Annotated in this window: 432 protein-coding genes, 12 tRNA genes, 11 pseudogenes and 2 riboswitches (2 of these 457 only partly in view); of the genes and pseudogenes, 245 read left to right on the forward strand and 210 right to left on the reverse strand. The window is 59.6% G+C overall.

The window, feature by feature from the left end:
• The 15 genes from AM571_RS08385 to AM571_RS08455 form a co-directional block, all read left to right on the forward strand.
• Positions 1 to 413, forward strand: partial view of a MurR/RpiR family transcriptional regulator gene (locus tag AM571_RS08385; RefSeq protein WP_074061004.1) — the final stretch only. It extends 460 nt beyond the left edge of the window; 413 of the gene's 873 nt are visible here — the last part of the coding sequence; its start codon lies beyond the left edge, outside the window; it ends in the stop codon at positions 411 to 413.
• Positions 410 to 1291: a ribokinase gene (locus tag AM571_RS08390; RefSeq protein WP_074061005.1), complete on the forward strand. Its 882-nt coding sequence runs from the start codon at positions 410 to 412 to the stop codon at positions 1289 to 1291. Before AM571_RS08385 ends, AM571_RS08390 begins: the two co-directional genes overlap by 4 nt.
• A gap of 335 nt (positions 1292 to 1626) precedes the next feature.
• A complete protein-coding gene (locus AM571_RS08395; protein ID WP_074061006.1) occupies positions 1627 to 2676 on the forward strand; it encodes a LacI family DNA-binding transcriptional regulator in 1050 nt (349 codons plus the stop codon).
• The gene (locus AM571_RS08400) at positions 2673 to 3683 is read left to right on the forward strand and encodes a Gfo/Idh/MocA family protein (RefSeq protein WP_074061007.1); all 1011 of its coding nucleotides are present in this window, start codon (positions 2673 to 2675) and stop codon (positions 3681 to 3683) included. The genes AM571_RS08395 and AM571_RS08400 overlap by 4 nt, the downstream gene beginning before the upstream one ends.
• Entirely contained in the window at positions 3680 to 5293 is a 1614-nt protein-coding gene (locus AM571_RS08405) for an acyl CoA:acetate/3-ketoacid CoA transferase (RefSeq protein ID WP_074061008.1), read from the forward strand. The genes AM571_RS08400 and AM571_RS08405 overlap by 4 nt, the downstream gene beginning before the upstream one ends.
• Positions 5286 to 6065: an enoyl-CoA hydratase/isomerase family protein gene (locus AM571_RS08410; RefSeq protein ID WP_074061009.1), complete on the forward strand. Its 780-nt coding sequence runs from the start codon at positions 5286 to 5288 to the stop codon at positions 6063 to 6065. Before AM571_RS08405 ends, AM571_RS08410 begins: the two co-directional genes overlap by 8 nt.
• On the forward strand, positions 6059 to 7585 hold the full coding sequence (locus AM571_RS08415) for an aldehyde dehydrogenase family protein (protein WP_196776313.1): 1527 nt from the start codon (positions 6059 to 6061) through the stop codon (positions 7583 to 7585). Before AM571_RS08410 ends, AM571_RS08415 begins: the two co-directional genes overlap by 7 nt.
• Before the next feature lie 87 nt (positions 7586 to 7672).
• Positions 7673 to 8935 carry an ABC transporter substrate-binding protein gene (locus AM571_RS08420; RefSeq protein WP_074061011.1) on the forward strand — a complete coding sequence of 421 codons (1263 nt, stop codon included), beginning with the start codon at positions 7673 to 7675 and terminating at the stop codon, positions 8933 to 8935.
• 76 nt (positions 8936 to 9011) lie between these two features.
• Complete coding sequence (locus AM571_RS08425) at positions 9012 to 9959, forward strand: carbohydrate ABC transporter permease (protein ID WP_074063131.1); 948 nt, start codon at positions 9012 to 9014, stop codon at positions 9957 to 9959.
• Entirely contained in the window at positions 9956 to 10900 is a 945-nt protein-coding gene (locus tag AM571_RS08430) for a carbohydrate ABC transporter permease (RefSeq protein ID WP_074061012.1), read from the forward strand. Before AM571_RS08425 ends, AM571_RS08430 begins: the two co-directional genes overlap by 4 nt.
• 4 nt (positions 10901 to 10904) lie before the next feature.
• Entirely contained in the window at positions 10905 to 12020 is a 1116-nt protein-coding gene (locus AM571_RS08435) for an ABC transporter ATP-binding protein (protein WP_074061013.1), read from the forward strand.
• Between the two features lie 13 nt (positions 12021 to 12033).
• On the forward strand, positions 12034 to 13539 hold the full coding sequence (locus AM571_RS08440; protein WP_074061014.1) for a GMC oxidoreductase: 1506 nt from the start codon (positions 12034 to 12036) through the stop codon (positions 13537 to 13539).
• A 42-nt stretch (positions 13540 to 13581) separates the two neighbouring features.
• On the forward strand, positions 13582 to 15237 hold the full coding sequence (locus AM571_RS08445) for a GMC family oxidoreductase (RefSeq protein WP_074061015.1): 1656 nt from the start codon (positions 13582 to 13584) through the stop codon (positions 15235 to 15237).
• A gap of 52 nt (positions 15238 to 15289) precedes the next feature.
• On the forward strand, positions 15290 to 16459 hold the full coding sequence (locus tag AM571_RS08450) for a Gfo/Idh/MocA family protein (RefSeq protein WP_074061016.1): 1170 nt from the start codon (positions 15290 to 15292) through the stop codon (positions 16457 to 16459).
• A gap of 25 nt (positions 16460 to 16484) precedes the next feature.
• The gene (locus AM571_RS08455; protein ID WP_074061017.1) at positions 16485 to 18566 is read left to right on the forward strand and encodes an FAD-binding protein; all 2082 of its coding nucleotides are present in this window, start codon (positions 16485 to 16487) and stop codon (positions 18564 to 18566) included.
• 333 nt (positions 18567 to 18899) lie between these two features.
• Here the strand turns inward: AM571_RS08455 and AM571_RS08460 are convergent, their stop codons facing one another.
• Positions 18900 to 22250, reverse strand: a complete 3351-nt coding sequence (locus tag AM571_RS08460) for an adenylate/guanylate cyclase domain-containing protein (RefSeq protein ID WP_074061018.1) — start codon at positions 22248 to 22250, stop codon at positions 18900 to 18902.
• A gap of 272 nt (positions 22251 to 22522) precedes the next feature.
• Here AM571_RS08460 and AM571_RS08465 point away from each other — a divergent pair, with 272 nt between their 5' ends.
• A complete protein-coding gene (locus AM571_RS08465) occupies positions 22523 to 23332 on the forward strand; it encodes an alpha/beta hydrolase (RefSeq protein WP_074061019.1) in 810 nt (269 codons plus the stop codon).
• 553 nt (positions 23333 to 23885) lie between these two features.
• Here the strand turns inward: AM571_RS08465 and AM571_RS08475 are convergent.
• Positions 23886 to 24251, reverse strand: coding sequence for a WHG domain-containing protein (locus tag AM571_RS08475; RefSeq protein ID WP_074061020.1), 366 nt, complete (start codon positions 24249 to 24251; stop codon positions 23886 to 23888).
• A 515-nt stretch (positions 24252 to 24766) separates the two neighbouring features.
• On the opposite strand from AM571_RS08475, the gene AM571_RS08480 reads away from it, so the two are divergent.
• From AM571_RS08480 to AM571_RS08490, 3 genes are all read left to right on the forward strand, one after another.
• Positions 24767 to 25825 carry an aldo/keto reductase gene (locus tag AM571_RS08480; RefSeq protein WP_155774424.1) on the forward strand — a complete coding sequence of 353 codons (1059 nt, stop codon included), beginning with the start codon at positions 24767 to 24769 and terminating at the stop codon, positions 25823 to 25825.
• A complete protein-coding gene (locus AM571_RS08485; protein WP_081377045.1) occupies positions 25792 to 26574 on the forward strand; it encodes a formylglycine-generating enzyme family protein in 783 nt (260 codons plus the stop codon). Before AM571_RS08480 ends, AM571_RS08485 begins: the two co-directional genes overlap by 34 nt.
• Positions 26575 to 26671: 97 nt before the next feature.
• Entirely contained in the window at positions 26672 to 27523 is an 852-nt protein-coding gene (locus tag AM571_RS08490) for a helix-turn-helix transcriptional regulator (protein WP_074061022.1), read from the forward strand.
• 161 nt (positions 27524 to 27684) lie between these two features.
• Here the strand turns inward: AM571_RS08490 and AM571_RS08495 are convergent, their stop codons facing one another.
• Positions 27685 to 28992: a beta-propeller fold lactonase family protein gene (locus AM571_RS08495; protein ID WP_074061023.1), complete on the reverse strand. Its 1308-nt coding sequence runs from the start codon at positions 28990 to 28992 to the stop codon at positions 27685 to 27687.
• A gap of 126 nt (positions 28993 to 29118) precedes the next feature.
• Between AM571_RS08495 and AM571_RS08500 the strand changes: the two genes are divergently transcribed.
• Positions 29119 to 30057, forward strand: a complete 939-nt coding sequence (locus AM571_RS08500; protein WP_074061024.1) for a LysR family transcriptional regulator — start codon at positions 29119 to 29121, stop codon at positions 30055 to 30057.
• On the opposite strand, the gene AM571_RS08505 is transcribed toward AM571_RS08500, so the two are convergent.
• Positions 30054 to 30980, reverse strand: a complete 927-nt coding sequence (locus AM571_RS08505; protein WP_074061025.1) for a LysR family transcriptional regulator — start codon at positions 30978 to 30980, stop codon at positions 30054 to 30056. The genes AM571_RS08500 and AM571_RS08505 overlap by 4 nt on opposite strands.
• A gap of 149 nt (positions 30981 to 31129) precedes the next feature.
• Here AM571_RS08505 and AM571_RS08510 point away from each other — a divergent pair, with 149 nt between their 5' ends.
• The 3 genes from AM571_RS08510 to AM571_RS08520 are packed head-to-tail and all read left to right on the forward strand — an operon-like array spanning position 31130 to position 33544.
• Complete coding sequence (locus AM571_RS08510; protein ID WP_074061026.1) at positions 31130 to 32266, forward strand: SMP-30/gluconolactonase/LRE family protein; 1137 nt, start codon at positions 31130 to 31132, stop codon at positions 32264 to 32266.
• Between the two features lie 14 nt (positions 32267 to 32280).
• Positions 32281 to 32922: a DedA family protein gene (locus AM571_RS08515; protein WP_081377046.1), complete on the forward strand. Its 642-nt coding sequence runs from the start codon at positions 32281 to 32283 to the stop codon at positions 32920 to 32922.
• Positions 32912 to 33544 (forward strand): class I SAM-dependent methyltransferase, encoded by a 633-nt coding sequence (locus AM571_RS08520; protein WP_074061027.1) that lies wholly within the window; start codon positions 32912 to 32914, stop codon positions 33542 to 33544. Before AM571_RS08515 ends, AM571_RS08520 begins: the two co-directional genes overlap by 11 nt.
• 556 nt (positions 33545 to 34100) lie before the next feature.
• Here AM571_RS08520 and AM571_RS08530 read toward each other — a convergent pair.
• The 5 genes from AM571_RS08530 to AM571_RS08555 form a co-directional block, all read right to left on the reverse strand.
• Positions 34101 to 37898, reverse strand: coding sequence for a vitamin B12-dependent ribonucleotide reductase (locus AM571_RS08530; RefSeq protein ID WP_081377047.1), 3798 nt, complete (start codon positions 37896 to 37898; stop codon positions 34101 to 34103).
• A gap of 582 nt (positions 37899 to 38480) precedes the next feature.
• Positions 38481 to 39071: a hypothetical protein gene (locus AM571_RS08540; RefSeq protein WP_074061030.1), complete on the reverse strand. Its 591-nt coding sequence runs from the start codon at positions 39069 to 39071 to the stop codon at positions 38481 to 38483.
• Between the two features lie 169 nt (positions 39072 to 39240).
• Positions 39241 to 39735 carry a xanthine phosphoribosyltransferase gene (gpt, locus tag AM571_RS08545; protein WP_074061031.1) on the reverse strand — a complete coding sequence of 165 codons (495 nt, stop codon included), beginning with the start codon at positions 39733 to 39735 and terminating at the stop codon, positions 39241 to 39243.
• Between the two features lie 167 nt (positions 39736 to 39902).
• The gene (locus AM571_RS08550; RefSeq protein WP_074061032.1) at positions 39903 to 40745 is read right to left on the reverse strand and encodes a universal stress protein; all 843 of its coding nucleotides are present in this window, start codon (positions 40743 to 40745) and stop codon (positions 39903 to 39905) included.
• A 97-nt stretch (positions 40746 to 40842) separates the two neighbouring features.
• A complete protein-coding gene (locus AM571_RS08555; RefSeq protein ID WP_074061033.1) occupies positions 40843 to 41619 on the reverse strand; it encodes a competence/damage-inducible protein A in 777 nt (258 codons plus the stop codon).
• Positions 41620 to 42697: 1078 nt separating this feature from the next.
• On the opposite strand from AM571_RS08555, the gene AM571_RS08565 reads away from it, so the two are divergent.
• Positions 42698 to 42961 (forward strand): hypothetical protein, encoded by a 264-nt coding sequence (locus tag AM571_RS08565; RefSeq protein ID WP_074061035.1) that lies wholly within the window; start codon positions 42698 to 42700, stop codon positions 42959 to 42961.
• A gap of 44 nt (positions 42962 to 43005) precedes the next feature.
• Here the strand turns inward: AM571_RS08565 and AM571_RS08570 are convergent.
• Both AM571_RS08570 and AM571_RS08575 read right to left on the reverse strand, forming a co-directional pair.
• Positions 43006 to 43091, reverse strand: a tRNA-Leu gene (locus tag AM571_RS08570).
• 30 nt (positions 43092 to 43121) lie between these two features.
• A complete protein-coding gene (locus AM571_RS08575) occupies positions 43122 to 43529 on the reverse strand; it encodes a VanZ family protein (RefSeq protein WP_074061036.1) in 408 nt (135 codons plus the stop codon).
• Between the two features lie 162 nt (positions 43530 to 43691).
• Between AM571_RS08575 and ilvA the strand changes: the two genes are divergently transcribed.
• The 3 genes from ilvA to AM571_RS08590 all read left to right on the forward strand — a co-directional run bounded on the left by ilvA (position 43692) and on the right by AM571_RS08590 (position 46723).
• Positions 43692 to 44948, forward strand: coding sequence for a threonine ammonia-lyase (gene ilvA, locus AM571_RS08580; RefSeq protein WP_074061037.1), 1257 nt, complete (start codon positions 43692 to 43694; stop codon positions 44946 to 44948).
• 37 nt (positions 44949 to 44985) lie between these two features.
• Positions 44986 to 45312, forward strand: coding sequence for an HlyU family transcriptional regulator (locus tag AM571_RS08585; protein WP_022718328.1), 327 nt, complete (start codon positions 44986 to 44988; stop codon positions 45310 to 45312).
• A 139-nt stretch (positions 45313 to 45451) separates the two neighbouring features.
• Positions 45452 to 46723 carry a sensor domain-containing diguanylate cyclase gene (locus tag AM571_RS08590; protein WP_074061038.1) on the forward strand — a complete coding sequence of 424 codons (1272 nt, stop codon included), beginning with the start codon at positions 45452 to 45454 and terminating at the stop codon, positions 46721 to 46723.
• 180 nt (positions 46724 to 46903) lie between these two features.
• Here the strand turns inward: AM571_RS08590 and AM571_RS08595 are convergent, their stop codons facing one another.
• Both AM571_RS08595 and AM571_RS08600 read right to left on the reverse strand, forming a co-directional pair.
• Positions 46904 to 47389, reverse strand: coding sequence for a VOC family protein (locus AM571_RS08595; protein WP_074061039.1), 486 nt, complete (start codon positions 47387 to 47389; stop codon positions 46904 to 46906).
• A 404-nt stretch (positions 47390 to 47793) separates the two neighbouring features.
• Positions 47794 to 48063 (reverse strand): hypothetical protein, encoded by a 270-nt coding sequence (locus AM571_RS08600; RefSeq protein ID WP_074061040.1) that lies wholly within the window; start codon positions 48061 to 48063, stop codon positions 47794 to 47796.
• A 398-nt stretch (positions 48064 to 48461) separates the two neighbouring features.
• On the opposite strand from AM571_RS08600, the gene AM571_RS08605 reads away from it, so the two are divergent.
• Entirely contained in the window at positions 48462 to 49265 is an 804-nt protein-coding gene (locus AM571_RS08605; RefSeq protein WP_074061041.1) for an alpha/beta hydrolase family protein, read from the forward strand.
• Between the two features lie 78 nt (positions 49266 to 49343).
• Here AM571_RS08605 and AM571_RS08610 read toward each other — a convergent pair whose 3' ends face one another.
• Complete coding sequence (locus AM571_RS08610) at positions 49344 to 49868, reverse strand: dihydrofolate reductase family protein (RefSeq protein WP_074061042.1); 525 nt, start codon at positions 49866 to 49868, stop codon at positions 49344 to 49346.
• Between the two features lie 46 nt (positions 49869 to 49914).
• On the opposite strand from AM571_RS08610, the gene AM571_RS08615 reads away from it, so the two are divergent.
• Positions 49915 to 50478: a TetR/AcrR family transcriptional regulator gene (locus AM571_RS08615; RefSeq protein ID WP_074063134.1), complete on the forward strand. Its 564-nt coding sequence runs from the start codon at positions 49915 to 49917 to the stop codon at positions 50476 to 50478.
• A gap of 46 nt (positions 50479 to 50524) precedes the next feature.
• Here the strand turns inward: AM571_RS08615 and AM571_RS08620 are convergent, their stop codons facing one another.
• On the reverse strand, positions 50525 to 50926 hold the full coding sequence (locus AM571_RS08620; RefSeq protein WP_074061043.1) for a winged helix-turn-helix transcriptional regulator: 402 nt from the start codon (positions 50924 to 50926) through the stop codon (positions 50525 to 50527).
• A 94-nt stretch (positions 50927 to 51020) separates the two neighbouring features.
• Here AM571_RS08620 and AM571_RS08625 point away from each other — a divergent pair, with 94 nt between their 5' ends.
• Positions 51021 to 51767 (forward strand): NADPH-dependent F420 reductase, encoded by a 747-nt coding sequence (locus AM571_RS08625; RefSeq protein ID WP_074061044.1) that lies wholly within the window; start codon positions 51021 to 51023, stop codon positions 51765 to 51767.
• Positions 51768 to 52168: 401 nt separating this feature from the next.
• Here the strand turns inward: AM571_RS08625 and AM571_RS08630 are convergent, their stop codons facing one another.
• Complete coding sequence (locus AM571_RS08630; protein ID WP_074061045.1) at positions 52169 to 52783, reverse strand: FMN-dependent NADH-azoreductase; 615 nt, start codon at positions 52781 to 52783, stop codon at positions 52169 to 52171.
• A gap of 138 nt (positions 52784 to 52921) precedes the next feature.
• Here AM571_RS08630 and AM571_RS08635 point away from each other — a divergent pair, with 138 nt between their 5' ends.
• The gene (locus AM571_RS08635; protein ID WP_074061046.1) at positions 52922 to 53890 is read left to right on the forward strand and encodes a LysR family transcriptional regulator; all 969 of its coding nucleotides are present in this window, start codon (positions 52922 to 52924) and stop codon (positions 53888 to 53890) included.
• A 36-nt stretch (positions 53891 to 53926) separates the two neighbouring features.
• On the opposite strand, the gene AM571_RS08640 is transcribed toward AM571_RS08635, so the two are convergent.
• From AM571_RS08640 to AM571_RS08655, 4 genes are all read right to left on the reverse strand, one after another.
• Positions 53927 to 55915, reverse strand: a complete 1989-nt coding sequence (locus tag AM571_RS08640; RefSeq protein WP_074061047.1) for a bifunctional 2',3'-cyclic-nucleotide 2'-phosphodiesterase/3'-nucleotidase — start codon at positions 55913 to 55915, stop codon at positions 53927 to 53929.
• A 97-nt stretch (positions 55916 to 56012) separates the two neighbouring features.
• Entirely contained in the window at positions 56013 to 56345 is a 333-nt protein-coding gene (locus AM571_RS08645; protein ID WP_074061048.1) for a PilZ domain-containing protein, read from the reverse strand.
• Between the two features lie 89 nt (positions 56346 to 56434).
• A complete protein-coding gene (locus tag AM571_RS08650) occupies positions 56435 to 57316 on the reverse strand; it encodes a DMT family transporter (protein ID WP_074061049.1) in 882 nt (293 codons plus the stop codon).
• 71 nt (positions 57317 to 57387) lie between these two features.
• The gene (locus tag AM571_RS08655) at positions 57388 to 57849 is read right to left on the reverse strand and encodes an Lrp/AsnC family transcriptional regulator (protein ID WP_022718321.1); all 462 of its coding nucleotides are present in this window, start codon (positions 57847 to 57849) and stop codon (positions 57388 to 57390) included.
• A gap of 158 nt (positions 57850 to 58007) precedes the next feature.
• Between AM571_RS08655 and ald the strand changes: the two genes are divergently transcribed.
• A complete protein-coding gene (ald, locus tag AM571_RS08660) occupies positions 58008 to 59126 on the forward strand; it encodes an alanine dehydrogenase (protein ID WP_074061050.1) in 1119 nt (372 codons plus the stop codon).
• A gap of 55 nt (positions 59127 to 59181) precedes the next feature.
• Here ald and AM571_RS08665 read toward each other — a convergent pair whose 3' ends face one another.
• From AM571_RS08665 to AM571_RS08685, 5 genes are all read right to left on the reverse strand, one after another.
• The gene (locus tag AM571_RS08665) at positions 59182 to 59652 is read right to left on the reverse strand and encodes a DUF1203 domain-containing protein (RefSeq protein ID WP_074063135.1); all 471 of its coding nucleotides are present in this window, start codon (positions 59650 to 59652) and stop codon (positions 59182 to 59184) included.
• 69 nt (positions 59653 to 59721) lie between these two features.
• Positions 59722 to 60282 carry a GNAT family N-acetyltransferase gene (locus AM571_RS08670; protein WP_074061051.1) on the reverse strand — a complete coding sequence of 187 codons (561 nt, stop codon included), beginning with the start codon at positions 60280 to 60282 and terminating at the stop codon, positions 59722 to 59724.
• A gap of 8 nt (positions 60283 to 60290) precedes the next feature.
• A complete protein-coding gene (sseA, locus tag AM571_RS08675) occupies positions 60291 to 61160 on the reverse strand; it encodes a 3-mercaptopyruvate sulfurtransferase (RefSeq protein WP_074061052.1) in 870 nt (289 codons plus the stop codon).
• A 21-nt stretch (positions 61161 to 61181) separates the two neighbouring features.
• On the reverse strand, positions 61182 to 61919 hold the full coding sequence (locus tag AM571_RS08680) for an alanyl-tRNA editing protein (protein ID WP_074061053.1): 738 nt from the start codon (positions 61917 to 61919) through the stop codon (positions 61182 to 61184).
• 6 nt (positions 61920 to 61925) lie between these two features.
• Entirely contained in the window at positions 61926 to 62966 is a 1041-nt protein-coding gene (locus tag AM571_RS08685; RefSeq protein WP_074061054.1) for a cysteine synthase A, read from the reverse strand.
• A 312-nt stretch (positions 62967 to 63278) separates the two neighbouring features.
• Here AM571_RS08685 and AM571_RS08690 point away from each other — a divergent pair, with 312 nt between their 5' ends.
• Positions 63279 to 64115 (forward strand): SDR family NAD(P)-dependent oxidoreductase, encoded by an 837-nt coding sequence (locus AM571_RS08690; protein WP_074061055.1) that lies wholly within the window; start codon positions 63279 to 63281, stop codon positions 64113 to 64115.
• Positions 64116 to 64213: 98 nt separating this feature from the next.
• On the opposite strand, the gene AM571_RS08695 is transcribed toward AM571_RS08690, so the two are convergent.
• A tRNA-Asn gene (locus AM571_RS08695) sits at positions 64214 to 64288 on the reverse strand.
• A gap of 117 nt (positions 64289 to 64405) precedes the next feature.
• On the opposite strand from AM571_RS08695, the gene AM571_RS37310 reads away from it, so the two are divergent.
• Both AM571_RS37310 and AM571_RS08705 read left to right on the forward strand, forming a co-directional pair.
• Positions 64406 to 64702: a hypothetical protein gene (locus tag AM571_RS37310; RefSeq protein ID WP_074061056.1), complete on the forward strand. Its 297-nt coding sequence runs from the start codon at positions 64406 to 64408 to the stop codon at positions 64700 to 64702.
• Positions 64703 to 64939: 237 nt separating this feature from the next.
• Positions 64940 to 65464 carry a hypothetical protein gene (locus AM571_RS08705; RefSeq protein ID WP_074061057.1) on the forward strand — a complete coding sequence of 175 codons (525 nt, stop codon included), beginning with the start codon at positions 64940 to 64942 and terminating at the stop codon, positions 65462 to 65464.
• Between the two features lie 210 nt (positions 65465 to 65674).
• Here the strand turns inward: AM571_RS08705 and AM571_RS36145 are convergent, their stop codons facing one another.
• Positions 65675 to 65812, reverse strand: a complete 138-nt coding sequence (locus AM571_RS36145; protein WP_155774427.1) for a hypothetical protein — start codon at positions 65810 to 65812, stop codon at positions 65675 to 65677.
• A 221-nt stretch (positions 65813 to 66033) separates the two neighbouring features.
• Entirely contained in the window at positions 66034 to 66303 is a 270-nt protein-coding gene (locus AM571_RS08710; protein ID WP_074061058.1) for a DUF982 domain-containing protein, read from the reverse strand.
• Between the two features lie 960 nt (positions 66304 to 67263).
• Between AM571_RS08710 and AM571_RS08720 the strand changes: the two genes are divergently transcribed.
• From AM571_RS08720 to AM571_RS36915, 3 genes are all read left to right on the forward strand, one after another.
• Positions 67264 to 67536, forward strand: a complete 273-nt coding sequence (locus AM571_RS08720) for a hypothetical protein (RefSeq protein WP_074061060.1) — start codon at positions 67264 to 67266, stop codon at positions 67534 to 67536.
• Between the two features lie 182 nt (positions 67537 to 67718).
• Positions 67719 to 67792, forward strand: a tRNA-Cys gene (locus AM571_RS08725).
• Between the two features lie 167 nt (positions 67793 to 67959).
• Positions 67960 to 68187 carry a hypothetical protein gene (locus AM571_RS36915; protein WP_196776314.1) on the forward strand — a complete coding sequence of 76 codons (228 nt, stop codon included), beginning with the start codon at positions 67960 to 67962 and terminating at the stop codon, positions 68185 to 68187.
• 60 nt (positions 68188 to 68247) lie between these two features.
• Here the strand turns inward: AM571_RS36915 and AM571_RS08735 are convergent, their stop codons facing one another.
• A complete protein-coding gene (locus tag AM571_RS08735) occupies positions 68248 to 68844 on the reverse strand; it encodes a hypothetical protein (protein WP_074061062.1) in 597 nt (198 codons plus the stop codon).
• Positions 68841 to 69221, reverse strand: a complete 381-nt coding sequence (locus AM571_RS08740) for a hypothetical protein (RefSeq protein WP_074061063.1) — start codon at positions 69219 to 69221, stop codon at positions 68841 to 68843. The genes AM571_RS08735 and AM571_RS08740 overlap by 4 nt, the downstream gene beginning before the upstream one ends.
• 123 nt (positions 69222 to 69344) lie before the next feature.
• Here AM571_RS08740 and AM571_RS08745 point away from each other — a divergent pair, with 123 nt between their 5' ends.
• The 3 genes from AM571_RS08745 (at position 69345) to AM571_RS08755 (ending at position 70320) form a co-directional block, all read left to right on the forward strand.
• Positions 69345 to 69590 (forward strand): helix-turn-helix domain-containing protein, encoded by a 246-nt coding sequence (locus tag AM571_RS08745; RefSeq protein WP_074061064.1) that lies wholly within the window; start codon positions 69345 to 69347, stop codon positions 69588 to 69590.
• Between the two features lie 92 nt (positions 69591 to 69682).
• On the forward strand, positions 69683 to 70108 hold the full coding sequence (locus AM571_RS08750; RefSeq protein WP_237358536.1) for a hypothetical protein: 426 nt from the start codon (positions 69683 to 69685) through the stop codon (positions 70106 to 70108).
• Positions 70109 to 70113: 5 nt separating this feature from the next.
• Positions 70114 to 70320, forward strand: a complete 207-nt coding sequence (locus AM571_RS08755; RefSeq protein ID WP_074061066.1) for a hypothetical protein — start codon at positions 70114 to 70116, stop codon at positions 70318 to 70320.
• A gap of 232 nt (positions 70321 to 70552) precedes the next feature.
• Here AM571_RS08755 and AM571_RS08760 read toward each other — a convergent pair whose 3' ends face one another.
• The 10 genes from AM571_RS08760 to AM571_RS08800 all read right to left on the reverse strand — a co-directional run bounded on the left by AM571_RS08760 (position 70553) and on the right by AM571_RS08800 (position 78521).
• Positions 70553 to 71182: a DUF3102 domain-containing protein gene (locus tag AM571_RS08760; RefSeq protein WP_074061067.1), complete on the reverse strand. Its 630-nt coding sequence runs from the start codon at positions 71180 to 71182 to the stop codon at positions 70553 to 70555.
• Between the two features lies 1 nt (position 71183).
• The gene (locus tag AM571_RS08765; RefSeq protein ID WP_074061068.1) at positions 71184 to 73802 is read right to left on the reverse strand and encodes a phage tail length tape measure family protein; all 2619 of its coding nucleotides are present in this window, start codon (positions 73800 to 73802) and stop codon (positions 71184 to 71186) included.
• A gap of 7 nt (positions 73803 to 73809) precedes the next feature.
• Positions 73810 to 74199, reverse strand: coding sequence for a hypothetical protein (locus tag AM571_RS08770; protein ID WP_074061069.1), 390 nt, complete (start codon positions 74197 to 74199; stop codon positions 73810 to 73812).
• Between the two features lie 2 nt (positions 74200 to 74201).
• Positions 74202 to 74570 (reverse strand): hypothetical protein, encoded by a 369-nt coding sequence (locus tag AM571_RS36920; RefSeq protein WP_074061070.1) that lies wholly within the window; start codon positions 74568 to 74570, stop codon positions 74202 to 74204.
• A gap of 4 nt (positions 74571 to 74574) precedes the next feature.
• Complete coding sequence (locus AM571_RS08780) at positions 74575 to 74847, reverse strand: hypothetical protein (RefSeq protein ID WP_074061071.1); 273 nt, start codon at positions 74845 to 74847, stop codon at positions 74575 to 74577.
• Between the two features lie 16 nt (positions 74848 to 74863).
• Positions 74864 to 75757, reverse strand: coding sequence for a hypothetical protein (locus tag AM571_RS08785; RefSeq protein ID WP_074061072.1), 894 nt, complete (start codon positions 75755 to 75757; stop codon positions 74864 to 74866).
• Positions 75750 to 75923 carry a hypothetical protein gene (locus AM571_RS36155; RefSeq protein ID WP_155774429.1) on the reverse strand — a complete coding sequence of 58 codons (174 nt, stop codon included), beginning with the start codon at positions 75921 to 75923 and terminating at the stop codon, positions 75750 to 75752. Before AM571_RS36155 ends, AM571_RS08785 begins: the two co-directional genes overlap by 8 nt.
• Positions 75924 to 75952: 29 nt before the next feature.
• Positions 75953 to 77383, reverse strand: a complete 1431-nt coding sequence (locus tag AM571_RS08790; protein ID WP_074061073.1) for a terminase large subunit domain-containing protein — start codon at positions 77381 to 77383, stop codon at positions 75953 to 75955.
• Positions 77380 to 77736: a hypothetical protein gene (locus tag AM571_RS08795; RefSeq protein ID WP_074061074.1), complete on the reverse strand. Its 357-nt coding sequence runs from the start codon at positions 77734 to 77736 to the stop codon at positions 77380 to 77382. The genes AM571_RS08790 and AM571_RS08795 overlap by 4 nt, the downstream gene beginning before the upstream one ends.
• Before the next feature lie 125 nt (positions 77737 to 77861).
• Positions 77862 to 78521, reverse strand: coding sequence for a recombinase family protein (locus AM571_RS08800; RefSeq protein WP_074061075.1), 660 nt, complete (start codon positions 78519 to 78521; stop codon positions 77862 to 77864).
• 192 nt (positions 78522 to 78713) lie between these two features.
• Here AM571_RS08800 and AM571_RS08805 point away from each other — a divergent pair, with 192 nt between their 5' ends.
• Both AM571_RS08805 and AM571_RS08810 read left to right on the forward strand, forming a co-directional pair.
• A complete protein-coding gene (locus AM571_RS08805; RefSeq protein WP_074061076.1) occupies positions 78714 to 79217 on the forward strand; it encodes a hypothetical protein in 504 nt (167 codons plus the stop codon).
• A 15-nt stretch (positions 79218 to 79232) separates the two neighbouring features.
• Positions 79233 to 79436 (forward strand): hypothetical protein, encoded by a 204-nt coding sequence (locus tag AM571_RS08810; RefSeq protein ID WP_074061077.1) that lies wholly within the window; start codon positions 79233 to 79235, stop codon positions 79434 to 79436.
• A 131-nt stretch (positions 79437 to 79567) separates the two neighbouring features.
• Here the strand turns inward: AM571_RS08810 and AM571_RS38330 are convergent, their stop codons facing one another.
• The 6 genes from AM571_RS38330 to AM571_RS08840 form a co-directional block, all read right to left on the reverse strand.
• Positions 79568 to 79975, reverse strand: a complete 408-nt coding sequence (locus AM571_RS38330; RefSeq protein WP_074061078.1) for a type II toxin-antitoxin system PemK/MazF family toxin — start codon at positions 79973 to 79975, stop codon at positions 79568 to 79570.
• A gap of 47 nt (positions 79976 to 80022) precedes the next feature.
• Positions 80023 to 80214, reverse strand: coding sequence for a hypothetical protein (locus AM571_RS08820; protein WP_074061079.1), 192 nt, complete (start codon positions 80212 to 80214; stop codon positions 80023 to 80025).
• Positions 80211 to 80528 carry a DUF6074 family protein gene (locus AM571_RS08825; protein WP_074061080.1) on the reverse strand — a complete coding sequence of 106 codons (318 nt, stop codon included), beginning with the start codon at positions 80526 to 80528 and terminating at the stop codon, positions 80211 to 80213. Before AM571_RS08825 ends, AM571_RS08820 begins: the two co-directional genes overlap by 4 nt.
• A gap of 133 nt (positions 80529 to 80661) precedes the next feature.
• The gene (locus AM571_RS08830) at positions 80662 to 81168 is read right to left on the reverse strand and encodes a hypothetical protein (RefSeq protein WP_074061081.1); all 507 of its coding nucleotides are present in this window, start codon (positions 81166 to 81168) and stop codon (positions 80662 to 80664) included.
• On the reverse strand, positions 81169 to 81357 hold the full coding sequence (locus AM571_RS08835; RefSeq protein ID WP_074061082.1) for a hypothetical protein: 189 nt from the start codon (positions 81355 to 81357) through the stop codon (positions 81169 to 81171).
• Positions 81354 to 81554 carry a helix-turn-helix domain-containing protein gene (locus AM571_RS08840; protein ID WP_237358537.1) on the reverse strand — a complete coding sequence of 67 codons (201 nt, stop codon included), beginning with the start codon at positions 81552 to 81554 and terminating at the stop codon, positions 81354 to 81356. Before AM571_RS08840 ends, AM571_RS08835 begins: the two co-directional genes overlap by 4 nt.
• 111 nt (positions 81555 to 81665) lie before the next feature.
• Between AM571_RS08840 and AM571_RS08845 the strand changes: the two genes are divergently transcribed.
• Together AM571_RS08845 and AM571_RS08850 are read left to right on the forward strand one after the other, a co-directional pair.
• A complete protein-coding gene (locus tag AM571_RS08845) occupies positions 81666 to 82196 on the forward strand; it encodes an Arc family DNA-binding protein (RefSeq protein ID WP_074061083.1) in 531 nt (176 codons plus the stop codon).
• A 2-nt stretch (positions 82197 to 82198) separates the two neighbouring features.
• Positions 82199 to 83392 carry a tyrosine-type recombinase/integrase gene (locus AM571_RS08850; protein WP_074061084.1) on the forward strand — a complete coding sequence of 398 codons (1194 nt, stop codon included), beginning with the start codon at positions 82199 to 82201 and terminating at the stop codon, positions 83390 to 83392.
• Positions 83393 to 83588: 196 nt separating this feature from the next.
• Here the strand turns inward: AM571_RS08850 and AM571_RS38140 are convergent, their stop codons facing one another.
• Positions 83589 to 83819 (reverse strand): DUF6719 family protein, encoded by a 231-nt coding sequence (locus AM571_RS38140; RefSeq protein ID WP_074061085.1) that lies wholly within the window; start codon positions 83817 to 83819, stop codon positions 83589 to 83591.
• Positions 83820 to 84065: 246 nt separating this feature from the next.
• On the opposite strand from AM571_RS38140, the gene AM571_RS08860 reads away from it, so the two are divergent.
• From AM571_RS08860 to exoR, 7 genes are all read left to right on the forward strand, one after another.
• Positions 84066 to 84971: a hypothetical protein gene (locus tag AM571_RS08860; RefSeq protein ID WP_081377050.1), complete on the forward strand. Its 906-nt coding sequence runs from the start codon at positions 84066 to 84068 to the stop codon at positions 84969 to 84971.
• A 345-nt stretch (positions 84972 to 85316) separates the two neighbouring features.
• A complete protein-coding gene (locus AM571_RS08865; RefSeq protein WP_196776315.1) occupies positions 85317 to 85982 on the forward strand; it encodes a protein-L-isoaspartate O-methyltransferase family protein in 666 nt (221 codons plus the stop codon).
• A 232-nt stretch (positions 85983 to 86214) separates the two neighbouring features.
• On the forward strand, positions 86215 to 87030 hold the full coding sequence (locus AM571_RS08870; RefSeq protein WP_074061086.1) for a PopZ family protein: 816 nt from the start codon (positions 86215 to 86217) through the stop codon (positions 87028 to 87030).
• 117 nt (positions 87031 to 87147) lie between these two features.
• The gene (locus AM571_RS08875) at positions 87148 to 89988 is read left to right on the forward strand and encodes a valine--tRNA ligase (protein WP_074061087.1); all 2841 of its coding nucleotides are present in this window, start codon (positions 87148 to 87150) and stop codon (positions 89986 to 89988) included.
• Between the two features lie 397 nt (positions 89989 to 90385).
• The gene (locus tag AM571_RS08880; protein WP_074061088.1) at positions 90386 to 91642 is read left to right on the forward strand and encodes an OmpP1/FadL family transporter; all 1257 of its coding nucleotides are present in this window, start codon (positions 90386 to 90388) and stop codon (positions 91640 to 91642) included.
• Between the two features lie 744 nt (positions 91643 to 92386).
• On the forward strand, positions 92387 to 92848 hold the full coding sequence (locus tag AM571_RS36925) for a hypothetical protein (protein WP_074061089.1): 462 nt from the start codon (positions 92387 to 92389) through the stop codon (positions 92846 to 92848).
• Entirely contained in the window at positions 92842 to 93642 is an 801-nt protein-coding gene (exoR, locus tag AM571_RS08890; protein ID WP_074061090.1) for an exopolysaccharide production regulator ExoR, read from the forward strand. The genes AM571_RS36925 and exoR overlap by 7 nt, the downstream gene beginning before the upstream one ends.
• Positions 93643 to 93652: 10 nt before the next feature.
• Here the strand turns inward: exoR and xth are convergent, their stop codons facing one another.
• Together xth and erpA are read right to left on the reverse strand one after the other, a co-directional pair.
• Positions 93653 to 94444 (reverse strand): exodeoxyribonuclease III, encoded by a 792-nt coding sequence (xth, locus tag AM571_RS08895; protein ID WP_074061091.1) that lies wholly within the window; start codon positions 94442 to 94444, stop codon positions 93653 to 93655.
• Positions 94445 to 94563: 119 nt separating this feature from the next.
• Positions 94564 to 94896 carry an iron-sulfur cluster insertion protein ErpA gene (erpA, locus tag AM571_RS08900; RefSeq protein WP_074061092.1) on the reverse strand — a complete coding sequence of 111 codons (333 nt, stop codon included), beginning with the start codon at positions 94894 to 94896 and terminating at the stop codon, positions 94564 to 94566.
• Between the two features lie 222 nt (positions 94897 to 95118).
• Between erpA and AM571_RS08905 the strand changes: the two genes are divergently transcribed.
• From AM571_RS08905 to AM571_RS08965, 13 genes are all read left to right on the forward strand, one after another.
• Positions 95119 to 96336, forward strand: a complete 1218-nt coding sequence (locus AM571_RS08905) for a deoxyguanosinetriphosphate triphosphohydrolase (RefSeq protein ID WP_074061093.1) — start codon at positions 95119 to 95121, stop codon at positions 96334 to 96336.
• Positions 96337 to 96389: 53 nt separating this feature from the next.
• Positions 96390 to 98147: an arginine--tRNA ligase gene (gene argS / locus AM571_RS08910; RefSeq protein ID WP_074061094.1), complete on the forward strand. Its 1758-nt coding sequence runs from the start codon at positions 96390 to 96392 to the stop codon at positions 98145 to 98147.
• Positions 98148 to 98208: 61 nt separating this feature from the next.
• On the forward strand, positions 98209 to 101352 hold the full coding sequence (locus AM571_RS08915) for an SPOR domain-containing protein (protein WP_074061095.1): 3144 nt from the start codon (positions 98209 to 98211) through the stop codon (positions 101350 to 101352).
• A gap of 121 nt (positions 101353 to 101473) precedes the next feature.
• Positions 101474 to 102487, forward strand: a complete 1014-nt coding sequence (gene nagZ, locus AM571_RS08920) for a beta-N-acetylhexosaminidase (protein ID WP_081377051.1) — start codon at positions 101474 to 101476, stop codon at positions 102485 to 102487.
• A 20-nt stretch (positions 102488 to 102507) separates the two neighbouring features.
• Positions 102508 to 103368, forward strand: coding sequence for a segregation and condensation protein A (locus AM571_RS08925; protein ID WP_074061097.1), 861 nt, complete (start codon positions 102508 to 102510; stop codon positions 103366 to 103368).
• Complete coding sequence (scpB, locus tag AM571_RS08930) at positions 103368 to 104081, forward strand: SMC-Scp complex subunit ScpB (RefSeq protein WP_074061098.1); 714 nt, start codon at positions 103368 to 103370, stop codon at positions 104079 to 104081. Before AM571_RS08925 ends, scpB begins: the two co-directional genes overlap by 1 nt.
• 187 nt (positions 104082 to 104268) lie before the next feature.
• Positions 104269 to 104460 carry a twin-arginine translocase TatA/TatE family subunit gene (locus AM571_RS08935; protein WP_022715359.1) on the forward strand — a complete coding sequence of 64 codons (192 nt, stop codon included), beginning with the start codon at positions 104269 to 104271 and terminating at the stop codon, positions 104458 to 104460.
• A 50-nt stretch (positions 104461 to 104510) separates the two neighbouring features.
• On the forward strand, positions 104511 to 105161 hold the full coding sequence (gene tatB / locus AM571_RS08940; RefSeq protein WP_074061099.1) for a Sec-independent protein translocase protein TatB: 651 nt from the start codon (positions 104511 to 104513) through the stop codon (positions 105159 to 105161).
• Positions 105158 to 105985: a twin-arginine translocase subunit TatC gene (gene tatC, locus AM571_RS08945; protein WP_074061100.1), complete on the forward strand. Its 828-nt coding sequence runs from the start codon at positions 105158 to 105160 to the stop codon at positions 105983 to 105985. The genes tatB and tatC overlap by 4 nt, the downstream gene beginning before the upstream one ends.
• Before the next feature lie 101 nt (positions 105986 to 106086).
• Entirely contained in the window at positions 106087 to 107370 is a 1284-nt protein-coding gene (serS, locus tag AM571_RS08950; RefSeq protein ID WP_074061101.1) for a serine--tRNA ligase, read from the forward strand.
• A gap of 4 nt (positions 107371 to 107374) precedes the next feature.
• Positions 107375 to 108142, forward strand: coding sequence for a 5'/3'-nucleotidase SurE (gene surE / locus AM571_RS08955; protein WP_074061102.1), 768 nt, complete (start codon positions 107375 to 107377; stop codon positions 108140 to 108142).
• A 6-nt stretch (positions 108143 to 108148) separates the two neighbouring features.
• Positions 108149 to 108802, forward strand: coding sequence for a protein-L-isoaspartate(D-aspartate) O-methyltransferase (locus AM571_RS08960; protein WP_074061103.1), 654 nt, complete (start codon positions 108149 to 108151; stop codon positions 108800 to 108802).
• Between the two features lie 172 nt (positions 108803 to 108974).
• A complete protein-coding gene (locus AM571_RS08965; protein ID WP_074061104.1) occupies positions 108975 to 110567 on the forward strand; it encodes a M23 family metallopeptidase in 1593 nt (530 codons plus the stop codon).
• 76 nt (positions 110568 to 110643) lie between these two features.
• On the opposite strand, the gene AM571_RS08970 is transcribed toward AM571_RS08965, so the two are convergent.
• Positions 110644 to 111516, reverse strand: a complete 873-nt coding sequence (locus AM571_RS08970) for an ATP-binding protein (protein ID WP_074061105.1) — start codon at positions 111514 to 111516, stop codon at positions 110644 to 110646.
• Between the two features lie 211 nt (positions 111517 to 111727).
• Here AM571_RS08970 and yajC point away from each other — a divergent pair, with 211 nt between their 5' ends.
• The 5 genes from yajC (at position 111728) to AM571_RS08995 (ending at position 116437) form a co-directional block, all read left to right on the forward strand.
• Complete coding sequence (gene yajC, locus AM571_RS08975) at positions 111728 to 112075, forward strand: preprotein translocase subunit YajC (protein WP_022715367.1); 348 nt, start codon at positions 111728 to 111730, stop codon at positions 112073 to 112075.
• A gap of 44 nt (positions 112076 to 112119) precedes the next feature.
• Positions 112120 to 114660 (forward strand): protein translocase subunit SecDF, encoded by a 2541-nt coding sequence (secDF, locus tag AM571_RS08980; protein WP_074061106.1) that lies wholly within the window; start codon positions 112120 to 112122, stop codon positions 114658 to 114660.
• A complete protein-coding gene (locus AM571_RS08985; RefSeq protein WP_074061107.1) occupies positions 114653 to 115039 on the forward strand; it encodes an Mth938-like domain-containing protein in 387 nt (128 codons plus the stop codon). The genes secDF and AM571_RS08985 overlap by 8 nt, the downstream gene beginning before the upstream one ends.
• Before the next feature lie 17 nt (positions 115040 to 115056).
• Positions 115057 to 115893, forward strand: a complete 837-nt coding sequence (locus tag AM571_RS08990) for a phytoene/squalene synthase family protein (RefSeq protein WP_420493371.1) — start codon at positions 115057 to 115059, stop codon at positions 115891 to 115893.
• Positions 115894 to 115966: 73 nt separating this feature from the next.
• A complete protein-coding gene (locus tag AM571_RS08995) occupies positions 115967 to 116437 on the forward strand; it encodes a hypothetical protein (protein WP_074061109.1) in 471 nt (156 codons plus the stop codon).
• Between the two features lie 3 nt (positions 116438 to 116440).
• On the opposite strand, the gene trmFO is transcribed toward AM571_RS08995, so the two are convergent.
• The 7 genes from trmFO to AM571_RS09030 all read right to left on the reverse strand — a co-directional run bounded on the left by trmFO (position 116441) and on the right by AM571_RS09030 (position 127169).
• A complete protein-coding gene (gene trmFO / locus AM571_RS09000; protein ID WP_074061110.1) occupies positions 116441 to 117874 on the reverse strand; it encodes a methylenetetrahydrofolate--tRNA-(uracil(54)-C(5))-methyltransferase (FADH(2)-oxidizing) TrmFO in 1434 nt (477 codons plus the stop codon).
• A gap of 161 nt (positions 117875 to 118035) precedes the next feature.
• Positions 118036 to 119697: a GNAT family N-acetyltransferase gene (locus AM571_RS09005; RefSeq protein ID WP_081377052.1), complete on the reverse strand. Its 1662-nt coding sequence runs from the start codon at positions 119695 to 119697 to the stop codon at positions 118036 to 118038.
• A 129-nt stretch (positions 119698 to 119826) separates the two neighbouring features.
• Positions 119827 to 120318 carry a hypothetical protein gene (locus AM571_RS09010; protein ID WP_074061111.1) on the reverse strand — a complete coding sequence of 164 codons (492 nt, stop codon included), beginning with the start codon at positions 120316 to 120318 and terminating at the stop codon, positions 119827 to 119829.
• 84 nt (positions 120319 to 120402) lie between these two features.
• A complete protein-coding gene (locus tag AM571_RS09015) occupies positions 120403 to 121749 on the reverse strand; it encodes an HlyD family type I secretion periplasmic adaptor subunit (protein ID WP_074061112.1) in 1347 nt (448 codons plus the stop codon).
• Positions 121739 to 123997 carry a type I secretion system permease/ATPase gene (locus tag AM571_RS09020; protein ID WP_074061113.1) on the reverse strand — a complete coding sequence of 753 codons (2259 nt, stop codon included), beginning with the start codon at positions 123995 to 123997 and terminating at the stop codon, positions 121739 to 121741. Before AM571_RS09020 ends, AM571_RS09015 begins: the two co-directional genes overlap by 11 nt.
• Positions 123998 to 124020: 23 nt before the next feature.
• The gene (locus tag AM571_RS09025) at positions 124021 to 126042 is read right to left on the reverse strand and encodes a hypothetical protein (protein ID WP_074061114.1); all 2022 of its coding nucleotides are present in this window, start codon (positions 126040 to 126042) and stop codon (positions 124021 to 124023) included.
• A 143-nt stretch (positions 126043 to 126185) separates the two neighbouring features.
• On the reverse strand, positions 126186 to 127169 hold the full coding sequence (locus AM571_RS09030; protein ID WP_074061115.1) for a fibrinogen-binding protein: 984 nt from the start codon (positions 127167 to 127169) through the stop codon (positions 126186 to 126188).
• Positions 127170 to 128036: 867 nt separating this feature from the next.
• On the opposite strand from AM571_RS09030, the gene AM571_RS09035 reads away from it, so the two are divergent.
• Complete coding sequence (locus AM571_RS09035) at positions 128037 to 128804, forward strand: helix-turn-helix transcriptional regulator (RefSeq protein ID WP_074061116.1); 768 nt, start codon at positions 128037 to 128039, stop codon at positions 128802 to 128804.
• Positions 128805 to 128816: 12 nt separating this feature from the next.
• Here AM571_RS09035 and AM571_RS09040 read toward each other — a convergent pair whose 3' ends face one another.
• Positions 128817 to 129146: a hypothetical protein gene (locus AM571_RS09040; RefSeq protein WP_132662265.1), complete on the reverse strand. Its 330-nt coding sequence runs from the start codon at positions 129144 to 129146 to the stop codon at positions 128817 to 128819.
• A gap of 370 nt (positions 129147 to 129516) precedes the next feature.
• Between AM571_RS09040 and AM571_RS09045 the strand changes: the two genes are divergently transcribed.
• The 6 genes from AM571_RS09045 to AM571_RS09070 all read left to right on the forward strand — a co-directional run bounded on the left by AM571_RS09045 (position 129517) and on the right by AM571_RS09070 (position 136023).
• Positions 129517 to 130536 carry a UDP-glucuronic acid decarboxylase family protein gene (locus AM571_RS09045; protein ID WP_074061117.1) on the forward strand — a complete coding sequence of 340 codons (1020 nt, stop codon included), beginning with the start codon at positions 129517 to 129519 and terminating at the stop codon, positions 130534 to 130536.
• A gap of 1 nt (position 130537) precedes the next feature.
• Complete coding sequence (galE, locus tag AM571_RS09050) at positions 130538 to 131521, forward strand: UDP-glucose 4-epimerase GalE (RefSeq protein WP_074061118.1); 984 nt, start codon at positions 130538 to 130540, stop codon at positions 131519 to 131521.
• Positions 131518 to 133407, forward strand: a complete 1890-nt coding sequence (locus tag AM571_RS09055; RefSeq protein ID WP_074061119.1) for a glycosyltransferase — start codon at positions 131518 to 131520, stop codon at positions 133405 to 133407. The genes galE and AM571_RS09055 overlap by 4 nt, the downstream gene beginning before the upstream one ends.
• Before the next feature lie 45 nt (positions 133408 to 133452).
• Positions 133453 to 133959 carry a DUF995 domain-containing protein gene (locus AM571_RS09060; RefSeq protein WP_074061120.1) on the forward strand — a complete coding sequence of 169 codons (507 nt, stop codon included), beginning with the start codon at positions 133453 to 133455 and terminating at the stop codon, positions 133957 to 133959.
• A gap of 12 nt (positions 133960 to 133971) precedes the next feature.
• On the forward strand, positions 133972 to 134937 hold the full coding sequence (locus AM571_RS09065; RefSeq protein ID WP_074061121.1) for a glycoside hydrolase family 26 protein: 966 nt from the start codon (positions 133972 to 133974) through the stop codon (positions 134935 to 134937).
• Between the two features lie 120 nt (positions 134938 to 135057).
• Positions 135058 to 136023 (forward strand): squalene cyclase, encoded by a 966-nt coding sequence (locus tag AM571_RS09070; protein ID WP_074061122.1) that lies wholly within the window; start codon positions 135058 to 135060, stop codon positions 136021 to 136023.
• Positions 136024 to 136166: 143 nt separating this feature from the next.
• Here the strand turns inward: AM571_RS09070 and AM571_RS09075 are convergent, their stop codons facing one another.
• A complete protein-coding gene (locus AM571_RS09075) occupies positions 136167 to 136310 on the reverse strand; it encodes a DUF1127 domain-containing protein (protein ID WP_074061123.1) in 144 nt (47 codons plus the stop codon).
• Positions 136311 to 136609: 299 nt separating this feature from the next.
• On the reverse strand, positions 136610 to 136756 hold the full coding sequence (locus AM571_RS09080; RefSeq protein ID WP_074061124.1) for a DUF1127 domain-containing protein: 147 nt from the start codon (positions 136754 to 136756) through the stop codon (positions 136610 to 136612).
• Positions 136757 to 137594: 838 nt separating this feature from the next.
• Between AM571_RS09080 and AM571_RS09085 the strand changes: the two genes are divergently transcribed.
• The 4 genes from AM571_RS09085 to tig all read left to right on the forward strand — a co-directional run bounded on the left by AM571_RS09085 (position 137595) and on the right by tig (position 141192).
• Entirely contained in the window at positions 137595 to 138698 is a 1104-nt protein-coding gene (locus AM571_RS09085) for a DUF2157 domain-containing protein (protein ID WP_074061125.1), read from the forward strand.
• Positions 138695 to 139285: a GDYXXLXY domain-containing protein gene (locus AM571_RS09090; protein ID WP_074061126.1), complete on the forward strand. Its 591-nt coding sequence runs from the start codon at positions 138695 to 138697 to the stop codon at positions 139283 to 139285. Before AM571_RS09085 ends, AM571_RS09090 begins: the two co-directional genes overlap by 4 nt.
• A 154-nt stretch (positions 139286 to 139439) precedes the next feature.
• Positions 139440 to 139524: transfer RNA gene (locus AM571_RS09095), tRNA-Leu, on the forward strand.
• 186 nt (positions 139525 to 139710) lie between these two features.
• The gene (gene tig, locus AM571_RS09100; protein ID WP_074061127.1) at positions 139711 to 141192 is read left to right on the forward strand and encodes a trigger factor; all 1482 of its coding nucleotides are present in this window, start codon (positions 139711 to 139713) and stop codon (positions 141190 to 141192) included.
• Between the two features lie 111 nt (positions 141193 to 141303).
• Here the strand turns inward: tig and sthA are convergent, their stop codons facing one another.
• The 4 genes from sthA to map all read right to left on the reverse strand — a co-directional run bounded on the left by sthA (position 141304) and on the right by map (position 146604).
• Complete coding sequence (gene sthA / locus AM571_RS09105) at positions 141304 to 142710, reverse strand: Si-specific NAD(P)(+) transhydrogenase (RefSeq protein WP_074061128.1); 1407 nt, start codon at positions 142708 to 142710, stop codon at positions 141304 to 141306.
• Positions 142711 to 142812: 102 nt separating this feature from the next.
• On the reverse strand, positions 142813 to 143388 hold the full coding sequence (locus AM571_RS09110) for a dual specificity protein phosphatase family protein (RefSeq protein ID WP_074061129.1): 576 nt from the start codon (positions 143386 to 143388) through the stop codon (positions 142813 to 142815).
• A gap of 252 nt (positions 143389 to 143640) precedes the next feature.
• Complete coding sequence (locus AM571_RS09115) at positions 143641 to 145095, reverse strand: PAS domain S-box protein (protein WP_081377053.1); 1455 nt, start codon at positions 145093 to 145095, stop codon at positions 143641 to 143643.
• Positions 145096 to 145767: 672 nt separating this feature from the next.
• A complete protein-coding gene (gene map / locus AM571_RS09120; protein ID WP_074061130.1) occupies positions 145768 to 146604 on the reverse strand; it encodes a type I methionyl aminopeptidase in 837 nt (278 codons plus the stop codon).
• Between the two features lie 305 nt (positions 146605 to 146909).
• Between map and AM571_RS09125 the strand changes: the two genes are divergently transcribed.
• A complete protein-coding gene (locus tag AM571_RS09125) occupies positions 146910 to 147812 on the forward strand; it encodes an adenylate/guanylate cyclase domain-containing protein (RefSeq protein WP_074061131.1) in 903 nt (300 codons plus the stop codon).
• A gap of 96 nt (positions 147813 to 147908) precedes the next feature.
• Positions 147909 to 148805, forward strand: a complete 897-nt coding sequence (locus AM571_RS09130; protein WP_074061132.1) for a phosphotransferase family protein — start codon at positions 147909 to 147911, stop codon at positions 148803 to 148805.
• A 174-nt stretch (positions 148806 to 148979) separates the two neighbouring features.
• On the opposite strand, the gene AM571_RS09135 is transcribed toward AM571_RS09130, so the two are convergent.
• Both AM571_RS09135 and phaC read right to left on the reverse strand, forming a co-directional pair.
• Complete coding sequence (locus AM571_RS09135; protein WP_074061133.1) at positions 148980 to 150221, reverse strand: DUF2778 domain-containing protein; 1242 nt, start codon at positions 150219 to 150221, stop codon at positions 148980 to 148982.
• Positions 150222 to 150479: 258 nt separating this feature from the next.
• Positions 150480 to 152315 carry a class I poly(R)-hydroxyalkanoic acid synthase gene (gene phaC, locus AM571_RS09140; protein ID WP_074061134.1) on the reverse strand — a complete coding sequence of 612 codons (1836 nt, stop codon included), beginning with the start codon at positions 152313 to 152315 and terminating at the stop codon, positions 150480 to 150482.
• A gap of 154 nt (positions 152316 to 152469) precedes the next feature.
• On the opposite strand from phaC, the gene AM571_RS09145 reads away from it, so the two are divergent.
• The 4 genes from AM571_RS09145 to recJ all read left to right on the forward strand — a co-directional run bounded on the left by AM571_RS09145 (position 152470) and on the right by recJ (position 157689).
• Entirely contained in the window at positions 152470 to 152886 is a 417-nt protein-coding gene (locus AM571_RS09145) for a hypothetical protein (RefSeq protein WP_074061135.1), read from the forward strand.
• 222 nt (positions 152887 to 153108) lie between these two features.
• The gene (locus tag AM571_RS09150) at positions 153109 to 154326 is read left to right on the forward strand and encodes an LL-diaminopimelate aminotransferase (RefSeq protein WP_074061136.1); all 1218 of its coding nucleotides are present in this window, start codon (positions 153109 to 153111) and stop codon (positions 154324 to 154326) included.
• Positions 154327 to 154393: 67 nt separating this feature from the next.
• A complete protein-coding gene (locus tag AM571_RS09155; protein WP_074061137.1) occupies positions 154394 to 155716 on the forward strand; it encodes a homoserine dehydrogenase in 1323 nt (440 codons plus the stop codon).
• A 170-nt stretch (positions 155717 to 155886) separates the two neighbouring features.
• Positions 155887 to 157689, forward strand: a complete 1803-nt coding sequence (gene recJ / locus AM571_RS09160; protein ID WP_420493372.1) for a single-stranded-DNA-specific exonuclease RecJ — start codon at positions 155887 to 155889, stop codon at positions 157687 to 157689.
• Between the two features lie 13 nt (positions 157690 to 157702).
• Here recJ and rfbA read toward each other — a convergent pair whose 3' ends face one another.
• Genes rfbA through AM571_RS09185 form a run of 5 tightly spaced genes read right to left on the reverse strand, consistent with a single transcriptional unit; the run spans position 157703 to position 163109 of the window.
• The gene (gene rfbA / locus AM571_RS09165; RefSeq protein ID WP_074061138.1) at positions 157703 to 158572 is read right to left on the reverse strand and encodes a glucose-1-phosphate thymidylyltransferase RfbA; all 870 of its coding nucleotides are present in this window, start codon (positions 158570 to 158572) and stop codon (positions 157703 to 157705) included.
• 10 nt (positions 158573 to 158582) lie between these two features.
• Entirely contained in the window at positions 158583 to 159470 is an 888-nt protein-coding gene (rfbD, locus tag AM571_RS09170) for a dTDP-4-dehydrorhamnose reductase (RefSeq protein WP_074061139.1), read from the reverse strand.
• A gap of 5 nt (positions 159471 to 159475) precedes the next feature.
• Entirely contained in the window at positions 159476 to 160528 is a 1053-nt protein-coding gene (gene rfbB / locus AM571_RS09175; RefSeq protein ID WP_074063142.1) for a dTDP-glucose 4,6-dehydratase, read from the reverse strand.
• 5 nt (positions 160529 to 160533) lie between these two features.
• Positions 160534 to 161112 carry a dTDP-4-dehydrorhamnose 3,5-epimerase gene (gene rfbC, locus AM571_RS09180; protein ID WP_074061140.1) on the reverse strand — a complete coding sequence of 193 codons (579 nt, stop codon included), beginning with the start codon at positions 161110 to 161112 and terminating at the stop codon, positions 160534 to 160536.
• A 20-nt stretch (positions 161113 to 161132) separates the two neighbouring features.
• Entirely contained in the window at positions 161133 to 163109 is a 1977-nt protein-coding gene (locus AM571_RS09185) for a hypothetical protein (RefSeq protein ID WP_074061141.1), read from the reverse strand.
• Positions 163110 to 163307: 198 nt separating this feature from the next.
• Between AM571_RS09185 and AM571_RS09190 the strand changes: the two genes are divergently transcribed.
• Positions 163308 to 164417, forward strand: coding sequence for a DegT/DnrJ/EryC1/StrS family aminotransferase (locus AM571_RS09190; RefSeq protein ID WP_074063143.1), 1110 nt, complete (start codon positions 163308 to 163310; stop codon positions 164415 to 164417).
• Between the two features lie 229 nt (positions 164418 to 164646).
• On the opposite strand, the gene AM571_RS09195 is transcribed toward AM571_RS09190, so the two are convergent.
• Both AM571_RS09195 and AM571_RS09200 read right to left on the reverse strand, forming a co-directional pair.
• Positions 164647 to 165861 (reverse strand): Gfo/Idh/MocA family protein, encoded by a 1215-nt coding sequence (locus AM571_RS09195; RefSeq protein ID WP_074061142.1) that lies wholly within the window; start codon positions 165859 to 165861, stop codon positions 164647 to 164649.
• Positions 165858 to 167039 (reverse strand): ATP-grasp domain-containing protein, encoded by a 1182-nt coding sequence (locus tag AM571_RS09200; protein ID WP_237358538.1) that lies wholly within the window; start codon positions 167037 to 167039, stop codon positions 165858 to 165860. The genes AM571_RS09195 and AM571_RS09200 overlap by 4 nt, the downstream gene beginning before the upstream one ends.
• Positions 167040 to 167374: 335 nt before the next feature.
• Between AM571_RS09200 and AM571_RS09205 the strand changes: the two genes are divergently transcribed.
• A complete protein-coding gene (locus AM571_RS09205; protein ID WP_074061144.1) occupies positions 167375 to 168208 on the forward strand; it encodes an FkbM family methyltransferase in 834 nt (277 codons plus the stop codon).
• 45 nt (positions 168209 to 168253) lie between these two features.
• On the opposite strand, the gene AM571_RS09210 is transcribed toward AM571_RS09205, so the two are convergent.
• The 5 genes from AM571_RS09210 to AM571_RS09235 form a co-directional block, all read right to left on the reverse strand.
• Positions 168254 to 169240, reverse strand: a complete 987-nt coding sequence (locus AM571_RS09210) for a fatty acid desaturase family protein (protein ID WP_074061145.1) — start codon at positions 169238 to 169240, stop codon at positions 168254 to 168256.
• Positions 169241 to 169242: 2 nt separating this feature from the next.
• Positions 169243 to 170004, reverse strand: coding sequence for a class I SAM-dependent methyltransferase (locus tag AM571_RS09215; RefSeq protein WP_074061146.1), 762 nt, complete (start codon positions 170002 to 170004; stop codon positions 169243 to 169245).
• A gap of 43 nt (positions 170005 to 170047) precedes the next feature.
• On the reverse strand, positions 170048 to 170911 hold the full coding sequence (locus AM571_RS09220; RefSeq protein ID WP_237358551.1) for a glycosyltransferase family 2 protein: 864 nt from the start codon (positions 170909 to 170911) through the stop codon (positions 170048 to 170050).
• A gap of 768 nt (positions 170912 to 171679) precedes the next feature.
• Positions 171680 to 171754 (reverse strand) — tRNA-Glu (locus AM571_RS09230).
• Positions 171755 to 172094: 340 nt separating this feature from the next.
• Positions 172095 to 172169 (reverse strand) — tRNA-Glu (locus AM571_RS09235).
• A gap of 412 nt (positions 172170 to 172581) precedes the next feature.
• On the opposite strand from AM571_RS09235, the gene AM571_RS09240 reads away from it, so the two are divergent.
• Positions 172582 to 172848: a site-specific integrase gene (locus AM571_RS09240; RefSeq protein ID WP_074061149.1), complete on the forward strand. Its 267-nt coding sequence runs from the start codon at positions 172582 to 172584 to the stop codon at positions 172846 to 172848.
• A gap of 63 nt (positions 172849 to 172911) precedes the next feature.
• Here the strand turns inward: AM571_RS09240 and AM571_RS09245 are convergent.
• The 3 genes from AM571_RS09245 to AM571_RS09255 all read right to left on the reverse strand — a co-directional run bounded on the left by AM571_RS09245 (position 172912) and on the right by AM571_RS09255 (position 174853).
• Positions 172912 to 172986 (reverse strand) — tRNA-Glu (locus tag AM571_RS09245).
• A 198-nt stretch (positions 172987 to 173184) separates the two neighbouring features.
• Positions 173185 to 174237, reverse strand: a complete 1053-nt coding sequence (locus AM571_RS09250; RefSeq protein WP_420493383.1) for a YcbK family protein — start codon at positions 174235 to 174237, stop codon at positions 173185 to 173187.
• Between the two features lie 175 nt (positions 174238 to 174412).
• Positions 174413 to 174853: a VOC family protein gene (locus AM571_RS09255; RefSeq protein WP_074061150.1), complete on the reverse strand. Its 441-nt coding sequence runs from the start codon at positions 174851 to 174853 to the stop codon at positions 174413 to 174415.
• Between the two features lie 194 nt (positions 174854 to 175047).
• Between AM571_RS09255 and AM571_RS09260 the strand changes: the two genes are divergently transcribed.
• Together AM571_RS09260 and AM571_RS09265 are read left to right on the forward strand one after the other, a co-directional pair.
• Positions 175048 to 175626 carry a cold-shock protein gene (locus AM571_RS09260; RefSeq protein WP_022715433.1) on the forward strand — a complete coding sequence of 193 codons (579 nt, stop codon included), beginning with the start codon at positions 175048 to 175050 and terminating at the stop codon, positions 175624 to 175626.
• Between the two features lie 11 nt (positions 175627 to 175637).
• The gene (locus tag AM571_RS09265; RefSeq protein WP_420493373.1) at positions 175638 to 176111 is read left to right on the forward strand and encodes a DUF192 domain-containing protein; all 474 of its coding nucleotides are present in this window, start codon (positions 175638 to 175640) and stop codon (positions 176109 to 176111) included.
• A 36-nt stretch (positions 176112 to 176147) separates the two neighbouring features.
• Here the strand turns inward: AM571_RS09265 and AM571_RS36160 are convergent, their stop codons facing one another.
• Complete coding sequence (locus AM571_RS36160) at positions 176148 to 176345, reverse strand: hypothetical protein (RefSeq protein ID WP_132552593.1); 198 nt, start codon at positions 176343 to 176345, stop codon at positions 176148 to 176150.
• Between the two features lie 54 nt (positions 176346 to 176399).
• A tRNA-Pro gene (locus AM571_RS09270) sits at positions 176400 to 176476 on the reverse strand.
• Positions 176477 to 176761: 285 nt separating this feature from the next.
• Here AM571_RS09270 and AM571_RS09275 point away from each other — a divergent pair.
• The 3 genes and pseudogenes from AM571_RS09275 to AM571_RS38145 all read left to right on the forward strand — a co-directional run.
• A complete protein-coding gene (locus tag AM571_RS09275) occupies positions 176762 to 177067 on the forward strand; it encodes an ETC complex I subunit (protein WP_074061152.1) in 306 nt (101 codons plus the stop codon).
• Between the two features lie 48 nt (positions 177068 to 177115).
• Positions 177116 to 177192: transfer RNA gene (locus tag AM571_RS09280), tRNA-Arg, on the forward strand.
• Positions 177193 to 177485: 293 nt separating this feature from the next.
• Positions 177486 to 177647: pseudogene (locus AM571_RS38145) on the forward strand (aminoglycoside phosphotransferase family protein); the annotation flags it as partial.
• A gap of 359 nt (positions 177648 to 178006) precedes the next feature.
• Here the strand turns inward: AM571_RS38145 and AM571_RS09290 are convergent.
• Complete coding sequence (locus AM571_RS09290) at positions 178007 to 178270, reverse strand: DUF982 domain-containing protein (protein WP_074061153.1); 264 nt, start codon at positions 178268 to 178270, stop codon at positions 178007 to 178009.
• 207 nt (positions 178271 to 178477) lie between these two features.
• Between AM571_RS09290 and AM571_RS38150 the strand changes: the two genes are divergently transcribed.
• A complete protein-coding gene (locus AM571_RS38150) occupies positions 178478 to 178792 on the forward strand; it encodes a hypothetical protein (protein ID WP_335727727.1) in 315 nt (104 codons plus the stop codon).
• An 827-nt stretch (positions 178793 to 179619) separates the two neighbouring features.
• On the opposite strand, the gene AM571_RS09295 is transcribed toward AM571_RS38150, so the two are convergent.
• Entirely contained in the window at positions 179620 to 179805 is a 186-nt protein-coding gene (locus AM571_RS09295) for a hypothetical protein (protein WP_074061154.1), read from the reverse strand.
• A gap of 575 nt (positions 179806 to 180380) precedes the next feature.
• Between AM571_RS09295 and AM571_RS09300 the strand changes: the two genes are divergently transcribed.
• From AM571_RS09300 to AM571_RS09320, 3 genes are all read left to right on the forward strand, one after another.
• Entirely contained in the window at positions 180381 to 180623 is a 243-nt protein-coding gene (locus AM571_RS09300) for a hypothetical protein (protein WP_335727725.1), read from the forward strand.
• Positions 180624 to 181436: 813 nt separating this feature from the next.
• Positions 181437 to 181931: a thermonuclease family protein gene (locus tag AM571_RS37315; protein ID WP_237358539.1), complete on the forward strand. Its 495-nt coding sequence runs from the start codon at positions 181437 to 181439 to the stop codon at positions 181929 to 181931.
• A 307-nt stretch (positions 181932 to 182238) separates the two neighbouring features.
• Entirely contained in the window at positions 182239 to 182943 is a 705-nt protein-coding gene (locus AM571_RS09320) for an HAD family hydrolase (protein WP_237358540.1), read from the forward strand.
• 88 nt (positions 182944 to 183031) lie between these two features.
• Here the strand turns inward: AM571_RS09320 and AM571_RS09325 are convergent, their stop codons facing one another.
• The 6 genes from AM571_RS09325 to AM571_RS09350 all read right to left on the reverse strand — a co-directional run bounded on the left by AM571_RS09325 (position 183032) and on the right by AM571_RS09350 (position 188207).
• Complete coding sequence (locus tag AM571_RS09325) at positions 183032 to 183187, reverse strand: hypothetical protein (protein WP_420493374.1); 156 nt, start codon at positions 183185 to 183187, stop codon at positions 183032 to 183034.
• A 256-nt stretch (positions 183188 to 183443) separates the two neighbouring features.
• A complete protein-coding gene (locus tag AM571_RS09330; RefSeq protein ID WP_074061157.1) occupies positions 183444 to 183737 on the reverse strand; it encodes a hypothetical protein in 294 nt (97 codons plus the stop codon).
• A gap of 204 nt (positions 183738 to 183941) precedes the next feature.
• Positions 183942 to 184709: an amino acid ABC transporter ATP-binding protein gene (locus AM571_RS09335; protein WP_074061158.1), complete on the reverse strand. Its 768-nt coding sequence runs from the start codon at positions 184707 to 184709 to the stop codon at positions 183942 to 183944.
• Positions 184710 to 184725: 16 nt separating this feature from the next.
• Entirely contained in the window at positions 184726 to 185880 is a 1155-nt protein-coding gene (locus AM571_RS09340) for an amino acid ABC transporter permease (protein ID WP_074061159.1), read from the reverse strand.
• 1 nt (position 185881) lies between these two features.
• Positions 185882 to 187084, reverse strand: coding sequence for an amino acid ABC transporter permease (locus AM571_RS09345; protein ID WP_074061160.1), 1203 nt, complete (start codon positions 187082 to 187084; stop codon positions 185882 to 185884).
• Between the two features lie 97 nt (positions 187085 to 187181).
• The gene (locus AM571_RS09350; protein ID WP_074061161.1) at positions 187182 to 188207 is read right to left on the reverse strand and encodes an amino acid ABC transporter substrate-binding protein; all 1026 of its coding nucleotides are present in this window, start codon (positions 188205 to 188207) and stop codon (positions 187182 to 187184) included.
• A 366-nt stretch (positions 188208 to 188573) separates the two neighbouring features.
• Here AM571_RS09350 and AM571_RS09355 point away from each other — a divergent pair, with 366 nt between their 5' ends.
• Positions 188574 to 189764 (forward strand): cystathionine beta-lyase, encoded by a 1191-nt coding sequence (locus AM571_RS09355; protein WP_074061162.1) that lies wholly within the window; start codon positions 188574 to 188576, stop codon positions 189762 to 189764.
• On the opposite strand, the gene AM571_RS09360 is transcribed toward AM571_RS09355, so the two are convergent.
• Positions 189765 to 190913 (reverse strand): FAD-dependent monooxygenase, encoded by a 1149-nt coding sequence (locus tag AM571_RS09360; protein ID WP_074061163.1) that lies wholly within the window; start codon positions 190911 to 190913, stop codon positions 189765 to 189767.
• Positions 190914 to 190936: 23 nt separating this feature from the next.
• The gene (locus tag AM571_RS09365) at positions 190937 to 191182 is read right to left on the reverse strand and encodes a zinc-finger domain-containing protein (protein ID WP_028739675.1); all 246 of its coding nucleotides are present in this window, start codon (positions 191180 to 191182) and stop codon (positions 190937 to 190939) included.
• A 159-nt stretch (positions 191183 to 191341) separates the two neighbouring features.
• Here AM571_RS09365 and AM571_RS09370 point away from each other — a divergent pair, with 159 nt between their 5' ends.
• From AM571_RS09370 to clpA, 7 genes are all read left to right on the forward strand, one after another.
• Positions 191342 to 192127, forward strand: a complete 786-nt coding sequence (locus AM571_RS09370) for an alpha/beta fold hydrolase (protein WP_074061164.1) — start codon at positions 191342 to 191344, stop codon at positions 192125 to 192127.
• A 125-nt stretch (positions 192128 to 192252) separates the two neighbouring features.
• Positions 192253 to 193086, forward strand: coding sequence for a serine O-acetyltransferase (gene cysE / locus AM571_RS09375; RefSeq protein WP_074061165.1), 834 nt, complete (start codon positions 192253 to 192255; stop codon positions 193084 to 193086).
• Positions 193087 to 193222: 136 nt separating this feature from the next.
• On the forward strand, positions 193223 to 193426 hold the full coding sequence (locus AM571_RS09380; protein WP_022715471.1) for a DUF3126 family protein: 204 nt from the start codon (positions 193223 to 193225) through the stop codon (positions 193424 to 193426).
• Between the two features lie 162 nt (positions 193427 to 193588).
• On the forward strand, positions 193589 to 194002 hold the full coding sequence (locus AM571_RS09385; RefSeq protein ID WP_074061166.1) for a DUF3597 domain-containing protein: 414 nt from the start codon (positions 193589 to 193591) through the stop codon (positions 194000 to 194002).
• Between the two features lie 238 nt (positions 194003 to 194240).
• On the forward strand, positions 194241 to 194609 hold the full coding sequence (locus AM571_RS09390) for a phasin family protein (protein WP_074061167.1): 369 nt from the start codon (positions 194241 to 194243) through the stop codon (positions 194607 to 194609).
• Positions 194610 to 194869: 260 nt separating this feature from the next.
• Entirely contained in the window at positions 194870 to 195223 is a 354-nt protein-coding gene (gene clpS, locus AM571_RS09395; RefSeq protein ID WP_027509391.1) for an ATP-dependent Clp protease adapter ClpS, read from the forward strand.
• A 10-nt stretch (positions 195224 to 195233) separates the two neighbouring features.
• The gene (gene clpA / locus AM571_RS09400) at positions 195234 to 197720 is read left to right on the forward strand and encodes an ATP-dependent Clp protease ATP-binding subunit ClpA (RefSeq protein ID WP_074061168.1); all 2487 of its coding nucleotides are present in this window, start codon (positions 195234 to 195236) and stop codon (positions 197718 to 197720) included.
• A gap of 436 nt (positions 197721 to 198156) precedes the next feature.
• Here the strand turns inward: clpA and AM571_RS09405 are convergent, their stop codons facing one another.
• From AM571_RS09405 to AM571_RS09420, 4 genes are all read right to left on the reverse strand, one after another.
• A complete protein-coding gene (locus tag AM571_RS09405) occupies positions 198157 to 198588 on the reverse strand; it encodes an HIT family protein (protein WP_074061169.1) in 432 nt (143 codons plus the stop codon).
• Positions 198589 to 198641: 53 nt separating this feature from the next.
• On the reverse strand, positions 198642 to 199832 hold the full coding sequence (locus AM571_RS09410) for a GNAT family N-acetyltransferase (RefSeq protein WP_074061170.1): 1191 nt from the start codon (positions 199830 to 199832) through the stop codon (positions 198642 to 198644).
• A 78-nt stretch (positions 199833 to 199910) separates the two neighbouring features.
• Positions 199911 to 200630: a glycerophosphodiester phosphodiesterase gene (locus tag AM571_RS09415; protein ID WP_074061171.1), complete on the reverse strand. Its 720-nt coding sequence runs from the start codon at positions 200628 to 200630 to the stop codon at positions 199911 to 199913.
• Positions 200627 to 201097, reverse strand: coding sequence for a RidA family protein (locus AM571_RS09420; RefSeq protein WP_074061172.1), 471 nt, complete (start codon positions 201095 to 201097; stop codon positions 200627 to 200629). Before AM571_RS09420 ends, AM571_RS09415 begins: the two co-directional genes overlap by 4 nt.
• A gap of 137 nt (positions 201098 to 201234) precedes the next feature.
• Between AM571_RS09420 and AM571_RS09425 the strand changes: the two genes are divergently transcribed.
• The 16 genes from AM571_RS09425 to lpxB all read left to right on the forward strand — a co-directional run bounded on the left by AM571_RS09425 (position 201235) and on the right by lpxB (position 216914).
• Positions 201235 to 202074, forward strand: coding sequence for a cell envelope integrity EipB family protein (locus AM571_RS09425; protein WP_074061173.1), 840 nt, complete (start codon positions 201235 to 201237; stop codon positions 202072 to 202074).
• A 143-nt stretch (positions 202075 to 202217) separates the two neighbouring features.
• Positions 202218 to 202928 carry a pentapeptide repeat-containing protein gene (locus AM571_RS09430; RefSeq protein ID WP_074061174.1) on the forward strand — a complete coding sequence of 237 codons (711 nt, stop codon included), beginning with the start codon at positions 202218 to 202220 and terminating at the stop codon, positions 202926 to 202928.
• Positions 202929 to 202978: 50 nt separating this feature from the next.
• On the forward strand, positions 202979 to 203623 hold the full coding sequence (locus AM571_RS09435; protein WP_074061175.1) for a metallophosphoesterase family protein: 645 nt from the start codon (positions 202979 to 202981) through the stop codon (positions 203621 to 203623).
• 186 nt (positions 203624 to 203809) lie between these two features.
• Positions 203810 to 204574 (forward strand): 30S ribosomal protein S2, encoded by a 765-nt coding sequence (gene rpsB / locus AM571_RS09440; RefSeq protein ID WP_022715483.1) that lies wholly within the window; start codon positions 203810 to 203812, stop codon positions 204572 to 204574.
• A gap of 240 nt (positions 204575 to 204814) precedes the next feature.
• A complete protein-coding gene (gene tsf / locus AM571_RS09445; protein WP_074061176.1) occupies positions 204815 to 205741 on the forward strand; it encodes a translation elongation factor Ts in 927 nt (308 codons plus the stop codon).
• A gap of 95 nt (positions 205742 to 205836) precedes the next feature.
• Complete coding sequence (gene pyrH / locus AM571_RS09450; protein ID WP_027509403.1) at positions 205837 to 206559, forward strand: UMP kinase; 723 nt, start codon at positions 205837 to 205839, stop codon at positions 206557 to 206559.
• Between the two features lie 54 nt (positions 206560 to 206613).
• Positions 206614 to 207174 carry a ribosome recycling factor gene (gene frr / locus AM571_RS09455; RefSeq protein ID WP_074061177.1) on the forward strand — a complete coding sequence of 187 codons (561 nt, stop codon included), beginning with the start codon at positions 206614 to 206616 and terminating at the stop codon, positions 207172 to 207174.
• A 34-nt stretch (positions 207175 to 207208) separates the two neighbouring features.
• Entirely contained in the window at positions 207209 to 207952 is a 744-nt protein-coding gene (locus tag AM571_RS09460; RefSeq protein ID WP_074061178.1) for an isoprenyl transferase, read from the forward strand.
• 3 nt (positions 207953 to 207955) lie between these two features.
• Positions 207956 to 208792, forward strand: coding sequence for a phosphatidate cytidylyltransferase (locus tag AM571_RS09465; protein ID WP_074061179.1), 837 nt, complete (start codon positions 207956 to 207958; stop codon positions 208790 to 208792).
• A 29-nt stretch (positions 208793 to 208821) separates the two neighbouring features.
• Positions 208822 to 209955 carry an RIP metalloprotease RseP gene (rseP, locus tag AM571_RS09470; protein WP_074061180.1) on the forward strand — a complete coding sequence of 378 codons (1134 nt, stop codon included), beginning with the start codon at positions 208822 to 208824 and terminating at the stop codon, positions 209953 to 209955.
• Between the two features lie 194 nt (positions 209956 to 210149).
• Positions 210150 to 212492 carry an outer membrane protein assembly factor BamA gene (gene bamA / locus AM571_RS09475; protein ID WP_074063149.1) on the forward strand — a complete coding sequence of 781 codons (2343 nt, stop codon included), beginning with the start codon at positions 210150 to 210152 and terminating at the stop codon, positions 212490 to 212492.
• Positions 212493 to 212529: 37 nt separating this feature from the next.
• Positions 212530 to 213591 carry a UDP-3-O-(3-hydroxymyristoyl)glucosamine N-acyltransferase gene (lpxD, locus tag AM571_RS09480; protein ID WP_074063150.1) on the forward strand — a complete coding sequence of 354 codons (1062 nt, stop codon included), beginning with the start codon at positions 212530 to 212532 and terminating at the stop codon, positions 213589 to 213591.
• Positions 213588 to 214055 carry a 3-hydroxyacyl-ACP dehydratase FabZ gene (fabZ, locus tag AM571_RS09485; protein WP_022715492.1) on the forward strand — a complete coding sequence of 156 codons (468 nt, stop codon included), beginning with the start codon at positions 213588 to 213590 and terminating at the stop codon, positions 214053 to 214055. The genes lpxD and fabZ overlap by 4 nt, the downstream gene beginning before the upstream one ends.
• Entirely contained in the window at positions 214052 to 214870 is an 819-nt protein-coding gene (lpxA, locus tag AM571_RS09490; protein WP_074061181.1) for an acyl-ACP--UDP-N-acetylglucosamine O-acyltransferase, read from the forward strand. The genes fabZ and lpxA overlap by 4 nt, the downstream gene beginning before the upstream one ends.
• Positions 214871 to 214872: 2 nt before the next feature.
• Positions 214873 to 215754 (forward strand): LpxI family protein, encoded by an 882-nt coding sequence (locus AM571_RS09495; RefSeq protein ID WP_074061182.1) that lies wholly within the window; start codon positions 214873 to 214875, stop codon positions 215752 to 215754.
• Positions 215751 to 216914, forward strand: coding sequence for a lipid-A-disaccharide synthase (gene lpxB / locus AM571_RS09500; RefSeq protein WP_074061183.1), 1164 nt, complete (start codon positions 215751 to 215753; stop codon positions 216912 to 216914). The genes AM571_RS09495 and lpxB overlap by 4 nt, the downstream gene beginning before the upstream one ends.
• Before the next feature lie 27 nt (positions 216915 to 216941).
• Here lpxB and gltA read toward each other — a convergent pair whose 3' ends face one another.
• Entirely contained in the window at positions 216942 to 218231 is a 1290-nt protein-coding gene (gltA, locus tag AM571_RS09505) for a citrate synthase (protein WP_074061184.1), read from the reverse strand.
• Between the two features lie 1227 nt (positions 218232 to 219458).
• Positions 219459 to 220175, reverse strand: a complete 717-nt coding sequence (gene lexA / locus AM571_RS09515) for a transcriptional repressor LexA (protein WP_074061186.1) — start codon at positions 220173 to 220175, stop codon at positions 219459 to 219461.
• 206 nt (positions 220176 to 220381) lie between these two features.
• Between lexA and AM571_RS09520 the strand changes: the two genes are divergently transcribed.
• Both AM571_RS09520 and kdsA read left to right on the forward strand, forming a co-directional pair.
• Positions 220382 to 221260: a VOC family protein gene (locus AM571_RS09520; protein ID WP_074061187.1), complete on the forward strand. Its 879-nt coding sequence runs from the start codon at positions 220382 to 220384 to the stop codon at positions 221258 to 221260.
• Positions 221257 to 222102: a 3-deoxy-8-phosphooctulonate synthase gene (gene kdsA, locus AM571_RS09525; protein ID WP_074061188.1), complete on the forward strand. Its 846-nt coding sequence runs from the start codon at positions 221257 to 221259 to the stop codon at positions 222100 to 222102. The genes AM571_RS09520 and kdsA overlap by 4 nt, the downstream gene beginning before the upstream one ends.
• Before the next feature lie 22 nt (positions 222103 to 222124).
• On the opposite strand, the pseudogene AM571_RS09530 reads toward kdsA, so the two are convergent.
• Positions 222125 to 223960 (reverse strand): annotated as a pseudogene (locus tag AM571_RS09530) (methyl-accepting chemotaxis protein).
• A 415-nt stretch (positions 223961 to 224375) separates the two neighbouring features.
• Between AM571_RS09530 and eno the strand changes: the two are divergent.
• The 13 genes from eno to AM571_RS09595 all read left to right on the forward strand — a co-directional run bounded on the left by eno (position 224376) and on the right by AM571_RS09595 (position 235493).
• Positions 224376 to 225650: a phosphopyruvate hydratase gene (gene eno / locus AM571_RS09535; RefSeq protein WP_074061189.1), complete on the forward strand. Its 1275-nt coding sequence runs from the start codon at positions 224376 to 224378 to the stop codon at positions 225648 to 225650.
• 140 nt (positions 225651 to 225790) lie between these two features.
• Complete coding sequence (locus tag AM571_RS09540) at positions 225791 to 226111, forward strand: FtsB family cell division protein (RefSeq protein ID WP_074061190.1); 321 nt, start codon at positions 225791 to 225793, stop codon at positions 226109 to 226111.
• 146 nt (positions 226112 to 226257) lie between these two features.
• A complete protein-coding gene (gene pdhA, locus AM571_RS09545; protein WP_074061191.1) occupies positions 226258 to 227304 on the forward strand; it encodes a pyruvate dehydrogenase (acetyl-transferring) E1 component subunit alpha in 1047 nt (348 codons plus the stop codon).
• A 15-nt stretch (positions 227305 to 227319) separates the two neighbouring features.
• Complete coding sequence (locus AM571_RS09550; RefSeq protein WP_074061192.1) at positions 227320 to 228693, forward strand: pyruvate dehydrogenase complex E1 component subunit beta; 1374 nt, start codon at positions 227320 to 227322, stop codon at positions 228691 to 228693.
• An 18-nt stretch (positions 228694 to 228711) separates the two neighbouring features.
• Entirely contained in the window at positions 228712 to 230055 is a 1344-nt protein-coding gene (locus AM571_RS09555; RefSeq protein WP_074061193.1) for a pyruvate dehydrogenase complex dihydrolipoamide acetyltransferase, read from the forward strand.
• A 19-nt stretch (positions 230056 to 230074) separates the two neighbouring features.
• A complete protein-coding gene (locus tag AM571_RS09560; protein ID WP_074061194.1) occupies positions 230075 to 230716 on the forward strand; it encodes an SGNH/GDSL hydrolase family protein in 642 nt (213 codons plus the stop codon).
• 2 nt (positions 230717 to 230718) lie between these two features.
• Positions 230719 to 231300, forward strand: coding sequence for a GNAT family N-acetyltransferase (locus tag AM571_RS09565; RefSeq protein ID WP_074061195.1), 582 nt, complete (start codon positions 230719 to 230721; stop codon positions 231298 to 231300).
• Between the two features lie 15 nt (positions 231301 to 231315).
• Complete coding sequence (gene lpdA, locus AM571_RS09570) at positions 231316 to 232764, forward strand: dihydrolipoyl dehydrogenase (protein ID WP_074061196.1); 1449 nt, start codon at positions 231316 to 231318, stop codon at positions 232762 to 232764.
• 54 nt (positions 232765 to 232818) lie between these two features.
• Positions 232819 to 233073, forward strand: coding sequence for a GlsB/YeaQ/YmgE family stress response membrane protein (locus AM571_RS09575; RefSeq protein WP_074061197.1), 255 nt, complete (start codon positions 232819 to 232821; stop codon positions 233071 to 233073).
• 14 nt (positions 233074 to 233087) lie between these two features.
• Complete coding sequence (locus tag AM571_RS09580; RefSeq protein ID WP_074061198.1) at positions 233088 to 233336, forward strand: GlsB/YeaQ/YmgE family stress response membrane protein; 249 nt, start codon at positions 233088 to 233090, stop codon at positions 233334 to 233336.
• 95 nt (positions 233337 to 233431) lie between these two features.
• Complete coding sequence (gene lipA / locus AM571_RS09585) at positions 233432 to 234403, forward strand: lipoyl synthase (RefSeq protein WP_074061199.1); 972 nt, start codon at positions 233432 to 233434, stop codon at positions 234401 to 234403.
• A gap of 67 nt (positions 234404 to 234470) precedes the next feature.
• Positions 234471 to 235037 carry an AAA family ATPase gene (locus tag AM571_RS09590; RefSeq protein ID WP_074061200.1) on the forward strand — a complete coding sequence of 189 codons (567 nt, stop codon included), beginning with the start codon at positions 234471 to 234473 and terminating at the stop codon, positions 235035 to 235037.
• A gap of 9 nt (positions 235038 to 235046) precedes the next feature.
• A complete protein-coding gene (locus AM571_RS09595) occupies positions 235047 to 235493 on the forward strand; it encodes a type II toxin-antitoxin system RatA family toxin (RefSeq protein WP_074061201.1) in 447 nt (148 codons plus the stop codon).
• A gap of 27 nt (positions 235494 to 235520) precedes the next feature.
• Here the strand turns inward: AM571_RS09595 and AM571_RS37320 are convergent, their stop codons facing one another.
• From AM571_RS37320 to AM571_RS09610, 3 genes are all read right to left on the reverse strand, one after another.
• Positions 235521 to 235829, reverse strand: coding sequence for a hypothetical protein (locus AM571_RS37320; protein WP_074063151.1), 309 nt, complete (start codon positions 235827 to 235829; stop codon positions 235521 to 235523).
• A gap of 71 nt (positions 235830 to 235900) precedes the next feature.
• Positions 235901 to 236407 (reverse strand): CinA family protein, encoded by a 507-nt coding sequence (locus AM571_RS09605; RefSeq protein ID WP_074061202.1) that lies wholly within the window; start codon positions 236405 to 236407, stop codon positions 235901 to 235903.
• Positions 236404 to 237624 (reverse strand): bifunctional 2-C-methyl-D-erythritol 4-phosphate cytidylyltransferase/2-C-methyl-D-erythritol 2,4-cyclodiphosphate synthase, encoded by a 1221-nt coding sequence (locus AM571_RS09610; RefSeq protein WP_074061203.1) that lies wholly within the window; start codon positions 237622 to 237624, stop codon positions 236404 to 236406. Before AM571_RS09610 ends, AM571_RS09605 begins: the two co-directional genes overlap by 4 nt.
• Before the next feature lie 145 nt (positions 237625 to 237769).
• Here AM571_RS09610 and dusB point away from each other — a divergent pair, with 145 nt between their 5' ends.
• From dusB to hflX, 8 genes are all read left to right on the forward strand, one after another.
• Entirely contained in the window at positions 237770 to 238792 is a 1023-nt protein-coding gene (gene dusB, locus AM571_RS09615) for a tRNA dihydrouridine synthase DusB (RefSeq protein ID WP_196776316.1), read from the forward strand.
• Complete coding sequence (locus AM571_RS09620) at positions 238792 to 239934, forward strand: two-component system sensor histidine kinase NtrB (RefSeq protein ID WP_074061205.1); 1143 nt, start codon at positions 238792 to 238794, stop codon at positions 239932 to 239934. Before dusB ends, AM571_RS09620 begins: the two co-directional genes overlap by 1 nt.
• Positions 239931 to 241382: a nitrogen regulation protein NR(I) gene (gene ntrC, locus AM571_RS09625; RefSeq protein ID WP_074061206.1), complete on the forward strand. Its 1452-nt coding sequence runs from the start codon at positions 239931 to 239933 to the stop codon at positions 241380 to 241382. Before AM571_RS09620 ends, ntrC begins: the two co-directional genes overlap by 4 nt.
• A gap of 227 nt (positions 241383 to 241609) precedes the next feature.
• Positions 241610 to 243880: a sensor histidine kinase NtrY-like gene (locus AM571_RS09630; protein WP_074061207.1), complete on the forward strand. Its 2271-nt coding sequence runs from the start codon at positions 241610 to 241612 to the stop codon at positions 243878 to 243880.
• A complete protein-coding gene (locus AM571_RS09635) occupies positions 243870 to 245234 on the forward strand; it encodes a sigma-54-dependent transcriptional regulator (RefSeq protein WP_074061208.1) in 1365 nt (454 codons plus the stop codon). Before AM571_RS09630 ends, AM571_RS09635 begins: the two co-directional genes overlap by 11 nt.
• A 61-nt stretch (positions 245235 to 245295) precedes the next feature.
• On the forward strand, positions 245296 to 246159 hold the full coding sequence (locus AM571_RS09640) for a D-amino-acid transaminase (RefSeq protein WP_074061209.1): 864 nt from the start codon (positions 245296 to 245298) through the stop codon (positions 246157 to 246159).
• Between the two features lie 110 nt (positions 246160 to 246269).
• On the forward strand, positions 246270 to 246512 hold the full coding sequence (hfq, locus tag AM571_RS09645; protein WP_003539403.1) for an RNA chaperone Hfq: 243 nt from the start codon (positions 246270 to 246272) through the stop codon (positions 246510 to 246512).
• Between the two features lie 77 nt (positions 246513 to 246589).
• Entirely contained in the window at positions 246590 to 247915 is a 1326-nt protein-coding gene (gene hflX / locus AM571_RS09650; protein WP_074061210.1) for a GTPase HflX, read from the forward strand.
• A 327-nt stretch (positions 247916 to 248242) separates the two neighbouring features.
• On the opposite strand, the gene mazG is transcribed toward hflX, so the two are convergent.
• Both mazG and AM571_RS09660 read right to left on the reverse strand, forming a co-directional pair.
• Positions 248243 to 249082, reverse strand: coding sequence for a nucleoside triphosphate pyrophosphohydrolase (mazG, locus tag AM571_RS09655; RefSeq protein WP_074061211.1), 840 nt, complete (start codon positions 249080 to 249082; stop codon positions 248243 to 248245).
• Between the two features lie 6 nt (positions 249083 to 249088).
• Positions 249089 to 249676 (reverse strand): nucleoside deaminase, encoded by a 588-nt coding sequence (locus AM571_RS09660; protein ID WP_074063152.1) that lies wholly within the window; start codon positions 249674 to 249676, stop codon positions 249089 to 249091.
• Positions 249677 to 249925: 249 nt separating this feature from the next.
• Here AM571_RS09660 and cysG point away from each other — a divergent pair, with 249 nt between their 5' ends.
• The 5 genes from cysG to AM571_RS09685 are packed head-to-tail and all read left to right on the forward strand — an operon-like array spanning position 249926 to position 255130.
• A complete protein-coding gene (gene cysG, locus AM571_RS09665; protein WP_074061212.1) occupies positions 249926 to 251362 on the forward strand; it encodes a siroheme synthase CysG in 1437 nt (478 codons plus the stop codon).
• A gap of 2 nt (positions 251363 to 251364) precedes the next feature.
• Complete coding sequence (locus AM571_RS09670; RefSeq protein ID WP_074061213.1) at positions 251365 to 251679, forward strand: DUF2849 domain-containing protein; 315 nt, start codon at positions 251365 to 251367, stop codon at positions 251677 to 251679.
• A gap of 8 nt (positions 251680 to 251687) precedes the next feature.
• Positions 251688 to 253358 carry a nitrite/sulfite reductase gene (locus AM571_RS09675; RefSeq protein ID WP_074061214.1) on the forward strand — a complete coding sequence of 557 codons (1671 nt, stop codon included), beginning with the start codon at positions 251688 to 251690 and terminating at the stop codon, positions 253356 to 253358.
• 10 nt (positions 253359 to 253368) lie between these two features.
• Complete coding sequence (locus tag AM571_RS09680) at positions 253369 to 253881, forward strand: DUF934 domain-containing protein (RefSeq protein WP_074063153.1); 513 nt, start codon at positions 253369 to 253371, stop codon at positions 253879 to 253881.
• A gap of 37 nt (positions 253882 to 253918) precedes the next feature.
• Positions 253919 to 255130 carry a UbiH/UbiF family hydroxylase gene (locus tag AM571_RS09685; protein WP_074061215.1) on the forward strand — a complete coding sequence of 404 codons (1212 nt, stop codon included), beginning with the start codon at positions 253919 to 253921 and terminating at the stop codon, positions 255128 to 255130.
• Between the two features lie 56 nt (positions 255131 to 255186).
• Here the strand turns inward: AM571_RS09685 and AM571_RS09690 are convergent, their stop codons facing one another.
• Positions 255187 to 255936, reverse strand: coding sequence for a cytochrome c biogenesis CcdA family protein (locus AM571_RS09690; RefSeq protein ID WP_074061216.1), 750 nt, complete (start codon positions 255934 to 255936; stop codon positions 255187 to 255189).
• A gap of 192 nt (positions 255937 to 256128) precedes the next feature.
• On the opposite strand from AM571_RS09690, the gene AM571_RS09695 reads away from it, so the two are divergent.
• Both AM571_RS09695 and AM571_RS36165 read left to right on the forward strand, forming a co-directional pair.
• A tRNA-Lys gene (locus AM571_RS09695) sits at positions 256129 to 256204 on the forward strand.
• A gap of 169 nt (positions 256205 to 256373) precedes the next feature.
• A complete protein-coding gene (locus AM571_RS36165; protein WP_155774430.1) occupies positions 256374 to 256541 on the forward strand; it encodes a hypothetical protein in 168 nt (55 codons plus the stop codon).
• Positions 256542 to 256811: 270 nt separating this feature from the next.
• Here the strand turns inward: AM571_RS36165 and AM571_RS37325 are convergent, their stop codons facing one another.
• The 6 genes from AM571_RS37325 to AM571_RS09730 form a co-directional block, all read right to left on the reverse strand.
• Positions 256812 to 256997, reverse strand: a complete 186-nt coding sequence (locus tag AM571_RS37325; protein ID WP_074061217.1) for a hypothetical protein — start codon at positions 256995 to 256997, stop codon at positions 256812 to 256814.
• A 338-nt stretch (positions 256998 to 257335) separates the two neighbouring features.
• Complete coding sequence (gene istB, locus AM571_RS09705; RefSeq protein WP_074061218.1) at positions 257336 to 258256, reverse strand: IS21-like element helper ATPase IstB; 921 nt, start codon at positions 258254 to 258256, stop codon at positions 257336 to 257338.
• Complete coding sequence (gene istA, locus AM571_RS09710) at positions 258253 to 259767, reverse strand: IS21 family transposase (RefSeq protein WP_074061219.1); 1515 nt, start codon at positions 259765 to 259767, stop codon at positions 258253 to 258255. Before istA ends, istB begins: the two co-directional genes overlap by 4 nt.
• A gap of 344 nt (positions 259768 to 260111) precedes the next feature.
• A complete protein-coding gene (locus tag AM571_RS37330) occupies positions 260112 to 260720 on the reverse strand; it encodes an AlpA family phage regulatory protein (protein ID WP_074061220.1) in 609 nt (202 codons plus the stop codon).
• Between the two features lie 65 nt (positions 260721 to 260785).
• Positions 260786 to 261028, reverse strand: a complete 243-nt coding sequence (locus AM571_RS09725; RefSeq protein WP_074061221.1) for a hypothetical protein — start codon at positions 261026 to 261028, stop codon at positions 260786 to 260788.
• A gap of 418 nt (positions 261029 to 261446) precedes the next feature.
• On the reverse strand, positions 261447 to 261650 hold the full coding sequence (locus tag AM571_RS09730) for a hypothetical protein (RefSeq protein ID WP_074061222.1): 204 nt from the start codon (positions 261648 to 261650) through the stop codon (positions 261447 to 261449).
• 299 nt (positions 261651 to 261949) lie between these two features.
• On the opposite strand from AM571_RS09730, the gene AM571_RS09735 reads away from it, so the two are divergent.
• Entirely contained in the window at positions 261950 to 262303 is a 354-nt protein-coding gene (locus AM571_RS09735; protein ID WP_196776317.1) for a hypothetical protein, read from the forward strand.
• A 206-nt stretch (positions 262304 to 262509) separates the two neighbouring features.
• Here AM571_RS09735 and AM571_RS37335 read toward each other — a convergent pair whose 3' ends face one another.
• On the reverse strand, positions 262510 to 262695 hold the full coding sequence (locus AM571_RS37335; RefSeq protein WP_074061223.1) for a hypothetical protein: 186 nt from the start codon (positions 262693 to 262695) through the stop codon (positions 262510 to 262512).
• A gap of 1890 nt (positions 262696 to 264585) precedes the next feature.
• Between AM571_RS37335 and AM571_RS09755 the strand changes: the two genes are divergently transcribed.
• From AM571_RS09755 to AM571_RS09775, 5 genes are all read left to right on the forward strand, one after another.
• Complete coding sequence (locus AM571_RS09755; protein WP_022715550.1) at positions 264586 to 264795, forward strand: hypothetical protein; 210 nt, start codon at positions 264586 to 264588, stop codon at positions 264793 to 264795.
• A complete protein-coding gene (locus AM571_RS09760; protein WP_074061226.1) occupies positions 264795 to 265169 on the forward strand; it encodes a GFA family protein in 375 nt (124 codons plus the stop codon). Before AM571_RS09755 ends, AM571_RS09760 begins: the two co-directional genes overlap by 1 nt.
• 145 nt (positions 265170 to 265314) lie before the next feature.
• Positions 265315 to 266610: an efflux RND transporter periplasmic adaptor subunit gene (locus tag AM571_RS09765; RefSeq protein ID WP_074061227.1), complete on the forward strand. Its 1296-nt coding sequence runs from the start codon at positions 265315 to 265317 to the stop codon at positions 266608 to 266610.
• Positions 266611 to 266621: 11 nt separating this feature from the next.
• Complete coding sequence (locus AM571_RS09770; protein WP_074063154.1) at positions 266622 to 267338, forward strand: ABC transporter ATP-binding protein; 717 nt, start codon at positions 266622 to 266624, stop codon at positions 267336 to 267338.
• On the forward strand, positions 267328 to 268536 hold the full coding sequence (locus tag AM571_RS09775; protein ID WP_074061228.1) for an ABC transporter permease: 1209 nt from the start codon (positions 267328 to 267330) through the stop codon (positions 268534 to 268536). Before AM571_RS09770 ends, AM571_RS09775 begins: the two co-directional genes overlap by 11 nt.
• A gap of 47 nt (positions 268537 to 268583) precedes the next feature.
• Here the strand turns inward: AM571_RS09775 and AM571_RS09780 are convergent, their stop codons facing one another.
• A complete protein-coding gene (locus AM571_RS09780) occupies positions 268584 to 269477 on the reverse strand; it encodes a dihydrodipicolinate synthase family protein (protein WP_074061229.1) in 894 nt (297 codons plus the stop codon).
• A 95-nt stretch (positions 269478 to 269572) separates the two neighbouring features.
• Between AM571_RS09780 and AM571_RS09785 the strand changes: the two genes are divergently transcribed.
• Complete coding sequence (locus AM571_RS09785; RefSeq protein ID WP_074061230.1) at positions 269573 to 270187, forward strand: GntR family transcriptional regulator; 615 nt, start codon at positions 269573 to 269575, stop codon at positions 270185 to 270187.
• Positions 270188 to 270237: 50 nt separating this feature from the next.
• On the opposite strand, the gene AM571_RS09790 is transcribed toward AM571_RS09785, so the two are convergent.
• Entirely contained in the window at positions 270238 to 271050 is an 813-nt protein-coding gene (locus tag AM571_RS09790; protein ID WP_074061231.1) for a ferredoxin--NADP reductase, read from the reverse strand.
• 244 nt (positions 271051 to 271294) lie between these two features.
• Here AM571_RS09790 and pcsA point away from each other — a divergent pair, with 244 nt between their 5' ends.
• From pcsA to AM571_RS09860, 14 genes are all read left to right on the forward strand, one after another.
• Positions 271295 to 272023 carry a phosphatidylcholine synthase gene (gene pcsA / locus AM571_RS09795; protein ID WP_074061232.1) on the forward strand — a complete coding sequence of 243 codons (729 nt, stop codon included), beginning with the start codon at positions 271295 to 271297 and terminating at the stop codon, positions 272021 to 272023.
• Between the two features lie 9 nt (positions 272024 to 272032).
• A complete protein-coding gene (locus AM571_RS09800; RefSeq protein WP_074061233.1) occupies positions 272033 to 273013 on the forward strand; it encodes a quinone oxidoreductase family protein in 981 nt (326 codons plus the stop codon).
• A gap of 51 nt (positions 273014 to 273064) precedes the next feature.
• Positions 273065 to 274630, forward strand: a complete 1566-nt coding sequence (locus tag AM571_RS09805) for an ABC transporter ATP-binding protein (protein ID WP_155774482.1) — start codon at positions 273065 to 273067, stop codon at positions 274628 to 274630.
• Positions 274620 to 275717: an ABC transporter permease gene (locus AM571_RS09810; RefSeq protein WP_074061235.1), complete on the forward strand. Its 1098-nt coding sequence runs from the start codon at positions 274620 to 274622 to the stop codon at positions 275715 to 275717. Before AM571_RS09805 ends, AM571_RS09810 begins: the two co-directional genes overlap by 11 nt.
• The gene (locus AM571_RS09815; RefSeq protein WP_074061236.1) at positions 275714 to 276631 is read left to right on the forward strand and encodes an ABC transporter permease; all 918 of its coding nucleotides are present in this window, start codon (positions 275714 to 275716) and stop codon (positions 276629 to 276631) included. The genes AM571_RS09810 and AM571_RS09815 overlap by 4 nt, the downstream gene beginning before the upstream one ends.
• A 48-nt stretch (positions 276632 to 276679) precedes the next feature.
• Positions 276680 to 277753, forward strand: coding sequence for a BMP family ABC transporter substrate-binding protein (locus AM571_RS09820; protein ID WP_074061237.1), 1074 nt, complete (start codon positions 276680 to 276682; stop codon positions 277751 to 277753).
• A gap of 145 nt (positions 277754 to 277898) precedes the next feature.
• A complete protein-coding gene (gene ytfQ, locus AM571_RS09825; protein ID WP_074061238.1) occupies positions 277899 to 278861 on the forward strand; it encodes a galactofuranose ABC transporter, galactofuranose-binding protein YtfQ in 963 nt (320 codons plus the stop codon).
• A 116-nt stretch (positions 278862 to 278977) separates the two neighbouring features.
• Positions 278978 to 280501: a galactofuranose ABC transporter, ATP-binding protein YtfR gene (gene ytfR / locus AM571_RS09830; protein WP_074061239.1), complete on the forward strand. Its 1524-nt coding sequence runs from the start codon at positions 278978 to 278980 to the stop codon at positions 280499 to 280501.
• Positions 280498 to 281514, forward strand: a complete 1017-nt coding sequence (locus tag AM571_RS09835; protein WP_074061240.1) for an ABC transporter permease — start codon at positions 280498 to 280500, stop codon at positions 281512 to 281514. The genes ytfR and AM571_RS09835 overlap by 4 nt, the downstream gene beginning before the upstream one ends.
• Positions 281511 to 282479: a galactofuranose ABC transporter, permease protein YjfF gene (gene yjfF / locus AM571_RS09840; protein ID WP_074061241.1), complete on the forward strand. Its 969-nt coding sequence runs from the start codon at positions 281511 to 281513 to the stop codon at positions 282477 to 282479. Before AM571_RS09835 ends, yjfF begins: the two co-directional genes overlap by 4 nt.
• Before the next feature lie 11 nt (positions 282480 to 282490).
• Complete coding sequence (locus AM571_RS09845; protein WP_074061242.1) at positions 282491 to 283243, forward strand: FadR/GntR family transcriptional regulator; 753 nt, start codon at positions 282491 to 282493, stop codon at positions 283241 to 283243.
• A gap of 76 nt (positions 283244 to 283319) precedes the next feature.
• On the forward strand, positions 283320 to 284684 hold the full coding sequence (gene glmU / locus AM571_RS09850; protein ID WP_074061243.1) for a bifunctional UDP-N-acetylglucosamine diphosphorylase/glucosamine-1-phosphate N-acetyltransferase GlmU: 1365 nt from the start codon (positions 283320 to 283322) through the stop codon (positions 284682 to 284684).
• Positions 284685 to 284778: 94 nt separating this feature from the next.
• Entirely contained in the window at positions 284779 to 286605 is a 1827-nt protein-coding gene (glmS, locus tag AM571_RS09855; protein WP_074061244.1) for a glutamine--fructose-6-phosphate transaminase (isomerizing), read from the forward strand.
• A 116-nt stretch (positions 286606 to 286721) separates the two neighbouring features.
• Entirely contained in the window at positions 286722 to 287453 is a 732-nt protein-coding gene (locus AM571_RS09860; protein WP_074061245.1) for a DUF502 domain-containing protein, read from the forward strand.
• On the opposite strand, the gene recG is transcribed toward AM571_RS09860, so the two are convergent.
• The gene (recG, locus tag AM571_RS09865; protein WP_074061246.1) at positions 287409 to 289514 is read right to left on the reverse strand and encodes an ATP-dependent DNA helicase RecG; all 2106 of its coding nucleotides are present in this window, start codon (positions 289512 to 289514) and stop codon (positions 287409 to 287411) included. The two genes, AM571_RS09860 and recG, sit on opposite strands and share 45 nt — an antisense overlap.
• A gap of 91 nt (positions 289515 to 289605) precedes the next feature.
• Between recG and AM571_RS09870 the strand changes: the two genes are divergently transcribed.
• Positions 289606 to 289923: a succinate dehydrogenase assembly factor 2 gene (locus AM571_RS09870; protein ID WP_074063155.1), complete on the forward strand. Its 318-nt coding sequence runs from the start codon at positions 289606 to 289608 to the stop codon at positions 289921 to 289923.
• On the forward strand, positions 289920 to 293426 hold the full coding sequence (gene mfd / locus AM571_RS09875) for a transcription-repair coupling factor (RefSeq protein ID WP_074061247.1): 3507 nt from the start codon (positions 289920 to 289922) through the stop codon (positions 293424 to 293426). Before AM571_RS09870 ends, mfd begins: the two co-directional genes overlap by 4 nt.
• A 6-nt stretch (positions 293427 to 293432) precedes the next feature.
• Here the strand turns inward: mfd and AM571_RS09880 are convergent, their stop codons facing one another.
• A complete protein-coding gene (locus tag AM571_RS09880) occupies positions 293433 to 294104 on the reverse strand; it encodes a DsbA family oxidoreductase (protein ID WP_074063156.1) in 672 nt (223 codons plus the stop codon).
• Positions 294105 to 294201: 97 nt separating this feature from the next.
• Positions 294202 to 296004 (reverse strand): extracellular solute-binding protein, encoded by a 1803-nt coding sequence (locus AM571_RS09885; protein ID WP_074061248.1) that lies wholly within the window; start codon positions 296002 to 296004, stop codon positions 294202 to 294204.
• Positions 296005 to 296274: 270 nt separating this feature from the next.
• Here AM571_RS09885 and AM571_RS09890 point away from each other — a divergent pair, with 270 nt between their 5' ends.
• Positions 296275 to 296925: an invasion associated locus B family protein gene (locus AM571_RS09890; RefSeq protein ID WP_074061249.1), complete on the forward strand. Its 651-nt coding sequence runs from the start codon at positions 296275 to 296277 to the stop codon at positions 296923 to 296925.
• A gap of 115 nt (positions 296926 to 297040) precedes the next feature.
• Here AM571_RS09890 and hspQ read toward each other — a convergent pair whose 3' ends face one another.
• The 3 genes from hspQ to AM571_RS09905 form a co-directional block, all read right to left on the reverse strand.
• Positions 297041 to 297370 (reverse strand): heat shock protein HspQ, encoded by a 330-nt coding sequence (hspQ, locus tag AM571_RS09895; RefSeq protein ID WP_022715579.1) that lies wholly within the window; start codon positions 297368 to 297370, stop codon positions 297041 to 297043.
• A gap of 149 nt (positions 297371 to 297519) precedes the next feature.
• Entirely contained in the window at positions 297520 to 298929 is a 1410-nt protein-coding gene (gene glnA / locus AM571_RS09900; RefSeq protein WP_022715580.1) for a type I glutamate--ammonia ligase, read from the reverse strand.
• 60 nt (positions 298930 to 298989) lie between these two features.
• Complete coding sequence (locus AM571_RS09905; RefSeq protein ID WP_003539626.1) at positions 298990 to 299328, reverse strand: P-II family nitrogen regulator; 339 nt, start codon at positions 299326 to 299328, stop codon at positions 298990 to 298992.
• Positions 299329 to 299673: 345 nt separating this feature from the next.
• Here AM571_RS09905 and AM571_RS09910 point away from each other — a divergent pair, with 345 nt between their 5' ends.
• Positions 299674 to 301149 (forward strand): bifunctional ADP-dependent NAD(P)H-hydrate dehydratase/NAD(P)H-hydrate epimerase, encoded by a 1476-nt coding sequence (locus AM571_RS09910; RefSeq protein ID WP_074061250.1) that lies wholly within the window; start codon positions 299674 to 299676, stop codon positions 301147 to 301149.
• Between the two features lie 8 nt (positions 301150 to 301157).
• Here the strand turns inward: AM571_RS09910 and AM571_RS09915 are convergent, their stop codons facing one another.
• On the reverse strand, positions 301158 to 301964 hold the full coding sequence (locus AM571_RS09915; RefSeq protein WP_074061251.1) for a DUF72 domain-containing protein: 807 nt from the start codon (positions 301962 to 301964) through the stop codon (positions 301158 to 301160).
• Positions 301965 to 302011: 47 nt separating this feature from the next.
• Complete coding sequence (uvrA, locus tag AM571_RS09920) at positions 302012 to 304936, reverse strand: excinuclease ABC subunit UvrA (protein ID WP_074061252.1); 2925 nt, start codon at positions 304934 to 304936, stop codon at positions 302012 to 302014.
• Positions 304937 to 305186: 250 nt separating this feature from the next.
• On the opposite strand from uvrA, the gene AM571_RS09925 reads away from it, so the two are divergent.
• Together AM571_RS09925 and AM571_RS09930 are read left to right on the forward strand one after the other, a co-directional pair.
• Positions 305187 to 305702, forward strand: a complete 516-nt coding sequence (locus AM571_RS09925) for a single-stranded DNA-binding protein (protein ID WP_074061253.1) — start codon at positions 305187 to 305189, stop codon at positions 305700 to 305702.
• A gap of 313 nt (positions 305703 to 306015) precedes the next feature.
• Positions 306016 to 306633, forward strand: a complete 618-nt coding sequence (locus AM571_RS09930) for a hypothetical protein (RefSeq protein WP_074061254.1) — start codon at positions 306016 to 306018, stop codon at positions 306631 to 306633.
• 328 nt (positions 306634 to 306961) lie between these two features.
• On the opposite strand, the gene chrA is transcribed toward AM571_RS09930, so the two are convergent.
• From chrA to AM571_RS09945, 3 genes are all read right to left on the reverse strand, one after another.
• Positions 306962 to 308377, reverse strand: a complete 1416-nt coding sequence (gene chrA / locus AM571_RS09935) for a chromate efflux transporter (protein ID WP_074061255.1) — start codon at positions 308375 to 308377, stop codon at positions 306962 to 306964.
• Positions 308378 to 308381: 4 nt separating this feature from the next.
• On the reverse strand, positions 308382 to 309194 hold the full coding sequence (locus AM571_RS09940) for a chromate resistance protein ChrB domain-containing protein (protein ID WP_074061256.1): 813 nt from the start codon (positions 309192 to 309194) through the stop codon (positions 308382 to 308384).
• A gap of 142 nt (positions 309195 to 309336) precedes the next feature.
• Positions 309337 to 309969, reverse strand: coding sequence for a MarC family protein (locus tag AM571_RS09945; RefSeq protein ID WP_074061257.1), 633 nt, complete (start codon positions 309967 to 309969; stop codon positions 309337 to 309339).
• A gap of 225 nt (positions 309970 to 310194) precedes the next feature.
• Between AM571_RS09945 and gyrA the strand changes: the two genes are divergently transcribed.
• Complete coding sequence (gene gyrA / locus AM571_RS09950; RefSeq protein ID WP_074061258.1) at positions 310195 to 312981, forward strand: DNA gyrase subunit A; 2787 nt, start codon at positions 310195 to 310197, stop codon at positions 312979 to 312981.
• A gap of 175 nt (positions 312982 to 313156) precedes the next feature.
• Here the strand turns inward: gyrA and AM571_RS36930 are convergent, their stop codons facing one another.
• Together AM571_RS36930 and AM571_RS36180 are read right to left on the reverse strand one after the other, a co-directional pair.
• On the reverse strand, positions 313157 to 313294 hold the full coding sequence (locus AM571_RS36930) for a hypothetical protein (protein ID WP_165918579.1): 138 nt from the start codon (positions 313292 to 313294) through the stop codon (positions 313157 to 313159).
• 33 nt (positions 313295 to 313327) lie between these two features.
• A complete protein-coding gene (locus tag AM571_RS36180; RefSeq protein ID WP_132552545.1) occupies positions 313328 to 313513 on the reverse strand; it encodes a hypothetical protein in 186 nt (61 codons plus the stop codon).
• A 468-nt stretch (positions 313514 to 313981) separates the two neighbouring features.
• Between AM571_RS36180 and coaD the strand changes: the two genes are divergently transcribed.
• From coaD to tgt, 5 genes are all read left to right on the forward strand, one after another.
• Complete coding sequence (gene coaD, locus AM571_RS09960) at positions 313982 to 314476, forward strand: pantetheine-phosphate adenylyltransferase (protein WP_074063157.1); 495 nt, start codon at positions 313982 to 313984, stop codon at positions 314474 to 314476.
• Positions 314477 to 314503: 27 nt separating this feature from the next.
• Positions 314504 to 315070: a peptidylprolyl isomerase gene (locus tag AM571_RS09965; protein ID WP_074061259.1), complete on the forward strand. Its 567-nt coding sequence runs from the start codon at positions 314504 to 314506 to the stop codon at positions 315068 to 315070.
• Between the two features lie 24 nt (positions 315071 to 315094).
• The gene (locus AM571_RS09970; RefSeq protein WP_074061260.1) at positions 315095 to 315604 is read left to right on the forward strand and encodes a peptidylprolyl isomerase; all 510 of its coding nucleotides are present in this window, start codon (positions 315095 to 315097) and stop codon (positions 315602 to 315604) included.
• A gap of 70 nt (positions 315605 to 315674) precedes the next feature.
• Positions 315675 to 316760, forward strand: a complete 1086-nt coding sequence (queA, locus tag AM571_RS09975) for a tRNA preQ1(34) S-adenosylmethionine ribosyltransferase-isomerase QueA (protein ID WP_074061261.1) — start codon at positions 315675 to 315677, stop codon at positions 316758 to 316760.
• Entirely contained in the window at positions 316757 to 317887 is a 1131-nt protein-coding gene (gene tgt / locus AM571_RS09980; RefSeq protein ID WP_074061262.1) for a tRNA guanosine(34) transglycosylase Tgt, read from the forward strand. The genes queA and tgt overlap by 4 nt, the downstream gene beginning before the upstream one ends.
• 265 nt (positions 317888 to 318152) lie before the next feature.
• Here tgt and AM571_RS09985 read toward each other — a convergent pair whose 3' ends face one another.
• Together AM571_RS09985 and AM571_RS09990 are read right to left on the reverse strand one after the other, a co-directional pair.
• Positions 318153 to 318581, reverse strand: coding sequence for a DUF4864 domain-containing protein (locus AM571_RS09985; RefSeq protein ID WP_074061263.1), 429 nt, complete (start codon positions 318579 to 318581; stop codon positions 318153 to 318155).
• A gap of 281 nt (positions 318582 to 318862) precedes the next feature.
• Positions 318863 to 319978, reverse strand: coding sequence for an MFS transporter (locus AM571_RS09990; RefSeq protein ID WP_237358541.1), 1116 nt, complete (start codon positions 319976 to 319978; stop codon positions 318863 to 318865).
• A 448-nt stretch (positions 319979 to 320426) separates the two neighbouring features.
• Between AM571_RS09990 and AM571_RS09995 the strand changes: the two genes are divergently transcribed.
• Positions 320427 to 321935, forward strand: coding sequence for a winged helix-turn-helix domain-containing tetratricopeptide repeat protein (locus AM571_RS09995; protein ID WP_074061265.1), 1509 nt, complete (start codon positions 320427 to 320429; stop codon positions 321933 to 321935).
• Between the two features lie 63 nt (positions 321936 to 321998).
• Here AM571_RS09995 and AM571_RS10000 read toward each other — a convergent pair.
• The 4 genes and pseudogenes from AM571_RS10000 to AM571_RS10015 all read right to left on the reverse strand — a co-directional run bounded on the left by AM571_RS10000 (position 321999) and on the right by AM571_RS10015 (position 323742).
• Positions 321999 to 322390 (reverse strand): annotated as a pseudogene (locus AM571_RS10000) (GFA family protein).
• 106 nt (positions 322391 to 322496) lie between these two features.
• Positions 322497 to 322913 carry a GFA family protein gene (locus tag AM571_RS10005; RefSeq protein WP_074061266.1) on the reverse strand — a complete coding sequence of 139 codons (417 nt, stop codon included), beginning with the start codon at positions 322911 to 322913 and terminating at the stop codon, positions 322497 to 322499.
• Between the two features lie 47 nt (positions 322914 to 322960).
• Positions 322961 to 323425 (reverse strand): SRPBCC family protein, encoded by a 465-nt coding sequence (locus AM571_RS10010; RefSeq protein WP_074061267.1) that lies wholly within the window; start codon positions 323423 to 323425, stop codon positions 322961 to 322963.
• A gap of 2 nt (positions 323426 to 323427) precedes the next feature.
• Positions 323428 to 323742, reverse strand: a complete 315-nt coding sequence (locus tag AM571_RS10015) for an ArsR/SmtB family transcription factor (RefSeq protein WP_074061268.1) — start codon at positions 323740 to 323742, stop codon at positions 323428 to 323430.
• A gap of 325 nt (positions 323743 to 324067) precedes the next feature.
• Between AM571_RS10015 and AM571_RS10020 the strand changes: the two genes are divergently transcribed.
• The gene (locus AM571_RS10020) at positions 324068 to 325099 is read left to right on the forward strand and encodes an IS110 family transposase (RefSeq protein WP_074063158.1); all 1032 of its coding nucleotides are present in this window, start codon (positions 324068 to 324070) and stop codon (positions 325097 to 325099) included.
• Between the two features lie 299 nt (positions 325100 to 325398).
• Here the strand turns inward: AM571_RS10020 and AM571_RS10025 are convergent.
• Positions 325399 to 325886, reverse strand: a pseudogene (locus AM571_RS10025) (helix-turn-helix domain-containing protein); the annotation flags it as partial.
• Between the two features lie 310 nt (positions 325887 to 326196).
• Between AM571_RS10025 and AM571_RS10030 the strand changes: the two are divergent.
• A complete protein-coding gene (locus tag AM571_RS10030; RefSeq protein ID WP_074061269.1) occupies positions 326197 to 326934 on the forward strand; it encodes a hypothetical protein in 738 nt (245 codons plus the stop codon).
• A gap of 109 nt (positions 326935 to 327043) precedes the next feature.
• Here the strand turns inward: AM571_RS10030 and AM571_RS10035 are convergent.
• Together AM571_RS10035 and AM571_RS10040 are read right to left on the reverse strand one after the other, a co-directional pair.
• Positions 327044 to 327240 (reverse strand): annotated as a pseudogene (locus AM571_RS10035) (helix-turn-helix domain-containing protein); the annotation flags it as partial.
• An 82-nt stretch (positions 327241 to 327322) separates the two neighbouring features.
• A pseudogene (locus AM571_RS10040) lies at positions 327323 to 327696 on the reverse strand (Tn3 family transposase); the annotation flags it as partial.
• A 117-nt stretch (positions 327697 to 327813) separates the two neighbouring features.
• Here AM571_RS10040 and AM571_RS38335 point away from each other — a divergent pair.
• Positions 327814 to 327918, forward strand: a pseudogene (locus tag AM571_RS38335) (IS110 family transposase); the annotation flags it as partial.
• A 256-nt stretch (positions 327919 to 328174) separates the two neighbouring features.
• On the opposite strand, the gene ccoS reads toward AM571_RS38335, so the two are convergent.
• From ccoS to AM571_RS10090, 8 genes and pseudogenes are all read right to left on the reverse strand, one after another.
• Positions 328175 to 328429: a cbb3-type cytochrome oxidase assembly protein CcoS gene (ccoS, locus tag AM571_RS10050; RefSeq protein ID WP_074061272.1), complete on the reverse strand. Its 255-nt coding sequence runs from the start codon at positions 328427 to 328429 to the stop codon at positions 328175 to 328177.
• The gene (locus AM571_RS10055; RefSeq protein ID WP_074061273.1) at positions 328426 to 330684 is read right to left on the reverse strand and encodes a heavy metal translocating P-type ATPase; all 2259 of its coding nucleotides are present in this window, start codon (positions 330682 to 330684) and stop codon (positions 328426 to 328428) included. The genes ccoS and AM571_RS10055 overlap by 4 nt, the downstream gene beginning before the upstream one ends.
• Positions 330681 to 331508 (reverse strand): DUF2189 domain-containing protein, encoded by an 828-nt coding sequence (locus tag AM571_RS10060; RefSeq protein ID WP_074061274.1) that lies wholly within the window; start codon positions 331506 to 331508, stop codon positions 330681 to 330683. Before AM571_RS10060 ends, AM571_RS10055 begins: the two co-directional genes overlap by 4 nt.
• Positions 331509 to 331708: 200 nt before the next feature.
• Complete coding sequence (ccoP, locus tag AM571_RS10070; RefSeq protein ID WP_074061276.1) at positions 331709 to 332590, reverse strand: cytochrome-c oxidase, cbb3-type subunit III; 882 nt, start codon at positions 332588 to 332590, stop codon at positions 331709 to 331711.
• Positions 332581 to 332751, reverse strand: coding sequence for a cbb3-type cytochrome c oxidase subunit 3 (locus AM571_RS10075; RefSeq protein ID WP_074061277.1), 171 nt, complete (start codon positions 332749 to 332751; stop codon positions 332581 to 332583). Before AM571_RS10075 ends, ccoP begins: the two co-directional genes overlap by 10 nt.
• Before the next feature lie 17 nt (positions 332752 to 332768).
• The gene (ccoO, locus tag AM571_RS10080) at positions 332769 to 333521 is read right to left on the reverse strand and encodes a cytochrome-c oxidase, cbb3-type subunit II (RefSeq protein ID WP_074061278.1); all 753 of its coding nucleotides are present in this window, start codon (positions 333519 to 333521) and stop codon (positions 332769 to 332771) included.
• Positions 333522 to 333525: 4 nt separating this feature from the next.
• Positions 333526 to 335166: a cytochrome-c oxidase, cbb3-type subunit I gene (ccoN, locus tag AM571_RS10085; protein WP_074061279.1), complete on the reverse strand. Its 1641-nt coding sequence runs from the start codon at positions 335164 to 335166 to the stop codon at positions 333526 to 333528.
• Between the two features lie 271 nt (positions 335167 to 335437).
• Positions 335438 to 336447, reverse strand: a pseudogene (locus AM571_RS10090) (IS30 family transposase).
• Positions 336448 to 336794: 347 nt separating this feature from the next.
• Between AM571_RS10090 and AM571_RS10095 the strand changes: the two are divergent.
• Together AM571_RS10095 and AM571_RS10100 are read left to right on the forward strand one after the other, a co-directional pair.
• On the forward strand, positions 336795 to 337967 hold the full coding sequence (locus AM571_RS10095; RefSeq protein ID WP_074061280.1) for an IS110 family transposase: 1173 nt from the start codon (positions 336795 to 336797) through the stop codon (positions 337965 to 337967).
• 388 nt (positions 337968 to 338355) lie between these two features.
• Positions 338356 to 339093, forward strand: a complete 738-nt coding sequence (locus AM571_RS10100; protein ID WP_074061281.1) for a hypothetical protein — start codon at positions 338356 to 338358, stop codon at positions 339091 to 339093.
• Positions 339094 to 339099: 6 nt separating this feature from the next.
• On the opposite strand, the gene AM571_RS10105 is transcribed toward AM571_RS10100, so the two are convergent.
• The 3 genes from AM571_RS10105 to AM571_RS10115 form a co-directional block, all read right to left on the reverse strand.
• Positions 339100 to 340473 (reverse strand): ISNCY family transposase, encoded by a 1374-nt coding sequence (locus AM571_RS10105; RefSeq protein WP_074061282.1) that lies wholly within the window; start codon positions 340471 to 340473, stop codon positions 339100 to 339102.
• 292 nt (positions 340474 to 340765) lie between these two features.
• Positions 340766 to 342157, reverse strand: coding sequence for an ISNCY family transposase (locus AM571_RS10110; RefSeq protein WP_074061283.1), 1392 nt, complete (start codon positions 342155 to 342157; stop codon positions 340766 to 340768).
• 408 nt (positions 342158 to 342565) lie between these two features.
• On the reverse strand, positions 342566 to 343684 hold the full coding sequence (locus tag AM571_RS10115) for an IS110 family transposase (RefSeq protein ID WP_074061284.1): 1119 nt from the start codon (positions 343682 to 343684) through the stop codon (positions 342566 to 342568).
• Positions 343685 to 344063: 379 nt separating this feature from the next.
• Between AM571_RS10115 and AM571_RS10120 the strand changes: the two genes are divergently transcribed.
• Entirely contained in the window at positions 344064 to 344873 is an 810-nt protein-coding gene (locus tag AM571_RS10120) for a class I SAM-dependent methyltransferase (protein WP_074061285.1), read from the forward strand.
• Between the two features lie 34 nt (positions 344874 to 344907).
• On the opposite strand, the gene AM571_RS10125 is transcribed toward AM571_RS10120, so the two are convergent.
• Genes AM571_RS10125 through metG form a run of 3 tightly spaced genes read right to left on the reverse strand, consistent with a single transcriptional unit; the run spans position 344908 to position 348082 of the window.
• Entirely contained in the window at positions 344908 to 345735 is an 828-nt protein-coding gene (locus AM571_RS10125; RefSeq protein WP_074061286.1) for an MBL fold metallo-hydrolase, read from the reverse strand.
• 4 nt (positions 345736 to 345739) lie between these two features.
• A complete protein-coding gene (locus AM571_RS10130) occupies positions 345740 to 346522 on the reverse strand; it encodes a TatD family hydrolase (protein WP_074061287.1) in 783 nt (260 codons plus the stop codon).
• Between the two features lie 9 nt (positions 346523 to 346531).
• On the reverse strand, positions 346532 to 348082 hold the full coding sequence (gene metG / locus AM571_RS10135) for a methionine--tRNA ligase (RefSeq protein WP_074063159.1): 1551 nt from the start codon (positions 348080 to 348082) through the stop codon (positions 346532 to 346534).
• A gap of 238 nt (positions 348083 to 348320) precedes the next feature.
• Between metG and AM571_RS10140 the strand changes: the two genes are divergently transcribed.
• Positions 348321 to 349121 carry a sulfite exporter TauE/SafE family protein gene (locus AM571_RS10140; protein ID WP_074061288.1) on the forward strand — a complete coding sequence of 267 codons (801 nt, stop codon included), beginning with the start codon at positions 348321 to 348323 and terminating at the stop codon, positions 349119 to 349121.
• Here the strand turns inward: AM571_RS10140 and AM571_RS10145 are convergent, their stop codons facing one another.
• The 4 genes from AM571_RS10145 to AM571_RS10160 form a co-directional block, all read right to left on the reverse strand.
• Positions 349122 to 350147, reverse strand: a complete 1026-nt coding sequence (locus AM571_RS10145) for a DNA polymerase III subunit delta' (protein ID WP_074061289.1) — start codon at positions 350145 to 350147, stop codon at positions 349122 to 349124.
• On the reverse strand, positions 350140 to 350823 hold the full coding sequence (tmk, locus tag AM571_RS10150; RefSeq protein WP_074063160.1) for a dTMP kinase: 684 nt from the start codon (positions 350821 to 350823) through the stop codon (positions 350140 to 350142). The genes AM571_RS10145 and tmk overlap by 8 nt, the downstream gene beginning before the upstream one ends.
• A 136-nt stretch (positions 350824 to 350959) precedes the next feature.
• Positions 350960 to 352153, reverse strand: coding sequence for a D-alanyl-D-alanine carboxypeptidase family protein (locus tag AM571_RS10155; protein WP_074061290.1), 1194 nt, complete (start codon positions 352151 to 352153; stop codon positions 350960 to 350962).
• Between the two features lie 72 nt (positions 352154 to 352225).
• The gene (locus AM571_RS10160; RefSeq protein WP_074061291.1) at positions 352226 to 353311 is read right to left on the reverse strand and encodes a septal ring lytic transglycosylase RlpA family protein; all 1086 of its coding nucleotides are present in this window, start codon (positions 353309 to 353311) and stop codon (positions 352226 to 352228) included.
• Between the two features lie 816 nt (positions 353312 to 354127).
• Here AM571_RS10160 and AM571_RS10165 point away from each other — a divergent pair.
• Complete coding sequence (locus AM571_RS10165; RefSeq protein ID WP_074061292.1) at positions 354128 to 354373, forward strand: DUF982 domain-containing protein; 246 nt, start codon at positions 354128 to 354130, stop codon at positions 354371 to 354373.
• A gap of 337 nt (positions 354374 to 354710) precedes the next feature.
• Positions 354711 to 354800: transfer RNA gene (locus AM571_RS10170), tRNA-Ser, on the forward strand.
• 312 nt (positions 354801 to 355112) lie between these two features.
• Here the strand turns inward: AM571_RS10170 and AM571_RS10175 are convergent.
• Together AM571_RS10175 and AM571_RS10180 are read right to left on the reverse strand one after the other, a co-directional pair.
• Positions 355113 to 355451, reverse strand: coding sequence for a hypothetical protein (locus AM571_RS10175; RefSeq protein WP_074063161.1), 339 nt, complete (start codon positions 355449 to 355451; stop codon positions 355113 to 355115).
• A gap of 260 nt (positions 355452 to 355711) precedes the next feature.
• The gene (locus AM571_RS10180) at positions 355712 to 356683 is read right to left on the reverse strand and encodes an acyltransferase family protein (RefSeq protein WP_196776318.1); all 972 of its coding nucleotides are present in this window, start codon (positions 356681 to 356683) and stop codon (positions 355712 to 355714) included.
• A gap of 832 nt (positions 356684 to 357515) precedes the next feature.
• Between AM571_RS10180 and AM571_RS10185 the strand changes: the two genes are divergently transcribed.
• The 4 genes from AM571_RS10185 to AM571_RS10200 all read left to right on the forward strand — a co-directional run bounded on the left by AM571_RS10185 (position 357516) and on the right by AM571_RS10200 (position 360486).
• Positions 357516 to 357986: a cupin domain-containing protein gene (locus AM571_RS10185; RefSeq protein WP_074061294.1), complete on the forward strand. Its 471-nt coding sequence runs from the start codon at positions 357516 to 357518 to the stop codon at positions 357984 to 357986.
• A gap of 369 nt (positions 357987 to 358355) precedes the next feature.
• Entirely contained in the window at positions 358356 to 358643 is a 288-nt protein-coding gene (locus AM571_RS10190) for a DUF1236 domain-containing protein (protein WP_074061295.1), read from the forward strand.
• Positions 358644 to 359122: 479 nt separating this feature from the next.
• Positions 359123 to 359272, forward strand: coding sequence for a DUF982 domain-containing protein (locus AM571_RS37340; protein ID WP_237358552.1), 150 nt, complete (start codon positions 359123 to 359125; stop codon positions 359270 to 359272).
• Positions 359273 to 360231: 959 nt separating this feature from the next.
• On the forward strand, positions 360232 to 360486 hold the full coding sequence (locus AM571_RS10200; RefSeq protein ID WP_074061297.1) for a GlsB/YeaQ/YmgE family stress response membrane protein: 255 nt from the start codon (positions 360232 to 360234) through the stop codon (positions 360484 to 360486).
• Positions 360487 to 360656: 170 nt separating this feature from the next.
• Here AM571_RS10200 and AM571_RS10205 read toward each other — a convergent pair whose 3' ends face one another.
• Positions 360657 to 360938, reverse strand: a complete 282-nt coding sequence (locus AM571_RS10205) for a hypothetical protein (RefSeq protein ID WP_074061298.1) — start codon at positions 360936 to 360938, stop codon at positions 360657 to 360659.
• Between the two features lie 218 nt (positions 360939 to 361156).
• Between AM571_RS10205 and AM571_RS10210 the strand changes: the two genes are divergently transcribed.
• Genes AM571_RS10210 through glp form a run of 5 tightly spaced genes read left to right on the forward strand, consistent with a single transcriptional unit; the run spans position 361157 to position 366622 of the window.
• Entirely contained in the window at positions 361157 to 363049 is a 1893-nt protein-coding gene (locus AM571_RS10210) for a peptidylprolyl isomerase (protein WP_074061299.1), read from the forward strand.
• A 12-nt stretch (positions 363050 to 363061) separates the two neighbouring features.
• Positions 363062 to 364078, forward strand: coding sequence for an anthranilate phosphoribosyltransferase (gene trpD / locus AM571_RS10215; RefSeq protein ID WP_074061300.1), 1017 nt, complete (start codon positions 363062 to 363064; stop codon positions 364076 to 364078).
• Positions 364079 to 364087: 9 nt separating this feature from the next.
• Complete coding sequence (trpC, locus tag AM571_RS10220; RefSeq protein ID WP_074061301.1) at positions 364088 to 364900, forward strand: indole-3-glycerol phosphate synthase TrpC; 813 nt, start codon at positions 364088 to 364090, stop codon at positions 364898 to 364900.
• A gap of 1 nt (position 364901) precedes the next feature.
• Positions 364902 to 365402: a cyclic pyranopterin monophosphate synthase MoaC gene (gene moaC, locus AM571_RS10225; RefSeq protein ID WP_074061302.1), complete on the forward strand. Its 501-nt coding sequence runs from the start codon at positions 364902 to 364904 to the stop codon at positions 365400 to 365402.
• Positions 365399 to 366622 (forward strand): gephyrin-like molybdotransferase Glp, encoded by a 1224-nt coding sequence (glp, locus tag AM571_RS10230; RefSeq protein WP_074061303.1) that lies wholly within the window; start codon positions 365399 to 365401, stop codon positions 366620 to 366622. Before moaC ends, glp begins: the two co-directional genes overlap by 4 nt.
• A gap of 37 nt (positions 366623 to 366659) precedes the next feature.
• Here glp and AM571_RS10235 read toward each other — a convergent pair whose 3' ends face one another.
• The 6 genes from AM571_RS10235 to AM571_RS10260 all read right to left on the reverse strand — a co-directional run bounded on the left by AM571_RS10235 (position 366660) and on the right by AM571_RS10260 (position 373519).
• A complete protein-coding gene (locus AM571_RS10235) occupies positions 366660 to 367310 on the reverse strand; it encodes a class I SAM-dependent methyltransferase (protein WP_074061304.1) in 651 nt (216 codons plus the stop codon).
• 32 nt (positions 367311 to 367342) lie between these two features.
• Positions 367343 to 367774 (reverse strand): GNAT family N-acetyltransferase, encoded by a 432-nt coding sequence (locus AM571_RS10240; RefSeq protein WP_074061305.1) that lies wholly within the window; start codon positions 367772 to 367774, stop codon positions 367343 to 367345.
• A gap of 56 nt (positions 367775 to 367830) precedes the next feature.
• Positions 367831 to 369729, reverse strand: coding sequence for a DEAD/DEAH box helicase (locus AM571_RS10245; RefSeq protein WP_074061306.1), 1899 nt, complete (start codon positions 369727 to 369729; stop codon positions 367831 to 367833).
• 109 nt (positions 369730 to 369838) lie between these two features.
• On the reverse strand, positions 369839 to 371698 hold the full coding sequence (locus AM571_RS10250) for a CHASE2 domain-containing protein (protein WP_074061307.1): 1860 nt from the start codon (positions 371696 to 371698) through the stop codon (positions 369839 to 369841).
• A 6-nt stretch (positions 371699 to 371704) separates the two neighbouring features.
• Complete coding sequence (locus tag AM571_RS10255) at positions 371705 to 372223, reverse strand: FecR domain-containing protein (protein WP_074061308.1); 519 nt, start codon at positions 372221 to 372223, stop codon at positions 371705 to 371707.
• Between the two features lie 150 nt (positions 372224 to 372373).
• A complete protein-coding gene (locus AM571_RS10260; RefSeq protein ID WP_074063162.1) occupies positions 372374 to 373519 on the reverse strand; it encodes a citrate synthase in 1146 nt (381 codons plus the stop codon).
• Between the two features lie 83 nt (positions 373520 to 373602).
• Between AM571_RS10260 and AM571_RS10265 the strand changes: the two genes are divergently transcribed.
• Complete coding sequence (locus tag AM571_RS10265; protein WP_074061309.1) at positions 373603 to 374688, forward strand: citrate synthase/methylcitrate synthase; 1086 nt, start codon at positions 373603 to 373605, stop codon at positions 374686 to 374688.
• Between the two features lie 343 nt (positions 374689 to 375031).
• On the opposite strand, the gene AM571_RS10270 is transcribed toward AM571_RS10265, so the two are convergent.
• The 4 genes from AM571_RS10270 to AM571_RS10285 all read right to left on the reverse strand — a co-directional run bounded on the left by AM571_RS10270 (position 375032) and on the right by AM571_RS10285 (position 379162).
• Positions 375032 to 376660 carry a CTP synthase gene (locus AM571_RS10270; RefSeq protein WP_074061310.1) on the reverse strand — a complete coding sequence of 543 codons (1629 nt, stop codon included), beginning with the start codon at positions 376658 to 376660 and terminating at the stop codon, positions 375032 to 375034.
• A 140-nt stretch (positions 376661 to 376800) separates the two neighbouring features.
• Complete coding sequence (gene secG / locus AM571_RS10275) at positions 376801 to 377268, reverse strand: preprotein translocase subunit SecG (protein ID WP_074061311.1); 468 nt, start codon at positions 377266 to 377268, stop codon at positions 376801 to 376803.
• Between the two features lie 104 nt (positions 377269 to 377372).
• Complete coding sequence (gene tpiA, locus AM571_RS10280; protein WP_074061312.1) at positions 377373 to 378143, reverse strand: triose-phosphate isomerase; 771 nt, start codon at positions 378141 to 378143, stop codon at positions 377373 to 377375.
• 134 nt (positions 378144 to 378277) lie between these two features.
• The gene (locus AM571_RS10285) at positions 378278 to 379162 is read right to left on the reverse strand and encodes a phospholipase (RefSeq protein WP_074061313.1); all 885 of its coding nucleotides are present in this window, start codon (positions 379160 to 379162) and stop codon (positions 378278 to 378280) included.
• 214 nt (positions 379163 to 379376) lie between these two features.
• Here AM571_RS10285 and parE point away from each other — a divergent pair, with 214 nt between their 5' ends.
• Both parE and AM571_RS10295 read left to right on the forward strand, forming a co-directional pair.
• Positions 379377 to 381431 carry a DNA topoisomerase IV subunit B gene (gene parE, locus AM571_RS10290; RefSeq protein ID WP_074061314.1) on the forward strand — a complete coding sequence of 685 codons (2055 nt, stop codon included), beginning with the start codon at positions 379377 to 379379 and terminating at the stop codon, positions 381429 to 381431.
• Positions 381432 to 381583: 152 nt separating this feature from the next.
• Positions 381584 to 382713, forward strand: a pseudogene (locus tag AM571_RS10295) (esterase-like activity of phytase family protein).
• Between the two features lie 13 nt (positions 382714 to 382726).
• Here AM571_RS10295 and AM571_RS10300 read toward each other — a convergent pair.
• Complete coding sequence (locus AM571_RS10300) at positions 382727 to 383182, reverse strand: OsmC family protein (RefSeq protein ID WP_074061315.1); 456 nt, start codon at positions 383180 to 383182, stop codon at positions 382727 to 382729.
• A 234-nt stretch (positions 383183 to 383416) separates the two neighbouring features.
• Here AM571_RS10300 and AM571_RS10305 point away from each other — a divergent pair, with 234 nt between their 5' ends.
• Positions 383417 to 384610, forward strand: a complete 1194-nt coding sequence (locus tag AM571_RS10305) for an AI-2E family transporter (protein WP_074061316.1) — start codon at positions 383417 to 383419, stop codon at positions 384608 to 384610.
• On the opposite strand, the gene AM571_RS10310 is transcribed toward AM571_RS10305, so the two are convergent.
• Positions 384611 to 385069, reverse strand: coding sequence for a GNAT family N-acetyltransferase (locus tag AM571_RS10310; protein WP_074061317.1), 459 nt, complete (start codon positions 385067 to 385069; stop codon positions 384611 to 384613). It abuts the gene before it with no gap.
• A 122-nt stretch (positions 385070 to 385191) separates the two neighbouring features.
• Between AM571_RS10310 and AM571_RS10315 the strand changes: the two genes are divergently transcribed.
• A complete protein-coding gene (locus AM571_RS10315; protein WP_074061318.1) occupies positions 385192 to 385605 on the forward strand; it encodes a hypothetical protein in 414 nt (137 codons plus the stop codon).
• A 3-nt stretch (positions 385606 to 385608) separates the two neighbouring features.
• On the opposite strand, the gene AM571_RS10320 is transcribed toward AM571_RS10315, so the two are convergent.
• The 3 genes from AM571_RS10320 to AM571_RS10330 form a co-directional block, all read right to left on the reverse strand.
• Positions 385609 to 386748 (reverse strand): DUF2336 domain-containing protein, encoded by a 1140-nt coding sequence (locus tag AM571_RS10320; RefSeq protein ID WP_074063163.1) that lies wholly within the window; start codon positions 386746 to 386748, stop codon positions 385609 to 385611.
• Positions 386749 to 386840: 92 nt separating this feature from the next.
• A complete protein-coding gene (locus AM571_RS10325) occupies positions 386841 to 387473 on the reverse strand; it encodes a flavin reductase family protein (RefSeq protein ID WP_074061319.1) in 633 nt (210 codons plus the stop codon).
• On the reverse strand, positions 387473 to 388057 hold the full coding sequence (locus AM571_RS10330; protein WP_074061320.1) for a nitroreductase family protein: 585 nt from the start codon (positions 388055 to 388057) through the stop codon (positions 387473 to 387475). Before AM571_RS10330 ends, AM571_RS10325 begins: the two co-directional genes overlap by 1 nt.
• Before the next feature lie 114 nt (positions 388058 to 388171).
• Between AM571_RS10330 and AM571_RS10335 the strand changes: the two genes are divergently transcribed.
• Positions 388172 to 389266 (forward strand): hypothetical protein, encoded by a 1095-nt coding sequence (locus AM571_RS10335; protein ID WP_074061321.1) that lies wholly within the window; start codon positions 388172 to 388174, stop codon positions 389264 to 389266.
• 160 nt (positions 389267 to 389426) lie between these two features.
• Here the strand turns inward: AM571_RS10335 and thrS are convergent, their stop codons facing one another.
• From thrS to AM571_RS10355, 4 genes are all read right to left on the reverse strand, one after another.
• A complete protein-coding gene (gene thrS / locus AM571_RS10340) occupies positions 389427 to 391430 on the reverse strand; it encodes a threonine--tRNA ligase (protein ID WP_074061322.1) in 2004 nt (667 codons plus the stop codon).
• 123 nt (positions 391431 to 391553) lie between these two features.
• Positions 391554 to 392090 (reverse strand): DUF1697 domain-containing protein, encoded by a 537-nt coding sequence (locus tag AM571_RS10345; RefSeq protein WP_074061323.1) that lies wholly within the window; start codon positions 392088 to 392090, stop codon positions 391554 to 391556.
• A 9-nt stretch (positions 392091 to 392099) separates the two neighbouring features.
• Positions 392100 to 392540 carry a membrane protein insertion efficiency factor YidD gene (gene yidD, locus AM571_RS10350; protein WP_074061324.1) on the reverse strand — a complete coding sequence of 147 codons (441 nt, stop codon included), beginning with the start codon at positions 392538 to 392540 and terminating at the stop codon, positions 392100 to 392102.
• Positions 392541 to 392659: 119 nt separating this feature from the next.
• Positions 392660 to 393106, reverse strand: a complete 447-nt coding sequence (locus AM571_RS10355; protein WP_074061325.1) for an iron-sulfur cluster assembly scaffold protein — start codon at positions 393104 to 393106, stop codon at positions 392660 to 392662.
• A gap of 306 nt (positions 393107 to 393412) precedes the next feature.
• Here AM571_RS10355 and folE point away from each other — a divergent pair, with 306 nt between their 5' ends.
• From folE to AM571_RS10370, 3 genes are all read left to right on the forward strand, one after another.
• Positions 393413 to 394027, forward strand: coding sequence for a GTP cyclohydrolase I FolE (folE, locus tag AM571_RS10360; RefSeq protein WP_074061326.1), 615 nt, complete (start codon positions 393413 to 393415; stop codon positions 394025 to 394027).
• A 23-nt stretch (positions 394028 to 394050) separates the two neighbouring features.
• Complete coding sequence (gene hisI / locus AM571_RS10365; protein ID WP_074061327.1) at positions 394051 to 394503, forward strand: phosphoribosyl-AMP cyclohydrolase; 453 nt, start codon at positions 394051 to 394053, stop codon at positions 394501 to 394503.
• Between the two features lie 116 nt (positions 394504 to 394619).
• The gene (locus AM571_RS10370) at positions 394620 to 395591 is read left to right on the forward strand and encodes a patatin-like phospholipase family protein (RefSeq protein ID WP_074061328.1); all 972 of its coding nucleotides are present in this window, start codon (positions 394620 to 394622) and stop codon (positions 395589 to 395591) included.
• 16 nt (positions 395592 to 395607) lie between these two features.
• On the opposite strand, the gene AM571_RS10375 is transcribed toward AM571_RS10370, so the two are convergent.
• Together AM571_RS10375 and AM571_RS10380 are read right to left on the reverse strand one after the other, a co-directional pair.
• Complete coding sequence (locus AM571_RS10375; RefSeq protein WP_074061329.1) at positions 395608 to 396042, reverse strand: CBS domain-containing protein; 435 nt, start codon at positions 396040 to 396042, stop codon at positions 395608 to 395610.
• Positions 396043 to 396145: 103 nt separating this feature from the next.
• Complete coding sequence (locus tag AM571_RS10380) at positions 396146 to 396916, reverse strand: rhomboid family intramembrane serine protease (protein WP_074061330.1); 771 nt, start codon at positions 396914 to 396916, stop codon at positions 396146 to 396148.
• Between the two features lie 296 nt (positions 396917 to 397212).
• Between AM571_RS10380 and AM571_RS10385 the strand changes: the two genes are divergently transcribed.
• The 6 genes from AM571_RS10385 to AM571_RS10420 all read left to right on the forward strand — a co-directional run bounded on the left by AM571_RS10385 (position 397213) and on the right by AM571_RS10420 (position 402969).
• Complete coding sequence (locus AM571_RS10385) at positions 397213 to 397830, forward strand: PAS domain-containing protein (protein WP_074061331.1); 618 nt, start codon at positions 397213 to 397215, stop codon at positions 397828 to 397830.
• Positions 397831 to 397953: 123 nt separating this feature from the next.
• Positions 397954 to 398568 (forward strand): PilZ domain-containing protein, encoded by a 615-nt coding sequence (locus AM571_RS10390; RefSeq protein ID WP_022715679.1) that lies wholly within the window; start codon positions 397954 to 397956, stop codon positions 398566 to 398568.
• Between the two features lie 777 nt (positions 398569 to 399345).
• Positions 399346 to 399945 carry a transglutaminase-like cysteine peptidase gene (locus tag AM571_RS10400; protein WP_081377057.1) on the forward strand — a complete coding sequence of 200 codons (600 nt, stop codon included), beginning with the start codon at positions 399346 to 399348 and terminating at the stop codon, positions 399943 to 399945.
• 241 nt (positions 399946 to 400186) lie between these two features.
• The gene (locus tag AM571_RS10410; protein ID WP_074061334.1) at positions 400187 to 400939 is read left to right on the forward strand and encodes a hypothetical protein; all 753 of its coding nucleotides are present in this window, start codon (positions 400187 to 400189) and stop codon (positions 400937 to 400939) included.
• 117 nt (positions 400940 to 401056) lie between these two features.
• The gene (locus AM571_RS10415) at positions 401057 to 402586 is read left to right on the forward strand and encodes a D-alanyl-D-alanine carboxypeptidase (RefSeq protein ID WP_074061335.1); all 1530 of its coding nucleotides are present in this window, start codon (positions 401057 to 401059) and stop codon (positions 402584 to 402586) included.
• A 110-nt stretch (positions 402587 to 402696) separates the two neighbouring features.
• On the forward strand, positions 402697 to 402969 hold the full coding sequence (locus tag AM571_RS10420; RefSeq protein WP_074063165.1) for a hypothetical protein: 273 nt from the start codon (positions 402697 to 402699) through the stop codon (positions 402967 to 402969).
• A gap of 2 nt (positions 402970 to 402971) precedes the next feature.
• Here the strand turns inward: AM571_RS10420 and AM571_RS10425 are convergent, their stop codons facing one another.
• Positions 402972 to 403409 (reverse strand): DUF1489 family protein, encoded by a 438-nt coding sequence (locus AM571_RS10425; RefSeq protein ID WP_074061336.1) that lies wholly within the window; start codon positions 403407 to 403409, stop codon positions 402972 to 402974.
• A gap of 62 nt (positions 403410 to 403471) precedes the next feature.
• A complete protein-coding gene (locus AM571_RS10430) occupies positions 403472 to 404878 on the reverse strand; it encodes an L-serine ammonia-lyase (protein WP_074061337.1) in 1407 nt (468 codons plus the stop codon).
• Positions 404879 to 405058: 180 nt separating this feature from the next.
• On the opposite strand from AM571_RS10430, the gene AM571_RS10435 reads away from it, so the two are divergent.
• The 3 genes from AM571_RS10435 to AM571_RS10445 are packed head-to-tail and all read left to right on the forward strand — an operon-like array spanning position 405059 to position 407272.
• Entirely contained in the window at positions 405059 to 405823 is a 765-nt protein-coding gene (locus tag AM571_RS10435) for a DUF599 domain-containing protein (protein WP_074063166.1), read from the forward strand.
• Entirely contained in the window at positions 405823 to 406788 is a 966-nt protein-coding gene (locus tag AM571_RS10440) for a heparan-alpha-glucosaminide N-acetyltransferase (protein WP_074063167.1), read from the forward strand. The genes AM571_RS10435 and AM571_RS10440 overlap by 1 nt, the downstream gene beginning before the upstream one ends.
• Before the next feature lie 10 nt (positions 406789 to 406798).
• A complete protein-coding gene (locus AM571_RS10445; RefSeq protein WP_074061338.1) occupies positions 406799 to 407272 on the forward strand; it encodes a methyltransferase family protein in 474 nt (157 codons plus the stop codon).
• Positions 407273 to 407275: 3 nt separating this feature from the next.
• Here the strand turns inward: AM571_RS10445 and AM571_RS10450 are convergent, their stop codons facing one another.
• Together AM571_RS10450 and mgtE are read right to left on the reverse strand one after the other, a co-directional pair.
• The gene (locus tag AM571_RS10450) at positions 407276 to 407668 is read right to left on the reverse strand and encodes a MerR family transcriptional regulator (RefSeq protein ID WP_074061339.1); all 393 of its coding nucleotides are present in this window, start codon (positions 407666 to 407668) and stop codon (positions 407276 to 407278) included.
• Positions 407669 to 407733: 65 nt separating this feature from the next.
• Positions 407734 to 409149 carry a magnesium transporter gene (mgtE, locus tag AM571_RS10455; protein ID WP_074063168.1) on the reverse strand — a complete coding sequence of 472 codons (1416 nt, stop codon included), beginning with the start codon at positions 409147 to 409149 and terminating at the stop codon, positions 407734 to 407736.
• 237 nt (positions 409150 to 409386) lie between these two features.
• On the opposite strand from mgtE, the gene AM571_RS10460 reads away from it, so the two are divergent.
• Positions 409387 to 409881: a peptide deformylase gene (locus tag AM571_RS10460; RefSeq protein WP_074061340.1), complete on the forward strand. Its 495-nt coding sequence runs from the start codon at positions 409387 to 409389 to the stop codon at positions 409879 to 409881.
• A 75-nt stretch (positions 409882 to 409956) separates the two neighbouring features.
• A complete protein-coding gene (locus AM571_RS10465) occupies positions 409957 to 410454 on the forward strand; it encodes a BON domain-containing protein (protein ID WP_074061341.1) in 498 nt (165 codons plus the stop codon).
• A 79-nt stretch (positions 410455 to 410533) separates the two neighbouring features.
• Here the strand turns inward: AM571_RS10465 and AM571_RS10470 are convergent.
• A tRNA-Leu gene (locus AM571_RS10470) sits at positions 410534 to 410618 on the reverse strand.
• A 174-nt stretch (positions 410619 to 410792) separates the two neighbouring features.
• On the opposite strand from AM571_RS10470, the gene lipB reads away from it, so the two are divergent.
• From lipB to sugE, 9 genes are all read left to right on the forward strand, one after another.
• The gene (gene lipB, locus AM571_RS10475; RefSeq protein WP_074061342.1) at positions 410793 to 411506 is read left to right on the forward strand and encodes a lipoyl(octanoyl) transferase LipB; all 714 of its coding nucleotides are present in this window, start codon (positions 410793 to 410795) and stop codon (positions 411504 to 411506) included.
• A gap of 61 nt (positions 411507 to 411567) precedes the next feature.
• Positions 411568 to 412506, forward strand: coding sequence for a DMT family transporter (locus AM571_RS10480; protein WP_074061343.1), 939 nt, complete (start codon positions 411568 to 411570; stop codon positions 412504 to 412506).
• Positions 412507 to 412591: 85 nt separating this feature from the next.
• Positions 412592 to 413284 carry a hypothetical protein gene (locus AM571_RS10485; RefSeq protein ID WP_074061344.1) on the forward strand — a complete coding sequence of 231 codons (693 nt, stop codon included), beginning with the start codon at positions 412592 to 412594 and terminating at the stop codon, positions 413282 to 413284.
• Positions 413285 to 413387: 103 nt separating this feature from the next.
• On the forward strand, positions 413388 to 415397 hold the full coding sequence (locus tag AM571_RS10490; protein ID WP_074061345.1) for an acetyl-CoA carboxylase biotin carboxylase subunit: 2010 nt from the start codon (positions 413388 to 413390) through the stop codon (positions 415395 to 415397).
• 115 nt (positions 415398 to 415512) lie between these two features.
• Complete coding sequence (locus AM571_RS10495; protein ID WP_074061346.1) at positions 415513 to 416775, forward strand: hypothetical protein; 1263 nt, start codon at positions 415513 to 415515, stop codon at positions 416773 to 416775.
• A 130-nt stretch (positions 416776 to 416905) separates the two neighbouring features.
• Positions 416906 to 418033, forward strand: a complete 1128-nt coding sequence (locus tag AM571_RS10500) for an S-(hydroxymethyl)glutathione dehydrogenase/class III alcohol dehydrogenase (protein WP_074061347.1) — start codon at positions 416906 to 416908, stop codon at positions 418031 to 418033.
• A gap of 244 nt (positions 418034 to 418277) precedes the next feature.
• The gene (locus AM571_RS10505) at positions 418278 to 418751 is read left to right on the forward strand and encodes a YaiI/YqxD family protein (RefSeq protein WP_074063169.1); all 474 of its coding nucleotides are present in this window, start codon (positions 418278 to 418280) and stop codon (positions 418749 to 418751) included.
• Positions 418748 to 419581: an S-formylglutathione hydrolase gene (gene fghA, locus AM571_RS10510; protein WP_074061348.1), complete on the forward strand. Its 834-nt coding sequence runs from the start codon at positions 418748 to 418750 to the stop codon at positions 419579 to 419581. Before AM571_RS10505 ends, fghA begins: the two co-directional genes overlap by 4 nt.
• Before the next feature lie 159 nt (positions 419582 to 419740).
• Entirely contained in the window at positions 419741 to 420055 is a 315-nt protein-coding gene (gene sugE, locus AM571_RS10515) for a quaternary ammonium compound efflux SMR transporter SugE (protein WP_074061349.1), read from the forward strand.
• 36 nt (positions 420056 to 420091) lie between these two features.
• Here sugE and AM571_RS10520 read toward each other — a convergent pair whose 3' ends face one another.
• From AM571_RS10520 to crcB, 7 genes are all read right to left on the reverse strand, one after another.
• Positions 420092 to 420484, reverse strand: coding sequence for a DoxX family protein (locus AM571_RS10520; RefSeq protein WP_074061350.1), 393 nt, complete (start codon positions 420482 to 420484; stop codon positions 420092 to 420094).
• A 123-nt stretch (positions 420485 to 420607) separates the two neighbouring features.
• Entirely contained in the window at positions 420608 to 422140 is a 1533-nt protein-coding gene (locus AM571_RS10525; RefSeq protein WP_074061351.1) for an acyl-CoA carboxylase subunit beta, read from the reverse strand.
• Positions 422141 to 422176: 36 nt separating this feature from the next.
• Entirely contained in the window at positions 422177 to 422635 is a 459-nt protein-coding gene (locus tag AM571_RS10530; protein ID WP_074061352.1) for a hypothetical protein, read from the reverse strand.
• A gap of 68 nt (positions 422636 to 422703) precedes the next feature.
• The gene (locus tag AM571_RS10535; protein WP_074061353.1) at positions 422704 to 423489 is read right to left on the reverse strand and encodes an ATP12 family chaperone protein; all 786 of its coding nucleotides are present in this window, start codon (positions 423487 to 423489) and stop codon (positions 422704 to 422706) included.
• Between the two features lie 9 nt (positions 423490 to 423498).
• Complete coding sequence (locus AM571_RS10540; protein WP_074061354.1) at positions 423499 to 424149, reverse strand: HAD-IA family hydrolase; 651 nt, start codon at positions 424147 to 424149, stop codon at positions 423499 to 423501.
• Entirely contained in the window at positions 424146 to 425138 is a 993-nt protein-coding gene (locus AM571_RS10545) for an RluA family pseudouridine synthase (protein ID WP_074061355.1), read from the reverse strand. Before AM571_RS10545 ends, AM571_RS10540 begins: the two co-directional genes overlap by 4 nt.
• 87 nt (positions 425139 to 425225) lie before the next feature.
• Entirely contained in the window at positions 425226 to 425603 is a 378-nt protein-coding gene (gene crcB / locus AM571_RS10550; RefSeq protein WP_074061356.1) for a fluoride efflux transporter CrcB, read from the reverse strand.
• A gap of 121 nt (positions 425604 to 425724) precedes the next feature.
• On the opposite strand from crcB, the gene AM571_RS10555 reads away from it, so the two are divergent.
• Positions 425725 to 425991: a hypothetical protein gene (locus AM571_RS10555; RefSeq protein ID WP_074061357.1), complete on the forward strand. Its 267-nt coding sequence runs from the start codon at positions 425725 to 425727 to the stop codon at positions 425989 to 425991.
• Between the two features lie 52 nt (positions 425992 to 426043).
• On the opposite strand, the gene AM571_RS10560 is transcribed toward AM571_RS10555, so the two are convergent.
• Together AM571_RS10560 and AM571_RS10565 are read right to left on the reverse strand one after the other, a co-directional pair.
• Positions 426044 to 427009 (reverse strand): copper chaperone PCu(A)C, encoded by a 966-nt coding sequence (locus AM571_RS10560; protein ID WP_074061358.1) that lies wholly within the window; start codon positions 427007 to 427009, stop codon positions 426044 to 426046.
• Between the two features lie 79 nt (positions 427010 to 427088).
• Entirely contained in the window at positions 427089 to 427472 is a 384-nt protein-coding gene (locus tag AM571_RS10565) for a hypothetical protein (RefSeq protein ID WP_074063170.1), read from the reverse strand.
• A 157-nt stretch (positions 427473 to 427629) separates the two neighbouring features.
• Positions 427630 to 427718, forward strand: a riboswitch (glycine riboswitch).
• Positions 427719 to 427721: 3 nt separating this feature from the next.
• Positions 427722 to 427802: riboswitch (glycine riboswitch) on the forward strand.
• A gap of 72 nt (positions 427803 to 427874) precedes the next feature.
• On the opposite strand from AM571_RS10565, the gene gcvT reads away from it, so the two are divergent.
• From gcvT to gcvP, 3 genes are read left to right on the forward strand one after another with little or no spacing between them, the layout of a single operon-like run.
• The gene (gcvT, locus tag AM571_RS10570) at positions 427875 to 429011 is read left to right on the forward strand and encodes a glycine cleavage system aminomethyltransferase GcvT (protein ID WP_074061359.1); all 1137 of its coding nucleotides are present in this window, start codon (positions 427875 to 427877) and stop codon (positions 429009 to 429011) included.
• Positions 429012 to 429036: 25 nt separating this feature from the next.
• On the forward strand, positions 429037 to 429402 hold the full coding sequence (gene gcvH, locus AM571_RS10575) for a glycine cleavage system protein GcvH (RefSeq protein ID WP_074061360.1): 366 nt from the start codon (positions 429037 to 429039) through the stop codon (positions 429400 to 429402).
• Positions 429399 to 432263: an aminomethyl-transferring glycine dehydrogenase gene (gene gcvP, locus AM571_RS10580; protein WP_074061361.1), complete on the forward strand. Its 2865-nt coding sequence runs from the start codon at positions 429399 to 429401 to the stop codon at positions 432261 to 432263. The genes gcvH and gcvP overlap by 4 nt, the downstream gene beginning before the upstream one ends.
• 168 nt (positions 432264 to 432431) lie before the next feature.
• Here gcvP and AM571_RS10585 read toward each other — a convergent pair.
• The 12 genes and pseudogenes from AM571_RS10585 to AM571_RS10640 form a co-directional block, all read right to left on the reverse strand.
• Positions 432432 to 433231 (reverse strand): annotated as a pseudogene (locus AM571_RS10585) (class I SAM-dependent methyltransferase).
• Between the two features lie 385 nt (positions 433232 to 433616).
• Positions 433617 to 433861 (reverse strand): annotated as a pseudogene (locus AM571_RS36935) (DNA-3-methyladenine glycosylase I); the annotation flags it as partial.
• Complete coding sequence (locus tag AM571_RS10595) at positions 433858 to 434148, reverse strand: YciI family protein (RefSeq protein ID WP_074061362.1); 291 nt, start codon at positions 434146 to 434148, stop codon at positions 433858 to 433860. The gene AM571_RS10595 and the pseudogene AM571_RS36935, both read right to left, overlap by 4 nt.
• Positions 434149 to 434157: 9 nt before the next feature.
• Positions 434158 to 434745 (reverse strand): TetR/AcrR family transcriptional regulator, encoded by a 588-nt coding sequence (locus AM571_RS10600; protein ID WP_074061363.1) that lies wholly within the window; start codon positions 434743 to 434745, stop codon positions 434158 to 434160.
• Positions 434746 to 435121: 376 nt separating this feature from the next.
• The gene (locus AM571_RS10605; RefSeq protein WP_237358542.1) at positions 435122 to 435757 is read right to left on the reverse strand and encodes a LysE family translocator; all 636 of its coding nucleotides are present in this window, start codon (positions 435755 to 435757) and stop codon (positions 435122 to 435124) included.
• A 91-nt stretch (positions 435758 to 435848) separates the two neighbouring features.
• A complete protein-coding gene (gene sufA / locus AM571_RS10610) occupies positions 435849 to 436244 on the reverse strand; it encodes a Fe-S cluster assembly scaffold SufA (protein ID WP_074061364.1) in 396 nt (131 codons plus the stop codon).
• 317 nt (positions 436245 to 436561) lie between these two features.
• Positions 436562 to 436942 carry an SUF system Fe-S cluster assembly protein gene (locus tag AM571_RS10615; RefSeq protein WP_074061365.1) on the reverse strand — a complete coding sequence of 127 codons (381 nt, stop codon included), beginning with the start codon at positions 436940 to 436942 and terminating at the stop codon, positions 436562 to 436564.
• An 11-nt stretch (positions 436943 to 436953) separates the two neighbouring features.
• Complete coding sequence (locus AM571_RS10620) at positions 436954 to 438195, reverse strand: cysteine desulfurase (RefSeq protein ID WP_074061366.1); 1242 nt, start codon at positions 438193 to 438195, stop codon at positions 436954 to 436956.
• Between the two features lie 13 nt (positions 438196 to 438208).
• Entirely contained in the window at positions 438209 to 439483 is a 1275-nt protein-coding gene (sufD, locus tag AM571_RS10625) for a Fe-S cluster assembly protein SufD (protein ID WP_074061367.1), read from the reverse strand.
• Positions 439484 to 439506: 23 nt separating this feature from the next.
• Positions 439507 to 440262, reverse strand: coding sequence for a Fe-S cluster assembly ATPase SufC (gene sufC / locus AM571_RS10630; protein WP_074061368.1), 756 nt, complete (start codon positions 440260 to 440262; stop codon positions 439507 to 439509).
• A 72-nt stretch (positions 440263 to 440334) separates the two neighbouring features.
• Positions 440335 to 441804, reverse strand: a complete 1470-nt coding sequence (sufB, locus tag AM571_RS10635; RefSeq protein WP_074061369.1) for a Fe-S cluster assembly protein SufB — start codon at positions 441802 to 441804, stop codon at positions 440335 to 440337.
• 141 nt (positions 441805 to 441945) lie between these two features.
• On the reverse strand, positions 441946 to 443112 hold the full coding sequence (locus AM571_RS10640) for a cysteine desulfurase family protein (RefSeq protein WP_074061370.1): 1167 nt from the start codon (positions 443110 to 443112) through the stop codon (positions 441946 to 441948).
• 201 nt (positions 443113 to 443313) lie between these two features.
• Between AM571_RS10640 and AM571_RS10645 the strand changes: the two genes are divergently transcribed.
• Entirely contained in the window at positions 443314 to 443991 is a 678-nt protein-coding gene (locus AM571_RS10645) for an alpha/beta hydrolase (protein WP_074061371.1), read from the forward strand.
• Positions 443992 to 443994: 3 nt separating this feature from the next.
• On the opposite strand, the gene AM571_RS10650 is transcribed toward AM571_RS10645, so the two are convergent.
• Together AM571_RS10650 and AM571_RS10655 are read right to left on the reverse strand one after the other, a co-directional pair.
• Positions 443995 to 444516 (reverse strand): GNAT family N-acetyltransferase, encoded by a 522-nt coding sequence (locus tag AM571_RS10650; protein ID WP_196776319.1) that lies wholly within the window; start codon positions 444514 to 444516, stop codon positions 443995 to 443997.
• Complete coding sequence (locus tag AM571_RS10655; protein WP_074061373.1) at positions 444516 to 445634, reverse strand: anhydro-N-acetylmuramic acid kinase; 1119 nt, start codon at positions 445632 to 445634, stop codon at positions 444516 to 444518. The genes AM571_RS10650 and AM571_RS10655 overlap by 1 nt, the downstream gene beginning before the upstream one ends.
• Before the next feature lie 110 nt (positions 445635 to 445744).
• Here AM571_RS10655 and tyrS point away from each other — a divergent pair, with 110 nt between their 5' ends.
• Entirely contained in the window at positions 445745 to 447001 is a 1257-nt protein-coding gene (gene tyrS, locus AM571_RS10660; RefSeq protein WP_074061374.1) for a tyrosine--tRNA ligase, read from the forward strand.
• Positions 447002 to 447052: 51 nt separating this feature from the next.
• Here the strand turns inward: tyrS and AM571_RS10665 are convergent, their stop codons facing one another.
• On the reverse strand, positions 447053 to 450451 hold the full coding sequence (locus AM571_RS10665) for a DUF3971 domain-containing protein (RefSeq protein ID WP_074061375.1): 3399 nt from the start codon (positions 450449 to 450451) through the stop codon (positions 447053 to 447055).
• Between the two features lie 122 nt (positions 450452 to 450573).
• Here AM571_RS10665 and AM571_RS10670 point away from each other — a divergent pair, with 122 nt between their 5' ends.
• The 5 genes from AM571_RS10670 to AM571_RS10690 all read left to right on the forward strand — a co-directional run bounded on the left by AM571_RS10670 (position 450574) and on the right by AM571_RS10690 (position 455358).
• The gene (locus tag AM571_RS10670; protein WP_074061376.1) at positions 450574 to 451047 is read left to right on the forward strand and encodes a peroxiredoxin; all 474 of its coding nucleotides are present in this window, start codon (positions 450574 to 450576) and stop codon (positions 451045 to 451047) included.
• Positions 451044 to 451868 carry a ferritin-like domain-containing protein gene (locus AM571_RS10675; RefSeq protein ID WP_132554116.1) on the forward strand — a complete coding sequence of 275 codons (825 nt, stop codon included), beginning with the start codon at positions 451044 to 451046 and terminating at the stop codon, positions 451866 to 451868. Before AM571_RS10670 ends, AM571_RS10675 begins: the two co-directional genes overlap by 4 nt.
• A 101-nt stretch (positions 451869 to 451969) precedes the next feature.
• Positions 451970 to 453277 carry a M23 family metallopeptidase gene (locus AM571_RS10680; protein ID WP_074061377.1) on the forward strand — a complete coding sequence of 436 codons (1308 nt, stop codon included), beginning with the start codon at positions 451970 to 451972 and terminating at the stop codon, positions 453275 to 453277.
• A gap of 157 nt (positions 453278 to 453434) precedes the next feature.
• On the forward strand, positions 453435 to 454928 hold the full coding sequence (locus tag AM571_RS10685) for a DEAD/DEAH box helicase (RefSeq protein ID WP_074061378.1): 1494 nt from the start codon (positions 453435 to 453437) through the stop codon (positions 454926 to 454928).
• Positions 454929 to 454935: 7 nt separating this feature from the next.
• The gene (locus AM571_RS10690; protein WP_074061379.1) at positions 454936 to 455358 is read left to right on the forward strand and encodes an NUDIX domain-containing protein; all 423 of its coding nucleotides are present in this window, start codon (positions 454936 to 454938) and stop codon (positions 455356 to 455358) included.
• On the opposite strand, the gene AM571_RS10695 is transcribed toward AM571_RS10690, so the two are convergent.
• Both AM571_RS10695 and AM571_RS10700 read right to left on the reverse strand, forming a co-directional pair.
• On the reverse strand, positions 455359 to 455676 hold the full coding sequence (locus tag AM571_RS10695; protein ID WP_074061380.1) for a TfoX/Sxy family protein: 318 nt from the start codon (positions 455674 to 455676) through the stop codon (positions 455359 to 455361).
• 2 nt (positions 455677 to 455678) lie between these two features.
• Positions 455679 to 457115, reverse strand: the 3' portion of a protein-coding gene (locus AM571_RS10700) for an NTP transferase domain-containing protein (RefSeq protein ID WP_074061381.1). The gene runs 198 nt beyond the window's last position; 1437 of the gene's 1635 nt are visible here — the last part of the coding sequence; its start codon lies off the right edge, out of view; its stop codon occupies positions 455679 to 455681.

Here is a 457115-nt window from a genome sequence, read left to right on the forward strand (position 1 = left end):
CGCACAAGTTCCTGAGGATCGGCGTCCGGTCGCAGGTCTACGACGATTCCCATATGATGCTGATGTCGGCTTCCCTTCTAGGCGAAGGCGACGTCGCAATCGGCTTTTCGCATTCCGGCAACACCGTCGCAGTCATCGAAGCGATCCAGCTTGCCCGCAAGAACGGCGCGCGCACGATCGCCATTACCAACTACAACGCTTCACCGCTGGCCCAGCAGTCCGACGTGGTGCTCTGTTCGACGGCGCAGGGGTCGCCGCTGATGGGCGAAAACGCCGCGGCCCGGATTGCCCAGCTCAATATTCTGGACGCCGTATTCGTCGCGGTCGCCCAGCGCGACTATCGAGCCGCGGAAAAGAACCTTTCGAAGACGATGGCCGCGGTCACGTCCAAACGGAAAGACAAGTTTCTATGACATTGAATTCTCCCGCCGTCGTCGTGTTCGGCAGTCTCCACTACGATATCATCGTGAAGGGGCCGCACCGTCCGCGAAAGGGTGAAACGGTCGCGGGTTCGGCCTGGTACACCAAGTGCGGCGGCAAAGGCGGCAATCAGGCGGTGTCGGCGGCAAAGCACGGGGTTTCGACGGTCATGATCGGAGCGGTTGCCGACGACGAGTTTGGCCGGGCCTTGACGAAAAACCTGGACGATCACAAGGTCGATCGCCGTTTCGTGAGAGCTCTTCCCGGCGCTGCATCCGGCATGAGCGTTGCGATTTTCGACTCCGAAGGCGACTACGGGGCGGTGTTCGTCTCCGGAACCAACCTTCAAATGGGCGCCGAAGACGTCGAGGGCGCATCGGCGGTTTTTCAGGCCGGGTCGGTGCTCGTGCTTCAGAACGAGGTGCCTGACGAGGCCAACCTGGCGGCTGCGGCGGCAATGAAGAGGGCGGGTGGAACCGTGGTTCTGAACGCAGCTCCCGCCCGCGCCCCGTCGAGTGAGTTGACCGCCCTTGTTGACGTCGTTGTCGTCAATGCCGGCGAGGCAGAGGCGCTCGCTTCAGTCCCAAGCGTCGAATCTCTCGACAATGCGCTCGCGGCCGCGCGGATTCTAGCGGAACGGTATCCCGTGGCCGTCGTGACGGCCGGCGGGGACGGGGTCGCGTTCGTCGAACGCGACGGAGACGAAAAGGCAATACCGGCCGTCAAGGTCAAGCTTGTGAGCACGCATGGCGCCGGCGACGAGTTCATCGGAGTCTTCGCCGCGCAGATCGCCGGGAGGTCGTCGATCGAGGCGGCGGTTGCAAAAGCGAACGAAGCGGCGGCCATCCTGGTAAGCACGCCTCACGGTTGACACGGGACCATTTGGCGCCGGGCGTATTTTCCGGCGACCGATCGCCTTCGAAAAGACACATGCGGGATCGCGCCGAAGGCCATTGGCGAGGTAGGTCTCTACTTGTCGAGTTATGAATGCCATCGCGATAACTGTCGCCATAAATTAGATCGTTCCAAAAATTCCAAGCGGAATCCCGCGCAATCGAAGCGGCTCCATCAAAAAAATTTAACTTTCAATACAATCGCTTATCGATGAAATTCGGATGGAGGTCGTCTTTCGGCGACAATCTCTCTTGCTCAATTGGAACGTTCCAATTAAAAACACTCTCATGGCGCATGCCATAGGAGGATCTCATGACAAAAGGGCGGGTTACCGTCATCGACATCGCCAAGGCCGCCGGCGTTTCGAAGTCGACCGTTTCCCTGGTGTTGCAGGGGTCTTCGCTGGTCAACGACGCAACGCGCGCCAAGGTCAATTCGGTGATGCGAGATCTCGGCTACGTCTACAATCGCGGCGCAGCCAATCTCAGGCAGTCGGGTTCAAACTCGAAGATTATTGGCGTCGTCGTCAACGACCTCACCAACAGCTTCTTTGCCGAACTGGCCGTCGGTGTCGACATGGTCGTTCAGTCCGCCGGCTTCGTCCAATTCCTCTCCAACACGAGCGAGAACCTCGACCGTCAGCGGGAAGTCATCGCATCCATGCGCGAGCACGGCATCTCCGGTCTGATCCTGTCGCCGGCGCGCGGCACGGAAGCCTCGGACCTGAAGCCGCTCGTAGCTTCTGGCATCCCCGTCGTGGTCGCGGTCCGAAACGTGCCGGGAGCGAAGGTTTCTTCCATCGCATCAGACAACCGTCAGGGCGTCTTCGCAGCCGTGCAGCATCTGGTGTCGCTTGGCCACAGCCGGATCGCGTTCCTCGGCGGCTTCCGCGACACCGCCGTTTTCCACGAGCGCCTCGAAGGGTATCGCGCCGCCGCTCGCTCGTGCCTGCTTGGACATGACGAGGATCTGGTCGTTGATTCCGCTCCCTCGCGGGCAGGCGGCGCCGAGGCGATCGGGCGGGCCTTGTCAATCGGCAGCAAGCCTACCGCCGCCGTTTGCTTCAACGACGCCGTTGCGTTCGGCGCCTGCGACGGCCTTCGGGCCAAGGGTATCGAGCCGGGCAAAGAATTCGCGGTCGTCGGCTTTGACGACGTCATCGAGGCAAAGACCGCCGTTCCGGCTCTCACGACGATTTCCGTCGACCCGCAGGGAATGGGACGTCGGGCGGCGCAACTGCTGCTCAAACAGATCAGCGCCGGCAAGGCCGAGGCGGAGACGATCGTATCGTCCGTCCGACTGGTGGTCCGCGAAAGCTGCGGTACTGGCAACGGCTCCACCCTCGGGAGGAAGCAGGCATGACTGTAGGTTGGGGACTGATCGGGGCGAGTACGATCGCGCGAGAGTGGGTCATCGATGCGATCCGCGCGGCAGATGGCAAGATATTGTCGGTCATGAGTTCGCACTTCGAGCGCGCACGCAAGTACGCCGCGGAGAATGGCATCGAAAACTCCACGACCGACCTGAACGATCTCCTTTCCAACGCCGACATAGACGCCGTCTACATCTCCACGACCAACGAGCTACATCGCGATCAGGCGGTCGCGGCGGCGCGGGCGGGCAAGCATATATTGTGCGAAAAGCCGCTGGCGATGTCCGTCCAGGATGCGAAAGCGATGGCCGATGCAGCCGCAAGCGCCGGCGTGGTCCTCGCGACCAACCATCATCTGCGCAATTCGGCCGCGCACACGGCTATTCGCGAGGCAGTCGCTGCCGGCAAGATCGGACGCCCCCTTTCGGCACGTGTCTTCCACGCCGGCTATCTGCCGATGCACCTGCAGGGCTGGCGTCTTGACAATCCCTCCGCAGGTGGAGGTGCGATCCTCGACCTCACTGTCCACGACGTGGACGCGTTGCGTTACGTGCTCGGGCGCAATCCGACGGAAGTCGTCGCCTTCGCGCAATCGGGCGGAATGACGCGCGAAGGTCTGGAGGACGCCGTGATGGGCGTGATCCGCTTCGAGGACGGCGTCATCGCGCAGTTCCACGACGGATTTTCCACCAAGTTCGTCGAGACGGGCCTGGAAGTGCATGGCACCGAAGGCTCGCTCGTCGGACGCAACGTCATGACCCAGCGCCCGGTCGGAACCGTCGTGCTGCGCACAGCCGACGGAGACAAGAACCTGCCGGTGGATGGTTCCAACCTTTACGAGGGCGTCGTCCGGACGTTCCATGCCGCAATGAATGAGGGCTCGCCTTCGGCCACGGCCGAGGACGGGATCTGGTCGCTGGCGACCGCACTTGCCGTCAAGAGGGCGGTTGCGACGGGTGCGGCCGTGAAAGTTGAAACAGGACTCAAAAGAACATGAGCAAGCACGTCACCCCGGCGCAAGCCGCAGCTCTCATCCCGGACGGCGCCATCGTCACCGTATCGTCGTCGAGCGGCCTCGGCTGCCCCGACCTGATGTTGAAGGCGATCGGCGAACGCTTCGATAAGACCGGCCATCCGCGTGACCTGACGACGCTACATCCGATCGCCGCCGGCGACATGAGCGGCATCAAGGGCGTCGACTACATCGCGAAGAACGGGCTTCTCAAGAAGATCATCGGCGGGTCCTATCCGTCAGGCCCGTCGAGCTCCGAACCACCTCTCATCTGGCAGATGATCACGAACAACGAGATTCCGGCCTACAACATTCCGTCGGGCATCATGTTCGACATCCACCGCGAGGCGGCGGCCAAGCGTCCGGGCGTGCTCACAAAGGTGGGCCTGGAGACGTTCGTCGATCCAAGCCGGCAGGGCTGCGCCATGAACGAACTGGGGGCCGGGGAGCCGGTGGTCAAGCGCGTGTCCTTCGAAGGCGACGACTATCTGTTCTTCCCGTCGATCGTTCCGCAGGTCGCCATTATCCGGGCGACGACCGCTGACGAGCGCGGCAACCTTACCTATGAGCACGAGGGCGCCTATCTCGGTGGTCTCGACCAGGCGCTCGCGGCCCGCAACAACGGTGGCATCGTCATCGCGCAGGTGAAGCGCCTCACGAAGGAAGGCTCGATGAAGCCCCATGACGTCCGCGTCCCCGGCATGCTCGTGGACTACGTCGTCGTCGATCCCGACCAGAAGCAGACGACCCAGACCGTTTATGACCCGGCGATCTCGGGGGAGATCTTCCGCCCGCTCGACACCTTCCGGGTGCCGGAATTCAACATCCAGAAGGTCATCGCCCGCCGCGTCGCGCAGGAGCTGCAGGCCGGCAGCTGCGTCAACCTTGGCTTCGGCATCTCGGCGAACGTGCCCCGCATTCTGATGGAGGAGGGGCTTTACGGCGCAGTAACCTGGGTCATCGAGCAGGGTGCGGTCGGAGGCGTTCCGCTGCTCGACTTCGCGTTTGGCTGCGCATCGAACGCCGATGCCTACATGCCGTCGCCGTACCAGTTCACCTATTTTCAGGGGGCAGGTTTCGACGCCTCGCTCCTGTCCTTCCTCGAGATTGGCCGGGACGGCTCGGTCAACGTGTCGAAGCTGTCCTTCCGTCCGCACGTTACAGCGGGCGTGGGCGGCTTCGTCGACATTACGGCACGTGCCAGGAAGATCGTCTTCTCAGGAATGTTCAATGCCGGCGCAAAACTCGCCATCGCCGACGGCAGGCTCGTGATCGAAAAGGAAGGCAAGCTCAAGAAGCTCGTCAACGAGGTCGAGCACGTGACCTTTTCCGGCAAGCGCGCGGTCGAGCAGGGTCAGGACATCACCTATGTCACCGAGCGGTGCATCATGAAACTGACGCCGAAGGGTATGGTGCTGACCGAAATCGCGCCGGGCGTCGATCTTCAGGAACACATCCTTGGCCAGTCCGAGTTCCCGCTGATCTTATCCGACGATCTCAAGGTCATGGACGCAAATCTCTTTGCCGAAGCCAACATTGGGCTCTCGCTTCCCAAGAAGAGCGCCCGCGTTTTGGAGGGCACCTACAATGGCTAGCGGAACGGTGAAGGTCGAAATCGAAGGTCATGTCGCGACGATGACGGTATCGCGGCCGGAGAAGCTGAACGCTCTCGACCTCGACATGCTCAAGGCGCTGTCTGAGGCTGCTGACGAGGCTGAAGCCAACGCCCAGGTCCGTGTCGCGATCCTGACCGGCGAAGGCAAGGGGTTCTCCGCGGGCGGCGACATCAAGGCCTGGGGCGGCATGCGACCGGAAGAGTTTGGTCATGCATGGGTCCGCCACGGCCACCGCATCTTCGAACGGCTTGCAACGCTGCGCGTGCCGCTTGTCGCCGCTCTCAACGGTCATGCGCTTGGCGGTGGTCTTGAACTTGCAGGCGTCGCGGATATTCGCATCGCCGAACAGCAGATCAAGATCGGACTTCCCGAGACCGGCCTGGGCATGGTTCCGGGCTGGTCTGGCACCCAGCGTCTGGTCAAGCGCTTCGGCGCCCAGGTCGTGCGCCGCATGGCCCTTGGCGGCGAGATCTTCACCGCCGATGAAGCGCGCGCTCTCGGCATCGTCGATGCGGTCACCACCACGGGCAACGCCGTCGAGGCAGCCAAGGTCTACGCGGCTCGCATCGCTGCACGCGGCCCGGTGGCGCTCGAAGTCGTCAAACTCATGATCGCCTCGGCCAATGGCGAGGACAACGGAACCGCCGTCGAGGCGCTCGGCTCGATCCTCGTCGCGAAAACCGGCGATCTCAAGGAGGGTGTCGCGGCCTTCACGGAGAAGCGTCCCGTACAGTTCAAAGGAGAATGGTAATGACTGTTCTGGTTACCCCCAAGGCACTCGCCGACCACAACGCCCGCGACTTCATGATGCTGATCGACGGCAAGTGGGAGGCCGGCGGCTGCCAGCCGTTGGAACGCCTCGCACCGAGCCACGGCGTCGTCGTCAGCCGCTACCCGAGGGGAACGAAGGCTGATGCCGAACGCGCGATCGCCGCTGCGCGCAGGGCCTTCGATCATGGCCCCTGGCCGCACATGACTGCATCCGAGCGCTCGGCTGTTCTTCTCAAGGCTGCCGATCTGATCGCCGCACGCTCGGAGGAGCTCGCCTATCTCGACGCCATCGAAGCTGGAAAGCCGATCTCGCAGGTCCGCGGCGAGATCGGCGGTGCCGTCGACATCTGGCGCTACGCCGCTGCGCTCGCCCGTGACCTGCATGGCGAGAGCTACAACACGCTCGGAGACGGCACTCTTGGCATCGTCCTTCGCGAAGCGATCGGCGTCGTCTCGATCATCACGCCGTGGAATTTCCCGTTCCTGATCGTCGGCCAGAAGCTGCCGTTTGCTCTGGCCGCCGGCTGCACGACGGTGGTCAAGCCTTCCGAGCTGACCTCGGGATCGACGCTCGTGCTGGGCGAAATCCTGCAGGCAGCCGGTCTTCCGGACGGCGTGGTCAACATCGTCACCGGCACAGGCCCGGAGGTCGGCGCGATCATGACGACGCATCCGCAAGTCGACATGGTTTCCTTCACCGGTTCGACCGGTGTTGGAAAGCTGACGATGTCGAACGCGGCGCAGACGCTGAAGAAAGTCTCGCTCGAGCTAGGCGGCAAGAACCCGCAGATCGTATTTCCCGATGCCGATCTCGACGCCTTCATCGACGCCGCTGTCTTCGGCGCGTACTTCAACGCCGGCGAATGCTGCAACGCAGGCTCCCGACTGGTCCTGCACAAGAGCATCGCCTCCGACGTGGTGAAGCGCGTCGCCGAACTGGCCAAGGACGTCAAGGTGGGCGACCCGCTCGATTCAAGCACGCAGGTCGGCGCGATCATCACGCAGCAGCACCTCGAAAAGATCAACGCCTACGTGGCCGGTGCAAAGAGCAGCGGAGCGAAGGTAGTTCATGGCGGCGAAGCTGTCGATTTCGGAATGGGCCAGTTCATGGCCCCGACCATCCTCGAGGCGGTTACGCCTGATATGACTGTCGCGCGTGAGGAAGTCTTTGGTCCCGTCCTTTCCGTGCTGGCCTTCGAAACGACGGCCGAGGCAATCGAGATCGCAAACTCCATCGACTACGGTCTTTCCGCCGGCGTATGGAGCCGCGATTTCGACACCTGCCTGACGATCGGCCGCAAGGTGCGGGCAGGGACGGTGTGGATGAACACCTTCATGGATGGCGCTTCGGAGCTTCCCTTTGGAGGTTACAAGCAGTCGGGCCTCGGCCGTGAACTGGGCCGCCACGCGGTGGAAGACTACACCGAGACGAAGACGCTCAATATGCACATCGGCGCCCGCACGAGCTGGTGGATGCCGAAACGGGAAACGCTGGCCTAGGCCAGCAACGAGACTACGCCCGAGGAGGGCGGGTGATCGGTGCGGGAATGGGTCCTGCACCTTCCAAACATGCACTGGGAGGTTTTAATGCGCAGGTTTTTGACATCTACCGCTGTGATCGCGCTGGCATTTGCTGGTGGGACCGCAGTTGCGCGGGCCGACGACGCAAAGGAAGTGCAGATGCTGCACTGGTGGACGTCGGGCGGTGAAGCTGCGGCGCTCAACGTGCTCAAGGAGGACCTTTCCAAGGAAGGCTTTGCCTGGAAGGACGTGCCGGTGGCCGGCGGTGGCGGTGATGCTGCCATGACCGCGCTCAAGGCGATGGTTGCGGCAGGCAACTATCCGACCGCCTCGCAGATGCTCGGCTATACCGTTCTCGACTACGCCCAGGCCGGTGTCATGGGCGATCTTACCGAGACGGCGACGAAGGAAGGATGGGACAAGTCCGTTCCCGCAGCTCTCCAGAAGTTCTCCGTCTATGACGGCAAGTGGGTTGCTGCTCCTGTCAACGTCCACTCCGTCAACTGGCTTTGGATCAACAAGGCCGTGATGGACAAGATCGGCGGCACTGAGCCGAAGACCTTCGACGAGCTGATTGCCCTGCTCGACAAGGCCAAGGCTGCCGGCGTCATTCCGCTCGCTCTCGGCGGTCAGAACTGGCAGGAAGCGACGATGTTCGATTCGATCGTGCTTTCCACCGGCGGGCCGGAATTCTACAAGAAGGCCTTCAACGACCTCGACGAAGAATCGTTGAAATCAGACACGATGAAGACGTCCTTCGACAATCTTGCCAAGATCATCAAGTATGTCGACCCGAACTTCTCCGGCCGTGACTGGAATCTGGCGACCGCCATGGTCATCAAGGGCGATGCGCTGGTTCAGGTCATGGGCGATTGGGCCAAGGGCGAATTCGTCGCGGCGAAGAAGACGCCGGATACCGACTTCCTCTGCTACCGCTTCCCGGGCACAAACGGCAGCGTGATCTACAACTCCGACATGTTCGGCATGTTCGACGTTCCCGACGACCGCAAGGCCGCGCAGGTAGCGCTGGCGACCGCGACGCTGTCGAAGAGCTTCCAATCGGCCTTCAACGTCGTCAAAGGTTCGGTTCCGGCCCGTACCGATGTTCCCGACACGGACTTCGACGCCTGCGGCAAGAAGGGCATTGCCGACCTCAAGGCTGCCAATGAAGGCGGCACGCTGTTCGGCTCGCTGGCCCAGGGCTACGGCGCTCCTCCGGCGGTAGCCAATGCCTACAAGGATGTCGTTTCCAAGTTCGTTCATGGACAGATCACGACCTCTGACGAAGCTGTCGCCCAGCTCGTCCAAGCGATCGACGACGCACGCTAAGCACGGCTGAACGTCTTCCCCGCGGCAATCGCGGGGAAGACATCTCGGTCGAATACCCCTCGGAGGGATGAATACCATGAGCAGTGTCGCTACCAGTGAACCCATTATAACGCGCGGGAAGGCTACGACGGTGCGTGCGCAGCTCCAGAACGCGTTGCCGCAGATCGTGCTGGCGCCGAGCTTCCTGATCACGATCATTTTCGTCTACGGCTTCATCGCTTGGACGGCGTATCTGTCCTTCACCAATTCAAAGACATTTCCATCCTATGCGCTGACAGGGCCACGCGCCTATCAACGGCTCTGGCGCTGGACGTTTGAAAGCGATCCGCCCTCCAGCTGGTATACCTCGATCACCAACATGGCGATCTTCGGCTTCCTTTATGTCGGCATCTGTTTAGCACTCGGCCTGTTTCTGGCGATTCTGCTCGACCAGAAGATCCGCGGCGAGGGGCTGTTGCGGCCAATCTTCCTGTACCCGATGGCGCTTTCCTTCATCGTCACCGGTGTTGCCTGGAAATGGTTCCTCGACCCCGGCCTGGGACTTGAGCAGACGCTGCATCAATGGGGTTGGACGAGCTTCCATTTCGATTGGATCAAGAACAAGGATTTCGTCATCTATACCGTCGTGATCGCCGGCGTCTGGCAGGCTTCCGGCTTCGTGATGGCGATGTTTCTCGCGGGCCTGCGCGGCATCGATAGCGAGATCATGAAAGCCGCCCAGATCGATGGGGCAACGACCTTGCAGCTCTACAGACGCATCGTCATCCCGATGCTGCGACCGGTCTTCCTCTCGGCCTTCATCGTGCTCGCCCATATGGCGATCAAGTCTTACGACCTCGTGGTCGCACTGACCTCGGGCGGTCCCGGTGGCTCGGCCTGGCTGCCGTCCAACTTCATGTACGAATACACCTTCAAGCGCAACGAGATGGCCGTCGGTTCGGCAAGCGCGATCATCATGCTGATGACGATCTCGGCCATCATCGTGCCCTATCTCTATTCCGAACTGAGGGAGAAGGCGCGATGAGCACCGTTGCCTCTTCAGCAACCACATCGCAAGGCGGCAATGGCCGCCGGTGGATCGGCCGCACCATCATCTACGGCCTGCTGCTGATCTTCGCGATCCTCTACCTGATGCCGCTCTTCGTGATGCTGGTCACCTCGTTCAAGACCATGGACGAGATCCAGAACGGCAACATGCTGGCATTGCCTCGGTCGCCGACCTTCGAGCCCTGGTTCAAGGCCTGGGGCGAGACCTGCGTCGGCCTGACCTGCGCCGGCATCAAGGGCTATTTCTGGAACTCGATCAAGATGGTCGTTCCGGCCGTGGCGATTTCCACCATCCTGGGCGCGCTCAACGGCTATGTGCTGACCAAATGGCGCTTTCCGGGTCACACGCTCGTGTTCGGCTTGATGCTGTTTGCCTGCTTCATCCCGTTCCAGTCGGTGCTGCTGCCGATGGCGACGATCCTCGGTAGCCTCGGCCGCTTCGGTGCCACGCTTCAGAACGCCACGGGCATGAGCTTCGGCTTCGGCAATCCGACCGTCAATCTGGTCTTCGTGCATGTCGTTTACGGTCTGGGCTTCACGACGCTGTTCTTCCGCAACTACTACGAGGCCTTTCCGACTGAACTGGTCAGGGCCGCGCAGGTCGACGGCGCCAGCTTCTTCCAGATCTTCCGTCGCATCATGCTGCCGAATTCGCTGCCGATCATCGTCGTCACGGTGATCTACCAGTTCACCAATATCTGGAACGACTTCCTGTTCGCTTCCGCCTATGCCGGCACCGGTGAATCCATGCCGATGACGGTGGCGCTCAACAATGTCGTGAATACCTCGACCGGTGTGGTCGAATACAATGTCAACATGGCCGCCGCCATGATCGCCGCCGTGCCCACACTCATCGTCTATATTCTCGCCGGCCGCTATTTCGTACGCGGTCTGATGGCGGGCGCCGTGAAAGGATAATCCAATGGCCTTCCTCAACATCTCCGGCCTCAGAAAGCGCTATGGCGCCGTCGAGATCCTCAAGGGCATCGATCTCGAACTCGATAAGGGCGGCTTTCTCGTGCTGGTCGGTCCCTCCGGTTGCGGCAAGTCGACCTTGCTCAACACCATCGCCGGTCTGGAGACGATCACCGAAGGTGATATTCGCGTCGATGACCGCAGCATCGCCGACCTGCATCCCTCCAAGCGCGACATTGCCATGGTGTTCCAGAGTTATGCGCTTTATCCGAACATGACGGTGGCTGGAAACATCGCGTTCGGCATGGAAATGCGCGGGGTGCCGGCTGAGGAGCGCAAGCAGGCGATCGACAAGGTCGCCAAGGTGCTTCAGATCGGCCACTTGCTCGACCGCAAGCCAAGCCAGCTCTCAGGCGGCCAAAGGCAGCGCGTTGCAATGGGACGAGCTCTGGTACGTGATCCGAAGCTCTTCCTCTTCGACGAGCCGCTCTCCAACCTCGATGCAAAGCTGCGCGTCGACATGCGCACGGAGATCAAGCGGCTTCACCAGACGACGGGCAAGACCATCGTCTATGTCACGCACGATCAGATCGAGGCGATGACGCTGGCAACCAAGATCGCTGTCATGCGGGACGGCGAGGTCCAGCAGTTCGGGACACCAGCCGAGATCTACAACAACCCAGCCAACATGTTCGTCGCTGACTTCATGGGATCGCCGGCAATGAATCTTCTCTCCGGCATGATCACCAGGGACGCTTTCGGTCTGGCAGTCGCACTGGAACGCGCGGGCGGCGAAGCGATAAGGCTTCCAGTCTCTCCGACCATGGCCTCGCTGGCGACCTACGCGGACCGGGAAGTGGTGTTCGGAATCCGCCCCGAGGCTCTGACCGATCCGGAAGGCGCCGATCGAAACGCAAGGTCCATCTCTGAGAACGACTGCTTCATCGAGGTGGTCGAGCCGGCGGGATCCGACACATTCGCCGTGACGAAGCTTGGAGGAAAGGAAGTGGTCGCCCGTCTCAGGGCGGATGCGCGGATCAGGCCTGGAGTGATGGCGCGTCTCGCGTTCAACCTCGATAAGGCGGTGTTCTTCGATCCTCAAACCCAGGTCCGGATTGCTTAAGGCTGGTATTGAAATGAGCGGCACACCCGACATTGTCATCATCGGTTCAGGCATCGGCGGCTCTTCTGTCGCTGCCGGGCTGGCTTCGACCGGAGCGCAGATCCTGATTTTGGAAGCAGGCGACCATATCGCCGATCTTCCAGTGAACCGAGATCAACGCGCGATCTTTCAGCGGGGCCATTTCCGACCGAAGGAGACGTGGTACGAAGCCAACGGCAAGGGCTTCAATCCGGGCAACTATTACAATGTCGGTGGAAACTCGAAGTTCTATGGGGCGGTGCTGTCGCGCTACCGAAAGGAAGACTTCGAGGTGATCGAGCACCAGGAGGGCATCTCGCCCGCCTGGCCGTTCGCCTATGAAATCCTCGAGCCGTGGTACAGCCGTGCGGAGCGGCTCTACAACGTCCGGGGAACACTTGGCGAGGACCCGACGGAGCCTTACCATTCATTGGGATACGAGCATCCCCCCGTTCCCGACGAAGCACCGATCGCCGACGTCCGCGCCCGACTGAAGAAACGGGGGCTCCACCCGTCGTCGCTTCCGTTGGCCATCGATATCGACACCTGGCTGGCCAAGGCGAAGACCCCGTGGGACGCTCATCCCAACTCCAAGGACGGCAAGATGGACGCCGAAACGGCTGCGCTGTCCGTTGCGATGAAGCATGCAAACGTCACGCTACAGACGAACTCCCGCGTGGTCAGGCTGGAAACCGGCCCGAACGGACAGGTGACGAAGGTCCAGTACGTCAAAGACGGCCAGACGCTATCCGTCGCTCCGAAGATCGTCATTCTTTCGGCCGGTGCGGTCCAATCGTCCGTGCTGCTGCTCCGCTCGGCCAACGACCGTTTCAAGAAGGGGCTCGCGAACTCCTCTGACCAGGTCGGCCGGAATTTCATGAACCACAACTCTTCGGCGGTAATCGGCGTCTCGCCGACCTTCAGGAACACGTCGATCTATCAGAAGACGTTTGCCTTCAACGATTTCTACCTCTCGGACGGAAACGGCGGGCCGCCGCTTGGCAACGTCCAACTCTTGGGACGTGTCTCCGGCATGGTTCTCAAGGGATCGATGCCGCATGTCCCGGAGTGGGTGCTCAACCTCGTCACCGGTCATGCGATCGATTTCTATGCGATGAGCGAGGACATTCCCAATCCGGAAAGCCGCGTCGTGGTCGATGGAGATCGGGTGATCCTGCAGTGGCAGCGGACGAATTGGGCAGCCCATCTCGCACTCGTCGCGAAGCTGACGCAGATCCTGAAGTCCATCGGCTTTCCGATCGTTCTGGCGAGAGCGTTCGACAAGCGCACGCCTTCGCATCAGTGCGGGACGATCCGGATCGGCAAGGACCCTGCGACGGCGCCTCTCGACCCTTTCTGCCGCTCGTTCGATCACGACAACCTTTTCGTGGTGGATGCCAGCTTCCTACCGACGTCGGCCGCGGTGAACCCCGCGCTGACGGTTGCAAGTCAGGCACTTCGCGTGGCCGACCATATCGCATCCACGGACTTGCGAACATGAGCGGCTTTCAAATTCCATCGTCTGCTTCGATAGGACAGCAAAATGCGTTTCGATTACATCATCACGGGTGCCGGTCCGGCAGGCTGCGTACTTGCAAACCGGCTGAGCGAAGATCCGAGCGTCAACGTCCTTCTTCTTGAAGCGGGCGGCGGCGACTGGAATCCACTTTTCCACATGCCGGCAGGCTTTGCGAAGATGACCAAGGGGGTGGCGAGCTGGGGCTGGCACACCGTACCGCAGAAGCACATGAACGGCAGGGTGCTGCGCTACACGCAGGCGAAGGTCATCGGCGGTGGCTCCTCGATCAACGCGCAGCTCTACGCGCGAGGCAATGCGGTCGACTACGACACGTGGGCGAACGAGGACGGATGCGATGGCTGGGACTATCGTTCAATCCTGCCATACTTCAAGCGTGCGGAGGACAATGAGCGTTTCGCCGACGACTACCATTCCTACGGCGGACCGCTCGGCGTATCGATGCCCGTTTCTACCCTACCCATCTGCGACGCCTACATCCGGGCGGGGCAGGAGCTTGGCATTCCGTACAACCACGATTTCAACGGCCGGCAGCAGGCTGGCGTCGGCTTTTATCAGCTTACGCAGCGCAACCGTCGCCGATCGTCGGCGTCGCTCGCGTACCTGTCGTCGGCCAAGGACCGAAAGAACCTGAAGGTGCGCATGCATGCTCGCGTATCTCGCATCTTGCTCGAAGGCAGCCGTGCCGTCGGCGTCGAAATCGTCGGAAAGAACGGCGCCGAGATCGTCAGAGCGGAACGCGAAGTCGTCGTTTCTTCTGGCGCAATCGGATCGCCGAAGCTGCTTCTGCAGTCGGGCATCGGACCCGGCGAACACCTCCGCTCGGTCGGCATGAAGGTGCTGCACGACCTGCCGGGCGTCGGCGGAAATCTGCAGGATCACCTGGATCTGTTCGTCATCGCGGAATGCACCGGAGACCATACCTACGACGGCGTCGCCAAGCTTCACCGCACCCTTTGGGCGGGTCTTCAATACGTCCTCTTCCGCTCGGGACCCGTCGCATCCTCTCTGTTCGAGACCGGCGGCTTCTGGTACGCCGATCCTGACGCGCGCTCGCCCGACATCCAGTTCCACCTCGGTTTGGGCTCCGGGATCGAGGCAGGCGTAGAGCGCCTGAAGAATGCGGGCGTCACTCTGAACTCCGCATATCTGCACCCGAGATCGCGTGGGACGGTCCGGCTTTCGTCGTCGGACCCATCTGCCGCTCCACTGATCGATCCAAACTACTGGTCCGATCCCCATGACAGGAAGATGTCGCTGGAGGGGCTGAAGATCGCACGCGAGATCATGCAGCAGGCGGCGCTCAAGCCGTTCGTTCTGGCAGAGCGCCTGCCGGGTCCGAAGGTGATGTCGGACGAAGAGCTGTTCGAATATGGCTGCGCCAACGCGAAGACCGATCATCATCCGGTCGGCACCTGCAAGATGGGAACCGGTCCCGAGGCGGTGGTCGGTCTCGATCTAAAGGTCCACGGCCTTGAAGGGTTGCGCGTCTGCGACTCGTCCATCATGCCGCGCGTTCCATCCAGCAACACCAACGCTCCGACGATCATGGTCGGGGAGAAGGGCGCCGACATCGTCCGCGGCCTTGCGCCGCTTCCCTCCGCGATCTTCTCATACGAGCGCAACGATACCCGGCCGCGGGCGCGGGCGGACATCCGATAAGCGAAGAATGCCACCAGGCCCGGGAGGGCCGTATGCCAAAGGAGGAACGACGATGAACGAAGTGAAGGTAGCTGTTCTGGGCGGCTCGGGCTGGATGGGCAAGATTCATACCATGGCTTACCAGACTTTTCCTCATTTCCTCGGCGTCTCCGGCGGCACCGCTCGCGTCGTGGCGCTCGTCGAGGCCAATCCAGCCGCGGCCGAGGATCTCGCTCGCCGTGCTTCCGGCGCGAAGATCCTTCAGGACTGGAAGCAGGCCGTCGATGATCCGGAGATCGATCTGATCGACATATGCCTTCCAGACAGCCTTCACTATGAAGTGGCGAAGGCCGCCCTCGTCGCCGGAAAGCACGTCTATTGCGAAAAGCCTCTTGCAAACACCGCAGCGCAAGCCCGCGAACTGGCCGATATCGCGAGGGAAAAGGGCCTCATTACGCGCGTTGGGCACGCATTTCCGCGCAACCCGGTCCACGACCTAGCGAAGGAAATCATCGAGGCCGGCGAGATCGGCGAGATCAAGATGTTCAAAGGCTGCCAGCATGTCGACATGTATGGCGATCCGATGGCGCCTTTCATGTGGCGTGCCGATGGCAAACTCGCCCCGACAGGTATCGTCGGCGACACCGGCTCGCACATCTTCAGTTTCATGGATTTCCTCGTCGGTCGCGTCAGCTCGCTGATCGCAGACAACCTTATCGTCACGACGAAACGGCCGGTCGTGGAAGGACTGGCTTATGGCGAGCAGGTCCGGCTCAAGGGCGACGAGAAGTGGGAGCAGGTCACCAATCCCGACGCCACGAACCTTCTCTGCCGCTTCCAGAACGGCGCCGCCGGCATCGTCGACTTCAGCCGTGTCGCCACCGGCCGCAAATTCATGCAGACCTATGAAATCTATGGCACGAAGGGAAGCCTCGCCTACACCTACGACGAGGTGAACCGGCTACGCTTCTACACGAACAACGACCGGACCGGACGGGCCGGCTTCCGCGAGATTGACGTCGGCCCGGAAAACCCGACGTTCAGAGCGTTTCTTCCACTGCCGAACTTCGCGCTGGGATACAACGAGAGCAAGATCATCGAGGCCGCCGAAGTCGTGAAGTCGATCACGACCAACACGCCGATGTGGCCGACGTTCGAAAGCGGCCATCACATCTGCCAGATCGTCGACGCCTGCATGGAATCCTCGCGCTCGAAGCGCTGGATCGACATCCCGCTCGCCTGACAGAAGATTTCGCAAGGAAACGCCGATGACAATCGATGTCCCGCAACACATCCTCGACGCGCTGACCGACGTCGACATGCCGAGACTGTCGCCGGAGGCCACACCTTCGGAGACGGTCCGGCTTGCCGGCATAGACGTGCCCGTCTACAGGGCCGGCTGCGTCGTGGTGGGTTCCGGCGCCGCGGGACTGAGGGCCGCCGTCGAGATGAAGCGCCGCGGCGACGACGTGGTGATCATGAGCCAGAGCGCCTGGGGAGGCACGTCCGCCTGCTCAGGCTCCGACAAGCAGACCCTGCATACGGCAAACACGGCGGACCAGGGCGACAACTTCAAGGCCATGGCCCGTGCAATTCGCGCTGGCGGCGCCATGGACGAAGATACGGCCTATGTGGAGGCTGTTGGATCGGCCCGCATGATGGCCACGCTGCAGTTCCTAGGCCTGCCGCTTCCTCAGGACCCCCTTGGAGGCACGCTTCGCTATCAGACGGACCACGATGAGGTCGGTCGGGCGACGAGCTGCGGTCCACGCACCTCACGCCTGATGGTGAAGGTACTGGCGGATGAGGCCATCCGTCTTGGCGTCCCGTTCTTCAACCACACCACGGCCATGAAGATCCTGACGGAAGGCGAGGGCGATCTCCGCCATGTGGTCGGCGTCATTGCCTTCAGGGCGAGCGACCGGACCGATACCAATCAGTTCGGCGTCGCCCTCTTCGCGTGCGAGGTTCTCGTTCTTGCTTCGGGCGGACCAGGCGAGCTCTATCGTGACAGCGTCTATCCCAACGGCTGTTTCGGGTCTCTCGGACTTGCCCTTCAGGTGGGCGTCGAACTCGTGAATCTCACGGAGAGCCAGTTCGGTATCGGAACGCGCAGGGAAGGATTCCCTTGGAACTTGTCCGGAACCTATGTGCAGGCGATCCCACACATCTACTCGGTCGATGCGGAGGGAAACGAACATCACTTCCTTGCGCAATACTATCGCACGACGCAGGAAGTGGCCTCGAACGTCTTCCGCAAAGGTTACCAGTGGCCGTTCCACTCCACGCGGATGCTCGACTTCGGCTCGAGCTTGGTAGACCTCGCGATCTTCCGCGAGAGCGCGGCCGGCCGACGCGTCTACATGGATTTCAATCGCAATCCGCTTCCGGTGCCCGGCGACCTGCCGTTCGATCTCGAACGGCTCGACGACGACGTGAAGCGCTACCTCGGCAACGCGGGTGCAGGCCAGCAACTGCCGATCCAGCGCCTGCGTCACATGAACCCGCTCGCGATCGAGCTCTACCGTCGCTACAAGATCGATATCGCGGCCGAACCGCTGGAGTTCGGGGTCAACAACCAGCATATGAACGGCGGCGTCATGGTTGACACGTGGGGGCGGAGCAGTCTTGCTGGCTGCTATGCGATCGGTGAGGCGGCCGGGACGCATGGCGTCACGCGGCCCGGCGGCGCCGCACTTAACGCCGGTCAGGTGTTCGGAACGCGCGTCGCCGAGCATGTCGGTGCCAGCGGTCGGGCGAAAATCCCGTCTAAACGCGATCTTCGTGCAGTGGCGGGCGCCGGTGTTTTCGACCTGCTCGCCGTCCTAAAGGCCGACAGCCCCTTAAATGTCAAAGCCATTCGCTCGCACGTCCAGGCACGGATGAGCGACAAGGCCGGCCTTATCTGCGACAGCAAAAGTGTGTCGGAGGCGCTCGCCGCGGCCAAGCGTCTCAATGCGGAGATCCGCGAAAAGGGCATAGCTTACGATCGTCCGTCCGAGGCTGGCCGGGCGCTTCAATGGCAGCAGATGGCCCTGGCGTCGGAGGCCGTCCTTGAGGCGCTGGACTACTTCATTCGCAACGGTGGCGGCAGCCGCGGCGCACGCGCGATCTGCGATCCCGTTGGCGAGTGCGTTCCGCTATCGAGCGTGGGCCCGCTTCAAGAGTTTCGTTTCCGCAAAGAGCAGGACGCCCACCGCCAGGAGCAGATCGTCGTTCGCCTCGATGGCAAGCAGATGGCGGTCGCTACGCGTTCCAACCGCAAGTTCGACGAAACGGCCAAGTCCTTCTTCGAGCGCGACTGGCCAGCCTGGCTGACCGGTGGAATCTACGATCTCGGTCCGAAGTAAGGAAGCCGGAAATCCTCGCATCGGCAGCCAGACGGTCGCAGCCATCGGCGAAGCAATGGTGGAAATGTGGCCCCGACCGGCTCGAAAAATCAAGGCAGGGCTTCGCCTGCGATATCTTCAACACCGCCTTGCATATCCCGCAGCTCCTTGGCGAGCGGGCGACCGTCGGTTTTCTGACGAGGATCGGAACCGGCAGCTTCTCCAGGGCTTTCGCAGCCGAGCTGGTGGCCGACAGCCTCGACGTATGCTTCGTGCTTCGCGACACCCTCGTCAGGTGACGTTTCAGAGATCAGTTCTGAACGAGACGCTCGGATTGGCCATCCTAAAATGTATCTATCCAAATTGATCGAGTAGTCTTTTTGCTTCGACGAGATCACGAGTATCGAGACCTTCGGTGAACCACGCGTAGACCGGGGCGAGCAGGTCAAGGGCCTCTCGGTCGCCCCCGCGGTTGCTGTACAGCCGCGCCAGGCTAAGAGCAGCTCGCAATTCAAGCGATTTCGTACCTTCATCGCGGGCCATCGTCACGGCCCGCTTGAACCAACTTTCGGCAGTACCATCATCTGGATTTTGGCGCAGCAGGAGTTCACCCTTGGTGCGGAACAACTCGGGAAGTCGATACTTCGCGCCGGACTCGGTCATGCTCAAGCCCTGTTCCAACAGGTCCATTCCCTCGCTCGCCGCGCCACACTCGACACAAGCCTGCGCCAGGACACAGAGATTATGTTGCAAGCCAGCTGCCACACCCATCGCAGTGATCGCTGCAATTCCCTCGCGCATCTCTCCGATACCCTCCATCAAATTCCCCTCCTCAGCGAGCACCCAGCCGAGTTGGAACCTGCCCTCGGAGATCTCGCGCGCCAGGCCGAATTCCCTTGACAGCGCGATTGTGTTGCAAAGGGTGCGGCGCGCCTTGTCGGGCTCGTGCCGCAACAGATAGATATCGGTGAAGTTAGACAACGCCTGCGCTATCGTGAACGGATGGGACACTTCTTCGGCCAAGGCTACGGCGTCTCGGCATCGCTCGAGAGCTTGGTCAGGATAACCGCGAAGCCAAAGCATCTGCGCAGAGTAGTTCCTGCAGCAGACGCCTGGATCATGCCCTGTATAGATGTAAGTCAAGCGATGATCCCGATCCCGGTCGTAATTGGTGATGCCGTGATCCAGATGGTGTTCGGCCGCAGCGTTGTCTCCCATGTAAAACTTGGTGACCCATTGCCTATGGTGTGCTTCAAGGAGCAGGGCGTGATCGCCGGATGAACGTGCGAGCTCCAGGCATTGAAGGCCAAGTTCGTCAGCTGCGCGCAAATTGCCAGAAATCAAGTGATACGAGGCTTCACCGCAGAGCGCGACGAACAGTTGGTCCCTGTCACCCAGTTTTTCAGAAAGCGTGCGGGCTTTGGAAAAGGCCCGCAGGACCTCCGGCGATGCAAAGCCTCTGGTTGATATCATGGTCACGCCCAACGCTGTCTGCAGCTTAATCTCCTGTCGCAGGCGATCCTGTGAGTCCGGCAGGCAGGCAACGAGTTCGAGTCCCTTGTCCAAGTTGGCAATCGCTTCGGGATGGGCCGATCGCTCCAGGGCTTGTTGACCAGCCTTCAGCCAAAAGGCGACGGCTTGCTGAGGAAGGCCCGCGGCAGCGTAGTGGTGCGCCAGCGTCTCGGGCTCGGCCTCGGCAATCTCGGGGAACTGCACCTTCAGTTCGGAGGCGATAACGGCATGGATCTGCTGCCTTCGGCTCTTGAGGAGGCTCTGATAGGCGGTTTCCTGCACGAGCGCATGCTTGAACGTGTAGGTCGCCTCGGGTGGAACGCCACGTCGAAAAACGAGCTCGGATTCTTCAAGCTGCTGCAGGATGCCCTCGAGCCGGGCATCATCGTAACCGGTCACGGCAGACAGCAGACGATGCTGGAAGATACGGCCGATGCACGCGCCCATCTGAGCCACCTCCTTGACCGGAGGGAAACGGTCGAGGCGGGCCATCAGCGAGTCGTGCAGTGTCGACGGGATCGCAAGGGAGGGCAGCTGGCCCGAAAGGACATAGTGATCGCCCCTATCGATGAGCAGGCCTGACTCGAGAACAGTTTTAGTGAGTTCCTCGACGAACAGGGGCACGCCTTCCGTTTTGGCCAGGATCTGGTTTCTGACCTCTTTCGGCAGCGCTTTGCCGGCCACACGGTCGATTATTGCCGATCCTTGATCGCGATCGAGGCGGCTAAGGGGCAAAGCGGTGACGTACGAAAATAGAGTCCAACGCGGATGGAACTCGGGGCGGAAAGTGACGATCAGGAGGACCGGCAGGTCTTGAAGACCGTCGATCAGCATGTCGAGCCATTCGCTGCTCGTCGGATCGATCCAATGGGCATCCTCAACGCTCATTACGATGGGCTGAAGGGTTGCGAGTCCTTCGAGCAGTTGGATCAAGACCCTCAACGTGCGTGACCTCCGCGCCTGCGGCGTCAGCTTCAGGGGCGCGTAGCGGCCGGTGGTTTCGATCGACAACAATTCCGCCAGCAATGGTACCGCTTCGGCAATGTCGGAGACACCCTGTCGCAGCAGGGTTTCGAGCTTGTCGAGGTTCGTGTCAGAACTGTCGCTGCGCACCAGTCCTGCAGCGCGCGCGAGCTGCTTCGTGACGGGGTAGAGCGCGCTGTTAATGTGGTAGGGGGAACAGAAATAGCGCATCCGTGCGTGGGGCTCGCCGCTCAATAGTTCTTCCAGCGCGGCAGTCAGTCGCGACTTGCCGATGCCGGGTTCACCGGACAGCAAGACCACTTGGCCCTTTCCGGCACGAGCCTGCTGCCAGCGTTGAACAAGAAGCCCAAGCTCCTCGGTTCGCCCAACCAGCGGCGTGGCTACACTGTGAAGCGCATCAAAACGTCCCTCCGTATCGGCCTCGCCGATGATGCGCCAAGCTGGAACCGGAGTTGCGAAACCCTTGAGGTGGCGATGGCCCAGATCGATCGCGTCAAACAATCCGAGCACGAGCCGGTGCGTGCCGCCGGCGACCACGACGGTGTCGGGATCGGCCATGGCCTGCAAGCGTGCCGCCAGGTTTGGCGTTTCACCGGTGACGGCCTCTTCCTGCGCAGATCCTTCGCCAATCAGGTCGCCGACCACGACCAGACCAGTGGCAATGCCGACGCGAGCTGCAAGGCGTTCACCGAGCAGCGTCGTCAAACTCGCGGTCGCCGCCACTGCGGCCAGACTCGCGCGTACCGCCCGTTCGGCATCGTCTTCGTGCGCGCGCGGCCAGCCGAAATAAGCGAGCACGCCATCGCCCATGAGCTTGGCAACATAGCCCTCGTAGCGTGCAATCTCGGCCGATACGGCAGTCTGGTAGGCACGGATGACGTCACGCATTTCTTCCGGATCGAGCCGCTGTGACAGCTCGGTCGAGCCCACCAGGTCGATGAACATCACTGTCAGCTGCCGCCGCTCAGCCTCACGTGCAGGCAGCACAGGCCCCGGAACCGGCACGGAACTCAGGGGCGAGGCGGTATCGTCATCGAGCGCGGCAATCGCCGCGAGGATCTTGCGGCGCGGGCCGATGGGTAGATCCAGCTCTCTCAGATCTTGCTCTGTGAGGTGCCGAAGCGCATCGAAATCAACTTCGTTCGCAGTGAACACTTCTGCGTACTTGTCCAATCCGAGGCGGGCCAGCCAAGAGGCGACATCCGGCATGAGATTACCTCGCTGGTCGGAAAATCTATCATGACCCTCGCGAGCCGTACAGCAACACTCCGCAATTCAGGTTTTCGCTTTCGCAGCAAACACCCGAGGTGGCTCGGGCGAATGTCCGATCGCAAGGCCGAAGCGCCTTTGATGGTGAACCTGGAGGTGAAAAGTCCTTGTGACTATTGACGAAGCGTTAACTGGTGGCACGGGCTGCGATATGGTTTAATGCGGACCCATCAAACGGCGCACGAAATGAAGGTACGCGAGGACATGCTGCCGTGAGCGCCACAAGACTGCTACTGATCCTGCCGCTGATGGCGACGTTCATCTACCTTGCCCTTGTAGGCTTGGTGTACTTTTCTCAGCGTGCTCTCCTCTTTCCCGGCGCCAGCGCCACACCCACTCCGGAGCGTACGCGCTGGGGCGAAAACGTATATATCCAGACGCCGGACGGAGAGGCGCTTCATGGACTCTACAGCCAGGGCGAATTCGACAAACCCTGCGTGCTCCTCTTTTTCGGAAATGGTGACCTCGTCGACAATTACGGCTTTCTCGCGCGGGCGCTGGCTGCGCGAGGCGTTGGAATGCTGGCCATTTCCTACCGGGGTTATCCGGATTCGACGGGCTCGCCGAGCGAGGAGGGGCTGCTGACCGACGGCATTGCCGCGTTTGACTGGCTTTCAGTACGGTCCAAAAGCGAGATCATTGTGCTAGGCCGATCGCTTGGCACCGGCGTCGCAGTGAACACGGCCGGGCAGAGGCCGGCCCTCGGGGTGATCCTGGTGTCCCCATACCTTTCGGTTCTGTCAGTGGCGCAGACGCATTATCCGGTCTTTCCGGTTGCACTTCTTATCAAGGATCCCTTCCGTTCGGACATCAAAATCGCGAAGGTGAGACAACCGAAGCTGTTCATCCACGGTCGACGTGACGACAGCATTCCTTTATCTTCGGGCGAGGCGTTATACCGCATCGCACCCGAACCCAAGCAAATGCTGATCTATGACGGTGCGGGTCACAACGACATCTTTAACGACGGCATGGTGCGCGACATGATCCGCTTCATCGAGACGCTGAGAGACGTCCTCTAGCAAGGCTGTTGAAGAAGTCAGTCGCGTTCGCAGGCGAAGCCCGAATCGTTTCCGTTGTGGATGTAGAAGTGCCCGACGTCCGGCGGAGACGAGAGCAGCCCATCCGCGACCACAGGCCGGGTCGCTCTCGTCTTGTCCCTCCCACGAGAACTCCGCGCAGGCTGATCCGTCGCGTGCGCCGTAGCCGACATCTTCTCCCAAAATGCCTTGAGAACCTAAAGCGCGACGGGGTCGTCTACCGGTCCATTTCGGGATCGAACGTCTCGATAGATACCTCGATCATTTGCCGAAGCGACCGGCTACGGCGTTGGCCCGGCAACTCCGGCGGAACTGGACCGGCATTGAGCTAGACAGCCGCTGATGTCGCACCACCAACGAGCGGCTTGCCTGACAGCAGCATCACCGGGCGGCGCCACCCCCAACAACCCGCCGACCAGAACACCGGTCGGCGGCCGCACGTTCCAATGGTCCGAGCTCGCTGTGCTTCGCACCGGACCGCCGGTGCCGTGCACCAAGAGGGACTGGCTTGGTTGGGAACAATGAAGGGGGCGCATCAATTCGACTGAAGCATTTCGATAAGGTCGTCGATTAGCCCCTGTGGGTCAGATTGGCCCTTGCCGTCCTCGGAACGATGGCCGCTCAGGGCCATGCCTATCGAGCCGTGCATAAGGGCCATGAACATGGCAGCCGTTCGCTCATCGTCGCCCGGCTTTATTGCTCCGCTCCTACGGAGGAATGCGATGGACTCTATGAAAAGACGTAGCGTTTTATTGGCGGTCTGGGCTAGCTCCTCGTCGTAACGTTCCCAGCGCCCAAAGATCAATCCAAACCGATTCGGGTAGCTAAGCCCCCAGTGAACATGTTCGTGGGCCATCTTCCGGAAGGCGGGATCGCCGGGTGTCGCTGAAATCGTGACCATCACAGCGGTTCTTGCACGTAGTTCCTGGGCGGCAACGGCAGCCAGTAATGCTTCCTTGTCCTGAAAAAGCTTGCATCACCTGGACTGCTGGGCAGATCTGCAGCGGCGCTGCATCTCCGCCAGAATTTGGTCAGTGTTAATGTCGCTGTGTTACCACAGCCCGAGGTCTATCTCAGCAGCGCCGACAAGTTCATCGATGAGGCCGGGTCACTCTCCAGTGATGCGACGAAGGGATTTCTCGGAAACTTCCTTGATGCCTTCAGGGCATGGGTCGAGAAGCTGGCGTAAGCAGAAGTGCCGACATCGTCAGCGAGTGAAAGCGGTCCTTTCTGCAAAACAGGATGGTTCATTGCGATCAGTTCATCGAATGGGTGTCGGGCGGGACCGGTAGATGCCGAAGCGTCCAGTGCCACGCAGAAAAATGATCAGGATCGAGCAAATGGTGAGGATCGAGCGCGCGCGGCGAGTTTCTGCCGACTAACGTCCCTTGTCGTCACAACAGGGGATTTTTTGGAATGACCTCAGGACTCGCAACGAAACGCCGGACGTTTTTGACCGGCATGGCGGCGATTGCCGCAACATCGATGCTCGCACCGGCAATCTCCATACGACCGGCCATTGCTCAACAAGGGGGCGGCGCTGCGATCATGCGGCCAATCCCGAAGACGGGGGAGATGATCCCGGCGGTCGGCCTGGGCACATTCGAGACCTTTGACGTCCGCCCAGGCGAACCGCGCGACAATGTGGGCGAGGTAATCCGCTTGTTCCATGTGCACGGTGGAAGGGTCATCGATACGTCACCACTCTACGGAATGTCTGAAGTGTGCGTCGGCGATTTCATCACCGATCTTGGCATCGCCGACGACATCTTCATCACCAACAAGACCTGGACGACCGGCGACTACCTTTCCGACAACAGCCATTCGGAACGGCAGCTCCGGAAGTCGCGGGAACGGCTGTGGCGGGATCGGATCGACGTGCTGCAGGTCCACAGTCTCGAAAACCACGACCAGGTCCGTCACTGGCTGGCCCAGAAGAAGACCGAGGGTTCTGTGCGCTATATCGGCATCACCCAGTGGAGCCCGGAATACTATGACACCATGGAGCGCCTCGTGAACACAGGCACTCTGGATTTCGTCCAGATCGCCTATACGATCCTGACGCGTGCCGCCGAACAACGGCTGCTCGATGCCTGCGCCGCAAACGGTGTTGCCGTTCAGGTCAACATCCCGTTTGAAAAGGCGTGGCTCTTTACGCCCGTGGCGGGACAACCAGTTCCAGATTTCGCCAAGGAGATGGGTATCGAGACCTGGGCGCAGTACTTCCTGAAATGGATCATCTCCCATCCGGCCGTCACGAATGTGATCCCCGCGACAAGCCAGCCACAGCACCTCGTCGACAACATGGGCGCGCTCTACGGCGAGCTGCCCGACCGGGCGACCCGTGAGCGCATGGCGGATTACTATACCGGGCTGACAGGCGTCGCTGACGCGCTTAAACAGCCTCCCTATCCTGGAAAAAAATATGGCGGCGTCGTCACATGGCCTTTCCCGCAACCACCCCAACGTACCTGACACTCATCCTCATTGCGTTTCCGGCCGCCGCCACGGCCGGGAGCGACCGTGTCACTATCGAGGGGTTCGCCATCGACAGGAGCGAGGTGACTATCGCCGATTTCGCCGCCTTCGCTGACGCGACCAAGCTGAGGACGGCCGCTGAGCGCGATGGCGGCGGTCACGAATGGGGAAGCGGATGGGAACGTCGTCCAGGCTGGTCTTATCGCAGCCCGTTTGGAGAACCACCGCAAGACGTGGCCGAACCCGCCGTTCATGTGAGCTGGTATGAGGCACGTGACTATTGCGCCTCAGTCGGCGGCCGACTGCCAACCCGCGCCGAATGGCAGCGCGCCGCCTATCGTGAATATGGAAACGGGTCGCGGGCGGGTTTCGTAGTCGGGAAAACCTATTCCTACCCGACAGGAGATACGCCCGAAGGGGCAAATACGAACGCTGGCGATCCGTGGCCTCGGCATGTCTCCGCCGCAACCACCCGCCAAGGCGTGAATGGCCTTTACGACATGGGTGGCAACGTCTGGGAATGGCTCGCCGACCGCGACGGTGACACTGCGCTCACGGCTGGCGGCTCGTGGTGGTACGGCCCGGATAAAATGCGGAAAGACGCCATGCAGTGGAAGCCTGCGGACTTCTATGTCGTCTACATCGGCTTCCGCTGCGCCTATGATCTGAATCGTAGCTTCACCTTCTGCGAGCTAGAGACCCTTCAGACTCTCAACCCTCACGTACTGTTGAACGGCGAGAGTTGAAGACCGCCGATTTCTAAATGCTTACGCCCGCAAACAGCCGTATCGTTCACCATCTGACCTGCAAGATGGTTTTGCAGGCGTGTAGGTGCGGACGTCGATGCAACAGAAGACGAGGAACGAAGGCTGGCAATTGACCCAGCCGCCCCAAGATCATCTGCGAATAGAGTGGCCAGGAGGTCGCTTCGAAACCGCGCGACGGCGGCGGACAGGAGAAGTAGAAGGCAAGATAGCACCGGACTTCCATCTGATCATGGTGACGCTCAGTGGCGGCGCAGCTCATCATGCGTTTCGAACCGACGACGGATATCGCTATGAGGGCCGCGACGCGAAGGGCATGGTTTCCTTTCTGCCTGCCGGCTGCAGTCGCGAGCTTCGCCTCCGCGACGTCGCTTGGGAATGGGGCGCGATTGCCATCGATCCGGCTGTGGCAAGCCCAAAGCTTCATGACGCCAAGTCGTTTCTCGTTGGTCGCGACGACTTCATCCATGGCATGACGGCGCAGATGCGCGGCCTTTGTCGTCGTGAAGGAAGTTTGGACCAGACCTACTGCTCGACGATGACTCTTGCTCTTTCGGAGTATCTGTCGAACAAGATTGCAGAACGCAGTCCGCACGGCCCGTCGCCGAAATACACCCTGACGAGACGACAGCTTCGTGACACCTATGAGAGAATTGATGCCCGACTGGCGGAGCCGATCTCGATTTCCGACCTCTCTCTTTCGCTTGGCATCTCGGAGGGGCATTTCTTCCGCGCCTTTCGCGGAGCAACCGGCCAGACGCCTCTGGAAGTGATATCCAGTCGCCGGATGGACCGAGCGGCTCGTCTTTTGCGCGAAACGGATTTACCGATCGTCGAGGTCGCAGCGCTCTGTGGGATCGCGAGTCCAAGTCACTTTGCGCGCCTGTTCCGCTCTCACAAAGGCCATTCGCCGTCGCTGTGGCGAAAGTAAGTGGCCTGCTGAACTCTCGCTTGAGGCCGTTCACTGCCTAAACTCAACGGCGCGCCGCCCGATCTCAATGTTTGGGTCAGAGCGGCCCCAAAGGGCCGCCTGCATCTCGCGAAACCCAGGATTTTTGCGACATCCGCAACACGATGACACCGTTGCTGGTGTCACCGTCCAACGATGGTATGAACACCGGGTGGGAGTCTGAAACGGTCCTGGGTCGCAACAAGGGATGGGCGACCTTCTGTCGAAATGCGCCAGACTTCGACAGCTCCGCCGGGTGAAGTGTTCTCATTTCTGTACCGATTGACGCCGACAAAGACATGGCGTCCGCCTCGATCGAAGGCGAGACCTTGGGGCAGAACCCCTGAGATCGGCCATTCGCCATGAAGTGTCAGCCGTCCGGTTTCGCGGTCCAACTCGTAAAGACTGAGCGAAGCCTGCTCAGTCCAGTCGCGCGAGCCTTCCGGTTTTCCGGTTCCGGGCAGGTTGGACGTTACCAGGAAACGGCCGTCAGGGCTGAAGGCAACCGTCTCGGCTCCCCAGCCTCCGAGAGTGATGTGGGGCACCGTATGCCGCGCTGCATCGCCGCGCGCGCCGACATTGGCGAGCCTGACGGTCGTCAAGATCCCCTCCCGCACACCGTAAAAGCCGTCGGTGTCGACGCCCCATTGAACGTCCGACGTCACGTAATAGCGGCCATCGGGTGAAAAGCGACCGACGAAAGGAAACTTGTTGGTGTGTACGCGGTTGCCCCAGGGATGGATGTCCGAGACGGTCGCGTCTTGACCGCGCACGACTTCGTAGAAGGCGACTTGATTGCGATCAACTAGGTTGACCGCTATGTACCGACCGCTAGGATGCCACTGCACCCAGGTCGACTTCAAGGGGATGGATCCGGTAGCCGGTTCGAGGTCAAGGCCGAAGTTGGTAACTGGGCCGAAGCGGCCGTCTGTGAGCGGAACGAACGCCAGCTCGCGGTCGGGATCGACAGTTATCGCAACGATCAGATCACCGGATGGGCTGACCGCAATGGCCTGTGGTTGGGTACCAATGCGTACGCTGTCCACGACCGGTGGGCGAGCGCCATCAAGGCGTACTGAACGGATCGTGTCGCCCTGCGGCAGTTCATCGAGGCGCGTTGCGCCCTCTGGCCGTTGGCGGAAGGTCTCCGCGACGAAGGCGTAAAGGCCATCAGGCGAAAGATCGAGCGCCCCAGGCGGGCCGTAATTTGAGTTCGATATCTTTATCGGCGATACCAACGGCGCGTCGCTCGATGGCGAGGTGATGATGGACAGCGTATCCCCGTGCTCGGCATCGAGAGGACCCAGTTCACCGGTCTCGTACACGGTTGGCACCATATCGGTGTCTGAGAGGACAAGGATCCTCTCGGCTTTAGGGGGGAAAGTCTCGGCAAGTGCGAGACTGGGGATCAGTACCATCGCCAGCGCGGCGATGCGCAAATGGGTTCGCATTAAATCTACCTCCAGTCGAGAGTGACGACCATTCCTCCCATCGCCGGCTCCAGTCGTCCAATCGATATTGAACATTCGGATATTTCCCATAGTAATATAGTTCTCCCGCTCATCGGATGTCCCGCGATGAACCTTGCCGCAGTAGATCTCAACTTACTCGTCGCCTTCGACGCATTGCTCGGCGAGGGGAGCGTGAGTGCCGCGGCGGCGCGTATCGGCCTCAGCCAGCCCGCCATGAGCAAGCGGCTGGCGCATCTGCGACATCTGTTTGCCGACGATCTGTTTGTCCGCAGTGCCGACGGCATGCGACCGACGGAAAAGGCATTAGACCTTGCTGATCCGATCCGGGCGGCACTGCGTCAGATTGAGGACGCGCTGGGCGGCCTTGGGCAGTTTTCGCCGGCCCGGTCGCAACGTGTTTTCAGAATTGCGACGACGGATCATGTTGCGGCCAGTCTGGTACCCGAACTGATGGCAACGTTGCGAAGGAATGCGCCAAGAACCTCCATCATCGTGCGAAGTCTTCATCGCCAGGAAGTGGTCGATCAGCTCGAGAAGGGCTCGGTCGATCTCGCAATTACCATCTTGCCGGATGCGCCGACCAGCATAAAGCGGTTGAACCTCTTCCACGTCGACTGGGTTTCGGTCGTGTCGGCCTCTCACCCGGAAATTCGCGATGAGCTAACCCTGGATCTCTACGTGAAGTATCCGCACATTGTGGTCACCCACGTCGGCGATCTCAAGGGCTATGTCGATCGTATGCTGGATGATCGCAACCTGAAGCGGACCGTTATGATGAGCCTGCCCTACGCATTGGCCGTGCCGCCGATTGTCGCGAGCACCGACATGATCTGCACCTTGTCAGCGAATCTGATCGGTCTTGCCGACTGGCCCGGGGTGCGATCTTTCCCCGTGCCCTTTGAGTATTCGGGCTACGAAGAGACAATGCTCTGGCATCGGCGGAATGACAGCGACCCCGGTCATCTGTGGCTGAGGCGCACGGTGCTGCAGGTGAGTGAAAAGGCGGGTGCCACGACCATTGATCGAAGAGCCGGCGCGGCCTAGGTCGCCCTCGATACAAAGCTTTCCCGCTGCCGGCCCCGTGCCCGTGCGAACTCTACGAAAACCCGCAACTTCGGCAACAGCGAGTTCCGCTTTGGATAATAGAGAAAGAGGCCGGGCGACTCGATTGCGCAATCATCGACCACGCTGACTAGACGTCCCGACGACAGACGCTCTTCAATGACCGGCTCCGCCACGTAAATCAAGCCAAGTCCCTTAAGCGCCGCCGCGACCATCGCCGGTGTATCGTTAAGGATCATCGGCCCCTTTACTGCCACTTCATAGGTCCGCTTGCCGTCCCGAAAGGTCCAGTTGATGATCTTTCCGGAAGTGCCGAGGCGGAACCGGATGCAGCGATGATCGCCAAGATCGTTCGGGTGTTCGGGTTTCGGATTTTGCGCGAAGTAGGACGGTGAGCCCGCCACAATGAACCGGAAGGACGGCGAAAGCCGAACGGCAACCATGTCGGGCTGAATCCGTTCGCCCAGCCGGATTCCCGCATCGAACCCGTTCGCGGCAATGTCCGACAGACCGTCTTCGGCGAAGAGCTCAACTTCAATCCCTGGGTAGGCTTCACAGAACTCGCGTAACGGATCGAGGAGGAACGGAATGACCCCTCGCGAGGCGTTGAGGCGCAGGGTTCCTGACGGGCGGCCGCTGTAAATCCTCAGTGTCGTGAAGCAGGCTTCCAGATTTTCAAGCGCCGGCCGCGCCTGCTCTAAGAAGATCATGCCCGCTTCGGTAAGCCCGACGCTGCGGGTGGTCCTGGAGAGCAGCGCCGTGCCCAGGTTGGTTTCGAGCGCCTTGACCATCTGGCTCACGGCCGAGGGCGAGACGCCGAGGTCGGCGGCGGCGGCGCGAAAGCTCATGCGCTCGGCCACCTTGATGAAGGCCGCCACTGCGTCGGTGTCCGTTCGCTTGAGCATGACGTCACTTTCTCGGAACTCTCTTCGTCCTTGAACGCGGTGATTGTGAAGCATGCGTGATTAACCTGTGCATTTGAAGCCTTATTATCGATTGTGGCTAATCGACATAACTTTTTAAGCACAAACTGTGGAAACCGGATCGTTGGCTCATGAAATTGCAGATCGTCATTCAACGAAGTTCCAAGGCTGTAGCGGCACTCGCTGCAATCTTCGTTACCGCCTTCGCCCTGATGGTCCAGTCGTCGGATTTTCGGCCCGCGACATGGATCCCCGGTCCACACTCGCAAGGCGCGCGCAACGAGGATTTGAGCGGAGCACGCCCCGTTGCGCAGGAGATCTTGTCGGGCCCGGAAGATGTCGCCGTCGACAGTCGTGGCCGCGTCTTCACCGGCACCGTCGATGGGATTATCTGGCGCGCCGATCTCACCGCCGGGACGCCGCGCTTCGAACGGTTCGCGTCCGTCGGAGGACGCCCGCTTGGATTGGTGATCGGCGCGAATGACCTCCTCTATGTGGCCAATCACGGCATGGGGCTGCAGGCGGTTTCGCCCGATGGCGAAGTGAGCAGCCTGCTGACCGAAGTGGCCGGCACGCCGATCCTGTTTGCCAACGATCTCGCCATGGATGTCGACGGGATCATCTATCTTTCGGACTCGAGCAGCCGCTACAACGTCTCTACTATCGGCGTTCAGGGAACCTATGGGGTGCCGGACCTTCTGGAGGGTCGTCCATTCGGCAGAGTGATCCGCTTTGACACGCGAAGCAGGGTGGCCTCTGTGCTCGCAACTGGCCTCTATTTCCCCAACGGCATCGCCATAAGTCGGGACAGCCGATCGATCGTCGTAGCAGAGACCAACCGTTACCGATTGTCGCGCATTTGGCTCGACGCCCCTCGCACAGGAGAGCGTGAAACGCTGGTCGATAATTTGAAGGGCTCGGCTGACGGTCTGACTGGAATCGGCGACGGCAGAATGCTGCTTGCCGCCTATCATCGAAGCCTGGTGCTCGACGAAAGCGTCCTGCCAAGCTGGTTGATGCGGCACGTCATCGCGCGGCTGCCCAATTCCATCTTCACCCGCAATGCTCCAGACGGCTTCATCTGCGTTATCGACGATCAGACGGGTGAGGTTCTGCAAGAGTTCCACGGGGGGACCGAGGAAGCGGCTGCGCCGGCCAACGCCGTCCTGTGGAATGGCGAGCTCTTCATCGGAACGCTTTTCGCATCGGCCGTGACGAGGATCGAGCTGCCTATCGCACTGCCGTTCACCCAGACCTCAGCGAATTAACGGCGAGGAACATTGTGGACATCGACCCGATTGGCGAAGTCATGGCCTGGATCGCCGCCTGCGGGGCAGCGGGGCTGTTCGGCATAGCCCTCGCTGAGCGTTTCGTGCCCGTGCTACCTTCCTACGGGCTTCTCGTCGCTGTCGGCATCGCCGCGGCAGAGGGCGCGTGGTCACTCCCGGCCGCTCTTCTCGCCTCGATCACCGGCAGCCTTCTGGGCTGTATCATATGTTATTGGCTAGCGAAGGCCCTTGGAGAGGCGCGATCACGGGCGCTTCTCTACAGGGGCGGTCGTCTCTTCGGACTATCGGCTGGACGCATCGAGCGCTGGACGGCGAGTTTATGCGACAACCAAGCAAGGTTTGCGATCGCAGCGCAGCTCGTCCCGACTGTCAGGCTGCTTGCGCCGTGGCTCGCAGGACTCCTGCGCGTTAAGGCAGCCCGCTTCGTGACGGCTTCCGCGTGCGGCGTCGCACTCTGGAACAGCATCTTCATCGGATTGGGAGTCGCGACCTCCACCGTGCTCGACGTCGCCAATGCCTCTGTTCTGGCGCTGATCGTGTTATTGCTTCTGGTATTTTCAGAGGGTGTTTTCGTCGTGATTTGGACTCACTGGCGGCCGGCAGTTTCCGAGGGGACCCGAATTAATGACCAGTGAGGCACAAATTCCGGAGCACGATACGCTTAGCGACCTCATCAGGTTCTTCCGTGCCTGGCTATCAGATCCGCTTCGCGTCGCGGCAATCATACCCTCGGGCGTGGCCTTGGCGAATGCCATGACGAGAGAAATCTCAATCGCTACAGGGCCAGTGCTCGAGCTGGGTGCCGGCACCGGAGTGTTCACCCGCGGGCTCATCGCCCGCGGCATTCCCGAGGACCAACTCATGCTCGTCGAGTCCGGATCCGATTTCGCCGAACTTCTCCAACTCCGCTTTCCCCGAGCTCATACGCTCCGGATAGATGCGACTCGGATCCGAGATGTCGCGCTATCTGGCCAAGAAGGCGCTGGCGCGGTAGTTAGTGGATTGCCGCTCCTTTCGATGCCACCGCGAAAGGTCATCGCCATACTGGATGGAGCGTTCAGCCACCTGCGGCCGGGCGGTGCGTTCTGTCAGTTCACTTATGGTCCGCGATGCCCTGTGCCACGCACCGTGCTAGATCGCCTTGGGCTAAAAGCGGCGCGGATCGGCGGCACAATGGCAAATCTTCCGCCCGCCAGCGTCTACCGAATCCGCCGGCGGCCGCCGCCCGCTTTTTCGGTCCGTATGAAAGCGACGTAATATCTCCCTCCGCCAATGCGTACGAGCCGTCATTCGCGTCGCGGATCCAGTCGGACGAGACGGCAGGCAACGCCGAGCGGGCGCGCCGGCTGCATCCGATAGCTTCGGAGTACTATATCTATGTTTATGGCCGGGCGCTCCGTGCCGCCGGTAGGATCGATGAAGCCGACCGGGTCTTGCGGGAATGCCTGCTCCGGGTGCCGCGCGAGCCAGGCCCGTTGGTGCCGGAAAGCGCGCAATGACTTGCCTTTCCATGGGGCGAGGACTGGGGCGGTTCACTGGTTGCGGGCAGGGAACCGCTCCATCGAGTTGGCAGAGTCAGATGGCGAGGACCGGCAAGCCGGGGAACACTAACGCGTGAACTGGCGATTTGATTTCAACGTTCGCGTTTGTTTCATAATTTGTTCTGAGAAGTATTTTCCGGGCACTTTTCAGTGCCCGGCGATGGTAAATGTGGCGTTGGCCAGTTTCAGGTCCCAAAATGGCCAATACTGAGCTTATTTGGCCAGTACTAGGTTTGCTTTCTCAAAGACACACGGGACAGTCCAACAGGTACTCAAGAGCACCCACTTGTACTTCCACACGTATCGCACTTCTCGCAGGTTCCATTCCGCACCATCGTGAAGTTCTGGCACTCGGTGCACATGTTGCCCGTATAGCCCTGCATGATGGAGCGGGCGCGGCGTTCGGCTTCGACCTTCTTGGCTTCGGTCTTGGCAGAGGCTGCGTCGGCAGCGGCAGCGTCGGTGAAGAGCGTGCTGGATTCCTCAACGATCTCTTCGGCGATTTCCTCCGCTAGTTCCTTGGCGCGTTCCTCGTAATCGCGCTTGAAAGCGACGACTTCGGAGGAGGCGGCGACGGTTTCGAGCTTGCGCACGGTGTTGCCGGCAATCGCTGTGATCGTCGCGCCCGAGGAGGCGCGGGCGGGGGCGGCTGTTGCAGCCCCCTTGATCTCCGATGCCGGGCGCTCGGTCCCGGTTCCGGAAACCAGCGTTGGCTTATAGCCGCGAGTCAGGCCCTTGGAGACGACGTCCGCCTTGCCTTCCGACACGCCGCGGCCGAGGGCCGTGTTGTTGAAGTCGGACGTATCGACATGCGCCAGATCGTGGCGGCCGAGATAGGAGATGGCGAGTTCGCGGAATACGTAGTCGAGAATCGACGTCGCATTCTTGATCGCGTCGTTGCCGGTGACGATGCCAGCCGGCTCGAACTTCGTGAAGGTGAAGGCATCGACATATTCCTCGAGCGGCACGCCATATTGCAGGCCGAGCGAGACCGAGATCGCGAAGTTGTTGATGAAGGCACGAAGGGCCGAACCTTCCTTGTTCATGTCGAGAAAGATCTCGCCGAGACGGCCGTCGTCATATTCGCCGGTGCGCAGGAAGATCGTGTGACCACCGATCTTTGCCTTCTGAGTGTAGCCCTTGCGGCGGCCCGGCAGCTTTTCCTGGCTGCGCACGACCTTCTCGATCACCCGCTCGATGATCTTCTCGGTGACGGTAACGGCCTGAGCGGCTGTTGGCTGGGCCATCAGTTCCTCCAGCGCGTCCTCGTCGCCTTCGTCCTCGATCAGAGAAGCGTTCAGTGGCTGCGAGAGCTTTGAGCCGTCGCGGTAAAGCGCGTTGGCCTTGAGGCCGAGCTTCCAGGAAAGCATGTAGGCGCTTTTGCAATCGTCGACGGTTGCATCGTTCGGCATGTTGATCGTCTTGGAGATTGCACCCGAGATGAAGGGCTGGGCAGCCGCCATCATGCGGATGTGGCTTTCGACCGAGAGATAACGCTTGCCGATCTTGCCGCAGGGATTGGCGCAATCGAAGACGGCGAGGTGCTCGTTCTTGAGGAACGGAGCACCTTCCAGCGTCATGGCGCCGCAAACATGGATGTTTGCCGCCTCGATATCCTTCTTCGAGAACCCCAGGTGGTCGAGCAGGTTGAAGCTCATGTCGGCAAGCTGTTCGTCCGAAACCTTCAGCGTGCCCTTTAGGAAGTCGAGCCCAAGCGTCCACTGGTTGAAGACGAACTTGATGTCGAAGGCCGACTTCAGCGCGGCGTTGACGGCCTCGACCTTCTCGTCGGTGAAGCCCCTGGCCCTCAGCGTCGAGGGGTTGATGGCGGGCGCCTGGTTCAGATTGCCGTGACCCACAGCATAGGCTTCGATCTCGGCAATCTGGCTTTCGGAGTAGCCGAGCGTGCGCAGCGCTTCCGGTACGCCACGGTTGATGATCTTGAAGTAGCCCCCGCCGGCAAGCTTCTTGAACTTGACGAGCGCGAAGTCGGGCTCGATGCCGGTCGTGTCGCAATCCATAACGAGGCCGATCGTTCCGGTCGGCGCAATCACGGTTGCCTGGGCGTTGCGGTAGCCGTGCTTTTCGCCGAGTTCCAGTGCCTTGTCCCAGGCGCTCTTGGCGTGCGCGGCGAGATCCTGGTCCGGATTTTCGGCGTGGATGAGGGCGACCGGGTTGATCGACAGGCCTTCATAGCCCGACCTCTCGCCATAGGCGGCACGGCGATGGTTGCGGATGACGCGCAGCATGTTCTCGCGGTTCGGCGCAAACATCGGGAACGGGCCGAGTTCGGCGGCCATTTCCGCCGAGGTGGCATAGGAAATGCCGGTCATGATCGCCGTCAGGGAGCCTGCGATGGCGCGGGCTTCGTCGCTGTCATATGGAATTCCGGACGACATCAGCAGGCCGCCGATATTGGCATAGCCGAGACCGATCGTGCGGTATTCGTAGGAGAGTTCGGCAATTCGACGCGAGGGGAACTGCGCCATCATCACGGAGATTTCGAGCACGACGCTCCACAGACGCACGGCATGCTCGTAGTCGGCGATGTTGATGCGCTTTGTCGCGGCATCCTTGAACTGCATGAGGTTCAGCGAGGCAAGGTTGCAGGCCGTGTCGTCGAGGAACATGTATTCCGAGCACGGGTTGGAGGCGCGGATCGGGCCGGCGGCCGGGCTGGTGTGCCAGTCGTTCATCGTCGTGTTGAAGTGCAGGCCCGGATCGGCCGATGCCCAGGCGGCGTAGGAGATCGTCTCCCAGAGGTCGCGGGCCTTCAGCGTCTTCATGACCTTGCCGTCCTTGCGGGCCGTCAGGTTCCAATCGCCATCGGCTTCGACGGCGCGCAGGAAGTCGTCGCGAATCGAGACCGAATTGTTGGAGTTTTGGCCGGAAACGGTGAGGTAGGCTTCACTATCCCAGTCCGTGTCGTAGGTCTTGAACTCCATATCCTTGTAGCCCTGGCGGGCGAACTGGATGACGCGGCTCACATAGTTTTCCGGAACCTGGTCCTTTTTGGCGGCGCGGATTTCGCGCTTGAGGGCAGGGTTCTTGGTCGGGTCGAAGCAATCTGCATCGGCGCCGCCTTCGCAATTGAAGCAGGCCTTCATGATCGCCTTCAGGTGCTTTGCGACGATCTTCGAGCCGGTGACGAGTGCCGCAACCTTCTGCTCTTCCTTGACCTTCCAGTTGATGTATTCCTCGATGTCCGGGTGATCGATGTCGACGACGACCATCTTGGCCGCACGGCGTGTCGTGCCGCCCGACTTGATGGCGCCCGCCGCACGGTCGCCGATCTTCAGGAAGCTCATCAGGCCGGAGGAGCGGCCACCGCCGGAAAGCTTTTCGCCTTCGCCGCGAAGATATGAGAAGTTGGAGCCGGTGCCGGAGCCGTATTTGAACAGGCGGGCCTCGCGAACCCAGAGATCCATGATGCCGCCTTCGTTGACGAGGTCGTCCTCGACAGACTGGATGAAGCAGGCATGCGGCTGGGGATGCTCGTAGGCCGATTTGGACTTCGTCAGCTTACCTGTGAAGGGGTCGACATAGAAGTGGCCCTGGCCGGGACCGTCAATGCCATAGGCCCAGTGCATGCCGGTGTTGAACCACTGCGGGGAATTCGGGGCGACGCGTTGGGTGGCGAGCATGTAGGCGAGTTCGTCTCGGAAGGCAGAGGCATCTTCCTCAGACGAGAAATACCCGCCCTTCCAGCCCCAGTAGGTCCAGGTGCCGGCCAGGCGGTCGAACACCTGGCGGGCATCGATTTCGGAGCCGTACTGCTGCTCCTTCGGCAGTTCCTTGAGGGCTGCCTCATCGGCAACCGAACGCCACAGGAAAGAGGGAACGTCGTTTTCCTCGACCTTCTTCAGCTTTGCCGGAACCCCGGCCTTGCGGAAATATTTCTGGGCAAGGATATCGGCCGCGACTTGGGAGAACTGCGCGGGAACGTCGATGTTCTCAAGGCGGAAGACGATCGAACCGTCTGGGTTCTTGATCTCGCTCGTCGCCTTGCGAAAATCGATGTCCGCGTAAGCGCTCTGGCCTGCCTTTGTGAAACGGCGTTCTATCCGCATGTCCTTGCACCTCTGTTTGCGCGCCCCATCCCCGTTGACCAGGGCGCAAGTTTCCTCATCCGGCAGCGCCGGAAGATGCGCAGCCAGTTCTCGTTTCCGTACCGTCACAGGAGTGTCATCCGGAGATGTCGTTCCTGTATCTTGTGGTGATGGTGGCTGCAAACACTAAATATAGTATTAACAGCTTATTATCGCCAGCCCCGGATGTCACTTTTTTGGAGGTCAAAATCGCGCAGAAATCCCCTCACGGCTCCCATCCCATCATGGATGCAACGCCCTGATTCCACGCTCGAATTTTGAAGGGAACCGGCCTCGTTAAACCCGGTCCAGCTGCCGCCGCAACATCGCAAACCATTAAGTGAGAAATGGGCGATTCCGTCAAGGGGTGGTTTTTAACGAAGCGTTCACCACAACATATTGTGGACGGCCCTGTGAAGACCGGGGAAAAGCCTGGAGGCCCTGAATTTCAGGGCTTTGCGGGCTTCGGATACCTGAAAAGCGGGGACGAAAAGAAAAAGTTGGCCGATTCCAAATCTAAGGATGGCATTTTCAACCCGGATCGGCATCGCGATTCGGGCAGCCTCACATCGCATCAAGCGCGACGGTCACGGTGGCGATGCCGATCGCCGCTCCAGCCTCGTCGCGAATGGTGAAACTGGCCTGCGCCTCCAGAATTTGCGTGATCTCGTCGCGCTCGGCGCGATCGACGAAAGTCTCGTCCGAATCGCGCGCGAAGGTCTGGAGAAACTTGTTTTCGTCGGCCTGCCAGAAATCCATCGTCACTCTGCTCTCGCCGACATTGAGCCCATTCCTGTCGGTAATGAAGAACTCGACGATAACGCCCTGCGACGCATCCTGTTTTTCCTTCAGGTAGCGCGAAACGGGCGTGGATAAAATAGCGGACACCATTTGCAGGTCGCCGGTTTCCACTTCGGACCGATAGGTCGAATCAAGGACCTGGATATCTGTGCTGCTGACGTCATTGAATTTGGCGTTCTGCTCTCTGATCGCCGCGAGAACCATCGGTGTGCTGATCATCGGCCGGACGACAGTATCCACATATCCACGGACGACGACGACGTAAGCTGGTTCTGCAGAGGCCGGGACGGGCAACAACGAGGGGATCGCCAGCCCTGAAGCGACGACCGCCCTAACCCAACCCCGGTATGCCATTCCCCTCTTCCTTGCTCCGCGCGTTTCGCCCCCGCGCGATCCGTGAACCGGCCCCTTTGGCATGGCGCGCTCCGATGCGCGTGCAGGCCGGCTCGCATAATATATCTGCAGTCTTACTAAAATGACAATTCCGCCTGGAGTTTACTCGTGGCTGAATAGCCCGACGTTATCAGCGCGGACCTTTGGCGATAGGCTCCTGATAGGTGAACCCCATGTCCCAAGGAAAGTAGATCCAGGTGTCCTGGCTGACCTCTGTGACGAAGGTGTCGACTGTCGGCACGCCGAGCGGTTTTGCGTAGACGCAGGCAAAATGGGCCTTGGGCAGCATGGCGCGCACTTGTACAGCCGTCTTGCCGGTATCGGTGAGGTCGTCGATGACGAGGATGCCTTCCCCGCCATTTTCCTTGAGCTCGGGGGCAATGCCCTTCAGCACGACCATATCCCCCTGGTTCACATAATCATGATAAGAAGCGACACAGACCGTTTCGATCAGGCGGATGTCGAGTTCACGGCAGATGATTGCCGCAGGAACCAGGCCGCCGCGGGTGATGCAGACAATGCCCTTGAATTCCTTATTGAGGCCGGCGATGCGCCAGGCAAGCGCGCGGGCGTCGCGATGGAACTGATCCCAGGAAACGGGAAAGGCTTTATCGGGAAAGGACATCGGGCTGCTCCGCGGCATGAAATGAAAAAATCCGTCGGCGACCAAGCGCAATCCGTCAAACGCTAATCGCGCAGGGCCAACCCGTGCGAAAGGAAGTGCCGGAGCCCGTCACCGGTTGCCGCAATTAGCGGGATTTGCGGATAAAACGCAAGTCCTGCGGTGCTTCGTCAGCGCGAGAGGAGGGTGAGCGCCGTCATCGACTGCAAGAGCGACTTCGTCGTGCCGCCGAAGATCATCTGCCAGAGGCGCGAATGGGTGTATGCACCCATCACCAGGAGATCGATGCTGTTGTCGGAGAGGCGGTTTTCGATGACGTTCGAGGCGCTCTTATGGGGGCCTTCCGCGACGGCAAGCGTCGCCTTCACGCCGTGGCGGGAAAGCGTGGCAGCGATCTCCGCTCCTGCCAGGCCAGCCGTCTGCATCGCCGAGTCCACAGGATCGACGGAAAAGACCTCGACTTCGTCGGCAGCCTTCAGGATCGGCATGGCATCGAATGTTGCGCGTGCGGCTTCCTTTGAGCCGTTCCAGGCGATCATCACACGTTTGATCGCTTTCGGTTGCCGCAAGATATAGGGGATCATCAGGACCGGACGGCCGCTTTCGAAAAGAAAGCTGTCGATATCGACCTGGCTGTCAGATGGTTTGGAAGGATCCGCTTGCGCGGCGATCAACAGGTCCGCGCTGCGGGCGCTCTCGATCAGCGGCGATGAGCCGTAACCCGCCGAGGTGGCGAAGCTGCGCCATTCGAACGATGCGCCGGACGCTTCGGCTTTCAGGCGGAAGATGCGCTCCACTTCCACAGTCTCGGAATGCGCCATGTCCTGCAGCGCCTGAACAGCGACTGGATCGGGAATTTCCATCGGAGCGACCAGCGGCACGGCCGAGATGTTTTCGGCGTGGAGACCGATGACATGGGCATCGTTTTCGGCGGCAAGCGCAAAGGCAAAATCGGAAACCGCACGGCTGTTGTCGGCCGTATCGAGAATGGCGAGTATCGTCTTGTAAGGCATATCTATTCTCCTCGGCGACTGAAATGGCTTGGTAAGCAGGAAATGCGTTGTCGGTGGACCCGGTTCCTTGGTTGCTCGAGGGCTGTGTGCTGCTGCTCTAAGCTTCGGCCGACCGGTTTTCGTCAATCTCCCTGGTCCTGCGAATGTTCTCGATCATGGCGTGAACCTCGGCTCCCGCCGCATCGACAGCCGCCTGCGATCGGCCGCGCACGACGATCTCCGTCGAGAATTTCTGGCCGACATAGCGCGGATAGGAGCCGATGCTGGTGTCCGGGTGCGTCTTCTGGATGGCGGCAAGCAGCGTGCCGATGTCACCTTCGGCATAGGGACAGGCGATAGCCAGCGACAGCATCCGCTGCCCGGTGCGAAGCGACGGCAGAACATTGTCGACCATGGCCCGGAACACCTGCGGCACGCCCGCCATAACGTAGACGTTGCCGATGACGAATCCGGGCGCAGTCGACACCGGGTTGGCGATGTGCGCCGCTCCGCGCGGCATACGCGCCATTCGTTTGCGCGCTTCGGTGAAGTCCATCTCGCGCCGCTTGTACATGTCACCGAGCAGTGTCATGGCGGCTGCATCATAATCGCAGGGAACGCCGAAAGCCTTCGAGACTGCGTCCGCGGTTATATCGTCATGCGTCGGGCCGATACCGCCCGAGGTAAAGACGTAGTCATATTTGCAGCGGAGCGCGTTCAGAGCCTCGACGATCGCATCCTCGTCATCGGCGACGATCCGCACCTCCTTGAGATCGATGCCGGAAAGCTGAAGCATATCCGCCAGATGGCCAATGTTCTTGTCCTTGGTCCGGCCCGACAGAAGCTCATCGCCGATGGCGAGCATGGCGGCGGTGATGAAGGTTTCAGTGCTCATGAGAGATATCCGATGATGGGGCTTTGCTATAGGTAGCGCCGTTTTCGAGGCTTGCAAATGGCGGCACCCGGTTGCGGCAGAAGGCGAGATCGGGAACCCCGCGATGCTCCGGACCCCTGTTCCTGAGTTCGTAGCCGGCCGAGCGGAGCTCGATCTCCTGGACCTCAGTCGCTTGCTCTCCATACAAACGCGTGCGCAGCCTTCAAGCTGGCCCTTCGCCTGTTTCATGTCGGTCTGGCCTGAGGATCGAGCGGAGACGATATGACGATCCGATCAACACTTCCGAAAAACGATGAAATTGAAAGATGGCGACATATCACCCTCAGCACTCATCAGTGCATGCGCTGTGGGCTTTCCAACGCCCGCCGGGGAAATGGATGCGAGCGTTTCGGAAATTGCTACTGGCGCCCATGATGCACCCGGCTATCTCACAATCCAGTTTTTCGAGGGTGAGGCCGCGAATGCTCTGGATCTCGCGTGTATGGTCCCCCGCAGCGTTTCGAAGTCTGCGATCCTGAAGACATCGCTGCGGACAGCGTCGGCGGCATTTCCAATGTCTTGTGCCGCAACCTCGAGCGAGCGCCGCTTGATCGCGGCCGGTGACGACGACAAAATCGCTTCAAAGATGGAGGCCCAGCGGGCTCATCGCTGCGCCGTTGCCTGGCCAGACTGGCATCGTCCAATTTCTGATGATTTTAACCGAAGCAGTAGTGGCGCCAAAGCCGGTCGCTACCCGTGAAATTGCATGGCTATGATCAGCAACATGGTCCCGGCAAGCATGCTCCCCAACAAACAAGCGGCGGCTGTCTTGTAAAACTTGAGACGCCGCGCCCTTTCTCCACTCCAATCGTAAACCATCGTCTTACTCCCACAAGACAAGCTTACACGCATCGTGGCACTGTAATTCCTGCATCCGCAAAGGCGCCTTTAAGCCCTGCCGGCTTTCAGACGCCGGCATAAAATCATATTTATTGGGATTGATAAAGATGGTGGGGCGAGTCCAGCAGGCCCATATTCTCCCCGCCCGTGCTGTGCGGCCTGCAATTCGTGTTATGTGCCACTAGGGCCGGAGATTTTGATGCGCGCTGTTTTCGCTTTCCTGCTGGTCGTTCTTCCCCTTGCCGGATGCAACACGGCTCCGCCGGATCCCATCCGCGGCAGCCTCACCTATGGCAGAACCGTCCGCGTTCCCGCGCGAGCGGGCTACACCGTCAAGCACGAGTTTCCGGACAAGTTCGGATACCGTGTCTATGAAAGATACGTGGTTCAGCCAGACGGAACGCTGAAACTCATCTCCCGCCGAACGGGCTCCGACTACTGGCACTTCCCCCGCATGAGATGATGAGTGGCCTTGCGTTGGAAAAAATTCGCGTGGCGGCTGCGTGCTGGTGCGGGCGACGGGGATCGAACCCGTAAGGCCTAAGGCCGAGGGATTTTAAGTCCCTTGCGTCTACCAGTTTCGCCACGCCCGCGCGCGATCCTCAATTAACGACCGGAGCGATTCAGTCAAGAGCGCCGGCGGCGGCACCGGTTTGCGGCTTGGAAAGGGGAACCGCCTCTATCCTCTGCTTCATCTGCCCGCGCCGGTAGGCAGCACGGCCGGTAAGAATGCCAAGCATCGCGCCGGCTGCCTTGATGACCGCATCGTGCAGGCGTGCATGACGTGTCGGCGACAGGTATTGCAGGAACTCGATTGCGAGTGCACCAAAGATCAGCAGCAGCGCGACGAGCTTCCACTGCTTCGGATAGCCGAGCGCAAAAAGGAAGCCGGTGACGGCATAGGCAAGCCCGCGGTCGGCGTTGACGCTGGTCATCGTATGCGGCCTGAGGCCGATCGGCGAGATGGTGACGAAAATGATGGCGGCAAGCAGCAGCCAGGCGAGCGGTCGCGTCAAACGGGATGTAATCATGCCGTCACGTTAGCAGCATTGCACAGCAAACGCACGGGGGAGCTGCAGCAATCAGCCAAAGACGATGTAAGGCTTTCGGCGGAGCGAACGGCACGGCGGTTAAACGGACTTCTATTGCCAGCCGACCTGTGCCATAGCGAAGCTTGAGACAGGAATGGACCGATGACCGTCAAAAGACAGGATGTAGATCGCGCGGAAGAGGCGCTGCGCAGCCTCTTTCCGGCAACGCCGCTGCAGCTCAACGACCATCTTTCGGCGCGCTACGATGCTGAAATCTGGCTGAAGCGGGAGGATCTGTCGCCCGTCCGTTCCTACAAGATCCGCGGCGCCTTCAATTTCTTCCGCAAGGCGATTGCCGAAGGGAGCGGCGAGCGACTTTTCATCTGCGCATCGGCGGGCAACCATGCGCAGGGCTTTGCCTTTGTCTGCCGCCATTTCGGCGTTCAGGGCGTCGTCTTCATGCCAGTGACGACGCCGCAGCAGAAGATCGACAAGACGCGCATGTTCGGCGCCGAGTTCATCACCATTAAGCTTTACGGTGATTTCTTTGACCAGTGTTATCAGGCCGCGCGCGTCCATGCGGAGGTGGCCGGAGGCGTCATGGTGCCGCCCTTCGACCATGAGGACATCATCGAGGGGCAGGCAACGGTTGCAGCCGAAATCATGCAGCAGCTGCCGGAGGGCAGGGTGCCGGACATGCTGGTCCTGCCGGTCGGCGGCGGCGGGCTTGCTGCGGGCATTACGGGCTATCTCAAGGGCTCGCTCCCGAATTCCGCCTTTGTCTTCACCGAGCCGGCAGGCGCGCCTAGTTTGAAACGGAGCATCGAGGCCGGCGAAGTGGTGACGCTTTCCAAGGTCGACAATTTTGTCGATGGCGCGGCCGTTGCCCGAATCGGCGACCTGAATTTCGCAGCACTCAAAAGCTTTGCAGCCGGGCAGGTCATGCTGATGCCGGAGAACGCCATCTGTGTGACGATCTCGGAAATGCTTAATGTCGAGGGCGTCGTGTTGGAGCCCGCAGGGGCTTTGTCTTTGACAGCGATCGCGGCGATGGACCCGCACGCCATCCGCGGCAAGACGATCGTGGCCGTCGTCTCCGGTGGCAATTTCGACTTCGAGCGGCTGCCCGACGTCAAGGAGCGCGCGATGCGTTACGCCGGGCTGAAGAAATACTTCATCCTGCGGCTGCCGCAGCGCCCGGGCGCCCTTCGCGATTTCCTCAATCTTTTGGGGCCTGACGACGACATCGCCCGCTTCGAATACCTGAAGAAGACTGCACGCAACTTCGGCTCCGTCCTGATCGGCATCGAAACCAAGGCGCCGGAGAACTTCGCCACGCTGATTTCGAATTTCGAAAAGGCCGGCATGGGCTTCGAGGACATCACTGAAAACGACATCCTCGCCAACCTCATCATTTGACTTTGCGGGCGCGAGCTGCCCGTGTTAAAGGCGGAACATGGCTTCGATCTTTTCCAGCATTTTCTCGATGTTTTCCGGTGGCGGCAAATCCGCCGAGGCGAGCGCGGGCCCGAAGGGCGAGCCGCAGCTTTACGCCGATTGTACAATCTACGCTGAGCCGCGCAAGGAAGGCGGACAGTTCCGCCTGGCAGGCCGTATTGAAAAGACGGTCGGCGGCGAGGTCTTGGTGCGCAATTTTATCCGCGCCGACATGTTCTCGTCTTCGGACGATGCGATCGAATGCACAGTGCGCAAAGCGCACCAGATCATCGATCAGCACGGTCCCTCGCTTTTCGGCGACGGTGCTAAGGAGCGGCAAGTCTAGCCGCTCTCTTCCAGTCGTCTACGCCGGGTGGCTTTTGCGGCGGCAGCCATACAGGGAGGCCGCAGGTTACGCTGACGTCACGCGACCGTTTCTTAACCGTATCGCGCTATGAAGGGGCGGTAGGAGAGCGGAAGGCGCGATGGCATTTGTCAATCTCGGTCTCATTGTAACGGAAGCCGTCGGCTACTTCGCGCTGATGGTGAGCCTGCTGCATTTCCGCCATCGGCTGGGCCTTGGCGTCTTCATGACTGCGCTTGGCGTCATGCATTTCATGGAAACCTATCTCGCGGCCCTATTCTACGTGTCGTTGCCTTTCGGTGTTGCCTCGCCCGGATCATCGGTCTTCTTCGCCGGAAAGCTGATGATGATCCTGATGCTTTACCTGGAGGAGGATGCTTCAACGGTCCGGCAGCCGATCTATGGTCTGTTTCTGGGCAATCTTCTGACTGTCGCGATCGCGTGGGTTCTACAGCTGCATGAAACTGTCGAGGTTTCACCTGGCAATGCCGCCGATTTCAGCTTCCTGAAGGAGATGGGCTGGCTGATGGTCTGGGGTACGGCACTTCTTTATCTGGATTCGCTCGGTATCATTCTGCTTTACGAACGCCTTGGTCTTTGGATGAAGCGCAAGGTGATTCTTCGTTTCATGCTGTGCGGCTTCGCACTTCTGACCTTCGACCAGATCGGTTTTTTCGGCGCCTTGCACTATTTTCTCGACGTACCGCTTGCAGCCTTCTGGGACGGCTGGAGGGCAAAGATGTTCGCGGTCTGCATCTATACTGCGCTCTTCGCCTTCTACCGGCTCTACATTCATAGGAACGGCGTTCCGGCGGCAGCACGCTCTCTCAGCGATCTGTTCGGCGACCTGACATTCCGTGAGCGTTACAACGATCTTCTGGAGCGGACGGGCAGGGACATTCTGACGGGCGTCTACGACCGCTCGCGTATGGAGCTCGAAGCACCGGTCATGATGCGGGAAGCCCTGCGGCAAGGGCAGTTAACAACCGTCATCATCATCGATGCCGACCACTTCAAGGACGTCAACGACAACTTCGGCCATCTTCAGGGTGATGAGGTGCTGAAGTCGATCGCCGCCCGGCTGGTGATGATCCTGCGTTCTGCAGACAGAGTGTTCCGCTTTGGTGGCGAAGAATTCGTTGCAATCTGTCCGGGCACGGAGCACGAGGAGGGCTTGTTGGTGGCAGAACGGCTCCGATGGACGATCGCGACAAGCGTCAGGACACCAGATGCAAGACCCGTCACCGTCAGCATCGGCGTTGCGACCGCCGACGAAGATGGCGTGAGCTTCATGACCGTTCTGTCTACTGCAGATGACCGGCTCTACCAGGCAAAGAAGAACGGCCGGAACTGTGTCTTCGGTCGTATGGGTCTGGTCAAGGTCCTAACATGAGGCATGGATCAGGAGTGTCCGCCCGACGGTCCAAGCTGCGACGACTGGGGCCGTGAACCGTTAGCCGCCCTGCCTGATGCTTTGGGAAAGGTACGACGCATTCTTCGACCGGATGGTGCTTTCGCACGAGCTCTTCACCGTCGTCGATAGGATCGGATGGTCCTTTGATCTTCTCGGTGGTCATCGCGCGTCATCTCCTTTTCGTGCCGCATCGATCACGGCCACATCGATTTTCCTCATCGTCATCATCGCGTCGAATGCGCGCTTTGCTTGTTCGCCACCTGCTGCAAGCGCGTCCATGAGAATGCGAGGTGTGATCTGCCAGGATACGCCCCACTTGTCCTTGCACCAGCCGCATTCGCTTTCCTGACCGCCATTGCTGACAATGGCGTTCCAATAGCGATCTGTTTCTTCCTGATCCTCGGTGCTGATCTGGAACGAGAAGGCTTCGCTGTGCTTGAATGTGGGGCCGCCGTTCAATCCGATGCACGCGACACCGGCCACCGTGAACTCGACGACCAAGACGTCGCCCTCTTCTCCGTCGGGGTAATTGCCGGGCGCGCGGATGATGGCTCCGATCGTGCTGTCTGGGAAGGTGTCAGCATAGAAGCGGGCGGCTTCCTCAGCATCCTTGTTGTACCATAGACAAATAGTGTTCTTAGACATCGCGCCGTTCTCCTGATCGTTGTCCTTCAGATCGAGAGCCCGACCTGATGATACGATGACGCACCAGCCGCCCCCGATCCGACATCATGATCAAAATCGCTGCTCTTTTTTAACGCCTCTCGTCTTGCGGGCCAAATGCCGCCTTGCGCCAAGAGCATGTGTAGGCGGGCAGTCTTCAAAAGGGGCGAGCTCTCATTACTATCTCGGGGTAGCCGAGATGAAGGGCGTTGGCGGTGTTTCATGCTGTTTGGACGTGTCGCTACACGCAGTGGCAATCTGCATCATGATCATGACGGAAAGGTTCGGCTTGATCGATCGGTTCCTTCGGACGTGTCGCCTTTACGAATTTGGCGAACCGATCCACCAGAAGGGGCTTGCGAGCTGGCCCTCACTCGGCCCCTGACCTATGGGCTGAAAGAAGCAGGCTTCGACGTTGTGTGCAGGGCAATCAGGTTGACGCCGCTCTCCCCAGTCATGGGCAATAACACGGACAACACGATGCCCGAGGCATGGCTCATATCCTGCGACCGGGTTGCTACAGTCAGGTCCACGTGAAAAGCGTCGAAAGCCATTACATCCGAGCGCTGCTCGCCAGCAGCAAGGTCATGCAGCGGAAATGCATCGATATCGAAAACGGGATTCGGGGCTATGAAGATCTTATCGCGTGATTTCATCCTGTGCCGCTGTCCGCGAAACGATCGAAGGCGATATCGCCCTGAGCTACGCTCTCCTGCCTTGCTGCAGGCCAGGAAGATGCTCCTGGCTTGACTGGCCTGTCCGAAGAGCAGTCCGCGACGAGGCCGTCTGCACACCGTTTATGAGCACCTCAGGCGTCGGCGAGATTACTGGCGGACGACAGGGTGGATGAAGCCGATAATAACTGCTGGCCCCCCGAGCGTGTCTTAAAGCGAGGCCCTCCAGACCCTGATCCGATGCATGCGTGCAGCAGCTCCAAGCGCAACAGAGCCGATAGACTGCGGAGAGAAGCGTGACCCGCGTGAACGATCAGGCCAACGAAGATCAGAAAAGAGCTTGACCCGAATGCCGGGTTAGAGAGGCTGTCATTGACAGGATGTCATGGCTTCATATCCTCGGCCATCGGATTTCAGCTGGGGATGCAAAGTCGGTGTTGACGCAACACATCATCGATCGGGGCGATGGCGCTGCAGTCGAACTATTCCAGGCCAGGGATTCAGATGCACGTGCAGGAGCGATACTGTTCGTGCATGGCAATCAGGGTGGGCTCTTCTTAGGTGGGAAAGAGGCTGTCGATGACGGGTCGCTGGTTCGTTTCTCTTCGCGCCTTGGTGTGACGGCGGCCGCAATCTCGCAGCCTGGTTTTGGTGCATCTGACGGTCCCGCCGATTTTTGTGGGCCAGCTACCCAGCGAGCGATTGTGGCTGCCTTGGACTTTCTCAAGGAGCAGCCGTCGGTCGATCCCGCAAGCATTGTTCTCTATGGAAACAGTCGGGGGGCGGTTGCTTCAGCCATGGTCGCCGCTCAGGTGACCGATCTCCGCGCCGTCATCCTGACGGGGGGCGTCTACGATCTCAGAAAAGCTTACGAAAGCGGTTCGCGAGGCTTGCAACAGGCAATCCATAAGGAGGCGGGCCTTTCGAGTGCAAGCTTCTTAGATCGGTCTCCAATACACCATTCGCACAAAATCAAAGCAGAAACCCTGCTTCTACACGGCAGATACGATGACCGTGCATCGGTTGATCAAGCTGAACGATTTTCGGAAGCCCTTGCTGAAACCGGGGCGTCAGTAACCCTCCACACACTTGAGTGCGGGCACCGCCTCCCGCGACAACAGGTCACGCCAATCCTGCGAGATTTTCTGATCCGAATATTCGCCCCTGTCACCACAGCTCACTGACTGACGGCCGTTTTGGACCGATAACGCAATACGATCTTGGCCGGAAAGGTCAACAGCGGTGATCGCGATCTATCTGCATCACAGTCGGTAATGAAGCCGAACACAGCCCTTGTCGAGCGCCGTCGCACTGATCAGCGTCGGGCTTGTTCGGAAACCAGTAAGTGGAAAGAGCGGCAACCCAGCGCCTATTATCTCTGGAATGACATAGATTTCGATCTCGTCTATTGCGCCACGTTCCATGAATGCCATCAGCAATTGCCCGCCTCCTAGCATCCACACGTGACCGTCATCGAGCGCGCGTAGTTCCGAGATCAATGCATCAACATCGCTGCGAATTTCGAGTGGTCCCTTAGGATTGTGAAGTGGCTGCGAGGTGATGACAATCACCCGCTGATCTCCGTAGGCCCAGGGCGATTGCTCGTTTGCAAGGAAGTCATAAGTGCCCCGGCCCATGACCACGGTACGGATGCGTTTAAGAAAGAGGCGGTAGTCGTGCTCTCCCAGGTCCATGTCATCATATTTGTAGAGCCAGTCGAGCGAACCTTCGCCTGAGACTATGAGCCCGTCTAGGCTCGCTGCGATATATCCCATAATTTTTGACATCATTGACCTCCTTGCAAGATAAACGAACATACGTTTATATATGGACATGCCCAGATACAAGACAGTCTCTGACGAGCAGATACTTGACGGCCTGTTTGGCCTCATTCTCGAGACCGGGCCGGACGGCCTAAGTTTTGCGCTGGCCGCCAGGGCCTGCGGACTTTCCCCCGCGACCATGGTCCAGCGCTTTGGTAACCGACTGGGTCTCGTCGAGGCAGTCCTGCTACGAGCCTGGGATCGGCTACAGGCTGAAACGGAAGCGGCCGATGCTGAAGAGGCGCTGACACCTCAAGGGGCCATAAACCTGCTCATGCGCCTCATGCCGCCCGAGGATGCTGAGCGCAACGCAGCTGATGGCCTGCTGTTATTGAGGGAGGACCTGCGCAATCCTAACCTCCGCGCCAGGGGCGCTAGATGGGGCCACACACTCGCTTGCGCTTTAGGGCGTCGTCTTTCCAGCGACCAACATGCGGCTGAACGACTCGGATGGCAAATGGCGGCGCTCTGGCAGGGCGCTCATACCTGGTGGGCATTTACCCGCACCGATAAACCAGAGCAGGCTATCAGGCGCATGCTGGAAGAATGGTTGACATCCACACACAAGGCTTAGGAATGACCGCTTTGGCCAGGAGGCTGCTTCGCGCTACAAGCGGACATCAAGAAGTCGCTGACAAGGACTGTTTTGCTGAACCCGAGACGTCGAGCGTTTCCCGACGCAGGCAGGTCCAATCGATCAATTCTGCCATGGCTGGCCCAAGTGCCTTACCCAAGTCCGTGAGCGCGTATTCCACCCTCGGAGGCACCTGCGGATAGACTGTTCGCGTGATTATCCCATCCTTCTCCAGCTCCTTCAGTTGCTGGATGAGCATTTTCTGATTGACGCCCTCCACACGCCTCTCAAGCTCTGAAAATCGCAGCGGCTCCTTCGCACCGAACAACTGGCAGATAATGACAATCTTCCATTTGCCCTCCAGCACCCGGAGGGCATCGGTGGTCGCTTCTGCCCACACAAGATGCTGTTGCGGGTCGCCGCAATTCCAATGCCGGTCCTTCGCCATACTTACCTATTGGTGGGTTACCCACTTTTCCGTTCGTTCTTGTCGATACCTCAGTATCTATTAACTTGAGGAGCAGAACAACAGGAGCATCAGCATGAAAATCGGCATCATCGGCATTGGTAGCATCGGCGGCACGCTTGCCCGAAAGCTCTCATCTGCCGGGCATGAGGTCAGGGTTGCCAACTCCAAGGGCGTCGACGATGTGCGGCTTTTCGCGGACGAGGTGGGGGCCACGGCAGCGGACACGCGAGGGGCCATCTCCGGCGCGGATTTGGTCATCATGTCCATTCCTCTCCCTGCCGTTGAGAAGCTGCCAAAAGACCTTTTCAAGGATGTGGCTGAGAGTGTCCCCGTCGTTGACACCAGCAACTATTATCCGGGGATGCGTGACCCTCGAATCGCTGACCTTGATGCAGGTGAGGTTGAGAGCGTTTGGGTGTCAAAGCAGATCGGCCGCCCTGTCATCAAGGCATTCAACAATATCCTCGCCGAAACCTTGGCGAAACTCGGTAAGCCAGAAGGCGCTGCCGGTCGATTGGCCGTGGCAGTTGCCGGAGACGACGCCGCAGCCAAGCAGGTGGTCATGGGCATCGTCAACGAAGTGGGCTTTGACCCGGTTGACGCCAGGACGCTGGCGGAATCGTGGCGGCAGCAGCCCTCAACACCGGCTTACTGTTGTGACTACGACGCCGCTACCATGCGCAAGGCACTCGGCGCTGCGGTGAAGGGCGAAGCGCCCAAGAAGCGCGACCAATTGCCCGACAAGATGGGGACGCTTGGATCGAACCCGACCCATGCCCACATGGTGGCGATGAACCGCTCGCTCAACCCGCTGACCTGAGGAGCGAGCCATGACGAAATTTGTCACAAGCGCAGCGGTCTTGTTGATTTCGCAGGTCGCCATCTACGTTCCTCGGGAGCCGGACAGGCCCGGTCAGCCCCCGCCTCACACTCCCATTGAAACTAGTAAACGGGACGTCCGCAAAGGGCGGCCAAGAAGGAAATGATGATTTCACCTATCGGTCGGCTTTAAGGAGTACCGCGTGATCGCCGGGCTCGTTGCCTTCGGCCAAACTTAACTTCAAGAGCTCTCCGCTCTGCCGCAAGTCGATATTCTCAGACCTATACGAAACGAAACAATTCCCTACTCCGCAAGAGACAATCGATCGGAGCGGACAAATCTCAACGGAAACAAAAAACGGCCGGACAAAGCCGGCCGCTTCTGGGGGCGATGTTAAGTGATTAGGCGGCGAGCGCGATCTCTTCGGCGCGGGCCCTGGCGGCGTCGATCGCCTTTTCCGCAGCTTCCGGACCGAAGGCGAGGCCCTCGACATAGACGGTTTCGATGTCGGTGATGCCGAGGAAGCCCAGAACCGACTTCAGATACGGGACGGCATGGTTCATGCCGGCGGCAGGACCCTGCGAGTAGACGCCGCCGGAGGCGAGCACGACATAGACCCTCTTACCGGATGCAAGCCCCACCGGGCCGCTTTCGGTGTACTTGAAGGTGCGACCGGCGCGGGCGACGTTGTCGATCCAGGTTTTCAGCGACGAATATATATTGAAGTTGATGAGGCCCGTGCCGATGACGATGGTGTCGGCGGCGAGCAGTTCGTCGATGAGCGCGTCGGAGGTCTTCACTGCTTCGGCTTCCTGCGCCGTGCGGTCTTCGGCAGGCTTGCGGATTGCGGCGGTAAACAAGTCGTCGATATGCGGCAGAGGATTGGCGGCGAGGTCGCGGCGGACGATGCTGCTGCCCGGCTTCTGGGCCTGAAGCTTGCCGGCGAGATCGATGGCAATGGTAGTCGAAAGCGATTCAGCGCGCGGGCTGGATGTCAGGAGCAGGATGGACGACATAATTGAATTCCTCTCGAATTGGGGTGCTGCGGGCTCGCTTGGGAGATTCGAGCCGCGTTCAGAGGAAAAATAGGTCTGGCAGGCTATCGAAAAAACTGGGATAATGTCGATCAAAATTATCGATGGATTGGATGGAAAATGCTTCCCAACCCGACATTGGATCAGTTGCAGGTGTTCCTTACAGTGGCAGAGACTGGCAGCTTCTCTGCCGCCTCGCGCGTGCTAAACCGCGCGCAGTCGGTGATTAGCTACACGATCGCGAACCTCGAGGCACAACTCGAGATGCCGCTTTTTGAACGTTCCGGCGCTCGCCAGCCAAGGCTCACTGATGCGGGTAAGGTTATGCTCGAAGATGCGCGCCGCCTGCTGACCGATCTGCAGGTGATGCGCGCCCGCGTCAAGGGACTCAAGGAAGGATTGGAAGCGGAGGTCTCTGTGGCGATCAGCGTCATGGTGCCGTCTCCAGCAACGGTGGACGTGCTGCGGGAATTCCGTGAGCACTATCCGTCCGTAGCGCTCAATTTGACGGTCGGCGAGCTTGGCATGGTCATGGAGGCCGTCCTGAGCGGAAAGGCGACGATCGGCATCGGCGGAGCCGTCCTAAAGCAGGACGACTCGATGCTGATGGAAAAGATCGGCCATTCCTTCATGATGCCGGTGGCCTCGCGCAATCATCCGTTGGCGCAGATAGATCGACCGTTGACGCTTGGCGATGTTCGCGAGGAAGTACAGCTCGTCGTCACCGACGCCTCCGGACTGACGAAGGGTCGCGATTTCAACGTGCTCTCCTACAAGACCTGGCGTGTCAGCGACATCGCGACGAAGCATGCTTTGATCCGCGGGGGTCTCGGCTGGGGCGGTCTGCCTGCATCGATAATCCGTGACGACCTGATGAGCGGCGCACTCGTTCATCTCAACCTTGAGGCCTATGAGCAAGGCGAGTATCCGATCTTTGCCATGCGCCGCCTCGCCAATCCGCCAGGCCCAGCTGCGGCATGGATGATCGATGCGTTCCGCACCAGGCTTTCCCAGTGCCCCAACCACGCCGATTTCACAGCGGCGCTGAACGAAATTCGCGGACCGGAAATGCCGCTCGCAGCGGAATAGACGAGGCGTCTCCGCCTCGATCGGCTTTCAGATGGGCTAGAGAAGAAGTCTGAACTTTGCAAATCCCTCCGCGCCCTCGCCGGCATCCTCCAGCTTGACGCTCTTGACGTCGGCCAGGAATTGCTTGGCCTTCGGCCCGCTCTGGAAGACAGCGCTGGTGCCCGGCAGCGGCTTGAAGGTCCAGTTACTGTCGGCCGACGGATTGATCGTGCGCTGTTCATGAATGAAGCGGACGATGACATCGCGGTTGGTGTCCGGAGCCTGGAACACGACCTTGTCGGCTGCGATCTCCGGGAACTTGCCGCCGCCGCCCGCACGGTAGTTGTTGGTGACTACGACGAACTTCTGGTCGAGGTCGATCGGCTTGCCGTCGAACTGCAGATGCTGGATGCGATTCGAACTTTCATTGATCGTCTTGCCGTCATTGTCGTATTTGCGCGGCTGCGAGAGGTCGATCTGGTAGGTCACGCCGTCGATGACATCGAAGTTGTAGGACGGGAAATCCCCGTTGAGCAACTCCGCATCGACCGTCCCGGGCTTCACCTCGTTGAACATGCCGGCCGACATCTCCAGCCAGTTCTTGACCTGGTTGCCGGTGATGACCACTGCCTGCACGGTGTTCGGATAGAGGTAGAGGTCGGCGACATTTTTGATGGCGACATCGCCCGCCGGAACGTCGGTATAGTAATCCGCGCCGCCTCGGCCGCCTGCCTTGAAAGGAGCAGCGGCCGAAAGGACGGGCAGATCCTTGAATTCCGTATCAGCAAGCATCTGCTTGATGTACCAGGTCTGCGCCTGGCTGACGATCTGTACAGAGGGATCGTCAGCAACGAGGGCGAAGTAGGAATAAAGCGGTGCCGAAGTCTTGCCGACCGGGGTGCGGACATAGGCGAGCGTCGCCTCATGCTCGGCCTTTGCAGCTTCGATCACCTCCTTCTTGTCGCCGACATCGGCGACGACCTTCTTGCTGTCGTCGCGGTGATAGATCGGCCGAGCCTCGGCGGTGAAATCGACGATCGTCCAGCTCTTGCCGTCCTTTTCCAGAAGCAGGTCGATGAGGCCGAGATGCGACCCCCAGAAACCAGCCATGACCGTCGGCTTGCCGTGCAGCGTGCCTTTCACCGGATCGGCGTTGGCAATCCCATCCCAACTCTTGGGGCCGGGGAAGACAAGGTGCTGATGACCAGTGAAGATTGCATCGATGCCGTCCACGGCGGCAAGATGCAGCGAGGCATTCTCCATCTTCTCGGAGGGGGCAGAGCCGTCAATGCCGGAGTGAGAAAGGGCAATGACGATATCGGCACCTTCCTCCTTCATGGCCGGAACCCATGCCTTGGCGGCCTCGACGATGTCGCGGGTCTGCGCCCTGCCTTCGAGATTCTTGACGTCCCAAAGCATGATCTGCGGCGGCACAAAGCCGATGAAGCCGATCTTGACCTGGCTCTCGTTGCCTGAGCCGTCCTTGATCTGCTTTTCGACGATCACGTAGGGCTTGAAATAGAGATCGTCCTTCTTCGGGTCGGAGGCAAGCTGGCCTTTCGTCAGGTTGGCGCAGACGAACGGAAAATTCGCGCCGCCAAGCACCTTGAACATGAAATCGAGGCCGTAGTTGAACTCGTGGTTTCCAAGCGTGCCGACAGTGTAGCCGAGCCTGTTCATCGCCTTGATGACCGGATGGACGTCGCCATTCTTCATGCCATGCTGATAGGCCATGTAATCGCCCATCGGATTGCCCTGCAGCAGGTCGCCATTGTCGATCAGCAGCGAGTTTGCCGCTTCGGCGCGGATGCTATCGATAATGGTCGCGGTGCGCGCCAGACCCATCGTGTCGTTCGGCTTGTCGGCATAGTAGTCGTAGGGGAAAACGTTGACGTGGATATCGGTGGTCTCCATGAGCCGCAGATGCGCTTGGTTGGCGGCCGCGCGCGCCGTGAAGGGGTGGAGCAGAACAAGTGCCGAACTTGCGGCAATGCCGCCGAGCAATGACCGTCGGGTAATCGGGTGCAGATCAAAACGGCAAGACATGGAACACTCCTCGCAAAAACGCATGGCTCAACAGGCTTCGAGCCTAGGACGATTTGCACAGCAGTGCATCCGGAAAATGACAGTCCTGCATTGGACGTTATCGCGTTAACACCGGCTTCACATCCTTGTGGAAGAAACGAAAGTAGGATGCGACCTGAGCCCTGGCATTGGAGTTCGGGTCGAACTGGATACCGAGGCGCCCATTGTGGCTCCAACGGATTATGCCGTGCAGCGTTCCAAGATCTTCCGCCAGGATTTGTACGCGGCTACCCGATGCGGCACAAAGCGGCGTTCTAATTTCCACCGCGGCACCAGTTGTCGAAAGATTGAGAATGCGGGCGTCTACTTCGTTATTGAGATAGCGTACCTTGCCGAAAATGCGGCAATACTTGCGTTCGGCCTTGCGAGAAATGATATTCAGATTATGCATTTTGGAGCCCTCAACGGAATACTTAGAGGACCGTATCGCGAGAATATTGAAAATCCTTTGAAAGAAACGGCTAAATTACGAGATTGATTCTATCTCCGCAGAGCGCCGCTGCGCGCCACGACGTGCTCACGCCAGATGGTGAAAATGCCGGCAGCCACGACGATCACCGAACCGGCGATCGTGTTGAGGCTCAGGTCTTCCTCAAAGATGACGACGCCGATGATCGAGGCGTAGACGAGCTGCAGATAGGTAAGCGGCTGAACGGCAGCGGCATCGAGCATGTCATAGGCGCGGATCAGGAAATAGTGGCTTGAGATGCCGGTTAGGCAGAGAAGCGCCATCCACCCCCAGTCGCTTTCCGACATCGGAGTCCAGTAGAAGGGACCGATCAGTGTTATCGTTATGCCGCCCGCGACGCCGGTATAGAAGAAGCTGGTCATCGAAGCATCGTCCCGGCTTACGAGCCGGGTGGCGATGACGTAGAAGGCGAAGAGGAAGCAGCCCAACACCGCGAGCAGCAGCTTCGGATCAAAAAAGCCGGTTTGCGGCTTCAAGATCAGAAGAACGCCGGCGAGCCCGGCGCAGATTGCCGTCCAGCGGCGCCATCCGACGCGCTCACCGAGCAGCGGCATGGAAAGCAGGGCGATCAGGATCGGAGTGCCGGCAAAGATCGCCTGGGTGCGCGCAAGTCCGATGATCGCGAAACAGGTGATCGCCAGCACGACCTGTGCGGCAAGCAGCACGCCGCGGGTGACCTGAAGCAAGGGCCGGTTCGTGCGTACGGTCGCCTTCAGGCCGCCGCGCATTCTCGACGAGATCAGGATCGTGAAAACTGCAAACGCCCAATAGCGGATCATCGTCACGAAAACCGGCGGATAGGTGCTCGCCAGATGCTTCGAGATGCCGTCCTGCACGGAAAAGATGGTGATCGCCAGAAGGACGAAAATGTAGCCTTGGGTCTTGGATCTCATGACTTGCCGTAAGGCGGAGAAACCCGCATATGACTGAACCTAGGTCAGGATTCATTTAGCTTTGCAAGGCCTCAAAGCCCGACATTCGGCCTGTCGATGATCTCCCGGAGCGCGAAGCTGGAATTGATCTTGACGACGTGGGGCAGGGCGGAGAGCCAATCGCGGTGTATGCGCTCATAGTCTTCGAGGTCACGTGCGGCAACGCGCAGAATGTAGTCGTATTCGCCCGACATCAGGTAGCAGACGAGCACGTTCGGGCAGCGCTTCACCGCCGCCTCGAATTCCGCAAGGGTTTTCGCGAACTGGCCGGAGAGCGAGATGTGCACGATGGCGATCATCTTGTAGTCCAGTGCCTTGTGCGAGAGGCGCGCGTGATAGCCGCCGATGACACCGCTCTTCTCAAGAATGTCAAGGCGCCTGGAACAGGCGGAAGCCGAGAGGCCAACCTTGTTTGCAAGATCGGCATTGGTGATGCGGGCGTTCGCCTGAAGCGCCTTTAGAATCGCACGATCGATGGTATCAAGTTCGGACATTCGAAGAACCTTCGAAATAACAAGATTTTTCGCAATAATCCTCGAAAAATTGCTCTCTTGCAAATACTCTTTGCAAGGACATTTCGCGCGTACGGTGTTTGGATTCAGGTCGTCGATAACGCTCCGCCCAAGCGGACATAAATTGAGAGGAACGCTGAATGCGTGTCGGTTGCCCGAAGGAAATCAAGAACCATGAATATCGTGTCGGCCTGACACCTGCTTCGGTTCGTGAGTATGTCGCCCATGGCCATGAGGTATGGGTCGAGACAAAGGCGGGCGCCGGCATCGGTGCTGATGATGCCTCTTACATTTCCGCTGGCGCCAAGATCGCCGCCTCGGCCAAGGATATCTTCGAGAAATGCGACATGGTCGTGAAGGTCAAGGAGCCGCAGCCCTCGGAATGGGCGCAGCTTCGCGACGGCCAGCTTCTCTATACCTACCTCCACCTCGCGCCCGATCCCGAGCAGACCAAGGGCCTGCTCGCTTCCGGCGTCACCGCGATTGCCTATGAAACCGTTACCGACGAGCGCGGCGGCCTGCCGCTGCTCGCCCCGATGTCAGAAGTCGCGGGACGCCTGTCGATCCAGGCGGGGGCCACTGCGCTTCAGAAGGCCAACGGTGGCCTTGGCATCCTGCTTGGCGGGGTTCCCGGCGTGTTGCCGGCAAGAGTGGCAATCATCGGCGGCGGCGTTGTTGGCCTGCATGCGGCCAAGATGGCAGCCGGCCTGGGCGCCGATGTCAGTATCCTCGACAAGTCGCTGCCGCGCCTGCGGCAGCTCGACGACATGTTCGGCGGGCGCATTCACACGCGTTATTCCAGCATCCAGGCACTGGAGGAAGAGGTCTTCACTGCCGATCTGGTCATCGGCGCCGTGCTAATTCCTGGTGCGGCCGCACCGAAGCTCGTCACCCGCGAAATGCTCTCCGGCATGAAGAAGGGCTCAGTCATCGTCGATGTCGCGATCGACCAGGGCGGCTGCTTCGAAACCTCGCATGCGACGACGCATTCCGATCCGACCTACGAAGTCGAGGGCGTCGTGCACTACTGCGTCGCCAACATGCCGGGCGCGGTTCCCGTCACTTCCGCGCACGCGCTCAATAACGCAACACTGGTCCATGGTCTGGCGCTCGCCGACCGCGGCCTGCGCGCCATCGCCGAGGACAAACATCTGCGCAACGGTCTCAATGTCCACAGAGGCCGCATCACCAACAAGCCGGTCGCCGATGCACTGGGCTATGAAGCCTACGCCGCGGAAAGCCTATTGAACGTAGCGTAGGTCCCATCACGCTGCGTTAGATAAAGGCGCCGGTCTCGCTTCGGGCCGGCGCCTTTTACCTGTCGATCCGGCACTGGAAGCAGTTGTTGCGCGCCGAGCGCACATGCACGTAGGCGATCTCCGGGCGATTCAGCAGTTCCTTGGCATAGCCCGGAATATCGGCGATCGCGGTGACGGCACCAGTGCCGTAGACAATACGGTTGTTCTCGCCATAGCCGCGCACGATAAAGTCCCGACCCGTCTTCAGCACCGGCGGCAGCTCGTCCCGCGCTTCATAACGCTCGCACCGCTTCTTGTGCAGGAAGATCGGGCCAGTCTCTGCATAAGGCTGCAATTCCGGGAATGGGCGGTAAGCGAAAACAAGAAGCAAGTCGCCGGCATCGATATTTTTCAGGCAATGACGACAGGGATGTCCCGGTCCATCGGAAACCATCGTTTCCGGCAGATTGTCATAGGCATCGCGGCCGCCGTTCCAAAGGTGTTCTGCATCGGCAGTCGGTAGGGCGGAAAAACGGATGGCTGACATGGCAATCTCCTTCGTGATTGCCATGAAATGCGCCTTTATAGCCGGTCAAACCACCCGTTTCCTGCCGGCTCAGCTCTTCCTGGCAATCTCCAGCAGTTCCTTGTCGCTGAGAGGCCGGACGATGCCGGTGCCGGTTGAGACTGGAGAGAAGCCGAACATCTGATAGAGCTGTAGGGCGCGCGGATGGTCGAGGTTGTTGGTCGTTGTCGTAACGCGCGTTGGGTTCAGCGTCCAGATCGCGTAGAGCGCCTGCAGCAGGAACCACTTGCCGATGCCGAGGCCGAGCGCATGCTCGATCAGGCCGAAATGGCAAAGTTCGATCGTATCCTCGTCCTCGCAGAAATACTCGTAGAAGCCGGCAGGCGCGCCGTTGACATAGAGCACGCTGATATTGTTGCGCTTGTCGTGCAGGGTTTCCACCAGCGCCTCGTCGCTCATCCGCAGCCGGTCCACCCATTGCCATCGGGCGCCGACCTGACGGTAGAGATAGCGGTAGAACGGCAGCGGAATGCCCGGCGCACGCATGATCGCCGTCTGTATGTTGACCGGCACTGGAAGGCTTGCCTTCGGCGGCGCCGTCATTTCCAGCCGGGTGATATGCGCCGTGAGCGAGGAGGGGGACTTCGCCATGGTGCTTATCAGGCCTTGATCGGGTCGGGCGGGCCGGTTACGACCGGGGTATCGTCGCGGCTGCCCCACTCGCTCCACGAGCCGTCATAGAGCTTGTTGTCGGTATGGTCGATCGATTCGAGCGCCAGCGTGATGATCGCGGCAGTGATCCCCGAGCCGCAGGAGGTGACGACAGGTTTCGAAAGATCGATTCCGGCATCCTCGATGGTCTGCTTCAACTCCGGCAGCGATTTCAAACGGCCTCGATTGGCAAAAACGCCGGAGGGCAGGCTGCGGGCGCCGGGCATATGGCCGGAGCGCATGCCGGCCCGCGGCTCCGGCTCGGTGGCGGCGAAACGTCCGGCACTGCGTGCATCGGCAATCTGCATGGCGCCGCTGGAAACGATGTCGCGCATGGTTTCGAGGGAAACGATACGGTTTGCATCATAGTTCGTCTTGAAAGTTGTCGGCTCAAAGCTCGGGACATCCGTGTTGAGCGGACGGCCCTCCGCCTTCCAGCCGTCGAGTCCGCCGTCGAGAACGAAGACGTCTTTCGCCCCCATGACACGGAATAGCCACCAGACACGCGGCGAGGCGAACATGCCGATACCATCATAAACGACGATACGGTCGGTCTCGCTGATGCCGAGCCTGCCGGCTTCCTCGGCGAAATAATCCGGCGAGGGGACGGTATGCGGCAGCCCGGTGGAATGATCCGCGATCTTGTCCTGGTCGAAGCGGATCGCGCCGGGAATATGGCCACTTGCATATTCGGCGTCCGCGTCGCGATTTTGGGCCGGGAGATAGAAGGAGGCATCCACCACGCGCAGGTCCGGCTTTCCGAGCTCGCCCTGCAGCCAATCGGCCGAGACGACGAAACGGCTCTTCTCTTCGCTCATTCTGATCTCTCCCTGATGGACTTAGGCTTCGTTGCCGGGCACGCCGAAGCGGATGCGGAAGCGGCGGTTCTCCTTACCCTTCTTTTCAATCTTGGCAATGTGTACCTGACCGACTTCCTGCGTTTCGGAGACATGTGTGCCGCCGCAGGGCTGGCTGTCAATCGCCGAGTTTTCGCCGATGCAAACGAGGCTGACACGGCCAAGTCCCACCGGCGGGCGCACGTTCTTCGATTTCACGATGCTGGGGCTCGCAGCCAGCTCCTCGTCGGTAATCCATTGGACATAGACGGGATAGTTCTGGGCGACGAGTTCCATCATCTTCGCCGTCACCTCGTCCTTGTCGATCGTCTCGCTCATGTCGAAATCGACGCGGCTCTCGTCTTCGCCAACAGCGGCACCCGTGATCGGATACGAACAGACGACCGAAAGCAGGTGGCAGGCTGTGTGCATGCGCATCAGCCGGTAGCGGCGCGGCCAGTCGACATGCAGGACGAGCCTCTCGCCGATCACCGGCTGCGGCTGGCCGGCAGACGGGACGTGGATGACGATATCCTTGGTCGCCCCGTGCTTCGTCGGACCAAGTTCGATCTTCGAACCGTCGGCGCGCTCGAGGAAGCCCGTATCACCCGGCTGGCCGCCCGAGGCTGCATAAAAGCAGGTCTGATCCAGCTCGATGCCCCCGCCTTCGTGGATGGCGGTGACCACCGCCTCGCATGTCGATAGATAGAAATCGTCACGATAGAGGGCATTGACTGGCATGGGTTCTCACGCTGCTGGCTCGTAGGGTATCTTTATGTCCTGCGACGTGGTCAGCCACGTGGGGACGGGCAGGCCCTTTGAGGTCAGGAAGTCGGGGTTGAAAAGCTTTGACTGGTAGCGGTTGCCATAGTCGCAAAGGATTGTCACCACGGTGTGACCCGGTCCAAGATCTTTCGCAAGACGGACCGCACCGGCAATATTGATTCCAGTCGAACCGCCGAGGCAGAGGCCCTCGTGTTCGACGAGATCGAAGACATAGGGCAGCGCTTCGGCGTCGGAAATCTGATAGGCGAAATCCGGTGTGAAACCTTCGAGATTGGCCGTGATGCGGCCCTGGCCGATGCCTTCGGTGATCGAGGAGCCGGAGGATTTCAATTCACCGTTCTTGTAGAACTCGTAAAGTGCTGCTCCCTCAGGATCGGCGATGGCGATCTTGACGTCCTTGCGGAACGCCCTGAGGCCGGCCGCAACGCCCGCAAGCGTGCCTCCCGACCCGACGGCGCTGACGAAACCGTCGATCTTGCCGTCGGTATCTTTCCAGATTTCCGCGGCCGTGGTCTCGATATGCGCCTGACGGTTTGCGACATTGTCGAACTGGTTCGCCCAGATGGCGCCGTTCGGATCGGACTTCGCCAGCTGCTCTGCCAGGCGGCCGGAAACCTTCACATAGTTGTTGGGGTTCTTGTAGGGCACGGCAGGCACTTCGACGAGTTCGGCGCCGAGCAGCTTCAGCGCGTCCTTCTTCTCCTGGCTTTGCGTTTCCGGGATGACGATCACGGTGCGGTAGCCGAGCGCGTTGGCCACGACCGCCAGCCCGATGCCGGTATTGCCGGCGGTGCCCTCGACAATTACGCCGCCAGGCCTCAGCAGGCCCTTTTTCTCGGCATCGCGGATGATGTAGAGCGCGGCGCGGTCCTTCACCGACTGGCCGGGGTTCAGGAACTCCGCCTTGCCGAGGATGGTGCAGCCGGTCGCGTCGGATGCGCCTTTGAGCTTGATGAGCGGAGTGTTGCCGATCGCCTCGATGACGGATGGGTGGAAGGTCATGGAATCTGCCTCTGTGGAACTGGTAGTTTAGGAACGGTCTTTTCCCTTCACAAGGCTAGGTTGGCAAGAAATGCTATTCCATGGCCTTGCCTGCGACGATAAAATTAGACTTCTGCTTTCAAAAATCCCGCGTGTCTTGCAATTTGCGTCCGCGCTGCACCCGCCTAAAGCACACCAATCGCTTTGCCGGGATCATTGACGCCCCACCGGCTGAAATGAGCCACAATAGCATGATAGAGGCATGAATCCGGGAGGAGCGAGGAACTTCCGGACCTGGTTTGTGCTGAATCGGCAGTCTGGAGGAAGTCTATCATGCGTGATTTCATCGCCCGTCCCGAACACGGCATCGCCTGGATTTCCGGCGCGAATTCGGGCCTGGGGCGGGCATTGGCGCTTAAACTGGCAGGCGACGGATACAAAGTCGCCGTCACCGCCCGCAATCATGAACAACTGGCCGAACTTCAAGCCGAAGCAAGCGGCCTTTCCGGCAGTATCGTCGTTCTCGATGGCGACGTGACCGATCCCGAGGATATGGAGCATGTGCTCGCCTCGATCGAATACGAGCACGGCGCGCTCGCCCTTGCGATCTTCAACACAGGCATATACCAGCCCGTGCATGCCGAGCAATTGAACCGCGCGGATTTCGAAAAGAGCTTCGCCGTCAATCTCTGCGGAGTTGTCAATTGCCTCCTGCCTGCCATCCGGCACATGAGGGCCAAGGGGCAGGGGCAGATCGCCATTGTCTCTTCCGCCGCCGGCTATGGCGGCCTACCAACGAGCGCGGCCTATGGCGCCACCGAGGCGGCGCTGATCAATATGGCCGAAAGCCTGAAATTCGATCTCGACAAGATGGGCATTCGCATCCAGATCATCTGCCCCGGCTTTGCCGATGTTGCGGCGGCGCGCGAGAACAGCTTTCCGATGCCGCCGCTCGTGTCGCCTGAGGACGCGGCCGACCAGATCGCGGCAGGCCTCAAATCCAGTCGCTTCGAAGTCAGTTTTCCGAAGCGCTTCATCTATCTGTTGAAACTCCTCCGGCTGATGCCGTACGGCCTCTACTTCCGGCTGGTCAACGGTTCGGCCCGCTGGTGGAAGCATCCGCCGCCTTCGTCCGGACACCATCCGGCGACACCGCGTCCTGCGGAGTGATCGGAACATCGTGTCTCAGAGCAGCCTGGGACCAAAGAAGAAGAGCCGGTTCACGATGAACCGGCTCATTCAGTTGATCAGTACATACCGATGAAATCTGGCTCCCCGGGCCGGATTCGAACCGGCGACCTGTCGATTAACAGTCGAATGCTCTACCGCTGAGCTACCAGGGATCACCGCTTGGCGCGGCGTGAGTGGGCTAATACAAATGCTTGTTCGATTTGCCAAGCAGTTTTTTCAAAAAAATGACATCTGCTTGCATTTGCGGCGTTTGTTCCCATCTCCTGTGCATGACTGGCGGGAAAGACAATAGCAGAAACGCGCGACAAAAGCGCTTCGGCATCGATCATACAACGGGAAAACTCGTTCTCGGTTCCCTGCACATCCCTCTGCCGCGCTCGCGGATTGCGCGCGTGTTCACAGGCGTCCTGCTGATCTTCTGCGGTATCTTGGGATTTCTGCCTGTTCTCGGCTTCTGGATGATACCGCTCGGCTTCATCGTTCTCTCGCACGACCTGCCGTTCGCGCGCAGATGGCGCCGCCGGTTCTCCGTCTGGTGGCACAGACGGAACACGTCCGAAGGCTGATTGAGCAGCCAAGAAAGATCGTGTGAAGAACGTATAACCGCATTCATGACGTTGAGCATCCACTCAAGGGCAGTGATGCTACTTGGAGCAGTTCTCACACGGCGCGATGTCGTCCGATGGTGTAACCTTCTTTCGGAACCTGCCAAACTTGTCGATGTGATCGGCGGGGTTCAGTGGGCGTCGGTCGTTCACTCGTTGGGTATCAGTTACCGAGGACAGTTCGCTGGACAGGCCGCTATGAGTGCTACAGACATCGATTTTCCTCGCCTCGAAATTACGATGGCTAAAGGTCCGCACTATCTCGCCCTATTTGGCGCTGGCGCCATCGCTGCATATCTGGCCCTAAGAGGCCTTGAAGCCGTCGCTCCGAATGGTCCTTTGTCCAGCCCGGGTGGCCGGATGATCTCCGCCGCGGCGCTTTTCGCCATCGCCTTGGCCGCGGGCTTCAAGCTGCTTTCGCGGATTAATTTCAGCACAATCATGCTGACCGTGGATCGCGAAGGTGTTTATGTCGCGCCGCCACGAGGGACGACGACCTCTCATAGTGCCGCGATGAGCATTCCTTGGTCGTCTATCTCGAAGATCAAATACTACGAACTCGGCCGTCTAAAAGAGACAAAGATTATTGCCATTGAGTTGCGGGATGCAGGAGAGGTGCGTATCCATGCCAATCTCCTCCGCTGTCGCAGCGCGCGTGAACTCTACGAGGATATAAAGCGCTACCGCCGCCGTTCGCCCCGGTTGCCGAAAGCGATGACCTGACGAATGGTCCAGTCTACCAATCGGCGTTGTGGACTGGGTTGGATGATGACTGACTACTTCGCGCCGTGCTTTATTCACATGACGTCGCATTCTATTCTCCCGATAATCTCGGCCACCATGCCGGGATAGAGAAGATCGCGAAGGTCATCGCCACCAGAACGAGGTAGGCCAACCATGCAGCGGTGTTGCGGACAGGACGAGGTAGGCGAGTCACAAGGCTTTGCAGACGACGTGCAAGGCTTGGTCCTGCGCGGACGTCGTCTTGCGCCTTGCCTTCACCTCCTCGATGATCGCGTGGGTCAGCCATTCCAGAAGTCCCAGCCAGACATTTGCCGTGACCAGCGCCACGCCGAGGGATGCCGGAATGTGCGATCAGGTGATAAACGCAGAGCGCGCCCGATTGTTTGGCTATCGGACAGGAAATGCTCCCGCAGCGGTAATCGCAAGGCCAATGCGCTCAGAGCGTCATCAGGGCGAGCGCGTGGGTAACGCCCCACTTTATGCAGCAAATTGAAACTCGCCCCGGGTTACGGGCGGGCTGTGATGGTATTTGTCGTCGGTTGAGGCGATTAGTTTGCGAATACAGAACTCTCCTGATTTTCAGCCAGCATATCGGCCTTCTTGACGAAGCGTCGAAAATTCTCCCGCACGGCACCCACCGGAAATCTACCGGCGGCAGCTTCATGGCATGCTTTCAGCAGCGTCTCGTATGCCAGGCCTCGTCGTTCTTCCGGCCAATTCTCCAGGTAGTCGACCACCTCGTCGAGACTTGTGATTTCGTCAATAAAATACATTCGATGGACGTAGACAGCGCTGCCAAACTGAGCGATCGATGTCATTTTTCCCTCCCCCTGATATGCAGATGCGCAAAAACTTATGAAAGGCATTTGAGACGATCAATCACCCAAAGGGGCTATTAGGCGTCCAGGTACGAATCCGAACAGAACATCGATCTCTATACCGCCTGACACTTGCCTTGCCTCGGTCGCCCCGCCCGCAAACAGCGCATGGATATGCCGGTCGACCGGGTCGGCATGGCAGCGGAACTGTCGCGGCTGTTCAGGAAGACATTTCAGAAATGCGCCCGCGCTTGCCGTCATCGGCATCAGCGGCATGGCGATGACGTCACCTTTGCTGTTGCCTTCCGCCGGTCAGGCGCGATCATTCATGGGAGGTATCTGCAAATCGCGCCGCGTTTGTGAGATGGCGGGCCGCGTAGCGGTGCAACGATCATTGCACGTCACAGGAGGGCTGTGGCCACGCGGCCCACTTTCCTAACATCCAGGACAGGCAAATGTTCCTATCATAGCGCCCTGGCACGGCATCAACTGTCGCCGACGTCCTGAATCTGCGAAGATCTTCGCATTGAGCGGGAACTTACGCGGCGTTGGTGAGCCGATCTAAAAAAAAGCCCCGCTGTCGATCGGCGAGGCAAAGTAAACGTGACGAATACCGCTCATAGGGGTGCGCGGCCCTTATAAGATGGGCGAGACGATCTGCCGGTAAACTAGCCCAAAGGTATTAGTGCGGTTCCGGACAAAGGAACTGACCGAGGGCGTGTTCGGCCCAGGCACTAGGCTCCGGCTGGATGATTCCTCTGCTGTGCCTGCATGCCCGCCGGTTACAGAGGTCAAATATCGTCGAATGACGGCAGGCCGTGGGAGTCGTCATACAAGGGGCTGCGGCATCCCGATGACAATGCGGAGATTTATCAGACCGAGTGAGACAATTGGTAGGAACCTGTTCCTCTCGCCAAGGTTCGGTGGATCAGAACCGAAGCCAAAATGGAGGATCATCCAATGCTTCTGAAATTCATCACGGTCTTTGCGCTTTCGATCGGTCTTGCAACTTCGGCCATGGCTCAGGCCAGCGGCGGCTCGGGCGGGACTGGCGGTACTGGTGGAACTAGTGGTTCTGGCCAGACCGGCGACACTTCAGGTACCGCTACCCAGTCTGGCACTTCACCCTCTGGGACGAGTGCCTCCGATAAAGACAAGGACTCCCAGGGCAAGCAAGAATCTTCTGACTGCGCTCCGGGCCAAATCAAAAATGCCGCCGGCAACTGTCAGTAAAATCAGGCTACGGACTACGAAAGGACCCCGCAGTCACAATGCGGGGTTTTCTTCGGAAAGCTTCACAAACGGCTATTCAGAATGAAAAAAGATCGTATTCAGAATGAAGCCTCTTGCACTTCCGTTAGGATCATTCTAAATCCGCGCCACCACACGATATTTTCAATGTCGGTCAGAGGTGAGGCCTCGTGGCGGAGTGGTGACGCAGAGGACTGCAAATCCTTGTACCCCGGTTCAATTCCGGGCGAGGCCTCCAAACAATTTCTTGAATGATTTCAAGGCGATAGGCGAAACATAGACCGGCGGAAGTGCCGGTTTCATGTCGCGTCATGTTGCAATCCACTTCCCTTGATTTCCAACGGTTTCCTGCGACACTCGGCGAGTCCACGCGACATGGAGTGCAACATGGGGGGGGCTTGGGAAATGGCAGATGAGCATCTGAAGACCTTGGACACAGCACTAGAGAAGATGCGCAATCGACGGAGGGCTCTCGCTGAGAATTTGGCTGGGGATTACGCGCGCGACTATTCTGAGGGTTGGCGCGACCAGTTCGTGCAGATTCAAGAAGCGATAGATGCCCTGCTTCGGGCAATCGAAGATGAAAAGTCGCTCCTGCCGAAGAGGGGCAGTTCGGTACCGTTAAGCGTCTGATTCGATTGTCGGCTTGCTTCCATTGGGCGCACAAAAAAGCCCGGCCGGAAAGCGTCTCTGCTAAGTGATGTGTTTGGGTTTTTGGCGCGTGGGGTTGCCGCCGCCGTAGATGCCCTGTGACGCGAGATGACGCTTTACCTCCCGGATACGCTCCCGGATGCGCTCTCGCTCGTTCTCGGCCACGGCAGAGAGTAGTACTGTATGGGCACTGTGAAGAGGGCGGCGGGAGTCCATTTCCTTGCGCCCCTCCTCCGATTCCGCCCACGGTGTGACATCCTTTCCGGCCGGCAGGAAGCCGCTGATCAGTTCCGAACGCGTCCAATCGTCGTTCGCCTCCTGGTCGATAAAATCCGCGCAGCCAAACATGTATTCGGCCTTTGCGTGAACGCCTTCCAGGCTGGTCGGACGGTAGAAGCACAGCGCCTCGGCGGCCTCGTCCTTTTCATGGCTTAACTTTTCCCACAAAGCAACGAGGGCTTCGTCGTCGGGCCATATCTCTGGCAGATCGTCCCAACGGGCTACAGCGGCCTTGTATGCGTCGATCAGCATCTGGACGATCTGGACGTCATCCATGCCCTCTGCAGCCACTGGGAGGGCTGCAGGAAGCGATGTCGCGGCGATGCCACCCAAGAGGCGGCGACGGCTGATCTTAGTCATGTTCGATCCTCCTTTTCAAAATAGCTAAGTGCAGCGGCCATCATAGGGACGATCATGGCGGAATCACCGGAATAATCGAGTTCCCAATGCGCGATCCTAAGCGCCTCGAGGGCGCCTTCCCTGGAGATTGCCGGCCGAGTCCAGCTCGCCAGCACGGCGTGTGCTGGTTTCCAGGTTATCTCGCCATAGGCATTCGAGCCCATGTCGTCTTCCGGCGCGTTCTGATTGAAATCAGCCAGTCCGGAGCGATAGGCGGCGATGGCATCGATCAGCGGGTCGGTGACGACCGGTTGAGCAATCGTCGTAGAGGCGGCTAGACCCGAAACCGCTGCGGCGGATGACTGGCTGAGGAACAGGCGTCGGGAGATATTCTGCATCGCATTCACTCCGTTCTGTGGTTAAAACCAAAATTGCTTGGTGTTTTAACCATAAATCGAGCGTCATATTGCTGTCAACAGTAACTTGTGTATTATACCAAAATTACTGTGATTGGAGCAAAGATGCCTATTACTGGATACCAGATAAAAGCTGCCCGTTCTCTCGTCGGAATGGAGCAAGTCGCCTTGGCTGAGAAGGCCGGTGTGAGTGCGAATACCATCCGGAATATGGAGGCGTATGGTGCCGATCGCGTGAAGGGGCGCACTGAGACGCTCGACGCGGTCACTGATGCACTCAAGGCGGCCGGGGTAACCTTTATCGATGAGGGGATGAGCGACGGCGGCCCAGGCGTGAGGCTTGGGAAGTGATGCAGACGCTTGCCGCGCTCCTCACTCCGACAATTGCAGCAATCGCCATCGTCATCGCTTTCCTGCAATGGCGGACAGCTCACCAGAAGGTGATGCTCGATCTCTTCGAGCGCCGATTAAGGGTTTACGATGAGGTCCATAAGGTCGTCGTCTATTTTTGGACGAACGAAGGCAATCTCGTGGGCTTCAATGCCGGACGCAAACTCGCTGCCGCCTACGCAGATGCTCGGTTTTTGTTCGGGGATGAGGTTCCCGAAGCGATCGAGAGCCTGAAGGCAAAGGTCTACGATCTTTCGCGGCTGAAAAACCGGCTCGAAAAAACTGAAGAAGACGGCCCAGAGCGCGAAGCTATTGTGAGTGAAATCCTGGGGATCGAAGACCACTTCAACAAATGGCCGTTGGATTTCTCAGAGCTGTGTTTGCCCTACCTGAAAATGGACCAGAAGCGTATTCGAACGCCGGCGGAATGGCTGAGTGACAGAAATAAAATCCGTCTAAGCTATGCCGACAAGGAATAGATCAAATGGCCGATGTTTCAGCCGATCTCGAAGCCGCTCGTCAGCGCTATAACGACCTTTATCCGGATCGCCCGATCAAGCGGGTCGGCGATACGCTGGAGGCCGTCTTCTACCTGTATGGCATCAGGTGCGCCTGGGAGAACGGCCGGCCGCTGACTGAAAAGGAGATTGCGGCGGTCGAGCGGATCACCCCGCCCGGATGTTTCTCCTGATTGCAACTTGGATGCAGCGCTCAATCGAAAAGGCCCGCCGGGGTGTTGGCGGGCCTTCGAACAGGAGGTCATTAAAAGGCCACCGCCCTGCCTTCTGCGACAAAGGCGAAGCGGTGGCTAGAACCGACCAAAGTTCATTAACCATAAAGCGTGAAGCCTTTGTGTATGGCAACTAGCTAATATGGGCTATATCTTCGCCAATCGCAGAGAGGTCGGGCTCGCTTGTAGATCGTCATGCGCCGGCGGCCTCTCTGGCGAGCCGCATGTAGCGCTTGGCCGCGGGATAACTGATGCGGGCAGTATCGCGTAGCCATGGAAGCCATTCACCGTGCGGTACCTGAGATCGAGCTGCGATCAGCTTCTGTCCAATTTCGAGCGCCTTATCTCCCCTCGCGTAAAGGCGAGTGCGGATCTCTGGAACCTTGGCCTTGATACTGCCGGCCGTGTCCTGCGAGGCCAGGCGTTCCTGAGCAAATGCCGTGAGGCGGTAATAGATGGCGCCGGCAAGCGCATGACGCTGATGGCTGAAGCCGCGGAGCTGGTTGATCGTTGCCATGATCGGCCCGAGCGGAATCCGATCCCACCATTCCAGCCACTCCGACGTGCGCTGCTCCACCCATTCAGGACATGCCCTGATGAGGTCAGAGACGGCCCACAGGCTCGTTTGATCGATTAGCGCATTGTTGTCGCGGGTCTCGCTCAGTGTCGTCATGACGAGCCGGAAATGGCTTTCTCCATATTTCGCAAGGATCTGGCACATGGTGGCCACGGCGCGGGTCTGTCCCGGCTGCGGAAATACATTGGCCGGAACGATCTCGACGTCGAACTCTGCGCAGATGGAACGAACAATCACTTCAGACATGTCAGCTCCTCACGGTCTGCAGGATCGCGCGGCGGAATTGATCCTCCATCGCCTGACGCGAACGGGCATCGCCGATGTTGGCGTTGTGGAAATGATTGATGATCTGGATCGGCCGCTCGGCGGATTTGCCGGTGTTCTTGCCCTGAGTGCCGTCAGTCACCTTGCTGTCGTCGATGATGATCACCCGCTCGCTGTTCTTCTTGAACAGTTCGACCTTCTGGTCCTCGCCCGGCATGATCTGCCCGCCGGTCGCGAAATACGGCGTGTGCAGGTCGCGCATCCCGGTATTGGTGCCGTGGACGGCGGGGCTGATGCCGTAGGTGTCATAGCCGATGGCGCCGGTGCCGTTGTAGCTGCCGATGCCCATGAAGTTATAGACCGAGGAGAAATCGACACCGCTGTACGGCATGGCGCTGCCATTCGTGCTGCCGTAGCCGCTACCATAGCCACTGCCGCGACCAGACGATGACGAGGAGCCGCCGCCGCTGCTGTAGGAAGCCGACGCGGCCGCCACAGACTTGATCTGTTTCAGGCAGGCGATGATCTCCAGATCGTTGCTGTCGGCCGTCTCCCAATATCCGGTATGGATGCGGACTTCCTGCATGATGCTGTAGAGGTGATCCTCGATCAGTGAAAGCGTATCGCGGCCGCCCGACAGGATCGAGGCGGTGGAATTGGTGTTCGCCACCATCCCGGCGCCGCCCATGGTGACGAGCTCCGGGCCTTCCTCGCCGACGAGATAGGTTCCGCCGGATGCGACCGGGCCACCGGCTGCGCGGGCGCCGCCGTAGCCGAGCGTCGCGTTCATCATCGCGTAGTCATACGCATCGATGAGCCCGCTCGTGTTGGTGCTGTAGTTGCCGTTGCCACCATAGACGGTGTGCGCCTGGCCGTTGATCGTGTACTGCTGCGCCCGCATGTCGGCGTTACCGCCGATGACATTGACGTTGGCCGTGCCACCGCCAGCAGACGGGACATTGTACTGCTGGATGCCGATCGAGACGATCTTGTCGGGGATGTTGAGGATCGATTGCGACAGCGACTTGACGCCGGATTCCAGATCCCTGACGCGGATGTTGCCGTTGATCAGCGCATCGACGAACGAGTCGATCGACTTCTTGTCGCCGCCGATCTGCTGCAGGCTGGCGCGCACCAGTTCCAGGCTCTCATGAGCGGTCTTTGCGGTGATCTGCCCGCCGTCCAGCGCCTTGAAGACCTTCTGGATGGAGGAGGCGGCCGCCTCGATCGCGCCGGCGGCTTCCTGGCCGATGCTGTCTCCGAAGATATCGGAGACCGGCGTCTGCGCAGCCGCGGCAAGCGTCTTCTGGATATCGGAAAGTTCGGTCTTCATCGAGCGCAGCTGATTGCCGGTCTGCTCGAAGCTGGTGAGTGTCTGCCGGCGGGCATCCATGATCTGCTGGTTGACGTCGACGACGGTGGTCGATGCCTGGCTGGCCGCCGTGGCGATGCTGCCAATCGCCTGACCGAGCGAGGTTGCGCCCTGAATGGACTTCGAGAAATCCATGTTGGCAAGGTCGGCAAGCCCGGAGCGGGCGCGGTTGGCGCCGATGCGATCGACGATGTTTCCTGCCCCCTCACGCAACGGTTGGCTCGACATGATCGCCCGCTGACGCGCAGCATGTTCCTGCGCCGCCGTTGTGAGATCCGTCGCATAGGTATTCTCGAGCCTCTGTATCGTCTGCCCCGACGTGTCCAGCATCGATAGGTCAACGCCTGGAATCTTGTTAAAGGCACCGATGATCTGATTGACCGCTTCCTTCGAGGCATTCACCAGCTTGTTCAGGTGATCGATCGCGACGTTCACAGCACCAACGAAAGCGCCGCCAACGATGTTCGGAAGCTGATCCCAGACGAAAGCGACGTCAACTCCAGCCGCGCGGAACGAGTTGATGACAAGCTCGGCGACATCCACGGCGGCCGACTGCAATTTCCCGAAGGCATAGATCAGTGGATCGACGATCGTCGACACTGCTGGCCCGAAGGTGTTCTGCAGCGCGTCCCGAATGGTCTGGAACGTCGCCGTCATGACTTCGCCCCATGAGACGGAACTATGCAGGGCGCTTTCCGCCTCGGTCTTGATGTGAGATAGCCCGAGCGCGACAGGAGCGAGCACAGCGCCCCAACGTCCGAAGCGCGTTGCTGCCTCTCCTGCCATCTTTCCAGTCTCGCGGAGAGCCGCGACGACGCCGCCCTGTCCTGCGTAGATCTGGGAGATCTGGGAGCCTTGCTGCGCCATTACCATCAACGGATTCATGCCGGAGGCGAGGGAAACAGCGACGTCGTTCAACTGGAAGATCAGGTTGCGGCGCTGGAAGGCGGCGAGACTGGCCGTCCTGCTCATGTTGGTCGCCATGGCGCTATATGCGCGACCGGCATAATCTGCCGATGCGCTAAAGTCTCTCATGTCTCGGCTGGCGCCCTGTGCGGACACGCCGACGGCACGCATCGCCCTGCCGCTTTTCGCTGACAGGCTCTGAACGCTCTGCTCAGCCTTCGCGGCTGCAGCGGCTACTTCTTCAATCGTTCGTTTGACGACTCGGCCGCCGGTCTCAGCTCCCGAGGGGTCAATGACGATGTTGAGTGTCTTGTTGCTGGTCATATCGTCCTCACAGGATCATGGATTCGAGTTCAGCGAACGTCAGAGCGACCACGCCGGCCGGCGCTTGCTTGGAATGGCCAGTTTCGAGCGCGGCCGCGTACGGGACGTTGTTGGAGATGTAGATAGCCTGGTCCGGTCCGGCCGATGCGATCAATGCGGCGCCCTTGGCTATGACGCTTCCGCCGGATTTGTCCGTTTCTGCTGTGACCGAATAATCGATCCGATTGACTGCCACGTTCCAGTTGCCACGGAACCGGCCAGTGTCGACGGGGGATTTCATCACCACCCCGCGCAGCGCATGCAAGGCGAGTTTCTGAACGACCGGTTTCACCATCTCCTCGGGGATGGAGTCGACGAATTTCCGAAGATCGAGCGCAAAATTGAACGCGTCGGCCATCGTCACCCCTTTCTATCGTGTAGGACGGCGAGTGCCTGTCGAAAGTCTCGAAAAAGGACATCGAGGATAGCAAGGGCATGCTCGCCGACGTCACGCACCGCCAGATGATCCTCAGCAGGCCACGGCCGGTTGCGGAATGCCGCAAGCATCGTTTCGATCTCTGCTTTTCTGCCACGGTAAAGCTTCACCAGTTCCGCCCGTGCAAGCCGATAGCCGCCGTCGCAAGTCAACAGATCGTGCGCGGCGATGCCAAAGGCCGCGACGCTATCCTTGAAGGTCGCCGCCGCGGTGATAGCATCGAAAGCTGCGCCCCCCGCCGCTGTGACGCCACGGTGCCCGGTTCCTTCACCATGGAGCGGTAGGGGTCGCATTTCGTCAGGCCGCCTTGGCCGAAGCGTTAGATTCGATGCGCGAAACCCGCAGAATTTCGCGGGCGAAAGCGCGAGCCCTTTCAAAGGCTTCACGCTCGCCGGCGCCGCTCTGGCCCGCACGCTCGATGTTCGCCACCTTCTCGAGATAGCGGTCGAAATGACTGTCGATCCGGTTTGCGATCTCGACCGTCGGCAGAGTGGTGTTTGCGATGTCCTCCAGAGCGGCCCGCAAAAGCCCTCTGGCGAGGTCCGTAAGTTCGATGGTGCTCGTGTCCATATTCCTATCCATCCCGTTAGGCGGCCTTGCCGCCGAGTTTTTCAATCGCGTCGCGGAAGGCGCGGTCATCAGAGCGCTTGTGCTCAATCTTGACAGCCTCCAGCAGTTGTTCCTGCTCGTTGAGGTTCATGGCCTTCACGCTCGACATGATCGAATCGAAGTCGAGGAGTTTGGGCTGAGGCTTGGTCGCCCGAATCTCCGCAAGACGATCGATCTCGTCCTCGACGTCACGGAACTCCGCATTGAAATCGTGGTCGGTCATACCCAGCGCGTCTCGGACGTCGGAGCGGGCGCCATCAACCGCCTGTTCGACTGTCTTCACGCACTCGTCCAGCTCGTTCAATGCCTCGATTTCGTCACCATAGCGTTGCTCAATGAGCTTCTGCACAAGGTCATCGCGGGTCGACGGCAGCAAGCCCGTCAGTTCCACGGGCACGGATATCGCGGCTTCCACGATGAAGGGGTCACTGGAGCGCCTTACAGCGCTCGTGCGCTCATCCGGTGCCAGGGTGCGAAGCCACGCCCGTACCTCCTGGCGCCGCATTTCACTGACGATGTCTTTGGGATCATGGTCGTATGGCTTCATTGCCGCACGGCGAGATTCGACCTCTCTCCGAAACTGCCGGACCTTCTCGGCCGCTGCGGTTCGGATCGCTGGGATGGTTTCGGTTCGCACCACTCCCTTCAGCTCGTCGGCAAGGCCGGAGGGCGTGTACTTTCCCTTCCGGTTCAGATCGTCACGCTTCGCCTTCAGGCTATCCGCCGCGTCCTGAATATCGCTGTAGAGCTGCCGCAGCGTGGTGAATGGGCCGCTCTCGCCAGGATCGCGCCACTGCGGCATCCATACACCTATCCACTTGCCCTTGTCGGATCGCCCTTTGCCAGGGAATTTAGAATCAGCGTTATGCATCGCTCTTGTCTCCAAGCTTGAGGTCGCCGCGGACGCTCTTTCGCGCCTGGGCAAGGTTTTGCGATTGATGCGACATGTCGGTCGGTTTCGTGTCGGGCTGCCGGCCGAACTTGCTCATGTCGACGGTGACGCCGAGTTTTACTGTCGTGGTGTGCGAGGGCTTCATTGGTGAGATCCTTTCAAATCCTGAGGGTTTCATCGGCCGTATCCACGCCCGCCGGTCTCAAGTGCCTCCCAGAGTTCCATCGTGACCACGGTGTTGACCGGCTTCACGGACGCATTGAGAGCGCCGGCCACCGCGTTCGCCAGGTCGTCATGGCCGCCAGGGGCGTGGTCGATGCTTTCCTTGCCGCCGCGGCTGACACGGCGCTCCAGGTTTACGATCTGGTTGACGAGGCGATTATCGTCGAGAAGATCGACGGTGCCGCTGTTCAGCATCGGCAAGAGGTCACGATAGAGGTCTGACCGGATCTTCTCCGATAGCTTGTAAGAGATACCCCTCTTGCGGAACTGTTCGCGAGGCCATTCGCCGGCATAGCGGTCGCCTTCGACTTCATGGATACCGTAGCTGGCCAACGTCTTGGCAAAGTCGTCGACAACAGCTTCTGGGCTGAATGGTGGCTTGATCTCGCGCGTGCAGTCGAGAACAACGCGCCGGCCCTCGCTGTGACTGATTGCCAGCGTCATGGAGTCGTTGCTGCCGCCGCTCGGGTCGACAAAGCCGCGGTAGCGGACACCGGATATACGGGGACGCTCATAAACGCCGGTAGTGACGCAGGCCTCGACGACTTCAAGGCTGACGAAGTCCTCGATATCGGAGCGGAACTCAGCCATGTATTCGGCCGATGCCGAGGACTGGTCACGCTCGAGCGCACGGTCGACGACCGATTGCGGTATTGTTGGGTTCATCTCTCGCGTGGCGGCTCGCCAGACGAGCGGAGCGTCATCCTTGCTCCAAAACCGCTTGAAGGCATCCCACAGCGCGCCACGGCGCGCATGAGGCGAAGAGGCACACAGCAGCATCGAAGTCGGGATGGAAGCCATACCGGGCCGGATCGCGTCCAGGATCGCGTAATCGGGCTCTGCCGCGTCATCCGTCCGCCAGAAGGCGAGCTCGTCGCACAAGACGGCGGCATAGGTGTAGCCGCGCGTCGACCGAAACGAAGCCGTCCCCACCTCAATGGTCGTGCTGTTGTCGAGATCGAAGGAATCGGCCGTGTCGCGTTCCACCATGTCCTTGAGCAACGGGATGTTGTCGAGCATCGCTCGAACATAACGAAGGATCACACGCGCCTGCCGGCGATCGGTCGCTATAACCAGGACCGTGGCGCGTTCGCCCGGTGCCAGATACTGCCGATAGTCGAAGAAGCAGGCCAGGAAGACCGCGATAAGGGCCATTGTGAAGGATTTTCCACCACGGCGACCGATGACAAGCCAGGCCTCCCGTTGCGCTTCTGTAGGCGCTTCCTGGCGGCCCGTATGCTTCTGATAAAGCTCGAGCTGCTCGTCAGTCATCGGTAGGCCGAACAACGCAGCCAGGAAGGCAAACCACGCGACATAGGTGTCTCGGTTCTTGAACCAAGGCGCAAAGATCTCGGGATGTGCGCAGGCCTGAAGGATGTTCATGCAGCGGCGCTCTCAGCGAGGAGATCCTGAAGGCTACGCTTGGGCCTGCTCTTGGGCTGATCGGCTCCCAGATCGCGCATGATCCGGGTGAGCGCATTCGACCACGCGAGGTATTGCCGGCTGTCACGCTCAGACAGAGGGCCACCGTCGTCCAGCGTCTTAGCATCCATCAGGGACACATGAAGCTGAAGCCACGCGGCACGATCGATAAGGGCTTTCTGGGTGGCTGTAGGCCTTCCGCCGATGTGCGCCGTGAGATCGTCTCGCACGGTTTGCATCAGCCGTGCTTCTCGCGTGCGTCCGTCCAGCTTCGCCAGCACATTAGGGCGGGAATACGGGCCTATGTCAGGCATAAGGTTCCATCTCCGGGCCATGGGCGTCATCACGACGGCCAATCACTGCATCTTGTGGATGCCCTTACTATCTACCCTGTATCTGGGGGATATTCAAGAACGTTTGCGGAACATGCTGGAGCGGCCTACACGCGAGACCGCTCGATCACCCGGCTGACCTGCATCGCGGTCCACTTGCCACCGCGTGAGGTCGCTATCCCCATCACGTCCAGGGTGCGGGCGATGTTCGAAAGAGAAGAGCCGCCTTCCTTCATAGGGGCAATCAGCTTCATGACCTTGGCGGCCTCTGTGTCTGCTTTGGCTTGTACGGCTGCGTTGCGCTTCATGGTGGCGTCACGCATACCCCCGAGCTTCACGCCACGTTCCTTGGCCATCCTGAGGGCTGCCTTGGTGCGCTCGGATATGAAGGTACGCTCTTGCTCTGCCAAGGCCGCGTAGATGTGCAGGCTGAACTTGTCGGCGTTCGGCATGCAGGCCACCCGGAGTTTCACCTTCTTGTCGTCCATCAGCGCGGCAATGAAAGATACACGGCGGCTCAAGCGATCGAGCTTGGCGACCAGCAGCTCGGCGCCGGTCTTGCGCACCAAGGAAAGGGCCTTCTCCAACTCCGGCCGGCCATTGTCGCCACCGCTCTGCACGTCCTGAAAGCGGCCGATCACCTCGAAAGGCACGTCGCTGAACTTGTCGAGGAAGATCTCGATATCGCGATCCTGGGCCTCCAAGCCGAGGCCAGACTTCCCCTGATCCTCAGTCGAAACGCGGGTGTAGACGACATATCTCAGCATGGCTTTCCCTCCTGCCTTTGCTGGATATTCTCACATCCTTATCAAATGTCAACGAACGTTGAGGCTGTTAAAGCATTGATATTGTACAAGCGATGGAAACATAGAGTTGCAATTTCGGCCTTTTCGCCTCAACGGCATTGCAAACCATTATCGGCTTTGATTGGATCGCTCTGACCAACGAGGGAGAGGAAGATGGAAATCAATTCAAGCGCTGTGACCAAAAGCCTGGTGGACACGAAGCCTGGGGAACTAATCGTCTTCAGGATGGGAGAATTCCGTGGGTATTGCATCGTCCTAGGGCACGAACCGCCGTACACAGTCCTTGGGGCATTGGACATTGCCACCCAAGAGAACTCCCGCCCGTTTCACTTCCGACGCAACAACACTAGCCGCTGCGTTTCATACGGCTTGGATTGGTTTGTAAACCCTTCTCCGTCCGCAGAGTTTTGGGCCGGAAATCAGCAGCATCGGTTTACTGCCGGCTGTCTTCATCTAGAGGGCAATCGATGGATGGTCTGCTTTGACTCCAGCGACCGAGAATACACCGAATTGCATTTTGATCTTTTGAACCTTGATATCTGCGCCAGCCCTGCGAACGAGGCTGCCCCTGTGTTGAATTGGGCGATCTGGGAGAGCAGAGACGAATTCGAACGAGAAGCCGATCCGTTGGTCACTGTAACCGCCGCACAGGGCTAGCCAAGGAACGGACTGATGGCGCGGCACGGAATGACATGGGACGATATCAAACACCTTGAGGTCGACGACGACGGGCGGCTTTATTGGAAGGGCGAGGCCGTCATCCTCGAGAAGCGGCTACGGCTGGAAAAATACCAAATCGTCCTGGCCACGCTTGCCACTGCCGGCGCCGTGCTTTCCGGCGTTCACCCGTTCGGGTCTAGTTTCGGTTGGTGGTAGATAAGATACAAGAAACCCCGCCACGCTTGTTATCGCCTTGGCGGGGTCTGCCTCTGGTGAGGTCTTGAGGCTGAACGGCTCTCACCGCCAGCGATCAACCCGAATATGGGTATTCTTCCGTTAAGGTCAAGTTAAATTCCGAGCCCAGCACGCACGCCGATCAGAATTCTCTCGAACGTTTCCTCGTCGACACGCCTCGTAAGATACTTTCGCTTTCCGTTCGGATCTCGACCGGTCCGAAAGAGATCAAGTCGGCTGAAACACACGGTAGCGATCATGTCGCATTTCGCCCACATCACAGGCGAATCAAAAGGCGCCGGCAGGACAGGGTCTAACCTGAACTCCACCACATAGGTCAACAGGCGCTCTGGGGGCTTCGTTGACAGAGGAACCACTGCGTGCAGCCCATCGCGATGGGGAAGGCGTGGGGAAACCACTATCGCCGGCCGGCGCTTCACCATCTCCGGCTCAACAAACCCGCCAAGGCCATAATCACACAGCAGTAAAGTCCCAGGCGCAACTGAGTATCGAATCGACATCCCGAACTCTAATCAGCTTCCGAACAACTCACCAACTCAACCGACCGTTATCTACCCAGGTTTGTCGAGTTGTCCCCAAGCGCGAAGTCCTCCGGCTTTCCGCACAGGTTCTCCTCGAGCCATTCCCGATATCGATCGAGGGCAGGGCTGATGTCCTCGCCCGTAGACAGCCTGAATGCCTCCTGCGTGGGCTGGTGAAGGATTGCCCAGGCGAGGGCGGCGCGATGCTGCTCGTTCATGCTGCGCCCCTCGGGTCATGACTGCCGGCATCCGGGCGCTGATATGACAGTCGGATTACCTCTTGCTCGACCTTGGCCCAGAAGGCGTCGATTTGGCGCTCGCGCTCCTCTGGTGAAAGCCCCAGTCGGTCGAGATGCGCGACTAGCCCGTCTGTGACCTGCTTCAGGTAATATTCCGCATGGCGATCCGTGGCCTTGTCGTGCAGCTTTCGGGCAACGTCGCGGATCTTACCGACCCGGTTGATCAGCGGGAAGGCTATGATCTTGATAGGCGGCTGCCAGGCGAAGAGGGGAAGGTCTTTGCTGTCGATCATTGACCCCTCCCACCGTAGATATAAGAGATAGTAGTAGAAAGGGAACCAACACAATTGCAGGAAAGGGAACCGACACGAACCACTTTCGAGCCGGAAAGGGAACCGATACGATGCAGGAAAGGGAACTGGGATGCTATGGACACGCTGCAGCCCTCCTCTCGGCTTTTACTGCTTTGGCTTCTAACACGCGGTAGGTGCCGACAAGCGCAATGGCTCGCTCTTCGGTGACACATTTCCATTCGTCGGTTGGGTTTTGCTTCCCCTTCGCCGGCACGTAGGTTAGCCGGTAGCAATTGGCTGGCCGTATGTCCCCTTGGATAATTCGCTCTTCCCTGATCACCTGGAGGAGGCCAAGTTCCTCGCCCAGCTTCAACGTCGAGCGTATGGACTTCTTCGACATGCCGTATGCGACGAACTGAGGATACGAGACGTAGAGCTCGCCGTTGTTCTGGCCGCCGTGTCGAAGGTGTTCGATTTCCAAACGCTCTATCAGGCGCAATAGCGGCCGCGGAGCGCGTTGCCAGGCGGGGCTGATCAGCATCTCAAGTCGGCGAGGGATGAAGGAATCCATCCACTTACGCTTCTTCTCGCCAGATCTTCCGGCTGTGCGGCTTTTGTCGCGAAGGTTGAGTTCCGCCATCTAGCCGAAAGCTTTCCTGTTCACGCGAAACCGCTGGGCCATCGCGCACGCCTCCGTCGCCTCAAGCGTAGACAGAGAGAAGCGCGATCGCAATGCCGGGATGATCGGCCGCGGCGGATCTTTTTCATCGGCCAACCACTGGGCGGCTTGCATGACGCTGTCGTTGTTCTCGTGATCGGCGCCAGTCATGCGGCGGTCTCCATGAAGAACGCCAACAGCTTGTTACGTTCGGCAACCCAGCGACCGCCGACCTTCTTTGCGGGCAATTCCCCAGTATCGAGCATGTGGAACGTCGCACGAGGCGATCTGCCGATTAGCTTTGCTATCTCTGCAGCGCCCCAGATCAAATCCATGGAGCCTGTCGTACTTTTCTGCATTTCCGTCATTCGCTAGTTACCTCTTGCACATATCCAACGGATAAAGATATCCAATGGATAATGCTTGACGTCAAGGGGTAAATTATCCATTGGATAGTGAAGCCAAGGGAATTGAAGGTAATGACCGAAAATCGCGCTAAATCTGACCAGTACCTTTTGCGGCTGCCGCCGGGTCTTCGCGATGCATTGAAGGAGTCTGCGGACATTCACGCTCGATCTCTGAATGCTGAGATCGTTGAGCGGCTCGAACAGTATCCTCGGCTCCACCGACTGCAGGGTGATATTTCGTATCTGAAGATGGAGAATAAGCGACTGAGCGCGGAGTTAGCAGCGGCGAAAGACGCTATGACCGAGCAGAAGAAAGTATCTGCGATGTTGCAGCATCTTATCCACACGAGATCCGAAGAAGCTCATGAGGAAGAAAAGACAGTGAGCGCAATCGAAAATCGGTTCACTGAGTTGAAAGAACAGGCCGCGTACCTCGAAAAATTAAAGTCCGAGCTGTTGCATTCAGCGCATCGCAGTTCCGAGCCCAAAATCAGCGACATTCCGCTTTCTTCGGAGCTTTTCGACAAGTTGTTTGGAGACATGCGCGACCGGCTGGATCGCATTGAACGAAAAGTTGACGGACGTTCCGGGTCGGAGGATTAACCATGTCAGTCCGCAAGCGAGAATGGACTACCCCGAAGGGCGTCGAGAAATCCGCCTGGGTCGTCGATTATGTCGACGGCCAAGGCACGCGTCGACTGAAAACCTTCGCGAAGAAGAAGGAAGCCGACCAGTTCGCCGCTACGGCCTCTGTCGAGGTGAGGGAAGGCGTTCACGTCGCGGACAGTGCCAGCGTCACCGTTGAGAAGGCTGGCAAACTCTGGATCGCATCTGGCGAGACAGCCGGCCTTGAGCGTTCGACGATCGACCAGCGCAAGAGCCACCTCGAGCATCACATCAAGCCGATCATCGGCAGTGTGCTGTTATCCAAGCTGACGGTTCCTGGAGTGCGCGACTTCGAGGATAAGCTCCGCAAAGAAGGCCGATCGCCAGCGATGACCAAGAAGGTTATCACCTCGCTCGGTTCGATCTTCGCTGACGCCAATGAGCGAGGGCTGGCAACGCGTAATCCGGTACGCGATATCCGCGGCGGGAGGAAAGGCCGTGAGAGACGCGCCGAGAAGCGTCAGAAGGGCCGCGTAGAGGTCGGGGTAGACATTCCGACCCGTGACGAGATCAAGGCGCTTGTCGCCGTTCTGGAGGGCAACTGGAGACCGTTGCTCATCACGCTGATATTCACCGGCATGAGATCGTCCGAGCTGCGTGCTCTGCGCTGGCAGGATGTGGATTTCAAGCGAGGCGAGATTACTGTCCGCCAGCGTGTCGACCAATACAAGGAACTCGGGCCGCCCAAGTCCGAGGCTGGCGTCCGAACGATCCCCGTTCCGCCTCTGGTGATCAATGCGCTCAAGGAGCTGAAGCTCAAACAGTCCAATCAGGCCGGCGTCGTATTTGCCAATCCCGACGGCGATTCCCGATCGCATTCCAATGTCGTCACCAAGGGGCTTCAGCCGGCGATGGTAAGGGCAGGGGTGACGATCGACACCGGGGAACTCGACAAGAAGGGAAATCCGATCCTCAAGGCCAAATACACCGGCCTGCACGCGTTGCGCCACTTCTACGCAAGCTGGCTTATCAACCGAAAAGACGATGGCGGGCTAGGGCTGCCGGCGAAGATGGTGCAGGAGCGGCTTGGACATGCATCGATCGTCATGACGATGGACGTCTATGGCCATCTGTTCCCACGGGCTGATGACGGGACAGAACTAGCACATGCCGCGAACATACTGCTCACCTGACTGCAACATGGATGCGACACGGGAGCAAAAAGCCTTTTAAAAACAATCATGGAGAAAAGTCTGCAAATCCTTGTACCCCGGTTCAATTCCGGGCGAGGCCTCCAAACTTCTCAATCCTTTGGTACTTTGCAGCTATAAAATGTCCGAAAGTGTCTTGGCAGCTTGGCAACCTTTTGCCGCGAGCGACTGGTAGGGTTCAGTGGTGGACGCATTGGCCGCGTCTAATTTCATCCCGATTTTTGGCTCTGGCGTACCTTGCGATCATGCCGGCCGGGCACCTTTTGTCATCGTAGAGAACGGCTTCGCCTGGAGCCAGTGATGAAACGGTCGGTTTTTGCTTTACGACCTTCATTGCAGCCTCTGTCGGCGCGAAGCCAGCCAGGAACAGAACTGCAGATGCGCAAAGCATGTTTATCGTGCGTCTCATTGTCACTCGATCTATTCGTTAATTGTATAGATAGATATAGTGGATTGGACTCGATGGAAACTTCGCAATCGGATTAGCCCGAACGGAGCTAGTGGGCGGACGCATCCGGCGCATACCAAGCAATTATTTGACAGATAAATATAATTTTGGAGAATGAGCGAACCTCTCCAGGAGTAAATCTCCAAGGCAAAAGCCTGGCGCTGCGGTCGGGCCGAATTGCTCTTATCAGTCCCGCTGTGATCCGATATGCCGGCCATTGAACAGGAAATTCGACAAGACGCGCGCATTCCGGCCGGCTATAGCGTTCGGGAGCTTCTGGCATCACCGCTGTTTGCCATGTCGCTGACGGAGGCGGCCAGCCGCCTCATTGGCATCTATCATGAGGCGCCGCGCGCGGTGCGCTATACGTCCGATCTGCGCCGTTGGCTCGTCGCCCAGGCGGCGCTCGCCTTCTATTTCGAGCGTCGGACGGATGCGAGCCGCGAGGATCTGACGGTGACGCGTCTTACCGAGTTCACGCCGCTTCACAGATTCGCGAGCAGGAATACGATCGCTTCCTATATAGCGCAGATGCGCCAGTACAAGCTTTTCACCGAACGCGAGAGCCACGACAAGAGACTGCGGCCGCTGGCGCTTTCCGAAGCGGCCGAGCATCTTATCCGCAACTGGTTCGACAGCCACATGGCATCGCTGGACAGGTTGGACGGGGGTGAGCGGCTTGCTCTTTCCCGGGCCGACCCACGGCTGCTTTATTATTCCCAGCCGCCCGCTGCTCGCGCACTCATCGCCGATTCGCGCTGGAACGATCCGCCGGAAAGCGTGAAGACCTTCACCTTTACCAATCTCGGCAGCAATGTGATCCATGACCTGGTGGCCCGTTTTCCCTCGGCCAATGCGCTTTCGGAGCGCTGCTATATCGGTGAACTGAGGCCGGCAGATCTTGCAAGCCGCTACCACGTTTCGCGCACGCAGATCGTGCGGGTGCTGAACCGTGCGAGAGCTCTCGGCGACATCGGCTGGGATGGATCGCAATATAGCGAGGGATTCTGGATTTCCGCCCGCCTGATCGAAGATTACCGGAGATGGCAGGCCGTCAAGTTTGAAGCGCTGTCGAGGTCGATGAGCGAGGCTTGTGCGATGATATACGCATAAGTTGGACGGGCGCGCATCCACTTCGCTCTGGGCGCTATCGTGTCGTTTCGCTATCCAGCAGGCCGCAGCAGAATATGGCGATGAGTGCTGCGATGATGAAGAAGTCGAACAGCGTGAGATACTCGAAAAGGGCAGACATGGACTGCATCTCCTCCATTTTCCTCCGGTTTTAAGAATATCACACCCGCCTCTTTGTTCCAAACAGCAGTCGCAGTCCCGGCCGCGCCGAACGACAGCGGCTCAAGCGGGAGGATTCTTCCCGCAGTTGCTTACTGTGCCTTGAAAGCGCGAGCCGCGGAGATTAAGAGGACGGGTGACAATGCCGCGTTCAACGGGCGAGAGGATATGATGGATTTCGAAGCAGCACGCGCAAAGATGGTCGACAACCAGATCCGTACGACGGACGTCACGTCGCATTCCGTGCTGACAGCCTTCCTGACGGTGCCGCGCGAGGCCTTCGTACCGGAGAAGTCCAAGGCTCTGGCCTATATCGACAACGATGTCGAAATCTCACCGGCATCGGAGGGCAAGCCGGCGCGCTTCCTGATGGAAGCTTCACCGCTGGCAAAGCTGCTGCAACTCGCTGCCATTACTACGGACGATGCGGTCCTCGAGGTCGGCTGCGGGACGGGCTACACGTCGGCTCTTCTGGCCATGCTTGCCGGTTCGGTCGTTGCCCTTGAATGCGACGAAGCGCTTGCAGCCGAAGCAAAGAAGAATCTTTCCAGCTACGCCAACGTTTCCGTCGTCACAGGCGCGCTGGAGCAGGGCAACAGCGCCAGTGCGCCTTACGATCTGATCTTCGTCAATGGCTCCGTCGAGGAGGTCCCCGCTGCCCTTCTCGACCAGCTCGCCGAGGGCGGCCGTCTTGTCACCGTCCAGGGTTACGGCAACGCCGCCCGCGCTAAGGTGTTCTTCAGCGAAAACGGCGCGGTTTCGGAAAATGTGTTCTTCAATGCTTCGGTCAAGCCGTTGCCGGGCTTTGCCAAGGTTCGAGAGTTCGTCTTCTGATCGTAGCTTCAGGATCTTGCGAAATGGGGCGCCTCGGGGCGCCCGTTTTGTTTTAGGCCTGTCGCAAAAGCGTCAGCGGTGACGGCCTAGACTGCAGCAACAAAACTGTGCACGGGCCCATTCATTTGATTCTCGCTGATTTTTTTCATGTCTGGGGTATTCTAAGGTCTGGGTGATTCGGATGCCCACTCCACGCAATCCGATCGTTGTTGCAGGGATAACGGGGATAAATATGGCTCAGCCAGGCGTAGTGCGTGAACCGTCCATGGAAGAGATTCTGGCGTCGATCCGCCAGATCATCGAGAGCAATGAGCCGGGCGCGGGCAGGGCGATCTCGTCATCCCTGCCGCCTGTCTACGGCGCCGATGACGAAAAGAGCGATTCCAACATTCATCTGACGGTGGACGAAACTTATGCTGACGTCGAGTTCCCCGAGCCTATGATGCTGTCTGACCCGCGTTTCGTTGCGGCGAATTCGGCAGGCAGCCGCGAAGCGGAAGCGCCGGCGCGGGCGATGTCGCTTGCCGATGTGGCTGCACGCGTTCGTGCCGCCTCGGAGCGTTCGGCACCGCAGCCGCAGCACGAAGCACCGGTCTTTCGTCAGCCGGAACCTGCCGGACACTTCGAGCAGGAAGCCCGCCATCCGGTCGAAGCCGTTCCAGCATCTTTTAGTGCTCCGCCGCCAGCCGCAATGCCAGCACCGGCCGTTGAGCAGGCACAACGAGTTGACGTGCCGCAGCCAGCCCTTGCAGAACCGGCGCCGCAGGCTGCCGTCGCGCCGGCGGCCGAAGCTGAAGAAGACAGTCTCCTGAACGGCGCGGAAGAAACCCAGACGCTGATTTCGCAGAGCGCCGGCCTGCAGGTTGCACGTTCGTTCGATGAGCTTGCGCTTGCGATCGATGGCGCCGAGCGCCGCTCGCTGGACGAGATTGCCGAGGACATGCTGCGCCCGATGCTGCGCGAGTGGCTGGACGACAACCTGCCGACGCTTGTCGAACGGCTGGTGCGCGAAGAAATCGAGCGCGTGGCGCGCGGCCCGCGCCGCTGACCGGGACCGCTTTTGTCGAACAAGCCGCTCCGGTCTCCGGGGCGGCTTTTATATTGACTTGCCGTCGGCCATCCTATTTACAACCCCCATCCTAAAACCCCGAAGTTTGGTCATAAAATGCTCGACAAGACCTATGATTCCGCTGCAGTCGAACCGAAGATCGCTGCGAAATGGGATGACGCCGATGCGTTTCGCGCGGGCGCCAACAAGAAGCCCGGCGCCGAGACCTTCACGATCGTCATCCCGCCGCCGAACGTGACCGGATCGCTGCACATGGGTCATGCGCTGAACAACACGCTGCAGGACATCATGATCCGCTTTGAGCGCATGCGCGGCAAGGACGTGCTCTGGCAGCCGGGCATGGACCATGCTGGCATCGCCACACAGATGGTTGTCGAGCGCAAGCTGATGGAACAGCAGCTGCCCGGCCGCCGCGAGATGGGCCGCGACGCGTTCATTGAGAAGGTCTGGGAGTGGAAGGCAGAATCGGGCGGCCTGATCTTCAACCAGCTGAAGCGCCTAGGTGCTTCCTGCGATTGGTCGCGCGAACGGTTCACGATGGATGACGGCCTCTCGGAGGCTGTCCTCGAGGTTTTCGTTACGCTCTACAAAGAGGGTCTGATCTACAAGGACAAACGCCTCGTCAACTGGGACCCGAAGCTTCTGACGGCGATCTCCGACATGGAAGTCGAGCAGGTTGAGGTCAAAGGCAATCTCTGGCATTTGCGCTATCCGCTCGAAGACGGCGTCACCTATCAGCATCCCGTTGCCTTTGACGAGGAGGGGAAGCCCACGGAATTCGAAACGCGCGACTACCTGGTCGTTGCGACCACGCGGCCCGAGACCATGCTCGGCGATACTGGCGTCGCGGTGAATCCCGACGACGAGCGCTACAAATCGATCATCGGCAAACACGTCATTCTACCGATCGTCGGCCGCAAGATCCCGATCGTTGCCGACAACTACGCCGATCCGACGGCCGGCACCGGCGCCGTCAAAGTCACCCCTGCACACGACTTCAACGACTTCGACGTTGCCAGGCGCACGGGCCTGCGCGCCATCAACGTGCTCAATACAGATGCTTCGGTTACCATCAAGGACAACGAAGACTTTCTGGAAGGTCTCGACCATCCGGCCGCCTTGCATGGGGCCTGGGACCGGCTGGAAGGCCAGGATCGCTTCACCGCACGCAAGATCATCGTCGAGATATTCGAGGAAGCGGGCTTGCTCGACAAGATCGAGCCGCACATACATACGGTCCCGCACGGCGACCGCGGCGGCGTGCCGATCGAGCCGCGTTTGACCGAACAATGGTGGGTGGACAACAAGACACTTGCAAAGCCCGCCATCGCATCGGTGCGTGAAGGCCGCACCAAATTTGTTCCGAAGAACTGGGAGAACACTTACTTCCAGTGGATGGAGAACATCCAGCCCTGGTGCATTTCCCGCCAGCTCTGGTGGGGCCATCAGATCCCGGCCTGGTACGGTCCGGACGGTCAGGTCTTCGTGGAGAAAACCGAGGAAGAGGCGCTGCAGGCTGCGATCCAGCATTACCTCTCTCACGAAGGCCCGATGAAGGCCTATGTCGAGGATCTCCTGGAAAATTTCAAGCCGGGCGAAATCCTGACGCGCGACGAGGACGTTCTCGACACCTGGTTCTCCTCAGCGCTCTGGCCTTTCTCCACTCTCGGCTGGCCGAAGCAGACGCCAGAACTGGCGCGATACTACCCGACGAACGTCCTTGTTACAGGCTTCGACATCATACCGTTTTGGGTCGTTCGTATGATGCAGATGGGCCTGCACTTCATGAAGGACGAGGACGGCAATCCGGTCGAGCCCTTCCATACCATCTATATCCACGCGCTCGTCCGCGACAAGAACGGCCAGAAGATGTCGAAGTCGAAGGGCAACGTCATCGATCCTCTCGAGTTGATGGACGAATACGGCGCCGACGCATTGCGCTTCACGCTGGCGATCATGGCTGCACAGGGTCGCGATGTTAAGCTCGATCCGGCCCGTATCGCTGGTTACCGGAATTTCGGCACCAAGCTTTGGAACGCCACCCGCTTTGCCGAAATGAACGGCGTCAAAAGCGATCCGAACTTCGTTCCGGAGGCGACGGGGCTGACGATCAACCGTTGGATCCTGACGGAGCTTGCCCGTACGGAACGTGATGTAACAGAAGCAATCGAATCCTATCGCTTCAATGATGCGGCCGGGGTGCTTTACCGGTTCGTCTGGAATCAGGTCTGCGATTGGTATCTGGAACTGCTGAAGCCGGTCTTCAGCGGGGAAGACGAGGGCGCGAAGAAGGAGGCTCAGGCCTGCAGCGCCTATGTTCTCGAAGAGATCTACAAGCTGCTGCATCCGTTCATGCCGTTCATGACCGAGGAGCTTTGGGCGCATACCGCAGGCGAGGGTGTCGAGCGCGACACGCTGATCTGCCATGCCGAATGGCCGGCGCCGTCCTATGCTGACAATGCTGCGGCCGACGAGATCAACTGGCTGATCGACCTCGTCTCCGGAATCCGCTCGGTTCGCGCCGAAATGAACGTCCCGCCGTCGGCGACTGCGCCGCTCGTGGTCGTCAAGGCCAACAATCTGACGCGCGAACGGCTAGCGCGCCATGAGGCGGCGATCAAGCGCCTTGCTCGTGTCGAAGCGATTTCGCTTGCCGATAGCGCCCCCAAGGGGGCGGCGCAGATTGTCGTTTCCGAAGCGACCGTCTGCCTTCCGCTCGGCACCCTGATCGACCTTTCGGTTGAAAGAACTCGCTTGGAAAAGGCAATCAACAAGACCGAAGGAGAGATCGCGCGCATCAACGGCAAGCTTTCGAACGAGAAGTTCGTTGCCAATGCCAATCCGGACGTGGTGGAAGCCGAGCGCGAGCGGCTGGCCGAATTCCAGAGCCAGATCGCAAGCCTCAAGGTAGCGCTGTCACGCGTCAGCGAGGCCTGAGCCGCTCTTGATCGCGTAATACTTTAAGGCGTCCGGCCAGGTCGGACGCCTTAAGACGCCCGTTGGAATGATTCGATCGTACCGGCGGGATATTGCAGTCTGCATTCATACTGTTTTGCGAATTTATGAAATGAAATGCCCTCTTGGGGCGAAAACCACGACTGTTGTCAGATTGATACAGATGGCACGATGTGTGGAATGACCGTCCAAAAATACCCATAAATGATTAGGGTATTAGGATAAAATTTTATGAAGAAAAACTATTGACGTGTCCGTCAATTTCTTACGTCAATTTAACAACTCTCCCGCATTGTGGCTGCAAGAAGGCGCAAGTTGCCATTTATGGCGATCACCTGCACTCTGCCGCCGTTGGAGTGCTTAAGTGGGGGAGACACAGTTGGCATCTCGTATGGTTTTCAGGGGCGTAGCATCGCTCGCCGTCCTTTCGTCCATCGCCTCGCCGTCGTTTGCAGGGGGCCTGGAGCGCGGCGGGTATAATATCGATCTTCTGTTTGATCCTTCGCGCTTCGCAGTCGAATCCACGGCCACTTTCGTGATGCCGCAGCGTAAACTGAAGAACGTAGACGATATCAACCCGTTGAACGGGGATCTGAACGCTATCCCCGGACATTCTACGTCGGCTGACGACAGTGAGAGTTATTGGTCACCTCGCATCGGCGCCAAAGTTGCAATCGGCGATGCCGCAGACTGTATGGCCGATTATTCGCAACCTTACGGCGCTCATGCCAATCCAGGTGCCAACTGGGCGGGTGCGAACGACAACATCGAAACGAAGGTCAACAGCGACAATTATGCTCTAACCTGCTCTTACAGGTTTGACGTGGGACCGGGGCAGTTCCGCATTATTGGGGGCACTAATTATCTCGAAATGGATGGCTTCAAGGAGCGTCTCGTTGTCGCCCCCGAAGTCATCACCGCTTTGACCGGCGGTCTGGCCAGTGGCAGCGGTGTCGGACGTCTGGATCTGGAGGGTGACGGCTGGGGATGGCGCGGCGGCGTGGCCTACGAGATTCCCGAATATGCGTTTCGTGCGAGCCTGATGTACTACAGCGAAGTCAAGTTGGACAGCGTTAGCGGGACTGTGGATCTTACGAATATCCCAGCAATTCTCGACCCTGTCATTGGTGGAGCAGGAACCGTTATTCCTGTTACTGGCTCCACGGCGATGCCTGATGCGCTGGAGTTGAAGGTCCAGTCCGGTATCGCACCGGATTGGCTAGCTTTTGGTTCGGTCAAGTGGACGGATTGGAGCCAGTTGCAGCGTATTCCGTTCTACAATAGCGGCGTCGAAATCACCTCGCTCGATCTGGGGTATCGAGACGGCTGGACGATCACCGGCGGTGTCGGTCACAAGTTCAATGAACAGTGGAGCGGCGCCGTCAGTGTCACTTGGGACCGCGGCACATCTCAGGAATTCGGTTCGCAGACCGACAGTTGGTTGCTTGGCGCCGGCGTTTCCTATTCACCGAACCAGAACGTCGAGTTCCGCCTTGGTGGTGTGCTGGGCATCCTGACGAGCGGGGATTCGTCTCCGACGACGATTGACGGAGTTGGTGTGGGTGATGAGGCGACATACGAGTTCGATAACGATCTGGTGACGGCGCTCTCGACATCGCTCAAAGTAAAATTCTGATCTGCATCAAAGCGTAGAAAAGCCCGGCAACTTTACAGGGCTCAGCCCTTTGAATTTATGATGCGAATGTTGTCGGTGATACCGGATTGCAGGCTTTGAACGCTGACGGGAGGCGGCTGTGGCATTGATGGCGATCTTCCTCTGCTGCGCGGGGAAAGGGCATCAATCCCACCAGCCTTGTGGCGCCTCGCCCAATCCGAAGGGGATCTCGAACAGCGCTGCTGCCTGACGGTGCGACAGTCAATCCTCCCACATCCGTCGAAGTACCAATAGCGTGAGGTCGGTTGTGTAATAATCGATCTTCTGCGCAAGACCCGCACCGCCTGCACACCACGGCTGGAGAACAATTTTGCGCACCGTGCCATGATCAATCCCATAGGCAGCACCAGCGCTCGCGTAGCTCTCATCGCCACCTAGAATGCAACAACGGACTGCTTGAAAGCGGTGCTGTGCTTGGACATAGAAAAACCTCCGAAGTTGGTCTCCAATTTTTAAGGGGTCAATTTAAGAACCCCGGTCTTTTCTTTGCGCCCGCCGTATTAACCTTGCTCCAAGACATCTCATTTTGTGACGATTCAGCAACACATTTTTACGACAGTTCACATATCATAGCGACGGGGCGAATTTGTCCATTTCCCGCCACAAACAGAGCGCAGCGATATTTGCGGGCGAGGGAATGGCAGGCGTAGGGTACGTTTAAGAAGCAAGATGGGTCGAGTTTTTTCCGCGACGGGGAGAGAGCGTATGAGCGCCGGCTTTGATGCCGTTTCTTGTGCGATTCAGCTTTTCCCGCAAGGCGATTCCGCCCAAAATATTCACTTAGAAGTCACGCATTCGAGCTGTCATTTTCACGATGATACGGCGTCCATTGTCGCCGCACGCAGGCACCGCGATCACGCCGGCACCGGTTTGGTCACATTTGGTGTTTACGAATATTCGAATGGCGGAAGAACGCTTGTTCGTTCCGCAGGAATGACGCCGCAGGCATTGCAGGCGGACCAGGCCGGAACTCGGGTGGTCTATGGTGATGCGCAAAAAATTCAGGCTCTTGAAGAAGGGCCGAAGGCTGGATGCGACGCGGGCAAAGGGGCCATTGAGCCCGCCGCGGGATCGCTCGCCTGGAGGAATACGCCGGGAAGCCAGGCAGCTGTCTCTGCTGCCGTGGCGGTCTGCGATGGAAGCGAAAGAAACCGAGTGAAATGCTGACATCCGAGTTCAGACTTTTCAGATCTGCCGTTATGGGGCTGTCTATCGCGCTTTCGGCGGCGATTACCTCCCCGGCCAAGGCATTCGATATCAATGCAGGCGTCACAAAGGAATCCGGTCCCTTTGATCTCTTCAAGTTCGGCTTCAAGGCCTATAAGAGCGGCCAGAAGGAAGAGGCCATCGAAGCCTATAAATACGCTGCCGAAAAGGGCCATACCGGTTCGCGCTGGGCGCTTGCCAATATGTATGCCGACGGCGACGGCGTCGCCCAGGACGATTTCGAAGCCTTCAAGATTTACAGCGAAATCGCGCAGCAGGGCGTGGAGCCCGGCTCCGAGGATACCGGCTTCTTCATCAACGCACTTTTGTCGCTCGCCAACTATTACAAGCATGGCATTCCGGGCAGCCCGGTGCGGACCGATCTCAGCCAGGCCCGCCAGCTCTATTTTCAGGTAGCTTCGACCTTCGGCGTCGCTGAAGCGCAGTTCCAGCTCGCGCAGATGATGCTGTCGGGCGACGGCGGCACGCGCAGTCCGCAACAGGCGAAGAAGTGGCTGAACCAGGCCCGCAAGAGCGGTCACCCCGGCGCCATGTCGGTCTTCGGCAATATCCTCTTCCAGGAGGGCCAGTCGGCGCGCGGCCTGGCACTGATGACTGCGGCGCTCGATCGCTGCAAGCCGAAGGATTGCAGCTGGATGGAATCGCTGCAGGAGCAGGCCTTCTCGGTCGCGACCGAAGGTGATCGCCGCACGGCTGTTTCGCTCTCCCACAAGATCGCGACCGGCAGCGATTAATTCTCGAACCTTAAGCTGCGAAGTCGAAATAACCGACCACTGGAACGTGGTCGGACGGCTTTTCCCAGGCCCGTACATGCTTTTCGATCGCCACCGACGTCATGTGATCGGCGGCCTCCGGCGAAAGCATCAGGTGGTCGATCCGGATGCCGTTGTTCTTCTGCCAGGCGCCGGCCTGGTAATCCCAGAAGGAGTAGAGCTGAACGGCGTCCGTCGAGGTGCGGATGGCATCGGTAAACCCGAGATTTTCGAGCCTGCGGAAGGCCTCTCGCGTTTGCGGCAAAAAGAGCGCATCGCCTTCCCAGACCTTCGGATCGAAGCAATCGTGCGGCTCGGGAATCACGTTGTAGTCACCGGCGAGGATGAAGATGTCCTCATAGGAAAGGCGCGAGACCGCAAACTGGCGCAGTCGCTCCATCCAGGCGAGCTTGTAGGGATATTTTTCAGTGTCGACGGGATTGCCGTTCGGCAGATAGAGGCAGCAGACGCGAAGGGCTCGGTTGCCCGGGATCGAGAATACGGCTTCCAGAAAACGGGCCTGCTCGTCGAGAGGGTCGCCCGGCAGCCCGCGGCTCACTTCGTCGGGTGAGGTCTTGGAAAGGATCGCAACACCATTGAACCCTTTCTGGCCATGCGTTTCGACGTGATAGCCCATCGCCTCGATCTCGAGCCGCGGAAACGCTTCGTCGATCGTCTTGATCTCCTGCAGGCAGACGATGTCCGGATCGGAATCCTTGAGCCACTGCGTGAGGTTGTCGATGCGCGCCTTGACGCCGTTGATGTTCCAGGTCGCGATCTTCATAGGGTGTTCCTCTTGCGCTTCGTGCCTGATCTTTTATCGTGCCGTCCCGCTTGCGGACAAGACGATAAACCAGCCGGAAGGGATACTTCGGCCGGTTCGATGTGGATATACAGGCAAGCTTAGATCGAGAAGCTGGTGCCGCAGCCGCAGCTTGCAACTGCATTCGGGTTCTTGATCTGGAAGGATTGACCGAGAAGGTTGTCGACGAAGTCGATTTCCGAGCCTGCCATATAGACCAGCGACAGGCTATCGATCAGTACCTTGGCGTTGTTCTTCTCGATGACGATGTCATCGTCCCGGGCATCGCCGGTAAGATCGAACTTATATGAAAAACCCGAGCAGCCGCCGCCTTCGACGGAAACGCGCAGCGCGTTCTTGCCGGACTCTGCACCGACGATCGCCGCGATTCGTTTTGCCGCCGCGTCGGAAAGGGTTACACTTGTATCCGTCATGTTTCCTCCTGCCGGGGTCAAGATCCGGAGAGAATTGATACCGGCCGATGAAACGTCAAACGGCTGATATCAAAAGAATTTACCACACGCGTTGCCAAAACGCATTATTCGGCAAAGCAGTTAAGAAAGGGCCTCTTTGCCGTTTATATTGGCTATAGGTATGAAGAGCGCGATGCGGCGTCAATGGGCGTGGTGTTGCGCGGTGTTGAATGACGGTGAAAAATGAAGATCGACAGGCAGGCGTTGGGTTTCGGAAATGGCGAACGGGCAACCTATGCGGCAGATCCATGGACGACGCGCGGAAGGCTCTATGTCGAAAGCTCCAGCCCGACGCGTTCGGAATTTCAGCGCGATCGCGACCGCATTGTCCATACGACGGCGTTTCGCCGTCTGAAGCACAAGACGCAGGTCTTCATCGCGCAGGACGGCGATCATTATCGCACGCGCCTGACGCACACGATCGAGGTCGCCCAGATCGCCCGTGCGCTGGCGCGCGCTCTCAAGCTTGACGAGGATCTGGCGGAGGGCGTGGCGCTCGTCCACGACTTTGGCCACACGCCTTTCGGCCATACCGGGGAGGACGCGCTGCACGAGGTGCTCCTGCCCTATGGCGGCTTCGACCATAACGCCCAGTCGCTCCGCATCGTCACCAAGCTGGAACGGCGCTATGCCGAATTCGACGGCATCAACCTGACCTGGGAGAGCCTAGAGGGCCTCGTGAAGCACAATGGGCCGCTGCTGAAGAAGGACGGGCAGGGCACGCGGGGACCCGTGCCGCAGCCGATCCTCGACTATTGCGAAATCCACGACCTCGAACTTGCGACTTTCGCCAGCCTCGAAGCGCAGGTGGCAGCGATCGCCGACGACATAGCCTATAACACCCATGACATAGACGACGGTCTTCGCTCGGGCTACTTGACGTTCGAGATGCTGGAGGAAATTCCGTTCCTCGCCGGGCTGATGGACGAGGTCCGCGAGCGCTACCCCCATCTTGAGAAGAGCCGTTTCACGCATGAGATCATGCGCCGGCAGATTACGCGCATGGTCGAGGATGTGATTGCCGTCGCACAAAAGCGCCTGAGTGAGGTGAAACCGAAAAGCGTCAAGGATGTACGCGAGGCCGGCAAGGTGATCGCAACCTTTTCGGAGGCGATGTCGCAGACCGACAAGCAGATCAAGCAGATGCTCTTCAAGCGCATCTACCGCCATCCCGACATCATGCGGATCCGCGCAGGCGCCGCAAAGATCGTCACCGATCTTTTTGCCGCCTACATGGCCAATCCGAAGGAGATGCAGAGCCATTACTGGGTTGATCATATTACAGGCCTTGCCGATGCGCCGAAAGCCCGCCACGTCGGCGATTACCTGGCGGGGATGACCGACACCTATGCAATCAGCGCCCACAGGCGATTGTTTGACCGCACTCCGGATTTGCGATAGGCAGCGGGCGCCGCGGCAGGAGTTGCGGCAGAGCCTATGCATGGAAGAGTGCGATGAACCTTTTTACCGACTTCGAAGCCAGGATTAAGAACGCCCTTGAACGGATTGATATCGTCAAGGAAAAGCGATCCGAGCTCGATTTCGGGCGCATCGCCGTCGAACCGCCTCGTGATGCAAGCCACGGCGATGTCGCGACCAATGCCGCCATGGTGCTGGCAAAGCCGCTGGGGACCAATCCGCGCGCGCTCGCCGAAATCATCATCGCCAAGTTGAAAGAAGATGCCGACGTCGCCGACGTCTCCGTCGCTGGCCCCGGCTTCATCAACATCAGGCTTTCCATCGGCTACTGGCAGCGCTTGCTTGCTTCGATCATCGAGGCCGGAACCGATTACGGCCGCTCGAAGCTTGGCGCCGGCAAGAAGGTGAATGTCGAATATGTCTCGGCAAATCCGACCGGCCCGATGCATGTCGGCCATTGCCGCGGCGCCGTGGTCGGAGACGCGCTGGCCAATCTGCTTGCCTTCGCAGGCTATGCCGTCGAGAAGGAATACTACATCAACGATGCCGGCTCTCAGATTGACGTGCTGGCCCGCTCGGTCTTCCTGCGCTACCGCGAAGCGCTCGGCGAAAGCATCGGCGATATCCCGCCCGGCCTTTATCCCGGCGACTACCTGATCCCGGTCGGAAAATCGCTTGCTGGCGACTATGGCGTGCGGCTGCACAACATGCCGGAAGAGCAGTGGATGCCGATCGTCAAGGATCGTACGATCGACGCGATGATGACGATGATCCGCGAGGATCTCGCAGCCCTCAACGTGCATCACGACGTCTTCTTTTCTGAGCGGAAGCTGCATGATGCCGGCGCTGCCGCGATCCGCACCGCGATCAATGACCTGACCTTCAAGGGCTTTGTCTACAAGGGCGCGCTGCCGCCGCCGAAGGGGCAGGTGCCGGAAGACTGGGAAGACCGCGAGCAGACGCTCTTCCGCTCGACGGAAGTCGGCGACGACATGGATCGCCCGCTTATCAAGTCGGATGGCTCCTACACCTATTTCGCCGCGGACGTCGCCTATTTCAAGAACAAGTTCGATCGCGGCTTCGACGAAATGATCTATGTGCTCGGCGCCGACCACGGTGGATACGTGAAGCGCCTGGAGGCCGTGGCCCGCGCCGTTTCCGAAGGCAAATCGAAGCTCACCGTTCTGCTTTGCCAGCTCGTCAAGCTCTTCCGCAACGGCGAGCCGGTGAAGATGTCGAAGCGCTCGGGCGACTTCGTGACGCTGCGCGACGTGGTCGAGGAAGTCGGCCGTGATTCGGTTCGCTTCATGATGCTCTACCGCAAGAATTCCGAGCCGCTCGACTTCGATTTCGCCAAGGTAACGGAGCATTCGAAAGACAATCCGGTCTTTTACGTGCAGTATGCGCATGCCCGCTGCATGTCGGTTTTCCGCCAGGCGAGGGAGGCGTTTCCGGACCTTGACGTATCGCCCGCAGACCTTGCGGGAGCGGTCCTAGGCGTCTCTGATCCCACGGAATTGCAGCTGGTTGCGAAGGCTGCAGAATTCCCGCGCATCGTCGAATCGGCGGCACAGTCGCAGGAGCCCCATCGCATCGCGTTTTACCTGTATGATCTGGCAAGTTTCTTCCACGCGCACTGGAATAAAGGTAAAGATCAAACGGAATTACGATTTGTTAACGATAAGAACCGAGAATCGAGTATTGCCAGACTTGGGCTGGTGTATGCTGTCGCTTCGGTTTTGAAGTCGGGACTTGCCATTACAGGCACTGCCGCACCGGATGAAATGCGATAACGTCACCATTTCCCCACATTGCGCTGGCATTTGACCGCGTGGGTTTACGGGTGGGATGAGTATGGCTGACAAACAACTGGCGTATGATACGCGAAAGAAGACGGAGCTTTTCGACGAGGGCGATCCGCTGGCTGAGCTTGCGCGTATCGTAGGCTTCGAGCCGCGTGTGGCTGCCAATACGGTTCCTGAGGTGCCCCGGCAGGAGCCGGCCCTCAATCTCGAGGACGAGCTTCTCCGCGAATTCGAGCGTTTCGACGCTCCGCGGCCGCTTGCAGGCCTCGATCGTCCGGCCGAACCTGCCGCCGAGGAATATGACTATCCCGCATCCGATGCCATCGTCGAGCCGGATCCTGTCGATCCGCCGGCTGCCACTTCGCCCGGCTGGCATGGGGCCGAGATGCTTTCCGCCGCCGATTGGGCCGCGCCCCAAGTGTCCGAACCGGTTTCCGGTGGCGCCCGTGATCTGATCGAGGAGCTTGAGCTTTCGATCGGCGGTCCCACGGTTCAGATTCCGCAGGCTTCAACCCCTGCCAGGGCGCCGCAATGGTCAGCTGCCAGCATCAAGCTTCCGCTTGCAAACTTCCATGCCGCTCGTCGCGACGAGCTTGTTGAATCGCCCGCAAAAGCCGCCGCACCTGTCGACGCGCTCGCCGTTCCCGAACAGCAGCTCGAGCCATTTGGGCAGGTTCAGCCGGTTATCCGGCCCGAACCGGCGATGGAGCCGGTTGCCTTTGATCCGGCCGAGGAATTCGAAGCGACAGCTCCGCAAGGCTTTCCGGCCGAACTCGATCGCCATGACGAGGTGGTCATGGACGAATCGCCAGCCCAGGAAATGCTCGCGCCGGTCGAGGCGCCGGTTTTGATGGAGCCGCGGGTTGAAGCTGAACCCTTCGATCTGGTTGCTGCCGCAACGGAAGGCGTCGTACAGGCGGACGCCGCGCTGACTGAAGCGCCTTTCGAAAACCAGCCGATCGCCTTCGAGTTCGATGATCTGCTGGCCGACGTCTCCCGTTATCCGGTTCCTGAGCGTCTGGCCTCTGCGCCCGTGGAGCCGAAGGCGGCGCCTTTCGAACAGTGGGAGCCTCTGGTCGTCGCGTCCGCTGCTGCTGCACCTGTCGCCGCTCCGGTGGCCGTTGCACCTGTCGCCGCTCCGGTTGACGTTGCACCTGTCGCCGCTCCGATTGACGTTGCTCCTGCCGCCGTCCCGGTTGACGTTGCTCCTGCCGCCGTCCCGGTGGACGTTGCTCCTGCCGCTGCCGAACCACCCGCTGTGGCCGCAACTGCTATCGAGGATGCTGACAGCGAAGATCCGTTTGCCGGCCACGATTTCGAACTCGATCTCGAAGGTATCGAACTCGAACTCGCCGATCTGGATTTTGCCGAGCCTGCAAAGACCCAGGAACCTGCCCCTGTCGTCGCAGCGCCGGCTGCCGTGGTTGTCGCCCGGCCAGTCGGGCAGTTTGCCGCCGCTTCGCCTTACGAAGCCCCGCCCCATGCCGCAGCCGTGGAGAGCAAGTCCGCTGCAGCCGATGGCGAAGAAGATCTGCCCTTCGATGCCTCGATGATTGCCGAGGCCGATCATCATCCCGAGGCTGTCGAGGACATGCATGTGCCGTCGCTGCCGCCCGTCGAGCAGCCGGCCCCGGTTGCGCCGGCAAACGACTTCGATTTCGACGTCGACGCGGAAATCGCAAGCCTCTTCGAAACGTCGGTCCAAAAGGAGCCGGCTGTTGCAGCACCTGCTTGGGCTCCGGCAGCGGCACCCGCTTGGGCTCCCGCAGCAGCCGCTGCCGTTGTTGCAGCAGCGCCGGTGGCGGCTCGGCCGCAGTCGGCCGGCGGACCTGACGATTTCGAGCGTGCGCTTGAGGAGGATTTTCGCCGCAGCGTTCGTGAACCCGTTCATCGCGCCGAAGCGCCAGCCGAGGTCCGTATCCAATCGGCGGCTGAGGCCGAGGACATGGGCCGCGCCCGTTCCATGAAACGGCTGCTTGCGGCCGCCGCTCTGATCGTCGTCTTCGCAGGCGGTGCCTACGGCGTCTATTCGGTCGTTACCGACGGCGGTCTCGGCATTGCTGGCGGCGAACCGCGCGTGATCGTGGCCGACAAGGAACCGGTCAAGATCGTCCCGGAAAATCCGGGTGGCAAGACGGTGCCGAACCAGGACAAGGCGGTCTATGATCGCGTTGCCGGTGCGACCGAGGCGCCGAAGCAGAAGGCACTCGTTTCATCCGATGAAGAGCCCGTTGATGTCGTTCAGCGTACCCTGACGCCCGAAGTTCTGCCGGAAGACAACGACGGACCCATCGCCGACAATCCGGCAAGTACGCCAGTCGGCGATACGCAGGATCCGCGGCTGCTTCCGAGCGAGGATGTGGGGGAAAGGGATGCTGCGGCCGAGGAGGGCCCCAATGGCGATCGTCCGCCGGCCGTTGCACCGCGCAAGGTCCGCACGATGATCGTCAAGCCGGACGGAACGCTGGTTGCCCGCGAGGAGCCCGCCGCACCGGTTGAAGAGCCTTCCGTTCAGCCGCCTGCCGCTGTTGCGGCATCTGGCGGTTCGGCGGCAAGCTTCCCGGCGAGCAAGGAGGTTGCCTCCGCCGATATCGGCGCGACGCCTGTCGAAACGACCACCGTCGCGCCGCTGCCCGCCGCTCAGCAACCATCCACGTCCACCCTGGAAAAGATTGCCGCTGCAGATCCGGCCACCGCGAAGATTGCCGCTGCAGATCCCGCCACCGCGAAGGTCGAACAGCCCGTCCACCCGGTTCAGACACCGCCCGCCGCTGAAAAACCTGCCGACACGGCGCCGGTACCGACGGCCCGTCCGGCAGAGCAACCGGTCACTGTCGTCGGCACCGTGACGGAGAAGGGCAACGTCCGCCCGGCCGAGCAGCAAGCCAAGCCGGCTGAGGTCTCATCGGTCGAGCCTGCCGCTGCAAAGCCGCAGCAGGCCTCACCGGCTGGCGGATACGGCATGCAGATCGCGTCGCTGCCGTCCGAAGCAGAGGCTAAGAAATCCTATGCGAGCCTGTCGAAGAAGTTTGCAAGCGTTCTCGGCGGCCGCAGCTTTGAAATCCGAAAGGCCGAAATCGCCGGCAAGGGCACGTTCTACCGCGTCCGGATCCCGGCCGGCTCCAAGGACGAGGCCGCAGCCCTTTGCCAGCAATATCGCTCAGCCGGCGGCAGCTGCCTGATTTCGAAGTGAACCTGTGATCACTTGATTTCAAGCGGCGGGCATGTCCCGCCGCTTTTTTGTATGTCCTGCTTTCCTGTGAATGGCGCTTGACCTTACTCGCAATTCCCCGTCAGGCCTCTATGATTCGGATATGACCGAATCAAAAGCGATGATCCTGGGCTGTAGCGGCCTGTCACTCACCCCTGAAGAAAAGGCCTTCTACAAGGCTGAACGGCCCTTCGGCTTTATCCTCTTTGGCCGCAATATCTGCGAGCCGCAGCAAATCGCCGATCTCGTTGCGGAAATGCGCGAAAGCGTCGGCTGGCACGCGCCGGTGCTGATTGATCAGGAAGGGGGCCGCGTGCAGCGCATCCGCCCGCCGATCCTGCAGCACTATCCCTCCGGCCAGGCGCTCGGGGATCTCTACCGGCGCGATCGCGAGCAGGGACTGCGCGCCGCATGGCTGATGTCGCGGTTGCATGCCTTCGATCTTCTCAAATTCGGTATCAATGTCGATTGCCTGCCTGTTCTCGACGTGCCTGTGGAGGGAAGTAGCAGCGTCATCGGCAACCGCGCCTATGGCGGTGATCCCGACACCGTGGCCGATATGGGACGCTCCGCGGCCGAGGGGCTGAAGGCCGGCGGGGTTCTGCCGGTGATGAAGCATATGCCGGGCCACGGCCGTGGGTTTGCCGATTCCCATCACGAACTGCCGGTCGTCACGGTCTCGCGCGATGAACTGGAAGCGCACGACTTCAAGCCCTTCATCGCCATGAAGGACGAGCTTGCGGCCATGACCTGCCACGTCGTCTTCGCAGCGATCGATCCGGACAATCCGGCGACGACCTCGAGCAAGGTGATCGAGGGCGTGATCCGAAAGCGCATCGGCTTCAAGGGCCTGTTGCTTTCCGACGATACCTCGATGAACGCCTTGGCCGGGACAATCGGCAAGCGGGCTGAAAATATCATTGCAGGCGGATGCGATATCGTGCTGCATTGCAACGGCCATATGGACGAGATGCAGCAGGTCGTGGCAAACACGCCGGTATTGGCGGGTGCCTCGCTTGAGCGGGCAAATGCCTTGCTGGCGGGCTTCCCAACAGTCGACCAGTCCGACGAGGCGGCGATCCGCGCCGAATTCGACGGAATGTTCGCAACCGTCTGAGCGATGGAAGAGAGGCAGAGGTGAACACGGTCAAAGGCACAGAGTGGACACAGAGGCCGAATACGCCGATGGACAAGCTTTGGCAGGACAATGGCGCCGAACGCGCGAGCCATGAGCCGGCACTGGTGATCGACGTTGCCGGCTTCGAAGGCCCGCTCGATCTCCTTCTCTATCTCGCCCGCAACCAGAAGGTCGATCTTTCGCGCATTTCGGTGCTGGCGCTTGCCGAGCAGTATCTGCAGTTCATCGAAACCGCCCGCCGCATCCGCATCGAACTTGCCGCCGATTATCTCGTGATGGCGGCGTGGCTCGCCTATCTCAAGTCCCGCCTGCTGATCCCGCAGCAGGTCAAGGACGACGGCCCCTCCGGCGAGGAGATGGCCGCAACGCTTGCATTCCGCCTGAAACGCCTCGAAGCCATGCGTGAGGCTGCAAGCGGGCTCGTCAACCGCAACCGTCTCGGTCGTGACATCTTTGCCCGCGGCGCGCCCGAGCATATTCCGGACCGGCAAAAATCCGCTTACGAGGCAAGCCTTTACGATCTGCTGACGGCCTATGCGTCGCTCCGCCAGCGCCAGGCCGTGACCCAGGTCACGATCGCGCGCCGCACCGTCTGGTCCCTGACCGATGCCCGCGAACTGCTGACGCGCATGATTGGGGAGTTCGGCGGCTGGACGGCGCTGGAGCATTACCTGCTTCGTTATATGGCATCGCCGGAAGAACGCGTCACGGCAATCGCCAGTGCCTTTGCCGCCTCGCTAGAACTCGTACGCGAGGGCAAGCTGGAGATCCGTCAGGACGCCGCCTTCGAGCCTCTCTATCTGCGCCGGGGACCCAAGCATGCGACCCTGCAGGTCGTCGAGCAGGAGAGGCCCGCTTGATGGATTCCAGAGACGATATCGGCCGCGGCGAAGGCGAGGGCGCTTTCCACGAGAATTTCCAGGCGCAGATGGAGGCCGAGCGCATCGCCGAGGCCCTGGTCTTTGCTTCCTCCCAGCCGGTTTCCGAAGCCTTCATCGCCGATCGTCTGCCGAGGAATTTCAACGTCCGCGCCCTCATGCTCCGTCTCAAGGAGCAGTATGCGCCGCGCGGCGTCAACCTCGTCCAGGTGGACGATGCCTGGGCCTTTCGCACAGCGGCCGATCTCTCATTCGTCATCCGCCGTGACGAGAACGAGGTCAAGAAGCTGTCGCGTGCCGCCCTCGAGGTGCTGGCGATCATCGCCTATCACCAGCCGGTCACCCGCGCCGAGATCGAAGATATCCGCGGCGTGCAAACCTCACGCGGCACGCTGGACGTGCTCATGGAAGCAGGCTGGGTGCGCTTTCGCGGCCGCCGCCGCACGCCCGGTCGGCCCGTGACGCTCGGCACGACCCGCGATTTCCTCGATCATTTCGGCCTCGAGGAACTGCGCGACCTGCCCGGGTTGGAGGAGCTGAAGGGTGCCGGTCTTCTTTCCGGCCGCATCCCTGCGAATTTCAACATCCCGTCGCCCTTGACGAGCGACGAACTGACCGAGGACGAGGATCCGATCACGCAGATGGACCTCGAGGAATTGGGCCTTCTGGCGCCCGGCGGCGCCTTGGAAGATTAGTGTCATCCGGTCTTTGTTTTGACACCGACGACGAAAACAATAGAGATCATCATAATTCGATACCCGGACGACTTGTCATTATGGGCGAACCCGTGACATTAAGCGTCAACTCAAGGGGATTTTCGATATTGGAAACGATGTCGGAAACTCTTACATCGAAGAAAGATCGCAACAGGGAGTATGCGTAATGGGTTCTTTTAGCATGTGGCACTGGTTGATCGTTCTGGTCATCGTGCTGTTGCTGTTCGGCCGCGGTAAGATTCCGGAGCTCATGGGCGACGTTGCCAAGGGCATCAAGAGCTTCAAGAAGGGCATCAACGACGAAGAAGCGCCTGACACGGCGAAGACCGTCGATCACAAGGCCGACGAACCGAAGTAACAAGTCCGGGAACGGGTGGCTTTGCCCCGCTTCCCCTCCAGGAGCCTTGAATGTTCGATATTGGCTGGACCGAGTTGCTTGTCATCGCGGTCGTGTTGATCGTCGTCGTCGGTCCGAAGGATCTGCCGCCGATGCTGCGCGCTTTCGGCAAGATGACGCAGCGTGCCCGCAAGGTCGCCGGCGAATTCCGCGCCCAGTTCGACGAGGCGCTGCGGGAGGCGGATCTTGATGACGTGCGCCAGACGATCAGCGATGCGCAGCGGCTCAATCCGGCAAACAGCCTGCGCGAGGCGATGAACCCGCTTCGCCAGATGGGCAACGACATCAAGGCCGACTTGCAGAAGGCAACGTCGGTCGAAAACAAGACCGAAGCGCCGCCGGTTGGCGTTCCGGCGCCGTCGATGAGCCTGCCCGAAACGCCACCTGTCGTCGCGCCGGCTCCGCAAGCTGCGCCGGCAGAGGTGGTCGCCGAAAAGCCGAGGGCCTCGCGCAAGCCGCGCGCTGCCGCCGAAAAGGCGCTGCCTGCGGCTGAAGCCGAGGCCGCCATCGCTGCAAAGCCGAAGCGTGCGGCTGCTGCAAAGCCCGCCGTCGCGACAGATCCGGCCACAGCAACAAAGGCTGTTTCGGCAAAGCCTGTTCCGGCGAGGAAGACTGCAGCGGCTGCGAAGAAGACGGCGACGAAAAAGAAGGACGAGGCATGAGCGGTGATATCGAAGACAAGCCGCAGCCGTTGATCGAGCACCTGATGGAGCTGCGCACGCGGCTGATCTGGGCGATCGGCGCCTTCTTCGTCGCCTTCATCGTCTGTTTCATCTTTGCCAAGCATCTCTTCAACGCCCTGGTCTATCCTTACAAATGGGCAGTCAACTGGGCCGGCCTCGATGTAACGAAGGCGCAGCTCATCTATACGGCTCCGCAGGAGTTCTTCTTCACGCAGGTGAAGGTCGCAATGTTCGGCGGTCTTGTGATCGCCTTCCCGATCATTGCCGCGCAAATCTACAAGTTTGTCGCCCCCGGCCTCTACAAGAACGAGCGTGCGGCCTTCCTGCCGTTCCTGATCGCATCGCCGGTCCTGTTTCTGCTTGGAGGCGCTCTCGTCTATTTCTTCTTCACGCCGATGGTGATGTGGTTCTTCCTGACCATGCAGCAGGCGCCGGGAGAGGGCGATGTCGCGATCTCGCTGCTGCCGAAGGTTTCGGAATATCTGAGCCTCATTATGACGCTCGTCTTCTCCTTCGGTCTGGTGTTCCAGCTTCCGGTCGTCACGACGCTGCTTGCGCGTGTCGGCCTGCTCACCTCGCAATGGCTTGCCGAGAAGCGCAAGTTTGCGATCGTGCTCGCCTTCGTCGTCGCCGCCGTGCTGACGCCGCCCGATCCGATGTCCCAGATCGGCCTTGCACTGCCGACGATCCTTCTCTACGAGATTGCCATCTACGCTGCGCGACTCGTGGAGCGCCAGCGTTCCCGGCAGGCGGTCGAAGGGGCGGACGGGTCTGCGGACGTTGCCAAGACGGACAGCGTCTGAGCGGTTCTCCGAAATTCCTTCCTGAACGCATGCAGAACATCCGGTCGAGGCCCGGTCAGGCTTTGGCCGGGTCATGTCCTTCGTAACGACCCGGAACGACAATGCTCGATATCAAATGGATCCGTGAGAATCCCGAGGCGCTCGATGAAGCACTGGCCAAGCGCGGTGCAGAGCCCTTGGCCCGAAGCCTCATAGCTCTCGATGAGAAGCGCCGCTCTGCCGTACAGAAGGTGCAGGACCTGCAGTCCCGCCGAAACGCCGCCTCCAAGGAGATCGGTGCGGCGATGGCGCAGAAGAACAGCGAGCTTGCCGAAAAGCTGAAGGCCGAAGTGGCCGATATGAAGGTCTTGCTGCCGGCGGCCGAAGAAGAAGACCGCCAGCTGACCGCCGAGCTCAACGACGCGCTGGCGCGCGTTGCGAACGTGCCGCTCGACGACGTACCGGTCGGCAAGGACGAGCATGACAACGTCATCGCTCGCACGGTCGGTGAAAAGCCGCGCTGGAACCACACGCCGAAGGAACATTTCGAAATCGGCGAAGCCCTCGGCTACATGGATTTCGAACGGGCCGCCAAGCTTTCCGGTTCGCGCTTCACGGTGCTGACGGGACCGCTTGCAAGGCTCGAGCGGGCACTCGGCCAGTTCATGATCGACCTCCACACGACGGAACATGGCTATAGCGAGGTCAGCTCGCCACTGATGGTACGCGACGAGGCCGTGTACGGCACCGCACAGCTTCCCAAGTTTGCGGAAGATCTCTTCAGGACGACGGATGGCCGCTGGCTGATCCCGACGGCTGAAGTAACGCTGACCAATCTCGTCGCGGGTGAAATTCTCGAGCAGGAAAAGCTGCCGATGCGCTTTACTGCGCTCACCCCATCCTTCCGTTCGGAGGCAGGTTCGGCAGGGCGCGATACGCGCGGCATGCTGCGCCAGCACCAGTTCTGGAAGTGCGAACTCGTGTCTATCACCGATGCGGAGAGCTCGATGGCCGAGCATGAACGCATGACGGCCTGCGCCGAAGAGGTACTGAAGCGGCTCGGCCTGCATTTCCGCACGATGACGCTGTGCACCGGCGACATGGGCTTCGGGGCGCGCAAGACCTACGATATCGAGGTATGGCTGCCAGGGCAGAACACCTATCGGGAAATCTCGTCCTGCTCGGTCTGCGGCGATTTCCAGGCGCGGCGCATGAATGCGCGCTATCGCGGCAAGGATGACAAGAGCACGAAGTTCGTTCACACGCTGAACGGCTCCGGAACCGCCGTCGGCCGCTGCCTGATCGCAGTGCTCGAAAACTACCTGAACGAGGATGGATCGGTAACTATCCCCGCGGCGCTGCTGCCCTATATGGGCGGCTTGACGAAGATCGAACGGGCGGCCTGAAACGATGCGCATTCTGCTCACCAATGACGACGGCATCCATGCCGAGGGCCTTGCGGCACTTGAGCGGATTGCGCGCACCCTTTCCGACGACGTCTGGATCGTCGCGCCGGAAACGGATCAGAGTGGCCTGGCTCATTCGCTGAGCCTTTCCGAGCCGCTCCGTCTGCGTCAGGTGGCCGACAAGCATTTCGCGCTCCGCGGCACGCCGACCGACTGCGTCATCATGGGCATCAAGCAGGTGATGGATATCAAGCCAGACCTGGTGCTGTCGGGCGTCAATTCAGGGTCGAACGTCGCCGACGATGTCACCTATTCCGGCACCATTGCCGGGGCAATCGAAGGCACGATGCAGGGGGTGCGCTCCTTTGCGCTGAGCCAGGCCTACAGCTATTCCGATGGCGCGCGCATCGTGCCGTGGGAGGTCGCCGAGGCCCATGCGCCGGCGCTGCTCGACAGGCTGATGACGGTCGGCCTGCCGGAAGGCACCTTCCTCAACCTCAACTTCCCGAACTGCCGCCCGCAAGATGTGCAGGGTGCCGAAGTCACGGCCCAGGGCAAACTTGCCTTCAACCTGCAGGTCGATGCACGCTCCGACGGTCGCGGCTTGCCCTATTATTGGCTGAAGTTCGGCGAGCGTGCCGGCGCCTTTGCAGAGGGCACGGATATTCACGCACTGAAGCATAATAAGATCTCGGTAACACCTTTGAAACTGGATCTGACCGATTATTCCGTGAAGGACCGCGTGGCGCGGGCGCTTTCAGGCACGGAGTAGGACGTTTTGACGGCACGGCTGGTCGAGAAGGAAGGGTTTGCAGCGGTCGTCCTCAGGCTGCGGGCGGAGGGCATCTCAGACATCGATCTTTTGACTGCCGTCGAGCAGACGCCGCGCTCGCTTTTCGTGCCGCCGCAATTTTCCGACGACGCCTATTCCACCCGGACGATCCCGATCGAGTGCGGCTCGTTCCTGGAAGGCGTTGATCTTGCCGTCCGCATTCTGCACCTTCTGAAGGTCAAGCCGGGCCAGCGTGTGCTCGAAGTGGGCACCGGCAGCGGCTTCACCGCAGCCGTCATCGGCCGCATCGCCGAGCGCGTGCTGACGATCGACCGCTACAAGACGCTGACGGCCAACGCGCAGCGCCGCATGGATCAGCTCGGCCTTCGCAGCATCGTCGTGCGGCAGGCCGATGGCAGCAACGGTCTGCAGGGCGAGGGGACTTTCGACCGCATCCTGGTCACGGCCGCTTTCAATACCATGCCTCGCTTTTATGCCGACCAGCTCGTCTCCGGCGGTTCCATGATCGCGCCGCTGATGATCTCCGAGGACCAGTGCCGCATGGTCCGGCTGACGAAGACCGGCAGCCGCTTCGAGCGCGAAGAGCTTTTCGACGTACCCTATTTGCCCATTGTGCCGAGATTGGCTTTCCAGCTCTGAGGCCAATTTGGCGAGCATTTCCAGTGTGTCCGACGGCTGTGATTTCTCACCTGCAGAACTATGGTTATCAATTCCTCAAAAAAATCGCACTGATTCCAGCGCTTTAACCGGGTGGTAACACTAACGCGCTTTAATATACCCACGAATGGTTGAGTTATGAGTGGGTCGAGTCATGCGTTTTAGCGTTTCGCCAATGTTCGGAAAGCCTGCCGGCAATCTCTTGTTTATGGCCTTGCTGGCAAGCACCGCAACGGGCTGCAGTTCGGATGTGACCCGCTTCGGCGGCCTCTTTGCCGGGACCGGCCAGGATCAGATGACGACCGGTTCTGTACCGAGGCGGAACATGAGTGGTTCGCAGAGTGATCCGGTCCCGAGCGCCGATCTTCAGTCCGGGATGGCGCAGCCCTCCTACAATGGCGGCAATGACGCACTCAATCAGCCTTATCCGGCGACGAACGGTACGGCAAGCTCGAGCGCGCGCCTTGCCTCGGCTCCAGTTTCTGTCCAGCGCACCGAACTTGCCGCGCCGACGGGCGCATCCCCGGCGCCCTCGCGCGACAATCAGGTCGCCATGGCCCAGCCGTTCCCGGCAGCTCCTTCCGGCTCACGGGCCTCCCGCCAGATGCCGGCTGCTCCGAAGCTGGCCGCGCCCGATCCGATGACGACAGGCACGACGCCGAAGGTGTCGGGATGGTCCGCGGCCAACGCGCCCTCCATCCTGGTGCGTCCGGGCGAAAATCTGGCGACGCTCGCCAACCGCTACGGCGTTCCCGAAAAGGAAATTCTGCGCGTCAACAACATGAAGTCGGCTGCTGCCATCAAGCCAGGCGAAACGATCCTCATTCCGACCTTCAACGGCGGCAGGAATGCTGCCAAGGCTTCCGCGCAGGCCGCCGACCTTTCCAAGTCCGGTAAAATCCCGCAGCCGTCGAAGATCCCCGACCAGAACCTCGCGGTGTTGCCGGGCGCCAACGCTGCTCGCGACAAGTCGCAGGCAGGCGCGGATGCTTCCGCGGGCAAGGTTGCAGCCGGTGCCGGAAAGGATCCGAATACCGGCGGCGGCACTTACACGGTCAAGCCTGGCGATTCCCTCGCCAAGATCGCCAAGGCGACCGGCACGAAGATCGATGATCTCAAGGCTGCGAACAACCTTTCCGCAAGCTCGATCCGCATCGGCCAGACGCTGACGATCCCGAAAGGTTCCAGTTCTGCCGATCAGACGAAGACTGCGTCCATTCCGGCCAAGGCCGAAGCGAAGCCTGCTGCTCCGGCCGCAGTTGAAACGGCGTCCGCTCAGCCGGCCTCCTACCAGGCGCCGGTTGCCACGCAGACCGTCGACGAAGTCGAGAAGAAGTCCGACGTCGCCTCAGCAGCCCCCGAATCGACCGGCATCGGCAAGTATCGCTGGCCGGTTCGCGGTGCCGTCATTGCCGCTTACGGCGCGAACGTCAACGGCAGCCGCAACGACGGTATCGACATCTCCGTGCCGCAGGGCACGCCGATCAAGGCCGCCGAAAACGGTGTGGTCATCTATGCAGGTAACGGTTTGAAGGAACTCGGCAACACCGTCCTCATCCGTCACGACGACGGCACGGTGACCGTCTACGGCAATGCCGACACGCTGAGCGTGGCCCGTGGCCAGAAGATCCAGCGCGGCCAGACCGTCGCCGTTTCAGGCATGAGCGGCAGCGTCAAGCAACCGCAGGTCCATTTCGAAGTCCGCAAGGACGCCTCGCCGGTCAATCCGATCACCTTCCTCGAGTAGGTAAAGCGTTTCGAGGACGTGCAAAAGCCCGGCTGATCGCCGGGCTTTTGTCGCTTTACAGCAGCCGTAGCTCGGCTCAGTCGCGGACGAGCGCAACGCGCATGCGCCCTGCGAGATCCTGGATGTACTGCCATGCGACACGGCCGGAGCGCGCACCGCGCGTGGTTGCCCATTCCAGCGCTTCCGCATGCATCTTCTCGCGATCTTGCGTCAGCTTGAAATACTCAGCATAGCCGTCGATCATCGTAAGATAGTCTTCCTGGCTGCATTTGTGGAAGCCGAGCCAGAGGCCGAAACGGTCGGAAAGCGATACCTTCTCTTCGACGGCCTCGGATGGGTTGATCGCGGTCGACTGCTCGTTCTCCATCATATGCCGCGGCAGCAGGTGGCGACGGTTGGAAGTTGCGTAGAAAAGCACGTTGTCCGGTCGGCCCTCTATGCCGCCGTCAAGCGCTGCCTTCAGCGACTTGTAGGCGGTATCGTCATGGTCGAAAGAAAGGTCGTCGCAGAAAACGATGACGCGATGCGGCACTACCTTCAGAATATCAAGCAGGGTCGGGAGGCTCGCAATGTCCTCGCGATGCACTTCTACAAGCTTCAGCGAAACGCCGCTTTGTCGCCGCACGTCCTCATGCACGGCTTTGACCAGCGACGACTTGCCCATGCCGCGCGCGCCCCAGAGCAGCACGTTGTTGGCGGCAAATCCTTCGGCAAAGCGCACCGTGTTTTCATGCAGGATGTCACGCACATGATCGACGCCGCGGATGAGCTTCAAGGCAACACGGTTGGGGCGCGCGACTGGCTGCAGATGAGTGCGGGCAGGCGACCAGACGAAACAGTCGGCGGCGTCCCAGTCGTTGACGCCGGGCGCTGGACCGGCCAGCCGCTCGATCGCATTGGCAAGCCGCCTCAGTTCCTGCAAAATGACGCTGTTCAATTCTTCGGCCATTGCATGTCCTCCTGAATTTCCTGCCGCGCCATAAGCGCATCGGTTTTCGACGCGCAGTAGCATGGCCTTTCCACAGCGGAAAGGTTATGAGACAGCGGAATCGGTACGCCCGCAGGCTGTTTTTGTTGCATTCATTCTTGCCGCAACTATAGTCCGGCCACCCGAAAAAGAGAGGCGGATATACGCCCGCCCGTAGTTGAGGAGCTTATCAATGTTCATCACCCCGGCATTTGCCCAGGCCGCACCGGATGCCGCTGCGTCGCCCTTCGGCTCCGGCTTCGAAATGATCATCCTGTTCGTGCCGCTGATGGTCGTCTGGTACTTCCTGCTGATCCGCCCGCAGCGCGCCCAGGCCAAGAAGCGTGCAGAAACCCTGAGCGCGATCCGCCGCGGCGACCAGGTCGTCACGGCCGGTGGCCTGGTGGGCAAGGTGACGAAGGTCGTCGACGACAAGGAACTGGAAGTCGAGATCGCAGAAGGCGTGCGCGTTCGCGTGGTTCGCAGCGGTATCGCCGACGTTCGGGTAAAAGGCGAGCCTGTAAAGGCAGACGCTGCGTAATTCCGGCGGGCAGATCAGCCGGATCAGAGGTGTCGAAGACTGAAATGCTCCATTTTTCCCGTTGGAAAACAGTTCTGATCTGGCTCATTGTCTTGGTGGCGGCGCTCGGCGCCGCCCCAAATCTTTTCACGGACGTCTCGCTGCCGGGTTGGATGCCGCAGAAGCGGGTAGCACTCGGCCTCGATCTTCAGGGCGGCTCGCATATCGTGCTGAAGGCGGAGCGCTCCGATATCGTCAGGAAGCGGCTCGAAAACACCGTTGCGAGCGTGCGCGCCAGGCTGCGCGAAGCCGGAATTCGCTATACAGGCCTCGCCGGCAATGGCCAGACCATTCAGGTCCGCATCACCGATCCGAGCCAGATCGAGCGGGCCGTCAGCGTCTTGAGGCCGCTGACAGTTCCAGAAGCCGGCGCCCCGGATCCGGACGTCACGCTCGTGAAAGGCAATGACGGCCAGCTGACGCTGCACATCACCGGCAAGGCGATCGCCCGCAGCCTGTCGGCGGCGCTCACACAGTCGGTCGATATCGTTGGCCGTCGTGCCGTCGAGGTGGGCGGGATCGATCCCGTCATCGAAACCCGCGGCCCGGATCGATTGTCCGTCCAGGTGCCGGGTCTCGCCGACCCGCAGCGGTTCAAGGATCTTTTGAGCCAGGATGGCCGGCTCTCCTTCCACCTGATCGACAGCAGCATGTCGCCGCAGGATGCGATGAGCGGCACCGTGCCGGCGCGTTCGCGGATCGTCTATTCACAGGACGATCCGCCGGACGCCTATCTTGTAGAGCGCACGGAAATACTGTCGTCGGCCGATCTGAGCGATTTCCAGGTCGAGCCCGGCAACGACGAAGACAGTTCCATCCTGACCTTTCGCTTCAATCCCGAGAGTTTCAGGCGATTTGCCGAGCTGACGCAGAACAACGTGGGGCGGTCCGTCGCAATCCTGCTCGACGACCAGGTCATTGCTGCGCCTGATATCCGCGAACCGGTCGCCGGCAACAGGGGCGAGATACCGCTCGACTATTCGCAGGAGGAGACGGAAGACCTCGCTGCAATCTTGCGCTCCGGGGCGCTTCCCGTAACGCTGACGATCGTCGAGGAGCGGACGATCGATCCCGGTTTCGGCGCAGGATCCATCCTTTCGGGCCTCGTGGCAGGGTTTGTCGGCGCCGTTCTCGTGATCGGTCTGATGGTGGCCTTCTTTGGCATCCTCGGCGTGATTGCCGGGGCGGCGCTTGTGGTCAACGTCATGATGATCCTTGCCGTTCTCAGCCTGTCGGGCGCGCCGCTGACCTTGCCGGGTGTTGCGGGCATCGTGCTGACGATCGGCATTGCGGTCGACGCCACCGTTCTGATCTACGAACGTATCCGCGAAGAGGTCAAGGGCGGAACGCATCTCGACCAGGCAATCGGCATAGCCTATTCCAGAGCGTTCATGACCGTCGTCGATGCCAATATCACGACCTTGATTGCCGCTGCTATTCTCTTCTATCTCGGAAGCGATGCCATACGCGGCTTTGCGGTTACACTTGCGATCGGCATTCTCACGACGGCGTTCACTGCTTTCGTGTTCACGCGCCCGCTGGTCGTTGCCTGGGTGCGCCACCGTCGCCTCAAGCATCTGCCGAAGAGCGTCCACACCGATCTCTTCGACGGCACGAACATCCGCTTCATGGGCATCCGCCGCTACAGCTTCACTGCGCTTGCTGCCCTTTCGCTCGTTTCCATGCTGGCCGTAGTGACCATCGGCATGAATCTCGGCATCGATTTCACAGGCGGCTCCGTCATCGAAGTGAGGTCGAAGCAGGGCCCGGCCGATCTTGAGGATATCCGTACGCGGCTGAGCCAACTGAACTTGGGCGATATCCAGGCCAGGCGCCTGCGCGATGCCACAAACGCCATCATCCGCATTGAAGCGCAGGGCGGCGGCGAAAATGCCGAGCAGTCGGCAATCACACTCGTGCGCAGCGAGCTTGCCGATCAATATGATTTCCGTCGCGTCGAAGTCGTCGGCCCCGCCGTTTCGGGCGAGCTGACGAAGACGGCCTCGCTCGGCGTTCTTGCTTCGCTTGGAGCGATCCTCGTCTATATCTGGCTGCGCTTCGAGTGGCAGTTCGCCGTCGGCGCCATCATCGCCACGCTGCACGACGTCATTCTGACACTCGGTTCCTTCGTCGTCACCGGGATCGAGTTCAATCTGACGAGCATCGCCGCATTGCTCGTGATCGTCGGCTACTCTTTGAACGACACCGTGGTCGTTTACGATCGCATGCGCGAAAACCTGAAGCACTTCAGGAGGATGCCGCTGCCGATCCTGATCGACGCCTCGATCAACCAGACGCTGTCGCGCACCATCCTGACCTCGGCAACGACGCTGCTTGCGCTGGCTGCGCTCTACCTGTTCGGCGGCGAGGACATGCGCTCGTTCGCGCTCGTCATGCTTTTCGGCGTTGCCGTCGGCACCTTCTCCTCCATTTATATTGCAGCGCCGGTACTGATCCTCTTCAGGCTTCGCCCGAAAACCATCGACGAGAAAGAGGATGGGGCCACCGATGAAAAATCCGGAAAGGCCACAGCAAGCCATGGCTAAAGGCATCGAAATCCGCGAAGCCCATTTTCCCGGCCGTGCTCCCGTCGACACATACGGAAACGGCGGCTTCCGCTTTGCCGATATGTCTCATCGCGGCTCCATCCTTTGTCTGCCGTCCGGTATCTACGGGTGGGACATGGACATGTCGAAAGGGCTCTGCGTCGCAAGCTTCAAGAGAGTGCTGGACGAGGCAGATGACATCGAGGTTCTGCTGGTCGGGACAGGCACCGAGCTTCGCCGCTTGCCACCGGAGCTGAAGGATGCTCTGAAGGCCCGCGGCATTTCTTCCGACCCGATGAGCACGGGTGCTGCCGTGCGCACCTTCAACATCATGCTCGCAGAATCCCGCGCCGTCGCGGCGGCTCTGATTGCGGTCTGACAATGACGGACAAACCGATGAGCAACCAGGAGATATGCCTGGCGATGTTGCGTGACAGCGACCGCGATCGCTATCTCGCCTGCCTGCTGTCTCCGCAGGACAAGCGCGGCGCACTCGCCGCCCTTTACGCCTTCAATGCCGAACTCGCCCGCATCCGCGATCTCGTGCACGAGCCGCTGCCCGGCGAGGTGCGGATGCAATACTGGCGCGATCTTCTGGAAGGCAGCGCCCATGGCTCGACCGAGGCAAATCCTGTTGCCGCATCCTTGCTGAGCGCGGTCGAAGCCCACCGCCTGCCGCGCCAGACGCTCATCGATATGATCGATGCCCGCATCTTCGATCTCTACGACGATCCGATGGAAACGCGCACCTCACTCGAAGGCTATGCCGGGGAGACGGCCTCTGCGCTGATCCAGCTGGCAAGCCTGGTCTTGTCGCCGGAAGAGGCGGCGAAATCCGCGGAGGCCGCAGGCCATGCCGGCGTCGCACAGGCAATTGCCGGCATGCTGCTGCTGATGCCATTGCACCGCCATCGCGGCCAGCTCTATATTCCGCTCGAAATTCTCAGCGCCACCGGGCTCGACCGCGACAGCTTCCTGGCGGGCAAGGACAAGGCGCGCATTTCCGCTGCTATCGAAGCCTTCGTCGGCCTTGGCCGCGATCATCTCGCAAAGGCCCGTGCGATCGTGCTCCCGCCAGCCATTTTCCCAGCCTTCCTGCCTGTGACGCTTGCCGAGCCAATGCTGATGAAGGCGCAGAACGCCGGTGCTGCCCTGTTTGACCAATCGCTGCAACAGCCGCAATGGCGCCGCCAACTCGTCATGACGCTGGCGCTGATGCGCAAGAAAATATGAAGCTGTTCAAACTCGCGCAAGGCTCGGACACTATAAGGGGACAACCGCTTACCTGAAATCGGAGAAAACGGCGTTGAGCATGATCGTCTGGTCCGTCATTTTCGCCCTTGTCGTCTTCCTGGCCTTCGTCGCGACTCGCATGGCCGCGCACTACAAGGACGAGGAGGGCTTTCACGATACCGGTCTTGCGATCCTGGAATTCAATCGTGCCTTCCCGCACGAGGCGATCCGCCAGCTTCAGGCGACGGCCGATGGACAAGTGGTTTTCGTGCGTCTGCACGACAACAAGGCGGGTTTCATGCGCAATATGCACCGCCACTTCTCCTGCCATGTGCTGGAGCCGGGCAGGGTACGCGTCGTCAGTTCGCAAACGGGAAGGGGCCTGGCCATCGATTTTCTCGACCACCCGCATCATAACGGTGCCTTCGAATTCGCCTCCGCCAGGGAGGCAGCCGAAGTTTCGCTGTGGCTGCTCGGCAATTACGTCGCCGACGCAGACCTTGCGCTGCCGCCGACCGAAAGACCGGCAGCCAACAATCGGTAAGAGTCAGGCGCTCGCTGCAAAGGGCGCGCTCTTGCCAAGCCATTCGGCGCAATCGGCAAGCGCGCGCTTGGCGATCAGCTGCCGCTTCAAGATGGTCTTGTCCTTGCCGCGGAAGCGCTTGACGCCCTCCGGTTTGACGATAGAGCCGGGCTGCAACTCCGGAAACAGGCCGAAATTGATGTTCATCGGCTGGAAGGAGCGCTTGCCCGGTTCCTCGTCGGCAACGAGATGGCCGCCGGTGATATGGCCAAGCAGCGCACCCAGAGCCGTGGTCGCCGGCGGCAGAAAAACCGCTTCGCCCTTGCGTTCGGCGGCGGCGAAACGTCCGGCCAGCAGCCCGACGCTGGCGCTTTCGACATAACCTTCGCAGCCGGTGATCTGGCCGGCAAACCGCAGGCCCGGCCGCGACTTCAAGCTCAGCGACGAATCGAGCAGCGTCGGCGAATTGATGTAGGTGTTGCGATGCAGTCCGCCGAGGCGGGCGAATTCGGCATTCTGTAGGCCGGGGATCATCCGGAAGATTTCCGCCTGCGCGCCGTATTTTAGTTTCGTCTGGAAACCGACCATGTTGTAGAGTGTACCGAGCGCATTGTCCTGACGAAGCTGCACGACGGCGTAGGCTTTAACCGATGGATTATGCGCATTGGTCAGCCCCATCGGCTTCATCGGCCCGTGGCGAAGCGTCTCGCGGCCACGCTCGGCCATCACTTCGATCGGCAGGCAGCCGTCGAAATACGGCGTTCCTTCCCATTCCTTGAAGCCGACCGTGTCGCCAGCAGTCAGCGCGTCGACGAAGGCATTATATTGCTCCTCGTCCATCGGGCAGTTGATATAGTCCTTGCCGGTACCGCCGGGACCGATCTTGTCGTAGCGGGACTGATACCAGCAGATTTCCATGTCGATGCTATCGCGATAGACGATCGGTGCGATCGCATCGAAGAAGGCAAGCGCATCCGCACCCGTTTCCTCCTGGATTGCCGCAGCCAGTGACGGTGCCGTCAGCGGTCCGGTGGCGATGATCGCCTGATCCCACTCCTTTGGCGGCAGTCCGGTCACTTCCTCGCGAACGACGCTGACGAGCGGATGGTCGGTGATCACCTTCGTCACGGCGTCGGAAAAGGCTTCGCGATCGACGGCGAGTGCCCCGCCCGCTGGAACCTGATGCTTGTCGGCGCAGGCCATGATCAGCGAGCCTGCCATGCGCATTTCGGCATGGATCACGCCGACGGCATTGCTTGTGGCGTCGTCGGAGCGGAAGGAATTGGAGCAGACGAGCTCTGCTAGGCCGTCGGTTTTATGCGCATCCGTGCCGCGCACCCCACGCATTTCATGCAAGATGACCGGCACGCCGGCATTGGCAATCTGCCATGCGGCCTCCGAGCCGGCGAGGCCGCCGCCGACGACGTGGATAGGGCAATAGGAAGAGGTCTTGTTCATGCGCGGCTGATATCACGCCCGGCGCGAACAGGGAACTCCCGGCGTAAAAAAGCGCAAGCAGGTGGCAAATGCCACGAGATGTCGGTCGATAAACTCGTCTGTTGCGTCGAGTAGCGCGGTCCAGTCTCAATCGGTGCGGCGATCGGTAAAAAAGCATGGCTTCATGCCGGCACCAGTTCCGTCGCTGCCCGCTCGACTATTGCCGAAGCAGTGCCGGCCTGGTTCTTCTGTCGCTTGGGCGCAGCAACCGGCATGGCCGCGGCTTGTTCGGCTTTGCTGACGATCCGCCGCAGAGCCTCGCGCGCCTTTTCAGCGAAATTCCGCTGCACTGGATTGTCGTAGTTATATTGCTCGACCACGGCAAAGACGCGCGCAGCTTCCGACAGGCGGCCCGCCGCCACCAGTGCCACGCCTTGCTTGTAGTGCGCCTGCGCGTCGAACGGAGAGCGTTCGATGATGCGGCCGAACGTCCTCGCTGCCTCTTCGTAGCTACCGAGAGCAAGTTGCGTGTCTCCAAGGCGCAGATAGAGCGGATTTGGGTCGTCGAGGCGGCCGATAAGCGCCGTGAAGCCGGCTTCAGCCTCGTGCAGCTTGCCCTTCTCGAACATCAGGCTCGCCAAGCCGAATTGCGCGCCCAAATGGCTGGGGACGGTTTCGAGAAGCTGCCTGAACGCGGCTTCGGCAAAAGCCTTGGCGCCGTCGCGGTACATCTGCAGCGCCTGCTCGTAGACGAAACGGATGCTGCGGGGATGGATCACGTCGCCGAGATTGCGGCCGCTGCGCGTGCGGAACAATGTGCAACTGATCTGGCGTTCGTCGGGGCCGAACATGTATTTATAGGGCTCGTTGCCGCGCAGGAAGTCGTATGTCTTGTACCCGTCCGCTATCGCCCTGCGAATGCAGTAGCCATGCAGGATGAGACCTGGCGGTGGTGTCTTCCAGGTCTCGTCGCGGCCGGTGATGTAAAAGAGGATCGACTTCTTCTGCCGGTCGATGATGTTGGCCAGTGCGCCGAGGGGCCGCTCGCCGTACCACATCACCGGGACATCGAGATTGCCGTCCTTGAAACTATCCATCAGCAACTGGCGCGTCGCTCCGATCAGCCGTTCGGTGCGTTCCTTGCCCTTCCGTCCGATCCACTTCGTGCGCCACAGCTGGAAGAGAATATCAAGGTCGCGCTCGATGGTTTGCGGCGTTGCCATGGTGATTCGATAGTCGTCGTCGCTCTCGACCTTGCGCAGGAAGCGCCGCAGTTTCTGGCGCGTCTGGCTGCTCATCTTCTGTTCAAGATAGTCGTCAAAGCTCGGTGAGAGCGCGACGACCGGGCAGATGCAGTTGTCTATGTTCTCGGGATTTCGCGGAGAGCTGTCGCGAAACATCACCTCCGGTCCCTGAAGCGCGCGAACCAGTGCTTCGCGCCGTTGCGCAGGGCCGGCGAAATAATCGAGCTTCAGATGCGTCCAATTCTGCCGTTTCAGATAGGCGGCAAATCCGGCGATCGCGTGCTGTTCATAGTCCGGCTGCGCGATGAAACCTGTGTAGTCGGCCGAAAAATTGCCGGCCATGATGATTTCGTCGAAAAAGACGCCGGTCTTCCTGTCATGCTGGGTGGTGAGACGCAGCGGAAAGAAGGCGACGTGGGGAGAACGATCCTCGCGTTCACGCAGCGCAAGGATGAACCAGCGTTTGCGATGAGAAAGATAGGACTTCAGCCATATCCAGGACAGGAAGTGTTGCGCATGCGGATCGTCCACATAGACCCGATCCCAATCTTCGCGGACGGCCTCGAGGCCAGCCTCGGTGTCGATCACGTCAATGCGCATGGTCCCCTCCCAATACCCATAACACATTCGGGAGCTTCATTCTAAGGGCAAATGAAGGGCTTCAAATATGGCGTTCGGATGAAACGGTTTTATCAAATATGATTAGCCGCCGGGGGTTAGGACCAGGAGCTAAAGTTCGCCGGAAACATGCGAGCTTGCGTTGATGAAGCTCCAGAGCGATTGGCTGATCGAGACGATCTCGGCAATCGATTTCTCCAGCGCCGCAATCTCCTTTTCATCGAGTTGCTCGACCTTGCCGTAGCTGATTTCCTTGTCATCCTCGACGAAGCGCATCAGTTGTGTGCTGGAGATCTGGCCCTTGTCGTCGAAGGAATAGATGCAGTGGTTATACTTGTTGCGCATCTTGGATTCCTTCTTCATGCGCGACATGGCGTGAAGAACGGTCTTGCGATCGGCTGCGGGCGTGGAATGCAGCTTGGCGAGGCGCTCGACCAGATCGATCCTCGCCCGTGTCGTGTTGAGCGTCAGGAACACGACGATTGCCGCGTCCTTCTGGATCTTGAGAAGGTGGGCAATGATGTAGATCAGCAGGCTTTCCGTGTTGGTCCAGACATAGTTCAGGCGGCCGACCCGCAGCAGCACGTCAGACATTGCCGCCATGAAAGCCCCCTTCCGTCGATCCTCCACTGAAACGATATTTCATATCGCGGTGGGAGGCTTTCCTTGTTTTGCTGCCTGCTTGCATCAGCGTTCCTTGAATGCACGCGACATGCTGTCGGTGATCGGTTTCGTCAGATATTCGAAGAAGGTGCGTTCGGACGTCTGGATCAGCACGTCGGCTGGCATGCCGGGCACCGGATGGAAGCCGTGAACCCGGCTGATCTCTTCGTCGGGTATTTGGATACGTACGATATAGACATCCTTCACCTGCTGGCCGGCATTCTCCTCGATCGAGTCCGCGGAAACGTAGAAGACGTTGCCGTTCAGCACCGGCGTCGTGCGCCGGTTGAGCGCGGACAGGCGGATGGCTGCCGTCTGGCCCTCATGCAACTGGTCGATTGACGTGCGCAGCACCTGTGCTTCGATGATGAGGGGCACATGCGCGGGCAGGATTTCCATGATCGGTTTGCCGGTGGTGATGACGCCGCCTGCGGTGTGATAATAGGTGCGCACGACGGTGCCGTTTACCGGCGAGCGGATGACCGTGCGCTCGAGGACGCCTGCTGCTTCGCGAACCTGCTCTCGTACGCTGTCGAGTTCGGACTCGGCGGTTTCCAGCGCGTCGAGGGCGGCCTGCTTGTTGGAGTTGACGGCGATCACCGCTTCCTGACGGAATTTGGCGACTTCCGCCTCGCTTTCATTGAGCTCGCCGGTCAGGCGCGATATATCGCCCAGCGCATCGGCCATGGCACGTTCGATCGCCAGAAGATCCGTCTTGCGCATATAGCCGACCTTGACGAGACGCGCCTTGGAATCGCGCTCTTCGGTCAGAAGGGCGAGCTGGCGCTCGAAGGCCTCCTTCTGGCCGTTGTATCCCTTGAAGCGGTATTCCAGCGACTTGATGTTTTTCTCGATGAGGTTGAGCTGTTCTTCCAGCTTGATCTGCTTGCTGTGGAAGACCACGTTCTGGCTCTGGATGATCGCATTGACGTCCGGGTCGCTGGCCTCTGCCATGACGATGTCGGGTATCTTGAACTGTGGGGCTCCTTGGGCCTCGGCGCGCAGCCGAGCCACAACCGCTTCAAGGCGCAGGCGCCGCAGCTTCAGCATCCGCTCGTTGGAGAGCGCAGCCGTCGGGTCGAGCGTCACCAGAACGTCGCCTTCCTTGACGACATCGCCTTCGCTGACACTCATTTCCTTGATGATGCCGCCTTCGAGATGCTGCACGATCTTGTTGTTGCCGGTTGCGACGAAGCTGCCTTGTGCGATGATTGCGGAGGCAAGCGGTGCGGTGGCCGCCCAGAAGCCGAAGCCGCCGAAGGAGGCGAAAAGGACGCCGAGCCCGATGATGCTGTGGTAGCGAATGGAGCGAGGCACCTCGCTGTACCATTCGATCGGATTGCCGGCCGGTTGCGGTTTCCTACTCACCATTGTCGTTGCCTTCGATAGGCGGCGCCTGCCGCCCGTTGCTCTTGGAAAGCGCTTCCAGGACTTCTATGCGCTCGCCGAACATGGCCACGGAACCCTCCTTCAGAAGCAGGATCTTGTCGACGCATTGAAGCAGGGCGGGGCGCTGCGTGATCGTTACCGTCGTGATGCCCTTCTTCTTCGCATGGATAAGGGCGCGTGCAAGCGCTGCCTCGCCCTGGGCGTCGAGATTGGAGTTCGGCTCGTCGAGAACGACGAACCTCGGATCGCCGAAGAAGGCGCGGGCAAGCGCGATACGCTGCTTCTGGCCGCCGGAAAGCGGAGCACCATCGGCGGCAACGGTCGTCTCGTAGCCTTGTGGAAAGCTCGCGATAAGCTCATGTACGTCGGCAAGCACGGCCGCCTCGAAGATCTGCTGGTCTTCCACGTCGTCGCGCATGCGCGATATATTGGCCTTGATCGTACCGGGAAAGAGCTGGACGTCCTGTGGCAGATAGCCGATGCTTTCGCCGAACTGCCGTTGGTCCCAGTTGCGAAGGTCCATGAGGTCAAGGCGCACGTTGCCGGAGGTCGGCAGGATCGAGCCGACGAGCATCTTGCCGAGCGTCGTCTTGCCGGAGCCGGAATTGCCGATGATCGCCAGCGACTCGCCCTTCTTCAAGGAGAAGGAGATGCCGTTCAGGATCACCTTCTTCTGCGGCGGCGGTACGAAGAGGATACGCTCGACATCCAGCCGGCCTTCCGGATTTGGTAACCGCAGCCGCGGAAAGTTCAGCGGCGAGTTGACCAGCAGATGCTTGATCCTGGCGAAGGCAGACGCCGACTTGTTGAACTGCTGCCAGCCCTCGATTGCACCTTCGATCGGCGCCAGCGCCCGGCCCGAAACGATCGAGGCCGCAATGACCATGCCGCCCGTCATCTCGCCCGATAGCGACAGATGCGCGCCCCAGCCGAGCAGCGCGACCTGGGTGATCATGCGGCAGGCCTTGGAAATCCCGGAAAAGACGATATTCCGGTCCTGCGCCGAGACATGCGATTTGAGCGAGCCGGCCGTCTCGCGACCCCACATCTTCACCGCCTCGGGGATCATGGCAAGCGCATTGATGATCTGGGAGTTGCGCGACATGGAATCGAGGTGGAAGTTCGCGCGGCTGAGATAACCGTTTGCCTCCGCAAACTGCCGTGCCGTGAACTTCTGGTTCAAGTAGGCGATGACGAAGAGCACTGCGCAGCAGGTCATGATGATGAGGCCGAGATGTGGATGCACCAAATAGACCACGACGACGAAGAGCGGCATCAGCGGTGCATCGAGAAAGGCGATGAGCGTGCCCGAGGTCAAAAAAGAGCGAAGTTGCTGCAGATCCTGTAGCGTCTGATAGTCCCTGCCGTTGCCGTGCAGCGATGCGCGAGCGGCGGCGCTCAGGATCGGCGCCCCGAGTTGCACTTCGAGCTCGACGGCCGTGCGCATCAGAATGAAGCGCCGGATCGAATCCATGAAGGCCTGCAGGATGACCGCGCCCAGAACGGCAACCGTCAACATGACCAGCGTATCGATCGAACGGCTTGTCAGCACGCGGTCGGAAATCTGGAACAGGTAGAGAGGGATCGCAAGCAGCAACACGTTGATGGCGATCGTGAAGGCCATGACGATGACCATGTTGCGCCGGACAGCTGCGATACCCCTTGCCAGGCTAACGGCAAAGTTCACCGGTTCGCTGCGCTTGTGAAAGCTGGCCCCACCACCGCCGCCACCGCCGCCACCGCCGAAATCAGGCGTCTTGCCGTTGTTGCCGCCGTCGTTGCGCTGATGGCGCTCGTTCTCCTTGATTGGCCCGCGATTGCCGTCGATCGTCTTGCCGAAGGGAATTGCCGGATTGGTCTTTGCCTCGCTCTGATCACCCGGCGTCTTGAGCGGCACGAGGGGGGTGTCAGGCGCCGTCTTGGCAACGGTTTCGGCGGCCGTGGCCTGTTGCGTAGACCGCTCTGGACCTGGGACGGCTCGCGAGCGTAACGGGATCAGCGGGACCGTCTCCTCGGCTGGATTTTCGATCGGCTCAGGGATCTTTTCGGCCTTCGTCTCGTCAAGGGACGGTGCTGGCGCCGTGGGGTTCTCCGTGAGCTTCCGCAGGCTCGCCACGGCTTCATCGATCGCCGACATGCAGGCGCCGGTCAGTATTTCGTCGACGCGGCCGGTACTGCCCAATCTGAGCGAGCTGTTGGAGGCAAGCGTCTGTTTAGAAATGTGATTCATGCAACGTCTCCCTCTGGCTCCGGTTAGGCGACGACGGTTTGCATTACGTCGGCCGGTTGAGCCAGCGTCCATGAAAGGTCATGACCTGCGTTGATGACGACGTCCTCGGATGCGCCAAGCGGCTCGTCCTCCCCGAGGAATGCGATCACTTCATTGGCGAGACGAATGCTGTTCGGCTGTGGCTGCGATGTGTCGTGGTCCACCAGGCCGCCCTGGATCAGGATGGCGTCCGAATAGAGCTGGCCGGCAAGGTAGGTCGTCTGGCCGAAGGTGTCGTAATCGGTAATCTGCGCGATGTTGACGACCGCGTTGCTGCCCGTATCGATCTTGATATCAACGTTCTGGTTGTGCTCGAGAATGTTCGAAACGGCCTGCGTCACGTCGTCTGAATCGCCAAGTATGCTCACCTGCTTGATGATGTTCACATCGTAGAGATTGCCGGTGATGTAGAGGACGTTAAGGCCGATATAACCTTCGAAATTGCCGTCGTGCGATAGCCCCGACGGCATCGCCGCATTGCGGTCCTCGATTGCCTTTTGCGTCTGTATCATGTGGTCGGGCATCTCTTCGAAGCGGTCGTTTGCGCCGACGTTATGAATGGATGCGAGGTTCCAGATCAGATTGCTGCCGGATTGCACCGTGGCTCCCGGGGCATCATCCTCGGCGCGTATCCAGTCGTTGTCGTAGAGAAGGGCGATCTGCGAAATGACATTCATGTCGAGAATGTCGCCACCGACGATGATCAGGTCGTACTGCATTCCTATTCCGAGGAAGGAGGCAAGATTGACGGCGGCATTGCCGCCCGTCAGAACGGTTGCCTGCGAACCGGTCGTCGTCACGGTCATCGTGTCGTTGTCGCTGATGAAGTGATATTGCTCGACCCAGTTAACGAAGGAAACATCGCCTTCGATCACGCTGACGCGCCATGCGGTAGGAAAGATCGCCTCAGCCGCCGGCTCCGTGGTCTTGATGTTTCCGTCGTCGTACGTGCTGCGCTCGAAAATCGCAATGTTGTTGGCAACGGATGTCGCGCTGTCGTCACGATCGAAGACGGAAGCGATCTCGTCGCGGTCGCTGTAGACGTAGAACTGCGAGATCGCATCGATCTGATGGTAGTTGCCCATCACGGCTGTAACCGGACAGATGATCGCCGTCTCGGTGACCTGCACCACGTTTGCAAGCACATTCGCGCCTGCGGCAACATCGAGGCTGTTGCCGCTGCCGCCGTCCTGTTCCACGGGTGCGTCGCTTTTCTCAGGCTTAGTGGGCGGCTTTGCAATGCCGCGCTCGGGCATGAAGTCGTCGATCTTCGGCGCTTCCTCGACGAGCTGGCCATTCACGTAGGTGTAAGTACCAATGACATCGAGCTGGTTGTCCGTGAGTACGAAGATTTGCGGCTGGCCGCTTTCCATCGTCGTGGCGCCGTTTGCGCGCGCTGCCTGGATGTACTCGTGCATATCGTCGGCAATCGCCCGCAGGCCCTCCTGCGTGTCGACGCGGTCATAGTTAGAGAATGGCGCAAAGACTTCCGCCGTCTCGCCGTATTCGGTGAGGCGCTGCGTGACGAAGCTCGTGTCGCGCAGCTCCGGCTGCTCACCGGTCATATTCAGCTGGTCGTCGTCGATCAGCATGTTGGCCTGGGCGACATGGCCAATGACCGACCCCGGTCCCTGGAAGACTTCGAGTTCTTCCTCCTTTTCGCCGGGAAGGTAGACATTGGCGCCGAAGTGTGGAGCGCTCAGATCGCGCGATGCAATCTCGGCCAGCTTCTTCAGGGTCTCTTCGAATACGCCGCCGAAAGGGTGCGAATTTGCGTAATTAATATCGTAGCTAACAGAGCGGTAATCGACGCCCGGGTCGTAATCCTTCAGTTGAAGGTTCGAAGCGAAGGCCGCGCTGGAAGCCTCGTCTTCTGACAGCGAAGGATCTGCTTCGCGCGGACGGGCGCCGTCGAGGTAATTGCTTCGCATCCGCGCTTCTTCGGTTGCCGCGCCGAACAAGCCGATGAAATGGGCAACGATTTCCGAAATCTTCTCTGCATGCATAACGGCTCCTCCCGTTCAACACGGTGATCGGCCCGGAAGGCAGCAAACTCATCGATGACGAGCTATTCTTTTCAGCTGCTTCTCAAGCCGTCAAACTGCACCGGCGCAATGCCGGTGCAGTTTGTTTCCGCACTGGTTGGACGTCAGGCTCCAGAGTCGGCGTCGTCGCCCGCAACGTTGCCGCCTACGACGCTGCTGTCAAAGGTGTTGCTGAGCAGGTTGGCGCCCTGTACGACTTCCAGATGGAAGCCGGAGTTGGCGATGATGGCCGAAGCGTCGGTCGTGCTCGTGCCGTTGACATCGTCGCCTGCGCCGCCTTCCCAGCCGCAATCGCCGATGTCGATGCCTTCCGAGCCAAAGGCCTTGCCGGCGTCCGCTTCGAGATGATTGCGTGCCCCTTCGTTATCCATCTTGATGTTCCAGGCATTGTCCTGATCGGCAAGATGATTTGCCTGGACAGCGCTGAAGCCGTTGCCGCCAGCACCGAGCGAGCCGTTGAGGATGTTGTCGACATCAAGCGTGAACGAGAAGTTGTCACCGATATTGAGGTTGCCGCCGGCGATCCCGAGGTTGTCGAAGTCCTTGACGTCTTCAAGAACGGCGAAGTCTGTGTCCGTCTTGTTGAAGCTGTCGGTTGTCGTCGTATTGTGGCTGTTGGTGTCGGTAATCGTCTTGATATCCGTATCCGTGTCCGTGATCGTTTTGATATCGGTATCGGTTATGGTCTTGATGTCGGTCTCGGTCTTGGTGCTGGTGAAGGTGTCGTCGTCGCTGTAGGACTTGCTGTCGTAGCTCCAGTCATAGTCGGTCTTGACGTCCGTATCGGTGATAGTGGTCGTCTTGGTGTTGGTGATGTTGTCGTTGTCGCTGTAGGACTTGCTGTCGTAGCTCCAGTCATATGAGTTGTCGCGGTTGTCGCCGTTGTTGGCATCGACATCGATCTTGGAGTCCACGTCGACATCGACGCTGCTGTCGCTGTTGTTGCGGTTGTCGCCGTTTGCCACGCCGCCGACATAGCCTGTGGAGCCGTCGTCTACGTCAGTATCGTTGATTGCAGTATTGGCGAAGCCGTCGGCGAGTGCGCCGACATTCGTTTCGTCGCCGCCATTCGGATAGTTGTAGCTCATTTCGCATTTCTCCAAAAAAATTCGGAGCAGCTTTCGAAATCCCTTTCATCTCAACGGGATTTTGCTCGCGCTTGCTCCGATACTGTTACAGATCGGCAGATGTAAGCACTACCTTGTCACCTGCATTTGATGTTCCGGTTTGTAGACCAAACCCTCGTTGAACTGCGCGTTACTAGGTACAAAGGCGCAGGTATTCTGATCCGCAACTGTAACATTGCAGATTTTATGCACTGGTTTATTTGAGTTACCCCAGCTAAGGCGCCGCGATACCGCAGGCACTAGGTGATATTCGACGCCTCCCATGTCGCCATTTGGCAACCATGCGACTGTGGCCGAGAAAATATCTTGTTGATAGATACCAATTCGGGCTAGCGGATCAGGAGTTACTGGGAGTTACCGGAGGTAATCATGGAAAATAAACTAGCGAGACACTTCGGGCATCCAGTCACCCCTCGCAAACTGATGTTGCAAGGCCGTTGGCTGGCATCGCGCAGGTTCAGCTTGGCGGATTCGGGGCAAGAGAGTTTTCATAAGTAACTTCTTAGTTCGCTGCCGCCACAGTAAAATACCAAAAATAGTCGGTCTTCTATATTGGCACACAAATACCATTTCGAGGCAAAAATATTGAAACATATAGCCCAGAAGTTAGCTGTACTTGCACCGATACAACCAGAACAATAGGAAATATCACTTTAAATCTACCAAAACTAACCCATTTGGGCCATTTATTTTCGCATCTGTTCATATTACGATAATTAAGAAATGGCTAACTAACTTAGACAGAAATTTTCAGGGGCACACCTCTTTGGGTGTTTTCACAGTATCGCCCAAAGCATCTGTAACGTGTAACGCTATGGGGAGGCGTAAATGTTCATGACGGCATCGAAGACGGGGGATGCCGGTGAAAGCCGAAAATTCGGCCCGGCCGGAGATACAATACTGGTCATTGCAAATGCGGATTTGTTCTCCGAATGCCTGGCAGAGGCTTTGGCGAAGAAATTCGCAGGCTGCGAAGTGGTCAGCAAGGGCTATTCAAAGGCCATGCTGGAAAACGACGCAAACGATGCCAAGCTAGTCCTCTTCTATCATATAGCAGGGCCTGAACTGAACGAGGCGCTCCAGGTCGTGCGGGAAAACCACCCGTCGACGTCGATCGGTCTCGTCGTCGAGGCGATCGACATGCTGGAGCCCTATATAAACCGGCTGGTCGAAGCGCGGGTCATCGATGGCGTGCTGCCGCTCAATCTCCGCCTCGACGTGTTCATGGCGGCGGTTGACCTTCTGATGAAGGGCGGTGAGCATTTCCCGTCGGCGCTGCTTAACCGGCTCACGGCTGCCCAGCCGGACAAATCGCTCTACGAAACGAAGTCGGCTACTGCGGCTGGTCCCGGCGCTCTGAGGCTTCGCCAAGGCGACCTTTCCGCGCTCACCACCCGCGAAGTCCAGATCCTGGACCTCATCTGCAAGGGTACGCAGAACAAGATCATCGCCGATGAGCTGCACCTTTCCGAAAACACGGTGAAGGTTCATGTCCGCAACATCTATAAGAAGATGAATGTCCGCAACCGCACTGAGGCCGCGTCACGCTTCTTCAACAATGAAGCCGGCAACACATCGGGCAGGTGGCGGAACTAGTCCTCAGGGTCGTCAGGTGGCCGGTCGCGCAAAGCAGCGCGACTTCTGGCCGAACCCGCTCGGCGTGCAGATCCAGGGCGCAGACCCATAATAGACCTTGAACCCGGCGCTCACCGGCGCTGCGGCCTTGTTGCTCGCTACCGCATAGCTGTAGACCTTGCTGGTGCGCGCCACATTGGCAACCACGGCCTTTGCCGGCTTTGCATTGGAGGCAGCGGCCAGGTCGTCATCGACGGCAGCGCATGAAATCGGTCCTGCAGCGATGAGCATCAGCCCAAAAGCTAGCGCAGTCCTGCGGACAGCGTCCGACGTTCGCATTCCGGTGAAATCGAAGTTCCGCATCGCTCGTTCCCCTGAACAAGGCAGCCTTTTGCCTGCCTTCCGCTCCCATGTCTAGAACGTATTGGTTGAGAAAAGCTTGCATTGTCGATTCTGCAACCAAATCCAACATGGTTAAGCAGGATTAAACCTGCCTATATCAACAGTACTATAAGAGTAATCAATTCGACATAGCCCACGCTTTTCATGTTGACGGAACATCAAAGCCTAATATCATCAACCACAGATAGACTTGAAATAGCGTGGTGGACGTAAATCTACTATGAATATCCAAGTATCTATCTATGTTGCTTCGGAGAATATCTGGAGGCTGAAGGAGATTTATTGAAATTTACGGATCAGTGTTCTTGGTCCTATTGGGAAGGGGTTTGTAATGCGTAGTTTCGTTCCCAACGAAATATGTTCCGGTTATGATGATCTATCGGGCCGGACACCGAAGAAAGTGCTCGTCAACGGAGGCGCGGGATTCCTAGGCTCCCACTTGTGCGAGCGGCTTCTCAAGAGCGGCCACGAAGTCATCTGTCTGGACAATTTCTCGACCGGCCGCCGATCCAACGTCCACCATCTCCGGCCATTTTCACGTTTTCGGATCATCGAGCACGATGTTCGCAATCCGTTTGACGTGGATGCGGCGCTGATTTTCAACTTCGCGTCTCCGGCATCTCCGCCGGACTATCAGCGCGATCCGGTTGGTACCTTGCTCACCAATGTGCTCGGCGCCGTCAATGCGCTTGATCTGGCACGGCGGAACGGGGCGACGATCGTGCAGTCCTCGACCTCAGAGGTCTATGGCGATCCCGAGCACAGCCCGCAGCGGGAGAGCTATTGCGGCAATGTCAACCCGGTCGGTCCGCGTGCCTGCTATGACGAAGGCAAGCGCAGTGCCGAGACGCTGTTTTTCGACTACCATCGAACCTACGGCGTCGATATTCGGGTCGGGCGGATTTTCAACACCTATGGGCCGCGCATGCGTCCCGATGACGGCCGCGTGGTCTCGAATTTCATCGTCCAGGCACTGCAGAACAAGAACATCACCATTTACGGCGATGGTTCGCAGACCCGTTCCTTCTGCTATGTCGAGGACCTGATCGAAGGGTTCATTCGCTTCTCGAACGCCGGCAAGAAATGCACCGGGCCGATCAATCTCGGCAATCCGGCCGAAATCCCGGTCCGCCAGCTCGCCGAGATGATCCGCGAGATGACGAACTCGCGCTCGCGCATCGTTCATCTGCCCCGGGTCACAGATGACCCGAAGCAGCGGCGGCCGGATATCTCGCGAGCACAGGCAAAACTCGGCTGGCAGCCGCGTGTCGCACTGGACATAGGCCTTGGAAAGACGATCAAATATTTCGAGGCACGTCTTTCCGCGGCAAAGGTAGCGGAGGCAGTATGAGATGTCTCCCTACATCATCGTCACTGGTGGCGCCGGCTACATCGGCAGCCACATCTGCAAGGCGCTAGCGGGGGCGGGGTTCACGCCGGTCGCGTATGACAATCTCTCGACCGGCCATCAGGATGCCGTTCGCTGGGGGCCGTTGGTCGATGCCGACATCGCCGATGTCGGCTCCCTGAAAAAGGCCCTCGGCCGGTTCCAGCCAATATGCGTCATCCATTGCGCGGCGAATGCCTATGTCGGCGAGTCCGTCACCGATCCGCGCAAGTACTATCGCAACAATGTTTCCGGCAGCCTTGCGCTTTTGGAAGCATGCCTCGACCAGCACGTCGACCGCATCGTCTTTTCGAGCAGCTGCGCGACCTATGGCATTCCGGCGGCATTGCCGATCCGCGAGGAGATGGTCCAGTTGCCGGTCAATCCCTACGGACGAACGAAACTCATCTTCGAAATGGCGCTGGAGGATTATGCCGCCGCCTATGGCCTTCGTTTCGTGTCGCTGCGTTACTTCAATGCCGCAGGTGCCGATCCGCAGGGCGATCTTGCCGAGCGCCATGAACCTGAAACGCATCTCATCCCGCGCGCCTTGCTTGCGGCTGCACACCGTCTGCCGTGCCTGGAGGTCTTCGGCAATGACTACGAGACCGAGGATGGCACCTGTGTTCGCGATTACATCCATGTCAGCGATCTCGCGCAGGCCCACCTTGCCGCCGTCGACTACCTTGCAAGCGGTGGCGAAACGCTGCGAGTCAATCTCGGCTCCGGCCATGGCACCTCGGTCGGCGAGATCCTGAGCGCCATCCATCGCATCACCGGGCACGAGGTTCCCGTTCACTACGATATGCGCCGTGCAGGCGACCCGCCCGTGCTTTTTGCCGATACCGCGCGGGCCCGGGCGGTTCTCGGCTTCACCCCGCAGTTCTCCGATATCGATACAATCATCCGCACGGCGAGCCCGACCTTCGGTCTGGAGGTACGCGCATGAACGTGGCGCCATTCGTGACCAGACAGAGAAGGGCGACGGCGGCTCCTGCTGCCAGACAGCACGCGCTCGAGCCCGTCTTTGCAGGCTGGGGCCGCGCTTTCTACTGGTTCGGCGTCGCCTGCTGGCTTTCCGCGCTTGCCTATTTCTGGACATGGTGGCTGCAGCCCGCCCATGTGATCTCAACGCCGGCATTCATCATGACGACGGCGATCGTAGCCTGGGTCACGCTGATCCCGGCCTATTTCATCTTCATCTTCGTCAATGCCAAGCGGATGAAGCCTTCGGCTGCCGTCCCCGCTGGCCGCATCGCCATGGTGGTCACCAAGGCGCCGTCCGAGCCTTTCGAGGTGGTGCGCAAGACATTGCTTGCCATGCTGGATCAGAAAGGCGTCGAGTTCGACATCTGGCTCGCCGACGAGGATCCGGCCGAAGAGACGAAGCGGTGGTGCGCCCGACATGGCATCTTTATTTCGACGCGCAAGGGCATCGCTGCCTATCACCAGACCAAGTGGCCGCGCCGGACGCGCTGCAAGGAAGGCAACCTTGCTTATTTTTACGATCGCTACGGTTATGACCGCTATGACTTCGTGGCGCAGTTCGATGCCGACCACGTACCGGATCCGACCTATCTGCAGGAGGTCATGAAACCCTTCGCCGATCCGAGCGTCGGTTATGTCTCGGCCCCCAGCATATGCGATGCGAATGCCACCGACAGTTGGGCCGCAAGAGGCAGGCTCTATGCCGAGGCAAGCCTCCATGGTTCGCTTCAGGCGGGTTACAACAGCGGCTGGGCGCCGCTCTGCATCGGCTCGCATTATGCCGTGCGCACCGCAGCGTTGCGCCAGATCGGCGGCCTAGGGCCGGAACTTGCGGAAGATCACTCGACGACGCTGATGATGAATGCCGGCGGATGGCGCGGCGTGCACGCGCTCGATGCGATCGCCCACGGTGACGGCCCGGCGACGTTTGCCGATCTCGTCGTCCAGGAATTCCAGTGGTCGCGGAGCCTGGTGACGATCCTCCTACAATACTCGCGCATCTATGTTCCGAAGCTGCCGCTGAAGCTGAAATTCCAGTTCCTGTTTTCGCAGGTTTGGTATCCGCTGTTTTCGGCGTTCATGGCGCTCATGTTCGCCCTTCCGGTCTTTGCCTTGTTGACAGGTCACGTCTTCGTTGGCGTCACCTATCCGGAATTCCTGCTGCATTTCGCGCCTTTGTCTCTGGTGCTGATTGCGCTTGCCCTCTTCTGGAGGCGCAGCGCAACTTTCCGGCCTTATGACGCCAAGCTCTTTGGCTGGGAAGGCATTGCCTTCGTTCTTCTACGCTGGCCCTGGTCGCTTGCCGGAAGCCTGGCTGCGCTGCGCGATCACGTCTCCGGCTCCTTTGTCGATTTCCGCATCACGCCGAAGGGCACGCAAGCGCAAAGGACACTGCCACCGGTGGTTCTTCTTCCCTATCTGCTGCTGGCCGGTATTTCCCTTGCCGCGATGGTGCTGGCACCTGTCGAAGGCGCTGCCCGCGGCTTTTATATCTTCGCCGGCATCAACGCCATGATCTATGCCGCGCTGACCATGTTGATCGTTGCGCGCCACGCACGCGAGAGCGGCTCGCCGCTTATGCCCCGCTCACGCGGTCTAAGGCTCGTGGCGGCCTGCGCGCTGACGCTTCTTGTCGCCGGCGGAGGCGAACTCCGCCTGCACGGCCTGAGCAGTCTCGAAGCGCTGTCGCACGGCCAGAGAATCGTCAGTTTCACGGAAGCAAAATTCGCAGTCGCAGGTGCTGGTTTCGGCGGCGGCAAGACGCGGATCGTCAAATTCCGGTTCAAGTGGAATGGGTTCGGGCAGCAGGTTGCAGCACGATCAAAGAGAGTGGAGCCGAGCGCGTAGAGTCAAAGCCATGTCGGCGGTGCGTTTCGGGTGAAGGAGGGTGCAATGAGAATAGGAACAAGAACATATGGCGCGGCGGCTGTCGTCCTCAGCCTGGTACTTTGCCTGCCGGGTTCGGCAGCGGCGGCCGAAGCGAAGAAAGCGCCGGTGCCGCTCAGCGCCTACGAACTCTATCAGCTCTATCGCAACAAGACCTGGACCTGGGGTGCCGGTGGCGGCCGCTTCATGGACGAAAGCCGCCGCTTCGTCGCCTGGACCAATGATGGTGGCAAGCAATGGGTGGCCGAGGGCCGGTGGGCCGTCGACGATCTCGGGCAGATGTGCATGCGCGCCACCTGGACGAACGAAGAAGGCCCGAACCGGGTCAGCACCTGCTTCGGTCACCGCAAGATCGGCAGGGTCATTTACCAGAAGCGCCAGCCCGACGGCAATTGGTACATCTTCCGCCACGCCTCGGCGCGCGCCGGAGACGAATATCTGAAGCTCGTGCCGGCAGACACCGTCAGTGCCAATGCTGATGCCTACAGGCAGAAGCTGATGGCTCGAAGGTAAAAGGAGAAAGTCATGAAGAAGCTGAGGGAAAGAATAGTCTCGGCTACCGCGATCGCACTGCTGCTGTCCGTCGCAGCTGCCCCCCTGACGCCGAGCCTGGCGCAGGAAACCGCTGGAGTTCCAGCGTCCCTGGGCCAGACAATCGTTGACAAGCGCCCCGTCCTGCACGCGGACGGCATCAAATTCGGGGCCTATGATCCGCACGGCGATTTCACCTCGCAGCAGGGTGTCTCGACCGAGCACCTGTTCCTGCCGTGGGAAGACGTCGACCTCGAAACGCTGAAGGCGGCGGACGCCTATGCGCAGGCGAGGGGACGCAACCTGCTGATTTCCGTCGAACCCTGGTCATGGGACGTTGACTGGCGACTGAGTTCCGATGAGCTGCGCCAGAAGGTCTTGCGCGGCGACTACGACGTCAACATGCGTGCGATCGCTCGTATGATCACCGAGCTCAAGAGCCCGGTCATCGTCCGCTGGGGGCAGGAAATGGAAGACCAGAGCAGCCGGTTCTCCTGGGCGGGCTGGAACCCGCGCGACTATGTCACCGCATACCGGCGTATGATGGACATCGTGCGTGCTGAGGCACCTGGGGTGGAAGTGATGTGGTCTCCGAAAGGACTTGACGGCCTCGACGCTTACTATCCGGGTGACAATTATGTCGATCTCGTCGGTCTCTCCGTCTTCGGCCTGGAGCCCTACGACACGCTTGCTTACGGTGGTCCGCGCGACTTCCGCCAAGCGCTGACGGACGGCTATCGGCGGGTCGTGGGATACGGCAAGCCCATCTGGGTAGCCGAACTGGGCTATGAAGGGAAAGACGCCTACATGAGGCCGTGGATCGACACTGTCACCTTGAAGCACAGCGATTTTCCGAAACTGGAAGAAGTCGTCTATTTCAACGACCGTGACGTCCATGCCTGGCCCTTCAATCTCGGCCGCCCCAATTGGAGGGTCATCAAGGGCGACGAGACAAACTAACCGTCATCGACCAAGAGCAGTGTCTGGCACGGCTCTCATCATGGCGTCGGGCTGGCGCGGGCCAGGAGAACTGGATTATAAGCGAGCCATCGCCCCGATCTGCTGATAGGCACGCCCGACATGACACACTCCGGCTCGGTGATCGACTGGCTTCTCCACTCCGACCCATCGATCCGATGGCAGGTGATGCGCGACCTGATTGACGCCCCGGAGCCGGAGTGGGCGGCTGAGCGGGTCAAGGTGGAGACAGAGGGCTGGGGAGCCAGACTTCTCTCCTGCCAGGACGAGGACGGGCAATGGGCAGGCGGTTCCTTCGTCCCGGCCGATTTTGATCCTCGCGAATGGAAGGAGCACGGTCAGCCGTGGACGGCCACGACCTTTTCCTTGTCGCAGCTCCGGGAGTTCGGTCTCGATCCGTCATCGGATCGGGCCAAACGCACTGTCGAATTGATCGGCGCTAACGCACGTTGGGACGAGGGCGGCCAGCCATACTGGGAGGGCGAAGTCGAGGAGTGCATTAATGGCCGGACCGTTGCCGATGGCGCCTATTTTGGGGTTGACGTCTCGTCCATTGTCGACAGGCTGGTAGGCGAGCGTCTCGCCGACGGCGGCTGGAACTGCGAGAGGATCAACGGTTCGGTCCGCTCGTCATTCGCCAGCACCATCAACGTGCTGGAAGGCCTCCTTGAGTACGAGAAAGCCACGGGAGGTACGCCTCAATCTCAAGAGGCTCGCAGGTCGGGCGAAGAGTATCTCCTGAAGCGAAACCTCTTTTGCCGTCTCGGCACGCGTGAGCCGGCAGACGAGCGGTTTTTGCGCTTCCTGCACCCGAACCGTTGGCGCTACGACATCCTGCGTGCACTAGACTATTTCCGCTTCTCTGCGATGTTGACCGGCGCCGATCCCGATCCGCGACTTGGCGAAGCTATCTGCCACATCCGGTCGAGACGCCTTGAGAACGGCACCTGGCCTCTTGACTGGAGTCTTTCAGGGCGGGTGTGGTTCGAGGTCGACGACGGGCAGGGCGAGCCCTCGCGGTGGGTGACCCTGCGGGCGATGCGGGTGATTAGATGGTGGCAAAGTTAGCGCTTGGGAAATTCCCACCGCCCGCCGACATTCCGCAATGATGAGCGTCGAGGCTGTCCGTCTCGCTCAGGCAGCCCTGAGGGCCCGAAAACGAAAACGGCGCCAATGCGGCGCCGTTTTTGGTGTATCACGCCTGGCCGAAATCAACGGAACGAGCGAGATGCGATATTGCGGATCTCGTAGCGGCTGATACCGATGTCGGAGAGCGTCTGGTTCGAAAGGTTGCCAAGCTCGTTGAGCGTGCGGCGGTAGCTAATCCAGCTCTTAGCAATGCGGATCGGGTTCATTGTCATCTTCCTCAGAATGTTGCCTCGCGAGCGGCGCCATCGCCGTCTCTGCGGTTGACATTCATATAGTGGTTCCCCGTCGTATTGTGCAGTGCAAAGAAAAGGCATCTGCTATGCGTTTGTGCAATGTGATGCCCGATAAATACGCAGCAGCCATTTTTTGAGCGGGCGGGAAGAAGGTGTTTTCAGCCGCAACTCATGCGAAAGTGCACCATAAACAAAAGAAAACGCCCATTGCCGAAGGCGATGGGCGTTTTGAAGGAGGAGATCAGCTTGGGAGGAACGCTGATCGCCTTGAATTAGCGGCCAGTAGCCTCGCGAGCGACGCGATGGATGTCCGAGCGGTCGATGCCGAGGTCGTGCAATTCGCGGTTGGTCATGCGGCCGAGTTCAGTAACGGTCTGACGATACTTGCGCCAGTTGTTGAAAGAGCGTGTCAGGTTCATCTTAATCCCCTTTCCGAGGGCTTGTCATCTGCCAGCTGCTGCCCATCAGCGCTGGCTTTCGTCTGATGACCGGAATATATGTTGCACCGCGAAGAAGTAACAGAGACAAGATTTCATTCCACCTATGCATTCTACGCAAGTCTGTGGCAGGCGTTACCTGCGATTTCACCGTTTTTGGTCAACGAATAGGCAGAAGTGTTTTTTGCGTGCAGGACTTTCGACTCGATTGGTGAAATCGCCGTCAGCCCTCATCGCCGCCGATATGGCAGCCGGATCAGGGCCGGACTGCCGTCCTCCGATACCGCCCTGTCGTTGGTAATAAGTGCGGCGCACTTGCGAACCTTCGGGGCAGGCGTTTCATGACTGTCGGCTGCAAACCAGCTTTGCTCATCGTCTCAAGTGCCCACCAAACAAAACGCCCACCGGGGGAGGATCCGGTGGGCGTCATGTTGGTGACTGACAACTGGGAGGAGGAGTGTCGTCAGTCTATCGGAGCGCGCTGGGAGGAGGAGTGCGCTGCTCCGAATCTGTTACGGACATCATATCCGCAGGCATCCGGCACACCGGGCCGGGCGGCCACGCCCGTGCTTCTTGACCGTCAAGATACATGACTAATGAGTATTTTGCAGTGCAATATCATTATGGTCGCCATGCGCTTAATGCATGGCTCCTCTGCAATGCTCCTATGGTAGCTCGCCACTGTTAATGCTCGGTTAATTCTGTGCCACGTTCACACAGTGAAGTATCTTGAAAGGCATCGATCCGGGAGATTGCGAAAGACGCTGCTCCGTCTATAAGATTGACGGGGAAAGCCGCTGGAATCGGCACGGAGGCAGGGATGTATCGGGGACGGTTGGAGCGGGATCTCTCGCTCTGGGTGGAAAAGGGTCTGCTGCCGGAAGCGATGGCGGAATTGCTGCTTGTCGAATACGACAGCCGGCCGGCAAGTTTCAGTCTCGGCAATGTGCTGATGGTGTTTGCCGCGATCCTGCTTGCCGCGGCTGTCCTCTTGCTCGTCGCCTCAAATTGGGAGGCGATCCCGCGGCTGGTGCGTGTCGGCGCGATTCTTGCCCTTATCTGGGCTGTTTATCTCGGCGCCGCACTGCTGTTTGCCCGAGGGGCTTCGGCGGTTGCCAGTGGCCTGCTCGTCATCGGTGCCCTGAGCTTCGGTGGCGCGATCTCTCTGATCGGCCAGATGTATCATCTGTCGGGCGACGAGCAGACGGTCATGTATCTCTGGTTCGCGGTTGCGGCCGTGTCTGCCGCGCTCTTCCGCTCGAGTGCGGTGACTGCGATCGCCGGCTTTCTGTCCTGGGCTTCATTTGCTGTCTATCTGACGGACCACGGCGCGCGTTGGGTGGGTTTCGATCCCTGGGCGCCGCCCGTCATGGCCGTGGTCATCGTCGCACTGGTGCGTTTTACCGGCGCCGATCGCGCACGGCACCTTGCCTATCTGCTTGCCGTCGGCTGGCTTGCCTGGCTCTACACCTTGCATGAAGATATCCGGATGGCATTCGCCTTCGTGCTTTGCGGCATGGCCGTATTCGTGGCCGTCAGCCTGCCGCCCTTGCGTGGCCTTGCATTCATAAGGACTGCGGGTGCTGCGCCGGCCTTTTATGCATTCCTGGTGGCGGCAGTCGGATTGCTGCTGCTCAACATGGTGCACGATGAAAGCTGGCCGCTTGTTGTGGTCGGCATGGCAACGCTCGCAACGGCCGTGCTGGCGATCGCGCTGCAGGGCCGGGACAACGGCGCCGTGCGCTATCTTGCCTATGCTGCCTTTGCCGCTGAGGTTTTTTACCTTGCTTCCGTCACAGTGGGTTCGATCCTCGGAACATCGAGCCTCTTTCTTCTGTCCGGTCTGCTGGTGGCAGTCGTTGCCTGGGTGGTGATCCGCCTGGAGAGACGGTTCGGCGCAAGGGCGACGGAGGTGACGGAATGAATGTGCAGGCTTCAAGACGTCAATCGGGCAGGGGTTATCTGATAGCCGCTGTCATTGCTGCCGCCCTCCAGACCGCCATTTTGGGATACATAATCGAGAGCCGCGCGGCGATCCTGCGCAGCGGCACCGAAGTCCTGCTGAAGACGACACCTGTCGATCCACGTGATTTCCTGCGTGGCGACTACGTCGTTCTGAATTACGAGATCTCCTCGGTTCCGGCACAAACAGTGGTCGGCGAACTTCCCAACCTACCGGGCGAGCAGACGCTCTGGGTTCGCTTGAAAAAGCAGCCGGACGGCTTTTGGGCAATTGGCGAATCGTCGTTCCAGCCGCTCCCTGAGGCGGCCGAAAGCGTCCTGCTCAAGAGCCGTCCATTTTACAGCTACGGTGTGCGCACGCCCGACACGATCCGCGTCGAATACGGGATCGAACGCTATTATGTACCGGAGGGCCAGGGCAAGCCGCTGGAGGAGGCCCGGCAGGACGGGAACGTTTCGATTGCTGCGCGCGTTTCAGGCGATGGCATGGCCCAGATCCGCAGCCTGCTCGTAGACGGCAAGCCCGCCTATGAGGAGCCACTTTACTGACATTGACGAAATGCCAGGAGAGGGCCTATGCAGCCCAAAAAATCGCTGTCATTTGGCCTTCATTTTTCCTTTGCCTCCACCAAATCGGGTGATATAGAGACGCCGCGCTCCGGAAGGCCTCATGTGCAGGCAAGTGCATTGCGGTTTTGCGAACGCGGGTATGGTGAAATTGGTAGACACGCCAGATTTAGGTTCTGGTGCCGCAAGGCGTGGGAGTTCAAGTCTCTCTACCCGCACCAAAGCTGGCTTGCAGGTGGGATGACCGGATTGGTCGCCCCAATTACCCGGCAGGATGGCGCCGTCCCCCCCTTGGGTGGGATGCATTGGAATCTGACAAAAGCCACGCGCGGCAATTTTTCCGGCGTCGTGCTCATCGAAACGAACGGCGTCTGGGCACGGCCGCCACGAAATGAAGGTAGGAAGACATGCAGGTTATCGAAACGCTCGCTGAAGGGCTGAAGCGCGAAATCAAGGTCGTTATCCCGGCCAAGGACATGGAAAACAAGATGAACGAGCGCCTTGCCGACGTAAAGGACAAGGTGCGCATCAATGGCTTCCGTCCCGGCAAGGTTCCCGTCGCCCACCTTAAGAAGGTCTACGGCAAGTCGATCATGGCCGATCTCGTCAACGAGATCGTTCGCGAGCAGCCTACCCAGATCCTTTCCAGCCGTGGCGAGAAGTCCGCTACCCAGCCGGAAATTGCAATGACGGAAGACAAGGACGAAGCTGACAAGATCCTCGCCGCAGAGCAGGACTTCGAGTTCACGCTCTCCTACGAAGTCTTGCCACCGATCGAACTGAAGTCCGTCGAGGGCATCAAGATCACTCGCGAAGTTGTTGATATTTCTGACGAAGAAGTCAACGAGCAGGTTCTCAAGGTTGCCGAAAGCGCCCGTTCTTACGAAACCAAGAAGGGCAAGGCCGCCAATGACGACCGCGTCACGATGGATTATGTTGGCAAGGTCGACGGGGAAGCCTTCGAAGGCGGCACCGATCAGGGTGCTGAACTCGTCCTCGGCTCCGGCCGCTTCATCCCGGGCTTCGAAGACCAGCTGGTCGGCGTCAAGGCTGGCGATGAGAAGACCATCACCGTGACCTTCCCGGCCGACTATCCGGCAAAGAATCTCGCCGGCAAGCAAGCCACCTTCGACGTCGTCGTCAAAGACGTTGCCGCTCCGGTCGACGTGGAAATCAATGACGAGCTGGCAAAGAAGCTCGGTCTCGAATCCGCCGATCGCCTGAAGGAAATTGTCCGCGGCCAGATCGAGTCGCAGTACGGCTCGCTGACCCGCCAGAAGGTCAAGCGCCAGATCCTCGACCAGCTCGACGAGATGTACAAGTTCGAGACCCCGAAGTCGCTCGTTGAAGCCGAATATAACGGCATCTGGAGCCAGGTGAACAACGATCTCGCCCAGTCCGGCAAGACGTTCGAAGACGAAGACACGACCGAAGAGAAGGCCAAGGAAGAATACAAGACACTCGCCGAACGCCGCGTCCGCCTCGGCCTTGTCCTCTCCGAAATCGGCGAAAAGGCCGGCGTCGAAGTGAGCGAAGACGAAATGCAGCGCGCGATCTACGAGCAACTGCGCCAGTATCCGGGCCAGGAGAAGCAGATCCTCGAGTTTTTCCGCAGCCAGCCGGGCGCTGCTGCTTCGATCCGCGCGCCGATCTTCGAGGAAAAGGTCATCGACCACCTGCTGACCGAGATCGAGGTCACGGACAAGAAGGTCACCAAGGAAGAGCTGCTTGCCGACGAAGACGGCGAAGGTTCGCTGAAGGAAACCAAGAAGGCCGCGCCGAAGAAGAAGGCAGCCGCGAAGGTTGAAGATTCCGAAGGCGAAGAGGCCGCTGCTCCCAAAAAGAAGGCCGCTGCGAAGAAAAAGGCCTCAGAAGGCGACGCAGAGTAATCGGTTCTTCAAAGTCGAGAATGTAAGGCCCTGCCAGGCGGCAGGGCCTTTTCTTTTGGCGCCAATGCGAGCGCTGTGCTGGGCAGCGATTGCCGAATGAGGCGGAGCGGATCAGAGTTCCGACTTTATGTCGCCCATGCGGTTCCAGGCGTCGAGACCGGCGATCTTGTAGGCTTCAGCAAGCGTCGGATAATTGAAGGTATTCTCGACGAAATATTCGACGGTGCCCTTGAGGTTGAGCACGGCCTGGCCGATATGCACGAGTTCGGTCGCTCCTTCGCCGACGATGTGAACGCCGAGCAGACGGCGGGTCTTCAGTGAAAAGATCATCTTCAGGAGACCGGTTTCGAGGCCCATGATGTGGCCGCGCGAGGTCTCGCGGAACCGGGCGATGCCGCATTCATATGGAATGCCGCGCTCCTTGACCTCTTCTTCCGAGAGGCCGCAGGTCGAAATCTCGGGCACGGCGTAGATGCCGTATGGGAAGTATTTGGGGGGCTCCTTGGCGATGGCGCCGATTGCGACGCGAGCGGCGATACGGCCCTGCTCCATCGATGTCGAGGCAAGGCTCGGAAAGCCGACGACGTCGCCGGCGGCATAGATGTTGGGCACCGAAGTCTGGAAGGTTTCCGGATTGACCTTCAGCCGACCGCGGCTGTCGGCGTCGAGGCCGGCGGCAGCAAGGTTGAGCGCATCCGTCGCCCCCATGCGTCCGGCGGCAAATAGCACCATGTCAGTCGTCAGGTGGCGGCCGTTGTCGAGCGTCAGCGCGACTTTGCCGTTGTCCAGCGTCTCTACCTTGTCCGCCTTCTGGCCGAGCAGCAATTTCATGTTGCGGTCGCGGAGCTGGTAGGTGAAATCCTCGACGATCTCCTTGTCGATGAAATCGAGCATGGTCGACTTGGGATCGAGCAGGGTCACGGCCGTATCGAGGGCGCTGAAGATTGTCGCATATTCGATGCCGATGACGCCTGCGCCGATGACGACCATCGAACGCGGCAGTTCCTCGATATCGAGCAGTTCGTCGCTGTCGATCACGGTCTTGCCGTCGAAAGGAATGTAGTCCGGGCGGAAAGGCTTGGTGCCGACGGCAAGCAGGACGCTGGCGCAGCTCACCTGCATGGTCTCCCCGTCATCCTTGATCACCTGCAGCCTCGAAGGATCGACAAAGCTTGCCCTGCCGCGGATATGCTGGACACGGTTGCGGGCGAACTGATGCTCGAGCACTTCGACCTCGTGGTCGAGCGTGATCAAGAGGCGGCGGCGCAGATCCTCGGCGCTGATCTCTTCCTTGACGCGGTAAGCACGGCCGTAGAAGCCGCGCTCGCGCCAGCCGGAGAGATTGAGGGCCGTCTCCCGCAGCGTCTTGGAAGGAATTGTGCCCGTATGAACCGAAACGCCGCCGACACGCTTGCCCTGTTCGATGACCAGGACCTTCTTGCCGAGCTTCGCGGCCTGGATGGCGCCTCGGCGTCCCGCCGGACCGCTACCCACAACAACAAGATCGTATTGAAACATGGCGCAGCCCCGGAATTGGAATTTGGAATCATATTTTGCAGCGCAAAATGTCGCTCATCCACGGGTAGCTGGTCAATGTCACGGATTGTTTTACGGCTGCTGTCAGGAATTGCCGAAAACGAAGGGCTCCATTTTCTCGAACGTGCGATCCATCGCAAAAGCGCGGCTGAACGAAAAGGGCAAGTGCCCGTAGAGAAGCGACAACTGGCCCTCGGCGGCCTCCTCGTCCTTGCCGGCGACGGCGGCCAGATAGAGTGCTGAGGCAAGCCCGGTGCGATCGGCACCGGCGCGGCAATGAATGAGCAGCGGTTTCGGCGCGTCCCGCATGATGGCAATGAGTTCCTTGGCCCGTTGCGGGCTCAGTTCCCGTCCCGCAGACATTTTGAAGTTGATATGGACGATGTTCAATGCTTTCGCCTGCTCAACCTCGTCGGCGTACCATTTGGAGCTGTCGGCTTTGCCCCTGAGATTGAGGATCGTCCTGATGCCATACTGTTTTTCAAGCTCTGTGATTGATTGGGCAGACGGCTGCGACGAACGGTAGACTTCGCCGGCAACGACCGTTGCGAAATTGTCCGTTGCTTGCAGATAAAGAAAATAACCGCCCGCGGTGAGCAGGAATAGGCCGAAGAGCCTTAGCGCCGCCTTCCGGTAGCGTGGGAAGAATTTTATCGTCATCGAATGCCTCTGCCTCGGAACGCTACCTGCGAGGCAGCATGCGCTCATTGCGACCCGAAGCTGACAGACACCTGAATGGTGGCGCTATTGAGCATCCTTCTTCTGGATTGGCCACATGCCCTTGAGGCTGCCGAGACGCTTTGCCGTCTCGAGGCATGGCCGAGAAAGATCAAGCGGTACAGAGGGCCTCAACATCTTTGCAGATGAGCTTTCTGGCGAAGGGCAAGGGATAGGACCGCTACGCGGTCTGCGTCAGGCTTGCAGCCGATCGCGCGCGACCGACAGTCGAATGACGAGGCCACCCGCTTTCCAGTCTCGATGGATTTCGCCGCCGAGCTGGCTACGGACCGTGGCGCGACCGAGAATCGTGCCGAAGCCGTCCCCGTCAGCGCCCTGCATTACGGGCGGGCCGTCTCGCTCCGTCCAGGTGAGGATGAAGGTGTCACCGTCCTCTTCGCACGCGATCTCGACGCAGCCCTTGTCGGTCGATAGTGCCCCGTATTTTGCGGCATTGGTCGCAAACTCGTGCAGCAGCAGCGCAAAGCTCGTGAGGGCGCCCCCGGAGATGGTCGCGTCGGGGCCGCTTACGACCGCATGGGGTGTGCTTGCGTCTGCGCCGCGATCGTACGGCGCAAGGATCGTCTGCAACAGGGTATGGAGAGTGGTCGCCTGCTCGATGCGGTCCGACGCCTGGGACGTCCGCGGCACCGTCAAGGCATGAGCCCGGGCGAGCGCTACCAGCCTCTGAGACACTGCCGTGGCGAGCTCAGCCGGTGTCGTCGCCCTTTTCGCGCTCAGCGACACGACGCTGCTGGCCAGCGCGAAGAGGTTCTTGATGCGATGATCCATTTCTCGAAGGAGAAGGTGCTGCTGCTCTTCCGCGCGCCTGCGCTCGGTTATGTCACGCGCGATCTTGGAGGCCCCGATCACCTGGCCAGCGCGATTTCGGATTGGCGACACCGACAAGGATATCTCGACAAGGCTCCCGTCCTTGCGCCGGCGGACGGTCTCGTAGTGGTCGATCTTCTCACCCCGTCGAAGCCGGGCGAGGATGTTCGGCTCCTCATCGGCTCGATCCATTGGTATGAGCATGGTGACCGAGCGGCCGATGGCTTCTTCGGCAGTATAGCCGAAAAGCTGCTCGGCTCCGCGGTTCCAGTCGGTGATCGTACCGTTGAGATCCTTTGCCAGGATGGCATCATCGGATGATTCGACTATAGCTGCGACCCGCTGCACGGCTTCGTCGGCGACAGCAGCGTCCGATTGATCGACGAGCATGTTGACCGCACCGACCAGCGTGCCCTCGGCGTCGAAGATCGGGGTCGGAAAGGCCCGGAACAGGACCCGGCGGCCGTCCGGTCGCTCGGCAACTGCTTCGAGCCCTCGCACCGGGCGCCTTTCGCGCAGGGCCATGGCCATAGGACATTCGTCATGTGGCAGGGGCGTGCCGTCCGGCCAATATAGCTTCCAGGAGCCGCAGAATTCGCTCTTCCCGAGCTCCGGCTTCACTCCCCACAGCTCGGCGGCCGCGTCGTTGTAGAAGGTTATCAGGCCCAATGCATCGGTCGTATAGACGGCTTCCGGTAGAGCCTGAAGGATGTGCTCGAGCGCCACGTTCGCATGGATTGCGAAGGCTGCGGATTGTCGTTGCGCCTCGTTGCGGGGCCTGGTTAACGGTGTCTCGTCCTGACTCAGGGGCTTGTTCATGCGACACTTTTTGCGAAGTTCGTGACCATCAACATTCCCATTGGCTCTGGCCGCTGTCGCGGCTGAAGGTAAGGCCGCCCGTAAGGCGAAGTTTAAATTTAGTGGATGCAGGGGCGGTTTGGTAGGGGCAGTCGTCAAAGCAGTCTGAATTTTACGACAGGGGCGGAGATACAGCGTCTTCACCTTAATCGTGTTCCGATGCAGGTCAGGAATATAGGTGCCGCGCCTGCGCAGTCCTTTTTGGCGGCAAACCGCGAGGGTCGGGCGTGGGCGGTCATGATTGTGAACATCACGTCCCTGGCGCTAAGGCTGGTCGCGAAATGCATTTGATCACCCAGAGGACCTGGCGGCGGGCGTGGCCGAAGCGCGGTCGGAAACAGTCGGCTTCGGCGATCTGCGTTTTTGGCCGGCGACGCGCCGCGGGATCAGCCTGAACCGCGGCAATCGAGGTTCTCGCAACGGCAAGTGCGGCATCGCCGAGGTCGCGGAAGCAGGCCGCAGCCGCTCACGATGGCCGTGATAGTTCTTCCTTGGAGTGAGCCGGACACGCGGTATGTTTGCGGATTTCAGCGGGCTTAGCCGACTGTTCGGCAAGGGATTGGCGCTCGTCAACCGGCCAATGGTTGCCCTGAGTCGACAGGCAATTCATGGTTCTGGCGGAAGCACTGCATTTCAACTGCCAAGCGGCAGCAGGCCTGGACGGTCGAGGCCGCCGGGCGAAAGGGTGAATATCTCGCAGCCGCCGGCCGTGACACCGACGGTATGTTCGTATTGCGCCGAAAGCGACCGGTCGCGCGTGACCGCCGTCCAGCCATCGGCAAGCACCTTCACATGTGGACGGCCGAGATTGATCATCGGCTCGATCGTGAAGATCATGCCTTCACGCAACTCCGGACCCTCGTTGGCCCGACCGTAGTGCAGGATGTTTGGCGAATCGTGGAAGAGGCGGCCAACCCCATGGCCGCAGAAATCGCGGACGACCGAGCAGCGCTCGTTTTCTGCGTAGGTCTGTATCGCCTCGCCGATCGCGCCCGTGCGCGCGCCGGGGCGGACGGCGGCTATGCCGCGCATCAGCGCTTCATGCGTGACTTCGAGGAGACGCTCGGCGGCACGCTTGATCTGCCCGACCGGATACATGCGGCTGGAATCGCCGTGCCAGCCATCGAGGACGAAGGTGACGTCGATATTGACGATGTCGCCTTCGCGAAGCGGTTTTGCGTCCGGAATGCCGTGGCAGACGACGTGGTTGATCGAGGTGCAGGTGGATTTCGTATAGCCGCGATAATTGAGCGTCGCGGGCTGGGCGCCGTTGTCCATGCCGAATTCGAAGACGAACCGGTCGATCGCGTCGGTCGCAAGCCCCGGCCTGACGATCGCCGCGAGTTCGTCGAGGCAGCGGGCGGTCAACTGGCACGCCTTGCGCATGCTCTCGAAGGCCTCGGGACCATAGAGCCGGATGGCGCCGGTATTCTTCGGCGGCGCGGAGGAGGCTTCGATATAATTCACCATTGCACGGCCTTAGCGGAGATTGTCCTTATCGTACATAATGCAGCTATGCCGCGTTCGTCCATCGCGATCAACTGCTGCCAAGAGATTTGTACCACTTCGATACTGTCCATCGGTATGCCTTTCCAGCCACGCGGTCGGTTCACCCGGGTTTTGCGTCTTGCGCTGAACTTGGAACGGCGCGCTGGAAACTGCCGCGTTGAAGTGAAATATATGGCGCTTCCCGGCGCCATGCTTACAGAACCGGATTTATCGAGGACTTGCCCTAGCTTTTCTGATTGGACACAAGCAAAACGCGGCGAGACATCATGAGCGAAACGCGACGCAAGCTGACCACCATCTTCTCCGCCGACGTGCAGGACTACACGCGCCTGATGGGTGCAGATGAGGAGGGCACGCTGGCGATGCTGAAGCGGTATCGCGATGCGATGTCGCGGCTCATCGCGTTGCACGGAGGGCGGGTGATCAATACCTGGGGCGATGGATTGATCGCCGATTTTCCGAGCGTCGTCGAGGCGGTTCGTGCGGCAGTCGACGTTCAGAACGAGCTTGCGGGCATGAACGCTACGCGGCCGGCGGAGGGTCGCATGCTCTTTCGGATCGGCATCAACCTCGGCGATGTGATCGTCGAAGGCGACGATCTCTATGGTGACGGCGTCAATATTGCCGCTCGGCTGCAGGCGTCTGCCAACGCCGGCGGGATCGTGATATCGAATACCGTCTACGATCAGGTCCGCAACAAGGTGGCCGTCGGTTTCGATTTTCTCGGGCCTCTGGTGGTGAAGAATGTCACGGAACCCGTGCCGAGTTATGCCGTGCGCATCGGCGAAGGCATAAAGAGCGCACTGCAGCCGGAGGCTCCAGCGAACCGCCCGGACGCTCCGGCAACGACCAATTGGCCGCTTGGCGCAAAGGCTCGCAAGTTGTTTGGTCTGATCGCCTTGTTGAGCGCTGTGCTGGTCGTCATCAATCTTTTCTCCTGGCGGGGCGTCTTCTGGGCGGCATGGCCGCTTCTTGCCTTTGCTGTCCTGACGGCAATGATATGGGTGCGGCATCAGAACCGCGTCGATCGGGCCATTGCCGTCCTCGGCGTCGCCGGGCTCGGCATGATCGCGATCAACCTTTTATCGTGGCACGGGATATTCTGGGCGATATGGCCAGTTCTAGGCCTAGCAGCCGCTGCCGGCGTTCGATGGGTGATGCGAAACTGACTTAAAGAGTGCATTTGGCCGTGTCTATGAGGCGGCGTTGCCAGTGTTGCGAGTTGCGTATCTTGCCGCGCTGCTCGATGATCGACGAAAGACACCATGACGACGGAAAAGTTAGATCAGTTCCGGGACATCATTATCAGCGCGTATCCGGACTTGGCCACATCGACTTTCGAGCTCGCCCCGGTAGGCTGGGATTCGATCGCCGTTGACGTCGATGACCGGCTGATCTTCAAGTTTCCCCGCAATGAGGTCGCACAAAAGGCGCTTGTGAGGGAGGCCGCACTGCTTGCTGTCGTGCGACCCAGGGTCACAATGGCCGTCCCGGAGCTGCGCATTTTCGAGAGAGGTCAGCACCTGTTTTCTCTCCATGAGAAGCTGATGGGCGAACATCTGCTCACGGCCGATTATGACAGGCTGCCGGAAGATTCGCGCCAGCGCCTTGGCGATGCATTGGGGCAGTTTTACATCGAACTTCACGGGCTCGATAAGGAGCAAATGGCGGATGCCGGCGCCGCGCCGATCGGTGCATGGCAAAGCCCTGCAACGCTTCGCGGCAAAGCCGTGCCGGCCCTTCCGGCCGAACTTCGCGGCGTGGCCGAGGCTATCATCGCAGAATTCGAGCGGCTTGCGCCCGATCCCCATGGGCAGACCTATGGCTTTTTCGACGGCCATGGATGGAACATGGCTTTCGACCCTGTGCGGGGCCGCCTCAATGGCATCTACGATTTTGCTGATTCCGGCTTTGGTCCGGTCCACCAGGAGTTCATCTACTCGAACTTCATATCGCCGGATCTCACGGAGAGGATCGCTGCGGCTTATGAAAAGGCGTCGGGCCGGACGCTCGACCGGCGCCGTATCGCGATCCTCACCGGTATTCATCGGCTGTCGGAATTGGCAGAGCTACCGGATGATCCCCGCCACACTTTGGCAATGACCCACCATACCGTGATTTGGCTCGAGACGATGTCGGGCCTCGGGTACGCTTCAAGCTAATGGGCGAAAGAGGCGGCGGAGACGACTTCAGACAACGGAACCAAAGAACCGAGCTGCGATGCTGGAGACTTCGTCGTGAACAAACCGCCGATGCCTTCGGCATTCGTGAATATGTCCGGTGCCAGTTTCCGGCCCTGCGGCGTCTGGACCGATCGCCATCCCGCGAGGCGGTGCTTAGCTTCGCTTCGAAAATAGCGATGCGAGACTTGGACGTGGAGAGGGCGGGTTTTTCAGGCGCGGCACGACCACGAGACGTTTGACTTCGCCGCGCTTGAAGGCGGCAAGGAAGCGCCGGTAGTCCTTGAACGAGATGCATCCGTTGGAATCGCCTCGTTTGCCGAGCATGTAGGTATGGGCGAGCAGACCGACACGACCGTGGATCTTCTGCGGGCCGCCGATGGGATGGAGGCGGATCGCCTCGACGCCATGGAAAAGTGCTTCGCGCATGGCGAGGTCATAGGTGTGCGGCGGAGTGGGACCGCGCATCTTCTTGTCGGCGAAGCGCGGCTTGTCGCGCATGGCACCGAGGCCGGAATGGGCTTCGAGTCTTTCGCCGTTCGGCAAATAGACGATGCTGGCCTCGATATCGTAGATCGCCACGCCATTGCGGGCGCTGGGCATCAGGGCCGGCTTGGCGAATGCCGGCATCTCCTCGTCGTCATCTTCCGTTCGCGCATAGGCAAGAGCCGGTCCGGCTTCGGGCGCGTCGATCTTCGGCTTTCCGGGACGTGCCATCGGCAGCGGAATATCGGTACCAGGCGCCAGAACGAGCCCGAAAGGCTCGTCGGACGTTGTCGTTTCGGCGGAGGCGAGTTCGACAGGAGCGGCAGTGGGTATCGGCTTTGCAGAAGGAAAGCTGGCAGCAAGCGCGAGGCCCAAGGCCGGTGCAACCGGCTTGGCCAAGGCGGTCTGGAGCGGATAATCAGGTGCCGGAAGTGCCGCAGGCGCGGTGACCGGCGAAACAGGTGCGGCGCTTGCAAGCACCAGCGCCTGCTGCTTCAGCGCTGCAGCCATCGCCGCGCTGTTGTTGCGCATCGCAAGCAGCGACAGCCCGCGACGCTGCATGAGAGCGACTATATCCTTGGAGGATTTCGGCGAGAGTTCGCCAACCATGCGGTCGGAAACCGTTGTCTGGCCCGGAAGGCGCGAGAACTTTTTGATGCGGATCACCTGATGCGCAGGAACGTGCGGAACCGGCGTCCGGGCGATCGCGACATCGGCGATCGTCGCAACTGCGGTCGGTTGCGGCATTGCGGAGGTGTGCATGGCTGCGATAGAGGCGATCGTCCAGGCGGACAGAGCGACCGCGATACCAATTGCAGCAGTTCCGGAGATGAGCCGGAGGGGTCTGGTTGAGCGAAAAAAAGCCCAGCCGAAAGGGTTGACGCCTTCACGCGTCTCAACAGCAAACGCCATACTACTCGGTTTCCCAACGCGTCACATTACCGGCGGTTTACGCGGAACGCCCTTGCCGGAGCCGGTAATGAAGCAAGAGGGCCAAAATGAGGCCCCGATGCGACTTGCCGACTACCTGGAAGCATGACGCAGTATGGTAACGAATTCCTTTACGGGATTATCTTGCCGGTTTTTGCGATGCGGTCACCAAGGAACTGCGGCCGTCGACTACGAGCCTCATCGCCTTTCATGAAGGCGTTTGCCTTGCGAGGCGCGCTGTCATGCGCGCTCCATGACGTAGCTGCCCGGTGCTTCCTCGATGGCGTTGAGCGCCGTGCCGCCGGGTTTGCGCGCGGGCACGCGTTCAGCATCCCTGGCTTCGATCCAGGTGTGCCAGTGCGGCCACCAGGAGCCGGGGTTTTCCTCGGCCTTGGCGAGCCAGGTGTCGTAATCGCCCTTTGGCGGACCGCCGGTCCAGAACTGGTATTTCTTTTTGTCGGGCGGGTTGACGACGCCGGCGATATGGCCGGAGCCGGCCAGCACGAAATCGACTTTTCCGCCGAAGAACCGGCTGCCGAGGAAGACGGAATTCGCAGGAGCGATATGGTCTTCGCGGGTCGCCAGATTGTAGACCGGGATCTTCACGTCCTTCAGCGATACGGTCTTGCCGCCAAGCATCATTTCGCCGGCAGTGAGCGCATTCTTTAGATAGCAGTTGCGCAGGTAGAAGGCGTGGTTGGCGGCCGCCATGCGGGTGGAGTCGGCATTCCAGAAGAGCAGGTCGAAGGGCATCGGCATTTCGCCCTTCAGGTAGTTGTTGACGAAATAGGGCCAGATCAGCTCGGAGGCGCGCAGCATGTTGAAGGCGGTCGCCATTTTCGAGCCGTCGAGATATCCGGTCGCCTGCATATGGGCCTCGAGTGCTTCCAGCTGCTCCTCGTCGACAAAGACCTTGAGGTCGCCCGCATGGGTGAAATCGACCTGGGTGGTGAACAGCGTCGCCGTCTTGATGCGCTTGTTTTTCTCCTTGGCGTGCAGTGCCAGTGTTGCCGCAAGCAGCGTTCCGCCCACGCAATAGCCGACGCTATTCACATCCTTTTCATCGGTGGCCTTCTCGATCGTTTCAAGCGCGAAATCGATGCCCTCGCGGGCGTAGGCCGTCCAATCCTTCCCGGCATGGCGGGCATCAGGGTTCACCCATGAAATGACGAAGACCGTATGGCCCTGGTCGACGCACCATTTGATGAAGGATTTCTGCGGGTTGAGGTCGAGGATATAGAATTTGTTGATCCACGGCGGGCAGATGAGAAGAGGGCGTTTCAGCACCGTATCCGTGGACGAATCATACTGGATAATCTGGCAGATGTCGTTTTGCGCGATCACTTTGCCCGGGGTCAGCGCCATGTCCCGACCAACGGCGAATTTTGTCATGTCGGTTTGGCGCAGCTTCAGGTCGCCGCGACCGGCCGCAATGTCCTCCGCGAGCATCTTCATGCCGCGCACGAGGTTTTCGCCGTTGGTCGCGATCGTTTCGCGGTAGAGCTGCGGATTGGTGGCGACAAAATTGCTCGGCGAAAGGGCAGCAGTGATCTGCTTCACGTAGAAGCTCGCCTTATGCCTCGTATGCTCGTCGAGTCCTTCTGTCTGGGCGACGATCTTCTCTGCCCAGTCGGCGGTGATGAAATAGACCTGACGCAGGAAATCGAAGAAGGGGTTCTTCTGCCAGTCGGCGTCGGAAAAGCGCTTGTCCTTGCGATCGGGCTCAGGTTCGCCAGCTTCGCCCTGCAAGCGTTGCATCGAGCGCATCCAGACGCCGAAATAGCTGCTCATCAGCTGTGTTTGCGCCTCGAAAGTCCGGCGCGGATCCGACATCCAGTACTCGGTGACCTTGGAGAGCGTCTTGACCATGTCGGTCATCGGCGCGGCGAGCCGGTCGTTGGTTTCCCCGCTCTTGCGCGGCGCAAGCCAGACGGAGGCCGCCTTGCCGAGATTTTCCAGCGCGCGGGCAATGTTCACCGCCATCGCCTCTGGATCCTTCAACAGGTAAGGATCGAGATTCGGTTCGAAACCGGGGATTTTCGCCTTCCCGCCATTTTCCTGCTTGCTGTCGGTCACGCGTCTCCTCCGGCGGCAGCAATCCTCTTGCAAATCAAGTTGTACATCGTCCCGGATCGATAAAACAAGTTCAACACGAGTGAACTCGTGCTATTGCTTTGTTGCTGCGACAAATTTAACAGTCGCTGAGGCTTCAGGATTTGGAAGATCTGGCATGACGACGAACGGCATCTTAGGCATCGCACTCGCAACCCGCACGGCACTCGCTGCCGCGGCCGCAGCGATGATGCTTGCTGGATGCTCATACACGCCCGAGCAGAAGGCAGCCGCCGCGGCGCGGCGCGCGCCTCCCACGGCCGTCGTCATGACCCCGACCAAGGGCGAGGAGCCGGCACAAAGCAGCCTTTCCCACTATCCGGACGGCTATCCGAGCTTCGGCGCGCCGCTGACTGCAGCAAATGCCCAGATGAGCAATGAGGAAGCTGCAAGCTTGGGGCAGAAGCTTTCGGCACTGCGCGTCCAGCGCAAGGCAGGCACGATTTCGGAAGCCGAGTATCAGCGGCGGGTGGTCGAATACCGCAAGCTTGCCGCCGAGCACGGCACAGACGCGCTCTCTGCAATCGGCAATTAAGTCTTGCCTTTCAGGTGATTTGGACGCAAAGCCTTCCGCAACTGGCGGGAGACGCAATTTTCCCGATAATACGCGTCTGTCGCGGCCGTTCGCCAAAGATTCGCCGCGGGACGAAAGTCTGATCAATACGGCGTTTGCGATTGTGAAGTTCGTGTCGCAGGCAGCCGGGAACAAACGAGCTTCGAGCGCGGTCGTGGTGGCCGCATTTCCATGGGGAAAGAGATGGAAGAGTTTCACAAAGTCCGGCGTTTGCCGCCTTACGTTTTCGAACAGGTCAACCGTTTGAAAGCGAGCGCGCGAGCGGGCGGCGCCGATATCATCGATCTCGGCATGGGAAATCCGGATCTCCCCACTCCTAAGGCGATCGTCGATAAACTATGCGAGGTCGTCCAGGATCCGCGCACGCACCGCTATTCCTCCTCCAAAGGCATTCCCGGCCTTCGCCGGGCACAGGCCGCCTATTACGCCCGCCGTTTCGGCGTGAAGCTCAATCCGGATACGCAGGTCGTCGCGACCCTCGGCTCGAAGGAAGGCTTCGCCAACATGGCGCAGGCGATCACCGCGCCGGGTGACGTCATCCTCTGCCCGAACCCGACCTATCCGATCCATGCCTTCGGCTTCCTGATGGCAGGCGGCGTGATCCGCTCGATCCCGGTCGAGCCGGACGAGAACTTCTTCCAGCCGCTGGAGCGGGCCGTCCGCCACTCGATCCCGAAACCCTTGGCGCTGGTCCTGAACTATCCGTCCAACCCGACCGCCCTTGTCGCGACGCTCGATTTCTACAAGGATGTCGTTGCCTTCGCCAAGAAGCACGACATCATCGTGCTGTCGGACCTCGCTTATTCGGAAATCTACTTCAATGGCGAGCCGCCGCCATCCGTCCTGCAGGTTCCTGGCGCCATGGATGTCACCGTCGAGTTCACCTCGATGTCGAAGACCTTCTCGATGCCCGGCTGGCGCATGGGTTTTGCGGTCGGCAACGAGCGGCTGATCGCGGCTCTGACACGCGTCAAGTCCTACCTAGACTACGGCGCCTTCACGCCGATCCAGGTAGCGGCGACGCATGCTTTGAACGGTGACGGTTCCGACATCGCAGAAGTCCGCAACGTCTACAAGCGCCGGCGCGACGTCATGGTCGAAAGCTTCGGCAAGGCCGGTTTCGACGTGCCGCCGCCGGCAGCCACGATGTTTGCCTGGGCGAGGATCCCGGAAAAGTTCCGTCATCTCGGTTCGCTCGAATTCTCCAAGCTACTCGTCGAAAAGGCTGATGTCGCGGTCGCACCGGGCGTCGGCTTCGGCGAGCAGGGCGATGATTACGTGCGTCTGGCGCTCGTGGAGAACGAGCATCGAATCCGCCAGGCTGCCCGCAACATCAAGAAGTTCCTGTCGACGGCCGACGAGACGATGCATAACGTCATATCGCTCAATGCGCACCGCTGACATCTTCACACCTCAACGGCAGCCGCTCTTTGGCGGCTGCCTCTCATAAAACACGCAGGATCGTTTCATGACAGACGCCCTCAAAATCGGCATTGCGGGCCTTGGCACCGTTGGTGCTTCGCTCGTCCGTATCATTCAGAGCCGCAGCAATGAGCTTGCTGCCACGTGTGGGCGACCGATCCTGATCACGGGCGTTTCGGCTCGCGACAAGACAAAGGACCGCGGCCTTCATCTTGCCGGCGTCGAGTGGTTCGACCGGCCGGAAGACCTGGCTGAAAAAGGAGATATCGACGTTTTCGTCGAACTCATCGGCGGCGCCAACGGACCGGCCAACAGTTCGGTGCGCGCCGCTCTCGAACGCGGTCTCCACGTGGTGACAGCCAACAAGGCGCTGCTTGCCTATCACGGCGTCGAGCTGGCGACGATCGCGGAAGAAAAGGGCACACTGCTGAATTTCGAGGCCGCCGTGGCCGGCGGCATTCCCGTCATCAAGGCGCTGCGAGAATCGCTGACGGGCAACACGATTTCACGCATCTACGGCATCATGAACGGCACCTGCAACTACATCCTGACCAAGATGGAGAAGGAGGGGCTGTCCTTTGCAGATTGCCTGAAGGAAGCACAGCGTCTCGGCTATGCCGAAGCCGATCCGGCCTTCGACATCGAGGGCAATGATACGGCGCACAAGCTCTCGATCCTAACGACGCTTGCCTTCGGCAACCAGATCGCGGCTGACGACATCTACCTTGAAGGCATAACGAATATTTCGATCGAGGATATCCATGCGGCGGCCGAGCTCGGCTATCGCATCAAGCTGCTCGGCGTCGCGCAGCGCACCGATACCGGCATCGAACAGCGCGTGCACCCGACCATGGTGCCAGTCGATTCGGTCATTGCCCAGGTGGATGGCGTCACCAACGCTGTGGCGATCGAATCCGACATTCTCGGCGAACTGCTGATGGTTGGCCCCGGTGCCGGCGGCAATGCGACTGCATCCTCGGTGCTTGGCGATATCGCCGACATCGCCAAAAGCCAGCCTGGCGCGCAGCGCGTACCGGTTCTCGGCCATCCGGCAAAGGCGCTGGAGTCCTACCGCAAGGCTCGGATGCAGAGCCATGAAGGCGGCTATTTCATCCGCCTGACGGTGCTTGACCGCACCGGCGTTTTTGCGAGCGTCGCGACGCGCATGGCAGAAAACCACATCTCGCTGGAGTCCATCGTGCAGCGGTCGCAACAGCATCTGGCGCCTTCGCACCACCAGACCATCATCCTCGTCACCCATGCGACGATGGAGGATTCCGTGCGCAAGGCTGTTGCTTCTATCAAGGGCGAGGGCTACCTCGTCGGCGATCCGCAGGTGATCCGCATCGAGCGCCCCAAAGAAGATTGAGAACCCGTCTTCCTTAAAAGAACTGAGGAGCGAGGCATCCGGGGCACTCGTCCACAGCTAACACGAGCCTTCGTGTCCAAAATCGTTGTGTGCTCCACCAAAGCCACATAAATCTGCCGACAGCGCTCCGGTCCCGGGGTGGTGACAAGCGATGGCGATCAGAGGGTATTGTGGATATAGCCGCCGATCCGGTACAGCGGGCATTCCTGGGGGTGGAGAAATCCGTCCTCGATAACCGCTGGGTGTCGCGCCTGGATCAGGCCGGACAGAACCGAGCGCTTGCCATATCCCAGGTGCACGGGCTGCCGGATTTGATTGCGCGCGTACTCGCCGGACGGGGTGTCGGGGTCGACGAGGCCCTGGAATTTCTCGATCCGACGATCCGCAGCCTGATGCCTGACCCCTATACGCTTACGGATTGCGAGAAAGCGGCCAGACGTCTGGTCGAGGCGATCGGGCGCGGCGAGAACGTTGCAATCTTCGGCGACTATGACGTCGATGGCGCGGCTTCCTCGGCGCTGATGTATCGTTTCCTCACGCATTTCGGCGTGAGAGCCAATATCTACATTCCCGATCGCATCTTCGAAGGCTATGGACCCAATCCGACGGCGATCGATCAGCTGATCGACAACGGCGCACAACTGATCGTGACCGTCGATTGCGGCTCGACCAGCCATGAAGCGCTAGGAGCTGCCGAAAAGCGGAACATCGACGTCGTCGTCATTGATCACCACCAGGTGACACATGATCTGCCGCACTGTCATGCTCTGGTGAACCCGAACCGCGAGGACGATCTTTCCGGGCAAGGGCATCTTTGCGCTGCGGGCGTCGTCTTCCTTGTGCTGGTCGCGGTGCTGCGGCTGCTGCGCGAGACGGGCGACAAGCGAGTTACGGGGATCGACTTGCTGCATTGGCTCGATATCGTGGCGCTTGCGACGGTCTGCGATGTCGTGCCGCTTAAGGGTCTGAACCGTGCCTATGTCGTCAAGGGCCTGGTCGCTGCGCGCCACCAGAGCAATGCCGGGCTCACGGCACTTTTTCGCAAGGCGGGCCTTTCCGGACCGGTGACGCCCTACCATTTCGGCTTTCTCATCGGTCCGCGCATCAATGCCGGCGGCCGTATCGGCGACGCGGCACTTGGCAGCAGGCTTCTGACGCTGGACGATCCCGGCGAGGCGGAGGTTATCGCCCAGCGGCTGGACGAGCTCAATCGCGAACGCCAGGCGATGGAAGCGGCGATGCTGCAGGAGGCCGAGGCAGAGGCGCTTGCCGAGTATGGAGACGGCGAGGGCGCTTCGGTGATCGTCACCGCACGGGACAAGTGGCATCCGGGCATCGTCGGCCTGCTGGCTGCGCGGCTGAAGGAGAAATTCAAGCGTCCGGCTTTCGCCATCGCTTTCGACCCGTCGGGTCGCGGAACGGGCTCGGGCCGTTCGATCAACGGTTTCGACATGGGCAGGATGGTGCGCGCGGCCATGGACGAAGGCCTGCTTCTCAAGGGGGGCGGTCATGCGATGGCTGCGGGCTTGACCGTCGAGCGTGAAAAGCTCGGAGCCTTGCGCAACTTCTTCACAGAACGTGCCGAAAAAACCGTGTCGGCGCTTGTCGCCAATGAGACGCTGAAGATCGACGGCGCAATCGGCGCCAGCGGGGCCACGATCGAATTGATCGACCGGCTGGAAACGGCCGGGCCCTACGGCTCGGGGCATTCGCAGCCGATCTTCGCGGTGCCCGCGCATCGTCTGCGCGACGCAAGGATGGTCGGCGACAAACATGTGAAGGTAACGCTTGAGGCGATGGACGGCTCCCGCCTCGACGGCATCGCTTTCCGCGCCGCCGACACCTCTCTCGGCAACCTTCTGCTCAATTCCCGCGGGGCGAGCCTGCATGTCGCGGGAATGCTGGGCGCCGAGCATTATCAGGGCGCGAGACGCATCCAGCTGCGTGTCTGCGACGCAGCGCCGGCGCGGTAGTCACCGAGCGGGCTCACCAGTCGGAGGAGAGTTTCGTCAGATATTGTCCGTAGGCGCTCTTGCCGAGCCTTTCGGCGAGCTTGGCAAGCTCATCCTGGGAGATATATCCCATGCGCCAGGCGACTTCCTCGGGGCAGGCGATCTTGAAGCCCTGACGTTTCTCCAGCGTGCTGACGAAACCTGCAGCGTCGAGGAGGCTGTCCGGTGTGCCGGTGTCGAGCCAGGCATAGCCTCTGCCCATCACTTCCACGAAGAGTTGTCCGCGCTCGAGATATGTGCGGTTGACATCGGTGATCTCCAATTCACCGCGCGGCGACGGCTTCAGATTGGCGGCGATGTCGACCACCTGCTGATCGTAGAAATAAAGGCCGGTCACCGCCCAGTTCGATCTCGGCTCATTGGGCTTCTCTTCGATCGACAGCGCATTCATCTTCGCGTCGAAGCCGACGACGCCGTAGCGTTCCGGATCAGTGACGTGATAGGCAAAGACCGTCGCGCCTTGAAGGCGGCTGGTGCCGGATTTCATGATTTCCGGCAGGCCGTGGCCATAGAAGATGTTGTCGCCGAGGACCAGTGCCGAGGTGTCGCCATGTATGAAGTCGGCACCGATGATGAAAGCCTGCGCGAGGCCGTCAGGCCTCGGCTGCACGGCATAGGTCAGCGAGATGCCCCATTGCGATCCGTCTCCGAGAAGGCGCTTGAAGGCTTCGACGTCGTGCGGTGTGGTAATGATCATGAAGTCCCGGATGCCGGCAAGCATCAGCGTCGTCAGCGGATAGTAGATCATCGGCTTGTCGTAGACCGGCATCAGCTGTTTCGAGACGGCCTGGGTGATCGGGTGCAAACGAGTCCCAGTACCCCCGGCGAGAATAATACCCTTCATCCAAATCTCCCTAGAAGCCTTTGTTAAGAATGACCTGCATGACAATCCTCATGGATTGCTTCCAGTCCGCCAGGCGCAGTCCATATCGGGTGGCGAGCTTCTCACAGCTGAGGCGTGAATTGGCCGGACGCTTCGCCGGCGTCGGATAGTCCGCCGTCGTGATGCGTTCGACGCGAATGCTCTTGCCGCCAAATTTGTGAAGTTCGACGAATATCTCCTCGGCGAAATCCGCCCAGCTCGCTTCACCGCTGGCGGTCAAGTGAAAGGTGCCGCGGAGCGATGGTGCCGGGTCCGTGACGAGGCGGGATGCGATCGCAAGGATCGCGTCGGCGATGTCGAGCGCAGAAGTCGGGCATCCGGTCTGGTCGGCGACGACGCGGAGATGATCGCGCGTCTCGGAAAGCCGCAGCATCGTTTTCAGAAAATTGGCGCCGAAGGGCGAATAGACCCAGGCGGTACGCAGGATGACGTGATTCGGGTTTGCCGCCGCCACGGCCCGTTCACCCGCAAGCTTCGACTGCCCGTAGACGGAGATTGGCCCTGTCATATCCTCTTCGGTATAGGCTGACGGCTTGTCGCCACTGAAGACATAGTCGGTCGAAATGTGGACGACGGGCACACCGATTCGCGCGGCAGACTCGGCAACCGCTGCAGCACCTGCCGCGTTGACGGCAAAAGCGAGGTCGGCATCGCTCTCGGCCTTGTCGACCGCCGTATAGGCGGCAGCCGAGACAATGACATCGGGATTCACGATCGAAAGGGCAGCGGCAATGCTGGCGGGATCGGCAAGATCCATTTCCGGACGCCCGACCGCGATGATTTCGACACCCTTCCCAGCGCCTCGCCTGAGCAGAGACTGGACGACCTGGCCCTGCTTGCCGGTGACGGCAATGCGCATCGCTATCACCCCTTGAAGACGCCGAGGCGTTCACCGGAATAGACGTTTTCGCGCAGCGGCCGCCACCACCATTCGTTTTCGAGATACCAGCGTACGGTCTTCTCGATACCGGTTTCGAAGGTTTCCTCAGCCTTCCAGCCGAGTTCGCTTTCGAGCTTGGAGGCATCGATCGCGTAGCGTGCGTCGTGTCCGGGGCGGTCGGTGACGTTGGTGATCAGCTGCGCGTGCGGGGCATTTTCCTTGTAGACGCAGTCGAGTATGGCGCAGATGCGCTGAACGACGTCGATGTTCCGGCGCTCATTGCGGCCGCCGACATTGTATTTCTCACCGGGGCGGCCACGGGAGGCGATGGTGTAGAGCGCGCGGGCGTGGTCTTCTACGTAGAGCCAGTCGCGGACATTGGCGCCGTTGCCGTAGACCGGCAGCGGCTCGCCTTCAAGCGCATTCAAGATCATCAGCGGGATGAGCTTTTCCGGGAAGTGATACGGGCCGTAGTTGTTGGAGCAGTTGGAGACGACCACCGGCAGACCGTAGGTGCGGTGCCAGGCAATTGCCAGATGGTCGCTGGCGGCTTTGGAGGCCGAATAGGGCGAGGACGGATCATAGGAGGTTGTCTCCTCGAAAAGACCCTCGTCGCCGAGCGAGCCGTAGACTTCGTCCGTCGAGACGTGCAGGAAGCGAAAGGCACTCTTCCCACCGGCATCAAGGCCCTCCCAATAGTGCCGTGCGGTATCCAGCAGGCTGAACGTCCCGACGATGTTGGTCTGGATGAAATCGGCAGCTCCCGAGATCGAGCGGTCGACATGGCTTTCGGCGGCGAGATGCATGACGATGTGCGGGCGGAAGGAGGCGAATGCCTCCTGGATCTTGGCGCGATCGCAGATGTCGGCGCGCAGGAACTGGTAGTTAGGCGACGCTTCGATGGGCGCCAGGGATGCCAGATTACCGGCATAGGTCAGCTTGTCGACATTCAGCACCTCGGCGCCGATCTCGCCGACGAGATGGCGCACCAGTGCCGATCCGATGAAGCCTGCTCCGCCCGTCACCAGTATGCGCATCCTCATCAATCCTCGGGTTGTTTTGCTGAATAGGAAAAGAGCTTGGGCAAGTCGGCCAGCCGCGGCAACGTCCTGTCCTTGTCGGACAGCACGATGGCTTTCTCGTCTATCGGCCAGCGAATGCCGATAGCCGGGTCGTTCCACGCGATGCCGCGGTCATGCTGCGGGTTGTAGGGGGCGGTCACCTTGTAGCTGATGACGCTGTTGGGCTCGAGCGTGGCGAAGCCATGCGCAAAGCCGGGCGGCACCCAGAGCTGCGTGCCGTTTTCCAGCGAGAGCTCCCGGGAGAGCCAGTTGCCGAAGCTCGGTGAGCCGGTACGGACGTCGACGACGACATCCATGATACGGCCGGCAAGGCAGCGCACCAGCTTTGCCTGTGCGAAGGGCGGTATCTGGAAATGCAGTCCCCGGACGGTTCCGGGCGCAGCAGAAAACGATTCATTGTCCTGGATGAAGGTGACGTCGGCCACATTTTGCCGGAACCAGGCATCCTTGAATACCTCGGAAAAATAGCCGCGGTGATCGCCGAAGCGTGGCGGCGTGATCGCGACAATGCCCTCGATGGCAGTGGTCTCAATACGCATGACTCACCTTTCTGCCGTTCTCATCGAACGTCCTTCATGACGTTCATTAGCATTTCTGCCTGCGAGCGTCCTTTCATTGCCGCGAAACCCTTCGCGGCTATGGTATTGCGCTCATCGGCATCTGCAATCAGCTTGTGGCAGCGCTCGATCATGGTGTCGTAGGGCTCGATCGCCAAACCGCCGATGAACGGCTGGAGGTCCGGATCGCGGGTGTCGCCTTCGCTCAGCACGCAAACGCAGTTGGCGAGCAGATAGGAAATCCGCACGATTTCGAAGACGCCGCTCGAATAATGATGGATGTTGATGACGATCTTGGCGCGGGCAATGGCCGCATCGCGTTCCGCACCATAGATGTTGAATAGATGTGCGACCTTCAGCCCTCCCTGTTCCAGAGCCTTCAGGATATGGTGGCGACGCTCGTTCATCGAGCCGTAAAAGAGGACGTCGATATCCTTGACGGGGGCGTGCTTTATCTGGCTGAGGCAGCCGCTGTAACCGATTTCCAGCACGCCTGCGTGTTCGATGCCCTTGGCTGCGAGGTTTTCCCGATTGCGCGGGCTGTAATCGAGAACCGGCAGCGACTTCAGGATCGTGGTGTAGCGCGGATTGATCCAGATGCTTTCCTCGGAGACTTGCTCGAGATTGATGACGACGCTGTCCTTGGGTAGATGTCCAACGATTTCGGCAGGGAGAAGATTACCCCCGTAGATGATCGGCGCACGGCCCGCGAAAGCGTCCATGTCGCGAACGATCGGTGCGGAGCCGCCGAGTTCCTCGAAGGCGCCCTGCAGGCCCAGCGCGACCTCGTCGAAGGCGTGGCTATGATTGTAATTGGCGGGTGTCACGATCCAGATGCAATGACGGTCCTTGTGCTTCTGCCATCCGCCCGCAAAGGGCTGCATTGCGTTGCGGAGCGCCGGCTCGGTCTTCGCTACGGTAGGCGCCGCGGGTATTTGGGCATGTACGGCTTCCCGTTTCATTGGGGAGGCACCTGAAGCCTGCGGAGCATAGGCGCGTATCAATTCGCGGCCACCGATGAACTGGCCGCGCGGCATCCAGGCAGGGGGGTCGTCGGCGCCCCAGATGAGATGCGGCTGCTTGATCAACGGCTGGCGGCGCTCCTGCCAGGAGGTCAGGAGAGCTTGGTCACGACTTTGCAGAAAGGCCTCCTTGGCGGCGAAGAGACTATGCAGCATACGGCCAAGGCGGACGCCGAACTTCCACTCGAAATCGGCGACTGTCGGTACGAAGGCGGTGATCTTCAATCCTGTGGTGACAGCCTGCTGGACATAAAGACCGAGCAGACGCTCGATCACAAAGGGACGCATATTCGCGCTGGCATCGCGTGAGTAGTGGGCCGCACCTGCATAGGCGGTGCCCGCCGCCGTGCCGAGCCGCGCTTCGTTTTCCAGCGATTCGAGAATGCGTTCGCAAAAGGCGAAATACCCGGACCAGAATTTCCGGTTGCCGCAGAAATAGTTGCAGAACATGAAGGCTGTCTTGTCCTGCGGCGGCGCGATTGGAAGACCGAGCTTCTGGATGTGCAGGAAGATCGGCTCCATGCCGGGATGGCCACCGAGCAGAGAATGTTCCCAGACATTGCTGTAGATTGCCGCATGGCCGATCAGCGGATTATAAAGATACGCATCGGCACCTTCCGCCCTGGCCTTTTCCGCCTCGGTAACGAAGGAGGGGAAGCTGGTGACGGACTTCATCTCGAATTTGCTAGAAAGCAGCCCCCAGAACACGTCGTCGCCGAGGCCGATCGCACCATGATGTTGATGCAGGATACGGAAGAGCTCGTATTCGCGAGTTGAAGCCTGCGTATTGAATGAAATGTCGAGCGGCACTGCAGCTTTGTCAAGCTGGCCGCGTTGCGAAGGATCGAGATAGGGCTGATAGACGATGACCGATCCGGTGCTGGCAGCTTTTTCCGTGAGAGACGCCAGATCAGGAAGGTCGGCCGGCAGAGCGGAAATGGGCTGATTGATCGTCAAGGCATCGTCCTTCGCGCATGGCTGCCGTCTCCGTGATTGATGAAACGGCATTCGGTCTTGTCTGGGTGCGACTATTGGACGTGAAGCTTGCGCCACACTGTTCGCGAGGACTTTTGCTGGTCAGCCTGGGAACAGGTTGAAGCATGATGTTGGACCAAGCCCAATTTGCGCGATATGCCCAACCTTCGGACGGCGGTCATGAAAAACGAAAAGATCTTTGTAACGAGGCCCAGCTTGCCGCCGCTCGAGGAATTCATTCCATCGCTGGAAGCGATCTGGAACAACCGCATCCTGACCAATGGCGGACCATTTCATCAGCAATTGGAGCAGGAACTGTGCAGCCATCTCGGCGTCAAGCATATCAGCCTGTTCTCCAACGCCACCGTTGGGCTGCTGACTGCACTTCAGGCACTGCGCATCACCGGCGAGGTCATCACCACGCCTTATTCCTTCGTGGCCACCTCGCATTCGCTTCTGTGGAACGGCGTGAAACCCGTCTTCGTCGATATCGATCCGGTAACGCTCAATCTCGATCCGGCAAAGATCGAGGCGGCAATCACCCAACAGACGACGGCGATCATGCCGGTGCATTGCTATGGCCACCCTTGCGACGTCGATTCGATTCAGAAGATTGCCGATCTTTACAATCTCAAGGTCATCTATGACGCCGCCCATGCCTTCGGCGTTGAGGACGGGCGGGGAAGCATCCTCAATCACGGCGACCTTTCGGTCCTGAGCTTCCATGCGACGAAGGTCTTCAACACTTTCGAAGGCGGGGCGATCATCTGCCCGGACGCGAAGACGAAGACACGGATCGACCAGCTGAAGAACTTCGGTTACGTCGATGAAGTCACCGTGGTGGCGCCGGGCACGAACGGCAAGATGAGCGAATTCAACGCCGCGCTCGGCCTGCTGCAGCTGAAATACATCAAATTCGCGCTTGAAAGCCGCGAGGTGATCGACCGCGCCTATCGCGAGCGGCTTGGCGGCGTTGCAGGGATCGAATGCCTGGACCGTTCCGGCGAGACGGTGTCCAACTTCTCCTATTTTCCGATCCTCGTCCGTCCCGGCTATCCCATTTCGCGCGACGGACTGTATGAGCGGCTGAAGGAGAACGGCATTCACCCGCGTCGCTACTTCTATCCGCTGATCTCGACGTTCTCGATGTATCGCAGTCTGCCATCCGCACAGCAATCGAACCTGCCGGTCGCAACTGAAGCCGCCCAACAGGTGCTTTGCCTTCCCATTTATCCGGACATGGGGATGGAGATCGTCGATAAGGTCTGCACGCTGATCGAGTCGGCCTAGAGCACGATATTCGACTGTCGCCCGGCGGCGGATTGAAAGACCTGCGGCGCGAGATCGCGCAAATAGCAGGCCGGTGGCTCGTTTGTTTCAGAGGTCAGAGCAAGCTCCGTCCCAGCGGATTGGCGCTGCCTATGAAATTTGCAGGTTACGCATCGTGGACGGTTGTTCATCAGGATGCGGCGTTATCATAGATCACGCGCCGCATCCTTTCATTCTCATAGGCGCCTGGCTAGAGCGCCAGTTGCGGAGCCCGGACTTCGATCCGCTCCTTACCCGAGCGGAATATGCCTTGCGGCTCAACCTCGACCCATCTGTTTTCGAGCCGCGAGCATTCGATTGCTTCCAGCAGCCGCAGTCCTTCCTCCGCCTCCTCGAGTCCGAGCACATAGGGATGGGCCAGGCGTGCGGAATTTGCCCTGCATTGCAGCAGGGAATCGGCAAGGTCGGCATAGTAATTCGCAAAGGCTTCGATGAAGCCTGACGGATGGCCTGCCTTGAAGCGCTCATAGCGCGCATCATTGGCGATCACGATGTCCGGGCTGGCCCGATCGAGGATCTGCTTGCGGCCGTTACGGTCGTAGAAATAGGTGACTTCGGGGACTTCCTGGTGCCATTCGATCGACGCCTTGGAGCCGTAGAGCCGCACTCGCAGGCCGTTGCGCTGCCCGAGCGCGGTCTTGCCGTACCACATACTGCAATGCAGGCCGCCGGCGCAGCGCACGAGCGCATGGACATTGTCGAGCACCTGCGGAAAGTTGCCGAAGCTCTGGCTGGTTGCGCACACTTCTTCCGGCTTCCGATGCGTCAGGAAGTACAAAAGCGAATGCACATGAACGCCGAGATCGAGCGAGACCGTTGGCACGATACCGTCGTGCAAGCGCCAATCCTGCGGCGTCATCGGCGTCCCGTCGCGTCGGAAACGGAGGAAGGTCTCCTGCGGCATCTCGATATGGATCTGCTGCAGATCGCCGAAAATTCCGTGCTCGACCATGCTGCGGATTTCGCGAAGCATGGGATATCCCGTGTAGTTGTAGGTCACGGCCAAGAACCCTCCGTTCGCGCGGGCTGCGCCGATCATCCGGGCTTCGGCACTCGAACCGGCAAGGGCCTTTTCGCAGATCACCGAGACGCCCGCCTCGAGCGCTGCGACGACTTGCTTCGTATGCTGTTGAGTCGGCGTCAGCACGACAAGGGCGTCGATATTGCCGGCCTCCTTGGCAAGCAGAGTGTCGAAGTCGGCGTGGCAATGTTCCGGCAGGATGCGATACTGCCGCGCAGTCTCCCGATTGATGTCGTCGTGGCGGCTGAAGCAACCGGCGACGAGATCGAATTTCTGATCAAGCTCGATTGCATCGCGATGGGCGCGACCCACGGCAGAATTGACGGCACCGCCTAAAAAAGCGAGGCGCAGCTTCTCGGGTACTCCCAGTCTTGAGCGGATCATGCGAGATCTCCCTGCATCGTTTGAAGTGAAATGAATGTCTTGAAGTCCGGCGTCACCTTCAGCATCTCATCGCGCGTCCCGAAGCGTGCGTAGAGGATGGCGAGCTTGTCGAACGGCGCCGAGTTCATCGGTTTGCCGGTGGTCTTGAGCTGCAAGATGCGGACATCGGATGACGGAATGGAGTGCGAGAAGGAAAACGGCGTCGACGGCGTGTCGGAAGTGATCGTGTGACGCCCGAAGAACAGCGGTGGATCGAAGCGCGGGGTGACCGAGAATGCCTCGCCGAGCAACAGCGTTATGACGAGGTCGGCATAATCGATGCCGAGAGACTGGTCTACGAGCGAACCATAAAGATCGCCGGGGCAGCGCCGCATGCATTCGATGATCCAGACATCGTCGCCATCCGACAGGAACTGCGTGTGGATCAGGCCGTCCTGTAGTCCCAGCAGCTTGACGACGCGCGCCATGATGGCTCGCGTCTTCGAGCGAACGGTTTCGAAAAGGCGTGAGGGATGGTTCGATGAATCGACCTGGTAGGGATAGACCGTGCAGTATTCATCGACGAAGACGTCAAACACGATCTCCTGATCTTTGATGAAGGCTGAATGGCTGTGCAGGCTGCCTTCGATGAACTCCTCGATGACGACCCCGGCAGAGCGCGAGTTCCTTCTGGCATCGGCGACGGCGGCGGCAAGTTCTGCTCTGTCAAAGATCTTCGTGACGCCGCGGCCGCTGAAACTATCGCTCGGCTTCACCAGCAGCGGATAGCGCAGCGCCCCGGTCTCGATTGGCGAATCACCCTGCAGGCGCACCGAGCGCGGGGCAGGGATATCGTTCCGTTCGGTAAAGCGACGGAATGCATGCTTCGTGTGAATGATGGTTGCGGTTTCCATGGAATCGAAGCGCGGAAATCCGAGTTTTCCGGCAACGAAAGTTGTCGACATGTAGGCGACGTCATTGCCCGTCGGCACGATGAAGTCGAAATCGCCTTTTTCGACGAGGGAAAGCAGCGCGTTCGGATCGCTGTAATCAATGAAATGCGATTGATCCGCATGAGCGTGGCATGGTTCATCCGGTCGGTTTCCGCACACGGAAATATGCAGGCCGCGCCTTTTCAAAGCGAACAGAAGAGGAACTGCGCTGAAGTTACTGCCGACGAGCAATGCTCTCTTGGTCATTCTCAAATCCACTCCACGCCTCAGATGCGCTGACGTTGGCCTGTTGGAACGGCACAGCCGATAACAGGGTGTGCAGTCGCACGTCGTCCGTTTTCGATATGCGAAAGGCGAAAACGGACGCGATGGCGAGAGTCATAGGATGCGGGCGTTACCTGAGGCTTGCCGCCTGAGGCCGGACGGCGTCAGATTTCATTGCCGTGGCCGCTACCTTGTTTGTGGGAAGCAGTCGGGCCGCCTTGTTAAGCGGATTACCATCTCATACGCTTTCAGCCGTGATTCCAACCTCCGCATCGGCCAGAGATGCAGACTGCAGCTGCGAAAAGAGACACCGCGCAATGAACGAAAAACTGCCTGATCTGATTGAAGGCGAGCGTATCTTCTTCCAAAAGGTGTTTGAACGGCAGTCCCGCGCGACAATGGAGATGCGGGAGCAATGGCGCGCGGAAACGATTCTTCAGCGAAGAAGACGCGTGTCGTCAGAGATCTACGACCTTCTTGGCGGGGTGGTGAAATATGGTCCGTTCAAGGGACTTTCGCTTGCGAAGAACAACTGGTGGGGCGGTGGCGACTTCGGGTCGATGCTCTTGGGCCTCTATGAGAAGGAAATATTGGATTTTCTCTTCTCCGAAAGATTGGATGGCTTTGAGAGCTTCGTCGATGTCGGGGCCGCCGATGGATACTACGCAATCGGCATGCTTCGGTCGGCCAGGGTGAAGAACGCCGTCTGCTTCGAGTTGAGCGAGGAAGGGCAGCGCACCATTGCATCGAATGCAGAGTCGAATTCGACCTCGGACAGGATCCAAATTTACGGGGCCGCAGACAGGCGGTTCTATGAAAAGCTCAGCCACCTTGATCTGGCGAAAACAATCGTTCTCGTCGACGCCGAGGGTGCGGAATTCGAAATCTTTGACGACGTTTCTTTGGAGGGCCTGAAACAGGCGATGATCGTCATCGAGATCCATAACTGGGTTGAGGATTTCTGGGAAAAATATACACGGTTCCTCTCTTCGGCCTCAGCGCTGTTCAATGTCGAATTCATAGCTCCTGCAGTCAGGGATCTGACGCAGTTTCAGGAATTGAACGATTTCACCGACGACAACCGCTACCTCATTTGCTCCGAGGGCAGGCCAAACGTCATGCGCTTCATGGTCTTGACACCCAAGGGCTGATTGCGCCGGGAGGCCTGGAGCGCACAGAACGCTTCAGCCTCTCATTCAGGCACCGGCATTGCCTTCCGATCTTGCCGATACAGCGACCGAGCTCCAGAAGTCTCGGGTGAAGAGATAGCCGAATTCCTTCTCCTCGCGCTCCATCTTGAGCTTGGCATTCAGGATATCGTGCAGCTTCGGCAAATTGTAATAGGGAACGGACGGCAGCAGATGGTGCTCGGCGTGATAATTCATGTTGGCATAGAAGAAAGCGACCGGTACCGGCAGATTGACTGTTCTTGAAAAGAGAAGCGCGCTTTCGTCCTTGTGGTCTTCAAGACCGATGTGTTGGGCAAGCGCCAAAACGCGATTGGGGAGCGATGCGACGAACGGCGTGATGAAAAACATGACGGTCAGGGCAGGCGACCGTGTCGCCAGGAAAAACAAGACCAGGCAGCTGGTGTTGAGCGCAAGCATGGAGATCGCGTCGGATTGTGCTTCGCGTCGCTCGGGGGGCATCAGTCTCAGTCGGATGCCTTTGCCGAAGTACGCTTCGTAGCCGAAGGCATTGCAGAGCGCATAGAGGATCCGCCTGCAAAGGCTCTGATAATCAAGCAGGACGAGGCGCGACGCACCCAGCCAGTCGAGCGGAAAATCGCGATAGATTTCGATGTCATCCTCATGAAAAGTGGACGCGTGGTGGAACTGATGGCTCTTTTCGAAATAGCTCGGATTGTTCCAGGTCAAATAGGAAAACAGCTTGAAGAACAGTGTATTCAGCAATTTCCTGCTGAAGACCTTCTTGTGAAACAGTTCATGGCCGATGCCGGCATAGCCGGCGAACTGCCATAGGCCAGCGTTGATATAAAAGGCTGCGAAGGCAAGCGCGGGAAAGCCGCCTTCCCATGCGCGGATCATCGCGAAAAGCAAGCCGGCATGGATGCCGATCCTGAGTGCGAGGTGGCACCAAGCGATCGGGTCGTTCGACGCCGTGAGTTCCCGGAACTCGTCCTTCGTCAAAAGGCTGCCGATTTTGATCTCGCTCGCCCCCATGTTCAGAGCTCAATGTTGACCAGCGCAAAGGCCACAAGGCTGTTTGCGACATGGAAGACCACCTGCGACTGCGAGAACTCCGCCAAATACTCGCTGACGTCCCCGTGGATCTTAGAATTGTAGTCATGCCAGACGATGACGCCGCGCTTGACGATGCCGAATGCGTTTTCCGTATCGGCGCGGACGATCTGGTGCTCATGCCCGCCATCGATGAAGATCATCTCGGCCGACTGGAAGGTCTCCTTGAAATTGATCGTCGTCGAGTCTTCCTTGACGAGCGTCAGGCGCCTCCTTTGCGCCTCGGTGATCGACGCCAGATAGGCCTCGCCATCGATTTCCTGGCGCTTGCGGAGATAATCGTCATTCTGCTCTGCGGACGACAAAGCGCTGCGCTCGTCAGTCTCGGCAAGGTGCGCCGTGAGGCCCTTCGGCAGGTCGATTGAGACCACCTCGCAATCGTCAGGCGTGTTTTCGATGAAAAGGCGTGTGGTGAAACCTTTGTAAGTGCCGATTTCGATGATCTTCCGGGGCTTCACGATCTTGGCGAGCAGCACCAGGACAACCTGGTCCACCAGCGTGATGCTGCCGATTTCTATCGGGGGCAGGCTGGCCGTATACTCTTTCGCGATCTTCAACTCCTCGGCGAGTTCTAAAAGAGTGCGCAGTTTAAGTTCGTAGATCCCCGATTTCGCGACAAGCGCGGAGCGTAACGCCGCGGCGCTTTCAATGAGCTTCTGCATCCCTGAACCCGTGATTCCGTCCATTGTGATTCAATCCTTTGCGATTTCTTTTGCGCCTGCATGCAACTCAGAGACGTATTCTGATGCGAGCGATCCGTTCATCCAGTTCCGGAAACAATGCTCTCCAGTAGGAATAGTGATTGATGAGGTTCCGATAAGCGATGGGGTGATCGGAGGGCTGCAGGTAGCCCTTGTCGATCGCCAGATTGAGCACTTCCTCGTAGTAGGTGATCGAGTAGATGAAATAGCGGTTGGCCGCCGGATTTGATTGCGAATTGGAGTGCTGGCGGAAGTAGGAGAGGGGCATGGGATGGCCGACAATCGCCCCGCGGAGGGAGAGCCCAATCCAGGACGAAAGATCGAGCGGTCCAGAAATGATGCCGTCCACGACCTTGAAAAGACCGAAACGGCCGGAGTCATCGAAGCAATCGGCCGTTCTCAGGAGCGCCGACGAGAACTCGCCAAGCAGATTGTGATGCTTGACGGCGGTGATGCGTATGAAGTCAGGGCCCTCGATCACCTTCAAAGAGCCTTCGACCATCAATCCGTTGCCGAGATTTGTTATCTGGTTTCGCTCGTCGATGAAATATCGTGGAGAAAACGCAAGTTTCGTCCCTCTGTTCTGTGTGGCTTCAAGCGCCTGGAGCAGGTACTGGATGCAGAACGGATTGAGAACGTCGTCGTCGAAGAGATATTTGATGTACTCGCCGCCGGCTAGCCCGGCGAGCCGCATGACGTTTTTGTACTCGGCAGGATCCGGATTGCGGCTGTACTTAACAACGCCTGAGTATCGCTCGCAGATTTTCGCGATCGCATCAGTCGGGCAATCGTCAGAGACGATGATTTCCGTGTCATCGAAACTTTGCGCGATCGCGCTCTTCAGCGCGAGCTCAAAGAAATCGGGCTTGTAGGCCGGTATACAGATTGACACGCGCGGCAAATGGCTCTCCCTTCAGGCACCTCACTCAAGCCGGTTGAAACGTCTGTCGGTTCGGCCGGCAAAAGCGGTGGTCGGCGCTTCGAAGGACCGAAGCAAACCCGCTTGCCATGCTCATAGAGTGCGGACTTTACGCGAGGCTTGCGGGAACTTCATGGGTCGGCCTGACCACGTGGCCGGCGCGGCGAAGATGCCTGTATCTGAGGGGAGAATGGCACGCCCTAGGGGCGAGCCAATTTTTTTGTTTTCATTACACTTTTTTGTATGGGGTTAGGGGTTTTGTTCCCGTAGCGTTTCGTAAAACCCCTAATCCCTTAAGCCTCGGTGCGCGCGTCTCGGCCCTCTGGCCGATCGGTGTCGCGGCAGATCCTTTGCGTCATTTGCGAATAGCGATTGTTGTCGCCGTCGCATAACGGGCATGCATCGGAGCCGCTGAAATCAGCCGTTTGCACGCTATCAAAGCCGCACGTCTGGCATTCGAAATAAAAAAATCCAGGCTGATCGGTCGTCATTTTTTTCATTATTCCTCGCACATCACGCCGATATCCTGGCCATTATAGAGCAGGCGACTATGTGCGCGACGCCAACAAGAAACTGGCAATGTTCGACATCGCGCAGACGATCAACGAGCGCGAAGAAAGCGCAATTTGATGAAGCGTCGCGGGAACCTGCGAATCGTGCGTTAGGGGTTGAAATGAGGCGTTAGGGGAAACCCCTTATAAAAACCCCTCAAAGACCCGAAAAAACATAATAAAATGAGATTGGCACGCCCTAGGGGAGTCGAACCCCTCTTCCCAGAATGAAAATCTGGTGTCCTAACCGATAGACGAAGGGCGCTTCCTTCGTGGTGGCGCCCTTATAGTCAGCACCTTTGTGCGCTGCAAGCGGCAAAACGCGAAAAATTAGCGATTATCCAGATTTTTTCGAGGCTTGTGGAAAACGACGATCGTTGAATCCATCTCAGGACGACAAAGCATCCTAAGCGGCCTTGTCAAACTGGGATGATGGTACGCCTCGCCCCGGACGATCGGACCGAGTTGCTGGCGGCGTATCTTGCTCGCAAGACCGTCGGCGCTTGCGTCGTTCGTCCCGGCACAGGCCCGCTGCAAAACTTGCTCCCGCCTGCCAAATCCTGGATGGTTGCTCGCATATAATAACTATATGATGCAATTCAACCTGGTACGCCCTAGGGGAATCGAACCCCTCTTTACAGAATGAGAATCTGTCGTCCTAACCGATAGACGAAGGGCGCGTTGTGTCGCGTGCAGATAGGAACGCTCCACGGCTTTCTCAAGCGTACCGACAAATAGACACAATGAAAAGAAAAATGGCAGTCCTACCGCTCTTCTCACTCCGATTGAAGCAGCTTGTCCGCTGCTGAGCTCGGGTAACGCAAGCAGAGTACGATGCCGCCAAATCGCATAACTCGGACCGCGAACTCAACGAGAGAACCAGTCGTTGGGAAATGCGTCGAGGCTGTTCCTATAATATTCGAAAGGGCCGGGAGGTCGGGATCGGCTTTTGCGGAAGGAGTAAATAATTACTCGTGGTGTTACTGTCCGACGTGCCGATTGTCTCTATGGATTGATGGCACGCCCTAGGGGCGTGCTTCTTTTGAAATCAAGTATTTAGTTTTGGGATCGAAAGGCCTTGTAACAACGCGCATGGCCGATTGGACGAAGCAAGCCGGACTGCCAAAAGGTTACACGCTTCACGGCTTGCGCCACACGTTCGGCAGCCTGTTGGCCGAGGCCAATTTGCAGACACGCGCCGTCATGGAAGCAATGGGCCATACGGATCTAAAATCGACCGAACATTACATGCGCCGAATCAATCAGCGCCGGATAATGATCGACGCCGCCCGCTCGTTGAATGATCACGGCGAAACGACGATAGCCGTAAATAAGCCTATCCTGCGCATCGTGAAGTGAATCCCATTAAGTTTTGGGATCAAATGGGATCGCCCACATTAAGTAATTGATTTTAAAGTAGTTTGGCACGCCCTAGGGGAGTCGAACCCCTCTTCCCAGAATGAAAATCTGGTGTCCTAACCGATAGACGAAGGGCGCTTCCTTCGTGGTGGCGCCCTTATAGTCAGGCCTTTTGAATCCCGCAAGCGGGAATTGCGGTTTTCTTTCAAAAAAATGACAGGAAATCCGAGGCTGTGTAAGAGGCCGATTATCTAAGACGAATCAATAGGCTGGCGGCTGTTTCTTTAAGGGATAGCCTAATGCTGCCGCAACGTGATGTGGCAGATTGCGCTGCCGTCAGATGGCGCTGGCGTTCGGTGTCCGGCTGCCTCGGGCGCCGCAGCCCCAGTTCCAGTCGCGGCTCTTGCCGGTATCGAGATGCACCGAATCTGTGTGGCAGTAGGTGCCGACGCCGCCGCGGCGCGGCAGCGAGCGGATATAGGCGGCGATATCCCATTTGGAGACGCCGTCGACCTTGATGTCGGCGGCGTCACAGGTCTTGTGCATCGATTCCTCGGCGCCGCCGACCATCCGGTTATGCCCTGGGTCGCGATATCCGGAGGTGACGATGACCGGCCTGCCGAAATGCGTTTCGACCGCCTTGATGACATTGAGCATGGCAGGCTTGAAGCAGCCGACCTCGACGTTTGGGTTCTGGATGTGCAGGCCGTTCGGCGCCACGCGTGTCAAACCCGGCAGGGACGCCTTCTCAAGGAGCCCGGCGAGACCACCGACGAGGTCCTGTTTCGGAGCGGCATAGAGCGCGTTCATCGAACCGCCCGTCAGGCTGCCGGTCGAAAGCGACGCGGTCTGGTAGGCGGGCGCAAGCTTCGTGCCGGTGTTTTCGGACGATTGCTGCGGCAGAAGCACTTCGCCCTGCTGCGGTGGCTGGTCGGGCTGGGGCGCACTGAAGACGCTGCTGCGTGCGGCATCGATGCCCCGGACCGGCGCATAGGCGCTGGGGCCGGCCGGCCGGATGATCGTCGAGGTCCGGTTGTTCTGCGGCATTGCCGGCTGGGCCGAGAAGATGCTCATCGTGCCGGCATTGATGCGGGTCGGCTGCATGACCATGCCGGCGATATTGGGGGGCTGTGTGGCGTCTGCGCCGGCGGGCATGGCCCCAGCATTCGGGTCCTGCGCCGCCATCTGCTGCTGCGCGCCCGATACGTTCGTGACCATCGGATCGCGATAGGCGCCTTTGGCAGCCTTGCCCGGCGCGTTGGCCGCAAGCTGCTCGGCTGAAGGACCAACAGGAAGGACGGTTGCCGAATCAACGACCTTGCGATTCGAGACGCAGCCGGAGAGCGCAAGGGCGGCAACAGCGATGAGAAGTGCAGCCGCGGCGGGCATCCGCTTTTGGAGAATGAGCAAGCGACGGTCTCCGTTGGCGCGGAGGACCATTCAACCGTATCGTCTTCCGCTTCGAGTCGGCCGCAGAGTGCCTGCGGGGCAGCCTGGCGGCAAGCGCGAAGCGGGCACGGAGGTCCGAAATCGCAAAAGCCGCAAGCCTCGCAAAAGCCTCAGCTTACCAGGCGCCGGTATTGCCCATCGAAAGCCACGGCTCGGCCGCCGGAAGGCTGCCGTTCTTCTGCAGGATTTCGATGGAAATTCCATCGGGCGAACGAACAAAAGCCATGCGGCCGTCGCGTGGCGGACGGTTGATGGTGATGTCGTTGTCCATCAAATGCTGGCAGGTCGCGTAAATGTCGTCGACCTCGTAGGCGAGGTGGCCGAAGTTGCGTCCGCCGGTATATTCCTCGGGATCCCAATTGTAAGTAAGTTCGAGGCAGGGGGCGCCATTTTTCTCTGCATTTGTGATATCGTCGTTTGCGGCGAGGAAAACCAGGGTAAAACGGCCGCTTTCGTTTTCGGAGCGCCGGATTTCCTTGAGGCCGAAAAGTGTGCAGTAGAAATGCAGGGAGGCATCCAGATCCTGCACACGGACCATAGTGTGGAGATAACGCATTCTATTTCCTCTCTAAAATGTGGAGCTGCTTCGTTATGTGGCAGGAGGTCAGCTTCGGGCAAGACATGCGACTAAAATGAGCAGTTGGGAATAACCGAAAACAGGACTTGCGCTTATCCGTTACCAAGATGTTAATCTTGATTGCAAGAATCAGTTAACCGTAACAGTGTGACGCGTATTGAGGGGCTGGCGACATGGCTGATAGGATTTCATCGAAGGAATTCACCGATATCGACGAGCTGTCCGGGGATGCCGTCGACCTCGTTGAAATCACCGGTGTCGTCAAATGGTTCGATGTCGCCAAGGGCTTCGGCTTCATTGTCCCCGACAACGGCATGCAGGATGTCCTGCTGCACGTAACCTGCCTTCGCCGCGACGGTTACCAGACGATCCTCGAGGGCACGCGCATCGTCGCGCTGATCCAACGCCGCGAGCGCGGCTATCAGGCGTTCAAGATTCTCTCCATGGACCAGTCGACTGCCGTCCATCCGTCGCAGCTGCCGCCGGTGCGCACCCACGTGCAGGTCACTCCGACGAGTGGCCTTGAGCGGGCACTGGTGAAGTGGTTCAACCGCACGAAGGGTTTCGGCTTTTTGACGCGCGGCGAGGGTACGGAAGACATCTTCGTGCACATGGAAACCCTTCGCCGCTTTGGCCTGACCGAGCTTCGCCCCGGCCAGGTCGTTCTCGTCCGCTACGGCGATGGCGACAAGGGCCTGATGGCAGCCGAAATCCACCCGGATATGCCAAGCCCGGCAAGCCGGTCGCACTGATGCCTCGCTGCATGGCGATACATGCCATCAAAGGCGCCTTTCTGGCGCTTTTTTTCATGCTGGCCGTCTCCGCCTTCGCCCAGCAGCAACCGCATTTCGACAAGGAGCCGTTGGTGATCCAGACTGCCTCCGGCAGGATGCTGAATTTCACGGTGGAGATTGCCGCCAGCAATGAGCAGCGGCAGTACGGTTTGATGTTCCGTAAGGAAATGGCCGAGGATGCCGGAATGATCTTCGACTTCGGCCAGCCGCGGCGGGTGACAATGTGGATGGAAAACACCATCTTGCCGCTCGACATGCTATTCATCGATAGCGGCGGCACCATTCGCCACATCAAGGAAAATGCCGTGCCCTATTCGAGGGCGATCATTGATTCGATGGGTGTTGTGAAATACGTCGTGGAGCTGAACGCCGGCGTCGTCAGAAAATACGGAATCAAGGTCGGCGACAAGGTCGCAAGCGCAACGGTGACGAGAAAAAATTAGCGGTGCGCCGTAGGCATCGCCCGATCTCTCGTAATATCACTGCTTTCTCACCGGTTTGGCCTTGGCCTGGATTAATCGCTCCATGAACAGCGCCATCTTGCGCTTGATGGTACCGTACGTGCCGAGTTCGAAGTCGCAGTGATAGCAGGTGATGATGTCGCTATCGAGCGGCTGTGGGCGCGGAAAGTTCATCCGGGTCTTGCCGCACTTGGGGCAGGGGACTTCAACTTGCATCTACGGCTCCTGCGCAGAGACATTGGCCGCCTGCGAAGACATTTTTTGAAAGGGTGGTCGGAGTGGAGAGATTCGAACTCCCGACCCTCTGGTCCCAAACCAGATGCGCTACCAGACTGCGCTACACTCCGTGAGAGGGGGCAATACACGCTTCACCCCGGCCCCGCAATATCTAATTCGCGTCTTCCCCGTCTTCAACACGGCATTGTTGTTCCGTCGGCAACCTTCCGGGGACTGGGTCCTCGCTTACAGCGCCGGCATTTCGCACAGTCGGCTTTTTTCTTGAAAGTGGAGGGATTCGCGGCTAAGCAAATTTCACCTCTTCGCGTTATAGAGGCGATGTAGACCATTCCGGAGACGGGATGGAAGGCTAAGTTTTAGCGGGCACAGCCCGCGTATCCGGAGGCGTGCAGCTGATGTCTGCCAAGATCTACCGTCCCGCCAAGACCGCCATGCAGTCCGGCAAGGCGAAGACGCATCTTTGGGTGCTTGAATTCGATCAGGAGCAGCCGCGCAAGATCGATCCCATCATGGGCTACACATCCTCCGGCGATATGCGCCAGCAGGTGAAGCTGACTTTCGAGACGCAGGAATTGGCGGAAGCCTATGCCAAGCGCAACGGCATCGAATACCGCGTGATTGCGCCGAAGGAACCAGCTCGCCAGACAGTCGCTTATCCTGATAATTTCCGCTATACGCGCACGCAGCCCTGGACGCATTGAGCGCTCAGGCATGCGCCTCTCGCCGCTGCACCCTTGCAGCGGCCGGACGGCCCCTTAGCTCAGCTGGATAGAGCACCTGCCTTCTAAGCAGGTGGTCGCAGGTTCGAATCCTGCAGGGGTCGCCAAACCATTAAATGTCCATACCGAAGACCCCTCTCCGGTACAGAACGTCGCTGGAAATGAAAATGCTCGCATAGGGGCGGGCAAATCGATACTTACTGGCAGTTCGAACTCCAAATCCTTCAAAACTCTCACGGGCACTCGTGATACAGATAGTAAGCGGAACTCCGCTGGCCGTCATCGCCAATGGTCACAAGCAGAATCGGATTGACGAGCTTTTGCCTAGGAATTCCGGACCCTTGTCCCCTTATCTACCTCGGTGACCGCCAGCGCCCCCGAAGATGGCGTCGGCGCTTCGGTGCGGCAAATGCAGGAACACATGCGTGATCTCGCTGCATCCGGCTCTGCATGGGAAATGGAATTGGATCGCCGGGGCGTACTTGATGAAGGAACGCTCGAAGTGGCTTGGATGGAAGAACATGCACGGGAACTGGTGCAGCGACTTAGTGCGTCATCATAGCATGCGCATCACACCACGCGGGGATAAGACCGGTATGGCGCTGATCCACAACGATCTGAATTCATAATGCATCTCTCTTTCGCGTTCAGTTGAAGGTTTCGCGTACTTGAATGGCTCGCGAGCGATCGAATTCACTTCATCGTCGGCGGAAACTCCTTTGGAGGCGGGGTTGGATTCGGAATTTCTTCGGGCGGCAAATCGGGGTCCGGCTCTTCGATTGGGGGCTCGGGAATATCGGGCGGCCGATCAGGAACGGGACTGGGCTTTGGGTTTGGCGTCGGCTCAGGTTGAATGGTCGTCATGGAGGACTCCCTTCTATTGGCTCTAACCATACCAGTGCTGGTTCGTTCCCACGAGCCTCAGTGAACGATAGTGATCACCGGAATGCCAGCTTCCTCGGCCGCTCGGATGAGCGCAGATCTCGCCTCTGCTGGGGAGGTCGTGCCGTGCAACGCCTCCAAACACGTCTTAACCGCCACGAGGTATTCCTCGCCATCATCGAGTGGCCAAGATGCGAACAAAGCTTCTGCAGCGTCGCCTAGAGACTTCACCAACTTGTATTTTTCAGAGCCATTCATCACCAGCATCAGCGGCGCAAACGCTGTGAATTTGTGCCAGTTCATTACACTCGAACTCCTAGCGGTAAACACATCAGTAACTGTGCAAGAGTCGTGCCGTGCGTGGGTGTGCATGAACGCTCGCTTCATGGACAAGATCACCGATGACCACGTGGTCGAGGCCGAGCAGGACGTCCTGGATGCATCCTGGCGAAGAAGTGCTTTTATGACGGATCGGCGGAGACCGGCTTCAACGAACGATCGGCGCCTGAACTGCGCGAAGCTGTCGACAAACTCAAGGTGAAGAAACCTGTCGAATATTCCGGCCGCTCAAAATATCGTTTGGGTGAAGCCAGACTGGTGGCCGAGGTCGAATGTCGCGCGCGGTCGCATGACGGCAAGCTGTGGCAGTCGTCATACAAGGGACTGCGGGATCCGGATGACAACGCGGAGATTCATGAAATTGAAGGGCAGGCAGCCGCTTGGTGGCCCGAGCACGCACCAGGCAGCATAAGGGTCGGGTTTGCGCGCAGCTGTCGGGGTGCCGAACAGCTTTCACTCGAGAGGCGGCGGCCAATGGCACGGTAGACTGAGATGCCTACCGGTACCGGTAACCGTCACGATCACGATCACGATCACGATCACCTCTCGATGATGATGAGCCTTCCAATCTGTCCAGCATTTGGAGCACGAGGTCGGCGCAAACTCTTGTCGGTTCGTCATCGGCGCACCTGATGCTGATCTTGACGTCGCCATCCTGGATGTAAAAGCGCGCGGCCCTGCGAGGCGCCGGCTGGCGGTCATCCCGGTCGCTGCGCAATTCATCGCGCCGGGCGCCCTCATCTGACGGGGTCGGTTGGGGCGCCGGAGTGGATTCAGGCGCCACAGAACGACCGTCTGGCGGGGGTGGCGGCGGCGCCTCAGTGGGCTGCTGGGCGTAGCTCGCGCCGGCAGATATTGCCAAGGTTGCGGCTGCAACGGAAAGGATGGTCTTCATCGATGGATCCTCAGATTTCGCACGTGAAGGAACGCGCCGCACCCAGGTTGGTTGCAAAGTTGGCCATCGCAGACCACGAGCACTGAGGACAAATTTTAATGGGTACTATCGTGGATTGCGGGGGGCTTACGGCTCTGCTACTCCGATCGCTATGAACCAGCCCCGCAGGCGTCGACAATTTCGGGGCCACGCGCCTCCTCGGCCCGGCGAGCATCTTCGAAGAGTGCCGAGGACGCGCCCGAAGGTCGGATGAGCGGTCAATCTTGCGAAAGCGATTAGGGAGACGGGCTTCGGAGGAAGAAGGCGGCACCGATTAGAGAAAATGCCTTCGACGATATCTGGTGCCAAAGGTCGGCTGCCTCAAATGGCGAGCCGGTGTCATGACGCACGACGCATCTGGCCTGCACTTTCGTTGGCCTCAGGCAGCCAAGAGGACTTCTTGCTGCTCATTTCGGTTCAGCGCGCCGGCCAACTGCTCGGCCTCTTCGGCGGTGAGCATGTCCATGACAAATCCGTTGACCACCGCTTCTCGGCCAGTGACTTCATCGACCACCGACCAGTAGATGTTGAGGTTCTTGTGAACGCTGTAGGTCTTGGTGTCCATGGAAAATCTCCTTCTTGAAGCACTTATAGAAAAGCACTGCCTTATCAGAAAGTGAATCGTGCGTGCGAATATCAACACTATCTATCTGTATAGTGCGCCCACGCTCGATTCACACCAGCGCTTCGGCTGGGCCTTTAATCCGGAGACGGACGTTTTATCGTGAACCTCGCGGGATCCCCAAGCGGCAGTTGGGGAGCTGTCTTCTGTTGTCGGCGGTTTCCGACGACTGATGCCGATTGATCCGGGTTCACCGATAAGCGGACATCAAGTCGATCCGGCTTTCGGCGTCCATCAGTTCCTCCCCAACCGCGAAGGGGGACCAGTTCTAGGTGTCGCTATCGTGCCAGTTTTGCATGTCGCCCGACAAGACTCCGCTGCTAACCTGGGGACAACCGCTGGATAATCGCGAGGGAAAGCAAAGGTGTAATCGACGCAGATCTGCGCTTCAGGGCGCTGGCATAGTCGAGCAGCCATGGCATGCAGGCTTGGTACGTATTATAAGGAAGGTCGTTTCGACCGATGTCGGGTTAGGCCATGAATCAGGAAATCCAAGCGTTCGACAGAGGAATCGATAATTGATCGATGAGGACAAGCCTGATCTGACTGCCGTTTTCAAGGCTTTGGCCGAGAGCCCAAAGCGCGACAACAGAGCTTATCATAAGGCGCTTGCCGAGGCTCGCGAGGCCTTCGAAACCGCGGAGCTGGCATTAGGCGGAGCGTTTCGGGTGCAGATGAAAACCAAAATGAAGCGTAACGGCGATTACGTCGTGAAATGGACTTTCAAGCGCCATAGTGATGAAAGGCCGAAATCGCGATGATCATGTTGGGCGAAATGTGAAACTGATTCGCCGGGTGCCTCATCCAAAAATGCTACCATAAGACCTGGCGGTGGAAGAGCCGACGAGATGCCATCCACGCCATCGAGGCTCTCAATGGCCCTCCTGCCCACCGCCTTTTAATCCTCGAACATTGTCGCCTCCACTGGTTTCGTAACCAGGCATTTACCAGCTTCCTATCTGTGCGCAGGTTCATCTTGGAAGAAACGGTTGTTTTTGCGTATAACGGTTTTGCTAACAGGGGTTGTATCGGTGATCTTCGTTGCGATTGGGCTTCTTATTGCTCATGTTGTTTTGATAGCCACTGGGTTCGGCCTTCGTAACAGCGAGGAACAATGGGTGCTCGGCCTGATATTCGGTTGGTATTGCCTTGCCATCCTTGGCTCCATTGGCGCGATATGGATCCACTATAAAAAATCCACCCAGCGCGGGGGGCCGTCTTGCTAGATGCAGGACTATTCAGATTCGAAGCCAAGCGACGCCGCGCTCGTGTTCTTTGAAACGGAACATCTCAAAGCCAACATTCGGACTGCATTGGCGGAAGCGACTCTGAGCCCATGGCAGCGGAGCTTTCTCTCGGACGTGCTCTCAAGGTTGGAGAGATATGGCAGCAGGACGCGGCTGAGCGACAAGCAACTGACCAAGCTGCACCAGATTCTCCGGCGTGACGGAGCAGGACATCGCGGAGCGACGCCGACATACCGCGCTGCTGTCCATCGACGCCGTTCGCAACATCACACACGTTCTTTCCTGTCACGACAGGCCACATGGTGGGGCAGGAGACTTGTCCGCGACATGATCATCGTGGCGGCCATTGCGGTCGTCGGACTTCTCTACTCATTGTTCGAGACCGGACCATCGCGATTTCTCGGCATGGCCGACACGTCGCCGATTGCGACAGGGTCGGTCGAGCAAAGGTTCACAGTCACAGACGGCGATACGGTCCACATCCTTGGAGAGCGGGCAGGGACGCGCCTGGTTGGTTTCAATACGCCTGAGACGTTCAGTCCTCAATGTAATGATGAACGGGAGCTCGGCAATCGCGCAAAATCGCGTCTGAAGGAGCTGGTAAATCTACCAAACGTGCAACTCACGAAGGTGGCATGTGCCTGCCGAGCCGGCACCGAAGGAACAGATGAATGCAACTACGGACGCACTTGCGGCGTCCTGAAGGTCGACGGGCGGGATGTGGGACAAATCCTGATTGCCGAAGGACTCGCCGTACCGTTCATCTGCGGAGGAGACCGGTGTCCGGGAACCCCAAGGCCGTGGTGCGGGCGCCGATCATGATCCTTTGAGACACCGCTGAACAGTCTGCGCTTTCTTTTGTGCAAGCAACGATCTTTATGGACATAAATAATGGCAATCTTAATCCGGCTGTTAAGGATTTCCGCCTCTTACTCGATCCGAAAGAATGGCCCGAAATTCCCGACAAGAGGCATCGTGCGGCGGGCGTTCGGATCGATTCCATATGGCATGTCCGTAGACGCGACGTGGTCAAAGGACGGTCAGCGGCTTCTTTGGGTGGAGACGGGATTTAGCACCTTGTAGTCAGTGGCCGCTTAGGTGGTGGGAAGGAGAAGCAGATGGTCGCTCTTTGGTTGCAATCTTCAACGCCCCCGAGCGCTTTGATGCAGGATTTTGGGTGATGAGAATATTTTTTGATGTTGATGGCGTGCTGGTCGATGGCTGGCATTCAGATCCGTCGCTTCGCAAGCCCTGGGACGCGACGATCGAGGCTGATCTCGGCGTTGACCGGGCGGCATTCGGCGATCTCTTCTTTGGCGTTGCGGGCGGCCGTTCGAGTTCGCTGATGGCTGATTGTATCACCGGCAAACGCAACCTCGCGGAGGCCCTTGCCGAGATTCTCCCGGAGGTTGGCTATCACGGCGATGCGAAGGACTTCATGAGATATTGGTTCGACAAGGATTCGAATATCAACACGGAGGTTTTTGATCTGGTCGAGACCATAAGGAGCAGTGGCAGTGGCGTCGAGCTCTACGTGGCAACCGGTCAGGAGCATTGCCGGGCGCGGTTTCTTTGGAACGAGCTGGGTTTCTCGAAGCTGTTCGACCAAATGTTTTACAGCGCGGAAATTCGATACCCGAAGAAGGATATTCGCTTCTTCGAGACGATTAATACCCGATTGCACATCGGAACCGGCGAGCGCCCGATTTTTTTCGACGACCAGCCCGAAATCGTGGCGGTGGCGAGGCAGGCCGGGTGGGATGCAAATCAGTTCGCTTCTGCGTCAGACATTCGCCAGCACCCGCGGCTGCGCCATCTTTGGGCATCCGTGTGATCGCGGGCGGATATGGCCCGCGTTTCCGCCCTGGATGCGCGCAAATGCATATGCGCTTCTCAGGGCGGATAGGCGGGAGGTGAACCCGTCAGTGGCTTCCGGCGTTCTTGCTGGCGAGCAGCATCACATAGTCTTCTGCAGCGTCCGCGAGCGCGAGCGCCACTTCGGCAGGCGTCCAGCCGTGCTGCTGCAAGCGTTTGATCATTTCGAACATCGCAGCTTCGACTTCCGTCCGGCAATTCATAGGATGCTCCGGTCTGCCATTTGCATGCTGTGAACCGTGAATTTCCATCATTCTCTCTGCCCCCGTGTTTTGGACCCCGTGCAACTTCGGGCGCCCTTTTTAGGCAAAGAGCATCGCATAACTTCACGCTGAAGCAAGTGGATGCCTAATCAAGAGTTAAAGCAGACCGTTGCATGACGTCATTTGACGACATTTCTGGAAACCGCATTGGCGAATGGGCGGGTTTGAAGACCATCACACCCAGTTGCGGCGCTTTTTAGCGGTCATCATCACCCCAGTCGAAGAACGGGCGAAAGACGCGCCTTGAAATCATGAGGCTGCGATCGGGACGGATGATGTAGGTCTCTTCCACCTCACGTCCCCTGTTGTCGTAAAATGTGTGCGGGAATGCGGAACCAATCGGTGATTTCGTCAGCTTCGTGCGGGGCTGGCCGCTGTAGGTGATGCTGCCGGGGATGGGCTCCAAGCCGGGACCGGAAATGTCGCCTGTGGCCGAACACCCTGCGATCAATGCCCCCACGATAAGAATTGCGGCAAATTGGGCTTTCATCGGAGTGCTCCATAATGTGGGTCGGCATGCTATCCAAGATAGGTATGCCCCTCCGCTTTTCCATGGCCGAGCGAATGCCGCTCCTTTACCGCACGTTGCCGTCAGACGGTCTCGGCGGTTGTGAGCGATGAGATGCTCGCTGGCGATATAAAGAAAGGCCGCCGGAGCGCTCTCCGGCGGCCTTTCTCAACGAAGTTCTTTCGCTCAATGCAAGATCTGGCTGAGGAAGAGCTTAGTGCGCTCGTGCTGCGGGTTGTCGAAGAATTCGGCGGGCGAATTCTGTTCGACGATCTGGCCCTGGTCCATGAAGATGACGCGGTTTGCGACCTGACGGGCAAAGCCCATTTCGTGGGTCACGCAGAGCATCGTCATGCCTTCTTCCGCAAGACCCACCATCGTATCCAGCACTTCCTTGATCATTTCCGGATCGAGCGCCGAGGTCGGCTCGTCGAAAAGCATGATCTTCGGGTTCATGCAGAGCGAGCGGGCAATCGCCACGCGCTGCTGCTGGCCACCTGAAAGCTGGCCGGGATACTTGTGCGCCTGTTCCGGGATCTTGACGCGCTTGAGGAAGTGCATGGCGACCTCTTCGGCTTGCTTTTTTGGCATCTTGCGCACCCAGATCGGCGCCAGCGTGCAGTTTTCAAGGATCGTCAGATGCGGGAACAGATTGAAGTGCTGGAACACCATCCCGACTTCGCGGCGCACTTCGTCAATCTTCTTCAGGTCGTTCGTGAGTTCCGTGCCGTCAACGAGGATGTGGCCCTTCTGGTGCTCTTCGAGACGGTTGATGCAGCGGATCATCGTCGACTTGCCGGAGCCCGAAGGGCCGGCGATGACGATGCGCTCGCCGCGCATGACCTTGAGATTGATGTCGCGCAGCACGTGAAAATCGCCGTACCACTTGTTCATGTTGATGATCTCGACCGCTACATCCGTTGCGGAAACGGTCATTTTCTTGGGTTCAGCCATGTTTATTCCCTCATTCTTATCGTTTGTGGCCGGTGTCGAGGTGGCGTTCCATGAACACGGAATAGCGCGACATGCCGAAGCAGAAGACCCAGAAGACGAAGCCCGCGAATACGAGACCCGTCAACGGTGTGACCGAACTTGCCCAATTGGCGTCGGTGAAGTTCAGCCGGACGATACCAAGCAGGTCGAACATGCTGATGATCGAAACGAGCGATGTATCCTTGAACATGCCGATGAACGTGTTGACGATCCCGGGGATGACCAGCTTGATTGCCTGCGGCAGGACGACGAGCCGCATCTTCTGCCAATAGCCGAGCCCGAGGGAGTCGGCTCCCTCATACTGGCCCTTCGGGATTGCCTGCAGGCCGCCGCGAATGACTTCTGCCATATAGGCGGAGGCGAAGATCGATACGCCGATCACCGCGCGCATCAGCTTGTCGACATTCCAGCCGGTCGGCAGGAAGAGCGGCAGCATGACGCTTGCCATGAAGAGCACCGTGATCAGAGGTATTCCGCGGATCACTTCGATGAAAGTGACGCAGACCATCTTCACGACGGGCATTGTCGATCGCCGGCCAAGCGCCAGCACGATACCGAATGGCAGCGAAACCGCCATGCCGACGAATGACACGACCAGCGTTACGAGCAGACCGCCCCAGAGGGGAGTCTCGACGATCTCGAGGCCGAAGCCGCCATAGAGCATGAAGAACGAGAAGATCGGCAGCACGGCGAAGAGCAGGATCGCGTTCAGGCCCTTGCGCGGCACAGACGGGATCAGCATCGGCACCAGCAGGAGCACGAAGAGGATTCCGACGAGCGTCGGACGCCAGCGCTCGTCAAGCGGATAGCGGCCGAAAATGAACTGATCGAACTTCGCACTGACGAAGGCCCAGCAAGCGCCGCTCCAGTTCTCTGGTTGCACGCCACCCTGGACGGCGGTTGCACAGAAGGTTCGGTCGGTACCGGTCCACACGGCCTGGACGAAGAGCCAGTCGATCATCTGAGGCACGACCCAGGCGAGGAGGGCGATCGCGAGCACCGTCAGGACAATGTCCCTCGGCGTTGCAAGCAGGTTGCGTCTGACCCAGGCGAAAGCACCGCGTTCTCCCGGCGGCGGCGGTTCCGGCGCTAATATCGCCGTTCTGACAAAGGAAGAGTTGGAAACGGACATCTTATCTCTCCACCAGTGCCATCTTAGCGTTGAACCAGTTCATGAACAGCGACGTGAGAATACTGAGACTTAGATAGACGACGATCCAGATCAGCACGACTTCGATAGACTGGCCAGTCTGGTTGAGGGTCGTTCCGCCGACGGCGACAAGATCCGCAAAGCCGATCGCAATCGCCAGCGACGAGTTCTTCGTCAGGTTCAGATACTGGCTCGTCAGCGGCGGAATGATGATGCGGAAGGCCTGGGGCACCACGACAAGGCGGGTGATGGCGGAAGGATGCAGTCCAAGAGCGCCTGCCGCCTCCGATTGTCCTTTGGCTACACCGCGAATGCCGGCGCGGACGATCTCGGCGATGAAGGCTGCCGTATAGAAGGATAGTGCCAGGAAGAGCGACATGAATTCAGGCCCGACAACCGAGCCGCCCGTCAGATTGAACTTGCCGGCGACCGGAACGTCGAAGGACATCGGCAGCCCGGCCAGCAGGAAGGCCAAGATCGGTAGGCCGGCGATCAGTGCGATCGAGACCAAGATCGTGTGGAACGGCTGGCCCGTCGCGGCCTGGCGCTTGTGGGCCCAGCGCGCGGTTGCGACGGCGGCGATGACGCCGACGACGAAGGCGATCAGAACCGCCCACATGCCCGGTTCGAAGATCGGCTTCGGAAAGGCGAGACCACGATTGTTCAGGAACATGCTGAACGGCAGATGCACAGAATCGCGCGGCTGCGGCAGAACGGCGAGAACGCCGGAATACCAAAAGAAGATGACAAGCAGCGGCGGGATGTTGCGGAACACTTCGACATAGACCGTGCACAGCTTGGCAATGAGCCAGTTGTGCGACAGGCGTCCGATGCCGATGATGAAGCCGATGATCGTCGCGGTGATGATACCGGTAACGGCGACCAGGAGGGTATTCAGGAAACCGACGACGAGGGCCCGTCCGTAGGTCGAGTCGCTGGAGTAGGAAATCAACGACTGACCGACCTCGAAGCCGGCGCGACCTCTGAGGAAGGCGAAACCAGAGGCCGTATTGCTGCGTGCGAGATTCTCCACCGTGTTGTCGACGATCCACCAGACCACTCCAGCGATCACGAGGACGGTGAGAACCTGATAAAAAATACCCCGGTATTTGGGATCATAAATTGCGGACCGGAAGGTCCCGCCGGTTTTAGGCAACGGTGTCGTGCCCAGAGCCTCTTGCGTCATGCCGAGCCAATTCCCCTATGTGCCCGTTCTGGGCTTTTTTCTTGGACGTGGGAAAGGCGGTTTCCCGCCTTTCCGGTATTCTATTCCAGGCCAGCGATCAACGGACCGGGGGCGCGTACTGGATGCCGCCCTTGCTCCACAGAGCGTTCAGGCCGCGTTCGATCTTGAGCGGGCTGCCTTGACCGATGTTGCGCTCGAAGACTTCGCCGTAATTGCCGACGCCTTTGATCACATTATAAGCCCAATCGTTGGTGAGGCCGAGATCGGTACCGATCTTTGTATCGGCTTCGGAACCGAGGAAGCGCTTGATGTCCGGGTTCGGCGAGTTCTTCATCTCGTCGACATTGGCCTGGGTAATGCCGAAGTCTTCAGCATTGACCAGAGCGAAGGCCGTCCAGGACACGACATCGAACCACTGGTCGTCACCCTGGCGGACGGCCGGGCCGAGCGGCTCCTTGGAGATGATCTCCGGAAGGATCATGTGCTCGTCAGGGTTCTTCAGCGTCAGACGCAGAGAATAAAGGCCGGACTGGTCGGTCGTGTAAACGTCGCAACGACCGGAATCGTATGCGGCGTTGACTTCCTCGAGCTTTTCGAAAACGACCGGGTTGTACTGAAGGTTATTGGCCTTGAAATAGTCGGCGAGATTGAGCTCGGTCGTTGTGCCTGCCTGAACGCAGACGGCAGCTCCGGAAAGCTCGAGAGCCGACTTAACGTTCAGTCCCTTGCGAACCATGAAGCCCTGACCGTCATAATAGGTGACGGGACGGAAGTTGAAGCCGAGAGCGGTATCTCGGTTGATCGTCCAGGTCGTGTTACGCGACAAGACGTCGACTTCGCCGGACTGCAGGGCCGGGAAGCGGTCTTTCGCGGAAAGGGGCGTATACTTGACCTTGGTCGGATCGCCGAACACAGCTGAAGCGACCGCCTTGCAGAAATCGACGTCGAAGCCGGCCCAGTTGCCGGACGCGTCAGGCTGAGCAAAGCCGACGAGGCCGCTGTTGACGCCGCACTGGACGAAACCCTTTGCCTTAACGTCTGCGAGAGTTGCTGCCGAGGCAGCCGAGGCGCCAAGTGCGAAAACTGCTGCGCCGACAGCGGCGGACAGGAGCTTAATCTTCATTTTTCCCAACCTTTATCTGTTGTCTTATGTTTTTGTGGAGGGGACGGCTGAAGCAAACCATTCGCCCCCCAATTCTCGACACCCTCCCGGCGCGAGCGGTTCTATCACAGTCGCAAATATCACCACGGTCAAGTGTCGCGGTTCACAATTGCGGCAGAAATTGGCATTTTGGCAAAATGCGCCGCCCTCATAGGCATTTGAGCAAGAAATGGGCAGCCCTTTGCGGAAAAATCTCGCGTAATCCACTGATATATCTGATAAAGTAAGAAAGGAGGAATTTGGAAGTCTGAGCCCCGGGGTTGACCGTTTTGCGAGGCGGGTCCAGAAGTGCAGCTTTCATCATTCCGCCAAGGGCCATTCCAGATTATGAACGACAGAGACAATTTACTGCAGAGCGCGGGCATCAATACGCGCCTGACGCATATCGGCAACGATCCTTCGGACTACTTCGGTTTCATCAACCCACCGGTCGTCCACGCCTCCACAGTACTTTTTCCCAATGCCGGGACGATGGAGAGGCGGTCGCAGAAATATACTTACGGCACCCGCGGAACGCCGACGACGGATGCGCTTTGTGATGCGATCAATGTGCTTGAGGGGGCTGCCGGAACGATCCTGGTTCCTACGGGCCTTGCCGCCGTTACGGTGCCGTTGCTCGCATTTCTCTCGTCCGGCGATCATGTACTCATCGTCGATTCGGTCTATACGCCGACCCGTCATTTCTGCGACACGATGCTGAGGCGCCTCGGCATCGAGGTCGAATACTACGACCCGGCGGTCGGCGCCGGCGTCGAGCAGCTCTTCAAGCCAAACACGAAGCTAGTGCACACCGAGGCTCCAGGGTCGAATACTTTTGAAATGCAGGACATTCCGGCAATTGCCGCGATCGCCCACAAGCATGGTGCAGTCGTTGCAATGGACAATACCTGGGCGACGCCGGTCTTTTTCCGGCCGCTTGACTTCGGCGTCGATATTTCGATCCATGCCGCGACGAAATATCCCTCCGGCCACTCCGACATCCTGATGGGCACGGTTTCGGCCAATGCCAGGCATTGGGAGCAACTGAAGGAAGCCAATATCACGCTCGGCATTTGCGGCGCGCCAGACGACGCCTACCAGATCCTGCGCGGCCTGCGCACCATGGGTGTACGGCTTGAGCGGCACTATGAAAGCGCGCTGACGATCGCCAAATGGCTCGAGGGCAGGGAGGAGGTCGCGCGGGTCCTGCATCCGGCTCTGCCCAGCTTCCCGTCGCACGAACTCTGGAAGCGTGATTTCAAGGGAGCGAGCGGCATCTTCTCCTTCGTGCTCGCTGCCGATGCGCCGGAGAAATTCAAGGCGAAGGCGCACGCCTTCCTCGACGCCCTGCAGATCTTCGGTCTGGGTTATTCCTGGGGCGGGTTCGAGAGTCTTGCAGTCCACGTCAATCTCAATGATCGCCGAATCCGCAAGGCGCCCCAGGAAGGGCCTGTCGTCCGGCTTCAGATCGGTCTTGAAGACGTGGCAGACATCAAGGCCGATATTGAACGCGGTCTTGCTGCCGCCAATGCCGTCTGATCAGTCGATCGGACGGTAGCCGTAGATCCAGTCGAGATCCGAAGCGAGCCTTTGCGGCGCCTTTAGCGAAAGCACGATATCGCGGCCGATACGGACCGGACCGCGAGCATGATAAGCCAAGCGATTGAAGGCGCCGCGCTTGCGAATTCTCGCGACGCGGGGCGCACGCTGTTGTTCGAAGTGAAGCAGGGCTTCCTTCACAGGATGGGCTGCAAGCAGCGCTGCGAGCTCATAGGCATCTTCGATTGCCATCGCCGCGCCCTGGGCCGCAAAGGGCGTCATGGCGTGAGCTGCGTCGCCGATAAGGACGGTGTCACTTCCATTTTGCCACTTGCCCTCCGTCGCTTCGTAGAGCGGCCAGAAGGTAATCCGGGCCTCACCGATCAGCGATTTGATATCGGCACTCCATCCGGAAAAGCGCGATATAAGCTGCCTCAATTGTTGATCCGTCGGCTCGTTGCCCCACTCCTGCGGCGCAGCGTTGCCGGCCGTGATGGCGACGAGATTGAGGCTATCTGCCTCCTTCAGCGGATAGCAGACGAGATGTGCCGACGGCCCGAGGAATGCCGAGACATTGGCGTGGTCAAGGAATGCCGGCGCATACTTTCCGGCAATCGTGAAGCGATAGGCAATGTAGCCGGAAAAATGCGGCGACGGACCACCGTTGATCGACTGCCGCAGCTTCGACCAGACGCCGTCAGCGCCGATGGTCACGTCCGGCTGGCGGGTGGTTTGAGGAAGCGCGCCCGGGGTGATCTTTCGGCCGAGATGGATCGCGCAAAGAGGCTCTGCCGCGACAGCCGCAAGCAGCGCGCCTTGCAGCGTCGCGCGGTGCAGGACGCCGTAGGGAGCTCCCCAGCGGATGCGCGCGAAGTCGCCTGCCGGAACGGCTGCAAGTAGCTGAAGCGTAACGCCGGAGAAAAGGCGAATGAACTGCGGCTCGAGCCAGACTTTTTCGATGTTTTCCAGGACACCGAGTTTGGAGAGGATGCGCGAGGCATTCGGCGAGATTTGCAGGCCGGCGCCGACCTCAGCAAGCACGGATGCCTGCTCGAAAATATCTGAACTGATGCCGCGTCTAGCCAGCGCCAGAGCCGCCGTAAGGCCCGCAGTTCCGGCGCCGATGATGGCGGCGTGTGCGATCGGCATCTGATGTCCGATCTTGAGTATATTCAGGCAGCCTTGACATGGAAGACGCAACCGGCCGGGTTCGTCTGGCTCGGCTTCAGTGCGCCATTGAAGCGATAGAGTGTCGAGCAGTATGAGCAGACCTTCTCGTTGTCGTCGCCCATGTCGATGAAGATATGCGGATGGTCGAAGGGCACGGATGCGCCGGTGCACATGAACTCCTTCACGCCGACTTCGATCACGCGGTGTCCGCCGTCGTTCTGGAAGTGGGGAATGTTGTGGCCGGCCATGTCTGTCTCCGAATGCTTTGAGATGTGCGCGGGGACATTATAGTCCTCCGCCTCAAATGTGTAGAGCCAAAGCGCCGCATGGCACATGGTTTTTTGGCGCAGCGAGGGTTCACCTCCGCTGCCCGATAAAATATGGTCCGGCCAAAAAGGGACGGCACTATGAATCTGAATACGCCCGCATTCTCCAGTTTCAGCCACGGCGGTCTGAAACTCGTTTATTTCGACGAAGGAGATCCCAACGGCCCACCGGTGCTGCTCATTCATGGTTTTGCTTCGACCGCCAACGTCAACTGGGTGCATCCCGGCTGGGTGAAGACGCTGGGCGATGCAGGCTATCGGGTGATCGCGATGGATAATCGCGGCCATGGAGCAAGCGACAAACCCCACGATGCCGAAGCCTACAGGCCGTGGATCATGGCGGAAGATGCCGTGGCGCTACTCGATCATCTAGGCATTTCGGAAGCCAATATCATGGGCTACTCGATGGGCGCGCGGATTTCGGTTTTCACGGCGCTTGCTCATCCGCATCGCGTGCGTTCGTTGGTGCTAGGTGGCCTTGGTATCGGGATGACGGACGGCGTCGGCGATTGGGATCCGATCGCCGATGCGCTGCTGGCGCCCTCGCTGGACGGCGTCACGCATGCCCGAGGGCGCATGTTTCGCGCCTTTGCCGAGCAGACCAGGAGCGACCGGCAGGCGCTCGCTTCCTGTATCCGGGGATCGCGCGATCTCGTCGCGCGGACCGACATGGGCCGGATCGATGCGCCCACTTTGATCGGCGTTGGAACAAAGGACGATATTGCAGGTTCGGCAGAGGAGTTGGCGGGGTTGATGCCGCATGCCCAGGCGCTGGACATTCCGGGTCGTGACCATATGTTGGCGGTGGGAGACAAGGTATTCAAGAAGGCGGTTCTAGAGTTCTACAAGAGAGTCTCTGGCTGGTGACAGCCTTCTCGCAGTGTCGTGATTACCGGAAAATCATCCTAATAAAGCATAGGACCAGCACCCATTTATGTTCTGGGCATTATGCCTTATATAATGTCGTTCCGACGGAAACGAGGAGACCTGGAATGGTCGCGAAGACTGACGTTCGTTCTTTTGAGTCATCAAACCCGCTGAAGGTCATGGATCCGATCTGGGACAGCCTGCGTGAAGAAGCGCGTGTCGCTGCCGAGAAGGATCCGGTGCTGGCGGCTTTCCTTTATTCGACGGTGATCAACCACCGTTCGCTGGAAGAATGCGTCATCCATCGTATCTGCGAACGCCTCGACCATCCCGACATACAGGCGACGCTGCTTCGCCAGGTCTTCGACGGAATGCTCGAAGACTGGCCCGAATGGAGCGATATCCTGCGCGTCGATATTCAGGCCGTCTACGACCGAGACCCCGCATGCCTGCGCTTCATGGAGGCGGTGCTGTATTTCAAGGGATTTCATGCGCTGCAGACACATCGCCTGGCCCACTGGCTGCTCAATCACGGGCGCCGGGATCTGGCCCTTTATCTTCAGAGCCGGTCGTCCAGCGTCTTCCAGACGGACATCAATCCGGCAGCGCGCATCGGCCGGGGAATATTCCTCGATCACGCCACCGGCCTCGTCGTCGGCGAAACGGCGGTGATCGGCGACAACGTCTCCATCCTGCATGGCGTCACGCTTGGCGGCACGGGCAAGGAGGGTGCTGACCGTCATCCGAAGATCGGCAGCGGTGTGCTTATCGGTGCGGGCGCGAAAATTCTCGGCAATATCCAGATCGGCTATTGCTCGCGTGTGGCGGCCGGCTCGGTCGTTCTAAAGGCCGTCCCGCCGAAGACGACGGTTGCAGGAGTGCCGGCGAAGGTGGTCGGGGAGGCGGGGTGTTCGGAACCGTCGCGCATCATGGACCAGGTGATTGGCGCCGATATCTGACCCGGTTATATTTGTCAGAACGTAAGAGCTGGCGAAGTCCTGAGGGGAAAGCCGCGGTGGATATGCCGCGGCAACCTTTACAGCCCCGCTTTTCCTGTGCAAGAAGCGGCCAATGAAGACCGCTAGGAGACCCAGTGTGAAGCCTGAAGAACTCAAGAAGCTCGACGCTTATTTCAAGAAGACGCTCAATCCGCAGATCGTCGTCAAGGCGCGCCCGCGCAAGGATGATTCTGCGGAAGTTTATCTCGGCGAAGAGTTCTTGGGTGTCGTTTATGTCGATGACGAAGATGGCGACCGTTCCTACAACTTTTCGATGGCGATCCTCGACGTCGATCTCTGATGATCCTATGGCGGGCCGCACCTTGCGGCTTGCCTTGCCGCACGCGCATCGCTCGTCATCAGCCTGCCCGGCAACTATCTCGTCGTTCCGCGCTGGATGAGTTCGTCCTCCGCCCCATTTTAGTTTCTGCGAATGCAACCGAACTAAACTGGAGGATAAGACGTGGGTATTTTCGATAAAATCAAGAACGCGATTTTCGGCGGCCAAGCGCAGGCAGCACCGGTGACCGAGGCGGCGGCAGCGCCGAAAACGGTGCCTGGGCAGACGGCGGCCGCGCCATCGGCAGCACCATCCGTAACTCCAAAGACCGCGCCGGCGACCGTCGATATCGTTCCGATTCTCGATGCTGCCGTCAAACAGAGCGGACAGAAGCTGGATTGGCGGCGCTCGATCGTCGATCTGATGAAGGCGGTCGGCATGGATGCGAGCCTTTCCGAGCGCAAGGAACTCGCTGCGGAACTCGGTTATTCGGGAGATACAGGCGATTCCGCCAAAATGAACATGTTCCTTCACAAGGCGCTCATGAAGAAGCTGTCTGAAAATGGCGGCAAGGTTCCCGCGGATCTGATGGATTGAGGCGACCTCCGCCACCTTCAAGATCGTGGCTTCGCGAGTTTTTCGATGAAGCCTAAAGTTGTGGGCCCCTGATATATGTTTTGAAAATCAACTGGTGACGCACGTCGCTCTTTTCAGAGGGCGCTTTAGAAAAGCATCATGCAATCAAAGGTAGTTGTGCAATGCACAAAATCGCTTGACTATTTGTGCGACGCAGCTACCTTCCGGGTTAGCCAAACACCAAAAGGAGGAGACGTACATGTTCAACTTCGACGACACGAGCCGGAAGAGCAAGGAAGCCATGGACACGATGCTGAAGAGCTATTCCGACACGGCCAAGGGCGTCCAGGCGATCGCCACCGAAGCTGCCGAATTTTCGAAGAAATCCTTTCAGGACGCCGTCAATCATTTCGAGACGCTTTCGGGCGCCCGCAGCTTTGAAACGGTCTTCGAGTTGCAGACCGGCTTCATAAAGTCCTCCTACGAAAACTTCATCGCCGAGGCGACGAAGATGGGAGAAATGTACGCCGATCTCGCCAAGGGCGCCTACAAGCCTTACGAACCGCCAGTACCGGTTCCCTCCGCAAAGCCGCCCAAGGCTGCCCAGGTGACGCCCACAGCTGCGTAAATGCGACGGTGCGAACAGCGCACCCCTTGAAAAACGAAGACCGGCAACGCATCTGCGGCCGGTCTTTTTTGTTTCGAGAAGCCCCTCAAGTAATCGAATGGCACTTTTTCAGTCTTTGCGTCGAGTCGTGTGGAATTGTGATTGCAGTCGCAAACAAGGGGCTTAAAATCGCTCTATTATGAACTAAGTTAGTGTTTCAGATATCCGGCGGGTAAAGCAGCCTCCCATGCACCACCGGATAGACCGAGGAATGAATGACAATGATCGCAAAGCCGATCCGGATGCAAAATGACAGCGAAAGGAACGGGGACAACGGAAATCGCGGAACCTCGGTCATCACACGCACGAAGCCGAAGACCAAGAAGCCCAATCTCTACCGCGTGCTGATTTTGAATGACGACTACACTCCTATGGAATTCGTCATCCACATCCTGGAGCGGTTTTTCCAGAAGGATCGTGAAAGTGCCACTCGCATCATGCTTCATGTCCATAATCACGGCGTCGGCGAATGCGGGATATTTACATACGAGGTAGCGGAGACGAAGGTAAGCCAGGTGATGGACTTCGCCCGTCAGCACCAGCATCCGCTGCAGTGCGTCATGGAAAAGAAGTGAGGATCTCAACGTGCCAACATTTTCGCCTAGTCTTGAGAAGGCGCTCCATCAGGCACTGACCTTTGCCAACGAGCGGCATCACGAATATGCAACGCTCGAGCATCTGCTGCTCGCCTTGATCGACGATGCCGATGCGGCAGCTGTCATGGGTGCATGCAATGTCGACCTCGACGCGCTGCGCAAGACGCTGATCGAATACGTCGACAACGAACTCTCCAATCTTGTCACCGGATATGACGAGGACTCCAAGCCCACCTCCGGCTTCCAACGCGTCATCCAGCGTGCCGTGATCCATGTTCAATCGTCCGGACGGGAAGAAGTGACGGGGGCGAATGTCCTTGTCGCGATCTTTGCCGAGCGCGAAAGCCATGCGGCCTACTTCCTGCAGGAGCAGGAAATGACCCGGTACGACGCGGTCAACTATATCTCCCACGGAATCGGCAAGCGCCCGGGCTCGTCGGAGGTTCGCACGCCCCGGGGTGCCGACGAGGAAGCCGAAAGCAAGCCGACTGCATCGCGCGGCAGCGAGGATGAAGGCGGCGCCAAGAAGCAGCAGGATGCTCTTAAGGCCTATTGCGTCAATCTCAACGAGAAGGCCAAGAGCGGCAAGATCGATCCGTTGATCGGCCGTAACTCGGAAGTCAGCCGTACGATCCAGGTGCTGTGCCGCCGCTCCAAGAACAACCCGCTATATGTGGGCGATCCGGGCGTCGGCAAGACAGCGATCGCTGAGGGCCTCGCCAAGCGCATCGTCGAAGGCAAGGTGCCCGAAGCACTCGCCGACGCCACCATCTTCTCGCTCGACATGGGCACGCTGCTTGCCGGCACGCGTTACCGTGGCGACTTCGAAGAGCGCCTGAAGCAGGTCGTCAAGGAACTCGAAGAATATCCGGGGGCCGTACTCTTCATCGACGAGATCCACACCGTTATTGGTGCGGGCGCCACATCTGGCGGCGCGATGGATGCGTCGAACCTTCTGAAGCCGGCGCTTTCGTCCGGTGCGATACGCTGCATCGGTTCGACGACCTACAAGGAATACCGCCAGTTCTTCGAGAAGGACCGGGCTCTGGTTCGCCGTTTCCAGAAGATCGATGTCAACGAGCCGTCGATCGATGATGCGATCGAAATCATGAAAGGCCTGAAGCCTTATTTCGAAGAGTACCACCACCTGCGCTACTCGAACGACGCCATCAAGTCGGCGGTCGAGCTGTCGGCACGCTATATCTCCGACCGCAAGCTGCCTGACAAGGCGATCGACGTCATCGATGAAACCGGTGCCGCTCAGATGCTTCTACCGCCATCCAGGCGCCGCAAGCTGATTACCGAAAAGGAGATCGAAGCGACGGTCGCGACCATGGCTCGCATTCCGCCAAAGAGCGTTTCCAAGGACGATGAAGCCGTTCTCGCCAACCTGGAGCAGGAACTGCGCTCGGTAGTCTACGGCCAGGATATGGCAATCGAAGCCCTTTCGACCTCGATAAAGCTGGCGCGCGCCGGGCTCCGCGAGCCGAACAAGCCGATCGGCGCCTACGTCTTCTCCGGTCCGACGGGTGTCGGCAAGACGGAAGTGGCCAAGCAGCTTGCTTCGTCGCTCGGCGTCGAGATGCTGCGCTTCGACATGTCGGAATATATGGAACGGCACACGGTTTCTCGCCTGCTCGGCGCACCTCCCGGTTATGTCGGCTTCGACCAAGGCGGCCTTTTGACCGACGGCGTCGACCAGCATCCGCATTGCGTGGTCTTGCTCGACGAGATCGAGAAGGCGCATCCGGATATCTACAATATCCTGCTGCAGGTCATGGACCATGGCGCGCTGACTGACCATAACGGCAAGAAGATCGACTTCCGCAACGTCATCTTGATCATGACGACCAATGCGGGCGCGTCGGAAATGGCCAAGGCTGCAATCGGCTTCGGCTCGTCCAAGCGCACCGGCGAGGATGAGGAGGCGCTAACCCGCCTGTTCACGCCGGAATTCCGCAACCGTCTCGACGCGATCATTCCCTTCGCATCGCTGCCTACGGCCGTCATCCACAAAGTCGTGCAGAAGTTCATCATGCAGCTGGAGGCTCAGCTTTCTGAGCGCAACGTCACTTTCGACCTGCAGGAGGAAGCGATCGACTGGCTGGCGGAAAAGGGTTACGACGAGAAGATGGGGGCCCGCCCACTTGCCCGCGTCATCCAGGATGCGATCAAGAAGCCACTGGCGAACGAAATCCTCTTCGGCAAGCTGAAGAAGGGCGGCGTCGTCAACGTCACCGTCGGCCCGAAAGAAGACGGCAAGCCCGGCATCATCCTCGAAGCGATCCCCGAATCCGCGCCAATCAAGCCGAAGCCGGAAGCCGAAACCGTTCATCCGGAAACTGACGATGAGGATGACGGCGAGCTGAAGACGAAGGCAAAGGCCAAGAAGGTGGCGGTTAAGAAGGCGAAGGCCGAGATCAGGGACGCACCGAAGAAGGCGAGTGCTGTGCCAAAGGTCCCGCGGAGGAAATAGTCTTTCGCATTGACTGAATGTAGAAGGCCGCAGCGATGCGGCCTTTCATATTATTGGGTTTTCGGGGCCGCAAGGCCGTTCCAACAGGCCAGCCTCGTTCCTGCCCTGGGCTAACCCGCCGACATCAGGACGAGGGCTTGCCGGTACTCGGGAAAAGTCGAACCGCACCGAAGCCGACAAGCCGCGACGTTGCTGTGATGGCGCGCAAATGGTCAGCAGGATTTTCCGATCTCAACGGAACACTAGATCGAGAGCGTGTTAACATTCTTGAGCCTTGGCGCGATCAGCAGTCTGTGGCCGCCTGGCGGGTCGCGAGCTCGCCGAAATTCATAGGCTTGACACTTGCCTGAACCTCCACCGGACTGACTGAAGGGGCGGAAGAACCTTTCTCCCACGTCGCAGCAGTCATTTGACGGCTCTGCAAAGATCTTGAAACCTAGTTCCCAAGTTCGCCCTTTATCTTTTCTGCATTCGCGGCGAGCACGTCGCCGTCCTCCATCTTGCCGGAATGTGGCTTGAGGGCAACGCCCTCGTGGCGCGGGATGACGTGGAAGTGCAAGTGGAAGACGCTCTGGCCTGCGGCCGGTTCGTTGAATTGGCAGACCAGGACGCCGTCGGCGTCGAAGGCCTCTTTAACGGCCTTCGCGATCTTCTGGACGACGGGAATCGTCTGCGCGAGGACCGTGGGGTCGGCATCGAGAATATTGCGCGACGGCGCCTTCGGTACGACAAGGACATGGCCGGGTGCCTGCGGCATGGCGTCCATGAAGGCTACCGTATGGCTGTCCTCATAGATGCGGTGCGACGGGATCTCGCCGCGCAGGATCTTGGCGAAGATATTGCTGTCGTCGTAAGCGGCGCTGGTCATCTCGAAATCTCCTCGTTCTCCGGTGATCGGGTATCGCAGCAAAGGCGCTGGCGTCAATCCTCCTGCTGCCGTTCGCCTTTGCGGAACGGACTGTGCTCGGCGAGTATCTCGTTCATGTGCTCGACGTCCTCTCGTTCACGTTCCAGATAGTCGGCAATCGCGCGCCGCAGGCCGGCATGGGCGACATAATGCGCCGAATGTGTTGTCACCGGCAGGTAACCGCGCGCCAGCTTGTGTTCGCCTTGCGCGCCCGCCTCTACGCGCTTCAGGCCCTTGGCGAGCGCGAAGTCGATCGCCTGATGATAACAGACCTCGAAATGCAGGAAGGGATGCTCTTCGACGCAGCCCCAGTGCCGGCCGTAGAGCGTATCAGCGCCGATAAAGTTGATGGCTCCCGCGACATAGCGGCCGTTGCGCTTGGCCATCACCAACAGGACATCTTCAGGCATACGCTCGCCGATCAGCGAGTAGAACTTGCGGGTGAGGTATGGCCGTCCCCATTTGCGGCCGCCGGTATCCATGTAGAACGCGAAGAATTGGTCCCAGATTCGTTCGGTGAGATCGCTGCCGGTCAGCCAGTCGATGCTGATGCCGTTTTCGAGCGCCGTGCGTCGCTCCTTGCGCAACGCCTTGCGCTTGCGCGAGGCCAGGGTTTCGAGGAATTCCTCGTGATTGGCGTAGCCCTCGTTGATGAAATGGAACTGCTGGTCGGTCCGGTGCAGGTAGCCTTCGGTCTCAAAAACACCGATTTCGTCTTCCGGCACGAAGGTGACGTGCGCCGATGAGATGCCGAGGCGGCGGACGACTTCCTTCAGACTTTCTGCAATGGCGTTCTGGATCGGCCGCCGTTCAAGACCCTCGGCAACGAGCAAACGTGGACCGGTCGCCGGCGTGAAGGGGATCGAACATTGCAGCTTCGGGTAATACCGCCCGCCGGCTCGCTCGAACGCATCTGCCCAGCCGTGGTCGAAGACGTATTCGCCCTGGCTGTGACTCTTCAGATAACCGGGCAGAGCGCCGATCAGTTCGCCCCTTTCCGTCTCAAGCAGCAGGTGGTGGCCGAGCCAGCCGGTTTGTGCGGTGGCAGAGCTTGACTCTTCGAGCGCGGAGAGGAAGGCGTGCGACAGGAAGGGGTTATAGGCGAGCGTCTTGCCTTCCTTAGACGTTCCGGAAAGCCGGGACCAGCTTTCTGTGGAAATCGCGGTGAAGGACCGTTCGACGCGGATCGATAATTCGTCTGTCATGGAGCAAATGCGAGGCCCTTGGGAGGAGGATATTGGCTCCCCTTCAGTCTGCGCATGATCTTGTCCAAAAAGCGAGCGTCAAACCGAAACGCGGGGATCGAAACCTTCAAACGTCATCTGATCGGCATTCTCGAATGTGTGCTTGCGCGCCTTCTCGTCGCGGACAGTCCAGGTGATGACCGGGATGGCCTTGGCGCGCTGGCCGGTGATGAAGGCGTTTGGCAGATCGGCGAAGAAATAAGAGATGAAATCGAGGCCGATTTCCATAGCCCGTTCATGGTTCGCGAATTCTTCCGGCTTGTTGCCGCCGGCGGTGAGGCCGAGCGGGTAGGGCGCGTTCAAGGCTTTGAGGTCGCGCAGCAGCCAATGGTCGAAGCTCATGAGCGCGACCTTGCCGTCATAGGCTTCCAGCACGTCGACCACCGCTTCGGCAAAGCCCTCGTCGTCCGCCTCGCGGCCCTTGAGTTCGAGGATGAGCGGAACCTTGCCTTTGACGAGATCGAGCAATTGTCTGAGCGTCGGGATCTTGTCGGGCGTGCCGCCGACGGACAAAAGGCCGAGTTCCCTCGAGGTGCGCTCGCGGATATCGCCTTTTATATTGCAGAGACGTTCGAGGTTCTCGTCATGAAAGATGACCGGTACGCCATCTGATGCATAATGGAGATCGCATTCGATCGCGAACCCGGCGTCGACGGCGCGGGCAAAGGCGGTGAGCGTATTTTCCCAAATGGACTTGTTGGAGTCGTGGTAGCCGCGATGGGCGACCGGCAGTTCCTTGATCCAGGCGGCGGAGGTCATGACGCAATTTCCATGAGGGCATCTATTTCGACGGCGGCATTGAGCGGCAGCGCCGCCATGCCGACGGCGGCACGGGCATGCTTTCCCGCCTCCCCGAGGACGCCGGCGATGAGGTTCGATGCGCCGTTGATGACAAGATGCTGTTCGACGAATTCCGGGGTGGAGGAGACGAAGCCGTTGAGCTTGACGACGCGTTTGATGCGGCCGAGATCGCCGCCCAGCGCCGCCTTCGCTTGAGCGAGAATGTTGATGGCGCAAAGCTCGGCGGCGCGCTGACCGGCGGGGACGTCGACATTCCTGCCAAGATGCCCGCTCACGACGACCTTTCCGCCTTCGAGCGGAAGCTGGCCGGAAATATGGAGCATGTTGCCGTTGATCACATAGGGAACATAATTGGCAGCGGGTGCGGCCGCTTCCGGCAGAGTTATCCCCATTTCCATCAGGCGGGCCGCGATTTCATTCGACATTTTCGTCTCCGCTTTTTGTTTCAGTTCTTCAAAAAATTATGCATCGGGACTAGAATCTTGCGTATGACGGTTTCGAGCCTCGATTTGGCCGAAAGCGTTCTTATAACATCGCGGCCGAGTCCAACAGGAGATAATGGATGTTCCGACCGAGTCTTGCCGCCCTTCTTCTTGCCGGCGTCGCAACGGGTGCCTGGGCGGCCGCGCCTGCCTCCGGCGCTGCGATCGCCTCCGGTCTTGTCGCCCACCGGGCGATCTACGATCTCGAACTGAAGGACGCAACCGAGCGCTCTGGCATTGCCGGCATGTACGGGCGCATGGTCTACGAGTTCAACGGCAACTATTGCGACGGCTTCACCACCAATTTCCGCTTCGTGACGCAGATCAACACCGGCGACAGCACCCGCGTCAGCGACCAGCAGACGAAGACTTTCGAGAACGTGAAGGATCGCCGCTTCACGTTCGAAACGAAGTCTTTCACGGACGATCAACTCGACAAGGAAGTCAACGGCGAGGCAAACGACAAGCCCGACGGCGTGACAGTCGATCTGACGCGCCCTCAGAGTAAAGAATTGCAACTCGCAGAAAGCCGCTTCCCGACCGAGCACATGCTCGACGTGATCGAGAATGCCAAGGCAGGCAGGCGCTTTTTTGAAGCCCGCGTCTTCGATGGCTCGGATGACGGGGACAAGCCCCTGGCGACGACGACCGTGGTCGGCAAGCAGATGACGCCGGTTGCCGGCGACGAGGCGGATGCGGGCAATGCCGGCGCATTTTCCAAGACGGCCGTCTGGCCGGTGACGATTTCCTATTTCAACGAGAATACGAAATCGGACGCTCTCCCGGTCTATCGCATGTCCTTCAAGCTCTATGAGAACGGCATTACGCGCGATCTCACCATGGATTATGGTGATTTCGTTCTGACCGGCAGGCTCGCGAAGCTGGAAATGCTGGATAAGAAGGCCGACACCTGCAAGTGACCGCTGGCGGCATTGTGGCGCATCTTGGACAACGAGATATGCCCTTTTTCTCTTTTTTGGGTGCATAATGGAAGTGCAGGACAGACATTGTCCTGCCCGAGTCTGCCGCCGTTGACGGGGCAGTGCCGATAGGGGGTGGGATAATGAAGAACTTGTCACGGATTGCACGTTTGGGTCTTGCGGTCGCACTCGTTGGTGCCGCAGCCGCGTTATCGGGCAGTCATGTGATGGCCGCCGATTGCCATGACAGGCCCAACGCTGGCGTCGACTGGAGCGAATGTACGAAGAAGAACCTGATGCTTGAAGGCAGTGACTTCGAAAAAGCTAGTCTCGCAGGCACGGATCTGTCGCAGACCAGCCTCAAGAATGCGAACCTTGCCTCGGCAAACCTCGAGAAAGCGACCCTGATACGCGCTTGGCTCGAAGGCGCAAAGGCCGATGGGGCGAGGTTCGACAAGATCGAGGCCTATCGGGTTGTGTTCCAGAATGCGTCGGCGCAGCGCGCTTCTTTCATCAGCGCTGAGCTGCAGCGCGCAGATTTCACTGGCGCACAGCTTTCGGGTGCGAACTTCGAAAAGGCCGAGCTGGGACGCGCAACTTTTGAAACGGCCGTATTGACCGGAGCCAGGTTTGCGCTTGCCAATCTCTCCCGCGCCGACCTCAGCGGCGCGAGCTTCGATGGTTCGATCGATTTTGATCGCGCCTTCATGTTTCTGACCAGAATAGAGGGGCTCGATCTCTCCGCTGCAACAGGGCTTCAGCAGTCACAGATCGAACTGGCCTGCGGCGACACGTCGACCAAGCTTCCTTCCGGTCTCACGACGCCGAAGAACTGGCCCTGCGCGACGGACTGAGCGGGCTCGCAACGCGGCAATGAAATCAATGTCCAGCGAGAGGCGCCGGCATGAATTTCACATTTGCGATTGGCGACATCCATGGCTGCCTGGAGCCGTTGAGAGAGATGCTTGATCGCATCGGGACATACGCACGCGAAGGTACGGTGGTTTTCATCGGCGACTATATCGACCGCGGCCCGGACAGCAAGAAAGTGATCGATCTCCTGATGAACGGATCGGGCAGAAAATCCTGGCAATGGGTATGCCTGAAGGGAAACCATGAGGATATGATGGTGCGTGCCTGGGCTGACGATGACGAGCGTATCTGGTGGTTGGAAAACGGCGGTTTTGAAACGGAACTTTCCTATGGGGGCAAAGTGGCCGCAAGCCATCTGCTGTGGGCAAGTCAGCTGTCGATGATGTATGCCGATAGGCACCGCATCTTTGTCCATGCGGGCGTTGTTCCGGATTTGCCGCTGGAGATGCAGGCCTCCCAAGACCTGCTCTGGCTTCGGGTTCCCGACGATTATTCAGCGGACTATTGGGGAAAACACCTGTGTCATGGACACACGCCGTCGGACGCGAATCCGCGGACCGTCGGCAACCGTACGAACATCGACAGCGGATGTGTGTTCGGCGGTCCGCTTTCCTGCGCCGTGTTTGAAGATTCGCTGGCCGGCGGGCCGGTCGAGTTTATCCAGGTGCGGGCCTAGGGGCAGTCATGGCGGTTTTTTTCAGCGCACGCCTTGCATTTTCGGTGGATCGACGGTAAGGGCAGCCGCATTCCACACGTAAGGCATGGGATTGTCCGGGAGAAATCCGGATTATTCCGCCGGTGGCATCTTCGACGAGGATGCTGTTCGCCTTGCGGAGGTTCAACCGGAAAAGGAGTCAAAGGCATGGCATTGCCTGATTTTTCTATGCGCCAGCTTCTGGAAGCTGGTGTTCACTTCGGCCACCAGACCCATCGCTGGAACCCGAAGATGAAGCCGTACATTTTCGGCGATCGTAACAACATCCACATCATCGATCTGGCTCAGACCGTTCCGATGCTTTCGCGCGCCCTGCAGGTTGTCAGCGACACCGTTGCCCGTGGCGGTCGCGTTCTCTTCGTCGGTACCAAGCGTCAGGCCTCCGAGCTCATCGCTGACTCGGCCAAGCGTTCCGCCCAGTACTACGTCAATTCACGCTGGCTCGGCGGCATGATGACGAACTGGAAGACGATCTCCAACTCCATCCAGCGTCTGCGCAAGCTCGACGAAATCCTTTCCAACGAGGCCCAGGGCTTCACAAAGAAGGAACGTTTGAACCTCGAGCGCGAGCGCGAGAAGCTCGACAAGGCTCTTGGTGGTATCAAGGACATGGGCGGTACACCGGACCTGATGTTCATCATCGACACCAACAAGGAAAAGATCGCGATCGACGAAGCCAAGCGCCTTGGGATCCCGGTCGTCGCAATCATCGACTCGAACTGCGATCCCGACCTGATCGATTATCCGATTCCGGGCAACGACGACGCCTCGCGCGCCATCGCTCTCTACTGCGACCTGATCTCCCGCGCCGCTATCGACGGTATCGCCCGTCAGCAGAGCGCATCGGGCCGCGACCTTGGCGCTTCCGTTGAAGCTCCGATCGAGCCGACGCTCGACGAGGCTCAAGCCTGATAAACTGGCGGGCGGACCTTCAGGTCCGTCCAGCTTGACTGGGTTGGGAAAGGCCGCGCGAGACTTTGCGAAGCTCCGGCGGCCTTGACCTTTTTAGGGCGGTAGGTTCAGGCCGGACCGCCCGACGAATTCTGCTATGACGCGTCTTCATCACGCTGTCATACATAAAGGTACATTTCGTGCCTCAATCCGGTGGCGCAGATCATTTTGCGGACACCGTAAACCGACAAGAGGAAGCTTATGACCGAGATTACGGCTGCAATGGTGAAGGAACTGCGCGAAAAGACCGGCGCAGGCATGATGGACTGCAAGAAGGCTCTAGCTGAAACCAATGGCGACATGGAAGCGGCGATCGACTGGCTGCGCGCCAAGGGCATCGCCAAGGCTGACAAGAAGTCGGGCCGCACTGCCGCCGAAGGTCTCGTCGGTGTTGCTAGCGAAGGCACCAAGGCCGTCGTGGTCGAAGTCAACTCCGAAACCGACTTCGTTGCCCGTAACGACGCTTTCCAGGATATCGTCCGGGGCATTGCGAAGGTTGCCGTTTCGACCAACGGTTCTGTCGAGGCCGTTGCTGCTGCGACCTATCCGGCTTCGGGCAAGTCCGTTGCTGACACGATCAAGGACGCGATCGCCACCATCGGCGAAAACATGAACCTGCGCCGCTCGGTTGCGCTCTCTGTCGAGGACGGCGTCGTGGCCACCTACATCCACAACGCCGTTTCCGACGGCCTCGGCAAGCTGGGCGTTCTGGTTGCGTTGAAGTCGACGGGCAACAAGGAGGCGCTGAACGCCATCGGCCGCCAGATCGCCATGCATATCGCTGCGACCTCGCCGCTCGCCATCCGTCCCGAAGAAGTCGACGCCGCTGTCGCCGAGCGCGAACGCAACGTCTTCATCGAGCAGTCGCGTGCTTCCGGCAAGCCGGACAACATCATCGAAAAGATGGTTGAAGGCCGCATGCGCAAGTTCTTCGAAGAAGTCGCGCTGGTTTCCCAGGCTTTCGTCATCAATCCGGACCTGACCGTCGGTGCCGCACTCAAGGAAGCTGAAAAGACCGTGGGTGCGCCGATCGAGATCACCGGCATGGCGCGCCTGCTGCTCGGCGAAGGCGTCGAGAAGGAAGAAACCGACTTCGCGGCCGAAGTCGCAGCTGCCGCCAAGGGCTGATATAACCTCATATAATGTGAAAACGGCAGGGCATCGCGTGACAACGCGGTGCCCTTCGTGTATCCGGCAATCATGCCAACATACGAGGAGCCAAGATGTCGTCAGAGCCTGTCTATAAACGCGTTCTACTGAAGGCTTCCGGCGAAGCACTCATGGGCAGCCAGGGATTCGGTATCGACGTTGCGGTAGCCGACCGCATCGCATCGGATATCGCCGAAGCCCGTCAGATGGGCGTCGAAGTCGGTGTCGTCGTCGGCGGCGGCAATATCTTCCGCGGCGTGGCCGTCGCCTCCAAGGGAGGCGACCGTGTGACGGGCGACCACATGGGCATGCTCGGTACGGTGATCAACGCGCTGGCGCTTGCGACGTCGTTGCGCAAGCTGAACATCGATACGGTCGTGCTTTCGGCCATCTCCATGCCGGAGCTTTGCGAGAGCTTCTCGCAGCGCGCGACGCTCTACCATCTGTCGATGGGCCGTGTGGTCATCTTCGCCGGCGGCACCGGCAATCCGTTTTTTACAACCGATTCTGCCGCAGCGCTTCGGGCCGCCGAAATGGGCGCCGAGGCGATCTTCAAGGGCACCCAGGTGGACGGAATCTATTCCGCCGACCCGAAGAAGGATCCGTTTGCGACGCGTTTCGACCGGCTGACGCACCAGGAAGTACTCGACAAGGGGCTTGCCGTGATGGACGTCGCGGCTGTCGCCCTCGCACGCGAAAATTCCATTCCGATCATCGTCTTCTCGATCCACGAGAAAGGCGGTTTTGCTGAAATCTTGACGGGCGGTGGCCTCAAGACCATCGTATCGGACAACTGATTGAGAGACAGCGCTGCGACGGCTGCGCTTCTTCGACTGACAGGAGTATTGAGCATGACTGAAGCTACAGACATCAAGGAACTGAAGCGCCGTATGGACGGCGCCATTTCCGCATTCAAACACGATATCGCATCGCTGCGTACCGGCCGCGCCTCGGCCAACATCCTGGACCCGGTGACGGTTGAAGCCTATGGTTCGCGCGTGCCGCTCAATCAGGTCGCCAACATCACTGTGCCTGAGCCGCGCATGCTTTCGGTGTCTGTGTGGGATAAGTCGATGGTGAGCGCCACGGAACGTGCGATCCGCGAGTCGAATCTCGGACTGAACCCGATCGTCGATGGCCAGAACCTGCGCATTCCGTTGCCGGAACTCAACGAAGAGCGTCGCAAGTCGCTGGTGAAGGTCGCGCATGACTACGCCGAAAAAAGCAAGGTTGCGATCCGCCATGTGCGCCGCGATGGCATGGACGGCCTTAAGAAAGCCGAAAAGGACGGCGTCATAAGCCAGGACGAAAGCCGGGCGCAATCAGATCGTGTGCAGAAGATGACGGATGAGATGATTTCCGAAATCGATCGCTTGCTTGCCGACAAGGAAAAGGAAATCATGCAGGTCTAGGGCTTTGCCTGCGCCCCTGGAGACCGGACGGGAAATGTCGGAACCAGTATTCTTGAGTATGCCAGAACATGTTGCCATCATCATGGATGGCAACGGCCGTTGGGCAAAGCAGCGAGGGCTGCCGCGCGCAATGGGTCACCGCAAAGGTGTGGAAGCTGTTCGCGAGACCGTGCGCGCCGCAGGCGATGCCGGCATCAAGTACCTCACGCTCTTTGCCTTTTCTTCGGAGAACTGGCGCCGGCCGGAAGCGGAGGTCTCGGACCTCATGGGATTGCTCAAGGCCTTCATCCGGCGCGACCTCGCCGAACTGCATGCGCAAAATGTGCGCATCAGGATCATCGGCGACCGGCATAGTCTTCGCAGTGATATCCTCAACCTCCTGCTCGAAGCCGAGGAGACGACGCGGGACAATACCGCGTTGACGCTGGTCATCGCCTTCAACTACGGCTCGCGCGACGAAATTGCCAGAGCCATGGCGAGCATCGCCCAGGATGTCGAGGCCGGGCGGTTGCGAGTGCAGGAGATCACACCCGAGCTCATCAATGCTAGGCTGGATACGGCCGGCATTCCCGATCCCGATCTTATCATTCGCACCAGCGGCGAGGAGCGCCTTTCGAACTTCCTTTTATGGCAGGCCGCTTATTCCGAGTTCGTCTTCGTGCCGGAATTCTGGCCGGATTTCGGCCGCGAGCTCTTTTATGCCGCGCTCGAGAAGTTCGCGGCACGCGACCGCCGATTCGGCGGCCTGTCGCCGCAGGCCGCGGCAGTAGGCACCTGAGGGATGCAGCAGGAACTGAAACTCCGCATTATCTCCGGCGTTGTTCTGGCGATCATCGCGCTCGCGGCGACCTGGTACGGCGGCTTTGCCTTCCGCCTGCTCTCGGTGGTGATTGGCCTGCTTATCTACTATGAGTGGTCGACGATCACGCGGCTGCAAACCGAACAGCCCGTCGCAAACGCTGCAGGCTGGGTGGGGCAGGTGGCCATCGCGGCGGCAATCCTGCTTGGACGCTTCGATTTTGCATTGAGCCTGCTTGTCTTCTTTCTTGCGATTGCTATCGGCTTCGTGGCGGCGCAGAGCGCCAGCCGCTGGTTTCCGGCAGGCATCGTCTATGCCGGGTTGACCGGCATCGCGCTTGCCGAAATCCGGGGCGGGGATGCTGCAGGGCTGCAAGCCATGCTTTTTGTCTTCGCAGTGGTCTGGGCAACCGATATCCTTGCCTATTTCGTCGGCCGAGCAGTCGGTGGACCAAAGCTCGCACCGAAGATCTCGCCGGGAAAGACCCAATCTGGTGCTTTGGGCGGCGCAGTTTCGGCTGTGGTTGCGGGCAGTGTGATCGCCTATTTCCTCATTCCCGAGGCTGACTGGCTGATGGCGGCGGCCGTCGCCTTCATTCTTTCCGTCTGCAGCCAGGCAGGCGATCTCTTCGAATCCTTCATCAAGCGGCGCTTCGGCGTGAAGGATTCCAGCCATCTCATTCCGGGACACGGTGGGGTGATGGATCGCGTCGACGGGCTGATATTCGCTTGTTTTGCAGCCTTCTTGCTCGCGACATTATTTTCCCTGATAAAGGGTGACGGCATGGCGCCACTGGGCGCCGCTTTGTTCGGGTTATGATATCTGCGCTGGGCGCAGCGGAAGGATTTATGGAAGGCATGACCGGTATATTCGGCTTTCTGACGGGCTATATCATCCCGTTCGTTCTGGTCCTCTCGTTGCTCGTTTTCGTGCACGAGATGGGCCACTATCTGGTCGGCCGCTGGAGCGGCATCCGCGTGCTCGCTTTTTCTGTCGGCTTTGGACCAGAACTTGCGGGCTTTACCGATCGGCATGGAACGCGCTGGAAGATTTCGGCGATCCCGCTTGGTGGCTATGTACGCTTCTTCGGCGACGAGGATGCTTCGAGCAAGCCGGACATGGATAAGCTCGAATCGATGTCGGAAGCAGATAGGGCGCGCTCATTTGCCGGCGCGAAGCTCTGGAAGCGGGCAGCGACGGTGGCGGCAGGTCCCATCGCCAACTTTCTGCTTGCGATCATAATCTTTGCGGTTCTGTTCTCGATCTACGGCCGCTCGATCGCCGATCCGGTCGTCGCCGAAGTGAAGCCGGAGAGCGCTGCCGCCGAAGCAGGAATCCTGCCCGGTGACCTGCTGATAGCCATCGACGGCGGGAAGGTCGATACGTTCGACGATGTGCGCCGCTATGTAAGCGTTCGCCCGGAACAAAGGATCGTCGTTACCATCGAGCGGAACGGCGAGAAGATGGATCTGCCGATGGTGCCGAAGCGCACCGACATGACGGACCAGTTCGGCAACAAGATGGAGATCGGCCTGATCGGCATCGTGACGAACCAGGAGGTCGGCCATTTCCGCGTGCAGACATATACGCCGCTTGCAGCCCTGGAGGAAGGCTGCGTTCAAACCTGGCATATCGTCACCGGGACTTTCAAATATATCGGCAATCTTTTCGCGGGCTACATGAAGCCCGATCAGCTCGGCGGGCCGATCCGTGTGGCCCAGGCGTCCGGCCAGATGGCAACGCTCGGTGTTGCAGCCCTGCTTCAGCTTGCCGCGGTGTTGTCCGTTTCCATCGGATTACTGAATTTGATGCCTGTTCCGGTACTTGATGGCGGGCATTTGATGTTCTATGCGATTGAGGCGGTGAGGGGAAAACCCTTGGGGGCGTCGGCCCAGGAAATTGCATTTCGTATTGGTCTGGCTATGGTCCTTTCACTGATGGTTTTTGCGACCTGGAATGACATCAGCGCGTTGATAGGTTAATGCGCCGGGTGAGGGGAAATTACCGTTTATTTACGATGTTTCAAAGCTGTAGTGGCGAATGGGTCACGCTTCGAAATGAAGTAAACAGAAATTAACTTGCTGCCTTGCTTGTAGGGCAAAAGCGGGTAAAACGACACACGTGCCGGAATCGGGTTCGCCTGGCGACGGGGACGAGAAAAAAGGTAATGGGTGAAATGAAGGCTGGTTCAAGATTTTTGAACGCAGTATCGGCGGTTGCGCTGTCTGCAGGTATCGTTGCTTCGGGCGCAGGCGCAATTACAATCGTCTCTGTGACGTCCGCTGAAGCAGCAGTTATTCAGCGGATCGATGTGCGTGGAGCGAGCCGCGTCGGCGCCGAGGCAGTCCGGTCGAATCTCACAATCGCCCCAGGCCGTAACTTCTCCAATACCGACATCGATGACTCCGTAAAGCAGCTCTACGGCACCGGATATTTCTCCGATGTCAAAATCTCCGTCTCCGGCAGCACGCTGGTCGTGACGGTCGAGGAAGCGCAGCTCGTCAATCAGGTCGTTTTCAACGGCAATCGCAAGGTCAAGGATGACAAACTGGCCTCGGTTGTACAGACGCACGCCTCCGGTCCCTACAACGATGCGCTCATCCAGGCAGATATCGCGGCGATCAAGGAAGCCTACGCGGCAACGGGCCGCAGCGAAGTGCAGGTCACGACGCAAGTCGTTCCGCTAGGCGAGGGCCGCGTCAATCTTGCTTTCGTCATCGATGAAGGCGACCGCACGAAGATCGCAGCCATCAATTTCGTAGGCAACAATGCCTACAGCACCAATCGTCTGGCTGCCGTCATCAGCACCAAGCGCTCGAACTTCCTCTCGTTCCTGACCCGCAAGGACGTGTACAGTGAAGATCGCCTGCATGCCGACGAAGAGGCGCTGCGCCAGTTCTATTTCAATCGCGGCTATGCCGACTTCAAGATCATCTCGTCAGATGCTGTTTTTGATGAATCCACGAACAAGTACACGCTGACATTCAATATCGAGGAAGGTCCACGTTACGACTTCGGTCCGGTAACCGTGCAGTCGACCGTCGAAGGCGTAACCGGCGAGCAGCTTCAAGGCCTGGTGGAGACGCGTGAAGGCGAAGTCTATAGCGCCAAGGACGTCCAGAGGTCCATGGAGGCCATTTCGGATCAGGTTGCTTCGGCGGGCTATCCGTTCGCCCGCGTGACGCCGCGCGGTAACCGCGACCTCGGCAACAATACGATCGGTGTCGAGTATCTCGTCGATCAGGGCGAGCGTGCCTACATCGAGCGCATCGAGATCCGCGGCAACAGCCGCACGCGCGACTACGTCATCCGCCGCGAGTTCGACATGAGCGAAGGCGACGCCTTCAATCAACAGATGGTCACCAAGGCGAAGCGCCGCCTCGAAGCGCTTGGCTTCTTCTCGTCGGTGAACATCTCGACCGCGCCGGGCAGCTCGCCTGACCGCGTCGTTGTCATCGTCGATGTTCAGGATCAGTCGACGGGTTCGTTCGGGATCGGTGCCGGTTACGCGGCAGGCGGCGACGGTCTGATCCTGGAAGCGTCCATCGAAGAAAAGAACTTCCTGGGTCGTGGCCAGTATATCAGGGTTTCTGCCGGTGGCGGTGTCGAAGGCTCGCAGAGTTATGGTTTGAGCTTCACCGAGCCCTACTTCCTCGGTTATCGCCTTGCGACCGGTTTCGACCTCAATCACAGCGAAACCTCGAGCAACGACAATTACGACTACACGGAAGATAGCGTCGTGCTTCGCGCGACGGCGCCGATCACCGAGGATCTCGCGACGACGTTCCGCTACAACTTCAAGCGGATGGAGTACGATGCCGACGGCAGCGATCTGTCCGATCTTTCGACACCCTATCAGGATCTCGTGAACGATGGACCATGGATCCGTTCATCGATTTCCAATACGTTGACCTATAACACGCTCGATGACATGACGCTCCCGCGCGAGGGTATATATGCGACCTTGACGCAGGAAATTGCCGGCTTGGGAGGCGACTCTCAGTTCTACAAGATCTACGGGAAGGCGCGTTACTATCATCTACTTGCTGACGATGCCGATATCATCGGGTCTGTTGCGGCAGGCGCGGGCCACGTTGTCGGTCTCGGCAAAGACCTGAACATCTTCGACCAGTTCACATTGGGCAACAACGACATCCGCGGCTTCGAGAACAAGGGTATCGGCCCTCGCGTTGGCGGCGGGCCGGATGATCCACTCGGAGGAACGACTTATTTTACCGTCTCGGCGGAGGCAACCTTCCCGATGCCCGGCTTCCCGCGGGACTTTGGCCTTCGTGGCGCGGTCTTTGCTGATGCGGGTACATTGTTCGGAAATGATGTTGACGTGAGTTCGCCGGAATTCGTGAGAGGCGATAGCGCGGAGCTTCGTGCGTCCGTCGGTATCGGCCTTGTCTGGCAGTCGCCATTCGGCGCGCTGCGCGTCGACTACGCGATTCCGGTCGTGAAGGAAGATTACGACCAAACGCAGTACTTCAAGTTTGGCATCAACAACCAATTCTGATATCGGCAATCCAGAATCGAAAACTGGAGCTTTGCCGGTGGAGCAGAACAATTTCTTTCCGCCCCGCGACGGCGTCAAACTTTCCGAGTTGGCGCAGTATCTCGGGGCGGAACTTGCCGATCCCGTAAATGGCGACATCCTCATCCGCTCGGTGTCACCGGTCAGCCGTGCGAAGGCGGGTGATCTTTGCTACATCATTTCACGCAGGAGCCGTGCGGAGCTTGAGACCTGTCAGGCGTCGGCAGTTCTTTGCGAGCCCGCGATAAGATCGGCGGTACCTCCTCATATTCCCGTTCTCTTGGCGAAGAATCCCCATGCCGCGTTTGCGATGGCAGGCGGATATCTCCATCCGGCTGCACTAAGGCCGCTGGCAACAATGTCTTCGCCGGCAGAGATCGCAGCGACTGCGGTTGTCGATCCGACAGCGCGGCTGGAACCGGGCGTGATCGTCGAGCCTTTGGCTATCATCGGCGCGAATGCGGAAATCGGTCAGGGAACACGGATCGGCGCCGGCGCGCTTATCGGTCCGGGTGTCAAGATTGGTCGCGATTGCACGATTGCCGGCGGTGCCAGCGTGATATGCGCGCTCTTGGGCAATGGCGTGATCGTCCACAACGGTGTGCGTATTGGCCAGGATGGCTTTGGCTATGCGCCAGGCTCCAGAGGCATGGTCAAGATCGTTCAGATCGGCCGGGTCATCATCCAGGACAACGTCGAGATCGGCGCGAACACGACAATCGATCGCGGCACGATGGACGACACGGTCGTCGGCGAGGGTACAAAGATCGACAACCAGGTACAGATAGGCCACAACGTCAGGATTGGGCGTCATTGCGCGATCGTTTCTCAGGTCGGCATCGCCGGCAGTGCGGTTATTGGAAACGGTGTGCAGATCGGCGGCCAGACAGGTATTAATGGCCATATTACGATCGGCGATGGCGTACAGATCGCGGCAAAGAGCGGCGTCATTCAGAGCATTCCTGCCGGCGAGCGTTATGGCGGCATTCCGGCACGTCCGGTAAAGGATTTTCTTCGAGAGTCGGCCGAGATCATGGCGCGCGCGAACGCTCGGGCTCATAAAACGGGAGATCAAGAATGACTGAAGGGGTCAAGGAGACGCTTGCTTCGGCAGATATCATGGAGATCATGAAACTTCTGCCGCATCGTTATCCGTTCTTGCTGGTCGATCGAATTATTGAGATCGATGGCGATGATTCCGCGATCGGCATCAAGAACGTCACTGCCAACGAGCCTCATTTCACCGGTCACTTTCCCGAGTCGCCGATCATGCCGGGTGTGCTGCTGATCGAAGGTATGGCGCAGACGGCGGGTGCGATCTGCGCGCGCAAGGATGGAACGAGCGGTAACCTCGTCTACTTCATGACCATCGACAACGCACGTTTTCGCAAGCCTGTCATCCCCGGCGATAGGGTCGAATTTCATGTGAAGAAGCAGAAGCAGCGCGGCAATATCTGGAAGTTCCATTGCGACGCCAAGGTCGACGGCGCATTGGCTGCGGAAGCCGATATCGGCGCGATGATTCTTCGTAAGGACGAGGCATGAGCACGATAGCAGGGAGCGCCCGCATCCATGCCATGGCCGTTGTCGAGGACGGCGCGGTCATCGGCGAAGGCGTGACCGTCGGTCCGTTTTGCCATGTCGGCCCGAAGGTTGTTCTCCATGACAATGCCGAACTGCTGGCGCATGTCGTGGTCACCGGCAGAACCGAGATCGGCAAAGGCACCCGGATTTTCCCCATGGCGGTCATCGGCGGCGACCCCCAGAGCGTGCACCATGGCGGCGAGGAGACGACGCTGACGGTGGGCGAGAACTGCACGATCCGCGAAGGCGTGACGATGAATACCGGCACCGCCGATTTCGGCGGCAAGACAATCGTCGGCGACAACAACCTGTTTCTCGCCAATTCCCATGTCGCCCATGACTGCCGTGTCGGCAATCACGTCATCATGTCCAACAATGTCATGCTCGCGGGGCATGTGACGATCGAGGATCGCGTCATTCTCGGCGGCGGATCGGCCGTGCATCAGTTTACGCGGGTCGGCCGCCAAGCCTTCGTCGGCGGCCTTTCTGCTGTGAGCTACGATGTCATTCCGTACGGGATGCTCAATGGAAATCCTGGATTGCTGGGTGGTCTCAACGTTGTCGGCATGACGCGCGCCGGGATTGATCGCGCTGTCATTCATACGGTGCGGCGCGCTTACAAGGCGATTTTTGAAGGATCAGGCTCGATCCGTGACAACGCGGCAGCAATCCGCAACGAATATGCCGATTGCGAGCCGGTGATGCAAATCCTTGATTTCATTGCCGCAGAAAGCGACCGCGCGTTGTCGTCGCCGACGCGAGGGCAGAAAGGCTGACCTTGTCTCCCGCCGGTGATACCGACAAAGGCCGTCTGGCGATCATTGCGGGAAACGGTCTTCTGCCGTCTTATGTCGCCGAGGCGGCACGGGCAGCTGGCGAGGATCCATTCGTCATTTCACTGAAGGGCGAGCTCGACCGGTCATGGGAGGGCTACGACCATGCAGTCATAGGTGTCGGTGATTTGTCGGCGCTGGCAGAAATTTTCAAGCGCAACAACATCACTCGCGTCGTCATGTCCGGCGGCGTTCGCCGCCGCCCCGAATGGCGCGAAGTGCGACCGACCTGGCGGACGGTCGCAAAGATGCCGGGTGTGGTGCGTACGCTGCTTTCGGGCGGTGACAATACGGTGTTGCAGATGGTCATCAAGCTCATTGAGGATGACGGACGGCGCGTCGTCGGCGCGCAGGATATTGCCCCCGACCTGCTGGCGGCTGTCGGGCCGATCGGCGCTATGTCGCCGGGTAATGAGGACAAGATCGATATACTGAAGGGGGCAGCCGCCGCCGAAGCGCTGGGTGCTCTCGATATCGGGCAAGGGGCAGTCTCCGTCGGCGGGCGCATCGTGGCGCTCGAAGGCGCGGAAGGGACCGACGGCATGCTTGAGCGCGTCGCATCGCTGCGTGCCGCCGGGCGTATATCGCCGCGCCGCCGTGGCGTGCTGGTCAAGCTCTGCAAGCCGCAGCAGGATGTCCGCGCCGATCTTCCATCGATCGGCCTATCCACGGTGATGAATGCCAAGGCGGCGGGCTTGGCAGGAATCGCAATCGAGGCGGGACGTGCTCTCGTGCTGGACCGCCAGGCTGTTATGAAGGCAGCCGACGAAGCCGGGCTCTTTGTCTGCGGGCTCGATCGCGGCCTGCCGTCTTGGGGGCTGCGATGAAGATCGCGATCGTGGCAGGCGAGGTTTCCGGAGATCTTCTCGGAGCCGATCTCGTGGATGCACTGAAACGGAGGCATGCCGGCATTGAACTTGTCGGCGTCGGCGGCGACGCGCTCGAGGCACAGGGGCTGAAATCGCTCTTCGATTTTTCCGAGCTTTCGATCATGGGCATCACGCAGGTGCTCAAAAAATTGCCGAAGCTCGTCGCCCGCATCAGGCAGACGACGGCTGCAATCATTGCGGCAAAGCCCGATATTCTGGTCGTCATCGACAGCCCGGATTTCACTCATCGCGTTGCCAAACGCGTCCGCCAAGCCCTGCCAGGACTGCCGGTCGTCAATTACGTCTGTCCCAGCGTTTGGGCGTGGAAGGAATACCGCGCCCAGCAGATGCTCGGCTATGTCGATCATGTCCTGGCCGTTCTGCCGTTCGAGCCCGCGGTGATGGAGCAACTCGGCGGACCGCAGACGACTTATGTCGGCCACCGGCTGACGGCGGATGCGGATTTGATTGCCGCCAGGCATGGCAGGTCAGAAAAGCTCAAGACCGACGCGGAGGGCAGGAAAACGATCATGCTGCTCCCAGGCTCGCGCCCGTCGGAGATCACAAAACTGCTTCCCCATTTTCGCGATGCCGTCAACGAGCTCGTCGCCCGCGGCGGCACAATGCGGTTTCTCATGCCGACCGTGAGCCGCAGGGAATCAATGGTTCGCGACTTGGTGAAGGACTGGGAAACGAAACCCGAGATCCTGACGGGCAATGAACAGAAATGGCGGGCTTTCGCGCAGGCCGATGCGGCAATGGCTGCTTCGGGGACCGTCATTCTCGAGCTTGCGCTTACAGGCGTGCCGACGGTCTCAGTCTATAAGACAGACTGGATTATCACGATGATGACGCGGCGCATCAAGACGTGGACCGGCGCAATCCCGAACCTGATCGCCGACTATGCCGTCGTCCCAGAATATATCAACGAGGTCGTTCGTGGTGCAAGCCTAGCGCGCTGGATGGAGCGCCTTTCCAGCGACACGCTCCAGCGGCGCGCAATGCTCGAAGGTTTCGAACTTGTCTGGAACCGCATGCAGACGGAAAAGCCGCCTGGCGAGAAAGCGGCGGATATCATTCTCGACATTCTGGACAAGAAAAAACCCGGCCGTCTCTGACCGGGTTTCTTTCCGGGCGAGAGCGGCTTAGCGCTTTGAAACCGGAACGTAGTCGCGCAGCGGTTCGCCGATATAGAGCTGGCGCGGACGGCCGATGCGCTGCTGCGGATCCTCGATCATTTCGTTCCACTGGGCGATCCAGCCGACCGTGCGGGCCAGCGCAAAGAGGACCGTGAACATCGTCGTGGGGAAGCCCAGCGCCTTCAGCGTGATGCCGGAATAGAAGTCGATGTTGGGGTAGAGCTTCTTTTCGATGAAGTATTCGTCGGTCAGAGCAATGCGTTCCAGCTCCATCGCAACTTCGAGAAGCGGATCGTCCTTGTGGCCGAGTTCGGCGAGAACCTCATGCGTCGTCTTCTGCATGATCTTGGCGCGCGGATCGTAGTTCTTGTATACGCGGTGACCGAAGCCCATCAGGCGGAACGGGTCATTCTTGTCCTTGGCGCGGGCAATATATTCCGGAATGCGCTCGACCGAGCCGATTTCCGAAAGCATGTTGAGCGCCGCCTCGTTGGCACCGCCATGAGCCGGGCCCCAGAGGCAGGCAATGCCGGCCGCGATGCAGGCGAACGGGTTAGCGCCCGAAGAGCCGGCGAGACGAACTGTGGAGGTCGAGGCGTTCTGCTCGTGATCGGCGTGCAGGATGAAGATACGGTCCATGGCCCGCGAGAGGACCGGGTTCACGACATATTCCTCGCACGGAACGGCGAAGCACATCCGCAGGAAGTTCGAGGCGTAGTCGAGATCGTTCTTCGGATAAACGAAAGGCTGGCCGATATAGTATTTGTAGGCCATGGCCGCGATAGTCGGCATCTTGGCGATCATGCGCAAGCTTGCAACCATGCGCTGGTGCGGATCGGTGATGTCTGTCGAGTCGTGGTAGAATGCAGACAGAGCGCCGACACAGCCGCACATGACGGCCATCGGATGGGCGTCGCGACGGAAGCCGGTGAAGAAGCGAGACATCTGCTCGTGCACCATGGTGTGATGCGTGACGCGGTAGTCGAAATCCTTCTTCTGAGCAGCCGTCGGCAATTCGCCGTAAAGCAACAGATAGCAGACTTCCAGGAAGTCGCCATGTTCGGCAAGCTGCTCGATCGGGTAGCCGCGATGCAGCAGGATGCCTTCATCGCCGTCGATATAGGTGATCTTCGATTCACAGGAAGCGGTCGAGGTGAAACCAGGATCGTACGTGAAGGAACCGGTGTTTTTATAGAGTGCACCAATATCGATGACATCCGGACCGATCGTTCCGCTTTTCACGGAAAGATTGGCGGTTCTGTCGCCGATTTTGATTGTTGCGCTTTGATCCGTCATGCTGATCCTCCAAACTGGCGGCGGCGCCATAAAAGCGCCATAGGGTTAAGCGTCCTCTCCGATAGCTATATGATCACGGCGCCAATGCCAAGTTACCGTGGCGCCATTTTGTGCATTGCAGTATCAACTTTTAGACACTCCTGCGATGTCGGAGGCGCATAGCGGAAGCCAATGATTTAATTCGGCTTTTTGTAATCCGATTTTTTTGTCTTTTTTCAATCGATTATTGCTGTTGAGACGCTCGCAGGGCTGCATTTAGGTTGTATTCCAGGGTGGCGAGCCCTTGGTGCATGCCTTGAGTTGAAAACGAGCGAGCTGCAAAATCGGCTTTCGCAAAATATCGCCGGCATGTAGTGCCATCCTGCTCTTTGCGCTTTTGGAATACGGGAGAAGCCTTCGGAAAACACAGGGCTCTCGCCTGCCAATAGCGCCACCGATCAGCCATTGTGGCGGCATTGCGAGGTCCCTCGAGGGGGCGGTAAATGGCGACCAAGGAGGCGCTTACGGCTTCAAGAAGTAGCCGATACATGCAGCCGGCAGGTGTGACCCACGCAGCCTGTCCGCTGCGGCATCGTCGCTCCAATAAGATACGGTCCTTGCTATCGCGATCACAGGTGCGAAACCCTCCCAAGGCAGGGCATGGCAGGCTGGCAATCACGCATGCAGGTATGATCATGCAGGCATGATAATGATGAAGGAGGAGCGCGCCTGCGGCGCTGTCTTTTTAGTCGGATAAGCTCAGGGCACGCGCGGAAAAGGCTGAGGCCGAGCGACAATCCGACAAACAACCACGTTGAGCTCGGAAATAGCGATCATATGGAGCAAGACCAGGTTGGTGGAGCGCTTCTTTAAGATCGCCGGCGCTGGTCCGGTCACCAGCGCTGCAGCGAAGGCTTGCATATCCCTGCAGCCAGCACGCAGTGCTTCACGGCCGCGGTCGCTCAGGTCAAAACACTGAGCATGGCCATGGGCACTGACCGAAGATGCAGCGAAACCTCCGAGCCGCCGCGAACCGATCGCCGCTTCCAGGCCAGAAAAACCGCGCATGGATCCCGCGTGCGCGGAACAGCGCCTGCCGATCCGGCGCAATCCTTCTTGCGGGTGAAAAACCTTACGGAAAACCCGTGCCGTCGAACCGCCCTTTGGACAACGCCTTGGCGAAGCGCGATCGCCCTGGACCCGCCACCACGAGACGCGGCGACGCCTTTCGCGACTACGCGCTGCCGGTCAATGGTAGCGGCGGATTAGGCCGACGAGCTTACCCTGAACCTTGACGCGATCGGGTCCGAAGATGCGCGTCTCGTAGGCCGGATTCGCCGCCTCAAGCGCGATGGATGCACCCTTGCGGCGGAACCGCTTCAACGTCGCTTCCTCGTCATCGACAAGTGCCACGACAATGTCGCCGGGACTGGCGGTGCTGGTATTGCGGATGATGACCGTGTCGCCATCGAAGATACCAGCATCGATCATCGAATCGCCCTTGACCTCAAGTGCGTAGTGTTCGCCGGTACCGAGCATATCGGCCGGAACGTTGATGTCGTGGGTGTTGTTCTGGATCGCCGAGATCGGCACGCCTGCGGCAATGCGGCCCATGACGGGAACCGAAATGGAGCTGTTATGGTCTTCGTTCGCCGGTTTCGGCGCAACGGCCGCAGGTTGCGGCTTGCCGAGGCTGCCCTGGATGACGCTCGGCGAAAAGCCGCGGCGGGGCTGGATGCTCGGACTATAGGCTTCCGGTAGTTTGATCACTTCCAGGGCGCGGGCGCGGTTCGGTAGGCGACGAATGAAACCGCGCTCTTCGAGAGCGGTAATCAGTCGGTGGATGCCGGACTTTGACGCCAGATCCAGCGCATCCTTCATCTCGTCGAAGGATGGCGGAACGCCGGATTCCTTCATACGCTCATGAATGAAGAGGAGAAGCTCCTGTTGTTTGCGTGTCAGCATCGAAGTTTAACCTCAGATTCGTGAAACAAAGCCAGAACGGACACTATATGTTCCATATGTGTTCCGCAAGTGCCTAAATTTTCGTAAAACTTCGTCTCAACTGCGTTCTTTTTCCGAAACTTTTGTTTGCCGGGCAAGCGCTTTCAGCTTGCATTGACCACAGAGCGGCACACATCTTCATCACAGGGAAACGGAGACCTTATGCCATGCTGCATCCGTTGGATCATGTTGTTCTACCGGTCACCAACATCGATCTCGCGCGCGAGCGGCTGGGACGATTGGGGTTCACGGTTGCCGCCGAGGGCCGTCATCCTTTCGGCACGGTGAATGCTTGCGTTTACTTCGCCGACAAGACCTATCTCGAGCCTCTTGGCGTCGCGAATGCGAAAGAATGTGAAGAATCAGTGCGGCACGGAAACGTCTTTGTGGCGCGCGACCAGGCATTTCGTTTCCGGTGCGGCAATGACGGATTCTCTGCGGCAGCATTCAGCACCGAGGACGCGGACGCCGATCATGCCCATTTCGTGCGTGCGAGAAAGAGCGGCGGCGCGATGCTGGAGTTTTCGCGCCAGATCAAGATGCCGGACGGCTCGCAATCGACAGGCACTTTCAAGCTTGCCTTTGCCGCCGATCTTCGGGCGCCGGATTTCTTCCTCTTTGACTGCCAGCGCATCAATGCCTTTCCGGCCGATCGCAGTGCGCTGGAAAAGCATGCGAATGGTGCAACCGGCATCTCGGAGATCGTGCTAAGCGCCCCCGAGCCTGAAGCCTACGGCTCGTTCCTTCAGTTGGCCCTGTCTACGACGGAAATCGGGCGGACCCCGTTCGGGGTTGCGATCGCAGCAGCGAATGCCAGGATCAGTGTGCTGTCGCCGGAAGGGATGGAGGCTTATTTCGATTCGGCGCCGTTAACCGTGGATAAGGGGCTGAGAGGCAGCGCTATCGTTTTCCGCACCACCGATCTTGCCGTGACAGAAGCGCTTTTGGCTGATAACGGGATGCCCTATACACGCAAGAACAACAGAGTTCTGGTGAAGCCTGCGCCCGGCCAAGGTGCGATCTTCGCCTTCGAGGAGACCCGATGAGCAATACGAATTCAGAAGTCGCAGTCGGCGAAGGTGCCGGCCGCGTGGTATTTTCCAACAGTGGCAAGCTGTCGCTGATCGCAGGGGCATGCGAAATGGAGAGCCGCGACCATGCCTTCATGGTCGCAGGCACGCTCAAGGAGCTTTGCGGCAAGCTCGGCGTCGGGCTCGTCTACAAGACCTCCTTCGACAAGGCGAACCGCTCATCGCTGTCGAGCAAACGCGGCATCGGGCTGGAGAAGGGCTTGGAAGTCTTCGCCGACCTCAAGAAGGAACTCGGCATTCCGGTTCTGACAGATATCCATTCGCAAGAGCAATGTGCGCTGGTCGCCGAGGTCGTGGACATTCTGCAGATCCCGGCCTTCCTCTCGCGTCAGACGGACTTGCTTGTGGCGGCTGCGAAGACCGGCCGTATCATCAACGTCAAGAAGGGCCAGTTTCTCGCTCCCTGGGACATGAACAATGTTCTTGCCAAGCTGAATCAGAGCGGCAACCCGAACGTTCTGCTTTGTGAGCGTGGCGCATCCTTCGGTTACAACACGTTGGTCTCCGACATGCGCGCGCTGCCGATCATGGCGGCAATGGGAGCTCCGGTCATTTTCGATGCGACACATTCCGTACAGCAGCCCGGCGGCCAGGGCACGACCTCGGGCGGGCAGCGGCAGTTCGTCGAGACGCTGGCGCGGGCAGCCGTTGCAGTCGGCGTTGCAGGTGTCTTCATCGAGACCCACGAGGACCCGGACAATGCCCCCTGCGACGGCCCCAACATGGTGTATTTGAACGACATGCCTCGGCTTCTGGTAAAGCTTCTGGCTCTCGACGCCGTCGCCAAGGCGGCGTGATACTGGCCGAAGCTGCCCGCAGTCAACGGGCGAGCGCCATCCTTTCGCTTGGGTACGGCCGCGTTGGAGCGGACGCCGTTGCGTCCTCGAGAAGGAAACGGGCCAGCAGGTGATTGAGGTGTATCGCCTCGTCACCGAGCTCGCGGCAGGCGGCACTTGTCTGTTCAACCATCGCCGCGTTCTGCTGCGTGACGCTGTCCATAGTATTGACGGCGGCGTTGATTTCCAGGAGAGCGGTCGTTTGTTCGCCAGAGGAACGCACGATCGACTCGATTAGCGCGGTGACCTTCAGAACCTGCCGATCGATATTGCTGAGCGCTTCACCGGTGCGGCTGACCAAGGCGACGCCGGCCGAAACCTGGCTGGAGGACGTCTCGATCAACTGCTTGATTTCCTTTGCGAGATTGGCGGAGCGGCCAGCAAGGTCACGCACTTCCTGCGCAACGACCGCAAAACCTTTTCCGGCCTCGCCCGCGCGGGCGGCTTCCACGCCGGCATTGAGCGCGAGCAGGTTGGTCTGGAAGGCGATTTCGTCGATAACGTTGATGATCTCGCCGATCTGCGCGGACGAGGTCTCGATCTTCTCCATCGCAGCGACCGCCTCGTGCACGACGGTTGCCGAGTAGCTGGCGCTTTCCTTCGTCGCCGTCATCATCACGTTCGCTTCATTGGCGCGTTCCGACGAGTTCTTGACGGTGACCGTGATCTGGTCGAGCGCCGAGGCCGCCTGCTCCAGCGAGGCGGCTTGATGCTCGGTTCGCCGGGCCAGATCGTCTGTGCTTTCGCCGGAGGCGGTCCTCACTACATTCGTCACGCTCGAGATTTCCTTCATCGCTTCGGAAAGCGTGCGAACGCTCGAATTGAACTGCTCGCGCAGCTTTTCGTAGGTTGCGTCGAAAGGCTCGCTAAGCTGGACCGTGAGATCGCCGCGCGAGAGGCGTTCCAGACCGCGGCTCAGGCTGGCGATGACGCCCTCGCGGACGGCTTCCTCGTCTGCCTTGGCAGCGGCAAGCGCCGCATCGCGCTGCAGTTGGGCCTGACGCTCGGCATCCTGGCGAGCACGGATATTGTTCCGCTCTTCGGCGGATTGGCGGAAGACGGTGACGGCGCGTGCCATCTCCCCGATCTCGTCGGCCCGGCGGCTGAAGGGCACATCCTTCGAGTAGTCGCCGCCCGCAAGGATCGCCATATAGTCGCGCATTGCCGAGAGCGGCACGATGGCGCGGCGGCGAAAGACGTAAAGGCCGCCAAGAAGCAGGCAAAGCGAGACTGCGGCAGCTGCGAGCGTGAGTGCCGAAAGGATGCGTGTCTGTTCGGCGGCGTCCCCTTCAGCGGATGCCAGGAAAGCGTTCGCCATATCGACTAGTTCGTTGACGGCGTTTTCATGGATATGAAAATTCGTCGCAAGCCTTTCGAAGGACGCCGGAATGACTGCGGAGTCATTCTTGACGATGGCGGGCGCAAGTTCGTCCTCAATCACCTTCCAGAACACGCCGCCTTTGACAAGGACATCGCTAAGGAGCTTCTGCTTAAGTTCCGAGCTGAGGGCGGTCGCCAGCCAATATTTGCGGCGGTCCTCGTAGGCGGGCTTTCAGACATTTCCGATTCGCTCGACGTTCTTCCTGGCAACGTCGGGGCGCTGCACCGCTTCGAGCGCGAGCATGCAAGATTCAACGAGGTAGAGGGGCGGCGGCAGAATATCGGCGACGAGATCTTTGCCATAGATGATTTGCTTGTACATCTCGCCGTTTACCCGCAGCTTGTTGAAGGCGTAGTTCTGTATGCCGATGGAAGCGATCAATCCCGCGGCGACGACCATCGCGAATATAGCAAGGCTGCGTGCAATATTGAGTTTCATCCTGCGCCCCCTGAATTGAAACAGAAAACAGATGCTGTTCGTTTGAATTGTTCTGGAATTTGCCAGTGACCTGAAACCCTGAAGGTTTCGTATAATCAGGCGGATTTGGACCGCGCGAGGAAGCGCATCATGCAATACTACTAGCCAAAGACCTGGGCAGTATTTCCTCACTGGGTATAATTGTAATATTGATTGGTTACCGACCGATAAATTTACAGCCGCATCGAAAGTGTGAGGGGCCCAAAAGCCGCGGCCGGCAGGGATCGATCAGGTGGCGAACGGCTTCTTCAAAAGCCTGACATATTCGGGCGATAGGCCATGCCATGCCGTGTGTCGTCGGTGTGGCATTGTAATTTGCGTGCCTTCGATTAAACAGGCTTCGAACGAATTATCACCCACCGAGCAGGAAGAGATCATGACTGCAATTACCGACATTATCGCCCGCGAGATTCTCGACAGCCGTGGCAATCCGACCGTTGAAGTCGATGTCTATCTCGAAGACGGCAGTATGGGCCGTGCGGCTGTGCCGTCCGGCGCCTCGACCGGTGCGCATGAGGCCGTCGAAGTTCGCGACGGCGGCAAGCGCTATCTCGGCAAGGGTGTTGAAAAGGCCGTCGAGGCTGCCAACACGGAAATCTTCGACTCGATCGGCGGCATCGATGCCGAGAACCAGATCCAGATCGACAACATCATGATCGAACTGGACGGCACGCCGAACAAGTCTCGCCTCGGCGCCAATGCCATCCTCGGCGTATCGCTTGCCGTCGCCAAGGCCGCCGCCCAGGCCGCCGGCCTGCCGCTCTATCGATATGTTGGCGGTGCCAGCGCGCATCTGCTGCCGGTTCCGATGATGAACATCATCAACGGCGGCGCGCATGCCGACAATCCAATCGACTTCCAGGAATTCATGATCATGCCGGTCGGCGCCGATTCGATCCGCGAAGCGGTTCGCATGGGCTCGGAAGTCTTCCACGTCCTCAAGAAGGAGCTCTCTGCCCAGGGGCACAACACCAATGTTGGCGACGAGGGCGGCTTTGCACCGGGCTTGAAGAGCGCGCCCGAAGCGCTCGACTTCATCATGAAGTCGATCGAGAAAGCCGGCTACAAGCCGGGCGATGACATCTACCTCGGTCTCGATTGCGCTTCGACGGAATTCTTCAAGGACGGCAAGTATGTGCTGGAAGGAGAGGGCCGCACGCTTGAATCGGGCGCCATGGCTGAATACCTCGCCGATCTCGCCGGCAAGTACCCGATCATCTCGATCGAAGACGGCATGGCTGAAGACGACTGGGACGGCTGGAAGGCCCTGACTGATCTTGCAGGCAAGACGGTGCAGTTGGTGGGCGACGATCTTTTCGTCACGAACTCGGAGCGCCTGCGCGACGGTATCCGCATGGGTGTCGCCAACTCGATCCTCGTGAAGGTCAACCAGATCGGATCGCTGACCGAAACGCTCGACGCCGTCAACACCGCCCACAAGGCAGCCTATACCGCCGTCATGTCGCACCGCTCGGGCGAGACCGAAGACTCTACGATCGCCGATCTCGCCGTCGCGACCAATTGCGGTCAGATCAAGACCGGGTCGCTGTCGCGCTCCGATCGTCTGGCGAAGTACAACCAGCTGATCCGCATCGAGGAGGGCCTTGGTCCGCAGGCTCGCTACGCTGGACGCTCGATTATCCGCGGCTGAAAGCCCTTAAAAATCAGATGCTTGAAACCCGCGCTTCACCGGCGCGGGTTTTTTGTCGATCTGATTTCACAGTCAACGGACGGTTAATCTCTCATGCGTAAGCTCCCATAAAGGTAATGCGTTTCAGAGCACGTGCGGGTATGTGGACAAAGCATCATAAGAAGAGAAAGATCGGCCGGTTCGTCATTCCGGCCATGACGGTCGCTTTTCTCTCCTATTTCGGTTATCACTGCATTCACGGAGACTATGGTCTGCGGGCCACGGAAGGCTTCGAGAAGCGCCGGACTGCGCGTGAACGTGAGCTTGCGGTCTTGAAGGAGAAACGCGAACATCTGGAACAGCAAGTCGCGCTGTTGAGTGATGGCTCGCTCGACAAGGACATGCTGGACGAAAAAGCCCGCTACCAATTGAACATGTCGCGGGCCGACGAAATCGTCATATTCAACTCCTACACCAATTAACCAGAAATCGGTTAATTGGTGTTTATGTAGCTTTATCAATAATTTAAACTAGAATACGTGCCATGCATTTATGGCATTGCTGTGGCTAAATTTCTTCCCTATGGTACGCGCCACCTAAGAAACGACAAACCCATAGGGAGGGTTGAATGGCGCCGCGAAAGACCGCGACCGTTTCCAGCCGCAAAACCAGCGCAAAACCTCAGAGCAAGCAATCGAATGGCGCGGCTATCGCCGATTTCGACCGTGATACCGAACTTAAGGCCTATCGCGAAATGCTGCTCATACGGCGTTTCGAGGAAAAGGCAGGCCAGCTGTACGGCATGGGCTTCATCGGCGGTTTCTGTCACCTTTATATCGGCCAGGAAGCCGTTGTCGTCGGCATGCAGTTCGCGCTCAAGGAAGGCGACCAGGTCATCACCGGCTACCGCGATCACGGCCATATGCTGGCGACCGGCATGAGCGCGCGCGGCGTGATGGCGGAACTGACGGGACGCAGAGGGGGCTATTCCAAGGGGAAGGGCGGCTCCATGCACATGTTCTCCAAGGAAAAGCATTTCTACGGCGGCCACGGCATCGTCGGCGCCCAGGTTTCGCTCGGTACCGGACTCGCCTTCGCCAACAGATATCGCGGCAATGACAATGTCAGCGTCGCCTATTTCGGAGACGGAGCGGCCAACCAGGGTCAGGTCTACGAAAGCTTCAACATGGCGCAGCTCTGGAAGCTGCCCGTCATCTACGTGATAGAGAATAACCGCTACGCCATGGGCACCTCGACCGCCCGCGCGACCGCGCAGGCTGATTTTTCCAAGCGGGGCGTGTCCTTCGGCATTCCGGGCATGCAGGTGGACGGCATGGACGTGCGCGCCGTCAAGGCTGCTGCCGACGAAGCGATCGAGTACTGCCGTTCCGGCAAGGGTCCGATGATCCTCGAAATGCTGACCTATCGCTATCGCGGCCATTCGATGTCCGACCCGGCGAAGTATCGTTCGAAGGACGAAGTCCAGAAGATGCGCTCCGAATCCGATCCGATCGAGCAGGTGCGCCTGCGCCTCATCGAGAAGGGCTGGGCGTCGGAAGAAGACCTGAAGTCCATCGACAAGGACGTGCGTGATATCGTCGCCGACAGCGCCGATTTCGCCCAGGCCGATCCGGAGCCGGATGTATCCGAGCTCTACACCGACATTCTGCTATAATCGGGGAGGGAACCCATGCCTATCGATATCCTCATGCCCGCCCTCTCTCCGACGATGGAAGAAGGCACGCTGTCCAAATGGCTCAAGAAGGAAGGCGACAAGGTTGCTTCCGGTGACGTCATCGCCGAAATCGAAACCGACAAGGCGACGATGGAGGTCGAAGCCGTCGACGAGGGCGTGATCGGCAAGCTCCTGGTCCCGGCCGGTACCGAAAACGTCAAGGTGAACGCCAAGATCGCCGTGCTGCTGCAGGACGGCGAATCGGCCTCGGACATCTCCACGGCTGCTCCCGCCGCACCGCCGGCTCCGGCTCCCCAGGCCGAGGAAAAGCCGGCCACCCAGGCGCCCGTTCCGGCAGAGCCCAAGGCTTTCGTTCCAACCGATCCGGAAATCCCGACGGGCACCGAGATGGTGTCGACGACCGTTCGCGAAGCGCTTCGCGACGCCATGGCCGAAGAAATGCGCGCCGACGAGAGCGTCTTCGTCATGGGCGAGGAAGTTGCCGAATATCAGGGCGCCTACAAGGTAACCCAGGGCCTCTTGCAGGAGTTCGGCCCGCGCCGCGTGGTCGATACCCCGATCACCGAGCACGGCTTTGCCGGCGTCGGCGTCGGCGCTGCGATGGCCGGCCTACGGCCGATCGTCGAATTCATGACGTTCAACTTCGCCATGCAGGCGATAGACCAGATCATCAATTCCGCCGCCAAGACACTCTACATGTCTGGTGGCCAGATGGGCGCACCGATGGTCTTTCGCGGCCCGAACGGCGCGGCTGCCCGCGTTGCCGCCCAGCACAGCCAGGACTACGCCGCCTGGTACTCGAGCATTCCGGGCCTCAAGGTTGTCATGCCGTACACGGCATCGGACGCCAAGGGCCTGCTAAAGGCCGCCATCCGCGATCCGAACCCCGTCATCTTCCTCGAGAACGAAATCCTTTACGGCCAGCACTTCGACGTGCCGAAGCTCGATAACTTCGTTCTGCCGATCGGCAAGGCCCGAATCCACCGTCCCGGCAAGGATGCGACGGTCGTTTCATGGGGCATTGGCATGACCTATGCCACGAAGGCGGCCGCCGAACTCGAAAAACTCGGCATCGACATCGAACTGATCGACCTTCGCACCATCCGACCGATGGATCTGCCGACCGTCATTGAATCGGTGAAGAAGACGGGACGCCTGGTCACCGTCGAGGAAGGATATCCCCAGTCGTCCGTCGGCACAGAAATCGCCACCCGCGTCATGCAGCAGGCCTTCGACTATCTCGATGCACCGATCCTGACGATTGCCGGAAAGGACGTTCCAATGCCCTATGCCGCCAACCTCGAGAAGCTGGCTCTGCCGAACGTCGGCGAAGTCGTCGATGCGGTGAAGGCCGTTTGCTACAAATAACAAGGGGAGGGTATTTCGATGCCTATCAACATCACGATGCCAGCCCTTTCTCCGACGATGGAAGAAGGCAATCTGGCCAAGTGGCTGGTCAGGGAAGGCGACGCCGTCAAGTCCGGCGATGTGATCGCCGAGATCGAGACAGACAAGGCGACAATGGAAGTCGAAGCCGTCGATGAGGGCACGATTGCCAAGATCGTGGTTCCGGCGGGTACGGAAGGCGTTAAGGTCAACGCGCTGATCGCGGTTCTTGCCGGCGAAGGCGAGGACGTTGCTGCGGCTGCAAGCAGCGCGGGTTCGGCCGCTTCGGCTCCTCGCGATGAAGTTGGCAAAGGTGGCGCGCCTACCGCTGCCCCGCTTGCCGCAAATGCCAATGTGAGCCCGAATGCTGAGGTGGCGCTGCAGGCCGCCCCGAAGGACGAGGGCGGCACGCGCACCTTCTCCTCGCCACTCGCGCGGCGTCTGGCCAAGGAAGCCGGTATAGATCTTTCCGCAATTGCCGGTTCCGGCCCGCGCGGCCGTGTGGTTAAGAGCGATGTCGAGGCCGCCGTCGCCGATGGCGGCGTTAAAGCGGCTCCCGTTGCTGTGGCGCAGCAGGCTGCCGCGGCCCCGGCTCCGGCCAAGGGTGCACCGGAAGAGGCTGTTCTCAAGCTCTTCGAGCCAGGTTCCTACGAGCTGGTGGCGCATGACGGCATGCGCAAGACGATTGCCCGCCGCCTGGTGGAATCCAAGCAGACCATCCCGCATTTCTACGTCACCGTCGATTGCGAACTGGACGCGCTGCTGGCGCTTCGTGCCCAGCTCAACGATTCGGCCCCACGCAAGGATAATGCTCCCGCCTACAAGCTGTCTGTCAACGACATGGTCATCAAGGCGTTGGCGCTCGCGTTGCGAGACGTTCCGGACGCGAATGTGTCCTGGACGGAAAACAACATGGTCAAGCACAAGCATGCCGATGTCGGCGTCGCCGTCTCCATTCCGGGCGGGCTGATCACCCCGATCGTCCGCAAGGCTGAAGGAAAGACGCTGTCCGTCATCTCCAACGAGATGCGTGATCTCGGCAAGCGCGCCAAGGACCGCAAGCTGAAACCTGAGGAATACCAGGGCGGCACGACTTCGGTCTCGAACATGGGCATGATGGGGGTGAAGGACTTCGCAGCCGTCGTCAACCCGCCGCATGCGACGATCCTTGCGGTCGGCGCCGGCGAGCAGCGCGTCATCGTAAAAAAGGGCGAAATGGCGATCGCCACCGTGATGAGCGTCACGCTTTCGACCGACCACCGTTGCGTCGACGGTGCGCTCGGCGCCGAGTTGCTGCAGGCCTTCAAGGGCTATATCGAAAACCCGATGAGCATGCTTGTCTGATCATTGAGCGGAGACGGAAATGACGAAGACCGTTCTTTGCTATGGCGACTCGCTGACCTGGGGCTACGATCCGGTTTCGCTGGGTCGGCATGCCTATGAGGACCGCTGGCCATGCGTGCTGCAGGCAGCGCTTGGCAATGCGGCGCATGTCATTCCGGAAGGCTTGAATGGCCGGACGACCGCTTTCGACGACCATCTCGCCGATTGCGACCGCAACGGTGCACGCGTCCTGCCGACGATCCTGCAGACGCATGCGCCGCTTGATCTCGTCATCATCATGCTCGGAACCAACGACATGAAGTCGGTCGTGGCGGGATCGGCTTTTGCCGCCTGCCAGGGCATCGGCCGTCTGGTGCGCCTGATCCGCAATCATGCCTGGCCCTTCGAATTCGATGGGCCCGACATCCTGATCATAGCACCGCCGGCGATCTGCGAGACGGGTAACGTGCCTTTTGCCGCTTCGTTCCCGGGCGGGATCGAGGAATCGGCAAAACTTGCAACCCTTTACCGTGACCTTGCCGATGAACTCGGCTGCGGTTTCTTCGACGGCAACTCCGTCGCGAAGACGACGCCGATCGACGGCATCCATCTCGATGCGGAAAATACCCGCGCTCTCGGGCGCGGGCTGGAATCGACAGTTCGGATGATGCTGGGGCTCTGAACATGGCCTCTTTCGCCGCGCTGCGGCCGGCAGAACGGCGGGACGCGGCGGAGCTTGCCATCCTCGTGGACATTGGCTCGCACGGCTTTGCTTCTTGGCTTTGGTTGGCGGAGATGGCGGGCAGCAGCGCCGACACGCCGCTGGAGCGCGGCCGGATGAAGATGAGCCGTGACGGCGCTTGGGGCAATTGGGAGAGTGCAGTGATTGCCGAGGCTTATGGCGAGGTTGCCGGAACGGCGGTGGGCTATCAGCTTGGCGAAGAGATCAGAGCGCTCGCGACGGATCGTCCGGCGCTGGAGCCTGTAATAGCGCTACAGAAGCAGGCGGCTGGAAACTGGTTCATCGGCACGCTGGCCGTCTATCGCCATCTGCGCGGCATCGGCATCGGGATGCGATTGCTGGGCGACCAGATCGAGAAAGCGGGAGACCGGGCCGTCAGCCTGATCACCGCAAGTGATAATGAGGCAGCGCTCGCGCTGTACGAGAAGAATGGATTTTCGCAAGCCGCCCGCGCTGAAGCCGTGGCGCTTTTCGAAGACAGCAGGAAACACGAGTGGGTGCTTTTGACCCGCCTCGCCGGATAAAAAGGGCAGGAAAACATGGCTGAGAATTACGACGTCATCATCATCGGCTCCGGTCCGGGCGGCTATGTCGCCGCCGTGCGTGCCGGCCAGCTTGGTCTGAAGACCGCGATCGTCGAACGCGAGCACCTGGGCGGCATCTGCCTGAACTGGGGCTGCATTCCCACCAAGGCGTTGCTGCGCTCCGCCGAAATTCTCGACCATTCCAATCATTTGAAGGATTACGGCCTCATTCTCGAAGGCAAGGTCAGTGCCGATTTAAAGGCGGTTGTTGGCCGTTCGCGCGGCGTTTCCGCACGCCTCAATGGCGGCGTCGGCTTTCTGATGAAGAAAAACAAGGTGGATGTGATCTGGGGCGAAGCCAAGATCACCAAGCCCGGTGAGATCGTCGTCTCCAAGTCCTCCAAGCCGGTTGTTGAGCCGCAGCATCCGCTGCCGAAGAACATCAAGAGCCAGGAAGGCACTTACACCGCCAAGCATATCATTATTGCGACCGGCGCCCGTCCGCGCGCGCTGCCGGGCATCGAGCCGGACGGCAAGCTTATCTGGACCTATTTCGAAGCGCTGAAGCCGGATGTCTTGCCAAAGTCCCTGATCGTCATGGGTTCTGGCGCCATCGGCATCGAATTTGCGAGCTTCTACCGCTCGATGGGTGTCGATGTGACCGTCGTCGAAGTCCTGCCGACGATCATGCCGGTCGAGGATGCGGAAGTGACCGCCATCGCCCGCAAACAGCTGGAAAAGCGCGGCATGAAGATCTTCACGAGCGCCAAGGTGGCGAAGGTCGAGAAGGGAGCCGGCAGCATAACGGCCCATGTCGAGACGGCTGACGGCAAGATCCAGCAGATCACTGCGGACCGCATGATCTCGGCCGTCGGCGTGCAGGGCAATATCGAGAATCTCGGTCTCGAAACACTGGGCGTGAAGACGGATCGCGGCTGCGTGGTAATCGACGGCTATGGCAAGACCAACGTTCCGGGCATCTACGCGATTGGCGATGTCGCCGGCCCGCCGATGCTGGCCCACAAGGCCGAACATGAGGGCGTTGTCTGCGTCGAAAAGCTCGCCGGCTTGCCGAATGTTCATCCGACCGACAAGGGCAAGGTTCCGGGCTGCACCTACTGCCAGCCGCAGGTCGCCTCTGTTGGCCTGACGGAAGCCAAGGCCAAGGAACTGGGCCGCGACATCCGCGTTGGCCGCTTCTCTTTCGCCGCAAACGGCAAGGCGATCGCGCTTGGCGAGGACCAGGGCCTCTGCAAGGTGATCTTCGACAAGAAGACCGGCGAACTCCTCGGAGCGCATATGGTTGGCGCTGAGGTAACCGAACTGATCCAGGGCTTCGTCGTCGCGATGAACCTCGAGACGACCGAGGAAGAACTGATGCACACGATCTTCCCGCATCCGACCGTCTCCGAATCGATGAAGGAAGCTGTGCTGGACGCTTACGGACGGGTGTTGAACGCCTGATAATTTCCCTTTCCGCCCTCTATCCGAAGGTGGAAACAACGAAAGGAAATCATCATGTCTATGGAGATACAGGCATTGCTTGTCTTCCTCCTGATCGGACTCGTGGCGGGCTTCCTCGCAAGCTTGGTCGTCGGCGGAAGCGGATTGATACGCTGCCTGCTCAGTGGCATCATCGGCGCGTTCGTGGGCGGGTTTCTGTTCAACGCGCTGGGAATATCGCTTGGCATTGAAAATGCATTGGTCGTGCAGATCATTCACGCCACAGTCGGCGCCATGATCGTGGTGTTGATTGCCAGGGCGATAGCTTAAGGAAAACGATGATTATGGAAGGCGTCGGCTGGATAGCGGCAATCATCATCGGCGGTCTGGCAGGCTGGCTCGCCGGAAAGCTGATGGAAGCGCGATACGGCATTGTGCTGAACATCGTGCTCGGCATCGTCGGATCGGTGGTCGCGACCGCCGTCCTGGCGCAGTTCCAAATCGAAGTGGCCGCAGGACGGCTCGGTTACTTTGTCACCGGCTTCCTCGGCGCCTGCCTGCTGATATTCATCGCCCGCCTCGTGCGGCGATAAATGCACATCATGGTTCGAATTGTAAGGTTCGAGCAAAACCCTTATGTGCAGACGGATGACGAAGCCGCATGGGGCGGCGGAAAGTTGATACTGCAATGGTAACCATTCTCGACACGATCAATTCCGACGCCAAGCGCGTGCGGCATCCGGAAAAGGCGAACCGCCCCGATACGGAAGTCATGCGCAAGCCGGACTGGATCCGCGTCAAGGCGCCGACCTCGAAGGGTTATGCCGAAACCCGCGCCATCGTGAAGGAAAACAACCTCGTCACCGTCTGCGAAGAGGCCGGCTGCCCGAATATTGGCGAGTGCTGGGACAAGAAGCACGCGACCTTCATGATCATGGGCGAGATCTGTACCCGCGCCTGTGCGTTCTGCAACGTCTCGACTGGCAAGCCGAACGCACTCGACATGGCAGAGCCTGAAAACGTCGCCAAGGCCGTGAAGGAGATGGGCCTTTCCCACGTCGTCATCACCTCGGTTGACCGCGACGACCTGGAAGACGGCGGCGCTGAACATTTCGAGAAGGTGATCTTTGCGATCCGAGCCGCCTCGCCAGCAACCACGATCGAAATCCTGACGCCGGACTTCCTGCGCAAGCCGGGCGCGCTGGAGCGCGTCGTCGCCGCCAAGCCGGATGTCTTCAACCACAATCTGGAAACCGTGCCGTCGAATTACCTGACAGTCCGTCCCGGCGCCCGCTATTTCCACTCCATTCGCCTGCTGCAGCGCGTGAAGGAACTGGACCCGACGATGTTCACGAAGTCCGGCATCATGGTTGGCCTTGGCGAAGAGCGCAACGAAGTGCTCCAATTGATGGACGACCTGCGAACCGCCGACGTCGACTTCCTGACAATCGGCCAGTACCTGCAGCCGACCCGCAAGCACCACAAGATCGAGAAGTTCGTGACGCCGGATGAATTCAAGTCTTATGAAACCGTCGCCTACACCAAGGGCTTCCTGATGGTGGCATCGAGCCCGCTCACCCGATCCTCGCACCACGCCGGCGACGACTTCGCCCGGTTGAGGGCGGCACGCGAAAAGAAACTGTTGATGGCGGCGGAATAATCAACGAAAGCTTGCATTCTTTGAAAGCCGCGGCGATCCTCCCGCGGCTTTTTCGTTAGAGGATGCCATGGCCTGGTTGAGCGATGTCAGGGATGCTGCCCATCGGTTGAAGACGGCTGATCGCGTACTGGTCATTGGCTGTTCCGGCGGCGGCAAGACCAGGCTTGCGCGGACGATTGCAACGCGCTTCAGCCTGCCTTTCGTTTCCATGGATCGCGAGTTCTTCTGGCTGCCGGGGTGGATCGCACGCGCTAGACCGGAGCAGCGCGCGCTGATAGCCGAACGGATCAAGGGAGATCGCTGGATCATGGACGGAACCAACACGTCCAGCCTTGATCTCCGGCTGCCGCGGACCGATATCGTCTTGTGGGTCCGCATGCCGCGGCTGATGTGCCTTTGGGGCGCCGTCAGCCGCTGGCTGAAGTGGATCGGGCGCACACGGCCGGAAATGACGCCGGGATGCCCGGAGAAGATCGATCTCGAATTCCTGGGCTACATCTGGAACTTCGAGAACAAGCACTCGCCCATGGTTCTCGCCGCCATGGCCGCCCACGGGCCCGATGTGCCGGTTCTCCAGCTAAAAACACGCCGTCAGATACGCGAGCTTCTTGATCTTCTCGGTTCTGCCGCTTAACTGCCGATCATGCCGCAATTCGAAACGCATCACCGCGTCCCGCACTCCGCCGATCAGATGTTCGACCTCGTGGCCGACGTAGAACGCTATCCCGAATTCCTGCCACTCTGCGAAGCCCTGAGCATCCGCAGCTGCAAGGAACGCGACGGCAAGATCTTGCTGATTGCCGACATGACTGTCGGCTACAAGGCGATTCGCGAGACCTTCACCACGCAGGTGCTGCTCAACAAGGGGGAGCGCTTCATCGACGTCAAATATATCGATGGTCCTTTCCGGTATCTCGACAATCGCTGGCGCTTTGAAGAGGCCGGTGGTGACGGCTGTACCATCCATTTCTTCATCGACTACGAGTTCAAGAGCCGGATCCTTGGTGCGCTGATGGGCTCGATGTTCGACCGCGCCTTCCGCATGTTTTCCGAGGCCTTCGAAAAGAGGGCGGAAGCGATCTACCGGTAGCCGTCAGACGGCGCGTCCGGGCAGCTGTTACCGATCGAAGAAATGATCGAAATACCGATTTGCCGGATAGGCATATGCCCCCCGATCGATAAAGTTGCGCCGCGACAGGCAACTTCTCAGGGCCGCGTTGTAAACGAGGCTGAACGGATTGGGCGACCCTCTTCGCCAGGACATCGCCTCGTATTGGCAATATCCAAGAGCCCGATCGTATTTCGCCAGCAAGACCGGATCAGAATCGACGCGGATTCCATGATAGGTCTGATAGTTTGACGGGGCCTCGGCAGCCGATACGCAGCCCAGGCTCAAAACAACTCCCATTGCGGCCAGATATCTCATCGACGTAACCCCTTGCGCAAAGAAATCCGGCATAGGAACGGGCGCCAGTGCTCTTTGTTCCAAGCGCAGGATTACGCCCGGCTTTCCTGGAGTTCGATCAACATTTCCAGTGCGGTTTGTACAGTTGCAAGCCGCACCTTGCCGCGGCCGATATCGCCATAGAGCATCTTGCGGCGGATAAGCTCCCCGTTGCGCGATTTCGCCGCCAGATAAACCAGTCCGACCGGCTTTTCCGGCGAGCCCCCGCTCGGCCCGGCAATTCCGGTCACGGCGACCGCGACGTCGGCGCGGGAGCGGAAAAGGGCGCCGTGGGCCATTTGCACCGCAGTCTCCTCGGAGACGGCACCGAAGCTTTCGAGCGTGCGTTCTTGGACGCCGAGCATCTCGATCTTAGCGGTATTGGTATAGGTGACGAAACCGCGATCGAAGACTGATGAGGAGCCAGAGATCTCGGTGAGCGCGCCGGCGATCAGCCCGCCGGTGCAGGATTCAGCAGTTGAGATCATCTTCTTTGCCGTCGTGAACTCGCAGATGATGTTCTGTGCGAGCGAGAGGATGTCGGCCGTGAACATACTCACCCCTTTGCTGCGCGATAGACGACGGTTGCAGTTGCGATCGCCGCAATGCCCTCGCGGCGGCCGACGAAGCCGATGGTCTCGTTCGTCGTTGCCTTCACTGAGCAGCGGTCGATCGAAATATCCAGAAATTCCGAAAGATTGGTCCGCATCGCGTCGCGGTAAGGGCCGACTTTCGGCGCTTCGGCAACGAGCGAGACGTCGGCATTCATGATCGTGCCTCCGCGATTGCGCACGATTTTCGCCGCATGTTCGAGGAAGATGCGCGAGGCGGCACCCTTCCATTGTGGGTCCGAAGGCGGGAAGTGATCGCCGATATCGCCTGCGCCGCAGGTGGCAAGCAGCGCGTCCGTCAGGGCGTGCAGCGCGACGTCTGCATCCGAATGGCCCTTGAGCCGCTGGTCGTGCGGGATGAAGACGCCGCACAGCGTGACCCCATCGCCGGCTTCCAACTGATGCACGTCGTAGCCGTTGCCGGTGCGCACGTCGGGCAGCTGCGATGACGTAAGCCGGTCGTCGGCAAGGGTGATATCCCGTTTGACCGTCAGTTTCACGTTGTCGGCAGCACCTTCGACAATCGTGACGGGAATCCCCGCCCATTCGGCGATTGATGCGTCGTCTGTGAAATCCATGCGACCGATCTCGCTTGCCTTTTCATGCGCCGACAGGATGGTGTCGAAGGCAAAAGATTGCGGCGTCTGGGCCGCGAAAAGATGCTCGCGTGACACCGTTTCGAGGACCGTACCGGTAGCGTCCGCCCGCTTCAGCGTGTCGGCAACAGGCATTGCCGGTAGCACCGCCGGCGCACCGCCGGCAAGTATGTCGGCGATTCGATCGAGGAGTTGGTGGTCGAAGAAGGGGCGAACGGCGTCATGAATGAGAACATGCGTAATGCCTTTGTCTTTCAGGTGCCTCAGTCCGGCGAGAACGGACTGCTGTCGTGTTGCACCGCCGTGGACAGCTTCGATCGGCGTGGTCGACAGCAGCTGGCGAAATACCTTTGCGACCAGCGCGTCGTCGTCAGGATGGACGACGACGACGATGTGGGTGGCGTGCTCCCATGTCATGAATTTTTCAAGCGTATGCGTGATAACCGGCTTTCCGCCGATCAGGCGATATTGCTTAGGACCCTCTTCATGCGAACCCGCCCGCTCGCCGCGGCCGGCAGCGACGATGACAATTCCAGCCGAGATCGGTTGCTTCGAATGCATTTGCGGCATAAATCCCTAAAAATGTGCGGACAGCGGCGCGACTGCTCTATCGCCTTCGCGGTTCGCTTTCCAGCATCTGCCCAAAAAATATCAATTCTCACCGAAGCCTCTTGGCAAGCCCTCTTAGTATGGCTAAAAATAGTGCAGCAGTATCGTGTGCCTGAAAGATAATCAATTGCATCCAATAAATCTTGCGGCGCCTTTGCAGATCGGAAACGTCTCCGTGCGCAACCGCGTTGTGCTGGCCCCGATGTCCGGCGTCACCGACATGCCTTTCAGGCAACTCGCCTGGCGCCATGGGGCGGGCCTGGTCGTAACCGAGATGGTAGCGAGCAGGGAGCTTATAAACAGCACGGCCGAATCATGGTCGCGATTGAGGGCTGCCGGCTTCAGGCCGCATATGGTTCAGCTCGCCGGCCGCGAGGCGCATTGGATGGCGCAGGCGGCCAAGATTGCGGCCGATAGTGGCGCCGACATCATCGATATCAATATGGGTTGTCCGGCCAAGAAGGTGATCGGCGGCTATTCCGGCTCGGCGCTGATGCGTGACCCCGATCATGCATTGAGCCTTATCGAGGCAACCGTGAAGGCGGTCGATATTCCGGTGACGCTGAAGATGCGGCTCGGCTGGGACGATAATTCGATTAACGCACCACAGATCGCCAAGCGTGCCGAAGATGCAGGGGTAAGGCTGGTCACCATTCACGGCCGTACGCGCATGCAGTTTTACGAAGGCAAGGCGAATTGGGACGCGATCCGTGCCGTTCGCAACGCAATTTCGGTTCCGCTGATCGCGAACGGCGATGTCGACACACAGGCAGATGCGCAGGAGATCCTTCGCCGCTCGGGCGCGGATATGGTGATGATCGGCCGTGGTTGTCAGGGGCGGCCATGGCATGCAGGCGTGCTCGCTGGCTCAGCTGCGCCGTCGCCTGAAACAATACCGGACATTGCAGTCGAGCACTACGAAATGATGCTGGATTTTTATGGCGAGGCCACGGCTATCCGCCATGCGCGCAAGCACCTCGGCTGGTATCTGGAGCGCTTCGCACCGTCGCTGCCGGTTTCGCAGAAGGCGGAAATCATGACATCGCATAGACGGGCAGAAGTTGTCGCGCGCCTTCGCGATGCGCTGGCGGCCGGTTTGGAAATTTCAAAAGGCCGGGAGGCAGCCTAATGGATAAGGTTCAAGCCGATCATACCGGCGGCGTTGCGATGGCAGTGCTGAACGCGATTCAAAATCCGGTGGTGATGGTCGACGAGGCAGGCTTGATCGCCTTCGCGAACTGGGAGGCGGAATCGTTTTTCGGCGCCAGCGCGTCGCACCTCGCCCGTTACAAGATCTCCACCTTCATTCCGTTCGGAAGCCCGCTACTGGCCCTGATCGATCAGGTGCGGGAGCGCAGGGCGCCGGTCAACGAATACCGCGTCGATCTGAGTTCGCCCCGCCTTGGTCAGGACAAGCTTGTCGATATCTACGTCGCGCCGGTGATCAGTGAACCCGGCTCCGTCGTCGTGGTGTTCCAGGAGCGTTCGATGGCCGACAAGATCGACCGTCAGCTGACGCACCGTGCGGCTGCCCGGTCGGTGACGGGCCTTGCATCCATGCTGGCCCACGAAATCAAGAACCCGCTCTCGGGCATTCGTGGTGCCGCCCAGCTTCTTGAGCAGTCGGTGGTCGATGAGGACCGCGCGCTGACGAGGCTCATTTGCGACGAGACAGACCGCATCGTGTCGCTGGTCGATCGCATGGAGGTTTTCTCCGACGAACGCCCTGTCGATCGTCTGCCCGTCAACATCCATTCGGTGCTCGACCACGTGAAGGCGGTGGCAAGGGCAGGCTTTGCCCGGCACATCCGCATCACAGAGAATTACGACCCGTCGCTGCCTGCAGTTTATGCCAACCGCGACCAGCTCGTGCAGGTCTTCCTCAACCTCGTGAAGAATGCAGCCGAAGCGGTCGCAGACCGGCAGGACGGCGAGATCATGCTGACGACGGCCTATCGCCCCGGCATCCGCCTTTCTGTCGCCGGAACGCGCGAGAAAATCTCGCTGCCGCTGGAGTTCTGCGTGCAGGACAACGGTCCCGGAGTGCCGTCTGACTTGCTGCCGCATCTCTTCGATCCGTTCATCACCACGAAGACGAACGGCAGCGGCCTTGGCCTTGCACTTGTCGCCAAGATCATCGGCGATCACGGCGGCATCATCGAATGCGACAGCCAGAACAACAAGACGACGTTCCGCGTCCTTATGCCGGCTTCCAAGGATGCTTCGGCCGATGATGCGGCAATTGCAAACCCAACAGGAACTTCTCGATGACAGCAACGATCCTCGTGGCGGATGATGACGCGGCCATCCGTACCGTGCTAAACCAGGCGCTCAGCCGTGCAGGTTATGATGTTCGCATCACCTCCAATGCCGCCACGCTCTGGCGCTGGGTGTCGGCTGGCGAGGGCGATCTGGTCGTGACTGACGTGGTGATGCCGGACGAGAATGCCTTCGATCTGCTTCCGAGAATCAAGAAGGCTCGTCCTGAGCTGCCGGTGCTCGTCATGAGCGCGCAGAACACCTTCATGACGGCCATCAAAGCGTCTGAGAAGGGCGCTTACGACTATCTTCCAAAGCCCTTCGACCTGACGGAACTCATCGGCATTATCGGTCGCGCGCTCGCAGAGCCGAAGAAGAAGCCTGCCAAGCTCGACGAAGACATGCAGGACGGCATGCCGCTTGTCGGCCGTTCGGCGGCCATGCAGGAAATCTATCGCGTGCTCGCCCGCCTCATGCAAACCGACCTGACGCTGATGATCACGGGCGAATCCGGGACCGGAAAGGAGCTTGTGGCCCGCGCGCTGCACGATTACGGCAAGCGCCGCAACGGACCCTTTGTGGCGATCAACATGGCAGCCATCCCTCGTGACCTCATCGAATCCGAGCTCTTCGGTCACGAAAAGGGTGCCTTTACCGGCGCGCAGAACCGTTCCACCGGCCGCTTCGAACAGGCCGAAGGCGGCACGCTCTTCCTCGATGAAATCGGCGATATGCCGATGGACGCACAAACGCGTCTTTTGCGCGTCCTGCAGCAGGGCGAATATACGACCGTCGGCGGGCGTACGCCGATCCGCACGGACGTCCGCATCGTGGCGGCGACCAACAAGGACCTGAAGCAGGCAATCAACCAGGGGCTCTTCCGCGAGGATCTCTATTACCGCTTGAACGTCGTCCCGCTGCGCCTTCCGCCGTTGCGCGACCGAGCCGAGGATATCCCCGACCTTGTTCGGCACTTCATTCAGCAGGCCGAAAAGGAAGGGCTCGGTACCAAGAGGTTTGACCAGGAAGCTATCGAGTTGATGAAGGCCTATGCCTGGCCGGGCAATGTGCGCGAGTTGGAGAACCTTATCCGCCGATTGGTGGCACTTTATCCACAGGACGTGATCACCCGCGAGATAATCGAAGCCGAGCTTCGTTCAGACGTGCCGGACAGCCCGATCGACAAGGGGCCGATCCGTGCGGGATCGATGACGATTGCTCAGGCGGTGGAAGAAAACATGCGAACCTATTTCGCAAGTTTCGGCGACAATCTGCCGCCTCCGGGCCTTTACGATCGGGTGCTGACGGAACTGGAATATCCGCTGATCCTCGCCGCATTGACGGCCACGCGCGGCAATCAGATCAAAGCGGCGGATTTGCTCGGACTGAACCGCAATACGCTGCGCAAAAAGATCCGCGAACTCGGCGTCTCCGTTTACAGAAGCTCTCGAACAGCTTGACAAGGCTGCAGCCCGCGTTGCATTTTCGCCACAATGCGTTGCTTAAAGGTCACGCATAGGGTTTGGACTTCGCCATTCGCATCGAGGCTGCTGAAGCTCATGTTTCAGGCTGTCCGGCGCCGTTTCAGCAGATGGCTGAGACGCCGGGAGCTTTGCATGCATGGCGATCATATCCATTCGATGAACCGTGACATACCGGCTCTTCTGCCGCTTGGAGTGATGACTTAATGAAGCAGGAAGCGCCACCGCCTGCGGCAGATGGCGACACGGTCTCGACCGTTACCGATCGCCGTGCGCTGTTTGCGCTGCCGGGTCTCGTCCTGGCCGGGGGCGCTTTGCTCTGTGCGACGCTGACGCTCTTCATTCTGCTGGGTGTAACGCCGATCGACCCGACCACCCGCGTCGTCATCACTTCGGTCGTGGTGAATTCCTTCTTCGTGCTTGCATTGATAGCGCTGATCGGACGTGAAGTTGCGCGGTTGCTCAAAGCGCGCACGCGCGGGCGCGCCGCTGCCCGCTTGCACATCCGGATCGTTGTCCTGTTCTCGATCGTCGCCATCACGCCGGCGATCCTGGTGGCGATCTTTGCAAGTATCACGCTGAATGCCGGGCTCGACCGCTGGTTCGCGCTGCGCACGCAATCCATCGTCAGTTCGTCGCGCAATATCGGCCAAGCTTACATGATGGAGAACGCCAGCTATCTGCAGGGGCAGACCATCTCCATGGCGAACGACCTGGAACGCAACCGGGTGCTTTATAACCTCGACCGCACAGGCTTCGGAGAGTTGATGACGCGTCAGGCGCGGGGGCGCGGGCTTTTGGGCGCATTCCTGGTTGAAAGCGACGGAACTGTCATCGTTCAGGCAGACATCAAGACCGAGAAGCCATTACCCGCCATTCCCCAGGATGCCCTGCAAAAAGCCGCCGCCGGCCAGCCGACGCTCATCCCGCCGGGCGTAACCAACCTCGTCGGCGCCATCATCAAACTCGAGCAGATTCCAAGCGCGTTCCTCTACACCGTTCGCGCCGTCGATCCGAAGGTCATGGGCGCCATGCGCATGATGGAGGAGAATGCGACGGAATACCGTTCCATGGAGGCCGGCCGCGTCTCGCTGCAGATTGCCTTCGCGGTTCTCTATATCGGCTTTGCCCTGATCGTGCTGCTTGCGGCGATCTGGACGGCTATTGCCGTTGCCGACCGGATCGTCCGCCCGATCCGCCTGCTGATCACCGCCGCCGACAGCGTGGCGTCCGGCAACATGGATATCGTCGTGCCTGTTCATGCGGTGGATGGCGACGTTGCAAACCTGTCCCGCACGTTCAACAAGATGATTTCGGAAATCCGCACACAGCGTGACGAGATTCTGGAGGCGAAGGACGAGGTCGACGACCGCCGCCGCTTCATAGAGGCCGTGCTGTCGGGTGTCACCGCCGCAGTGATAGGCGTCGAGAGCGACCGGCGGATCACCATCGTCAACAGTTCGGCCGAGACGCTGATGTCGCTGCCGGCGCGCGAGATGCTCGGGAAGCAGTTGAATGAAATTGCTCCCGAAGTCGATCACGTGCTGACCGAAGCCGCATCGCGCTACCGCGGCGATTTCCGCAAGCAGATTGCCCTTGTACGCGGCGGAACGGTGCGAACGCTGAGCGTGCAGGTCACGCGCGAGGAAGTTCGCGATACGAGCGATTCCTACGTGATCACCCTCGACGACATTACCGATCTCGTGATTGCGCAGCGCTCGACGGCCTGGGGCGACGTGGCAAGACGCATCGCCCATGAAATTAAAAACCCTCTGACGCCGATCCAGCTGTCGGCTGAACGCATCCAGCGCCGTTACGGAAAGCAGATCAATCAGGAGGACCGCGCGGTTTTCGATCAATGTACCGATACGATCATCCGGCAGGTAGGCGATATCGGTCGCATGGTCGACGAGTTCTCGGCCTTTGCACGCATGCCCAAGCCGACGAAGGAAAAGACCGATCTGCGCAATATTCTTCGCGATGCCATCTTTCTGCGCGAGATGGGCAATACGCATGTGAGTTTCCTGCAGGAGTTCGGCGACAAGCCGCTGGAGGGCCAGTTCGACAGCCGCATGTTGGGCCAGGCATTCGGAAATCTGATCAAGAACGCGGTCGAATCCATCGAGGCGGTCCCGAGCGGCGAACGCGATCAACGGAAGGTTCTCGTCAGGGCGTCGCTGGACGAGAGCCGCGACCGCTTCACGGTCGACGTCATCGACAACGGCCGGGGACTGCCGGTGGAGAACCGGCACAGCATCCTGGAGCCCTACATGACGATGCGGGAGAAGGGCACTGGCCTCGGCCTCGCAATCGTCAAGAAGATTATTGAAGAGCATGGCGGGCAGTTGGAACTGCATGATGCGCCCGCCGATTTCGACCAGGGAAGGGGGGCCATGATCCGCGTGCATCTGCCGCGTCTCGAGCCGGTTCCTGCCGCCCCGGCCTCAAATGACAAGGAAAGTGTGTATGGCCTCTGATATTCTCGTCGTCGATGACGAGCACGATATTCGCGAAATCGTTTCCGGCATCCTTTCTGATGAAGGACACGAGACGCGCACCGCGCACGACAGCGACAGCGCGCTCGCCGCGATTTCAGATCGCGCGCCGCGCTTGATTTTCCTTGATATCTGGATGCAGGGCAGCAAACTCGATGGTCTGTCATTGCTGGACGAGATCAAGACGCGCCATCCCGACATCCCGGTCGTAATGATTTCGGGCCACGGCAATATCGAAACGGCTGTTTCCGCCATCAAACGCGGCGCCTTCGATTTCATCGAGAAGCCCTTCAAGGCAGATCGCCTGATCTTGATTGCCGAACGGGCGCTGGAGAACTCGAAGCTGAAGCGGGAGGTATCCGAGCTGAAGCGGCGCGCAGGCGACGCCGTCGAGCTGATCGGCACTTCGGTCGCGGTCTCGCAGCTTCGCCAGACGATCGAAAAGGTCGCGCCGACCAACAGCCGCATCATGATCTTCGGTGCATCCGGCTCCGGCAAGGAACTGGTGGCGCGGATGATCCACAAGAAGTCGGCGCGCGCAAACGGCCCGTTCGTGGCCTTGAACGCTGCGAACATTACGCCGGAGCGCATGGAAGTCGCTCTCTTCGGGACGGAAGGCTCCCCTGGCCAAGCGCGCAAGACCGGGGCGCTGGAAGAGGCCCACCGTGGCATTCTCTATCTTGATGAAGTCGGCGAAATGCCGCGCGAGACGCAGAACAAGATCCTTCGCGTGCTTGTCGACCAGCAGTTCGAACGCGTCGGCGGATCGAAGCGCGTGAAGGTGGATGTCCGTATCATCTCGTCGACGGCTTACAATCTGGAGAGCCGCATTGCCGAAGGCTGGTTCCGCGAGGATCTTTACCATCGCCTCGCAGTCGTTCCCGTTCGCGTGCCGGCCTTGGCGGAACGCCGCGAGGACATCCCGTTCCTTGTCGATCAGTTGATGCGTCAGATTTCCGAGCAGGCCGGCATCCGTCTGCGCCGTATCGGCGACGATGCAATGGCGGTGCTGCAGGCTCATGACTGGCCAGGCAACATCCGCCAGCTGCGCAACAATATCGAACGTCTGATGATCCTTGCCCGCTCGGACGGCCCGGATGCGCCGATCACAGCCGACATGCTGCCGACGGACCTCGGCGACATGCTGCCCAAGGTGTCTGCCAAGAACGACTACCACATCATGACGCTTCCGTTGCGCGAAGCCCGCGAGATGTTCGAGAAGGATTATCTGATGGCGCAGATCAACCGCTTCGGCGGCAATATCTCGCGCACCGCGGAATTCGTCGGCATGGAGCGCTCGGCGCTTCATCGTAAGCTGAAGTCGCTCGGCGTCTGATTGCTGCGGCGCAGTTTTCTGCGCCGGTTTCCCATTTCATTGCCTTAGATTCAGGTTTTCCATGCCGAGAATATCCTATGTGAATGGCCGTTACGTGCCGCACGCCGATGCGATGGTACATATCGAAGACCGCGGCTATCAGTTCGCCGACGGCGTCTACGAGGTCTGCGAAATCCGTCATGGCTACATCGTTGATATCACGCGCCATCTCGATCGCTTGAACCGCTCGCTTGGCGAGTTGCGCATCGACTGGCCAATGAGCCGCCAGGCGATGATCCATGTGATTCGTGAAACGGCGCGCCGCAACAAGGTACGCAACGGCCTGTTCTATCTGCAGGTGACGCGCGGCGTGGCGCGCCGCGACCATGTCTTTCCGGCCGAGGGCACCAGGCCTTCGGTGGTCATTACGGCCAAAAGTACCGATCCTGCGGTCATCGCGAAGAAAAACGCAAACGGCATCAAGGCGATCACCGTTCCGGACAATCGCTGGGATCGGGTCGACATCAAGACGGTCGGTCTTCTTTCTAACGCCCTGGTTCGCCAGCAGGCAAAAGAAGCCGGCGCCCAGGAGGCCATTTATGTCGATGCCAACGGCTGCGTGAAAGAAGGTGCCGCGACCAATGTCTGGATTGTCGACGCCGACGGCACCTTGATCACGCGCCCTGCCGAACATGGCATTCTGCGCGGTATCACGCGCACGACGCTGATGGATGTCGCGGTGAAGCTCGACCTCAGGATCGTCGAACGGAACTTCACCGTCGCCGAAATGCTAGCGGCACGCGAAGTCTTCATCACGGCTGCAACAAGCATTTGTTTTCCTGTCGTTTCCATCAATGGGCAGACGATTGCCAACGGTCATCCCGGCACGATCTCGCAGAATATTCGAGAAGCCTTTTTCGACGTTGCGGAAAAGATTGCGATTTGATACCAAGATTTGCTGGACGGAAGGGATGAGGGTTACCTTCCGTCTTTCAGGAGAGGTTGATTAATATTCACCGGCTCGATCAAGCCGGCAATAAAGAAAGAAGCGGCGCGATGGCGGAACGTTCTCAGAATTTGCAGGACTTATTTCTCAATACTGTTCGCAAGCAAAAGATTTCTCTCACAATTTTTCTCATTAACGGCGTAAAGCTCACGGGCGTTGTCACTTCCTTCGACAATTTCTGCGTTCTTCTTCGCCGTGACGGCCATTCGCAACTCGTGTATAAACACGCGATCTCAACAATCATGCCTGGCCAGCCCATGCAGATGTTCGAGAGCGAAGAAGCAGCGTCCTAACAAGGTCAGCAGTCATTTCGACACGCGATACCAGGAATGATTCCATCATCCCGGAGGCTCAGAGACTTCGGGATGATATGCGGGCAACCGTCGTCGTGCCTGTGCTCAAGCAGGCGCGGGCTAAGAGTGCGCCCATCGAAGGAGCTGCGACCCGCTCGCCGGAGAGCCGCCTCGATGAAGCGACCGGTCTTGCTGAGGCAATCGATCTGGATGTGGTCAACGGCGCGATCGTACCGATCTCCGATCCGCGTCCGGCCACGCTGCTCGGCAGCGGCAAGATCGAGGAAATCAAGGCGCAGCTCGATGAGCATGATTCCGGCCTGGTGATCGTCGATCACCCGCTGACGCCGGTGCAGCAGCGCAATCTGGAGAAAGAGTGGAATGCCAAGGTCATCGATCGCACGGGCCTGATCTTGGAAATCTTCGGCCGCCGCGCCTCCACGAAGGAAGGCACGCTGCAGGTTGATCTTGCGCATCTGAACTATCAAAAGGGCCGTCTGGTCCGCAGCTGGACCCACCTTGAACGCCAGCGCGGCGGCGGCGGCTTCATGGGCGGCCCGGGCGAAACTCAGATTGAAGCCGACCGCCGTCTGCTGCAGGACCGGATCATCAAGCTGGAACGCGAGCTGGAGCAGGTCGTCCGCACCCGTCAGCTGCACCGGGCAAAACGCAAGAAGGTACCGCATCCGATCGTGGCACTGGTGGGCTATACCAACGCCGGCAAGTCGACGCTCTTCAACCGCATTACAGGCGCGGGCGTGCTCGCCGAGGACATGCTCTTCGCAACGCTCGATCCGACGCTTCGCCGCATGAAGCTGCCGCATGGCCGGACCGTCATCTTGTCCGACACCGTCGGCTTCATCTCCGATCTGCCGACGCATCTTGTCGCCGCCTTCCGCGCAACGCTCGAAGAGGTGCTGGAAGCCGATCTGATCCTCCACGTCCGCGATATGTCGGATGCCGACAATCAGGCGCAGAGCGCCGACGTGATGCGCATCCTGAATGATCTCGGTATCGACGAGGCCGAAGGCGCACGACGCATCATCGAAGTCTGGAACAAGATCGATCGTCTCGAGCCGGAAACGCATGACGCGATGGTGCAGAAGGTTGCAGGCGCCGAAAACGTGGTCGCTGTTTCGGCCATCAGCGGCGAGGGCATCGCTCACCTGATGGAGGAAATCAGCAAGCGCCTTTCCGGGGTGATGACCGCGACGACGATCAAGCTGCCATTGGGCAAGCTGGCGCTGCTGCCCTGGCTTTACGAACATTCAATCGTCGACGGCCGCGAAGACAACGAAGACGGCACGGTGACGCTCGACGTAAGGCTCGCCGAAAGCGAAGCGGCCGAATTGGAACGGCGCATGGGCGACGGCTTGAAGCCGCAGAAGGAAGACTGGGAATAGCGAGACGCTAACCGCTGATCGCTTTCAGGCAAATTCGAGACGCGCCGATTGCCGATGAAATCACCGTTCGGCACGCCCAAGGTCCTTGTGTGCAGGAGATTCTTCCCCCGTGGCATGCGGGTAAGCCACCGCTCGGCCGCGCGGTGGCTGGCTTCCTGCGAGGAAGAGTATGGAATGGTCGCCTGGTGGCAGAGGCACGCGTTCAGCGATGCCGCAAAGGACGTGCGGGTGCGGGGTGATCCTTCGAAGCCTTGCGGCTTCGCCTTCGGGCAGCCATGGTAAAGAGGGCAGATTCGACGAATGAACCCTCGACATGATGTGGAGGTGTCATTCCCTTGCGACCGCGCGTTCGATCGCCTTGGCGGCCTGCCAGATTTCCTCCATGCGCTCTAGCGTTGCAGCCTCCAGCGTTTCACCATCTGCTTCAAGTGTTTTTTCGATGTGATTGAATCTCCGTCTGAATTTCGTGTTTGTACCGCGAAGCGCCTGCTCGGGATCGGCCTGTACATGCCGGCCGATATTGGCAATGGCGAAGATCAGATCGCCGAGTTCATCGCTGACCTTCGCGTGATTGCCCTCCTTGAGTGCGGCACGAAGCTCACCGATCTCTTCTTCGATCTTGTCGAGGATGGGCTCTGGCGCCGACCAGTCAAAGCCGACCGCTGCGGCGCGTTCCTGTAGTTTCAGCGCTTCTGTGAGCGCGGGGAAACTACGCTGCACCGAGCCCAGAAAGCCTGCATTGAAATCTTCCGAAACGCCGCGCCTTGCGCGCCTTTCGGCACGCTCGTGTTTTTCCGCCTTCTTGATCTCGTCCCACTGCTTCTTGACGAGGTCCGGGGTGTCGGCACCGGACCGCGCGAAGACATGCGGGTGACGACGGATCATCTTGCGGGTGATGGCTTCAACGACGTCACCGAAGGTGAATTCGCCGGATTCTTCTGCCATGCGGGCATGGAAGACGACCTGCAGCAGCAGGTCGCCAAGTTCCTCGCAAAGATCGTCCATGTCGTTGCGTTCGATCGCATCGGAGACCTCGTAGGCTTCCTCGATCGTGTAGGGCTTGATCGTTTCGAAGGTCTGGACGATATCCCAGGGGCAGCCCGTTTCGGGATCGCGCAGGGCAGCCATGATCTCGATCAGGCGCGAAATGTCTTTTGAAGCTTCCATGATATCTCAGTTCAACGGGATGGCATTGGCGTCCTTGGACGCCTGATAGGTGTCCGACAGCGCATCGTAGCGGGCCTTGATGCCGGCGGCCTGCGCTTTCAGACCGGTTTTCAGCGGTTCGTCCTCGGTTTCGATGAGGTCGGCGATCGCAAAACTGTTCCAGAACGCGTTCTGGCGGCGATATCGGCCCGGTTCGAGGCCGAAGACCTCCTTCAGGATCTTCAGATCATGCGGGATGGCAAAGCTGTCGCGCGAATCCTCATGGCTGAAGAAATAATAGAAATTATCGAAACCCGCCCAGGTGATCGCCGACATGCACATGCTGCAGGGCTCGTGCGTCGAGAGAAATATGAGATCCTTGGTCGAGGGCTTGTCGGAAAGCTCGTAAAAGCGCTTCAATGTGTGAACTTCGCCATGCCACAGCGGATTTTCCAGTTCGTTGTTCGTTTCCGCGACGACCAGCGCCAGGTCAGACTTACGCAGGATTGCCGCGCCGAAGACCTTGTTGCCCTCGGAAACGCCGAGTTCCGTGATCGGCAGGATGTGTTTCTGGATGACTTCGAGAAGACGGGAGGCAATCGTCTTTTCCGGCATGGCGTTCTCCTGTTTTGTGCAGTTTACCGGTTGCCGCTTGGAAGCGGAATGCATGATCCCGCCGAATCTGCGCATTTGTCACCAGCTTATGATGCGCTGCAGCAGCATTTTCAAACGACCGGGCGACTTTTCTCAAATCATTGAGATGGCGAGCAAAAGAATACGCGCTCAGCGGGGCTTTCGAATTTCTGTTTCTTCAATCCGTTGACTGTAAAAGGCATAGTCGACAAACTTCGAAGTGGAATGATAATGCCTTCCAGCAACGAACAGCTCTCGGTGTTTCCCGCATTCTTCCGTGTGGAAGGGCGGATTGCAGCCGTTTTCGGCAATGGAGACGAGGCCTTCGCCAAGGTGCGTCTGCTGCTGAACACGCGCGCCCGCATCGTTGCTTATGCGGACCATCCCAAGGCCGATTATCATTCGTTCCTGCTTTCCAATCGCATCGAAATGGTTCGTGGTGCTTTTTTGCCCGAGCAGGTGGATGGTGCGGCGCTTGTTTTTGCTGCAACCGGTAACCCTGCCGAGGATCGCGCGGTCGTGGAAGCTGCCCGGAGGGCGAGAATTCCAGCCAATGCGGTCGACCAGCCGGACTATTGCGATTTCTTAACGCCAGCTCTCGTCAATCGTGCGCCGGTGGCCGTTGCGATTGGCACCGAAGGTGCCGGTCCGGTGCTGGCACAGATGATCCGTGCGCAGGTCGATCAGTTGCTTTCTCCATCGCTCGGCCGCCTCGCCGATCTTGCCACGAGCTACCGCAGGACTGTCGAACATCTCCTTCCGCGCGGCATCGCCAGAAGGGTCTTCTGGCGCCGGTTCTTCTCTGGTCGAGTGGCCGACGCCGTTGCAAACGGCAATCTTGCCGAAGCGCGGCGTGCTGCAAACGGCCTCCTGCGCTCGGCGGAAAAGGTTGACGGCCGCGTCTGGCTCGTCGGTGCCGGCCCTGGAGCCGAAGATCTGCTGACCTTGCGCGCCCAGCGCGTGATGATGGAAGCCGACGTCATCGTTTTCGATGCGCTGGTGCCGCAGGCGATCGTCGATATGGGCCGCCGCGATGCCGAGCGTCTTTCGGTCGGCAAGCGCAAGGGTTGCCATTCGAAATCGCAGGAAGAGATCAACGATTTGCTTGTCCAGCTCGGGCGCCAGGGCAAGCGTGTCGTGCGTCTGAAATCCGGCGATCCACTCGTCTATGGCCGGGCAGGGGAGGAGATGGCGGCGCTGCGTACTGCAGGCATCGGCTACGAGGTGGTTCCGGGTATCACTTCCGCTTTTGCCGCTGCGGCGGATTTCGAGCTGCCGCTGACGCTGCGCGGCGTTGCCTCCTCGCTGGTCTTTACGACCGGGCATGACCTGACGGGCGACGTGCTGCCCGATTGGGCAAGCCTTGCCGTATCTGGCGCGACGATCGCCGTCTATATGGGACGTACGGTCGCAGCTTCGGTCGCCGAGCGGCTGATGAGCGCTGGGCTTCCCGCCGAGACGACCGTTGCCGTCGTCGAGAACGCAAGCCGTGCGGACCGTCGCCTACTGCATGGCATTCTGCGTGACCTTCCCGACTTGCAGCATCGTAACGAGTTGACGGGACCGGTCATGGTCATTATCGGCGATGCCGTCGCAGGCGCCAATTTCGAACTGTCAGAGCCGCTGGTGCGCCGTGAGGCGACCGCGCCGGAATTTGCAAGGAGCTGAACATGGTCGACAAGGTTCTGACCGCCAACAGGCTGACGGATGGCGTGGCCGTCTGGCTTAGCGCCAGCGGCGAGTGGGTAACCTCGCTGCAGGATGCGCTCGTCGCACGCCATGCTGAGGCCGTGGCGGCTTTGGAAGAGATCGGCAAGAAGGCCTATGCCGACAACAAGGTCGTTGACGTTGCTGTCATCGAAGTTCAGGAAACCGGCGGAGTTCTATGGCCGCTGCGCCTCCGCGAGCGCATCCGCGCCCAGGGCCCGACCATGGAATATGCGCCTGGCTACAAGCCGGCCGATCCCGAATTCATTGCAGTCTGAGGAAGCTGATGTACCGTTACGACGAATTTGACCACGCCTTTGTCGCCGAGCGCGTCGAGCAGTTTCGCGACCAGGTCCAGCGCCGTCTGTCAGGTGAGCTTGCCGAGGATGCGTTCAAGCCGCTGCGCCTGATGAACGGCGTCTATTTGCAGCTCCATGCCTATATGCTGCGTATAGCCATCCCCTACGGCACGCTCTCCTCGCGCCAGATGCGCATGCTCGCCCATATCGCCCGCACCTACGATCGCGGCTACGGCCACTTCACGACCCGGCAGAACCTGCAGTTCAACTGGCCGAAACTCTCCGACATGCCGGACGTGCTTGCCGAACTTGCGACGGTCGAGATGCATGCCATGCAGACCTCCGGCAACTGCATTCGCAATGTCACGGCGGATCATTTTGCCGGTGCCGCGGCGGACGAAGTCGCCGACCCGCGTCCCTATGCGGAAATCCTGCGCCAGTGGTCGTCCGTGCATCCGGAGTTCTCCTTCCTGCCCCGCAAGTTCAAGATCGCCGTCACCGGCGCCGAGCGCGACCGTGCGGCGATCCAGGTCCACGATATCGGCCTGCATCTGAAGAAGAACGACAAGGGCGAGATCGGCTTTGCCGTTTACGTCGGCGGCGGTCAGGGCCGCACGCCTATGGTCGCCAAGCTGATCCGCGACTTTTTGCCGGAAGAGGACCTGCTGTCCTACACGACCGCGATCATGCGCGTCTACAATCTGCACGGCCGCCGCGACAACAAGTACAAGGCGCGCATCAAGATCCTCGTGCACGAGACCGGTGCCGAAGAACTGGCGCGCCAGGTCGAGGTTGAGTTCATGCTGCTCAAGGATACCGAGCTGAAGCTGCCGGAGAAGGACGTTCAGGCGATCGCCGCCTATTTCGCGCCGCCCGCGCTGCCGGAACGCGCCGACGGCTGGGAGAATCTTGCCCGCTGGAAGAAGGCCGATCCGGCATTTGCCCGCTGGGTGCAGCAGAACGTGGCGCCGCACAAGAACCCCGATTACGGCATGGTGACGATCTCGCTGAAGCCGATCGGCGGCATCCCCGGTGATGCCTCCGACGCGCAGATGGATGCCGTTGCCGACCTCGCCGAGGAATATGCCTTCGACGAAATCCGCGTGAGCCACGAACAGAATCTCATCCTGCCGCATGTGGCGCTGAGCGATCTCGAAGCGGTCTATAGGGGCCTGGTTGCGGCTGGCCTCGAAACTGCCAATGCCGGCCTGATCACGGATATCATAGCATGTCCGGGGCTGGACTATTGCGCACTTGCCAATGCGCGTTCGATTCCGGTTGCACAGGAGATTTCCAAGCGATTTGGCGATCCGGCGCGTCAGGCGGAGATCGGCGAACTGAAGATCAAGATTTCAGGCTGCATCAATGCCTGCGGGCATCACCATGTCGGCCATATTGGCCTGCTCGGGGTCGAGAAAAAGGGTGCCGAACTCTACCAGATCACGCTTGGCGGCTCCGGCGACGAGCACACCTCGATCGGCGAGATCATCGGCCGCGGCTTCGAACCGGACAAGGTGACGGACGCAATCGAGACGATCGTCGATACCTATCTCGGCATCCGCCGGGACCCGGCCGAAACCTTCCTTGCGGCCTATCGCCGCGTCGGACCGCAGCCTTTCAAGGATGCGCTGTATGGCGCGGCTGCGGAAGCGGCATAAGGAGGGAACCGTGACGAAGATTTGGAGAGAAACCGGTTTTGTCGCCAATGATCCCTGGGTGATCGAGAGCGATGAGGTCAAAGCGATCGAAGATCAGAAGCCTCTGCTCGGCCTCGACGATCTAATCGAAAGGGCCGGAGAGAGCAACGATGTCGGTCTTGGCGTGCTCATCAAGCCCGCTGACGACGTCCGCAAGCTGGAGCCTTACCTGGATCGCCTCGAAATCGTCGCCGTTGCCTTCCCGGCATTCAGCGACGGCCGTGCCTTTAGCCATGCCTCGCTGCTGCGCAAGCGACTCGGTTATACCAACGAATTGCGGGCGGTAGGCGATGTGCTAATCGACCAGATCCCGTTGATGCTGCGCGTCGGCATCGACAGCTTCGCCGTGACCAATGAAACGGCGCTCAAGCGCCTTTCCGAAAACAGGCTGCCGGGAATTCCGCATCATTATCAGCCGGCTGTGCGTGACGCGGAGGCCGGCAAGGGCTATAGTTGGCGCCGTCAGGCGAAGCCGGCGGCATAGATGCCGGCTCGCCGTCTCTGATGACGGAAGCGATGCAATGAAACAGTTCGAAGTGGCGGTGATCGGTGGCGGTCTCGCCGGCATGGTGGCCGCGATCTCACTGGCCCGCGGCGGCCGCAGCGTGGCGCTGATTGCCCCTCCCGCCACGACAGAGGATCGGCGTACAACGGCGCTGATGGATCAGTCGATCCGCTTCCTCGATCGCCTGGCGCTCTGGGAAAAGCTGAAGCCTTCGGCCGCGCCGCTGAAAAGCATGCGCATCATCGATGGCACAAATCGCCTGCTGCGTGCACCAACCACGACGTTTCGCGCCGTCGAAGTCGGTCTCGACGCTTTCGGCTACAACTTCCCGAACAAGGCTTTGACAGACGTGCTCGAGGCGGCGGTCGCAATCGAAGGCAATATCACGCGCTTCACTGCTTTTGCTGAGAGCATTGATATCGGCGAGGATGCCGTTACCATCATGATTGCGGGCGGCCAGATGCTGTCTGCCGATTTTGCTGCCGGCGCCGACGGTCGCAAGTCGAAGCTTAGGGAAAAAGCCGGCATTGGCGCGCGCAACTGGTCCTATCCGCAGTCGGCCATGGTGCTGAATTTCGGCCATTCGCTGCCGCACGAAAATACCTCGACGGAATTTCACACCGAATGCGGCCCCTTTACCCAGGTGCCCTTGCGCGGCAACCGCTCTAGCCTCGTCTGGGTACAGAATCCGTCGGATGCCGCCGCCGGCCTCGAATTGTCCCTTGCCGAATTGAGCAACGTCGTCGAAGCGCGGATGCAGTCGCTGCTCGGCAAGGTGAGCGTCGAGGAAGGCGTCCAGATATGGCCTCTTTCAGGCATGATGGCGCATCGTTTCGGCAAGGGCCGGATAGCGCTGATCGGGGAAGCTGCGCACGTCTTCCCGCCGATCGGCGCACAAGGCCTCAATCTCAGCCTGCGCGATATCATGGCGCTGACGGATATTCTTTGCGACCGGGCCGAACTGCCCCTATTGGCCGATTCGGGCGATCGGTTCGACCGCAGGCGCCGCGCCGACATCATGACGCGAACGGTCAGCGTCGATCTGCTAAACCGCTCGCTTCTCTCAGGTTTCCTGCCGGTGCAGATGTTGCGCGCTGCGGGCCTCCATATTCTCTCGGCGTTTCCGCCGCTACGCAGCGTCGTAATGCGCGAAGGCATCGAGCCGGGCCGCGGATTGCGCGATATTCCGACTGCCTTGCGGGAAAAGTTCAGTCGCAAGAAAGGCTGACCTGATCGCGATCCTTCGGCGCATAACTCTGCAAGGCAGGCGATGATGTGTTGTCTTTAGCCGATCCGCATCAGAATCGGAAAGGTCTGCTGGAACCAGATGGCAGTATCGGTGACGAAACCGAATATGAAGGCGAGCCCCGTGAGCACGAGGAAGCCTCCCATGATCTTTTCGATGGTGCCGAGATGGCGGCGGAAGCGCGCCAGAAAATTCATGAAGGCACCGGAAAAGCCGGCGGCGATCCAGAAGGGAATAGCGAGGCCGAGCGAATAAACGGCGAGGAGCCCCGCGCCGGAGCCTACGGTCTCGCGCGCTGCCGCGACCCCCAAAATGGCGCCCAGCACCGGTCCAATGCACGGCGTCCAGCCGAAGGCGAAGGCAAGTCCCATGATATAGGCGCCGGTCAGCGTCGCCGGTTTGCCGCCGCCCTGGAACCGGGCCTCGCGCGCGAAAAGCCCGATCCGGAAGACGCCGAGAAAGTTCAGCCCCATGATGATGATGATGAGGCCGCCGACCTTGGCCAGGAGATCCAGATGTTGGCGCAGCAGCATTCCGATGCTGGAAGCGCCGGCGCCGAGCGCGACGAAGACGGTGGCGAATCCGAGGGTGAAGAACAGCGCCGAAAACAGCACCCCGCGCCGGACATCGGGTGCAATCGCAACAGCATTTCCGCCCCGGAACTGCTCGACGGATATGCCCGCCATATAGCAGAGATAGGGCGGAACGAGGGGAAGCACGCAGGGAGAGAGAAAGGAGAGGGCACCCGCAAGCAGGGCGCTCAACAGGGAAATATCGGCAATCGACACGCATTCTCTCCGGCTGCAAACCTGGCGGATGTTTAGCGCCGCAACCAACCGAATGCCAATCACCTTTTCGAGCCCGGCAAGAAATATGCCCGACGCGGCGAAAAAGGGAATTTTTCGGTTGACCGCAATAGGTCGCCTGCATATGTTCCGCGCACTTCCGGCCGGGGCTGTTTAAAGCTCACGGCGTCAAGGGAGAGCGTAGCTCAGCTGGTAGAGCAACTGACTTTTAATCAGTAGGTCATGGGTTCGAGCCCCATCGCTCTCACCAAGAAATTCAATAACTTGGTGAGCTTTCCGAAATTCGGCTGCATCTTCAGTCGCCCCCGAGTCGCCACCGTTTCTTCAACGCCTGAATCTGTCCAGGTCGTCGCCAAGGTACTCAGCGAAGAGTTTTCGAAGAGACAAGAGATTGATTCTCCAGCGATGAAGTTTCCCTCATGACTGCAGCTCAGGATGATCTGCGCACAGCGCTTGTCGTCGCCATTGAGGCTGCCGCCAATGCCGGTTCAAGAAGCTGGCTGAATTCCGCACCGCTCTCGGTCCGCTGGTCGAGCCTTTTGAGGAAGCCGCCGTCCATGGTGCCACGCTCGAAAAAGTGGGAATGATGGCTGGAGCCACGAGTTCGCGGTCGGCGATGGCGGTTGGCAGGTCCGTCATCCACATGGCGCTGGTGACAATTCGGGATCGTGCAGGGCCAATCACCTCCGATGACTTGAAGGATCTCGCTGCGTAGTCTGGTGCGCACCAATTCCGTAAAAAATCCGGTAACAGTTATAGAACAAATTCAAGGCCGCCAATGTGCGGCCTTTCCTTTTGGGGCGCTGTCGATCCGCGGACGCTGTAAACTCGCGAAACCACCAGGTCTGTCCCGAACCCTACCGCCACCGCGGCTCTCGTGGTGCGTTGTGCAGCAGTTCGCTAGCGGACGCAAATGGTCCAAACAATTGCAGCAGTCGAGCCTCTTCATCCTCGTTAAGTCTGCGCCGCGCGGAGAAATCCTTGACCGACCAAACGCGGGTTGTGGCTCCGGTGCCGAGGTTATTAAGTTCAACTCGCTGCATTCGTTACTCCTCCCATACAGTTTGGGAGACCTATACCAAAGTATAATTTAGAAATAAATAAAATAAGTAGTGCCGACGCCTTTTTTGCGTCGTTCGCCATTGCCTTGGCGCCATCTCCTCCTCTGGCGACGAGGCAATCTTGCGGCGAGTAGAGCTGGTTATCCCGGCTCCTCGCCGCGTTTGATTTATGCAGGATAGAGCGGCATGGTAGCTCGCTTGGCTCATTGTCGCGCTCCGCACCCCTTCTTTTCCAAGCTTCGAAGGTGTCGTGCTCGCGAACCGCTGGACCACCTGATACATGTGGCGGTGTTAGCTATAGAGCGGCAATCTGGATGAGATCAGCGCGACAATCTGGATGAGACTCTGGTGTCGCGGTTGTCGGGGAGCGTATCATCTTGATTGTCGCTGGCAACGGTTTCGTCGGGCTCTGATTGTCGCGCAGCGTCAATCTCAGCGGTATTCCTGATTGTCGCGTAGGAGGCTGGTCTACCTCGCTGTCGTTTTGCCTCCATCGCAGCTCGGCGGCGATAGCTCTCGACATTCATCTCAAAGATGGTTGCATGGTGAACGAGACGATCGACGGCTGCGAGGGTCATGGCGGGATCTGGGAAGACCCTGTTCCATTCTCCGAAGGGTTGATTGGCGGTGATCAAAATAGATCGTCGCTCGTAACGAGCAGAGATGAGCTCGAAGAGCACGCTAGTTTCGGCCTGGTCCTTGGTGACATAAGCGAGATCGTCGAGGATGAGCAAATCGAACTTGTCTAGCTTGGCGATGGCGGACTCAAGCTGGAGTTCGCGACGAGCCACTTGCAGTTTCTGAACGAGCTCCGTGGTGCGCGAGAACAGCACACGCCAACCATTCTCGATGAGTGCCAGGCCGATTGCTGCGGCGAGATGGCTCTTTCCGCCACCCGGTGGGCCAAACAATAAGATGTTGGCACCCTTTGCGAGCCAACTATCGCCAGCGGTAATGGCCATTACCTGAGCCTTCGAGACCATTGGCACGGCGTCGAAGTCAAAGTTGTCCAGCGTTTTACCTGGTGGCAGTCGTGCGTCAGCAAGATGACGTTCCATGCGGCGGCGATCGCGTTCGGACAGTTCGTGCTCGGCAATAGCGGATAAGAACCTCGCCGCCGGCCAGCCTTCCTTGTCGGCCTGTTCGGCAAAATCCGGCCAGAGTAGCTTTATTGCCGGCAACCTGAGGTCGGTTAGCATGATGGCGAGCCTGGCCGCATCGATAGCGTGAGCGTTCTTCATGCGGCGTCCCCAACCTGGTGAGCATCGATCAAGGCTTCGTAGCCATTGAGGGAGGCGAGATGGACGTTCACGGTCGGCAACCGTGCAGGGTCGGGAGCAAATAAGGTTCGCAACTCGGCAATGTCTGGCAGATCGCCCGCGTCGAGTATTTTGCGCAGTCGTTCGGCTAGCTCACGTTCACAGCCCCGATCGTGGGCCAAGGCCAAGAGTTCGACTGTGATCTTGCACGCCTGCTTGTCGGAAAGTCGGTCGAGCAGGATCTCGAAGGCTCTACGATATTCCTGCCGAGGAAAGAGCTTGTCGCGATAAACAAGCTGGAGAAGCGCCATTGGCTTTTTGCGAAGGGAATGGATGACATGCCGGTAGTCGACGACCTGATCATGTTTACCACTGGCATGACCGCGACCTCTGCGAAGCGACATGAGATGCGTGCCGCCGATAAAGACATCGAGGCGATCATCAAACATACGCACGCGTAACCGATGCCCGATCAGGCGCGAGGGTACCGTGTAAAAGACCTTGCGCAATGTGAAGCCACCGCTGCTGGAAACACGAACGACAACTTCTTCAAAGTCGCTCGTCCGTCTTCCTGGCAATGGCTGAAGTTGGGCACGCTCGGCATCGATGCGCTTGCCATATCGGGCATTGCGTCGACTGACGATCTCGTCGATGAAGCCTCGATAGGCATCGAGATCGTCGAAGTCACTGGCGCCACGCATTAACAGCGCGTCGCGGATCGCATTCTTGAGATGACCATGCGGGCTTTCAATGGAGCCATTCTCGTGAGCAATCCCTTTGTTGTTGCGCGTCGGCGTCATCTGGTAATGAGCGCAAAGATCCGCGTATCGCCGGGTTAGGTCCTCCTTTGCATCAGCATCGAGATTGCGGAATGCCGCCGACAGGCTATCGCTACGATGATAAAGCGGCGTGCCTCCAAGGAACCAGAGAGCATTCTGCAGTCCTTCTGCCAATGCCACAAAACTTTCGCCACCAAGGACGACGTGCGCGTGCTCGAAGCCGGAGTATGCAAGGCGGAAGTGATAAAGCAGATGATCGAGCGGCTGGCCTGCAATCGTGATTCCAATCTCATTCATATTGGTGAAGTCGGACAGTCCTAATCGACCTGGCTCGTGAATTTGCCGGAAGATCACTTCCTGTTCCCCGCCGTGAATAGCGCGCCATGAACGAATACGGCGCTCCATTGTGCGGCGTACGCCTTCGCTCAGCTCTGGATGGCGGCGAAGCATCTCCTCAAAGACAGCAACGGCGCGAATTCCTGGCGCTGCCTTTAAAAGCGGAACCACCTCTGCATCAAAGATGTGTGCAAGCGGATCGGGGCGACGGCGTTCCCGCGGCTTGGTCTTTTGAGATGGGAGTTGCGGATCCTGCTTAATGCGGAATGCCGTAGCTCTGCTGATCGAAGCCTTTGCGGCGGCGATCTCAGTCGTGTGCTCCTGTCGTAACTTCATGAAAAGCCTCATCTGATGATCGGTTACGTGACGACCTGGCACAGAGTGGTTCCTCGTTCTTCGAAGAACCCAAAGTACCGGCCAACCGTGATCACCAGACAAAAAACGCACTCGGCCGTGGCAGTGAAACTCCGTTCGGGCTACGCCCTCACTACGCTCCACTGCCACGGCCGAGTCTCATCTTGATTGACGCTCCGTCTCACCTTGATTGCCGCGCTGCAGTTAGCCCACTGATCTCGTCGAGCTTGGCATCAATCGCCCGCCGATCCCACTTTCGCGTGCCGGGGATTGCCGGCGGCATCCTGGCGGCAATCCACATCTAAAAACCTGAAGGCGTTAACCCGCAGTATCCGGCGGCTACTTTGCGGCCGAGAAGGCGAGGCTGGTCAGTCACGTCCGCTCCTTCTTCGGTCTGGCGCTCGGATGAACGAAGGGCAAAACCGCGCGTCATAACCAGCGCACCTGAAATACTTGAGTGCTCGCTTGCCTTCGGGCATCGCTACGTCGAGCGAGTTGCCTTCTGGCCCCAGCAGCAAGATTGCGATGACTTCGTATGCCTGGGCGAGCTTCGCGCGCAGTTGATCTAGGCCAACGGGATTTTGCGGGGGCGCTCGTGCCTCGATCTTGGCAGGTATCCAGGCTACGATTCCAGCCTTCACGAAGGCCACCCGCCTGTCGCCGAGATCCACATGCTGCGGGAAGCGGCCTTGCTCGCAATACTTGTTCACCATCGTGCGTGACATGCTTGTCATCCCGGCGACTTCGTTGCCGGTATCGATCGCGTAGGAAGCGTGATCCGCGAGTATCTGAACCGCATTTGGCTGCAAGCCTGCCTCGATCCATGTCGAAACAGCGGAGTGACGCAGAGAGTGCCAGCCAATGCCGTCGACCTTGGCACGCCCAAAGCGTCGAGGAAGGAGGCCGAGCAGGCGGCCCTTGCTTCCGCTTTTCAACGAGCGCCATGTTAAGACCGAGCACTCCGCCATGCTGCGCATTGCCTCGCCAATGCAGTGCCCGCAGATTTTGCGGCGACGAATGGTTACCTCGTCGCAACTAGCGTTTACTCGTCGACAAGTGACTTGGGATACTCGGGGGCGGGCGGCGCGCAAACCTCATCGAGCCTACCCACGATGGCGCCCGGCGACCTCATGCCGGAACTTACGAGGGCGATGGCCTGTGTTAATGCAGCTTGGCCATGTTCGCTTTTGACATCGACGTGATTTCTCTCTGACCAACGGCCGACGACGGACGTTACGAGTTCAATCTCATCTTCGGTAAAGGAAACTAATTCGAAAAGAGACATAAGAGCTCTCCTTTTTAGGCAAGAGCAGATCATCTCTCAAGCGGCTCGGGGCACCCGGTTAAATTGTCGAGCCGATAAACAAGCGTACGCTTAAACGCCAGATAAGGCAAACGAAGCAGTTACGAATCAGCATTTCCGTAACGACCGACTGCGAATAATTGAGGTGGACCGCACAGCCACGTGCGAGGGGGGTGCAAGCTCTCCGGAACGATCCATGCATCATCACTATTTCGCCGACGGCTTGTGCGAAGGAGACGGCTTACGTGACGGAAAGGAGGATTTCTTGACTTTGCGAGCCCGAACCGCGGAACCGATCTTGGTTATGACGCTCGGACCGGCTCGGATGAGGTCGCACGCTTAGAGCGCGCTGTTGCCAATTGTCTGTCGACTGTCCGAGGATGGGTGGTCAGAACGAGGATCACTCCGCAGCGAAAGCTGCTGCATAGCGGCTCGAATGTCGTTCGATAGCGTCCAGAGAGTTCATCAAGTCGACAAAGTCACAGGCCTCGGCCCAAGACATTCCGCTCACCTGCACGTCACCAAGCGTGGCGGGCTCCATTGTGATCCCATCGACAACAAGCCACTTGTCATCGACTTCATGTCGAAGATTGAAACGTCGCATCGCAAAGTCTCCAAACGGTGAATCGCGGTAACATATTTTAGGACGGATGAATATGAGAAAGTTAACGACCGTTAAGGATGGAGTGTCGCGACCAACATAGATGGGCTGATAGGCTTGGTGCCCATCTAACGTAGTCTGTCGGCACCAGACACAACATGCAGAGGAGCGCGGGAAGCGCGGGCTGCGAAAAGACGTTAAGCGCAGCACGAACTGGACGCAGAGCGAAAGCCTTCTTCTGCAGGAAAGCGCCACAAGCGGCCGAACGACAACACTTCGATCAAGACCTACCAACATCTAAGATGGCACCATTTTTCGGCTGGTGCGTGGTCGTTGCGACATTCGTTCTGGCAATATTCGGCTGGGGCGTCGGTTTTTATGGGCCACCGATCTACTTGCAGCTGGTGGTCCAGCGAACGGGATGGTCCGTCGCGCTCGTTTCGACTGCCGTCACGCTGCATTTTCTTGTCGGCGCGGCAGTCGTTGCAAACCTGCCTCGACTTTATCGGCTTATGGGCATTCCCGTTGTAACCGTCACTGGAGCGGTTCTTCTCGCCGTCGGTGTCGTCGGTTGGTCTATTGCCGGTCTCGCCGCCAGAAACAAGCCGTGCGAGGCCTGGTATCGGAAAGCTCGTTGGTGCACATGGCGCTGGTGAAGATCCTGGATGGCAGGGGCATCTCCTGCGATAACCCGAAGGGGATTGTGTTCCGGCTCGGTGCGCACCAATTTCGGATAAAGTTCCGGTTGCAAATATAGATCAAATTCAAAGCGCCGCTATCGCTTTGGAACTGGCATTACCGTTGCGCTCAAAGTCAGCCAAGCGAAACGACGCTGGACGTCCCCTCTACCCATTCCCACGGACTACCGCCACTTTGGTAGACGCTTGGCGTTGTTCATGAGTTCGCATGCAGTCGCGAATGGACCAAACAGCTGAAGTAGCCTCGTTTCTTCTTCCTCGTCCAATCGATGTCGCGCGCAGAACTCCGTAACCGACCAGACCCTCGTTGCCATATTGGAATCTGCATTTTCCGGCTCAACGCGTTCCATGGAATCCTCCACCCCTAACGGGTGAACACTACTCAAGTCTAATTTAGAAGCAAATGAAATAACGATACGGGCGCGATTTTTGTTGTGCTGCGTGCCATCGCCTGGCGCGCCTCAAGCCTGTGTTCGGCGCAGGCACGTGCACTCCATCCAAAGAGCCGTTGTACACCAGTCAAACTCGAGCGTTGGACGCGCCGGACGCCGCGTTGCTGCGTCTGTGCGGTCGGTATCTCGATCGGCAAGAGGCCACTGGCACAGTAACACCTTGAGCAATTCCAAATCACTGACCAATCTGCACAGTGGGACTGATGCAGGGTGACACTTGGCAAACTTCTTCTGGACAAGAACGAAGCATGGCGTGGCCCCACCGGCAAGGCGGTCAAGAAATGACGCCAGAGAAATTATAAAGGCCCTTTTCTTGCTGACCATCTCCTGCGCCGGTTGGGCATTGGAGCGGCTCGCTCGTGTCGCCAAAGATGGCGAGCCACGGAACGAACGGTGCATCAGGCTTGCCAAAGTCGCCAACGCACTCGAAGCCGGCGTTGGAGACTTCGGCACGGTCGGCGAACCAGCCACGTCTCGACCGCCCGCGACAGCAATGTCTTCAAGGATGCTACGGTGTCGGTGACGGTCTGCCTGTCCATTAGGCAACGGCGCGGTGAGGCAGAATGTTGACCGAATTCAAGACGTTTGTTCAGGCGACGGGATATCCAACGATCTGTCCGAACAGGCGTCGTGCCGACCTCAATATTACATCACGTAGCGAAGGTTGAGGGCCGTGAAGGAACTCTACACCCGCGCGGGTCAATGAGAAATGCATGCAGGCGTCGAAGCCGGAACTGTTTTCCTCAACCAGATCCATCTCCCAGGCCTCACTGAGACCCGGCAAGTTGGCCTCCATTTCCTCGGAGTCGGACACCGGGTATCGCGCCCATGCCTCAACGGTCAGAAGTGCATCTCGAATTTGTGTCATACAAGTATCGCAAGTCCTAGAAAGTTGTTGGTCGATCAACAATTACTCAACATACTTGGACTTTATTGTCGAGTGACTTGAAAGTGACATATGGACTATTTTTGGGGATTGCGCCTAGAAAGGCAGTAAAAAAACGACTCACCGGACAATCGTGCGTGCAATTCTGTTCTTACTTGCCGAGTTCGGATCGCACTTAAATACTTGGAGCTACTTTCGCAATGAGGTAACGGCGGGCGAAAGTCGAAGAATTGCGGCACATATGATCCATATGGCTGAGCACTATGTCTTCAAGAAGACGGTTTTCTGCGGTCGCAATCGGCTAGATAATGTCGATCGACAGATGCGAAGAATGCAGATCCTCAAGTGGCTCGCGGCTGCGGCCACCCTGGTTACCGCCACTGAAACCACAGCGTCCGATTCCATTATCACAATCGGCTGCGGCAGAGTTAATGAGCGGACTGGTCTGGTTTTCGGAAACAGGGCCCGCTTGGCCACGGACCGGCTAAGAATGAGCAAAGTCGCTGACTTTCGGGCTCGCGGTCGAGTGGACCCCTCCGGGAGCCGGTAATGGCGGAGACCCGGCGCGGGCATCCTGTAGCCCGATTGCCAGGTCTCCTGCCGTAGCGGGGAGGGGTGTTCTACGGCTCTATGACCTTGAACGGCTTTAGTTGAGTCGGTCCATTTCAATGAACCGGTAAGGATAATAGCTGGTAAATATCCACCGTATGCGTTTCGATCCGAGGCATCGTTACAATCTGGGATATCCGATACCAAATGAAGGCAGTGTTTTGCCACGCGCCGGGAAGGAATGGCATCTTTGTCGCCGATTCGAGGCTTCAGTCTGTCGTTTTTCAGGCTTCCATGAGCTTCCCAACGGCCCTCAACGCCCTAACTTTCCGGGTTGTAAAAAGGAGGTTGCCATGGCCGATTCTGCCAATCAGACGGTGCCGACGCGCAGAGTGTTGCGCGGCCGGCCTTACAGCATAAGCGAATTCGCCCGGAAATACCGTTTGGATGAAAAGGAGGCCAAGCGGCTTTATGAAAAATTCGGACCGTCGGCGACCGAGCTCGATCTTCTGATGGCCGCCAAGCGCAAGCCGCCGACGCTGCCCCTGGATTTCGACGCCTGATGAAAATGCGCACTGGGGGCTGCCTTTGCGGCGCCGTCAGATATGACGTGAAGGGCGAGCCGCTTCGCTCCGGGCTCTGTCACTGTACGGACTGCCGGAAGGAGAGCGGCTCGGCCTTCGTCACGTTCGCCGTATGGCCGCGTGCGGCTTTCGAGTATTCCGGTTCGGTTGCGACATTTGAGGGCCGCAGCTTCTGTCCGGCATGCGGCGGTCGGCTCTTTTGTCTTACCGACAAGGAGGCGGAACTCCGGCTTGGATCTCTTGATGATGCGCCGATGGAAATCGCGCCACTCTACGAGATCTGGATCAAACGCCGCGAAAGCTGGCTTCATCCGCTGCGGGCGACCGACCAGTATCACGAAGATGCCGGCTAAAGCGGACTTTCATTACCAAGATTTAATTGCGCTTTTCCGTCATTCCGTGCGAATGCGCCTCTAACGCTAATTTCCGGTTCATCTTCGTTATGACTATCTGGATGGCAAACGGAGCAGGCGCTTCTCTTTTCGACTTGAGGCTTTTATGGACGATTCCGGAACCGGCAGGAAGGCTGCAGCAGCCGATATCGATCTTGCTGCCGTCCTGGCGGCCTCCGCCAAGCGCGGCAAGGGCAGCCGCTGGCGCGGCCGTCTTGTCGCCGCTGCAGCATTGATTGCGATCGCTGGGACCGTTGGCTTTTTTTACAACGGCCGCAGCGCCACCGGATACAGCTATGAGACGCAGCCGGCAAAGCGCGGCGACTTGACGGTTCTCGTGACGGCGACCGGCTCGGTGCAGCCGACCGAGCAGGTCGATATCTCGAGCGAACTCTCCGGCACCGTGCGCGACGTCAATGTCGATTACAACAGCGAGGTCAAATCCGGCCAGGTGCTGGCAGTTCTCGATACGAACAAGCTGGAGGCCGATGTGAAGAGCTCGCGTGCGAAGCTCGATTCGGCCAAGGCGAATGTGCTGAAGGCGAATGCCGATCTGCTGTCGGCGCAGGTTTCGCTGGAGCGCTTGAAGAGCCTCGTCAGAGGCAGCGTCTCGACGCAGCAGAGCCTTGACGATGCGACCTACAAATACGAGTCCGCCGCAGCCACAAAGCAGATCAACGAGGCGGAAGTGCTCTCTGCCGAAGCCGACCTGCGGCTCGCCGAGGTCAACCTTGCCAAGGCCAAAATTGTTTCGCCGGTCGATGGCGTCATCCTGACCCGCTCTGTCGATCCGGGTGCAACCGTCGCCGCATCGCTTTCGGCGCCGGTTCTCTTTACCATCGCGGGCGATCTCAGGAAGATGGAACTGCAAGTCGATGTGGACGAGGCCGATGTCGGCCAGATTGGCGTCGGGCAGAAGGCGACCTTCACGGTCGACGCCTATCCGAACAAGTCCTTTCCCGCCGAGATCGAGCAGATCCGCTTCGCCTCCGAGACGACCAACAATGTCGTCACCTACAAGGCCGTGCTTTCCGTCGACAACGCTGACCTCCTGCTGCGCCCGGGCATGACGGCAACGGCGGATATTACCGTCGAGGCCGTCAAGGAAACCCTGATGGTGCCGAATGCTGCTTTGCGCTACGCGCCGCCAGAAGCCGAATCGCGCGCCAACCGCGGCATCTTCGGTCTTTTCCGGCCGCCGCGTATGGGGCCGCGCTCCGGCGGCAACGGCAATGAAGCGCTCACTGGCGCTAAACGTCGCGTGTGGGTGTTGCGCGAAGGCCGCCAAGTGCCTCTCGTCATCCAGGTTGGTTCCTCGGACGGTCAGTTCACACAGGTCACGGCCGGTGAGCTCAAGGAAGGCGATGCGCTTGTCACAGACGCCACGACACGGGCGCGATAGGCGGGCGAATGATGACCAGTCCGCCGCTTCTCGAATTCAGGCAGGTATCGAAGATCTACGGTCACGGCGAGGCGGCGATCCGCGCGCTCGACCATGTCGATCTGCGGATTGGGATCCATCAATTCGTCGCGATCATGGGTCCATCGGGCTCGGGTAAGTCGACAGCGATGAATATCCTCGGCTGCCTCGATGTTCCGAGCGCCGGCGACTACGTCTTCCAGGGCATTTCGACGACCGGTTTCGATCGAAATCAGCTAACGCTGCTGAGACGCCATATGCTGGGCTTCGTTTTCCAGGGGTTCAACCTTCTCGCGCGGACATCGGCGGTCGAGAATGTAGAGTTGCCGCTGATCTACCGCGGTGTCGCAGCGGGCGAGCGCCACCGGCGCGCCAAGGAAGCGCTTGGCTTGGTCGGACTTACGGGGCGCGAGCACCATAAGACGCAGGAGCTTTCCGGCGGCCAGCAGCAGCGCGTGGCAATCGCCCGCGCGATCGTCACCGAACCAGCCCTGTTGCTTGCCGACGAGCCGACCGGCAATCTCGACACGAAAACCAGCGCCGAGATCATGGATCTGATGACGCGGCTGAACCGGGAGCAGGGCATCACGATCGTCATGGTCACGCATGAACCCGACATCGCGGCCTATGCACAGCGCATCCTCCGTTTCGTCGATGGAAAGCTCGAAGCCGAGGTCGTGCATCAGGGCGGGGCGGATCATGTTTCTTGAAACGCTGAAACTTGCGCTGCGCGCCATCAGCCGCAACATCCTGCGTTCCTTCCTTACCGTGCTTGGCGTCGTCATCGGCGTTGCCGCCGTTATCGCATTGGTGACGATCGGCAACGGTACCACCGAGCAGGTCTCCGCGGAGCTCTCGCGGCTCGGGACCAACATGCTCTTCGTGCGTCCGGGCCAGTTCGGTCCGGGGCGCGCGAGCTCCGAGGCGAGACGGTTTACCGTTAAGGATGTCGATGCGATCCGCGATCAGCTAAATGGCCTGCGTGCAGTCGCGCCGCTCAACCAGACGACGGCGACGGCGATCTACGGTGGCCAGAGTCATTCGACTACCGTCATGGGCACGACAAACGACTATTTCATCGCGCAGGACTGGGACATGGCCCTCGGCCGCACCTTCGAGGCGGCGGAAGAGCGCGGGCGCGCGCGCTGCATCCTCGGCGAGACGGTACGATCGCAGCTTTTCGGCGCGGCCAATCCGACAGGGCAGCAGATCCGCGTGGGCAAGGTGTCCTGCGGCGTCATCGGCGTCCTGGCGAAGCGGGGGCAATCGGGCATGGGCAATGACCAGGACGACGTCGTTATCATGCCCGTAAAGATCTATCAGCGCCGGATCGGCGGCAGGGCCAACGCCAATGTCCAGATGATCGTCATTTCGGCGCGCGACGGCGTTTCGACCTCCAAGGTTCAAACGGAGACCGAGAACCTGCTGCGCGAGCGCCGCAAGATCATTCCGGGTCGCGAAGACGATTTCAACGTTAACGACATGACGCAGATTGCCGAAGCCATGACGGGTACGACGACATTGCTGACGGGATTGCTCGGCGCTGTCGCCGCAATCAGCCTTCTGGTCGGCGGGATCGGCATCATGAACATCATGCTAGTGTCGGTCACTGAACGCACGCGGGAGATCGGCATCCGGCTTGCGATTGGCGCATTGGAGACGCAGGTACTGTTGCAGTTCCTCGTCGAGGCAATTGCGCTGTCGCTCTTCGGCGGCATCACGGGCATCGTATTCGGATTAGGCATCGGCTTCACTGCGGTGACGCTCTTGAAGGTTCCCTTCGTCGTGAGCCCGCTGATGATCGCCGTCGCCTTCGTCTTCTCGGCTGCAATCGGCATGATCTTCGGCTATTTTCCGGCGCGAAGGGCAGCGCAGCTCAATCCGATCGAAGCCTTACGGCACGAATGAACAGGCCGGGTGATGCCCGGCCTTGGAACACTCCAAGTGCCGATTGATCAGAACTTCGGCAATTCCGGGCGGTTCGCCAGGGCCTTTTCAATCACGCCGACGACGCGCTGGCGCGGTTCGCCGGAAAGCGGCAGACGAGGGGCGCGGACGCGGTCGTTCGACCGGATGGCGTAGACTTCCGCAAGCTTGATGTTCTGGACGAGGAAGGTCGACACATCGAGGTCGAGCAGCGGCCGGAACCAGCGGTAGATGGCACGCGCTTCATCAAGACGGCCCGCCTGGACGAGCCTATAGATCGCGACCGTTTCCTTCGGGAAAGCGACGACGAGACCCGCGACCCAGCCGTGCGCACCCATCAAGAGGCTTTCGAGCGCCAGGTTGTCGACGCCAGTAAACACATCGAAGCGTTCGCCGAAGGCGTTGAAAACGTCTGTTACGCGGCGAATATCGTCGGTCGATTCCTTCATGGCGACGACGAGATCGTTCTTCGCCAGCTCTTCGAACATCGGGATCGTGACGTCTACGCCATAGGCGACCGGGTTGTTGTAGACCATGATCGGCAGGCCGCCGGCTGCGGCAATTGTCTGGACATGCGTCAGCGTTTCTTCCGGAGCCGATTTGTAGGGCACGCCCGGCAAGACCATGAAGCCGCTCGCGCCGGCCCTTGCTGCGGCCTTGGCGGCAGCGGCGCCGCGCTTTGTCGAGCTTTCGCAGATCGTCATCAATACTGGCTTCGAGCCCGCAGCCGAGCGGGCGACTTTTAGGATTTCCAGTTTCTCTTCCGGCTCGAGCGTCATGTTCTCGCCGAGCGAGCCGCAGACAATGATGCCATCGACACCTGCGTCGGCCTGAAGGCCGAAGCAGCGTTCCATTTCGGCAAGATCAAGCTCGCCGCTCTCAGTGAATTTCGTCGTTACTGCAGGAAATACGCCGCGCCACATGTTCGCCTCCTTGACTCTGATATATCACAGCAGCTTGCCATCCGATTTACGCCGTGTCAATATCTGATATATCACAATGGGGTATGGAACATCGAATGCAGAGTTCACAGAGCCATCTGGCCTATCTAGCACTTGAGCACGCGATTGTGACGCTGGTGTTGAAGCCGGGCGCGCTGGTGACCGAAAAGCAGCTGATCGATATTGCCGGTCACGGCCGTACGCCGGTACGCGAAGCGATCCAGAAGCTTGCCTGGCAGGGCCTCGTCGTCGTGAGGCCGCGGGTCGGGCTGCAGGTGGCGGAGATCAAGCCGGACGATCATGCAAATGTCATGCAGGTGCGCAGGGAACTGGAGCCTATTGCTGCGTCGCTGGTGGCGGAGCATGCGACGGACGAGCAGCGGGGGGAGCTGATCAACTGCGCCCGCACAATGACCAATTGCGCGGTCAACGGCGATCTTGCTGCCTTCTTCGCTGCTGACAAGGCATTCGATGAGCTTCTCGAAGAGGCTTGCCCGAACAGGTTCATCACCGCAGCGCTCGGGCCTGTGCAGACACATTCACGCCGTCTCTGGTATTCGACTGCCACTCCGGATCGGATGGACCGCTCGATCACGCTGCATGTCACGGTTATTCGCGCCATCCAGCAGGGCAAGGCGGAAGAGTCGCGGCAGGCAATGGCGGCCTTGATAGACTATCTCAGCCACGAATGAAAAACGGCCCCCCCGTCTCCGGAGCCGTTCAATCAATAATCCAGAAACCGTCAGCCGACGAAGGCGCGTTCTATGACGAACTCGGCCGGCTTGCTGTTGGCGCCTTCTTCAAAGCCTGCCTTTTCGAGCAGTTCCTTGGTGTCCTTCAGCATGGCGGAAGAGCCGCAAATCATGCCGCGGTCGATTTCCGGGTCGAGCGGCGGAACGCCAAGATCGGTAAAGAGCTTGCCCGAGGAGATCAAGTCGGTAATGCGACCGCGATATTCGAACTCCTCGCGGGTAACCGTCGCATAGTGACGCAGTTTGTCGCCGACGATCTCGCTCAGCAGTTCGTCGTTGCGGATCTCTTCTATCAGATCGAAGCCGTACTTCAGTTCCGCGACCTCGCGCGTCGTGTGGGTGAGGATCACTTCCTCGTATTTTTCATAGGTATCCGGGTCGCGGATAAGGCTTGCGAAGGGCGCGATGCCCGTCCCGGTCGAGAACATGTAAAGCCGCTTGCCAGGCGTCAACGCGTCGAGCACCAGCGTGCCCGTCGGCTTCTTGCGCATCAGAACCTGGTCGCCCGGCTTGATGCTCTGGAGATGCGATGTGAGCGGGCCGTCAGGCACCTTGATCGAGAAGAATTCGAGTTCTTCGGCCCAGGCCGGACTTGCGATGGAATAGGCACGGAAAATCGGCTTGCCATCGACCATGAGGCCAATCATCGCGAATTCGCCGGAACGGAAACGGAATCCCTGCGGCCGGGTCATCGTGAATCGGAAGAGCCGGTCCGTATAGTGCGTGACGCTCAGCACCGTTTCGGCATAGACATTTGCCGGAACGGCGGAGGCGAAATCATCGGTCTTGGCTGGAGCGTTCATTCGGTATCGGATCCCGTATTCGTCGCATGATCGGTCTGATGCGAGGCAAATATTACAAATACGCTGGAAATTAAAGGCATTCCATTCTCTGCGACGCTATCAGTAGGAAATATGCATATCATTGTCATGTATCAACGCCAGCGTGATCTCGTTGTTTTTGCGCTGGCGAAGCGGGGCAAAGGATGCATATTAGGCCAAAACGCTGGCGGCAGGTTTTAAGCGGCGGCAGGCGGTACGGGGAAACATGAAGATTTTCAACTACAAGCGCGTTCCTTATGCAGAAATACGCGCCTTTTCCGTCCACATTTTGACGGCGTCCGGCTCCTTCCTCGCATTTCTCGGCGTGGTCGCCGCTGCCGAACACCGCTTCATCGACATGTTCTGGTGGTTGGGCCTTGCTCTGCTCGTCGACGGCATTGACGGTCCCATCGCTCGCAAGGTACGGGTGAAGGAGGTGCTGCCCAACTGGTCGGGCGACACGCTCGACAATATCATCGATTACGTGACCTACGTACTTCTGCCGGCTTTCGCACTGTACCAGAGCGGCATGATCGGTGAACCCTGGTCTTTTGCCGCGGCCGGCATGATCGTCGTGTCGAGCGCCATTTACTATGCCGATATGGGCATGAAGACCGAGGAGTATTTCTTCTCCGGCTTCCCTGTCGTCTGGAATATGATCGTCTTTACGCTCTTTGTCATCGACGCAAGCGCTGCGACCGCCCTGACGGTGGTGATCGTCTCTGTGATCCTTACCTTCCTGCCAATCAATTTCCTGCATCCCGTGCGCGTCCAGCGTCTCCGCCTTGTCAATCTTGGCGTTTTCTTCTTCTGGTCGGCGCTCGGCATGTATTCGCTGCTGATGCACTTCAGCATGCCTCAATGGGCCATCGTTCTCTTCGTGATCAGCAGTGTCTATCTCTATTGCATCGGTGCTGTCCTGCAGTTCTTCCCGGCGCTTGGACGCAGCCAATAGGAGGCGATTATGACAAAGACGCAGGCGATTGCTTTCAGCCGCAATGGCGGTCCAGAAGTTCTTCAGTATGTCGATGTCGATTTGCCGCCGCCATCGGCCGGCGAGGTGCAGATAAGGCACGCTGCAATCGGCCTCAACTTCATCGACGTGTATTTCCGCGATGGAACCTATAAGGCAGCGCATCTGCCGTTCATCGCCGGGAAGGAAGCGGCGGGCACCGTGATGGCGATCGGACCCGGCGTCGACGATTTCGCAGTCGGCGACAGGGTTGCCTATGCCGGTGCCGACGGCGCCTACAGCGTCGAGCGAAACGTCGAGACCAAGCACCTTGTCAAGGTGCCGGACGGAATCAGTCTGGAAACAGCAGCCGCGATGATGCTGAAGGGCATGACCGCCGAATATCTGCTGAACCGGACATTCAAGGTCGGTCGTGAAACGGTTTTGCTTTTCCATGCCGCCGCCGGCGGCGTCGGCCTCATCGCAGGGCAGTGGGCAAAGACGCTGGGCGCAACCGTGATCGGTACCGTCGGCTCGGAAGACAAGGTGAAGGTCGCGCTCGAGCATGGCTACGATCACGTCATCAACTACAGGACCGATAATTTCCTCGACCGCGTTCGTGAGGTCACCGGCGGCAAGGGCGTGGACGTCGTCTATGACTCGGTCGGCCGCGATACGTTCCCGCAATCGCTCGACTGCCTGAAGCCGCGAGGCATGTTTGTCTCCTTCGGCCAATCCTCCGGCGCTATTGAGAACTTCACAATGGCGATGCTGGCGCAGCGGGGCTCGCTTTATGCAACGAGGCCGACGCTTTTCACCTATATCGCCACGCGCGATGAACTGACCGCCTGTGCAAACGCGCTATTTGATATTGTGCTAAGCAGCAAAGTGCGTATCAATATCAACCAAACCTATCCGTTGCGTGAGGTGGGACGGGCTCACGCGGATCTGGAAACAAGAAGAACTACGGGAACTACGCTGCTGATCCCATAACGATCCGGAACGGAAAGGTCGGCAGAGAGAAATGAGGGGAACGTGTCGTCATTGAATGCGCTGCCGTCCGGTGCGCTACTGTCGGTCCGGAAACTGACGAAGCTCTTCGGCAGCTTTACCGCCTGCAACGAAATCGATCTCGATATCGCTTCGGGCGAAATCCACGCGCTTCTCGGAGAGAATGGCGCAGGCAAGTCCACTCTTGTGAAGATGCTGTTCGGCGTTTTGGAGCCGACGGCGGGCGATATATTCTGGGATGGAAAACCGGTTGCGATTGTTGCGCCTGGAGAAGCCCGCAAGCTCGGCATCGGTATGGTCTTCCAGCATTTTTCGCTCTTCGAGGCCCTGACCGTCGCCGAAAACATCGCGCTGTCGCTCGATGACAAGATTCCGATCGGCCGGATTGCTGAGGAGGCCAGGGCATTGTCGCGCGCTTACGGGCTGCCGCTCGATCCGCATGCCCATGTAGCCGACCTTTCCGTCGGGGAGCGCCAGCGCATCGAAATCGTCCGCGCGTTGCTGCAAAATCCAAAGCTGATCATCCTAGACGAGCCGACTTCGGTTCTGACGCCCCAGGAGGCCGACAAACTCTTCGAAACGCTCTTCAAGTTGAAGGCGGAGGGCCGCTCGGTGCTCTATATCAGCCATCGCCTCGAGGAGGTGCAGCGCATTTGCGATCGCGCAACCGTGCTTCGCCACGGCAGGGTTACCGGTGCCTGCGATCCGAAGCGGGAGACAACCGGTTCCCTCGCCAGAATGATGGTCGGCTCCCACGTGGCGAGCGTGAGTCATCCCGACCGCGGCAATGTCGGGGACGTTCAACTTGCAGTATCGAGCCTTTCAGTTGCTGCGCGCACGCCCTTTGCCACACCGCTCAGGGATGTGTCGCTTGCGGTCCGCTCAGGCGAAATCCTGGCGATTGCCGGCGTTGCCGGAAACGGGCAGGGCGAGCTTTTTGACGCCTTGTCGGGCGAATATCCGGTGGCGCAGCCTGAGGCGATCATGATCCGCAGGAAGCCTGTCGGCACGCAGGGCATCACCGCCCGCCGCCTGCTCGGAGCGGGTTTCGTCCCCGAAGAGCGCCACGGCCACGCCGCAGTTTCAGCCATGAAACTTTCGGATAATGTGGTGCTCGCGCGCAGCCAGTCGGATCGCAGGGCCTTCCTTGGCGGCGGCTTTCTCAAGGTCATCCGGCGCGCAGCGGTGAGGAGTGCGGCAAAACGCATTTCGGAAAGCATGGATGTGCGAAAGAGCGGTGAGGATCCCGCCGCAGGGGCGTTGTCAGGCGGCAATCTTCAGAAGTTCATCGTCGGCCGGGAGCTCGATCGCCAACCGGCGGTCCTCGTTGTCAATCAGCCGACCTGGGGCGTCGACGCGGGAGCTGCGAGCCACATTCGTCAGGCCCTCGTCGATCTCGCACGAGCCGGCTCTGCCGTCCTCGTCATCAGTCAGGACCTCGACGAGATATTCGAAGTCGCAACCGATATCGCCGTCATCTCGGAAGGGCGTCTCTCGCCGCCGTTCCCGGCCGGCGAACTGACCCGCGAGCGGATCGGCATCCTGATGGGCGGTCTGCATGAAAGCAGGCCTGCCGCGGAGGCCGGCGATGCGCATTGAACTCGAAAAACGGCCGCAGGTCTCGAAACTCTTCGGATTCGTTTCACCGCTCCTGGCGCTAGTGCTGACGCTGATTGCAGGCAGCATCATGTTCGCTCTGCTCGGCAAGGATCCGGTGGGGGCGCTGGACGCCTTCTTCGTCGAACCCTTGCTTGAAGTCTGGTCGCTGCACGAACTGGCGATTAAAGCAGCGCCGCTCATCCTCATCGCAGTGGGCCTTTCGGTTTGCTATCGCTCGAACAACTGGAATATTGGTGCCGAGGGCCAGTTCACCATCGGCGCTATCGCAGGCTCGATTCTGCCGATCGTCTTCTACGATTGGCATTCGCCGATTGTGCTGCCGCTGATGCTCATCATGGGCGCCACCGGCGGTGCGCTCTTCGCCGCCATCCCGGCACTCCTGAAAGCTCACTTCAATACCAATGAAATTCTGACCTCGCTGATGTTGGTCTATATCGCCCAGCTTTTCCTCGACTGGCTGATCCGCGGCGCCTGGCGCGATCCGAAGGGTTTCAATTTTCCCGTTTCGCGGGACTTTGCTCCGGAAGCGGTCCTTCCTGCTATTTGGGAAGAGTCGGGGCGCGCGCACTGGGCCTTCGTTCTCGCGATCCTGGCGGCGATCCTCATCTGGTTCATGATGCGTTATACGCTGAAGGGCTTCGAGATCGTGGTGCTTGGCCAGTCCGAACGGGCAGGGCGCTTTGCCGGCTTCTCCTCGAGGCGGATGATCTGGTTCAGCTTTCTGTTGTCCGGCGCGCTTGCCGGTCTCGCCGGCATTTGCGAAGTGTCTGGTTCGATCGGCCACCTGCAGCCGGCCATTTCGCCGGGTTACGGCTTTACTGCGATCATCGTCGCCTTTCTCGGACGCCTCAATCCCCTCGGCATCACTGCCTCCGGCCTAGTGCTGGCGCTCACCTATCTCGGCGGCGAGGCGGCACAACTCTCGATCGGCGTGTCCGACAAGGTGACGCGTGTCTTCCAGGGGCTCCTGCTCTTTTTCGTGCTCTCGTGCGACACGCTGATCTTCTACAGGATCAGGATCGTCTGGTCGCGGGTGCAGGCTGTCACCGGAAAGGTGGCGCAATGATCTTCGAAGCGATATTGCTGACCGTCATCACGGCCGCCACGCCTCTCGTGATCGCTGCATTCGGTGAACTCGTGACAGAGCGCGCCGGTGTCTTGAACCTGGGCGTTGAGGGAATGATGATTATGGGCGCCGTCGGCGCCTTTGCGGCAGCCCAGGCCACCGGATCGCCATATATCGGCCTGCTGGCCGGAATCGCGACCGGCGCAGTGTTCTCGCTTTTCTTCGGCTTCCTGACGCTGACGCTGGTAACCAACCAGGTCGCGACCGGTCTTTCGCTGACGATCCTCGGGCTTGGAGCCTCCGGGATGCTCGGCGAGAGCTATGTCGGCATCCCCGGGATCAAGGTTCCACAGGTCTACATTCCCTATCTTTCCGAGATCCCCTTCATCGGACCGGTGCTTTTCCATCAGGACCTGGTTTTCTACCTGTCGATTGTGCTCGTCATCGGCATCAACTGGTTCCTCTTCAAAAGCCGCAGTGGTCTGAAACTGCGGGCAATCGGCGACAATCACGGTTCGGCACACGCGCTCGGCATCGATGTCATTCGTACCCGCTACCTGGCGGTCATGTTCGGCGGCGCCTGTGCCGGGCTTGCCGGCGCGCAGCTTTCGCTCGTCTATACACCGCAATGGGTGGAAAACATGGCGGCGGGGCGCGGCTGGATCGCGCTTGCGCTCGTCGTCTTTGCGTCTTGGCGGCCATGGCGAGTGCTTGCGGGAGGCTACCTGTTCGGTGCGGTATCGATCGGCCAGCTTCATGCGCAGGCCTTTGGGATAGGCATTCCCTCGCAGTTTCTTTCGATGCTGCCCTATGCCGCGACTATTGTCGTTCTCATCATCATTTCTCATAATCGGCGCACGACGTTGATCAACACGCCGGCATCGCTTGGCAAGGCTTTCGTGCCTGACCGGTGACGCATAACAACAGACGGGTTTCAAAACTCCCAACCAACAGGGGCTAAAATGAAGAAACTAGCACTCGCACTTGCGGCAACCGCTGCGCTTGTCATCAGCGTCGGCTCGACCGCACAAGCCGCAGACAAAACCAAGGTCTGCTTTATCTATGTCGGCACCCGCACGGACGGCGGCTGGACGCAAGCCCATGAAAACGGCCGCCTCGAGGTCGAAAAGGAATTCGGCGACAAGGTCGAAACACCTTACCTCGAAAGTGTTCCGGAAGGCCCGGATGCCGAGCGCGCGATCGAGCGTATGGCCCGCTCCGGCTGCTCGCTGATCTTCACCACCTCGTTCGGCTTCATGGATGCAACCATCAAGGTCGCCCAGAAGTTCCCGAAGGTGAAGTTTGAGCATGCAACCGGCTTCAAGGCAGCGGAGAACGTCGCGACCTACAATTCGCGCTTCTATGAGGGCCGCTACATTCAGGGCCAGATCGCCGCCAAGATGTCCAAGAAGGGGCTGGCTGGCTACATCGCCTCGTTCCCGATTCCGGAAGTGGTGATGGGGATCAACGCTTTCGAACTCGGCGCCAAGTCCGTCAATCCCGACTTCAAGCTGAAGGTCGTATGGGCCAACACCTGGTTTGACCCTGGCAAGGAAGCCGACGCCGCCAAGGCACTGATCGACCAGGGCGTCGACATCTTGACACAGCACACCGACACCACGGCGCCGATGCAGGTTGCCGCCGAACGCGGCATCATGGCTTTCGGTCAGGCATCGGACATGATCAAAGCAGGTCCGAAGACCCAGTTGACGGCAATCGTCGACACATGGGGCGCTTACTATATCAAGCGAACAAGGGCGCTGCTCGAAGGTACCTGGAAGTCTGAACAGATCTGGGATGGCCTGAAGGACGGCATTCTGACCATGGCGCCCTACACGAACATGCCAGACGACGTAAAGAAGATGGCCGAAGAAACCGAGGCCAAGATCAAATCCGGCGAGCTGCATCCATTCACCGGTCCGATCAACAAGCAGGACGGAACGCCGTGGCTGAAGGATGGCGAGAAGGCCGATGATGGCACGCTGCTCGGCATGAACTTTTACGTCCAAGGAGTCGACGACAAACTGCCGCAATAAGATCGCTGTCCTTGGCAGTTGCAAGGCGCTTCCTCTGGGGAGCGCTTTTTTTTCGAGCCGTCGTAAAAATAATAATTTACAAAAGTAATACTATATGATTTTTTCTCTCCTGCGCCGCGAGGAGCGGCATTTGGGAGAGACAATCATGAAATTGAAAAATGCACTTTTGAGTGCCACGGTTCTGGCTGCCTGCATGTTCGGTTCAGCGTCTGCAGCTGAGCTTGTCGTGGGCTTTTCGCAGATCGGGTCGGAATCCGGCTGGCGTGCCGCTGAGACGACGGTGACGAAGCAGGAAGCTGAGAAGCGCGGCGTTGATCTGAAATTTTCGGATGCCCAGCAGAAACAGGAGAACCAGATCAAGGCGCTGCGTTCCTTCGTTGCACAAGGCGTCGACGCGATTTTCCTCGCTCCCGTCGTCGAGACCGGTTGGGACGATGTCCTCAAGGAAGCCAAGGAAGCCGAAATCCCGGTCATCCTGCTCGACCGTACCATCAAGGCTCCGGATGACCTCTATTTGACGGCCGTGACCTCCGACCAGGTTCATGAAGGCAAGGTTGCGGGCGAATGGCTCGTCAAGAATGCCGGCGACAAAAAGTGCAACATCGTCGAGCTGCAAGGCACCACCGGTTCCTCCCCAGCTATTGCCCGCAAGAAGGGCTTCGAGGAGGCGCTTGCTGGCCATGACAACTTCAAGATCGTCCGCAGCCAGACCGGCGACTTCACCCGCGCCAAGGGCAAGGAAGTCATGGAGAGCTTCCTGAAGGCTGAAAACGGCGGCAAGGACATCTGCGCGCTTTATGCCCACAACGACGATATGGCCGTTGGTGGCATTCAGGCGATCAAGGAAGCCGGCTTGAAGCCCGGCAAGGATATCCTCGTCGTCTCGATCGACGCCGTTCCGGACATCTTCCAGGCGATGGCGGCAGGCGAGGCCAACGCGACGGTCGAGCTTACGCCAAACATGGCCGGGCCGGCATTCGATGTGCTTGAGGCCTACCTGAAGGACAAGAAGGAGCCGCCGAAGTGGATCCAGACGGAATCGAAGCTCTATACGCCGGCTGATGATCCGATGAAGGTATACGAAGCCAAGAAGGGCCTCGGTTACTAATTGACACTGTAGCCGCACCGGCGCTCATGGCCGGTGCGGCGCTGCCCGTTCGAACGGGACATCATGCCCGTCAAGTGCAAGGGCATGGGCGGTCAATATCTGGAAAATATCGAGCCATGATTCACGAATTCGAGAACGTTCTCGTCGCGTCCGGAATATCGAAATTCTTCCCCGGCGCCGTTGCGTTGGACAGGGTCGATTTCACGCTTCGCAAGGGCGAGGTCCATGCGCTGCTCGGCGAAAACGGAGCCGGCAAATCCACACTCATAAAATGCCTGACCGGCGCCTATCGCCGCGACGATGGAAGACTGGCGCTCGAGGGCAGCGAGATCGATCCCACAGACACGCTGGCGGCACAGAGGCTCGGCATCGGGACTGTCTATCAGGAGGTGAATCTCCTGCCGAATCTCAGCGTCGCCGAAAACCTTTTCCTTGGCCGTCAGCCGCTGCGTTTCGGCATGATCGACACGCGTGCAATGAACCGGATGTCGCGCGAGCTACTGGCGCAATATGGCCTGGACATCGATGTCACGGCACAGCTCGACCGCTTCTCCGTCGCCGTCCAGCAGGTGATCGCCATTGCCCGTGCAGTCGATCTTTCCGGCAAGGTTCTGATCCTTGACGAGCCGACGGCGAGCCTTGATACGCACGAAGTCGCGATGCTTTTCAATGTCATTAATGACTTGAAGAGACGTGGATTAGGAATTGTGTTTATTACACATTTTTTGGAACAGGTTTACGCGATCAGCGACCGGATCACGGTGCTTCGCAACGGCAGGCTTGTCGGCACCCGGGAAGTGGCGGAACTACCGCGGCAGGCGCTGATCCCGATGATGCTCGGCCGCGAACTGGCACAGACGGAAGAGGCCGCAAAGGAACGCACGACCGTTGCAGGCAGCGTCAAATATCGCTTCGAGGGCTATGGCAAGCGTGGCAAGGTCAAGCCTTTCGATCTCGACATTCGCGTGGGCGAAGTCGTCGGCATAGCCGGCCTGCTCGGTTCGGGACGGACAGAGACGGCAGAACTTTTCTTCGGCATAGAGCATGCCGACAGTGGCAGGGCGGTGATCGATGGCAAGGTCGTGGCGCTGTCGAGCCCGCGCGCTGCGATCAGGCACGGCTTCGGGTTCTGCCCGGAGGACCGCAAGACCGACGGGATTATCGGCGATCTGTCGATCCGCGAGAATATCGCGCTGGCGCTTCAGGCCCGCCGCGGCTGGGCGAGACCGCTATCGCGCGGCGAACAGAACGCTCTTGCGGACCAATATATAAAGGCGCTCGATATCCGCACGACCGACCGCGAGAAACCGATCCGGCTGCTTTCCGGCGGCAACCAGCAGAAGGCCATCCTCGCGCGCTGGCTTGCCACCAATCCCGATTTTCTGATCCTCGACGAACCGACGCGCGGCATCGACGTCGGTGCCCATGCCGAGATCATCCGGCTGATCGAGGAGCTTTGTGCAAAGGGCATGTCGCTGATTGTGATTTCATCTGAATTGGAAGAGCTTGTCGCCTATAGTTCACGCGTCGTCGTCCTTCGCGACCGCGAACACGTTGCCCAGCTTGCTGGGGACCGCTTGACTGCATCCCACGTCATCGACGCGATCGTCGCGGCTGAACAGAAAATGGAGGATGCATGAATTCCTCGCTGAAGGCGCTTTCCATACGCCTGGCACCGCAATTGATTGCGCTGGCCGTCATTCTTTTGTTGAATTTCATCATGTTTCCGCAGTTTTTTAATGTCGTCGTTCAGAATGACCGCCTCTATGGCAGTCTGATCGACGTCCTGAACCGCGGCGCGCCCGTTGCCCTGCTCGCCATTGGCATGACGCTGGTGATCGCGACGAAGGGAATCGATCTTTCCGTCGGCGCCGTCATTGCCATCTGCGGTGCGGTTGCCGCATCGTCGATCGTCTCCGGAAATCCGCTGGCATACACGCTGATCACCACACTCTGCGTCGGGCTGCTATGCGGTGTTTGGAACGGCTTTTTGGTGGCGATCCTGAATATCCAGCCGATCATCGCCACGCTTGTGCTAATGGTCGCCGGACGCGGCATCGCGCAGTTGATCACCGAAGGGGTGATCATGACCTTCAATGATCCGGGTCTGATATTTTTCGGTAGCGGCTCCTTTGCGTTTTTGCCGATGCCCGTCGTGATCTGGCTGATCGCGGGCGCGTTGGTAATCCTGCTCGTCAGGCGGACCGCACTTGGAATGCTGATTGAATCGGTCGGGATAAATCGCCGTGCCAGCACGCTTTCAGGGGTTCGTACGCCCGTTCTTTTGATGGCGGTCTATATGCTGAGCGCGCTCTGTGCGGCGATCGCCGGCATTATCGTGGCCGCCGACATCAAGGGTGCTGATGCCAACAATGCCGGTCTCTGGCTGGAGCTCGATGCGATCCTTGCGGTGGTCGTTGGCGGTAATTCTCTCCTTGGCGGGCGCTTCAGCATCCTCGGCTCGCTGATCGGGGCAATGATCATCCAGGCAGTCAATACCGGTATCCTGCTGTCCGGTTTCCCACCGGAATTCAACCTGATCATCAAGGCCGTGATCGTCCTGATCATTCTCATCATCCAGTCGCCTGCGCTGCAATCGGCCGCAGTCTTCTTCAGCCGCAAGCCGGAAGCCAGAGCGGAGCTGTCGAAATGAACTCCAGATACCTGCCGCTCCTGGCAACCATCGTCATCTTCGTCCTTTCCTATGCTGCCTGCGCGCTGCAGTACCCGAACATGCTCTCGACCCGCGTCGCCGGCAATCTGTTGACCGACAACGCTTTCCTGGGAATAGCCGCGGTCGGCATGACCTTCGTCATCATTTCGGGTGGTATCGATCTTTCGATCGGCTCGGTCATCGCCTTTACCGGCGTGTTCCTTGCCGTCGTGCTGCGGGACACCTCAATTCATCCGCTTGCAGCCTTTGCGTTGGTTCTCGCCATCACCACCGCCTTCGGTGGACTGATGGGCGCGGTGATTCATTACTTGAAGATGCCGGCTTTCATCGTGACGCTTGCAGGCATGTTTCTGGCACGCGGCATGTCCTATGTGCTTTCGATCGACAGTATCCCCATCGACCACGATTACTATTCGACGCTGACCGGCATTTACTATCGGTTGCCGGGCGGCGGACGCCTGACGCTGGTCGGCGGGGTCATGCTGCTGGTTTTCATCGCCGGCGTCTTCATCGCCCATCGCACCCGCTTCGGAGCGAATGTCTACGCGCTCGGCGGCGGCGTCCAGACGGCGGAGTTGATGGGTGTGCCGGTCGGCCCGACGACCATCCGGATCTACGCGCTCTCTGGCTTTTTGGCGGGCCTATCCGGAATCGTTTTTTCGCTCTATACGTCTGCCGGATATTCTCTGGCGGCGGTCGGTGTCGAGCTTGACGCCATCGCGGCGGTGGTCATTGGGGGGACACTTCTGACCGGGGGGGCAGGATTCGTAGCGGGAACCTTCATCGGTCTCCTGATACAGGGGCTCATTCAGACATATATCACCTTCGACGGGACGCTCTCGAGCTGGTGGACGAAAATCCTGATCGGCCTTTTGCTATTTGCGTTTATCCTGATGCAAAAGGCCATCCTGTTCTTGTCCAGTTTGAACAAGAGGTACGCCTGACGGAGGACTTGTTGCGCAACCGATTGCTTGAGACACGAAGGACCGGTCGGAAGACCCGCACGAGCCACGCGCAGGTCGTGGACGAGCTTGGCAAGGCCATCGTTGCCGGAACCTATCCGGTCGGCTCGATTTTGCCCGGTGACGTCGAGCTTGCCCAGCGCTTCAAGGTCTCCCGCACCGTCCTTCGCGAAACGATGAAGACGCTTGCAGCCAAGGGAATGGTTGTTGCCAAGGCCCGTGTCGGCACGCGTGTGACGGAGAAGAACCTCTGGAACATGTTCGACAGTGAGATCATCGCCTGGCACTTCGACCACGGCGTCACCGAAGAATTCCTGCTTCAACTCTACGACATCCGCCTGGCGGTGGAACCTTTCGCCGCGGGCCTTGTGGCAGAACGTGCAAACGCCGATGACATCGCGACGCTGCGTGCACTGGCGCTCGATATGGCTGCGCCCGGTCACACGACGGAGAGCCTTGCGCTCGCCGACCTGAGATTCCATCTCGCTGTCGCGGATGCTTCCCACAACCCATTCATGCGCACGCTCGGAAGTTTGATCGAGGCCGCCCTCGTAGGCATGTTCCGACTCAGCACGCCGCCATCGCAGAACGGTTTCGCCAACATTGCCGACACGCATATGCGCATTGTCGATGCGATCGTCGCCGGCGACGTTGCCGGCGCCCGCAAGGCGATGGAAGATGTTATCGTTGAAGGCCGCGAACAAGTGCGTGACGCCTATGCGGCCTTCTCCGAGGTTTCCGCCTGATCTAATTTGATCTTTGTCGCAGCTTCGCCTTGCTGCTATGAGGCAGAGCTGAACAACGGATTCCCGGAGCTGCCCCATGGAACGCACCTGCCTTGCCGTCATTCTTGCCGCCGGCGACAGTACACGCATGAAATCCTCGAGATCGAAGGTGCTGCATCCGGTCGCCAACCGGCCGATGATCGCACATGTCGTGGACGCCGTGGCGAAGGCCGGCATTTCGTCGGTCGCTCTCGTTGTCGGTCGTGATGCCGACGAGGTCTCGAGGGCCGCCAGAATCGGGGGCGTCGAGGTCGAGGCACACTTGCAAAAGGAGCGCCTCGGAACTGGACATGCAGTTCTTGCAGCACGCGAAGCGATTAGCCGCGGCTATGACGATATCCTGGTAACCTATGGGGATGTCCCGTTGCAGACCGAGGGGCCGCTGAAGGCGGCGCGCCAGAAACTGGCGGAGGGCAGCGACATCGTCGTCATCGGCTTCCATACGAGCAAGCCCACAGGCTACGGCCGGTTGCTCGTCAAGGATGGCGAATTGTTTGCGATCCGCGAGGAGAAGGATGCGACCGATGCGGAGCGCGCCGTCACATGGTGCAATAGCGGCCTGATGGCGATCAACGGCCGCAAGGCGCTCGATCTTCTTGCGCGCGTTGGAAACGGCAATGCCAAAGGCGAGTACTATCTCACGGACCTCGTCGAGATTGCCCGCTCGCTCGGCGGTCGGGTAACGGCCGTCGATGCGCCGGAAGTGGAAATGACAGGCTGCAACAACAGGGCCGAGCTCGCGGCGATCGAACGGTTCTGGCAGGAGCGCCGCCGCCACGAATTGATGATCTCCGGCGTAACGATGATCGCCCCCGAAACCGTTTTCCTGTCCCACGACACGGTGATCGGCCAGGACGCGCTGATCGAGCCGAACGTCGTTTTCGGTCCGGGCGCGGTGATTGACGGCGGCGCGGTGATTCATGCTTTCTCCCATATTGAAGGCGCGCATGTGAGTGCCGGTGCGACGGTCGGCCCCTTTGCACGCCTGCGGCCGGGCGCCGATCTCGGCGAGAGATCGAAGGTCGGCAACTTCTGCGAAGTGAAGAACGGGCAGATCGGTGAGGGCGCCAAGGTCAATCATCTGACCTATATCGGTGATGCGGTCATCGGTGCCGGGGCCAATATCGGCGCGGGCACGATCACCTGCAATTATGACGGCGTGAACAAGCACGAGACCCGAATCGGCGCCAACGCCTTCATCGGCTCCAACAGCGCGCTGGTTGCTCCGGTCAGCATTGGTGACAGCGCCTATATTGCGTCGGGCAGCGTCATCACCCACAATGTTCCTGCCGAGGCGCTCGCTTTCGGCCGGGCGCGCCAGGAAATGAAACCGGGGCGCGCCACGTCGATCCGCGAGCGCGCACAGGCGATCAAGGCCGCAAAGCAAGCCAAGGCTGAGTAACGGCCGGAAATCGAAAGTGACCGGCTGACCGATTGAGAAACAACAGAAAATCGCTAGGACTTGCTCGTTATTTTCGAAGCGTTGGGGATTGTTCATGTGCGGTATTGTGGGGATCGTCGGCAGTCAGCCGGTCGCGGAACGTTTGGTCGATGCGCTGAAGCGGCTCGAGTATCGGGGTTACGATTCGGCGGGCGTCGCGACGATCCACGGTGGCGTGATGAGTCGCCGCCGCGCCAAGGGCAAGCTCTTCAATCTCGAGAAGTGCCTCGACCTCGAGCCGCTGCCCGGTACGACCGGCATCGCCCATACGCGCTGGGCAACGCACGGCGTTCCGAACGAGACGAATGCGCATCCGCATTTCGTCGAGGGCGTGGCGGTCGTTCACAACGGCATCATCGAGAATTTCTCGGAGCTTCGTGACGAGCTCAACGCGGATGGTGCCGTATTCGAAAGCCAGACCGACACCGAAGTCGTTGCCCACTTAATGGCGAGATACCTGCGCGAAGGACTTGAGCCCCGCGCTGCAATGCTGAGGATGCTGAACCGCGTGACAGGCGCCTATGCGCTGGTCGTCATGCTGCAAAGCGATCCGGGCACGTTGCTGGCAGCGCGCTCCGGCCCGCCCCTTGCCATCGGTTTCGGCAATGGCGAAATGTTCTTGGGCTCGGATGCAATCGCTCTATCGCCCTTTACCAACGAAATCACCTATCTCGTGGACGGCGACTGCGCGGTCATCACCCGCGACGGTGCGACCATCGTCGATTTCTCCGGAAACCCGCTAAACCGCCCGCGGCAGATATCGCAGGCGACGGCCTATGTCGTCGACAAGGGTAACCATCGTCACTTCATGGAGAAGGAAATTTATGAGCAGCCGGAAGTTATCTCCCACGCGCTCAGCCACTATATGAACTTTGCCGAGAACACGATTGGGTCCAATGCGTCGGAGATCGATTTCAAATCCATCAGCGGCCTCGCGATCTCGGCCTGCGGCACCGCCTATCTCGCCGGTCTGATCGGAAAATACTGGTTCGAGCGCTACGCTCGTCTGCCGGTCGAGATCGATGTCGCCTCGGAATTCCGCTATCGCGAAATGCCGCTGCAGCCGTCGCAGGCGGCACTTTTCATCTCGCAGTCCGGGGAAACTGCGGACACGCTGGCCTCGCTCCGCTACTGCAAGGACAACGGTCTGAAAATCGGCGCCGTGGTCAATGTGCAGGAATCGACGATCGCGCGCGAATCCGATGCCGTCTTCCCGATCATGGCCGGTCCTGAAATCGGAGTTGCTTCGACGAAGGCGTTCACCTGCCAGCTGGCAGTCCTCGCGTCTCTGGCGATCGGCGCGGGCAAGGCGCGCGGCACCGTAAGCGCCGATGAGGAAAAGGGGCTCGTCCGGCAGCTTGCCGAAATGCCGCGCATCATGAGCCGCGTGCTGAACCTCGTCCAGCCGCAGATGGAAAGTCTCTCGCGCGAACTCTCCAAGTGCCGCGACGTGCTTTATCTCGGCCGCGGCACCAGCTTCCCCCTCGCGATGGAAGGTGCGCTGAAGCTCAAGGAAATTTCCTACATCCATGCGGAAGGGTATGCGGCGGGCGAATTGAAGCACGGCCCGATCGCGCTGATCGACGAGAACATGCCGGTCATCGTGATCGCGCCTTACGACCGGTTCTTCGAAAAGACCGTTTCGAATATGCAGGAAGTCGCAGCCCGCGGCGGCCGGATCATCTTCATCACCGACGAAGCAGGTGCTGCTGCCTCCAAGCTGCCGACATTGGCGACGATCGCGCTTCCGAACGTCCCTGAGATCATCGCGCCGATGATCTTCTCGCTGCCGATCCAACTGCTCGCCTACCACACCGCCGTCTTCATGGGCACGGATGTCGACCAGCCACGAAACCTCGCAAAATCGGTCACGGTTGAGTGAATCGGAAAGCCGCCTGAAGGCTTGTGAAAGGGGCCGAATTCTGGCAGCTTCGTTCCAGGTGCGGGGGTGCGCGTGATCACGACAGCCGGTAGATTCAAGGGAGTTCATCGCGAGCGATGACGCACAAACTGCCCCGATTGCCGATAGCGACCCGCATGAGAAACAACTTCCTCGCGGGCCTCATCATCTGTGCTCCGATTGCGATCACGCTGTGGCTGACGTGGTCCGTCGTCCGGTGGGCCGACAGCTGGGTGAAACCCTACATTCCGGCGCGCTACGACCCGGACAGCTACCTGAACTTCGCAGTACCCGGCTCCGGCCTGGTGATCGCCATGATCTTCATCACCATCATCGGTTTTCTCGGCAAGAACCTTATCGGCCAGACAATCGTGCAGTTCGGCGAGTCGGTGGTACGGCGCGTGCCGCTGGTGCGCAGCATCTACAAGAGCGTGAAGCAGATATTCGAGACGGTGCTGGAGGAACGCAGCAATTCCTTCAAGAAGGTAGGCCTCATCGAGTATCCGAGCCCAGGCCTTTGGGCGCTGGTGTTCATCGCAACGGATGCAAAGGGCGAAATTGCTTCGAAGTTCAATGCGATGGGCCAGGATATGGTGAGCGTGTTTCTGCCGCCGACGCCAATACCGACCGCCGGCTTTTTGATCTTCGTGCCGCGCGAAAAGATCGTCGTGCTCGACATGAGTGCGGAGGACGGCGCCAAGCTGCTCGTCTCCGGCGGCCTCGTAGCGCCAGACTTTCCGGCCAAGCCGTCCAAGGAACCGGCGGTTCCGGGAAAACCGAGACTTTTAGCCCGCGCGAAGAAAGCGGATCGCTTCGTCGCGCCGGAATAAATAGAGCAGGGTGCGGAACGCGAAACCGCGTTCGCTCGTGAGTTCCGGGTCGCGCTCGATCGCATAGGCGGCATCCCTTCGGGCGATCTCCAGAAGATCGGCGTGCGCTTCGAGGCTCGCGATCCGGAAACCGGGCGTGCCGGATTGGCGGGTGCCGAGCAGTTCGCCTTCGCCGCGCAGCTTCAAGTCTTCTTCTGCGATCCGGAAGCCGTCCTCCGTTTCCCGCATGATTGACAGACGCGCATGACCGGTCTCGCCGAGCGGACCTTTGTAGAGCAGGATGCAGGTCGATGCTTCGTCACCGCGTCCGACGCGGCCGCGAAGCTGATGGAGCTGCGCGAGACCGAAGCGTTCGGCATGCTCGATCACCATGATCGTCGCATCCGGCACGTCGACGCCCACTTCGACGACAGTCGTCGCCACCAGCAGCCTGAGTTCGCCGTTCTTGAACGCCATCATCACGGCGTCTTTCTCCGCTCCGCTCATGCGGCCGTGGACGAGGCCGATGCCGGGACCGAGCGTCGAGACCAGCGTCGCATGCCGCTCTTCGGCTGACATGAGATCGAGCTCTTCGGATTCCTCGACCAGCGGGCAGATCCAATAGGCCTTCTTGCCTTCGGCAAGCGCGCTTTGCAGCCGCTCTATGATTTCCCCGGTCCGTTCGCTCGGTATCGTGATCGTCTGGATCGGTTTGCGGCCGGCAGGTTTCTCGGTGAGCTTGGAGACATCCATGTCGCCGAACGCGGCGAGCACCAGCGTGCGCGGAATGGGAGTTGCCGTCATCACCAGCATGTGCGGGGAAATGCCCTTGGCCGTCAGCCGCAGCCGCTGGTGAACGCCGAAGCGATGCTGCTCGTCGACGACTGCCAGCATGAGCTTTTTGTAATTGACGCTCTCCTGGAAGAGCGCATGCGTGCCGATGATGACTTGGGCTTCGCCGGAAGCGATGCGTCCGAGGATATCGTCGCGCTCACGTCCCTTGGTGCGGCCCGTCAGTACCTCGATAGCGAGACCAACAGAAGCGGAGAATTTTGAGATCGTCGCATGGTGCTGACGGGCGAGAATCTCGGTGGGAGCCATCAGAACGGCCTGTCCGCCACACTCGATCACCGCGGCCATGGCCATCAGGGCCACCAGCGTCTTACCGGAGCCGACATCGCCCTGCAGCAGCCGCAGCATGCGGTCTTCGCCAGCCATGTCCTTCAGGATGTCGGCGATTGCTTCCATCTGGCTGCGCGTGGGCGAAAAGGGCAGCGTCTGCAGGATCCTGCCGCTGATTTCGCCGGTGGCATGGACCGGCTGCCCAGCGACCTTGGTAAGCCGTTGGCGTACCAGCGCCAGCGACAACTGTCCGGCGAGGAACTCGTCATAGGCAAGCCTTCGCCGGGCAGGGGCTTGCGGATCGACGTCTGTCGGATCGCGCGGTTCATGCAGCATACGGAAACTGTCGGCGATCGAAGGCAGCCCCTGTGCCTGCGCCAGTGAAAGATCGATCCATTCCGGCAGTTCCGGCATTCGCAGCACCGCCGCCTCGATGATCTTGTGCAGCGTCTTCGGTGAAAGCCCGGCGGTCAGCGGGTAGACCGGCTCGACGAGCGGCAGGCTCTCCGTATCGCCTGCCTTTACGATGTAGTCCGGATGCACGATCGTTGCCCGACCGTTAAACCAGTCGATCTTGCCGCTGACGGTGACCTCCTCGTCGATCGGAAGCTGTTTGTCCAGCCACGCGGCCTGTCCGCGGAAGAAGACGAGGCTGAGTTCGCCAGTCTCGTCGTGCAGGAAGACGCGGTAGGGAATATTGCTCTTGCCCCTCGGCGGGGGCTGGTGCCGGTCGACCCGCGCGGTGATCGTCACGATCGAACCTTGCGGCGCGCGCGCAATTTTCGGCTGGTTGCGCCGATCGATCAGCGAATGCGGCGCATGGAAGAGCAGGTCGATGATCCTTGTGTCGTCCGGTGTCTCGCGTCCAAGCAGCTTCACCAGCAGCTCGGCAATCTTCGGGCCGACGCCCGAAAGAGCCGAAACGGGGGAAAACAGCGGATCGAGGATGGTGGGGCGCATGCTGCAAAATGCGATGAAGAATAGGGCATTGGCAAGGCTGACAAGCCGCTTTCGAGGGGCTATAGAGGCGCATCAACAGGAAGGTGATGCCATGACAGGTGTGACACTCTCGAGTGCCGGTCTCGACCCGCGCCGCCGCCGCATATTGTTCCGCTGTTGGCATCGCGGGCTGCGCGAGATGGATCTGGTCTTCGGCCAGTTCGCCGAAGCCGAGGTGGCGACGCTGTCGGAAGCTGAGCTCGATGAGCTCGAAACCATAATGGGCGAGGAAGACAACGACCTTCTGCGCTGGGTTATGGGCACGTGGCCCATCCCGGAGCGCTTTCAAACGCCAATGTTCCAACGCCTCGCAGCCTTCAAGCCGGATTTCGAATACCCGGCCGACCCCGCATCCAGGAAGCCGGAATGATCCCAGGATTTGATGCAAGCAAGCTTGCCGCCGTTGCCGAGCCTCTGACGATCGGCAATGTGCCGTCCGGCCTGGAACCGCTCCTGCTCGCCGAATTGGCACGCGCTGGCGGACCGGTCGCCTACGTGCTTTCCGACGGGCAGCGCATGGCCGACCTGGAGCAGATGCTCGGCTTTGTAGCTCCCGACATTCCGGTTCTTACGCTGCCCGCCTGGGACTGCCTGCCCTACGACCGCGTTTCGCCCAGCGCCGACACCTCGGCCCGCCGCCTGGCGGCACTGAGCGGCCTGATCGCCCATCGAAAGAAGCCGCATGCGGCAATCGTGCTCGTTACCGTCAACGCAATGCTGCAGAAGGTGGCGCCCCAAAATGTGATCGAGAGCCTGGCATTTTCGGCCCGTCCAGGCAACCAGGTGCGCATGGACGACCTCGCCGGGCGGCTGGAACGCAATGGTTTCGACCGGGTCGCGACGGTGCGCGAGGTGGGCGAATATGCGGTGCGCGGTGGCATCCTCGACGTTTTCGTTCCGGGCTCCGAAGAGCCGGTCCGCCTCGATTTCTTTGGCGATACTCTGGAGAGCATCCGCAGCTTTGATCCGGCAAGCCAGCGTACGACCGGGCAGGTGCGTTCTCTCGATCTCAATCCGATGAGCGAAGTGACGCTGACGCCGGATACAATCAGCCGCTTCCGCAAGAATTATCTCTCGGCCTTTGGCGCGGCGACCCGCGACGATGCGCTTTATCTCGCCGTTTCCGAAGGGCGTCGCTATCCCGGCATGGAGCACTGGCTGCCGCTCTTTTACGAGAATCTGGAGACTGTGTTTGATTACCTGAAGGGTTTTCGGCTGGTCGCGGATCATACCGTGCGTGAGGCCGCAGAAGAGCGCTCCAAGCTCGTGCTCGACTATTTCGACGCCCGCCTGAACTCAGGCCGGCAGGTCAAGGGCCAGATGGCCCAGGGAACGCCCTACAAGCCTGTGACGCCGGGTCAACTTTATCTCGACAGCCAATCCTTTGCGAAGGTTCTGGATGCGTTGAACACCATGCGGATTTCACCCTTCAACGAGCACGAGGGCGAGGCCAGGCGCGTCGTCAATATCGGTGCGCGCCAGGGCGAGCGTTGGGCGCGGGCGAATGTTGAAGGCGGCGGCAATACCGAGCGCGTCAACATCTTTGATGTCGTCGTCAAGCATATCGCCGAAAGGCGCGCAGGCGGCGCGAAGGTTCTCATTACCGCCTGGACGGAGGGTTCGCTTGAACGCCTGCTGCAGGTGCTGAACGAACATGGCCTAGAGCGCGTCAAGCCGGTCGAAACATTGAAGGCCGTCGATCAGCTGGACAGGGGCGAGGCGGCAGCAGCCGTGCTCAGCCTCGAGTCGGGCTTCGAGACCGGTGACCTCATCGTCATCGGCGAGCAGGACATTCTCGGCGACCGCATGGTTCGCCGCACCAAGCGCCGCAAGCGCGCTGCCGACTTCATTTCGGAAGTTGCAGGTCTCGACGAGGGTTCGGTCGTCGTTCACGCCGAACACGGCATCGGCCGTTTCGTCGGCCTGAAGACAATCGAGGCGGCCGGCGCCCCGCATGCGTGCCTGGAGCTGCAATATGCCGATGACGCCAAGCTTTTCCTGCCGGTCGAAAACATCGATCTGCTGTCACGCTATGGCGGTGAGGGAACCGAAGCTCAGTTGGACAGGCTCGGCGGCGGCGCATGGCAGATGCGCAAGGCGAAACTCAAGAAGCGCCTGCTCGACATGGCTGACGCTCTGATCCGGATTGCGGCCGAGCGTTTGACCCGGCACGCGCCGGCGCTGACGACACAGGAAGGGCTCTACGACGAGTTTGCGGCGCGCTTCCCTTACGATGAGACGGAAGATCAGGACAATGCCATTGAGGCGGTGCGCGGCGACCTTGCCGCCGGGCGCCCGATGGATCGCCTCGTCTGCGGCGACGTCGGGTTCGGCAAGACGGAAGTTGCGCTGCGGGCCGCCTTCATCGCGGCGATGAATGGCATTCAAGTTGCCGTCGTCGTACCGACAACGCTGCTTGCCCGCCAGCATTTCAAGACCTTTATGGAGCGCTTCCGTGGCCTGCCGGTGCGTATACAGCAGGCCTCGCGCCTTGTCGGTGCCAAGGAACTCGCCCTTACGAAGAAGGAGGTAGCCGAGGGCAAGACCGATATCGTCGTCGGAACGCACGCGCTGCTCGGTGCCGGCATTAAATTCGCCAATCTCGGCCTCCTTATCATCGACGAGGAGCAACATTTCGGCGTGAAGCACAAGGAACGCCTGAAGGAGCTGAAGAGTGACGTCCACGTGCTGACACTTTCGGCAACGCCGATCCCGCGCACACTGCAGCTCGCGATGACCGGCGTCCGTGAGCTGTCGCTGATCACTACACCGCCGGTCGACCGCATGGCGGTGCGCACATTTATTTCGCCTTTCGACAGCCTCGTTATCCGCGAGACGCTGATGCGCGAGCATTATCGCGGCGGCCAGAGCTTCTACGTCTGTCCTCGCTTGGCGGACCTCGAGGACGTGCATGCCTTTCTGCGGTCGGATGTTCCCGAGTTGAAGGTTGCAGTCGCCCATGGCCAGATGCCGGCGGGCGAACTCGAAGACGTCATGAATGCCTTCTACGAGGGCCGCTACGACGTCTTGCTTTCGACGACGATCGTCGAATCCGGCCTCGATGTCCCGACAGCCAACACGCTGATCGTCCACCGCGCCGACATGTTCGGTCTGGCGCAACTCTATCAGCTGCGCGGCCGCGTCGGCCGCTCGAAGGTCCGCGCTTTCGCGCTGTTCACGCTGCCGGTCAACAAGGTGCTGACGGCAACCGCCGAGCGTCGCCTCAAGGTGTTGCAGTCGCTGGATACGCTCGGCGCCGGCTTCCAGCTCGCCAGCCACGACCTCGATATCCGCGGGGCTGGTAACCTTCTCGGCGAGGAACAATCGGGCCATATCAAGGAAGTCGGCTTCGAGCTTTACCAGCAGATGCTTGAAGAGGCGGTCGCTGAGGTGAAGGGCGTGGACGAAATTCAAGATACCGGCTGGTCGCCGCAGATTTCGGTTGGGACGCCTGTGATGATCCCGGACGGCTATGTGCCGGACCTCCATCTGCGCATGGCGCTCTATCGTCGCCTCGGCGAGATCACCGAGCTCAAGGAAATAGATGCCTTCGGCGCCGAAATGATCGACCGATTCGGTCCGATGCCGATCGAGGTGCAGCACCTTTTGAAGATCGTCTACATCAAATCGCTTTGCCGCGTCGCCAATGTTGAAAAGCTGGACGCCGGCCCGAAGGGCGTGGTCGTCCAGTTCCGAAACAAGGAATTCCCGAACCCGGCAAACCTGGTCGGGTATATCGCCAAGCAGGGCACGATGGCGAAGATCCGTCCGGACCACAGCGTGTTTTTGACCCGCGACCTGCCGACGCCGGAAAAGCGGCTGCAGGGCGCGGCCGTCGTCATGACGCAGCTGGCCGAATTGGCAAAGCCGTAGGGCCGGTCAGTTCAGCCCGGCGCGCGCTTCAGACTTCGTCTTGGCGATGTCGCGAAGCGCACCTGCCAGCACGTCCGGCGTCTGGGCACCGCTGACAGCGTATTGCTGATCGAAGATGAAGAAGGGGACGCCGGTGACACCCATCTTCTTGGCCGCCTCGATCTCGGCAATCACCAGCTCACGGTCGGCATCCGAAGCAAGCAGGGAGGAAATCACAGCGCGGTTTAGACCGGCTTGCTCGGCGATGTTGAGCAATACTGCATGGTCTCCGACATTTCTGCCTTCCTCGAAGTTCGCCTTGAAGAGGGCGTTGACGACACGGTCCTGTTTCTCGCGGTCCTCGACCATCGCCCAATGGATCACGCGGTGCGCATCGAGCGTATTCGGCCCGATCTTGATCGCTTCGAAGTCGAAATTGATGCCGACCTCGCGGCCGAAGTCGACCAGCATCTTGTGAGCCTGCGCGACGCGCCCGCTGCCGCCGAGCTTCTGCTCCAGCGCTTTCTTCTGATCGACGCCCTCGGACGGATAGTCGGGATTGAGGCGGTAGGGCCTCCAGTTGACGTCGACGCCCACTTCGTCCTGCACTTCGGCTATTGCGAGCTCAAGCCGTGCCTTGCCGAGGTAGCACCAAGGGCAGACGACGTCCGATACGACGTCGATGGTTATGCGTTCCACGGTGGTTCCTTTCATCGGTCCGAGGCTTTCCACGCCATCTATGCCCTGAGGCGTTCGACTTCAACCAGGCAGGAAAAAGGAACCGGCTCCTGCACGCTTATTGCACGCTCTGATCCCACCAGGTCGGAAGCTGGTAACCGTAAAGCGGCACAACATCCGGACGGCCGAGCCGCTTGTTGCGTGCGACCCATTGCTGGTCGATGTGATAGAGGGGCAACACATAATGGCCAGAAAGCAGCAATCGGTCATACGACCTGACGGCAGCGGTGAAATCCTCGTCGGAGCGCGCCGTGAGAATATGCTTGATCGAAGCATCGACATTTGGGTCGGCAACGCCGGCGAAATTTGAACTGCCCTCGCGGTCGCGCGCAGCCGAGGACCAATAGGAAAGCTGCTCATTGCCAGGCGAGAGCGACGACACATAAGATTTAAGTATAACATCATAGTCGAAACTATTGGTGCGGTTCTGATATTGCGAATCATCCACCGTGCGGATCGAAGCGGCAATGCCCAGCGTCTGGAGCGAACGCTGAAAGGCGATCGCAAGTTTCTCCTGATCGGCATTCTGAGTCATGATCTCGAAGGAAAGCGGCTTGCCATTGGCATCCGCCATCTTGCCGCCCTGGATCGAATAGCCGCCTTCTTTCAGCACCTGCACTGCCTTTTTCAGCACGATGCGGTCGCGTCCGGAACCATCGGTCACAGGCATCTTATAGGTCCCTTCGAGGATGGCAGGCTCGATCTTGTCCTTGATCGGGCCGAGCATGTCGAGTTCGCGCGCGTCGGCCGGAACGCCTAAACTCGAAAGCTTGGAATTCTGCCAGAAGCTCTGCGTACGCTTGTAGGCACCGGAATAAAGCGTCTTGTTCGCCCATTCGAAGTCGAAGATCAGCGACAGTCCCTCGCGGACCTTGATGTTGGCGAAAACCGGCCGTCGCGTGTTGAAGACAAAGCCGAACATGCCACTCGGCAGCTTCGACGGGAATGCATCCTTGATCACGGTACCGGAAGAAACCGCCGGAAAATTATAGGCCGTCGCCCAATGGCCGGGGCTGCCGTCGGGATAGACGTCGATATCGCCCTTCTTGAAGGCTTCGAAGAGCGTCGTGTCCTGAAGAAAATACTGAACGGTGATCTGGTCGTAATTGTCCATGCCGACCTTGGAGGGAATATCCTTGCCCCAATAGTCTGGGTCCCGCTCATAGGTGATACTCTCGCCGGGCCTCACCGTCTTGATCTTGTAAGGGCCGGAGCCGAGCGGCGGCACGAGAGACGTTCGATCGAAGGTTTCTGGATCGATGGCGTGCTTGGGCAGGACTGGAAAAAGCCCAAAGATCATCGGAGTTTCGCGGTCTGCCTTATCGTTGAAAGTGAAGCGCACGCTTCGCTCTCCGACCTTTTCCATCTTGGAGACAAGGCTGAGACGATTCGCAAACGGCACGCGTCCCTTGTCGCGCAGCAACTCAAAGGAGAATATGACGTCGTCGGCCGTCACCGGCTGTCCGTCGGACCACTTGGCTTTCGGGTTGAGATTGAACTGGATGAACGTGCGGTCCTCGTCCCATTCGACCGTTTCCGCAAGCAGTCCATAGAGAGTGAAAGGCTCGTCCCGGGAGCGCAACAGCAGCGATTCGTAGACGAGGTTACCATAGTCCGGATCCCACATGCCGCGCGCTGTCGTTCTCATGCTTTTCAAGATGAAGGGGTTAAGATTGTCGAAGGTGCCGACGACGCCATAGGTGATCCTGCCGCCTTTTTTCACGTCCGGGTTGACGTAGGGAAAATGCTTGTAATCCGGCGCCAGGGCGGGTTCCCCGTGCATGGCGATTCCATGCAGCGGGCTGGCAGCAACGGTGCCGCAGAACAGCGTAAAGGCAAGGGGGAGAACAACCCGGAGCATGCTTAAATCCTTTCCGGCAAAAGGCACGATTCGGCCGAAGACTATCATGCACGGCGCCAAATCGAACATTGCACGCCGAAATCTTTCGACCCATCCAGAAATTGCCAAAGAAATACTGGATATCTGGATCACCTCAATGTAACAGGTGGTCCCGGGTTTTGGGGGACATGCATTTGCCTTAATGTTCTTGGAGGTGGAATGCCGAATGACCCCGGTTGGAGAGGACGGCAGATCGCGGTCCCGAATGGGTATCAGGAGACAGAATCCGTTATGATGTTCAAGTCTGATAAGAAAATGCGGGCAGCTCTGTCCGTACTGGCAGTAGCTTTCGGCGCCGCCTCGGCCCCGGTATCTTCTTTCGCGCAGGAAGGTGCAAACGCACCCGCCCAAGCTGCCGGCGCGCCGCGTCTTGGCTGGTACAAGACCTGCAGCAAGCAGGAAGACAACGATATCTGTGTCGTTCAGAACTTGATCCTCGCCAACGGCGGCCAGCTCGTCACGGCTGTCGGCCTCATCAGTATCTCGGGCAAGGTCAACCGCAAGATTCTGCAGGTTTCGGTGCCGACCGCCCGCCTGATTCCGCCCGGCATCATGATGCAGGTCGATAACAACAAGGGCCAGAAGCTCGATTATGCCGTCTGCCTGCCGGACAAGTGCACCGCCGAAATCCCGTTGACAGATGCGATGATCGCCGGCCTCAAGAAGGGAAGCGATGTGATCTTCACGTCAATCAACTTCCGCCGCGCGCCGAACCCGATCAAGATTTCGCTCGAAGGCTTTACCGGCGCCTATGATGGCGAAGCCGTTTCGCCAAACAAGCTCGCCGAAAGCCAAAAGAGCCTGCAGGACAGCATGCAGAAGAAAGCTGAAGAAGCCCGCAAGAAGCTCGAAGACGCACAGAACGCCGCCAAGGCGCAGTAATCGTGCCAGCGCGCAAGAGAATGGACAAGGACCCGGCCACCGCGCCGGGTTTTGTCATTACGGCAAACGAAAACCCCGCCGGAGCGGGGTTTGAAATCATAATCGATTCTGCGTCTTAGTGGGCAAAGCTCATCTTGGGTTTGAGCTGGCCGGACGGCGCTTGATCGAAAATCTGATAAACCTGCTGATTGCGAAGCGGAATGCCGCTTTCGTCATTCACCAAGTTCTGCTCGGAGACGTAAGCGACATATTCGTTTTCGTCATTTTCCGCGAGCAGGTGGTAGAAGGGCTGGTCCTTGTCAGGGCGGACGTCGGGAGGGATCGAATTCCACCACTCTTCGGTATTCGCGAATTCCGGATCGACATCGAAGATGACGCCGCGAAACGGAAAAACCTTGTGCCGGACCACTTCACCGATACTGAACTTTGCTACTCTTTCTTTCATGGTACGACTTCCTTTCATCACCTGATTTGGTGATTGGACCCGCCCAAATCAAGATTCTTGCGGGTCTTCGTCACATGAGTGTCATGCCGCCATCAGCCTCAGTGACAAGGAAGGAAGGCTCCGGCTAACCGGAGCCTCCCGCTGAGCAATCAAGCCGAATAGTACATATCGTATTCGACCGGATGGGGGGTCATCTCGAAGCGCATCACCTCTGCCATCTTCAGCTCGATGAAGGCGTCGATCTGATCGTCGTCGAAGACACCGCCGGCCGTCAGGAACTTGCGGTCCTTGTCGAGGCTTTCGAGGGCTTCACGCAGCGAACCGCAAACAGTCGGGATCTTCTTCAATTCCTTCGGCGGCAGATCGTAGAGATCCTTGTCCATGGCCTTGCCGGGATGGATCTTGTTCTTGATGCCGTCAAGACCGGCCATCAGCATGGCGGCGAAAGCGAGATACGGGTTTGCGGTCGGATCGGGGAAGCGCACTTCGACGCGCTTAGCCTTCGGGTTGGAGCCGAACGGAATGCGGCAGGAGGCCGAGCGGTTGCGGGCCGAATAGGCAAGCAGCACCGGTGCTTCGTAACCCGGAACGAGACGCTTGTAAGAATTGGTCGATGGATTGGTGAAGGCGTTGATAGCCTTGGCATGCTTGATGATGCCGCCGATGTAGTAAAGGCAGGTTTCGGAAAGGCCGGCATATTCGTCACCGGCAAAAGTCGGCTTGCCGCCCTTCCAGATCGACTGGTGCACGTGCATCCCCGAGCCATTGTCGCCGAAGATCGGCTTCGGCATGAAGGTTGCCGTCTTGCCGTAGGCATTGGCGACCTGGTGCACGACGTACTTGTAGATCTGCATCTTGTCTGCATTGCGGACGAGCGTGTCGAACTTGATGCCCAGTTCGTGTTGGGCGGCGGCCACTTCATGGTGGTGCTTCTCGACGACGACACCCATTTCGGCAAGCACCGTCAGCATTTCCGAGCGCATGTCCTGGGCGCTGTCGACCGGCGGAACAGGGAAATAACCGCCCTTGACGCGCGGACGGTGGCCAAGGTTGCCTGTCTCGTAGTCGGTATCGTCGTTCGACGGCAGTTCGCTGCTGTCGAGCTTGAAGCCGGTATTGTAAGGATCGGCCTTGTACTTCACATCGTCGAAAACGAAGAATTCAGCTTCCGGACCAACGAAGATCGTGTCGCCGATGCCGGATGCCTTGAGGTAGGCCTCGGCCTTCTTTGCCGTGCCGCGCGGATCGCGGTTATAGGCTTCGCCTGAAACCGGATCGAGAATATCGCAGACGATGACCATGGTGGACTGGGCGAAGAACGGGTCCATGTGAACCGTTTCAGTGTCCGGCATCAGCACCATGTCGGACTCGTTGATCGCCTTCCAGCCGCCGATCGAGGAACCGTCGAACATGACGCCGTCCGCGAACATATCCTCATCTACGCACGAAACGTCCATCGTGACGTGCTGCAGCTTGCCCTTGGGGTCGGTAAAGCGCAGATCAACGAACTTGACGTCGTTTTCTTTGATCTGCTTAAGAATTTCGTTCGCGGTCGCCATGAAATCTCCCTTTCATTTGCAATGACGATGAATAAATTTCGCCGCGTCGGGCGAGCCGCCTTATATAGCGTCGATGCCGGTCTCGCCGGTACGGATTCGAATAACTTCTTCGACGTTGGATACGAAAATCTTTCCGTCTCCGATTCGGCCGGTCTGCGCGGCCTTGCGGATCGCGTCGATGACGGCTTCCGCATTTTCGTCGGCGAGCACGACCTCGACCTTCACCTTGGGCAGAAAGTCGACGACATATTCAGCGCCGCGGTAAAGTTCCGTATGGCCCTTCTGACGACCGAAGCCCTTTGCTTCCGTGACAGTGATGCCCTGCAGGCCGACTTCCTGAAGGGCTTCCTTCACCTCGTCCAGCTTGAAAGGCTTAATGATCGCTTCGATCTTTTTCATGAGAAAATGACTCTCCGCTTCTCCCGTTAAAGCGGGCAAATTGCCGCTCGCGAGACATGATGCAGGTATCGTGCCAGTTCGCAACGCCGAAGAGCGAAAAAATATGTCAATTCCCCCCGAATTTACGGCTTCTCGGGACTTTTTGAGGCGTTTTTTCCCGCAAAATCGATTGGGATTGCCATCCAAAATTCAAAAATCGCGCAAAATCAGGAAAAATCCCGCGAGCGTCTTATAGCTTCCGCCCAAGCTGAAATGCCCCGATATTAGGCAAACGACTAAATTTTAATCTGCAAATGGGATCTTGAATCAGGTTGTTTTTTAGGCGTTTTTTGACTTGAATGGCGCATGGCAGAAAAACTGGGTGACCTACTCCTGACGCCTGCAGAAATGGCTGCCGTCGATGCGGCCGCGGCCGCGTCGGGCATCGCCTCTTTCGGGCTGATGTGGAGCGCTGGGGCGGCCGTCGCGGGTGCCGCGCTTCGGCTGTATCCCGGCGCACTGCGCTTCGCTGTTCTTTGCGGCCCCGGCAACAATGGCGGCGACGGCTATGTCGCGGCCCGTCGGCTTGTGGAAAGCGGCGCCGAGGTTGCCGTCTTCCATTTCGGCGATCCGGCCAGGCTTCGCGGCGACGCCGCGCGGGCAAGGGCCGAATGCGCGCTCGCCTCGCAGCCGCTCAATGTTTATGTTTCGAGGCCGGGCGATGTTGTCGTTGATGCGATCTTCGGGGCGGGTCTCGGACGGGATGTTCCGCTGCAGGTGCGTTCCGTCATAGAGAAGGTGACAGACGCTGCAGTTCCCGTCATTTCCGTCGACTTGCCATCCGGGCTCGACGGCCGCAGCGGCGAGGTGCTGGGTACGGCATTCAAAGCGGCTCACACCGTTACGTTCATGACGCGTAAACCCGGTCACTTGCTGATGCCGGGCAGGGAGCTTTGCGGCAGAGTCGAGGTTGCCGACATCGGCATTCCGGGCCGTATCATCAAGTTTTGTTCGTCCGGAATGATTGCCGAAAACACTCCGGAAAAATGGGCGCACCTGCTGGCCCCTGCGAAACTGGAGACGCACAAATACAAGCGCGGACACCTTGCTGTTTTCTCAGGCGGAGCCGGTAGAACAGGTGCTGCGCGGATGTCTGCGATGGCTGGGCTGAAAGCGGGGGCCGGTCTCGTAACCATCGTCACGCCAGGGGATGCAATGGCCGAAAACAGCGCCCATTTGACCGCCGTCATGCTGCATGTCGTCGATGACGCGATGGCGTTGCGCGACTGGCTGGCCGACAAGCGCCTGCAGACTTTCGTCCTCGGACCAGGCTTCGGGATTGGTGCAAGAACAAGAGACTTCATCGCCGCGCTCAAAGACCGTCATCTCGTGCTCGACGCAGACGCCATCACGTCGTTCAAGGAGGATCCACGAGAGCTTTTCAAGCTCTTTGCGGAAGACGAGCCGCATGTGGTACTGACGCCGCATGAAGGCGAGTTCGCACGCCTCTTTCCCGATATTGCGGCAGACAAAAGACTGAGCAAAGTCGAAAAGGCGCAGGCGTCTGCACAGCGCGCCAATGCAGCGATCGTCTACAAGGGCGCCGATACCGTTATCGCGTCGCCGGATGGACGGGTTCTGATCAACACGAACGCACCGGTCTGGCTCGCGACGGCTGGCTCAGGTGATGTCCTTTCCGGCATGATCGGGGCGCTTCTGGCGCAGGGTTTGCCCGCATTCGAGGCTGCTGCATGCGGCGTCTACCTGCATGGTGAAGCCGGGCAGCGCGTCGGCAAGGGCCTGACGGCCGAAGATCTCGTGGCCCATGTGCGACCGCTCTAGGCGGGCTGCTACTTCCCGACCTCTTCCTGAAGCGCGATCGCGCCGAACGGCGCATTGACCTTGCCCTCGTGGATCATGAAGGCAAAAACGTCGCGGGGCTCGCTCTTGACCTTCCGTTCCTTGTTGATCAGCGGCAGATCATCCGGAACTTTTCCTTCGGCCCATGTCTCCAGGCGCTTGGCCCAGGCCTTCAGATCCTTGGGAGCGTAGCAGGTCTTGATGTCGTCCGAACCTTTCTGCAGCCGGGCATAGACAAAGTCCGCCGTGACGTCGGCGATCATCGGATATTCGTAGTGCTCGGCGCAGACCGGCGCTACGCCGTATTTCGCCAGCAGCGAGATGAATTCAGGCACCTTGAAGGAATCGTGGCGCACCTCGACGACATGTCGCAAAGGCAGGCCGTCCTGCGTGTCCGGCAAGAGCTTCAGGAAGGCTTCGAAATCCTCGGCATCGAACTTCTTCGTCGGCGCGAGTTGCCAGAGGATCGGGCCGAGCTTGCCGCCGAGTTCGGTCAGCCCCTGCGTGAGGAAACGTTTCATGGATTCTCCGGCCTCGCCGAGCACGCGCCGGTTCGTCACGAAGCGGCTGGCCTTTAACGAAAATATAAAACCATCCGGCACGTCGGATGCCCATTTGGCGAATGTCTCCGGCTTCTGCGAACTGTAATAGGTGCCGTTAACCTCGATGACCTTCAACTGCCGGCTGGCATAATGCAGCTCGTCCTTCTGCTTGAGATCTGATGGGTAGAAGTGGTCGCGCCAGGGCTCGAAAGTCCAGCCGCCGACGCCGACGCGGATGCTGCCGGATTTGCTCATGTGTTCCTCCCGTTGTTCCGCCGTCGCCAGAGCCCTTCGCGACACGCCTATTCCGCCGCCACAAACGTCTTCTTCACCGGCCGGCGCTCCAGCAGTTCCTTCAGGAACTGCCCTGTATAGGACCGCGGTTCCTTGACGATCGCCTCGGGCGTGCCGGTCGCAACGATCTCGCCGCCGCCGTCGCCGCCTTCCGGGCCGAAATCGAGCACCCAGTCGGCCGTCTTGATGACCTCCAGATTATGCTCGATCACCACGACCGAATTGCCCTGGTTCACCAGCTCGTGCAGCATTTCAAGCAGCTTGGCGACGTCATGGAAGTGCAGGCCGGTCGTCGGCTCGTCGAGGATGTAGAGAGTCCGGCCCGTCGAGCGTTTCGACAGTTCCTTGGCCAGCTTGACGCGCTGGGCTTCGCCACCTGAAAGCGTGTTTGCCTGCTGGCCGACCTTGATATAGCCGAGTCCGACATCAAATAGCGACTGCAGCTTGTCGCGAACCGCCGGCACGGCGCTGAAGAACTCCACACCTTCCTCGACCGTCATATCGAGCACGTCCGAAATCGACTTGCCCTTGAAGGTCACGTCCAGCGTTTCACGATTGTAGCGCTTGCCATGGCAGACATCGCAGGTGACGTAGACGTCAGGCAGGAAGTGCATTTCAATCTTGATGACGCCGTCCCCCTGGCAAGCCTCACAGCGCCCGCCTTTGACGTTGAAGGAGAACCGACCCGGCTGGTAGCCACGTGCTTTGGCTTCCGGCAGACCGGCGAACCAATCGCGGATTGGCGTAAACGCGCCGGTGTACGTTGCCGGGTTCGAACGCGGCGTACGCCCGATCGGCGATTGGTCGATGTCGATTACCTTGTCGATGTGCTCGAAGCCATCGATGCGGTCATGATCGGCCGGAATTTCGCGCGCGCCCATTACGCGACGTGCGGCCGATTTGTAGAGCGTCTCCACTAGGAAGGTAGATTTGCCACCCCCCGAAACCCCCGTCACCGCCGTGAAAACGCCCAGTGGGATGGAGGCGGTGATGTTCTTCAGATTGTTGCCTCGCGCGCCCACCACCTTGATCTCTCGACCTTTTTTCGGCTTGCGCCGCTCGTCGGGCACCGGCACGCCGAGTTCGCCAGACAGATACTTGCCGGTCAACGATCTGGGGTTCGCCATGATGTCCTGCGGCGTGCCGTGCGCAACGATCTGACCGCCATGCACACCGGCTGCCGGACCGATGTCGACCACGTCGTCGGCCGTCAGGATGGCATCCTCGTCATGCTCGACGACGATGACCGTATTGCCGATATCGCGCAGGTGCTTCAGCGTGTCGAGCAACCGGGCATTATCACGTTGGTGCAGTCCGATCGACGGCTCGTCGAGAACGTAGAGCACGCCCGTCAGGCCTGAGCCGATCTGCGAGGCAAGTCGAATGCGCTGGCTTTCGCCGCCCGACAATGTGCCGGAATTCCGCGACAGGCTGAGATAGTCGAGGCCGACGTCGTTGAGGAAGCGCAGGCGGTCGCGGATTTCCTTCAGGATGCGGACTGCGATCTCATTCTGCTTGGCAGAGAAGGTCGCGGGAAGCGCCTCGAACCAGTCGCGTGCCACACGGATCGACATATCGGTGACCTGGCCGATATGCAGCTTGTTGATCTTCACTGCCAGCGTTTCCGGCTTCAGGCGAAAGCCGTTGCAGGCGGGGCAGGGGGCCGCGGACATGAATCGCTCGATCTCTTCGCGCGCCCAGGCCGAATCGGTTTCCTTCCAGCGGCGTTCGAGATTGGTGATGATGCCTTCGAAGCTCTTATGCGTGGTGTAGGAGCGTGCGCCGTCGGCATAGTGGAACTCGATCTTCTCGTCCGTGCCGTTCAAGATGACGTCCTGCGCTTTTTCGGACAAATCGCTCCAGCGGTTTCCGAGCTTGAATCCGTAATGTTTGCCGAGTGCTTCCAGCGTCTGATTGTAGTAAGGGGAACTCGACTTTGCCCACGGTGCGATGGCGCCATCGCGCAGCGTTCGCTCCGCTTCGGGTATGATCAGCGCCGCGTCGATCTTTTGCTGTGCGCCAAGGCCGTCACAGGTCGGGCAGGCGCCGGCCGGATTGTTGAACGAGAAGAGCCGCGGCTCGATCTCCGGAATTGTGAAACCGGAAACGGGGCAGGCGAATTTTTCTGAGAACAGCACGCGCTCATGCGTCTCGTTGAGCGACTTGTTGGCCGACCCACCCGCAGATGTTTCCTCCGGGGGCAGCGGCTTGTCGGCAAACTCGGCGATGGCAAGCCCTTCGGCGAGCTTCAGCGAGGTTTCGAAGCTGTCGGCAAGCCTGGACGCCATGTCGGGACGCACGACGATGCGATCCACGACGACGTCGATGTCATGCTTGTATTTCTTGTCGAGCACCGGCGCATCGGCGATCTCGTAGAACTGGCCGTCGACCTTGACGCGCTGGAAGCCCTTTTTCATGAGCTCTGCCAGTTCCTTCTTGTATTCGCCCTTACGGCCGCGCACGATCGGCGCCAGAATATAAAGACGCGTGCCTTCCTCGAATTCGAGCACACGGTCGACCATCTGGCTTACAGTCTGGCTCTCGATCGGCAGGCCGGTTGCCGGCGAATAGGGGACGCCGACGCGCGCAAAGAGCAGGCGCATGTAGTCATAGATTTCGGTGACTGTGCCGACCGTCGAGCGAGGATTGCGCGAAGTCGTCTTCTGCTCGATCGAAATGGCCGGCGACAAGCCGTCGATCTGATCGACATCCGGCTTCTGCATCATCTCGAGGAACTGGCGGGCGTAGGCCGAAAGGCTTTCGACATAACGGCGCTGGCCTTCCGCATAGATCGTGTCGAAGGCGAGCGAGGACTTGCCGGACCCGGAAAGGCCGGTCATGACGATGAGTTTGTTGCGCGGCAGGTCGAGGTCGATACCCTTGAGGTTATGCTCGCGCGCGCCGCGGATGGAAATCGTCTTGAGTTCACTCATCGTAATTTTGCTTCTGTGCTGGAGTAAGCCCCTTATTTAGTGATGCCGCCGGGCGAGTCGAGGCTGAATATCCATCTGTTGCGAGGTTTTCGATTCTGTTGACAGGATCATAAGCATTAACTAGAACAAATAAAGAACAAATTTCTTTGTGGATGAACGGGCGATGGACGCGCATGCCCGGGGCTCTATAGTTTAAGGTAGAGCGATTGTTTCAAGCGCCGCCGGGCAGGGCGGCAGTAAGGTGAGAAGTATGGCTGGCAGCGTGAACAAGGTAATCCTGATCGGAAACGTAGGTGCAGACCCCGAAATCCGCAGGACGCAGGATGGCCGCCCGATTGCCAATCTTCGCATCGCGACGTCCGAGACGTGGCGTGACCGCAATTCAGGGGAGCGCCGCGAAAAGACCGAGTGGCACACCGTCGTCGTTTTCAACGAAGGTCTTTGCAAGGTTGTCGAGCAATATGTGAAGAAGGGCGCCAAGCTCTATATCGAAGGCCAGCTCCAGACCCGCAAATGGCAGGACCAGAGCGGCAACGACCGCTATTCTACGGAGGTTGTGCTGCAGGGGTTCAATTCGACGCTGACGATGCTCGACGGCCGCGGCGAAGGCGGCGGCGCGAGCCCCGGCGGCGGACGCAGCAGCAACGACTTCGGTGGTGGCGGCAATTACGGAGACGATTACGGCGCTCCGTCGCAGCCGTCTGGTCGAAGCAGCGGTGGCGGCGGGAATTTCTCGCGCGATCTCGATGACGACATCCCGTTCTGACAGGATGGAGTGTTCCTCGTATTGATAAACCATAGCGCCGCGAGCCGTTGTTTCAAAAACGAATTCGCGGTGCTTTTTATCACCTGGGTTCGTTACGACGACTTGTCGGCAATGCGCGCGCAGGTTTATCGGACAACCGCCTCTCACTTGCGCCAAGTTGCCAAGTGGATCATAGTTTGAGCCGTGAGATTGGCGGTGAATAGGCGGTGGTTGCGGCTCACAACCCGCCCGATCGAAAGCTGACACCCGCGGTTCATCCCAACCGCCGCCCAACCACAATCGGGGACAGGTCGCATCGATAGGAGGAGCAACCATGACTCCGCGATTCCTCAGCGCGCGCTGTATCGGCGTGCTTATGTTCTCACTGTGTGCTTTCGGGCTGATGACGTCAGCATCGATGCCGGCAGAAAACAAGTTCGTCGTCGAGCCGGTGGTTGAGAAAAAGGTGAAGGAACTGCCTTCCGGACAGTTGTACTGGCGGCTGGAGAACTTCCCAACACTGACGCAGGCTGAGGGCGCTGCGGGTCCGACCTCGCTGGCGGCGGACGTCGCAGGCAAGGTGTGGCTGTTCACGCTTGGACAGAAGGATGGCTCTACGCCCGGCGGAACCAAGGTCGTCGAGATCGGACCCATCCCGCCGATCAGCGCAAGCGAGTATTTGCTGCGCGTCAACCGCGGCGGTGGAGCGCCCGGCGTCAAGTCGGCGATCCATACGCATCCGGGATCGGAGGTCTTCTACGTGCTAGCGGGCAAGGTCGGCCAGAGAACACCCCACGGGGTGAGCTATGCCGAGGCCGGCACGACCATGATCGGACACGGGGCCGATACGCCGATGCAGGTGTTCAGCGCCGGCACAGCCGCTCTAGATCAGTTGGCCATCTTCGTGGTGGACGCCGATCGGCCGTTCTCGTCGCCTGCCAGCCTCGACTGAGGCTTTGTTTCGCGAGACACGCATGTATGGTTCAAACTAAGGCGGCAAGACTCCAGAAGCTTGGATTTCGCCGATGCTCAATCATGGTCGCGCTCGATGAGATTTAGGGAGTGGAAATCGGTCCGGCAACTTGCCTAAGGGGCCTACTTGCGCCAGTGAAGAATGACTCCGCATGGTTGGTGCCGGCGCTGTCGTGACTGTGGGCCGCCTGGTGGCTCATCCGCTTGACGTCGAGGCGCTCCACATGAAGAAGCACCTCCTTAAGGACCGCTGCTTGTCAGCGGCGGATTCTGCACAGAAGCATTCGGCGCGAACGATGTTTTAGTGGTTACGGCGCCATTGCGCCGGAACCTGTTAGAATGGTCCACGCAACGCCGATTGCAGCGCAAATCGCCAGCGTTATAATCACCGAAAGCTTGAGGTGAAAGATCGCCAAGGCGGCGAGGGCCGTTAGTAACAGCGACGGCCAGATGAGCGAAGCTGGAACCGGGAGATCAATTGAAACCGGTCCCCATGAGGCGGTGTGCACATCGGCAAAAAGCACATGGACGCCGAACCAGATCGCAAGGTTCAGGATCACGCCGACGACGGCTGCCGTGATGGCTGACATCGCTCCTGTCAGCGCAGCCTCGCCACGCAGCCTTTCGACAAACGGCGCTCCGAGGAAAATCCAGAGGAAGCTCGGAATGAAGGTCACCCAAGTCGTCAGGACCGCGGCAAGTGTGGTAGCGAGCATTGGTTCCAGCGATCCGGGGTTCCGATAGGCGGCCATGAAGCCGACGAACTGGACGACGCTGATCAACGGTCCCGGGGTTGTCTCGGCCATACCCAGGCCATCCAGCATTTCCCCCGGCTTCAGCCATCCGAAATGCTGGACCGCTTCTTGAGCGACATAGGCAAGGACAGCGTAAGCGCCGCCGCACGTCACGACAGCCATTTGGCTGAAGAACAACCCGACCTGCGAAAAGACACTGCTGGACCCCATCGTCACCAGTAATAATGCGACTGGCAGGAGCCACGCAGCCGCAAGACTGCCGGACAACCGCAGCGACCAGGCGAGGTTCGGCCGGGCATGGAGCGGTGTATCTTCTCCGAGGATGGAATCCCGATCTTCGAGGATTTGGCCCGAACCGCTTTTGTGTCCGCCGCCCACCTCGAACAAGGCAGAACCCACGCGCCCGCCGAGGAAGCCAACAATCCCTGCTGCGACGATGATCAGCGGGAACGGGACGTGGAGGAAGAAGATCGCTATGAAGGCGGCGGTGGCGATGGCTATCATCACGTTGTGTTTGAGGGCTCGGCTTCCGATCCTAAACACCGCGTGCAGCACGACCGCCAGCACCGCCGCCTTCAAGCCGAAGAACAGGCCGGCGACAAGGCTCACGTTCCCGTAGGCGGCATAGACGTAGCTCAGCCCAAGGATGGAGATGAAGCCTGGTAGCACGAACAAAGCTCCGGCGATCAGGCCGCCGATCGTCCTGTTGAGCAGCCAGCCGATATAGATCGCCAACTGATGGGCCTCTGGCCCCGGAAGCAGCATGCAGTAATTGAGCGCATCCAGGAAGCGACGTTCGCCGATCCATCGTTTCTCATCGACAACGATGCGGTGCATGACGGCGATCTGTCCCGCCGGTCCGCCGAAGCTGAGCGCCGCAACCCGTGCCCACACTTTCGCCGCCTCACCAAGTGGGACGATATTGCCGCTCTGCCGGTCGTTCCGTTCCACATCCACTATTTCGGCCACATCACTACGCCCTCCTCGGGTTGGGCCAATTATGGGTTTCGTCGGTGGCGTCGCGGCACCATCGGTAAAACGCATCATAGAGCGTGAGACCGGCATCGAGCTGCTGCAGGTCATCTGTGAACATCCGCGAAAGCCCGAGCGAGGCGGCGAGCAGACCGGCAGCTTCTGGCGCGAGATCGAGCCTTGCCGTATCAGCGCCGCGAACAATGATGGCGAGATGCTGCAATGGTTTGGAAGTGAGATTGAATTCCTCGATCATCACATCGAAGGTGCAGCGCTCGCCGCGATGGCTCCAGAAAACGTCTTCGATGTCGAAAGGCGTCGCGCCGAAACGGTCAGCGACGGCGGGCACTTCCGATGCGGGAACGAAAAGGAACACGGCATTGGGATCCACGAAACGTTTGATCAGCCAGGGGCAGGCGATCCGGTCGATCTTGGGACGGGCCCGCGTCACCCAGACCGTACGGCCTTGCGGGTCGCACGCCGGCAGCTTGACATAGGGCACTGCCTGGCCGCCGGCCTGCAGCCACGCCTCGAATCCTCCCTCGAGAACTTCCGCGCTCTTTCGCAAATGGCGAAGATAGGCGGCCACGCCATGACTGAGCTTTTGCCCCCTCTGGCACACGATGACCGCCGAGCCAGCAACCTCGCGGCTCCATTCGCTGACATCAGTGTGGCTGCGTCGGATCGACCCCGGGACGAGCCGTGGGTCGGCTGCAAAATCCTCTGCCGTGCGGACGTCGATGATAATTGGCGCATTCGGCGTTCCGATAATGCGGTTGAGCTTGTCGGATGAAATTTCCAGAAATGACGGCATGACGCGTCCTCCGTTGTGCGGGTTATGGACGCGATACTTCAGCTGTCGCCTCGTGGGGTGATCGCGACCCCAGACCCAATCATGTGCTGCAGGCCTGCGGGAAGTCAAGCGCTGTTGGTGTGCCTTACGGCAGCGCACCTTTTCAACTGACGGCCATCGCCGCCTTCATGCCGTCAACGACGAACTGTACTGCAAGTGCTGCCAGGATGACGCCGAGCAGGCGGGTGAGGATCGCCCGGCCGGTCACGCCGAGAAAGCGGTCGAGGCGGTCGGCGATGAGCAACGCCGCCAGCATCAAGCCAAGATTGCCGGCAATGACGATGAGAAGCTGTGCCCGCTCGACAGAGGTCGGCAGCGAACCCGCAAGCAGGATTGTCGCCGAGATTGCGCCCGGACCGGCAATGAGAGGAAGGGCGAGCGGAAAGACCGCGACATTCTGGATGTGATCCTTGGTGATCGCCACTTCGCTGGTCTTTTCCTTGCGGTCCTGCCGTCTCTCGAACACCATTTCGAAGGCGATCCAGAAAAGCAGCAGACCGCCGGCGATGCGGAAGGCGCCGATGGAAATACCGAGCACGCCGAGCACGCTTGCGCCGAAGAGCGCAAAGACGGCGAGGATGGTGAAAGCGATGACGGAGCTGCGCAGCGCCACCTGCTTGCGCTGGCTGCGGCTCATCCCGCTGGTCAGTCCCAGAAAGATCGGCACAAGTCCGGGAGGATCGATCGTGACGAGCAGCGTCGTGAAAGCATTGATCAACTGGTCGGCGCTTGCCATTATCTCTCCGGAACGCCATATGAAGGCTCGATTATTCGCGATTGTGAAGCGAGGTTTTCCATTTGGCAAATGACGGGCGGCGGGCCGGCGCTAAAAGCGGTCGAAATCGCTTGATTGCCGCCCTTCCGCCGCAAAGTCTGTTCAAAACCACGCCTCAAATTGGCGCCGGGCAAGCCTTTCGGCTATAAATCTTTCAGTGATTCTACAAAGAGATCGTGATCTGTTTTGACTGAACAAACACCCCCAGGTGGCGGGAAGCTCCCGCCAGGCATCGAGCCCATCTCCATCATGGAGGAAATGCAGCGGTCCTATCTCGATTACGCGATGAGCGTCATCGTCAGCCGCGCGCTTCCGGACGTGCGCGACGGCCTCAAGCCCGTGCACCGGCGCATCCTCTATGGGATGTCCGAGCTCGGCATCGACTGGAACAAGAAGTACGTCAAATGCGCCCGCGTCACCGGTGACGTGATGGGTAAATACCATCCGCACGGCAATGCCGCGATCTATGACGCGCTCGCCCGTATGGCGCAGGATTGGTCACTCCGCCTGCCGCTGATCGACGGCCAGGGCAACTTCGGCTCCGTCGACGGCGACCCGCCGGCGGCCGAACGTTACACGGAATGCCGTCTGCAAAGGGCGGCCCATTCCCTGCTTGACGACCTCGACAAGGAAACCGTCGACTTCCGCGACAACTACGACGGCACGCTCTCCGAGCCCGTCGTGGTGCCGGCGAAATTCCCGAACCTTTTGGTCAACGGGGCAGGCGGCATTGCCGTCGGTATGGCGACCAATATTCCGCCTCACAACCTGACCGAAGTCATCAATGGCTGCATTGCGCTTATCGATGATCCGGCGATCGAACTGCCGGAGCTCATGCAGATCATACCCGGTCCGGATTTTCCGACTGGTGCAAAAATCCTTGGCCGCGCGGGCATCCGCTCGGCTTATGAGACCGGCCGCGGCTCCGTGATCATGCGCGGCGTTGCCGCGATCGAGCCGATGCGTGGCGACCGCGAGCAGATCATCATCACCGAGATCCCGTATCAGGTGAACAAGGCGACGATGATCGAGAAGATGGCCGAGCTGGTGCGCGAAAAGCGCATCGAGGGCATCTCCGACCTCCGCGACGAATCTGACCGCCAGGGCTATCGCGTCGTCATCGAGCTAAAACGCGATGCCAATGCCGAAGTCATCCTGAACCAGCTTTATCGCTACACGCCGCTGCAGACCTCCTTCGGCTGCAACATGGTGGCGCTGAACGGCGGCAAGCCGGAACAGATGAACCTGCTCGATATGCTCCGCGCTTTCGTCTTCTTCCGCGAGGAGGTCGTTAGCCGGAGAACGAAATTCCTGCTTCGCAAGGCGCGCGAACGTGCGCATGTCTTGGTGGGTCTCGCGATTGCGGTCGCCAATATCGATGAAGTGATCCGCGTCATCCGCCAGGCGCCCGATCCGCAGTCCGCGCGCGAAGAGCTGATGACGCGCCGCTGGCCTGCGGAAGACGTTGAAAGCCTGATCCGCCTCATCGACGATCCGCGCCACCGTATCAATGAGGATATGACCTACAACCTCTCGGAAGAGCAGGCGCGGGCAATTCTCGAACTCCGTCTTGCCCGCCTGACAGCGCTCGGCCGAGATGAAATCGGCGACGAACTCAATAAGATTGGCGACGAGATCAAGGATTATCTCGATATCCTGTCGTCCCGTGTCCGCATCCAGACCATCGTCAAAGACGAGCTGACATCGGTTCGCGACGAATTCGGCACGCCGCGTCGCACCGAGATCGTCGACGGCGGCCTCGAAATGGACGACGAGGATCTTATTGCCCGCGAGGATATGGTCGTGACCGTTTCCCACCTCGGCTATATCAAGCGCGTGCCGCTGACGACCTATCGCGCGCAGCGCCGCGGTGGCAAGGGCCGTTCCGGGATGACGACGCGCGACGAGGATTTTGTTAGCCGGCTATTTGTCGTGAACACGCACACACCGGTCCTCTTCTTCTCCTCGCGGGGCATCGTCTACAAGGAAAAGGTCTGGCGCCTACCGATCGGCACCCCGACCTCCCGGGGCAAGGCGCTGATCAACATGCTGCCGCTCGCACCTGGCGAACGCATCACCACGATCCTGCCGTTGCCGGAGGATGAGGAGAGCTGGGAAAGCCTCGACGTGATGTTCTCCACGACACGGGGTACGGTTCGCCGCAACAAGCTGTCAGATTTCGTCCAGGTGAACCGCAACGGTAAGATCGCCATGAAGCTCGAGGAGGAGGGCGACGAAATCCTCTCCGTCGAGACCTGCACCGAACATGACGACGTTCTGTTGACGACGGCGCTAGGCCAGTGCATCCGCTTCCAGGTCGATGATGTCCGAGTCTTTGCGGGCCGCAATTCCATCGGCGTGCGCGGCATCAACCTCGGAAACGGCGACCGCATCATCTCGATGACCATTGTCGGCCATGTCGATGCCGAACCGTGGGAGCGTGCTGCCTACCTCAAGCGTTCCGCTGTCGAACGCCGCGCCACGGGCGTCGACGAGGAGGATATCGCCCTGGTCGGCGAGGAAGTCACGGAAGAGGGACTGCTGACAGACGAGCGCTACGAAGAACTGAAGGCACGCGAACAATTCGTGCTGACAGTGTCGCAGAAGGGCTTCGGCAAGCGGTCGTCCTCCTACGACTTCCGCATCTCAGGCCGCGGTGGTAAGGGCATTCGCGCCACCGATACCTCCAAGACGAGCGAGATCGGAGAGCTCGTCGCCGCATTCCCGGTCGATGAAGGCGACCAGATCATGTTGGTCTCCGATGGTGGGCAGCTGATCCGCGTCCCGGTCGGCGGCATCCGCATCGCCAGCCGCGCAACCAAGGGGGTAACGATCTTCTCGACCGCTAAGGATGAAAAGGTCGTCTCCGTCGAACGCATCAGCGAGCCGGAAGATGACGGCGAGGAGGTTGGCGAGATCGTCAACGAAACGCCGATCGAAAGCGGCGAGGCGCCATCAGCAGCGGAAGATTAATACAATCAGTCTTTGGTTGAGAACCGGGCGGCCTCTGCCGCCCGTTTTTTTGCGCTTATCCGCCCCGCCGGCCGGAAATCATGCAACGAAAAAGCCGGACGCGGGGACGGCGTCCGGCTTTTTGAATGGCCCCTGGCGCTGGAGGGGAAGGCGCCCAAGGGCAGGGGAACTCAACTCAGAAAATGCTGTGTTTCTTTTCGTCGAACGCCTTCACTTCTTCGCTTTCGCGGCGAAGCGCTGAAACGGTTGACACCACAGACACGATGAACATGACGCTGATGAGAGCGGTGAGAACAGTCAAGATCGTGAACATGGGCAATCCTTTCCGAAGTTGCGTTCACGTTCCTCAGTACTGGCTTATGATGGCAGTGCGAGCCGACGCATAAGGACCATATACCTTGGACGTATCAGTCTTCTGGTCATAGAGTGCGACAGTTGCGGTAAGCATTCCCGTGATCATTGCCATCCAGAATACATTGATGATGGTAATCTTGTCGGGCATCTTGTTTTCCCTCTGTGCAGCGTATCGCATCTACGCTTCGGTTAAGTGAACGTATCCGTCTGAAAATGGTTCCGGCGGATGTTGGCGTGTCGTTTAGCAAGCCCGGTCTGAAGCGACCTTGAATGCCCTGTTCATCTGGCGTTCAGATTCGGCAGAAGGTTTCAACGCGCCCTTCCGATCCGGCGCATGATGGCGTGATGCTCGATGACTTCGGCGCGCACCCACCGCATCGTGTAGCGGTCCTGCAGGTAGCCCATATGCCAGCTCCGCAAGTAGGGAGAGGACGACGGCAAGTGCGAGAACAAGGATCAGCATGTCGATGTCTTTCGGAATGGTCGGATGCGGATGGCATCGGCTGCGTTGATGTTTCCGATTATGCGCATCGCATCTGAAACCGCGTTGAACGCGGCATTCATCCACCGTTCAGCGAGGCGGCAAATGACTTGCGGGATGCGGGTATCCATGACAAAAGGCATCGAACAAAAACGGCCGGGTCTTATGACAACTGCTTTTTATCCGGGGTCCTTCGACCCGCTCACCAACGGACATCTGGACGTGCTCCTCCAGGCGCTGAACATCGCCGAAAGAGTGATCGTCGCGATCGGCATCCATCCCGGCAAGGCGCCGCTGTTTTCCTTCGAGGAGAGGGCGGAGCTGATCCGAAACGCGCTTGCCGAGGCCATGCCGCAGAAAAGCGGCAGCATCTCCGTCGTTTCCTTCGACAACCTGGTTGTGGATGCAGCGCGCATGCATGGTGCGGCGCTGCTCATCCGCGGCCTTCGTGATGGCACCGACCTCGACTACGAAATGCAGATGGCGGGCATGAATCGTCAGATGGCACCGGATGTCCAGACTATCTTTTTGCCGGCAGGGACGGCCTCGCGGCCCATTACCGCCACATTGGTCCGTCAAATCGCGGCCATGGGCGGCGACGTCAGCGCCTTCGTGCCGGCAGCCGTTTTGAAGGCCCTTCGATCCAAGCGCAAATCTTGAGGCGTTTTCCGCCGCAACGGAGCTCACATGAAACTGTTCTATATTGCATTTGCCGGCGTGCTTTACCTCGCCTCCTTCGCTGGCGACGTGTTTGCCCAGGCCGATCACATGCTGACGATCCAGCTCAAGGATGGTCCCGTCGTGATCCAGCTGATGCCGGAAGTGGCTCCCAAGCACGTTGCGCAGATAGAGGCGCTAGCGCAGAAGGGGGCCTATGACAACGTGGCCTTCCACCGCGTCATCGACGGCTTCATGGCCCAGACCGGGGACGTGCAGTACGGCAATATGTCAAAGGGCTACGATCCAAGCCTTGCTGGCACCGGCGGCTCCGATCTGCCGAACATTCCGGCCGAATTCTCCAAGAAGCCCTTCGTGCGCGGCACGGTGGGCATGGCGCGCGCCCAGGATCCAAATTCCGCAAACTCGCAGTTCTTCATCATGTTCGCGGACGGCTCATTCCTGAACGGCCAGTACACGGTGGTCGGCAGTGTAGTCTCCGGCATGGAAAACGTCGACAAGATCAAGCGCGGAGCCGGGCAGAACGGCGAAGTAAGCGATCCAGACCGCATGATCAAAGTCACCGCGGGTAAGTAATTTCGTGAAACGAGGAGAATGAAAATGGCCGAGATCAAGGATCCGGAGAACACCGTTATCCTGGAAACCACCAAGGGCAAGGTTGTCATCCAGCTGTTGCCGCAGGTAGCCCCCGAGCATGTCGCCCGGATCAAGGAGCTCTCTCGCGAGAAGGCCTATGACGGTGTCGTCTTTCACCGCGTCATCCCCGACTTCATGGCGCAGACAGGCGATGTCCAGTTTGGCAAGAAGGGCGGCGATAACTTCAACCCTGGCCGCGCTGGCATGGGCGGTTCGTCGAAGCCTGACCTGAAGGCCGAATTTTCCGCAACGCCGCATGTCCGCGGCACCTGCTCGATGGCGCGCTCGCAAAGTCCGAATTCGGCAAACAGCCAGTTCTTCATCTGCTTCACCGATGCGCCGTGGCTGAACAAGCAATACTCGGTCTGGGGGCAGGTCATAGAAGGCATGGATGTGGTCGACACGATCAAGAAGGGCGAACCGGTCAGTGATCCAGACTCCATCGTCTCGATGCGGGTTGCCGCCGACGCCTGATTGTGATTTCTGCTGAACCCGCCCATGCGCGAAGGCGCTGGGCGGGTTTCGCTTTGTCTGAAAGTGCCCAATGCGCGTAGACCTTTTCGATTTCGACCTTCCGGATGAACGGATCGCCTTGCGGCCCGCCGAGCCACGCGATAGCGCGCGCCTTCTCGTCGTCGATCCGCATGCCCAACCGGCTCTCGGCGACTATGTCGTAAGCGAGCTGCCGTCGTTCCTGCGGGCGGGGGATGCGCTTGTCTTCAACGACACGAAGGTCATTCCCGCGCAGCTCGAAGGCGTGCGCCATCGTGCGGGAGCGGGCGGCCAACGGGTCTCGGCGACACTCCATATGCGCGTCGGCGCCAGCCGATGGAAGGCTTTCTCCAAGCCGGGCAAACGCATTAAGATCGGCGATCGTATCGCCTTCGGCCACGACGGTGAAAGCTGCTTGCTCGGCCAGCTTGATTGCACCGTCGAGGAGAAAGGCGAGGGCGGTGAAGTCACTCTTGCCTTCGATCTTTCCGGCCCGGCGCTGGACGAGGCAATCGCCTCCGTTGGTCATATTCCGCTGCCGCCCTACATCGCCGCTAAACGTTCGGACGACGAGCGCGACCGCACCGATTACCAGACGATCTATGCCCGCGAGGAAGGCGCAGTCGCAGCACCCACCGCCGGCTTGCATTTCACGCCACGTCTTTTCGCGGCAATCGACAAGGCCGGCGTTGAGCGCCATTTCGTGACGCTGCATGTCGGCGCCGGTACCTTCCTCCCGGTCAAGGCCGATGATACCGACGATCACAAGATGCATTTGGAAAGCGGTTTTGTCAGCGCCGAGACGGCGGCAAGGCTGAATGCCGTCAAGGCGAGGGGCGGGCGCATCATTTGTGTCGGCACGACGTCGCTGCGGCTGATCGAAAGCGCGACTGCGGACGATGGAGGCATCCGCGCCTGGGCCGGCGCCACCGGCATCTTCATCACGCCCGGCTACCGCTTCAAGGCAGTCGATATCCTGATGACCAATTTCCACCTGCCTCGCTCGACGCTCTTCATGCTGGTTTCGGCCTTTGCAGGCTTCGAAACCATGCAGTCAGCATACAAACACGCCATTTCGACAGGTTACCGCTTCTATTCATACGGGGATGCGAGCCTTCTTTTCCGGAAAGACAGATGACCGAGAATTTCCAGTTCACGCTCAGGAGGACTGATGCAGGCGCCCGCCTCGGCGAAATCTCCATGCCTCGCGGCATCATCCGCACGCCGGCCTTCATGCCGGTCGGCACGGTTGGCACCGTCAAGGCCATGTACCTCGACCAAGTTCGCGAAACGGGCGCCGACATCATTCTTGGCAACACCTACCACCTGATGCTGCGCCCGACGGCAGAGCGCGTTGCGCGCCTCGGCGGCCTGCACAGCCTCATCCGCTGGGAACATCCGATCCTGACCGATTCCGGCGGCTTCCAGGTCATGTCACTTTCAGGTCTTCGCAAACTTGACGAGCAGGGCGTCACGTTCAAGTCGCATGTCGATGGCAGCCTGCATCACATGTCCCCGGAGCGCTCGATCGAGATCCAGGGGCTGCTCGGCTCCGATATCCAGATGCAGCTTGACGAATGCGTAGCGCTTCCGGCTGAACCGCGCGAAATTGAACGCGCGATGGAGCTATCGCTGCGCTGGGCTGAACGATGCAAGGTCGCCTTCGGCAACCAAACGGGCAAGGCGATGTTCGGCATCGTTCAGGGCGGTGACATTCCCGCACTTCGCATCCGTTCGGCCGAAGAGCTGAAACAGCTTGACCTCAAGGGCTATGCGGTGGGCGGTCTTGCGGTTGGCGAGCCGCAGGACGTCATGCTTAAGATGCTCGAGGAAACACTGCCCGTACTGCCCGGCGAAAAGCCGCGCTACCTCATGGGCGTCGGCACGCCCGACGATATCCTTAAATCGGTTGCCCGTGGCATCGACATGTTCGACTGCGTGATGCCAACCCGCTCGGGCCGCCACGGTCTGGCCTTTACCCGCCGCGGCAGGGTCAATATCCGCAACGCTCGTCACGCGGAGGATCTGCGTCCGCTCGACGAGCAGTCGAATTGCCCGGCATCGCGTGATTATTCTCGCGCCTACCTGCACCATCTCGTCCGTGCCAACGAGGCGCTCGGCGGCATGCTGCTCTCGTGGCACAATCTAAGCTACTATCAGGAATTGATGCAGGGCATCCGCACGGCAATTGCCGAGGGTCGCTTCGCCGATTTCATGGCGGAAACGCTGGAAGAATGGGCGAAGGGCGATCTTGAGCGCGCTTGAGTTGCCGTCAGCCTGCCGCGAACTTGTCATAAGCGCGAAGCCCGCAGGTCTTTCAAGCCTGGTGCGTGGAAGCCGATGAAGCCGTCGCAACGCTGCGTCGCACTGATGGAAGGACGATCAGCTCTTTCGACTTCTCGTTCAGCGCACCATGGGCCTTCCCGCCTCGGCCAGCGCGTAGAAACCTACGTCGGATGAATTCGCAGTGCCTGGTGCGTGGCGATCCAACTTTACCAATTGCCTTGGAACAGGATCGACTGAACCGCCGTCAAATGCCCTTGCTGTCGGTGTCCGGCACGATCTGCACGCCATTGATCTTGTAGCCGCCGTCTGGCTGCCGCATCATTTGGTAGATCGCCGTCCAGTCCTTGCCATCCCGCCCGGATATCAGGACTTCGTGATAAATCATCGCGCCGTTATCGACGGAGCGGCTGCGGCCGAAAGCATAGTTGCCGGGATGATAGACGGGCTCGTAGCTCTTCTTCACCATCGCAAAGAAAACACCTTTGTCCGGATACATCGCCTTAATGCCGGGCGCTGCAAAGGAATAGGCCTTCTCCGCATCATCCTTCAGGAAGGCCGTAATCTGATCCTCGATGATATGGCGCGTCGTCTCGACCGGATCTTCGGCCCGCGCCGGTATCGTCAAGAAAATCAAAGCAGCACACAGCGCAGACACCGAGGATGAGGCGCGCATGGATTCCTCTCCAGCGAAAAAATGGAGTGTAGATCACTTTGGAGATTTGGAAAATGGGTTCAGTTGCTACGATCAGCTCGCACGCCGTCCCGGCAATCCTCGCGCTTTCAAACTTGCACCTGTTTGGAAGGCCCGCAAGTGTCATTCGTCCTCTGGCTGCAGCGGCGAGTTGCCGCCAGCAACGGCGGTCCCGATCGACGCAAGCGGGCGCACGTCTTTTGAATTGTAGATCTTCGGTGGTTATGCTGGCTCCCTTGGCGGACGCGGCACGAGACGGTCACTCAGTCGCCCCGCCGTCTTTCCGCCATCAGAAACACTGCCTGTATAAGGCACATGAGGCCAAGGAACGAAGGCAGCCCTTGATGTCCGATCAGTTGCATCGCCAGTCCTGTCGCGGGCGAGCCCACGATGCCGCCGATACCCCATACGAACGCGAAGGCCGCGTTTCCGGCGATCAAGGCTTGACCGGTGAAACGCTCGCCGAGCTGGATCAGCGACATGGTGTAAATCCCAAACGAGACCCCGCCCCAGACGAAAACGAGCGGCCAGATGAGCCACGCGTCAAAGAGCGACAGCAGCAGCAGGCAGCCGCTCAGCGAAGCCAGGGCACAGAATAACATGGTCCGAGTTGAGCCAAATCGTTCGGCCACGCGCCCGAGCAAAATCTGCAGTACGGCATTGCCTGCGGTGAAACAGGCGATGAGCGAAGCGATGCGTGTTTCGGCGCTGCCAAGGGCGGCACCATAGACCGTGAACAAGGATATCACCGCCTGCTCGAAGGCGGCAGCAGTGAAAACCGCGAACAACAGGAGCGGTGCCCGTGCGAAGAATCCGCCGACCGATGTTACCTCGCCCTCATGCGGCATCTTCGGCAGGCGTGGCACGACCGCAAGCACGATCAGCCCGCAGAGGGGAAATGCCACGATGCCGATCATGAAGGGCGGCCAGCCCTGCGTGCCGACCAGGCCGAGCGACAGCGGGCCGATGGCAAAGCCACCCGAAGCGATCGATGAATAGAGGCCCATGAGGCGGCCCCGGCGTGGCGCGGGCGTAATCGTGATCAGCCAGGTTTCGCTGATCACGTAAAGCGGATTGGCGAAGAAGCCGAGGAGGAAGCGCAGCGGCATCCAGGCCCAGACATCTTGTGTATAGGCAATCGCGAGCAGCGTAAGCGCGGCGAGGGTGCAACACAGGATCGAAAGTCGCGCCCCTCCCACGCGCCGCGCCAGCGTCGGAATGAAGGGTGCTGATACAACGAAGCCAAGCGGCGTCATCGCCGCCGACAAGCCGATCAGGCCGGGGGTCGTTCCCTGCCGCTCCAAGATGAAGCTGAGCAGCGGATAGGTCAGCCCCTGTGCCACCGCAAACACCGTGACGGTAGCGATGATGCCCGCCATCGCGGCCCATCGGATTTGATCCTCTCGGGGGCATCCCGTGTTGTGCAAGTGCCGGCTAACCGTTGCGGCATCCGGAAACTGGCGATTTGGTGTCATTGCTGCATTCGCCTTATCGTTGCAAGAAGGGCTTGTCGATCTTTGCTTGGTGCATCTCGTCAGTCCGATATTGGTCGATGAAATGGGAAGCACCCATCGACCTCTGCCGAGCTTCCCAGCAAAAGCGCTTCCGCTCGTCCCAGATCGCGATAAACCTTCCGTAGGGTCGCAAGGCTGTGGAGCCGACGCGACACTTCCGCCAGCCGGACGGGGGAAATCGTTCATGACAACCTCCATATGGTTGGCGGTCCAGGACGCTCGACCTGTGAATTTTGGCAGGATGAGAACGGCGCTGTAATTAAGCTGTCCCAAATAGTTCCAAAAAAATCCAAACGGGCTATAGATGCGCCTTATGGAAGGATCGCGCTTTGCCTTTGGTCCGTTCGTGCTTGATCCGGATGCGGGAACGCTCCTTCGGAACGATGATCCCGTTGCCGTGGGTTACCGTGGACTAAAGCTGCTTGCGGCGCTCGTCACACGGCCTGGCGAAATCCTGGGCAAAGCCGAGTTAATGGATGCGGCGTGGCCGGGCACGGCCGTCGAGGAAGGCAACCTTACCGTACAGATCGCGCAGCTCAGGAAGCTGCTTGGTCCGGCCGCCGATGGCGGGGAATGGATTGCCACGATTCCGCGCGTCGGCTACCGCTTCACGGGGACCATTGAATACCTCCATCCTGCGAAGCGAAAGCCTTTGCCGCTGCCCGACAAGCCATCGATAGCCGTGCTGCCCTTCGTGAATGTCAGCAACGAGCCCGAGCAGGAGTCCTTCGCGGATGGGTTGACCGAAGACTTGATTACCGACCTGTCCAGAATGTCTGGCCTGTTCGTCATCGCACGCAACTCGACCTTTGCATACAAGGGAAAGCCGATGGATGTGCGCGCGATTGCTGGGGATCTCGGCGTGCGGTACCTGCTGGAGGGGAGCGCAAGACGTGTCGCCGGGCGCGTACGCGTCAACGTCCAACTGGTAGACGCGGTGAGTGGCGATCATCTATGGGCGGAACGCTTCGATCGCAGCTTGGACGATATCTTTGCCGTTCAGGACGAGGTCACTGGCAAGATCGTGGAGGCACTGCTCGGCCGGCTGCGCGCGCCACCTCCGCGCAATCGGCCTAAAAATCTCGAGGCTTACGATCTCTGCGTGCGGGCGCGCAAGATCATGGATGACTCGCCGCAGCTGGCGCGGGAAGCGCATCTGATGCTGACGCGCGCGGTTTCGCTCGATCCGGGATATGCCGAGGCCCATCGCTGGCTTGCCGTGAACCACTGGATGGGATGGGTACATAGCGGCGGACCAACGGAGGCTGCCCGCAGAGACGCTTTGGAGCTGGCGCGCAAAGCTGTAGCACTCGATCCCAATGATGCTGGCTGTCATTGGATCCTGGCTTACTTGCTTGCCTATGAGCGCAGCTTCGCCGAGGCGGACGCGGAATTCGCCAAGGCGATCGAACTCGACCCGAACGAAGCCGACACCTGGGCGGCGTTGTCCGACATTACGGTCCTGGCCGGGCGGGTCGAGGAAGGCCTTGAACACATCCGCAAGGCGTTCCGGCTGAACCCGCTTCCGGCAAGCTGGTACTATCTTACACTGGGCCAGGCCCAATATGCGGCCGGCGAATACCAAGCCGCTGTCGAGACACTTCGACGGGAAGAGACCTACCGAACAAGCTCACGCCGGTTTCTGGCGGCAAGCCTTGCCCAACTGGGTCGGCTCGACGAAGCGCGCGCAGAGGTCGAACTTTTCCTCGTCGGCAACCCGGATTTCACGATCCGCCACTGGGCCACGACCGAGCCATTCCGCGATGCCGCAACGCTTGAGCATTTCGTTGATGGCTACCGCAAGGCCGGTCTTCCGGAATGATCCTCCCAAATGGCATCCAATCCGAAAGCTGCTGTGACCGCGCCTTCGCACCGATCGCGCGATCTACTCCTCAAAGCGGCTCGTGGGATCACGATCGCGATCGTATCGTCTGGTGAACGGAAACGGCGGCAACCAGGATTCGCGACGGACGATCCAGCTTTCGTAGGTTGGCATCAACTGGTCAGGCGCATCCAGGGATCCCAGGTTCACTTCAATCTCGTCTGCGGTGCGTGCGAAAACAGGCGAGCCGCAGCGGGGACAAAAAAACGCCCGGCGTAGTCGCGTGCTTCACCATCGATCGTCACCGCATCCTGAGGGAAGATCGCGGAAGCGTGAAAAAGAGCCCCATGATGCTTGCGGCAGTCGAGACAATGACAAAGGCCGACGCGGTATGGGAGTCCCGACGCCGAAATTCGGACGTTGCCGCACAGGCAACCGCCGGTGAATCTGTCCATGATGCGTCTCCTTTACACTCAAGCGACCGTGCCAGGTCGATCTGAGCGGCTGGTCCGGGTTGCAAGGAAAATCTGGGCGGGTGCATCACCGCCCATGGCTTTACATTTATCCAAGTGGCATTCGCTCGAATTTCTGCAACGAGGAATCAATCGTGTCCCACCCAAGGCCGCGGATGGTGTATGTGACCGCCTGCGGGTTGAATTGGCCAGGATCGTCAAGGCTGGTCGCGGGCACCGCAATCAGTTCCGGCATTGCGACGAATGTTAAAAAGACAGGCGTTCCACAGGTCGGACAGAACGCGTGTAGCTTTTCGTTCCCACTGTCGCCCGCTACCCGCCAGGTCTTCGGTTCGCCGGTAATTGTCACATCGGCTCGCTGTGGAAAAGTCAAATAGGATCCATGCCCCGTGCCGCTTCGTTTCTGGCAATCGCGACATTGGCAGTGGTTCTCGAAGATGGGGTCGCTGCTCGTTTCATAGCGGATTGCGCCGCACGCGCATCCGCCGATATAGGTCTTGGTCAATATCATTCTCCCGCTGGCAGAGTTTGTTGATTGGCACTGGGAAGGGATCACGCGGATTTTGGCTTGGCGAAAAGGTCAATGCCGCGGCCGGTTTCCAGGAAGGATTTTAGGCTGGACAGGACAGCCGGCCAACCTTGGCGGATGCCTTTTTCCATCCCACTACCAGCTTCGAGTTCATCATGCGTGACGGTAAGCCGAACCATGTTGTCGTATTCATCGATCGCGAACGTGACCCGGCTGTAGCTTGCAGGGTCGGAGGCCCGCGAAGCATTCGCCCAGGTGATGACGAGACGGGTCGGCGGCAAGATCTCAATGACCTTGCCAACGAGTTCGACAGTCCGCTCGTCGTTGGCACGAACGTGTTCCCATTTCGACCCCGGTTTCCAATCGGAAACGTTCTCGTGGCCCCAATAGCGCCTTGCGAGGTCCGGTTTGGTTATGGCCTCGAATACCTTTTCCGGGGTCGAAATAATATAAGTCACGTATACAAAGCTGGTCATCTCTGTGGTCATTGTCACTCTCCTTCGAGTTCCTTCTTCAGATCGTGCAACAGGCTGAGCCGCTGCTGTTCGAATTTCCGCACCCACCGTTCGTAGACCTCGTGGAGCGGTACGGGGTTGATGAAATGCAGCTTTTCGCGACCACGCCGAACCGTGCTCACTAGATTGGCTGCCTCCAATATTTCGAGGTGCTGCGTGACGGATTGCCGGGCCATATCAAGATTGTCGCAAAGCTGACTGAGCGTCTGCCCGTTCTTCTCACAAAGAAGGTCAAGCAGCTTTCTGCGAGTCGGGTCGCCCAGCGCTCTGAAAACCTTGTCGGCGTCCATCGGACTCACTCAATGTGGAAAACATAATATGCAGGTAAATACCTGCATATAAAGAGCAGTTATTTACCTGCATGTCAAGTGCCGACGGTCGAAGGTGATCGAGCCGCGAGCGGGCAGGGCAACACCTGAAGGCTTGAGTGCATTATGGGGCGCAGATCTGCGGTGGTTACTGGTGTGAGTTCACGGCATCACCACGATCTTCGAACATGGAGTAATCGCGGCGCGACCGTTTCTGGCTTTTGGGCTGGTGAGGGTGGTTGCCCCCGATAGGATGGAAAAACGGGCTCTCGATTGGAACCGGGCCTAACATCGGATGGAGGCAACCATGAACCAATATATTGGCCTTGATGTTTCATTGAAAGATACCGCAATTTCGATCCGGGAAGACGGGAAGCGGATCTGGCGAGGGAAATGTCCTTCGGATCCCAAGCTTCTCGCACAGGTGATCCGCAAAAACGCCCCCCGCGCGCGGCGCGTCGTATTCGAAACGGGACCGCTGTCGACGTGGTTCTATCACGCGCTGACGAGCGAGGGGGTGCCGGCGATCTGCATTGAAGCACGGCATGCGCAAAAGGTATTGAACGAGACGCTCAACAAAACCGATGCCAATGACGCGGATGGTTTAGCGCAACTCGCCGAAGCAGGCTTTTACAAAGCGGTTCGCGTCAAGTCGTTTGACGCTATGATGACCCGCACATTGGTGGCTGCCCGGGAACAGCTCCTGAACATGCCAACGCAACTTGGCAATCAAATCCGCGGCCTGATGAAGACCTTCGGTCTGATCATCCCGAAAGGGAAGGGGCGAGTGTTTGATGGCGATGTGCGGAAGCTTTTGGATGGAAACACCGAGCTTGCGAAGATTATCTTGCCTCTTTTGGAGGCGTGGCACGATATCCGCAAGCGCGCAGCCGATCTTGGTCGCCAGTTGCTGATAGTGGCACGTGCGAGCCAAGCCACGAAGCTATTGATGACAATTCCGGGGATCGGCGCGGTCACAGCGGTGTCCTACGTTACGGCAATTGAAAATCCAGAAAACTTTCGAACGTCGCGCTCGGTTGGCGCCTGGCTTGGGCTAACAACGCGGCGTTATCAGTCAGGCGAGGTCGACTATGACGGCCATATCTCGCGAAGGGGTGACAATCGTTTACGTGGGCTGCTTTATGAAGCGGCGACAGCGCTGCTGACGAGAACCAGTGCCAGGATCGAGAGCAGTCTCAAGAGTTGGGGACTTAAGCTGCGCGAGCGACTTGGCTTCAAGCGGGCCGCTGTGGCCGTCGCCCGGAAACTCGCGGTCATCATGCACAGCATGCTCAAGACGGGAGAAGTGTTCAACGCATCGGCTGGCGCGACCATATAGGCGACGCTCAGCCTTCGTCCCTCAGCGCGCCATCTAACTTTGGGTGCTGAGCGTCCCTGCTGCGGACGTGGGTTGGATCATTCCGCTATCGCTGGCTGCAGCTCGTTGAGACTGCGTTTCGAACATCAGGAAGATCCCACCTGCGAAGACCATTGTGCGGCGACATTTGTCGACCGCGGAGACAACCCTGCTCCCAGCACTGGACAGCTCTGAAGGACCCGGCCGGTGAGGGCAGATCCATTCAATCAGTTCAGCCGTGTTGCCTCTCTCGCAAGCCGGCAAGGGCCATCGAATGCTCAAACCAGCTTGACGGATGGAATGCGATTAGACAACCAGCGATGCTCGGAGCCGTCGATCTGCACCAGCTCACCATAAGCCTCGCGCCGCAATCGTGGCGATGGAAGCTGCGACGCTGCTGGCGCGATCGCCAGATACCGGCCGCCGTCATCCTATGCCGCAGCGTCTCGCGCGACACACACAATCCATCGCGTCCGGCAAGCTTCTCGGCCGCCAGCGTCGGCCCGAAATCCCAATAGCGCTCGCGAATGAGCGTCAAAGCATAATCGCGAAGCCCATCGTTGATCCGGTTGTTCGACGGCCGGCCGATCGCCTTGTGCCGGATCGACGCCGCGCCACCCGTTCTGATCCGCTCCAGCAGCCGGCGCACCTGGCGCTCGCTCAGCGCCAGAACATGCGCCGCCGACATCAACGTCATTCGACCGTCGATGACTTTCGACAAAACCTCGATCCGCTGCAGGTCACGCTCGCTCATCGCAATCAGTCCCATCGGCAATCTCCCACGTCATCAAACGCGGGGAGTGTGACATTCTTACTTTGTAGGAACAGGACACTTCAACTTTGGGGCTACACAACTGTCAAAGCTGATTACAGGCGCGACGTTGTCAGCCAGTTAGAAACGCGACACTGGCTCCGTCGATCAGCCCCCGATCCGACCGGCTGGGCCGGGTTGAAAGGGAGGAGCGGGGGCGGGTGATGACGCTCCCCTTCGGCCTTAGCTTTCTCAGTAGCAATTATTCCGTTGCCGGTTGATACTCGCTTGCACCTGCATGGGGCGGGGTAGGGATCAAAGCGGCACGATGCTTCCGAAAATCCACCTGCAAGGTGACGTCGATGTTGCCGCGCTGTCACCGCTTCTTCGCGGCATGCTTCTTTCGGTTGCCTATGCTGACGGTGAGGGTGGCATAGGATTGACGGCGACCGGCGCCATGAACCGCAAGTTCGTGCATTGGGCCGCTGTGCACTTCCTCTGGCCAGGGTTCACAGCCGAAGACCTCTACAGCATGAATAAGGTGCTCAATGAAAGCGACATGCCGCCGCTTTGGGTCGTGCGCGACATGGCCCGTCATCTGAAGCTTCTTCGGCGACGAAAGGATGTGCTGCTGCCAACCAGACGCGGCAGGGAGTTTCTGGCAAAACCGCAAGCCTTCTTCGATCTGATCGCCACGGATTATCTCTATTCGTGTGTCCACGCCACCGAGCGGGAAGAGGAGGTCCGAGCGCGGTTACGCTGGTGGCGCATGTTGCTCAATCTTCTCAATATCAAGGGCAGAGAAGGTTGCACGCCAATGGACGTTATGAAGATCCTCTATCCAGGCTTGGCGCCTCTGTCGGACACCGAAATGACCATAGAAGCCTGGGAGTTGAAATCCGGTCTTCAGTATGGCGTCTTCCAACGCTTATGCTGGCTCGGCTTGCTCTATGAGGCACGAGAGGGGCTCACTCTTCTCCAGGACGGATCCTTCCACAAGACGCCGCTTTGGCCAGCTTGCCTGCAGTTGGAATCTGATACGCAGAGCGACATCGGCGTGCATTGATGATCTTTATTCCGCCGCTGGCTGCCTCATTTACGCTTTCTCCGCTGCCCAATCACCGCCGGACCATTCATGAAATCCGTCCTCCGCCGGGCTTGCGACCCCGCTTCAGGCGCCGGTTGCTCGGCTGCGATCGCTTCTTCGAAACGGGCCTGCTGGACCATCCCGGTCATAGGTCTGCAACAGCCGATGGACCTGACTTCGACTGAGGTCGAGCAGTTCGGCTGCCTCGACGACGCTCAGGCGTTCGTCACGAATCTTCTGGATGACTTCGAGGCGATGCAATTCTTTCTGCAACATGGTGATCATAAAGACATGAGATGACCTCGACTACGATGGCGTCACGAAACGAAAGTGGTGAATCTGTCCGACTTTTTAGAACATACGGTGATCACGCTACGAGGATAGATGTTTCTCGCCGCAGTGGCCCGAGATCGGCGCTGTCCGTCGGGGTCCAGATGTAATCGCCGGTGAGACTGATATGCTGCCACCCGAGCGGGGTGATGTGTTTGATCACGGCGGGCGGCGTGGCGATGCCTTCCCGGCTGAGCTCGGCGAAGGCCGGATCGAGATAGAGAGTGTTCCAATAGACGATGGCGTTAATGAGCAGGTTCAGCCGGATGCCCGGTAGAACTGGCTCTCGAAGGTCCTGTCGCGCAGTTCTCCGAGGCGGTTGAAGAACAGTGCTCTCGCAAGGGTGTTCTGAGCCTCGCTCTTGTTGAGACCGGCGGTCGCGTTCCTGCGAATTTCGGGGTTCTGCCACCACTGGGGCCTGATCGGCCCGAAGCTGATGAGGTGGAACGGCCCTTCTCAAACGGCATCAAGTGCCTAACGTGGTCGTGTTGAAACGCCACAAAGAGGAAGGACCGCTCCATGAAGAAGATGACCACAGTCGGGCTCGATCTGGCCAAATCCGTTTTTCAGGTTCATGGCATAGCCGAGGAAGGAGTCGTGATCGTAGCTGTCAAGATCGATCTGCCCGGCTGTAGCGAGCGTTTCGCTGGGCGTGACTGGCCAGTCGTAGAGCAGGAACTCTGTCGCGCTCCTACCCTCTCTCTTGTTTGGTAATGCCCAAGCCGCCGGCAACGTGAAATCGGCGCTTAGCCCGCCGGCATTGCTAATAATGCGGAAGCAATCGCCAGAAGGCTCGCGGCTAGCGCAGCAAGACTGGGGATCACGACGGCAACTCCGGAAAGCCACGCCAGCCCTGCCACCCAATCGAACGGTCTGTCAGCAGACATTGTCATGTCAGGTTCCCTTCTTCCTGGCCCTTGGACAAACGATGTCGATCAGACGTATGTTCCATGTCGTGGTGGTCCTCATCGCCTTTCCACGTCTTGTCGTGAAGGGGAGCGTCCGCGGCGTTGGTTGGCAGCACCCTTTCGGCAGCCCCGTCGAGATCGTCGTACTGGCCGGTACGCATCGACCATAGGAACGCCATGAGGCCCACGCTACCCATTCCCAAGGCGATCGGCACAAGCCAAACGACATTTTTCATTGTGCACCCTCTTTGAGATAGAGCCTGCGTACAGTCTTAGAACGTGGGGACGAGGCCGTGGCGCGCGAAAGGCGCAAGGCATTGCCGACAACGAGGATCGAAGACGTTGACATCGCAATCGCCGCCATGAGAGGCGTGACATGGCCTGTGACAGCGACAGGGACAATCAGAACATTGTAGGCGACGGCAAGAGCGAAGTTCTGTCGCGCCAGCCCCGCGGCGGCTCGCGCGACGCTCATCGCTTGCGGGACGGCCTCCAGGCTCTTGCCCAGGAACACGAGATCGGCAGCGTTCCTTCCGACGTCCGCGGCCGACGAAGGTGCCATCGAGACATGCGCAGCGGCAAGCGCCGGGGCATCGTTCAGCCCGTCGCCTACCATCAGGACGTGGCGTCCAGCCGCTGCCAACTCCGTCAGACGCTCGACCTTGTCTTCGGGAACGACGCCGTGGCGGTGTTCGGTGATGTTCAGCGCGGCGGCGACCTTGCCGACCTCCGTGAGACGGTCGCCGGAAAGAACCTCGGTTGCCAGTCCGTGGGCTGCCAGCGTTTGCACTGCGGCCTTGGCACCGGGCCTCACCTCGTCGTCGATTGCGAACCAGCCGGCCGGCTGTCCGTCGCGCGAAAGCCACACGCCTGCTTGCGAGTTATCGAACGCGCCGCAGGAGACCCACTCCTTCCGTCCCAGCCTATAGATCGTTCCGTCGATGCGGCCTTCGATTCCGTAGCCTGGAATCTCCCGAAAATCCTCGACTGCAACTTCGGCAGGCTGCAGCGCGGCGATAGCACGCGCTGCCGGATGCTTTGAAAGACCGGCCAGAGCTGTCGCGGCGGCCAGGTTCCGCGGCGCGACGGTGTGCTCGATCACGCGGACGACGCCGGTCGTGAGTGTCCCCGTCTTGTCGAAGACCACCGTGTCGGCCTCGGCGAGCCGCTCCAGCGCACTGCCGTCCTTGATGGTGATGCCGAGGTCGAACAACCGGCGAGCGGCCATGACCTGGACCATCGGCACTGCCAGGCCCAGAGCACAGGGGCAGGTGATGATGAGGACCGAAATCGCCACTGTGATCGACCGATGCCAGTCGCCCGTCTGCAGCATCCAGGCGGCAAAGGCCGCCAGCGCGAGCAGGTGAACGACAGGGGAATAAAGTGCTGCCGCGCGATCGGCGATGCGGCGGTAGCGGGCACGGCCGTCCTCCACCGCCTCCATCAGCCTCACCATATCGGCAAGGAAGGAATCCTCTGCCCTCCTATCGGCCCGGACCGCCAGTGCGCCGTCGACGCTCATCGTCCCCGAAAGAACCATGCTTCCGGGGTGCGCACTTTCAGGCGCGGATTCGCCACTTACCACCGAAACGTCCAGATTCCCCGCACCCGAAACGACCGTTCCGTCGACGGGCATACGGTCGCCCGGCCCCACAAAGACGATGTCCCCCGGTTCGATCTTCGTCAATTCGCGGAACTCGCGGCTTCCGTCTGCTCCAATCACCATCGCGCCCCTCGGCAGCAAGCGGGCAAGTCCGGTGACGGCAGTCCGCGCCTTCTGCCGCATCGCATGATCCAGCGTGCGTCCTGCCAGGAGAAAGAAGATCAACGACGTGACCGCGTCGAAATAGGCGTGCGGTCCTCTGGCAAAGGTGTCGTAGAGACTCAGTCCCAGCGCGAGCAGGATTCCCACGGAGATCGGAAGATCCATGCTGGCCGTCCGCTTCCTCACCGAATTCCATGCCGAAACGAAGAACACCCGTCCGGAATAAGCGACGGCGGGCACGGCGAGCAGCGCGGAGATCAGGTGGAAGGCGTTCCGCGTCCCGGCGTCGGCGCCCGACCAGATGGATACCGACAGGAGCATGATGTTCATGGCGGCGAAGCCCGCGACCGCCGTCGCCCGCAGGAGCCGGGACATTTCTGGATCGCGTCCACCATCGTCCGTCTCTGTAAGGCAGGCGTCGTATCCAAGGTCCCGCAATGCCTCGATCATCGGAGGCACATGGCTCCCGCTGCTCCACCTGACGGCGACGCGCCGGGAGGTCAGGTTCAATCGCGCCGCAATGACTCCGTCGAGGCGCTGTAGGGCGCCTTCGATCGCAGCAATGCAGGCACCGCAACGCGCCTGCGGCACGGAGAGGTCCGTCTGGAACATACCATCGCCGAGGTCACGGCTCGCGAGCACGATCTCTCGTGCGGAGATCTCTCGGGCTTCCGGCTGCGGCGCCAGGAGCAACCCGGCTTCGGTTCCCATAGCACAGCAGCTCATTGTCGCGGTTCCTCGGGACGAGCCATTGCCCTGTAGGCATGCCAAGTGGCGTGGCCCAGCAACGGAAAGATGACGATCATTCCAACGAGGCCCGTAGCAACGCAGACTCCAAAGAGCACGAGCAGCATCGCCCCCCAGGCGACCATCGGCGTGAGGTTGTTCCACACCAGCTTCATGCTCGAGCCCATGGCGGTCAGCGCATCGACACGCTGATCAAGCAGCATCGGCACCGAAAAGACGCTGACAGCAAAGGCAAAGGCCGCAAACAGGCCGCCAATTGCCGTCCCGACGACCAGCATCGTCCAGCCGTAGGCCGTACCGAAGAGCATGCCGGCGATGTGATCAAGGCCGGGGAATGCTGCCACCCCGAAAAACAGGGCGTAGAGGAGCACGGCGGCCCGCATCCACAACAGCACCAGCATAAAGAGCAGCAGACCGGCGAAGGTCACCTGCGCGCCGGCACGGGGACGCACGAAGAGCATGGAGCCAAAGCCGACCTGTGTGCCTTCTTCGATCGACCGGCTCTTCTCGTAGAGGCCGATCGCCAGGAACGGCGCAACGATCATGAAGGCGGCCAGGGCCGGAAACAGGATATAGTCGAGCCCGAAGGCGACGAGCATCCAGACGAACGCGACGGATAGAAGGAAGACGCCGATTCCGTATGCCATGCTCGAAGCCGGCCGCGTCCAGAAGTCCCGCCAGCCCGCTGAGAGCCAGCGGAACCCCTCAAAGACCGGCAGCCCTCGCTGAAGGCGCGGGTCCCGCGTTTCTCCGATGCCCGACGTCTCGCTAAGCAGCCAGTATGACTTGTCGGTCTCGCCCATCTCTTGTCTCCCTCAGCATTCCGGCTTGGCGGCGCGATAGCCATGACCGTCGCCCAACGAATTCGAGTGCTCGACGCAGTCCGGTTGCGACTGGACGGCGACGTAAACCAGGTGCACGTTCGCCCCGGCCACCAAAAGCAATCCCGCAGGGATCAGCGCCCAGAGGAGCCACTTGGTTCGGGATCTCTTCGCGCGCCGGGTCATGGCTGTTGCGTCCCGAGGTCGTGGACGTAGAGCGCGAGCGTCCGGATCTCGGCCGTCGTCAGCCTCTCGTCCCAGGTCGGCATATGGCCCTGGCGTCCGCCGTGCACGGAGGCGATGATCGTGTCCAGGTCGCCGCCGTAGATCCAGGAGGAGTCGGTGAGGTTCGGAGCGCCGACATCGCTTTTTCCCTTGGCGTCTTCGCCATGGCAGGCGGCGCAGGTGGTGACGAACACTTCGCGCCCTGCCTCCAAGCGATCGACGTTTTCCGGCGTCGAGTAGTCCGAGTGGGTCAGCGAATAGACGTAGGCGGCGACGCTCCGGACCTGCTCGCGGTCGAGCATCTGATCCCGCCCGAAGGCCGGCATCTGCCCGATCCGGCTTTCGGGGTGGCTTGTGTTGATGCCGACGCGCATCGTCTGCTCGATAAGCTGTGGACCTCCGCCCCATAGCCAGTCGTCATCGGTGAGGTCGGGGTAGTTCGCCCGACCCTTTCCGTCCCTGCCGTGGCAGGCGGCGCAATTGTCGCCAAAGAGCTGCCGTCCGGTACGGCGCACGGTCTGCATCAGTGCCTCGTCGGAGAGAATGGTGTCGTAGGGCTCTGTCGCAATTCGGCTCATCCAGCCGGAACGGCCGCGCTCGGCCTCGACGACCTGAGCCTCGACCGTCGTCTTTTGGTCGATCCCGAAGAGCCCCTTGGTGTAGGTCGTTCCGAGCGGCCAGGCCGGCACGAAAAACCACCAGGCAATTGCCCAGATGTGGGTCACGATCAGGAATATGAGGACGCCGCGCGGCACGGGCGTGTCCAGCTCCTTGATGCCGTTCCACTCGTGGCCGGTCGTCTCGCGGCCGCTGACAGGATCGCGTTCACTCACTTCCATGGCGTGTCGTCCCGGTCGAGGATGCTGTGCTTGGCCCGGTCGAAGCGCGTCCGGTTCGACGGCCAGAAGGTGTAGACGAGCACCCCGAAGGCAAGGGCGATCAGATAGAACAGACCCCAGCTCTTGGAGAATGCGACGATCGCGTCGTGGTCCAGGTCCATGTGACAATCCTCCGCCTTCAGTTTTCGGGATCCGGCTTCTTCTCGGGAGCTGCGGTATGTTCGTATGCTGCTCCCGTTAGCCTGCCGAGAACCTGGAGATAAGCGACGAGCGCGTCTATCTCGGTGACATGGGTGGTAACGCCGTCGAATGCGCTCACCTGCGTTTTCTCGCCGTAACGCTCGGTAACACCGGCGGCAAAGTCCGTGTCGGGAGTTGCCTGGCCGTAGGCGTCCCGCGCGGCGTTTTCCACCATCTCATCAGTATACGGAACGCCAAGGGCGCGTTGCGCCGCAAGGTGTTGCGGCAGGTCCTCCATCTTCAGACGGGTCCGCGCCAGCCAGCGATAGGCGGGCATGTTCGATTCCGGAACGACATCCCGCGGGTTGGTGAGATGATCGACATGCCAGAGGTCGGAATACTTGCCGCCGATGCGCGCAAGATCCGGTCCTGTGCGCTTGGAACCCCAGAGCATCGGACGGTCGTACCGGGACTCGACGGCCAGCGAGTAAGGACCGTAACGTTCCACTTCGTCACGGAGCGTGCGGATCATCTGGCTGTGGCAAGCATAGCATCCCTCGCGGATGTAGATGTTGCGTCCGGCGAGCTCCAGCGGCGTGTACATCCGCATGTCCGGGGCCTCCTCGACCGTCTTGTCGATGGTGAAGAGAGGAGCGATCTCGACGATGCCGCCGACGCTTGCAGCCGCAATGATTGCGATCACGAAGCCGATCGCGGAACGCTCAAGCTTGCGATGGAAGAGTTCGGGCATATCGTCATTCCCCCGGCATGACGGCGGGGACGACGGGCATATCGCCTTCACGCGCCACAGCAAGCGGCGCGGACCGAACTGTCATCCAGATGTTCCAGCACCCGACGACGGCGCCCAGCAGAAAGAGCAGGCCCCCGAAAGCGCGGGCGATGTAGTATGGATACATCGCCACCAGAGAGTCGACAAACGAATAGGCAAGCGTGCCTTCCCCGGTATAGGTCCGCCACATCAGGCCCTGGATGAGGCCAGAGTTCCACATCGCGAAGACGTAGATCACAGTTCCGGCGATCGCCACCCAGAAATGCACCTCGACGAGAGCCGCAGAGTACATGCGCTCGCGCTTCCAGAGGCTGGGCACCAGTGTGTAGAGCGAGCCGAAGGTAATCAGCGCGACCCATCCGAGCGCTCCGGCGTGGACGTGACCGACCGTCCAGTCCGTATAGTGCGACAGCGAGTTCACCGGCCTGATGGCAAGAAACGATCCCTCGAAAGTCGAAATCCCGTAAAAGACCGCGGCTGCCATCATAAAGCGCAACGTCGCGTCATCCCGAACCCGGTGCCACGCGCCGTTGAGCGTTAGCAGCGCGTTGCCGGCCGACGCCCAGGAGGGCACCAGCAGCATCACCGAGAAGGTCATGCCGAGCGTCTGGACCCAGTGGGGAAGCGCGGTGTAGTGCAGGTGGTGGGAACCGGCCCACATGTAAAAGAACGTGATGCCCCAGAAGCTCAGGATCGACAGCCGGTAGGAAAAGATCGGCCGCTGCGCCCGGACCGGCAGGTAGTAGTAGAGCATTCCTAGGAAACCGGCCGTCAGGAAGAAGGCGACCGCGTTGTGCCCGTACCACCACTGCACCATCGCGTCCTGGACGCCCGGCCATATCGTGTAGCTTTTGGCGTGCCCCCAGGAAACCGGAAGGGCGAGATTGTTGACGATGTGGAGGATTGCGACAACCAGGATGAACGCCATGAAGTACCAGTTGGCGACATAGATGTGCGGCTCCTTCCGGCGGGCTATCGTTCTGATGTAAAGGACGAAATAGGTGACCCAGACGATGACAAGCCAAATGTCGGCGTACCATTCGGCCTCCGCGTATTCCTTGGACTGGGTGATCCCCATCATGTAGCCCGACACGGCCAGCACGCAGAACAGATTGTAGCCGAAGAGCACGAACCAGGGACTGAGTTGGCCCGCCAGGCGCGTCCGCGAGGTGCGCTGGACGACGTGGAAGGAGGTCGCGATCAGCGCGTTGCCGCCGAAGCCGAAGATGACGCCTGTGGTGTGCGTGGGCCTCAGCCGCCCGAAACTGGACCAGCCGGCGTCGAATGCGAGATCCGGCCAGGCGAGCTGCGCCGCCACCCAAACGCCCATGAACATCCCGAACACAGCCCAGGCCATGGAAAGCACGATGCCCACCTTGATGGGATCGTCGTAATACGATGCCTCCCGGTCCTCCACTGCTTCAGGCTCGAAGAGCGAGGACATGACGAGGTAGAGGAGGCCTCCGGCGAACAGCATGACGATCACGCCGTGGACCCCGAGGGCGTCAGACCGGCCGGCCGCGGCCATCGTTGCGCCGGCTATCGCGACAGCGATCGCGATCGCGAAGGCACCCTGGCGTTCCGAGGTCGTAAGCCGCGTGATCATTCTCTGTCCTCCCACGCCGCGGCAATTCATTACACTGTCCCCGCAACTGCCGCGGACATCAAGCAGATCCACAGAAAGTGCCTGTGCGTAAGATATTGGCAAGGTACATCCGTCGAAGACGTATAGCAACGCTTTGGGGTGTTCTTGGCAATCCCCTGTCAATCCATGAGGTGAAAGGATTGCGCGTTTACCTTGCATTGCCCGATTGGTGCGTTTAGGGATTCGGGCCACCGTGTGAGTTCAAGCCGAATTGCGACCTGCAGCTGTGACGCTAACCGACACGTCGCACTTGCGCGAGCAGTTTCTTGCGGAAGACTTCCGCGGGCGTTCGGTAGCCCAGGCACTTCCGCGGCGTCGAGTTGAGCCGGTCGCAGATGTCTCTCAGCTCGCCGTCGCTGATCGACAGGGGATCCACCTCTCGCGAAAGCCATTTGCGAACCCGGCCATTGGTGTTCTCGACCGTGCCTTTCTGCCAGGGCGACTGTGGGTCGCAGAACCATGTCTGCGTTCCGATGCCGGCTTGCAGATAGGGCCATTCGCTGAACTCAGTGCCCCGGTCGAAGGTGATCGAGCGTCGAGCAGCGTGGGGCAGGGGTTGGAGCACCTCAATCAGCCCGTCCATGATCGGTTTCGATTGCCGGTCGTTGTTGCGCAGGAAGACCGCAAAGCGGCTGACCCGCTCGACCAGTGAGGTCACGTTGGCCTTGCCGAACTTCTTGCGAAACTGAATGAGATCGCACTCCCAATGCCCGAACTGCTTGCGTTCGGCGACCGTGTCAGGACGGTGAAGAATGTTGAGTTCCGGGCTGAAGCGGCGACCGTGACGGCGTCGGGCATGCCGCGGTCTCCGTCTCGCGCGACGCTTCGGCAGGTGCCGCCACAGCTTGATGGCCTGACCGTCTGCGGAATAGGCGAACTTATAGATCGTCTCGTAACTGACGCAAATCGGATGGCGCTCCAGCCGCATGCGACCGGCGATCTGCTGTGGCGACCAGCCATGCATGATCCGCTCGATCACCGATTGGCGCACATGGACGAAGCGGGCGAGCTTGCGCAGCCTGGCTCTGCGTTCACGTGCCATCTCGTTGGCGGTCACGCAATAGTAGCCGCTCAGATCCGGCATTTGCGGATCCTCAAACGCATTCCGCTTGAGCTCGCGGAAAACGTCGAGCGATGCCGTCCAAGCTTCTCGGCAATGACCGTGGCGCTCAGGCCGGCCGCTCGCCAGCGAGCGATCTTACGACGTTCATCCATATCGATCTGGGAGTAGGTGCGTGTCATGAGCATTCCTTGCGAGTGATAACCCATTGGTATCTATCGCAAGTCGCACTTCATCCTTGAACCCACCCCGCTACACACACTGTGGCAGCCAAGTTGAAATGTCCGTTCTGGCGCAAAGTAGAAATGTCACTTTGGGCGCGTCGCCAGCCAGTTAGAAATGCGACACGCGACATGTGCACTTGCACTGTGGCAAGCCCCCGACCGGACCGGCCGGGCCGGGTTGCAAGGGAAGGGAGGGGGCGGGTGAGGCACACCCCTTCGGCTTTAGATCCCATGAGGAGTGAACAGCGGCCGACGCTCTGGCAGAGTGAGGCTGCATCAAAGCACTCGCTCAGAAGGAACAGGTTATGGAAGCCACATCCGTTCAATCAAAGACGCCAACCGCTGTCCGCACTGATCTTGGCGCAATTTTTGTGTCGTTGGAACTTAGCCGATCGACCTGGTTGATCACTTCGTTGTCGCCGGGCAACGGCGAAAAGATGTCGAAGCATGTGGTGGACGGCGGCAATATAGCCGAGTTGCTCGCTCGGTTTGAGCAGCTCCAACTGGAGGCGCGGCTACGAACAGGGAAGTCGTTTCCCATCGTGACGATCCAAGAGGCTGGATTGGATGGCTTTTGGATCCATCGGGTTCTGGAAGCGAACGGGATTGAGAGTTACGTAGTTGATGCAGCTTCTATCGCGACCTCTCGTCGACGTCGGCGCGTTAAGACCGACAAGATTGATGGAGAGGCATTGACGCGGACACTGCTGGCATTCAAGCGTGGCGAGCCACGTGTGTGCGCAATGGTCAGAGCGCCAGCTCCAGAGGACGAAGACCGGCGTCGAATCTGCCGGGAACGCAAAGTGTTGATTGCGGAGCGAGTAAGGCATGTTAATCGCGTCAAGGGTCTACTTTTCGCCCAGGGCGTCAGCGGCTATCAACCGCTTCGAAAAGATCGCCGCATACGGCTTGAGGAGCTTTGCACCGGAGACGGCCGTGGCTTGCCGAAGTATCTCAAGGCTCAAATAAATCGAGAACTCGATCGTCTTGAGTTGCTGCTTGAGCAAATCGTCGAGGTGGAGAGCGAGCGTAATTCCCTGCTTTCCGTACATGAGCCGCTAGCGTCTGAGGCACCGGCGCCGGCAATGTTGCTTACTTTAAAAGGTGTCGGCGCTGAGTTTGCCGCCGTTCTTTGGACCGAAGCGCTGTGCCGACATTTTGATAATCGGCGGCAGATTGCCGCCTATGCAGGTTTGACACCGACCCCATGGATGAGCGGGACGATCGACCACGAACAAGGAGTCTCAAAAGCAGGGAATCCCCGGTTGCGCACCACGATGATTCAATTGTCCTGGCTATGGCTACGCAATCAGCCAGCGTCAGCGCTCAGTCGTTGGTTTGTGGATCGGGTCCAATCGAATGGTGGTCGTTTAAAGAAAGCCGCGATAGTTGCCCTGGCGCGCAAGCTCCTTATCGCGCTGTGGAAGTTTGTCACTGCGGGTGTTGTCATCGAAGGGGCTGTTATGAAGACCGCCTGACGACCATAAAATGGCCGAACACACAAATCTTCCAGGACTGATCAATCCTGGCGGATCCAGGTGAACGAACCGCCGCTAAGTCGGGCTTCAAATGCCGCGCTTTAGATTGGTCCCGTTCTCCTGAGCCTTGCTGCTACGCAAGCGGGATAGTGGTGCTGCCGGACAAAACGGCGACCGTATGTGAGTTTGAACCGGCGACGGAAACGCGCCGCGTCATGCGAGGTGGCTCAGCCATGGATTCGATACAAATCGAAAGGAGCACGCTATGAAACAGTGATTGATCTTGACGGCAAAATCCTCATGTAAGCTTTCTCACTGGCAATTGTTCTTTTGCCGCTCGATACTCTCTGTCATATGCATGGCGCAGGGTAGGGATCAAAGCCGCACGATGCTTCCGGAAATCAAACTGCAGAGTGACGTCGATGTCGCCGCGCTGTCACCACTTCTGCGCGGCATGCTTCTTTCGGTTGCCTATGCTGACGGTGAGGGTGGCATAGGATTGACAGCAACCGGCGCCATGAACCGCAAGTTCGTGCATTGGGCGGCGGTGCACTTCCTCTGGCCAGGATTCACAGCCGAAGATCTCTACAGCATGAACAAGGTACTCAATGAAAGCGACATGCCACCGCTTTGGGTCGTGCGCGACATGATCCGTCATCTGAAGCTTCTTCGCAAAAACAAAGATGTGCTGCTGCCAACCAGACGCGGCCGAGAGTTTTTGGCAAAACCGCAAGCCTTCTTCGATCTGATCGCCACGGATTATCTCTATTCGTATGTCCACGACACCGAACGGGAACAGGAGGTGCGGGCGCGGTTACGCTGGTGGCGCATGTTGCTCAATCTTCTCAATATCAAGGCCAGAGAAGGGTGCAGGCCAATGGACGTTGTGAAGATCCTCTATCCAGACCTGGCGCCTCTGTCGGACACCGAAATGACCCTGGAAGCCTGGAAGTTGAGATCCGATCTCCAATATGGCGTCTTTCGGCGCTTATGCTGGCTCGGCTTGCTCTATGAAGCACGAGAGGGGCTCACGCTCCTTCAGGATGGAACCTTCCACAAGACGCCACTTTGGCCCGCTTGCCTGCAGTTGGAGTCGGATGCGCAAAGTGACATCGGCGTGCATTGACGATCTTTATTCCGCAGCTGGCTGCCTCAATAACGCTTTCTCTCGCCGCGCAATCACCGCCGGATCGTTCATGAAATCCGTCTGCTTGCCCGGCTTGCGGCCCCGCGGTGTGTAACCGTTCTTCTCGCTGTTGGTCTTCACCTTCGGCGGCAATCGCTGATCCTGCTGTTCCTTGATGTAGGCCAGCACGTCGGAAAGCCGCTTGTTCTCGGTGATCGCCGCGTGCGTCACCCGCTGGTCCTTGTCGAACACCCGATACGGCAGCGAATGGCCTTTCCAGCGCACGTCCAACCGGCCATCGGCAAAGGCATAGGTCTCGACATAGCGGCCGACCAGCCCACGCGTGATATCGGTCTCTTCCAGCATGATCCGCTGGCGCTCGAACGAGAACGTCAGCTGCGCCCCGACATACCGCTGCTCACGCTTGCACAGAATGTCCTTGAGCCGGTCCGACGCCAGGTTCACCGGCCGATGCAGATTGTCAGATCGGGCAGGGGCAACTGCAAACCGCGCGTTGTAGCCTTCCATAAAATTGGGCAGAAAGGCATTGCCCGCCTGCATGTCGCAGATCCCTGCCAATCGCATATCCTTGATCAATCGGTCCTGCAATGTCTGGTTCATGCGCTCGACGCGGCCCTTGGCCTGGCTTGAATTTGCGCAAAGAATCTCGATGTTTAGCTCGCAAAGCGCCCGGCCGAACTGGGTCATGCCCTGGCCGCCCTTGGCGTCCTTCTTCGCCACCCGGAACACCGAATGCTTGTCGGAATAAAACGCCACCGGCGCCCCGTGATCCTGCAGATAGAGTTCCAGCGCCGCGAAATAGCTGAAGGCGCTTTCCGAGCCCACAAAGCGCAACTGCATCAGCTTGCCCGTCGCATCGTCGATGAACACCAAAAGCGTACATGGTGGTCCACGATCTTCGAACCAGCGATGCTCGGAGCCGTCGATCTGCGCCAGCTCACCATAAGCCTCGCGCCGCAATCGTGGCTGATGGAAGCTGCGACGCTGCTGGCGCGATCGCCAGATACCGGCCGCCGTCATCCTATGCCGCAGCGTCTCGCGCGACACACACAATCCATCGCGTCCGGCAAGCTTCTCGGCCGCCAGCGTCGGCCCGAAATCCCAATAGCGCTCGCGAATGAGCGTCAAAGCATAATCGCGAAGCCCATCGTTGATCCGGTTGTTCGACGGCCGGCCGATCGCCTTGTGCCGGATCGACGCCGCGCCACCCGTTCTGATCCGCTCCAGCAGCCGGCGCACCTGGCGCTCGCTCAGCGCCAGAACATGCGCCGCCGACATCAACGTCATTCGACCGTCGATGACTTTCGACAAAACCTCGATCCGCTGCAGGTCACGCTCGCTCATCGCAATCAGTCCCATCGGCAATCTCCCACGTCATCAAACGCGGGGAGTGTGACATTCTTACTTTGCAGAAACAGGACACTTTAACTTTGCGGCTACAAACATGTCACAGCTATTTAAAGATGAGACAAAGTAATCAATTTAGAAACGCGACATGATTCTATTCGTTATTGCTGATTTTGCAAGATTCTATATTTTCCGATACACAGACGGTAAGCCGCCGCCCGGGTGGAGCTGGTCGGGGTTGCGCAGCCCGGGCGGCGGCGGATGGCTCCAGCTGAAAAAGTAAACTTTAGCTTTGACACCCCGATCACTCCGCCGCTTTCAACTGCGCAACGGCACGCTCGCGCCGGGCGATTACCACTGGATCATTGGTAAAATCCGTCCGCCTGCCAGGCTTGGTGCCGCGCTTTTGGTAGCCATTGCTTTGGCTGCCGTCGCGAATGCCGAACATATGGTCCGTCTGGCCGGTGCGGCGCGGTCCGGCCTTGCTGCGCTGTTGCTCTCGTCCGGCCTGCATCTCGGCCACCAATGCCAGCATGTCATCGAGGCGCTTGTTCTCAACCACCTCGGAGCGGTGCACCGAGCGCAGCGTGTCGAAGGTTCTGTAGGGCAGGGACGTCCCCTCGTGGGTGATTTCGAGGCGACCATCGGGATAGTCGCAGACAACGACCTTGTTGCCGGCGATCGTCTGGGCGAGATCCGTCGGATCGAGGATGAACAGCACCTTGTCATAGCGCAGCGTCAGGGCCTGCGACAGCTTGCGGATCTCCTTGCGGCACATGGCGCCATCGAGGTTCTCATGCGCGGCAAACGGCCGATGCATGTCCTTCGGATTGCGCGGCTCCTTGCCAAAGCGGCGATTGAAGTCGGCCATGAACTCCGACGCATAGGCATTGGCCGCCGCGATCGTGTCGATGCCACGCAGCCGTAACTCCTTGACCAGGCGATCCTGCAGCGTCTGGTTGGCGCGCTCGACGCGCCCTTTGGCCTGCGGGGTATTGGCGCAGATGATGTCGATGTTGAGCTCATAAAGCGCCCGCCCGAACTGCGTCAGTCCACTGGTTCTGTCCTTCTGCGAAGCATGGGTGGTGCGGAAAACGCCATGCTTGTCGCTGTAGAACGCGATCGGCTTGCCCCATTGCTGCAAGTAAGCCTTCGTCGCGTGCAGATAGTCGAAGGTGTTCTCCGAGCCGGCAAAGCGCAGATGCAACAGCTTGCCGGTGGCATCGTCGATATAGACGAGCAGGGCGCATTTGGGACCGCGGTTCTCGAACATGGAGTAATCGCGCCGGCCGCGCGGCTGGAAAACCCGCTTCTTGCGTTCGCGTCGCGACACCCAGATGCCGGCTTCCATCATCCACTGACGCAGCGTCTCCTTGCTGACGGCAATCCGGTGGCGTTCGATCAGCTTCTCGGCGGCCAGGGTCGGTCCAAAATCCACGTAATGCTCACGCACCAAGTCGAGCACCAGATTGCGGAAGTCCTCGCTGTGACGCCGGTTGCTCGCACGGCCGCGCTTCTTCGAGATAAGACCATCGGCGCCGGCCAGGTCATAGGCTTGCAACAGCCGGTGGACCTGACTGCGGCTGAGACCGAGCAACGCAGCCGCCTCGACGACAGTCAGGCTCCGGCCGCAAATCTGCTGGATCAGTTCAAGACGATGCAATTCTTTCTGCGACATGGTGATCAAACAAGACATGACGACTCCGAACGCTCATGGTCCACGTCGCCAATCTTCCTTCCAAACGTTGACGCTTGACCAGCATCCCAAGAGGCGACCACTGTCGCATCTCTCTTATGTTCGTATGCAAGCTCTTTGGTCATGATTTTTTCCTTCCGGCTTTGACGACGAAAGCACATGCGTGAAGCTGTTGAACAAAGGAGGAGACAGGGCATTTTGACGACGGCTGGCATACTCTTATGCGCGGGCTGGGTACCGCATTTCCGTATGTTCGTCTGGGGCTGCCTCTATCTAACATCGGGCATGGATTTTATCCGCCACATAGAGATGACGAGGGTTCCCCACCGGAACCCTGCCTCCATCTTTGTTCAACAGCAGATGTTTGCCTCTCGACTGGTTTGTCGCGCCTTGCACCGACGATAGGCTTTAGATTTTTGCTGTGGGAGCGACTTCCTGTCCAATCGCCCAAAGAAAAGCTGCCATCTCCCGGGCAATGGCGGTGACCGCGACGACCTTCGGCTTGCCTGCCGCCATCAGCTTGCGGTAGCGCGCGCAAAGCCTCACCTGGCCTTTCCAGGCAATTTCTCGAACGCTCCTTGGTAGTCCCTCCAGCCGCGCCTGGATCGTCGGGCTTACACGTGCAGGGAAGCGATACGTCCAGGCGCCTTCGATGAGGACCCGACGCGCCCTTGTGTTGCCTGCCTTGGTGATCCCACTACGCTTGACCCGTTCGCCCGTCGAGCTTTCCGACGGCACAAGACCAAGATACGCCATCAACTGACGAGGATTATCAAAGCGCCTGACGTCGCCGATTTCGACCACAAAGGTGACCGCTGTCATGAATGCAACACCGCGCATCGCTTGGTAGGCGGCCACAACCGGGGCCATCGACCAGGATGCTGCAGTCTCCACCACCAGCTCGGTCAGTCGGCCCAGGCGCACGTCTGCATCCTCGATGGCCTGGCAATATTCCGCCAACAGGATGTGGTGGGCGGGATGATCGAAGGCCTGGCACGTCAGCCATCTTGTATGGGCGCGCGTCCATGGTTTGCGGCCGGTATAGATCCGGCCATGACGCAACAAGAAAGACTGAAGTTGCTGGCGTGCCTGTTTCAGCGCATCGCTGGCCGCCTCGCGAGCCCGCACCAGGTCGCGGATCGCCTCATGAGCTTCATCCGGAATCCAGACCGCGGTCAGCTCGCCGGCGCGGTGCAGGCGCGCCAGGCTTACGGCATCCCGGCGGTTGGTCTTCACCCGGTCGCCCGCTCGCTTAGGCACCAGCGACGGCGCCACCACCACGCAGTCATGCCCCAGCTCGACAATTTGACGGTAAAGGCCGTAACCGGTGGGACCCGCCTCATAGCAAAAGTGAAGCTTGGCTCCACGCTTGGAAAGCTTGTTGACCAGCGATGCCACAGACGCCGGCTCGGAAGAGATGTCGCCGAAAAACCGGATCTCGCCGTTGCGTTCTCCTTCGGCAACGGCCACTGAAATCTTCAACTTGGACGTATCCAAGCCGATGAAAATTACGCTATCTTCTTTCATGGTTCGCCCTCGTTAAACTATGGGGCTCGGCTTTGGCTCTATCCAGAGCAACCCCCGAATTTAGTTTACCGCGGGGGCGGGCCACCGCCCACGAACATACGGTCTAACTGGCTCATATGTCGCATCTCTAAACTGCCGCCACACAAACACTGTCACATAAGATAGATTATGGAACTACCGGAGGCCACTAATCCGGATCAGCTCAGTCTGGAAAGCGGCCGGCCCTACTAGGTCTTTTTGGCTAGTTGCCTTGGCTGTTGTGTGTGACACTTTAAATGGAACAAGAAACTTTCGAGACGCTGCTCTGCGTTGCCTCGTGCGTCCATGGTAGATTGCTCGCTCGGAGCAATACGTCGGCACGGCAAGGAGAAGAAGACAAATGACCGTATCCGACGCGCATTTCCAGGGAGATATTCCCGCGATCTACGAGCAGTTCCTAGTGCCGATCCTGTTCGAGGGATACGCCTCGGATCTGGCGTCGCGCGTCGCGGACTGCCATCCAGGAAGCATTCTCGAAGTCGCCGCAGGATCGGGTGTGCTGACACGGGCTATGGCGGCCAGGCTTGCGCCGGAGGTTAAAATTGTCGCTACCGATCTAAACCAGGCGATGCTCGATATCGCAGCGAAGAAAGGCGTTGGCCGTCAGGTCGAGTGGAAGCAGGCCGACGCACTCGATCTGCCCTTTGAAAGCGCAAGTTTCGATGTTGTCGCCTGCCAGTTCGGCGTCATGTTCTTTTTGGACAAACAGCGCGGTTATTGCGAGATACTGAGGGTGCTGAAGCCCGGCGGGACATTTCTCTTCAACACTTGGGCCTCGCTTGCCGAAAACGAAATTGCCCGTACGGTTTCCGAGGCAATGGTCGCGGCTTTTCCCGATGACCCCACGCGCTTTCTCGAACGAACGCCGCATGGTTATTACGAGCGAGAGTTGATCGAGTCCGATCTCAGGCACGCGGGATTCCGGAAGGTGACGATCGAAACAATAGACATGACCGCGCATGCGCCCTCGCCGCGCGACGTCGCCATAGCATTCTGTCGGGGTACCCCGTTGAAAATGGAGATCGCCGCGCGCTGTGCCGATGACGAAAGGGCCGTTCAAGCGGTCGCAGCAGCGTTCGAAAAGCGCTTTGGCAGTGGACGGATTCGTGGAAATCTACGTGCTCATGTCGTTATGGCTGAAGTTCGCTAGCCGCTGCCGGTCGATATCCAGTTCCTAGGTCGTGCTAGATCGCGCGGAGTTCATCGATTTTCACCTCGAACTGCATCTGATCATAGGCGGGTTCGACGTGTTCGGGCGTCTCGGCCATCACGGTGTCGTAGTCGAGCGGCGTATGCATATGCGTAAGGATCGCCCGCTTCGGTTTCAGCCGTCCGATCCAGTCGAGTGATTGCTCAAGCGACAGGTGGCTCGGATGATAGCGGTATTGCAGTGCGTCGATAATAAGGATGTCGAGGTCCTGAAGCTTTGCGACAGTCTCCGGCGGAAAGTCGCTGATATCGCTGCAATAAGCGACGTCACCGATTCTAAAGCCAAGTGAATGAATATCACCGTGCTGCTGCAAATGCGGCCGGAATGAGATCGTGCCTCCAGCGCCGCTGATGGCGATAGGCGTCATATCGTCGATCAGGATCGGTTCGACGATCGGTGGGTAATTGCTGCCGGGCGGCGTTTCGATGCAATAACTGAAGCCCTGGCGGATGCGGTCCATCGTGAAGGGATTAGCATAGATCGGCACACGCTGCTGTGCATTGTGAAAATAGCCGCGCAGATCGTCGATGCCGTGAATGTGGTCGGCATGCGGATGCGTGTAAAGCACCGCATCGATGTGCTGCACCTTGGCGGCAATCATCTGCTCGCGGAAATCCGATCCGGTGTCGATGACGACAGTCGTGACCCCGCCGTTGTCGTCATATTGCTGCACCATGAAGGCTGCGCGCGTACGGCGGTTCTTAGGGTTAGCCGGATTGCAGGCGCCCCAATCGCCCGTAATGCGCGGCACGCCGGGCGACGACGCGCAGCCGAGAATGGTGAAGCGCCGCCGGTAGCTCACGCGGCTAGACCTTTGGCATCTTAGAGAAGAGCCGGAAAGCATTCTCGGTGGTGATCCGCGCCATCTCGGCGTAATTGACACCGAGCGTCTCAGCCAGAACCTCGGCAGTGTTCACGACATAGGACGGCTCATTGCGCTTTCCGCGCCAGCGTTTGGGCGCAAGGTAAGGCGCGTCGGTTTCCACGAGCAGCCGGTCGAGCGGGACTGTCTTTGCGATCGCCCGCAACTCCTCGGACTTCGGAAAGGTGAGGATGCCAGAGAAGGAAATGTAGCCGCCGAGGTCGACGCCGGTTCGGGCAAGGGCGGGGCCAGCCGAAAAGCAATGGAGGATGAAGGGGAAGGCCCCCTTCCCCGTTTCTGCTGTCAGGATTGCCGCCATGTCCTCGTCGGCACTGCGGCTATGGATCACTAGCGGCAACCGTGTTTCGCGCGCGGCAGCGATATGGCGCAAAAGGCCAGTCTTCTGGTTCTCCGGCTTCTGCGTGTCGTAGAAGTAATCGAGCCCGGCTTCACCGATCGCGACGACCTTCTCATGCTCGTTGGCGAGGCGCACGAGATCTTCGGTCTGAATGTCGAGTTCCTCATCCGCATTGTTCGGATGTGTGCCGACGGAGCAGAAGACTGAGGGATATTTCTCGGTGATCGCAAGCAGCTTTTCGAGTTTCCGTACCCGCGTCGAGATCGTCACCATCTGTTTCACACCTGCCTGGTGAGCGCGTGAGACGATATCGTCTAGCTCCTCCTCGAAATCGGCGAAATCAAGATGGCAATGGGTATCGATCAGCATGGCAGACCCTCAGGTTTCCGGCGCCACATACCGCGGGAAGACTGGCTTCGGGGCCTCCAGCGGCGTTCCGGGAACAAGGCGTCCGGCTTCGCCCGATTCCGAGAAATCGCGCTTGTCGACTGGCGCGGCAACGAGGTCGAGCAGCTTACCCGCCGATTCAGGCATGAACGGCTGCAGCAGGATCGCGATCTGGCGGACGACTTCAGCGGTGACATAAAGCACGGTGCCCATCCGCGCCGGATCGGTCTTCTTCAGCGCCCACGGCTCCTGGCTTGCGAAATAGCGGTCAGTCTCCGAAACGACGGCGATGATGGAAGCGAGCGCCCTGTGGATCATCTGCTTGTCCATGTCCTCGCGCGTGGACGCAAGCAGCGCATCGGCCTGCGCCAGCATCGCCCTGTCCTCGTCTGTCAGCGGTCCGCATTCCGGTATCTTGCCGTCGCAATTCTTGACGATCATAGACAGCGAGCGGCTCGCGAGATTGCCGATGCCGTTTGCAAGATCGGAATTGATGCGCGTGCCGATCGCTTCTTCGCTGTAGCTGCCGTCCTGGCCGAAGGAAACTTCGCGCAGGAAGAAATATCGCACCTGGTCGAGACCGAAATGGTTCACCAGATTGACGGGATCAACGACATTGCCGAGCGACTTCGACATCTTCTCGCCCTTGTTGAGCAGGAAGCCATGGGCAAAGACCCGCTTCGGCAGCGGCAGCCTGGCCGACATCAGGAAGGCGGGCCAATAGACTGCATGAAATCGGATGATGTCCTTGCCGATGACGTGAATGTCAGCCGGCCAGTACTTCGCCCTCGGGCCGTTCGGATCCTGGAGATAGCCGGTCGCTGTGATGTAGTTGGTGAGCGCGTCGACCCAGACATACATGACATGCGACGGATCGTTGGGCACCTTGATGCCCCAGTCGAAGGTCGTGCGCGAAATCGAAAGGTCCTTCAAGCCGGACTTGACGAAGGAAACCACTTCGTTGCGCCGTTCGGCAGGACCGATGAAATCGGGATTGTCCTCATAGTGCTTGAGGAGCTTGTCCTGGTATTCGGAAAGCTTGAAGAAGTAGCTTTCCTCCTCCACCCATTCGACAGGCGTACCCTGCGGCCCGTAGCGCACGCCGTCGGCGCGGAGCTCCGTCTCGTTCTCCTGGTAATAGGCCTCGTCGCGCACAGAATACCAGCCGGCGTAGGAATCCTTGTAGATGTCGCCGTTTTCCGCCATCAGATTCCAGATGTCCCTGGAGGCTTCGTGGTGACGGGCTTCCGTGGTTCGGATGAAATCGTCGTTCGATGCATTCAAGAGCTGGGCCATCGCCTGGAACTCGCCGGAATTGCGGTCGGCAAGCTCCTGGGCGGTAATACCCTCTGCGCGGGCCGTCTGCTGCATCTTCTGGCCGTGCTCGTCTGTGCCTGTCAGAAAGAAGACATCACGGCCATCGAGACGCTGAAAGCGCGCGATAGCGTCCGTCGCGATCAGCTCGTAGGCATGGCCGATATGCGGCTTGCCGTTCGGGTAGGAAATCGCGGTGGTGATATAGAAGGGCGTCTTGTCTGTCATGGCGGCCATCGTGTCCGGCTTACTCTCTCTGAATATCAGCCGCTCTTAGCGCATGTCATGAAGAAGAGAAACACTAAGTTTCGAAAGCGCTTATGATTTGGCGGTTTGCCGAAGCGCTGAGCTTGACTCGCTTTCTGCCACATTCTAGGCCTTGCGAAACTGAAGAACGGGGCGCAACCGACGTGAGATTTCTAGCAGCGGGCAAAAGGCGTTTCTCTGTCTGTCAGAGGTCCGTCGCTTGACGTTTCTCGATAATTTCCAGCCTCTCTATTCACTTTCCGGCTTTTTCGTCGGCGCGCTCGTCGGCATCACGGGCGTGGGCGGCGGCTCGCTGATGACACCGCTGCTCGTTCTGTTGTTCGGTGTCCATCCGGCAACCGCGGTCGGCACTGACCTGCTCTATGCCGCAATCACGAAGACGGCGGGTACAGCGGTCCATGGCATGCATGGCCGTATCAACTGGCGGGTTGTCGGTGCGCTCGGAGCGGGCAGTGTTCCGGCGGCGCTCCTGATGCTCTGGCTGATGGCCGGCGTCGACCGCAAGAGCGTCGAGGTTGCCCATACGATCACCGCAGCGCTTGGCTGGCTGCTCGTCATGACGGCCGTGATGCTTGTGTTCCGCGCGCAGATTCTCCGCTTTGCTCGCCGGGTCACTGGCGAGCGCCCCCCACCTCGTCCGGCGACCATTGCTGTTCTCACCGTCATTCTTGGGCTGGCTCTCGGCATGCTTGTCACGCTGACATCGGTCGGCGCCGGTGCACTCGGGGTCACTATCCTGCTTATACTTTATCCGCGGCTGGATGTCCGCGAAATCGTCGGTTCCGATATCGTCCACGCAGTACCCCTGACGCTCATCGGCGGCATGGGCTACTGGATCATCGGCGAGATCGACTGGCTCCTGCTTTTGGCACTGCTGGTCGGCTCGATTCCGGGCATCATCGCCGGCAGCCTTCTGGCGCCGAAGCTGCATGAACGCACGATTCGCATCGTGCTTGCGCTCACGCTCGCGATTGTCGCGTGGAAACTGCTTGCCGGCTGATCAGAGACCTGGCTGCTTGATATCGCCGAGAATGCTGAGGATCGTCTGCTTGCGGTCGAGGTTGTAAGCGACGGAGATGGCAAGCCGCTCGTTGATATCCGATTGCAGCCGTGCCATCCGTTCGGCGGCGGAAAGCTCGCCTGCTTGTGCCGCGTCGCGCGCTCGACGCATCAGGTCGTCGCCGACATGGCTCACGAAGAATTCGAATATCGTTTCGCTATCCTTGCCGGATAAGGCATCTGCCAGACGATGCATTGCCTTTCGAGCCGCCGGGCCTTGAGCCGACAGGACCTCGTTGTATGCGGCGATGATCTCGCCTCCCCCGTAGTTCAGGAGCTTCAGCGCCTCCCCGACGCTGCCTTTCGCGAGCGATAACAGCGAGGCATCGCTGCCGGTTACGCCGAGATTGGCGAGTGCCGCGCCCAAGGCGATATTATCCAGTGGCGAAAGCCTGAGCGGCAGGCACCGTGAACGGATCGTCGGCAGAAGTTTTCCCGGCGCATGCGAAAGCACGAGGAAGAGCGCCCGTTTGGGCGGCTCCTCCAGAATTTTCAAGATGGCATTGGCCGCATTGCGGTTCATGTCGTCTGCCGGATCTATGATGACGATGCGCCAGTTTCCGGTTCCGGAGGTCTGCGAGAAGAAGCGTCCGGCGCGCCGTACCTCGTCCACCGTGATCGCCGACTTCACCTTGCCTGTCTTCTCGTCGACGGGACGCGAAAGATAGAGCAGGTTATGCGATGCCCCGGAAGCGATCTGGCGGCTGACGGCAGAGGCCGCATCAGGATCGCCGATCGCTGCGGGCGCTGTTGCCGGATCGGGATTCGACAGAACGTAGTTTGCAAAGCGAAAAGCAAGCGTTGCCTTCCCGATCCCCTCCGGTCCCTCGATCAGGACTGCGTGGTGGCCTTTGCCGGAGCGATAGGATTGGGAGAGAAATGCCTGGGCTTCATCATGCCCGAAAAGTTTTGTGTTTTCGGCAGGCCAGATGGCGCCGTCCAGAAGCCCCGGCCGCTCATCACTCATGCGCGGCCTCCGGCATCTTGGCGGCGACAACCGGCCAAAGGAGCTGATTGACGATGGCAAGAATTTCCGCGGCAATCAGCTCTTCGTCCTGTGTCGCGTTGACGACGTGGCACCGCTCCGGTTCGCGCGCAGCTATATCGAGATAGGCTTCGCGGCGTTTTTCGTGCGTCTCAAGTTCTTCCTTTTCGAAACGGTCCGGTCCGTCCGCTGTTGCCGCACTACGCTTCTTTACTCGCTCCAGACCGAGCCTTGCGGGGATGTCGAGGATAAGCGTGCAATCCGGAATGACGCCGTTGACGGCAATCCGCTGCAGCGTCTCGATGAAGTCCGCCTCGAGATTGCCGGTCACGCCTTGATATACGCGCGAGGAATCCATGAACCGGTCGCAAAGCACGATCTTGCCCTGGAGAAGGGCCGGGCGAATGACCGCCTCGACGTGATCGTTGCGGGCTGCGGCGAAGAGAATGGCTTCCATGCGCGTGCCAAAAGCTTCCGCACTACCAGACAGCAGCACGTGGCGCACGGCTTCTGCACCCGGCGACCCGCCGGGTTCCCGCGTCAGCAGAACCTCATGGCCCCGCGCCCTCAGGGCTTCGGCTAGCCGGCGGATTTGCGTGGATTTCCCAGCCCCTTCCCCGCCTTCAAACGTAACGAACAATCCCGTACCGGATGACAATGACACATTCCCGTATTCTTCAGCGCCCACGCCGGGCGGGCTTTCTTCCTATCTATCCGAAGACAGGGCCAAGCGAAACCTTCAGGGTGGGCGCCTTCAGATCCTTCCCCGTCAATTTAGGTAACGAATATGGCGATCAGGTGGGCTCGGCCTTGTCCCAGAACCATGAGAAGAACAGCGATTCACCAAGTTCCAGAAGCGCGTCGACCGCGCGGCTCGTCAGCGAACCCTGCTCGACGCCATGTGCGGTGTAAAGTGGCACCTCGCGCAAAACGCGGCCGCCCGCCGAGATCACTAGCGTGCCCGCTTCGGCATCGGCAGCGATGGGCGCCATCAGCGGCCAGCGGTAAACGATCCGCGCCGAGAGCCTGTCAGGATTGCTTACCGGAATATAGACGCTGACAGCTCCCTTCGCGACGAGGTCCACTTTTCCGGCCCGGCCGCCATAGACGCTGGCCGCGCCCACGATTTCGTCGTCCGAAAAAAGCTGTCGATCCTCGAAGGCTGTCTGCCCCCATTCGAGGATGCGCTTTGCCTCCTCGGTCCGTTCCTTGTCGGAACCAATCCCGCCGAGCGCCAGGAAGAGCCGCTTGCCATCGCGCTCCGCCGAGGCGACGATCGAATACCCTTCGCCCTCTGCAAAGCCGGTCGCCAATCCGTCTGCGCCAAGTCCAAGGCCAAGCAAGGGATTTCGATTGCGCTGGAAAATCTTGTTCCACTCGAAATCCGGCTGCGCGAAATAATGATAGTATTCCGGATAGGATTGCTGCAGATCGATCGCAAGCCTCACCAAGCCACGCGCCGATACCTTGCTTCTGCCGTCCGGCAGGCCGGTCGAGTTTCCGAAGACCGTTTTCGGCATGCCGAGCACCTCCGCACGCCGCGTCATCGCGGCAGCGAAATTGCTCTCTGTGCCGCTCATGCCCTCCGCAAGAATGATGCATCCATCGTTGGCACCCTGGATGGCGACACCCTTGATCAGATCCTCGACGCGGATGCGGGATTTCAACGCTGCAAACATTGTGGCCGTCCGCGATGGAGCACCCCCCGTCCGCCAGGCATATTCGGAAACCGGATACTCGGTGTCGAGCGTGATCTCGCCCTTTTTCAATGAGCCGAAGACGAGGTCCATCGTCATCAGCTTTGCGAGCGAGGCGGGAGAAAAGCTTTGCTCCTCGTTCTTTGCAAGCAGCACTGTTCCGGTGGTCGCCTCGATCATGTAGGCCTGCGCGGCCTTTGTCACAAAGCCGGCGGGCGCGGTTTCGGCAGCGGAGGATGGCGATGCGAAGGGCAGAAGGCACGCGCAAAGACGAAGCAGACGCTTCAACATCGAGGCTCCATAGGATCGAAGGTTGGACTCCAGACGTTAGAGGCAGCGCGCGTTGCGCGCAATCGCTTCCAATCAGGGCGCGATCTGTTGTGCCTGCTGGCGCTTGAGGGAAGCCCTGATCGAATCCTGCGTCAGCCCGTCGTTACGGACCATGACAGCGTCGAATGCGAGCTCTACGTTCACCGTCTTCACGTCTTCGTCCTGGTAGCCCATCGCGAGCGAACTGTCCTGCCCGTAGCCATATGGACGCTCATAGGGAACGGGTCCGATTGTCGGCAGCACGACCATCTGCTCGAAAGCCTGTTCTGATTTTGCGAGAACGGGAGCTTGTGTCGCTACCGGTGCCCCATTGTAGCGCGCGCTCGGCGTCGAGCCACCGTAGGCCGTCGCAGACATGGGCACCGGCACACGCGATGGATCCACGGTCAAAGTCCCAAGGCTCTGGAGCTGATCGTTGGTGATCCGCTTGCTGTTCGACGCCACCATCACCCCAGTTGCGATCTGACCTCCAGGATTGACGCTCGGAATCCGGCTTCCCTTCGGAACGTAGGACGCCATCAGGTAGGGCATGTCGTGCCCATCCATACGCGCCTTGCCGACATACTGCACACGCACCTTGCCGGTGCCGCTGTGCTGCAGGTCGAGCATGTCCGCCGTCTTATTGGAAAGATCGATGATGCGGCCTTCATGATAAGGGCCGCGGTCGTTGACGCGCACCACCACCGATGAGCCGTTTTCGAGATTTGTGACACGTGCGTAGCTTGGCAACGGGAAAGTAGGATGGGCGGCGGAAAGATGCATCTGGTCGTAGACTTCGCCGTTTGCTGTCAACCGGCCGTGAAATGCGGAGCCATACCACGAGGCAACGCCCACCTTGTTATAGGCGAAGTCTTCTCTGGGATAATACCACTTTCCCTTGACCTCATACGGGTTGCCGACGATGTAGCGCCCGCCGCCCTTTGGTATGTTGGCGCCACTGGCAACGCGCGGGCTGGCTTTGACGCCATATTCTTTTTCGGAGAAGTATTCCTTGCCGTGAGCGCGCTTCTTCGGCGCCTGAGAAGCAGTACCGCAAGCAGTGACGGTGGCGCACATCAACGCCAACGCCAGCCACCGCGTACCCGTTGCGAAAGAGGTCGCCCCGCATTCCACTCTCATATGTCCCACGCCGCCCAAGATCGTATGGTTAAGAACCTGCCCGACAACGGGCCAGTCATGCCTACGCCCACTCGCCTAACGAGACTTTAACTCGGCAGGTATCGTGGCAGATTTGCGAATGATTTCGCGGCGATAGAAACAATTTTAATGGTTATGGTTTACAAAAACCTAACGCGGGAATCCGCAATCGTCATCCGGCCGGGACCTCCAGCGGCAGATTTGGGACCTGAACCGTTCGATTGGTCCATATCGTTTGCCCCTTCCCGCTTGATTTACTACTCCCGAGTAGCAAAATCGTAGCAATCCGTTGATGTGCTTACGATGCCGGTTTCATTGAGCTTCGGTTGAATGCAAATGACATCCCGATACATGGGTATATGAGTCGCAAGACCTCTGTATAATTTCGCAGGGTGCGCACACATGATAGGGTTCTCATAGCCGCCTAATCGGCCAACTCCCCCGATGGGGCGTTAGGTAGCGCCCGGTGTCTCTCCCCCGACTCATTCACCGGGGCCAGCGGATATCGCATCCGCATTGACCGTCTCGTCAGCCCCGAGGCGGTCTTTTTTCTTCCCATCCTGTCACTCCTTCGCGTATTCGGCCGTGGCGGGAATCGCCTCAGGCTTCTCGGACAAACGAAGCAAAACGCTTCCGCCGCCCGGTCCAGGATTGGCGCGAAGCCGAGCGCTTCTCAAACGAGGAGGTCGATTCGCGGGAAAGGCACCTCGTTGAAGCTGAAACCTCGCCACGTTGAAAGAATTGGCTTATGTGAGACGGGAGCCCTTGTAGGTTATCGAGGTCGGAAGGCTGGAAAGAATGCATATAAACTGGTCGAAGCCGGTAACCCTCGCTCTTGAAGGACCGGACCAATGGGTCGTCATCCATACCACTCAGGCTGCGGCGTGGGCGTTAATTGAAGACTGGCCCATCGAAGACGGTCCGGCGCTCAACAAGGCATGCGCCGTCTGCGCGGATGTCATGTCCGGGAAACGCAACAGAGAGGAAGCCCGACAAGCATTTATCGATGCTGCGATCGAGGCCGGAATTCCTATCAAAGATTGAGATCGAGCCACGCTCCGTTCATGCTTGAACTCCGGCGTGATGATCTTGCCGTCAATGTGAGGTGGGAGCGAGTTTGCGGAAATCACTCCTGTCCACAAACGCGATGGCCTTTGCCTCGTGTCGGCCGGACCTCTGCCCTCTTGAAACAGGATCCAACTGCTCATGCGTTCATCTTCTGCTTCATTGCGGGATGGGCTGACAGGCAAATGCTGCGGAGCAAGTTGACGCTGCGATCAAAGCTGTTAAAAAGCCAGCCGTTGAGTGATTGGGTGATAAACAGGTATCTATGTTTTCGAGCTTTCAACAACTGTAGAAAGCTGAACCAAATCAATCAGACGGAAGAGTGTCCGAGTGGTTTAAGGAACCGGTCTTGAAAACCGGCGTGCGGGAAACCGTACCGTGGGTTCGAATCCCACCTCTTCCGCCATTTGTCTTGTTCAAGTTTTCCCAACAGTGCCACAAAGCCTTGGAACAAGGTTTTTTCGGCTTTTTCATTGCCACCCTTTCCCGTGCTTTGCCGCTCCACCCCACTAATTTGGGATGCAGGCGGGGTAGCGAAAGGATTGGTTGGGGGCATCATGCTGACGGATGTCCAAATCAGGAAGGCCAAACCGGCGGACAAGCCTAAGAAACTTCCTGACAGCGGCGGGCTCTATATCGACTAGATCATTGAAAGCGAAAAGCCGTCGGCATTCGCGCCGACGTCGACGTTTTTTCACCTGCCTGTGAGTGCTACCGGCTAAAAATCGAAATAGAGGGTCACTCCCGACCGCCGATGATAGCCGTAATAGTCAGGATAGCCGCCATAGTACCGAGGGTAGCCATAATACGTCGGATAACCGCGGTACCCATATGGGCGATAGTAGCAATTGCCGTAGTAACGGCAGGAACGGTAGGCGTATCGCCGGTTCCAATAGCGATCCGAACGCCAATGACCATGGTGCCGGTGTTTGACCTGCACCACATCGCCGGTTTGCACTTGTTCTGCTTTCGGCACAAAAACCGGCACGGCGTTTACCGGTAAGGCGAAGAATGCAGCCATGCCTACGGCTGCGAGGGCGGATAAGAGCTTTTTCATCGTGAACTCCTCCTCGCCGACCATCATAGAACCATCGAGCCTGAACCGCCAATGAACGTTGCGTGTGCCGCGAACTTTGCGCTTTTTTTGCGGAGTTCGCGCGTCAAAGGCACGCTCGTATCTTGCGATGAGGCCGCGAGGCAACAAAGTTTAATTCAAATGCGTAGGCCGCATTCGACGGTTTTTGATACTAATGCCGGAAATTTGCCGGCACGTTGATCGAAAGCGCCTTGCGCGGCCTCGGCTGGATTGAACGTTAGTCACTCCACGAGCAGGGACAAAAGCTTTATCTTTGACATCAGATTGCTAGCAATGAGCGAAGCGATGCTGACAATGATGATTGTGATTAGCACCCGTGCGATGGAAGACGGCGCAAAAACGGTTTGAACCAACCACAGGAACAATAGGTGGATACAGTACGATCCGAGCGTCTTCTCGCCAAGCTTCGCAATGGTGTCTGGCACGCGGCGTTGACAACCAAGGGCCAGAAAAAAAATCCCGACGGCGTAAGGGATGGTTGACATGAAATAATTGATGTCAGTTGTGGGCGGCACTTGGAAATAGCGCCACAATAAAAAGCTCTCGAGGCACTGAAGCAGCAATCCGGCCGATGCAATTGCGACAGACTGCTTTATCGTCAACGAAAGGTCGGACTTGCCGATCCAATAGCCCATCGCGATGAAGATGCAGCCAAAAAACGGTCCGTCGCGGAAGTTCCAGTGTATTGGCCCTTCCATATTCAGTTCCACGAAGGGCACTCCCAGGAAGTAGAGCAATATACCGGCGACGAGTGCTCCGCTTTTGCCTGACACCTTCAGACAAAGAGCGAATGTGACGGCGCTCACGCCTAAAGACGGCAGGAACCAAAGATGGTAAGCGGGAACGCCTTCGACGAGAAGCTGCCGGACTCCCATAATCCCGCTATTGCCAAAAAGGAGTTCATGCGCCAGCAGGTATATGAGCAGCCATCCGACAAACACAGGGAGAAGCCGGATAAGATAAAGCTTGGCCACGGGAACCAAGTACAGGGGTTTCCTGCTGAGAAAGTATCCTGCCACAAGAAAGAAATAGGGGACTGCGAAACGTGGAACGAGCAAGAAAAACTCTGTTGCACGGGGCCCGATGTAATAGCCGCGCGCGTGAGCTGCGACAACAGCGACAAAGGAGACGACCCGAAACAAGTCGATGCCCATATGACGTTTGGGACTCAACACATTCGTTGGCTGGCTCACGGCAGGAACTCCTTGGATGCCGATATCGTCGGCCCAATCGGCTGAGTCAAAAAATCTGGTTGCGATAGACTGCAGCGCATTCGCTTCGTCTCGGTGGCGCGCCCCGATGCCGGGAAAAGCTCCACTTCGCATGTGCAATAACTACCGGAATGCCGTAAAGGTGTCGAGGCCGGATACAACGCTGAGGCGATCTTATATCGCACGCTGCTTTCGTGTCGGTTGATGAAATTGGCTGTCGTTAGCGGTCATGGGGGGCGCTGGTCGCAACCGGGAACATTCCACCACCTCGGATGTTCGACGGAGTGGATCGCGCAGCCAAGATCTCCTGTAACCGTGCTCAGCCCTTGCACGAGGCTGTGCGGTCCGCCTCAATTCCTCGGGCATCGGTATGTAAGCGTACAGAAACCATAAGCCAGTATCATGCGTTCATCTTCTGAACGTCTTCCGACGTTCCTCTTCGTCGTCAACAACTAGCCCCGATTTCGTCGGGGCTTTTTTGTCTGAAGGAGCGAATGTGATTATTCGAACATGCCCTGCGAGTGGTTTGAAGCGATGCACGCGGCGATGGTTCGTTGAACCGTTGCGCTGTCTCGATGCTAGGAAAACCTAGCGATGCCTTTTCTGTCCACACTCGTGGCAACTCCACAAATGCTCCGACGCTTCCCGCGTCTTTGGCGAGAAGAGACTTCTTCGGCTTCAGAGGAGCCATCAGTCCATTCAGCATTCTTGAAGGGGAAAACTTGCTCAGTAGCGGTGCACCGGCGTACTATCCACGTTTCGCGAGCCTGCCCCTGCGCTCAGCCGAGGTAGGGCCCGGCGAGGGAGGTTTGTCATGAGAATTGCATCGATATTCGCGACCGGCTTGATCGGATTATGTGGGATGGCTTCCTTTGCTTCGGCAGGGGGTACGCACACATTGGTCACTCCCGATGATGTGCAGTGGGGCCAGGCTCCTAAGGTGCTCCCCACCGGAGCAGAAGCGGCGGTCCTGTTCGGCGATCCCAGCAAGGAGGGCCTCTTTGCCCTCCGGATCAAGGTGCCAGCGGGCTATGCGATCCCGCCGCACACGCATCCTGTGCATGAAGTGGTCACAGTCATGTCAGGGACCATCAATATCGGAATGGGCGAAACCGCCGATCCAAGCGCCGCCAAGGCACTGCCTGCAGGCAGTTTCATCGCGTTGCCGCCGGGCACGGCGCATTTTGCTCGCTTCGACGAACCGACGGTCATCCAAATTACGACGATTGGGCCATGGGCAATCAAGTATATCAATCCGGCTGACGATCCACAGAAGTCGCAATAGCCCACCCCTCGGTTAATGGCCAACTGCCCCACCGCCGAGGGCGGCGGGGCGTCATTAACAAAAGTTGGCGATAAGGCCATCTCCACCATATCTGTTTTGCTCGCGAATCTGCCTCGGAATTTCGATCGCGGCCCTTAAGGATGGGCGTTCGCAACAAATCGGCCAGCCGGGATGGGATGGGCTCCAACAAGCTCGTCACAAGTGCGGTTCTAGGCGGCGAACAAAGGGCTGACGCTCACAAAAAAGTTCAAGAAAGAAATTAGAGACAGGGCCGGGCCACAGGTTCGCGCTGCACTCATTCCGTGCAGCGGAGGAACTATATCCTTGCCGGCAGCGTTTTACCGCCACACTGAAATCTTGGAGGATAACATGAAAAAACTGGTCATCTCTGCCGTATCGCTGTTTCTGTCGCTGGGGGGTGCCGCGGTCGGGCAGACAGCGACGGTCACCGTTCCCGGCGAGGTCAGAACCTATGTTCTTGAGCAGCAATCGCCGTCGGTCACGTTTGAAGGCGATGTTGCAGTCGGTACGACGCTTCCTGACACGGTCGAGATCAACACCATCCCCGATCAGCCTGAATACGGTTATGTGGTCGTCAATAAGAAGCGCGTGCTCGTCAATCCCAATACCCGCGCGGTGATCGAGGTCATCGAATAAATTTGAAGCACTGCGGGCCCCCCACGGGCGGGCCCGCGCTTCCCCCGTGCCAATCCACCAGGGACTATTGCCGGTCTTGAGAGGCGTATGCCGGCCGCGCTGATGAAGACAGCTCAAAATGGCTACTTTGCGAGCAATGCCGAGAAACACGGGCCGACGTGACTATTTGGGTTTGCAGTACTGCGCCAGACGTGACGTATCGATGCTCTCAAGGAGAGGCAATTGGCGGCCGAAGAACCTGGTATCCCCTTATTAGCCCTTGGTCGGCGCCTATTTTACGATCGGTTACTGAAATCCGTGCCGCCCTGCATTCTGCTACACTCTCTCGCGGAACAGAACTTCATGGCTATCCGTTGAAAGGATCGCCAAGGAGATTGCACATTATGAGCTCGGACATCTGGGAACGCAGCATCGAGTTGATCGACTGCAACGATCATTTCCGCACCGTCAAAAATACAAGAGAAGCCGTTGCGTTTCTGATGACGTCTTGGCCCGATCATAAGGGGCCTGCATATGCGGCAGCTCGGAAGGCCTGCCTTCGAGCGCTCGAGGGCGAAAAGCCGGAGATAGATCCTCAGACCGCTTTCATCGCAGCAGCAGCGGAATCCGGAATTTTGAGGGCCAACTAAATCGCTCATGCAGCGCCCCGGATGCTCATAGATTCCGGCGCACCGACCGGCGCGATGCGGCCATAGACGTCCTGTGATATGCAAACTCGCACTGCCGGGCGTTCCGGCCTGCCGGGCTCAAATGTCTTTTCTGTCCATAACTCGTGGCGGACGCTCGCTCCTCTGGGTTTTCAGCAGAAAGCAGACACGCCGAACCCTCCCATATCCCAATATCTTACGATATCCGGTCTCATTGGCGCCCTATAAGAGTTGTATGTCCTTGAGCGCCTGGCGGGCGCTCGGATTTGAGCGGGTCGTGGCGTCGGCGGGGGCGCAAGCTTCGACCCGCTCTTTCTTTCTATCAACGGAGCGCGCCCATGTTTTGGGATTTCATCACGATCGCAGCGATTTTCGGCGGCTTCTTTCTTGTGCGAGAGGCACAAACCGTGCTCGCGAAAGCCCGCCTGTCGAACTGGAACAGCTTCACCTTCCGATGAAGGACAAGGAAGCGACAGCTGGATTTTCAGGCGCCCGAAAATTGCTCCAATCCTATATCGCTGTGGTTGTGGTGTCGTTGCTGGGAGAACAGCTCGATCCTCTCAGCGACACCGTTTCCAGTTTTCAGAGTACGACTGGATCGCTGTGAGATCGCAGCTTGGATCACCTCGCGGTGACGTTATCCACCGGTCGGCATTAAAGGCAGCCGTTTTATCCAAACTTCGCAGTTAACCGCCTGTAATATTTAGCTTGCCCACCAAAGCGAATGATCTATCCTCAAGAATCACAGGGCTGCGTAGAAATGTGCAACGAGAGTTCGCGAAAGTCGCCGGGTTTTGCAGTTCCTGCCCTCCCCGGCCTGTTTCTTTGTAGTTAGCTTGTTTATTTCACATACCCGGTAACACTGCCGCTACCCTGATACTGTAAGGAACGTTTCTGCAGGTTTTGCGTTCATTTGTTGCTTCTCTAGGAGGGAGATCACCATGGAAGGCGAAGGCGTAGGTTGGATTGCGGCGATTATCATCGGCGGTGTCGCCGGCTGGCTCGCCGAAAAATTCATGCACAGCAATATGGGCCTGCTCATGAACATCGTTCTCGGCATTGTCGGCGCGATCGTTGCTAATTTCATTCTCGGCGTACTGAATATCCAGCCGCTCGTAGGCTGGCTCGGATACCTGATCACCGGTTTCGTGGGCGCTTGCGTTCTTATTGCGCTCGGACGCCTCGTGCGACGTTGATTTAATCGTGGAAAAGCCGGAACTCCCGCTCCAGGCTAATAAATCGAGAGACTGGAACATCGGATATGATGTCCCAGTCTCGTTTGCTTCTTGCCCGGCCTGAACTTTTGTTCGAAAAAACGCAGAAAGCTTGCGCGTTTCGGGCTTTTCTTGCGTCGATTGCCGTCGTTTCAGCGGCGGCTCATGAGGCCGAAGAGGTAGGCAATGCCAGCGGTTACGGCGAGTGCGAAGATTGGCTCTTCACGCACTTTCTCGCGCACGCGCTCGGTCAACACTGACGCCTCGTCGGTAACAGCGGTCTTTGCGCCCTGCCCCAAGGCAACGACGCTCTCGGACAGCCGTGCCAAATCCTCGCGCAACGCGGTGACTTGAGCCGAAAGATCGTCTGCTGCGATTTCCGCCTTCACGCGGGCGCCCGTGGTTTGTCCGGAGGCGGTCTTGAGTTCGGCCATTGTCAGCTCCTCTTTTTGCGGATGCGGCTTCAACGACGTGAGGGCCGAAAGGTTCCGTTCACCGCTCCATTTCTTGAACGAGATCGCCTTCCAGGACGTTCGCCGGCACCTGCCATGTTTTCGCGCGCGGGCGCTTCATTTCCTTACGCGTTTGTTCTAAGGAACGTCGAAAGCTTTGCCCGTGAAAGGGCGAAATATAATGCGAGGTTTGCGTTTCGATGTTCCATTTCCTGAGAAGAGCCGCCCGGACCTGGGTTGCCAAGCTCCTGATGCTTCTTCTGGTCGCTTCATTCGGCGTATGGGGCATTTCCAGTTCGCTGCTCACCGGCAGCAGCAGCACGGCCGTGGTCACCGTCGGTGACCAACAGGTAGATGCCACCGAATTCCGCCTTGCCTACCAGCGACAGGTCGCAAGCCTCAGCCAGCAGTTCGGCATGCGTCTAACGCCCGAGCAGGCCAAGGCCTTCGGCGTCGAGCAGCAGGTGATCGCCCAGCTCGTCGCCGGTGCCTCGCTCGACCAGCTTGCCGCCGACATGAATCTCGGGCTTTCCGAAGATCGCCTCGCCCAGCTGATCGCTGACGATCCGGCGTTCAAGGCCGTCAACGGCCAGTTCGATCGCACGCTCTTCACCTCCCGCTTGCGCAACGCCGGCATCCGTGAGGCGGACTATATCAGCGAGCGTAGCAAGGTCGCCGTGCGCAGCCAGATCGTCGATGCGGTGTCGAACGGCTTTATCGCTCCAAAAACGCTCGTCGACGCGCTGAAGCTCTACCGTCAGGAAAGCCGCGACATCGACTACTTGCTGCTGACGAACGCGAACATCGAGCCTATCAAGGCGCCGGGCGATGATGTGCTTTCAAAGTGGTTCGATGGCGTCAAGAGCCGCTACCGCGCGCCGGAATATCGCAAGATCGCCTATCTGAAGCTCGAACCTGCCGACATTGCGGATGCCTCGACCGTCACGGACGATCAGATCCGCGAGGATTTCGACAAGCGCAAGGACAGCTATCGCACGCCGGAGACGCGCACGATCGAGCAGCTGACGTTTGCCAGCAAGGATCTGGCGACTGCTGCCGAAACGGCGCTCAAGAGCGGCACCGGCTTCGACCAGCTCGTGACCGACCAAGGAAAGACGGCAAGCGACGTGCTGCTTGGCGATTTCACGAAGGACAAGGTTCCGGATCAGGCCATCGCAGATGCCGCCTTCGCAGTCGCCAGGGACGGCGGCACGACGCCGGTCGTCGAAGGCTCCTTCGGCCCTGTTATTCTCCGCGTCTCCAACATCAAGCCGGAGAGCGCCAAGAACTTCGACGAGGTGAAGGAAGACATCCGCAAGCAGTTGGCTCTTGTCAACGCATCGCAGGAGGTGATCAACGTGCACGATCGCATCGAGGATTTGCGCGGCTCCGGCCAGACACTCGAGCAGATTGCCGATCAACTGAAGCTGAAGGCCGTCGTGATCGATGCCGTCGATCCGAGCGGGTTGGACAAAGACGGTAACGAGGTCAAGGACGTCCCTGCCAAGCCGCAGTTGATCGGCGAAGCCTTCAAGACCGAATCCGGCGTTCAGCCGCCGGCACTGTCACTCGGCAATGACGGTTATGTCTGGTTTGACGTGCGCGAGATCATACCGGAGCGCGATCGCCCGCTAGCCGAAGTGCGCGACAAGGCCGTGCAGGATTGGACCGCCGAACAGCAGAAGCTCGAACTTGCCAAGAAAGCTGGAGAGCTGAAGCAGGAAGCGCAGAAGGGCAAGACGCTAGCCGACATCGCAGCTCCGCTCGGCATTGCCGTCGAAAGCAAGAGCGGCATAACGCGCGGCACCGAGGACGCCGTTCTCGGCCGCGCCGGCGTGACCGCTGCCTTCTCGGGTCCGGTCGATACGGTTGCAAATGCCGTTGGCGGCGATCCCGGCACGCAGATCCTTTTGAAGGTAACGAGCGTCAACGCAGAACCGACCGGCGATGTGCTGAACAATCAGGATGCGCAGATCACTGCCATGGCAAACGCTGCCGGCGACGATATTCTCGACCAGATGGTGAACCTGCTGCAAACGCACTACGGTGCGTCGATCAACCAGACGCTCGCCGATCAGGCAGCCGTTCGCTAGGAGCTGTAGCGCATGACCGATCTGAAGCCTCTTTTGGCCAAGGCTGCGAGTCGCGAGCCTCTGACCCGTGACGAGGCCCGCGAGGCCTTCGAAATCCTGATGTCCGGTCAGGCGACTCCTTCGCAGATCGGTGGTTTCTTGATGGCGCTGCGCGTCCGCGGCGAGACGGTCGATGAAATCGTCGGCGCTGCGACGACCATGCGCTCGAAGATGCTGCGGGTGGAAGCGCCTGCCGATGCGATGGATATCGTAGGCACCGGCGGTGACGGCAGCGGCACCTACAATATTTCGACGCTGGCGGCGCTGATCGTCGCGGGCGCCGGTGTTCCGGTCGCCAAGCACGGCAACCGGGCACTGAGTTCGAAATCGGGAGCCTCCGACAGTCTGGCAGCTCTGGGCGTCAAGCTCGAGATTGCGCCTGAAGTGATTACGCGATGCATCACCGAGGCGGGTGTCGGCTTCATGTTTGCCCAGCAGCACCATTCGGCGATGCGCCATGTCGGGCCTTCCCGCGTCGAGCTTGGGACCCGGACGATCTTCAACCTTCTCGGGCCGCTGACGAATCCGGCCGGAGTGCGCCGTCAGCTACTCGGTGTCTTTGCGCCGCAATGGGTCGTGCCTATCGCTGAGGTGATGCGCGACCTCGGTTCGGAGAGCGTCTGGGTCGTGCATGGTGATGGCCTCGATGAAATCACCACCACTGGCAAGACCAGCGTAGCCGCGCTTGAAAACGGCAAAATCCGCACCTTCGAGCTTTCTCCAGCGGATTTCGGAGTTTCACCCTGTGCACTTGCGGCGATCAAGGGCGGCGATGGCGTCGCCAATGCTGCAGCACTTCGCGAAGTGCTGAGCGGTGCGAGGAATGCCTATCGCGATATCGCCCTTGTCAATGCGGCTGCCTCGCTCGTCATTGCCGGCAAGGTAGAGACGATCGCCAACGGCATGACGCTCGCGACCGAATCGCTCGATAGCGGCGCGACCGCCGCAGCCCTCGATAAACTGATCGCCGTTTCGAACGATATCGACTAGGATTGGCCGATGACCGATATCCTGAAAAAGATTGAGACCTACAAGCGCGAGGAAATCGCCGCCGCCAGGGCGAAGGTTTCCCTTGCCGACTTGAAGGCGATGCAGGCAGGCAAAACCGCGCCGCGCGGCTTTCATAAGGCTCTCGTTGCCAAGCGCGATGCCGGACTTTACGGCCTGATTGCCGAGATCAAGAAGGCAAGCCCTTCTAAGGGTCTCATCCGCCCGCATTTCGATCCGCCGGCGCTCGCCAAAGCCTATGAAGCCGGCGGTGCCGCGTGCCTGTCCGTCTTGACCGACACGCCAAGCTTTCAAGGCGCGCCCGAGTTCCTGACGACTGCACGCGAAGCCTGCTCCCTTCCGGCCCTGCGCAAGGATTTCATGTTCGAGACCTACCAGGTGCACGAGGCACGCGCCTGGGGCGCGGATTGCATCCTGCTGATCATGGCCTCGCTTACTGATGACGAGGCTGAACGGCTGCAAGATGAAGCCTTTGCGCTGGACATGGACGTGCTGGTCGAAGTGCATGACGCCGCAGAAATGGAGCGGGCGCTGAAGCTCTCCTCACCGCTCGTTGGCATCAACAACCGCGACCTGCGCACCTTCAAGGTCAGCCTGAACGTCAGCGAAGAGCTTTCGGCGATGGTGCCGGAGGACCGGCTGCTGGTCGGCGAAAGCGGCATCTTCACGCATGCCGACTGCAAGCGGCTGCGGGCGGCCGGCATCAACACCTTCCTCGTCGGAGAAAGCCTGATGCGCAAGGATGACGTGACGGCTGCGACCCGCGCTCTGCTCTTCGGCGAAGCGGCAATCGCGGCGGCGTGACATGAGCGGCGAAAAGCCAGGACTTACCCATATAGCCGCCTCCGGTGAGGCCCACATGGTCGATGTCGGCGGCAAGGCCGATACGGTTCGCGTTGCAACCGCCCAAGGCCACGTTAAAATGGCGTCGCAAACGCTGCAATTGATCCTTGAAGGAAACGCGAAGAAGGGCGACGTCATCGGCACGGCGCGGCTGGCCGGCATCATGGCGGCCAAGCAGACGTCCAGCCTTATCCCGCTCTGTCATCCACTAATGCTGACGAATGTGAGCGTCGAGATCGAGCAGGATGTCGCCCTGCCCGGCCTGCGCGTCACAGCGACCGCCAAGCTCACCGGCAAGACCGGCGTTGAGATGGAAGCGCTAACCGCAGTGTCCGTCGCCTGCCTCACAATCTACGACATGGCGAAGGCCGCCGACAAGGCGATGGAGATCGGAGGTATCCGGCTTCTCGAAAAATCGGGCGGAAAATCCGGCGACTTTGTCCATCCGCAGGCTCGCCGATGAGCCTCCTTCCGGTCGCAGAGGCGCAAGGCAGGTTGCTGGGGCAAGCCAAGCCGATTTCCGATGTAGAGACCGTTTCGCTTGCTGACGGCGATGAGCGCGTGCTTGCGGTCACCTTGACGGCGCGGCTGACGCAGCCGCCCTTCGATGCGTCTGCGATGGACGGCTACGCGCTACGCCGCGAGGATGCACCAGAACCTGGAGCCGAACTCAAGATCATCGGCACGTCCGCGGCAGGACACGCGTTTGACGGCGCCGTAGGCAAGGGTGAGGCGGTCCGCATCTTCACCGGCGCGCCGGTTCCCTCCGGCGCCGACAGCGTCCTGCTGCAGGAGGATGCTGAGAAAGTCGATGGAGGCATTCGCACGAAGTATCCTGTGCGCCAGGGCCAGCATATCCGTCCCCGCGGGCAGGATTTTTATGAAGACGAGGCGGTGCTCAGCGCCGGTACCGTCATGGATTTCACGCGGCTTACAGTGGCCGCCGCAATGAACCATGCTTCGCTCGACGTGCTGCGCAAACCGCTGGTGGCGATCCTTGCAACCGGTGACGAACTGTTGACGCCAGGAAGCGACCTGGGTTCCTCCCAGATCGTGGCGTCGAACACTTTCGGTATAGCGGCGCTGGTGCGCAAGGCTGGCGGCGACGTACTCGATCTCGGTATCGCGCCCGACGACAAGGTTGCTATCACGGCGTCGGTTCGCAGGGCTCAGGCGGCTGGTGCCGACGTCATCGTAACGCTCGGCGGCGCCTCCGTTGGCGACCATGACCTCGTGCAGGCCACACTGGTCGCGGCGGGTATGAAGCTCGATTTCTGGAAGATTGCCATGCGGCCGGGCAAGCCGCTGATGGTCGGCAGCCTCGGAAGCAGGCACGTACTCGGCCTGCCGGGCAATCCGGTTTCAAGCCTCGTCTGCGCCTTGCTGTTTCTCGAGCCGCTGGTCCGCAAGCTCGCCTGCCTGCCGCCGGTCAAGCGCGACGCTATGGTGGAGGCGGCTGTTACCCTCGCCTCCAACGATCAACGTCAGGATTATGTACGGGCAAAGCTCGCCAAATCCTCCTCCGGCAAGTGGCTGGCGGAGCCGTTCGGCAAGCAGGATTCGTCGATGATGAAGGTCTTTGCCCATGCCGACTGCCTGATCATCCGCCCGCCCCATGCGCCGCAGCTTCCGGCGGGCTCCCCCTGCCCGGTGATGCTGCTCCGGCCGGAGCTTCTCGGCTGACTTTCATGGAGAAGTGCGGTCCGTCGCGACCGCGGATCTAAAGCGAATACACCCCGCTCACGTTCTCCATGTCGGCCCCGAAGTCTGCGACGGCGTATGCCCTCACCAGCCGAAGCCGCTCACGGGGTAATGGCGCCCTGCCTGGGTCGCCGATCAGGACGCCGATGCCAGCGGCTCGGCAGCGGACGAGAAACGGCAGGATGCGGCTTGCAAGCCTGGCGTCGTAGAACACGTCGCCCGCCAGGATGACGTCGCAATCGGGAGGCGAATCGTCGAGGATATCGGCCTGCAGCGTTTCGATCGTAGTGCCATTTGCAGCAGCGTTGAGTTCTATCGCAGCAATCGCGTGAATATCGATGTCGATGGCGGTGATATGGGCAGCTCCTGCATTCGCAGCGGCAATAGCAACAAGGCCCGAGCCTGAACCGAGATCCAGGACATGGCGGTCGCTGACGGTTTGGGGCTGCGAGAGGATATGGCGGGCGAGAACCGTTCCGCCAGCCCAATGGTAAGCCCAGTAGGGTGCGGCGCCAACCGCACCGTTAAGCCTTGCCAGTCGCCCCAGGCCGCTCTCGGAATGTGCGGAATAGAGCAGTATCTCGGGAACTGACCGGACCGGCTGAAGGCGGAGGTTTTTGCGAATGAAATCTTCCGCTGCAGGATATTGCGGGCTGTCTTTGCCTGTCATTGGCGCCCTCGTGTCCACCGGAACTCGCGCGTTCAGTAGTTTCTCATGGCGAGATGCGGCATGCCTCCGTCGAGAAACTCATCGCCGAATGCAGTAAAGCCGAACTTCTCATAGAGCGCGACCTTGTCGCTTTGAGCCGTCAGGTAAAAGCGATTGCCGCGAACCGCGCAATGCGCCTCCATCGCAAAGCGGATCATCGCACTTGCGATGCCATGACCGCGCCATTGCGCTCCGACGGCCACGCGCCCGATCTTTACGTGATCGTCGAGATAGACGATCCGAAGCGTGCCCGCGACTTCGCCTGCCTGGATGGCGACGATGTGGTGGGCGCTTAAGTCGGCTTCATCAAATTCTTCATCAGCAGGTACATTCTGCTCACTGATGAAGACGGAGCGGCGCAACTTGAAAGCCTCGTTGCACAAGGTGCTGAAGAGCGGAACGGATAAAATCACTACCTCTGTCATGGCCACCTTCCTCAGGGAGCATAAACGGAAGGCGCCAATTGTCAGTCCGTCTCTACTCAGCCTTGCTTCTTCTTAGCGAACTTGCCCTTCGGCTCGAAACCACCCTTGCCTTCGAATTTAGGCTTTTTCGCTGCCTTGCCCCAAGGCTTGGCGTCGCGTTTCTCACTGTGATCGCCGGTTGCCGGAGCCGTTTTTCCCTTGACGTCCTTCTTGAACTTGCCCTTAGGGCGATCGTCATGAGATGTGTCCTCACGGCGCTCGCCGTATGCCTTCTTTCCGGCATAAGGCTTTGCAGCAACCGGACGGCTGAAATCCGGGGTGCCGTTCAGACGCGTCACGCGGATGCCACGCTCCATCGTCTTGTTCGGTCCGACCGCTTGCGCGAAGGCTTCGGCGCTATCGGCAGAGATTTCCACATAGGTCTCTTCCGGTTGCATCTTGATCGCACCGATCTCGCGTTTCGTCAGATTGCCATTGCGGCAGAGCATCGGGATCAGCCAGCGCGGTTCGGCATTCTGCTTTCGGCCGACTGAAACCGAAAACCAGACACTCGGGCCGAAGTCGTCACGAGGGCCCTTCTGGCTCGGCTCACGGGGTTCGAAGGCATTGTCGCGACGCTGTCGCTTCCGGTCACCTTCGATCGAGACTTCGATCAAATCTTCCGGTGCCGATTGATTGGAGCGATAGAGGCGCACGAATGCTGCGGCAAGCTTCTCTGCTCCGTGCTTGGCAATGAGCTGGCTGACCAGTGCTTGATCCTCGTCGCGCCCTGCCTCGCTGAGGATGGGGTCGGCGAGCAGGCGCTCGTCGTCGCGCCGCATCACATCTTCGGCCGACGGTGGAAGAGCCCAGGTGGCGGCAATTCCGGCACTATCGAGGATGCGCTCCGCCTTACGGCGGGCATTGAGCGGCACGATCAGTGCGCTGACGCCCTTGCGCCCTGCCCGGCCGGTGCGGCCGCTGCGATGCAGCAGCGTCTCCGGATTGGTCGGCAGGTCGGCATGGATGACGAGGTCGAGGCCCGGGAGGTCGATGCCGCGGGCGGCGACATCCGTTGCGATGCAGACGCGGGCGCGGCCGTCGCGCATCGCCTGCAGGGCGTGCGTCCGCTCGTTCTGCGTCAGTTCGCCGGAGAGTGCCACGACTGCGAAATTGCGGTTGTTGAAGCGGGCCGTCAGATGATTGACCGCAGCGCGCGTCGAACAGAAGACGATGGCGTTGGTCGCCTCATAGTAGCGGAGGACATTGATGATCGCATTTTCGCGGTCAGCCGGCGCAGCGGCAAGCGCGCGATACTCGATATCAACATGCTGCTTTTCTTCGGTCTGCGTCGAAATACGCACGGCGTCGCGCTGGTAGCTCTTGGCCAGCTTGGCGATGGCGGAGGAAACCGTTGCCGAAAACATCAGCGTCCGGCGGTCGTCGGGTGCCGCTTCGAGGATGAACTCCAGATCTTCACGGAAGCCGAGGTCGAGCATCTCGTCCGCCTCGTCGAGCACGACGGCCTTCAAACCGGACATATCGAGAGCTTTCCGGCGGATATGGTCGCAAAGACGTCCGGGAGTACCGACGACAATATGGGCGCCGCGTTCCAGCGCACGGCGCTCGCTGCGGATATCCATACCGCCGACGCAGCTGACGATCAGCGCGCCTGTCATCTCGTAAAGCCATTCGAGCTCGCGCTTTACCTGCAAGGCAAGCTCGCGGGTCGGCGCGATCACGAGCGCCAGTGGTTCGGCGGCGGGTTCAAAGCGCTCCTCGCCTTCGAGTAGCGTCGGCGCCAGCGCAAGGCCAAAGGCGACGGTCTTGCCCGAGCCGGTTTGCGCCGAAACCAGCGCATCCGAAGCGACAAGCGCCGGATCGAGCATAGCTTTCTGAACGGGGGTCAGCGCTGCATAGCCGCGCTTTGCCAACGCCTTGGCGATCGCCGGTACGACGCTGTTGAGATCTGTCATCTGTCTGTCTTTCGGAATATCGGGCGCAGAAGCGCCGTGGCCGGAACCTGCCGGCAGAGCGGTTGGCGCGTTCCTACCCGCTAAGACGGCAAATGTCAAAGCGGCAATATCAGCCGGCGCAGCGCCACAGCCAGACGTCGATGCTGCCGGAACGGCCGCGGATTTTCGTCTCCAGCGGACCTTCGAGCGGACCTGCCGGCGACGGGCCGGCGCCGGCGGAGGCTGCGTGGACAAGTGCCGCACTAAACGCGATCTCAGCGCCGCGGCTGGCAGCAACTTCCATCAGACGGCTGGCGACATTGACGGTGTCGCCAGTTGCGGTGATCTGCTGGCGGTCGCCGGTGCCGAGTCGCGAGGCGACGACAGGCCCGCAATGGGCGCCGATCTTGAAGCCGATCTTCCGCCCCCCTTGGAGGTCTGAATGCGAATCGAGCCAGGAGCGCATGCGATCTGCGAGCGCCAGCGCGCAGGCGGCGGCGCGCGAAGCATCGTCTTCGGCTGGGTGCGGCAGCCCGAACAGGATCATCGCGCCGTCACCCATGAAGCTCGTGATTGCGCCGCCATGCGCCCGCGCCTCCTGGTCGGCTATCTCGAAAAAGCCGCTCAGGATCTCGCGCACGGTTACCGCTCCGACCGCTTCGCTAAGCCCTGTAAAGCCAGAGAGATCAATGAAGACCACCGCAGCCTGCTGCCGGACTGGTTCGGCAAGGAAGGATGGATCGCGTGCGAGCCACGCTCCAAGGCCGGGTGCTTCGATGCGTTGCAGGAGCTCGCTTTGGGCAGCGAAATGGCGCGCTTGGCGGCGTCCCAGAAAAAGTTGCGCTGCGCCGAAGACGAGAACCGGAGGCAATGCCGCGGCAATCGGCAACGCTGCGCTCAGCCAATAGCCTGCCTTGAACATGGCAAGATTGATGGTCGCCCAGACCACAAGGACGACGGCGATCAAGACGAAACCGATCAGGCTGCGTCGCCAGGCTATCAGGCCAACGAGCGCAAGCGGCAGGAGCACCGCGACAGTGGCATCCAGCCGGCGGATATTATGGTCGCGGACGATGCTATCTCCGGCGATCAGATGCGCGATCGCGGTTGAAATGACCTCTACCCCTGGGAGAACCGGATCGAATGGCGTCGGAAAAACGTCGCCACCGGCCGTGACGGTTGCGCCAATAACGACGACGCGGTTCTCGATTGCGTCTGCGGGCAACTTTCCACCGAGTGCATCCATCAGGCTGAAAGTTGGGATCGTCCGGCGCGGGCCATAGAAGGTAAGCGGTAGGCGCTGACCAGTGTCGGTCGGAATATGCTTGTCGGCAAAGGAGATTCTGCCCGGCTGGAAGGCGGGATCGCGATCGAGCGCCAGCGAGGCCGCGCGCAGCGGAAACGAGGGATCCACGCGCCCGGCGCTTCGCGAGATCAGCGGAATGAAGCGGGGGACCCCCGTCTCATCCGTTGCAACATTAACGACGCCGGTGGCTGCGATATCGGAAAAGCGCTTGAGAGGAAGGAGCAGGCTGTCGGCCACGGGAATGCCTGAAAGAGGATCGTTCGGATCGCTCGTCACCATCTGTTTACTTTCCGGAAAGACGGCGGCAGCCGCGATGACGGAGGGCACAAGCCCGAGCGCCGATGCAAGTGCGACGTCCCCTTCCTCGGGGCCGGGATCGATCAAGAGAAGATCAATTGCGATCGTCTTCGGCTTCAACGCGGCAACGGCAGTGATTGCACGGGCAAGAGTTGCCCGACCGACGGGAAAACCGTGCGAAGCTGCGGTGCGGTCGTCTATCGCAATGATCGCGACGGCAGGTGGCGGCGTCTTGCCACCGATCAGCACGCTTCGAATATCGGTCAGCGAAGCTTCCATGCGGTCGAGGAACCCGGCGCTGCCGGTGAGATGCAGGGAGCCTAGAAAGCCTCCCCAGAGCGCCGACAGAAGAAGGGCTGCAGTGATCAGAAATCGCTGGCGCGGCATGAGGGTCTACTGGCCGAGGCGGGCAAGCAGGGCGGCGGCGCGGGCGGCCGGCCAACGGCGCACCTCGAGCGCACCCGTGCCGCTCACAACGTCGACACCCTCGCCGGGGCCCAGCACCACGGGATCACCGGCAGGACGGCGCACGGCAACGGAGCCCTGGACCACGAGCACGGAGGTCTGGCCGCCTGCGACATCGACCGCCCATTGCGTACCGCGCACCGCAGCGATTGCCTGCGGCGTCACCACCTGAAAGCCGCCCGTGTTGCGGGCGTCGTCGACATCGACCAGGATTGCCTTGCCACGCAGCGACACAACATCGGGGCTGCCATCGCGGTTGCGGTCATTCAGCCTGAAGGCGGCACCCGCCTCGGCGGTTACCGTTACCCCGTTGGGGCAGCGGAGAATCTCACGCCCGCCCGCTGCATTCTCGACAGTGCAGCCGCCCGTTTGGCCAAGCGCTGCGCCCGCCGGCAGCAGAAATGCTGCAAGGGCGGTTGCGGCAGAACCGCGCAGGAATGCTGCCATTACGCTCATGATACGTCCCCACCTCGCGCAAGCACTCCACACGGGCATGGTGTTCGCCATGCGGTCAAGCGCTTGACCCGGCACCGCCACCATAAAACAAAACAAGGATTTCGTATGCAGAAAAGCGCAAGCTGGCAAGGCCTGCCGGCCTTACGCACCAGCGGTTTCAATCGACGGACCGGTGTAACGGGCTCTTGGACGAATGAGATGGCCGCTCTCGACCTGTTCCATCGCGTGCGCCAGCCATCCGCAGCTGCGGGCGAGCGCGAAGATCACGAGCGGCGCATCCTGTGGGAGCTCGAAGCGTTCCGCCATTGCCGTCAGCGCGAAATCGATGTTGACGCGCTCGCCGATCATCGCTTCGCCGGCCATTCGGATCTCGAGAAAAACCTCCGATGGCGTAAAATGCGCAAGCAGTGCCTCAGCGCGGATATCACCCTCCGGATAGAGCGGATGACCGAAGGCGCAAATCCCAGTGCCCTGCGCCAGGATGCGGCGGATGGCTTGCCTGGCGCCAATGCGCGTAGCCGTCTCGGAAAGCGTTGCCACGGCCTCCCAAGCGCCGCCGTGCAGCGGACCCGTCAACGTTGCAAGGCCGGAAAGCACCGATGCGGAAAAGGGCGCACCCGCAGAAGCCGTGACGCGTGCGGCAAAGGCCGATGCATTGAGCTCGTGATCGGCAAGAAGCACTAAAGCGCGGCGCACCGCATCGCTGGCTTCTGGCCGGCCCCAGCTTTTTGCAAGGCGCCGATGGAGAGGTTGGTCCGATGCGCCTGGCGCGAGCGCAGAGGCGATCGTCGTCATGACATCTTGCGCTTCGGCTCTCAAGGTCGCGAGCGAACGGCCGAGGCTCGGCAGGTCTTGAGGCACGCGGGCTGCGAGGGCCGAGAAAGCGGCAGCAACGGACGGAACGCGCGCCTCGCTCCCGCCTTCGGCGATGTTGATAGGCGTGGCCTTGCTCCAAAGAAGTGCCGCTGCCTCTTCAAGCGTTGCATATTCGCAAAGCTTGGCGGCATCACGTCCGCGATAGTAGAGACGGCCATTGACGACGGTTGAAACCGCTGACGGAAGGACCGGATCGCCCCACCGGATGGCCTCCGCTGCGACGGTCTCGATCTTGCGCCGCCCTGCGTGGCGCTCGGCGAGCCGTGTGATGTCGGCGGTGTGGTAGAGGCTGCGGCGCGGGTCGGACGGATCGGGTTTGGCGCGTATGCGTCCCCGGCTGACATTGGCATATAGCGTCTGCGGTTTGGTGCCAAGACGGGATAGCGCTTCCTCTGCAGTCAACCAGGACATCGAAACCTCATATTGATCAATTTCATCAAGATTGACGTCAACCAATCTAGGGTCGATCTTCTTATCCGTAAAGGAGAATGGTTATGAAAAACGGTTTGGACGATGTGATTGCCGCAGAGACGCGGCTTTCGGATGTCGATGGCCCGGGCGGTCGGCTGATCATTCGCGGCGTGTCGCTCGACGACCTCGTTGCTGACGGCACCTATGAAAGCGTCGCGGCGCTGCTGCTCGACGGAGTTATGGAAGCGCATGTCAATGCCGAGGGTTTGAAAGAACGGCTCGGAGCCGCACGCGCAGAAATCTACGCATATGTCGTGGCCGACGCCACCCTCCTCGCCCTGCCGCCGGTCGATGCCATGCGGGCACTGATTGCGCGACTTCCTGACGGCGAGGATTTCGAAACGGCGGTCATGCTCCTTGCGGCCCCGGCCGTGTTCCTGCCGGCGGTTCTGCGGCTGCAGTGCAAACAAGCGCCTGTTCGGCCGGATACCTCGATATCGCAAGCCTCGGACATCCTACGCATGATGACGGGCAGGCTCCCGAGCGTCGAGCAAACGGCTGCGCTCGACGCCTATCTGGTGACGATTTCTGATCACGGGTTGAACGCCTCGACCTTCGCATCGCGGGTGATCGCCTCGACGAATGCCGGCCTCACATCCTCAGTACTCGCAGCGATCAGCGCGCTGAAAGGTCCGCTGCATGGCGGCGCGCCGGGACCTGTCCTCGACATGCTGGATGCGATCGGCGCCGAAAGCCATGCGAAAAACTGGCTCGCAACCGCCCTTGACCGCGGCGAGAGGCTGATGGGCTTCGGCCATCGCATCTATCGGGTCCGCGACCCGCGTGCCGACGCCTTGAAAAATGCCCTGAAGCCTCTTGTTGCAACCGGCCAGGTCGATCCAGCGCGAATCACTCTGGCCGAGGCGATCGAAAAGGCTGCGCTCGCGATCCTCAAGGAACGTAAGCCGGATCGTCGCCTGGACGTGAATGTCGAATTCTATACTGCGTTGCTTCTGGAATCGCTTGGCTTCCCGCGCGAGGCCTTCACCGGCGTCTTTGCGATCGGCCGCACTGTCGGCTGGATTGCGCATGCGCGCGAGCAGCAGCTTGAAGGCAGGTTGATCAGGCCAAAGTCTGTTTATGTTGGGCCTTTTCCGATCGCGGCATGAACAGCGCTCCGGCGGCAGGTTCACGCCCGCCTCCGGATCTGCAGGCTCCCGCGATTTTAGACATCGATGAACCGTGCCCGTGGCGGGCCTGGAGCTGGCATAGATGCCGCCTCCTCAAGCCGGGAACGACGATCCGATCCAACCGCAGAAACGGTCTAGAGCTGGTGTGCAATGGCAATGACCGTGTTGCCAGCCATGGAGTCGTAGTGCGTTTGAAGAGCGTGGCCACGGCATCCGGCAACCATTCGGCCATGGCGGTGTTACGGATGCCGAATGCAAGGGCATCTGGTAGGTGTAGTCGCCTCCTCTTGTCACATGGAGGCGACGTGTTTCAGGGGCGAAATCAGACCAGCCGGCTCTGCTCGGTTGCGGCTTCAATGAAGCTTGCAAAGAGCGGATGCGGGTCGAGCGGGCGCGACTTGAGTTCTGGGTGATACTGGACGCCGATGAACCAGGGGTGATCCGGATATTCGATCGTTTCGGGCAAGACACCGTCCGGCGACATGCCGGAGAAAACAAGGCCGCAGTTTTCCAGGCGGTCCTTGTAGTCGACGTTTACTTCGTAGCGGTGGCGATGGCGCTCGGAAATGTCTGTCGAGCCGTAGATTTCGGAAATCTTCGTACCCCTCTTGAGCGACGCCTTGTAGGCGCCGAGCCGCATCGTGCCGCCCAGATCACCCGAAGCCGTGCGCTTCTCCAGGGCATTGCCCTTGATCCACTCGGTCATCAGACCAACGACCGGCTCCTTGGTCGGGCCGAACTCGGTGGAGGAGGCATGCTCGACGTCGGCAAGATTGCGTGCGGCTTCGATGACCGCCATCTGCATGCCGAAGCAGATGCCGAAATACGGCACCTTTCGCTCGCGGGCGAAGCGGGCGGCGTGGATCTTACCTTCCGAACCCCGCTCGCCGAAGCCGCCGGGAACGAGAATACCGTGGACCTTTTCGAGGTACGGCGCGGGATCTTCCTTTTCGAATATCTCCGATTCGATCCATTCGAGATTGACCTTGACGCGATTGGCGATGCCGCCGTGATGCAGCGCCTCGATCAGCGACTTATAAGCATCCTTGAGGCCAGTGTACTTGCCAACAATCGCGATCGTGACTTCCCCTTCAGGCGTGCGGATGCGGTTGCAGACTTCTTCCCACGGCTCAAGACGTGGCTTTGGCGCCGGCTCGATGCCGAAGGCGGCCAGCACTTCGCTATCGAGGCCTTCCCTGTGATAGGCCATCGGCACATCGTAGATGTTGGCGACGTCGAGCGCCTGGATGACGGCGGACGGACGTACGTTGCAGAAGAGCGAGAGCTTGCGGCGCTCGGCTTCCGGAATTTCTCGGTCGGCGCGCACCAGCAGGATATCGGGGTGAATGCCGAGCGCCTGCAGTTCCTTCACGGAATGCTGCGTCGGCTTGGTCTTCAACTCGCCGGCAGCCGGTATGTAGGGCATCAGTGTCAGGTGGACGTAGATCGCAGTGCCGCGCGGCAGGTCGTTGCCGAGTTGGCGGATCGCCTCCATGAAGGGCATCGCCTCGATATCGCCGACCGTGCCGCCAATCTCGCAGATGACGAAGTCGTAGTCGTCATTTCCCTCCACCACGAAATCCTTGATCTCATTGGTAACGTGCGGAATGACCTGGACGGTTGCGCCGAGATAGTCGCCGCGGCGTTCCTTGTCGATGATGTTCTTGTAGATGCGGCCGGTGGTGATGTTGTCGGTCTTGGTCGCCGAACGCCCGGTGAAACGCTCGTAGTGGCCGAGATCGAGGTCGGTTTCTGCGCCGTCGTCAGTGACGAAGACTTCGCCGTGCTGGGTCGGGCTCATGGTGCCCGGATCCACGTTCAGATAGGGGTCGAGTTTGCGAAGCCGCACCCGATAACCACGGGCCTGCAACAACGCTCCGAGAGCCGCAGCCGCAATTCCCTTGCCGAGAGAGGAAACCACGCCGCCAGTGATGAATACGTATCGCGCCATGGGAGTCACCGGATACCTTTTCAAAAACGATTCCACCAGCCCAAAAATTCTTTTCCAGAACTTTTGGTGCCAGCTCGGAATCTGAACAAAAGAAAACCGGCAGACCCTGGGGCCTGCCGGCGGTTTATTGGTTGACCGGGTTATTGCCCCGTTGGGACGCCCGTTCCGTTTTGTGCCGGGGCTGCCGGAGTCGCAGGCGTTGCCGGGGCTGTCGCAGGTGCGGTAGTCGTAGGCGCCTGAGCGCCTGGGGCTGCGCCGCTGTTTGGAACGCCGTTGCCGACAGGCTGGTTCTGGGGCTGCTGCTGAGTGCCGCCGCCAAGCGAATCGAGAATTCCGTTGCCCTGCCCGCTGGTTGCGGGGATGCGGTCGAGAATATCGGTCGGATTGCTCTGATAGCGCGTCAGGATGCCGAGCCCCAGCGAGGTGATGAAGAACAGCGCTGCGAGGATAGCAGTCGTACGCGTCAGCGCATTGGCCGTTCCGCGCGCCGACATGAAGCCGGAACCGCCGCCGATGCCAAGGCCGCCGCCTTCCGAGCGCTGGATGAGCACGACGCCGACAAGCGCCAGCACGATCATGAGGTGGATGACAATCAATACTGTCTGCATGGGTCCAGTCCTGCCCGCATGCGGCGGGCATCGAATAAAATCTGGCGCTGTTTACATGAGGTGATCCGCTATTCCAAGCCCTTGGGCCCAGAATATATATGGCATCACGCGAGCAGCGCTTCGTATGCGCCGTAGATGGCGAGGAAATCGGATGCTTTCAAGCTCGCGCCGCCAATCAACGCGCCGTCGACATTGGCGATGCCCATCAGTTCCCTGGCATTGCCGGGCTTGACGGAGCCACCATAGAGAATCCGGACTTTCCCGCCATTCGCGCCGAAACGAGCAATGAGTTCCGAACGCATGAAGGCATGCGCCTTCTCGACGTCCTGCACTGTCGGCGTTAGGCCGGTGCCGATTGCCCAGACAGGTTCGTAGGCGATCACGGTGTTTTCCGGGGTCGCGATGTCTGGGACAGAGGCGGAAAGCTGTCGCTTGAGAATGTCAAGCGTCTGCCCGGCCTTGCGCTGGTCGGCCGTCTCGCCGATACAAATGATGGCGGTCAGATCGGCAGCGAAGGCGGCCCCGGCCTTGGCGCGGACGAGATGGTCGGTCTCGGCATGGTCCGTCCGGCGCTCCGAATGGCCGACAATCACATAGGTTCCGAAGCAATCGGCAATCATCTCGGCTGAGATGTCGCCGGTATGCGCGCCCGACGGGCTCTGATGGCAATCCTGCGCACCAATCGCAAGCGGGCTGTCGGTGCAGAGCGCGGTCGCGACATAAAGCAGCGTCGCGGGCGGGCAGATGAGCGCCTCGACCTTCTCGGCGATGGGCGAATGCACGCCTTCCGCAATCGCCTTGATCTGATCGAGAGAGGCGCGCGTGCCGTTCATTTTCCAGTTTCCCGCCACGAGCGGGCGCACGTCAGGTGTCATGCCAGCCTTCCCAATTTCTCCGTATTGAGCGGCCTTAGCAAAAGCAGTCGGCATTGAAAAGCTTTTGAACCTTCACGTAAGGGAAATAGGGGCCGATTTGCCGTGCAAATGCCAAAAAAATGGCGGCGCACCGTCTAAGAAGCGAGAATCGAGTTCAAAACCTTCCGCCAATCGATCATGCGGATCGGCGTGCCGTGATTGCCATTTTGAAAAAGCGTGAAATGGGCAGGATATTTCGCCTCATGAAGTTTTTCGAAGAGAGCTTGCTGGCCGGCAGCGGCATAGACCGGATCGCGGCTGCCATGGACGAACCAAAGCGGCAGCTTGGCCTTGTAGAACGCGCTCCTTGCGAAATCCGGATCCGTGACGCCGCTCATGACGACCATGCCCTTCAGCAATTTGACGCTGCCTGCATCGCGCGCAATTCCCCAGCAGACCTGACTGCCCATGGAAGCACAGGAAAGGATTACCGGGCGGCCGCCGGATTTCGAGCTCGCATAGCGGATCAGCTCGGCCATGTCTGTCACGCCCTCGCCGTCGAAGGTGCGCACAGTCGGCGAATAGTAGACTCCGCCATTGGCCACGGCCAGGTTTTTGAGCCGATTGAAGTTGCCGCCGAAGCTGTAGTCGTTGACGCCGAGCCGCCGGTCGCCGTCGCGCCCGTGGATGAAGATCACGGTGAATTGCGCATTGTCTACCGGTCCCACCCTCGTGAGCTCCACCCTGCGGCCATTGAGCGACAGCGTTTGGTCCTGCTGCTGCTTGCGCACAGCGAGCGACACGTATTTCTGCTGCACGCGCTTCTGCGGGATCTGGTCGCGGCCGTTGATGTCGCGCATCTCGTCATATTCGATGGCTTCGAAGGCACCGCCATCGGAGGTTTGCAACACGTTCTGTCTGGAGAAAAGTTCCTCCTTGTAGGGCGCCAGCGTGTCGGCTGCTGCGCTGCCGATCCCGGCGGACAGGAAAAAGGTCGCAATTGCGGCGACAATCGTGCAATGACTTGTGGACATTCTCATTCGGGCGGTTTCCTAACCATCATGCCGCTTGCCATTCTAGGCCCGGCAACGCAAACCAATCGATAGAATCCCGCCATACGGGCGGCGTCGCCTAACGAGGCGATTTCTGGCAGAATCTGCCTGATTCGCTAACGTGACATCAAATGCGGTGATTTTGGGTCTGCCCCCTAGCGCACATGCGGCCCAAGACAGGATTGAAGATCTGAACGACTCCATGGATGACAGCAACGACCTCTTTTCCGCAATGCCCCTGATGCCGAAGCAGGAGGCGGCCGCAAAGCCAGCCGAAAAGCCTGCTGCGGCCCCTGCGTTGCGTCCTGCCCCTGTAGCATCGGGCTCCGACGACTATGGTGCATCCTCCATCCGGGTTCTCGAAGGCTTGGAACCGGTGCGCATGCGTCCCGGAATGTATATCGGCGGCACGGACGAAAAGGCGCTGCACCACCTCTTTGCCGAAGTCATCGACAACTCGATGGACGAAGCGGTCGCCGGCCATGCGAACTTCATCGAGGTGCATCTCGATATCCAGGGCTATTTGACGGTCAGCGACAATGGCCGCGGCATCCCCGTCGAGAACCATCCCCAGGTTCCGGGCAAGTCGACGCTCGAAGTCATCATGACCAAGCTCCATGCCGGCGGCAAGTTCGACGGCAAGGCATACGAAACCTCAGGCGGTCTGCACGGCGTCGGCGTTTCGGTCGTCAACGCGCTGTCGGATTATCTCGAGGTTGAAGTGGCGCGAAACCGCAAGCTCTATCGCCAGCGTTTCTCACGCGGCATGCCGCAAGGCGGTCTCGAGGAGCTCGGCGATGTGCATAACCGCCGCGGCACCCGCGTGCGCTTCCATCCCGACCCTCAGATTTTCGGCGATCATGCGAAATTCGATGCCGGGCGCGTTTTCCGCATGGCACGCTCGAAAGCCTATCTTTTCGGCGGCGTCGAAATCCGCTGGAGTTGCGATGAAGGCGTGCTGGCGGACGGCTCGGAAATCCCGGATAAGGCAGTCTTCCACTTTCCCGGTGGCCTGAAAGACTACTTGAAGGCGACGATGGGCAAGGAATTCACTGTCACGCGCGAAATCTTCGCCGGCAAGACAGAGAAAGCAAGCGGTCACGGTTCGCTCGAATGGGCGATCACCTGGTACGGTGGCGACCAGCAGATCCACTCCTACTGCAACACCATTCCCACGCCAGAGGGCGGCACGCACGAGGCGGGCCTGCGCATCGCGCTGACCAGGGGGCTGAAGGCCTATGCCGACCTGACGCAGAACAAGCGCGCAGCACAAATCACCACCGACGATGTGATGATTTCCGCAGTCGGCATGCTGTCGGTTTTCATCCGCGAGCCGGAATTCGTCGGGCAGACCAAGGACAGGCTTGCGACTGCCGAGGCGCAGCGCATCGTCGAGAATGCGCTTCGCGATCCCTTCGATCATTACCTGGCGGACAATCCCAACGAGGCCGAAAAGCTGCTCGACTGGGTAATCGAGCGCGCCGAAGAGCGTTTGCGACGCCGCAAGGAAAAGGAAGTCAACCGCAAGACGGCGGTGCGCAAACTGCGCCTTCCGGGCAAACTAGCCGATTGCGCACAGAACACCGCTCAGGGTGCCGAACTCTTCATCGTCGAAGGCGATTCGGCAGGCGGTTCCGCCAAGCAGGCGCGCAACCGCGCCAATCAGGCGATCCTGCCTTTGCGCGGCAAGATCCTGAACGTTGCGAGCGCCGGCCGCGAAAAGCTGGGCGCCAACCAGCAGCTTGCGGATCTCGTCCAGGCCCTCGGCTGCGGCACCCGCTCCAAATATCGCGAGGAAGACCTACGCTACGAGCGCATCGTCGTGATGACCGATGCCGATGTCGACGGCGCCCACATCGCGTCGTTGCTGATCACATTCTTCTATCAGGAGATGCCCGAGCTCGTGCGCGGCGGCCACTTGTTCCTGGCCGTGCCTCCGCTCTACAAGATCACCCAGGGTGCCAAGTCCGCTTATGCGCGCGACGACGCCCACCGCCAGGAGCTGATGGAAACGGAATTCAAGGGCAAGGCGAAGATCGAGATCAGCCGCTTCAAGGGGCTCGGCGAAATGCTGCCGGCGCAACTCAAGGAAACGACTATGGATCCGACCAAGCGCACGCTGCTGCGCGTGGTGATCGACGACGTCGATTTCGAAGGAACCCGCACCGCGGTCGACGACCTGATGGGCACGAAGCCGGATGCGCGCTTCCGATTCATTCAGGAGCGTGCTGCCTTTGCCGAAAACCTCGATATTTGAGCTTCCGCAATTTCACGGAACTGACGAAGAACCATAACAACTTCGTCAAATAACCGGTGCATGAGAAAAGACGCGACCGGCGCATCCTTTTCTTTGCAGACGGGGTAGCGCAGTTCGTTCCGCTCTTCACGCGTGCCTGCCGGATGTTTGCCATGACCAAGCGTTTCCTCGCGACTGCCAGCTTTGCGCTCCTCTCCAGCGCCTCCACGCCACCGATATCGGCGCGACCTTCGAGACTCCATGCCCCTTCGGCGACTGCGCGGCCAACATCTCCCTCACCTATCTCGGTGAATTCGTCATCCCGACAGGCCACAGGGAAAACGGTGTCGAATTCGGCGGCATTTCCGGCCTCGATTTCGACGCGGCAACGGGCCACTACATCGCCATCAGCGACGACCGCTCGGAAAGAGGTCCGGCTTCCTTTTACGAGCTCGCAGTCGATGTCGACGGTGCCGGCCTGAAGGGTATTGCCGTTGTCAAGCAAGTGACACTGAAGGACAGGAGCGGCAAACCCTTCGCCAGGCGCACCGTCGATCCCGAGTCGATCCGGCTCGGCCGGGATGGTATCTACTGGGGCAGCGAAGGCGACGGCAAGGCGCTGATCGCCCCCTTCGTCCGCGTGACCTCGCAGGACGGCGTGTTCATGCGCGAGTTCAAGTTGCCGGAAGGCTTCGCGCCGACGGCCGACAAGTCGACGGGCATCCGCGACAACCTCGCCTTCGAAGACCTGGCAATCGCGCCTTCCGGGGATGTCTTTGTTGGCGTCGAGGCGGCGCTCTACCAGGACGGCCCGGCAGCTTCGCTGATGGGGGCCAGCCTGTCGCGCATCATCCGCTACGATGGGACGACCGGCGAGCCAAAGGCGCAATATGTCTATCCAATCTCGCCGATCCCACAGGCCGCGCAGAAGGCTGACGGCAGCAACGACAACGGAATGTCGGAGATCATCGCGCTCGATAACCACCGGTTGCTCACTGTCGAGCGCAGCTATGCCCAGGGCGTCGGCAATAATGTGAAGATCTTCATGATCGATCTCGATGGCGCTACCGACGTCTCGGCGATCGCCTCGCTTTCGAAGACCGATCAGCGTGTGGTTCCCGTCCGCAAGAGCCAAGTTCTCGACCTGCGTGCATCCGGCCTCATACCGGACAATATCGAGTCCATGGCGATCGGCAAGGCTAAGGACGGCAGCGACGTGCTGATCCTCGGCTCCGACAACAACTTCTCGACCAGCCAAAAAACGCAGTTCTACGTCTTCGAAATACTGCGCCGTCCGAAGTAGCAAACCCGTGCAGCTAGTCGAGGCGAACCTCGATATTCGTCTTCACCGAATTGGCGAGGAAACAGAGTTCATGGGCCTCATGATGAAGCTTTTCTTCCATTTTCCGGCTCGGCGCTTCGTCCGCATAGATCACGGCGGGCTTCAGCTCGACGCGGCTCACGAGCATTTTTCCGTCGACCTTCTCCATGATCCCAGTCGCGGTATCGACATAGCTGTTAACGACGATGCCCTTCTTCGAGGCAAGCCACAGGTAGAACAGCATGTGGCAGCTGGAGAGCGCCGCGACATAAGCCTCCTCAGGATCGACGTTCTCGGCGACCGAATACGGAAGCGGAACGTTGTGCGGCGAAGCCGATGCGGGAACCGAATGGCCCCCATCGAAATTCCACATATGACCGCGGCTGTATTTTCCGTCCGTGAAAGTACCTCCGCCGCGCTGCCAAGATACTTCCGCTGAAAATTTCGTCATCGGTCGAACGAATCCTATGAAACCTGATGCCCCACCCTGCGGCCATTTTCACCGGCCAACAAGGTCCGGAGGAAATTTCCGTCACATTCCGTACAGAGGCTTAAGATATCCCCTTGCCCCGGTGCCTTGGCGCCTTCGATTGGAAGAGGCGCCGGTCATTAGACGATCGACATGCTTGCGTCCGCGCTTCCAATGGCGCATATCCGTGATTGAGAAGAAGGAATAAAAAGCGACGTGAGCCTCTCGAACAACAAGAAACTGCCTGGCGAGCCGCGGTGGCTTGGGCCTTCTGCGCCCACACGCACGCCGCTCATTCCCTCGATTTCCGCGGCCCGGTGGCTTTTGATCCTGATCGTTGCTGCAGGCGTCTATTTCTTCTACGGCTTTGTCGTTCCGGTTCTGGCCGCACTCGTCATCGGTTTTGCAAGCTGGCCACTTTATCGCAGACTTCTTGGGCGCGTCGGCGGCAATACGACGATCGCAGCCACGATCGCGATCATCCTCATCGTGACCTTCCTCGTTATTCCGATCGGGCTCGCGATCACCTATACGACGGGCGAGGTGCGCGAATGGGTCGCCTGGATAATTCACGCCAACCGGCAGGGTGCCCCGACGCCACAGTGGATCCTCGCCTTGCCTTTTGCAGGGCCTTATCTCGACGATCTCTGGGTGAAATATATCGGCAGTCCCGGTTCCGTGGGTGAGGTCATTCAGGCTGTCAGCGGCGCCAATATCGGCAATATTTACCGCGCGGTCCTCGCAGCCGGCGGCGCGTCTTTCCACCTGCTTCTGACGCTGCTTTTTATGCTGATTGCACTGTTCTTCGTCTATCGCGACGGCGCGTCCTTCTCGCGTCAGATCGACATGCTTGGCGAACGGATCCTACCCAATCGCTGGGAACGGATTTCGCGCGTCGTTCCGGCAACGATCAGTTCCACCGTGATGGGTATGACGCTGATCGCGATCGGCGAAGGCATCGTCCTCGGCGTCGCCTATTGGATCGCAGGCGTCCCATCGCCTGTGACACTCGGCGTCTTGACGGGCATCATGGCACTGATACCCGGCGGCGCGCCGCTCTCGTTCACCTTGGTTTCGATCTATCTCGTCGCCAGCGGATCGCATGTCGCCGGGGTCGCACTCTTCATCTGGGGCACCGTCGAACTCTTCATCGTTGACAAGACGCTGCGTCCGAAGCTTGTCGGCGGGCCGATCAAGCTTCCCTTCCTTCCGACTTTCTTCGGCCTCGTCGGCGGCGTGAAGACCATGGGCTTCCTCGGTCTCTTCATCGGCCCGGTCTTGATGGCACTGCTCGTCGCGATCTGGCGCGAATGGATGCACGAAGTGAAGACGAACGATCAGACCGCGCTCGGCCCGGAAGTCATGATCGACGAGCAGGCGCCGCCGGTGCAGCGCGCTGCCGACGGCTGATCATTTGAGCCGCTTTTCCATGAAGAGGCTGAGCGGATCCGGCAGATACGAGCCGAAGGGTCCGATGTCGGCATAGCCGTATTTGCGATAGAGACCGACCGCCTCCGGTTGATAGATGCCGGTCTCGAGCCGGATCGCATCAAGACCCACCGCCCGGGCATGCTCCTCCAGCCGCTCCATCAAGCGGCTCGCGATCTTCAGTCCTCTTGCCTGCGGATCGACGAACATGCGCTTGATCTCCGCCGTACCGTCTCCCGCCTCCAGGAGTGCCGCACAGCCGACGATCTCTCCTGCATTCCGCGCCACGAAGAAGCTTACCATGGACTTTTCCAGGGTCGAGAGATCGACCAGGTGATTGCTTTCGGCGGGATAAAGCGACTGCGTATAGGCATCCGAAAGCTCGAGCAGGCGGATGATTTCCTTCTGACGCGGCGATTCAAGAGCGACGGTGACGGACATGGCATTCCCCGGTTCTTCGGGCCCCACCCCGCGGCGCATGACGAAAGGTTAATGCAGCCGCCATCTTTCGGTTGGAATTGCCCCGTTTATGACATGGATTTCAATAACCAAAGGGTTCGATTATGCAAGCCATCCGCGTCGCCATGACGATTCTCGGATGCAATGATTCAGTGGCGCAATGCAATTATGTCGCAACGATCGATAAGCACTGGGATTCGGTGGCCATGTGCGATGCCCAGTCGGAAAAGCGGCTAAAGTCCTTCACCGGTACCAACTACCCGACCGTGGTCGCCGTCTGCAAAGCACCGAAGCCCGAGATCGCACCGGACCAGCCCAAAGTCGCTGAATCTCTGTCCGCTCAGGTGCCGCCTTTTCAGGAGACTGGAAGTAAAGGCGTTGGCGCTTTCGCCATACGCATTCCCGATCAGGTTCACGCGCACTTGCCAACCGGCGAAAGCGTCAAGCACACGCTGGAGAAGCCGGTGCATTTCGTTACAGATGGCTATTCCTGGGCGGTTCAGCGATTCAAGAATTGAAAACTAGGCTGCCGCGAGCGCCGTCAGCGATGCATAACTGCGGGCCGATTGGCGTTGCTCAGCGATGTGAAGCTTCTCGACCAGATCCAGCAACTCGCTAACGGCGTCGTGGGTGCCGTCGTGGTGACGGAAGCGTTCGAGCAGCCTGCCGCAAACGTTGGCAAGCATTGTGCCTGCGGTCTTCTTGGAAGCTTCGCGCCAGAGAAGCGTCGCCTCGACGAACACCGTGCTGATCTCGCGGGTGAGCCCGGCGGCCTCGTAGAGGGCGCGCACCGCATGCATGCGACCGGTGGCGAGGATCGAGCGTACGCGCCTTTCGGTGCAGCCGGTGAGATTGACGATAGCGCCGGCGAAGAATTCCACCTTGCCGGAGCAGAGGGCATGCATGAGAAATGACGGCGTCAAATGGCCACTAAGACGCAGATGTTCGACGAGATCGCCGATCTCGCACGGCCGGGCATCGCCGACAAGCGACACGACGGCCGCCTGCGTCGCCTCGCGGCTGATGCGCTGCAGACGATTGAGGCCGATCGCTGCCTGGGCCAAGGGAAAGGCGATCAATGCATTGCTGACTTGCTGCGTCAACAGCTGACGGGCATCGACCGGCAGATCGGCGCGATCAAGCAGAAGATTGCGGATATCGCAACAGTCGCCCAGCCGCTGCGCAATACGCTTTAGGGATACTGGAGCAATCGCGGCTCCCTGGTTTTCGAGAAGGCATAGGATATCCTCTTCATCGCCAACTTCCGCAAGAGCAGCTGAAACAGCACGCGAGATCGATGCACGTGCGGCGATCAGGATACGGGTGACGCTGCCGCCGCGGGCTGCAAGATCGACGAGATCGGCGTCCGAAAGAAGCGGGGAATAGGTCACCGCGTGGCAGGCGATCCCCGGCTGGTCTTCGGCGAGGGCAAGAATGAGCGCGCGCGGCGCTTCGTCGGACCAAGCAATCGCTTCGGCCAGTGCCAGGCGCACGCGCGGCGATGGATCGTCGAGCAGGAAGGTCATCGCCATTTCCGCGGCCTTGCGTTCCTCAGGAAGCATTTCGGATTGCAAATAGGCACGGCCGAGCGCACTAGCAGCGCGAGCCCTGTCTCCGGCCTTGGCAGTTTCAACCCAGCGAAGAAAAGCGTCTACGATCACATTGCGCCCCAACCTGCGAAGGCGATTCCTTCGCGTTCTACCCTTGGAATGAGGCTACTGAGAAATGGTTTATGATTGGTTCACCATATTCATTAACCCTTCCCGGCCGCGATCAGATCGTTCCGCACCTGCGGGCGCAGCAGCTCGAAGACGTCGCTGCCTTCGCTGTAATCCATATACCCCATGCGTGCCACCGGCCGCGCGATCGACATATCGAGGCGCCCCTCGCGGATGATCTGCTCGTCGATATGGATGCCGACGACCTCGCCGAGGACCATGACGCTTTCAGAAGGCTTGCCCGAGAGGCTCTTTGGTTCGATCAGTTCGGTAACCTTGCATTCGAGCACCGCGAAGGCCTCGCCAACATAGGGCGCATCGACAAGTTCACCCAGCTTTGCCGTCAAGCCTGCCAGCTCGAACTCGTCGATCCCATAAGGCAGCGCGGCCGACGACAGGTTCATCTGTTCGACAAGGTTGCGGCTGACGAAATTGCAGGTGAAGACACCGGTTTCGGCTGCGTTGCGCTGGCTGTGCTTGCGGCCGCTGGAGGAAAACATCACCAGCTTCGGCCGGTCGGAAACGGCGTTGAAGAAGGAATAGGGGCCGAGGTTCAGAGAGCCGTCCCTGCCCTTCGTTCCGATCCAACCGATCGGACGCGGCGCGACGATCGCCTTGAACGGATCGTGCGACAGGCCATGGCTGTTCGTATCGGTAGGATAGAACATCAAGCCTCTCCACCAACCCAAGTGACGGTTTCCGATATTTCCGGACGGGGTCGTTCAACAACCGGAAAATTTGTCGAGCCGATATGGACGAAGCCGGCAATCCGCTCGCCCGGGTGGACGCCAAGCAGCGGATAGGCACGCTCGTCATAGGCGAACCACTCGGTCAGCCAGTTGGCCACCCAGCCATGGGCGTTCGCCGAAAAGATAATATTGAGGCAAACAGCGCCTGCTGACATGATCTGTTCCCATTCCGGGATCTTGGAATGCGGCCCGGCTTTGCTGACGACGGCGACGACGACCGGCGCGCGGGTGAAGCGCGTCCGCTCGACCTCGGTCATTTCCTCGGAAAGATCGGGCTTGGCTTCGAGCGCGAGCTTCAGAAGCTCCTTGCCGATATGGACGCGCTCTTCGCCGCGATAAACGATGAAGCGCCAGGGCGCGAGCTTGCCGTGGTCGGGAACGCGAGATGCCAGACGGAGGATTTCCCCGATCTCGGCCTTTTCCGGTCCGGGTTCGCACATCTGGAATGCGGGGATGGAACGGCGCACGGCGAGGTAATCGATGAGCTTGATATCGGATTTCATGCGGGAGAAACTTTCATTTTCATGACAGCGGGATGGATGGGTCTTGAATTTGCCATCGCGTTGGTCTTGAAGTGGCCTCTGTGATTTCAGAAGTCAATCTTGTTCAGGAAACACATGTCCGGCATTTCGCCTTTCGCGCATATGGCTCTTGCCCTTTTTCTGGCGGCTTGGGTGCCTGTTGGCGCAAGCGCGCAGGACGCGTTTAAGGAATTCAAACAGCTCGATACAACGGCGAAAATGCCAAAGCTCAATGCTTTCATCGCCCCCGGCAACGCGCCGCAGGGAGGCGCGTTGCACGAGGTCGAGATCGAGGCGAAGCTGACGGCCGACGGCCAGCCGGTGGAAGATGGCCTTTCCTGGTACGTGTTCAGCCCCATCGCCGGCGCTGATGGCAAGCTGCCGCTCGTGGCGAGCGCCCGCGGCGGGTCGGCGGCCTTCCAACTGGCGCCGGGCGACTATCTGGTAAACGTATCCTTCGGCCGCGCCGGTGTGACCCGGAAGGTGAACGTTCCCGAAAGCGGCAAGCTCGACAAGCAGGTGATGGTGCTCGATGCGGGCGGCTTGCTGCTCAATGCCGTGTCAGGCTCCGACGTTCGCATCCGCCCCGATCAGCTGCGCTTCTCCATCTACTCGTCGGAAGTCCGCGACGACGGCGAACGCGGATTGGTGACGGCAGACGTCTCGCCGAACACCGTCGTCAGGCTGAATGCCGGCACCTACCACATCGTTTCCGAATATGGCGACGTCAACGCCGTCATCCGCGCCGATATCCAGGTGGAAGCGGGAGGACTCACGGAAGCAACCATTCAGCATCGTGCAGCACAGATCACCTTCAAGCTGGTTTCCGAAGCCGGAGGCGAAGCGATCGCTGATACGGCATGGTCGATCCTTACGGCTGCGGGTGATAGCGTCGGCGAAAGCGTCAGCGCTTTCCCCACGATGGTGCTGGCCGAGGGCGAATATTCGGCCGTCGCGCGCAACAAGGACAAGATCTATCAGCGCGACTTCAAGGTCGAGGCGGGTAAGAATAGCGATGTCGAAGTGCTGATGAAGAACGAGCAGCCGCAGGAGCCGGCAAGCGCGGCAACGACGCTGCAGCAGGAACCGCAGCCATCAGCGGCCGGCGAACCTCAGAGTTCCACGCAGGCGCTGCCTTCCTATGAGCAACTGCTGCCGGGCAGCGCCACGGCGGGCGCCGATACCGATTGAATTTTGAGATGCGTTTGCAATCCCTCCTTCGGACCAAGCTGCCGGCGCGTCTCAATTCGAGCGCGACGGCTGCTCGCACATCACAGCTCGTTTGAAACGCAAAGCCCTCCGGTCCCAGGTGAAAGACCGGAGGGCTATTTCAAAGCGATGACAGCGTGACTCAGGCAGCCTTCGACTTCTTGGCTTCGATTTTGCGGCGCATATCCGGAGGCGTCGCTTCCCAGGAAAGGCTCTCGATCGCCGCCTCGAGCGGCATCGACGTCTGGTCCTGGCTGCCAAGGCGGCGGATGTTGACAGTCCGTTCCTCTGCTTCCTTCCGTCCGCACACGATGATGACGGGAACTTTCGTAATGGAATGCTCGCGGATCTTGTAGTTGATCTTCTCATTACGGAAGTCGGTCTCGACGTTGAGTCCCGCTTCCTGCAACGCTTCGGCAACTTCTGCGCCATAGCCGTCCGCTTCCGAGGTGATCGTCGCGACCACGACCTGCAGCGGCGAGACCCAGAGCGGCAGATGACCGGCGAAGTTTTCGATCAGGATCCCGAGGAAGCGTTCCATCGAGCCGCATATGGCGCGGTGGATCATCACCGGTTGCGTCTTCTCCGAATTGCTGTCGATATAGAAAGCTCCGAAGCGCTCGGGCAGGTTGAAGTCAACCTGCGTGGTGCCGCACTGCCATTCACGGCCGATCGCGTCTTTCAGCGTATATTCGAACTTCGGGCCGTAGAACGCGCCCTCGCCCGGCAGAATGCCGGTCTTGATATCGTTCGACTGCTGCTGGATCGTAGTGAGCACGTCCATCATGACGCTCTCGGCGCGATCCCACAGCTCATCCGAACCGACGCGCTTGTCCGGGCGCGTGGAGAGCTTGATGGTAATCTCGTCGAAACCGAAGTCCTTGTAGACCGAGAGGATCAGGTCGTTGATCTTCAGGCACTCGGCGGCCATCTGCTCGTCGGTGCAGAAGATGTGCGCGTCGTCCTGCGTGAAGCCGCGCACCCGCATCAGGCCGTGTAGAGCCCCTGACGGCTCATAACGATGGACCGTTCCGAATTCCGCCAGACGGATCGGCAGTTCGCGGTAGGATTTCAGCCCGTGCTTGAAGATCTGCACGTGACCCGGGCAGTTCATCGGCTTCAGTGCGAAGACGCGGTTGTCTGCTTCCTTGTCATCCGGATGCGTCAGCGCATGCGCCGATTTCACCGCAAACATGTTCTCCTGGTACCAGCCCCAATGACCCGATGTTTCCCAAAGGGAAGCATCAAGAACCTGCGGCGCGTTGACCTCCTGATAGTCGGCAGCAAGGCGGCGGCGCATGTAGGCGACCAGCGTCTGGAAGATACGCCAGCCCTTGCCGTGCCAAAAGACAACCCCCGGTCCTTCTTCCTGGAAGTGGAACAGGTCCATCTCGCGGCCGAGACGGCGATGGTCGCGCTTTTCGGCTTCGGCGAGCATGTTGAGATAGTTGTCGAGTTCGGACTGTTCGGCAAAGGCCGTGCCGTAGATACGCGAGAGCATCGGATTGTTGCTATCGCCGCGCCAATAGGCGCCTGCCACCTTCAACAGCTTGAAAGCCGAGCCGATCTGACCGGTCGATGCCATGTGCGGGCCGCGGCAAAGGTCGAACCAGTCGCCCTGATAGTAGATTTTCAGATCCTGGCCTTCCGGGATCGCATCGACGAGTTCGACCTTGTACTGCTCGCCCTTGGCGGCGAACACTTCCTTGGCCTTCTCACGCGACCACACTTGTTTGGTGAAGGGGGCGTTGCGGGCGATGATCTCCTTCATCTTCTTTTCGATCTTCGGCAGATCGTCCAGCGTGAAAGGTTCGTTCTTGGCGAAGTCGTAATAGAAGCCGTTCTCGATGACCGGACCGATCGTCACCTGTGTGCCGGGCCAGAGCTCCTGCACGGATTCTGCCATGACATGTGCTGCGTCGTGCCGGATCAGTTCCAGGGCGCGCTTGTCATTGCGGGTGATGATCTCGATTTTGCCTGTCGTCACCGGGTCGGAAAGGTCGCGCACGGTGCCGTCGATCGCAATGGCGACAGCCTTCTTGGAAAGCGACTTGGAGATGGATTCGGCAACGTCGAGGCCGGTCGTGCCGGATTCGAAATTTCGTTGATTGCCATCGGGGAAAGTCAGGGAAACGGATTGGGACATATCGATATTCTCCTTGTCCAGTCCCGCCAACGAATGCGGGTGGTTGCAATGAAACGCTTCTTCGGCACAATCGTGCTGCCGCCTGATACCGAGATTTGGCGTGTGAGTAAAGGCAAGGCCCGCTCAGCCGATCATTTCGGCAAGGCCGCGCACGGTATTCCAATTTCGCAGCGTTCCGACGCCCATGCGCCCGGTCGTGAGCGCCGACAGCAGCTTCCATTCGCTGGGTTTTCCGCCGAAGTCGATCCAGAGGTCGCCGTTGGCCACCGCCAAATGCTGGTTGGCTTCGACGTACGGCTGAAGCCTATCTAGGGCGGACTGATCGAGCGGCTTGCGCATCACGCGCACGATCACTTGGCTGCCATCGCCATCCGGAAACGGATTTGAGTTCGCCATCGTCAGCCAGTCCGCGCCCTTGCGGGCGATGATGTCGACGGGTTTTGCAAACTTTGTTTTGAAGGCAGCTTCAAACTTCGCTTCGATGTCACCGAGCGGCGCACTGTCTGCTTCAAAGACGATATTGCCGGTCGAGGCCAGCGTGCGCGGATTGTTGAAGCCGAGCGCTGCGGCGATGTCGCGTAGATCAGACATGACGACCCGGCGCCCGGGCGCAAGAGCAATGCTGTGGAGGAGCGCAACGTAGACGGTTTTACCGTTCATGGCTTTCCGTCAACCTGACTTCCGTTTGAGCACATAATAGCGCCAGGGCGTCCACCAATGGAATCGTTCCTCCAGCCCTTCAGGCACGGGATCGAGACCACTCGTCCCGCCCGGCCCGCAGCGCCCGACGCGAAAGAGCGTCATCCACCCGCCTGCCCACAGGCCGTGGCGTGCGATCGCCTCGTAGCCATATTCGGAACACGTCGGAATATGCCTGCACGAGTTGCCCACAAATCCGGATAAGGTCAGTTGATAAAGCCGGATCAACCCCATGCCGAGCAGCCGGTCCGGGGTCTTGCGAAAAGGTCCGGTATAGTTTCGACAGTATCTTGCCGCTTGTCCGGAGTACCTTCTGTCACTTCGTGAGGTTTCCGGGGCCATTGGCCGGGAGACCCGGCTTTTGGGGAGATCTTCGTCGTCATCGTGATTAAGAGAGCAAGATTCGCACATGGCCTAACCTCCACGTCTTGAGGAGGAGCCTGCAGTGCCGCACGATGCCGATCTTGCCCCTTGTGGGGGTGATGTCGCGAGCTGACAGATGGGGATGTCACATAGCGGAATACTCAAGTTCACGCCTCGGCCATTTCTGCGCGCATGGCCTCGATTTGCCCGACGGCATCGACGACAGCGTCGAAAGTCAGCATGGTGGACGCGTGGCGAGCCTTGTAATCCTTGACCGGGCGCAGGTAGCGCATGTCCTCGAAGCGGCCGCCCGGGCCCTCTCCGTCCGCCTTCAGCATGGCGAGCATGTCTTCGCGGGCCTTGCGGAGTTCGCTGGCCGTTGCGCCGATCACGTGCCGGGCCATGATCGAGGACGATGCCTGGCCGAGTGCGCAGGCTTTGACGTCATGGGCAAAAGCGGTGACCGTATCGCCCTCCATCTTCAGCCAGATCCGCACTTTTGAACCGCAAAGTCTCGAATGCGCCTGTGCGCTTGCATCGGCATCGGCGAGGCTGCCTGTCAGCGGAATATTGCCTGCAAATTCGAGGATTTTGCTGTTATAGATGTCTTCCATGAGAAATTCCGCTCCAGATTGCCGCGGATCGGCCTATTTCGGCGGTCATTGTATCATAAACAAAAAACACACCGTGTCGTGCTAGCATACTTACATGAAGACGCCGTCTTCCTATATGTATGTCGTTCGAAGACCATGAAAATGCAATGGTCCTCGGGTAAGTTTGATTGGGAAACCGTGCCGGACGGGCTATAAGTTGCCCCGAAAGCCCCGGAGCCTGCCAAAGGTGCAACATTCCTGACAAGGGATACCAGTGGCGAGTCCGAACGACGGTCCAGACTTTGTGGACCAGGAGACTTGAGCAGTATGGACGCCATCGTAAAGAATTTTCCGCAGACCAGCCGTGACACCGAGCGCCCCAGCCAGAAGGAAGCTGAAGAGGCGATTCGCGTTCTGCTTCGGTGGGCTGGTGACGATCCCTCGCGCGAAGGGCTTATCGATACGCCTGCCCGTGTCGCCAAAGCCTATCGCGAACTTTTCGCCGGCTACGAAATGGATCCGGAAGACGTCCTGGGCCGCACCTTCGAAGAGGTCGCCGGCTACGACGACATGGTTCTGGTGAAGGATATTCCGTTTTACTCGCACTGCGAACATCACATGGTGCCGATTATCGGCAAGGCACATGTCGCATATATGCCTGACGGCAAGGTGCTTGGACTTTCCAAGATCGCCCGCGTCGTCGAGATCTATGGCCGCCGCCTTCAGACACAGGAAACAATGACTGCACAGATCGCCAAGGCGATCGATGATACGCTGGCTCCGCGCGGCGTTGCTGTCATGCTCGAAGCCGAACATATGTGCATGGCCATGCGGGGCGTACAGAAACAGGGTTCCACGACGCTGACGACAACCTTTACCGGGACCTTCAAGGCCGAGCCCGCCGAACAGGCGCGATTCATGACCATGGTGCGGAGCCGCTGATACGGCTCAATTGAAAGAGCCGAATGATGCCGTTTGCATTCAATGCGCCGTCCGACGACAAATCCGAACTGGAAGATGCCGGCGATTTCACGCCTCGCTTCGACGATCGCGGTCTGATCACCGCGATCGTCACCGACGTGCATGACGGCGAGATCCTGATGGTTGCACACATGAACGCGCAGGCGCTGGCACTGACGATCCAAACGGGCAAGGCCCATTATTTCAGTCGGTCGCGCGGCAAGCTCTGGATGAAGGGCGAAACCTCCGGCAACCTCCAAATGGTCAAGGAGATCCGTACCGATTGCGATCAGGATGCAATCTGGCTTAAAGTAGAGGTCGCAGGCCACGACGCGACGTGCCATACTGGTCGCCGTTCCTGCTTCTACCGCACGGTGACGCTCCAGGACGGAAAACCAATGCTCGATATCGTGGATGACGAGCGGCATTTCGACCCGAAAGACGTCTACGGAAAATAGCGCGCGTGTCGGTGACCTGCTCGCTATTGAGACAGATAGCGCTGCTGTATACGATTTGGAAAGGGAACGGGGAGACTATAACAAACTGAAATATTTCTGCCTTGAGGAGGCATGCCATGCTGAACTGGAGTTTGCATCGTCAGAGCTCTGAATCAGGTGGTTCAGGTTCCGGTGTCTCGACAGTTCCAGAAATGACCGCTCCTCCGACGTCCACTCTTCCCCCTAAAAGAGCAAAGATTGCACTGGCGCTTGGCGGCGGCGCGGCGCGCGGTTGGGCACATATTGGCGTGCTGCGCGCACTGGACGAGGCCGGGATCGAAGTTGGCATGATCGCTGGAACTTCGATCGGTGCGCTGGTCGGCGGCTGCTATCTTGCCGGCAAGCTGGATGAGCTCGAGGCCTTTGCCCGTTCGCTGACAATGCGCCGCATTGCGAGCCTGCTTGATCTTACCATCGGCGGCAGCGGACTTTTCGGCGGCATGCGCCTGACCAAGCGCATGCAGGAGCATCTCGAAGGTCTGAACGTGGAAGACCTCGACCGTCCCTTTGTCGCCGTAGCTGCTGAGGTGAATACCGGCCACGAGGTCTGGATCTCCAGCGGGTCGCTGATTACGGCGCTGCGCGCATCCTATGCCCTGCCCGGCATCTTCGAGCCAGTCCGCAGTAACAGCCGCACGTTGGTCGACGGCGCGCTGGTCAATCCGGTGCCGGTTTCCGTTTGCCGCAGCTACGAGCAGCAGCTCGTCGTGGCTGTTAACCTGAACTACGACCTCTTCGGCCGCTCCGCAGTCGTCAAGCACAATGCGAGCCTCACGCTTCAGGAGATGCAGAAGCAGGAGGAAGCGCCCTATGCGCGCCTGGGAATGACCGGCGTGATGGTGCAAGCCTTCAACATCATCCAGGACAGGATCTCGCGCGCTCGCCTTGCCGGCGATCCGCCGGACATTTCGCTGCATCCACGTCTCAGCGACATCGGCCTTTCGGAATTCCACAGGGCTGGCGAAGCGATAGAGCGTGGATACGAGGAAGCCAGAGCGCGCCTTCCCGAACTCCGGCGGATGCAGGAAGCGTTCGCCACCCAGGCGTGATGGTGGGCCGAATGCCTCAGCCTGCGATATAGGCCTTGATTTCTTCTGCCTCGCGCTCGACTTCTGCGATGCGCGTCTTCACGACGTCGCCGATTGATACGATGCCGACAAGCTTTCCGTTGGTTTCGACCGGCAGATGGCGGAAACGTCGGCTGGTCATCAGTTCCATCAATTCATTGACGGTCGTGTTCTCGTGGCATCGGAAGACCCTCGATGTCATCAGCGAGACTACCGGCTGATCAAGGCAGTCCTTGCCGAACTTTGCAACCGCATTGACAAGATCGCGTTCGGTGAAGATCCCGGCAATACGGCCCTCCTCGCTGACGATGACAACGGCACCTATCTTGCGGCTGCTGAGCACTTTCGCCGCTTCGCCGGCGGTCGTGTTCGCCCCGGCCGTGACGACGTTGCGGCCCTTCAGGTCGAGGATGGCCTTTACGGTGTTGGACATTCGAAACCTCCCATGTCGAAAGTGAAACACTTAGCTGAACAGAGGCACCTGCGAAGGGCTCTTCGTCCCAACGCGGATCAACCCGAATGGTGCACTCCAAAGTTCAAGATTGCAATATATCCGGCTCTTGTGAAATCTCAGGCTCTGCAGGAATCTTCCGGTCGAAGAACGAGAAAAGGAAGAATCCGAAAATGAAACCACCGATATGTGCGTCCCAGGCGATCGGCTGGTTTGGATCGCCGATCAGCGGAATGCCGACGGCGATCAGCCCGTTGCCAATCAGCCAGAAGAGCGTGAAAACGACCACCGTGCGGCTACGAAAGGATTGAGCCACCGACAGGCGCGGATTGAGATGTGCCGGACGCGGCACCTTCCGCTCCGGCGGAAACGCAAAACGGCAGGCCGCTCCCATGAGCCCCGAAACGACACCGGACGCGCCGATGAGCAGGGTCGGGTCGCCCCAGTTCAATCCGGCATGAAGCGCTGCCGCGGCGACAGATGAAAGAATCCAGAAGATGACATAGCGCAAGCTCCCGATGCGGCGCACGACCGGCGCGCCGAAAGCCATCAGCCACAGGCCATTGAAAAGGATGTGCTCCACGCTGCCGTGCAGCAGCGAATAGGTCACCGGCGACCAGAGCCATTGCAGCCCCTGCTCGGAGAACGGGATCACATAGCGTACCGGAATGAAGCCGAAAGTGATGAAAAGCCAGTCGACCGCGTTTGCGGAGAGGAGCAACGACTGGACCGCATGGATCGCACCGAGCAGCCCGAGTGTAGCCAGCAGAATGCCCGGCAGATTGAAAACCGGCGTCCGGTTTCTTTTTATCGGGATGTCCTCAACCGTTTCCGGCTCCCTCTTGTGATTGTCCATATGCGTCCTCGCCGGATTGAGGCCTCAGCCTTACAGGAGCGAAGATCAAAAAAAAAGCCGCCCGGATGAACCGGACGGCTTGCGAGCGTGCCCCGAGAATGACCCCGCGCCCGATCAGTGAAGTGCTGAACTTCGTTTCCGAAGCGATACCCGACAGTTGCACAGCACGTGACAGACCTCAATCGAAACCGTTTCTTAACCTTAACCGGCAGCGGTTGGCATGAAATCCGCATGGTAAGCATTACGAGAGCCATTCAGGCGTGAATTTGAACCGAAATGAAACAGGTTGGTGTGCCGTGCGTCATCAGGCGATCATCGATATTTACGATTACTGGAACCGCCTGCGCGGTGCCAGCGATGCACCGCTGAAATCGCAGATCGAACCGTCGAGTCTTGGCAACCTTCTGCCAAGCCTCTTCATCCTTGAGAAGAACGACGATCTGGGCGCCGTCACCTTCCGGCTTGCCGGCACCAGGATCTGCGACCTCTTCGGACGGGATCTGCGCGACGAGAGCTTTGCCGAACTTTTCGGCGATGGCCATGCCGATGATATTGAGGCAACGCTTCTGGGCGCGATGCATCACGTCATCCCGACCCTGCTGAATGCGACCGGTTACAGCACCGCCGGCCATCAGGCCACCTTCGAGATCATCGTCATGCCGCTGCGCTGCGAAAACGGCTGCCGCGCCCGGCTGCTCGGGGCCATTGCGCCGTCTGTTACGGCAAGCTGGCTGGAAATCGTGCCACTCGACTTTCTGGCGCTCGACCGCAGCCGCCTGCTTCGCGATAACCCCGAGCAGAATGGCGGCGGGTCCAATTGGCCATACACAGCTGCCGCCGAGCCTCCGAATGGCTTAAGTGCTGTCCTCGGTCGCATGATGTCTTCATTGTTTTCCGGTGCGGCACCGCGCTGAACGTCTCATTCCGGCACAGCCTTATCCTATGCTTCAAGGTGTAGTCGCGCCCTTCAGGACAACCTTCTGTTAAGGGATTGCGGGTAATGATTGTCGTATAACATTTTATGAAGAAGCGCTTTCATGCACTCATTCCAGCAAGCCCAGACGCCACGGACAACAGTGCCGCGCCCTGAGCAGGGTGTCTTCCAGCGCGTGCCCATCAATATGCAGGGCCGCCTCATGCTTGCGAACTACGAGGAATACGAATGCACGGTGATCGATATGTCGCCCGGCGACATGTATGTCACCTGCGCCGGGCGGCCGCGCGCCAATGAGCGCGTCGTCGCCTATATCGATCACCTCGGCCGTGTCGAGGGTAACGTTCTGACCGTTGACGTGCGCGGCTTCACGATGTCGATCAACGCCACCGAGCGCAAGCGGGAGAAGCTTGCCGCACAGCTCACCTGGCTTGCCAACAAGCACGAGCTCGGCCTGCCGGAAGACCGGCGTCATGATCGCCTGACCCCGCGTGAGACGAAGACAGAGCTAACGCTTGAGGATGGCACGCGCTACACTTGCCGCATCATGGACTTGTCGTTGTCGGGTGCTGCAGTTGACGTGGAGGTGCGCCCCGCTCTCGGCACGCCAGTGCGCCTCGGCAACATGCGCGGCCGCGTCGTGCGCCACTTCAGCGAGGGTGTCGCGCTCGAGTTCCTCTCGCTCCAGTCCCGCGAGACGTTGCGCGAATTCCTCTAAGTGACTGCTGTCATGGATATGACCGATGAAGGCAGCGTGCAATTTGCACGACCGTGAGGCGGCACCTATCTTTCTCGCCGATCGGCAGGTTTGCCCAACTGCTGGCGCGATCAGGACTGTGTTCTGGCCCGAGCGAGGATCGTCACGCACCATTTCTGCAACGGCGCATGGCTTGATGACTAAGTCCTCATTCGCAATCCAGGACGGCTGTCGAAATTACCGGTGCCGGGCCGCTTCGACCTTGATGCGCCGCTGACGACCACCCGGGAACTGCCGAAGCGCGGACCGGCAGCCGCCTCGACGTGGTTGAAAATGCCAGGCTTTCCACATCGAACACGCTATCTCTTCCGCCATCATCGCCGCAATCGATGAATATCGCGAAATTTCCCAAAATTAATTTTCGGGGCATTGCTGCGAAAAACGCGCCGCAACCGCGGTTCGAAGTGACCCAATTGAGGATTTCGGTGTCTTCTTCATGCCGCGCGAGCTTGCTTTCCACCGGGTAGCGCGCTGCAATATCTGGTCGCATCGGTCGCTGTTGTTAACCTTTTCGCTGAACGGCAGCGCCTGCGGCGCGCTCAAGCCTTGCGTCAACACATAAAATTTTACTCGAATTTACATCGAAACTGCGCCGAGTTTTATGCGTATTCGATTTTGTTTTTAGTCAGGTTTTACGCGCTTTTGAATCAACTAAGCTATTAAATTTACTGCGTAATTTTGCGCAGGATAAAAACGTCCGTGTCATTGTCATCCTCACAAACAGGGACGACAAAGACAATGTTCAATGCACTCAAAGGCACCTTTCTGGCCGGTATCTTGATGATGGCAATGGTGAGCTCGGGCCAAGCGACGCCTGCCAACATGACGCTTGCAGGCAACACAAGCCCGCCGATCGGCCACTATGAATTTTGCAGGTCAAACTCGAGCGAATGCGCCTATGAGGGTGGCGACGCCGGGCCCGCGATCCTGACCCAGGAGCGTTGGAAGGCCATTCTCAAGATCAACTACGAGGTCAACTCGCAGATCCAGCCCATGACCGACAAGGAAATCTACGGCGTCGAGGAGCGCTGGGCCTACCCGCGCAGCGTCGGCGACTGCGAGGATTTCGTGCTGCTGAAGCGCAAGATGTTGATAGACGCTGGCATCTCACCATCCGATGCGCTGATAACGGTTGTCATGCAGCCGAATGGTGAAGGACATGCCGTGTTGACAGTGCGCACCGACCATGGCGACTTCATCCTCGACAACATGCGCAACAAGGTGATGCTGTGGGCGGATACCGAGTACACCTTCCTGAAGCGCCAGTCCGCCGATGATCCGGCACGCTGGATGAAGCTGCAGGACGGCCGTGCCGTCGCGGTTGGTAGCGTACGCTAAGACAAGTTGCCTCGCCGAAAATCCAGGCGTGCGCCACTCGGCCCGGTCAATCCCCTACATCCCCGTCCCGACCGGCGCCTGGAGCCGCTCCCGCTGTTCCGGGAGCGGCTTGCCCGTTTTGAGGGGGGCGGCAATCAGCATTAATGTTTCCTTAACCGCATCGCCTGATGATGCCGTAAGATTCATCCAGGCACCGGCGACTCCAGTCTCTTTCGCGGCGGTCACACACTGAACAACCGCCATGAGCCATCTCGCCCGCAGAACCGGCATATCCGACGAGTCGCCCCTCTTCTCGAATGGCTTCATCCTCCGTGTGACCGCAGTTGTCGCAGTGCTTGCGATGCTGACGCTGGCCATCAGCATCGGCGGCCGCTGGATCGGCCGGCACATTACGCTGGCCGGCAATACCGACAATACTGCCACCGTCACGATCACCATCGGCCGCGACACGCTCAATCTGTCCGAGAACGTGATCCGCTTCCCGAACCAGAGGCGTAGCGGTGTCTCCGAACGCGCCGACGTCTATCTCACCTGGCCGCAATTGCAGGGCTACACGAAGGAACACCGCGAGCGGTTCGACGACGTCTCGCAGTCTGCCGATCTCATCTTTCTACAGATCACCCAGAGCACGATGTCACGCGACATGTCCGGCCGAGTCGAGCTCATCTATAAGCATGTGATGGAAGGCGCCGCCGTGCCCTACGGCAGCGGACTGACGCTTCACAAACTGAAAGCTGAGGCAGGCTACGGCGGCGAGGTTCTGCTGACGGCGCCGCGCGCCAATGAGGCCACATATGCCGTGCGCTGCATCCTCCCCTCCCTGACAGTCAGCCAAACAAGCGGGGACTGCCAGCGCGACATCAAGGCTGGCAAAGACCTCAGTGTCCTCTACCGCTTCTCAAGTCGCCATTTAAGGGACTGGGACCATATTGATGCCGCTATTCGCAGATTTGTGGAGGCCCGTACCGTGACCCGTTCCGCAACACCCCGCTAAAATGCAGCTATACGGCGAAGTAAACGATTAATCATAAACGGATTGGTAACCCTGCTCGGTTAGATTCAAAAAGACAATGGCCGACACAACGAGGACGTGTGTTTGCCGGTATTTAAAATGCAAGCGAAGAGTGAAATAGTGTCAAGGTCAATATCCTTCGTATCATCGCCACGATCCGGCAATTTTCTGGTGAAGATGCTAGCGGCGATCGCGATCGCAACAACGGCTTTCCTGGTTGAGTCGGTCACAGCCGAAGCAGAAGCTGCAAATTCGAAGTATGCGGGCATTGTCGTCGATGCGAAATCCGGCAACGTTCTCTACAGCGAGAATGCCGATCGCCTGCAGTATCCGGCCTCGCTGACGAAGATGATGACGCTCTATATGGTCTTCGAGGCGCTTGAGCAGGGGCGCATCAGCCTCGACACGCGAGTTCCCTTCTCGGCTTATGCTTCATCCCAGGCTCCGACCAAGCTCGGCGTCAAGGCCGGCGGTTCGATCAGCGTCGAACAGGGCATCCTTGGTCTTGTGACACTGTCCGCAAATGATGCGGCAACGGCGCTTGGCGAATTGCTTGCCGGCAGCGAAAGCCGGTTCGCGCAGACGATGACCGCCAAGGCGCATGCGCTCGGCATGACCCGTACGACCTATCGCAATGCCAACGGCCTGCCGAACACGGCACAAATGACCACGGCACGCGATCAAGCCCGCCTGGGTATCGCACTTCGCCAGCATTTTCCGCAGTATTACAGCTATTTCTCCACACGCAGCTTCAAGTTCGGCAACCGCGTCATCCGCAGCCACAACCGCCTGGTCGGTTCGGTGCGCGGTGTCGATGGGATAAAGACCGGCTATACGCGGGCTGCCGGCTTCAATCTTGTGAGCTCAGTGCAGGCCGACGGCAAGTCGATCGTCGGTGTCGTCATGGGTGGAACGTCTACGCCTGCCCGCGATGGGCAAATGCGTAAGCTGATCGCGACCTACCTTCCAAAGGCTTCTACGCGCGGCGGCTCCAACCTGATTGCGCAAGCGGCGCCCGCACCGGTTGCGTCGCCTGGCGCTTCTGTGGCTGAAACTCCTGTCGCGGCCGCCGAAGTCGATCTGCCGCACAAGGGCCCGACGCCGGATGCGCGCTATGAGGTGGCGTCCGCTGCCGTCGCCTATACAGACGCTCCTGCTGCGAAATCCGAAAACCCGCTCGTTGCCGAACCGAAGGCCGAGATTCCGGCCCCGACCAAGGTGAAGACCAAGAGCTTCAAGCAAGCCTCCGTTGCTGTCCCCTCGCCGGCACCAGCCTACACGGCGCAAGAGACCGCCGCCAACTCGGTCGACGCTCTAACGACGGCTTCGGTGGGTCCCGCCGCCGCTGCCTCGAAACCGGCTCCGGTTGCCGAGCAGGGGCAAGGCGGCTGGGTTGTTCAGATCGGCGTGTCGTCGAGCCGCGAAATGGCAATGGATCTGCTGGAGAATGCAAAGAGCAAGGGCGGCAAGGCCCTGAGCTCCGCAAAGCCCTTCGCAGTCGCTTATGCAAACGGCGGGGATCAGGTCTATCGCGCCCGCTTCGGCGGCTTCGATGACCAGCGCGAAGCCGTAAATGCCTGCAAGGCGCTCAAGCGCGCAGGCGTCAAGTGCTGGGCGGCAGCCCAATGAGAGATACGGTGCCGCCAGCATTCCTGACGGCACCGTTCACGGCCGGAACCGGGGTTTGCGGCACCGGCTACAGTTCATAACCTCGATTTGTAATGCGTACGGGGACGATCATGGCGAGCAATGGAAATGTAACGGGTTTTCCACCCCGCGGTTCAGGCAAACCGGCGCGGTTCGGCCTTCATCCGCTGCACGAGGCAGCGCTGCGGCTTGCTGAGCTCGGCCTGCACCGGCCAAGAGGAAAATCGGCGAAGACCAAGGATCTCATCAATCTGCTGCTCTGCCACGGCGCGCGCGCTTGGCGCTATTCGCAGCCGGAGGCCACCGTCCACCTGCACGTGACGTGCCCGGACGGCAAATCGCCGGTCATGCTGCGCCTGCGCTGAGGTTACAGCAATCCCAACTCCGATAGCTCGCGGCGCAATTCCGCGGGCATCTCGGCAACACCCTTTCCAAGCGACGTGATGTCCCGCGGCACGTCTTCTTCCGGATAATAGCGCCAGCCCTGGAAGGCGCGCTTCGGCTGCGGCGCAGTTTCGATCACTTCCGGCCCCAGAACCAGACGGCACCGGCCGATTCCTTCGCTGTCCGTGAAGGTCTGGATGTCCAAGAGCTTCTGGCGCGCTTGCACCTGCCCCTTGATGACCCAATAGAGTGAGCCACCGTCAAGCAGTTCGTCCACGCGTTTGGGAGCCATACGCGTCGTGTGAACGGAATGCGGCTCGAGGCCGCCTGCAATCGCCCGCAGCGAACGCTCCGCTACCCATTCGCGCAAGTCGTCGATCGAGTCCGCGCCGACGCACAATTTGATCAGATGCAATGCCATGCCGTCGTTGAAATCCTTTTGAACGGCAGCGTCAAGCGACTAACGGTCGCAAGTCCACAGGCTCAGCATTCGACGACGTTGACAGCGAGACCGCCGGTTGAGGTCTCTTTATATTTCTCGCTCATGTCGTAGCCCGTCTGACGCATCGTCTCGATGCATGCGTCAAGCGGCACGAAATGCTGGCCGTCGCCTTTGACGGCAAGCGACGCAGCGGTAACGGCCTTGACGGCACCAAGCGCATTGCGTTCGATGCACGGCACCTGGACGAGACCGGCCACCGGGTCGCAGGTCATGCCGAGATGGTGCTCGAGTGCGATTTCGGCTGCATTCTCGATCTGGGCAGGTGTGCCGCCCATCACCGCGGCAAGCCCCGCAGCCGCCATCGCAGCCGCAGAACCGACCTCTCCCTGACAGCCCACTTCTGCGCCGGAAATCGAGGCATTGTGCTTGATGATGCCGCCGACAGCGGCCGCAGTCAGGAGATAGTCGCGGATGCCGTTCTGATCCCAATCCTCGTGGAAATGCTCGTAATAGCGGATCGTTGCGGGAATGACCCCGGCTGCACCATTTGTGGGCGCTGTCACCACGCGCCCGCCAGCCGCATTCTCCTCGTTGACGGCCATGGCATAGACGCTCAGCCAGTCGTTGGCGAGCAGCGGATTGATGCGGTTGCTCCTCCACTCCTCCTGCAGCTTGTCATGAATCTTCCTCGCACGGCGCCGGACGTTCAAACCGCCCGGCATGACGCCGTCGACCTTGAGGCCGCGCTCGATACAGGAGCGCATGGCTTCCCAGATACGGTCGAGACCTTCGTCGAGCTCCTCACGGCTGCGCTGCTTCTCCTCATTGGCGCGCTTCATCTGCGCGATGCTGAGGCCGGAGCGCTCTGCCATCTCCAGCATCTGCTTTGCGGTGGCGAAGGGATAGGGGACCGCGGTCGCACCCGCGACGGCTTTCTTTTTGGCGCGCAACTGCTCGAGCTCGGTATCGGTGACAACGAAACCGCCGCCGACGGAATAGTAGATACGTTTTAAAAGCAGGCGCTCGTCCTTGTCGTAGGCGGAGAAGGACATGCCGTTTGCGTGGCCAGGCAAGGGTTGCTTCTTGTCGAAGACCAGATCGTTCTTCGGCATGAAGAAATAGGCGGGGTGGCCGGGCGGCGTGATGCGGCCGGTGCGCTCGACCTGCGAGACGATGCCGTCCATCTTGTCCGGATCGACGCTGTCGGGCTTCTCGCCCATCAGGCCGAGAATGACCGCCCTGCCCGTCCCGTGGCCGATACCGGTATGCGCGAGCGAGCCGTGCAGGCTGACCTTGATCGCGCCAACCTGCCCGCCAGAGGACGGACGTGGCCATTCGCTCGAAAGGATCAGCTCGAGGAAGCGGTTGGCAGCCGACATCGGCCCCATCGTGTGCGAGCTCGATGGGCCGACACCGATCTTGAAAACGTCGAATACCGAAAGGAACATGCCTGCTTCCTGTGAAAATCTTCCGCCAGACTATCCAAAAGGCTAATCAGGCACTCGCGACGAACCGACATCGCGTTTAACTGGCGCGACACTAAAACGAAGGGCGCGTCTTGCCAATCATTGCAGCATGCAATTGCATCTGTAGAGTGGCGGCGTCGAAGCAGGATTGTAACATTGATGCTGACGGTTGCGGATTATATCGCACTGGCTTTCTTCGCCATTCTGTGGATCGGCTATTCCTGGCTTTTGGGCGGCAGGACATTCTTCGGTCGCACGAGCCTCACCCATGCCATGACCGAGCGGCGGCGCGAATGGATCTACAATTCGCTTCGCCGCGACCTGAAGATGATCGACACGCAGATCATGGCCGGGCTGCAGAACGGCACGGCCTTCTTTGCATCGACCTCAATGTTCGCGATCGGCAGCTGCTTTGCACTGCTCGGCGCGACGGACAAGGTAAATGCCATCTTCGCCGATCTGCCCTATGTATTCAGCAGCGGCACCGCGAGCTTCGAACTCAAGGTCGGCGGGCTGACGGCCCTCTTTGCCTACGCCTTCTTCAAGTTCGGTTGGTCTTACAGGCTCTTCAACTACTGCAGCATCCTGTTCGGCTCGATCCCGATGGTGCGCGACAGCGAGACCGATATCATCGCCGCCGAGCGCGCCGCCGAACGGGTCATTCGCATGAATGTGATCGCCGCTGGACATTTCAATGAAGGCCTTCGCGCCATCTTCCTGTCGATCGGCTATCTCGGATGGTTCGTGAACGCTTACGTCTTCATGGCGACGACGGCGATCATCGTCGTGGTACTCACGCGCAGGCAGTTCTTCTCGGAGGCGCGGCTGGCGATCATGGATGTCAAGCCGCCATCAAATCTCCACCTTTCTGCTATTCGCCGCGATATGCCGCCAGATGGCGGAAGTGATTTGCCCGGGGGATTATGATGGCTATTTCGGCGAACGAAAACGGTGCGTCCGCCCGACCGCCGCGCATTGGCCTGCTCGATACGGCGCGCGGCATTGCCCTGATTGCGATGGCGACCTATCATTTCACCTGGGATATGGAATTCATGGGCTATCTGGCACGCGGAACAGCGGAGGCTGGGTGGCTGAAGATCTATGCCCGTGCAATCGCCTCGACATTCCTCTTCCTCGCTGGCGTAGGCTTGATGCTTGCCGGAACACCAAGCATCCGGCGCCAGGCCTATCTCCGGCGGCTTGGCATGATCGTTTCAGCTGCAGCGCTCATCACCGCCGCGACCGCAATCGCGATGCCGCAGGGCACGATCTTCTTCGGTATTCTGCACAGTATCGCAGCGGCAAGCGTCATTGGCCTGCTCTTTTTGCGAATGCCCGGGATTATAACGATCGCCGCCGGCATTGCGGCCGTCATCGCCCCCCTCTATCTGCGCTCTCCATTCTTCGATACGCCGTGGCTTTGGTGGGTGGGACTTTCCCAGACGGTTCCCCGATCGAACGACTATGTCCCGGTTCTGCCCTGGATCGGGCCTTTTCTCATCGGCATGGGCGTTTCGAGCATAGCGTTGAAACGGCGCTGGGCGGAATGGCTTGCAAAGTTTGGCACCGGCACAACCCTGCTCGCAAAAGCTGGCCGGCACAGCCTCGCCATCTACCTTATCCACCAGCCGATCCTGATCGCGATCGCCTATGCGCTTTCGGTCGCCTTCCCGCCCGCAAAGCCGGATCCTGTGCAGACCTACTTGCAGCAGTGCCAGTCCTCCTGCGTCGTCCAGGAAGGCGAAGCGCTTTGCCGCAGCTTTTGCCGGTGCACGCTGGAAAGACTGCAGGGTGAGAACCTGTTCACGCCACTCCAGTCTGGCGCAATCCAGGCGGACAAGGATGAAAGGGTACAGCGTATCGCAATGGAGTGCAGCACCGAAGGACAATGAAGGTAGTTCGATGAATGCCTATCGTTCGAAGCCGCTGAAATTTCCCTGGCCGCCGGTTCTGTACGGTCTTACTTTTCTCTCCGCTTTCCTGCTCGGCGATATCGCCGCTTTTCCGCTACCCCGGATGCATACCGCCTTTGGCTGGATCATTGGCGCAGCGCTCACCGTCGCGGCCGTCTCGCTCGACATGTGGGCAATCAAGACCCTGCTTGAAAGCGGGACGACGATCATGCCGCATCGCGCGACATCCCATCACGTCACCCGCGGTCCCTTTCGCTACACGCGCAATCCAATCTATCTTGGTTACACGCTTGCAACGATCGCCTTCGGCCTCATGACGGGAAACAGCTGGTTCTTCGTCGTAGCGGCATTCGCAGCGATCGTCACCACCGTCTTGGCGATCCGGCGCGAGGAAAGACACCTTCAGGCCCGCTTCGGCTGCGATTTCGAAAGCTATTGCAGAAGAACCAGGCGCTGGATCTGACGCTCAGGTACCCACGCCGATTTCGGCGAGGCGGCCAAGACAGGCCTCTTCGATATTGTCGAGCTCCATCAACGTGTCGTCGATATCCTTGCGCTTCTTACGCAGGTCTTCCCGCTTTTCGTCAACACGTTTCATCAAAAGCTTGAGCTGGCCGAGTTCCCCCGGCGGGTCCTTGTAGACCTGTATGATCTCGCGAATCTCCGCAATCGTGAAGCCGATGCGGCGGCCGCGCAGGATTTCCTGTATCAGGCGCCGGTCGGCCGGACGGAAGAGGCGCGTGCGCCCGCGGCGTTCCGGATGGATCAGGCCCTCGTCTTCGTAGAAGCGAAGCGTGCGCGTCGACACTCCGAATTCGCGCGTCAGCTCCGTTATGCTATAGTACTTGTTCACTGGCATTGGCTTCCCACTCTCGCAGCCCATAATATTGACTTTTACGTAATAGTCAATTTAGGCAAGTCCGCTCAGATGCCGAACCACCAGGTGGCGATACCGAGGAAAGCAAAGAAGCCGGTGCAGTCGGTGACGGTGGTCACGAAAACGGACGACGCGATAGCCGGGTCGGCACCGACCTTATCCAAAAGAAGCGGCCAAAGAATGCCTGCCAGCGCCGCAGCCATCAGATTGATGATCATGGCGGCGCCGATGACCATACCGAGCTGGTAGTCGTGGAACCACGTGCCGGCAATCGTGCCCATGATGCTGGCAAAGACGATCCCGTTCATGATGCCGACGCCCGCCTCCCTGCGGATGATGCGGCCGGCATTGTAGATGTCGAGATCGCGCGTCGCGAGCGCGCGCACGGTCACGGTCATCGTCTGCGTGCCGGCATTGCCTCCCATGGAGGCGACGATCGGCATCAGTACGGCAAGTGCGATCATCTTTTCGATCGATGCGTCAAAGAGCCCGATGACACTGGCCGAGAGCATCGCCGTACCGAGGTTGATCATCAGCCAGAGGAAGCGCGATCGGACGGTCGAGATGACATTGTCGGAAAGCTCTTCGTCGCCAACGCCGCCGAGGCGTTTGATATCCTCATCCGCTTCCTCGTGGATGACGTCGACCACATCGTCGATGGTAAGAACACCCACAAGACGCTCGTTCTCGTCTACGACGGCGGCCGAGAGAAGGTCGTATTGCTCGAAGAGGTGCGCCGCCTCCTCCTGGTCCATTTCGGCTGGGATCGGATGGGTCGTCTCGCGCATGATCGCTTCGATTTTTGTCTGCCGCTTGGTGCGGAGAATCTGGTCGAGATCGACGGCGCCGAGCAGCTTAAAGGTCGGGTCTATTACGAAGATCTGCGTGAATGAATAAGGCAGGTCCTCCTCTTCGCGCATATAGTCAATTGTCTGACCGACGGTCCAGAAGGGCGGTACCGCAACGAATTCCGTCTGCATGCGGCGGCCGGCAGAGCTTTCTGGGTAATCCAGTGCCCTGCGCAGGCGCACCCGCTCGGTGAACGGCAGCTGCGCCAGAATTTCTTCCCGGTCTTCCTTGTCCAGGTCCTCGAGAATGTAGACAGCGTCGTCCGAATCGAGGTCCCCGATTGCAGCGGCGATCTGCTCGTTCGGAATCTGATCGACAATTTCGCGGCGGATCGTTTCATCGACCTCGGTCAGTGCCGTCATGTCGAAATCGTCGCCGAGGAGGCGGACGAGCGCCAGGCGCTGATCCGGCTGGATCGATTCCAGCAGGTCGCCTATTTCTGACTCGTGAAGGCGCGCGACGTTCTGGCGGAGAAAGATGGTATCGCGGTCGGCGATGGCAGCGCCGACAAGCGCCAGAAAGTCGCTGCGGACATTGCCGTCCTCGTCGTAGATATCGGCGCCCTCGTCGTCCGGACGCCTGCGGATTCGGTCGTCTTCTCCGGTTTCCGTCATCTGCCGTCCTCGCATTCCAAGATTAAACGACTGCCGCGCTTCATTCGAGAATGGCGGCTGAAAAAGCATTGTCAACAAGCGGATAAGCGAATTCCGCCTGCCCTTTAGGCCCGCCCGGATTCCAGCCCCTGCTAACCGAAATGCTCGGCGCCGTAAAGCGGCAAAGCGCTTGGCGCAGATGACAATGCGCCGTCTTGCCGATAGTTTGCGCCCGCCAGCCAACAAGGACCGCCGCCGATGGCCATTCGCCCCATTCTTCGCTATCCGCATTCCGGCCTGAACACGTTGTGCGAACAGGTGACGGTCTTCGATTCGCGACTGCGTCAGCTTGCCGACGATCTTTTGGAGACGATGCGTGCCGCACCCGGCGTCGGCATCACGGCCGCCCATGTCGGCGTCTTCCTGCGGGTGGTCGTGATTGAGCTCAACAAGGCGGACGGGGTCCGGATCTTTATCAATCCTGATATCATTTCGGTTTCGAATGAGCTCATGCGCCAGACCGAAGGAAGTGTGTCGATGCCGGGCATGACCGACGAGGTGACGAGACCCCGCCAAGTCCATTTCCGCTACCAGGACATCAACGGTGTCCAGCATGAAGAGCATGCCGATGGATTACTGGCAATTTGCATTCAGCACGAAATCGACCAGCTTGACGGAATTTTCTGGCTCCAGCGCCTGTCGAAGCTGAAGCGCGACCGCTTGATCCGCAAGTGGGTAAAAGCGACGCGGTGATTTCACGAAACTTTGGCGAACCATTCCGGACCACGCGCGTTCTTCGATCAACGCAACGCCTGAGGGAGAATGACGATGCCAAGGCAGAACGACAAGACCACCTTTTCTCGCGAAGACGATTATCGCGATTACGAAGAGCGCAATCTTGACGAAGGCTGGCCCTATTCCGACGAAGCAGGTGCGCGATCACCTGAACCGAAAAATCGTGCCTATGGCGAAACGCCGGCAAACTTCGACCGCGACCCCAACAGCGGTTTTCGCGTTGACGGAACGGACGAGCACGGAAACGAAAACCGGCTCAAGGATTCGCTGAGGGCCAATACGATCGATCGCGACGAAAGCGACGATCTCGAAGCGCGCGTGACGGAGAATCTGGAAAACATCCCCGATCTGAACCTAGACAGCATCGAAGTTCATGCCGACGGCCATACCGTCACTCTGGAAGGCGCGGTCGAGACCATCGGCATGGCAAGGAAGGTCGAACTCGGTGCGCTCTCGGTTGATGGGGTCTATCAGATCCGCAATCGCCTGGAAACGATCGGCGTTGATTCGCATCTTCCGGACGAGGATTGAAGTTCCCGAGCAGAAAGGCAACGACCCATCCGCATGCCGCACCCGACATGCGGATTCTTACATTTTCTCTGGAAGAGAATGGTGCGGTCGAGAAGACTCGAACTTCCACGGGTTGCCCCACAGCGACCTCAACGCTGCGCGTCTACCAATTCCGCCACGACCGCATCGTGGTAGATGCCGATTTGCGTCGGCGGGGCAGCATGTAGCAAAAGCATTTGGGGTGCACAAGGGCGATATGGCAGATTTTTGCAAAACAAATCACAGCATTTGAATTGGCCGTCAAACGGGGCCATATAGGCGGTCTGCCGCCTGCAACCGCCGTGCGGCGAGGAAAGTCTATGCTGCGCACCGATCTGCAATTCTCGATGTTTCCGGTTGAAGCTTCAAGGCCGGTGCGTTGGCGCATCGCCGAGGGGCTCGTTCCTTATAGCGAAGCTGTCGAGACGATGGAGCGCGAGGTTGCCGTGATCGCCGAGGGCGGCGACGAGCTCGTCTGGCTCGTCGAGCATCCGCCCCTCTATACGGCAGGCACCAGCGCCAATGCGAAGGACCTTGTGCAGCCGGACCGTTTTCCGGTTTTTGCGACGGGCCGCGGCGGCGAATACACCTATCATGGCCCCGGCCAGCGTGTTGCCTACGTGATGCTTGACCTCAGACGCCGGCGGCAGGATGTGCGCGCCTTCGTCGCGGCACTGGAAGAAGTGGTGATCCTTACTCTCGGTTCGATGAATGTACGCGGCGAGCGGCGCGAGGACCGCGTCGGCGTCTGGGTGCGACGGCCGGAGAAACCGCTTCTTCCGGACGGCAGCATGAGCGAGGACAAGATTGCTGCGCTTGGCATCCGGCTTCGCAGATGGGTGACGTTTCACGGTTTGTCGCTCAACGTCGATCCCGACCTCGACCATTTCGCCGGCATCGTGCCCTGCGGGATTTCTGCCTACGGCGTGACCAGCCTTGTCGATCTCGGCCTGCCGGTGATGATGGTGGATGTGGATATGCGCCTGCGGGAAGCCTTCGAATCGGTCTTCGGCAAAACGGTGGGCGAGCGCTAGGTGCCATATTGATCGGCATCCAATCCTGTGGTTGATGGCTTCGTTTGCGAAAGCCTGCACCATGTCCCAAGAACAATCTCCGCGAAATCCGCTCCAAGGCATGGTGATCATGGCCGGCGCCATGATCGTCCTTCCCGCCATGGACGCGATCGCCAAATACATGGCAACCTTCGAGGCGATGTCGCCGGGGCAGGTGACTTTCTACCGCTTCTTCTTTCAGGTCGCCTGCACGCTTCCTATCCTGCTTGCCGTTTTCCGCTGGAAGGCGCTTTCGGCAAAGCGGCCAAGGATGAACCTGCTGCGGGGCGCCTTGCATGGCGCAGCCAGCCTACTTTTCTTCGTCGCGGTGAAATACATGCCGCTCGCGGATGTTTTCGCGATCTATTTCGTGGAACCATTCATGCTGACGGCTCTTTCAGCGCTCTTCCTCGGCGACAAGGTCGGCTGGCGGCGTTGGGCGGCGATCGTCGTCGGCTTCGCAGGCGCGATGATCGTCATACAGCCGAGCTACGAAATCTTTGGCCTGAAGGCGCTGCTGCCAGTGCTTTGTGCTTTTCTTTTCTCGCTCTATCTCTTCCTCAACCGGGCAATCGGTGAGGCCGATTCGCCGTTAACGATGCAGACCTTGGCCGGGATCGGTGGAACGCTCTTCATGGGGGCAGCGCTGCTTGGCGGAAATGCGCTGGCAATGCCCGATTTCGAAATGTCGCTTCCCTCGTCGGTATCGGGCCTCGTCCTGCTGCTCGTGCTCGGCACCATCTCCGGCTATGCGCATATGCTGGTCGTTAAGGCATTCCGCCTTGCGCCGCTGTCGCTGCTTGCCCCGTTCCAATATTTCGAGATCATTTCGGCGACCGTGCTCGGTTACGCGCTGTTCAACGATTTTCCCAGTTTTTCCAAATGGATCGGCATCTTCATCATCGTCGCGTCCGGCCTCTACATCATCTGGCGCGAACGCGCACAGTCAAGGTCGCTAAAATCATCCGAAACAACTGCGTAGTCGATTAACCCTTGTCGTTGAGGGTTCTTCAATTCCGCCCGGCTAAAATCATTTCCGGCTTCATGAAGAAGTCTGGAGATGAAAGATGAGCGAATTCCGACTCGCTTTTCCGGCATGCGTGATTGCGGGAAAGCATCGGCTCACCGCCGACGATATCGGCCTCTTGCGCAAGCACAGCTTTCCGAACGGCGTCCGGAGGGCCGACGACGTCATTGTCATGCTGGCGCTGAATAATTCCTGTCCTGAAAAATGCCCCGAATGGAGCTCCTTTTTCGTGGAAGAACTCGCCGGTTTCATCGTCAACTACAGCTATCCGCAACGCTCTCTGGACGACATCAACGCCGCATGGATCATGCGCATGTTCGCGACCGACGGCGTCATCAATTCGGCGCTCGAACTGGAACTCGTGCTGCACATCATTGAGATTTCCTCCCATGTGCCGGACGAGCTGCGCGCCTTTGCGCTTGATCAGCTGCGCCTTGCGATTACCGACGATGTCGGCGGCTACAAGCTGTCGCGCACAGTGGAGCGCAAGGGCATCGCTCGCCAGGACATCGATTTCGTGATGCGCGTGCTGCGCAACGTCTGCGAGGGCGGTGTAATTCCGGTTTCGCATCTCACCCACAGCGTCTTACGCCGGATCGAAGCGGAAACCCTTCCTTCTGCCAATCATCCCCGCTGGGCTGAAATCCTGCAGGCGCTCCAGCTTCGCGAGTACGCCGAGCCGCGGACAAGCCGGTGGCTGCGGATCGTGGACGATGAACAAGCCGTTGCGTGAATTGCCTTAGGACAGATCCCTCCTTACCGACAGATTTCGCACGATTGTGCGCCTCCGCGTTTGTGCGTAGAACTTCTGGACGCATTTTTCGGGTGGAGTCTGCATGTTCAAGAAAATCCTGATCGCGAACCGCGGCGAGATCGCTTGTCGCGTGATCAAGACTGCGCGCCGCATGGGCATCGCAACGGTCGCGGTCTATTCGGACGCAGACCGCGATGCCCTTCACGTCGAAATGGCCGATGAGGCAGCGCATATAGGCCCGGCGGCGGCAGCCGAGAGCTATCTCGCCGCCGAAAAGATCATCGCCGTCTGCAAGCAGACCGGCGCCCAAGCTGTCCACCCCGGCTACGGCTTCCTTTCCGAACGGGCCTCCTTCTGCGAAGCCCTGGAAAGGGAGGGCATCGTCTTCATCGGGCCGAAGCCGAAGGCCATCAGGGCGATGGGCGACAAGATCGAATCGAAGAAGTTCGCCAATGCCGCCAAGGTTTCAACGGTGCCGGGCTATCTCGGCATAATCGAGGATGCAGCGCACGCCGAAAAGATCGCCGGTGAAATCGGCTATCCAGTGATGATAAAGGCTTCGGCCGGCGGCGGCGGCAAGGGGATGCGCATCGCCTGGAACGAGGCGGAAGTCCGCGATGGTTTCGAGCGTGCCCGCTCAGAGGCAAGGAGTTCTTTCGGTGACGATCGCGTCTTCATCGAGAAGTACATTGTCGATCCGCGCCATATCGAAATCCAGGTGCTGGCCGATGCGCACGGCAATACCGTCTATCTCGGCGAGCGCGAATGCTCGATCCAGCGGCGGAACCAGAAGGTCGTCGAAGAGGCGCCCTCGCCTTTCCTCGACGAAAAGACCAGACAGGCGATGGGCAAGCAGTCGGTGGCGCTGGCGAAGGCAGTCGATTATCAGAGCGCAGGAACGGTAGAATTCATCGTCGACCGCGACCGCAATTTCTATTTCCTCGAAATGAACACACGGCTGCAGGTCGAGCATCCGGTGACGGAACTGGTGACCGGAATCGATCTCGTGGAGCAGATGATCCGGATTGCCGCGGGTGAAACGCTTGCCTACAGCCAGAAGGAAATAAAGTTGAATGGCTGGGCGATCGAAAGCCGCCTCTATGCCGAAGATCCCTATCGCAACTTCCTGCCGTCCATCGGCCGCCTGACGCGTTACCGCCCGCCCGCCGAAGGCCGGCATGGCGGCTCGATCGTCCGCAACGATACCGGTGTCTTCGAGGGCGCGGAAATCTCGATGTATTACGATCCGATGATCGCCAAGCTTTGCGCCTGGGCCGCGGACCGCTCGGCAGCGATCGAGGCCATGAGCCAGGCACTCGACGGCTTCGTGGTTGACGGCATCGCGCATAATCTGCCGTTCCTCTCGGCATTGATGAAGCACCCGCGCTGGCGCGAGGGCCGACTTTCAACCGGTTTCATTGCCGAGGAATATCCAAACGGCTTTGCGCCGATGGCTCCCGATCGGGGCGAGGAGGCGCTGCTTGCGGCCGTAGCGCTTTCCGCAGCGCTGATCGAAGCCAATCGCCGCGAACGCCATATCGACCGATTGCGCGCCCCCGACGGTAATCTTCGAGAGGAATGGGTCGTGAAGATCGGCACGGACTATGTGCCGATCAGGCTTGCCGATGGACTGGTAACGGTCCCGTTCGACATGAAGATGGAAGCAGCGGGAGAAAAATTTCACGTTGTCACCGAATGGCGACCCGGTGAGCCCGTCTGGAACGGGATAATCGGCGGACGGGCGGTGACGGCCCAGATTCGGCCGGTTCTGAACGGCATGCGCATCGATTGGCAGGGCCTCGCAGTCCGCGCCACGGTTTTCACGCCGCGCCACGCCGAACTCGACGCCCTGATGCCGGTCAAGCTCCCGCCGGACACCTCAAAGCTGCTGCTTTGCCCGATGCCGGGACTGGTGATCTCGATCGCCGTCGCGGAGGGCCAGGAAGTCAAGGCCGGCGAGACGCTTGCCGTCGTGGAAGCGATGAAGATGGAAAACGTGCTGCGCGCCGAACGCGATCTGGTGATCGGCAAGATCAATGCGAAGCCCGGCGAAAGCCTAGCCGTCGATGCAGTGATCCTGGAATTCGCCTGATCCGGATTGGCACAGGCCCAGCTGTGCCGCCGGCGACGCGGCGACGCATTTGTTAAGGTCTTGCAGCCTAGTATGCGGCGTTTTCGTCCTGTGGCTGGGATCCCCGGAGACACGAATGACGGCGCTGCAATCTGCCGCCCTGCTGCTTTTCATCAATCTTGGCCTGCTCTGGCTGCTCATGCGCATACCACTCGGCGTGCGCACGATTCGCCTGAAGCAGACATTCCAGAGACCGCCGGAGGAGCTGTGGAGGGCGATCAATCCCGCCGGTAGCGACGCCAACTGGCACCATTGCGTCATCAGCAGCAAGCCGCTCAAAAACCGCGCAGGCATCGTCGAGCAGATCTACAGCCATTTGGACCGCGACGGCGCGCCTCTGCGCCGCTTGCTGGCTTTGGAGCCATTGCCGGCCGCCGGCGGACGCGGCTTTCGTTCGCGCATCGCCGACGACAGCACTCTCGATGTGGCCTTCTGGCGGGATTTCAGCGAAAGCAGGATCGTCCGCCGACTGCCCGACGGCGCCGAGATCGAGATTACGCAGACGGATCGTTACCGCGGCCTCGCCTTCCTCCTCTTTCGATATGTCATGCTGCGCCGGGAGCTGCGTGCGCTCGAGGGGTGGCTGGAAACCGGTGCATCGGTCCCGCAGGGATATTTCGAACATCCCGCCTTTCAATGCGGCCTGGCTGTTCTCTCGACGTTTTTGCTTTGGCCGTTCTTCGGACTTACGACATCCGGGCTGATGATCTCGACATTTCTCACCCTTGTCATTGCTCTGCACGAGCTCGGACATCTCGCCGCCTACCGGACTTTCGGACATGAATCCGTGCGCATGATCTTCGTGCCGTTCCTCGGCGGCATCGCAATTGGCGGCAGACCCTACAAGAGCCATTTCGAGGTGGCCACCTGTGCGTTGATGGGGCCGGGCATCTCGGCCTTCTTCGTGCCTATCCTGATTGCCGCCGACAACATCTCGGCACATGGCCTGCTGTCGGAGCATTTCCGCGCCCCGCTATTGATCTTTCTGCTCATCCTCGGTGCTTTCAACCTGCTCAATCTTCTGCCAATGCAAAGGTTCGACGGTGGTCAGGTCTTGCGACAGATCTTCAGAACGCCGCGCTCGTTGATCGCAGCGAGCTTTGCCATTACGGCCTGCATTCTCGTCATCGGCTGGGAGATCGGCGTTCCCAGCGGCATCCTGGCTGCAGCGCTTGCCGTCTTCATCCTGCTCAGCATGATTGGCGCGGGATCCCTCAAGCCGCGCCACAAGCTGGAGGAAATGAAGGCCTATGAGCGCCTGCTGGTCACCTTCGGTCTTTATGCTGCGATCCTCATTCACGGCTATGCAGTTATTTTTTCCGCGGAGCAGCTTTTTTGAGACTCTGAGCAAACGGGTTGTCGCAAGTAGCTGATTTTGCGATAATGTGGTGGCCGACTTTCCTTTTGTCTTGAGCTGCCGTCGCCCGGCATGCCAAGGTCATGCCGGAAGATCACGAGGAGATTGGACGATGGACGTTCGCGCCGCCGTTGCCGTTCAGGCTGGAAAACCGCTGGAAGTCATGACCGTACAGCTTGAAGGCCCGCGGGCCGGCGAGGTTCTGGTCGAGGTCAAGGCGACCGGCATCTGCCACACCGACGATTTCACGCTGTCTGGCGCCGATCCGGAGGGCCTGTTTCCGGCAATCCTCGGCCATGAGGGTGCCGGCATCGTCGTCGATGTCGGACCGGGCGTCACTTCGGTCAAGAAGGGCGACCACGTCATTCCGCTTTATACGCCGGAATGCCGTGAATGCCCGTCCTGCCTGTCGCGCAAGACCAACCTCTGCACGGCGATCCGCGCCACCCAGGGCCAGGGCCTGATGCCGGACGGCACGAGCCGCTTTTCGATCGGCAAGGACAAGATCCATCACTACATGGGCTGCTCGACCTTTGCCAATTACACGGTGCTGCCGGAGATTGCCGTTGCCAAGGTCAATGCCGACGCCCCCTTCGACAAGATCTGCTATATCGGCTGTGGGGTCACCACCGGCATCGGTGCCGTCATCAACACCGCCAAGGTGGAGATCGGTGCCACGGCCATTGTCTTCGGCCTCGGCGGCATCGGTTTGAACGTTCTCCAGGGTCTCAGGCTTGCCGGCGCCGACATGATCATCGGTGTCGACATCAACAATGACCGCAAGGCCTGGGGCGAAAAGTTCGGCATGACGCATTTCGTCAATCCAAAGGAGGTCGAGGGCGACATCGTGGCCTATCTCGTCAACCTGACGAAGCGCGGCGCCGACCAGATCGGCGGTGCCGACTATACCTTCGACTGCACCGGCAACACGAAGGTAATGCGCCAGGCGCTGGAAGCCAGCCATCGCGGCTGGGGCAAGTCGATCGTCATCGGGGTGGCCGGTGCTGGCCAGGAGATCTCGACGCGTCCGTTCCAGCTGGTGACCGGCCGCAGCTGGATGGGCACGGCCTTCGGCGGCGCGCGCGGGCGAACCGACGTGCCGAAGATCGTCGACTGGTACATGGAAGGCAAGATCGAGATCGATCCGATGATCACCCATACAATGCCGCTCGAGGACATCAACAAGGGCTTCGAACTTATGCATTCCGGTCAAAGCATCCGCGGCGTGGTGATCTATTGATCTCGAGTCTTATTGCAAATCGATCTGGCATTGCAGCCCGCCGATCGATAGATACGGCTGCAATCAGCACTGAAACCCGCTTCCGGGCGTACCGCGCGTGCCGAAAAATCCAAGTACCAGGATGTTTCGGAACTACGTCATCATCTACGATCGCTTGCCGGATGGCGCTGGCGTGGAACTCTTTTGCAGCGCGGTGCGCCACGAGACCACCATCGCTCTTTCGACGACTAGAAACGAACGACACATGCCGCAAATATATGTTGATGCAGACGCCTGCCCCGTGAAGCCGGAAATCCTGAAGGTTGCCGAACGTCACGGCATCGAAGTAACCTTCGTCGCCAATTCCGGCCTGCGGCCATCACGTGATCCTATGGTCCGAAACGTCATCGTCTCCAATGCCTTCGATGCTGCCGACAACTGGATTGCGGAGCACGCGACCAACAGCGACGTTGTGGTGACCGCGGACGTGCCGCTCGCCGTGCGGTGCGTTGCGGGCGGTTCGCTGGTCTGCGGCCCCACCGGCCGCGTTTTCGACGACACAAATATCGGAATGGCGAGCGCCATGCGCGATCTCGGCGCACACCTGCGGGAAACCGGCGAAAGCAAGGGTTATAATGCCGCCTTCAGCCCGAGGGACCGCTCGCGGTTCCTAGAAACCTTCGATCGTCTTTGCCGTCGCTCCAAGGCGGCAGCCACAGGAACGGGAGATCAAAAGTGAACATCATTTCCCAAGCGACCGCCTTCGGAGGCATGCAGGGCGTGTATTCGCACGAATCGGAATCCTGCAAATGCGAGATGACTTTCGCAGTCTTTGCGCCGCCGAAGGCCATCAAGGAGCCCTGCCCGGTTCTATGGTATCTTTCCGGTCTCACCTGCACGCATGCCAACGTCATGGAAAAAGGCGAGTACCGGCGCATGGCGGCCGAGTTCGGCCTGATCATCGTCTGCCCGGACACGAGCCCGCGCGGCAACGATATTCCCGACGAGCTCACCAACTGGCAGATGGGCAAAGGCGCGGGCTTCTATCTTGATGCCACAGAAGAGCCCTGGGCAGAAAACTATCGGATGTACACCTACATTACCGAGGAGCTGCCGACCCTCCTCGCCAAGCAATTTCGCGTAGACATGAGCCGCCAGGGAATCTTTGGTCATTCGATGGGCGGTCATGGAGCGCTGACGATGGCGCTGAGGAATCCGGACCGCTTCAGGAGCTGCTCGGCGTTTGCGCCGATCGTCGAGCCATCGACTGCCGATTGGTCGGCGCCGGCATTCGAAAAGTATCTTGGTTCCGATCGCGCGGCCTGGCGCAACTACGACGCATGCGCCTTGGTAAGCGACGGCGCACGCTTCCCGGAATTTCTGATCGACCAGGGGAAGGCTGACGGCTTCCTGGAAAATGGCCTGAGGCCGTGGCTCTTCGAAGAGTCGATCAAGGGCACGGACATCAAGCTCACGCTGCGGATGCATGAGCGCTACGACCACTCCTACTATTTTATCTCCACCTTCATGGATGATCACCTGACGTGGCACGCCGAGCGGCTCGCATAAGGAACACAAGGACGGGTGGCATGGCAGCTATCCCGGTTCCAACCTTGCAACGGCACTCAAACCGAGCCTATGAGCAACAACGCAGACGACTGCGGCGCCCGTTCTACTGTGGGCGCAAACGTCGCGGGGACGGCCTCGCTCTTTAAAAAGGAGAGTAAGATGGCCTGGTTTCTGCTGATTCTTGCAGGTCTTTTTGAATGCGGCTGGGCAATCGGCTTGAAATACACCGATGGCTTCACGCGGCCAATGCCGACGGTCCTGACCGTCATTTCCATGGTGATCAGCATTGTCCTGCTCGGTCTGGCGGTCAAGACGCTGCCGATCGGCACGGCCTATGCGGTCTGGACGGGTATAGGCACCGTCGGAACCGTGCTGCTCGGCATATGGCTGCTCGGCGATCCCGTCACAGCGGCCCGCCTCGGCTGCATCGCACTGATCATCGCCGGGATTGTCGGACTTAAACTGGCTGCATGACCAAGACTGCCGCGGAAAGAACCCGCGGCAGTCTTCTCAGGCGTTGCGATTGTCGAGCGAAAAGGCGCCTGCACCGGAAAAAACCAGGAACAGGAAGACGAAGCAGTAGAGGATTGCCGATTCTCCCTGATTGACTGACGGATAAAAACCCAGGGGCATATGCGCCATGAAATAGGCAACAGCCATCTCTCCGCTCAGGATGAAAGCGACCGGACGTGTCAGGAATCCGACGAGAATGGCCAGGCCGCCGACGAATTCAAGAAGCGCCGCGACGAGCATGAGCGGCGGAAGCGGGCCGCCCTCTCCCTGCGGAATCGGGAATGCGAACAACTTCATCGTGCCGTGCTCGATGAACAGAAGCGCAGTGGCGATCCGAAGAGCGGCCAGCGCGTAGGGTTGATAGACGCTCAAACGTTCGAAAACGGACATTCAGACTCTCCCTTGAGATAAGACGGTTGAGCGTTAGTCCCTAAACGAGAGGAATGAACACACGGATCGTTGACATGTATTCACTTCCTGTTGATTTCGCATGATTTTCACGATGCTCACGTCTTAGAGCGGAATATTGTCGTGCTTCTTCCAGGGGTTCGAGAGATCCTTGTTGCGCAGCATCTTCAGACCGCGCGCCAGGCGGCGGCGCGTCGAATGCGGCATGATCACCTCGTCGATATAGCCACGCTCGGCCGCGACAAACGGCGACAGGAAGCGGTCCTCGTACATCTTTGTGTGTGCCGCTATCTTTTCCGGATCGGTAATATCCTTGCGGAAGATGATCTCGACTGCGCCCTTCGCACCCATCACTGCGATCTGCGCCGTCGGCCACGCATAGTTCAGATCGCCGCGCAAATGCTTGGAGGCCATGACGTCGTAAGCCCCGCCGAACGCCTTGCGGGTGATGACAGTCAGCTTCGGCACGGTCGCCTCCGCATAGGCAAAAAGCAGCTTTGCCCCATGCTTGATGAGACCGCCATATTCCTGCGCCGTGCCTGGTAGAAAGCCCGGAACATCGACGAAGGTAACGATCGGAATACCGAAGCAATCGCAAAAGCGCACAAAACGCGCGGCCTTGCGTGATGCATCGCTATCGAGCACGCCGGCAAGCACCATCGGCTGGTTTGCCACAAAGCCGACAGTCGAGCCCTCGACGCGCCCAAAACCGCAGACGATGTTCTTGGCGAAGCTTGCCTGGATCTCAAAAAAATCGCTGTCGTCAGCAACCTTGTGGATCAGCTCCTTGATGTCATACGGCTTGTTGGCATTGGCCGGGATGAGAGTGTCCAGCGATTGATCCCCATCCGTCACCGACTGGTAACATTCGATCTCCGGCACCGGTGACGTATTGGAAAGCGGCAGGAAATCGACGAGGCGGCGGACCTGCAGCAATGTATCGACATCGTTGTCGTAAGCGCCGTCAGCGATTGACGAACGGGTCGTATGAATAAAGGCGCCGCCGAGTTCCTCGGAGGTCACTGCCTCGTTGGTGACGGTCTTGACGACATCCGGACCGGTCACGAACATGTAGGAGGTGTCGCGCACCATGAAGATGAAATCGGTCATCGCAGGCGAATAGACGTCGCCGCCGGCACATGGGCCCATGATCACGGAAATCTGCGGAATGACGCCGGAAGCCAGCACATTGCGCTGGAAGACTTCGGCATAGCCGCCGAGCGCAGCAACCCCCTCCTGAATGCGCGCGCCGCCCGCATCATAGATGCCGACGATGGGAGCGCGATTCTTCAGCGCCATGTCCTGCACCTTCATGATCTTCTCGGCATGCGCCTCGGAAAGCGAGCCGCCAAACACGGTAAAATCCTTGGCGAAGACGAAGACGGGCCGACCGTTGACAGTTCCCCAGCCCGTGACGACGCCGTCGCCGGCAATCCGGCTCTTGTCCATGCCGAAGTCCGTCGAGCGATGCTCCACGAACATGTCAAACTCCTCGAAAGTGTTTTCATCGAGGAAGATGTCGATCCGTTCGCGTGCCGTCAGCTTGCCGCGCTTGTGCTGCGCTTCGATGCGCGCCTTTCCGCCGCCCTGCCGGGCAATCCCCCGGCGCCGCTCCAGCTCGTCGAGAACTTCCTTCATGAAATCTCCCCTCGCCGCTCGATTGCGGCTTGATCTTCAGCCTCGGCCGGTATTGAGCTTGAAGGCCGAGCGGACTCGCGCGGCGATATCCTCCGCCAGAATCTGATCCGCCATAGTCCGATCGTTGGCAGTGCTGGTCACCTCGAACGAGCTGACGGCGACGACCGAGCCCTCGTCGACGGACGCCGCATCGATACTGATCTTGGCGATATTTCTGTTCTTGTCGAAGCCTGTGACTTTCTGGAGGGAAACGATGCGAACCGTCAGCACGACTCGCGGATAGACCTCGGTTCGAACCGTCGCATTGATGGCGGCATTGATGCGGTCGCCGACGCCTGAAAGAAGTTCGGGCGGCGTATTGGGACCGCCGAGAACCACGGCACTGCGGACATCGTAGATAGGAGCGGCGGGCTCATCGGAGGTCAGGCCCATGCAGGACGTCAGCACGGTACAGACCAGGGCCAGCTGACAAAAAAGCGACCTGAACCAATTCATGCTGAATTCCGCACCTCTCCCGCTCGGAGTCGCAGACTTCGACATAATGGCTGTCAAAGCAATATGTTTCAGGCTTTTAGCGCCAAAAAAACCTGCGCCGCTGCCTTGAATTCCTCAAAGCGCTTGGCACGGCGCAGTTCGCCCTCCTCGTCGCGGCCCCAATGCTCGATTGTCCAGTCCTCGTCGAGATGGGCAAGCGACCAGACCTCGTCCATGGTCAGACGGCGCTCGGCGAACGCCAGCGCCAGAAGGGCCGACCCGGTTAGTGTCGTCATAGTGTGAAGAGAGGCAAGTGCCAGCGCACTGTCGTGTCTGCGCAACGAGACGTCGAAGGCTGCGACCGCTTCGCGCGGCTGCTCGTGATGCATCACGCCTTCGATGAGGATGAAGCGCGCACCGAGATCATTCGCCGCCCAATCGAGAACCGGGTCCCACTGCTCTGTCTGGCGCTGCACCAGAAGTTCCGGTCCTTCGGCGCGATAGCAGAGAAGATCAGTCGAGGAAAACCGCAAGATGTCTTCGAAGACGGCTTGCGTATCCATCGCGACGCCGTCGAGCGCGGTATTGACGAGGCGCGTGACGGGCATGGTCGCCGGATCGATTTTTTCCGCCTGTGCATCCCACTCTGAGGCAATGAGGTCGGCCAGGGCCTTTACCGGCACTGCCAGAACCTGTTTGGCCGGCGTGCGCACGACCTTGCCGTCAAGCTCGATTGCGAAGCCATCGTCCCGCTCGGCAACCGCAACATCCTTGTAGAAGCGTTTCGGCAGCGGTCTTTTCATCTGGATCTGCGCGCGGCGGATCGGATCGGGGTGGCTCAGTCCTTCGGAAAGATCGTTCAGCAGGTCGCGCATGGCGTCACCTCAAAAATGGTCAAGCACGTCATTCGGATGGTAAGCGATAATATCGGCTCCAGCGCCAATCAGTTCGTCAATGCTAGCATAGCCCCAGGATACACCAATTGCCCTTGCGCCCGCAGCCTTTGCCATCTGCATATCGTAGATAGCGTCGCCAATGACGATGGCATCAGCGGCCTTCATGCCGGCCTCGTCGCAGCATTCGGTTACCATGGCCGGATGCGGCTTCGACGGACAATCGTCGGCCGTCCGAGAGACGATGAAATGCGGCGTGAAGCCATGTGTTTCCAGGACATTGACAAGCCCGCGGCGCGACTTTCCGGTAACGGCGCCGATCAGAATGTCCTCCCTTGCTGCGAGCCTGTCTATCATCGGCTTAATCCCGGCGAAAAGCGGCACATCCATGCCGGGCTCGTGCCTTACGTCCATGTAGATCGACCTGTAGTGCGCCGTCATTGCAATCGCCTCGTCATCGACATGCAGCTTGCCCTGCATGCGGGCAATCGCGATGTCGAGGGTCAGACCGATGATCGATTTTGTTTTGGAAACATCCGGCCATGGATGACCGAATTGAACGAAGGTTCTGGCCATCACCTCATGGATCAGCGCGGCACTGTCGACCAAGGTGCCGTCGCAATCGAAGAGAACAAGCCTCATTCGTCAATCCTCTCCGCACCGGCAAGATCAAGGCCGAGAAGGTTCCATGTCTGCACCATATGCGGTGGCAGCGGCGCCGTGATGCGCAGGCGTCCGCCTGCAGGATGCGGGATATCGATATGACGGGCATGCAGGTGCAGCCGCTTCTGGATGCCGCCGGGAAAGTCCCAGTTCGGATCGTCGATGAAGTATTTCGGGTCGCCGATGATCGGATGGCCGATATGCAGCGCATGAACGCGAAGCTGGTGCGTACGGCCGGTGTATGGCTCCATCTCGAGCCAGGCCAGGTTTTGCGCCGCCGTCTCGATCACGCGATAATAGGATACGGCATGATCGGCGCCCTCCTCGCCGTGCTTGGCAACGCGCATGCGATCGCCATCGGCAGTCGCTTCTTTGACGAGCCACGTGGAGATCTTGTCCTCATGCTTGCGTGGTACGCCCTTCACCAGCGACCAATAGGTCTTCTTGGTGTCACGTTCGCGAAAGGCAGCCGTCAGCTTCTGAGCGGCACCGCGCGTGCGGGCAATGACGAGCACGCCCGATGTGTCACGGTCAAGGCGGTGCACGAGCCGCGGCTTCTCGCCCTTCGGACTCGTCCACGCCTCCAGCATCTGGTCGATATGCCGGGTCAGACCGGATCCACCCTGCACGGCAAGTCCGGCGGGCTTGTTGAGGACGATCACCTTGTCGTCCTCGTGCAACACCATGCGCTGCAGAAGTTCGTAATCGCTGGAATGCTTCAGATCCTTCCCGGCTATCGGGCCGTTCTTGACCTTCGCATCGACATCGAGCGGCGGCACGCGAACCGTCTGGCCGGGCTGCACGCGCGCATCGGTTTTTACCCGTCCACCGTCAACGCGGACCTGGCCTGAACGCAGGAGCTTCTGAAGCTGGCCGAAGCCGAGGCCCGGGAAATGGATCTTGAACCACCGGTCGAGCCGCATGCCCGCCTCGTCGGCATCCACTTTGATATGTTCGATTCCGGCCATTCTTGTTCTTTCGGAAAAATCTTGGTCGCGCCACGGGCGCAGTTGCCGGTGGCTTTAGAGCATTTTTCTCCGCGCGGAAACTGCCTTTCAGATCAAAGCACGCACGAGAGCAAGACCCGCCATGACGGAGGCCATCGAAAGCCCGACGCTTGCGGCGACATAAAGCCCGCCGGCAACTGCCTCGCCCCGTTCGAAAAGCGAGATCGCATCCAGAGAAAAGGCGGAAAAGGTCGTAAAGCCGCCCAGGAAGCCGGTGATGAGAAGCAGGCGCATCTCGACGGAGGCGTTGAACCGGCGCGCAATCATTTCGGCAAAGACGCCAATGGCGAAACAGCCAACGACATTGACAATCAGCGTACCCCAGGGAAAGCCCGGCCCCAGCAGCCGCAGCGACCACTGGCCGACATAATATCTCAAAAGGGAGCCGATAGCGCCGCCGGCGCCGACAAGAAGAGCCTGGATCATCACTCTGGTTTACCTGACGAATTGATCGATTCCAATCGGATGACAGGAAATCCTGCCGTTCAATCAAATGCGAATGATTTCCTTAGCCGCACACCAACCGGCGATGTGTATTAAGCGTCCCATGACACAGGTCGTCACCATATCCGCGAGCACCGCCGCTGCCGCTTTCGAAACGCTGAGGATTGCTCCTCGCGTGCCGACCAGCATGGCGGCAAAGGAAGCGCGCCGGATCGCAGAGCGTCAGCTCAAGGACCGACATGACCAGGAGTTGAACGAAACGGCCAGCATCATTCAATCCACCGAAGTGGCGCTCGACTTGATGGCCAAAGGCAACAAGCAGCCGCAGGCAGGATTGCCGCAGGCATTGAAATCCTACGAGGATTTTTGAATTCATTACCTTGGAAAAGCGGCCCGCAGCACTGCCGCAGGCCTGTTTCTGGTTATTTGCCCTGGGCCGAAAGCACCTTAAACGTCACGTCCATCTTGCCCGCCTTCTCAAATATGAGCGTCACCGGCACGCTCTCGCCCTGCTTGAAAGGCGCCTTCACCTTCTGGAACATCAGATGCAGGCCGCCGGGCGCTAGCTTCACCGTCCCGCCCGCCGGAATGGCAATCCCATCCTTCAGTTCACGCATCTTCATGACGTTGTTCTGCATGGCCATTTCGTGCATCTGTACTTCGCCAGCAGTCGGCGAGGAAACTTCGACGAGCCTGTCGTCGGTCTTGCCGTTGTTCTTGACGGTAAAGAAGCCGCCGCCGACCGGCTGGCCTACCAGCATTGCCTTTGCAAAGGCGTCGGACACTTCAAGGTCGCCGACTGTTGCAATGCCGCCTGCTGCAGCATTCACGTCCATCCCGGCCATGTCGCCATGGTCATGGCCATTGCCGCCGCCGGCAACGACCTTCAGCAAGGGCGCCGGGTCCTTGAGCTTATGGGGATCGCCGCCATCGGTTGCGACCTGGTCCCATGCCTCGGTCGCATCGCCGCAAAGCTGCTTTACCGGAAAGGCCAGCGAGGTTCCGGCATCCACCCCCGAAACCTTTCCCTGGATCACGAATGTATCGTAAAAATCGTCCGAGAGGTTGCCTCCCTTCCAGCGGATTTCGACGACGCCGGATTTCACTTTGGTGCCGTGATTGTCGTAGTTCTTCTGATAGTCGCCCTTGATCACTTCAAGTTCCCAGCCGGCCTTTGGCTGCGGCTTGGCGAATACGAAGCCTTCCGGCAGCTTCACCTGCACTTCGTTGGTGGGCTTGCCCTCACAGCCATGCGGCACCTGCAGAGTTGCGAGGAATGTCTTTTCCTGTGGGGCTTCGGGATCAAGAAAGGTGACATGCGCCTGCGCTGCAGTGAATACGGCTGCGGAAATCAGAGCCGCAGCGCTGAGTGTCTTGATTGTCTTCATCGGGTATCTCCTCGCCGGCTGCTGCTCGCAATGGCTAGCGCGCCGGCATTGTCCTGTCATTATCGGTGGTGGCTGGAGATCAGGCCTGAACCGGCGGTGCCCTGGACTTCGGCCGTTCGACGGCGTGGCCTCCGATGGGGGTGTCCGCGACAGCCGGAGAGTTATGGAGTGTTGCGAATTCGAGATGCAGCCAGGAGCCGTAGTCCGGCACCGGCAGGATGACGAAAGCCCAAAGCCGGCAGACTTCGCAACTCGGCTTCAGCGGCACTGTCTTGTCGCTGCCGTCGTTAACGGTCACGCAAAGCGAGGCGTAAGTGCCGTCCGGCAGCACGTAGGCGGCGCTGTTATAGTCAGCGTCCGCCGCAGCCGCCTGCGGCGCCTGGTGCGCAAGGCCAAGCATAAGCAAGCTCAGCGCGCAGACAACGCGCGTCAGCATGCTAAGGTTTTGGCCCGTCTTTTCCATCTGATCCTCTCTAGCGGATTTCGCGATTAAGCACTTTATCCGAAAAAAGCAAAAGCCCATTTGACGCAGATCACACTTTGCCGAATGGCGGCGCGACAAAAATTTGTTCGGCGGCGACATTCCCCCTTGCCAAGAGCCTTCTCCGCCGGATAATTGCGGCACCCTGTTGGGAGAATCCGGTCTGAAGGCGGCCGGTGCCGAAGGAGCAACCGCCCCGGAAACTCTCAGGCCAAAGGACCAGCAAGGGGCAGACGGAACTCTGGAGAGAAGCGTTGTCGAAGCGCTCGCCGAAGGGATAACAATCTCAGGCACAGGGACAGAGGGGGCTCGAAAGCAAGGCGGAGCCGCGCCTTCAGATAGAGCCCGCGCGTCAAATTCCACGCGCTAACCCCGGAGGCGTCGTTGGACGATACTGCTGCCCTCAAGAAAACTCCGCTGCACGCGCTGCATCTTTCGCTCGGTGCCCGCATGGTGCCCTTCGCAGGCTACGAAATGCCGGTGCAGTATCCGGCCGGCGTGCTGAAGGAACACCTGCAGACACGCGCCGGCGCCGGTCTCTTCGACGTCTCCCACATGGGCCAGGTCGTCGTAAGAGCGAAATCCGGCAGATATGAAGATGCCGCTCTCGCACTCGAAAGCCTGGTGCCGGTCGACATTCTCGGCCTCGCCGAAGGCCGCCAGCGCTACGGCTTCTTCACCGACGAAAACGGCGGCATTCTCGACGACTTGATGATCACCCATCTGGACGACCATCTCTTCGTCGTCGTCAACGCCGCCTGCAAGGAGGCCGATGTCGCGCACATGCAGAAGCACATCGGCGACCGCTGCGACATAACCCTTCTCGACCGCGCTTTGGTCGCGCTGCAAGGTCCGCGCGCCGTCGACGTGCTGGCTGAACTGTGGGCGGATGTGGCGGCGATGAGATTCATGGACGTGCGCCACTGCCGCCTGCACGACATATCCTGTCTCGTCTCCCGCTCCGGCTACAGCGGCGAGGACGGCTTCGAGATCTCCGTACCCGCTGACAAGGCCGAGGATGTCGCCGGGCGGTTGCTCGAACATCCCGATGCACAGCCGATCGGGCTCGGTGCCCGCGATTCGCTGCGTCTTGAGGCCGGGCTCTGCCTCTACGGCAACGACATCGACACTACCACGACGCCGATCGAGGCAGCGCTCGAATGGGTCATACAGAAGGCTCGCAGGACGGGCGGAGCGCGCGCTGGGGACTTTCCGGGTGCAGCACGCATTCTCAATGAACTCGACAATGGTGCCGCACGCCGCCGCGTTGGCCTGAAGCCGGAAGGCAAGGCGCCAGTGCGCGCCCATTCGAAGCTTTATGCGGATGCCGAAGGCAAGACCGAGCTCGGCGAAGTCACCTCGGGCGGCTTCGGCCCGAGTGTCGAAGGTCCGGTTGCCATGGGCTATGTGCCGGTTTCGCATGCCTCCGTTGGAACCCAAGTTTATGCTGAGGTACGCGGAAAGTATCTCCCCGCCACGGTTGCCGCCCTGCCCTTCATCACGCCGACCTATAAACGCTAAGATTTTTCCGGAGAGGAACTAGACCATGCTGAAATTTACCGAAGAACATGAATGGCTGAAGCTCGAAGACGGCGTGGCAACGGTCGGCATTACAGAATATGCCGTCGAGCAGCTCGGCGACCTCGTTTTCGTCGAATTGCCGGAAGTGGGCGCAAGCTTCTCCAAGAATGACGATGCAGCCACCGTCGAATCCGTGAAGGCTGCCTCGGAAGTCTATTGTCCCCTCGACGGCGAGATCACCGAAGTCAACGAAGCGATCACTGCCGATCCGTCGCTGGTCAATTCCGACCCGCAGGGCGCCGGATGGTTCTTCAAGCTGAAGCTCAAGAATCCGGCCGATGCCGATGGCCTGCTTGACGAAGCAGCCTATAAGGAGCTCACTGCGCAATGACGACGCCGACAGAATTCCAGTTTACCGACTACCAGCCCTACGACTTTGCCAACCGCCGCCATATCGGCCCGTCACCGGCCGAAATGGACGACATGCTGAAAGTCGTAGGCTACAACAGCCTCGACAGCCTGATCGACGCGACCGTGCCCTCTTCGATCCGCCAGAAGGCGGCGCTTGCGTGGGGCGCGCCGATGACGGAGCGCGAGGCGCTCGACAAGCTGCGCGAGACCGCCAACAAGAACAAGGTCCTCGTTTCCCTGATCGGCCAGGGCTATTACGGCACGATCACGCCGCCGGTCATCCAGCGCACCATTCTCGAAAACCCGGCCTGGTACACGGCCTACACGCCTTACCAGCCGGAGATCAGCCAGGGCCGACTGGAAGCGCTTTTGAACTACCAGACGATGATCTGCGACCTGACCGGTCTCGACGTCGCCAACGCTTCGCTTCTCGACGAGGCGACTGCTGCTGCCGAAGGCATGGCGATTGCCGAGCGCGTCGCGAAGTCGAAGGCCAAGGCCTTCTTCGTCGATGCCGCCTGCCATCCGCAGACGATCGCACTCATCGAAACCCGCGCCGAACCGCTCGGTTGGACCGTCATCGTCGGTGACCCCTTCAAGGACCTCGATCCTGTGGACGTCTTCGGCGCCATCTTCCAGTATCCGGGCACGCATGGGCACATACATGATTTCACGGGCCTGATTTCGCGCCTGCACCAGACGGGCGCGATCGCCGTCGTCGCAGCCGATATTCTCGCGCTGACGCTTCTGAAGTCGCCGGGGGAAATGGGCGCCGATATTGCAATCGGCTCCTCACAGCGCTTCGGCGTTCCGGTCGGCTACGGCGGACCGCATGCGGCCTTTATGTCGGTCAAGGATGCGCATAAGCGCTCCATGCCCGGCCGTCTCGTCGGCGTCTCGGTCGATGCCCGCGGCAATCGCGCCTATCGGCTGTCGCTGCAGACCCGCGAACAGCACATCCGCCGCGAAAAGGCGACATCGAACATCTGTACGGCGCAGGTGCTGCTCGCCGTCATGGCCTCGATGTATGCGGTTTTCCATGGTCCCCAGGGCATCAAGGCGATCGCCCAGCAGATCCACCAGAAGGCCGTGCTGATGGCCAAGGGCCTCGAAAAGCTCGGTTACAGGATAGAGCCTGAGACTTTCTTCGACACGCTCACTGTCGATGTCGGCCACATGCAGGGCCTCATCCTGCGCGCGGCCGTCGCCGAGGGTATCAATCTGCGCAAGGTCGGCACGACGAAGATCGGCATGAGCCTCGATGAACGTACGCGTCCCGCGACGCTCGAAGCCGCCTGGCGCGCCTTCGGCGGCAATTTCGCCGTCGCCGATTTCGAGCCGTCCTACCGGCTGCCGAAGGATCTGCTGCGCACAAGCCAATACCTGACGCATCCGATCTTCCACATGAACCGCGCCGAAAGCGAGATGACCCGATACATCCGCCGGCTCTCCGACCGGGACCTCGCGCTCGATCGCGCGATGATCCCGCTCGGCTCCTGCACCATGAAGCTCAACGCTACGGCGGAAATGCTGCCGATCACCTGGCCGGAATTTTCCGATATCCATCCTTATGCTCCGGTCGATCAGGCGCTCGGCTACCGCGAAATGATCGACGATCTGACGGAAAAACTCTGCGCCGTGACCGGCTACGACGCCTTCTCCATGCAGCCAAATTCAGGCGCGCAGGGCGAATATGCCGGCCTGCTCACGATCCGAAACTACCATATAGCCAATGGCAACGGCCATCGCGACGTCTGCCTGATCCCGACTTCGGCACATGGCACGAACCCCGCCTCCGCGCAGATGGCCGGCATGAAGGTCGTCGTCGTCAAGGTTCGCGGAAACGGCGACGTCGACATGGACGACTTCCGAGCCAAGGCGGAAGAGCATGCGGATCATCTCTCTTGCTGCATGATAACCTATCCTTCGACGCACGGCGTATTCGAGGAAACGGTGAAGGAGATCTGCGATCTCGTGCATAAGCATGGCGGCCAGGTCTACCTCGACGGCGCCAACATGAACGCCATGGTCGGCTTGTCGCGTCCCGGTGACATCGGTTCCGACGTCAGCCACCTCAATCTTCACAAGACCTTCTGCATCCCGCACGGGGGCGGCGGCCCGGGCATGGGCCCGATCGGCGTCAAGGCCCATCTGGCGCCTCATCTGCCCGGCCACCCGGAAACGGACGGCCGCTCAGGTGCCGTCTCGGCAGCGGCCTTCGGCTCGGCCTCGATCCTGCCGATCTCCTGGAGCTATGTGCTGATGATGGGCGGCGAAGGCCTGACGCAGGCAACCAAGGTTGCGATCCTAAACGCCAACTACATAGCCGCCCGCCTGAAGGACGCCTACGGGGTTCTCTACAAGTCCGAAAGCGGCCGCGTCGCGCATGAATGCATCATCGACACGCGTCCGCTTTCCGATAGCGCAGGTATCACGGTCGACGACATCGCCAAGCGGCTGATCGACTGCGGCTTCCATGCCCCGACCATGAGTTGGCCGGTCGCCGGCACGCTGATGATCGAGCCGACCGAGTCCGAAACCAAGGCCGAGCTCGACCGCTTCTGCGAGGCAATGCTGGCGATCCGGGAGGAGGCCCGTGCTATCGAGGAAGGTCGCATGGACAAGGTCAACAACCCGCTGAAGAACGCCCCGCACACGGTGGAAGACCTCGTCGGCGAATGGGACCGCCCCTACAGCCGCGAACAAGCCTGCTTCCCGCCCGGCGCCTTTCGTGTCGACAAATACTGGTCCCCGGTCAACCGTGTAGACAATGTGTACGGAGACAGGAATCTCGTTTGCACCTGCCCGCCGGTGGAAAGCTACGCAGAAGCTGCGGAATAGAAGTCGGCGGGATCAAGTTCGAGCCGGTCGATCCGGTGAACGATTGCAGCAACGCATGCCCTGAACCTGACGGGGGCCTGAAGGCTACCCGTCCGAGGAACCTTCAGGCGAAGTTCAAGGAGCGCGTTTAGGAATTTGCGGGGGCCGATCTGACCTCTGCCCGCCGGCTCAGGGAACGATGCCGCGGCAGGCCCACGCAACATTTGCGAACGACCTTGGACCATCGGATCGACCGGCCTCATACGCGTCGCGCACGGCAGCATCGATGCGCGCTCGCTCAGCGGCGTCGAGCGCCGCGACATATTTGCCAAGAGGTCCTTCGCCTGCAGCAATGGGTGCCCAGTAATCGTTAAAGTTTTGGTATTCCATGCGGATCATCAGCTGGGTTTCGGTAACTTCCAGCAGGCCTTGCTCCACAAAGGTCCGCTTCATTTCGCCAGGCTGCATCATCGGCTGAAAGCAGTAGCGATTGCGCAGTTGTCGCCCGGTCTCGCCGAGCGCCGCCACCGTGTCGACCATCATTCGCATACCGGGCATGCCGCCGACATGATCCAGACAGCTGCGGCGACTACCCCGCCCGGACGCGCGACCCGGGCCATCTCTGAAATGGCCCGGCCTGCCTCGGGCACGAAATGAAGCACGAGCAGCGCGAGCACGCGGTCGAACTCTCCGTCTTCGAAAGGCAAAGAGCAAGCGTCCGCCTGCCTGATCTTGATGCGCGCATCGGTATTGCGCCGGGTTGCTTCCTCAACGAAGACTGGCGAATAGTCGATGGCAGCGATCTCGCTAAGATCCGCGGCCTTGGCAAGGGCAAATGTCAGGCTGCCCGTGCCGCAACCGACATCAAGTATCTTCTCACCATCGGAAAGACCCGCAAACGCTATGAATGGCGACGCGAGCTTTTGGCTCCAGCGTCCCATGAGCTGCTCATAACCGGCCGCGTTGTAAACGTTAAAGCTTGAGGACATCGAAAGCTCCATCAGCCAGAGGAAAGGCAAATCATAACCGAGCATATGGCAGGGCGCCAAGCGGTCATTGACAGATGTCCGCCATATTGCCCCCCCGCGAGCTTTAGGGTAAAGGCCTCGCCCAGAGGCCCTTTCCCCATTCGAGAGCGTATATCCGACCTTGGTTGCCGCTATTGCTTCGAATTCTACCCTGGAAGCGCCGTATGCGGGAGGGGGCGACATACTTACCTCAAGCGATCGGGCGGCACCCTAGCGACCCTGTCAAATTTAAACGCGATAGGGATTTTTGGCGGGTTTAGCCAAACAATGGCCTCGGGCCGCCTCCCTGTAGACGGCAAATTGCGACCTCTTAATGTCATCGTTACGAGGCTTCACCGGCCTTATCGAACAGCGCCACCTTGCGGAAATCGAACTTTGCGAAAGCGGCGCGAAAATTCTCGCGCTTGGCAAGGAATATGCGCAAGCTTAGGCCGACTGGAAGCTTTCGAGGCAGGGCTTCTCAAATGGCCTTATGTCATCCACGACCGGGAAGCCCCACTCGCGGTCGTGGCAGTCGCAGTAATCTGGCGCCGTTGCGCACTAGCGACAACGAGGGCGGTCGTAGTGGCCGGGAATGGTTGTCGCGCTCATGCCGCCTTCACGAAATCGAGGGCGGAAACAGTGCGCTTCGGATCAATTTCATAGGTCTCGGCGGTCACGACCCCTTGCACGACGAAAGGGTCGGCGGCGACGCGCGCATCGTGCGCAGCACGACCTTCCCCATGAGCGATGATTGCGCCTCCCGCGGCGGACTGGAGCGAACCGACGCAGAGAAACACGCCATCGGCAAAACCGCGCGCGATCCAGGCATTATGCGCCGACATGAATTCCGGCGCGGCGGCGCGGTTCTCAGCAAATCTCAAGAAAGTGACGAACATCGATGCTCCTTAATTACTGGAATTGCGGGGACCTTCTGGCAGGGATGCTAGCCAGTGCTCGATCCCAGCGACTTCGTTGCAGATGAACGCCTCGTCCTTGAAGGCGGTCGCCAATACTGCCACCCCCTGCGACCAAGCCAAGAGATGCAGCGCCAGCACCTCTGCCCGATCAACTGCACCAAGGGCACGGATCTGTACGGCGAGCCAGTCGCGAAACAGGCCAAAAATCCCCGTCGCGTGGACCTGCGCGGCGTGGTCCAGCTTGGCGAGTTCTGAGCACAGCGTTCCCACAGGGCAGCCGAAGTTCATGATCTGGCTTCGGTTGGCGATTAGCATATGAATGAAGGACAGTATGCGCTCGCGCGGACCTTCGTTCTCGGTTTGCCAGCTGTCGAGCATCGCGCGTGTCCGCTCCATTCGATGGGCAATCACGGCATCCAGTATGTCGTCCTTGGTCTTGAAGTGGTGATAGAAGTTCCCGCGCGAGATGCCTACGGCTGCGGCAATGTCGGCAAAGGACGTAGCCTCGAATCCGCTCTGGTAGAAGAGGACATCCGCCTCTTTGACAATCAGGTCACGGGTTGAGGGTGCTGGCATTCATTTTCCAGGTCCTGTTTGATATGAAAAAACTAGGACGATCGTCCTAGTTCTGTCAAGACGAGAGCGTAAGGGGAGGCTCCTTGTCCCCCCGCGCCCTTCGCATACCGAATTGGACTTGCGACCTCAATCAACCCATTTTGCAAGGGTGGTTTGCGGTCCCACGGCTCGCAATTCAGCGCTGAGAGCCTCTATCTAAATGGCCTCCTGCCCTTGGAGGCGGTCACCGAATTTTCGGAAGTAGGCACGGGAGAACGCAGCAGAGCTGCCAGAACCGACTTGCCGTGCCACGCCTTCACTTTGCCCCCTATGGACAGCTTCGGCCGAGCAATGATCAGGCGCCATTCCGTCAGGTATGACCGGCGCCCGTAACACTTCAGGCAAGCAGAAGCCGTGCGGCAAAGCCGAGAACGACGGCGCCGAAGGCAATGACCAGCACCCCGGAAATGCGGCGGATCAGCAGCGTGAGATCGCTTGAAATCCTGTCGCGGGCGAGATTCACCGCCGCGCTCAGCGCCATCCACCACGCCATGGCCCCGAAAAACACGCCGATGACGATCGATGCCACCTCGGTGACGGTATTGCCATCGACCAAACCAAGTCCAGCAAAGAGGGCTCCGAAGGACAGCAGCGCGCCGGGGTTCGAAATCGCCAGCAGAAAGGTCGAGGCGATCGTGCGCAAGAGATCGCGGGTACCGACCTGCAAGGCGCCGGCGGGCGGCGTCATGAGGTCGCGGATGCCGAGAAAGATCAAAAGCGCACCGCCGGCCGCGGCAATCGGTAGCGAATAGTCATCGACGATATCCGAAACCATCGCAACACCGGCGGCCGCGACTAGCCCATAACAGGCATCGCCAAGAGCGGCCCCAATGCCGATCGCTGCACCCGATCCGAAACCTCGATGGAGGCTGCGGTTGATGCAGAGCGTCGCGATCGGTCCCGGCGGCACTGTGATGATGAGGCCGAGGAGCGCGCCTTTGGCAAAGAGCAGAAACAGCGTTTCGATGATCATAAGGTAGAAACTGTTTCGCTGCCTGAAAGGGACAAATCAAAAACAACAAAGCCGCCATCGCTGGCGGCTTTCGGTCGCGGCCTTGAAGCGTTCAGTGCGCGGCGGGGACTACCGCGTCGCCGCGCGCGGCAAGTGCTGCGAGATCGGCAGGCTTGAGTTCGACGGATTCGCCGCAGCCGCAGGCCGATGTCTGGTTCGGATTCGTGAAAGTGAAGCCCGAGCGCAGCGTCGTGGTCTCGAAGTCCATTTCCGTTCCAAGCAGATAGAGGACTGCAGAAGGCTCCACCCAAACCTTCGCGCCGTCGCGTTCGATCAGGTCGTCCTTGGCATTGGGTTCGGTCACCAGCTCGATGGTATACTCCATCCCGGCGCAACCGCCCTTCTTGATGCCGACACGGATGCCCTTGGCCTCCGGCCCCGAATTTTCAACGATTGCCTTCACGCGCGCCGCGGCCGTGCCGGTCATGCTCATCACTGCAAAGCCCATCGGCTCATTCTCCTTCCACACCGGGGTCAAGATCCGGCGCTTCGTCCTTTTAATCTAGGCAGTTGTGCCTAATGCTTCAATCCCTTAATCAAGGGCGAATTCGTCCTGCGCCATTTCATTTGACACATGTCCTCTCAGCGCCAGAAGTTTGGGCGTTGAGGCAGAGCCAGAAACAGGAGCCAACTTGCGGGCGAGGAGTGAGCCGCTGCTTGCTCCGGGCCAAGGTACGTCGGAAAATTGCGACTTTCCTCGAGGCAAGGAAAGCTCTCGGTATCGGCCTTCTCCCATCGCACTCATTGAAGCCGGCCGCCCGCCCCTCAATACCAGCCGACGGCCACCTGCGCCTCTTCCGACATGCGCTCTGGCGTCCACGGTGGATCGAATGTCATTGCGACCTCGACGCCTGATACGCCTTCGACGGCGCCTACAGCATTTTCGACCCAGCCCGGCATTTCGCCGGCAACCGGGCAGCCCGGAGCCGTCAGCGTCATGACGATCTTCACCATGCGGTCGTCTTCGATATCGATCTTGTAAATCAGTCCGAGTTCAAAGATGTCGGCAGGAATTTCCGGATCGTAGACGGTTTTCAACGCGCCGATGACGTCGTCGCTGAGGCGCGCCAGTTCATCGGCAGGAATGCTCGAGTGCACGATGCCGTCGCGCACGTCGATCTTCTGTTCGCTTTCGTCCAGGCTCATACGGACACTCCTCATGCAAAGAACTTGCGCGCATATTCCAGCGCATCGGCCAAGGCATCGACCTCGGCACGTGTATTGTACATGCCGAAGGATGCACGGCATGTGGCGGTGACGCCGAAGCGTTTCAAGAGCGGCATGGCGCAATGCGTACCGGCACGCACGGCAACGCCCTGCCGGTCAATGACCATAGAAACGTCGTGAGCGTGAAGGCCGGCGAGTTCAAAGGCAAAAATGCTGCCTTTGCCGGGCGCCGTTCCGAAGACCCGCAGCGAGTTGATCGACCGCAGCCGTTCGGCAGCATAGGCCGTCAGGTCGGCTTCATGACGCGAAATCGCCTCGCGGCCAACTTTCTCCATATAATCCAGCGCATAGCCGAGGCCGATCGCCTGAACGATCGGCGGCGTCCCGGCTTCGAAGCGATGCGGCGGGTCATTGTAGGTGACCTCATCCTCGGTCACTTCGAAGATCATCTCGCCGCCACCCTGGAATGGGCGCATCTCGCGAAGCCGGTCCTTCTTGCCATAGAGCACGCCGATGCCCGAAGGACCGTAAAGCTTGTGGCCGGTCATGACGTACCAATCGCAGTCGATATCCTGGACATCGACCGGCAGGTGCACGGCACCTTGCGAACCGTCGATCAGGACCGGAATGCCGCGTTCATGAGCAATCCGGCAGACTTCCTTGACTGGAACGATCGTGCCAAGCGCATTCGACATATGCGTGATCGCGACGAGCTTGGTTCGCTCTGTGAGCCTCTTCTCGAAGTCCTCGATATGAAAGGCACCTTCTTCGTCCACCGGCACCCAGACCAGCTTGGCACCCTGCCGTTCGCGGATAAAATGCCAAGGGACGATGTTGGAGTGGTGCTCCATGATCGAGACGACGATCTCGTCATCCTCGCCGATCTTCGGCATGCCCCAGCCATGCGCGACCGTATTGATCGCCTCCGTCGAGGATTTCGTGAAGACAATGTCGTCGGTCGACGGTGCATTCAGAAAACGGCGCACCTTCTCGCGCGCCCCTTCGTAGGCTTCGGTTGCGGCATTGGAGAGAAAATGCAGGCCACGGTGCACATTCGCATACTCGGTCGAATAGGTCCGCGAGATGGCATCGATGACGGCCTGCGGCTTCTGCGCGGACGCGCCGTTATCGAGATAGACCAGTGGCTTGCCATAGACCTCCCGCGCAAGGATTGGAAAATCCTTGCGGATGGCTTCGACGTCATAGGTGGCTGCCGGTGCTATCTTGTCCATGGCGTTTATCCGATCAGGCGTATTTTTCGAGCCAGGCCGATATGACGCCTTCCAGCGCCTCGACCAGTGCTTCGTCTTCTAGTTCTTCGACGATCTCCGCAACGAAGGCATTGACGAGCATGGCGCGCGTCTTGTTCTCCGGAATGCCGCGCGCCATCATGTAGAAGAGATGATTGTCATCGATGTCGGTAACGGTCGCACCGTGGCCACACTGGACGTCGTCGGCGAAGATCTCAAGCTCCGGCTTTGTCGAGAAATCGGCGTCGTCCGACATCAGCAGCGTGTTGCAGGACATCTTAGCATCGGTCTTCTGCGCGTCGGGCGCAACCCGTATCATTCCCTGGAAGACCCCTTTGGCGCGGTCGAAGACGACATTGCGGATGACCTCCGTCGAACCGGTGTGCGGAACGTTGTGGCCAAGCACCATCGTCACGTCGGTATGCGTATCGCCACCGAGCAGGTTGATGCCTCGGAGCGTCAGGTCCGCACCCTCGCCCGTGACCGCAATATGCAGTTCCTGGCGCACGAGCTTTCCGCCAGCGTTGATGACAAAGAGCTTCAGCTTGGCATTGGCGCCGAGATCGATACGGATCTGGCCGAGGTGCGTGTCCTCGCGCCCTTGCTGCTGCAGGATGATCCAGGTAAGTTCCGTGCCCTCGCCGATCGTGATGTCACTGACATGGGACACGAGTGCAGCATCGCCGGTCACCGACAGGTGACGCTCGATCACGGTCGCCTTGACGTTCTCGCCGAAGGACACGGGTAGCCGTGTATGGACCTGCCCGCCGGCGTGAACGACATCGATCTCCAGCGGCTTGTCGAGCTCGGTCGTTGCGGGAATATCGACGACATAGCCGTCGCGCACGAAGCTGCCATTGATGCGACCGATGGCGTCGTCCGCCCCGAGCGCGCCGAGCGCGGCCGCAGCCGAACCGTCGATCAGGCGTTGCGCATAGCTGGAAATTTCTACGTCGTGAGCTCTTGCGCTCGGGTCCGCATGGCCCTGCACGATGGAAAGAACCGAAGAACCTTCGATCAAGGGCTCGATCGCTTTCGAGGCGGCGTCACCGGCTGTGGCCGGCACCTCGCGCAGCAGGTTCTTGAGGTCGGTATAGTGCCAAGCCTCGATCCGTCGTGTGGGCAGGCCACCCTTCTTCAGGTCATCCAGCAGCCGGTCGCGGGTCGCAGTCACGGCGCCGTCGCCTGGCAGTTCGCCGAATTGATTGTTAAAAGCCTCAACCAGCGCCGCTTCCGCGGCAGTCAGGCGGCTCGTCGTCTGCATGTTCATGAGACCCGTCCTTTCCGCCTGAATCAGGCTGCCGCTCCGATGATGTCGGCGTAGCCGTTGGCTTCGAGCTCATGCGCCAGCGTCTTGTCACCGGACTTGATCACCTGGCCCCTATAGAGGACATGAACGGTGTCTGGAACGATGTAATCAAGCAGGCGCTGGTAGTGGGTGATGACGACCACCGCGCGGTCTGGCGAGCGCAACGCGTTGACGCCATCGGCAACGATCTTAAGCGCGTCGATGTCGAGGCCGGAATCGGTCTCGTCGAGCACGCAAAGCTGCGGCTGGAGCAGGGCCATCTGCAGGATTTCGGCGCGCTTCTTTTCGCCGCCTGAGAAGCCGACGTTCAACGGGCGCTTCAGCATCTCCGTATTGATCTGCAGCTTGCCGGCGGCGTCCTTGACGAGGCGCATGAAATCGGGCGTCTTCAGCTCTTCTTCGCCGCGCGCCTTGCGCTGCTCGTTCATCGCGACCTTCAAGAACTGCATGGTGGCGACGCCGGGGATTTCAACGGGATACTGGAAGGCCAGGAAAATGCCCTTGGCAGCGCGCTCGGCAGCGTCGAGCTCGAGGATGCTGTCGCCGTTGTAAAGAATGTCGCCTTCGGTCACTTCATAGTCTTCCCGACCCGCGAGAATATAGGAGAGCGTCGACTTGCCAGAGCCGTTCGGGCCCATGATGGCAGCGACTTCCCCTGCCTTTACCGTAAGGTCCAGGCCGCGGATGATTTCGGTGCCGTCTTCGGCGATGCGGGCGTGCAGGTTTCTGATTTCAAGCATGGTTATGTCCCATAAAAAGCAATCGTAGAATGGCGCGCCGCGCGCACCATCGCGTAGTCGTTTCGGTTGGCGTCAGCCGACGCTACCTTCGAGCGAGATGCTGATGAGCTTCTGCGCCTCGACGGCGAATTCCATCGGCAGCTCCTGCAGGACTTCCTTGACGAAGCCGTTGACGATCAGCGCGATCGCCGCTTCTTCCGGAATGCCGCGCTGCAGGCAATAAAACAGTTGATCTTCTGAGATCTTCGAGGTCGTCGCCTCGTGCTCGAAATGTGCCGTCGAATTTTTCGCTTCAATGTAGGGCACGGTATGCGCACCGCACTTGTCGCCGATCAGCAGCGAGTCGCACTGGGTGAAGTTGCGCGCGTTCGATGCCTTGCGGTGGGCCGAAACCTGTCCGCGATAGGTGTTTTGCGACACGCCGGCTGCAATACCCTTGGAAATGATGCGGCTCGAGGTGTTTTTGCCGAGATGGATCATCTTGGTGCCGCTGTCGACCTGCTGATGGCCGTTTGACACGGCGATCGAATAGAATTCTCCACGGCTATCGTCGCCGCGCAGGATGCAGGACGGGTACTTCCAGGTGATGGCGGAGCCGGTCTCGACCTGCGTCCACGAGATCTTCGATCGGTCGCCCCGGCAATCGCCGCGCTTGGTGACAAAGTTATAGATGCCGCCCTTGCCCTGGGCATCGCCTGGATACCAATTCTGGACGGTGGAATACTTGATTTCGGCATCGTCCAGCGCAATCAGTTCGACGACGGCGGCGTGCAGCTGGTTTTCGTCACGCTGTGGCGCCGTACAGCCTTCGAGGTAGGAAACATAGGCGCCCTCTTCGGCGATGATCAGCGTGCGCTCGAACTGCCCGGTATTCTTCTCGTTGATGCGGAAATAGGTGGAAAGCTCCATCGGGCAGCGGACACCCTTGGGCACGAAGACGAAAGAACCGTCCGTGAAGACCGCGGAGTTCAGAGTTGCATAGTAATTGTCGGTCTGCGGAACAACGGAGCCGAGATACTTCTGCACAAGATCGGAGTGTTCTCGGATCGCTTCGGAGATCGACATGAAAATCACGCCGGCCTTTTTCAGCTCTTCCTTGAAGGTCGTCACGACCGAAACGGAATCAAAGACGGCATCGACGGCGATCTTCGGCTTTTCAACGCCGGCAAGAATTTCCTGCTCGCGCAGCGGGATGCCCAGCTTCTCGTAGACCTTCAGGAGCTCCGGATCGACTTCAGCCAGCGACGACGGGCCGGAGGTGCTCTTCGGCGCAGCGTAGTAGTGGATATCATTGAATTCGATCTTGGGATAGTCAACGCGAGCCCAGGTGGGCTCGTCCATCGTCAGCCAGCGCTTGTAGGCCTCAAGGCGCCATTCGAGCATCCATTCAGGTTCACGCTTCTTGGCGGAGATGAAGCGTATGATCTCTTCGGACAGGCCCTTGGGTGCCTTGTCCATCTCGATGATCGTTTCGAAACCGTATTTGTACTGGTCCACATCGATCTGGCGGACGCGTTCAACCGTTTCTTGGACGGCGGGCATGTCGTTCTCCAATCTCGCCGGCTAAAGGTCCGGCAGCTTGTCTTGGGGCAATTTTCCTTACCCCGTATGTAGGTGGCCAAAAGGCGCTTTTCAGCCCGATTGGCAAGCGGAAATTTGCGTTTCCGCAATTTAGTGAGGCCGTTAGGCCGCCTCTCCGGCCGGCCTGCACCGCCCGGCTATCGTCGCAAAGGCGGCGACGGCCCTGTCGATTTCCTCTTCCGTCGTCGCAAAACCGAGCGAGATGCGCAGCGCGCCCATTTTCGGGTCGCGACCCATGGCCACAAGAACATGGCTTTCGCCGACCTTGCCGGACGAGCAGGCGGAGCCTGCCGAAAGCGCAACGCCTTCCAGATCGAAGGCGATCTGGCCGGTCTCGGCCTTGAGACCTGGAAGCGTGAAAAAGCTCGTATTCGATACCCGCGGCCCGTCCGCGCCATAAATCAGCAAACCGGGCGCTGCGCGTCGCATTCCGTCCTCAAGACGGGCACGAAGCCTTTCCAATCTGCTGTTACGCTCGTCAAACTCAGCAATCGCCGCGGCTGCGGCGGCACCGAAGCCAATAATGGCGACGGAATTCTCTGTCCCTGACCGGTGACCTTTTTCCTGGCCGCCACCGCGAATTAGCGGCCTCGGCATCAAAGCCTCCCCGCGCGAAACAAGCGCTCCGGCACCTTTCGGCCCGCCGAGCTTGTGCGAAGACACGATCAGAAAATCGGCACCGAGCTCGTTGATGTCGAGCTTCAGGCGTCCTGCTGCCTGCACCGCATCCACGATGAGAAGTCCACCGTACGTCTTTATGATCCTGGCGGCTTCGCGGACCGGCTGGACGATACCCGTCTCGTTGTTGACGAGCATGATGGCCACCATCGGCAAGCCCATCGCCCTGTCGTGCCCTGCAAGCAATCTTTCCAGCGCTGCCAGGTCCACGACACCTGAGGACGTAACAGGAATCTCGGTCGTCTTCTCAGCCAAAAAGCGCCCGCCTTCGCGCACTGCCGGATGCTCGATGGCCGAATAATAGAGATGGTCGATGGCAAGCGGCGTGCGCCCCATGTGGAAATCCGGCGTCAGCACCATATTGGCCGCTTCCGTCGCGCCGCTGGTAAAGATCACATGTGCCGGATCGGCCGCGGTCAGCGTCGCAATCTGGCGGCGCGCACCTTCGATTGCAGCGCGAACGGCGCGGCCCTCGCCGTGAACAGAGTTCGGATTTCCAAACAGAGCGAGCGCGTTTAGAACCGCCTCGCGCGCTGCGGGATGCAGCGGCGATGTCGCATTCCAGTCAAGATAAAGGCGGGGCGTCGCCATGCTCTTTTGTCCTGCGCTTGATCCTGCTAGGCTGCCACGGTTCATTTTCCTTGAAATTTCCGCCGGGCTTGCCTTATGACACGTCCACGATGCGTGGATCGCATGCAAGTTTCGAATTGTTCTAAACTGCGTTTTAGAAAAGCTGACAACGTTCGTCAAGTCTAAGCAGCAGGGACGCGAAAATAAAAACCCGGAGTACCAATGCCCGAAGTCATTTTCAACGGCCCAGCCGGCCGTCTTGAAGGCCGCTACCAGCCCTCCAAGGAAAAAAGCGCGCCGATCGCCCTTATCCTGCACCCGCACCCGCAGTTCGGCGGCACGATGAACAATCAGATCGTCTACCAGCTCTTCTACATGTTCCAGAAGCGCGGGTTCACGACATTGCGCTTCAACTTCCGCGGAATCGGCCGCAGCCAGGGCGAATTCGACCACGGCGCCGGCGAGCTTTCGGATGCTGCTTCCGCGCTCGATTGGGTGCAGAGCCTGCATCCCGATTCGAAGACCTGCTGGGTTGCCGGCTATTCCTTCGGCGCCTGGATCGGCATGCAACTGCTGATGCGCCGCCCGGAAATCGAAGGCTTCATGTCGATCGCGCCGCAACCGAACACCTACGACTTCTCGTTCCTGGCGCCCTGCCCGTCGTCGGGCCTGATCATCAACGGCGAAGCCGACAAGGTCGCTCCGGAAAAGGATGTCAACGGTCTGGTCGAAAAGCTGAAGACGCAGAAGGGCATCCTCATCACGCACCGTACGGTACCGAATGCCAATCACTTCTTCAACGGCCAGGTCGAAGCGCTTATGGCCGAATGCGAGGACTATCTCGACCGGCGTCTGAACGGCGAACTGGTACCGGAACCGGCAGCGAAGCGCATTCGCTGACAATCAAATGTGGGTGGCGCCGAGCTCGAATGTCGGCGCCACAAAGCCGTCGATCAGCCGCGGCGCGATCGGCCGCATTCCGATCTTTCTCAGCACATGCTGCGAGGCGAAGTTTTGCGGATGCGTGAAAGCGATGAAACGCGTAGCGAAGCCCTTGTCGAAGAACCACATCGCAAGCGCACTGGCCACTTCCGTCGCATAGCCCTTCCCCCATTCTTCCTCGCGAAGCGCATAACCGAGTTCGAATTCGTGCTCTTCACGGTCATGCATCGAAATCCCAGCGCGGCCGATGAAACGGCCGTCATCTCTGCTCAGAAGCTTGTACTTCGTTGTGCCGTCGTGCGCATTCTCCTTAAACCAGCTGGCAAGCCGCTCCTCGCACTTTTCGATGCTCCAAGGCGCGCCGCCCGACATATAACGGGTTGTGCCGATCGTCGAATGCAGCGACAGGACCAGTCCCGCGTCGCTTGCGTCCCACATCACCAGCCGCAGCCGCGACGTTTCCAGAATGAGCGTTCCCACCATCATGGCCTCGCAAGAATGCCGCCGCTGACTGGTTCCTTGACGCCCGTGGTGCCCGGAAAAGTCAGCGGCAGTCCCTCAAGCGACCGGACTGCTAGATAGGCCCAGGCCTCGGCTTCCATGGCATCACCGTTGAAGCCCGCAACCTCGGCGGAGACCACGTCGGCATCTTGGCGGGCGGCGAGATCCACAAGATCTCGCATGATCGTGCCGTTCAGCCGTCCGCCGCCGCAGACGATGTAGAGCGTCGGCATCACCGGCAGGTGACCGGCCGATTTGATGATCGAGGCGGCAGCCACATAGGCTAGCGTCCTCGCACCGTCCGCGAGCTCGGCAGCCGTTCCGCTCGGCGGTAGAAAGTCATTGCGATCGAGCGAACGGCGTTTGCCGGCAGTAAAGAAGGGGTTTTCCAGATAGAGTTCGGCCAGTTCGGCGACGATCCTGCCTTCCGAAGCAATCATGCCGCCCTGGTCGAACGGTATTCCGGCGTTTGTCTCGACCCATTGATCGATCAAGGTGTTTCCCGGCCCGCTGTCATATGCGACGATCGAGCCGTCGCCACCGATATAGGTCAGGTTCGAGATGCCGCCGATATTGACGAAGCAGACAGGCAGCTTGGCGTCTCGAATGGTCCCCGAAAGTGCCGCATGGTAGACCGGTACGAGCGGCGCACCCTGCCCGCCATGCACCATGTCGTTCGCCCGCATGTCGTAGACGATCGGAATGCCGGTCTCCCTGGCAAGCAGCCGCCCGTCGCCAAGCTGGACGGTCAGCGCCTCGTCCGGCCGGTGCAGCACTGTCTGGCCGTGGAATCCGACGACATCGACCGAGCTTCGATCCAGAGCGTAACGATCGAGAAACTCCGTAACGGCAGATGCATGACGCACCGTAAGCTCTCGTTCGATTGTCGCAAGTTCGCCGGGGCGTTCGTTGCGCCTGAGGATTGATTTCGCGTCTTCAAGCGAAAGCTTGAGCCTGTCGCGAAAGGCCGGATCATAAGGCACGCCCAGAAACGGCCCGCGTTCCACGCGGGCTTCACCATCCGTTCGAACAAGGGCGACATCGATCCCGTCCATCGACGTTCCGCTCATCAGACCGATTGCGGTTCTTATTTTACCCATCCATCCTCCAAAACAATCCGAACGGAATAGTGCACTTTCGGCAAAACAGTGCTAAACGCGCCGCGGCAGTTCAACAAGTATCAATCCGACATCCCCGAAGAGACGAAGTCATGTCCGAGTTCAAATCCGATTTCCTGCGCATCCTGAAAGAGCGCGGCTTCATTCATCAGATCTCCGATGAAGCGGGCCTCGACAGCCTGTTCGCCAAGGAAACCGTGACGGCCTATATCGGCTTCGATCCCACGGCGCCGAGCCTTCATGCCGGCTCACTGATCCAGATCATGATGCTGCACTGGCTGCAGAAGACCGGTCACCGCGCGATTTCGCTGATGGGTGGTGGGACCGGGATGGTAGGCGATCCGTCCTTCAAGGAGGAAGCGCGCCAGTTGATGACCGTCGACACGATCGAAAGCAACATCGCCTCGATCAAGCGTGTCTTCTCGAACTACCTTACCTACGGTGAGGGTCCGACAGACGCCTTGATGATCAACAACGCCGAGTGGCTACGCTCGATCAACTACCTCGATTTCCTGCGCGATGTCGGTCGTCACTTCTCGGTCAACCGCATGCTTGCCTTCGACAGCGTTAAGACGCGCCTCGATCGCGAACAGTCGCTCTCGTTCCTCGAATTCAACTACATGATCCTGCAGGCCTACGACTTCGTCGAACTGGCAAAGCGCTACGGCTGCCGGCTGCAGATGGGCGGTTCCGACCAGTGGGGCAACATCATCAACGGCATCGACCTTGGTCACCGTATGGGGACGACACAGCTGCATGCCCTGACTTCACCGCTTCTGACGACATCTTCCGGCGCCAAGATGGGCAAGTCGGCGACCGGTGCCGTCTGGCTGAACGCCGATATGTTCCCGGCCTATGACTTCTGGCAATACTGGCGTAATACCGAAGATGCAGACATCCCACGCTTCCTCAAGCTTTACACCACCCTGCCCATGGATGAGATCGCTCGCTTGTCTGCACTCGGTGGCTCGGAAATCAACGAGGTGAAGAAGATACTCGCAACCGAGGTAACGGCAATTCTGCATGGCCGCACCGTTGCCGAAGAGGCCGCGGAAACGGCTCGCAAAACCTTCGAAGAAGGCGGGATCGCCGAGAACCTTCCCTCCGTCGATGTGCCCGCTTCCGAACTCGACGTCGGTATCGGCCTGCTTTCGCTGATGGTCCGCGCCGGCCTTGCGGCCTCAAACGGCGAGGCCCGCCGTCACGTTCAGGGCGGCGCCGTGCGTATCAACGACCAAGCGGTCAGCGACGAGCGCAGGGTGATCGGCAGCCGTGAAATGACCGCCGATGGCGTCATTAAGCTGTCGCTCGGCAAGAAGAAGCACATCTTAGTCCGCCGCGCGGCCTGAGCCGCACGATATCGGAATCCCATGAAAAGCCGGCCCTCGCGTCGGCTTTTTTTATTGGAATTCGAAGATGTTGCGGAAAACGCCCGGTGCAATGATCGACAGCGGATTGATCTGCATGGCCGGATGGTCGAACTTGCCGGTCAGCTTGAACGTGATGCCGATCAGGCCGCGATCCGAACCGTTGCCGAGAATGATGCCAATGACCGGCAACTCGGCAAACAACCGGTTCAAGCCATAGGCCGGCATGAAGGTGCCGGTCATATCCATGTTGCCGCGCTGATCGCGGATCACGCCCTGGAACGTGGCCCCGATCTGATCGCCGCGCACCACGCCGTTTTCGATGCCGACGACGCCGCCGCGGGACACGACGCGCGCAAAGCCGCGCTGGAAGCGCTGCGCAGAGGTGTCGATATTGCGTTTGACGGCGGAATTGAGGCTGCGCTGGTTCTCGCCGACCGGTGTTGAAACGATCGAGTGCAGGCGTTGTTCGTTGACGATGGCGAAGCGGCGTATATCGACCGAACCATCCCAATTGCCGCCGTTGCCGAGCCTGATCGACATATTGAGCAGCCCGCCCTGCATATGCTGATAAAGATCGGCAAAGCGCGACACGGCACCGGCATCGCCGCTCGTGATGTTCAAGGCACGGCCTTCCCTCGTCTGGCTGACGACCGCTTCGCCGCTGCCGGTGATGCCGGAAAAGTTCAACGCCTGCAGCCGGCCGCCGCTCGATGCGTATTTGGCCTCGAAGTTGCCGATCTTTTCATCGTTGAAGCCAACGACGCTGTTGAGTTTGGCACGAACCGAGACGCTGGCACTGCCACCACCATCTCCGTCGCTGTCGCCCTGCCCGTTCTTCAGTCGCGCAAGGATCGGTCGCGCATCTGCGGTATTGCCCGACACCGAAACGTCGAAATTCCCCCTGCTGCGCCTGATCGATATCGCAAAGTCGTCGAGGGAGGAAAGTCTCACGCTGTCGAAATCGGCAGACTCGAGATCACCCTTGCTGAGGGCAAGCGAGCCGGTGGCGCCAAAGCCATCGCCCTTCAGACGGAAATTCCTGATTTGCGTATTCTCGGGGGGGCCCGATACTTCGAATTCCGCCGTTGCACCGATCCCGCTTCCCTTCGCCCAACCGATCCAGGGAAGCTGCAACGACGCCTTGTCGAGATCGATCTGAACATTCTGGCGTTCCTCATCGATTTTCGTCAGCTGCATCGTCAGGCTGCCGTCGATGATCCCCGACAGGCCAGGAAGCGCCTTTGCGCGCTGGGCGTTGTTTAGCGTCGCCGTGATGATGCGCTGCGGCTTGACGCCGGACGATTTATCGGTCGGTTCGACAAGCTCGATCTCGGCGGGCACCCCGTCGATCTGCCCCTCGACATCGAGCGTCACTTGCTGCGGATCGGCGTCGAGCGCGCCGTTCAGATTGGTAATCATCCTGCCCGACACCGGCTTGCCGACGTCGACTCCGCTGAGCAGCATGGCCGCCTTCCATTCGGGCGGCGGAGGATCCTGCGATCTTAGGAGACCGAGCCGCGCCTCGACGTTGGCGGTGATCTTGCCCTTCAGGTCCCCGGGCACGAGGCCGGCACGCTGCAGCACCTGCACCGGCTTGTAGGTCAGGAGTTCACCCACCGCATCGGCATCGCCCGAGATTGCGAGCTTCATTTCCGCCATCAGTGGCTTCTGGTAAGTCGATGGCAGTACGAACTGACCCTCTCCGAGGCTGACGGAACGGCCCGAGGCGAAATATGACGTGCCGCTCTTGATCGAAATCGTGGCTCTCTGGCCGGTCAGGTCGAAATGGGCGGACGTATCGCGGATCGGCGGAATATCGCCTGCCACGTTCATCCGCGCATTCGCGATATCGAAATTGATGCGGATTTGCTCGTCACCGAGCCTCAGCCCCTTGCCGACGGCGTCGTCCAGCTTGCCGGAGGGAATGAATACGGAGATCGACGCATTCGTGACCGTGCCGCCGAAGAGATTTCCCAGCACCCATTCGCGCGCCCTGGGCGCCATCCAGAAGGGCCAGAGCTGCTTGATCGCGGCCGTCTGAAGCTGCTGCGACTGTCCGACGAAGCTGATTTCCGGCGATTTGCCGCCGAGCCTGACATGAAGCGATCCGAACAGCTGCCCCAGAGGACTAGAAACTGTCATGCCCGCGAACTGCAGTTCCCGCGAGGCGACGAGGTAGCGGCCCGTCGTCTGGATATCGAATGGGAGCGGCTGTTCTCCCGACCCCACCGGCGCGGCCGTGCCGCCGCTGATCAGGAGATCGATGCCAAAACCCTTGCCGACGGCGGGGTCGAGCTTGTCGAGGTCGATGATTGCGCCGTTGAACGGGATGGCAGTGTTGCCGAACTGTACCTGTGATCTTGCGATCTCAAGCGTCTGCTTCGTGAAGTCGTAGCCGAGATTGATGCGGCCGCCGGAAAGCTGCTGATCGTCTGCGTCTACGAAGATCGACCCCGGCGCAAGATCCGCGCTGGCGGCCAGGTACGGTGCAACATCGCCTGCGCCGCGCACGGCCGAAACGGCAACGTCCACAAAACTGTTCACGCCCTGCCGAATTTCCCCGAGTGCGTTCCTCTTCAAGGTGAATGGCTTCAGATCGACGTGGGTGAGCTTTGCCATGAACCGCGACGCTTTCCCGGCGCTCTTTTCAGAAAGGACGTCCAGCATCGCCACTTCGCCGTTGATCGCTACCTCACCCGTCAAATGCAGCGAAGATGGCCCCGCATGTGCAAAGACCAGATTGTCGACCACGATCGATAACGGACCGTTCGCGGTATCGGCGAGCTTGATGTTGATGCCGGAAAGCCGCACGGTATCCGTACCCCCGCGCTCGACAAAATCGTCCAGGATGTCGAGGTGATAAAACGCAGCTTCCATTGCCTGCGGAATTGCGTCGATGCGAAGCTTGCTTAAGTCCAGCGGGCTGCCGGACGGCAGGAGGGCCGTGTCGAGCGCAATATCATCGGCTTCGATCGCCGCCACGGCCAAACGGCCGCGAAAGAGCGCGAACGGATCGAGCGCCATGCGCATCGCGCCGGTCGTCGACAGATGCTGCCCGCTTTGCTGATCGACCATGTTGACGTTACGGGCTTCAAGCGCGAGTTGTGCACCGGACGTGAAACGGATAACGGTCGAGCCCACCTCTGCCCGGTAGCGAGGACCTATGGCCGAATTCAAGGCGGTCTGTGCCTGGCGCGACAGCGTCGCGTCGAACATTCCGCTCTCGATGGTGAAAATGATCGCCGCAAGGACAAACAGAACGGCGGCAAAGCAACAAGCCGTCACATGGGCCGCGCGCCGAATAGGTGAACGGCGCGGCGGCGGGCAATGCACGATGATGGGGTCTTCGGCCTGTGCGGAGGGAAGCTCATCCAGTGCGACGATGTCTTTTTTGCGAAATGTAACCTTTTCGCCGCGGATCACCGACATGCGCTTTGGACAACCCCGAGTTAGAATGTAACCGCCCGGTCTGGCTGGACGATTTCAGCTTCAATATATATCCGCAGGACATAGTGTCATCCATAAACCCGGCGAAAGAAAGGTTTCCACATATGACAGTTCTCGGCATCGGCGCCACGGCGCCGGATTTCAACCTTCCCCGCGACGGCGGCGGGCGGGTATCGCTTTCCGATTTCCGCGGGAAGCCGCTGGTTCTGTTCTTCTATCCGAAAGACGATACGACCGGCTGTACCGCGGAATCGCTGGCCTTTACCGCTCTGGCCGACGAATTCGATGCTGCGGGAGCGGCGGTCGTCGGGATGTCTCCTGATTCGGTCAGTTGCCACGAACGCTTCATCAAGAAGCACGGCCTTTCCGTAGCGCTCGCATCGGACGAGGAGAAAACAACGCTGCAGGCCTATGGCGTGTGGAAGCAAAAGAGCATGTACGGGCGCAATTTCATGGGCGTCGAGCGCACGACCTTTCTGATCCGCACCGATGGTACGGTTGCGATGATTTGGCAGAAGGTCAAGGTACCCGGCCATGCCGAAGACGTATTGAAGGCCCTCAGGAACCTTACGGCATGATCACGTTTTCGATGACATCGCTGCGCGGTGGCGCAATCGAGGCCATCCGTTCGGCCGATCTCGATCGCAAGACGGCTCTGGCGCAGGAAGCTGCGACCCGCTGGTTTGCACGAAGAATTTCCTTGCGTTCGCCGCGCGACGGCTCGCTGCCGGACAGGCCGGGCCGACCGGAAAAGCCGGCACTGGTACCCCCGACGCAGGTCGAGAGGCGCTCGCTGCACACCATCAGCGGCCGCATAGCACTGCTCCACGCGATCGCTCACATTGAGCTCAACGCCGTCGACCTTGCGCTTGATATCGTTGCGCGGTTTGCCACCGAAGCAGTCCCCAATTCCTTCTTCGACGGATGGATGCAGGTTGCCTTCGAGGAGGCCAAGCACTTCCGCCTGGTGCGCGGGCGGCTGCGGGATCTTGGCGCCGATTACGGCGACATGCCCGCGCATGACGGCCTTTGGCAGGCGGCGCACGCCACTAGAAACGATCTGACGGCGCGGCTTGCCGTCGTTCCCCTGATTCTCGAGGCCCGCGGCTTGGATGTCACGCCCTCGCTGCAGGCGAAAATGCGCGAAACCGGCGATCGCGAAAGTGCCGCCGTCCTCGATGTTATCTACAACGACGAGAAGGGGCATGTGGCAATCGGCGCCAAATGGTTCCGTTTTGTCTGCGCCCGCGAGCGGCGCGACCCGGCCCAGACCTTCAAGGAGCTGGTACGGGCAAACTTCCGCGGTCCGCTGAAGCCGCCGTTCAACGATTTGGCGCGCGCCGAAGCCGGCCTTACGCCTTCTTTCTATCGTTCGCTGACATCGACAAGCAATCTATAAACCGTGACGTGCATCAATATGCACCCTAAGGCATTTGTTAACCATAACGATGTGTAATCACTCCTGATCGAAGCACGGGCGCATCAATTGGGAGATTCTCCGTGACGCATGCACAGCATAATCGCGTATTCGGCAAGCGTTCGCAGGAACATATCCTCATTCTCGCCAGTGGCGACAAGGTCCGCCACGTAACCATAAAGCCGTGGATGGCGGCCCTGGGCTTCTGCTTTTCCTGCGTTTTCGTGATCGGCTATCTGCTTGCGACCTCCTACCTCGTCCTTCGCGACGATCTGATCGGCGCCACCATGGCGCGCCAAGCTCGCATGCAGCATGATTATGAAGATCGCATTGCGGCCCTGCGTGCGCAGGTCGATCGGGTCACCTCGCGTCAGCTGCTCGACCAGCAGTTGGTGGAAGACAAGGTGGACAAGCTCATGCAGCAGCAGATGGCGCTGACCTCGCGCCACGGCAGGTTTGGCTCCCTTCTCGACCGTGCGGAAAATTCCGGCTTGACGCGTAAGGACGAAACGATACCGGCTCAATATCTCGTGCCCGAAGCAAAGGACAAGCGTGCGTCGCTTTCTGCCGGTGCCCGGGCGATCGACAAGCTCCTGGCAGGCGGCGACGAACCTGCCGAGGCAACGCCCGACAACTCCACGCTTGCCTATGTACCCGCACCCGAAACCGTCGGCGATCGTGCCGACCGTCTGTTCTCGAAGGTCACGCTTTCACTGAAAGGCGTCGAGGAGGAGCAGCGCGCCCGCGTTGAGCAGCTGACCGTGGATGCGGGCGATGCCGCCAGCAATATCGAGAAAGTCCTCTCCCGCTTCAAGATTGCCCTACCCGAGCAGGCAACGGTCAACCCCGATGATGGTGACGCTGTGGGCGGTCCCTATGTCGAGCCGGAAAGCGGCGACAACTTCAACAGTTCCCTCGCGCAGCTCGATACCGCACTGACCCGGCTCGAAACGGTTCGCAGCACAGCTGAATCCTTGCCGTTCCGCAATCCGGCCATCGGCAAGGAAATCACCAGCCCCTTCGGTAATCGGCGTGATCCCTTCCTTGGACGTCTCGCCCTTCATTCCGGCGTCGATTTTCGCTTTGCTGCGGGTGAAAAGATCCGCCCGACAGCCCCCGGCAAGGTCGTCAATGCGGGCTGGACGGGCGGTTATGGCAACATGGTCGAGATCGACCACGGTAACGGCATTTCTACCCGTTACGGCCATATGTCGCAGATTCTGGTGAGGGCCGGCGACACGGTCGGTCGCTCGGATGTGATCGGTCTTGCCGGAAGCACCGGCCGCTCGACGGGCACCCATTTGCATTACGAGGTACGCCAGAACGGCCGCGCGGTCGATCCGGTGTATTTCTTGAATGCAGGCTTGAAACTCGCGACTTATATCAAATAACCGATTACAGTAACCACAGTTTTACCTGTTCGACGGCTGCAGAGCCCGAATTCCTTGACTTGCGGGCCGTTTGGGACTATGTCGCGCTGCATTGCGGCATGCAATCCCGCCGACTCAACCAGAGTATGGCCGAACCTGAACGGAAATAGTTTTCCCCTTGACGACATTTGCTGACCTTGGCCTAAGCCAAAAAGTGCTTTCCGCCGTTACCGACGCCGGCTACACGATCCCCACTCCTATTCAGGCAGGAGCAATCCCGTTCGCCCTGCAGCGCCGAGACATTTGCGGGATCGCGCAGACGGGAACGGGCAAGACGGCATCCTTCGTATTGCCGATGTTGTCGTTGCTGGAAAAGGGCCGCGCCCGGGCCCGCATGCCACGAACGCTCATCCTCGAGCCGACGCGCGAACTCGCCGCGCAAGTCGCGGAGAACTTCGAAAAATACGGCAAGAACCACCGCTTGAACGTCGCGCTGCTGATCGGCGGCGTCTCATTCGAAGACCAGGACCGTAAGCTCGAGCGCGGTGCCGACGTCCTCATCTGCACGCCGGGCCGTCTGCTGGACCATTTCGAGCGCGGCAAGCTGTTGATGAGCGCCGTCGAGATCTTGGTCATCGACGAAGCCGACCGCATGCTCGACATGGGCTTCATCCCCGATATCGAGCGTATTGCCAAGCTCATCCCGTTCACGCGTCAGACACTGTTCTTCTCGGCGACCATGCCGCCGGAAATCCAGAAGCTCGCCGACCGATTCCTGCAAAATCCTGAGCGGATCGAAGTCGCAAAGCCGGCCTCCGCCGCCAAGAACATCACGCAGCGTTTCGTTGCTTCCCACGCCAAGGACTATGAGAAGCGCGCCGCACTGCGCGATCTGGTTCGCGCGCAGGAAGACTTGAAGAATGCCATCATCTTCTGCAACCGCAAGAAGGACGTGGCCGACCTCTTCCGCTCGCTCGAACGCCATGGCTTTTCCGTCGGCGCGCTCCACGGCGACATGGACCAGCGCTCGCGCACGAACATGCTTCAAAGCTTCCGCGATGGACAGCTGCAACTACTCGTCGCCTCCGACGTCGCTGCCCGCGGCCTCGACATTCCCGATGTCAGCCACGTCTTCAACTTCGACGTGCCGATCCATGCCGAGGATTACGTGCACCGCATCGGCCGCACCGGCCGTGCGGGCCGTTCGGGCGCTGCCTTCACCATTGTCACAGGCCGTGACCAGAAACATGCCGACGCGATCCAAAAGCTGATCGGCGAGAAGGTTGAGTGGCTGAATGGTGATCTTTCCGCTCTTCCGCCTCCCGAACCCGGTCGCGAAGACGATCGCCCGCGCCGCACAGGCAGCCGGGATCGCGACAAGGGCCGCGGCCGCGTCAAGGACCGTCGCGGTCATAAAACTGATATCGGCGCCGATGATAATGCCGCCGAAGCCATCGAAGCAGCAGCACCAGCAAAGGCCGAAAGCGTGAAGCACGAGCGCAAAGCAGAAAACAAGCCGCAACACAACGCGCGCAACTCACGGCCCTATCCGGCAAACGACGATAATCGCGAGCGCCGCCGCTATCGCGACCATGACGACGGCCCGACGCCAGTCGGCTTCGGCGACGATATTCCCGCCTTCATGTTGATCGCCGCAAACGCCAAGATCTGATCTTCCGATGGGAAAGCCTGGTATTCATTTTCCAGGTCTCGGCGTCGGCTTGGTGATTTTGCGCGACGGCAAGATTTTGCTTTACAAGCGCATACTTGCGCCTGAGGCAGGTCACTGGAGTATCGTCGGCGGCAAGGTCGATCATATGGAGCCCATTGCCGAAGCCGCGCGCCGCGAAGCCGAGGAAGAAACCGGATTGACGATTGCTCGAGCCGAACTTCTGGGCCATGCGGAAGTGATCTCAGGCGCTGATGCGCAGCATTGGGTCTCGTTTCTCTATATCGCTACAGAAGTCAGCGGCGATCCGCAGTTGACGGAACCGGAAAAACTGTCGGATTTCGGCTGGTTCACGCGATCCGAACTGCCGACACCACTTTCCGACTTTGCCAAGGCTGCAATCGATTACCTCGACAATGAGGACTTTCGCTGATCATTCGGCTCTAAGCGCCGCCTCGTAGGCAAGGCGCACCCATTTCGCCATTTCATCCGGATCGTCATAGGCCGCGTCGGGGATCGACCAATAAGGCATCTTCACCGGATTGCCCTTCTTGCCCTCGTAGAACCATTGGCTGGAGCCTGCTGCGGAAAACTCCGGCGAGCTCTTGTCGTCGGCCTTGAGGAGCACCTCGCCGCCGACTTCGACCGCGACGATACGGCCGAGGTGATAGATCCCCTTGCCGCCGAACATACGCTTGATCGTCACCGGTCCAAGCCCCTGAAACATTTCCTCTATGCCGGCCGCGTCCATTGCTATCCCTTCAATATGCCGCCTGCTGCGGCAATCGCCTCCGGCGTATCCACGTCAAGATGCGCACTCTCGCCGATATCGACATCGACGACTGGCAGCCGCGCCGTCTCGACGATGTGGCGCGCGCCGACATCGCCCTCCAGAGCAAGTACTGAATGATGCAGTGATCGCGGCAGAATGACCGGATTTCCGCGTTTACCTCCGCAGACCGCCCGAACGATCGCCTGCCCCTCTGCCTGCTTGAATGCTTTGATCAATTGATCGAGGTTTGCCGTCGAGACCCCCGGCATATCCGCAAGCATGACAAGGACGCCATCTGCGCCGCTCGCATGGGCATGTGCGAAGCCGGCAGCGAGAGAACTTGCCATGCCGGAAGCATAGTCGGCGTTGAAGACCTGCTGCACGCTCAAGCCATCAAGGGCTGCTTCAATCTCAGCACGGCGATGGCCCGTTACGACCGCAACCGACGAAGCCCTGCTGGCAACAGCTATCGATGCCGAGCGGCGCACCAGCGGCATGCCATCGAATTCCGCCAGCAGCTTGTGCTGGCCGCCCTCACCCATGCGGCGCGCCCTGCCGGCGGCAAGCAGGACGATCGCAACCGACGCGTCGGCACGATTCCTGGCAGGCACGTCGCGCGGCCGCGGCCGCGATTGTATCTCCATCAGCAGGCCTCCGACACCCATTCCGCTCACCTCATGCGCACCCGGCTCTTCACCGGCCAGAATGCGGTCGAGAACCCAGTCAAAACCGTTTTCCTTCGGGCTGCGGGCGCAACCAGGCGCGCCGACGACATAAGTATCGCCGATGCTGCCGAGGACCATCAGATTTCCCGGATCGACGGGCATGCCGACGCTCAAGATACGCCCGCCCGCCTCGCGTATTGCCTGCGGAATGACATCTGCCGCGTCGATGACCGCCGAGGCGCCGAAGACGATGACGAGCTTCGGCGCCTTCTCCGGAATCGTCATGATGTCCTGGATCGAAGCGGCAAGAGCCTTCGTCTCATGCGGCACGCGCCGCTCCCGCAGCAGGCGATTGCCGCAAGCAGCCAACCGGCGCTCCAGGATGCGCGCCGTCTTGTCCATCACCGACCCTTTCAGCGAAGGCAGTTCCGTGGCAATCAGCGAAACGGCATGATCGGCAAACGGCTTCACCTGAAATGGCGCGGTCGCGCGAAGCGCCGCACAGGCGGCATCTATCTTCGCGCCCCGAACCGCCAGGGGAATGATCTTGAAGGTCGCCACCATGTCGCCGGCGCTGACATGTGTATGATCGGCAAGACAGGCGAGCGTGATCGCCGGATCGATGCGGTTCAGCCGATCGACCGTCTCCCGGTCAGCCACGAAAAGCCCATCCGCCGCAGCATAGATGTTGACTCGGCCGGTCGCAGCCTCCGAAAAGCGGAGATGATCCGGTGCGATTGCCTCACTCAGCCG

The sequence above is a fragment of the Rhizobium etli 8C-3 genome, from assembly GCF_001908375.1.
In the GTDB taxonomy this organism is placed as follows: Bacteria; Pseudomonadota; Alphaproteobacteria; order Rhizobiales; family Rhizobiaceae; genus Rhizobium; species Rhizobium etli_B.

Bases quoted from the DNA above. Each gene is read 5' to 3' on its own strand.
- AM571_RS10670 (WP_074061376.1), top strand. From the start codon at position 450,574: ATGACAGTTCTCGGCATCGGCGCCACGGCGCCGGATTTCAACCTTCCC.
- cysG (WP_074061212.1), top strand. From the start codon at position 249,926: ATGCCTTCCAGCAACGAACAGCTCTCGGTGTTTCCCGCATTCTTCCGT.
- rseP (WP_074061180.1), top strand. From the start codon at position 208,822: ATGGAAGGCATGACCGGTATATTCGGCTTTCTGACGGGCTATATCATC.
- AM571_RS09360 (WP_074061163.1), bottom strand. From the start codon at position 190,913: ATGCCGATCGCACACGCCGCCATCATCGGCGCCGGAACTGCGGGCCTT.
- AM571_RS10335 (WP_074061321.1), top strand. From the start codon at position 388,172: ATGTCCGGCATTTCGCCTTTCGCGCATATGGCTCTTGCCCTTTTTCTG.
- AM571_RS09890 (WP_074061249.1), top strand. From the start codon at position 296,275: ATGATGTTCAAGTCTGATAAGAAAATGCGGGCAGCTCTGTCCGTACTG.
- AM571_RS09560 (WP_074061194.1), top strand. From the start codon at position 230,075: ATGACGAAGACCGTTCTTTGCTATGGCGACTCGCTGACCTGGGGCTAC.
- AM571_RS08495 (WP_074061023.1), bottom strand. From the start codon at position 28,992: ATGCGAACCCATTTGCGCATCGCCGCGCTGGCGATGGTACTGATCCCC.
- AM571_RS10665 (WP_074061375.1), bottom strand. From the start codon at position 450,451: ATGTCGGTGATCCGCGGCGAAAAGGTTACATTTCGCAAAAAAGACATC.
- mgtE (WP_074063168.1), bottom strand. From the start codon at position 409,149: ATGACGGAAACCGGAGAAGACGACCGAATCCGCAGGCGTCCGGACGAC.
- crcB (WP_074061356.1), bottom strand. From the start codon at position 425,603: ATGATCCAGGCTCTTCTTGTCGGCGCCGGCGGCGCTATCGGCTCCCTT.
- AM571_RS08860 (WP_081377050.1), top strand. From the start codon at position 84,066: ATGCCGGCCATTGAACAGGAAATTCGACAAGACGCGCGCATTCCGGCC.
- AM571_RS09520 (WP_074061187.1), top strand. From the start codon at position 220,382: ATGCTGCATCCGTTGGATCATGTTGTTCTACCGGTCACCAACATCGAT.
- AM571_RS08395 (WP_074061006.1), top strand. From the start codon at position 1,627: ATGACAAAAGGGCGGGTTACCGTCATCGACATCGCCAAGGCCGCCGGC.
- bamA (WP_074063149.1), top strand. From the start codon at position 210,150: ATGAAGGCTGGTTCAAGATTTTTGAACGCAGTATCGGCGGTTGCGCTG.
- AM571_RS09215 (WP_074061146.1), bottom strand. From the start codon at position 170,004: ATGGACGGAATCACGGGTTCAGGGATGCAGAAGCTCATTGAAAGCGCC.
- AM571_RS10060 (WP_074061274.1), bottom strand. From the start codon at position 331,508: ATGGGCGAGACCGACAAGTCATACTGGCTGCTTAGCGAGACGTCGGGC.
- secDF (WP_074061106.1), top strand. From the start codon at position 112,120: ATGCTCCATTTTTCCCGTTGGAAAACAGTTCTGATCTGGCTCATTGTC.
- ytfR (WP_074061239.1), top strand. From the start codon at position 278,978: ATGATTCACGAATTCGAGAACGTTCTCGTCGCGTCCGGAATATCGAAA.
- nagZ (WP_081377051.1), top strand. From the start codon at position 101,474: ATGACCGAATCAAAAGCGATGATCCTGGGCTGTAGCGGCCTGTCACTC.
- AM571_RS09190 (WP_074063143.1), top strand. From the start codon at position 163,308: ATGAAAAACGAAAAGATCTTTGTAACGAGGCCCAGCTTGCCGCCGCTC.
- AM571_RS10205 (WP_074061298.1), bottom strand. From the start codon at position 360,938: ATGGCCGAACTCAAGACCGCCTCCGGACAAACCACGGGCGCCCGCGTG.
- lpxB (WP_074061183.1), top strand. From the start codon at position 215,751: ATGAAGATCGCGATCGTGGCAGGCGAGGTTTCCGGAGATCTTCTCGGA.
- AM571_RS10315 (WP_074061318.1), top strand. From the start codon at position 385,192: ATGCAAGCCATCCGCGTCGCCATGACGATTCTCGGATGCAATGATTCA.
- AM571_RS09255 (WP_074061150.1), bottom strand. From the start codon at position 174,853: ATGCGTTATCTCCACACTATGGTCCGTGTGCAGGATCTGGATGCCTCC.
- AM571_RS09630 (WP_074061207.1), top strand. From the start codon at position 241,610: ATGAAGCAGGAAGCGCCACCGCCTGCGGCAGATGGCGACACGGTCTCG.
- trpD (WP_074061300.1), top strand. From the start codon at position 363,062: ATGACCGATCTGAAGCCTCTTTTGGCCAAGGCTGCGAGTCGCGAGCCT.
- AM571_RS09390 (WP_074061167.1), top strand. From the start codon at position 194,241: ATGTTCAACTTCGACGACACGAGCCGGAAGAGCAAGGAAGCCATGGAC.
- AM571_RS10445 (WP_074061338.1), top strand. From the start codon at position 406,799: ATGAATGCCTATCGTTCGAAGCCGCTGAAATTTCCCTGGCCGCCGGTT.
- AM571_RS10310 (WP_074061317.1), bottom strand. From the start codon at position 385,069: ATGTCCGTCACCGTCGCTCTTGAATCGCCGCGTCAGAAGGAAATCATC.
- AM571_RS09810 (WP_074061235.1), top strand. From the start codon at position 274,620: ATGCGCATTGAACTCGAAAAACGGCCGCAGGTCTCGAAACTCTTCGGA.
- AM571_RS10545 (WP_074061355.1), bottom strand. From the start codon at position 425,138: ATGGCCGGAATCGAACATATCAAAGTGGATGCCGACGAGGCGGGCATG.
- mazG (WP_074061211.1), bottom strand. From the start codon at position 249,082: ATGGAAGCTTCAAAAGACATTTCGCGCCTGATCGAGATCATGGCTGCC.
- AM571_RS09210 (WP_074061145.1), bottom strand. From the start codon at position 169,240: ATGGGGGCGAGCGAGATCAAAATCGGCAGCCTTTTGACGAAGGACGAG.
- gpt (WP_074061031.1), bottom strand. From the start codon at position 39,735: ATGTCCTTTCCCGATAAAGCCTTTCCCGTTTCCTGGGATCAGTTCCAT.
- AM571_RS10500 (WP_074061347.1), top strand. From the start codon at position 416,906: ATGGACGTTCGCGCCGCCGTTGCCGTTCAGGCTGGAAAACCGCTGGAA.
- AM571_RS10355 (WP_074061325.1), bottom strand. From the start codon at position 393,106: ATGGAAGACATCTATAACAGCAAAATCCTCGAATTTGCAGGCAATATT.
- lexA (WP_074061186.1), bottom strand. From the start codon at position 220,175: ATGCTGACACGCAAACAACAGGAGCTTCTCCTCTTCATTCATGAGCGT.
- AM571_RS37330 (WP_074061220.1), bottom strand. From the start codon at position 260,720: ATGCGCAGCATGGCGGAGTGCTCGGTCTTAACATGGCGCTCGTTGAAA.
- sufB (WP_074061369.1), bottom strand. From the start codon at position 441,804: ATGCCCGCCGTCCAAGAAACGGTTGAACGCGTCCGCCAGATCGATGTG.
- argS (WP_074061094.1), top strand. From the start codon at position 96,390: ATGAACCTTTTTACCGACTTCGAAGCCAGGATTAAGAACGCCCTTGAA.
- AM571_RS09135 (WP_074061133.1), bottom strand. From the start codon at position 150,221: ATGGCGTTTGCTGTTGAGACGCGTGAAGGCGTCAACCCTTTCGGCTGG.
- AM571_RS09130 (WP_074061132.1), top strand. From the start codon at position 147,909: ATGACGACGGAAAAGTTAGATCAGTTCCGGGACATCATTATCAGCGCG.
- AM571_RS09550 (WP_074061192.1), top strand. From the start codon at position 227,320: ATGCCTATCGATATCCTCATGCCCGCCCTCTCTCCGACGATGGAAGAA.
- AM571_RS09860 (WP_074061245.1), top strand. From the start codon at position 286,722: ATGACGCACAAACTGCCCCGATTGCCGATAGCGACCCGCATGAGAAAC.
- AM571_RS08830 (WP_074061081.1), bottom strand. From the start codon at position 81,168: ATGGCGGAACTCAACCTTCGCGACAAAAGCCGCACAGCCGGAAGATCT.
- sugE (WP_074061349.1), top strand. From the start codon at position 419,741: ATGGCCTGGTTTCTGCTGATTCTTGCAGGTCTTTTTGAATGCGGCTGG.
- AM571_RS10675 (WP_132554116.1), top strand. From the start codon at position 451,044: ATGATCACGTTTTCGATGACATCGCTGCGCGGTGGCGCAATCGAGGCC.
- AM571_RS08905 (WP_074061093.1), top strand. From the start codon at position 95,119: ATGAAGATCGACAGGCAGGCGTTGGGTTTCGGAAATGGCGAACGGGCA.
- AM571_RS08845 (WP_074061083.1), top strand. From the start codon at position 81,666: ATGACCGAAAATCGCGCTAAATCTGACCAGTACCTTTTGCGGCTGCCG.
- AM571_RS10265 (WP_074061309.1), top strand. From the start codon at position 373,603: ATGAAAAACGGTTTGGACGATGTGATTGCCGCAGAGACGCGGCTTTCG.
- AM571_RS09675 (WP_074061214.1), top strand. From the start codon at position 251,688: ATGTACCGTTACGACGAATTTGACCACGCCTTTGTCGCCGAGCGCGTC.
- AM571_RS09405 (WP_074061169.1), bottom strand. From the start codon at position 198,588: ATGACCAGCGCCGCTTACGACGACAGCAATATCTTCGCCAAGATCCTG.
- AM571_RS08575 (WP_074061036.1), bottom strand. From the start codon at position 43,529: ATGATTACATCCCGTTTGACGCGACCGCTCGCCTGGCTGCTGCTTGCC.
- glnA (WP_022715580.1), bottom strand. From the start codon at position 298,929: ATGGCGACCGCGAACGAAATTCTTAAGCAGATCAAAGAAAACGACGTC.
- AM571_RS09670 (WP_074061213.1), top strand. From the start codon at position 251,365: ATGGTCGACAAGGTTCTGACCGCCAACAGGCTGACGGATGGCGTGGCC.
- ald (WP_074061050.1), top strand. From the start codon at position 58,008: ATGCGTGTCGGTTGCCCGAAGGAAATCAAGAACCATGAATATCGTGTC.
- AM571_RS10440 (WP_074063167.1), top strand. From the start codon at position 405,823: ATGGCTATTTCGGCGAACGAAAACGGTGCGTCCGCCCGACCGCCGCGC.
- AM571_RS08765 (WP_074061068.1), bottom strand. From the start codon at position 73,802: ATGACCAGCAACAAGACACTCAACATCGTCATTGACCCCTCGGGAGCT.
- AM571_RS10505 (WP_074063169.1), top strand. From the start codon at position 418,278: ATGCCGCAAATATATGTTGATGCAGACGCCTGCCCCGTGAAGCCGGAA.
- AM571_RS09115 (WP_081377053.1), bottom strand. From the start codon at position 145,095: ATGAACAAGCCCCTGAGTCAGGACGAGACACCGTTAACCAGGCCCCGC.
- AM571_RS09540 (WP_074061190.1), top strand. From the start codon at position 225,791: ATGTGGACAAAGCATCATAAGAAGAGAAAGATCGGCCGGTTCGTCATT.
- AM571_RS09205 (WP_074061144.1), top strand. From the start codon at position 167,375: ATGAACGAAAAACTGCCTGATCTGATTGAAGGCGAGCGTATCTTCTTC.
- mfd (WP_074061247.1), top strand. From the start codon at position 289,920: ATGATCCCAGGATTTGATGCAAGCAAGCTTGCCGCCGTTGCCGAGCCT.
- AM571_RS10145 (WP_074061289.1), bottom strand. From the start codon at position 350,147: ATGAGTGATGAGCGGCCGGGGCTTCTGGACGGCGCCATCTGGCCTGCC.
- ytfQ (WP_074061238.1), top strand. From the start codon at position 277,899: ATGAAATTGAAAAATGCACTTTTGAGTGCCACGGTTCTGGCTGCCTGC.
- tsf (WP_074061176.1), top strand. From the start codon at position 204,815: ATGACCGAGATTACGGCTGCAATGGTGAAGGAACTGCGCGAAAAGACC.
- AM571_RS37310 (WP_074061056.1), top strand. From the start codon at position 64,406: ATGACTGGCGGGAAAGACAATAGCAGAAACGCGCGACAAAAGCGCTTC.
- AM571_RS08500 (WP_074061024.1), top strand. From the start codon at position 29,119: ATGAACCTTGCCGCAGTAGATCTCAACTTACTCGTCGCCTTCGACGCA.
- AM571_RS08425 (WP_074063131.1), top strand. From the start codon at position 9,012: ATGAGCAGTGTCGCTACCAGTGAACCCATTATAACGCGCGGGAAGGCT.
- AM571_RS09580 (WP_074061198.1), top strand. From the start codon at position 233,088: ATGGAAGGCGTCGGCTGGATAGCGGCAATCATCATCGGCGGTCTGGCA.
- gcvP (WP_074061361.1), top strand. From the start codon at position 429,399: ATGACGACGCCGACAGAATTCCAGTTTACCGACTACCAGCCCTACGAC.
- AM571_RS08720 (WP_074061060.1), top strand. From the start codon at position 67,264: ATGCTTCTGAAATTCATCACGGTCTTTGCGCTTTCGATCGGTCTTGCA.
- AM571_RS08690 (WP_074061055.1), top strand. From the start codon at position 63,279: ATGCGTGATTTCATCGCCCGTCCCGAACACGGCATCGCCTGGATTTCC.
- AM571_RS36160 (WP_132552593.1), bottom strand. From the start codon at position 176,345: ATGCAAGTTGAAGTCCCCTGCCCCAAGTGCGGCAAGACCCGGATGAAC.
- AM571_RS10695 (WP_074061380.1), bottom strand. From the start codon at position 455,676: ATGGACGCGGCCGGCATAGAGGAAATGTTTCAGGGGCTTGGACCGGTG.
- AM571_RS10380 (WP_074061330.1), bottom strand. From the start codon at position 396,916: ATGGACAATCACAAGAGGGAGCCGGAAACGGTTGAGGACATCCCGATA.
- AM571_RS10530 (WP_074061352.1), bottom strand. From the start codon at position 422,635: ATGAATTGGTTCAGGTCGCTTTTTTGTCAGCTGGCCCTGGTCTGTACC.
- AM571_RS36930 (WP_165918579.1), bottom strand. From the start codon at position 313,294: ATGTTCACGATCTTGACTGTTCTCACCGCTCTCATCAGCGTCATGTTC.
- AM571_RS10485 (WP_074061344.1), top strand. From the start codon at position 412,592: ATGAGCGAATTCCGACTCGCTTTTCCGGCATGCGTGATTGCGGGAAAG.
- rfbA (WP_074061138.1), bottom strand. From the start codon at position 158,572: ATGAAGGGTATTATTCTCGCCGGGGGTACTGGGACTCGTTTGCACCCG.
- AM571_RS09790 (WP_074061231.1), bottom strand. From the start codon at position 271,050: ATGAACGCTCCAGCCAAGACCGATGATTTCGCCTCCGCCGTTCCGGCA.
- AM571_RS09590 (WP_074061200.1), top strand. From the start codon at position 234,471: ATGGCCTGGTTGAGCGATGTCAGGGATGCTGCCCATCGGTTGAAGACG.
- lpxA (WP_074061181.1), top strand. From the start codon at position 214,052: ATGAGCACGATAGCAGGGAGCGCCCGCATCCATGCCATGGCCGTTGTC.
- AM571_RS09565 (WP_074061195.1), top strand. From the start codon at position 230,719: ATGGCCTCTTTCGCCGCGCTGCGGCCGGCAGAACGGCGGGACGCGGCG.
- AM571_RS08585 (WP_022718328.1), top strand. From the start codon at position 44,986: ATGGCTTCGATCTTTTCCAGCATTTTCTCGATGTTTTCCGGTGGCGGC.
- galE (WP_074061118.1), top strand. From the start codon at position 130,538: ATGTCTCCCTACATCATCGTCACTGGTGGCGCCGGCTACATCGGCAGC.
- AM571_RS37315 (WP_237358539.1), top strand. From the start codon at position 181,437: ATGATCATCGTGGCGGCCATTGCGGTCGTCGGACTTCTCTACTCATTG.
- AM571_RS10450 (WP_074061339.1), bottom strand. From the start codon at position 407,668: ATGCCAGTGAACAAGTACTATAGCATAACGGAGCTGACGCGCGAATTC.
- AM571_RS09420 (WP_074061172.1), bottom strand. From the start codon at position 201,097: ATGTCGAATGAAATCGCGGCCCGCCTGATGGAAATGGGGATAACTCTG.
- sufA (WP_074061364.1), bottom strand. From the start codon at position 436,244: ATGGGCTTTGCAGTGATGAGCATGACCGGCACGGCCGCGGCGCGCGTG.
- AM571_RS08625 (WP_074061044.1), top strand. From the start codon at position 51,021: ATGAAAATCGGCATCATCGGCATTGGTAGCATCGGCGGCACGCTTGCC.
- AM571_RS08415 (WP_196776313.1), top strand. From the start codon at position 6,059: ATGGTAATGACTGTTCTGGTTACCCCCAAGGCACTCGCCGACCACAAC.
- coaD (WP_074063157.1), top strand. From the start codon at position 313,982: ATGACAACTGCTTTTTATCCGGGGTCCTTCGACCCGCTCACCAACGGA.
- AM571_RS09340 (WP_074061159.1), bottom strand. From the start codon at position 185,880: ATGTCCGTTTCCAACTCTTCCTTTGTCAGAACGGCGATATTAGCGCCG.
- AM571_RS08710 (WP_074061058.1), bottom strand. From the start codon at position 66,303: ATGACATCGATCGCTCAGTTTGGCAGCGCTGTCTACGTCCATCGAATG.
- erpA (WP_074061092.1), bottom strand. From the start codon at position 94,896: ATGACGGATACAAGTGTAACCCTTTCCGACGCGGCGGCAAAACGAATC.
- AM571_RS09785 (WP_074061230.1), top strand. From the start codon at position 269,573: ATGCAGAGTTCACAGAGCCATCTGGCCTATCTAGCACTTGAGCACGCG.
- AM571_RS09415 (WP_074061171.1), bottom strand. From the start codon at position 200,630: ATGACCTCCGCCGCCTGGATCAAGGAACTGCCGGTCGCCCATCGCGGC.
- AM571_RS08835 (WP_074061082.1), bottom strand. From the start codon at position 81,357: ATGACTGGCGCCGATCACGAGAACAACGACAGCGTCATGCAAGCCGCC.
- AM571_RS36155 (WP_155774429.1), bottom strand. From the start codon at position 75,923: ATGAAGCCCTCGCACACCACGACAGTAAAACTCGGCGTCACCGTCGAC.
- AM571_RS08780 (WP_074061071.1), bottom strand. From the start codon at position 74,847: ATGGACACGAGCACCATCGAACTTACGGACCTCGCCAGAGGGCTTTTG.
- glmU (WP_074061243.1), top strand. From the start codon at position 283,320: ATGGAACGCACCTGCCTTGCCGTCATTCTTGCCGCCGGCGACAGTACA.
- AM571_RS36165 (WP_155774430.1), top strand. From the start codon at position 256,374: ATGACTGCAGCTCAGGATGATCTGCGCACAGCGCTTGTCGTCGCCATT.
- ntrC (WP_074061206.1), top strand. From the start codon at position 239,931: ATGACAGCAACGATCCTCGTGGCGGATGATGACGCGGCCATCCGTACC.
- recG (WP_074061246.1), bottom strand. From the start codon at position 289,514: ATGCGCCCCACCATCCTCGATCCGCTGTTTTCCCCCGTTTCGGCTCTT.
- AM571_RS08915 (WP_074061095.1), top strand. From the start codon at position 98,209: ATGGCTGACAAACAACTGGCGTATGATACGCGAAAGAAGACGGAGCTT.
- AM571_RS08540 (WP_074061030.1), bottom strand. From the start codon at position 39,071: ATGGCATACCGGGGTTGGGTTAGGGCGGTCGTCGCTTCAGGGCTGGCG.
- AM571_RS09410 (WP_074061170.1), bottom strand. From the start codon at position 199,832: ATGACAGACGAATTATCGATCCGCGTCGAACGGTCCTTCACCGCGATT.
- AM571_RS08805 (WP_074061076.1), top strand. From the start codon at position 78,714: ATGGAAATCAATTCAAGCGCTGTGACCAAAAGCCTGGTGGACACGAAG.
- AM571_RS09990 (WP_237358541.1), bottom strand. From the start codon at position 319,978: ATGGCGGGCATCATCGCTACCGTCACGGTGTTTGCGGTGGCACAGGGG.
- AM571_RS10400 (WP_081377057.1), top strand. From the start codon at position 399,346: ATGTTCAATGCACTCAAAGGCACCTTTCTGGCCGGTATCTTGATGATG.
- AM571_RS09025 (WP_074061114.1), bottom strand. From the start codon at position 126,042: ATGCATGCAGAGAAGATTTCGGAAATCGTTGCCCATTTCATCGGCTTG.
- AM571_RS09965 (WP_074061259.1), top strand. From the start codon at position 314,504: ATGAAACTGTTCTATATTGCATTTGCCGGCGTGCTTTACCTCGCCTCC.
- AM571_RS08650 (WP_074061049.1), bottom strand. From the start codon at position 57,316: ATGAGATCCAAGACCCAAGGCTACATTTTCGTCCTTCTGGCGATCACC.
- AM571_RS09905 (WP_003539626.1), bottom strand. From the start codon at position 299,328: ATGAAAAAGATCGAAGCGATCATTAAGCCTTTCAAGCTGGACGAGGTG.
- tatB (WP_074061099.1), top strand. From the start codon at position 104,511: ATGTTCGATATTGGCTGGACCGAGTTGCTTGTCATCGCGGTCGTGTTG.
- AM571_RS09345 (WP_074061160.1), bottom strand. From the start codon at position 187,084: ATGACGCAAGAGGCTCTGGGCACGACACCGTTGCCTAAAACCGGCGGG.
- yajC (WP_022715367.1), top strand. From the start codon at position 111,728: ATGTTCATCACCCCGGCATTTGCCCAGGCCGCACCGGATGCCGCTGCG.
- AM571_RS09430 (WP_074061174.1), top strand. From the start codon at position 202,218: ATGAAGAACTTGTCACGGATTGCACGTTTGGGTCTTGCGGTCGCACTC.
- AM571_RS08630 (WP_074061045.1), bottom strand. From the start codon at position 52,783: ATGTCGTCCATCCTGCTCCTGACATCCAGCCCGCGCGCTGAATCGCTT.
- rfbB (WP_074063142.1), bottom strand. From the start codon at position 160,528: ATGCGCATACTGGTGACGGGCGGAGCAGGCTTCATCGGATCGGCACTG.
- AM571_RS08610 (WP_074061042.1), bottom strand. From the start codon at position 49,868: ATGTCAAAAATTATGGGATATATCGCAGCGAGCCTAGACGGGCTCATA.
- AM571_RS10240 (WP_074061305.1), bottom strand. From the start codon at position 367,774: ATGACAGAGGTAGTGATTTTATCCGTTCCGCTCTTCAGCACCTTGTGC.
- serS (WP_074061101.1), top strand. From the start codon at position 106,087: ATGCTCGATATCAAATGGATCCGTGAGAATCCCGAGGCGCTCGATGAA.
- AM571_RS10620 (WP_074061366.1), bottom strand. From the start codon at position 438,195: ATGGACAAGATAGCACCGGCAGCCACCTATGACGTCGAAGCCATCCGC.
- AM571_RS09770 (WP_074063154.1), top strand. From the start codon at position 266,622: ATGACCAGTCCGCCGCTTCTCGAATTCAGGCAGGTATCGAAGATCTAC.
- AM571_RS08420 (WP_074061011.1), top strand. From the start codon at position 7,673: ATGCGCAGGTTTTTGACATCTACCGCTGTGATCGCGCTGGCATTTGCT.
- AM571_RS09370 (WP_074061164.1), top strand. From the start codon at position 191,342: ATGAATCTGAATACGCCCGCATTCTCCAGTTTCAGCCACGGCGGTCTG.
- AM571_RS08390 (WP_074061005.1), top strand. From the start codon at position 410: ATGACATTGAATTCTCCCGCCGTCGTCGTGTTCGGCAGTCTCCACTAC.
- AM571_RS08870 (WP_074061086.1), top strand. From the start codon at position 86,215: ATGGCTCAGCCAGGCGTAGTGCGTGAACCGTCCATGGAAGAGATTCTG.
- AM571_RS09775 (WP_074061228.1), top strand. From the start codon at position 267,328: ATGTTTCTTGAAACGCTGAAACTTGCGCTGCGCGCCATCAGCCGCAAC.
- AM571_RS09815 (WP_074061236.1), top strand. From the start codon at position 275,714: ATGATCTTCGAAGCGATATTGCTGACCGTCATCACGGCCGCCACGCCT.
- AM571_RS08685 (WP_074061054.1), bottom strand. From the start codon at position 62,966: ATGACCTTCCACCCATCCGTCATCGAGGCGATCGGCAACACTCCGCTC.
- AM571_RS08655 (WP_022718321.1), bottom strand. From the start codon at position 57,849: ATGTCCGAACTTGATACCATCGATCGTGCGATTCTAAAGGCGCTTCAG.
- frr (WP_074061177.1), top strand. From the start codon at position 206,614: ATGACTGAAGCTACAGACATCAAGGAACTGAAGCGCCGTATGGACGGC.
- AM571_RS09195 (WP_074061142.1), bottom strand. From the start codon at position 165,861: ATGATCCGCTCAAGACTGGGAGTACCCGAGAAGCTGCGCCTCGCTTTT.
- AM571_RS09730 (WP_074061222.1), bottom strand. From the start codon at position 261,650: ATGCGACGTTTCAATCTTCGACATGAAGTCGATGACAAGTGGCTTGTT.
- AM571_RS10520 (WP_074061350.1), bottom strand. From the start codon at position 420,484: ATGTCCGTTTTCGAACGTTTGAGCGTCTATCAACCCTACGCGCTGGCC.
- AM571_RS09035 (WP_074061116.1), top strand. From the start codon at position 128,037: ATGTTCATGACGGCATCGAAGACGGGGGATGCCGGTGAAAGCCGAAAA.
- AM571_RS10130 (WP_074061287.1), bottom strand. From the start codon at position 346,522: ATGCTGATCGATACCCATTGCCATCTTGATTTCGCCGATTTCGAGGAG.
- AM571_RS10495 (WP_074061346.1), top strand. From the start codon at position 415,513: ATGACGGCGCTGCAATCTGCCGCCCTGCTGCTTTTCATCAATCTTGGC.
- queA (WP_074061261.1), top strand. From the start codon at position 315,675: ATGCGCGTAGACCTTTTCGATTTCGACCTTCCGGATGAACGGATCGCC.
- pdhA (WP_074061191.1), top strand. From the start codon at position 226,258: ATGGCGCCGCGAAAGACCGCGACCGTTTCCAGCCGCAAAACCAGCGCA.
- AM571_RS09575 (WP_074061197.1), top strand. From the start codon at position 232,819: ATGTCTATGGAGATACAGGCATTGCTTGTCTTCCTCCTGATCGGACTC.
- AM571_RS08640 (WP_074061047.1), bottom strand. From the start codon at position 55,915: ATGTCTTGCCGTTTTGATCTGCACCCGATTACCCGACGGTCATTGCTC.
- AM571_RS10200 (WP_074061297.1), top strand. From the start codon at position 360,232: ATGGAAGGCGAAGGCGTAGGTTGGATTGCGGCGATTATCATCGGCGGT.
- AM571_RS10555 (WP_074061357.1), top strand. From the start codon at position 425,725: ATGACACAGGTCGTCACCATATCCGCGAGCACCGCCGCTGCCGCTTTC.
- AM571_RS10430 (WP_074061337.1), bottom strand. From the start codon at position 404,878: ATGTTCCTTTCGGTATTCGACGTTTTCAAGATCGGTGTCGGCCCATCG.
- rfbC (WP_074061140.1), bottom strand. From the start codon at position 161,112: ATGCGTATTGAGACCACTGCCATCGAGGGCATTGTCGCGATCACGCCG.
- AM571_RS09325 (WP_420493374.1), bottom strand. From the start codon at position 183,187: ATGAATTGCCGGACGGAAGTCGAAGCTGCGATGTTCGAAATGATCAAA.
- AM571_RS09350 (WP_074061161.1), bottom strand. From the start codon at position 188,207: ATGAAGATTAAGCTCCTGTCCGCCGCTGTCGGCGCAGCAGTTTTCGCA.
- AM571_RS10160 (WP_074061291.1), bottom strand. From the start codon at position 353,311: ATGAGAGTGGAATGCGGGGCGACCTCTTTCGCAACGGGTACGCGGTGG.
- AM571_RS08490 (WP_074061022.1), top strand. From the start codon at position 26,672: ATGCAACAGAAGACGAGGAACGAAGGCTGGCAATTGACCCAGCCGCCC.
- AM571_RS09250 (WP_420493383.1), bottom strand. From the start codon at position 174,237: ATGCCCGCCGCGGCTGCACTTCTCATCGCTGTTGCCGCCCTTGCGCTC.
- AM571_RS08665 (WP_074063135.1), bottom strand. From the start codon at position 59,652: ATGTCAGCCATCCGTTTTTCCGCCCTACCGACTGCCGATGCAGAACAC.
- AM571_RS08595 (WP_074061039.1), bottom strand. From the start codon at position 47,389: ATGTCTAAGAACACTATTTGTCTATGGTACAACAAGGATGCTGAGGAA.
- AM571_RS08840 (WP_237358537.1), bottom strand. From the start codon at position 81,554: ATGACGGAAATGCAGAAAAGTACGACAGGCTCCATGGATTTGATCTGG.
- sufD (WP_074061367.1), bottom strand. From the start codon at position 439,483: ATGAACATGCAGACGACGAGCCGCCTGACTGCCGCGGAAGCGGCGCTG.
- pyrH (WP_027509403.1), top strand. From the start codon at position 205,837: ATGTCGTCAGAGCCTGTCTATAAACGCGTTCTACTGAAGGCTTCCGGC.
- AM571_RS08970 (WP_074061105.1), bottom strand. From the start codon at position 111,516: ATGGCCGAAGAATTGAACAGCGTCATTTTGCAGGAACTGAGGCGGCTT.
- glmS (WP_074061244.1), top strand. From the start codon at position 284,779: ATGTGCGGTATTGTGGGGATCGTCGGCAGTCAGCCGGTCGCGGAACGT.
- ccoN (WP_074061279.1), bottom strand. From the start codon at position 335,166: ATGATCACGCGGCTTACGACCTCGGAACGCCAGGGTGCCTTCGCGATC.
- ccoO (WP_074061278.1), bottom strand. From the start codon at position 333,521: ATGCCCGAACTCTTCCATCGCAAGCTTGAGCGTTCCGCGATCGGCTTC.
- AM571_RS10015 (WP_074061268.1), bottom strand. From the start codon at position 323,742: ATGGACGCCGACAAGGTTTTCAGAGCGCTGGGCGACCCGACTCGCAGA.
- AM571_RS10600 (WP_074061363.1), bottom strand. From the start codon at position 434,745: ATGCCAGCACCCTCAACCCGTGACCTGATTGTCAAAGAGGCGGATGTC.
- AM571_RS36925 (WP_074061089.1), top strand. From the start codon at position 92,387: ATGAGCGCCGGCTTTGATGCCGTTTCTTGTGCGATTCAGCTTTTCCCG.
- AM571_RS08990 (WP_420493371.1), top strand. From the start codon at position 115,057: ATGAGCAACCAGGAGATATGCCTGGCGATGTTGCGTGACAGCGACCGC.
- AM571_RS10410 (WP_074061334.1), top strand. From the start codon at position 400,187: ATGAGCCATCTCGCCCGCAGAACCGGCATATCCGACGAGTCGCCCCTC.
- yjfF (WP_074061241.1), top strand. From the start codon at position 281,511: ATGAACTCCAGATACCTGCCGCTCCTGGCAACCATCGTCATCTTCGTC.
- AM571_RS36915 (WP_196776314.1), top strand. From the start codon at position 67,960: ATGGCAGATGAGCATCTGAAGACCTTGGACACAGCACTAGAGAAGATG.
- AM571_RS08825 (WP_074061080.1), bottom strand. From the start codon at position 80,528: ATGATCGACAGCAAAGACCTTCCCCTCTTCGCCTGGCAGCCGCCTATC.
- AM571_RS10055 (WP_074061273.1), bottom strand. From the start codon at position 330,684: ATGAGCTGCTGTGCTATGGGAACCGAAGCCGGGTTGCTCCTGGCGCCG.
- AM571_RS09275 (WP_074061152.1), top strand. From the start codon at position 176,762: ATGTCTGCCAAGATCTACCGTCCCGCCAAGACCGCCATGCAGTCCGGC.
- AM571_RS09940 (WP_074061256.1), bottom strand. From the start codon at position 309,194: ATGCCGTCATTTCTGGAAATTTCATCCGACAAGCTCAACCGCATTATC.
- sufC (WP_074061368.1), bottom strand. From the start codon at position 440,262: ATGCTTGAAATCAGAAACCTGCACGCCCGCATCGCCGAAGACGGCACC.
- AM571_RS10245 (WP_074061306.1), bottom strand. From the start codon at position 369,729: ATGACAGATCTCAACAGCGTCGTACCGGCGATCGCCAAGGCGTTGGCA.
- lpdA (WP_074061196.1), top strand. From the start codon at position 231,316: ATGGCTGAGAATTACGACGTCATCATCATCGGCTCCGGTCCGGGCGGC.
- AM571_RS08615 (WP_074063134.1), top strand. From the start codon at position 49,915: ATGCCCAGATACAAGACAGTCTCTGACGAGCAGATACTTGACGGCCTG.
- AM571_RS10595 (WP_074061362.1), bottom strand. From the start codon at position 434,148: ATGTTCGTCACTTTCTTGAGATTTGCTGAGAACCGCGCCGCCGCGCCG.
- AM571_RS09755 (WP_022715550.1), top strand. From the start codon at position 264,586: ATGGCCGATTCTGCCAATCAGACGGTGCCGACGCGCAGAGTGTTGCGC.
- metG (WP_074063159.1), bottom strand. From the start codon at position 348,082: ATGACAGACAAGACGCCCTTCTATATCACCACCGCGATTTCCTACCCG.
- AM571_RS10095 (WP_074061280.1), top strand. From the start codon at position 336,795: ATGGAAGCCACATCCGTTCAATCAAAGACGCCAACCGCTGTCCGCACT.
- AM571_RS08865 (WP_196776315.1), top strand. From the start codon at position 85,317: ATGATGGATTTCGAAGCAGCACGCGCAAAGATGGTCGACAACCAGATC.
- AM571_RS08405 (WP_074061008.1), top strand. From the start codon at position 3,680: ATGAGCAAGCACGTCACCCCGGCGCAAGCCGCAGCTCTCATCCCGGAC.
- AM571_RS37340 (WP_237358552.1), top strand. From the start codon at position 359,123: ATGACGTCTTGGCCCGATCATAAGGGGCCTGCATATGCGGCAGCTCGG.
- AM571_RS09425 (WP_074061173.1), top strand. From the start codon at position 201,235: ATGTTCCGACCGAGTCTTGCCGCCCTTCTTCTTGCCGGCGTCGCAACG.
- cysE (WP_074061165.1), top strand. From the start codon at position 192,253: ATGGTCGCGAAGACTGACGTTCGTTCTTTTGAGTCATCAAACCCGCTG.
- AM571_RS10525 (WP_074061351.1), bottom strand. From the start codon at position 422,140: ATGAAGGAAGTTCTCGACGAGCTGGAGCGGCGCCGGGGGATTGCCCGG.
- AM571_RS08450 (WP_074061016.1), top strand. From the start codon at position 15,290: ATGAACGAAGTGAAGGTAGCTGTTCTGGGCGGCTCGGGCTGGATGGGC.
- trmFO (WP_074061110.1), bottom strand. From the start codon at position 117,874: ATGAACAAGACCTCTTCCTATTGCCCTATCCACGTCGTCGGCGGCGGC.
- AM571_RS09020 (WP_074061113.1), bottom strand. From the start codon at position 123,997: ATGAATCACATTTCTAAACAGACGCTTGCCTCCAACAGCTCGCTCAGA.
- AM571_RS08600 (WP_074061040.1), bottom strand. From the start codon at position 48,063: ATGAAATCACGCGATAAGATCTTCATAGCCCCGAATCCCGTTTTCGAT.
- AM571_RS10420 (WP_074063165.1), top strand. From the start codon at position 402,697: ATGGCGAGCAATGGAAATGTAACGGGTTTTCCACCCCGCGGTTCAGGC.
- tgt (WP_074061262.1), top strand. From the start codon at position 316,757: ATGACCGAGAATTTCCAGTTCACGCTCAGGAGGACTGATGCAGGCGCC.
- AM571_RS09045 (WP_074061117.1), top strand. From the start codon at position 129,517: ATGCGTAGTTTCGTTCCCAACGAAATATGTTCCGGTTATGATGATCTA.
- AM571_RS09335 (WP_074061158.1), bottom strand. From the start codon at position 184,709: ATGGCTGAACCCAAGAAAATGACCGTTTCCGCAACGGATGTAGCGGTC.
- AM571_RS09620 (WP_074061205.1), top strand. From the start codon at position 238,792: ATGGATAAGGTTCAAGCCGATCATACCGGCGGCGTTGCGATGGCAGTG.
- AM571_RS10370 (WP_074061328.1), top strand. From the start codon at position 394,620: ATGCTGAACTGGAGTTTGCATCGTCAGAGCTCTGAATCAGGTGGTTCA.
- AM571_RS08750 (WP_237358536.1), top strand. From the start codon at position 69,683: ATGCTCGATCTCTTCGAGCGCCGATTAAGGGTTTACGATGAGGTCCAT.
- AM571_RS09870 (WP_074063155.1), top strand. From the start codon at position 289,606: ATGACAGGTGTGACACTCTCGAGTGCCGGTCTCGACCCGCGCCGCCGC.
- kdsA (WP_074061188.1), top strand. From the start codon at position 221,257: ATGAGCAATACGAATTCAGAAGTCGCAGTCGGCGAAGGTGCCGGCCGC.
- AM571_RS10260 (WP_074063162.1), bottom strand. From the start codon at position 373,519: ATGTCCTGGTTGACTGCAGAGGAAGCGCTATCCCGTCTTGGCACCAAA.
- AM571_RS08740 (WP_074061063.1), bottom strand. From the start codon at position 69,221: ATGCAGAATATCTCCCGACGCCTGTTCCTCAGCCAGTCATCCGCCGCA.
- tig (WP_074061127.1), top strand. From the start codon at position 139,711: ATGCAGGTTATCGAAACGCTCGCTGAAGGGCTGAAGCGCGAAATCAAG.
- AM571_RS10285 (WP_074061313.1), bottom strand. From the start codon at position 379,162: ATGAGAATGTCCACAAGTCATTGCACGATTGTCGCCGCAATTGCGACC.
- AM571_RS09925 (WP_074061253.1), top strand. From the start codon at position 305,187: ATGGCTGGCAGCGTGAACAAGGTAATCCTGATCGGAAACGTAGGTGCA.
- clpS (WP_027509391.1), top strand. From the start codon at position 194,870: ATGATCGCAAAGCCGATCCGGATGCAAAATGACAGCGAAAGGAACGGG.
- AM571_RS10490 (WP_074061345.1), top strand. From the start codon at position 413,388: ATGTTCAAGAAAATCCTGATCGCGAACCGCGGCGAGATCGCTTGTCGC.
- AM571_RS08430 (WP_074061012.1), top strand. From the start codon at position 9,956: ATGAGCACCGTTGCCTCTTCAGCAACCACATCGCAAGGCGGCAATGGC.
- istB (WP_074061218.1), bottom strand. From the start codon at position 258,256: ATGAAGAACGCTCACGCTATCGATGCGGCCAGGCTCGCCATCATGCTA.
- AM571_RS10640 (WP_074061370.1), bottom strand. From the start codon at position 443,112: ATGGCGACGCCCCGCCTTTATCTTGACTGGAATGCGACATCGCCGCTG.
- AM571_RS10105 (WP_074061282.1), bottom strand. From the start codon at position 340,473: ATGGGACTGATTGCGATGAGCGAGCGTGACCTGCAGCGGATCGAGGTT.
- AM571_RS08510 (WP_074061026.1), top strand. From the start codon at position 31,130: ATGAAATTGCAGATCGTCATTCAACGAAGTTCCAAGGCTGTAGCGGCA.
- AM571_RS08485 (WP_081377045.1), top strand. From the start codon at position 25,792: ATGGCCTTTCCCGCAACCACCCCAACGTACCTGACACTCATCCTCATT.
- AM571_RS09200 (WP_237358538.1), bottom strand. From the start codon at position 167,039: ATGACCAAGAGAGCATTGCTCGTCGGCAGTAACTTCAGCGCAGTTCCT.
- AM571_RS09660 (WP_074063152.1), bottom strand. From the start codon at position 249,676: ATGCCGGAAAAGACGATTGCCTCCCGTCTTCTCGAAGTCATCCAGAAA.
- AM571_RS08680 (WP_074061053.1), bottom strand. From the start codon at position 61,919: ATGCCAGTCAATGCCCTCTATCGTGACGATTTCTATCTATCGACATGC.
- fabZ (WP_022715492.1), top strand. From the start codon at position 213,588: ATGACTGAAGGGGTCAAGGAGACGCTTGCTTCGGCAGATATCATGGAG.
- AM571_RS10165 (WP_074061292.1), top strand. From the start codon at position 354,128: ATGCATATAAACTGGTCGAAGCCGGTAACCCTCGCTCTTGAAGGACCG.
- AM571_RS10235 (WP_074061304.1), bottom strand. From the start codon at position 367,310: ATGACAGGCAAAGACAGCCCGCAATATCCTGCAGCGGAAGATTTCATT.
- AM571_RS10480 (WP_074061343.1), top strand. From the start codon at position 411,568: ATGTCCCAAGAACAATCTCCGCGAAATCCGCTCCAAGGCATGGTGATC.
- AM571_RS10325 (WP_074061319.1), bottom strand. From the start codon at position 387,473: ATGTTCTATCCTACCGATACGAACAGCCATGGCCTGTCGCACGATCCG.
- AM571_RS08605 (WP_074061041.1), top strand. From the start codon at position 48,462: ATGTCATGGCTTCATATCCTCGGCCATCGGATTTCAGCTGGGGATGCA.
- AM571_RS09110 (WP_074061129.1), bottom strand. From the start codon at position 143,388: ATGACGATAAAATTCTTCCCACGCTACCGGAAGGCGGCGCTAAGGCTC.
- AM571_RS10190 (WP_074061295.1), top strand. From the start codon at position 358,356: ATGAAAAAACTGGTCATCTCTGCCGTATCGCTGTTTCTGTCGCTGGGG.
- AM571_RS10650 (WP_196776319.1), bottom strand. From the start codon at position 444,516: ATGGTGGGAACGCTCATTCTGGAAACGTCGCGGCTGCGGCTGGTGATG.
- AM571_RS09030 (WP_074061115.1), bottom strand. From the start codon at position 127,169: ATGAGCTACAACTATCCGAATGGCGGCGACGAAACGAATGTCGGCGCA.
- AM571_RS09080 (WP_074061124.1), bottom strand. From the start codon at position 136,756: ATGAACCTGACACGCTCTTTCAACAACTGGCGCAAGTATCGTCAGACC.
- AM571_RS10020 (WP_074063158.1), top strand. From the start codon at position 324,068: ATGAACCAATATATTGGCCTTGATGTTTCATTGAAAGATACCGCAATT.
- AM571_RS09290 (WP_074061153.1), bottom strand. From the start codon at position 178,270: ATGAACTGGCACAAATTCACAGCGTTTGCGCCGCTGATGCTGGTGATG.
- AM571_RS09555 (WP_074061193.1), top strand. From the start codon at position 228,712: ATGCCTATCAACATCACGATGCCAGCCCTTTCTCCGACGATGGAAGAA.
- AM571_RS08435 (WP_074061013.1), top strand. From the start codon at position 10,905: ATGGCCTTCCTCAACATCTCCGGCCTCAGAAAGCGCTATGGCGCCGTC.
- AM571_RS08635 (WP_074061046.1), top strand. From the start codon at position 52,922: ATGCTTCCCAACCCGACATTGGATCAGTTGCAGGTGTTCCTTACAGTG.
- surE (WP_074061102.1), top strand. From the start codon at position 107,375: ATGCGCATTCTGCTCACCAATGACGACGGCATCCATGCCGAGGGCCTT.
- AM571_RS08770 (WP_074061069.1), bottom strand. From the start codon at position 74,199: ATGGCCGACGCGTTCAATTTTGCGCTCGATCTTCGGAAATTCGTCGAC.
- ccoS (WP_074061272.1), bottom strand. From the start codon at position 328,429: ATGAAAAATGTCGTTTGGCTTGTGCCGATCGCCTTGGGAATGGGTAGC.
- AM571_RS09055 (WP_074061119.1), top strand. From the start codon at position 131,518: ATGAACGTGGCGCCATTCGTGACCAGACAGAGAAGGGCGACGGCGGCT.
- AM571_RS08455 (WP_074061017.1), top strand. From the start codon at position 16,485: ATGACAATCGATGTCCCGCAACACATCCTCGACGCGCTGACCGACGTC.
- pcsA (WP_074061232.1), top strand. From the start codon at position 271,295: ATGAAGATTTTCAACTACAAGCGCGTTCCTTATGCAGAAATACGCGCC.
- AM571_RS10345 (WP_074061323.1), bottom strand. From the start codon at position 392,090: ATGAACGGTAAAACCGTCTACGTTGCGCTCCTCCACAGCATTGCTCTT.
- AM571_RS09145 (WP_074061135.1), top strand. From the start codon at position 152,470: ATGACGACGAACGGCATCTTAGGCATCGCACTCGCAACCCGCACGGCA.
- AM571_RS09150 (WP_074061136.1), top strand. From the start codon at position 153,109: ATGGAAGAGTTTCACAAAGTCCGGCGTTTGCCGCCTTACGTTTTCGAA.
- AM571_RS38330 (WP_074061078.1), bottom strand. From the start codon at position 79,975: ATGTCGATTCGATACTCAGTTGCGCCTGGGACTTTACTGCTGTGTGAT.
- AM571_RS10565 (WP_074063170.1), bottom strand. From the start codon at position 427,472: ATGGAAAAGACGGGCCAAAACCTTAGCATGCTGACGCGCGTTGTCTGC.
- AM571_RS08760 (WP_074061067.1), bottom strand. From the start codon at position 71,182: ATGTCTGAAGTGATTGTTCGTTCCATCTGCGCAGAGTTCGACGTCGAG.
- AM571_RS09085 (WP_074061125.1), top strand. From the start codon at position 137,595: ATGTATCGGGGACGGTTGGAGCGGGATCTCTCGCTCTGGGTGGAAAAG.
- rfbD (WP_074061139.1), bottom strand. From the start codon at position 159,470: ATGCGCATTGCCGTCACCGGCAAGCAGGGCCAGGTCGTCCAGTCTCTG.
- gltA (WP_074061184.1), bottom strand. From the start codon at position 218,231: ATGACGGATCAAAGCGCAACAATCAAAATCGGCGACAGAACCGCCAAT.
- AM571_RS09060 (WP_074061120.1), top strand. From the start codon at position 133,453: ATGAGAATAGGAACAAGAACATATGGCGCGGCGGCTGTCGTCCTCAGC.
- AM571_RS10075 (WP_074061277.1), bottom strand. From the start codon at position 332,751: ATGGACCTGGACCACGACGCGATCGTCGCATTCTCCAAGAGCTGGGGT.
- AM571_RS09780 (WP_074061229.1), bottom strand. From the start codon at position 269,477: ATGTGGCGCGGCGTATTTCCTGCAGTAACGACGAAATTCACTGAGAGC.
- AM571_RS10010 (WP_074061267.1), bottom strand. From the start codon at position 323,425: ATGACCACAGAGATGACCAGCTTTGTATACGTGACTTATATTATTTCG.
- AM571_RS09610 (WP_074061203.1), bottom strand. From the start codon at position 237,624: ATGCCGCAAATGCATTCGAAGCAACCGATCTCGGCTGGAATTGTCATC.
- AM571_RS09760 (WP_074061226.1), top strand. From the start codon at position 264,795: ATGAAAATGCGCACTGGGGGCTGCCTTTGCGGCGCCGTCAGATATGAC.
- AM571_RS09465 (WP_074061179.1), top strand. From the start codon at position 207,956: ATGCAGCAGGAACTGAAACTCCGCATTATCTCCGGCGTTGTTCTGGCG.
- AM571_RS08935 (WP_022715359.1), top strand. From the start codon at position 104,269: ATGGGTTCTTTTAGCATGTGGCACTGGTTGATCGTTCTGGTCATCGTG.
- exoR (WP_074061090.1), top strand. From the start codon at position 92,842: ATGCTGACATCCGAGTTCAGACTTTTCAGATCTGCCGTTATGGGGCTG.
- AM571_RS09015 (WP_074061112.1), bottom strand. From the start codon at position 121,749: ATGGTGAGTAGGAAACCGCAACCGGCCGGCAATCCGATCGAATGGTAC.
- lipA (WP_074061199.1), top strand. From the start codon at position 233,432: ATGGTAACCATTCTCGACACGATCAATTCCGACGCCAAGCGCGTGCGG.
- AM571_RS09915 (WP_074061251.1), bottom strand. From the start codon at position 301,964: ATGAGCAAATCCGGCAGCATCCGCGTCGGCGTCGGCGGCTGGACTTTC.
- hspQ (WP_022715579.1), bottom strand. From the start codon at position 297,370: ATGAAAGAAAGAGTAGCAAAGTTCAGTATCGGTGAAGTGGTCCGGCAC.
- moaC (WP_074061302.1), top strand. From the start codon at position 364,902: ATGAGCGGCGAAAAGCCAGGACTTACCCATATAGCCGCCTCCGGTGAG.
- AM571_RS09355 (WP_074061162.1), top strand. From the start codon at position 188,574: ATGAACGACAGAGACAATTTACTGCAGAGCGCGGGCATCAATACGCGC.
- AM571_RS09240 (WP_074061149.1), top strand. From the start codon at position 172,582: ATGGCCGATTGGACGAAGCAAGCCGGACTGCCAAAAGGTTACACGCTT.
- AM571_RS08400 (WP_074061007.1), top strand. From the start codon at position 2,673: ATGACTGTAGGTTGGGGACTGATCGGGGCGAGTACGATCGCGCGAGAG.
- AM571_RS09070 (WP_074061122.1), top strand. From the start codon at position 135,058: ATGACACACTCCGGCTCGGTGATCGACTGGCTTCTCCACTCCGACCCA.
- ccoP (WP_074061276.1), bottom strand. From the start codon at position 332,590: ATGGAAGTGAGTGAACGCGATCCTGTCAGCGGCCGCGAGACGACCGGC.
- AM571_RS10110 (WP_074061283.1), bottom strand. From the start codon at position 342,157: ATGTCTTGTTTGATCACCATGTCGCAGAAAGAATTGCATCGTCTTGAA.
- AM571_RS09265 (WP_420493373.1), top strand. From the start codon at position 175,638: ATGGCGATACATGCCATCAAAGGCGCCTTTCTGGCGCTTTTTTTCATG.
- AM571_RS08460 (WP_074061018.1), bottom strand. From the start codon at position 22,250: ATGCCGGATGTCGCCTCTTGGCTGGCCCGCCTCGGATTGGACAAGTAC.
- AM571_RS37320 (WP_074063151.1), bottom strand. From the start codon at position 235,829: ATGAGATATCTGGCCGCAATGGGAGTTGTTTTGAGCCTGGGCTGCGTA.
- AM571_RS08530 (WP_081377047.1), bottom strand. From the start codon at position 37,898: ATGCGGATAGAACGCCGTTTCACAAAGGCAGGCCAGAGCGCTTACGCG.
- AM571_RS08445 (WP_074061015.1), top strand. From the start codon at position 13,582: ATGCGTTTCGATTACATCATCACGGGTGCCGGTCCGGCAGGCTGCGTA.
- yidD (WP_074061324.1), bottom strand. From the start codon at position 392,540: ATGTGCGAATCTTGCTCTCTTAATCACGATGACGACGAAGATCTCCCC.
- AM571_RS09435 (WP_074061175.1), top strand. From the start codon at position 202,979: ATGAATTTCACATTTGCGATTGGCGACATCCATGGCTGCCTGGAGCCG.
- tatC (WP_074061100.1), top strand. From the start codon at position 105,158: ATGAGCGGTGATATCGAAGACAAGCCGCAGCCGTTGATCGAGCACCTG.
- AM571_RS10210 (WP_074061299.1), top strand. From the start codon at position 361,157: ATGTTCCATTTCCTGAGAAGAGCCGCCCGGACCTGGGTTGCCAAGCTC.
- AM571_RS08795 (WP_074061074.1), bottom strand. From the start codon at position 77,736: ATGCCTGACATAGGCCCGTATTCCCGCCCTAATGTGCTGGCGAAGCTG.
- AM571_RS09595 (WP_074061201.1), top strand. From the start codon at position 235,047: ATGCCGCAATTCGAAACGCATCACCGCGTCCCGCACTCCGCCGATCAG.
- AM571_RS08520 (WP_074061027.1), top strand. From the start codon at position 32,912: ATGACCAGTGAGGCACAAATTCCGGAGCACGATACGCTTAGCGACCTC.
- AM571_RS36180 (WP_132552545.1), bottom strand. From the start codon at position 313,513: ATGCGATACGCTGCACAGAGGGAAAACAAGATGCCCGACAAGATTACC.
- AM571_RS09885 (WP_074061248.1), bottom strand. From the start codon at position 296,004: ATGCTCCGGGTTGTTCTCCCCCTTGCCTTTACGCTGTTCTGCGGCACC.
- secG (WP_074061311.1), bottom strand. From the start codon at position 377,268: ATGCAGACAGTATTGATTGTCATCCACCTCATGATCGTGCTGGCGCTT.
- trpC (WP_074061301.1), top strand. From the start codon at position 364,088: ATGACCGATATCCTGAAAAAGATTGAGACCTACAAGCGCGAGGAAATC.
- AM571_RS08550 (WP_074061032.1), bottom strand. From the start codon at position 40,745: ATGCCTTACAAGACGATACTCGCCATTCTCGATACGGCCGACAACAGC.
- AM571_RS08820 (WP_074061079.1), bottom strand. From the start codon at position 80,214: ATGAACGAGCAGCATCGCGCCGCCCTCGCCTGGGCAATCCTTCACCAG.
- thrS (WP_074061322.1), bottom strand. From the start codon at position 391,430: ATGTCCCAATCCGTTTCCCTGACTTTCCCCGATGGCAATCAACGAAAT.
- AM571_RS09970 (WP_074061260.1), top strand. From the start codon at position 315,095: ATGGCCGAGATCAAGGATCCGGAGAACACCGTTATCCTGGAAACCACC.
- AM571_RS09065 (WP_074061121.1), top strand. From the start codon at position 133,972: ATGAAGAAGCTGAGGGAAAGAATAGTCTCGGCTACCGCGATCGCACTG.
- AM571_RS10255 (WP_074061308.1), bottom strand. From the start codon at position 372,223: ATGGCAGCATTCCTGCGCGGTTCTGCCGCAACCGCCCTTGCAGCATTT.
- AM571_RS09635 (WP_074061208.1), top strand. From the start codon at position 243,870: ATGGCCTCTGATATTCTCGTCGTCGATGACGAGCACGATATTCGCGAA.
- AM571_RS08555 (WP_074061033.1), bottom strand. From the start codon at position 41,619: ATGAGCACTGAAACCTTCATCACCGCCGCCATGCTCGCCATCGGCGAT.
- AM571_RS10415 (WP_074061335.1), top strand. From the start codon at position 401,057: ATGCAAGCGAAGAGTGAAATAGTGTCAAGGTCAATATCCTTCGTATCA.
- AM571_RS08985 (WP_074061107.1), top strand. From the start codon at position 114,653: ATGGCTAAAGGCATCGAAATCCGCGAAGCCCATTTTCCCGGCCGTGCT.
- AM571_RS09040 (WP_132662265.1), bottom strand. From the start codon at position 129,146: ATGCGGAACTTCGATTTCACCGGAATGCGAACGTCGGACGCTGTCCGC.
- AM571_RS08755 (WP_074061066.1), top strand. From the start codon at position 70,114: ATGGCCGATGTTTCAGCCGATCTCGAAGCCGCTCGTCAGCGCTATAAC.
- AM571_RS08670 (WP_074061051.1), bottom strand. From the start codon at position 60,282: ATGGCGAAGTCCCCCTCCTCGCTCACGGCGCATATCACCCGGCTGGAA.
- AM571_RS10465 (WP_074061341.1), top strand. From the start codon at position 409,957: ATGCCAAGGCAGAACGACAAGACCACCTTTTCTCGCGAAGACGATTAT.
- AM571_RS10115 (WP_074061284.1), bottom strand. From the start codon at position 343,684: ATGAAAGAAGATAGCGTAATTTTCATCGGCTTGGATACGTCCAAGTTG.
- AM571_RS10030 (WP_074061269.1), top strand. From the start codon at position 326,197: ATGCTTCCGAAAATCCACCTGCAAGGTGACGTCGATGTTGCCGCGCTG.
- parE (WP_074061314.1), top strand. From the start codon at position 379,377: ATGGATGACAGCAACGACCTCTTTTCCGCAATGCCCCTGATGCCGAAG.
- AM571_RS10175 (WP_074063161.1), bottom strand. From the start codon at position 355,451: ATGAAAAAGCTCTTATCCGCCCTCGCAGCCGTAGGCATGGCTGCATTC.
- AM571_RS08850 (WP_074061084.1), top strand. From the start codon at position 82,199: ATGTCAGTCCGCAAGCGAGAATGGACTACCCCGAAGGGCGTCGAGAAA.
- AM571_RS08965 (WP_074061104.1), top strand. From the start codon at position 108,975: ATGCGTTTTAGCGTTTCGCCAATGTTCGGAAAGCCTGCCGGCAATCTC.
- AM571_RS10155 (WP_074061290.1), bottom strand. From the start codon at position 352,153: ATGTTGAAGCGTCTGCTTCGTCTTTGCGCGTGCCTTCTGCCCTTCGCA.
- AM571_RS08810 (WP_074061077.1), top strand. From the start codon at position 79,233: ATGGCGCGGCACGGAATGACATGGGACGATATCAAACACCTTGAGGTC.
- AM571_RS08705 (WP_074061057.1), top strand. From the start codon at position 64,940: ATGAGTGCTACAGACATCGATTTTCCTCGCCTCGAAATTACGATGGCT.
- AM571_RS08565 (WP_074061035.1), top strand. From the start codon at position 42,698: ATGCGCGCTGTTTTCGCTTTCCTGCTGGTCGTTCTTCCCCTTGCCGGA.
- AM571_RS09725 (WP_074061221.1), bottom strand. From the start codon at position 261,028: ATGTCTCTTTTCGAATTAGTTTCCTTTACCGAAGATGAGATTGAACTC.
- AM571_RS37325 (WP_074061217.1), bottom strand. From the start codon at position 256,997: ATGCAGCGAGTTGAACTTAATAACCTCGGCACCGGAGCCACAACCCGC.
- folE (WP_074061326.1), top strand. From the start codon at position 393,413: ATGGACGCCATCGTAAAGAATTTTCCGCAGACCAGCCGTGACACCGAG.
- AM571_RS10250 (WP_074061307.1), bottom strand. From the start codon at position 371,698: ATGCCGCGCCAGCGATTTCTGATCACTGCAGCCCTTCTTCTGTCGGCG.
- AM571_RS10185 (WP_074061294.1), top strand. From the start codon at position 357,516: ATGAGAATTGCATCGATATTCGCGACCGGCTTGATCGGATTATGTGGG.
- AM571_RS09295 (WP_074061154.1), bottom strand. From the start codon at position 179,805: ATGGACACCAAGACCTACAGCGTTCACAAGAACCTCAACATCTACTGG.
- gcvH (WP_074061360.1), top strand. From the start codon at position 429,037: ATGCTGAAATTTACCGAAGAACATGAATGGCTGAAGCTCGAAGACGGC.
- AM571_RS09800 (WP_074061233.1), top strand. From the start codon at position 272,033: ATGACAAAGACGCAGGCGATTGCTTTCAGCCGCAATGGCGGTCCAGAA.
- hisI (WP_074061327.1), top strand. From the start codon at position 394,051: ATGATGCCGTTTGCATTCAATGCGCCGTCCGACGACAAATCCGAACTG.
- AM571_RS10300 (WP_074061315.1), bottom strand. From the start codon at position 383,182: ATGACGAAATTTTCAGCGGAAGTATCTTGGCAGCGCGGCGGAGGTACT.
- rpsB (WP_022715483.1), top strand. From the start codon at position 203,810: ATGGCATTGCCTGATTTTTCTATGCGCCAGCTTCTGGAAGCTGGTGTT.
- map (WP_074061130.1), bottom strand. From the start codon at position 146,604: ATGGTGAATTATATCGAAGCCTCCTCCGCGCCGCCGAAGAATACCGGC.
- AM571_RS09685 (WP_074061215.1), top strand. From the start codon at position 253,919: ATGAAACAGTTCGAAGTGGCGGTGATCGGTGGCGGTCTCGCCGGCATG.
- ilvA (WP_074061037.1), top strand. From the start codon at position 43,692: ATGACCGTCAAAAGACAGGATGTAGATCGCGCGGAAGAGGCGCTGCGC.
- AM571_RS10645 (WP_074061371.1), top strand. From the start codon at position 443,314: ATGCCCGAAGTCATTTTCAACGGCCCAGCCGGCCGTCTTGAAGGCCGC.
- AM571_RS09010 (WP_074061111.1), bottom strand. From the start codon at position 120,318: ATGGCGGCAATGTCTGACGTGCTGCTGCGGGTCGGCCGCCTGAACTAT.
- AM571_RS09155 (WP_074061137.1), top strand. From the start codon at position 154,394: ATGACAGACGCCCTCAAAATCGGCATTGCGGGCCTTGGCACCGTTGGT.
- AM571_RS10615 (WP_074061365.1), bottom strand. From the start codon at position 436,942: ATGAGCCTGGACGAAAGCGAACAGAAGATCGACGTGCGCGACGGCATC.
- AM571_RS08505 (WP_074061025.1), bottom strand. From the start codon at position 30,980: ATGCTCAAGCGAACGGACACCGACGCAGTGGCGGCCTTCATCAAGGTG.
- AM571_RS09930 (WP_074061254.1), top strand. From the start codon at position 306,016: ATGACTCCGCGATTCCTCAGCGCGCGCTGTATCGGCGTGCTTATGTTC.
- AM571_RS09075 (WP_074061123.1), bottom strand. From the start codon at position 136,310: ATGAACCCGATCCGCATTGCTAAGAGCTGGATTAGCTACCGCCGCACG.
- AM571_RS08735 (WP_074061062.1), bottom strand. From the start codon at position 68,844: ATGACTAAGATCAGCCGTCGCCGCCTCTTGGGTGGCATCGCCGCGACA.
- AM571_RS10655 (WP_074061373.1), bottom strand. From the start codon at position 445,634: ATGGGTAAAATAAGAACCGCAATCGGTCTGATGAGCGGAACGTCGATG.
- AM571_RS36920 (WP_074061070.1), bottom strand. From the start codon at position 74,570: ATGCGACCCCTACCGCTCCATGGTGAAGGAACCGGGCACCGTGGCGTC.
- xth (WP_074061091.1), bottom strand. From the start codon at position 94,444: ATGAAGATCGCGACCTGGAACATCAACGGCGTCAAGGCGCGCATCGAC.
- uvrA (WP_074061252.1), bottom strand. From the start codon at position 304,936: ATGAGTGAACTCAAGACGATTTCCATCCGCGGCGCGCGCGAGCATAAC.
- AM571_RS10605 (WP_237358542.1), bottom strand. From the start codon at position 435,757: ATGATCATCGAAACGCTGTTTCTGCTCTTTGCCAAAGGCGCGCTCCTC.
- AM571_RS37335 (WP_074061223.1), bottom strand. From the start codon at position 262,695: ATGGAACGCGTTGAGCCGGAAAATGCAGATTCCAATATGGCAACGAGG.
- AM571_RS08875 (WP_074061087.1), top strand. From the start codon at position 87,148: ATGCTCGACAAGACCTATGATTCCGCTGCAGTCGAACCGAAGATCGCT.
- AM571_RS10540 (WP_074061354.1), bottom strand. From the start codon at position 424,149: ATGAGGCTTGTTCTCTTCGATTGCGACGGCACCTTGGTCGACAGTGCC.
- AM571_RS09365 (WP_028739675.1), bottom strand. From the start codon at position 191,182: ATGGCCGGCCACAACATTCCCCACTTCCAGAACGACGGCGGACACCGC.
- AM571_RS10425 (WP_074061336.1), bottom strand. From the start codon at position 403,409: ATGGCATTGCATCTGATCAAATTGTGCGTCGGCGCGGACTCGATCGAC.
- hfq (WP_003539403.1), top strand. From the start codon at position 246,270: ATGGCGGAACGTTCTCAGAATTTGCAGGACTTATTTCTCAATACTGTT.
- AM571_RS08440 (WP_074061014.1), top strand. From the start codon at position 12,034: ATGAGCGGCACACCCGACATTGTCATCATCGGTTCAGGCATCGGCGGC.
- AM571_RS10690 (WP_074061379.1), top strand. From the start codon at position 454,936: ATGGGAAAGCCTGGTATTCATTTTCCAGGTCTCGGCGTCGGCTTGGTG.
- AM571_RS09835 (WP_074061240.1), top strand. From the start codon at position 280,498: ATGAATTCCTCGCTGAAGGCGCTTTCCATACGCCTGGCACCGCAATTG.
- AM571_RS08645 (WP_074061048.1), bottom strand. From the start codon at position 56,345: ATGCATAATCTGAATATCATTTCTCGCAAGGCCGAACGCAAGTATTGC.
- scpB (WP_074061098.1), top strand. From the start codon at position 103,368: ATGGATTCCAGAGACGATATCGGCCGCGGCGAAGGCGAGGGCGCTTTC.
- AM571_RS09995 (WP_074061265.1), top strand. From the start codon at position 320,427: ATGGAAGGATCGCGCTTTGCCTTTGGTCCGTTCGTGCTTGATCCGGAT.
- AM571_RS09735 (WP_196776317.1), top strand. From the start codon at position 261,950: ATGGCACCATTTTTCGGCTGGTGCGTGGTCGTTGCGACATTCGTTCTG.
- AM571_RS08800 (WP_074061075.1), bottom strand. From the start codon at position 78,521: ATGCTGAGATATGTCGTCTACACCCGCGTTTCGACTGAGGATCAGGGG.
- eno (WP_074061189.1), top strand. From the start codon at position 224,376: ATGACTGCAATTACCGACATTATCGCCCGCGAGATTCTCGACAGCCGT.
- AM571_RS10330 (WP_074061320.1), bottom strand. From the start codon at position 388,057: ATGAAATCCGATATCAAGCTCATCGATTACCTCGCCGTGCGCCGTTCC.
- AM571_RS09460 (WP_074061178.1), top strand. From the start codon at position 207,209: ATGTCGGAACCAGTATTCTTGAGTATGCCAGAACATGTTGCCATCATC.
- AM571_RS10270 (WP_074061310.1), bottom strand. From the start codon at position 376,660: ATGGCGCGATACGTATTCATCACTGGCGGCGTGGTTTCCTCTCTCGGC.
- lipB (WP_074061342.1), top strand. From the start codon at position 410,793: ATGCTGCGCACCGATCTGCAATTCTCGATGTTTCCGGTTGAAGCTTCA.
- tpiA (WP_074061312.1), bottom strand. From the start codon at position 378,143: ATGACACCTGACGTGCGCCCGCTCGTGGCGGGAAACTGGAAAATGAAC.
- AM571_RS08620 (WP_074061043.1), bottom strand. From the start codon at position 50,926: ATGGCGAAGGACCGGCATTGGAATTGCGGCGACCCGCAACAGCATCTT.
- AM571_RS10535 (WP_074061353.1), bottom strand. From the start codon at position 423,489: ATGCGCGACCTGCTGAACGATCTTTCCGAAGGACTGAGCCACCCCGAT.
- AM571_RS09640 (WP_074061209.1), top strand. From the start codon at position 245,296: ATGCCGAGAATATCCTATGTGAATGGCCGTTACGTGCCGCACGCCGAT.
- AM571_RS10120 (WP_074061285.1), top strand. From the start codon at position 344,064: ATGACCGTATCCGACGCGCATTTCCAGGGAGATATTCCCGCGATCTAC.
- hflX (WP_074061210.1), top strand. From the start codon at position 246,590: ATGCGGGCAACCGTCGTCGTGCCTGTGCTCAAGCAGGCGCGGGCTAAG.
- sthA (WP_074061128.1), bottom strand. From the start codon at position 142,710: ATGTTTCAATACGATCTTGTTGTTGTGGGTAGCGGTCCGGCGGGACGC.
- AM571_RS08475 (WP_074061020.1), bottom strand. From the start codon at position 24,251: ATGGTCACGATTTCAGCGACACCCGGCGATCCCGCCTTCCGGAAGATG.
- AM571_RS10375 (WP_074061329.1), bottom strand. From the start codon at position 396,042: ATGTCCAACACCGTAAAGGCCATCCTCGACCTGAAGGGCCGCAACGTC.
- AM571_RS08785 (WP_074061072.1), bottom strand. From the start codon at position 75,757: ATGCATAACGCTGATTCTAAATTCCCTGGCAAAGGGCGATCCGACAAG.
- AM571_RS09765 (WP_074061227.1), top strand. From the start codon at position 265,315: ATGGACGATTCCGGAACCGGCAGGAAGGCTGCAGCAGCCGATATCGAT.
- AM571_RS09945 (WP_074061257.1), bottom strand. From the start codon at position 309,969: ATGGCAAGCGCCGACCAGTTGATCAATGCTTTCACGACGCTGCTCGTC.
- AM571_RS08790 (WP_074061073.1), bottom strand. From the start codon at position 77,383: ATGAACATCCTTCAGGCCTGCGCACATCCCGAGATCTTTGCGCCTTGG.
- AM571_RS10560 (WP_074061358.1), bottom strand. From the start codon at position 427,009: ATGAAGACAATCAAGACACTCAGCGCTGCGGCTCTGATTTCCGCAGCC.
- AM571_RS38140 (WP_074061085.1), bottom strand. From the start codon at position 83,819: ATGAGACGCACGATAAACATGCTTTGCGCATCTGCAGTTCTGTTCCTG.
- AM571_RS09260 (WP_022715433.1), top strand. From the start codon at position 175,048: ATGGCTGATAGGATTTCATCGAAGGAATTCACCGATATCGACGAGCTG.
- AM571_RS09005 (WP_081377052.1), bottom strand. From the start codon at position 119,697: ATGCGCATTGACGTGATCGACACCGAGGCTGGCCTCGAGGCCGTCCGC.
- AM571_RS09985 (WP_074061263.1), bottom strand. From the start codon at position 318,581: ATGCGCGCCTCATCCTCGGTGTCTGCGCTGTGTGCTGCTTTGATTTTC.
- glp (WP_074061303.1), top strand. From the start codon at position 365,399: ATGAGCCTCCTTCCGGTCGCAGAGGCGCAAGGCAGGTTGCTGGGGCAA.
- AM571_RS10100 (WP_074061281.1), top strand. From the start codon at position 338,356: ATGCTTCCGGAAATCAAACTGCAGAGTGACGTCGATGTCGCCGCGCTG.
- AM571_RS08590 (WP_074061038.1), top strand. From the start codon at position 45,452: ATGGCATTTGTCAATCTCGGTCTCATTGTAACGGAAGCCGTCGGCTAC.
- AM571_RS08410 (WP_074061009.1), top strand. From the start codon at position 5,286: ATGGCTAGCGGAACGGTGAAGGTCGAAATCGAAGGTCATGTCGCGACG.
- AM571_RS09910 (WP_074061250.1), top strand. From the start codon at position 299,674: ATGGCAGAAAAACTGGGTGACCTACTCCTGACGCCTGCAGAAATGGCT.
- AM571_RS09820 (WP_074061237.1), top strand. From the start codon at position 276,680: ATGAAGAAACTAGCACTCGCACTTGCGGCAACCGCTGCGCTTGTCATC.
- sseA (WP_074061052.1), bottom strand. From the start codon at position 61,160: ATGAGCGAAGAGAAGAGCCGTTTCGTCGTCTCGGCCGATTGGCTGCAG.
- AM571_RS08480 (WP_155774424.1), top strand. From the start codon at position 24,767: ATGACCTCAGGACTCGCAACGAAACGCCGGACGTTTTTGACCGGCATG.
- AM571_RS09090 (WP_074061126.1), top strand. From the start codon at position 138,695: ATGAATGTGCAGGCTTCAAGACGTCAATCGGGCAGGGGTTATCTGATA.
- AM571_RS10390 (WP_022715679.1), top strand. From the start codon at position 397,954: ATGCACTCATTCCAGCAAGCCCAGACGCCACGGACAACAGTGCCGCGC.
- AM571_RS09125 (WP_074061131.1), top strand. From the start codon at position 146,910: ATGAGCGAAACGCGACGCAAGCTGACCACCATCTTCTCCGCCGACGTG.
- AM571_RS10460 (WP_074061340.1), top strand. From the start codon at position 409,387: ATGGCCATTCGCCCCATTCTTCGCTATCCGCATTCCGGCCTGAACACG.
- tyrS (WP_074061374.1), top strand. From the start codon at position 445,745: ATGTCCGAGTTCAAATCCGATTTCCTGCGCATCCTGAAAGAGCGCGGC.
- AM571_RS09330 (WP_074061157.1), bottom strand. From the start codon at position 183,737: ATGAAAGCCCAATTTGCCGCAATTCTTATCGTGGGGGCATTGATCGCA.
- AM571_RS08745 (WP_074061064.1), top strand. From the start codon at position 69,345: ATGCCTATTACTGGATACCAGATAAAAGCTGCCCGTTCTCTCGTCGGA.